This window comes from Nitrincola schmidtii, assembly GCF_008973715.1.
Taxonomy (GTDB): Bacteria; Pseudomonadota; Gammaproteobacteria; order Pseudomonadales; family Balneatricaceae; genus Nitrincola; species Nitrincola schmidtii.
Window position 1 is genome coordinate 1 of the sequence record NZ_WBOL01000002.1, and the last position, 341,169, is coordinate 341,169.

The following is a 341,169-nucleotide window of genomic DNA, read 5'->3' on the forward strand; positions in this document are numbered from 1 at the left end:
CGTTGATAGGCAGGGTGTGTAAGCGTTGTAAGGCGTTGAGCTAACCTGTACTAATGGCTCGTGAGGCTTGACCATATAACGCCCAAGGCGTTTGGTTGAACGTAACGAATTAGCGAAGAGAGCTAAGCAGATCGATAGCTGAAAGGCATCCGGTTGAAGCTTGTATCGACACAAGACAAATAGCTAGCAAGACTAGCCAATACAACATCTATTTCGACAGTCCGAGTTGTTCCAGTTTTGTCTGGCGACCATAGAGACGTGGAACCACCTGATCCCATCCCGAACTCAGTAGTGAAACGCGTCATCGCCGATGGTAGTGTGGGGTCTCCCCATGTGAGAGTAGGTCATCGCCAGGCACTTAATACGAAGAGGGGGTTATCCAGAAGGGTAACCCCTTTATTTTTGCACCTCATTCAGTGTTAAATACACACTTCTTTTTGATCGTTTAAATTTTATGGGTTGTATCCATGTTTAATGAAGAAGATTTTAGACGTATTGCCTGGCAGTGCCGCCGTGGGATGTTGGAATTAGACGTGCTCCTTGAGCCTTTTGCCAAAGAAGCGTTACCCAATTTAGCTTCTGAAGATCAACAGCGTTTTGTTAAGCTTCTCGCTTGTGAAGACCAAGATCTATTCGTTTGGTTTATGGAAAGAGATCAGCCCGAAGATGCAGATTTACAACGGATTGTAAGGATTATTCTTGAGCGGGTTCAGCCAGGTTGATATAGAGTTAGGCTATTCCAAAACTCTTACATTAACCATTTTCATGGTTCATGTTTCCGCGGTCATTGCACTAGCCATGACCGACTTTACTCTTGTAGCTATCCTACCGCTCTTCAGCTTAATAGTGCTGAGTTATCACTTTACACTTAAAGGCTTCTTATCAAATAAGCAGCAAATAAAATCCTTACACTGCTTTCCCGATGATCGTGAATGGTATGCACAGGATTATAATAATCATACTTTTATAATTACTAAGCTTTGTCATTACAGCATCTTAAGCGGGTGGCTGTTAATGAAACTTGAGGATGATCAAGGTAGACGACACTGGGTCGTCGTACCTAAAGATGCTGTCGAAACAGATACATTCAGACGGTTGAATGTGTTGCTACTGTTTCATCTGCCCTTACAGCATCCGGCCAGCAGAAGTTCGGAGGTGTAACAATCGTATCCGCTGATTCAGCTGCCTGAGTGGGATAATCTTGGGTAAAATGCAAACCTCTACTTTCACGGCGCTGCATTGCACAGACGATAATAAGTTCTGCTACGGTTGCTAGATTTCGTAATTCGATTAGATCCCTACTAATTTTGTAGTTTGAGTAGTAATCCGCAATTTCTTGTTTCAATAATAGAATTCGATGCATTGCTCGTTCTAAACGTTTACTGGTTCTTACAATACCTACATAGTCCCACATAAAACGTCTTAGTTCATCCCAGTTATGTGAAATGATGACATCCTCATCAGAGTCAGTAACCTGTGACTCATCCCAATCGGGTAGTAAGTAGTCTTCATCTATATAGCTAGCCAAGTCTTGCTGACGAATATGAGCGGCAGCAGATCGACCATAAACAACACATTCCAGTAACGAGTTAGATGCTAGGCGATTAGCTCCATGAAGACCTGTAAATGCTGTTTCTCCAATAGCATATAGCCCCGGTATGTCGGTACAGCCCTGTTGGTCTGTAATAATGCCACCACAGGTATAATGCGCTGCTGGCACTACAGGTATAGGTTCTTTAGTAATATCGATTCCGAAGTCTAAACAGCGCTCATAAATGGTAGGGAAGTGCTCCTTGATGAACTCAGGTGGTCTATGTGAGATATCTAAGTAAACACAATCGCACCCTAGTCGCTTCATTTCATGGTCAATGGCACGAGCCACTATATCCCTTGACGCTAATTCACCCCGATCATCAAACTTATGCATAAAACGACTACCATCGGGTAAAAGCAGTAATCCTCCTTCACCTCTCACCGCTTCTGTGATCAGAAATGATTTTGCTTTTGGATGGTAAAGACAGGTCGGGTGAAACTGATTAAATTCCATGTTAGCAATGCGACATCCTGCTCGCCATGCCATCGCTATGCCATCGCCCGTTGTGCCATCGTTGTTGCTCGTATATAGATAAGCCTTAGATGCACCACCTGTGGCGAGCACTACCGTTGGCGCTTTGAATGCAATCACATGACCTGTCTGATGGTTCAAAACGTAAGCACCCACACAGCGGTTATTCATCATGCCAAGTTTACGGCGAGTAATGAGATCGATAGCGATATGATGTTCAAATACTTTAATATTTTTATGCGCCAAGGCATTGCGTATCAGTGTTTCATGTACGGCACGTCCAGTAGCATCTGCTGCATGAATAATACGCCGGTGTGAGTGACCGCCTTCACGGGTTAAGTGATACCCTTGTTGATCTTGGGTAAAAGGAACCCCTTGATCAATTAGCCAATGAATGGCTTCTGGACCGTTACGGATGGTGTGATCGATGGCAGCTGGGCGGCTCAATTTAGCACCCGCAATCCAGGTATCGTTAACATGATTCTCAAACTGATCTTGTGGATCGAGAACAGCCGCTATTCCGCCCTGTGCTAGCCATGTAGAGCCTGCCTGAAGAGTGCTTTTGCTCAATAGGGCAACACGATAGTCATCGGCCAGTTGAAGCGCTAGTGTTAGTCCTGCTGCCCCACTTCCGATTACCAGAACGTCGAAATCATTTGCTTCTGTCATAGCTCGTCCTGTTCAGTTATCTTGTTACTTATCATTATGCCCTATACCTTAGTCTTGAGTGTAAGTCTTCTGCGTAAAATTTTAACCTTTGTGGAACTTCATCGCCTTAACTGCATCGAAGATATATGAATAAATTCTTAGGCGCTGGTCTTGAATGACTGTTAGGGAAACCACATACTGGATTACTAATGATTTCACAGGTCATCTCAACCGTCTTTTAAGGATCCCAAGTGTCGAAAGAGAGCCAGGTCAACGCTGATCAGCTTCTGGTCGAGCGTGTACAAGCAGGAGATAAACGCGCCTTTGATCTACTGGTCAAAAAGTACCAGCATAAGATTATAGGGTTGATCTCTCGTTATATATACGATCACCATGAAGCAATGGATGTTGCTCAAGAAGCTTTTATTAAAGCCTATCGAGCTTTGCCTAATTTTCGTGGCGACAGCGCGTTTTACACTTGGTTGTATCGAATTGCCATCAATACGGCTAAGAACCATTTGGTGGCTAGAAACAGGCGTCCGCCTGATACCGATGTAGACGCTGAAGATGCTCAATATTTTGAGTCTGACTCAGATCTACGTGATATTGAAAACCCTGAAAATGCACTCTATAGAGATGAATTGCAAAGGGTAATCAATCAGGTTTTGGAAAAACTGCCAGAAGATTTGCGTGTGGCCCTAACCCTTCGAGAGTTTGAAGGGATGAGTTATGAAGAAATTGCACAGGTGATGGATTGTCCTGTTGGCACGGTGAGATCCCGTATCTTCAGAGCGAGGGAAGCTATAGATAATGAGATCGCACCGATGCTCAGAAATGACTGAGACGCGCGCGAAGTAAACGCTGAGGTGACAGCATGAGTGTAGAAAAAGAAACCTTATCTGCTTTAATGGATGGCGAAGTCAATGACTTGGAACTTCGTCGTGTATTAAAAACGTGTCAGCAGGACGATGAAACCGCTGATCGTTGGCAAAGATATCATCTGGCAAGCGCCGTTATGAAGCGCGAACCTATTAGCTCTTTCGACATAAGTCACAGAGTGATGATGGCTTTGGAAGAAGAACAGACTAAGTCTCCAGATAGCAGTGATCGCACCTCATCTGAAGGGGTGTCATCTCCATTCTCGGGTATGCTGCGTTCTTTTATTAGTATGGGGATTGCCGCTTCCGTGACTGCTGTCGTCATTTTAGGTCCTTCTTGGTTGTCTAATGATGAGCCCAGTGTTCAGCAAGCTCCTCAAGCCGTTGTGACGGCGTCTACTAATGTTCAACGAAACCCATTATTACAACCAGTAACCTTTGGTCAGCAATCACTTTCAGCCAATTATCAGCGTTCATACTCCTTAGATGAGGATATGATACGTTCACCTCAGGGCATGCAACGTTATATCGATCAGCATCTTTCTTTAGTTGAATCAAAACCCTTAGAGTGGGGCTTGGCTTGGTTGCCTGAGGGGTATCAAAACATTCGTCATGAATCCACCCGAGCTGGTGAAGTCATGGTGTTCTCGAATGGTTTCAAAGCTTTCTCAGTCAGTGTTGAACAACTGGGGATGCAGACCATGCCTGAGGGTGTTATTGATACTGGAGACTTTATTGCTTTAGGGCAAGCAACTGATGATCGTTTCGTCACTGTTGTCGGGGATATGCCGATAATGGTTGCAGAACGCATTGCTACTGCTGTAACACCGAACCGTTAAGAAGCGTGGTTGCCAGTGCTTGAGGAAATTGCTGAAGTTGTTGAAGTTCACTCAGACTTCATACTGGTATCGTCTTCAAGGTTAAGCGCTTGTAATGCCTGTCAAGCTAGTGCTAACTGTGGTCAGCGCAGTTTGGCAGGGCTTTTTGGAAATAAAAGCATCCTGTTTAAGCTTGAAAACCCTGAAAGACTCTCTGTAGCAGTAGGGCAGTTTGTTGTATTAGGTTTGCATGAACATGCATTGCTTAAGTCATCAGTTGTTATGTATCTAATTCCTCTGCTTTTTTTAATTATATCTGCTGTTGCTGCAACTTTATTGAATCTCTCAGAAGGTCTGATTATTGTGTCAGGGCTAGCCGCTTTATTGTTGGGTTTTGTGGTGGCTAGGAAACTTTCTGTGAAACTCTTGTCAAACCCTAACTACACACCAAGACTGTTAAGAATCGCACAATAACCGTTGAAAAAAGGTCTCGTTATGAAAAAAGTACACTGGTTAATAGGGTGCTTGTTAATGACGCTGTTGTTATCTAGCCAAGCTTTGGCGCAACAGTTGCCAGATTTCAAGACACTGGTTCGTGAATCCTCTCCCGCTGTTGTGAATATCAGTACTGTGCAGAAGGCTCCTGAAGAAATGGCTGATCCATTTAGTCAGTTTCGTGGTCCCGGTAGTGAAGATATTCCAGAAATATTTAGACACTTCTTCAGAGGTTTTCCTGATATAGCCCCTACTCCACGACGTGGTAACCCTGCACCACGTTCACTAGGGTCTGGTTTTATCCTGTCTGCTGATGGCTATATTTTGACCAATCATCATGTTATTCGTGATGCAGAACAGGTGATTGTTCGTTTAAGTGATCGCCGAGAGCTGGAAGCGGAAGTTATTGGTTCTGATCCTCGCTCAGATGTCGCTTTACTGAAGGTAGACGCACGAAACTTACCCTATGTAAAAACCGGTCGTTCAGCGGATGTTGAAGTGGGTGAGTGGGTACTAGCAATTGGTTCACCCTTTGGTTTCGATCACAGCGTTACAGCAGGTATTGTCAGTGCCACAGAACGTTCTTTAGCCAATGATACTTATGTACCCTTTATTCAAACGGATGTTGCCATAAACCCAGGAAACTCAGGTGGACCGCTATTCAACTTAGATGGTGAGGTTATTGGTATTAACTCTCAAATCTATACCCGCTCAGGTGGATTCATGGGGCTTTCTTTTGCTATTCCCATCGATGTAGCAATGGAGGTTGCTGATCAGTTGCGCGATAGTGGTAGCGTTTCACGTGGATGGCTTGGTGTTGTAATTCAGGAGGTCAGTAGAGATTTGGCTGAGTCGTTTGGACTAGATAAACCATCGGGTGCTCTGGTAGTGAATGTGTTACCTGATAGTCCTGCGCAATCAGCTGGACTTCGTGAGGGCGATGTTATCTTAACCTTCAATGGTAATGAAATTGCTCGCTCATCAGAGTTGCCTCATCAAGTGGGGCGTATTCGTCCAGGTGATAAAGCCGAAGTCAATGTGATGAGAGATGGTCGACAACAAACTATTTCTGTCACCATCGGTTTACTACCAGATGACGATCAACTAGCGGAAAGACGCAGTGGCCCCAGTGAACCTGAGCCTTCAGCTGAAACCGCTTTAGGAATTGTTGTTTCGCCTCTGACACAAGAGCAACGAGAGCGTTTGAACTTAAATTCAGGTGTCGTCGTATCCCAGGTGAACGTTGGACCGGGTGCACAAGCGGGCTTGGTCAATGGCGATGTTATTACGATGTTGAATGGCGAACGCATTGAAACTATAGAACAGTTCTACCAAATCGTGGCAGAACTTCCAGATGACCGAGCGGTTCCCCTGCGAATTGTGCGAAGAGGCAGCGCAATGTTTATTCCGCTTAGAATAAACCCTTAGTTTTTAGTTGTCTTTAACAAATGCAGCCCCTAAAAAGGCTGCATTTTCATTTATATCGCACTAGTCATTAGGTCAATTCATGTGTTAAATCTAAATTAAGACCTAGCGCTACTAGTCATCATCTTGCTAGTTAGGATAAGATCATTGTTTAAAACTCAGACAATGGACTACTTTGGGTTAGATGGATGACTTATATATTTAGATCTGCTCTGCTCATTTTTCTGTATGGCGCACTATGGCAATTCGCTAGCCTATTTGAAATCAATCAAATGGTCAGTGCCTTCTACCCTGCGGCTGGTGTTCTGTTTTACTTCATTTACCGTTTTGGTCCTGCTTATATACCTATTGGTGCTATCGCCATCATGTTGGGAGCTTCCCCAACTGATCCATTCTGGGAATGGGGTGGGCTGCAGATTACGATGGCTATACGTCAACTATTCTTCTACTCCTGCTTAGGTTTGATTCTGAGAAAAGTGCCAGCATTCAGCTTGCCGTTGATGCGAATGTACTCCGTTACCATTTTAATAGGTTCGGTTTTCTTGACCACCATTCTATCAGCCATCACATCGGTGGTATTGATGGAGCATTATTTGGGTTTAGATCCTAGTGACAGATTAAATATTTTTGTCTCCTTTTGGATCGGTGACCTTGGCGGTGTTCTAATGTTTATTGCAGCCGTCAGTTTATTTTTAGACTTCTTTGAAAAAGAAAACAGCTATGAAGATATTTTCGATAGCGGATTATTGCGTCCTGTGATGCTGCTTATTTTGATTTCGTCTGCTACGACTTTATTATTTGTTTTAACAGGACTTCAAGCTGAGATTAGTCGTTTTGGTTATTTGATTCTGTTGCCAGTTGCCTGGGCCGCTAGTTTTTATGGGATACGATTCGCACTTTTTGCAGCGCTGTGTGTTAATACAACAGCCGTTAGTCATTATATTTTACTCGGTTTAGATACTTATCCTGCAATTGAGTTGCAAACACTGTTCAGTGTTAACTTAGGCATGGCGATGCTGCTTGGTGCTTCTTTGGAAGAGCGACGCTTGGCGATGTTTGATGCCGCTCATGATCCATTGACGCAAATGCTTAACCGCCGAGCCTTTTATCTACAAGGACAGGCACTTCTCGAGCGTTGTAAACGTCAAGATAGACAGTTAGCACTCATGATGATTGATTTGGACCATTTCAAACATGTGAACGATGTATGGGGGCATCAAGCGGGTGATAATGTGCTCATGAAAGTAGCGGAGTGCTGCCGAAAAGTATCTAGGCATACCGATATTCAAGGGCGTATCGGTGGTGAGGAGTTCGTCCTGTTGCTAGATGATGCAACGCCAGAACAAGCCTTTGCTGTTGCAGAACGCCTTCGGATGATGGTGGAAAAAGTTTTAATCCCCAAAACCAGTGAGCATATTTCGACAAGTATAGGTTTGAGTCATCTAATTGAAAAAGAAGACAGTCTGGAGGACTTGTTAAAACAAGCGGATTTAGCCCTTTATCAAGCTAAAGAGGCGGGTCGCAACAATTGTCGAAGTACCGTCGTCAATCCCCGTACTCTGGTTGTAGAAAGTGCTCCGGTATAATAATCTGAAATTTTTATAGCTGAAGTTGATAAAATTAGAAAGTTTGCTGTCAGTATCTATGTCTCTTTAGATCGCCAAGCGATTTGCTTCAAGGTACAATACGTCCCAATTTCTATTTTGCATCCGTCCTCATGGATATATCTGTATACGGTTGCGTACATACCCTAGGTTATACTGAATGTCAGAAGTCGTAAAAGATAATAAACTCAATCATATACGTAATTTCTCCATTATTGCTCACATAGATCATGGTAAATCTACTTTGGCGGATCGTTTTATTCAGGTCTGTGGTGGTCTTTCTGAGCGTGAGATGGAAGCTCAAGTCTTAGATTCAATGGATATCGAGCGTGAGCGCGGTATTACCATTAAAGCTCAGAGTGTGACACTGAATTACACTGCCAAAGATGGCAAGGTGTACCAATTAAACTTCATTGATACACCCGGTCACGTAGACTTCTCCTATGAAGTATCTCGTTCGCTGGCGGCCTGCGAAGGTGCGTTGTTAGTCGTTGATGCTGCACAGGGTGTCGAGGCGCAGTCAGTAGCTAACTGCTATACCGCAATAGAACAAGGCCTAGAGGTTGTTCCAGTTCTTAACAAGATGGACTTGCCACAAGCAGAGCCAGAGAAAGTTAAAATTGAAATCGAAGAAGTGATCGGTATTGATGCGACTCATGCCGTAGCTTGTTCGGCAAAAAGCGGTATGGGTGTTGACGAGGTTCTAGAAGAACTGGTTAGATTGGTTCCACCACCTGAAGGTGATATTAATGCTCCGCTTCAAGCCCTAATTATTGACTCTTGGTTTGATAACTATTTAGGCGTTGTCTCGCTGGTTCGTGTTAAACATGGACAACTGCGTAAAAAAGACAAAATTCTAGTTAAATCGACGGGTCAAGTTCATCTAGTGGACAGCGTCGGAGTGTTTACCCCTAAACGTCTGATTACGGATTGTTTGAAGGCGGGTGAAGTTGGTTTTATTGTTGCTGGCATCAAAGATATTCATGGTGCTCCTGTCGGTGATACATTAACCCTATCTAAAACACCTGATGTACCGAGCTTGCCCGGCTTTAAGAAAGTTCAACCTCAGGTTTATGCAGGTCTCTTTCCAACCAGCGCCGATGATTATGAAGATTTCCGTGAAGCCTTGGATAAGTTGACACTGAATGATGCATCGTTATTTTTTGAACCTGAAAGTTCTGATGCGTTAGGTTTCGGTTTCCGTTGCGGCTTCCTGGGAATGCTGCACATGGAAATTATTCAAGAGCGTTTAGAGCGTGAATATGATCTAGATTTAGTCACCACTGCACCCACCGTGGTCTATGAAGTGGAGCTGAACAACGGTGAGGTCATTCACATCGATAGCCCATCAAAAATGCCTGATCCCGCTGCTATGAAAGAGATGCGTGAACCTATCGTTGCCGCCAGTATTTTGGTGCCACAAGACTACCTAGGTCAGGTGATAGGGTTGTGTGTTGAAAAGCGCGGTGTTCAAAAAAACATGCTGTTTGTGGGTAACCAAGTTCAATTGCATTATGAGCTGCCGATGGCTGAGGTGGTGTTGGACTTCTTTGATCGCCTGAAGTCGGTCAGTCGAGGCTACGCTTCGTTGGAGTACAACTTCATTCGTTTTGAAGCAGCTAAACTCTGTCGTTTGGATGTGTTGATCAATGGAGATAAGGTCGATGCGTTGGCCGTTATCTTGCACAAAGATAACGCGCTTTTCAAAGGGCGTATGCTTTGTGAGAAGATGAAAGACTTAATTCCTCGTCAGATGTTTGATGTCGCCATACAGGCGGCTATTGGTGGCAAGGTGATTTCGCGCACTACCGTCAAAGCGTTGCGCAAAAACGTACTGGCTAAGTGTTATGGTGGTGACGTGAGCCGTAAGAAAAAGCTGCTTTCTAAACAGAAAGAAGGTAAAAAGCGCATGAAGCAAGTAGGTCGCGTTGAGATTCCTCAAGATGCTTTCCTTGCTGTATTGAAAGTAGATAGCTGAGGCTTACATGGATTTTGATTTTGCGCTAGTGCTAGTCAGTTTAACTGCCGTAACAGGTTTGCTGTGGTTAGTGGATAGCTTGCTCTTTGCACCTAAGCGACAACAACGCTTAGCCATTGCTGAAACTGAAAATGGCGGACCACTTCCAGATCAGACACGTGACAAGATCCTACAAATGCCTAGCTGGGCTGATCTTGGAAAATCGATGTTTCCAGTGTTGGCAGTGGTGCTGGTACTGCGCTCTTTTCTGTTTGAACCCTTTCAGATTCCATCAGGATCAATGCTGCCCACCTTGCAGATTGGTGACTTTATTCTGGTCAATAAACACCACTATGGGGTTCGATTGCCGGTATTAAATACCAAGGTCATCGAAATTAATGATCCTGAACCAGGTGAAGTGGCTGTTTTTCGCTACCCTAATAACCCCTCCATCAACTATATTAAAAGAATCATTGGTGTACCAGGTGATGTGATTCACTATCACAACAAAACCTTCTATATTAATGGTGTAGAGATAGAGTCTGAATTATTGGCAAGATTGCCACCGGTAAATCCTGAAGTACTTTTACTTCAAGAGACACTCGGTGATAACTCGTTCACTATTTATCAAGACTTAGGTAGACCTTCTATGTCAGCTCAATGGGTGGTACCAGAAGGGCATTATTTCGCGGTTGGAGACAATCGTGATAACAGCAACGACAGTCGCTATTGGGGTTTTGTCCCAGATGAGTTGCTAGTGGGTAAGGCAATAGTCGTTTGGATGCACTGGGATAACTTCTTTAGTTTGCCCGACTTCAGTGTGATGCGTAAAATTAGATAGGATGATGATCATGCCAAAACATTTGCATAACAGACAAGCCGGTGCCTCCTTTTTTGGTGTACTGAGCATTCTTATCCTGTTGGGTTTGGTTTTTAGCGTAGCCTTTAAACTCTTCTCTCCCTATTGGGAATATCGGACCATCTCTGCGGTTGTTCAAGCAACCTCTGAAGATCGAGAAGAGTTAGGTCGACCCATCGCTCAAATTCGCAGTAATATCGATCGCCGTTTCCTGATTAATCAGGTTTCTTTACCAAGTAGAGAAGCACTGATGATCACAGAGGATGCCGGCATGATTTTCTTTAATCTGGACTATGAAGTGCGTGTACCGATGTTTGGCAATGTTGATGCAGTGGTAATGTTCCAGGAAACTTTTGAAGCTAGAAAACCTTGAAGAAACCTGTATCAGAGCTGGCCCAGCGTTTAGGGCATCGTTTTAAAGATGAGTCACTGTTTGAGTTGGCGTTAACTCACCGAAGTTGTGGTAAGCGTAATAATGAACGACTCGAGTTCTTAGGTGACTCTGTACTCAATTTCACCATCGCCGCCGATCTATTTCAGCGCTTTCCGGCGGCACGTGAAGGTCAGTTAAGTCGCTTACGTGCGTTGATGGTTAAAGGGGAAACCCTATCTGAAATTGCACGCGAGTTAGGTTTAGGTGATTATTTGCGTCTAGGTTCTGGCGAACTTAAAAGTGGTGGTTTTCGTCGTGATTCGATTTTGGCTGATTCTGTTGAAGCCATTATTGGCGCTATTTATCTCGATGCGGGCCTTGAAACCGCTGAACGCTTTATCCTCTCCTGGTATGAAAAGCGCTTAGATGAACTCGATTTAGATGGCTCGATTAAAGACTCGAAGACACGCTTACAAGAGTTCTTGCAATCACGTCGTTTAGATCTTCCAGAATACGAACTGGTCAGTGTTGAAGGTGAAGCTCATGCACAAACCTTCAATATTGAGTGTCACACTGTGCTCTTAGATAAGCCGACTCAGGGTCAAGGTAATAGCCGCAGACAAGCAGAACAAAATGCAGCCAAAGTTGCCTTAGTTCAATTACGAGAGGAGAAGGGTCGTGTCTGAAGCAACACGCTGTGGTTTCGTGGCTATCGTTGGACGACCAAACGTTGGCAAATCAACTTTATTAAATCAAATTTTAGGTCAAAAGCTCAGTATTACCTCCAGTAAGCCGCAAACGACCCGACACCAGATTCACGGCATCAAAACTGAAGGACTGGATCAAGTTATCTACGTCGATACCCCTGGGTTACATAAAGATGATCAGGGCAAAGCCCTGAACCGTTTTATGAACAAAACCGCTTCAGATGCCTTACGTTATGTTGATTTAGTCATTTTTATTGTGGATCGAACCCGTTGGTTCGAAGAAGACGATATCGTCCTCGAAAAATTACGTTACGTCACCTGTCCGGTCATTTTAGTGGTCAATAAAATTGATCAGTTGAAACAGAAAGACGAGCTTTTGCCGCATATTGAGATGATCTCTAGTAAGCGTGAGTTTACGGCGATTATGCCGATGTCAGCGACGAAAGGACATAATGTCGAAGCGCTTGAAAAGTTGGTAGCAGAGCACCTTCCCGAAGGACCACATCACTACCCAGAAGATCAGATAACCGATAGAAGCTCACGTTTTATTGTCTCAGAAATCGTGCGTGAAAAACTGATGCGAAATCTAGGGGAAGAAGTGCCTTATGGTATCACTGTCGAGATAGAAGCTTTTGAACATGACGGAGAGTTGTTGACCATTAGCGCACTGATTTTAGTAGAGCGTGATGGACAAAAGCGTATCGTGATCGGCGATAAAGGCAGTGTGCTGAAAACCATTGGTCGCGATGCACGACTGGATATTGAAAAGATGTTCGAGTGTAAGGTAATGCTCAATCTGTGGGTCAAGGTTCGTCGCGGTTGGTCTGATGATGAGCGCGCCTTGCGTAGCTTAGGTTACAGGCACGAGTAATGTCTCAGCGTGCTGAACAGGCTGCAGCCTTCGTTCTGCATTCGCGTCCCTATCGAGAAACCAGTTTATTGGTGGATTTATTCACTCTCGAACATGGGCGAATCAGTGTTGTCGCAAGAGGAGCAAGGCGATCTGGCTCCTCTCGCCGCTTTACCTTACAGCCTTTCCAGCCGCTGCATGTCAGTTGGACAGGACGACATGATTTAAAAAACCTTTCACAGGCAGAAGTCCCTCAAGTGATGGCGCAACCACAAGGAAAAGCCTTACTTTGTGGTCTATATGCCAATGAACTGTTACAACGTTTATTACAACCGGCTGATCCACATCCACGACTTTATCTGTATTACACCTATTTATTGCGTGAACTGACTCAATCTGATGATTTAGAAGGAGCACTGCGCACATTTGAACGACAACTGCTGATTAGTTTAGGTTATGCTTTAGAGCTAAGCAGTTGTGACGCGCATCATTATTACGTTTTTAACCCTCGTCACGGGGGTATGCAACTAACCGATCAACAAGGCGGTTATTTAGGTGCTTGGTTACATTCCATTGCTGAAGATCAGTATGATGATCCCGACGTTAGACGTGCCGCGAAACGCTTAATGCGAGAAGCCTTAGCGGTATTGCTCGGTGATAAGCCCCTTAAAAGCCGCGAACTCTTTATGAACACTAGGAGAACTGCATGAACTTTGGTAAACCGCTTCTGTTGGGTGTCAATATCGACCATATCGCTACATTAAGACAGGCAAGAGGAACGCGTTACCCTGATCCTGTCTATGCAGCACAATTAGCAGAAGCTGCTGGCGCTGATGGGATTACCGTTCATCTGCGTGAAGATCGTCGCCACATTCAGGAGCGCGATATACGCGTCCTTAAAGAAGTCATTCAAACACGAATGAATCTGGAAATGGCATTAACACCAGAAATGCTGGCATTCGCACAAGAAATTGAACCAGCACATATCTGTCTAGTCCCTGAAAAGCGCGAAGAGATCACCACTGAAGGTGGATTAGACGTCATTACCTACGAATCTCAAGTAAAGCATTTCTGCGACACGTTAGGCGCTAAGGGTGCAGAGGTTTCTTTATTTATTGACCCTGAATTCGACCAAATTGATGCGACCTTGCGTTGCGGTGCTCCTGCAATAGAATTGCATACAGGAGCTTATGCAGACGCGACTACACCTGATGGCATGCAAAAAGAACTTGAGCGTATTCGTAAAGCAGCAACCTATGCCGCTGAAAAAGGTCTTATTGTGAATGCAGGACATGGACTTCACTACCATAACGTTGAAGCGATTGCAGAGATTCCAGAATTAAATGAACTGAATATAGGTCATGCGCTGATTGCTCATGCATTGTTTGTGGGCATGACCGATGCGGTCAAAGAGATGAAGTCCTTGATGTTAACTGCTCGCCAGCGCGCCATGTTGGCATCAAGAGACGTTGCTCAATGATATTCGGCCTTGGAGTGGATATTGTCCAAATATCCCGAATAGACAAGGCGCTTAACAGAACACCTGCGCTGGCTCAGAGAATTCTAACAGTGCAGGAGCAGTTGCAATTAACGCAGACGAAAGACACTGGGCGTTTCTTGGCCAAGCGATTTGCTGCTAAAGAAGCAGTGGTCAAAGCCTTGGGTACGGGTATCGCAAAAGGTGTAGGTTGGCAGCAAATACAAATAGATAAAACCCCAGAAGGCAGGCCTCTGGTGGTGTTGTCAGGATATGCTAAAACCTACGCTGATCAGCTAGGTATTCGTGCTTGGCATCTTTCTTATAGCGATGAAAAGGAATATGTTGTCGCAACTGCGATTGCAGAAAGTTGAGTCAAACTGCAAGAGCCGTTACCATCATCTGTTGTCTAACGTTTAAGACAAGAGTTTTGAGTGGTTGATTTAGTATCTATATTTTTTACACAGGGTTGTATCTATGACAGCACCACACTATCCCACTATCGCAGAATGTGTCGGCAATACACCGCTGGTTCGCCTGCAGCGCTTTAAAGTACCTAATAACAATACGCTACTGTGTAAGCTTGAAGGTAACAACCCTGCAGGTTCGGTTAAAGATCGCCCAGCATTAAGCATGATTGAATTAGCAGAGCAGCGTGGCGATATTAAGCCTGGTGATGTGTTAATTGAGGCGACGTCTGGTAATACCGGTATTGCCTTGGCGATGGCTGCAGCGATCAAGGGTTATGCTCTAAAGCTGATCATGCCAGCTAACATGAGTAATGAACGTAAGGCCGCGATGGCTGCCTACGGTGCAGAGCTGATTGAAGTCAGTAAAGCCGAAGGGATGGAAGGTGCTCGTGATCTGGCCATGCAGATGCAGCAGGATGGTGTAGGTAAAGTGCTGGATCAGTTTTCCAATCTCGATAATCCTGAAGCGCACTATCGTACCACTGGTCCGGAATTATGGCGTCAAACCGCAGGGCAAATTACGCACTTTGTTAGCTCTATGGGTACCACCGGTACCATTATGGGTGTATCTCGTTACTTAAAAGAGCAGAATCCCAACATCAGTATCGTTGGTTTACAACCGGCTGAAGGCTCCGCTATTCCGGGTATACGTCGCTGGCCTGAAGCTTATTTGCCGAAAATATTTGAAGCGGCACGAGTGGATATTGTGTTGGATGTCGCTCAAACTGAAGCTGAAGTCATGATGCGACGACTTGCTCAAGAAGAAGGTATTTTTGCCGGTGTTTCATCGGGTGGTTCTGTTGTGGGTGCAATGAAACTTGCTGAGCAGGTTGAGAATGCAACCATCGCCTGCATAATTTGTGATCGTGGTGACCGCTATTTATCTACGGGTGTGTTTGATCCTCGTTAAGTGGTCTAAGGAGTTACCTTCGCAATGGTTAAGGTACGTGATGAACATCCCATCCGTGAGGATGGATCAGTCGATCTTGAGCTTTGGCTTGATCGTCTTCAGATGCAAACGGACTCCAGTGTTGATATTGAGAGCATTCGCAAGGCCTGTGAAGTAGCCCGCGAAGCTCAAGAGAAAGCGGCTAATGCTGATGGCGATGACTGGGCCAGTGCACATAAAAACAGCTATTTGATCGGTTTGGAGATGGCACAGATTCTGGCTGAGTTGCAGCAGGATCAAGAGTCGTTAGTAGCCGCTATACTTTATCGAGCCGTGCGTGAAGGCAAGCTCTCACTCGCCAAAATTAGACGTGAATTTGGTCCTGTTATCGAATCGCTGATTCATGGCGTTTTACAAATGGCTGCCATCGGTAGCCGTAAAAACCCACGACATGACTCAACCGTTTTGGGTGATTCAGAAGGTCAGGTTGATAACCTGCGTAAAATGCTGGTGGCGATGATTGATGATGTGCGCGTTGCACTGATCAAAATTGCTGAACGTACCTGCGCTATTCGCCGTGTAAAAGATGAAAGCCGTAAAAAGCGCTACCTTGTGGCCAGAGAAGTGTTTGATATCTATGCACCTCTTGCGCATCGCTTAGGTATCGGTCACATCAAATGGGAGCTTGAAGATCTCTCCTTCCGTTATCTCAAGCCCAATGATTACAAAAACATTGCCAGACTGCTTGATGAAAAGCGTATGGATCGCCAGTTGTTTATCAATGAAGTGGTAGAACAGCTTCGTGAGCGTTTGCAAGACGCTTCCATCGCGGGTGATGTGCATGGGCGAGCCAAACATATCTACAGTATCTGGCGTAAAATGCAGCGTAAAAACATCGAATTTAATCAAGTATTTGATGTGCGCGCTGTGCGTATTCTTGTGCCTGAAATGCGTGATTGCTACACCGTATTGGGTATCGTTCACGGCTTGTGGCGCAATATTCCGAATGAATTTGATGATTATATTGCCTCACCAAAATCCAATGGTTATCGCTCATTACACACCGCAGTCTTTGGTCCTGAAGGTAAAGTATTAGAGATTCAGATTCGCACCTTCGATATGCATGAAGAAGCGGAGCTAGGCGTCTGTGCCCATCATCTTTATAAAGGTACCGATGTTCGTGCGCGCCGAGATGGTTATGAAGAAAAAATCTCTTGGTTGCGTCAGGTACTGGAATGGCATGATGATCTGGGAGAAAGCGAAGGTTTAAGGGAAATTCTGCGCGGAGATGTGACGCAGGATCGCGTTTATGTCTTTACCCCTGAAGGGCATGTTATTGATATGCCGACAGGATCAACACCCGTTGATTTCGCCTATAGGGTTCATACTGAGGTTGGTCATCGTTGTCGCGGTGCTAAGGTCAATGGACGAATCGTACCGTTGAATCATGCACTGAAAACCGGCGATCAGATCGAAATCATGACCAGCAGTGAGCAGCGCCCCAGACGCGACTGGCTGAATACCAACTTGGGCTTTGTCACTACTTCTCGTGCCAGAGCAAAAGTGGCACATTGGTTTAAGCTTCAAGCGCGTGACCAAAACGCCGAAGCCGGTCGTGAGATGCTAGAGCGGGAGCTTAAGCGTTTAGCGATTGATGTACACCAATTGAACATGAAAGTGATTGTTCAGGCGCTCAGCTTCAAAACGGCAGATGACATGTTTGCTGCCATCGGTGCAGGGGATATACGTTTATCACAGATTCTCAATGAAGCGCAGAAGCAAACAGAGCCCGAACATGAAGAGCAGATGGACTTGCAATTACAGCCCATCCACCATCGCCATGCTCAGCAGGTTCATGGTGTTGGCGAAGGCGTACGTATACAAGGCGTCGGTAACTTACTGACCGTGATTGCCAACTGCTGTAAGCCAGTACCCGGTGACCCTATTGTCGGTTTTATTACGCAAGGTCGAGGCGTTTCTATTCACCATGAAAACTGCAGCAACTTACAAACCCTGCGTGAAACGGAACCACGCCGAATCGTCACCGTCGATTGGGACGAAGAGGGTGAAAATACTTATCCCGTTGATATTATGATTGAAGCGTATGATCGATCAGGTCTGCTTCGCGACATGATGATGATCATGGCGAATGAAAAGCTCAATATTTTGTCTGCCAATACGCGCACCGACAAAAACAGTAACATCGCCCGTATGTCGCTTACCGTAGAAATTTCGCGCTTGGATATTCTCGGACGAATTATGGACAAGTTAAACCAGTTACCCAATGTCATAGATGTACATCGAGAGCGTGATGGCAAACACTGAACACTACACCCTAGATGATCTTATCTACTTGATGTCACGTTTACGTGGCCCTGATGGATGTCCTTGGGATCAACAGCAAAGCTTTGCCAGTATTGTTCCTCATACACTGGAAGAGGTGTATGAAGTGATCGATACCCTAGAGCGACAGGATTGGGATCATCTGCAAGATGAGCTGGGTGACTTGCTGTTTCAAGTGGTGTTTTACGCCCGTTTAGCTGAAGAAGATGATCTATTTAATTTCCATCAAATTATTGATCAACTGGTTAGCAAGCTGATACGTCGTCATCCGCATGTGTTTCCCAATGGGCAGTTGCGTGAGAGCGTAGCAGTGGCCTCTGAGGTTGCTCAGGTGAATCAACAATGGGAGGCGATTAAGCAGCAAGAGCGCGGTGAACGAGAACGTCATTCAGCGATGGATGAAATTCCGATGGCGCTGCCAGCGCTGAATCGAGCGGCAAAGTTGCAAAAGCGTGCCGCTAATCTGGGCTTTGATTGGCCGGAAATATCCGGTGTATTGGATAAGATTGAAGAAGAGATCGCCGAATTGAGAGAAGCCATCGCTTCTGGCGAACGGCATGCTATTCTGGATGAAGCGGGTGATCTATTATTTGCCCAAGTTAATCTTTGTCGCCATCTTAAGGTAGACCCCGAGCAAGCCCTGAGAAGTACCAATCGTAAATTTGAGCGTCGATTTCGACAGGTAGAAGTACAGGTGTTGGCCGGTCGCGGACGCTTCGACGAGTATAGTTTAGAAGAACTGGATCAATTTTGGGAACTGGCCAAAAAAGGAGAGGTGCAATGACGATCAATCTGCATGAAGCCCTACGCGATGATGTTCGTATGCTGGGTGATAGCCTTGGGCGAACCATTGCTACCGATCTCGGTGATGACTTCTTAGCGCGCGTTGAACACATCAGGCAATTGGCTAAAGAGGGTCGAGCAGCGGTAAAGCCCGATCATGACGAATTGTTATCTGCGATAGAATCGCTGGAAAAAGACGATGTGTTACCGCTGGCAAGAGCATTTACGCAATTTCTAAACCTGGCCAATATCGCTGAAGAGCATCATCGTGTTCGCCGCCAATTAGATGCCAATGAACAGGATGAACCCGATGAGTTTTCCGGCCTGCTGGAGCAGCTGCATCTTCATTCCGGTCAAAGTGCCGAGCAAATCAGCCAGGCTCTTTCAGAATTACGCATAGACCTGGTGTTAACCGCACATCCCACCGAGGTTAATCGCCGTACCCTGATCCAAAAATATGATGCCATTACAGACTGTCTAAAAAGGCTGGATCGCCAAGAGCCGGTTAGTGAACGATTAGATCAGTTGATTGCGCAAATATGGCACACCGATGAAATTCGCAAGCAGCGCCCAACACCCGTGGATGAAGCTAAATGGGGTTTTGCGGTTATCGAAAACTCCTTATGGAAAGCGATCCCAGCATTCTATAAGCGTTTGGATCAAACACTTTCAAGCACCTTGGATGTCAATTTACCTTTGCACTGTTCACCCGTTCGCTTCTCCTCTTGGATGGGCGGAGATCGTGATGGTAACCCCAATGTAACCGCCAAAGTCACGGCAGAAGTATTACAGTTGGCTCGTTGGATGGCGGCAGATCTGTTTGCTCGTGATGTCGATGAACTGCGTAAAGAATTATCTATGTTCCGCGCCAATGCAGAGTTACGTTCATTGGTCGGAGATCAAACCTCAGAACCTTATCGTGTCTTCTTGGGTGGGCTTCGCGGCCGGCTAGAGGCGACTCGAAGTGGCATCGCAGCCAAGCTAAAAGGGCAAAAGGTGGATGAAGAAGGCTGGATCTTTGATGATCAGGAACTTCTTGAACCTCTTATGCTGTGTCATCGCTCTTTATGTGAGAGTGGTATGGAGAATATTGCCTCTGGACTCCTAGAGGATGTGATTCGCCGAGCCGCGTGTTTTGGTTTGGCACTGGTTAAGATTGATATTCGACAGAATGCTGATCGGCACATTCAAGTGTTTGACGAGTTGTGTCAGTTTTACCATTTAGGGGACTACTCCAGCTGGTCAGAAGCCAACAAACAAGCCTTCTTGCTGAAAGAATTACAATCGAAACGTCCGTTGATTCCACGTGATTGGCAGCCTTCCGCTGACGTTCAAGAAGTGTTGGATACCTGCCAAGTCGTTGCGAATACCTCACCTGATTCATTAGGGTCTTATGTCATATCGATGGCGAGTAAGCCTTCCGATGTGCTGTCCGTGATTCTACTGCTGAAAGAAAGTGGCATTCGCTGGAATATGCGCGTTGCTCCCTTGTTTGAGACCCTGGCAGATTTAGATGGTGGACCCGATTGTATCGCTGCCCTGCTGAGTATCGACTGGTACAAAGATTACACTCAGGGAAAGCAAGAGGTGATGATCGGTTATTCTGATTCCTCTAAAGATGCGGGTCAGCTTGCAGCCGCTTGGGGACAATATCGTGCTCAACAGGCGCTGACGCATGTTTGCCAGCAACATGGCATTCATTTAACACTCTTTCACGGTCGTGGCGGTACGGTAGGTCGTGGCGGTGGCCCAAGCCATACGGCTATTTTGTCGCAACCTCCGGGCTCTGTGGCTGGCGCACTTCGTGTAACAGAACAGGGTGAAATGATTCGCTTTAAATTTGGTGTACCCGAGATAGCGGTACGCAATCTAGAGCTGTATACCGGTGCCGTGTTGCAAGCGACGCTGTGCCCGGGTGCACCGGCTGATCCGCAGTGGTGTGAATATATGGATCAGTTAGCAGAAACAGGGTTCAAGAGCTATCGCTCCATTGTCCGTGAAGATCCCCAGTTTGTACCTTATTTTCGTTCTACGACCCCAGAACAGGAGTTGGCCAAGTTGCCACTGGGTTCAAGACCTGCAAAGCGTCGAGTGGACGGTGGCGTCGAAAGCTTACGTGCAATTCCTTGGATTTTTGCTTGGACTCAAATACGTTTGTTATTACCTGCGTGGTTGGGTTCGGACAGTGCCTTGGGTGATGCGATCGAAAAAGGTGAGCTATCTAAGTTGCAAGAGTTGTACAAAGACTGGTCTTTCTTTCGAACCAATATCGACATGTTGGAAATGGTGTTAGCCAAAACCGATTTCAGTATTTCGGCTTACTATGAAAAGCGTTTAACCTCAGATGAACTAGGCGTTTTAGGAGCTAGCCTGCGTGATCGCTTGCAGCGGACAGTGGACTGGGTGAAACAGATTAAACAGGTCGATCGTCTATTAGAAGACAATCCGATCATTCGTCAATCCATAGAAGTGCGCAATCCTTACTTAGATCCGTTGCATTTTTTGCAGGTAGAGCTGTTGTATCGTGATAGAAATCAACCGGATCAGCGACTAGAGCAAGCCTTAATGGTCACTATGGCGGGTATTTCCGCAGGTATGCGTAATACCGGTTAGTGCTAATGTCGAATTGTGAGATCCGGTATCTAAGCGTTACTCTCGGGGATTATTTTCGTGTGCTGTAGCCTGGATGAAGGCTGACGTAACAAATTATTAGAAATTAAATAGGAGTAAACCCTCAATGCGAATTATTTTGCTAGGCGCACCTGGTGCCGGTAAAGGGACACAAGCACAGTACATTACTGAAAAGTTTGGTATTCCACAGATCTCCACAGGGGATATGTTACGTGCAGCGGTTAAAGCAGGTACGCCGTTGGGTGTTCAGGCTAAAAAAGTGATGGATGAGGGTGGCCTAGTGTCTGATGAGATCATCATCGGCTTGGTGAAAGAGCGCATCGCAGAAGCGGATTGCACTAATGGTTTCCTGTTTGATGGTTTTCCAAGAACCATTCCTCAGGCAGATGCTTTGAAAGAAGCGGGTGTGAAGATCGATGCAGTGGTTGAGATCGACGTTGATGATGAAGAGATCATTAAGCGTATGAGCGGCCGTCGTGTTCACCCGGGTTCTGGTCGTACTTACCATGTGATCTTCAATCCACCTAAAACCGAAGGCGTGGATGACGTTACGGGTGAAGAATTGGTTCAACGTGCCGATGACCAAGAAGATACGGTTCGTCTACGTTTGAACGTTTATCATGATCAAACCAAACCGCTAATCAACTACTACCAAGGCTGGGCTCAGCAAGATGCTGCTAACGCTCCAACCTATGTTTATGTTGCAGGCGTCGGTAGCGTTGAAGATATTCGCGATAAGGTATTTGCTAGCCTTCAAGGCTAATATCACCTGAGCTAATCTAGGCCCTGCATGTCAGGGCCTTATTTTTGAATATCCGAATGAAGATGTTTATGAGTAATGTAGAAAACCCTAATGCAGAATTGCTAGAGGAACCTATTCCTCCCGCACCCAGTGAGTGTTGTGGTGGCGGCTCTTGTTGTCCTTGTGTATGGGATTTTTACTATGAGCAAAAGCGTTTGTGGCAGGAACAGCAGAAGGCCTTACAAGAATCCATAGCCACTAAGCAGAAAGATCGCTGAACTAAACTTAAACATCATAACTGGCTTTTAAAACCATAACCTTTAAAGCTTAGCAGCCTGTATAGCCGTGGCGGTGGTAAAACCGTTTAAGCTCGCTTTCGGATGCGCTGACGCCAGTAAACACTCTGACATAATCATTGATCCTTGCCATCCGTACCTCAAGAGGTTCCTGGGTTCGCATAGACACATAGCCAATTTGGGTTAAATAGATCGTGCGTGCACGGATATCCGCTTCGTGTTGAGGGAAATTGAAGCGCTCAAACATGTCACCAATTGCCTGTAAGCGTCGAAGATCAGCTTGTTCAATCTCTTCTCTGACACCATCCGATTGTAATGCCCAGTTTCGCATTGCAAACTCAAACGCATCGTCAAATAAAGCTTCATCAAGCCAGCAATCGAAAAGATTGAGTACCGCCTCGGTGATGTTCTCAGCATAAGCTTGGGTTTGTTGAATCAAATTACCGGTATTTTTATCTCGCCAGCGCTGAATTAGTGCTTCTAGTAACGCTTCTCTGTCTTTAAAGAACCAGTAAAAACTGGTGCGTGACAGGTTGAGCTGCTTAGCTAAGGGCTGAATACGGACAGCCTCCACCCCACGCGTAATCAGCGTGTCATAAGCAATATCAATCCAAACATCTGGCGATCCGCGCCATCCGGTTTCAGGCATATTCATGTCGCGAAGAATACGGTTTTTAGTCGCTTAAAGCAATTTAATGTTCATCAATGTACTTATAATTGACACATGTGTACATTTTAACTAATCTGCCAATATCACTAAAAAACACCTCTACAATAATCATCAAATGGGAAGGTGCTCATATGTCTAAAGATCCATTGCTACAACCCTATCAGCTTAAGCATCTGACGCTAAAAAACCGGATTATGACCACTTCCCATGAACCGGCTTATCCTGAAGACGGCATGCCGAAAGCTAAATATCGCGCTTATCATGCTGAACGCGCAAAAGCGGGTATTGCCTTAACCATGACCGCAGGATCGGCAACGGTTTCTAAAGACAGCCCACCTGTTTTTAATAATATTCTTGCCTACAAAGATGAAGTGGTTCCGTACATGCGTGATTTGGCCGATGCATGTCACGAGCATGGCACCGCGGTGATGATTCAGTTAACCCATTTAGGTCGTCGAACGCATTGGGCAAAAGGTGATTGGTTGAGTGTGGTGTCACCGTCTCATCATCGTGAAGCCAGTCATCGCGCCTTCCCAAAGAAGATGGAAGATTGGGATATTGAACGTATCATTAAAGACTATGCTGATGCAGCAGAACGAATGCATGCTGCTGGATTGGATGGTATTGAGCTGCAAGCCTATGGACATTTGATGGATCAGTTTTGGTCACCGCTGACCAATACCTTAGATGGTCCTTATGGGGGTTCGCTGGATAATCGCTTGTTATTCACCTTTGATGTGCTGAAAGAGATACGTAAGCGCGTCGGTGATCACTTTATTGTTGGTGTCCGTTATACCGCAGACGAAGAGTTGCATGGGGGAATTTCGGTCGAGGAAGGTCTGCTGATTTCGCAGAAGTTACAAGCCAGTGGTATGGTCGATTTCCTCAACGTGATACGAGGTCATATCGATACTGATGCGGGGTTAACCGATGTGATTCCCGTGCAGGGCATGCGTAATGCGCCTCATCTGGACTTCGCAGGTGAAGTGCGCAAGTTAACCGGTATGCCTACGTTCCATGCCGCCAAGATTCCTGATATCGCCACGGCGCGTTATGCTATCGATTCGGGCAAGTTAGATATGGTGGGCTTAACACGCGCTCATATGGCTGATCCGCATATTGTACGTAAGTTGATGGCGGGTCAAGAAGACCGTATTCGCCCCTGTGTCGGCGCTAATTTCTGTTTAGATCGAATTTATCAAGGGGGTGAAGCTTACTGCATTCATAACCCTGCCACGGGGCGTGAATTGACCATGCCTCATGATATTCCTAAAGCCACAACACAGAAAAAAGTGTTGGTGATCGGTGCTGGTCCTGCCGGTCTGGAAGCGGCTCGCGTTGCAGCCGAACGAGGCCATACAGTGACCGTCATGGAAGCCGCGGATAAAGCCGGCGGTCAAGTCAGGTTAACGGCACAAAGTGAACGTCGTCGAGAGATGATCAGTATTATCGACTGGCGTTTGGCTGAGTGTGAACGAATGGGTGTGGATTTTCGTTTCAATACCTGGGCAGAAGCTTATGATGTCTTGAGTGAACGTGCTGATGTGGTCATAGTTGCCACCGGTGGTATGCCGCATACCGAGGTGTTACGTGAAGGTAATGATTATGTGGTTTCTACCTGGGATATTATTGCCGGAGACGTAAAACCTGGGCGAAATGTACTCATATATGACGACGCAGGTGACCATGCCGCCTTACAAGCTGCCGAAGTGATTGCAGCCAGTGGAGCCAAGGTCGAAGTGATGACGCCTGATCGCACTTTCGCACCGGAGGTCATGGCGATGAATCTTGTGCCCTATATGCGTAGTTTACAAAAACTAGATGTGACCTTTACCGTGACCTACCGTCTGGCATCCGTTGAAAAGCAACAGGATGGTTTGCTGGCTAAGTTAAGCAGTGATTATGGCGGTGTGCTCAATACTCGTCATGTCGATCAGGTGGTGGTAAATCATGGAACTCTGCCACTGGATGAACTCTATTTTGAGTTGAAGCCTCGCTCTACCAATTTAGGGGCGGTGAACTACGATCAGTTGATTGCAGGGCAGGTGCAAACTGAACTTCGCAACCCTGATGGGCAATTTGTCCTCTATCGTATCGGCGATGCTGTGTCAGCACGAAATACTCATGCGGCAATTTACGACGCGCTACGCTTAGTAAAAGATATTTGACCTGTCTAGACTGGTTGCAAAGTAACTGCCAAAAAAATAAGAAGCCCGGCACTGCCGGGCATGTTCTTCATTTAAAACTGACTGCTTAATTTAGCCTCAATATCAATAGTGATTTGCTAATCCATTAAGCTTTTTTCAGTTTCTGCTTCAGTTTTTTTACTTTCTTTTCTTGCTTAGCTACTTTTGCTTTGGTTGCTTTAATCGCTTTTTTTAGCTTCTTTTTTACGTTAGCCATGGGGACTCCTGTCACATAATTATTTTGTTATTAATAAATACAACATCTTAAGCATAGACCCTAAGTGGTGATAGGTCAAAAACAGAGGTGACTGTTTATTTTGATTAAATCGTTTAAGAGGTTTTGAATAAGATCATGAAGTTTTGCCTACTAAAAATTTGCTTGTAGCATTATATTGTTAAGGTGTTATTTCATTCCTTATTGAGGCATGCGTATGAACTGGATCAATAAAAGCCTTTTCAATAAATTACTGTCGATTATTGTCGGTGGTTGCCTGCTGATTATCATTGCTGGCGTTTTCTATTTTATTCAGGTCAGTCAAGGTATACAGCGATATAACCAACTCATCAGTCAAGAAGTGGTCATGGAACGTGCCATTAATCAGATGCAGAGTGAATTTAAAACGCAGGTGCAAGAGTGGAAGAATGTACTGATACGAGGTGAAAGACCCGATCAACTCGAACGATTTTGGAATAGCTTCCAACAGCAAGAGCAGCGTGTTCAAAGCATAGCGAATGATTTGTTGACGATTATGCCCGATGGTGAAGAACGTCAGACCGTTATGCAATTTGTTGAGGCCCACAAAACAATGGGTGTCGCCTATCGAAGTGGTTTTCAAGCCTTTGTTAACAGCGGTTTTGATCATCGCATTGGTGATCAAGCGGTAGCTGGTATTGATCGAGAACCCTCTCGACTACTGAATTTAGCTGCTGCGGATTTAGCTGAAAAAGCAATGCAAGAAGCCAATAAAATACCGCAAGAAGTGCAATTTGCATCCATATTATCAGCAGTGCTTCTGCTCGCTGCGATCATCCTGTTTGGTGTCGTGGCGATGCTGGTTGTGAACTTAGGGATTGTTAAACCTAGTCGTAAATTGATCAGTGCGATTCAAGACTTGAGTGAAGGTCGCCTGAATACACAGATTGCCATCTCGCGTGCGGATGAACTGGGTGTCTTAGCTGAATCAGCAAGGCAGCTTCAAGAGTTTTTATTGCAAGTTGCCAATGAGATGCGAGTCAACACTCAAGAGTTAACCGCCTCAACTGCAGAAATGTCGAGTATCTCTAGCAACATTATTGAGCATGCGGCGAGTACCAATGACAATGCTGCGTTGGTCGCCACGGCAATGGAAGAAATGGCAGCTGCGGCCAGTGAAGTATCCAATCATGCCCAAGATGCTGCTAATTTAGCCAATGAAGCGAATCAAGTCACTGTAGAAGGCTTAGCTTCAATGCAAAAGGCACATGTAGCACTGGATCGACTTGCCAGCCAAATTAGTTCATCAATGACCATTGTCGGCCAACTTGAATCGGATGCAGGTAATATAGGCGATGTGATTGGTGTGATTAGAAGCATTTCAGAGCAAACTAACTTACTGGCGTTAAATGCTGCTATTGAAGCCGCTCGTGCAGGAGATCAAGGCCGTGGTTTTGCGGTGGTTGCGGATGAAGTGAGAACACTCGCGCAGCGCACTCAAGTGTCGACGGAAGAGATACAAAAAATTATTGAAACAGTTCAGCGAGGCGCTAGTCAAACAGCTAATGTGATGCAAGCATCTCATGCCATATCCAAAGAAAGTGTAGAGATTTTTGAGGTAAGCTCCAGCCAACTTAAAAATGTCAGTGAGTTGATCACACAAATTAACAACTTTAATGCACAGGTTGCGACAGCTGCTGAAGAACAAACCAGTGTCGCCAGTGATATTGCACATAAAATCGGAAAAGTGTCTCAACAAACCCATGAAACTGCTGAGACCGCTCAAAACCTCAGTAGTATCGCTGAAGTCTTGAATCAAATGGGACAAAGAAACCAAATCCTGACATCACGCTTTTCGGGTAGTTAATTATTTAAAGGCTACCTTGTATGAGCAGGGTAGCCTTGATCTTTGATAAGGTCTGTCATTCGTAAACAATATCGCCGAGCTGTAATGTGATGGGTTGCACCCCAGCCCAAACCGGTAATTCCATATCCTCAGGATCATCTACTGGCCCTCCCGTACGAACTTTCGCCGAGATATTCTCCAGCTTGAAGGCTAACACACTGGTGGCTTTAAGCTCGGTATCATTGGCGGGTCGTGCTTCTTTAGAGCGACCCCGATGAAATTTTTCCATCAAAGCGTCCAATGATGCACGTTTTTCCACTTCATCCGTTACTTCATAGGCTTTACCGTAGAGGATCACACTGCGATAGTTGACCGAGTGATGAAAAGCCGATCGCGCAAAGACAATGCCATCGAGTAACGTGACTGCAATACTGGCTTCCGCGCCATTGAGTAATTGCTGAAACAAGCCATTCTTTGAGGAGCCATGAATATAGAGCACTTCGTCCACACGCCAATGAAGTGTTGGCTGTATTAAGGAACCTTGCTCACTTTGACAAGCGACATGGCACACCATCGCTTCGTCTAAGATTGCATGGATGACTTCTGGGTCGTAGCTAGCTCGCTTGGGGCTTCTAATTACTTTGTTACGCTGGGTAATCGGATAGTGTGTCATGATGAATGCTCTTGTTTAATGACTGACTTGCAGTGTAGGCTTTAAAAGTGGATTCTATAAGATCCAATTGTTCTCTTAATCATAGGCCCACTTTGCGTTCTTTAGTCGATCTGATCCGATCACCCCTATTATCAGGACAAACACGAAATCTCCCGCGTTACCGAGAGCTGGTACACAGATTTCAACAGGCGATTTTGTCAGGTCAATTGAATGCCGGTGAACAGCTTCCCTCCACACGCGAGCTGGCAGAGGAGTTAGGTGTTTCTCGTAACACCATCAAAAATGCCTATGAACTGCTTCATGCCGAGGGATACATAGATACCCGCAAGGGGTCGGGTAGCTATGTCGCGAATTTGCCAGAGCATCTTCTACAAAAAACTGATCGATTACCCCTAGCGAAAAACACGCTGAACGTTACGCATCTCTCTAGAAGAGCTGACAAGGTTTCAGCTAACTCAGGATTAAAACTTCAACCCGCGATGGCGGCGCTTGATCAGTTTCCCATGCAAGCATGGAAGCGTTGCGTTAATGTCGCTCAGGCATCGCGCGGTTTGTTGCAGAGCGCGCCTTTAGCTGGGGATGAGTTGTTACGTGAAGCGATTGTTAAACACCTATTGATTCGACGTGGTGTTCAGGCAGATTCTTCACAGGTGGTGATTACCTCGGGTTCGCAAGAAGCACTTTATTTAGTCAGTCGATTGCTACTCAAGGCTGGCGATGAGGTGTTGGTTGAAGCACCTGGCTATCAAGGGACCTATGACGTCGTTGCGCAAACGGGTGCTTGTATCCAATCGATCAGTTGGCAGGCCCTTCAGCAGCAGCCAGAAAACACATCCAATGCCCGATTATTGTGCTTAACGCCCTCGCGTAATTTTCCGTTAGGGCATACCTTGAGTTTGTCATCAAGACTGACGCTCTTGGCTTGGGCAGAGCAGCATCAAAGCTGGATATTAGAAGATGATTTTGACTGCGAATTTGCCACTGGACCAGTGGTAAGTGCTTTGCTGGGGCTAAGTCAAAACCAATATGCTCGTCAGCGGGTTATTTACACGGGCACTTTCAGTCGTACGGTTTTCCCAGCCTTAAGGCTAGGTTATGTGGTGCTTCCTAAGGAACTGGTAGAGCCTTTTTTAATTTTGCGTAATCGTGTTGATGGTGGCTTAAGTCGCCTACCACAACATACCTTGGCACACTTTATGTTCAGTGGTGAATATAGTCGACATTTGAAAAAAATGCGTCAGCTATATCAGCGAAGACGCGCTGCGATGGAAAAGGCTTTAGCGGCGAGTGATTTAGCTGACTGGCGAATTATCGATGCGGGGGGAGGCATGTATTTAGTGCTGGCCATGCCAGAAACCAGTGATGATGTAGGGCTCTGTCAGAGTTTAGCTCAACAGGGTTTTGGCGTGCGGCCTTTGTCGGTATACGACCCATTAACTCGCCAGCCAGGTTTAGTGCTGGGTTTTAGCGCTGAACCTGAAGTAAAACTGGCGAGTTTAGTGATGGAATTAGCCGCGCTGATAGGTGCCTATCAAACGGTTCATACCCAGTAGGTGAGGTTCTGTTTGTTCCAATAGTTCTGCCATGCTCAAGCCTTCAGGCAGATCCAGTTGTTTATCGAAAGCCAGTATCCAGAAGTAATAGTGATGGACTCCATGACCTTCAGGAGGCATAGGGCCACCATAGCCTAAGTTACCAAAGTCATTTATCCCTGGCGTGCCGACATTCGTACCTTCGTCTAGTTGATTTAGGTCTGCGGGTAAGTTGTAAAGAACCCAATGAACAAAACCATAACTGGCATTCTTCACTAAAGGAGCGTCCGGATCATGGCAAATTATCGCGAAAGACTGAGTACCTTCAGGAATATTGCTCCAGGCTAATGCAGGAGATATATCAGCGCCTTCTCCGGTATGTTGAGTGGCAATGGCTCCACCTTTGGTAAAGGCTGTGCTGGTCAATTGTAAGCTAGATAGCGCAAAACCCATCGTAAACTCCTTGATTGAATATGTTGTTTTTAGCACTTCAGTATTACCTTAGGCGTGGTGTATTTCAAGCCGATCCAAGGTTTCGGCTGCAATCTAGGGATAGTTTTCTGCTACACTAGTTTTTTTAATTCGGTAGAGTTTCGTTTCATGTCTTCAGAACGTGTCTTTGGGCTGCACGCAGTCAATTCAGTATTAAAACAGGATCCAACGCGCATTAAAGTGATTTTTGTGCAAGAAGGGCGTACTGATGAACGCTTCAATAGTCTGCTGGAGTTGGCCGCTGCTTCGGGTATTACCGTGCAGAGAAGTGCTCGTAAACGAATGGATATGATGGTTGAAGGGGTTCACCAGGGTGTCATCGCTGAGTGCAAAGCGATTCAAGCGGCTGATGAGTCTGATCTACAAAAAATACTGGCTGATTTGCCTGATAACGCATTGTTTTTAATCTTGGATGGCGTAACAGACCCTCACAATTTAGGCGCTTGTTTACGAACAGCTGAAGCCGCGGGTGTGCTAGCGGTCATCGCACCGAAAGATAAATCGGCTCCGTTGAACTCAACCGTAAGTAAAGTCGCGTGTGGTGCGGCTGAAATCGTCCCTTACATTCAGGTGACCAACTTGGCTAGAACGATGCAACAACTGCAACAAGCGGGCGTCTGGATCACTGGCACCGCGGGAGAAGCTGAGCAGACACTCTATCAAGCCAATTTAAAAGGGCATGCTGCACTTGTGATGGGTGCAGAAGGGAAAGGCATGCGCCGGTTAACTCGAGAGCATTGCGATCAACTGGTCAAGATTCCGATGTTGGGCAGTATCACCAGTTTGAATGTTTCGGTCGCTACTGGCGTATGCTTGTTCGAGATGGTTCGTCAGCGCGGTATTGAGTAGACCGAGAACCTAAATAAACAGCCAGACCCTTGTCAGGTTAAAATCCTGAAAAGGGCCTGGCTGTTTTGTTTAATCCGTCAATCTATAGAGTCAATCGATTGATGTGTAAAGCGACTTAGTGAATTTTTGCGAGCGTGTGCATCGCAATCATCATCTCTTCATCGGTTGGAATGACACGTAACGCGATCGATGAAGTGTCACTATTGATCATCATCGCGTTTTTGCTATTGGCTTCTGCATCGAGTTCGGCACCGAGCCATGCACAGCGCTCAACCACACGTGAACGCACATCAGCATCATTTTCGCCTACACCACCGGTAAAGACGATCTGTTCGATGCCGCCCATCGCAGCCGCTAAGCGACCTGCTTCTTCTGCAATACGCAAACAGAAAAGGTCGATCGCTTCTTCTGCATGAGGATGTTTGGCTTTATGCAGTTCTAGCATCTCTGAACTGATACCGCCTGAAACGCCATACCAGCCACTTTCTTTGTAAAGTATGGCTTCAATCTCATCGATATTCATCGAATATTCGCGCATCAAGTAAAGCAATACACCGGGATCGATATTACCGCAGCGGCTACCCATCGGTAGACCTTCTACGGCGGTGAAGCCCATGCTGGAGGCAACCGATTTCTCATTAGCGATACCGCACATGCTGGCGCCAGCACCTAAATGACAGACCACGGTTTTCAATTGGCTGGCATCGGATTGACGTAATTGATGCACGATAAATTCGTACGACAAACCATGAAAACCGTACTTCATCACGCCTTCATCACTAAGACGGCGGGGGATAGCATAGAGGCGTTCAAGTCTGGATTGACTGGTATGAAACATGGTATCGAAACAGCCTACCGCAGGCAGTTCAGGTAACAGGTTGCGGATCGCTTCAATCAGTTTTAAGTTGTACGGCTGATGCAGTGGAGCCAGTGGGATAAACTGCAGTAATTGGCTGCTAATTTCTTCAGTGATAGTCACTGGCGCACTGAACTCATTGCCCCCATGAACGATGCGATGACCGGTGGCAATCAGTTGATGACCAACAAAGGTGGCGTTCAACCAGGTCAATACTTCATTAAGTGCTGCCTGATGGCGTTGTTCACGACCGACTGCATTCATATCAATCGTTTTAGATTCTAATGAAGTACCAGAAGCATTCGCTGCACTAAAACGTACGCCATCGCCTAACAGATTGCCCAGTTTGATGACGCACAGGTTTTCTAAACCCTCTGCGGTAACCTGATAAAGGCCACATTTCAGACTGGAAGACCCACCATTCACGGTTAGCAAGGTTTTCATATCAGCTTTCCTTTTCTGGGTGATACACCATGTGAGAAGCCATCGCACACGATGCGAGGCGTCCTAGGGTACCTTCTGCACGGCTGGTTAATATGATAGGTACTTTTGCACCCACCGCTAGACCGGCAGATTTAGCCCCTGCTAAGTAAATCAGCTGCTTGGCGATCATATTGGCTGATTCAAGGTCTGGCGCAAGCAGAATGTCAGCTTCACCTGATACCGGAGAGTCGATATGTTTATCGATAGCTGCTTGCAAAGAAATTGCGTTATCAAAAGCCAATGGGCCATCTAAAATAGCCCCCGTGATTTGACGACGATCAGCCATCTTGCAAAGCGCAGCGGCGTCAATCGTGCTTTGCATGGTCGGTTTAACTTTTTCAACCGCCGCAAGAATAGCCACTTTGGGCTTATGGATGCCGAGCGAGTGGCAGAAATTAATCGCATTCTGCACGATGTCGCGTTTAGTCAGTAAATCAGGTGCCACGTTAATAGCCGCATCGGTAATGACTAGCGGTTTGTGGTAATTCGGAATATCAAATACCCAGACGTGACTTAAACGACGCTCAGTTCGGATGCCTTTGGTTTTGTTGATAACCGCAGCTAAAAGTTCTGACGTGCCTAGGCTACCTTTCATTAGAGCAACCGCTTCTGCACTTCGAACAAGTGCACAGGCCCGTTCAGCCGCTTCATGGCTGTGCTCTGTGTTTACGATTTCATAAGGTGATAAGTCGATGCCTTCAATTTCAGCAGCGGCACGAATTTTATGCTCTGGACCGACTAAAAGAGGCTCAATTAAACCTTGTTCGGCTGCTTCGATAGCACCCATTAAGCTGTTGTGATCTACCGGATGAACAACGGCAGTTCGAATGGGAGTGGCTTGACGAGCTTGTTCGATAAAAAATTCCAGCTGATCATGAACGGGCGGGCGTTCTTTTTTCAAGCTAGAGGTTGGGTTAAATTCACTCATGGTCTGACTCCTTAATTGTCACAGTACATCATCATAGCAGAGATTTACTAAAATGGCGCACTGCAACAAAAGAGTCAGTTAAGTTTTATACAGGGACCTTTAAGGTGTCCTGATAGGGTGGCCAGCCAAGTGGTTTTCCACCCAGTAAATGCAAGTGAATATGGTACACGGTTTGACCACCATGACTATTGCAGTTAAACACGGTTCGATAGCCGTCCGCTGCAAAACCGTATTCTTCAGCCAGTTTCGCTGCAACCCAATGAAGGTGTCCAACGGTTTCTCGATCTTCAGAAGAAACATCATTTAACGTCGCTATGTGCTTGCGAGGGATGATCAACGCATGAAAGGGCGCTTGTGGATTAATGTCCATAAACGCCATTGCCAGATCATCTTGATAGATGATGTTCGCTGGAATATCACCGGCCACGATTTTGCAGAATAAACAATCCATCAGTGACTCCTGTTATTTTTTAAAAGCTATTGCTGTTTTTGTTCACGAGCGATGGCGCGATAGCCAATGTCGTGTCGATAAAACATATCTTGCCAGCGAACTTGATGCACGGCTTCATAAGCACGTTGCTGTGCGTCACTGACACTTTGACCCAAGGCTGTCGCACAAAGAACACGTCCACCGGCAGTCACGACTTTGCCATCTTTCAGCGCAGTGCCTGCATGGAAGATCTTGGAGTCATCCGCTTCGCTTTGGGGTAGTTCTATCTCGTCACCTTTACGGTAGTCGCCTGGGTATCCTCCGGCGGCTAACACCACACCGACTGCGGGACGGATATCCCATTCAGCGGTCACTTGATCTAAACGCTTATCCAGCGCAGCCAAGCAAAGATCCGCCAGGCTCGTTTGCAAGCGCATCATAATCGGCTGAGTTTCAGGGTCACCAAAACGGCAGTTGTATTCAATCACTTTGGGTGCGCCATCGGGTGTGATCATTAAGCCAGCATAGAGGAAGCCGGTATAAGGGTTTCCTTCAGCTGCCATGCCTTCAACGGTTGGCATAATCACTTCTTTCATGACACGATCATGGACTTCGGCGGTCACCACCGGCGCGGGAGAATATGCACCCATGCCACCGGTATTAGGACCTGTATCCGCATCGCCAACACGTTTATGGTCTTGACTGGTTGCCATAGGCAAAACGTTTTTACCATCGACCATGACAATGAAAGAGGCTTCTTCACCTTCTAAAAATTCTTCAATGACGACACGGTGACCAGCGTCACCAAATGCATTACCTGCTAGCATGTCGCGTACCGCATCTTCTGCTTCTTCTAGCGTCATGGCAACGATAACGCCTTTACCAGCAGCAAGGCCATCCGCCTTGATGACAATCGGTGCGCCCTGTTCACGCAAGTAGGCTAGTGCTGGCTCTATTTCCGTAAAGTTTTGATAAGCACCCGTTGGGATGTTGTGTCGAGCTAAGAAGTCTTTAGTGAAGACTTTCGACCCTTCGAGTTGTGCAGCAGCAGCTGAAGGACCAAAGATTTTTAAACCTTTCGCTTCAAACGCATCCACGACGCCTGAAACCAGCGGGGCTTCAGGTCCAACAATTGTCAGCGCAATCGCGTTTTCTTCAGCAAACTGAATCAAGCCCTCTTTGTCCATCACATCGATCGCGACATTGCTGACTTTGTTTTCTGTTGCTGTTCCAGCATTGCCGGGAGCAACAAAGACCTGTGCCACTTTTTCATCACGCGCTACGGCCCAAGCCAGAGCATGTTCACGACCGCCAGAACCAATAATCAGTACGTTCATATTAACCCCTTAATTAGTGTCGGAAGTGACGCATGCCAGTGAAGACCATTGCCATGCCATGTTCATTGGCGGCATCGATGACTTCTTGATCACGCATGGAACCGCCGGGTTGAATTACGGCAGTAATTCCGGACTCTGCCGCTGAGTCGATACCATCACGGAAGGGGAAGAAAGCATCTGATGCCATCACAGAACCTTTGACTTCTAACCCTTCATCCGCAGCTTTGATGGCAGCGATACGGGCTGAATAAACACGGCTCATCTGTCCTGCACCGATACCGACAGTTTGACCATCGCGGGCATAGACAATCGCATTGGATTTCACAAACTTGGCGACTTCCCAGCAGAAGAGTAGGTCGCGAATTTCTTGCTCAGTAGGCTGGCGCTCGGTGACGATTTTTAATTGAGAAACATCGATCATGCCAATGTCACGATCTTGAACCAGTAGACCACCGTTCACACGTTTATAGTCAAGACCTGCACTGCGTTGAACATCCCATTGTCCACATTCCAGTAAGCGAACATTGGGTTTGCTAGCAACGATTTCAGACGCTTCTGGGCTGACTTTAGGCGCGATGATCACTTCGACAAATTGACGATCCACAATGGCTTGAGCTGTTTTGCCGTCCAGTTCACGGTTGAAGGCGATGATGCCACCGAATGCTGAAGTAGGATCGGTTTGGAAAGCACGATTGTAGGCTTCCAAGAGGTTTTCACCGATAGCCACACCACAAGGGTTCGCATGTTTGACGATTACACATGCCGGATCTTGGAAGGGTTTAACACACTCAAGTGCGGCATCGGTATCGGCGACGTTGTTGTAAGATAGAGCTTTACCTTGAACCTGACGAGCGGTCGCAACGGATGGTTCAGAAGGATTGGCTTCTACATAAAACGCAGCTTTTTGATGCGGATTTTCGCCATAACGCATCTCTTGCGCTTTAATAAACTGCGTATTAAATGTGCGAGGGAAGTTGGTCGGTTCGATCTCTTCACCTTCGCTGACGGAATCCGTCATCGTACCCAGGTAATTGGCAATCATGCCATCGTAAGCGGCCGTATGCTCAAACGCTTTAACCGCTAGGTCAAAGCGCGTAGCGTAGGTTAATCCTTTTTGTGCATCCAGTTCCGCAATGACATGTGCATAGTCAGTAGCGTTGACCACGATGGCGACATCTTTATGGTTCTTCGCGGCAGAGCGAACCATGGTCGGACCACCAATATCAATGTTTTCGATCGCCATCGCAAGGTCACAGTCTGGACGTGCAATGGTGGCCGCGAAGGGATAAAGGTTCACCACAACGATATCAATCGGAGCAATAGCATGTTCCTGCATGATCGCATCATCTTGGCCACGACGACCTAAGATGCCGCCATGAATTTTTGGATGCAAGGTTTTCACCCGGCCATCCATCATTTCTGGAAAACCAGTGTGATCCGAGACTTCGATCGCATCGATACCTGTTTCTTTCAGTAGTTTGTATGTACCACCGGTGGAGAGAATTTCAACGCCACGCTCGCTAAGGGCTTTGGCGAAATCGGTGATGCCGGTTTTGTCAGAGACACTAATCAAGGCTCTGCGAACTGGAGTAACTGGAAGTTGAGACATAAAATACTCGGATCAAATTGGATTTCAGGAATTACAGAAGACCGTATTGCTTCAATTTTTTGCGCAGCGTACCACGGTTTAGACCAAGCAGTTCAGACGCTTTAGTCTGATTGTCTTTGGTGTAGGCCATTACGCTTTCAAATAAGGGCGCTTCGATTTCAGATAACACCATCTGATACACATCTGTCACGGGCTGCCCATCTAACTGTTTGAAGTAGCTGGTCATTGACTGATGCACATTGTCTCTCAACGTCTGTGGTGGCGTTGTCGGTTGTACCAGGCGTATGTCTTTCACAAGTTTATCATCCATTGCGTTCATAGGCTTAATCCTGATGTCAGGCGGCAGTTAAACGATGTTCAGCAAGATATTCGTTTAGTCTACTGCGTTGAAGTTCTGCTGAGTCAATTTTATTAAAGTGCTTCCGAAAATCTTCACCCTGACTGAAATGTTGCAAGTACCAGCCAATATGTTTGCGTGCGATCCTAACGCCCATGATGTCACCATAAAAATGATGCAGTTCTTGCAAGTGGTGTTGCATGATCTGACTGATTTCATCAACGCTAGCGGAAGGTAAATACTGACCTGTTCTTAAGAAGTGATCGATTTCGCGAAATATCCAAGGGCGGCCTTGTGCCGCTCGACCAATCATCACGGCATCCGCACCAGTTTTATTAAGAACAAGTTGCGCTTTTTCTGGCGAATCGACATCGCCGTTTGCGAATAAAGGTATCTTTATCGCATCACGGATCTGCGCGAGGGTGTCGTATTCTGCTTCGCCCCGATAGGCATCTGCTCGTGTACGACCATGCACAGCCAGCGCTTGAATGCCAATCGATTCAGCCATACGTGCAATTTCAACCCCATTTTTGCTTTCCCGACACCAACCTGTGCGCATTTTTAGAGTCACGGGGATATCAACCGCATTGACCACACTTTCCAAAATTGTCTTAATCAGATCAGGTTCACGCATCAACGCCGATCCTGCTGCTCGATTACAGACTTTTTTAGCGGGGCAACCCATGTTGATATCGATAATTTGTGCACCTCTTTCTGCATTCATCCGTGCGGCATCGGCCATCATGACGGGGTCTGCTCCTGCAATTTGAACAGATCTAGGGGTGACTTCACCCGTATGGTCCAATCGAAAAGCAGACTTACGTGTTTTCCAGAACGCTGTATCTGAAATGACCATCTCAGAGACAGCCAAACCTGCACCCATCTGACGGCATAGCTGACGAAAAGGGCGGTCAGTGATGCCTGCCATCGGTGCCAGAATCACTTTGCTGTCGATGTTGTATGGGCCAATCCGGAACATGCGTTACCTTAGGGTTAAAGCTTAGGGTCAAAAATAGCTTCCAAGCTATCGCGTAGCGTTAGCAGGGTCATTTTTCGGAAGGGGGACAATGATACCCCTTCACGCGGAGTGCTCCAAGTCGAAATTGATGATTTTTTGATCTGTTTCAAGAATCAGAGTAATGGGTGTGCTATCCAATCTATCTCGTAACCAAGATGGCCGGCCCTCGGACGTTTGATTAACAGCCTAATATCCAGCTTTTCGTTAGGTTGTATAACTTCACTTTCTGGTCGATAGGTTGTTGCGGTGATATCCCTTGCCGCAATGACTCGTCCGTTGATATCGGTAAACTGCAATCGAAGCTTGGGTAGATGAACAGGCAAGTTGAGGGTGTTATGAATACCGGTAAGAAGTTCGAGAGTTTCAGGTTGATCAGCGACTTCACGAACCACTAAGTGGGTGGTATTGAGGGCGTCTAATCCGCTAGCAGAGGACAGTGTGCAGTTAATATGTTGGCAGGACATCAGGTATATAGGCGTTAGCAAGGGGTCTATGGATAGTTTGGCTCTTTCAAACCATAGGTGCTGACCAGCAATTAACAGTAGGGCAACTAAGCAGCCGATCATTGCCCAACCTTGTGATGCAGGCTTTTCAACATAATCATCTAATTTCGGTGGTTCAACCTTTAACGCTCGTATTTGCGTCATTAAACTGGGTTGTATAGGTTCAAGTCTTTTAACTTTCTGAGGCCTAATTTCACTATGGGGTTGTGCAATCAATTGATGTTCTGGTTGTGTGGATTTGAGTGGGGCTTTTTTAGGCTGAGTTATTTCAAATTGATCTAGACTTCTGTGAGTTGGCGTTTCTTCAATATGTTCCTGTTGAGTATTGCTGGGCTCAGTTATCTTAACAGGTGCAGGCGTCATTTTGGCTGCTTTAGGGACAGCATCAAATACGGTCAGACATTGCCCACAACGCACTTGCCCGTCAGCAACGCGCAACTGACCCGGGGTGACACTATAGCGTGCATTACAAGCAGGACACTGTGCGATAATCGGTTTGCTCATGATCGATAGCCTGTGAGTCTGTCCTGCTAGAAAAATTAAAGGCGTGTCGCGGTAATCCGTATCCAGTTGTCTTTTGACTTAATTTCTTGAATATCAAAATGGCCTTGATAAGCGTCACGAATTTCTTGCGCTTGGGTATCCAGTAGACCGGATAAAAGTAATTGCCCACCGGATTTTAGGTGCTTGGCGAAGGTTGGTTCCAGTTGAATTAAAGGACCAGCCAAGATATTTGCAATCAATAGATCTGCTTTAACCTCTGGAACTTGCTCAGGTAAGTATGCGGTGAGCAGAGACTTATCAAGATGATTGCGTTCAAGATTATCTCGTGTTGCAGTCAGTGCTTGATGGTCAATATCGACAGCGGTGACATGCGTTGCACCTAGTAATAGCGCAGCAATACCTAAAATACCTGAACCACAGCCATAATCTATAACCTCAAGCCCTGTAAACTCGACACTGTCCAGCCACTCTAAGCACAAGGCTGTGGTTGGGTGGGTGCCTGTTCCAAAGGCTAAGCCAGGATCTAGCATCAAATTAACCGCATTAGGATCTGGTACGTCACGCCAGCTTGGGCAGACCCATAAGCGCTGACCAAATTGCATTGGATGGTACATATCCATCCAGGCTCTTTCCCAATCTTTATCTTCTAGAATTTCTGCAGTAACGTTGGGTGTGACTTGATCCGCTTCAATCAAGTTAGGCAGTTGTGATCGAATAAAATCCAGGGTGGTTTCTAGGTCATGTTCAGCAGAAAAAAGCCCGGTTACCACGGTAGACTGCCATAAGGGTGTCGTACCCAGATCAGGTTCAAAAATAGGATTATCTTCTGCATCTTGAAAGGTCACAGCAGCACAGCCTGCCTCTAGTAGAAGGTCTTCGAAGGTGTCAGCATGTTCGGGTGAAACCGGTATTTTGATCTGCAACCATGACATAGCAAAAGGATCCTAAACAGGGTAAAAGTGAAACAAAAGCCCGCAGAAGCGGGCTTGATTCAGAAGACTCAGTTTACTTATAAACCTAGCTTCTTCTCTAAGTAGTGAATATTAACACCGCCATTCATAAAGTTGGCATCACGAACAATTTCCATGTGTAACGGAATGTTGGTTCGAATACCATCAATCATGGTTTCATCGAGTGCGTTTTGCATTCTTCTTAACGCTGTAGCCCGATCTTCACCATAAGTGATCAATTTCGCGATCAACGAATCATAGTGAGGTGGAACGGTATAGCCATCATAAAGATGCGAATCAACACGCACGCCATTGCCACCCGGTGCATGATAATGGGTTACTTTGCCAGGGCAAGGTAAGAAGCTTTTAGGGTCTTCAGCATTGATTCGACATTCGAACGCATGCCCTAGCAGTTTGATATCTTCCTGCTTATAAGAGAGTGGCATACCCGAAGCGATGCGAAGCTGCTCTTTAACGATATCAACACCGGTGACCATTTCGGTAACAGGATGCTCTACCTGAACACGAGTGTTCATCTCGATGAAATAGAATTTACCTTCTTCATAGAGGAACTCAAAGGTACCCGCACCACGATATCCGATATGAATACAGGCATCGACACAGGCTTTGAATACCGTTTGGCGTGCTTCTTCATCTATCATTGGAGCTGGGGCTTCTTCCACCACTTTTTGATGACGGCGCTGCATTGAGCAGTCACGATCATAAAGGTGAATTGCATTCCCTTTACCATCAGCAAGTACTTGAATTTCAACATGGCGAGGTTTTTCTAAAAACTTCTCCATGTAAAGGGTGTCATCACCAAAGGCAGCACCCGCTTCAGAGCGAGTGACGTGAATAGCATTCAACAAGCTTGCTTCGGAATGAACAACGCGCATGCCTCGTCCACCGCCACCTGCTGCAGCTTTAACGATGACGGGATAACCGATGCGTTCCGCAATGGCATAAAGTTCATCGTTATCATCAGGTAGTGGGCCATCTGAACCGGGTACCGTTGGTACGCCCGCTTTTTTCATTGCCGCGATAGCCGAGACTTTATCTCCCATCAGGCGAATAACGTCTGCAGTAGGGCCGATAAAGGTGAAACCTGAGCGCTCAACTTGTTCAGCGAAAGCGGCACTTTCAGCAAGGAAGCCATAGCCAGGATGAATACCTACACTATCGGTTACCTCTGCTGCGCTTATCAGTGCAGGAATGTTGAGGTAGCTTTTGTTTGAGGGGGCAGGGCCAATGCAGACCGCTTCGTCAGCAAGACGAACGTGCAGTAGGTCTCTATCTGGCTGTGAATGCACAGCGACAGTCCGTATGCCCAGCTCCTTGCATGCCCGCAGAATTCGCAGTGCTATTTCACCGCGGTTTGCAATCAGAACTTTTTCCAGCATCTTTAAAAGATCCTTGCGTCAGTAAATGGATCAAACAATAGTGAACAGAGGTTGATCGTATTCAACCGGTTGTCCATCTTCGACCAGGATCGCTTCAACGATACCGGATTTGTCTGCTTCGATCTGGTTCATCATCTTCATCGCTTCCACGATACAGATAACATCACCCGCTTTAACTGGCTTACCTACTTCGACAAACGAAGGTGAGCTAGGTGATGGAGATGAGTAGAAAGTGCCTACCATGGGCGATCGAACCACATGGCCTTTCATCGCCACTTCTGCTTTACCTGACTCAGACTCTGCTGCAGTTGATGCGCTTGGCGCTGATTGAGTTTGAGGTGCTGAGTGATAAACAGGAGCCTGATGATAGACAGGTGCAGCTGAAACACTTCCGCCACGGCTGATGCGAACAGACTCTTCACCTTCTTTAATTTCAATTTCGTTGATGTTTGACTCTTCAAGTAATTCGATGAGTTTTTTTACCTTACGAATATCCATTCTGCTTTGCTTCTCTAATTGAGTGACAATAATAAAAAAATTAGCTCTTCAAACTGTTGATGGCAGCCTGTAGAGCAAAATGGTAACCATCAGTGCCTAACCCGCAGATGACGCCACGAGCAATATCCGACAGATAAGAATGATGTCTGAAGGATTCACGAGCGTGAACATTGGATAGATGCACTTCAATAAAGGGGATAGCAACACCTGATAACGCATCTCTAAGTGCGATACTGGTGTGCGTATAAGCTGCTGGATTGATCAGAATGAACTGAACCTGCTCGTCGCGCGCCTTGTGAATGCGCTCAATTAAGGCATGCTCCGCGTTACTTTGATAGCAGAGTAACTCATAACCTTGGCGTAGGGCTTCTTCGGTTAGCGCCTTTTCAATATCCTGAAGTGTCTGGCTACCGTAGATATGGGGTTCACGGGTACCCAGTAAATTCAGGTTTGGACCATTGATTAAGAGTATCTTTGCCATGGTGTTCGCGACAGACTCCAGTCACTTCAGCTTTGCAGCACGCTTGCCGCTAGCTAGCAGCAATTATTTACGCTTATGCAAAACTTGGTTATTAAACTTTCTATTTAAGTAACGCTAGTTTGCCTGAAATCCTATGTTGTGTCTATTTTACCGTAGAAAATTTGTCTGTTGGCTGCGAGTTAGACGAAGTTCAGCGCATTTAACCAGTCAAAATTACGAAAGTGGTGTCTTGATACTTTCGAGTCGTTGACCGTCGGCGGTATTCGTAGCATAGTGCTGTAGTTTTTTAATTTACGCTGTGGGGATGGTGTTTTAAGCGCCAAATGACCTTAGAGGAGATGGATACGTTATGATTCGCGTGGTGTTTAACCAAAAAGGCGGCGTGGGTAAATCGAGTATTGCGGTTAACTTAGCGGCAATTAGTGCCTATAACGGCCTTAAAACGCTGGTAATTGACTTAGATCCACAGTGTAACTCGACGCACTATTTACTGGGAGATGACTCCAACCTACCTACCAGCGATATTCGGGATTTTTTTGAACAGACCCTGTCGTTTCAGCTAAAGCCACATCCACCCAGCAACTATGTTCACGAAACACCTTTTGATAATCTGTGGTTGATTCCATCCAACCCTGATTTAACCGATCTTCAATCCAAGTTAGAAACCAAGCATAAAATCTATAAACTACGTGATGCATTGCAAGAGTTGCGTGATGAGTACGATGCAATTTATATCGACACGCCACCGGCATTTAATTTCTTCACCCTGTCAGCGCTTGCCGGTGCAGAAAGGTGCTTAATTCCATTTGATTGTGACGAATTTGCTCGCCAGGCTTTATATAGCTTGCTGAACAATATTGAAGAAACCCGTGCTGATCATAATGCCAGACTAACGGTTGAAGGGATTGTTGTTAATCAATTCCAGCCTCGTGCTACGTTACCGCAACGTTTAGTGGCAGAGCTAGAATCTGAGACCGTACCCGTGATGAAGTCACGTATCTCCTCATCCGTAAAGATGAAAGAGTCGCATATTGAAGCGAAGCCATTAATTTATCTGGCACCCGCACACAAACTCACCCAGGAGTTTGTTGCGCTTTATAATGAGCTTAAGGCTTCTGATTGAACTCAGAAGCCTAGATCTTACATCCCTTTTACTGCATAGATGCCCGGCGCATTGCGCCAATAGCCCTTGTAGTCCATGCCGTAACCAAAGATATAGCGGTCTTCGATTTCTAACCCGGTAAATTCCGCTTTCAACCCTTTAACTGCTTTGCGATCATGACGTTTATCGATCAGTACCGCTGCATAGACTTCACTGGCACCTTCACGACGGCAATGCTCCATGATCTCCACTAGGGTATGACCTTCATCGAGAATGTCATCGACGATCAAGACTGGACGGCCACGAAACGCTGACATGGGTGGGACTTTCCACTCCAGTGCATGACCTGAGGTTGTATTGCGATAACGAGTAGCATGAAGGTAGGAAGCTTCTAACGGAAAATCTAAACGCGTTAAGAGTTGTCCGGTAATAACTAAGCCGCCATTCATGACACAAAACACCACAGGGTTTTGATCTTTTAATGAGGCGCTGATCTTATCAGCCATTTCTGAAATGGCACCATCAACCTGTTCAGCTGTAAAAAGAAGATCGGCCTCTTCGTAGACTTGCTTAATTTCGTTTAATTCAACCTGGGACATGTGATTGCTCTGATAAGACTCTATGAGTGAGTTGACGGTTATTTGGTTGGGTTGCGCAACATTGTGTGCGCTAAATAAACGCAAAACAATACTGTGCTAAAGGTTAAAGGGCAACTTATCTCAGACAATACGGCTAAATGCATTGAAATAAGAGTAACTTTGCCTAAGAATTGAATGCTAAATACATCTATGAAAAAAACAACTGAGCGCACAGAGAGGTTTGGCATGAGTCTGCACGAAATTAAGCATCCTTTGATTCAGCATAAATTAGGATTAATGCGATCGGTTGATAAAAGTACACGTGGTTTTAGACAATTAGCGGCTGAGGTGGGATGTTTGCTAACCTATGAGGCCACTAAGGATCTCGAGTTAGAGCCCTATGAGATTCAAGGATGGAATGGTCCTGTCACCGTTGAACGTATTAAGGGCAAAAAGATTACCGTGGTACCTATTTTGCGCGCAGGTTTAGGAATGCTAGATGGTGTCCTTGATCTAGTGCCCAGCGCAAAAATCTCTGTGGTGGGTGTTTATCGTGATGAAGAGACACTCGAGCCGGTTCCTTATTTTGAAAAACTTGCCAGTGATATTGAGTCGCGTATTTCGTTGATTGTTGATCCGATGCTTGCCACGGGTGGTTCAATGATCGCAACGATCGACATGCTCAAAAAAGCAGGATGTACCAGTATTCGTGCATTGGTATTGGTGGCCGCACCCGAAGGCATTAAAAAAGTCACTGAAGCTCACCCAGATGTCGATATTTTTACTGCCTCCGTTGACTCTCACCTAAATGAACAAGGTTACATTATTCCTGGCTTAGGCGATGCAGGAGATAAAATTTTTGGTACGCGCTAAGGCTTAATTCTTAAGCCATGATGTTTATTCATAACTTAGTCATAACCTATATCAGTCAGAGTGGAGAAGAATATGAGTGGAGAAGTGGCGCAAAGCGCCAGTAACTTTAACTGGCGAACCATACTAGCAGGTTCGCAGATGCTATTTGTCGCCTTCGGCGCTTTAGTGTTAATGCCATTGCTGACAGGACTCGATCCCAGTGTAGCTTTGTTTACAGCAGGCATAGGTACACTGTTATTTCACGTTATTACGGGTGCAACTGTTCCTATCTTTTTAGCATCCTCGTTTGTGTTTATCGCACCGATAATCTTCTCTGTGCAAACCTGGGGTGTTCCTGCAACGATGGGGGCTTTGTTTGCAGCAGGTATTGCTTACATGTGCCTTGCCTTGGCTGTTCGCCTTAAAGGCCCTGGGTTTTTACACCGAATTCTTCCTCCTGTCGTGACTGGGCCTGTCATTATGGTGATAGGGTTAGGTTTGGCGCCGATTGCTGTCAATATGGCGATGGGTAAAGCAGGGGATGGCAGCTTTGAAATTTATCCCTATCAAGATGCCATTATCGTTGCCATGATTGCCTTGATTACCACAGGTGCAGTGGCTGTCTTTGCGAGAGGTATCTTCCGCTTATTGCCGATACTTTGTGGTGTTATTGTGGGTTATATTGCCGCTTGGTTTATGGGGATGGTGGATTTGACTCGTGTTCACGATGCCCCCATCGTCGCGATGCCTGCGTTTGTCATGCCGGAATTTCATTGGCAAGCGATTCTATTTATGGTGCCTGTCGCGATAGCCCCTGCCATAGAGCATGTGGGTGATATGCTGGCGATCAGTAATGTAACGGGAAAAGACTACGTTAAAAAACCGGGTTTGCATCGTACTCTGTTCGGTGACGGTGTGGCGACGTCTGCTGCGGCTATGTTTGGTGGACCGCCTAACACTACTTATTCAGAAGTGACGGGTGCAGTGATGCTGACCAAAGCCTTCAATCCCATTATTATGATCTGGGCGGCTGGCTTTGCTATCCTGTTAGCCTTTATCGCTAAGTTTGGCATGTTGCTACAAACCATTCCAACGCCGGTGATGGGCGGTATTTTGATTCTATTGTTCGGTTCTATCGCAGCTGTTGGCATGAACACGCTGATTAAAGCGAAGGTCGATATGGCTGCTCAACGAAACTTGGTCATTGTTGCTACGGTGCTTGTGTTTGGTATCGGCGGTATGGCGATCGGTGAAGGCGCGATGAGTTTGCAGGGTGTCAGCTTGTGCGGTGTGGTGGCGATTATTCTAAATCTGGTATTGCCTCATCCTGATAGCGATAACGACTTGCATGTTGAGCAAGAAGTTGTCGAGGATTTAGTGCAGCATGCTCGTGATTAATGCTAAAAATAGCAATAAAAAACCCGCTGATACTAGCGGGTTTTTTATTACAGGAAGAGTGACTTATTTGCTTGCTTCGTAAGCTGCAACCGATTCAACAATCGCTTTACGAGCAGCATCAGCATTTGACCAGCCTTCAACCTTCACCCACTTTCCAACTTCGAGCTTTTTATAGTTTTCGAAGAAGTGTGCAATGCGGTCTTTGGTTAGCTGAGGCAGATCATCAATATCGTTGATGTCGCCGTAGGCTTTTGAAAGCTTCTCATGAGGTACCGCAACTAGCTTGGCATCTTCACCCGCTTCGTCAGTCATGTTCAAAATACCCACTGGACGGCAGCGAATTACTGAGCCAACAACCACCGGGTAAGGAGTGATAACTAGAACATCCAGCGCATCACCATCATCAGCTAAGGTGTTGTTAATGTAACCGTAGTTGGCTGGGTAAAACATAGGCGCTGCCATGAAGCGGTCTACAAATACAGCATCAGAGTCTTTATCTATCTCATATTTGACCGGCGAGCTTTCAGCCGGGATCTCAATGATGACGTAAATATCGTTAGGCAGATCTTTGCCTGAAGGTACGTTTACAAAGCTCATAGGTTAATTCCTGTGATTACAAGTTACGGTTAAGTTGAATTCCGGCGTTATCGCTATTTTAAAGCCACAGACAACTGACCGCTATTCGACTTAGGGTCAGGTTTGCAAGGCTATCAGCAATAACGGTATTAGTGTTGAGTAGGATTCTGCTGATGGTAGTCCATCAACACTTGCACTTCATCGCGAGATCCCAGAGCAATAGAAACACGCTCATGAATATGCTTAGGCTGAATCTCCATGATACGACCGTAGCAGGTTGAAGAAATCCCACCGGCTTGCTCAATGAGCATACTCATAGGATTACCTTCATACATTAAACGTAGCTTTCCTGGCTTATCTGGGTTTCTGGAGTCCCATGGATAACTAAACATACCGCCACGAGTTAAGATGCGATGCACTTCGGCAACCATGGAGGCGATCCAACGCATGTTGTAATTTTGCTCACGAGGGCCATCTGAGCCTTGAATCAGGTCACTGATATAGCGCTGCATGGCAGGTTCCCAATAACGCTGGTTTGACATGTTGATGGCAAATTCACGTGTTGTCGTTGGGATGGTGACATCTTCGTGAGTCAGTAAGAAGTCACCCGTGTGTGCCAAGGTGAACATGTTCACGCCATCGCCTGTGGTGAGTGACAGAACTGCATGAGGACCATAGAGTACATAACCCGCGGCCAGTTGCTGGGTGCCGGGTTGCAAGAAAAGATCATCGCTGTCTTCATGGTCTCCTTGCGGTACTTCCAAAATCGAGAAAATGGTACCCACTGAAACATTGATATCGATATTGGATGAACCATCCAGCGGATCAAAGGTTACCAAGAAACGACCTTCTGGATTGCCAAATACGGCGTGGTCTTCCTCTTCTGAAGCAACGCCGCGAACTAGGGGGTTATCTAAAACAACTTTTTTCAGGACTTCATTAGCAATAATATCGAGCTTCTTTTGAGTTTCGCCTTGAACATTGGTGTTATCAGAGATACCCAGCACTCCCGAAAGTTCGCCTTCACGGAGCTGTAATGCGATCTCTTTGCAAGCAAGCATTAGGGTGTCGATGAGTTCGATCAGTTCAGAGTCGATTTTTTTGTGTTTGAGAAAGTTACTCAAGAGTTGCATGACGGGCTCAATCCTCGGCGTTCGTTACTGGCTAATGTTGATGTATTCCTTACAACAGGCGCGATTGTACGCGAAAATCAATATAATTGCACAAGCTATGGGCCTTAAAAATCTAATCCTTACTCCCTTGTCAGGGATAAACAGGCAAGGATAAAACTGATATGATTTAACACGTTTTTTTTGAGGATGGATTAAGGTGCATATTCATATTTTAGGTATCTGTGGAACCTTTATGGGCTCTCTCGCGATTTTGGCAAGAGAAGCGGGTCATCGAGTCACGGGTTCTGATGCAAACGTCTATCCTCCTATGTCGACTCAGTTAGAAGCTGAAGGTATCGAGTTGATTCAAGGGTATGATCCTGTTCAGCTTGATCCAGCGCCCGATTTAGTCATTGTGGGTAATGCAATGTCACGGGGAAATCCTTGTGTCGAATACATGCTAGAGAAAGGGTTACCTTATTCATCAGGTCCGCAATGGCTCCATGATTATATATTGCCGGGTCGTTGGGTGATGGCTGTGGCGGGCACACATGGAAAAACCACCACATCTACCATGTTGGCTTGGATTCTGGAGCAAGCTGGGATGTCGCCAGGTTTTTTGATTGGCGGTGTTCCACAAGGATTTGAGCGTTCCGCTCGCTTAGGAGATACGCCTTTTTTTGTCATTGAAGCAGATGAATACGACACCGCCTTTTTCGATAAACGTTCAAAGTTTGTGCATTACCAGCCGCGTACGTTAATCATGAACAACCTAGAGTTCGATCACGCGGATATTTTCCCTGATTTGGCCTCCATTCAGCGCCAATTTCACCATGTTAACCGCTTAGTGCCTGCATCGGGTCAAGTGATATATCCCTCGGATGTTGAAGCCTTAGAAGAAGTGATTGCGATGGGATGTTGGGGGCAGCAGGTTAAAACGGGATTGAATCATCGAAGTGAATGGACAGCCGAGTTGTTAGTTAAGGATGGTTCTAAATTCGAAGTGCTTCATCATGGGGAATCCTTAGGAGTGGTGAGCTGGTCTTTAACCGGTGAGCATAATGTGATGAATGGCTTGAATGCGTTAGTCGCCGCTAGGCATGTCGGCGTTCTTCCAGAGCAAGCCATAGAAGCCTTAAGTCAATTTTCCGGTGTTAAACGTCGGATGGAGTTGTTGGGTGAAGTGAGGGGCGTCAAGGTATACGATGATTTTGCCCATCACCCGACCGCTATCGAAACGACATTGCAGGGCTTAAGAGCAGCCGTGGGTGATGCTCCGATTGTTGCGGTGATCGAACCTCGCTCCAACACCATGCGTTTAGGCACTCATCAGCAGCGTTTAGTGGATTGCACGCAAACTGCTGATCAGATTTTTTGGTATCAGCCTGCAGGTATGGATTGGTCGCTAAGTGCGATTGCTGAAAAGTCAGAACGTCCCGCGCTAGTTTTTGATAATATTGAACAGATGGTTCACTCCTTAGTCACAACATTACAACCAGGAACGCATATCGTGGTGATGTCAAATGGCGGATTTGCCGGCGTTCATCAAAAACTTCTGACGGCTTTAAGGGCTTAGCAAATGTCTACAGAATATAGCGGGCGCATCACTTTAGCGATCACCGGTGCCTCTGGTGCCCAGTATGGCCTAAGACTATTAGAATGCTTGGTCAAAGCTAACTATCAAGTGATGGTGTTGATCTCGAAAGCCGCTCAAGTCGTGATTGCGACTGAAACCGATGAAAAGATGCCAGGTACGCCTGACGCTCAACAAAGCTATTTACAACAGCGTTATGCGGCGCAGGAAGGCCAGATTCGTGTGTTTGGACGAGAGCAATGGATGTCGCCAGTCGCATCAGGTTCGGGTGCGCCCGCAGCCATGGTGGTATGTCCTTGTAGCACCGGTACCTTATCGGCTATCGCGACCGGTGCAAGTAATAACTTGATAGAACGTGCTGCTGATGTGGCGTTAAAAGAAAGACGACAGTTGATTTTAGTGCCCAGAGAAGCACCCTTGTCCACTATTCATCTTGAGAATATGTTGTCACTTTCACGCCAGGGCGTGGTTATTTTACCAGCCGCTCCAGGTTTCTATCATAAACCGGAGCGAATTGAAGATATGATCGACTTTGTCGTGGCGCGCATTCTTAATCAATTAAAAATAGATCAAACCCTGATGCCACGCTGGGGAGAGGAGTACTTACAATGATGCGTTTGTTGGCGTTAGATACCTCCTCTGATGCATGTTCTGTCGCATTAATGCTAGGAGATGAAGTGATCGAAGACTTTCGCATCGAGCCTCGTCGTCATACGCATCTGTTGTTGCCGATGGTAGAACAAATTTTAGCTGATGCGGGTGTGACGCTATCTTCTCTGGATGCGATTGCTTTTGGTCGTGGGCCGGGTTCTTTTGCTGGAATTCGCATAGCCACAGGTGCAGCACAAGGTCTTGCGATGGCAGCTGATCTTCCACTTCTTCCCGTATCGACACTCAGTGCCTTGGCAAACAGTGAGCTTAAAAAGTCACCTGATGCGCAAGTGCTAGCTATTCTGGATGCACGAATGGATGAAGTGTATTGGTCCGTGTGTGAAGCAAAACAACAGGGTGTCAGCTTACTCCAGCCAGAACAGGTGAGTTCTCCAGATGCGGTTACAATTATCTCTGATGCAAAACCCCTAATCGCGATCGGAACGGGCTTGGTGTATCTGGATCGTTTTTCTGAAGGGATACGCAACAGCATTCAAAGCTCAGATGCAAAATGTTATCCTCGCGCATCAGAAATGCTGACCCTTGCAAAGATAGATTTTCAGCAGGGTAAGGTATTTACGCCAGAAGCGGCCCAGCCGGTATATTTACGTGACCAAGTTGCTTGGAAGAAAAAGGATCAACAATGAATTTTAGTGAATGGATTCAAGTTGCCGTATTGGCGCTGATTCAAGGACTGTCAGAATTTTTACCTATTTCAAGTTCGGCTCATTTGATTTTGCCGGCTCAATTATTAAATTGGGAAGATCAAGGATTAGCGTTTGATGTTGGTGTTCATCTAGGTACCTTAATTGCGGTGCTGATCTATTTTCGCCATGATATAAAGCAGATGTTTATTGCTTGGATAGCCTCTTTACAGGGACGCCACAGCCCTGAAGGAACCCTGAGTTGGTTAGTTATTTTGGGTACCCTGCCTGCGGTGATTGCGGGTGGGTTGTTTGTGGGTTTAGTGGAAACTTGGGGCCGTTCAATCTTAGTTATTGCATCAACAACTCTGCTGTTTGGTGCTGTGATGGGTTGGGCAGATACGAAGCGCACAGAACATCGTGAATTAAAAAACATCGGTGTTAAAGACGCGGTTTGGATAGGATTAGCTCAAGCCATGTCACTGATTCCGGGTACTTCACGATCCGGTGCAACCATTACGATGGCGCTGTTGCTAGGGTTTGATCGTGCGTCTGCAGCCCGTTTTTCTTTTTTGTTGTCCATTCCTGTAACCCTAGGGGCCTGTATCATGATGGCTAGTCGCGTGACCTCAGGTGATAGTATTTTGCCATTACATATGCTGTTTGCTGGTGCAGTGATTGCTGGAATTAGTGCTTGGATGTGTATTCACTTCTTCCTGAAATGGATTGCTAAGATCGGGATGATGCCTTTCGTCATTTATCGAATGATTCTCGGTGCTATTTTGTTGTTCATCTATTTCAATTTGCCTGCCGTCAGTTAAGCCTATGGCAGAATTTTTGCCCTTAGCCTGTGCATGGCAACATGAATTGTATAAGCCTCAAGCGAGTGCTTTAGCTGACACTTTGGGTCTGCCTTGTGTAGAAGTCCATGAGTATGCTGATGTCCCTTACAAATACCTTTTGCTGTTTACCGAGAATGGACTGGCTATTCAGCCCTGTGGGACAAAAGCGTCAGGACCTATCTGGGTGGATTTTGTCGGTGGCGCGGTAGGTCATCGCCGTCAGTTCGGTGGTGGTCAAGGGCAGATGATCGCCAAAGCCTGCGGTGTTGGTAAAGGTCTGCGTCCCCGTATTGCAGATGTGACAGCGGGTTTAGGGCGAGATGCGTTTGTGCTTGCCAGTCTCGGTTGTCATGTCGAGATGGTGGAGCGTTCCATCGTTATTTTTAGTTTGCTTAAAGATGGTATGCAACGAGCGAAGCAACACGCCGACTTGCAGTCGATTATTGAACGAATGCATGTTCAGCATGCACAAGCTCTGGACTGGTTGACAGCTGCAGCGGGTCGTCCTGAAGAGCAGCGCCCAGAGGTAGTCTATCTTGATCCTATGTTTCCTCATCGGGATAAAACTGCCTTGGTGAAGAAGGAGATGTTGGTTTTTCGCGATTTAGTGGGTGCGGATGACGATGCCGACCTACTTTTAGAGGCGGCTTTAGGCGCTGCAGAATGCCGAGTGGTGGTGAAACGTCCAAGAAAAGCTCCCTATCTAATGAATCGCTCACCTTCATACCAATTAGATGGAAAAAGCAGTCGCTTTGATATCTATGCGCTTAAAAAGCTAAGCTAGTCGTGTTCTGTGTTCGCTTAACCAGCTAGCCGCAGCTAGCTAGAAATCCCCTTATCAACCAACCATTGGTTAGCTTTTTCAATAACGGGCGCTGGAAATAGCTTGTCAGCGAGCTTAAGTACGTTGTCTAGAGGTCGCGTCAATTGCAGTTTTTCTGCATTGCCAGTGAGTATATCTTCTTCAAGCATTTGTTCTGTCATGCCTTCAAAAACTCGCCTGTCTGCATACTCTGGTGCTGCATAACCATAGTGAAGATGGATATGAAGTGCTAGCTCCCTGGTCGTTTCCATCAGTTCAATTTCGCTTGCCTGCTGTAAGCGGGTAATGACTAAAATTAGCAAGTATTGACGGAGTAGAACCGGTTCAGCTAAGCGAATAAGATGCTTTGCCAAAGGCTTAAGTTTGGTTGATGGCTCTAATCCATCCATTTTGTTGGCGAGTAACTGATGTTCTTTTAGTCGATCACGTGCTTTATGAATTAACTTAAGATCGAGATCTCCTTTAGGGTCAGGTAAGTTAAGCTCAGCGCGGATATAGGGATAAACAGCACGTAGAAGTCGAGTTTGTGTGCTGGTTCCAGAGGAAGCTAGGCGCCGTGAGAACAGCAATATCAAGCCAGGTAAAATCAACTGATGCATCAACATATTTCGATAAAAGGTCAACTCAGCGGCCTGGTCTGATGTCAGTGCGATAGCGTTTTGTCCCCGGCTAATTTGTTCACGAAAAGCGGCTTGTTCGATCCAGTTTTGTGGGCTATCCAAAGGAGTTGATACACCACTATCTGAAAGCCAAGTCGTTAGCTCAGCTAAGCGCGCGTTCAGCTCTGCCTCGCGCATCTGTTGATGAGGTGCGGAGAGTAAAATACTGGCTATTAACGACATTTGTGAGGCACTAAAGGCTTGATTGATGCGCTCAATAATTTCTCGACCAATGATTGATGCTGATGGCGGTGAATTTGATAAATGCGGCTCTCTGGTTAACTTAAGTGTTTCGCCAAAACTGATGCTTACCTCACCATAGCGCTGGAATAAAATACGTAATGATTTGAGCGTGTCTAACAGGTTTTCTTTAGATTTGGCTCCACCAGAAAGCTCTTTTTGATAGCTTTGGCTTTCGACGAGACGGTCATAACTGATAGAAACCGGTATCAGTGCCAAAGGTTTTTCGGGTGCTTGCCACCAAGCATCTAATGTCATTTTAAGTAAACCAGCTTTAGCTGTCAGTAATCGACCACTTCGGCTACGACCCCCTTCAATAAAGTATTCGATACTATGGCCACGATGCAGCATTAAGGTTAGGTATTGTCTAAAAATGACCGCATACAGAGGGTCGTCTTTAAAGCTTCGGCGCATAAAAATAGCGCCACCGCGTCGTAAAATACCGCCGATAACAGGGATGTTTAAATTATCCCCTGCCGCCACATGTGGCACCATTAAACCGTGACGATAGAGTAGCCAAGACAGCAGGATGTAGTCTAAATGGCTGCGATGGCAGGGCAGATATACTAGGTTATGAGTCAGGGCAAGTTGTTGAATTTGATCTAGCCCCTGAAGGTTGATGCGGCTAAAGAGTCGGTGCAGTAAAAAGTGTATTAAGTGGTTCAAGATGCGCGCGGTCGACGGACTAAAGTCAGCAACAATTGCATCAATCGCTTCTGTCGCTTGTTTTTCAGCTTGGGTGCTCGTCAATCCTTTCTTTAAGGCGGTTTCCGTAATCGCTTTTTTGACTTCAGGCGAAGCTAGCACCTGGTCCATTAAGGTTCTTCGATGGGAAAGGTCGGGTCCTAGTATGGCTTGTCGACAGCGTTGAAAGTGCGTTCTCAGCACCCACACTGCCCGTCGAGCCACTTCAGTATCACTAATATTTGGTTTAATTAAATCGTTCAAAATCAGGGGTTCATCAATCCGAACTAGAGTAGATCGTCCGTTCAGGAGTAATTTCAGGAAGCGAGTGAATTTACCATGAGTGTGCCAGCTTTCTGTCAGAGCAGTCTGTAAGCACGCCTGTTGAGTGTTCGGAAGATGCCCTGCCATGATCATAACAGGCTGAAGTTTTATAGATCGATCGGGATCATTGCGCTGCAAAGAAACCAAGTTTTCGATTTGTTGACGAAGGCTATCGATATCTTGATTGTTGATAGCGGTAATACGATGCGAATCATAGGGTAGCTTAACTTGGCGTAATCTGTTTTCTAAAATCAGCCGATCTGCGGTAAAGGGTTTTTCCAATACATAGATCGTATCCTTGTGATCGCTAAGTTCGCCACTTCCAGAGATGCGTTCACGAATCATTAATCTGAGTATTAGCCGGTAAACTCTATTTTTTATGCTCATCTGAGATATTAATAATGTGGCGGCGGTTGATTATTGTCACTCAGCGGCTGCCCTTCGCTGAACTCTTTTATCCGTTGAGTTAAATGATGAATCATTCGTGTCATTTTATCTAGTTCCAGTTCTTGTCTTGCTATCGTGTCGCTTAATTGATCGATAGCGGCCTCTTGAAAGGCGACACGAGACTCAAGATTTTGTAAGGATTCGTTATCACACATGTTCATTCAGGTCTCTGCATTTGATGGATCGAATAAATTGAATGTTGGCTTCTTGTTTATAACGCATTGAAAAAAGGCGCTAAATAATATATACCTACTTGTTTGGTGGCTTAAGGAAGTGTGCGTAATAGAATGGATCCCAGCCCTAGCCATCATTTGACTATAAATAATCTGTTGTGAAAAGTGAAAGAGATAAGATATATGAGTGGTAATCAATTGATAAAAGTAATTGTTTTTGCAGTCATTGTGGCTGTTTTAGTGGGCGTCGCTCAGGCGGTTTCAGGTGGTAATCTTTGGGTGATTGTTGCGGTTGCCTTTGTAACCTCGATGATTACAGGTTTTGTACTGAGTGTTCCTGCTGCGAATGTCGCATCATCTCAAAGAGATTCTGGTTATGCAGATGATCAAGATGATGATGAAGACGAATTTACTAATGGACCGGATGATCGTGAAACAGGGAGTGTGAAGTGGTTTAATGTGTCTAAAGGGTTTGGTTTTATTACCCGTGAAAACGGTGATGATGTGTTTGTACATTTCCGCAATATACGTGGACGTGGTCATCGCTCCTTAAATGAAGGGCAGCGTGTTAAATTTTATGTTCGTGAAAGTGACAAGGGTCTTCAGGCTGAAGATGTGTCTATTTTACGTGTTTAAGAGTTTCAAGCCCTAAACAAAAACGGCTGCTTTTGCAGCCGTTTTTGTTAACTAAGTCATGTGATTATCTAGGTGGTGTGCAACGGGGAACTCTTCCCTGTCGACGCGCATTTTCGAATTTAACCATCGCTTCTGGCATCGACTCTTGTAAAGTGCGAATTCGCGTACCATGACCTGGGTGAGTGGATAAAAATTCGACCGGGCTTCCTCCAGCTTTCTGGCGCATGTTTTCCCAGAGTTGAATGCTTTCCCGCGGATCAAAGCCTGCTCTAGCCATTAAATCCAAACCAATCAGGTCCGCTTCAATTTCATGCTGGCGCGAGAAAGGCAGTAAGATACCTACCTGAGCCCCTAAGCCGAGTGCTGCAAGCATCCGCTCATCCGTACCACCTTCGGTTGCCAGTGCCGCGCTGGCGATAGCAAGTCCCATCTGTGTGGCAAAGGTTGTCGATGCTCGCTCATTGCCATGGCGCGCTTGTACATGCCCAATTTCGTGTCCGATAACCGCAGCCAATTGATCGGGATTAGTGGCGACATTCAACATTCCCCGATAAACACCAATTTTTTGCCCTGGTAAGGCAAAGGCGTTGGGAGTTTCATCGGCAAAGACAATCACTTCCCACTCACCTGAAGGTGTCCCAGCAACGGCAAATAAAGCATCTGAGATACATTGAACGTAAGTCTGTGTAGGTCGGTGGTTGTAGACTTTTTCCTGTTCTTTGATCTGCGCGAAGCTGGCTTGTCCCATACTGGCCATTTGTGACTCACTGAACATGGTCAGTTGCGAACGTCCGGTAGGTGACGTAGCACAGCCAGTCAGTATTGCGAGTATTAGCAACAAGCCTAATGGTAACGTTAGTACTCGTAGATCATGAATCGAGCGAAGGTGTTGCATGATAAGTTCCTGTTCTGTTTTAAGTCTTCAATGTTTCTGTTGCAGAGCCATCAGTTGAAGTTAATTCAATTATCAGTATCTTAGCTGACTGTAATCTGAATCGGAATGAGAGATGAACGTAATCAGGGGTTTCGAATAGTGAATGTTTACTCTATTCTTGTGCGCTTGAATTTATTAGCCGCTCGAATTGAGGCGGATCTGGTTAATCTATTTTGAACATCATTTGGGTACCGTAGATATGATCCTAGTGATCGATAATTACGACAGCTTCACTTGGAACTTGGTGCATTATCTTCGTGAGCTACAGCAGCAAGTCACTGTATTTCGTAATGATGAACTCTCTTTGCAGGATATTATTCGTTTGGCACCAGAGCGCTTGTTGATCTCTCCAGGGCCTTGTACGCCGAATGAAGCGGGTATTTCATTACAGGCAATCACTGAGTTTGCTGGGAAGTTACCGATACTCGGTGTTTGTTTAGGTCATCAAGCGATAGGTCAGGCACTGGGTGGTATTGTTGTTAGAGCAAGAAAAGTCATGCATGGCAAAACATCCGCTGTATATCATAGTAATATAGGGGTGTTTCAGGGATTGCCGAATCCGTTACAGGTGACTCGATATCACTCTCTGGTTTTAGACCCAGACTCTTTACCTAGTGATATTGAAATAACTGCTTGGACTCAAGATGAACAAGGGCAAATGGATGAGGTGATGGGTATTCGTCATAAACATTATCCATTAGAGGGTGTGCAATTTCATCCTGAAGCTATTTTGACTCAAGAAGGTCATGGTCTGCTGGCGAATTTTTTAACAATGAAATGATGAACCGCGAAGGCTTAATAGGAGAAGAATAATGCAAATACAAGAAGCGCTAAGCTGGGTGGTTGATCACTTGGATTTGAGCAGGGCGCAAATGGTGGATGTCATGAGACAGATCATGACCGGACAGTGTAGCGATGCACAGATGGGTGCTTTTTTAGTGGCCTTGAGAATGAAAAGTGAATCCATTGATGAAATTGCTGGGGCTGCACAAGTGATGCGCGAACTGGCAACCCCCGTAAAAACTCAGGCTACGCGTTTAGTGGATATCGTGGGTACTGGGGGTGATGGTGCCAACCTATTCAATATTTCCTCGGCTTCTTCGTTTGTTGCCGCGGCAGCTGGCGTTCATGTGGCTAAGCACGGTAATCGTGCAGTGTCGTCTAGCAGTGGCAGTGCTGATCTACTCGAAGCGGCGGGTATTAATCTTAATCTAACCGCTGATCAAGTTGCTGCATGCATTGATCAGGTGGGTGTTGGCTTTATGTTTGCGCCTGCTCATCATGGTGCTATGCGACACGCTATCGGTGTGCGTAAGTCACTGGGTATTCGTACTCTGTTTAATATCTTAGGTCCCATGACGAATCCAGCTGGCGTAAAGCATCTGGTCATCGGCGTGTTTAGTAAGCCTCTGTGTCGTCCGATGGCGGAAGTAATGCAGCAGTTAGGGGCTGAACACGTGTTGGTTGTGCATGCTGATGATGGTTTAGATGAAATTAGCTTGGCGACAGCGACCCATGTTGCGGAACTTAAAGACGGTGTTGTTAAAGAATATAACATTACGCCTGAGGTCTTAGGGATAGAAAGCCAAAGCTTGATCGGTTTAGAAGTGAAGGCTCCAGAGGATTCGCTGCAACTGATCCGCAAAGCGTTTTCAAATAGTGAAGAGTCAGTAGCGCGAAAAGCACGCTCAATTATTGCGCTGAATGCTGGAGCTGCTATTTGGTTAGCCGGACAGGCAGACAGCCATCAACAAGGTGTGCAAAAAGCGTTAGAAGTGATGCAAGACGGACGTGCCGCAAACAAAATGGCGGCGCTTGCCGAGTTCAGTCAACAGTTCACTGAGACAGCAGAATGAATGATACTCCGACCATTTTAAAGAAGATAATTCAACGAAAGCGCGAAGAAGTGGCTGAGCGCTCAGCACAAGTCAGTCTTCAGGACTTGCAAACGAAAATTGCAGCACAGCAGGGTAGTGATAAAGACCCACGTGGTTTTGTTAACGCGCTTGAGCGCTCTATTGCGTCAGGACGCTCTGCCATTATCGCGGAGGCGAAAAAAGCCAGTCCCTCAAAAGGCGTGATTCGCGAAAACTTCGATCCGGCAGCGATTGCACAAAGTTATGAAAAAGCGGGTGCAAGCTGTTTGTCAGTATTAACAGATGTCGACTTTTTTATGGGTTCGGATCGTAATCTGCTGTTGGCCAGAGAGGCCTGCAACTTACCGGTGATTCGTAAAGATTTCATCGTCGATCCCTATCAGATTTATGAAGCAAGAATGCTGGGAGCGGATTGTATTTTGTTGATTGTAGCCGCCTTGAGCGATCAGCAGTTGTCTGAGTTAGCAGACTTAACCCAATCCTTAGGTATGGATGTTCTTGTTGAAGTGCATGGTGCTGATGAGCTTCAGCGTGCGTTGCCGTTGAATACACGTTTGATTGGTATTAATAATCGTGACCTTCATAGCTTTGAAGTATCACTGAATAACACCTTTGATCTATTAAGCGCTATTCCTGATGATCGTATTGTGGTGACAGAAAGCGGTATCAATACCCCTGATGACGTCGCACAGATGCGTGCTCAGGGTGTGCAAAGCTTCTTGGTTGGCGAGTCTTTTATGCGTGCCGACGATCCAGGTGAAAAACTTAAAGCACTGTTTGCTTAATAGCAGGAGAAAAGACGATGCAAGCCAAGGTTGAATGGAAAGGTGATCTACGTTTTAACGCCACCAGTGGCAGTGGTTTTGATGTGATGATAGATGCCGATCTACAGCAAGGGCCTCGTCCGATGGAGTTAGTACTCATGGGACTAGGTGGCTGTACCAGCTACGATGTTGTGCAAATTTTAAAAAAATCACGTCAGCAAGTAACCGGCTGTCGTGCTGAAATCACCTCGGAAAGAGCAGAGTCAGTTCCTGCTGTTTTTACCAAAATACATGTCCATTTCGTCGTAACGGGCGAGGCGCTGAAGCCTAACTTGGTTGAACGAGCCGTTAAGCTCTCTGCTGAGCAATACTGCTCTGCATCCCTGATGCTTGAGCGTGGCGGTGTGAAGATTACTCATAGTTTTGAAATAGTCTAGTTACAGATTGTGATTGTTTGAAGAGTCACGTATAATTTCGACTCCGTTTTATTTGTTCAACTCCTTGCTTCCTGTCACATAGGGTGAAGAGGGGGCTGCAAAACCGTAAGGAGCAAAAATGCGTCATTATGAAATCGTATTTCTGGTTCATCCGAATCAGAGCGAACAAGTTCCAGCTATGTTGGAACGCTACAAGAATTTGATCGAAGGTGCTGAAGGCACGATTCACCGTCTAGAAGACTGGGGTCGTCGTCAAATGGCTTATCCGATCAACAATGCTCACAAAGCACACTATGTTCTAATGAACATTGAGTGTAACCAAGAAACCTTGGATGAGCTGGAAAGCCTTTTCCGTTACAACGATGCGGTTCTGCGTAGCATGATCCTGCGTTGTAAAGAAGCCGTTACTGAAGTTTCTCCTATCAAAGCAGCTGAGTCACGTGAAGAGCGTAAGCCCCGCCGTGAAGATCGCTCAGAGCGTCAGTCTCGCGACGAAGAGTCGACTGATGAGTATGAGCAGGAAACTGCTGAAGATTAATCTGAATTATAGGAGAAAGGAAAATGGCACGTTTTTTCCGCCGTCGTAAATTCTGTCGTTTCACTGCAGAAGGCACTACCCAGATCGACTATAAAGATCTGGAAACTTTAAAAGCTTACATTACTGAAACTGGCAAGATCGTACCTAGCCGTATTACTGGCACTAAAGCACGTTACCAGCGTCAACTAGCTACTGCTATCAAGCGTGCTCGTTACATTGCGTTGCTGCCATACACTGACGGTCACGAGTAAGGTAATTAACGCTAAGTAAGGATAGGAGTTAACGCCGTGCGAGCCCTTGCAGAAACGCTATTAAAGGGTCGCAATCAGGCGATTATGGTGGTTGTTATTGCCGCCATGTTACCTCTGCTCTACTGGGTTAGTGCAGCAGGGGTTGCTCTGATTACCCTACGAAAGGGTGTATCAGAAGGTGCAAAACTATTGTTTTGGGCCGTATTGCCAAGTTTTTTCTGGATTTTTTCCGGTGATCCATCGGCAATATTGGTGATTTCAGGAACGTATGTGTTGGCAGTGTTGCTTCGCCAAACCGTTTCCTGGCAAAAAGTTTTGATTGCCATTATACCGCTAGGTGTCGTGTGCAGTCTGATACTCGATGTAGGATTGGCTCCATTATTGGATCAAATCGCGACATCGGTTCAACAACTTGCCAGTGAACGTGGTGCAGCATTCCAAGACTGGTCAGAATCGCGAGTGCGAGGTCTACTGGTAGGGGTTGTCAGCGCATTTCAAGTAGCCAGTATGTTGGGTTGCTTGATGCTAGCAAGAAGTTGGCAAGCTGCTTTGTTTAATCCAGGTGGTTTCCAATCCGAGTTTCATCAGTTAAGACTGCCGGTCATATTGGCTGTCGCTCTTGCACTGGTGTTATTGGCTAGCAAAATGACTGGAATTGATATTTCAAGATGGTTTGCACTGCTACTTCTACCACTGGTTGTGGCAGGATTAGCCTTGATACACGGGCTGGTTTCTAAGCGGGGACTGAATAAAGGCTGGTTGGTAGCGACTTACGCATCGATCATTTTAGTCGGTCCCTATATGGTTACATTGTTGGTGATACTGGCATGCGTAGATGCATTAATGGATCTACGGGCTAAAGTTCCAGCAAAGAATTAAGATACTGCAATCTGCAGAAAAAAGAGGTTTACGAGATGGAAGTTATTCTGCTCGAAAATATTGGTAAATTGGGTAGTTTAGGTGACAAAGTTGCTGTTAAAGGCGGCTACGGACGTAACTACTTAGTACCTCAGGGTAAAGCGGTTGCAGCAACTGCTGCTAACGTTGCAAAGTTTGAAGAGCGTCGTGCAGAGCTAGAAGCAGCCGCTGCTGCTAAACTCGCTGAAGCACACACGCGTTCCGAAGCACTGAATGAATTTGCACTGACCATGCTTGGTAAAGCAGGTGAAGAAGGTAAATTGTTTGGTTCTATCGGTACTCGCGATATCGCAGAAGCGCTGACTTCAGCAGGTCATGCTGTTGATAAGAGTGAAGTGCGTTTACCAGAAGGCACTATCCGCCATGTTGGTGAATTCTCTGTTGATATTCAGTTACACCCTGAAGTGACTGCAAGCATCACTTTGACGGTTGCTGCTGAGTAATTCTGCTTTATTCTAAATGCCTGGTAAGTGTGAGCTAAAGCGCTAACTTATCAGGCATTTTTGTTTTTACCGCAACACAATTTTTTCCAAGCTGTACCCCTCCGCACAATATCGCTAGAATAGTCATTTCCTGATTTTACGCCTCGGTATCACGTCCAATGGATTTCGCTGAACAGACACAGGACACGATCGACTCGATCAAGTCGCCTCCGTTTTCACTTGAAGCAGAGCAATCCGTACTGGGTGGCTTGATGCTTGATAATCAAGCATGGGATGCAGTCTCTGAAATTTTGGTTGATAGCCATTTCTATCGACCCGACCATCGAATGATTTTCCGCACCTTGCAGAAGTTAGTGGATGAAAATCGTCCATTTGATGTCATTACCCTCTCTGAAGAGTTAGATCGATCAGGAGAATTAGAGCGAGCCGGTGGTCTTGAATACCTGGTTGAGCTAGCCAGAAATACACCCAGCACCAGTAACATTCGTGCCTATGCTGAAATCGTTCGTGATAGGGCGCTGCTACGGCAGATGATTCAGGTGGCGAATGAAATCGCCGACAGTGCCTTTCAGCCACAGGGCCGTGCTTCGGAAGAAATTCTAAACGAAGCGGAACAAAAGATTTTCCAGATTGCTGAAAACCGCCCTAATCAAGGCGGGCCAGAACCTATTAATCCGCTGCTAAAACGTGCCGTTGAACGTATTGACCATCTTTTTAATAACGCCGATGCATTGACGGGTGTCACAACCGGCTTTGACGATCTGGATGCCCGCACTGGTGGTTTACAACCCTCTGATTTAATTATTGTGGCAGCACGGCCCTCGATGGGGAAATGCATCGTATCCGGTTCTCTTTTAGTAGATCCAATAACAGGTGCACGCATAACGATTGATGAGATGGTAAAGCATCAGAAAGCAGATGTTCTAAGTCTGAACAATCATTTCAAATTAGAGCGACGAAAGGCAAGTGCATTCGTTGATGATGGCCTCAAGCCCGTTTATCGAGTAAGGACAGCCCTAGGTAGAACTATTGAAACCACACTGACACATCCATTTTTAACCGCTTACGGCTGGCAGCCTTTGGCGAAAGTAAATCTCAATGATGTAATTGCGGTGCCACGCAAACTTCCTGTTTTTGGTAGCAAATCTATCGCGGAATATAAAATTAAAACACTGGCCTACTTTCTAGGAGATGGAGGTACAACGCAAAGTTCACCCATTTTTACGAATACTAATGCACAAATCATGGATGATTTTATCGTCGCAGTTGAAAGCTTTGGATCGATTAAAGTCTGTCGTACCGAGCTTTCAGATCGTGCTCCAAGTTATAGAGTGGCAGGCCGTAGCGATGATCCTGTATCGACAAGACAGTTCTTTGCCGAATTGTTAAATAAGGCGATTAATCTTGCTGGATATACCGGTAAACAGTTAGCTGCACAGTTAGGTACTGCGGTATCGACCATTAGTCATTGGCGTAATGCGATTGCTGTTCCATCCCCTCGTCTTTATGGCGAGCTATGTGGTGTATTAGGTGATGAGTTCCAGGCAACATCACAACCGTTGTTTGAGTCCGCTTCGACATTATTTAATCCAGTGACTCAATACCTAAAGCAAAATCAGCTTTGGGGTAAACTCTCCTATGAGAAAGCTGTTCCTGAGATAGTGTTTCAGTTGCCACGTGATCAGGTAGCGTTATTTTTGAATCGACTCTTTGCCTGTGATGGTGGGGTGTCGGTTAGTAACTCGGGTCAAGTCAGGCTGACTTATGGCAGTGCCAGTGAAGTTCTTGCCGAACAAATTCAACATCTTTTGCTGCGCTTTGGTGTTATTGCTAAACGGCGCGAGAAACACCATCACGAGCGTGTGCAGTATGAAATTGAAGTGCTTGATCAAACCAGTGTTAAGCGCTTTTGTACTGAGATAGGTATCTTCGGCAAAGAGGCTAAGGTTTTAGAAGCCCAGTGCATCCTGAAAGATCGACGTTCACATAGCAATCTAGACGCACTCCCTGAAACTGCAATTGATTACTTGCTAAGCCTCAAGAATGAACGTAGTTGGTCAGAAATATTCGCTGCCAAAGGGCTTACTCTTCCTGACGGATATAATCCTCATTTATCGGGTAGAAGTCGCCGTCAATTGAGTCGTCGGAGAGCCGCTGAGTTTGCAGCACTCCTAGATGATCAGTATCTAGCCAAGTTGAGTACTTCAGATATTTATTGGGATAAAGTTGTTGCTATCGAATATCAAGGTTATAAGCAGGTTTATGACCTGACCGTACCAGAACTACATAACTTTGTCGCTCAAGATTTCTTTGTACATAACACCACCTTCGCGATGAATTTGGTCGAAAACGCGCTGATGGGAACGCAGCGGCCAGTATTGGTGTTTAGTTTGGAGATGCCTGCTGACCAGTTGGTCACGCGTATGTTGTCATCCTTGGGTAAGATTGATCAGACTCGGGTCCGTAACGGGCAGTTGCTGGAAGAGGATTGGCCAAAGCTGACAACGGCGGTCAATATGCTGAAAGGTAAGCCTTTGTTTATTGACGATACGGCAGGGATTAGTCCGAATGAAATGCGAACTCGTGCTCGTCGCATTGTTCGAGAGCAGGGTGATCTGGGCATGATCATGGTCGACTACCTTCAGCTGATGCAATTAAAAACGGGTAAGTCAGAAGGTAGAACCGCAGAGATATCAGAGATCTCTCGCTCGTTAAAAGCCTTAGCCAAAGAGATGCAGTGCCCTGTGGTCGCTTTGTCTCAGTTGAACCGAAGCCTTGAAAATCGTCCTAACAAACGCCCGGTAAACTCAGATCTTCGTGAATCGGGAGCGATCGAACAAGATGCAGACGTTATTATGTTCATCTACCGTGATGAGGTTTATAACGAAGACAGTCCAGAGAAAGGTGTGGCTGAGATAATTATCGGTAAGCAGCGTAACGGACCTATCGGAACGTCACGCCTTGCCTTTATCGGTAAATATACCCGCTTCGAAAATCTCAGCCATATTCATTATGATTATGCAGATGAATAATCGCTTAGGTTTCTTTTAACATACGATCTTTAAACGCAGCCGGAACAGGGACAACCTTTCTGGCTTCGTAATCAAAAAAGACGATGCCGGTCTTCGCATGAGCGATCTCTTTGGCATCTTTCTTGTTGGTGAGCAGGTAGTAAAGATCACAGCCATATTTATTAAAGTCTGCGACGGCAATATCTATCTGTAACAACTCGCGATGAAATCCTTCAGCTTTATACACAATGGCAGAGTCGGTCATGATGATGCCATAGCCCTCAATATCTAGTTCTGAATACTGATATTGATTAAGAAAGCGAATGCGCGCTTCATGAATGATTGATAGCATCGCGTCATTACTTAAATGTCCGCCATAGTTGATGTCGCTGATGCGAATCGGAATTTCGGTGGTGAACACATAGTTGTCCGGCATATCAATTTTGATGCGTGGCATGAGGTTACCTTATGTTAATACACTGACTTGAGATTGCTAATCTAATCGTTGAATCACGGTTAATATGGATTCACACAGCAATTTTAGTTCGGCTGGCTGAATTATGTAAGGTGGCATGATGTAGACCAGTTTACCAAAAGGCCTGACCCAGACGCCGGCATCCACAAACCAAGGCTGTACTTGATGAAGATTGACGGGATGATGCAACTCTATAACCCCTATAGCGCCGAGACATCGTACCTCGGCTACTTGTGGGAGTTGTGATGCAGGTTCTAGGTGGTGCTTGAGCTGTGTTTCTATCGCATGAATCTTGGCTTGCCAATCTTGTTCTAACAGCAGATCGAGACTCTCACAGGCAATCGCACAAGCCAGTGGGTTTGCCATAAACGTAGGCCCATGCATAAAACAGCCAGCACCACTGGAAGAGATCACCTCTGCGATATGAGCCTGTGTCAGTGTCGCGGCTAAGGTTAAATAACCTCCTGTTAGTGCTTTTCCAAGGCAAAGAATATCAGGAGTGATCTGGGCATGTTGGCAAGCAAACAGTGCTCCCGTTCGACCAAATCCTGTTGCAATTTCATCTGCGATGAGTAGCACATCATACTGATCACAGAGTCTTCGGGCGTGACGCAGGTAATCAGCAGAATAAAAACGCATGCCACCTGCGCCTTGGACAATGGGTTCTAAGATGAATGCTGCTACTTCATGATGATGCTTTGCAAAGGTTTCTTCTAAAGCCGTTAAGTCGCTCTGGCAAATAGTGGTTTGCCAAGGTGATTGAGGTGCTGGCAGAAATATTTGCTCGCTTAGATTACCTTTAAACAGTTGATGCATGCCGGTGACCGGATCACAGACTGACATGGCCGCAAAGGTATCACCGTGATAACCACGACGCAGGCTCATTAAGCGATGCTTTTCAGGTCGTCCGAGTGATTGTTGATACTGAATCGCCATTTTGATCGCCACTTCCACACTGACCGATCCTGAATCTGAGAAAAACACTCGATCTAATCCATCGGGCGTTATATCAACTAAGCGCTTAGCCAGTTCTATCGCAGGTTGGTGGGTTAAGCCACCAAACATTACATGTGAAAATCTATCCAGTTGTTGTTTAGCTGCTTGATTCAGTCGTGGATGTTTGTAGCCATGGATAACAGACCACCAAGATGCCATACCGTCGATAACTTTTCGCCCATCGGCTAATTCTAGATAAACACCTTCAGCATCGGTCACCATAAACACAGGACTCGGTTGATTCATCGAGGTATAAGGATGCCATATATGCTGACGATCAAACTGCAACGACTGTTCTTGAAAAGGGCTAATCAATGACATGGATATTCCGAGATCTGAAGAGTTTTGGTTAAGGGTTCGCTACGGTGTGTATTTCTAAAACATGAATCGCATGGCTACTCACACGCCAACGAATATTTACGTGATGTAATCGAACGCCATAAACACGCTCAGGATCTTTTTGATACGCTGGTCGCGGATCACATTGTAAAATTTCGATGATCTGCGTTTTTAAGGGCAATTGTTGATCGAGTAACGTCTGTTGGCAAAGTACCTCGGCTTGCTCAGAAAACACTACCGGTAAACTTAATCGCTCGGGTGCTTCGCCTAATGAAAAGTGTGCAGTGGGTATGCTGTCTGCATAGGGTAAATAAGGTTTGATATCGAGTACCGGCGTACCGTTCAGCAGGTCGCTATCGGCAAGCTCTAAACATAATGCGCCATCTTGCTGCGAAATACCGATTAGGCGTGCGACCGATAATCCAATAGGGTTAGGACGAAAGGTGGATCGAGTCGCAAACACCCCCAATCGCTGATTGCCACCCAGACGAGGCGGGCGAACCGTCGGGTGCCAGCCTTTATCTTGTGTGGCACTGAATACAAAGATAATCCAGATATGGCTGCACGTTTCTAAACCACGAACTGTATCAAGATCGTTATAGGGGGCCTTTAGAGACAATGTTGATCGGATGGACTGCGTAAGTCCCGGTTGTCTAGGAATACCAAACTTCTCTTTGAAAGGACTGTCTATGAAACCGATAGCGTTAAACTGATACACCTAGCACTCCAACTAAGATAAATGCCGACAAGCAGCGCAGATGATACCTTGCTTGTTAGTTGCTGACAAAAACAAGGTTGATTACACTTCAGCCTCATCATTACCGACATGCGGTTATTAAGGTGTAAACATAAGGAGCCTTGTGCATGAACATAGCAGTTTTTTGTGGATCGAGTAGCGGAAACTTGGCGATATACACAGAAGGTGCCGAAAAATTGGGTCGTTACTTGGCAGAAAACGATATCGGTCTGGTCTATGGAGGCGGTAAGGTCGGCTTGATGGGCGTCATTGCCGATGCTGTGTTGGCTGCTGGCGGTGAGGTATACGGTGTCATACCTGTCTCGTTATCGACAAAAGAGTTAGCTCATCCAGGTCTAACTGACTTGCAGGTGGTGGCCGATATGCATGAGCGTAAAGCTGCCATGGCAGAGATGGCGGATGCCTTTATCGCCATGCCGGGTGGTGCTGGAACACTTGAGGAAATATTTGAAGCCTGGACATGGGCGCAGTTGGGTTACCACACAAAACCCTGTGCGTTTTACAATCTAGACGGATTTTTTGATCCTTTATTTGCCATGATTGATAAGATGAGCCAGTCAGGCTTCGTTAAACCGATGCATGCTGAGATGTTAATTCGTCGACAAACACCGGAAGAGTTATTGGCAGCGATTCATGCTTATCAGCCACCTAAGCATAAATGGGCTTAAGTGAAAACTGTCTCAACTATCAAGGGTTGTCCTCCTTAATCAGGAAGATAACCCTTGGCTTGAAGTGTAAAGAGTTCTGCATAACGACCGTTTTGAGCCATTAAAGAAGCGTGGTTCCCTTGTTCTAAAATCTGACCATGACGCAATAACACAATTTTATCGGCCGTTCTGACGGAAGAAAAACGGTGCGAAATAAGAATGACCATTCGCTGCTCGGCATGTGTGCGAAAATGCTCAAACACCTGCGCTTCTGCTTCAGCATCCATCGCGGCGGTGGGTTCGTCCAGTACTAAAATATCTGCACCTGAACGCATAAAAGCGCGTCCTAGTGCAATTTTTTGCCATTGACCACCGGATAACTCCTGTCCACCTTTAAACCATCGACCTAACTGTGTGTGATAGTGATTAGGCAGCTCTTTGATAAAACCATCGGCTAAACCCAGCTCACCTGCTTTGAGCCAGCGCTCTTCATCGTAGAAAGCATTCACATCACCCGCACCTAAATTCTCACCGACTAAGAATTGATAGCGAACAAAGTCTTGAAAGATAACGCCAATGCGTTCACGAAGTCGTTTCGGGCACCACTTATTAATATCTAAACCATCCAATAAAATACGGCCCTCACTCGGTTGATAAAGGCGTGTCATCAGTTTGATTAGTGTGGTTTTTCCAGAGCCGTTATCGCCCACCAATGCGAGGCTTTCACCCGGTGAGAGATGCAGGGAAATGTCAGTTAGGGCAGGCTTTTCCGCACCGGGATACGTAAAACTGACATGGTCAAAACGAATGCCATCTTCGGGGTTAGGTCCTTCTGTTGCGGTCCCCAGCTCTATTTCGACGGGCTGCTCTAAATACTCGTAAAGGTTTGAAAGGTAAAGGTTGTCCTCATACATGCCGCTAATGGCGGTAAGATTGGTACTGATAGCACTTTGACCTTGCTTGAAAACGAGCAAATACATGGTCATCTGGCCGAGGGTAATCATGCCTTGAATCGTATCGATGACGATCCATGCATAGGCGGCATAAAAGGCGAGAGTTCCCAAAAGACCCAGTAAAAACCCCCATAGATCACGGCGAATAATCAAGCGTCTCTCGGCACCAAAAATGGTATTAAAGATTTCTTTGTATTTATCCAGTAAAAGAGGACCTAACCCAAACAGTTTGACCTCTTTGATTGAATCTTCACGGGCAAGAACCGTTTCAAGATACATTTGGCGTCGTAACTCGGGCGAACGCCAACGCGATAAGTGAAAGGCATCACCCGAAAATTTGGCTTCAGAGATAAAGACCGGTAGGGCGGCAATAAACAGCATCAATAAAGCCCAAGGGGAAAACTGGATCAGTAGAATCGCAAAGCTGAATAAAGCGATGGAGTTTTGTAGCAAGCTAAAGGTTTTATTGACCAAGGCGAGCGGTCTTGTAGAGGCTTCCCGACGAGCGCGGGTTAACTTATCGTAAAACTCAGAGTCTTCAAACTGAGCTAAGGATAAGGTCTGAGCTTTTTCAAGGATCATGACGTTAACACGCTGTCCCATCATCGCTCTTAACAGCGATTGCTGCGCGGATAAACCGCGACTGGCAGCAGCAATCAGGGCAATAACGATTCCTTCAAAGAAAAGTAAGCGCAGTGCTGGCATATAGTCGACACTACCTTGTTGTTGGTAGATATCGATACTGGCCAGCACAGTATCGACAATCAACTGACCCAGATAGGCTGCAATTGCTGGAAGAATGCCCGCCAAAATAGTTAAGCTGATCATGCCCCAGGTGAGAGGTCGAGAAGTTTGCCAGACCAGCTCAATCGCACGTCGACTGTACTGAAATACCGCTAAAAAATCTTTAATGCGATTGGAAGATTTAGGCCAATCTGTTCTTGCTGGCAAAGCGTTCCCCTTTATGTGTTCTGTGACTTATCAATTCATTAGTTTACCGGAATGTAGCCATACTAGCCTCTAATCATGATCGCGTTGCGGTGTTCTGGCGATCACCCAAGCATCCACTCGCTCAACTCCATGTTGCTTCAGTAGGCTGGCGATTTCATGTAGTGTGCTCCCTGTCGTCATCACATCATCTACGATCGCAACATGCTTTGGGAGCTTTCCTCTAAGTGAAAAAGCCCCTGAAAGATTAGCACGTCGCTGATCAGCGTTAAGATCATGCTGATGATGGGTACGTTTCACTTTGCAAAGCCTTGTGTGCATAACCTTAATAGCCGTGTTTTTTCCAAGTTCATCGGCTAACACGGCAGCTTGATTATACCCTCGTCGTAACTGATCGACAGTGTGCATCGGTACAGGCAGAAGTGCATCGGGCAGAGTGGTATCTAGGTCTTTAATCCTGGTTGCTAATAGTTTAGCTAACCAACGCAAATGATGCAGTGAATGTCGTTGCTTTATCGAGGGCAATAGCGAAATCAATGGAAAGCGATACTCCAGTGCTGCGATTGTTTGATCGAAAGCGAAATGTTGTTTTTGACAAGCGATACATGGCTGGGATGGATGGCATCGAGATAAGCCGCATATCGAGCATGCGAAAAGTGTCCAGGGTAGATCTGCATGGCAACCCTCACATAAACCATCTATGCAAGCTGGATAACATTTGCATAAAGAACAATTCTGATTAAAAAATAATCTATAGTTAACTTTTGATAAAAGCATTGGTTGACAAATCCTTCTGTCAAATTAGTATCGCTGAAGTGTTGGATGGCTATTTATCATTTAGCCATCAAAAAATAGAGTTTAGCGTAGCGTTAGGAGCGTGGCTATGACAGCTAAAGATGTACTGCGTCATGATTGGCAAGAATCTGAAATTGCCGCACTGTTTGACCTTCCTTTCAATGATTTGATGTTTCGCGCTCAACAAGTACATCGACAGTTTTTTGATCCTAACGCAGTGCAAATCAGTACTTTGTTATCCATTAAAACGGGCGCGTGTCCTGAAGACTGTCAGTACTGCCCGCAAAGTGTTCATCACGGTGCTGAGTTAGAAGTCGAAAAGCTGATGCAAGTGAAAGCCGTGATTGAAGAGGCTAAAGCCGCTCAGCAATCCGGTGCTAGCCGATTTTGTATGGGGGCGGCCTGGAAACATCTGCGTGAAAAAGATATGCCTTATGTGCTGGACATGATTCAAGGCGTCAAGTCCTTGGGCTTGGAAACCTGTATGACGCTTGGCATGTTGAAAGAGCATCAGGCTAAAGCACTTGCCGACGCGGGCTTGGATTATTACAACCATAATATTGATACCTCGGAAGCTTATTACGGTCAAATCATCACCACACGGAAGTTTCAAGATCGAATTAATACGCTAGCGCATGTTAGAGCGGCCGGTATGAAAGTGTGTTGTGGCGGTATTCTAGGATTAGGAGAATCGCGTGAAGATCGCGTCAGTCTGCTGAAAACGCTATGTTGTTTTGCAGAACATCCCGAATCAGTCCCCATCAATCTATTGGTCAGAGTTCCTGGAACGCCACTCGCTAACGCACCTGACTTAGATCCCTTTGAGTTTGTTCGAACCCTTGCTGTCGCTCGTATTCTGATGCCTGCCTCTTATCTGAGATTGTCAGCGGGTCGAACAGAGATGAATGATCAGATGCAAGCGCTATGTTTTCTAGCAGGCGCTAATTCAATTTTTTATGGGGAAAGATTGCTGACAACCGAGAACCCACGCGCTGTTGCTGACAAAAAACTGTTTCAGCGTCTCGGTTTACATGCTTTGCAGTTAGTATCAGATAAGGTTCCGTCGGATGAGCAATTGATTGAATCGATGCAGGCACAACAAGATCAGTCACTTTTTTATGATGCTGTTGCTTCGCAATGAATCTCGATCAATATCTGCAGCAACGGTTGCAGGAAAGAGAAGGTGCAGGTCTGACGCGCGAGCGATGGATCTGTGATTCTCCACAAAGCGCATCACGGTTAATAGGTGAAAGATCCTATCTTAACTTTAGCAGTAATGATTACTTAGGCTTAGCGGATGATCCACGCATCAAGGAAGCAATGGTCTTGGCGGTTAATCAGCATGGTGTGGGGAGTGGTGCATCTCATCTAACCGCAGGTCATCATCGAGCACATCATCAATTGGAGCAGGCACTGGCTGAGTTTACCGGCCGCGAACGCGTGTTGTTATTTAGCTCAGGCTATATGGCAAATGTTGGCGTGATTTGCGCTTTGATGCAAAAGGGCGATGCGATTTTTCATGATCGACTCAATCACGCCTCTTTGTTAGATGCGGGTCAGTTAAGCGGTGCAACTTCAAGACGTTTTGCACATCTTGATTATGAAGTGTTACACAAATGGTTACAGAAAAGCCAATCTAGCAAACGCTTAGTGGTCACTGACGGTGTATTTAGTATGGATGGAGATAGAGCAGATTTAGGTCAACTATCGCATCTTTGCAAAATACATAATGCCTGGTTAATGGTCGACGACGCTCATGGATTGGGTGTCTTAGGTGAAACGGGTGGTGGTTGTGCTGAGATCGACGCTTTGGATCAACAGGATCTGCCAATTTTGGTAGGCACGCTAGGAAAAGCCTTTGGTACTTCTGGTGCATTTGTCGCGGGTTCAGATAGCTTAATAGAAGCATTAATCCAGTTTTCGCGAACCTACATCTATACCACGGCAATGCCGCCGGCTGTGGCTGAAGCCACGCAGGTGAGTTTAACGCTGATTCAAAAAGAACCTTGGCGTCGTGCGCATCTTTCGGCACTCATTGATCAGTTTCGTCAGGGGTGTAAGGCAAAGGGTATCGCGTTAATGAATTCAAATACACCGATACAGCCCGTTCTTGTCGGAGATACAGAAAATGCATGTAAAATCAGTGAGTTATTAAAAGAATCAGGTTGCTGGGTAACGGCTATTCGCCCGCCGACCGTTCCTCAAGGAACAGCTCGATTGAGAGTTACGTTAACAGCAAATCATACCTCCAAACAGGTCGACACATTAGTGAGTGCGCTGGAAAAAGCCTTCGATCTTACCGCATCTTTTCATCCAGAACAGTGCGGAGTCGTGACATGATAACGTTGAGCCACAGTGGATCAGGTAGGGATTTGGTGTTGCTACCGGGTTGGGGAAGTGATGGCACGATTTTTAGTTCACTTCTGCCTGCACTTGAAGGGCACTTTAGAATCCATTTGGGGCGCTGGCATCACCATACTCATCCAGCTTTATCGAGTGATGAGTTGCTGAAAACTATTCGTGAAGATCTGATCCATCAACTTGAGCATCAGGATAGTCAACAGGCGATATGGGTCGGTTGGTCATTAGGCGGTTTAATCGCTACCGATATGGCACAACATCATCCAGAAAAAGTCATAGGCTTGATGACGATCGCATTCAATCCCTGTTTTGTGCAGCAAGCAGATTGGTTATGCGCCATGCCAGAGGATGAGTTCACCAGATTCCAAGAAGATTATGTGAATGAACCTATTGAAACCTTAAATAGATTTATGGCTTTGCAAGGTTTAGGTGCTGTTGATCGACGCAACTTACAAAAACTATTGAAAAAGAGTCAATGCTCGATACCGATTCAACAGCAAGCAGCCTTGCTTAATTTGTTAAGGAAGGATCTGCGTCCAGCAATTGCGCAACTCGCTATAAAACAAATGCATTGTTATGGAGAGCTAGATGCGCTGGTACCCGCTTCAGAATTGACCATGGCGCTAACCTATTTGAATCCTCACGTGCAAACACGTTGTTATGATGGGGCTACACATCTACCTTTTATCTCTGCTAAAGACGCTTGGCTCAAGGATCTATTGGAATGGTGTGCGGTATGAATGCTCTGGTTCCTTATGATCAACTGTTTAAACAGCAGATAGCCAACAGTTTTAGTCGTTCAGCGGCTACTTATAATCAAGTGGCTGAGTTACAGCGCAGGGTGGCAAATCAGTTACTGAGTCGACTGCCGCAACAAAAGGTGAATGATGTACTGGATCTGGGTACTGGCACGGGCTTCGCCCTACCGAGATTAAGACAATATTATCCTGATGCTAGGTTGCTAGGCTTGGATCTGGCTGAAGGAATGCTGAACTACACCGCATCACACAAGGCAAATACAGCAAGTGATTTTCATCTGATTTGTGCTGATGCAGAGTATTTGCCCTTGGCTGATCAAAGTATTGATCTCATCTACAGCAGTTTATCGGTGCAATGGTGTCGAGATTACTCAAGGCTATTTGATGAGTGTTATCGAGTGCTAAAACCGGGTGGTCAATTACATATTGCCACCTTGGGACCTAAGAGTTTATGGCAACTGCGAGAAGCCTGGCAGCAGGTTGATAATGACCCGCATGTGAATGCGTTTTTGCCCTTAGACAGAGTAATCGATTCGAGTCAGTTATTACAGCTCACGTCCACCCAAGTTGAATTGATAGAGCTTTCGTACCCTGACCTTACCTCTTTGCTCAAGGCGTTAAAGACCCTTGGCGCATCGGTGGTTGAAGGTAGGCCGGCTTCAGGGCTGGGTGGGCGAGAGCGATTGCGTTTACTCAATCAAGCTTATCAAACATTTCGTCGACCTGACGGGTTAATGCCTTTAACCTATGAGGTCTATTTTTTTAGCTGGACTAAAACATAAGGAGTGAAGATTGGCTAACGCTTTTTTTGTCACTGCAACCGATACGGATGCAGGAAAAACGCTGGTCACTTCAGCGTTGTTGCATTTGGCCGCACAGGCAAGTTTAAAAACGATTGCGCTGAAACCCTTGGCAGCAGGTTGTCAGGAAACAGAGGAAGGTTTACGCAATGCAGATGCGTTGATGTTGCAAAGTTATGCAACCTTGGAAATGGACTACGATCAGGTTAATCCTGTTGCATTAAAAGAGCCGATAGCCCCTCATATCGCTGCAGGATTTCGTCAAATCAGTGCGGATAGATTAGCGGCTTATTGTCGTGGCGCGATGTTACAACCTGCCGATCTTATTCTGGTCGAAGGTGCTGGAGGTTGGCGTGTTCCTTTAAATCCCAGAGAGTGTATCTCGCATTTGGTTAAGCAGCTGGATATTCCTGTTATTTTGGTTATAGGTATGAAGTTAGGATGCTTAAATCACGCCTTGCTGACGGCTGAAGCGATCGCAAGAGATGGTGTTCCTATTGCTGGTTGGGTGGCCACGCAAGTAGATCCCGACATGCTCAAAGTGGAGCAGAATTTAGCGACCTTAAAACAACGGTTTCGTGCACCTCTGTTAGGATTTATTCCTTGGCTAGACGATCCTTCACCTGAAAAAGTTTCTCAATATCTTGATCTATCCTTGCTGTTGGAAACGTAAATTAATTGAACAAAATCTGTTCAATTTGGTCTGATATGCTAGACTAATAATTGAAGTAGTAAGCTTCAGCGGCTTGTATAATAGACTTGTCTAAAAATGCTTTTAAAAGAAGGCATTTACAAAACAAGCCGCAGTAGTCAACGCTAAAAAGTAAACATTTAACGTACAGGTGCACTATGAATATTAACGGTATCGCTGCACAAACCTCTGGTTTGATGAACGTGAATCGAGGCCTAGACAATACTCAAAGAGCGGCTGGTGATATTCAAGGAAGTGGTCAACCAGATCGTCCCGAGTTGGCCTCTGGGAGAGGAGTTGATCAAGCTGTTAATCAAGCAGCGGTTAGCCAGAACGAAGCGACTGCAGCTACGCAGGTTGTTCGTGAGGTTAATGAAACTCTCGGCTCCCTCATCGACACGCGTGCATAATTGCGTGCATAGGCTAGTTATATATTACAGGCATGTTTTTTTAACATGCTTTTAATACGATGATCTGTAATCAGACTTGCCGGTGTAATTTGAGGGCTATTGTATGCAAGTCAATGGCTTTTCTAACACTTTTGGCAGTATAGGTGTTACCACCGTCCGCGCCAATGACACAGTTCAGCAGCCTGCACAGGTTGTTGAAACAACATCACCCGTTTCAGTTCAAGGTGATGCAGGTCGACGTGTAGCTGCAACCTCATCTACAGAAAACTCCCAAAACTCATCAAACACTTCTCGTGACCGTCAGCAGCAAGAGATTGAGCAGCAAATCATCCGAGATCTAGCTGCTCGGGATCGTGAAGTCCGACAACATGAAATGGCTCATCAAATGGCGGGTGGGCAGTACACAGGTGGTGCTACTTATACATTCGAGCGTGGGCCTGATGGTGTGATGTATGCTGTTGGTGGTCAGGTGAGTATTGATACTTCTCCCATCCCTGGTGACCCTGAAGCAACGCTACAAAAAGCGCAAACCATCGAAAGGGCGGCCTTGGCACCTGCCGATCCATCCCCACAAGACTTGAAAGTTGCTGCCTCTGCTAGAGCCATGGCGAACGAAGCCAGAGTTGAGTTACTTCGTGAGGAGCAAGAAACCCTTGATTCAGACATTGCTGAAGAGGTGATTGCAGACCCTCTACTTGGTGATCGAAGTTCAGTCGATGAATTGCAAGCTAGAGAAGAGCAAGAGCAAACTCTACGAGCAGAATTACAACAAGCGGAGCGAGAAGCGGCTGAACGCAGAGCTGACATTGATGAGGCGGAAAAGGCAAGACAAGAGCGTCGAGAGGCTATTGTTGAAGAGCAGCAGCTCAGGCGCGAGCGATCTGCTGAAGCGATGCGAGAGTTCGCCCGAGAGCTTGCTGAAATTCAAGCGCGTTTCAGAGAGCTCAATAAACGCTTGGTTGAAACGGGTGCTCTTCAAGGTAGAACTACACTGGGTAGTATTCTTGATAGACAGGCATGACCGGACAGAAAGACATGACCGTTCTCTTGTGAAATAAATCCCACCCGTTAAACAATACCGATTAACTAAAAAACTGTTCTACCTGTCGCAAAAACAGCGCAGGCTTTTCTGCGTGCAGCCAATGTCCAGCTTCAGCAATGACTTTTACATCGGCGTTAGGGAAAAGCAGTTTAACTGCTTCAGTATGCTCGGCTCTTACATAATTAGATGAGCCGCCTTTAATAAATCTTGTTGGACCAGAGAAAGCTATTCCAGATGGTGCAGCAGCGATATGATCATATTCCGATTTCAGCGCATTAAGGTTCATCCGCCAAGCAAATTGACTCTCATCATTGCGATACAGGTTTTTTAATAAGAAGGCGCGAATCCCTGGCTCATCAATAAAGGCTTGTAGTTGTTTATCGGCATCAGATCTGGACGTGAGTGAGGCTAGGTTCACATTAAACAATCCAGCAAACACCTGCTCATGGTGAGGTGGGTAAACGACGGGTGCGATATCAGCGACCATCAACTTCTTAACCCGTGCTCCATGATTTAAGGCAATCTGCATTGCCACTTTGCCACCCATCGAATGGCCTAATAGATTGACCTCTTCAAGTTCAAGATCATCAAGTAGTTCAACAACATCGTTGGCCATTATTGGATAGCTGATCTCTGGCGAATGAGGCGATCGACCATGATTTCGAAGATCGGCAGCAATGACGTCATAGTGTTCTGACAGGTTTTTAATGTGTGAACCCCAATTTTCTAGCGTCCCAAATAGGCCATGTAAAATGACTAGAGGTTCGCCTTGGCCTGAGCGTTGATAGTGTAGCTTCATCTAAATTCTCTTTTTCAATGCTGGGGATTAGTTTCTTTGAAGGTATCAGCAATAACCTGGCAGTTAAGCACCCCATCTTTTAATTTCGCTTGAAGGATATCCCCTGTTGTTGCTTGAGTAACGCTTTGTATGACCTGTCCCTGATGATCCATTAACAGTGAAAAGCCGCGATCCAGTGTCGCTAAAGGACTGATGCTGTTCAGTCGTCTTGCTGTTTGTTGAAGCACATAGCGATGGGACGTCATTTGGGATTCCATTCGCTGTTTTAACTGCACTCTAAGCTGGCTAAGACGAAGCGCTTGTTGGGTAAACTTGGGTGTTTGACGATCTAGGCGCTGCTCAGTTTGAGATACAGATTTCCATGCATGTATTAGCTGTTGTTGCTGTAAACGAATCAATGTTGATTCGATTTGTGTTAGCTGCTGAGCCTGCTGTGTTAATCTTTCGCCGGGATGCTTGAGTCTGAGTTGCTGTAAGTCCAGCCCCTGTTGAGCTTGTTGAAGATGACGTGATATTTGTCGAATCAACGATCGCTGATGCTGCATTAAACGGTCGAATAAAGCCTGTTGATCAGGGCTTAGCACTTCTGCGGCAGCTGAAGGTGTGGGTGCTCGATAGTCGGCGACAAGATCACTGATGGTGGTATCCGTCTCGTGACCGACAGCCGAAACAACAGGGATCGCTGATCTGAGTATTGCTTCCGCTACACGCACTTCATTGAAAGGCCAAAGATCTTCAAGAGATCCGCCACCACGACCAATAATTAACACATCACACTCTGCGTGACGATTTGCTAATGCTAAGGCAGCGACTAGCTGATCCGCAGCTTCAGCGCCCTGCACCGCAGAAGGGTAAAGATTCACCGGTAGGTTAGGAAAGCGACGTTGAAGCACGTGAAGAATATCATGTATGGCAGCGCCAGTTGCCGAAGTGATCACGCCGATTCTGCGTGGATGTTTAGGTAACGGGCGCTTGCGAGCAGGATCGAAAAAGCCACGTTGACTGAGTTCCTGCTTCACCTGTTCAAAGGCTTTTTGTAACTGACCTTCGCCACTTGGCATCATCTGTTCGCAGATTAACTGAAAATCGCCGCGCCCTTCAAAAAGGCTCACCTTTGCGGTGACGATGACTTGATCACCTTCTTTAGGGCGAAAACTCAATAGCTGGGAGCGATTGCGGAACATAGCGCAACGTACCTGAGCTTGTGGGTCTTTCAGAGTAAAATACCAGTGACCAGACGCAGGTCGAGCGAAATTGGTTAATTCACCTTCTACGCGAATTAACGAAAAGCTGGCTTCTAACAGTCGCTTAGCCTCTCGGTTAAGTTGACTGACCGATAGTGCGGCCGAGGATGCGGTAAAGGATGATCTATTCATGTTGCTATAGTAGTGACTAACTCACGTAGATAAAAGTCCTCAAATCCAATTCAAACAGGGGGATCAGATTGAGACGGTCACACCTTTGGTGTAAAATTACCTGCTTAATTTTCCAAGATAGACAGGCTGGCCGACCATGTTGAGAATCGTTGAAGAAGCGCTCACTTTTGATGATGTACTACTGATACCCGGATATTCTGAAGTACTACCAAAAGACGTTTCCCTAAAAACTCGCCTAACCAAAGGGATTGAGTTAAACATTCCTCTGGTGTCTGCTGCCATGGATACTGTGACGGAAGCGCGCTTAGCCATTGCCATGGCGCAAGAAGGCGGTATAGGCATTATTCACAAAAATTTAACACCTGAGCAGCAAGCAGAAGAAGTGCGCCGTGTTAAGAAGTATGAATCTGGTGTTGTCTCCGAACCGGTCACGTGCAGCCCTGATACAACGGTTCGTGAAGTCATCGAAATGGCGCGTCGCCATGGATTTTCAGGTTTTCCAGTGCTTCAAGGCGATGAATTGGTCGGCTTAGTGACCAGTCGAGATGTTCGTTTTGAGAAAGACATGGATGCTCGTGTTTCTAGTATCATGACGCCTAAAGAGCGATTGGTTACGGCTACTGAAGGCGATGATCCTGGCAGCATTCGTGAACTGTTACGCAAGCATCGTATTGAAAAGATATTATTAGTCGATGATCAATTCCATCTGACCGGCATGATGACGGTTAAGGATATGAGCAAAGCTAAGGCCTATCCTAACGCAGCCAAAGATGGCAAGGCACGCTTAATTGTTGGTGCTGCTGTTGGAACCGGTCCTGAAACGCCTCAGCGAGTTGAAGCCTTGGTTAATGCCGGTGTAGATCTGATTATCGTCGATACTGCGCATGGTCACTCGAAAGGCGTTATCGACCGTGTGGCATGGATCAAGTCTAACTTTCCACAGGTTCAAGTAATTGGCGGAAATATCGCCACCGCTGAAGCGGCCATTGCCCTGGCAGAAGCCGGTGCTGATGGTGTTAAAGTGGGTATTGGTCCAGGTTCTATCTGTACGACGCGTATCGTGGCAGGTATCGGTGTTCCGCAAATCAGTGCCGTTGCCAATGTTGCTGAAGCTTTGAAAGACTATGGTGTGCCTTTGATTGCTGATGGTGGTATCCGTTTCTCGGGTGATATCTCTAAAGCGATTGCTGCGGGTGCTTCTGCTGTGATGGTGGGATCTATGCTAGCCGGTACCGATGAAGCACCAGGTGAAGTAGAACTTTTCCAAGGTCGTGCGTTTAAGTCCTATCGTGGAATGGGTTCGCTAGGTGCCATGGCGGGTTTAACCGGTTCATCTGATCGTTACTTCCAAGATGCCAAAGCCGGTGTCGAAAAACTGGTTCCAGAAGGTATTGAGGGACGCGTTCCTTGTAAAGGTCCGATGCATAATGTGGTTCATCAATTGATGGGTGGCTTAAGAGCATCCATGGGCTACACAGGATGTGCCACTATTGATGAAATGCGTGTGAAGCCTTCTTTTGTGCGTATCACCAATGCCGGTATCACCGAAAGTCACGTACATGATGTCAGCATTACTAAAGAAGCACCTAACTATCGAGTCAGCTAAGTTGGTGTGAACCTTACAAGTGGGGCGATTGCCGCCCCATTTTTCGTTTTAAAGATGTCTGATCACAGCGGAAATTGAGACAGTGATCGGACCGTTTGCTGGAGAAAGCAACAATGAGTCAAGATATTCACGCTCAACGAATCCTGATTCTGGATTTCGGATCTCAGTATACTCAGTTGATCGCTCGTCGTGTCAGGGAAATCGGCGTGTACAGCGAAATCCATCCTTGGGATATGACCCCAGAAGCCATCCGCGAATTTGCTCCTAAGGGTATTATTCTTGCAGGGGGTCCGGAATCTGTAACTGAGCTGGACTCTCCGCGTGCACCGCAAGAAGTGTTTGAGATGGGAATACCCTTGTTGGGTATTTGCTACGGCATGCAAACCATGGCTGAGCAGCTCGGTGGTAAAGTAGAAACCTCTGAAAAGCGTGAATTTGGCTATGCACGAGTTAAACTGGCCGATAGCCCAAGCCGTTTACTGGAAGGCATAGAAGATCATATTGCCAATAATGGTGCTCTGTCGTTAGATGTGTGGATGAGCCATGGCGACAAGGTGACGGTTATTCCTGAAGGCTTCCATATTATCGCTTCCACTGAGTCAGCACCGATTGCTGCCATGTGCGACCCTAAGCGAAATTTTTATGCCGTTCAGTTCCATCCGGAAGTCACGCATACCAAGCAAGGCATGCGTATTTTAGATCGCTTTATTAAAGAGATTTCAGGTGCTGAAGCACTCTGGACTGCGCAAAATATTATTGATGACCTGATTGCCAAAGTACGTGAGCAAGTTGGCGATAACAAAGTTTTATTAGGTCTTTCTGGCGGTGTTGATTCCTCTGTCGTAGCAGCTCTGCTTCACAAAGCGATGGGGGATCGTCTGACCTGCGTATTTGTCGATAACGGTTTGCTGCGTAAACATGAAGGCCATCAAGTGATGGAAATGTTCGCTAAGAACATGGGTGTGCGTGTTATTCGTGTGGATGCTGAAGATCGTTTCTTGACGCGTTTGGCTGGTGAAGCTGAGCCTGAAGCAAAACGTAAAATTATTGGTAACACCTTTATCGATGTTTTTGATGAAGAAGCGCAAAAGTTAACGGAATGTCGCTTCCTAGCTCAGGGAACCATCTACCCTGACGTTATCGAATCCGCTGCTTCTAAAACAGGTAAAGCTCACGTTATTAAGTCTCACCATAACGTGGGTGGACTGCCAGACGATATGAACTTTGAGCTGGTTGAGCCGCTACGTGAACTCTTTAAAGATGAAGTGCGCAAAATTGGTCTGGAACTAGGTTTGCCTTACGACATGGTCTACCGCCATCCTTTCCCAGGGCCAGGTTTAGGTGTTCGCATTCTGGGTGAAGTGAAGAAAGAATACGCTGATATTCTACGTGAAGCCGATGCAATCTTTATCGAAGAGTTGCACAAAGCGGATTGGTATCACAAAACCAGTCAGGCTTTCGCGGTCTTCCTGCCTGTCAAATCCGTTGGTGTTGTCGGTGATGGTCGCCGTTATGAATATGTGATCGCGCTCCGCGCTGTCGAAACCATCGACTTTATGACCGCTCGCTGGGCGCATCTGCCTTATGAGTTGCTGGAAACCGTTTCAGGACGAATCATTAACGAAGTCGCGAAAGTATCGCGAGTGACCTACGATGTGTCGAGTAAGCCACCAGCTACCATTGAGTGGGAATGATTTTCTGATAACAGCAACTGAAAACGATAGCGTTTGGATGCTTCAGGCGCTTAACTTGGCTGCTCGTGCAGCTGAGTTAGGCGAGGTGCCAGTGGGCGCACTTGTGGTATTGAATGGAGAGGTCATAGGACAGGGGTACAATCAACCCATTGCTTCTCATGACCCCTCCGCGCATGCGGAGATTATGGCGCTAAGGGATGCAGCGCAGCGCGTGGGTAATTATCGTTTACCAGAAGCTGAGCTCTATGTCACCTTGGAGCCCTGTATGATGTGCGCTGGCGCTATCGTTCATGCACGCATTGCTAGAGTCATTTATGGTGCTACTGAACCTAAAGCAGGTGCAGTTGATAGTCAATTAAATAGCTTTTCACTGGTGCATATTAACCATCGCCCTCTAGTGACAAGTGGGGTATTGGCGGAAGCCTGCTCGCAACAGCTTAGTGATTTTTTTAAAGCGAGAAGGGCAGCAAAGCGTTCAAACCCTTAGCAAGCTTCGAAGGTTGGTGGGTTCTTGTGTTAGAGGCTAGGTGCAAAATTCCTAAGTACTTTTTCACTGATATCGCGGAAGGCTTCAGCGCTTTCTGCTTGAAGAATTTGCTCAGCATTCTCCTCCTCTGAACTCAAACCTCCTAGTAGTTGTAGCTCCCACTCGAACACATCAATATATCGACGAATATTATCAACATAGCGAACAGGTTCGTGGCCTCGCGCATAGCCATGGCGGAGTTGAGTGTAATAACGCTCTTGCGCTAGCTTTGGTAGATGAGATCTCACATCTGCCCAGCGATCAGGGTTACCACCCAGTTGCTGGGTGAGTCGTCGAGCATCTTCTAAATGACCTAAGCCGACGTTATAAGCTGCTAACGCAAACCAAGTATGATCAGGTTCAGGTATTCTGTCCGGAATTCTTTGCTTCATGTTCAGAAGGTATTGAGCGCCACCCAGAATACTTTGTGCGGCATCCGTTCTGTCTTCAACGCCAACTTCACTGGCAGCCGCATTGGTCAACATCATCACGCCACGAACTCCTGTGGGTGACACAGCCTTTGGATCCCAGTGAGACTCTTGATACCCCACTGCAGCCAGTAATGAAAGTTCAAAGCCAGTATTCTCTGATGCAAGCACGAAATAGGGAGCTAAGGACATGAATCTATCGTTCAAATGAGACCTAAAGGAAACGGTATCAAAATAGTTAAGTGGATTCTCTTGTGTGAAATATCGCTCTTCTAGATCAGCAATGAACACTTGTGTTGAAGGATCGGTAAAAAAGGCGTTTAGTGCCTGAGTTAATGAGTTATCGCGCTGTGGGTAAAGAATCCAGCTAACCGGAACGGGCTCTCCTAGCTCAAAAGCGAAACGTAAGCCCGGAAAGAAAGTACGTTGTGTTCCAAAAAAGAACTTATCTACCACGGCATAATCCAGTTCACCTTCATGGACCGCGCGGAGTATATCAATAGGATCACGGTTTTCATCGGCCACAATCTCTAAGCCATTAATGTCTTGGCTCAGTTTAAGCAGTGTTTCTTGATGGCTGCTTCCTTGCACAACTCCTACCTTGCTGTTAGCAATATTCTTAATAGACTTCGGAGCGCGTCTGCCCTGCCGTTGACGGTAGATCAGTGCCGAACTGGTTTTTCGGTAAATAGGTCCGGTGTAAAAGTTATCTTGACGCTCGTCTGTCGCTAGAAGATTTGCCGCAGCTAGGTGAACACTGCGGTTATTCAGACTCTTAAATAAACTTTGATGATCTTGGCTGACCGTTAAGTCGAGCTCAACGCCAAGGTAGTCAGCAAAGGCCTGCGCAAGTTCATACTCGAATCCTGCCGGTTCTCCGCGTAAAAGATACCAAGACATAGGGTTGTTCAGCGTGGCAACACGAAGCTTACCCTGTCTCTCAATGAGAGACAGTTGGCTGTTGTAACTTAGACTGATCATCACTAATACGAAGATCAATCCCAGAAACAACACAGATAATAGAAGCTCCCTAAGGAAGTTTACTTTTTGTGTCGTTATCATCGCTTTGCTTTTCTGGTATCGAGCACCCCTATTCGGGTAAACTATACACTTAATTTCCCGCTGTTAATGCTTGAAAAGTCAGGCACCAAAAGAGGCTCGAAATCGACATGCTCGTTCTGCGTGGAGCACCTGCTCTCTCGACGTTTCGTCACGATAAGCTGTTATCAATTATTCAGGCTCAAGTATTACAGGTTAAAGGCCTGTATGCAGAGTTTGTTCACTTTGCCGATATTAAATCACCGCTCGACTCAGATTCTACCCATGTGCTTGATCGTATTTTAAGCTATGGACCTCAAGGTTGTGTTGAAAGTCCAGCCGGGCAGCTTTTTTTGGTCATCCCGCGTCCAGGAACCATATCGCCTTGGTCTAGTAAGGCGACAGATATCGCACACAACTGTGGGTTAGTGCAAATAAATCGAATAGAGCGTGGTTTAGCCTACTATATTCAATCTGACTCTGCACTGAATCAAGCACAGAAAGATACCATTGCAGCATTACTTCACGACCGCATGACGCAGACAGTTGAAGATGACTTATCTGCTGCGCAGGCACTCTTTAGGCTGGAAACTCCTCGCACGCTGAATCATGTCGATGTGTTGCAGTTAGGTCGTAAGGCTTTAGAGGATGCAAACGTCGCACTAGGTTTGGCCTTAGCAGAAGATGAAATAGATTATCTGTTATCTAGCTTCCTCGACTTGAAGCGTAATCCAACCGATGTTGAGTTGATGATGTTTGCTCAAGCAAACTCAGAGCATTGCCGCCATAAAATCTTTAATGCAAGTTGGGATATTGATGGTGAAAAGCAGGACAAATCGCTGTTTGCGATGATTCGTAACACCAACGAATTAGCAGGTGATAATGTTCTTTCAGCCTACAAGGATAATGCTGCAGTTATCGCAGGTTCTGTCGCAGGTCGCTTTTTTCCAGATCCTGACACTGCCGAGTATGGCTACCATCAAGAACCTATCCATATCTTGATGAAAGTAGAAACTCATAACCATCCTACAGCAATAGCACCCCATCCCGGTGCGGCAACAGGTTCGGGTGGTGAAATCCGTGATGAAGGCGCCACCGGTAAAGGCGCAAAACCTAAAGCAGGTTTAACTGGTTTTACTGTTTCTGATCTAAATATTCCTGGTTTTGAACAACCTTGGGAATCCAGCTATGGTAAACCTGAGCGAATTGTTACTGCTTTAGATATCATGTTAGAAGGCCCGATTGGCGGTGCAGCGTTTAATAATGAGTTTGGTCGTCCTAACCTGACCGGATATTTCCGTACCTTTGAGCAAAAGGTTGCAGGTGCCGCTGGTGAAGAGGTCAGAGGCTATCATAAACCCATTATGATAGCGGGTGGCATGGGGAACATCCGTGCTGATCATGTCGAAAAAGGTGAAATCCCTGTCGGTGCTAAACTGATCTGTTTGGGTGGTCCTGCGATGCTGATCGGTTTAGGTGGCGGTGCGGCTTCCTCTATGACTAGCGGTAGCTCTGCTGCAGACCTTGATTTTGCTTCCGTACAGCGAGATAACCCTGAATTAGAGCGTCGTTGCCAAGAAGTGATTGACCGCTGCTGGCAGTTAGGTGATCACAACCCTATTGCGTTTATCCATGATGTGGGTGCCGGCGGTCTGTCTAATGCTTTCCCTGAATTGGTGAAAGATGGTGGTCGAGGTGGTCGTTTTGAGTTACGCAATATCAACAACGATGAGCCAGGCCTGTCACCACTGGAAATCTGGTGTAATGAAGCACAAGAGCGTTATGTTTTAGCCGTCAATCCTGAAGATATGGCGCGCTTTGAGGTCATATGTCAGCGTGAGCGCTGTCCTTATGCAGTGGTAGGTGAAGCGACTGATGAGCAGCACTTGACCTTAAATGATCAGCATTTTGAAACCAAGCCCGTTGATTTGCCGATGAGTGTGTTGTTCGGCAAGCCGCCAAAAATGCATCGGTCTGTTCAGCGGCAATCTTATGAAGTTCCAGAATTTGATGCATCAGATATCGATCTCGAAGAGGCGGTTGAGCGTGTTTTAAAGTTCCCAGCTGTTGCGTCAAAGTCGTTCCTGATCACAATCGGTGATCGAACAATTACCGGTTTGGTTGCTCGGGATCAAATGGTAGGTCCATGGCAAGTGCCTGTTGCCGATTGCGCAGTGACGGCCGCATCCTTTGATACTTATGCGGGTGAGGCGATGGCCATGGGTGAGCGCACGCCGCTGGCCTTGATAGACTCTCCCGCTTCGGGTCGTATGGCTGTCGGTGAAACCCTGACCAATATTGCGGCAGCTCGTATTGCGGATATTCGTGATGTAAAACTATCAGCTAACTGGATGTGTGCAGCTGGGCATCCGGGTGAAGATGAAAAGCTTTACGATACGGTGAAAGCGGTAGGCATGGAGCTATGTCCAGCACTAGGAATCACTATTCCGGTTGGTAAAGATTCTATGTCGATGCGTACCGTCTGGAAAGACGGTGATGAGTCGAAAAGTGTGACCTCTCCAATGTCATTGATAGTTTCTGGTTTTGCTCCAGTAACTGATATACGTAAAACCTTGACGCCGGAATTACAAACAGATCAGGGTGAAACAGATCTTTTGTTGATCGATTTGGGTGAAGGTCAAAACCGTTTAGGTTTATCGGCATTAGCGCAGGTATACAATAAAGTCGGTCAGCAAGTGCCTGATCTAGATGATCCTGCATTGATGAATGCCTTCTTCGCTGCGATTCAGGAGTTGAATGAGCAAGGCCTGTTGCTAGCCTATCATGACCGCTCTGATGGTGGTTTGTTAGCAACATTGACAGAGATGGCTTTCGCAGGTCGCTGTGGTGTGGATATTAACCTAGATATGTTGGCGGCTAGTCCTGATGAAATACCAGCGGCATTATTCGCTGAAGAACTGGGTGCAGTCGTGCAAATTCATCGCGATTCAATTGCAACAGTACTTAACGAACTCAATGCTGCCGGTTTAGGTGAGTGCGTTAGTGTCATCGGTAGTATCAATAAGGACGACACCATTAACTTCTACTTCGATGAAGAAGAGGTGTTTAGTGAAAGCCGTTCCTTGTTGCAAAGCTACTGGGCTGAAACCTCTTATCAGATTCAATCGCTGCGTGATAATCCTGAATGTGCTCAACAAGAGTTTGAGCAGATACAGGATAAAGAAGATCCAGGTCTGCATGTGGCGCTTAGCTACGATGTTAATGAAGACATTGCGGCACCGTTTATTGCTTCAGGCAAGCGTCCATCCATTGCCATTCTGCGTGAGCAGGGGGTGAACGGGCAGATCGAGATGGGTGCGGCTTTTGACAGGGCAGGTTTTGCCGCAGTAGATGTTCACATGAGTGACATTTTATCAGGTCGAGTGGAGCTAGAAAATTTCCAAGGGTTAGTAGCCTGTGGTGGGTTTTCTTATGGTGATGTTTTGGGTGCGGGTGAGGGTTGGGCGAAATCTGTGCTCTTCAATCACCGAGCGAGAGATCAGTTTGCTGCATTCTTTGAACGCCAGTCTACCTTTGCATTGGGTGTTTGTAATGGCTGTCAAATGATGTCGAACCTGCATGAATTGATTCCGGGTGCAGAACATTGGCCACACTTCGTTCGTAATCAGTCAGAGCAGTTTGAAGCACGCGTTGCTATGGTTGAGGTTCAGTCAAGTGCGTCAATTTTCTTGAACGGTATGGCAGGCTCTAGAATGCCAATTGCCATTGCGCATGGCGAAGGTCGGGCTGAGTTTAAAAATGCTCAACATCTTCAAACACTCCAGCAGTCAGGTGATATTGCATTGCGTTATGTTGATACCCGTGGGCGAGTCACTGAACAGTATCCAGCTAACCCGAATGGTTCACCTGCTGGTATTGCGGGTGTAACAACGGCGGATGGTCGCGTTACGATTATGATGCCTCACCCAGAACGTATGTTTAGATCGGTTCAGCATTCTTGGAAGCCTGCCGATTGGAGTGAAGATGGCAGTTGGATGCGTATGTTTAGAAATGCACGTGCATGGCTAAAATAAATGGTGTTTTAGATTTTTTACTTAGTTAGTAAAGAGTCTTAATCAGTTCTGTGCCAAGGAAGGCACGCTTCGACTCATCGTAATCTAATGTCAGCATTGAGTAGTGTTAAAAGATAAAAACCAAAAAAAACCAACCCGAAGGTTGGTTTTTTTATATCTGTCAGTAATTACTGAGCGCGACGAGTTCCAGTGATTTCAACGTCTACACGACGATCTGGACGCAAGCAAGCGATCAGTTCAGCACCACGACCAGAGCAGTTAGCTACTGGTGAACGGCTACCCATAGAGCTGGTAGACATTAGGCTTGGGTTAACGCCAGCATTTGCAAGTGCAGCAGCGACAGCATCAGCACGACGCTGAGACAAGCGATCGTTGTATGCAGCATTACCGATACGGTCAGCGTGACCCACTAGGTTGATGCTTTCAACGCTAGCTAAAGAACCAATGTGGTTAACGATAGTAGAGATATCACCAACACGAGTGCTGTCGAAATCAAAGTAAAGAGCGAATTTACGCTCAATTTCAGCTACTTCAGGAGCTGGAGCTGGAGCAGGTGCTGGAGCTGGTTCAGCTTGAGCAACATAGCCTGCGCATCCTGGAATTGCTTTATCAGCACTCCAAGAGGAAGTCTGCCAGCATTCACCGAAGCTTGTACGCCATACGGTGTCACTAGAGTTTACAGCATAGCCGGGTACCGAGGCCTGAACGGCAGAGAAGCCGAGAGTCATGGCCAGGCCGGCAGCGATAGCAATTTTCTTCATCATCATTTCCTTGTGCCAGGTTGGATGTAGGTCTTTTAGTTAAATTTCTCAGCTTAATTTAAGCATACTAAAGCTTAACCTAAGATAAACGTAGTGCCTAGTGATAACCCAAGTTATAACCAAACATTACCCTTATGGTCAAGTTTTACACAGGTAGTATAGCAGAAATACAGTGGCTTAGGGCAATACCTTGCGGAAGGGTTTAACTGTAATTTTGTCATAAACGCCTGCTTTTACGAATGGATCAGTCTCTGCCCACCGCTTGGCATCCTCTAAGCTGGAAAACTCCGCCACAATTAAGCTTCCGCTAAACCCTGCTTCACCTGGATCTTCAGCGTCTATACTGGGATGGGGCCCCGCTAACAACAGGCGACCTTCATTATTTAATTGCTTAATTCTTTCAAGGTGTTCTGGTCTAACTTCGAGTCTTTTCTCAAGGCTATTGGGTTTATCTTCTGCTATTACAGCGTAAAACATTTTTGCAATCTCCTAAATCAAGCGTAAGTGTGAAAGCTTAATTGATCATTAAGAGTATTTATAGTGAGTTAGGTTTATAATAAACGATATCATCAATATTTACGTAATAAGATTGTTATCATTTTTTGGAGATGTTGCTTGCGTTACGACCTGCATTTACATAGTACGGCATCAGACGGCTCTCTTTCACCTGAGGAGTTGATGGTATTGTGCGCAGAAAAAGATTTGCAGTGTGTGGCGCTCACTGATCACGATACCCTTGCTGGTCTTCCCTTGGCTCGTAAAAAAGCTGAAGAGTTGGGTCTTAATTTAATTTCAGGGGTAGAGTTAAGTTGTGTATGGCGACGTCAAACGTTGCATCTATTAGCCATCGGTCTTGATGAGCATAGTGCTGACATAAACGCTTTTATGGCTGAGTTAGAAACTATTCGTCAGCAGAGAGCGGAAAAAATTGCTGATCGTTTAGTGAAAAAAGGAATAAGTGCTTCTATTTTGGAAAATGCACAAGCGATTGCGGGAAGTGTCAGCTTATGTCGTCCTCATTTTGCCAAAGCACTGGTTAAGATGGGATATGTGCGAAGTGTTCAGCATGCGTTTGATGTTTACTTAGGTCAGGGTAAGGTTGGTGATGTAAAAGCATTATGGCCAGATCTTGAAAAAGTGATTGCACTTGTAAAACAAGCGAGCGGATATACAATTCTTGCTCATCCGACGAAATACAATATGACTTTTACACGTTTGCGCCTATTATTTGAAGAGCTGAAAAGCTTAGGTGTTGATGCAATAGAAGTCAGCTACCCAGGCTTGAATCCAGATAAAGGGCGAGAGTTGTTGCGTTGGGTAAAGCATTATGAGTTTAAGGTGTCAGCGGGCAGTGATTTCCACTCGACGACCTCACCTTGGACCTTGCCAGGTTGCTTTCCCGAAATAGAGTTAAATGAAAACCATATATTAAATTCGTTGCTATCTAATATGAATATAGAAGCTCGAATGAGTTGATCGGTCGTGGAGGTCGAAGTGAGCCAGTTTTTTCAGATACATCCCGAAAATCCTCAAAAAAGATTAATTACGCAAGCAGTTGAAATTTTGAGATCCGGCGGTGTTATTGTTTACCCAACAGATTGTGCTTATGCCTTGGGGTGTACTTTAGAAAATAAAAAAGCTGTAGATCAAATAAAGTTGATACGTCGTCTGGATGATAAACATAATTTTACCCTAGTTTGCGGTGATCTATCGGTTATCTCAACTTATGCCAAGGTCGATAATAGTGTTTATCGTTTACTAAAAGCGCATACACCTGGAGCCTATACTTTTATTTTAAATGCAACCAGTGAAGTGCCAAGGCGTTTGCTTAACCCTAAAAGGAGAACGATAGGTATTCGAGTTCCAGCTAATCCTATTGTCGCTGCATTATTAGCAGAATTAGGAGAGCCAATAATGAGCACCTCACTTATATTGCCCGGTGAAGAGTTGCCTTTAACCGATCCTTATGACATCCGAGATACATTGCAGCATCAAGTTGATTTAGTCATAGATGGTGGGTTTTGTGGTATGGAAGCAACCACCGTTGTTAATTTAACCAATGATGTACCTGAAGTAACACGAGAAGGTGCAGGTGATATTTCAACGTTTAGTTGATGCTGGTTTTGATTATAAATATTGCAAAACTTTTATAACTGAAGATAATAGTCCGGTCATTAATATAAAGTGAGAATTTTAAAATGTCTGAATTTGCAAAAACGCTTCTGCGTAAAAACTCTTTAAGAAAGCAATGTCAGGAACTTTCTGTTGCAGATATTGAAAAAGTCTTGACTGATTTGAGCGATATTCTGGAAGAACGTAGAGAAGAGGAAGCTCGTTTAGCTGCTGAAGAAAGTAAGCGCGTTGAAAAAATCGAGCAGATTCGTCAGGCAATGAAAGAAGCGGGTCTTGATATTTCTGACCTGTCTGATTTGGCTGAAGTCGCACCTAAGAAAACGGTAAAAGCTAAATATTATATTGTTGATGATCAGGGTCAGCGCCATGAGTGGTCTGGTCGTGGAAGAACTCCTGTTGTATTTGCTGAATATATGCAAGCAAAGGGTATCAGTAAAGATCAATTACCAAGCGCAGAGTAATCCTCGCTGGTAAGAGTCTGTTGTTAAATTATGTTTTGGGATTGCGTCAATGTCAGATGAAAAGATTCAAAAAGTATTGGCGCGCTCCGGAGTTGGCTCACGTCGTGAGATGGAGCGTTGGATCGAATCGGGAAGAGTGTCTGTCAATGGCCACAAAGCAAAGCTTGGAGATCGAGTCTCTGAAAGCGATGCGGTCAGTGTAGATGGAAAGCCTGTTAAGTTGATTATCGCATCAGAGTCGCCGAGGCGCGTTCTTATTTATAACAAGCCATTGGATGAGGTCTGTACGCGACATGATCCAGAAGGGCGTCCAACCGTATTTGATAGTCTGCCCCCGTTAAAAGAAGGGCGCTGGATAGTGGTTGGACGGCTGGATATTAATACCACGGGATTACTGATTTTCACCACAGATGGTGAGTTGGCAAACCGGCTGATGCATCCTTCAGCACAAATTGATCGCGAATATGCAGTGCGTGTTTTAGGTGATATAACGGATGAGATGCTTGAGCGTCTCAGGCAGGGAGTCCTGCTTGAGGATGGCATGGCGCGCTTCACTGATGTTCAGTTTTTTAATGGCGAAGGTGCTAATAAGTGGTATCACTGCGTCCTGATGGAAGGTCGTAACCGTGAAGTTCGACGTTTATGGGAATCTCAGGGTATACAGGTTAATCGACTTAAACGTGTTCGCTTTGGTCCGGTTTTTCTGCCGAGTGATGTCAAGGTTGGCACTTGGCGCGAGCTGGGTCGTAAAGAAGCAAATGTCTTAGCGGCAGAAGTTGATTTACCAGCTGATACCACATCTCTCAGAAAAACGCCTGCTCAATTGGAAGTGGAAGAGCGCCGCTTCCGTCGTCAACGCGTGCGCCAACATGCGGCCGATGGAAAAACTGAAGGTCGTAGTGCGAAAAAGCCACGCGGTCGATCCGTTGGGAAGCGAACTGCCAGATAATCTGATTCAGCAACATTAAAAAGGCTGCACTTCAATGAATTGCAGCCTTTTTTGTATTTACTTAAACTGAAGTAATAAAAAGTTTTTAAGCCTGAGCGTCCATCGACTGGCCTTGAATCTCTTTACTATCCGGTCCCATCAAATAAAGATATAGAGGCATGATTTCAGCAGGAGTACGCAGAGTCTCTGGATTTTCACCAGGGTAAGCAAAGGCTCTCATGTTCGTCCGTGTAGCGCCCGGATTGATCGCATTCACACGAATATTGGCGGTATTTTCAAGTTCGTCTGCCAATACTTGCATTAACCCTTCGGTTGCAAATTTAGATACAGCGTAAGCGCCCCAGTAGGCTTTACCTTTGCGTCCAACGCTCGAACTGGTGAATATAATCGATGCATCTTCGGATTCGGCTAATAAAGGCATCAGTGTTTGCGTTAACATAAAGGGTGCATTGACATTGACCTGCATCACCTGATGCCAAATAATCGGATCGAAGTTTTCTATCGGTGTTCTAACCCCAAGAACGCTAGCGTTATGTAGAATTCCATCCAGTCGACCAAATTCCTGATGCAGTGTGTTGCAAAGCTCGATGTAGTCGTGCTCTGTGGCAACATCAAGATTCATCGGCACGATGGCTGCTTGAGGATGACCAGCGGCTTCGATTTCATCATACACTCGGTCAAGCTTTTCTTGAGTGCGTCCTAACAGAATAACGGTGGCACCATGGGCTGCATAGTGCAACGCTGCTGCACGGCCGATGCCATCGCCTGCGCCGGTTACAAGTATGATACGGTCTTTCAGTAAATCTGCTGGCGCTTGATAAGAAAACATAATGGTATCGCTCCTGTTAACCCAAATCACGCGCAGTGTAGGGTTGAGTAAAGGATTTTAAAAGGCTAAGTAGTTCATCTGGCCTGTCAATAATATAGTTACTGCCCCAGTTGCTTGGGTCTTCATCAGGTTGAAGGTAACCAAATTTGACTGCTAGGGTAAACATGCCAGCGGCATTTCCTGCTTCTATGTCGCGCTGATGATCGCCGACATATAAACAATGTTGTGGTGCTTTTGCTAGTTTTTGAGAGGCTAGTAACAGTCCTTCCGGATCAGGTTTACTGTTTTTGACATCGTCAGGGCAAATAATTACCGCACAACGATCAAATAAATTCAGTTGATGCATCAGGGGGTAGGTGAATCGAGCAGGTTTGTTGGTGACAACTCCCCAAGGGATATCGCTATTTTCAAGCCATGGAAGAAGTTGGTCAAACGAGTCAAAAAGGCCACTGTCTTGTGCTGGGTTAGCTTCATAACGGGTTAGCATTTCTGCGAGCAGTCTTTCAAAATCTGGGTGATTCTCTTCAATCTTAAACGCGGTTTTTATCACCGCACGTCCACCGTTAGAAACGCTTAGGCGTAAGGTGGCATAGTCGATAGTTGGATAACCTTCTTCGATCAGTAGTTCATTACAAATACGCAAAAAGTCGGGTGCTGTATCCACCAGCGCTCCATCAAGATCGAATAAAACCGCATCAATCTGCTTCATGAACGCACCGGTTTTTGAGTAGCAATCATGTAGTTCACATCAACATCATGGGGATCTAGGCGATATTGTCGAGTTAATGGATTGTAGGTTAATCCAGTCATCTCTTTTAATGTCAGTCCGCTATCTCTGACCCATCCGGCAAGCTCTGCGGGTTTGACGAATTTATTAAAGTCATGTGTTCCTTGAGGAACCAGCTTTAATAGTCGTTCCGCGCCTACAATAGCGAATAAGTAGCTTTTAGGATTGCGGTTTAGGGTTGATAGAAAAACATAACCACCGGGTTTGACTAATGCAGCGCAGGCTCGTATTACCGAGCTTGGGTCTGGGACATGCTCGATCATTTCCATGCACGTAACGATATCGAAGCTTTCCGGGTGCAGCTCAGCAAGCTCTTCAGCGGTTATGCGTTGATAATTGACCTTTACACCGCTTTCTAGGCCGTGAAGTTTGGCAACTTTAAGAGGCGCTTCACCCATATCGATACCGGTCACTTGAGCACCACGAATTGCCATCGATTCAGATAGGATTCCGCCACCACAGCCTATGTCCACCACTTTTTTTTCTGCAAGATGTGCAATTCGGTCGATGAAACCTACTCGCAAGGGGTTAATATCGTGCAGCGGCTTAAATTCGCTGTTGCGATCCCACCAGCGGCTGGCTAATTCTTCAAATTTTGCAATCTCTGCCGGATCAAGATTTAGCGTGTTCGGCTTGCTCATGGTCAATAAAATCCCAAATAATTCAATTCTAGTGAATTCTAACACTCATAGCAGAGGTGAGTCAGCGTGTGTTTATGGTACAATTGTCGGCTAATTAACTGCCGTGTTGTCGGCGTGTAAGCATACCGAATCAAGGAACGCTGAGCGAATGGGTGATCTAGCTAAAGAAGTCCTGCCAGTCAATATTGAGGATGAGCTTAAACAGTCCTACCTCGATTACGCAATGAGTGTCATTGTAGGGCGCGCATTACCGGATGTACGTGATGGTCTCAAGCCAGTACATCGTCGTGTACTCTTTGCGATGCATGAGTTAAGCAACGACTGGAATAAACCATATAAAAAATCTGCCCGTGTGGTAGGTGACGTTATCGGTAAATATCACCCTCATGGTGATAGTGCTGTTTACGATACGATTGTTAGGATGGCGCAAGACTTTTCAATGCGCGCGCCATTAGTCGATGGTCAAGGTAACTTTGGTTCCGTCGATGGCGATAGTGCAGCGGCGATGCGTTATACCGAAATCCGCATGGCTAAAATAGCGCATGAGCTATTGGCTGATCTAGACAAAGAAACCGTCGATTTCGTTGACAACTATGATGGTACGGAAAGAATTCCTGCTGTGTTACCAACACGAGTGCCAAACCTATTGGTCAATGGTTCTTCAGGTATCGCGGTAGGGATGGCAACCAATATTCCTCCCCACAATTTGGGTGAAGTGGTAAAAGGTTGTCTAGCGCTGATCGAAAACCCAGATTTAACCATCGATGAGCTTATGGAGTTTATTCCTGGTCCTGATTTCCCTACTGGCGCTATCATCAATGGTCGTGCGGGTATTTTGCAGGCTTACCGCACAGGGCGCGGACGTATTTACGTTCGAGCACGTCACCATATAGAAGAGAATCCACGTAATGGTCGCCCTATGCTGGTGATCACTGAGATTCCTTATCAGTTAAATAAAGCGCGCACTATCGAAAAAATCGCTGAACTGGTCAAAGAGAAAAAGATAGAAGGCATCAGCGAGCTTCGTGACGAGTCAGATAAGGATGGTATGCGTATTGCCATCGAGCTGCGTCGTGGTGAAGTCGCGGAAGTGATTATCAATAATCTCTTTAATCAAACTCAACTACAAAGCGTTTTTGGTATCAATATGGTTGCCTTAGTCAATGGCCAGCCGCGTATTATTGATCTTAAAACGATGCTTGAATGCTTTATATTGCACCGTCGTGAAGTAGTCACGCGCCGTACCGTTTATGAATTGCGTAAAGCACGTGAACGTGGGCATGTATTGGAAGGTTTGGCCATTGCGCTTGCTAACATAGATCCCGTTATCCAGTTGATTAAAGAGTCTCCGACTCCAGCTGATGCGAGAGAGAGGCTGATTGCCACTCCGTGGAATCCAGGTCACGTGGTCGATATGTTGGAGCGTGCGGGTGAAGATGCCTGCCGCCCAGAAGATCTTGAACCTCAATACGGTTTGCGTGAAGGTCAGTACTATCTTTCACCGGTTCAAGCGCAAGCTATTTTGGATCTGCGTTTACACCGTTTAACCGGTTTAGAGCACGAAAAGCTGATTGCTGAATACCGTAGTCTGGTTGAAAAAATCGCTGAACTTCTGTTTATTCTTTCTTCACGCGAACGTTTGATGGAAGTGATTCGCGAAGAGCTGGAAGCGATTGTTGCTGAATATGCCAACCCACGTCGTACCGAAATTATCGCTTCGCAGCAAGATTTGACCGTTGCAGACTTAATTACTGAAGAGGATATGGTGTTGACCATATCGCACAGTGGTTATGCGAAAACTCAGCCTCTGGATGCATATCAAGCCCAGCGTCGTGGCGGCAAAGGTAAATCAGCGACCGCCATGAAAGATGAAGATTTCATTGAGCATCTTTTGATTGCGAATACGCATGACACCGTACTTTGCTTCTCAAGTCGCGGTAAGGTCTATTGGCTCAAAGTGTATGAAATTCCGCCTGCCAGCAGAGCTTCGCGTGGGCGTCCGTTAGTGAATATTCTTCCCTTGGAAGAAGGTGAGCGTATCAACACGATATTGCCGGTCAAAGAGTTTGATGAAGATCGTTATGTCTTTATGGCGACGGCTAAAGGCACGGTTAAGAAAACGCCATTGCAAAGCTTTGCTCGTCCACGTAGCACAGGTTTGATCGCCTTGGATATTTTAGAAGGAGATTGTTTAATCGGTGCTGCCATTACCAGTGGTAATGATGATGTCATGCTTGTCACTAGCGCAGGAAAAGCGGTGCGCTTTAACGAACAAGATGTGCGTCCAATGGGCCGAACGGCTCGTGGTGTTCGTGGTGTTCGTATGCCTGAAGAAGCCAGTGTTATCTCGCTAATCATTCCTCAACCTGGAAGCAAAGTGTTAACTGCTTCTGAAAAGGGCTATGGAAAGCAAACGGCTGTCGAAGATTTCCCACTTCGTGGTCGTGGTGGTCAAGGTGTTATTGCGATGCAGTGTACTGAGCGAAATGGTGCATTAGCAGGCGCAGTACAGATCTTTAGCGGTGATGGTGTGATGTTAATCAGTAATCGTGGAACCTTGGTACGTACCCGGACGGATGAGATCTCAGTCCTAGGTCGTAACACTCAAGGTGTCATGCTCATTCGTTTGAGTGACGATGAAAAACTGGTTGGTCTGGCCCGTATAGAAGAGCCTGAAGATGAAGAGGTTGAAGTAAATTCTGAGCTAGACTCGACCCCATCTGACAGCAGTGATTTTGACGCTTAATAATCGGCGCACACATCTTTACCAATGAAGATGTGTGCTTTTTACATTGAGTAAGAAGATGACACGTAAATTCAACTTTAGCGCGGGACCGGCTGCTTTGCCGGATGAAGTATTACTGGAAGCTCAACAAAATTTATCTGATTGGCAGGGCAAAGGACTGTCAATTATGGAGATGAGCCATCGTAGTGATGAGTTTGTTGCAGTAGCTGAGCAAGCAGAACAGGATTTGCGTGACTTAATGTCGATTCCTGAGAACTATCGAGTGCTGTTTCTTCAGGGTGGTGCGACCAGTCAATTTGCGATGTTGCCGATGAATTTACTTCGCGGTAAATCATCTGCTGATTACGTCAACACAGGGATCTGGTCTAAAAAAGCGATTGCCGAAGCAAAGCGATACTGCTCAGTCAATATTGCCGCATCGACCGAGTCGGATCACTTCATGCGAGCCCCTGATCAGAGTGAAATCAAGGTTAACCCTGAATCAGCATATTTGCATTACACCAGTAATGAAACCATTGGTGGTGTGGAATTCGACTATATTCCTGAAGTACAACTTCCTTTAGTGGTAGACATGTCTTCTGACATTTTGTCGCGGCCCTTGGATGTTAGTCGTTTTGGTTTGATCTATGCTGGAGCACAGAAAAACATAGGCCCTGCAGGTTTGACCGTCGTGATTGTTCGTGAGGATTTGCTGGGCCAAACGGTCGCTGGAACACCAACCATGTATGATTATCAGGTACAAGCCGAGGGCGGGTCGATGCATAACACCCCACCAACTTTTGCTTGGTATTTGTCTGGTTTAGTATTTCAGTGGTTGAAGCGCCAAGGTGGTGTTGAAGCAATGGCAGAGCTTAATCAGCGCAAAGCATCTAAGCTTTACTCAGCCATAGATCAAAGTGAATTCTTTGCCAATCCGATTGCAAAAAACAGTCGTTCGATCATGAATATTCCGTTCACCCTCGCTGATGCAAGTTTAGAGAAAACCTTCCTGCTAGAATCGGAAGCCGCAGGATTGTTAAATCTTCAAGGTCATCGCTCGGTAGGAGGGATGCGCGCCAGTATCTATAATGCAGTTCCAGAAGCAGCGGTTGATGCACTGATCGCTTTCATGGCTGATTTTGAGAAACGCTATGGTTAATCCGGTGACGTCTAATACGGATCAAGCTGAAGCCGCTCTGCTAGAGTTGCGTAATCAAATAGACTCTATTGATCAGCAGATACAGCAACTGATCAATCAGCGGGCTACCTGTGCTCAACAAGTGGCAGAGGTTAAGCAACAGTTTAGCAACCAACATCCTGCCGTTTTTTATCGACCTGAGCGAGAGGCTCAGGTTTTACGTCGTGTTATGGAGCGTAATCAAGGTCCACTACCGGACCAGGATATGGCACGGTTATTTCGAGAAATTATGTCAGTGTGTTTAGCCCTAGAGCAGCCAATGATGGTCGCTTATCCTGGGCCTGAAGGCGGTTATACTGAACAAGCGGTGCGTAAGCATTTTGGCTTCTCCGTAAAAGGCATTGCCATGAGTGATCCCGAGCAGTCTTTTAAAGCGGTTGAAGAGGGGCGTTGTCATTATGCAGTCACCCCAATTGAATCCACTCAAGAAGGTTTGGTCAGTCATACTTTGGATCTTTTTCGTCGTTATGATTTACGAATTTGTGGCGAAGTGGAACTGGAATTAGATCCTTCAGATGACAAAACACTGGTTGCTGATACGCGTTATTTAGTTTTAGGTAGGCAGTACGTCGGTCCCAGTGGACAGGATAAAACCTCCATTCTACTAACGCTTCCTGATCAACCTGGTGTATTGCATGATGTGCTAGGTATCTTTAGAAATCGAGGTATCAGCTTGACCCGACTTGAAAGTCGTACTTGGCAGCAATACTCCTTGTTCTATATCGATTTTCAAGGTCATCAAGAAGATGAGTTGATTAAAGAAGCATTGGCTGAGTTACCGCATGAAAATAACTCATTAAAAGTGCTTGGATCTTATCCCAGAGCCGTGCTCTGATCGTTACAGGAATTGATGCATGAGCTGTGATTATGTGCAGTTAGCTAACCCGGGTGTGCAGTCTTTGCAGCCTTATCAAGCGGGTAAGCCCATGGATGAGCTTGAGCGAGAGTTAGGTATTCGTGAGATAGTCAAACTTGCGAGTAATGAAAATCCATTAGGGCCGTCACCTAAGGTTATCAGCGCTATTCAACAATCACTGTCAGAATTGACTCGCTATCCCGACAGTAATGGCTTCCAGCTAAAACATGCGTTATCACAACGTTTTAGTCTTTCTTCAGATCAGATTACCCTAGGTAATGGCTCCAACGATCTATTGGAGATAGTAGCAAGAACCTTTCTACGAGATGGTACTGAAGCTATTTACTCCCAATATGCCTTTATTGTTTATCCTTTGGTGACGAAAGCGGCTGGCGCAAAGGGTATTGCCGTTCCGGCTAAAGCTTACGGGCATGATTTAACCGCCATGGCAGATGCCGTTAACGAAAAAACACGCGTCATTTTTTTAGCCAACCCGAATAATCCCACAGGTACCTGTTTTTCAACGTCTGCGTTTGAAACTTTTATGTCTCGTGTACCGCAATCTGTCATTGTGGTGTTAGATGAAGCCTATACCGAGTTTGCTGAAAATATTGATACGCCAAACGGATTGGATTTTCTTGATCGGTATTCCAATCTTGTCGTGACGCGTACTTTTTCCAAAGCCTATGGTTTGGCTGCCTTGAGGGTTGGGTTTGCCGTAGCCAATCCTGATATTACCAACTTAATGAATCGTGTAAGACAGCCTTTTAATGTGAGTAGTTTGGCACAAACAGCGGCAGTAACAGCATTAGCTGATAGCGATTATTTGCAGCAAACCGTTCAGGTCAATAGCCAAGGATACCAGCAATTAATAGATGGTTTTACAGCGCTGAAGTTAGCGTTTATTCCCTCTGCTGCCAACTTCATTACCTTAGACATGAAAAAAGAGGCTCAACCTGTTTATCAAGCACTACTTCATCAAGGTGTGATTGTTAGGCCTTTAGCAGTTTATGGTTTGCCAAATCATTTGCGAATTAGCATCGGTACTCAGGCCGAGAATCAACAATTTCTAACAGCATTAGAAAAGGTGTCCTTGTGATACAGAAACTAGATCGAGTATTAGTTGTAGGTCTAGGCCTGATAGGTGGCTCTTTCGCCAGTGGGATAAAAAGTCGATCTTTAGCAAATACGGTTGTTGGTTATGATATCAACGAACAGGAGTGTCGGTTAGGCGTAGAGTTAAATGTGATTGATGAGTACAGCACTGATCTATTATCAGCGGCTTCTGAAGCTGATCTAATTATGCTGGCGGTTCCAGTGAAGGCAACCGAAGCCTTATTAGTGCAGATGTTTACAGTGATGAAGCCGACCGCGATTATTAGCGATGTGGGCAGTACAAAAATGAACATCATAGAAGCTGCTGGTCGTGTTTTTGGCACTCTTCCTCACAATTTTATTCCGGGTCATCCTATCGCGGGTGCTGAAAAAAGTGGTGTTACAGCCGCAAATCAGGATCTGTTTGAACGCCATAAAGTTATCCTAACACCGCTTGAAACAACCTCGGTGGATGCAGTCAAAGTCATAGCATCTCTTTGGCAGGCGCTGGGAGCTGAAGTTTTGGAAATGACTCCAGAGCGACATGATGAAGTGCTAGCAGCTACCAGTCATTTGCCCCATATTTTGGCATTCTCATTGGTCGATACCTTAGCGCATGAAGAGCAAAATAAAGATATATTTCGATACGCTGCGGGCGGTTTTCGCGACTTTACGCGGATTGCAGCCAGTGATCCAGTGATGTGGCACGATATCTGTCATGCCAATAGAGATGCTATTTTAGATCAAATAGATCAATTTACGGATGGTCTAAGCCGGTTACGAACAGCCATAGATCAAGGCGATGGTCAAACGCTGTTGGGGATTTTTACCAGAGCACGCGTTGCACGAGAATATTTTAGTACGCTGTTAACGGGCACCGCCTACGAGTTAAAGCCCGTCGTGCAAAAGGAAGCTAACTTATTACAAAAAAAGGAGGCAGGTTAATGCCCACCACAGAGCTAGTACCTATTATCACAGTAGACGGCCCCAGTGGATCTGGAAAAGGAACTATATGTCAACGTCTAGCACAGCAAATGGATTGGCATTTATTGGATAGCGGTGCGCTTTATCGTTTGACAGCTTTAGCGGCTCATCATCATGGTATATCGATGGAAGATGAAGAATCCATCAAAGTAGTCGCTGCGCATTTGGACGTTCAGTTCCTTGCAAGCCATACGACAGAGATAAAAATAGTATTAGAAGGTGAAGAAGTTACCGATGCAATACGTGCCGAAAAAATCGGATCAGATGCTTCGGTAGTGGCGTCAATGCCCACTGTTCGTCAAGCGCTATTGCAGAGACAGCGCGACTTTGCGGCAACACCGGGGCTCATCGCAGATGGTCGAGATATGGGCACTGTGGTGTTCCCAGAAGCTCGATTAAAGATTTATTTAGATGCTAGCGCAGAAGAACGTGCAAGTCGACGTTATAAGCAGTTGATTAGCAAAGGAGTGAGTGCTAGCCTTGAAGATATCCTTTCGGATATAAAAGCGCGAGATGAGCGAGATATGAATCGCACTATCTCGCCATTGAAACCGGCGCCTGATGCGGTGATTCTGGACACCACCCGAATGACAATTGAGGAGGTGCTAGAGGTGGTGCTGGATGAAGCAAAACATAAAGGGCTGCGATAGGCAGCTTTACACTGAGGGTGCGGGTAATGAGTGAGAGTTTCGCTGAGCTATTTGAAGAAAGTTTACAAGAACTTGAAATGGCCCCAGGATCAATTGTTACGGGTACAGTCGTAGCAATAGAAAATGATTTCGTCATCGTTCATGCAGGTCTTAAGTCGGAAGGTGTTATTCCACTCGAGCAGTTTAAGGACGACAAAGGCGTTTTAACCGTTGCCGTTGGTGATGAAGTTAAGGTTGCCCTAGAAGCAATGGAAGACGGTTTCGGTACCACTTTACTTTCACGTGAAAAAGCCAAACGTGCGGAGTCTTGGGGTGTACTGGAGAAGGCATACGAGTCCAGCGAAACTGTGACTGGATATATTACCGGTAAAGTCCGTGGTGGTTTAACCGTCGATGTTAATGGTATCAGTGCCTTCTTACCGGGTTCCTTAGTCGATGTAAGACCTATTCGTGATACAGCCTATTTAGAAGGTCAAGAGTTAGAGTTTAAGTTGGTTAAGCTGGATGCTCGTACCAATAACATAGTTGTTTCCCGACGAGCCGTTCTGGAAGAAGCCTACACCGAAGAGCGCGAGAAGCTGCTTGAAAATATGGCAGAAGGTCTCGTTATTAAGGGTGTAGTAAAAAATCTTACCGATTATGGCGCCTTTATTGAACTAGGCGGCATTGACGGTTTATTGCATATTACCGATATGGCGTGGAAGCGTGTTAAACACCCAAGCGAATTGCTAACGATTGGTCAAGAAATCGATGTTAAAGTCCTTAAGTTTGATAAAGAGAGAAGTCGTGTTTCTCTTGGGCTTAAGCAGTTGCAATCTGATCCGTGGAATCAACTGACCAGTCAAAGTAAAGTCGGTGACAAAGTCCGTGCTCGTGTGACCAATTTAACCGACTACGGCTGCTTTGCTGAAATAGGTGAAGGTGTTGAAGGTTTAGTACACGTCTCTGAAATGGACTGGACCAACCGCAATATTCATCCCTCTAAAGTTGTTCAAGTGGGCGATGAAGTAGATGTGGTTATTCTGGATATCGATCAGCAACGTCGTCGCATCTCCCTTGGCATGAAACAGTGCAGAGAAAATCCCTGGGAAGCCTTTGCTAAAAACAGCAATAAAGGTGATAAAGTTTCCGGTGTCATCAAATCCATTACTGATTTTGGTATTTTCATCGGTCTTGACGGTGGTATCGACGGCTTAGTTCATCTATCTGATTTGTCCTGGGAAGAACCAGGCGAGCAAGCCGTTAAATCTTATTCTAAAGGTCAAGAAGTAGAAGCAGTTGTGTTATCTGTTGATCCAGAACGTGAAAGAATCGCTTTGGGTATCAAGCAAGTAGATACAGATCCTTTTGCAAGTTTTGCTGACAATCATCCAAAAGGTGCTAAAGTTAACGGACAAGTTCTTAGCAGTGATGATAAACAGGTCATCGTAGCACTAGCTGAAGGTGTTGAAGGTATTCTAAAAGTTTCGGAAGTTTCGCGTGATCGGGTTGAGAATCTAACTTCACTTTATCCAGAAGGTACTGAAGTTGAAGCTGTGATTGTTAGCTTGGATCGTCGAAACCGTACGGTGAATCTGTCTGTAAAACAGCTAACAGAACAAGTTGAAAAAGAAGCCATCAAAGCAGTTAAAGAGCAAGCACCTGCAGAGCCAGCTGGCCCTACGACGATAGGTGATTTGATCAAGGCTCAGATGGAAAAAGATGGTCGATAAGGGTATCTTATGATATCCCTTTCGATTGAGCGTTAAGCATTTAACGATTTTAGTGGAGGAAACCATGACGAAATCAGAGCTTATTGAACGCCTGATTGAGCAGCACCCGCAATTATCTGTAAAGGATGTAGAGGTTGCGGTCAAAACCATGCTTGATCATATGACAGAGTCACTGGCTAATGGAGATCGTATCGAAATTCGTGGCTTTGGTAGTTTTTCATTGCACTACCGAGCGCCAAGAATTGGACGTAATCCCAAAACAGGTGAATCTGTTTCTCTTGATGCTAAATATGTACCGCATTTCAAACCCGGCAAAGAGATGCGCGATCAGGTGAACGATAGTTTAAATGCTGGCTAAACGCCGGCAAATTGGAGGTTGAAACGTGCGTTTTCTAAAGCGTTTAATTGTGGTTTTGTTAGCGTTGAGTGTGCTCTTAGTAGGCATCTTGTTTACATTGCATAACATGACCCCCGTGACAATCGATTTGATTTTCATCACTTTACCTGAGGCTAGCCTGTCGTTATGGCTACTGGGTGCTTTTGCATTAGGTGGTTTCGTCGGTGTCATACTCAGTTCGGTAATGCTCATGTCATTAAAAACGCGCCTCTACTATTTAAACAAAAAGGTCACCTCGACTCGTCAGGAGTTAAATAAGCTACGGACAACAGGCCTAAAAGAATCTGTTTAATATGTCAGATTACGCCCTGTTCGTGTTGCCAATAGTTGTAGCAGTCGTTGCTGTTGCTGCGGGTTGGCTTCTAGGGCGATTCCAATTGCGTCGATCATCCTTATCGACGCATCGTCCGCCAAACCGAGATTATTATCGGGGATTGGGTTCTTTAATTGATAATAAAGCGGATGATGCTGTCGAAAGCTTTATTAAAGCGCTTGAAGTTAACTCGGATACCATTCCAGCTTACCTAGCCTTAGCTGACTTATTCAGGCGAAAAGGTGAATACGATCGCGCTATCGAGATGCATCAAACATTATTAGCGCGAACAGACCTTTTGCATGAGGATTTTATCCGCATTCAACTATCCCTAGCGAAAGACTACAAAGCAGTGGGTTTGCTTGAGCGCGCTGAAGGATTGTTGCAGTCGGTTATTGCCGAAAACCCTCGAGATGAACAGCGGCATCTTGCTCGTCGTCAATTAGCCAAGCTTTATGAAGCGCAGCAAGAATGGCAGCTAGCGTTAAAAACTGCTTTGAAATTACCAGATTCAAAACGCGCTGATATTGGTCATGAAATGGCTAATTATGCTTGCGAATTGGCTTTAGTGGCATTGGATAGCAATGATTCTGAAGTCGAAAGCTGGCTCAAACAAGCCTTAAGATTGGATCCAACCTGCGTTAGAGCCAATCTGATGTGGGCGCAGCACCGGATGAAAAAACATGCATGGAGAGGTGCGGTCAAGCACCTCAAAGAGGTATCTGATCAAGATGCCAAAATGATTCCAGAAACCCTAACTATGCTGTCAAAGTGCTTTTCGGAAATGGGTAATTCTGATGCCTATGCAAGCTATTTAGATCGGTGTTTAGCGATGAATCCATCCACAACCGCATGGATTGAGCGAGCACAATTGATTGAAAAAGAGTTAGGTATAGCTGCTGCTTCAGAATATATGGTCAACGCTCTCAGAAAACATCCTTCACTGAAAGGTTTTCACTACTTAATCGATCTTAAGTTACAAGAAAGTAACCCTGAAGAGCGTGATCGTTTAATGATTTTAAAAGAGTTAACTGGTCAGTTAGTTAAAAGCAAACCCAAATATCAGTGCCAACACTGCGGCTATGAAAGCAAGCAGCTCTATTGGCAGTGCCCTTCATGCAAAACTTGGGACAGTACTCGTCTGATTCAAGGTTTAGAAGGTGAATAGTTTAGGAAAATCCATGTCACACTCAAAAAGCCCTATCATTGTCGCACTAGACTACCCAGATCAAACTTCTGCCCTCAGTATGGCGTCGTTATTGGATCCCAAGGATTGTCGAGTAAAAGTTGGTAAAGAACTGTTTACACGAGCAGGTCCAGCTGTTGTTGAGGCGTTACAGCAGCAGGGCTTTGATGTGTTTCTCGATTTGAAATTTCATGACATACCCAATACTACCGCTATGGCGGTTAAAGCCGCTGCGGAACTGGGTGTATGGATGGTTAATGTCCATGCTTCTGGTGGTCGAAGAATGATGGAAGCAGCTGTTAATATACTGTCCCAAGCGAATAGTCAAACTCTACTCATCGCAGTAACGGTACTAACGAGTATGGAGAAGTCGGATCTTGAAGAATTGGGTATCGACATAGATCCAGCCTTACAGGTTGAGCGTTTAGCACACTTAACCGCACAATCAGGTTTACATGGGGTTGTCTGCTCGGCACAGGAGGCTGCTCTATTAAGAACCAGCTTACCTAAAGAGTTTTGCCTCGTGACCCCAGGAATTCGTCCTGCGGATTCAGAATCAGGCGATCAAAAGAGAATCATGACACCGGTCTCTGCATTAGAGCAGGGTAGTAGTTATTTAGTGATTGGTCGTCCTATTACTCAAGCAAAAGATCCTGCCGAAAGCTGTTCAGCAATTTTGTCTGATATACGAACGGCTGGTTTTTGCTAAAATTTGATTTCGATCAATAGAAAGTCAGATAGGCTCAAATCTATCTGGCTTTTTTTGTAAAAGGATTTAAGATTTCCAAACTGACTAGGAAGTCAGTTACTTATCAACAAGGAGGTCTCCTATGAAACGCTCAATTTTGGGTGCATTCGCACTTATCTTTGCATTAGCACTCAGTTCATCTGTACAAGCCACTTCACCTATTGATATCAATAGTGCGACAGCGAGTGAAATAGCCGCTGCATTATCAGGTGTTGGGCCTGCGAAAGCCCAAGCAATCGTTGATTATCGAACTGAAAAAGGTGGTTTTGTTAGCATTGAAGAGCTGACCCAAGTGCAAGGTATCGGTCCGGCGACATTGGAGCGAAACCGTGACGTATTACTGTTAGAAACCACTCCTCAGCAGTAACAATCGCAATACCGCCTTCTGACAATCAACTCTATGGGGTTGGTTGTCAGAGCGTGAAAGCCAGAACCACAGGAATAAACAACAAACTACCCACATTGCCAATCAATACGATTGCGGCGACTAGATGCGGTTCCTGATTGTAACGTTCAGACACCATGTAATTAAGTACCGCTGGTGGAAGAGCAGCAAAAAGAAGTAAGTAGGCAAAGTGTTGTGCTTCTAACTGGAAAAAAGGCTGTAAAGACAGGGCTATCGCTAAGCCCGTTACCGGTGCCAGTATCGCTCCCCATACCCCGATTTTCCAATGCGTAAAGTCAATACTGGTCATGCGAACGCCAAGGGCAAACAACATCAGAGGAATGGCAATCTGGCCAAGCATATCCACAAAGGTCCTTAAGGGTGCTGGAAGGATCCAATCGGTATAACTCCAAGCAACACCGGCAATCGTCGCGATAATCATCGGCATTCTAAGTAGTTGCAACAGTTTGGTTTTGTTATCCAGAATGTATAAGCCTAGGGTAAAGTGAAGCAGGTTCTCCACTAGGAATAGAACGACTGCTGCAGGTAAAGCCGCTTCACCAAAGGCCAAGACAATTAGCGGTATACCCAGATTGCCACTGTTGGAAAACATCATAGGGGGTAAGAAGGTTTTCGGTTTGACGCCAATAAGACGGCATAAAGGCCAAATGAGTATTCCTGACAAAATAATCACCAGAACTGCGGCCATGGCAAGAGGATAATAGTTAGGAAGATCGAAGTTTTCAGCAGACATGACCGAAAAGATCAGTGCCGGTGTGAAGATATCAATATTCACCTTGTTGGCAACAGACATATCTGTCGGGCGTTTGCGAGCATAAATAAAGCCAACTAAGACGATCGCAAGCAACGGGAAGATGGTCTGAAATATGCGCTCAACCACCATCCATGAAGTGACTTCCATAACGACAAAACCTGTTACTTAGATAAACGAGTGACTATACGATTAAGTCACTGCTATGTCAGTGAGTTTGTGGTTAAATTATTGTGATGAGGTCAATAACATAAACTAATACATAAAACACGACCTTTAATACAGATCAATGGCAGGACAGATGGTTTACAAAAACGTTAAGCAGCCAAAAATATCTGATGTGATTATGAGTCAGATAGAAGAGATGATTCTTGAAGGGACTTTCATACCCGGGCAGCGGCTCCCACCTGAAAGAGAGCTAGCAGTTAAATTTGGTGTATCTCGCCCGTCGCTTCGTGAGGCGGTACAAAAGTTAATAGCACGAGGTTTATTAACCAGTCGTCAAGGCGGTGGAACCTTTGTTAACGAAACGCTGGGCTCGGGTCTATCTGATCCCTTGATGAAGCTGTTTGAGACTCATCCAGAGGCACAATACGACCTGCTGGAATTCAGGCATGCGCTGGAGGGGGTATCCGCATACTACGCCGCCTTGCGTGGAACCTCTGCAGATAAACAAAAAATCCGTCATTGCTATGAAGAGTTGCAGCGTTGCCATGATCAGCGCATGTTTGAGCAAGAGGTTAAGGCAGATGTGGAGTTTCATTTGTCCATTGCGGCTGCGGCACATAATACGGTTTTACTGCATATGATGCGTGCCTTGTTTAGTTTGTTAAGCCATCATATTGGTGACAATCTTTCGAAAATTTACCCAAAACCTGACTATCGTCGCACGATACATGATCAGCATGGTGTGTTGCTTGAAGCCATTGAAGCTGGTAATGCCAGTTTGGCAAGAAAGGCTGTGCAAGATCATCTTTCTTATGTCGAGGATGCACTACAAGAACAGGGTAGATAAAATACCCGAGTCGAACGCTCTTTACGGCGAGTTGAACTAAATACAAAAGATAAAACAACAAGTTAAAATTATATTTCTTGTACTTTTATTACAAAAATAAATTGCTGCACTGCAAAATAACCCTTTAAGCATGGTTTTATGGACAGTTTTGACTAAAAAAGGTAGTATTACTACAAAATAATCTGTGCGGTGCAGCATGCAAAATCAGCTGTATACGTCTAGTCTTTCAAAACTACAGTCATCTGCTGTTTGGAGATAATAAAAGTGCACGATATAAAAGAAGATGTGGATCCGATTGAAACTCAAGAGTGGCTAGATGCACTTGAGTCAGTAGCAAAGAACGAGGGCGATGATCGCGCTCGTTTTATTTTACAGAAATTAGGTAGCAAAGCATCAGACATAGGTCTTGGCGCAGCAGGTTCCTTAACTACGCATTACCGTAATACCATTTCACCAAAAGATGAAGCGAGAATGCCGGGCGATCTGTTTATGGAACGCCGTATTCGATCATTTATCCGTTGGAATGCCATGGCGATGGTGATGCGTGCCAATGATAACAGTGATGCATTAGGTGGACACATTTCCAGTTTCTCCTCTTCTGCAACGCTATATGATATTGGTTTTAATTACTTTTTTCATGGTCCTGAAGGGGATCGTGAGTCAGATATGGTGTTTTTCCAAGGCCATATCTCACCGGGTATTTATGCTCGCGCTTATTTAGAAGGTCGTCTGACTGAAGAGCAGATGGATAACTTCCGTCGTGAAGTTGATGGTAACGGTCTGTCTTCATACCCCCACCCTTGGTTGATGCCAGACTTTTGGCAATTCCCAACCGTTTCCATGGGTCTTGGTCCAATTCAAGCGATTTATCAAGCACACGTTATGCGTTATTTGTCTGCGCGTGACTTAGTTAAGCGTGGCAATCGTAAAGTATGGGCTTTCTTGGGCGATGGTGAATGTGATGAGCCTGAATCTTTAGGTGCTATCTCACTGGCAGGACGTGAACAGCTGGAAAACTTGGTGTTCGTGGTCAACTGTAACTTGCAGCGCTTAGATGGTCCGGTTCGTGGTAACGGTAAAATCGTACAAGAGTTGGAATCTATTTTCCGTGGCGCAGGCTGGAACGTTATCAAGTGTCTTTGGGGTCGTCATTGGGACCCATTGTTCGAGAAGGATGACAAAGGCCTACTGCTGAAGCGTATGGATGAAGTGGTCGATGGTGAGTTGCAAAACTACAAGGCCAACGGCGGCGCTTATACGCGTGAACATTTCTTTGGTAAGTATCCTGAATTGTTAGAGATGGTCAAAGACATGACCGATCAGGATATTATGAACCTAAACCGTGGCGGTCATGACCCTTACAAAGTATATGCGGCTTATCATGCGGCGATGAACCATAAAGGTCAGCCTACTGTAATTCTGGCTCAAACGGTTAAGGGTTACGGTACAGGTCAATCGGGCGAAGCTAAAAACGATACGCACTCGATGAAAAAAGTCGCGATTGACGACTTAAAAGCCTTCCGTGATCGCTTTAATATTCCTCTGGATGATGAGCAGTTAGAAACGGTTCCTTACTACCGTCCGTCGCCTGACTCTCCAGAAATGAAGTACATGTTTGAGCGTCGTAAGCAATTAGGTGGTTTCTATCCTGCAAGACGTAACACCTTTGACAAGCTTGATACGCCAGAACTTGAAGCCTTTGCTAGTCAGCTGAAAGGCACCGGTGAGCGTGAAATTTCAACGCAAATGGCGCTGAACCGTGTACTGAGTACATTGGTTAAAGATAAGAACGTTGGTAATCGTATTGTTCCGATTGTTCCTGATGAAGCACGTACGTTCGGTATGGAAGGGATGTTCCGTCAGTTAGGTATCTATACCTCTCAGGGACAGCGCTACACTCCGCATGACCGTGACCAAATCATGTTCTACAAAGAATCTAAAACGGGTCAAATTCTGGAAGAAGGTATTAACGAATCGGGTGCATTCAGTGCTTGGTTAGCCTGTGCGACTTCTTACAGCAACAATAACTGCCCCGTAATTCCGTTTTACATCTTCTACTCGATGTTTGGTTTCCAGCGTGTCATGGACTTAACTTGGGCTGCAGGTGACTCACAAGCCCGTGGTTTCTTGATCGGTGCAACCTCAGGTCGTACTACCTTGAATGGTGAAGGTTTACAGCATCAGGATGGACACAGTCACTTGATGGCGCAGATGATCCCTAACTGTGTCAGCTACGACCCAACCTACGGTTATGAGTTGACGGTTATTGTTCAAGATGGTCTGAAGCGTATGTTCCACGACCAAGAGAACAAGTTCTACTACATCACTACCTTGAATGAAAACTATCAGCATCCTGATATGCCGGCTGGCGCTGAAGAAGGCATCATCAAAGGCATGTACTTGCTCGAAGAAGGCAAAAAAGCTGATCTTCGTGTGCAATTGATGGGCTGTGGTTCAATCCTTCGTGAAGTGCGTGAAGCAGCGACGATTCTGCGTGAAGACTATGGTATCGAATCGGATGTTTGGAGCACCACATCAATTAACGAACTGCGTCGTGATGCACAAGCGGTTTATCGATGGAATATGCTGCATCCAGAAGATCAGCCACGTGAGTCTTACGTAGAGCAGTGTCTGAAAGGTCGCGAAGGTCCCGTGATTGCGTCAACTGACTACATGCGAATGTATGCAGATCAGTTGCGTGAATACATTCCACGTCGCTACAAAGTACTGGGAACCGACGGCTTTGGTCGTTCTGATACCCGTGCCAAACTGCGTGAATTCTTTGAGGTGAATCGTCACTATGTGGTGGTTGCTGCACTGAAAGCACTGCAGGAAGAAGGCAAACTTGAAGCGTCTGTTGTCGCTAAAGCTATGCAGAAGTTCAACATCAACCCTGAAAAACCGGCTCCTTGGACCGTGTAATACAGGTACTTCTGATAGCTATAGCGAGAGGATAAGATTGTGAGCAAAATTACAGTAACAGTTCCGGATATCGGCGGTTATGACGGCGTAGACATTATCGAGGTCTGCGTTAAAGAAGGTGATGTGATCGCAGAAGGCGATTCACTGATCGTATTAGAAACAGACAAAGCATCGATGGAAGTACCATCCACGGCAGCGGGTAAAATCACCAAAATCCTACTGAAGGAAGGTGATACTTGCAGTGAGGGTGATGCCGTTGTGGAGTTGGAAGTAGAAGCTGGTGCAGCCGAAGAAGCGGCTCCAGCTCCAGCACCCGAAGCGGAATCTGCGCCTGCCGCATCTGCACCGGCTGCTGCGCCTGCAGCTGCGCAGTCTAGTTCAGTTGAGAAAGTACTGATTCCAGACTTGAGCGGTGCATCGGATGTTGATGTCATTGAAGTGCTAGTTAAGGTTGGTGACACCATTGCAGAAGGCGATAGTCTCATCACACTGGAAACTGACAAAGCATCAATGGAAGTACCGGCCCCCATGGGCGGTGTCATCAAAGCGATGCACATCAAAGAAGGTGATCAGGTCAATGAAAATGATCTGTTGCTTGAGCTGGAAGTGGTAGGTGCATCTTCGGCTCCAGCCCCTGCAGTCGAAGCACCTAAAACAGAAAGCGCTCCAGCACCTCAACCAGCTGCCGCTGCACCTGCCGCCGCAGGCGGTGTTGAAAAGGTACTGATTCCTGATCTGAGTGGCGCTTCTGATGTCGATGTTATCGAAGTCTTAGTAAAAGCCGGCGATAGCATCAACGAAGGTGATAGTTTAATCACACTGGAAACCGATAAGGCATCAATGGAAGTACCGGCACCTAAGTCGGGTGTGATTAAAGTGATGCACATCAAAGAAGGCGACAAGGTTAATGAAAATGACCTGTTGCTTGAATTAGAAGTAGCAGGTTCTGCTCCAGCGGCAGCGGCTCCAGTCGCGGCTGCACCGGCAGCATCTACTTCAGCACCAGCGGTCTCGGCACCTGCTGCACCTGCTCCAGCTAAATCGGCTCCTGTGGCTGATCTGAATGCGCTTGAAAAGAGTAATCGTCAAGTCCATGCAGGCCCTGCGGTTCGAGCACTGGCACGTGAGTTTGGTGTTGATCTTGCAAACGTCGCCGGCACTGGCCCACGTAATCGTATTCTGAAAGAAGACGTGCAGCTTTATGTGAAGACTAGCTTGAAACAGCTTGCTGAACAGCCAAAAGGTGCCGTGGTTACGGGTGGTTCTGGTATTCCAGCCATTCCTGCAGTCGACTTCACTCAGTTCGGTGAAGTGGAAATGGTCAAGCTAAGCAAGATTGATCGCTTAACCCGCGACAATATGGCGCGCTGCTGGTTGAATATTCCACACGTGACGCAATTTGATGATGCCGATATCACTGAACTGGAAGCTTTCCGTAAAGAGATGAAAGAAGAGGCGCTGAAGTCAGGTGTTAAACTGACTCCACTGCCATTCATGATTAAAGCCTGTGCGATTGCCCTCAGCCGTCATCAGAAATTCAATGCCTCCCTTCATGCGGATGGTGAGCATGTTGTTTACAAAAAATATGTCAACATCGGTCTTGCAGTCGATACGCCTAATGGTCTGATGGTTCCTGTGATCAAGGATGCCGATAAGAAGAGTGTCTATCAGCTATCTCGTGAAGCGGCTGAGTTGGCAGGTAAAGCCAAAGATCGCAAACTCAAACCCAATGAAATGCAGGGTGCATGCTTTACCATTTCAAGCTTGGGTGGCATTGGCGGACAAGGCTTCACCCCCATCGTGAATGCACCGGAAGTCGCCATTCTCGGTGTCTCAAGAGCCGATATCAAACCACGTTGGAACGGTAAAGAGTTTGAACCGCGTTTGATGATGCCTTTATGTCTTTCTTATGATCACCGTGCGATTAACGGTGGTGATGCAGGTCGATTCCTAACGGATTTAACTGGCTTGTTGAGTGATATAAGACGTTTGTTATTGTGATGAGATAACCCTGCTCTTTTAATGATAAAAAAACCGCGGTAACGCGGTTTTTTATTGGCTGTAAAGTAAGTGGCTGCTTAAAGGGATAAGTACTTAAGGCTTCCTTCTTGGGTGTAAAAAAAAGCCAACCCGGAGGTTGGCTTTGATCGATGAAAAATAATCGAGGGATTACTTCTTAGACTGCTGCTCTTTCAGTCTTTCTTCCCAGAACGTTGCATTTTTGATGCCTAATTTAACTGGATCGAAAGTAATCGGACCACCGGTTTTTTGCTGTTCTTCATAATCTCTAAGTGCTTTCATCGTGGGCTTAGAAACAAAGAAGATAACCAAAATACCAAGAATGTTGATCCATGCCATTAGACCGACACCAACATCACCAAGATCCCAGATATAACCAGCAGTATTGACGGTGCCATAAGCAACCATGAACATGATAACCAGTTTGACTAATGTCAGTGGGATGCCAAGGTTAAGTGCACGACGCAAGTACGCAACATTGGTCTCAGCGATATAGTAGTAAGCCAGAATGGTGGTAAAGGCGAAGAAGAATAACGCGATACCGACGAAGATTGGACCCACTCCACCAAACACACTTTGCAGAGCCATCTGAGTGAAGGCCGGTGAACCAATCACGGTTTCTGCAGGTACGTTCTGAATGATGAACTGACCAGCTTCCAGTGTGCCTTGAACGTTGTATTGCTGAGTGATCAGAATCATCAATGCGGTTGCAGTACAGATGAACAGCGTATCAACATAAACAGAGAAGGCTTGAACTAGACCCTGTTGAGCAGGATGCTGAACCTCAGCAGCGGCAGCGGCATGAGGACCTGTACCTTGACCTGCTTCGTTAGAGTAAATACCACGTTTGACACCCCAACCAATTGCTGCACCGAAACCTGCTTGAGCGGTGAAAGCATCTGTTAGGATAAGACCGAAAATTCCAGGAACTTTATCTAAGTTTAGGAAGATAACGATCAATGCCATGATGATGTAACCCAGCGCCATGAAAGGTACGACGATCTGAGTGAAGTGAGCGATGCGTTTAATACCACCAAAGATAATGAACGCCAGTACAATTAAAATGACTGCTAATGCGATCAGTTTAGTGCTACCCACTTCGCCAAAGCTACTGGAGACCATTTGGCCTTCACCAAATACTTGAGCAACCGCGTTACCTACAGCGTTAGCTTGAATACCAGGTAAGAAGATACCGCACGCAACGATAGCTGAAATAGCGAAGACAACACCTAGCCATTTCCAGCCTAGGCAGCGTTCAAAATAGTAGGCTGGACCACCACGGTATTGACCATTGTCGTTAACCTTGTAGATCTGACCTAGCGTTGACTCAGCGTAAGCGGTACTTGCACCAAGAAAGGCTACCACCCACATCCAGAAAATAGCCCCAGGACCACCAAAGCCGATAGCTGCAGCAACACCCGCAATGTTACCTACACCCACACGACCAGATAGCGAAACGGCGAGTGCTTGGAAAGAGGAGATACCTTTATCAGATTCGTTGTTATTGAACAGCAGGCGCCACATCTCTTTGAAATGACGAACCTGTGCAAAGCGAGTCAGAATTGAGTAAAACAGACCTGCACCAAGGCAGAGAAAGATTAGAGCATCGCTCCAAATAAAGCCGTTAATCGTATTAACTAATGCTTCCATTGATGTGTTTCCCATTCGTTATTGTTGTTGGTTTAGTGTGGAAATTGAGGTTATCAACCTTGTGGCAGCGTATAACCACAGAGCCCACAGCTAAGCCGAGCTATTTTGAAGGAATAAAAATTGTATTTCTATTAATAAGGCAGCCTAATTATCTTTTTTATTTTCATAAAATAGTTATTTTAGCTAAATATTTGCATATGGCGTGAATATGAACTATTTATCTCACAAGTAATTGAAAGTAAATGATTTATAGTGATGGGCGATCGAATTGTTTCGAATAGTCTTTTTAGCAGAAGGTGAGCAGTCGTTGTAAATACTGCCTTTATATCAAGGTGTAGCAGGTTTGAGGAAAGGGCGATGCAATCATCGCCCAAAAGGTTTAACCGAGAGTGCTTTTCCAGATTAAGCGGAAAGCGCGGCAGCACCTGCTTTAGCCACTTGGGCGTCTTGATCGGGCTTGACGCCTGATACTCCCACAGCAGCTACCACCTGACCATCGTGCATTACCGGAACGCCACCTTCCATTGTTGCGGTAATGACCGGCACTGACAAAAAGGCGTTACGACCATTGTTGATCATATCTTCATAAATCTTGGTTTCACGACGACCTAATGCGGAACTGCGTGCTTTTTCAATCGCAATATAAGCGCTGACCGCTGCACAATCTTCCATACGCTGCATGGCAAGAAGATGGCCCCCATCATCGACTACGGCGACTGCAACCGACCAGCCATGTTGTTTTGCTTCCGCTAGGGCAGCTTCGACCAGTTGGTTTGCTTCAGTTAAGGTGAGAGCCGATTTAGTAAACATTCATTATCTCCAATTGTTGTTGTATTAAGATGTGATCGCATCTTCTAGGATTTCAATCCAATGCCGAACAGGGGTACGTCCGGCACCATTAAGGTGTGTTTGGCAACCGATATTCGCTGTCGCAATGACGTCAGGTTGACCGCTTTCTAGGGCATCTAGTTTATTATCACGAAGCTGAGTAGAAAGTTCTGGTTGAGTCACCGAATAGGTGCCTGCTGAACCACAGCAGAGGTGAGAGTCAGGAACTGTCGTTAATGAAAATCCAATTTTTTTAAGAATAGATTCTACTGCGCCGTTTAATTTTAATGCATGTTGTAACGTGCATGGGCAGTGAAATGCAAGTTTTTTATCTGCATTAACAGCTAAGCTACTTAAATCTTCCTGTTTCAATATCTCTACCAGATCTTTACTTAGGCTGCTGATTTTCTGGGCTTTTTTCGCATAGGTAGGATCATCTTTTAATAGGTGACCATATTCAATGACAAAGGCACCACAACCACTGGCCGTTTGAATGATTGCTTCTGTACCTGACTCTATCATTGGCCACCAAGCATCAATATTGCGTCTGGCTCTTTGCAGTCCTGCTTCATGAGCGTTTAGATGATAGTCCACGGCACCACAACAACCTGCTTCGGCAGCACTTATTACTTGAATACCCAGTTTGTTCAATACGCGAGCCGTGGCTGCATTGGTATTTGGTGATAATGTGGGTTGAACGCAGCCCTCTAAGATCAGCATTTTCCGAGTGTGTGTTTCAGTCGGTCTTGCTTTGGCTTTGACTGAATTGGCAGGTACTTTTTGTTTTAAGCTTTTGGGTAATAATGGACGAAACAGTTGTCCTGTTTTTAACAAAGGATCAAAAATTTGAGGTCTTGTTAACACGGTGCGAAGTGCGCTGCGCATCATTTTCTCGCCCATCGGACGACCCACTTTTTCTTCAATAGCGGCTCTGCCGATATCTAATAGAGTGTGATATTCAACGCCGGATGGACAGGTGGTTTCACAATTACGACAAGTCAGGCAGCGGTCAAGGTGAGCTTGAGTTTCTCGTGTGACTTCACCGCCTTCAAAAAAACTTTTCATCAAATAGATGCGACCTCTAGGGCCATCTAATTCATCGCCTAGAATTTGATAGGTAGGACAGGTCGCTGTGCAGAAACCGCAATGCACGCAGCTTCGCAAAATCTCTTCCGCTTCTTTGGCGCGCGGGAGTTTTTTAGCGTCTTCAGACAGGTTTGTTTGCATCTTATTATTCTCTCTGCTTAATAGTCGCTATACATGCGTCCTGGGTTGAAGATACCTTTCGGGTCCAGTTGCGCTTTAAGTTGTTGGTGGTAACGCATCAACAGTGGTTGTAAGGGTTGGAAAGGTTGATCCGTTATGCCTGTGGTAAAACAGGTCGCATGTCCGCCCAATTCAGATGCTTGACTGCGAATTTCAGCTTCAGCGTCAGAGGTTTTGAACCAGCGCTGTGCGCCACCCCAGTCAATCAGGCAATCACCTTGCAATGAAGGTTGTTTCGCATCTGCCGGAAGCGATAGGCGCCATAAGGGTTGGGAGTTGTTAAAGAATGCCAGTTTCTGCTCTTTTAACTCATGCCAAAATTGAGGGTCTAGTTCAACACCTTGTAGGCTGTCAGCAAAGTTATTTACTGAGGCTTCACCACCTTCAAGTCTTAAATAAAGTTGATCTTGGTAGAAGCAGGCGCCCGTAATAGGAAGGGGCTGTTGTGCCCACTCAGTCAATTTTTTCAGCGCTGTTTTTTGATCATAGTTAAGGCTTAGATGTCTTTCATGGCGGGGCTTAGGTAACACTTTCATGGATACTTCAGTGATCAAACCTAGGCAGCCAAAACTTCCTGCCATCAACCTTGAAAGATCATAGCCTGCAACGTTTTTCATGACTTCGCCACCAAAGCGCAGCAGCTTACCGTGACCCGTAATCACTTTCGTTCCCAGAACGAAATCACGTACTGATCCGACCCAAGGTCTTCTAGGACCTGCTATGCCTGCGGCTACCATGCCACCGACAGTGGCATGTTCAGTAAAGTGGGGTGGTTCGAAGGGTAAAGATTGACCTTTTTCCGCTAAAATATTTTCCAACTCAGCTAAAGAGGTGCCTGATTTTACCGAAACCACCAGTTCAGTCGGGTCGTAGTTAACCACGCCTGTGTGAATTTTTGTATTCAGAACATTACCTTGCGCAGTTCTGCCTAAAAAGGCTATACTGTTGCCGCCTTGGATATTCAGTGCAGTGCCTTCATTTAACGCTTCGCACACCTGCTCCAGTAAAGCGGTTTCTGATGCGGCACTTAGGCGATCCCCTGGTCTATTAGGCGAAGATTGATTGTGTTGAGTCGCTGACATTAAAAACGCTCCAGTTCAGGGAAGGGGAGTTCGCCACGATGGATATGCATGGCTCCAAATTCTGCACACCGATTGAGGGTCGGAATGTTTTTGCCAGGATTCAGTAAGCGTTTTGGATCGAAAGCGGCTTTAACTGCATGAAACAGTTCCAATTCATCATCATTAAACTGAGCACACATCTGGTTGATTTTCTCACGACCAACACCGTGCTCACCGGTAATCGTTCCACCCACTTTGACGCAAAGTTCTAGGATTTCTCCCCCTAAAGCTTCTGCGGTTTCCAAGCCACCGGGTTGGTCCGCATCAAATAAAATCAGTGGGTGCATATTGCCATCACCCGCGTGGAAAACGTTGGCAACGCGCAGGTCATATTTCTCAGATAGTGCCGCAATGCCTTTAAGAACGCCAGGTAGTTCACGGCGAGGAATGGTGCCATCCATACAGTAATAGTCAGGAGAGATACGGCCTACGGCAGGAAACGCATTTTTACGGCCAGCCCAAAAACGCTGGCGTTCAGCCTCATCTTTAGCAATTTGTACGGCAATCGCTCCCGATTGAGCAAGAACCTCTTGTACGCGCGCGGTTTCCTCATCCACGTCAGATTCAACACCGTCCAGCTCGCAGAGTAAAATGGCTTCTGCTTCTACTGGGTAACCGGCGTGAATAAAATCTTCGGCAGCGCGAATGGCTAGGTTGTCCATCATCTCTAAACCGCCAGGAATAATGCCTGCGGCGATTATGCTTCCCACTGCTAAACCTGCTTTTTCGACATCATCAAAGCTGGCCATCAAGACACGTGCCACTTGTGGTTTCGGTAAGAGTTTGACCTTAACTTCCACCACAATGCCGAGCATTCCTTCAGAGCCAGTAAAAAGAGCCATTAGGTCAAAGCCGGGCGCATCGAGGGCATCACTACCCAACGTCATGCGTTCGCCTTCAATCGTGACGATTTCGACACTGATCAGGTTATGAACGGTTAAACCATATTTGAGACAGTGAACGCCGCCCGCATTTTCGGCAACATTACCACCAATCGAGCAAGCGATTTGTGAAGAGGGATCAGGTGCGTAATAAAGACCATGTGCGACCGATGCTTCTGAAATCGCTAGATTCCTTACTCCTGGCTGGACGCGTGCATATCGACCTTCTGGGTTCACCTCAAGAATACGGTTAAACTTGGCCATCACTAACAATACGCCTTGCTGAAGCGGCAGGGCGCCACCTGATAAGCCAGTCCCTGCGCCACGAGCAACCACAGGAACATTCAGTTCATGACAGGTTTCCATAATGCGCTGAACTTGTTCGATAGTTTCTGGTAGTACAACCAATAATGGCATCACGCGATAAGCGGCTAACCCATCACACTCATAAGGCTTTAGTTCTTCGTCTGTGCGCAGTATGTGTAGATCTGGAACACGAATGCTGAGTTTATGCAGCAAAGCGGTTCGATCAGGCATGGGTATGGCACCGTCGAGGTGTTCGTCATAAAGAATATTCATTATTGCTATCCTGTGTTGAAGGCTGACCGCATTTTTATAATTTTAAGTTAATGAATCTTGGGCGCAGAACCCAGATAGGTCAACCTTTAAACAAACTGGTCATACCAGATATTTTGGCTGTTCACATCAAAAGGCTTTTAAGTCAGCGATTATTGGTTATATTGTCTAAAAGATCATTCGGATCAGGTTGCTTATCTATACTGGTCATACCAGTCAGGAAACAGGCAGTAAGGTGACAAATAAGATGACTGAAGATATCCGCCAAATTGCTGATGTGGTTGCAGAACGAATCGAAACGTTGATTTTAGATGGTGTGCTTAAACCCGATCAGCGTCTGCCGTCAGAACGTCAGTTATCTGAAAAACTGGGCTTTTCTCGTTCGGCCTTGCGTGAGGGACTTAAGTTATTGCGTGCACGCGGCATCATTTTGACTGAGCATGGGCGCGGATCGTTTGTCGCGAAGTTAATGCCTGAACCCGCAACCCCATTGATGCACTTATTCAGCGAACATCCGCGCACGATCTATGACTTATTGGAAGTCAGAGCCTTGCTAGAAGGAGAGTCTGCTCGTTTGGCGGCCATGCGTGGAACCGATGCAGACTTTATTTTAATTCGTCGTCGTTATGAAGCCATGGTTGAGTTGACTCAGTCGGGTAAAGAGATAGAACTTCGAGAACATGCCAAGCTAGATCATGCTTTTCATCTCGCTGTCTGTGAGGCATCGCATAATCCGGTATTGGTTCATACCTTGCAGTCGCTAACCGATCTATTAATTAGCTCTGTGTTCGCCTCTTTAAATAATCTGTATCACCGACCGGTTCAGCGTCGCTTAATCGACCGGCAACATGCGCGTTTATATCATGCGGTGGTTGATCGCTTGCCCGAGCAGGCCAAGCGAGCTGCGGTAGAACATATACACAGCATTCGCGATAACTTGATGGAGATAGAGGCTGAAGAGCAGCGTATTCATCGTGCCTCGTTACGCTTACATGGTTGGTAATGAGTTAACCAATCGATTTTCTTAAGTTAAAAATTTCGTCCTGACGGAGGTCGTTATGGTTCAGGGTATGTTGTTATTGCTGCTATGCCAGTTAGCTGGTGAGTGGTTAATGGTATGGCTAGGAATTCCGATTCCTGGGCCGGTGGCGGGTATGTTGATTCTGCTGGTCGGCCTGATGATCTATGGCAAAGTGCCGGACTTTTTGCGTTTACCCGCTGAGGGATTGATTCGCCATCTTTCTTTATTGTTTATTCCAGCCGGTGTCGGTTTGATGGTCTTTGCTCAGTTGTTGGCTCAGCATTGGTTGTTAGTACTTTTATCTTTGGTTATCAGTACGTTGTTAACCTTGATTTTAACTGCATGGATGATGCAAAAGCTTGAACAGCGGCAACAGAACAGGAGTAAAGCCAATGGAAATCGGTAACTTTTGGGTTTACTTTGCGGCACGTCCACTGTTTTGGATCGTGGTCACCATGATCGCTTTTTTGGTTGCAACCTGGATTAATCGTAAAGCGGGAGGGACGGCTTTACTTCATCCCGTGTTTGTCTCAATGCTAATGATCATTGGTTTGCTAATATTGACCAAAACTGACTACAACACCTATTTTGAGGGTGCTCAATTTATACATTTCTTGTTAGGTCCCGCGACGGTGGCGTTGGCTGTGCCCTTGTATGATCACTTGGCACGGATTCGCCGATTATTGCTGCCTATACTAGTCACTTGTATTACCGGCAGTGTATTTGCTGCTGCCACAGCGTTGGCGGTTGGTATAGCAATGGATGGAGATTCTCGCTTACTACTGTCATTAGCACCTAAATCCGTGACGTCTCCTATCGCTATCGGTATTTCCGAGCAGATAGGAGGCTATCCATCACTTTCAGCTGGTTTAGCACTATTAACGGGTATTATTGGCTGCTTAGCCGCTCCTCTGGTATTTAAGTTGCTCAAATTAAAATCGGAGACTGCGATGGGCTTTTCGTTAGGCTTATCAGCACATGGTTTCGGCACGGCTTATGCGATGCAGACGAGTGCTTTGGCGGGGGCTTTTGCAGGATTAGCGATGGGTTTAACAGGAGTGTTTAGCTCACTGCTATTGCCTTTGTTGGTTAGGTTGTTCGGTATCTAGTTTTTAGATTTATCTAACATAACGTATGCTTATAATGCAGTTTTGAAATACTCATTGGATTTCACCCTTTGTATTTGCGACATTGCGTGACAAGATATTTATTGATCTCAGTCAAGTAATCGCATAACCAAGGGTGGAGTTCAAACCATGACAATAACAACAATCGAACATTATATTGCGGGACAGCGTGTGTCGGGTGAGTCGACACGTTCGCAGCCTGTTTATAATCCTGCGACCGGTACACAGACCGGTGAAGTCAAACTGGCAACACGCAATGACGTCAATACAGCGGTAGCAGCCGCGAAAGCTGCTTTTCCTGCTTGGTCCAACATCCCTCCGATTCGTCGTGCCAGGCTCATGAATCGTTTTCTCCAATTGGTTAACGAAAACAAAGAAGCCTTAGCAAAAGCGATTACAGCAGAACACGGCAAAGTCTTTACCGATGCTTGTGGTGAAGTGGAGCGTGGTATCGATATTATCGAATTTGCCTGTGGTATTCCGCAATTGCTGAAAGGCGACTATACCGAACAAGTCTCAACGGGTATTGATAACTGGACCATGCGTCAGCCTTTGGGTGTCGTTGCTGGTATCACGCCCTTTAACTTCCCCGTGATGGTGCCGATGTGGATGTTCCCCGTGGCGATTGCGGCGGGTAACACCTTTGTCTTAAAGCCTTCTCCTACCGATCCAACGCCCGCATTGATGTATGCCGATTTAATGAAAGAAGCCGGTTTCCCTGATGGCGTGTTCAATGTTGTTCAGGGTGATAAAGAAGCGGTGGATGCATTGATTGAGCATGAAGATGTGCATGCACTGTCCTTTGTCGGGTCAACGCCGATTGCCAATTACATATATGAGCGTGGCGCACATTTTGGTAAGCGTGTTCAGGCACTCGGTGGCGCTAAAAACCATATGCTGATCATGCCCGATGCTGACCTAGATAAGACGGTTGACGCATTGATGGGAGCTGCTTTTGGTTCTGCCGGTGAGCGTTGTATGGCAATTTCTGTGGCACTGTTTGTGGGTGATTCTGCCGATGCCATCATTCCGAAGTTGACTGAAAAAACCAAACAGCTCGTGGTCAAAAATGGTCTCGAACTGGATGCTGAGATGGGACCTATTGTGACCGCACAGGCTCTCGAGCGCATCACGGGTTATATTGAAAAAGGTGTTGAAGAGGGTGCTGATCTGTTAGTGGATGGTCGTGGTTATACAGTACCTGGTCATGAAAATGGCTATTGGCTGGGTGGTACGCTGTTCGATAACGTTACGCCGGATATGACCATTTATAAAGAAGAAATTTTTGGCCCTGTGTTGGTGTGTGTCCGTGTTAATGACTTCGCAGAAGGGGTGGATCTAATTAACCGTCACGAATTTGGTAACGGTGTCTCACTCTTTACCCGTGATGGAAACGTCGCACGTGAATTTGGTCGTTTGGTACAGGTGGGTATGGTTGGCGTCAATGTGCCGATTCCCGTTCCGATGGCGTGGCATGGTTTTGGCGGTTGGAAGAAAAGTCTGTTCGGTGATATGCATGCTTATGGTGAAGAAGGTGTTCGTTTCTACACCAAGCAAAAATCGATTATGCAGCGCTGGCCAGAAAGTATTGCCAAGGGTGCTGAATTCACTATGCCGGTTTCTAAGTAATTTAGGAGGTCGCTATGCCACGTGATCCCTTTGATTATATTGTGATTGGAGCTGGCTCGGCGGGTTGTTTACTCGCCAATCGACTCAGCCAAAATCCAGACAATAAAGTGTTATTAATTGAAGCCGGTAAAAAAGATAACTACCACTGGATTCATATTCCAGTGGGGTATCTCTACTGCATCGGCAACCCTCGTACCGACTGGCTTTTTCAGACAGAACCGGATGCTGGACTGAATGGAAGAACCCTGCGTTACCCGCGAGGTAAAACCTTGGGTGGATGCTCGTCTATCAACGGCATGTTGTATTTGCGAGGTCAGGCGCGGGACTATGATCGCTGGGCCGAACTGACCGGTGATGATGCCTGGAGTTGGAAAAACAGCCTGCCTGATTTTAAAAAGCATGAGCATCATTATCGTTTAGATGAGGGGCAAGACCCACAGCTCGCTAACGTTGAGCGCTTTTCAGACTATCACGGCCATGGTGGTGAATGGCGTATTGAAAAGCAGCGCTTGCGTTGGGATGTGCTGGATAGCTTCGCGGATGCCGCTGTTCAAGCTGGCGTACCCAAAACAGAAGACTTTAACCAAGGCGATAATGAAGGTGTTGGTTATTTTGAAGTCAATCAACGTCAAGGCTGGCGCTGGAATACATCCAAAGCCTTTTTAAGACCCGCAAAGCAACGCAGTAACCTGACCGTGTGGACTGAATCACAGGTTGAACGCTTGATCTTTGATTCGTCCTTAGAAGGGCAGCCTCGTTGTTCTGGTGCGATTATTCGTCGTGGGGGTGATGCGGTCACCGTTAGGGCAAACAAAGAGGTGATTTTGTCTGCGGGTGCGATTGGCTCTCCACAGCTTCTTCAATTGTCAGGTATTGGGCCAGCCCCGCTACTAAAAGAGCATGGCATTGATGTCACAGTCGACCTTCCCGGAGTGGGTGAAAATCTTCAAGACCATCTGCAGATTCGAGCAGTTTACAAGGTTAAAGGCGTTAAAACCTTAAACACCATGGCGAACAGCTTAATCGGCAAGGCAATGATCGGTTTGGAGTATGTTCTGAAGCGTTCTGGGCCGATGAGTATGGCACCCAGTCAGTTGTGCGCATTTACGAAGTCTGATCCGAGTCAGCCCTTCGCTAATCTTGAGTATCACGTGCAGCCACTAAGCTTAGATGCATTTGGAGAGGATCTACATCCTTTTCCAGCCATTACAGCCAGTGTCTGTAACCTGAATCCAACCAGTCGCGGTCATATACGGATACGTTCATCTAAATTTGATGATCCGCCCATGATTGCGCCGAATTATCTCAGCACAGAAGAGGACCGTAAAATCGCGGCACAAAGCTTAAGACAGGTGCGAGAGATTGTTTCTCAACCCGCCATGCAAGCTTATCAGCCAGAAGAATGGCGTCCAGGTGTTCAATACCAAACCGATGAAGAGTTGGCAAAGCTGGCAGGTGATATCGCCACCACCATTTTTCACCCTGTGGGTACAGCAAAAATGGGACGTGATGATGATCCGATGGCAGTCGTCGATTCACATCTGCGCGTCAGAGGCGTGAAAGGTTTGCGAGTGGTGGATGCGAGTGTGATGCCATTGATTACCAGTGGTAACACCAATTCACCGACTTTGATGATTGCTGAAAAAGCGGCACAATGGATCTTAAATGCCGAATGACGCAAAAGGATTCAATGATTGGATTATTCACTTATCAAAGCCTTCGTCGCAATAGCACAAGAAGGTAACCTGACAAGGGCGGCTGATCGATTGTGTATCACTCAGCCAGCCCTGAGTCTGCAATTAAAGAAGCTGCAAGACTCAGTGGGGTTGGTGCTTTTCAAGAGAACCCCCAGAGGGATGCAGTTGACGGATGAAGGGCGGCGATTATTGTCTTCTGCCGAACAGGCTTTGGAAGCTTTTGCGGCATTTCAATCAGCCGCTGAAGGCCTTAAGGGTATTGTTCATGGCGAGTTAAAAGTAGGTACTATTGTTGATCCTGAGTTTTTACGCTTGGGATCATTTTTGAAAATGATGGCGAATCATCATCCTGGATTGACCTATGAGTTGCGTCACGGCATTTCGGGAAGTGTTTTAAGAGAAGTAGAGCAAGGAACGTTGGATGTTGCATTTACTTTGGGTTTTCCTGGTTTAGTTGAGTTTCAACAACGTTTCCACGTTCTTCCTCTTGCGGACTTTAATTATCGTGTCATAGCGCCACCAAGCTGGCGTGCTTTAGTCAAAGGAAAAGATTGGCAGGCCTTGTCTTTGTTACCCTGGATAGCGACACCACCAGAGTCCGTTCATCATCGATTATTGGCTCGAGTGTTTGCCGATCTAGGACTTGAACCGAATGTGGTAGCCAAAGTGGATGTCGAATCATCCATGATGGATTTAGTTCAGTCAGGGGTCGCATTAGCCTTGGCAAGGGATTCACTTGCATTAAGAGCGTCGCATGAGCAAGGTATCGTGATTGCGGATAAAGTCAGTATTGATGCTTCATTGGGATTTATCTGTCGTAAAGATCGATTTTCTGAACCACCCATCCAAGCGGCGATGGAGATCGTAAGGGCGGTCTGGGAATGAATCGGTGGTATGTTACGCCAATGGATCATTGCAAGCAGGATGCGAGCGCAGTAAAGTTTCGCGCTTGTCACGACAGAGACTGAGGTAAAAGCGTTTATGACACCCTTAGAGCGTTACCAGAAAGATCTACAGCGGGAAGACTTTTCCTACGATGCAACACAGGAGATGGCGGTTAAGCACCTTCAGCGCTTGTATGATGAACTGATTGCATCAGTGAATGCGCCCGTACCGAGTATGATCCGTCGGCTGTCTGGAATGATCAAAAAAGATCAAAAAGAGCCGTTAAAAGGACTGTACTTTTGGGGTGGAGTGGGTCGTGGAAAAACCTATTTGATGGATACCTTCTACGATAGTTTGCCTTTCGAGCAGAAGATGCGGACGCACTTTCATCGCTTTATGCAGCGTGTACATCGTGAATTGAAAGAGCTGGAAGGAACTAAAAACCCTTTGGTAGAAATCGGTAAAAAATATGCGTCAGAAACGCGTATTATCTGCTTTGATGAATTCTTTGTATCCGATATCACCGATGCCATGATTCTGGGTGGATTATTGGAACAGCTTTTTGCTAATGGTGTCAGTTTGGTGGCAACGTCCAATATTGTTCCTGATGGGCTTTACAAAGATGGGTTACAACGGGCTCGTTTCTTGCCCGCGATCGCTTTGTTGAATAAACATACCGAAGTGATCAATGTTGATGGCGGTATCGATTACCGTCTCAGAGTGTTGGAGCAAGCAGAACTTTATCATTTTCCATTAGATGAAACCGCCGATACGAGTCTAAATACTAGCTTTGAAAGATTGGCTCCTGATATCAATGAAGCTAAAGATAATCAGCTAATTGAAGTGAATGGTCGTCGTATTCCTTGTCGTCGAGTCTGTGAAGACGTGGTGTGGTTTAACTTCAAGGATCTTTGTGAGGGTCCCCGCTCGCAAAATGATTACATAGAGCTGGCTAAGATTTATCACGAGGTATTGGTTAGTAATGTTCCGCAGATGGGGGTTAAAAACGATGATGCTGCTCGTCGTTTCATCAATCTGGTTGATGAATTTTATGACAGTGGTGTCAAGCTGATTCTATCTGCTGAAGTGGGTATTCATGATATCTACACAGAAGGGCGTTTATCTTTCGAGATCGAACGTACAAAAAGTCGTTTGCTAGAGATGCAATCGCATGAATACCTGGCACGAGAGCACCGTGCGGGTTAATGCAGTCGGCTTGCATACAATAAAAACTGCTGGAGGTCACATGTTCAAAGCAATCGTAATAGACAAGAACGAAGAGAAAGGCTATCACTCAGCGCTCATTGAAGTCGATGAAGCGCAGTTGCCTGAGGGTGATGTCCTTGTTGAAGTGATCTATAGCACCTTAAATTACAAAGATGGTCTTGCTATCACAGGAAAGGGCCCTGTAGTGAGAAAATTCCCCATGGTTCCTGGTGTGGATCTGGTCGGGCGAGTCATTAAAAGTGAGTCTGATCGATTTGCAACGGATGACCTCGTATTACTAAACGGGTGGGGCGTTGGTGAGGTACATTGGGGTGGCTTGGCTGAAAAAGCGCGATTAAACAGTGATTGGCTGATTGCGATGCCGGAAGGTCTAACCCCTGCTCAAGTCATGGCAGCAGGCACGGCAGGCTATACCGCTATGTTGTGTGTGCAAGCGATTGAAGATAAAGGCGTTAAGCCGGGTGATGGCGAAGTGCTAGTCACTGGGGCTAATGGTGGTGTCGGAGGTTATTCGGTTAAACTTCTTAGTCGTTTAGGTTATCACGTTGTTGCATCGACAGGTCGACCTGAAGAAGCAGATTACCTAAAGGCGCTAGGTGCGTCAGACATTATCGATAGACAGCAGTTGAGTGAACCGGGTAAGCCTTTACAAAAAGAGCGCTGGGCTGCAGTCATAGATTCGGTTGGCAGTCACACCCTTGCTAATGCTTGTGCACAAACACGTTATGGTGGTGTTGTAGCCGCCTGTGGTTTGGCGCAGGGTATGGATTTCCCTGCAACGGTTGCTCCATTTATTCTTCGTGGTGTGACGTTAGCGGGTATTGACAGTGTTATGCGTCCCCTTGTTGATCGTGAGCGAGCTTGGAAGCGATTAGCTGAATTGCTAGAGGCTGCTGATTTTGATGTGCTCTCTCATGAAATTAGATTAGATGATGTGGTTCAGACGGCTGCAGAATTAATTGATGGTAAAGTTAGAGGTCGTGTACTGGTTAAGATTCAAGACTGAGTTTGAAGTCATTCTGGATACTGTACACGCCATCACATTAAAGCGAGCTGATTATGGTCGAGAGTTGTATAAAATTTCGACAAAAAAGGCTCGTTTTTTTTGTTTAAGCTAAGTATAATGCTGCGCTCCCTGATATGGGGGAAGAAGGCTTGTTAGAAAAAGCTTTGAAAAAAGCAATCTCTAGCAACGAATAACTATAAGGTAAGTCGGAATCACTATTGCGTGGATCGAGACTTAACGAGTTAAGGTGAAAAAACCCATGAAAACTACTGTTAGCGCCAAGCCAGCCGAAGTTAAACGCGACTGGTACGTTGTAGACGCAGAGGGTAAAACCCTAGGTCGTCTGGCAACTGAAATTGCACGCCGTCTTCGCGGTAAGCATAAGCCTGAATTTACGCCACACGTCGATACGGGTGATTACATTGTTGTTGTGAATGCTGAAAAAGTTCACGTAACAGGTAACAAGCGTAACGACAAAATGTACTACCGTCATTCTGGTTTCCCAGGTGGTTTGAAAGAAGCCAACTTCAACAAGATGGTACAGACCTTCCCTGAGCGTACAATTGAGTTAGCTGTTAAAGGCATGCTGCCAAAAGGCCCACTAGGTCGCTCAATGTACTCTAAGCTGAAAGTCTACGCGGGCAAAGAACATCCGCATCAGGCTCAGCAACCTCAAGAACTGAATATCTAAGGGGAAGGCAATATGTCTACAACTCAATACTACGGCACAGGCCGTCGCAAAACCTCTACTGCACGCGTTTTCTTGCGTCCTGGTACAGGCAAAGTGACCATCAATCAGCGCACCATGGAAAACTACTTTGGTCGTGAAACTGCTCGTATGATCGTTATGCAGCCTCTTCAACTGACAGGTAACTCTGAAAAGTTTGATGTTTACGTTACTGTTGCTGGTGGCGGCGGTTTCGGTCAGGCTGGTGCGATTCGTCACGGTATCACTCGTGCGTTGATGGAATACGATGAGACATTGCGTCCTGCATTACGTGAAGCTGGTTTCGTAACCCGTGACTCACGTATGGTAGAGCGTAAGAAAGTGGGTCTTCGCAAAGCGCGTAAGCGTCCACAGTTCTCCAAGCGTTAATTTGCAACAGCCATTGCGGCTGTGGCAAAAGAAACCCAGATGGCTTCGGTTATCTGGGTTTTTTTATGCGCCTTAGCATAAGGTAGGAAGGTTTTACCTTGTATAAATTGGGTAAATTCTTTAATATTTCCGCCATTTGATGAATTCAATTTTTGGGTTTAATAGCTGGCAACTGAATTGGGCAATTTCTGTCTGGTGAAGTTGAATGAGTGGAGATGAAATTAATGAGTAATGACGGCGTGAACAAAGGTCGGCGTCGGCTCCTCCTCGGTGCAACATCTGCATTAGGTGCAGTGGGTGCTGTAGGGGTTGCTGTCCCGTTCGTTGCGTCTTGGCATCCCAGTGCCAAGGCCAGAGCGGCAGGTGCACCTGCGCGTGCTGACGTAAGTAAACTAGAGCCAGGTCAACAAATGATCGTTGAGTGGCGTGGTCGTCCGGTCTGGATCGTGCGTCGTTCTGAAGAGGCATTGGCAAGTCTAGCAGGTCAAAATGACCGTCTGGCTGATCCAGAATCTAATCGTGCTGAACAGCCTGACTATATTCCAAAAACCCCAGAGCGTGCATTGCGTCCAGAGTATGCCGTACTGATAGGTATCTGTACGCATTTGGGTTGCTCTCCTACGTATCGTCCGGAAATAGCACCTTCAGATTTAGGTGAAAACTGGTTAGGTGGCTTCTTCTGCCCATGTCATGGCTCACGATTCGATCTTTCTGGTCGTGTATATCGTGCTCAACCAGCACCAACGAATCTGGTTATACCACCTCATGCGTATCTGGATGATGACACCCTGATAATTGGTCTAGATCCGGAGGAAGTATAATGGCTGGTAAACGAAATAAAGGTAATCCGGGTTTGATGGGATGGATCGATGATCGCTTCCCTGCAACTGCCATGTGGGATGACCATCTTGCTAAATACTATGCACCAAAAAACTTTAACTTTTGGTATTTTTTCGGTTCTTTAGCACTGCTTGTGCTAGTGAACCAAATTGTCACCGGTATCTGGTTGACCATGAGTTACAACCCTTCAGCTGAAGGTGCTTTTGCGTCGTTGGAATACATCATGCGTGATGTTGAATACGGTTGGTTACTGCGCTACATGCACTCAACGGGTGCTTCTGCATTCTTCGTTGTTGTGTATTTACACATGTTCCGCGGAATGATGTATGGCTCATACAGAAAACCACGTGAGCTTGTGTGGATCTTTGGTATGACCATCTACCTAGTACTGATGGCTGAAGCTTTCATGGGTTACTTGCTGCCTTGGGGTCAAATGTCTTACTGGGGTGCTCAGGTAATTATCTCATTGTTTGGTGCCATACCAGTCATTGGTCCTGACTTGCAACAGTGGATTCGTGGTGACTATCTGATTTCAGGTATTACCTTGAACCGCTTCTTTGCACTTCACGTGGTTGCATTACCTATCGTGTTGTTAGCGCTTGTTGTGTTGCACATTATTGCATTGCACGAAGTAGGTTCAAACAACCCAGATGGTATCGATATTACAGATAATCTAGATGAAAATGGCGTGCCTAAAGATGGTATTCCTTTCCATCCTTACTACTCTGTTAAAGATTTAGTCGGTGTCGGTGTCTTCCTGTTTGTTTTCTCCATCGTTCTGTTCTGGTTCCCTGAAGGGGGTGGTTTCTTCATCGAAGCGCCAAACTTTGAGCCAGCAAACGCACTGAAAACACCAGACCATATTGCACCTGTTTGGTACTTTACCGCCTTTTATGCCATGTTACGTGCTGTTACTTTCAGCTTGTTTGGCTTAGATGCTAAGTTCTGGGGTGTTGTGGTAATGGGCGCTGGTATTGCAATACTATTCGTATTGCCTTGGTTGGATCGCAGCCCTGTTAGATCTATGCGTTACAAAGGTTGGATCAGCAAAATATTCCTAGTGGTCTTTGCAATTAGTTTTATCATCCTCAGTATACTAGGTGCTTTGCCTGCGACTGATGGGCGTACTTTGGTTGCTCAGATCTGTACAGTGCTGTACTTCGCTTACTTCATTCTGATGCCTTTCTACACCAGAATGGAAAGCACTAAACCAGTTCCGCAAAGGGTGACAGGCTGATGAAAAAACTTCTTATTGCAGTATTACTAATATGTTTGCCTGGGCTGGCTTCAGCTGCAGCGTCAAACTACAACATGGAGCCATTTAAGGCAGATCTTCGTGATCAAGAGTCTTTGCAGCGCGGTATGGCGTTATTCGTCAACCGCTGTATGGGTTGTCACTCAATGGAATATCAACGTTTTGCTCGTACTGCGCAGGACCTGGGTATTCCTGAAGATCTAATGGAAGAATACTTAATCCTTGGTGATCATGGGATCAATGATCTGATGACCATCTCTATGGATAAAGGTGATGCTGAGGGTTGGTTTGGTGCTCCACCACCAGATTTAACGCTAGAAACTCGACTACGTGGTAGTACGTGGGTCTATAACTACATGCGCACTTTCTTCCGTGATGATTCAGCTCGTTTTGGTGTCAACAACGCAGTGTTTGCTGATGTAGGTATGCCCAACGTACTTGAAGACCTGCAGGGTGTGGTTATTAACACCTGTTCTCGTGAAGAGTTAGAAGCGCGTGGTGGTCATACAGGTACACTGGATCCGTTAACTGGGATTCGTAGTGGACAATGCCTAAAAGTACAACCAGGTACTGGCAGCATGACAACGGCAGAGTTTGATCAGGCAATCTATGATCTGACAAATTTTATGACCTATGTCGGTGAGCCATCAAGACTTCAGGCAGAGCGTATTGGTACCTTCGTACTGATCTTCTTGGCTATCTTTACCTTCTTTGCTTACCTGTTGAAGCGTGAGTACTGGAGAGATATACATTAATCCTGTGTGATATCAGGAATAGTTTGCTACGCGACCTTATCGGGTCGCGTAGTTTTTTGTTTTTAGATCCCCTGTAATAAAATGAGGTAACTCAATGGGAGTTGTAGCAAAACGTTCTTCCATGACCTTCTTCTCTGATGGTGATGATCACTACAGTCATCGAGTACGCATCGTACTTGCAGAAAAAGGTGTTGCAGTCGATATCGTCGATTGCAAGGTTGATGATCTTCCAGAAGATGTCGCTGGGCTCAATCCATATAATACCTTGCCAACCTTGTTAGATCGTGATCTTGTGCTTTATGAGCCAGGTGTCATGATGGAATACTTAGATGAGCGCTTTCCGCATCCACCTCTGTTGCCGGTATATCCGGTTGCTCGTGCGGATAGTCGTTTGTTTATGTATCGTATTCAGCGTGATTGGTGTGGTTATGCAGACGCTTTATTGGCGGGAACTGCTGATCCAGATCATCTTGATTTCTGCAGAAAAGAGTTGCGCGATAGCTTAGTATCTATTGCACCAATCTTTGCGGAAAAACCATTTTTTATGAGTGATGAGTTCACACTGGTGGATTGCTGTATTGCACCTTTGTTGTGGCGTTTACCTGTCATGGGTATCGAATTACCAGCAACTCAGTGTTCAGCATTGCTGTCATACATGAAGCGTTTGTTCGAGCGTGAATCTTTTCAGTTAAGTTTGTCTGAAGCTGAAAAAGAGATGCGTGATTAATCAAACGTCGTGTGTCTGGAGAAGCTATGAATTTAACACCTAGTCGTTCATATCTGATTAAAGCACTTCATGAGTGGATGACAGATAACGATTTGACACCTCATTTAGCAGTAGATGCTCGGGTGCAAGGTGTTATGGTGCCTGATCAATTTACTCGCGATGAGCAGTTGGTTCTTAATATTAGTTATTCGGCTGTTCAAGGCTTGGTTATTGATAATGACGGCGTCTCATTTAATGCGCGATTTGGCGGTGTGCCAATGAATGTGTTCATTCCTTTGGCTGCGACCCTAGCAATATACGCTAGAGAAAATGGTCAGGGAATGGGATTTGGCATGGAGCCAGGTGCAGATGAGTTAATGAAGCAGGCGCAGGGTACTTCTTCAGAAGATATGGAAGCCAGTAATTCAAGTCCTGATGCCAAGCCAAGTGCTAAAAAAGCAAGTGGACCGGTTTCATTGAATCAGCGCGATGATTCCCAGCCTCAGAAAGGTTCTAAGCCTAAAAAGGGTAAGCCTACGTTGAAGATCATCAAATAAAGCATGCAATTGGGCGGCCTAGGCCGCCCAATTTTTTTAGATTGTTTTAGATGTATTCAAATACTTTCACAATGCGGTTAACGCCGACAATATTACGTACAACTTCTACTGCAACTTCACCTTCCTGACGTGTCACAAGGCCCATCAAATAAACAGCGCCATTTTCAGTGACGACTTTGATGCGCATGCCATTAGTGCGATTGTCTGCTAAGAGTTGTGCTTTAACGCGGCCAGATAAATAGGTGTCGTTAGCACGAATCATGAAAGATGTGGGGCCTGCTATTTCTAATTCATTATGAATTTTGCGCACTTCTCGAAGTTGGCTGACTACTTCGGTTGCTTCCGCTTTAGTTCGTTGATCAGGCACTTGGCCGGTGAGTAACACTTGACCATTAAAGCTGTTCACGCTGATATTAGATTGAGAGAGAGCAGCGGTACCTTTGTTGATATTAACCTTAGCTTTAAACTCGATCGAATTGTCTTCAATGAAGTTACCAATGGTTCTACGTCCTTCATTTTCTTCGATAGGCGTTTCGCGTGTTGAACTGACAACAGTTGAACAGCCACTAATAATAAACACGGTAAGAAGTAATAAAGGTAATAGCTTTTTCATCCGTTAAGCTCCAAAAAGTTGAAAATCAATTAAATCTGCTAAAGTATGTAATACCAATAAATGTGCATGATGTACTAATACTTCATCATTGGATGCGATGCAAATTTCTGTTTCGTCTGGGCGCATTAAAGCTGTCATATTGCCACCATCAGAACCGGTCAATGCAATAACGGTCATTTCACGATCATGTGCTGCTTGGATAGCTTGCACTAGGCTTGCTGAGCGGCCATTAGCAGAAACCGCAAGCAAGATATCTCCTGGCATGCCAAATGCTCGGATTTGCTTTGAGTAGATATCTGCAAAGCCGCTGTCTTCAGCAATGCCGGTAATTGCGATAGCATCAGCGTTGAGTGTCACTACTGGTAGGCCGGGTCTTTCGTGTCGGAAACGATTAATTAACAAGCTACCAAAGTGCTGTGCAAGACTGCCTGACGCACCATTACCAGCACACAGAACTTTTTGTTCAGAAATCAAGCATTGCAAGATCTGCATGCTGGCAGTAGCAATCATTGGGGTAAATTGCTCAATAGTTTGAGCATTAACTTCCATCGATTGATGAAACTGTTGAATAATTCTGTCTTCAAGTTCCATGATGTCTGTCTCTGTGCAGCTCTTAATTTTGAAAGGCGTTACGATACCATAAAGGAGTGTTATTTCCTTCAAATGCAATGATATCGAATCGACAAGGGTGTTTTGACCAACAAGGATTTGCTGCTAGAAAAAATCTAGCGGCACGAAGTAACTTACGTTGTTTGCGCCAGTCTACTGATTCTGCAGCACCGCCAAAGTGTTTATTTTTACGATGTCTAACTTCTATAAAAATTAAACTTTCACCGTCGGTCATGATTAAGTCTATCTCACCCACTCTACAGTTCATATTGCGTTCTATAAGCTGTAGACCTTGTGAAATCAACCAAGTTTCTGCACTACGCTCGGCTTCCTTGCCAAGAGTTTTTCTATCCATGATTTACTCCGTAATGAGTTGGGGAACTCCGTTATTAAAGCGAGCCCAGGCAAGCTCTCTTGAAATACGACGATTGGGGCCTAGTGACAGAACGCCACTTTCTCCAATTAAGACTTGCTGTTGTAATAATAGCGGCAAATTTTGCGAAATGATAAAGGCATCTGCGCCTAGAGCGTAAAGCTTACCTATTTCCGTATATGCATCTTCACGACGTTCAGTAATTGATTGTCGAGTCGTGCTTGGCTCTGCAAGCCTCCAAGGGACATCAACGAAATCTATTCCATTTAAATCATTATCGCGTGAAGCGCTTGGATTACCCTCATAGAGTTGCGAGGTAGCGATCACAGGAATGTTACCAGCAAAGTGGTAGAGCAGCATGGGGCGAATTAAGCGTGCATCTCTTGGTTCAGTTGCCAAAATAATAACATCAGTTTCATGGCTAATGTTTGCTCTCATGCCACTTCTGGAGCTTCGAGGCATGGTGCGAGCAATTTCTGGATCTTGAAGCAGTAGTTGGCGAATTTGTTCTGAATTACTTTCTGTGGATCTAAAGGTAAGTGACGCACTGATGTATCCGCCTTGCTCTTGAAAAGCTTGTCGGATCATTTGCTCAAAACGCTCGCCGGAGCGATTGTCACTGCGAATAATCATCGTGTTGCGATACCCCAGTTGCGAGGCTCGACGAACTAACGTATTCACCTCATGGTCACTCGATAAATCAAGTTGCAATGGAGGGTTAAGACCTTGCTCAGCAGGATTTAGAGCTAACACAGGTAGGGGGTGATCTGGATATTCAGCGAGTTGATTGACAAAGTTACGATCCAGAGGTCCGACGATAAAGTCAGCGCCTTGAGTGCGTGCTGTATGAAAAAGTTGTTCAGGAGAGCGTATTTCGGTGCTATCAATCATGACCACTTCGGTTTCACCCGTCTGCGATGATTGCATTGCGGTAATAAAACCCTCGATAATCGTTCTTGAAAAATCAGCTAAATCTCCTTGTAAAGGAAGAAACAAGGCAACTCGTTGGGCTCTGTCGGTTAAAGGAATAGGGCTTAGGTCAGTCGCTAATGGTGTATCCGCTGATCGGGGTGGTAAGGAAGCCGCAGGGTGCTGATCCCAAAGTAACTGCCAGTCAAAAAGTTTTTCTTGTTGCTCATCGAAGTTTGAAATGCCGGCAAGTATCGCTGCGCGCTCAAACCAACCTTGTTCGAAGAAGTTGTTGTTTCGGTTTTGTACTTCTTGTTGCAGTATGCCGCTATCTGCAGTGCTGAGTACCGACCAAATTTGATCGTGAAGTGATTGCTGCAGTGACTTATCATCAGTCATTTGCGTAGCTGCAATTAATTCACGTGCAGAGCTAATAGGATTACCAAATAGATTGAAAGCTTCTGCTCTAGCAATGTTTAAGCGAATAATTTGATCGCGATTTAAATCCGTTGGCAGTAGGTGAAAGTCTAAACTTCGGAGTGCTCTTTCTGGGTTATTTTGAGTCAGAGCCAATGTGGCTTGCTCTAGAGCGATTGATAAGCCAAGTTCAGCGGGAAGTCTGCGTTTATCGATCGATTCAAGTATACTGCTCGCCTCTAGATCATTGCCCTGTGCTGAAAGACGATCAGCGGCTTGAAGTCTGAGTTGAGCGGCTTCAACCGGAGGTGCTGATTGAGCATCACGAAGCAGTTGTCGCGTTTCATCATCCTGTACAGACGGTGAAGGCGTCGAAATACTGGGCATTCCGGGTTGGCTGCCGCAGGCGGCTATTAGAATAGACATTAATACTAGCGCAATTAGCAGGCGTATTTGCTTTGTCATACACTCATCAATCCTTAAGAAGAGAATAACCTTCATGGCAGAAGCGGTTTTATATGTTATTGCCACACCGATAGGCAATTTAGGCGATCTGTCAGCGCGAGCAATCAAACTGCTTAGTGAAGTTGATTTGATCGCTGCTGAGGATACCCGTCATACAGGGCGGCTTCTATCCCATTTTAGCATTAAATCATCGTTAGTTTCAGTGCATGATCATAATGAAATAGCCCGTGCTGAGCTTATTATCGATTATCTAAGCCAAGGGAAGCGTGTAGCCTTAGTTTCTGATGCTGGCACACCACTGATATCAGATCCTGGCTATGGTTTGGTAAAGCGGGTTAGAGAAGCTGGATTTAATGTTTCTCCTGTGCCTGGGTGTTGCGCCTTTGTTGCAGCTTTGAGTGCAGCAGGCTTGCCCTCTGATCGTTTTATGTTTATCGGGTTTCTTCCAGCAAAAACTCAGGCAAGAGTAAAGCAATTGTCAGAGCTTGTTGATCAAACTTGCACCTTGATCTTCTATGAATCTACGCACCGAATTCTTGTCAGTCTTGATGACATGATCTCCGTCTATGGTGATCATCGTGAAGCAGTGATTGCACGTGAGATTACTAAAACATTTGAAACCTTTAAACATGGCACCTTGGCTGATTTGAAGGCTTGGATGTTAACCGATGCAAATCAGCAAAAAGGGGAGTTTGTGGTGCTGGTCCGAGGTGCAGAACCCGTTGATGATAAGGTGGATCAGATTGATGCACGTAGTGCTCATGTTTTGGGTCTGTTGGCTGCCGAGTTACCACCGAAAAAAGCGGCTGCGATAGCGGCTGAAATTACCGGTATTCACAAGAAACAGCTTTATGAGTATCTATTGCAACGTGATTGAGGGGTAAAGCTTGCACTTCATTGTTTTCCTGTTATCCTGCGTCGCGGGAGTCTGCCGGACAATCGCTGTTCTGCTTGCAGAAGGGAGGAAAGTCCGGGCTCTACAGGGCAGAGTGCCAGATAACGTCTGGGCGGTGTGAGCCGACGGAAAGTGCAACAGAAAGTATACCGCCTAAGGGCTCTTCGGAGTCACGGTAAGGTTGAAATGGTGCGGTAAGAGCGCACCGCGTGGGTGGTAACACTCCACGGCGATGGAAAACCCCACTCAGAGCAAGACCAAATAGGGATCCTTAAGGTGTGGCCCGCACTGGATCCGGGTAGGTTGCTTGAGGTCAGTGGTGACGCTGACCCTAGATGAATGATTGTCCTCGACAAAACCCGGCTTACAGGCAGACTCCCACTATCCTGCCTACACCTCTGTTTTAATTTTTTCCAATAAATTAAATACTGTATATATATACATATTACCTTATTGTTTCTGCTTAATTTATTGATTCTTTGAAGCTTATCTACAGGGCGCTATTTCCTGGCTGTGGCTGTTCCCTAAATAGCCCTAATTTGATCCCTTTTCCTACCTTGCATTGACTAGGGTTACTCACTATAGTGTGCAATAGTGGGTTAAAGTGGTTAAAAGTGGGTAATTCTGGGGAATTCAGTGGGCATTATGTTCCGCGGTGTCAATCCGATCAATCTAGATGCAAAGGGGCGCATGGCGATCCCGGCTCGTTATCGCGAGATGATTGCGTCTCATTGCGGTAATCAGATGGTTGCCACGATTGATACAGACTCCCGTTGCCTACTTCTTTACCCCTTACCTGAGTGGGAAGAGATTCAAGCGAAAATTGAGGCGCTTCCAAGCTTTAATAAGGTTGCTCGACGTATTCAGCGACTATTGATCGGTCATGCGACTGATCTTGAATTAGATGGAAATGGACGTCTGTTGTTGCCGGCAAGTCTTCGTGAGTACGCCGGTTTAGATAAAAAAATTGTGCTACTAGGGCAGGGACGCAAGTTTGAAATCTGGGATGAGGCTCAATGGAGTGCAACCCGAGATGAATACCTTGACGAGGTTGGTGAAGATACCCTGCCGCCAGAAATGCTGGAGCTTTCGCTGTAAAGCGAGAAGCAAATAAAAAGGTTTACAGGATCTGAGATGAGTCAAGAATTCAACCACATCACCGTGATGCTAAACGAAGCTGTTGAAGCATTAGTCACGGATCCAGATGGTTTTTACATCGACGGCACCTTTGGTCGTGGTGGTCATTCGTCTCTAATTCTCTCTAAGTTAAGCGAAAAAGGTCGATTACTTGGTATCGATAAAGATCCGATGGCGATTGCTGAGGCTCAGCGACGTTTTGGTGATGATCCACGATTTAGCATCGAGCACGGTGCATTCAGTGAGATAGAAAGCTTTGTTGCAAAAAGAGAATTGGTTGGACAGGTTACAGGGGTTTTGTTAGATCTCGGCGTCAGTTCACCTCAGCTTGATGATCCATCTCGTGGATTTAGTTTTCAGTACGATGGCCCACTAGACATGCGCATGAACACCACCAGTGGTGAGAGTGCTGCAGAGTGGATTAACCGTGCCAGTGAGAGCGAAATTGCGGATGTACTGTTCCACTATGGTGAAGAGCGCTTTTCGCGTCGAATGGCTAAGGCCGTTGTTGCTGAACGTCAAAAATCACCAATTATGACTACTGCCCGACTGGCTAGCATCATTACGGATGCAAATCCTCGTTGGGAAAAAGGCAAAAATCCAGCAACACGAGCCTTTCAGGGCATTCGCATACATATCAATCGAGAGTTAGATGAGATTGAGACCTGTTTAGACCAAACGTTGGAATTGTTGGCACCGCAAGGTCGCATGGTGGTGATTAGTTTTCATTCGCTAGAAGATCGAATCGTTAAGCGCTTTATCCGCCGTCATGTTAAAGGCGATGAGCATCTACCCAGTGGCGTGCCCTTTACGCAATCTATGTTGAACCAACGCCTAAAGGGCTTAGGTAAAGCGATTAAGGCCAGTGCAGCTGAGGTGGACGCTAATCCTCGTTCTAGAAGTGCCGTGATGCGAGTAGCGGAGAAGTGCTAATGAACTTGAAGAGTTTTTTCTCTAAAAGTGAATTAGATAAGAGTGGTTTACCTCATGGCGCTGCTCAGCAAGATCTGTTCATATCACGAACAGCGCTTTATCGACCTTTAATGATTTTGTTGGTGCTGACGATAGCGATTTTGGTATCGGCGCTCTCGGTGGTCAAGACAGCCTACGATTATCGCAGATTGTTTAACGACCATCAGATTTTGGTTCATCAGTGGGATGAGTTGCAGATCGAATGGGGGCAGTTATTGCTCGAACAGAGTACTTGGGGTGGTCACGGGCGAATTGAGAATGAAGCAGAAACCCGTTTGCAGATGCGAGTCCCGAAAGTTGAAGAAACAGAGATAATTCGAAGATGAGTGATAAACCAGAAGCAGCTCAAATACAGGCAGCAAGCAGTTGGAGAATGTGGATAGTTTTCGCATTGCTCTGCGTTGCTGTGGGCTTTATTCTGACTAAGTTGTTCTCTTTATATTCAACCGATCAAGCTTTCCTCCAGAACCAGGGTGACGCACGTACTATTCGTACGATGTTAATTCCAGCGCATCGGGGTGTCATTACTGATCGCAATGGAGAGCCCTTAGCAGTGAGTGCTCCCGTAGCCAGCATTTGGGTAGATCCAAAGTTCATCGATATGCAACACCCTCACCTGAATCGATTAAGCCAGCTTTTAGAAATGCCACACGGTAGCTTGATTGAGCGTTTATCCAATAATGCTGAAAGACGATTTGTCTATTTACGTCGACAGGTAACCCCCGAAGCGGCTGAAGGAATACGTTTACTGGGAATTCCGGGTGTTAACGTTGATCGTGAATACCGTCGTTTCTATCCTGCAGGGGAAGTTGCCGCTCACTTAGTGGGCTTCACTAATGTTGATGGTGAAGGTCAAGAGGGAATGGAACTTGCCTTTAATGACTGGTTGACTGGCGAACATGGCAGCAAATTAGTCATGCGTGACCGTGTGGGTCGAACCATCCGTCACATTCGCTCTATCCAAGATGCAGAGCAAGGTAATGAGCTTCAACTCAGTATCGATCTGCGTTTACAGTATATGGCTTATCGCGAGCTAAAAGCGGTGGTTGAAGCACATCAAGCAGATGCAGGCTCTATTGTTATCTTAGATACCGAGACCGGCGAAGTCTTGGCGATGGTTAACCAGCCTTCCTACAATCCTAATGATCGTACTCGTTTAGAACCCGCTGCGCTCAGAAATCGTGCCATGACCGATCTATTTGAGCCAGGCTCTACCGTAAAGCCTATGACGGTGGCGGCAGCTTTAATGTCAGGCAAGTTTACACCGGATACCGTTATTAAGACCTCTCCCGGTGTGATGCGTGTTCGTTCTGCAACCATTCGAGACTTCCGCAATTACGGTGACTTATCCTTAACGGGAATCATCACCAAATCAAGCAACGTCGGTACAGTTCGTCTCGTGATGGACATGGAGCATGATCGCTTACCTAATTTATTGCGCAACTTTGGTTTTGGCCAAATGAGCCATACCGGTTTTCCGGGTGAAAGATCAGGTCACCTTCCAGACCTTCGTGAACGTCAAGTCATTGAGCGAGCAACCATGTCTTATGGATATGGTATTTCAGTTACCCCGTTACAATTGGCTCAATCCTATGTTCCCTTTGCCTCAGATGGCATTTTTTACCCTGTTAGTTTGGTTAAAAATGAGCAAGGAAGCCAAGGTGTTCGCGTGATGCCGCCTGGTATCGGTAATGAAGTTTTAAAAATGATGGAAACCGTCATAGGGCCAGAAGGTACGGCGAGAAGAGCCGCTGTTGAGGGATATCGAGTCGCTGGAAAAACAGGTACAGCGCACCGAATCGGTAGCGGTGGCTACAATCGTGAAGAGTACACCGCGTTTTTTGCGGGTGTTGCTCCTGTTTCAGATCCTCGTTTAGCAATAGTGGTGATCGTTGATAACCCGAAAGGAAGAGAGATCTATGGTGGTGAAGTGGCAGCGCCTGTATTTGCACGTGTGGCTGCAGGATCGATGCGTCTATTAAACCTAGACCCTGATCGCTGGCCTGAACCTAAAACACAGGTGGCCGGCCGATGAGTATTCAACGCCAAGATCTGCCCAGTCTTCAAAGCTTATTAGTTAATCAGTCCTCTGTTTCTGATCAAATCCTAGTACGAAATATTGTATTGGATCATCGAGAAGTGACAGCTGGTGATCTGTTTATTGCTCGTTCTGGTGTGCATCACAAGGGTGTTGACTACATTATTCCTGCTATTAAAGCGGGCGCTTCCGCTGTGCTCATGAGTAAAGCGGATTATCATCCAGACCTTGAAGAGTTTGCGGACATTATCTTTGCGGTTGATAACCTGTCTGAAGTCGCTGGCGATGTGATTAGTCGATACTATCATTCACCTTCAGAATCGATGGCTGTTATCGGTGTCACTGGTACTAATGGCAAAACATCATGTTGTCACTTTATCGCTCAAGCCTTGAATTTTCTGGGTGAGAAAACAGCCTATATCGGTACTATTGGGACCGGTTTTCCAGATGAGTTGGAGCCATCTACTCATACAACACCCGAAGTATTAAAAGTGCATCAGCTTTTGGCGAAATATAAAAAAGCAGGTGCTAAAGCGGTAATCATGGAAGTCTCTAGTCATGCGCTAGATCAGAGAAGAACGGCCGGTGTCCTGTTCAGCCAAGTAGGATTCACCAATCTAACTCGGGATCATCTTGATTACCATGAAACCATGTCTGCTTATGCGGCATCAAAGAAGCGCTTGTTTGAAAACACCAGTGCTGTCCAATTGCTGAATATTGATGATGAATTTGGTAAAGATTTACTGATTAAAGCTAAACAGGGACAGAGCTCTGTACTCACTTATTCGCAATTAAACGAATCCGCTGATATTTATGTTAAAACTGCTGAATTTCATCTAAATGGTATAGCTTTTGCGCTGTCCACGCCTTGGGGTGAGGTTAGTGCCACATCAAGTTTGATAGGACGCTTTAATCTCAGTAATTTGCTTTTGGTCACAGCATCCCTAGGAGCGGCTGGATATCCTGCTGTGGAAATCAGTCGTGCTTTAACGCAGATACAGGCTGTTTCTGGGCGCATGGAAAAGGTGTCTTATGCTTCTGAGCCTTTAGTACTGGTTGATTATGCGCATACACCCGATGCGCTTTTACAAACGCTGTCTGCCTTGAATGAGCACCGCCAATCAGGAAGTAAGATCATTTGCGTGTTTGGTTGCGGTGGTGACCGTGATCAAGGTAAACGTCCATTGATGGCACAAATCGCCTCTGGATTAGCTGACCAGTTGGTCATTACCAGCGATAACCCACGCACCGAAGATCCTCAATTTATCATCGATCAAATTCTAGCTGGGGTGAAATCTTCTAGTCACACCCGTGTGGAAGTTGATCGTTCTATAGCGATAGCGACCGCCATCGCAGAAGCCACCTCGACTGATATCGTCCTGATTGCTGGAAAAGGGCACGAAGACTACCAGGAAATTATGGGTCAGCGTTATGCCTTTAGTGACCAGAAAGTGGCAAGAAAATATTTAGATCAATGGAGCCAGAAATGATTGGTAACTGGACACTCAGCCACGTAGTTAAGGCAATCGAAGCCACTTTTGATGAGTCTATTGATCTAACGATCCCTGTCACGGGGATATGTACTGATACTCGTAAAATACAGAAGGGAGATCTGTTTGTTTGTTTGAGTGGTGAAAATTTTGATGCTCATAATTTTCTTAGCCAAGCAAGGGAGAAAGGTGCTGTCGCTGCTGTAACAGAGAAGAATGTTGATGATGAATTACCACAGCTAAAAGTTCAGGATGCAATTGTGGCGCTGGGTCGCCTGGCGACGTTAAATCGCAATCACTATAACGGAAGAGTTGTTGCCATCACTGGTAGCAGTGGTAAAACCACCGTTAAAGAACTGTTAGCTAATATGCTTAAGCAGCAGGGTTCAACCCTGTTTACCCAAGGTAATTTGAATAATCACATAGGCGCACCACTTACCTTACTGCAATTGAAAGAAGAGCATCAATATGCCGTCATTGAGCTAGGTGCGAGTGCAGAAGGTGAAATCGACTATACCGTGCATTTAACTCAGCCTCATGTAGCGCTGCTTAATAATGCCTGTGAAGCCCATATTGAAGGTTTTGGAAGTTTACAGGGGGTAGTGCGAGCTAAATCTGAAATCTATAACACCCTGACAGATGAAGGTGTGGGCATTGTAAATTTTGATGATCCACATGCTGCTTTTTGGCGCGAAAAGCTTGAGAATATGCGCCGCCAATATTTGACCTTCTCTACACAGAGCAACCAAGCAGATATCTGGACAACTGATGCTGTTGTGAATAGTGCCGGAGCTTGGGGCTTTACACTTCATTTTAAAGATGAAAGCGTTTCCGTTCAGTTAGGTTTGATAGGTCAGCACAATATTGCTAATGCTGCTGCTGCCACAGCGGCTTGGGTTGCTTTGGGATTACCTTTGTCGGCTGTGAAAGCTGGGCTTGAGTCTTGTGACGCAGTGAAAGGTCGAATGAAACCTATCCAGCATAAGTCAGGCTGGTTGATTGATGATAGTTACAATGCCAATCCGCAAGCAGTAGAAGCTGCAATAGACTTCTTGGCTGAAAGACCCAAGCAGCGCATTTTGGTGTTAGGCGATATGGCAGAACTAGGACCTGAAGCTGAGGCTTTGCATGCAAACGTTGGGCGTTATGCGGCAAATGCTGGGATTGATTTATTGTTTGCTGTAGGCCCTCTGATGCATAACGCGATCGAGGCTGCTCTGTCGGCAGGGTTAAATGCCAAGCATTTTGAGCTACAAGAAGCGCTTATCACTGAACTTAAAACACATATGAGCGAACCCTATACTCTGCTTGTTAAGGGGTCGCGCAGTGCACAAATGGATAGAGTCGTTGATGCTCTACAACAAGAGGAAGCTCTCTAATGCTGCTGCTGTTAACAGAATTTCTGACACAGTACTTTTCAGCCTTTTCGGTGTTCCGTTACATCACCCTGCGTGGAATTTTGGGTGTATTAACTGCCTTGTCGATTTCGTTAATCCTAGGCCCTTATCTGATCAATCAACTGCGTCATCGTCAGATAGGTCAAGCGGTCAGAAATGACGGACCTCAGTCTCATTTGAGTAAGTCAGGAACCCCCACCATGGGAGGTGGTTTGATTCTATTAGCGATAGCGGTCAGTACCTTGCTCTGGGCAGATCTGTCGAATCGTTATGTGTGGATTACCTTGTTTGTGCTGATTGTTTTTGGTGCAGTGGGCTGGGTTGATGATTGGCGCAAAGTGATCGAAAAGAATCCGCGTGGTTTACCCGCTCGTTGGAAGTACTTTTGGCAGTCAGTTGGTGGTGCAGGCGCTGCAATTATTCTTTATCTGACCGCGCAAAGTCCGGTAGAAACGCAACTCATTGTGCCTTTCTTCAAAGATATCATTATTGATATGGGTCTGTTCTTTATCGTGTTTACCTACTTTGTCATTGTGGGTAGTTCCAACGCGGTGAACCTAACGGATGGTCTTGATGGGCTGGCCATCATGCCAACCGTGATGGTGGCAGGTGCCTTGGCCGTGTTTGCTTATCTAAGCGGTCACTTTCAATTTGCGAATTATCTTCATATACCTCATGTACCGGGTGCAGGTGAACTCATCATTATCTGTGGTGCCATTGTTGGGGCAGGGCTAGGTTTCCTTTGGTTTAACACCTATCCCGCTCAGGTGTTTATGGGTGATGTGGGTGCGCTCTCTCTCGGGGCTGTGCTAGGCGTGATGGCCGTTATCGTCCGACAAGAACTCGTGCTAGTGATCATGGGTGGGATTTTTGTCATGGAGACTGTCTCGGTTATTCTGCAAGTTGCTTCCTATAAATTAACCGGAAGGCGGATTTTTAGGATGGCACCGATACATCATCATTTTGAATTAAAAGGCTGGCCAGAGCCGCGAGTTATTGTCCGTTTTTGGATTATTACTGTGATTCTAGTCTTGATTGGTTTGGCAACCCTTAAGTTGCGCTAATGGGTAACGGTTAATAGGTTAAAGGAGCTACGAGTGACACTTATCGCATCAGATACTCGACGCATTGTGATCGGTCTGGGACAGACTGGTTACGCCTGTGCGCGTTATTTGTCGGCCAAAGGAGCCGATTTTGCGGTAGTAGACACGCGTGAAAAACCGCCTTTAGCGGCGCAGTTTTATCGTGAATTTCCACAAGTAGAGTTACGTTGTGGTGAATTAGACGCAGACTTCCTATCACAAGCCACAGAGCTTGTCTTAAGCCCAGGGGTGGCTAAATCATCACCTGCTATTCAATTTGCGCTACAACATGGTGTCCGTGTCATTGGTGATATTGACCTATTTTGTCGTGAAATAGATGCACCTATTGTGGCGATAACCGGTTCTAACGCGAAAAGTACCGTGACGACCTTGGTTGGTGAAATGGCAAAGGCTGCCGGGGTTAAGGTTGCGGTTGGCGGCAATATTGGTACGCCGGTATTGGATTTACTGGCAAATGATCCAGCTGATCTTTACGTGCTTGAATTGTCGAGTTTCCAGTTAGAGACGACTCATGAACTCAGAGCTCAAGCTGCAACTGTACTTAATATCAGTCCAGATCATATGGACCGTTACCCTGATCTACAGAGCTACTATCTGGCGAAACACCGAATTTATCGTGGTTGCCGGAATGCCATCATTAATCGAGATGATGCATTAACGGCTCCATTGGTTTCTCAAGGAATGAAGACCATTAGTTTTGGCTTATCTGCACCTGATTTGGGTCAGTTTGGCATGGCAGAGCATGAAGGTAGTACATGGCTGTTTAAAGGATTATTTCCTTTGATGCCGGTTGCAGAGCTAAAAGTATCGGGTGCCCATAATGTGGCTAACGTACTCGCTGCCCTAGCCTTAGGAGAGTCTGCCGGTCTGCCAATGCAGGCAATGTTGCAGGCCGTTCGAGCATTTAGTGGTCTAAAACACCGTTGCCAATGGGTGGCTGATAAACAGGGTGTTAGCTTCATCAATGACTCTAAAGGTACCAACGTGGGTGCTACCTTGGCTGCCATACAAGGCTTGGGCTTGATGTTAGAAGCGCAGCAAAAGTTGCTGGTTATTCTAGGCGGTGTAGGCAAAGAGCAACAGTTTACAGAGCTTAAGGCTCCCTTAGCTGAACATGCTCGAGCCGTGATTTTAATCGGTAAAGATGCTGATCAAATCGCATCAGATTTGGAGGGGCTGACAGTAATCAGAGCGTCTTCACTCGACAATGCCATTGAGCTGTCGTTAGAACACGCTGTTGCAGGCGATACTGTGTTGTTATCTCCCGCCTGTGCCAGCTTCGATATGTTTAGTGGGTATGAGGATCGTGGTGATCAATTTATCAAGATAGTGGAGGCACTATCATGATGAATGTCATTACTAAAGGCCCTTGGCCAAGTGTTCTGGATATGCCGAAGGGTAAACTTTCGTTTGATCCGTACTTGTTGCTGACGGTTCTAGCGCTCATGCTGATTGGTTTTGTGATGATCTCTTCAGCCTCAATGGATGTTGCTGCACGTGATTTTGGATCGCCGTATCACTTTATTATGCGTCAAGGTCTATTCATGATTTTGGCACTGATAACACTAGCCGTCGTTTCAGTTATTCCGATTCACTTGTGGGAAAAATTCAGTGTACCGCTTCTCGTTATTGGTGGTTTCACCCTGCTATTGGTATTGATCCCCGGTATAGGTCGCGAAGTCAATGGAGCACGTCGATGGATAAGTCTAGGATTCTTTAATCTACAAGTTTCAGAATTGGCCAAAATCTTCATGGTGGTTTATATCTCTGGTTACTTGGTTCGACGTCTGTCTGAAGTTCGAACCACTTGGTCTGGCGTCATGAAACCAGCACTTCCTATGGCTATCTATGTTGGCTTGTTAATCAGTCAGCCAGACTTTGGTGTGACAGTCGTTCTAATGTGTACTGTCATGGGTATGGTGTTCTTGAGTGGCATGAGATTTTTTCAGTTTATTGTTGTACTAAGTGCTGGTGTTGCTATGGCGGTATTTTTAGCAATGACACAACCCTATCGCGTACAACGATTAAAAACATTTTTGGACCCTTGGGCTGACCCCTTTGGTGCGGGTTATCAGTTATCTCAAGCACAGATCGCTTTTGGTCGTGGTGAATGGTTTGGTACAGGTCTCGGCAACAGTATTCAAAAGCTTTTTTATCTACCTGAAGCACATACTGACTTTATCTATTCGATTCTAGCTGAAGAGCTTGGTCTGGTCGGCGCGTTGATTGTTGTGTTGCTGTATTGCTTTTTGGTGTATCGAATATTTGTCACCGGTCGCCGTGCTGAAACACAGCAACGTTTCTTTATGAGCTATGTCTGTTATGGCTTCGCATTTATTTTCGCAGGGCAAGCGCTAATCAATGTCGGAGTCAATGTAGGAGCCTTGCCTACCAAAGGTTTAACACTGCCACTATTAAGTTACGGAGGCAGTAGTTTGTTAGCTTCTGCAGTGATGATCGCGATCATTTTACGCATCGATTTTGAACTGAAGCAAGCCGCCATTGAAGAAATGGTTAATAGCCAAAAAGGGAAGCTCAGAAGTAAAACGGCTAGGAGGGTCAGTGCATGAATCAAGCAACTTCTAAAACACTCTTAGTCATGGCGGGCGGAACCGGTGGTCATGTATTTCCTGCGCTAGCAACTGCCGATCTATTGCGTGAACAAGGCGTTCATGTGGAATGGCTAGGAACAGAAAAAGGTATTGAAGCGCGAGTCGTTCCTGCTGCAAATATCAAACTCAATACCATTCCTGTCACAGGGCTAAGAGGCAAAGGCCCACTTAAATTACTAACGGCGCCATTTAACTTGTTAAAAGCCTTATTGGCTGCACGTAAAGTGATTAAGCAGTTGCAGCCTGATGCCGTGTTAGGCATGGGTGGTTTTGCATCAGGTCCTGGTGGCTTAGCTGCGTGGTTGATGGGTATCCCCGTCGTCATTCATGAACAAAATGCTATTCCGGGTATGACTAATAAAGTGTTAGCTCGCACAGCAACACGAGTATTACAGGCTTTCCCTGGAGCTTTTAGTGACTGTGAAGCTAAAGACACCATTGGAAATCCAGTACGCGGACCTATCTTAGAATTGGCTGAGCCTGCGGTTCGTATGCAGGGTCGCACTGGACCCATCAGACTCTTAGTGGTGGGCGGAAGTTTAGGTGCTCAGGCCATTAATGAACGTGTTCCAGCAGCTTTAGCAGAGTTACCAGAAGATCAGCGCCCAGAAGTATGGCATCAAACAGGTCCGATGCATTTAAAAGCCACCCAGACTTTATATTCGTCTTTGGGGGTTAACGCTCAAGTTGTGCCATTTATTGAAAAAATGGACGAAGCCTTTGCTTGGGCTGACTTAGTAATTTGTCGTTCGGGTGCCTTAACGGTAAGCGAAATTGCGATCGCGGGTGTGGCGGCTGTTTTGGTTCCTTTCCCCTTTGCAGTGGATGATCACCAAACGGCGAATGGACAGTTTTTAGCGGATGCTGGCGCGGCTGAGTTGGTGCAACAGGACCAGTTAACGACTGAAAAGTTACTTGAATTATTAACACGATTAAATGAGCGCGAACGCCTACTTAGTATGGCAAAACTCGCTCGCAAACAAGGTAAACCAGATGCGGGTCAACAGCTTGCAGATGTGTGTTTAGAGGTTATGGCATGATAAAAAACGGCAATGTAGGCATTTACGAAGTACCCGAGATGCGCCGTATTCGTCAAATACACTTTATTGGTATTGGTGGCGTGGGTATGTGTGGTATTGCCGAAGTGCTGCTTAACCAAGGTTATCGCATCAGCGGATCTGATATGAAAGATTCGGTGGTCACCGATCGTCTTGCCTCCTTGGGTGCAAAAATTAACATTGGTCACCAAGAAGAAAACATTGCAGAAGCCGATGTTGTGGTTATTTCAACCGCTGTTTCTGAAGAAAACCCCGAATTCAAAGCAGCCAGACAGCATCGTATACCGGTAGTGCGTCGTGCTGAAATGCTGGCTGAGTTGATGCGCTATCGACATGGCATAGCCGTGGCAGGAACACATGGTAAAACTACGACCACCAGTCTACTTGCATCGATGATGGCTGAAGGTGGCTTAGATCCTACTTTTGTCATCGGTGGTCGATTAAACAGTGCCGGTACCAATGCTCAATTGGGTGGAAGTCGTTATTTGGTGGCGGAAGCGGACGAAAGTGATGCCTCGTTTTTACACCTTCAACCGATGGTGGCCATTGTGACCAATATCGATGCCGATCATATGGATACCTATGGCGGTGACTTTAATGTGCTCAAGCAAACCTTCGTTAACTTCTTACACAACCTGCCTTTTTATGGATTAGCTGTGTTGTGTACTGACGACCCTGTGGTGTCAGAAATACTGCCAAGTGTCAGTCGTCCCATTTTAACTTATGGTTTCAATGAAGAGGCCGATTTTCGTGCCACGAATTTGCGCATGAATGGGTTGCAAACACACTTTACCGTCGAGCGTCCAGCAGGTCATAACGCATTACAAGTCACCTTAAATATGCCAGGCCGTCACAATGTTCTTAATGCTCTAGCATGTATTGCCGTTGCCACCGATGAAGGAATCAGCGATGACGCAATTTGTCAGGCATTAGAAGGTTTTGAAGGTGTTGGAAGACGCTTCCAGATTTTAGGTGAAGTCCCTGTGAATGAAGGAAGTGTCACTTTAGTGGATGACTATGGTCATCATCCACGAGAAGTTGAAGCGGTTATACAAGCGATTAGAGACGGATGGCCAGATCGTCGTTTAGTGATGATTTATCAACCGCATCGCTATACCCGAACACGCGATCTATATGAGGATTTTGCCCGCGTATTATCGGAAACCGATCTGCTCTTAATGTTAGAAGTCTATGCGGCCGGTGAACAGCCGATTCCAGGAGCGGATACGCGTAGTCTGTGTCGATCCATTCGACAACGAGGTGTTGAACCTATTTTTGTAGAATCGACAGATGATCTACCTGACCTGCTGACAACCTTGTTGCGCCCAGGTGATCTGTTGTTGACTCAAGGTGCTGGAGATATCACTACTTTAGCGCATCGTTTAAGTCAGTTGGACCTCAGTGGGTCTCAAGAGAGTAAGGCATGAGTGACTTTACAATTTCAGCTGAAGAAGCAGCCGCCTTTGGCAAAGTGGCCGTTCTGATGGGAGGCGATTCTGCAGAACGCAGTATCTCTCTTCGAAGTGGAGCCGAAGTACTTAAAGGGCTTAAAGCGGCTGGCGTAAATGCTTTTGAAATTGACCTATGTGCTGAAGGTGCTGATCCCGTAGAGCAATTGCTGACGGCTGAGTTTGATCGAGCTTTCTTAATTCTGCATGGCCGTGGTGGCGAAGATGGCACATTGCAAGGTCTGTTAGAAATGTTGAAAAAGCCCTACACCGGAAGTGGTGTCGCAGCGTCTGCATTGGGGATGGATAAATTACGCTGCAAACAGTTGTGGATAGGAGCGGGTTTTCCGACCCCCGCTTTTGCAGAGCTCAATGATGCTACGGACTTAAATCAAGTTGCTAAAGATTTAGGTTTCCCTTTGATGGTTAAGCCGGTTCATGAAGGTTCCAGTATCGGTATGAGTCGAGTGCTGGATTTGGGCCAGTTGAAAGCGGCATATGAGGAAGCGGCTAAGTATGACCATCAGGTCATTGCGGAGCAGTGGATTCAGGGAGCCGAATACACCATGGCCATCCTGAATGATCAGCCTTTACCTGTGATTCGTTTAGAAACCACGCACGACTTTTATGATTTTAACGCCAAGTATGAAGCTAACGACACGCGTTACCTGTTTGATCATCAGCTGAGCGATCAGCGCTATGAAGTGCTGCAGAGTTTGGCTTTACGCGCCTTTCAAGCGGTTGGTTGTCGTGGCTGGGGGCGTGTTGACTTGATGATGGACAGTCAAGGTGAATTTCAACTACTGGAAGTGAATACCCTTCCTGGAATGACAGACCATAGTTTGGTTCCTATGGCTGCTCGTCAAGCGGGTAAGAGCTTTTCACAACTCGTTGTAGAAATACTTCGCACTGCGCGTTGTGATCGGGAGCGTTAAGATGAACTTGTCACTGCCTTGGTTAAAGCAAGAGGTTGAACCGGTCAAGCCGATCCGGGGTGCTGTAGCCGTGCGCAGACAAGAAGCAGTGATTCCCGAAACTACGAGTAGCGTGAAACGAGTGACGATTCTTCTTTGTTCACTTGCACTATTCGTAATGGTCATGTTGCTGCTGGCGGATAAAGCTCTGGCATGGCTGGATCAACCGGTCAGTGAAGTCAGTATCAAAGGTCAAACACGACATTTGAATGGGCAAGAGTTAGCGACACAGCTGGCTCAAGAGATCAGAGCACCTTTGTTGTCGCTTGATGTGCGCACACTTAGAGATGAAGCACTTGCTAATCCTTGGGTACATATGGCTGAAGTTCGTCGTCAATGGCCAGCTGCCATCCAAGTGAATATTGCCGAGCAAGTCCCTGTGGCACGCTGGGGTGAGCGAGGCCTGCTTAATCATCAAGGGGATATCTTCTGGCCTGATTTAAGTGCTGGATATGAGTTTTTACCTCGTTTGAATGGGCCAGCACACGAAACTCGCGCCATTATTGCTCAGTACCATGACTTAAGTGTGCTCTTCTCCAGTTATGGCATTCGCATCAAAGGTCTTTCGTTAGAGAGTCGTGGTGCTTGGAACCTAGAGCTAGACAATGGCATTCAGCTTGTTGCCGGAAGAGAGCAGTTGATGCCAAGGCTGCGACGCTTTCTCAGTATTTATGATGCTCAGTTAGCAGATGTGGCAGATCAAATAGAACAGATTGATATTCGATATACCAATGGTGTGGCCGTTCGATGGCGCACTGAAGAGAGGCAGGATGATGCAGGATAAACGCGCAGCGTCAGATCATAATATGATCGTTGCACTCGACATAGGGACATCCAAAGTGGTGTGCCTAGTCGGTGAGGTGTGTGCAGATGGCGGGATCGAGATTGTCGGTGTCGGCTCACAGCCATCACATGGAATGAAACGAGGCGTCGTCGTCAATATTGAATCGACCGTAGCTGCTATTCAGCGAGCTGTTGAAGAAGCAGAGCTTATGGCCGGTTGTAAGATTCATTCAGTGAGTGTTGGCATAGCGGGTAATCATATCAGCAGCCTTAACTCGCATGGGATTGTGGCTGTAAGAGATAGAGAAGTATCAGAATACGACTTGGAACGTGTGATTGATGCGGCACGGGCTGTTGCAATACCCGCAGATCAACGCATTCTTCATATCCTTCCTCAAGAGTATCTGATTGATACACAAGAAGGAATTAAAGAACCTCTAGGAATGTCCGGTGTCCGATTGGAGGCTAAAGTCCATTTGGTGACCGGCGCTTCGAATGCGATTCAAAACATCGATAAATGCATTCGCCGCTGTGGGCTGGAAGTGGATGCCATCGTACTGGAACAATTAGCATCCAGTTATGCTGTGTTGGCTGAAGATGAGAAAGATTTAGGTGTGTGTATTGTTGATATTGGTGGTGGCACTACTGATATTGCCGTCTTTACTGATGGTTCAATTCGTCATACCGCAGTGATTCCTATTGCCGGTGATCAGGTGACCAACGACATTGCCATGGCGTTGCGTACCCCCACACAGCATGCCGAAAAGATAAAAATAAAATATGCCTGTGCACTGGCACAGTTAGCACGAGCCGATGAAACCATCAAAGTGCCCAGCGTTGGTGATCGACCTGCACGGGATTTATCACGTCAGTCACTGGCTGAAGTGGTCGAACCGCGTTATGAAGAGTTGTTTACCCTAGTTCAAGCCGAACTTCGGCGTTCAGGTTTTGAAGACCTGATTGCTGCAGGCATCGTGTTAACTGGGGGAACGTCCAAAATGGAAGGTGCTGTGGAGTTGGCGGAAGAAATTTTTCATATGCCAGTCCGACTTGCTTTGCCTCAGGGGGTTAGAGGCATGGAGTCATTACTAAAAAATCCTATTTATGCAACAGGAATCGGGCTTCTGCATTATGCAAAAGCAGAACAGAAGCCAACCGCTAAAGAAAGTGTGCCGGAGATGCGTGAGAAGCGTCTAGAGCGGCCGCAAGTAGGTGACTTGATGAGTCGAGTAAAAGACTGGTTTAAGCGCCATTTTTAACAGAATTATTGATATGTGTAGTGCCGGAAGGTAAACGCAGGCCTGCCAAGGGAGAAAAAGATGTTTGAATTAATCGACAATGTACCTCAAGAAGCCGTTATTAAAGTGATTGGTGTTGGTGGCGGCGGTGGTAATGCCGTTCAACACATGGTTTCGGATGACCTAGATGGTGTTGAATTTATCTGTGCCAATACAGACGCACAAGCACTGGAGCGCTTATCAACTCGAACGGCTCTGCACATCGGTGGCGGCATGACGAAAGGCTTGGGCGCGGGTGCAAATCCAGAGGTGGGTCGTAAAGCTGCTTTGGAAGATCGTGACCGTATCGCAGAAAGCCTAAAGGGTGCTGACATGGTCTTCATCACCGCTGGCATGGGTGGTGGAACCGGAACAGGTGCTGCACCTGTCGTGGCTCAAATTGCCAAAGAGATGGGCATTCTGACAGTAGCGGTTGTTACGCGCCCTTTCAAATTTGAAGGCCGTAAGCGCATGTTGATTGCTGAAGAAGGTATTCGTGAACTGCGTGAACATGTTGACTCCTTAATCATCATTCCAAATGAAAAGTTAATTGCCGTACTAGGTAAAAATTGCAGCTTAATCACTGCATTTAATACCGCTAATGATGTCTTGAAAGGTGCTGTTAAAGGTATATCTGACCTGATTACGTGCACCGGTATGATTAACGTCGATTTTGCTGACGTTAAAACCGTGATGTCTGAGATGGGCATGGCGATGATGGGTACAGGTGTTGCCAAAGGTGATAAGCGTGCTCAGGAAGCAGCACATGCGGCGATTAGAAGTCCCTTGTTAGAAGACATAGATCTGAGTGGAGCGCGCGGTATTCTCGTGAATATTACCGCAGGCCTAGACCTTAGCTTGGGTGAGTACAGCGAGATCGGTGAAATCGTTGAAGCCTGTGCGGCAGCAGACGCTACGGTGGTTGTGGGTACGGTTATTGATCCTGATTTAGATGGTGAGCTTCGTGTCACTGTGGTAGCGACAGGTTTGGATCGTCCAAGAGAGAAAGAGTTTCAGTTGGTTTCTTCTGAAGCGCCAAAGGTAGAAGTGCGTCCAGAAGAGATTGAACTTCCTTCTGTATTGCGTCGCCAAAAGCAAGAAGCCCTGTTAGATAAACCTGAGTATCAAGAAGGTAAACGTAAAGATTACGGTGATCTGGACATTCCTACGTTCTTAAGACGCCAGGCAGATTAATGCTTGATTTCCTTCACGCTTGTACTCATTAACGTTCAAGCAATGAAGGGGATAAAATGATTAAATTGCCTGATTTAGGTAAGATCTGTTATCATTTAGCGATAAATTAATCTCATTTAGTGAGTAGAGATGATCAAACAACGTACTTTAAAAACCAGTATTCGTGCGACCGGCATCGGACTTCACAGTGGTAAGAAAGTTTACCTCACGCTACGTCCTGCTCCTGTCAATACGGGTATTTTGTTTCGTCGCGTTGATTTAGATCCAGTTTCCGAGATTCCCGGTAATGCCTTAAATGTGGTCGACACCGTGCTATCAACCAATCTCTCTGTGGGTGGTGCAAGAGTCGCAACAGTCGAGCATTTAATGTCTGCATTAGCGGGAATGGGAATAGATAATCTCTTTGTCGATCTCACGGCTGAAGAAGTACCCATCATGGATGGTAGTGCAGCTCCTTTCGTGTTTCTGATTCAATCTGCCGGCATTGAAGAACAAAATGCACCTAAGCAGTTTGTTAAGATACTCAAAGAAGTTAAAGTCGAGTTAGACGGTAAATATGCTAGTTTTAAGCCCTATGATGGCTTTAAAGTTGGATTTAGAATCGAATTTGATCACCCGGCTTTTTCAGATAGACATTTAGAATCGAGCTTTGATTTTTCGACCACTTCGTTTGTACGTGAAGTCAGTAGAGCAAGAACCTTCGGTTTTATGCGCGATATCGAATTTCTGCGTTCACAAAACTTAGCCCTCGGTGGTAGTTTTGATAATGCGATTGTTGTCGATGACTTTAAAGTGCTAAACGAAGAAGGTTTACGTTACGAAAATGAATTCGTTAAACATAAAATGCTGGATGCGGTTGGTGACTTGTATTTAGTCGGTAAAAGCTTAATTGGCGAGTACTTTGGTTACAAATCAGGTCATCATCTGAATAACTTGTTGTTAAGAAAACTGCTAGAAACACGAGATGCATACGAAATAGTGACCTTTGAAGAGGTCGAGCAGTCGTCACCGATTGCTTTCTTGCGTCCGGCAGTTGCAGTCTGATTTAGATAGAGTGGCTTAACGCCATCATTTCAGACATAAAACCGAAAAAAGCCGGCAAATTGTCCGGCTTTTTTTCATTCAGGGCTTGAACAATCGCACCTGAAACTCAATTATCTATGGAATCCATAGTAGAATAGTGCCTCGTGACTGCGAAGAGCGCAGCGCGAATAACAACCAATAGACGGTAAAAGTTGAATTATGCTCACATCACTGTTGAAAAAGGTCTTCGGAAGTAAAAACGATCGCGAACTCAAACGTATGAGTCGTATCGTAAAAGAGATAAATGCACTGGAAGCGCAAATGGAACAGCGCAGTGATGATGAGTTAAAAGCACTCACCGCTAGCTATCGAGAGCGCTATGAGGCAGGTGAGGCGCTTGCAAAACTGCTTCCAGAAGCCTTTGCAAACGTCAGAGAAGTGTCTCGTCGTGTCATGGGTCTGCGCCATTTTGATGTGCAGATGATTGGGGGTATTACCCTACATGATGGCAAAGTTGCTGAGATGAAAACCGGTGAAGGTAAAACGCTAGTAGCAACCTTAGCGGCTTATCTAAACGCGATTAGCGGCAAGGGTGTTCATGTGGTAACTGTGAACGACTACCTTGCTAGTCGAGATGCCGAATGGATGAGACCACTCTATGAAGCACTGGGTTTATCGGTGGGCGTGGTTATCTCTGGTCAGGATAACACGACCAAGCGTGAAGCCTATGCCTGTGATATTACCTACGGTACTAACAACGAATTCGGCTTTGATTATTTGCGCGACAATATGGCATTTAGTGCCGAAGATAAAGTACAGCGTGGCTTTAACTTCGCCATTGTCGATGAGGTTGACTCTATCCTGATCGATGAAGCCCGTACTCCGCTGATTATTTCTGGTCCTGCTGAAGATAGTTCAGCTATGTATGCTCGCATCAACACTCTTATTCCGAAATTAAAGCAGTTCTTCGGTGAAATCGACGTTAAAGATGACACTCAAGTTATCGATGAACACTTTGCCGTAGACGAGAAAAACCGTACGGTTGAATTAACAGAAGCGGGCCATCAGTTGGTTGAAGATCTGTTAATTGAAGAAGGGTTACTTAAAGAAGACGACAGTCTATATGCATCCGGAAACTTAAACCTGCTTCACCATGTATTGGCAGGCTTGCGTGCTCATTACCTGTTCCAAAAAGATAAAGACTACATCGTACAAAATCAGCAAGTGGTTATCGTTGATGAGCACACTGGTCGTATTATGCCGGGTCGTCGCTGGTCAGAAGGTTTGCATCAAGCGGTTGAAGCCAAAGAAGGCGTTAAAATCCAGATGGAAAGCCAAACTCTGGCATCAACTACTTTCCAGAACTATTTCCGTTTGTACGAAAAACTGTCTGGTATGACCGGAACGGCAGATACCGAAGCCTTCGAGTTGCGTCAAATCTATGGTTTAGACGTTGTGGTTATTCCAACCAACCGTCAAGTACAGCGTACTGATTATAACGATTTGGTCTATCTGACCATTGAGGAGAAGTTTAACGCTATCGTTAAAGAGATTCGCTACTGCCAAGAGAAGGGTAAGCCTGTTCTAGTCGGTACCGCTTCGGTAGGCTCTTCTGAAGTGCTATCGAAAATGCTGACCAAAGAGAAAATTCAGCACAACGTATTGAACGCCAAGAACCATGGTCGTGAAGCCAGTATCATTGCGGATGCAGGGCGTCCAGGTGCGATCACTATCGCAACTAACATGGCCGGTCGTGGTACTGACATTATGTTAGGCGGTAAGTTAGAAGCGGAATTGGCTGCATTAGAGAATCCAACACCCGAACAAATTGAAGCCGCGAAAGCCGATTGGCAAAAACGTCATGATCAGGTGGTTGCCGCAGGTGGTTTGCATATCATCGGTACGGAGCGCCATGAATCACGTCGTATCGATAACCAGTTAAGAGGTCGTGCGGGTCGTCAAGGTGACCCAGGTTCATCACGCTTCTTCCTATCAATGGAAGATGATTTGATGCGTATCTTCGCATCAGATCGAATTCGCCAATTCATGCAAGCCTTAGGCATGGAAAAAGGTGAAGCCATTGAACACAAGATGGTCAGCAATGCGATCGAGAAAGCACAGCGTAAAGTGGAAGGTCGTAACTTCGATATCCGTAAAAACCTGCTTGAGTATGATGATGTTGCCAACGATCAACGTCGCGTAATTTACGAGCAGCGTAATGAGTTGATGTCGAGCAATGACATTTCTGAAACCATTAATGCGGTTCGTGAAGAAGTTGTCGAGAACACCGTTAGCGAATACATAGCGCCGGAAAGCTTGGCAGAAACCTGGGATATTCCTGGTTTAGAGAAAGCGATGCAGTCGGAGTTCGCGATTGAATTGCCCATTCAGCAATGGTTGGATGAAGACACTCAGCTGCATGAAGAGCCGTTACGTCGCCGAATTCAAGAAGAAGTTAACAGCCGTTACCAAGAAAAAGAAGCTGTGGTGGGTGCCGAAACCATGCGCCTGTTTGAGAAACAGGTAATGTTACAGGTGCTGGATACGCTTTGGAAAGAGCATTTGCAAACCATGGATTTACTGCGCCAAGGTATCCATTTACGTGGTTATGCACAGAAAAACCCTAAGCAGGAATACAAGCGCGAATCTTTCCAGTTGTTCCAAAACTTATTGGAAAATATCAAAAAGGATGTGGTGCGTATTATCAGTCACGTGAAAGTGCGCGAACCTGAAGATGTTGAAGCGATCGAACGTCAGCGTCGTGAAGCCGCCGAGCGTCAAAAAATGAACTTTGAGCACTCCCAAGCCAGCGCGATGCAGCAAAATGACCAGCCGGATGCTTCGGGACAGCAAGATAAGCAAGAACCCTTTGTTCGCGATGTGCCCAAGGTAGGTCGAAATGAACCTTGCCCATGCGGATCAGGTAAAAAATACAAACAATGTCACGGCAAGATCTAATCAAGCCTAAGAGGAAAGATTCATGGCAGTAGGTGCTGAAAAACAACTGGAACTGCATCCGGTTAAAGGGTTTCGTTTAGGAATCGCATCCGCAGGCATTAAAAAGCCCGGTCGTCGTGATATTGTCGTGATGGAAGTACCGGTTGATTCAACCATCGCTGCCGTGTTTACCCGCAATCAGTTTTGCGCTGCGCCGGTTGTCTTGTCTAAAAAACACCTTGGAAGCGGTGCATTAACCCGCTACTTTTTGGTCAACACTGGCAATGCGAATGCCGGTACAGGTAAACAAGGTTTACAAGCTGCACTAGACACTTGTGCAGCCTTAGCAGAGCGCGTCAAAGTTGACGCGGAATCGGTTCTGCCTTTTTCAACCGGTGTTATTGGCGAGCCTTTACCAGTAGAAAAAATTGTTTCTGCTTTGGATGATGCTATCGCTGATCTTGATGAAAATCATTGGTTGGAAGCCGCTCACGGGATTATGACCACTGATACACGTCCAAAAGGACACAGTGTCGTGATCGAGCATCAAGGTAAGAAGGTAACCATTACGGGTATCTCTAAAGGTTCAGGCATGATTATGCCGAACATGGCGACGATGCTTGGGTATGTGGCAACTGACGCCATTGTAGACCAGAACTTGTTACAGCGTTTACTTAGCCAAATTAATGATCAGTCTTTCAATCGTATTACCGTTGATGGCGACACCTCGACCAATGATGCCTGCATGTTGGTGGCTACCGGTCAGAGTGAAGTTGAAATTACCGATTTAGAACCAGCAATGATGGACAAGTTTGTTGCCGGTTTACGAGAAGTCATGCTGGAATTAGCTCATGCCATTGTCAAAGATGGTGAGGGTGCGACAAAGTTTGTTGAAGTGCGTGTAGAACGTGCTGCCAATACTGATGAAGCGTTAAAAGTCGCATATACCATTGCACATTCTCCCTTGGTGAAAACTGCACTCTTTGCCAGCGATCCTAATTGGGGACGTATTCTTGCCTGTGTCGGTCGTGCCGGTGTGCCTGATTTAGACGTTGATGAAGTCAATATTTGGCTTGATGAGGTTGCTATTGTCTCTCAGGGTGGTCGTGCGCAATCCTATACCGAAGAGCAGGGGCAAGCGGTGATGAATAAAGAAGATATTCTGATTCGCGTATCCTTAAATCGTGGTCAGGTAAAAGATAGTGTCTGGACGACGGATCTGTCCCACGACTATGTCAAAATCAATGCCGAATACCGCTCTTAATAGCGCGTTACTGCATGTTGCCGCAGCGGTTATCTATAACCCTGCTGGCAACATCCTGATTGCTCGCCGCCCTGAACATAAGCATAAGGGTGGGTTATGGGAGTTTCCAGGTGGAAAAGTAGAAGCGAATGAAACAGCCTCAGATGCCTTAGCGCGGGAGCTATACGAGGAGCTAGGTATCATTAACATTACATCTAAGCCGCTGATTCAGATTACTCACCATTACCCAGAGCGATCTGTGCTACTGGATGTCTACAGCGTAACTGCCTTTAGTGGTGAAGCCTTAGGCTGTGAAGGGCAACCCATCCAATGGGTCAAGCCAGAAGCCTTGCTAGATTTTCCCTTTCCTGAAGCCAATCTACCTATTATCGAAGCTGTGCTGAAGTTACATAACCTCAGCATTTGCTAAAACTAGGCTTTTGGACTTTCGACCTTTTCAGTAGTTTGAGGAGGTGCTAGCTGCTGAGAAGCAGGGTCCAGCAGCTCTTGTCCACGAGTTCTTGAAATCATCTTTAGCTTCTGATGCAGTGCTGTTTTTGCCATCATATGCGCACTAACAGGTGCAGTAATGAATAAGAAAATAGTGATCAATAACTCATGAACGCTGATATGACCCGGCTCTCGAAGGGTAAAGAGAATCATTGATGCGATCAGTAATCCTCCCATACCTAGCGTCGTTGCCTTAGTGGGTGCGTGAAGGCGCATCATAAAATCAGGCAAGCGCATCAGTCCGATAGAACCAACCAAGATAAACCCTCCGCCAATCAGCAGAAAGATCGATACAATGAGTTCTAGTACAAAATTCATAATGAGTGCCTATTCAATGATGTCGCCACGAAGAAGATACTTGCACAGGGCGGCTGTGCTAACAAAGCCAAGCATGGCAATCAATAAAGCAGCTTCGAAATAAAGGGTTGAACTTAGCCAGATACCTAACAGAATAATCAACGCGATACTGTTGATATACATGGTATCAAGTGCCAACAAACGATCCGCTAAATCAGGGCCGGCAAACAGACGCCATAAGTTTAGTATCAGTGCAATGACCACCATGATGCTGACAAGGATGACGGTAAAACTCAGCATGAGAAAATCTCCATCAAGGGTTTTTCATAGCGTTCTTTGATTGTTGCAATCAACTCCGCCTCATCTGTCATGGTTAGCGCATGAATATACAAAAACTTACGACATTGGGATACTTCAGAACTAACCGTGCCTGGTGTTAACGAAACGGTACTCGCCAGTAAGGTAATGGGTAGATCACCTTCAATATCTAAAGGCATAGCGATCAGCGCTGGATGAAGCTGATCAAGAGGTCCTAATACCTGACGAGCCACTTCTAGGTTAGCTGTCACGATATCTCCAAGCACCATTAACGCATATCGCGCCGTCTTGATAGGTTTGTGCAAAGCGGGTTGGGGTTGGCTTAGGCCAGAAGTTAACATGGGAATGCCGAGTGCCAAAAATGCACCCAATACCAAGTGTCCTGGCGCTACCGTGTTATTCAAAAGTAACCAGGTCACAAACAGCAGCATACTGTGATAGGGCATCGGAAGCCATCGAAAACGGGGCTTAGCAAGCATCTTAGTAGCCTCCTGGGTTATGTGTCAGTGTTGGCAAAAGTGCATCAACTGATAAAGCTGGATCAAACAAAACCGCAGCGGCTGCAGTGGTGATTGCAGTAATAGGTCCTGCAAAAATGACCATCAAAGGTGAACAGCTGAGTAATAAAATAATAGCGATTAATTTAGCGCGAGGTACTGTTTCGCCTTCATCATGAATACTGGAGACGCGCCAAAATAGGGTTGTACCTGCCCGAGAAAGCGCAATGATGGCTGCTAAACCAGCTAATAAAATTGCACTCCAAGACCATCCCATCGCTGCGCCAGTATCTGCTGATTGAAGTAACAGGGCTTTACCGATGAAACCAGAAAGCGGTGGCATACCAACCATAGCAACGGCGGCTACAAAAAACAAACCTGCCAATAAGTCACGCTGTTTCATCTGTCTAGCTTGTACGAAGCGATCTTCGGCTTTACCGCGTTGACGGCTAACCAAGTCAGCAATTAAAAACATGGCAGCAGAAACAAAGGTGGTATGTAGAAGATAATAGAAAGCAGCACCCGCAGCTTGCTCAGTAGCAATCGCTGCTCCGACCAGCAACGTACCCACCGAAATCAATATCATATTGGCCGTTAGTAAGCGTAAATTCGAACTGGCCAAAGCACCCACTGCACCCGCAAAAAGCGTCAGGATAGCAATTGGCCATAACCAATATTGAGCAATATTCGCAAGTTCGCCAGCATTTTCACCGAAAATAACCGTATGAACGCGGAAAATGCTGTAAATGCCCACTTTGGTCATGATAGCAAACATGGCTGCTATCGGAGCGCTTGCAGAGGCATAAGTGCGTGGTAGCCAGAAGTGCAGTGGCAACATGGCTGATTTTAAGCCAAACACGACCAATAGCAGCAATCCGGCGACCTTAACCAATAATTGATCATCTTCACTGAGCAGGTGAAGTTTATTGGCCATATCCGCAATATTCAGTGTGCCTAACATGCCATAAAGAATACCTAAGGCAATCAAGAAAATACTGGAGCCGACTAGGTTCAAAATAACATAGTGCAAACTGGCTTGAGTTTTATGCTTACCGCCACCGTGCACTAAAAGGGCATAGGAGGCGATGAGTAGAATCTCGAAACAGACGAAAAGATTGAATAGATCGCCTGTCAAAAAGGCACCATTGACCCCTGAAATCAGTAACAAAATCAGCGTGTGGTAGTACATGCCTGTTTCGTCATCACCTGAGCAGGCAAACAAAATGGCTGCAAACCCTAATATTGAAGTCAGCAACACCAGTAATGCAGCCAAGGGATCAGCAACCAGTGCGATACCAAAAGGTGGTTGCCAATTGCCGAGCATGTAAAGCTGTGTACCTTGGCTATAACTGGTGTGCAGTAACGTAATCGACACCAAGATCAATAACAGTGACGTAAAAATAGCAAAGATTCGCTGCCGGCTCAGGGAGTTTTGGATGGGCGGCAACAACAGCAATAGACCACCAAAGATTGGCAGTAAAAAGGGTAAAATAACCAAGTGTGACATCAGTTGCGCTCCTTGTCAGACAAGGAAGAGTGATCCGGTATGCGGCCATCGACATGATCATTACCCAAGTCACCGCGACCTCTCATAGCAAGAATCACCACAAAAGCGGTCATGGCAAAACCTATAACAATGGCGGTCAGTACTAAGGCTTGTGGAAGTGGATCGCCGTAAGCATCAGTTGAACCAATGATTGCCGCTGAGTTAATCGACAAGCGTCCACTGGAAAATAGAAACAGGTTAACGGCATAGCCCAGTAGGGTTAAACCCACCACCACAGGAAACGTGCGGCTTCGCAGAATCATAAACACACCGCAGGTGGTCAGTACACCAACACAAAGTGCAAAGAGCATTTCCATTAGCGTTTCTCCTCAACGGTAGGTCGGTGTGTGGTGGTTAACTTACCCAAGTTTGCCAGAATCAACAGTGTTGCAGCGACTACGGTGATATACACGCCTAAGTCGAAAGCAATGGCACTGGCCAGCTCAAATTCACCTATCCACGGTAAATGGAAGTAATCAAACCAGCTGGTTAAGAAAGGCTTATCGAACATCCAGCTTCCAACACCCGTTATCGCAGAAATCAGTACACCGATGGCAATCGCCCATTGATAGTTGATGCGCAAGCGTGGTTTGATCCAATCAACACCATGTGCAATGTATTGCAGGATAATGGCCACGGCAGTGATCAACCCGGCAATAAAGCCACCGCCCGGCATATTGTGACCCCTTAAAAAGATATATGCCGAGACCAATAGTGCCAATGGTAGCAGTGATTGAGATACCGTTCTGAGAATCATTGGGTGTGAATCTTTCGTCCAGTTACGGCCTTTGAGATCACCCGAAGGCATGGAAACTTTCATGCGATTAATCAGCTTAAAGATACCCAAGGCGGCAATGCCTAAAACCAAGATTTCACCGAAGGTATCAAAACCACGGAAATCTACCAGAATCACGTTAACGGCATTCGTGCCGCCACCGCCAGGCTTACTGTTTGCAATGAAGAAATCAGAAATACTGACACCAGAACGCGTCATGATGGCATAGTTAAGCGTTGCGAATATGCCACCAATCAATGCGGCAATACCCAAATCACGTGCAACCCTTGCAGGACTGGATTCTTTGGGTGTTTGTTGTGGTAGGAAAAACAGTGCCAACATTAGCAAGATAACAGTTACCACTTCGACTGAAAGCTGCGTCAACGCTAAGTCAGGTGCAGAAAAATAGGCAAAGGCCACTGATACAACCAATCCCACCACCGACAAGGTTAACAACGAAATATAGCGCTGACGATGCCAAATGACGGTTGCGATAGCCGCAAACATCAGAATCACCGCGAGGACAAGCGCAACACCGTTCAGTGGAAGTTGCTCACGATCACCGGTAGTGGTGACCAATTGAAGCAGTGGTTTGGCAGCAAACAGAGCAACCATCACAAACAGTAGAAATAAATAGCGTTGCAATGAACCGTTCTCAAAAAACTGCTGAATGCGAACGGAGCCTCTAACGATGCATTGAATCACACTCTCAAAAACCAGTTTGGCATCGGTTTCAGGGAACTGACTCTGAAATTTAAACAGTTTACGACGGTTATGATAGATCACCACACCCAAGAACATCGCCACAATACTCATCACCAAGGCAAGGTTAAAGCCGTGCCAGATAGACAAGGAGTAGTAGGGCACTTCACCACCCAACACTGCCAGAGAGGCACTGTGCAGTAAGCCACCCACGATAAAGGCAGGGAAAAGACCCACTAAAAGACACAGACCCACCAAAATTTCGATAGGCACTTTCATGTAACGCGGTGGTTCATGAGGTGTTTTAGGTAGGTCAACGGGTTCTCCGTTAAAGAACACGTCATGAATAAACCTGAGTGAATAAGCAACAGAGAAAACGGCTGCAAGTGTTGCTAGAACAGGAATCATCCATGAGAGTGATCCTAGGGTGTGTTGTAGCAAGGTTTCAGCAAAGAACATCTCTTTGGATAAGAATCCGTTCAATAACGGTACACCCGCCATCGAAGCAGCCGCGACCATCGCTAAGGTCGCGGTATGGGGCATAAATTTCCATAAGCCGTTCAGTCGCCGCATGTCGCGAGTGCCGGTTTCATGATCGATGATACCGGCTGCCATAAATAGAGATGCTTTAAAGGTGGCGTGGTTAATGATATGGAAAATAGCTGCAATAGCCGCTAACTCAGTTCCCATGCCCAGCAGCAGGGTGATCAGGCCCAGATGGCTGATGGTTGAATAAGCTAGCAAGCCTTTAAGGTCATGTTTAAAGAGAGCGGTATAGGCTCCTAACAGCAGGGTCGCAAGCCCTGTTAGTGTGACAATGATTACCCAGAGTTCCGTTCCAGCCAGAGCAGGATAGAAACGCGCCATTAAGAAAATACCGGCCTTAACCATTGTTGCTGAATGCAAGTAAGCACTGACAGGGGTTGGTGCTGCCATGGCATGTGGTAGCCAGAAATGGAACGGAAACTGTGCAGACTTAGTAAACGCACCCAGAAGAACAAGCACCAACGCAACAGGGTAAAGGCTGTGACCGCGAATCAGGTCGCCACTTTGTAAAACGATGCTTAAGTCATAACTACCGACGATTTTGCCGATTAAAATCAAACCGGCCAATAAAGCCAAGCCACCAGCACCCGTAACCGCAAGGGCCATTCGAGCACCTTTTCGACCATCGGTGTTATTGTGCCAGAAGCTGATGAGCAGGAATGAACTGATACTGGTCATCTCCCAGAACATCCACAACTGGATAAGATTGTTCGAAAGAACAATCCCCAGCATGGCTGTCATAAAGAGCATCAAATAGGCATAAAACTTACCCATCGAGTCTTTGGAGGATAAGTAGTAACGAGCATACAAAATAATCAGTAGACCGATGCCTAAGATCAGTAGGGCAAACAAAAACGCCAGGCCATCTAAGCGGAACGACAGCTGCATACCCAGAGCAGGAACCCACTCTACCGTCGCGATTAAGGTTTCGCCTCTAAATACAGCTGGCGCTTTAAAAAGCATCAATAAGAGGGCGAGTGCGGGAGCAAAAGCTGTCGCAAATGCACAGTTGGTGCGTCCAAATTTGGCGGAAAACAATGGAGCAAGCACCCCTAATGCGGGCAACAGTGGAATCCAAAAGAGACTCATGTAGTACTGACTCCTAAAAAGCGGTCTAAGAAACGAAAATCGATCTATTCTAATATAATTACTAAAGGTAATAAAAGATTTGTGGTTTTCCTTGCTGTGAAAAATCTCATGCTTTGTTCGAATTAACTAACATTGATGGTTTTTTACATGAGCTTATCTATGATATAAGACTTTAGTCGCCACGTCTTTGTTTGTTGTCTGTTTTATTGCTTGAGGATAGTACATGAGTCTACAAAAAAAGCTGCTTTTAATTATCATGGCGTTAGCCTTGTTAGCTGCGGTCACAGCCAGTGTTCTGATCAGTACGGCAGCTTTAAAAGCAGGTGAGTCGCTTCTCAGCGAGCAAGCGCACCTCCGTGTCGAGATGATCAGTAATGCTCAAAATCAGCGTTTAAGAAGTTACCTTTCGGTAATAGAGCAGCAAGTCGTTAATCACGCTCAGAGTGTTCAAGCTCGAAGAGCGGTGGCGGGTTTAGGTTCGGCGTTTAGAGGATATCGATTAAATGCAGTGGTGCGCAGTCTAGAAGAAACAGATGAAATAGAAGCGCTACTAAACGAATACCTAAGAGCCGGTTTTGGTGAAGCATATACGCGCCTGAATCCAAGCCAGTCTTTTGATGCTACCCGTTACGTAAGTTCTCTCGATAAGCCCTCTTTGGTGCTGCAATATTACTACCTAGTTGACTCTAGTGGTAATTGGAGTGAGAAAGCTCTGGTAGAAGAAGCGGAAGATAGATCACGCTATAGTATTGCTCACCGAGAGTTTAATCCTGCTATGCGAGAGTTTGCACAAGCTTATGGCTTTGCAGACTTGTATTACCTAGATCCGCAAGGAAATGTGGTGTACTCGCTTCAAAAGTTACCTGATTTCGGCATTTCGGTTGAACACCCCTTGCTAGTCAATTCAGGTATTCATCAAGTATTTCAGCAAGCAATCAAATTATCGATGGATGCCCCTGCCGCTTTTGCTGACTTTGCTACCTATCCAGCAGCGATGAACCTGCCGAGTGCTTTTATGGCTATGCCAATCTTTGAAGCAGGTGAAACAGAGCCTTCTGGAGTGTTCGCAATACGCCTAGATACTGATCAAGTTCAAAACACCTTATCAAATCAACAAGATCGTCAAGCGTTAGGATTAGGTGATACCGGAGATACGTATTTACTGAATCGAGCTGGTGTGCTGTTGTCGAGTAAGCGTGAATTTGACCAAAATAGTAGTGAATTCATCAGTCGATTAGCAAGTTTGACCTCAGATCAAGTCAGTTTGGTACAACAGCGAAATACATTATCGGGCATTGTTAGTCTCAGTAGTTCTGCCATTCAACAGGCTCAGTCAGGCATCAGCGGTGTCGATCTTTACAGAAATACCATAGATCAGTTAGTGATAGGTGCTTTTCAATCCTTTGATGTGGGGGGTGAACGCTGGGTTTTAATGACCGAAATTGCTGCTGATGAAGCCCTAGCCGCAGTGCCAGAGTTGCGCAAAGAAGTGGTCAGTTATGCGATAGGTATTACCCTTGTCGTGCTGGTTCTGGCTTTTATAGCGGCATTACTGATTGCGCGTTCGTTAGGTAAACCGGTTGCTGAATTAAAAGGCAGTATTCAACGAATCCAGCAAAATCGTGATTTAACCCAACAATGCCCTTTACAGGGTAATGATGAATTTGGGCAAATATCCACTGCTCTCAATAGGTTGCTTCAGGATATTGCACTATCAGTGACACAAGTGGGTAAAGCGGCTGTCGTTGTGCATTCATCTTCCTCTGATTTGTTAAAGGGATCGGAAGCTTCTCAGCAACTGTTGAATCAGCAAACACAGCGTAACCAGTCAGCAGAGTCTCTTTTATCTAGCTTGGTAAGCAGTGCCAGTGAAGTGAGTGATCAGGCAAGTACGACGCACCGCCTGACTCAAACCGCAAATCAAGAGATCGATGACAGTAGTCAGATTATTCACCGAGTCATTGGTGAAGTGCAAAGCATGGCGGATGGTGTCAGTGGTGCTGCTTCTACCATCACTCAATTAGCTCAAGAATTTGATCAAATACGGCATGTGCTTGAGGTAATCTCGCAACTGGCTGCGCAAACCAACTTGTTGGCATTAAATGCTGCGATAGAAGCCGCAAGAGCTGGCGAGCATGGTCGTGGATTTGCAGTGGTGGCTGATGAAGTGCGTGGTTTAGCTCAGCGTTCGCATGATGCCACTGAGCAGATTCAGACTATTATTGATTCATTACTAGCCAGAACGCAGATGGTGGAAAGTTCGATGAATACTGAGCAACAGCGATCTGTTGCGTTAGCCAGTACCGCCGCAACCGCTGAAGCAGCGTTGGCAACCATCGGTAAGTCCTTGCAAGCCATCGTTCGAGCGAATCAAGATATTTTAACCATTTCAACCGAACAAAAAGGAATGACGGATCAGCTTGCCAGTGTTCTTCACGAAGGTTTTGAAAGTGCACGGACAACACAGCAACAAGCGAATGAAAATGCTCGCTCCAGCGAAAGATTAGGCCAAGTTGCACAAGAATTAAAAGAAACCGCGACACAATGGAGGGTGGGTAATTGAATATCGCGATATTAGATGATTACCAAGACCAGGTAAGGCACCTGGAATGCTTTAGGTTATTGAAAGAACATGATGTCCGAGTGTTGAATGAAACCTATGTTAATCCGCAAGAGTTAGCCAAGCACCTTGATGGTGTTGAAGTCTTGGTGCTCATTCGGGAAAGAACGCAGATCACTGAAGATCTTTTAAAGTGTCTTCCAAACTTAACCTTGATTAGCCAAACTGGGAAAATCAGTAATCACATCGATCCTGCGTTGTGTCAGCGATATGGGGTTGCCATTGCGGAAGGTGTTGGTTCACCCATTGCCCCTGCAGAATTGTGTTGGGCATTAATGATGAATGCCTACCGCCATATCACTCCCTACGTGATGCAACTGAAAGCCGGTTTTTGGCAGCAATCAGGTACCTTAGGTCTAGGTCGAACCCTAAACGGACAAACCTTAGGTATTTGGGGTTATGGCAAGATAGGACAGCGTATTGCTCAGTTTGGTAAGGCGTTTGGCATGCAAGTGCTAATCTGGGGAAGAGATGCCTCCCGCGAAAAAGCCGTAGCTGATGGTTTTCAAGCAGCTCAGTCAAAGGCAGAATTTTTTGCCTCAGCCGATATCATCAGTCTTCATCTTCGCTTAAATGATGCGACGCGTTACTGCGTGACTGCCAATGATCTGAGCCTAATGAAATCCGATGCTCTTATCGTCAATACCAGCCGTGCTGAATTGATGGAACCCGGAGCCTTATTCAAAGCGCTGACAGATGTTCCCACCCGAACAGCTGCATTAGATGTGTATGAGACAGAGCCTGCGTCATTGGAAACGGAACCATTAATCGGTTTGCCAAACGTGTTGGCATCACCACACTTGGGCTATGTTGAACAACATAGCTATGAGCTTTATTTCCGTGTCGCCTTTGAGAATGTTGTCGCTTTCGCCAAAGGCGAGCCACAGAATCTTATTGACAATATCAGCTAGAAACAGCGGTCATTAACAGCCGTCAGTCACCCTGCTTAATAGCAAGAATTAGGTGTTGAATCCGGATTGATATCGCCAGCGACTTCATCCGGATCAACACCCTGAGCTAACAGGGCTTCACGAACAAAGTTCACCTGCTCACGGATTCTGTCAGCATCATCACCGTATTCATACTTAGTGATATCCACAGGATGAGGCATAAAGGTGAACGCGATTTTCAAAGCCGTCAGAGTATCTTCATCAGCCATTGTGTACTTCCTCGTTAGTCATTCAGCATAGCATTAACACTTATCCTAGCATGACAAATTAATAGCGTCCTGTTTTCAGTAATTGAACATAACTTGCCCGTTCGTAAAGAGTTGGATCATTGCTATGAAGATGAGAAAGCACACCTCTGGCTTGCTCTAATGACTCATAAGGACTTTCCTCTAACCAGTCACTGATTCCTTTCAATATCGAATTAAGAGCGTTTGGGCCTTGCTGAAGCAGTACGCTACAAAGATGGGTTACATCAGCCCCAGCCAGCAGCATTTTGACGGCATCATCTGCGGTATGGATACCCCCTGTTGCCGCCAGCGTCAGGCGTGTTTTACCAAATAAAATACCTAACCAGCGCATACTCAGAAGTGCATCTTCAGATCGAGAGAGATGAATACTGGATTGAACTCGAAGCGTGTCAGGATCTATATCAGGTTGATAGAAGCGGTTAAACAGAGACACCCCGTTCACGCCAGTATCTTCAAGCTGTTTCACAAAATGCCCTAGTGCGCTAAAAAACGGTGATAGCTTAACCATGATAGGGCAGGTGACGGATTCACGTAATGCCGAAATTAACTCAATGTAGCCTTTTTCCATATCGCTGGCACTATGCAATGGATCTGCTGCAACATTGTAAATATTCAATTCCAAGGCATCCGCACCTGCTTCCGTGAGTTGTTTGGCGATGTTGATCCAACCATCTTGTGACGTGCCATTAAGACTGGCAATCACCGGAATCGCCAAACGCTGTTTAAGGTTATGTATTTGCTCTAGATATTGTTCTAACGCATGAGAAGGTTCAGCGTGAAGCGGCAGAAAGTGTGTCGCTTCGCTGTGACCTATTTCTCTCGATTCCAGTAGCTGTATCTGTCTAGCCTGATGGCTATCCAGTTCCTCTTCAAATAGCGAGTACATCACTAGGGCACTGGCACCAGCATCTTCAAGTTGGCAGCAAAGGCTGATGTCACGACTCAAGGGTGATGCCGAGGGAACCAGTGGGTTGGCTAAGGTCATGCCCAGGTAGTGTGTTTGTAGGTCCATGACTTACTCCTTTTCATCACTGTTGGGCTTCAGAGCAGCCAGTTGTTCATAGTGATGGTAGTGTCGCTGAGATTCTTGCTGTGAAGCAGTTAGGTATTTTTCAGCATCCGCTTCATGACTTCGCCAGAGCATACTAAAGCGCGTTTCACTGCTAGTGAATTCTCGATAAGCAACGGAAGGTGGTTTGCTGTCGAGTTGCAGCGGACTCTCTCCCGTGGCTATGCGTCGTGGGTCATAACGCAGTAGTGGCCAATGACCACTGCGAATGGCTAAATCTTGCATGTGATGGTTGTGCTTCAAATCATTTCCCCAAGCAATACAAGGCGAGTAAGCAATGATCAATGAAGGTCCATCAAAAGACTCAGCTTCTAAAAAGGCTTTGAGTGTATGTAAATCTTTAGCGCCATAAGCGACCTGAGCCACATAAACATTTTCATAACTCATGGCGATCATGGCGAGGTCTTTTTTAGCGGTTGCTTTACCACCCGCAGAAAATTTTGCCACAGCACCTCGTGGCGTTGCCTTAGAGGTTTGTCCACCGGTGTTGGAGTAGACCTCGGTGTCTAACACTAAGATATTCACATTTTCTCCGGACGCCAACACATGATCCAAGCCACCAAAGCCAATATCATAGGCCCACCCGTCGCCACCAATAATCCAGACGCTCTTTTTCACCAGTTGATCTGCCAGGGTTTCAAGCTCTCTAGCTAAGCTAGAGCTAGACTGGCTCAGCTGATCCCTCAGTTGCAAAACGCGCTGGCGTTGCTCGTAGATGCCGGTTTCGTCACCTTGATCTGCATGAAGTAGCGTATCTACTAAGGTGTCGTCTAAATCCGGTCTAAGTTGTTCTAGTAGCTGCTGTGCATATCGAGCTTGATGATCCACTGCTAAGCGCATTCCCAAGCCAAATTCGGCATTGTCCTCAAATAATGAGTTGTTCCAGGTAGGTCCTCGCCCTTCGCTGTTTTTACACCAAGGGGTGGTAGGCAGGTTGCCGCCATAAATAGACGAGCAGCCGGTAGCATTGGCGATTAACATGCGATCACCAAAGAGTTGACTGGCCAGTCTCAAGTAAGGTGTTTCACCACAGCCTGCACAAGCTCCTGAAAACTCAAATAATGGCTGAGTCAGCATCGCTTCTTTAATAACACCAGTGCGTAGCTTAGTTCGGTCGTATTCTGGTAAGGATAAGAAGTAGTTCCAGTTTTGTTGTTCTTGCTTCAGTATAGGTTCAACCAAAGGCTCCATGTTCAGTGCGCGACGACCCGGTTGAGTTTTATCCTTGATAGGACAGATGTCTACACACAGCCCACAACCGGTGCAGTCTTCAGGAGCAACCTGGTAACTGATGTGATAACCCTCTGGAAACTCTTTACCTTTCACCGGGGTATGCAGAAAACTTTCTGGGACTGTCTGTTCAACGGTCTCGGGATCAAAAATTTTGCTGCGAATGGCGCTGTGAGGACAAACCAGTGGACATTTACCACAATGAATACATAACTCGGTATCCCAAACCGGAATCTCCAGCGCGATATTACGTTTCTCCCATTGAGCAGTCGCGGTTGGCCAAGTGCCATCATCCGGTAACTGACTCACGGGAATGAGATCGCCTTCACCGGCAATTAATCGAGCGGTAATCTGACGGACAAACTCAGGCGCATGGTCAGGAATTTTTTGCACCCTGTTGGCGATTTGATTAACACGGTTAGGAATGGCAATGTTATGCAGATGTTCGGGAGCCAAATCGATGGCTTGGTAGTTGATCTCGGTGATTCGTCCACCTTTGCTACCATAGGTTTCCTCGACGGCTGCTTTCATCGCTTGCAGCGCGGTATCACGAGGCAAGAGTTCAGTGATAGCAAAAAAACAGCTTTGCATAATGGTATTAATACGCCGTCCCATCTCGAGCTTCTCAGCCAGTGCATAAGCGTCGATGACATAGAAAGTAAGCTGCTTATCGATCAGACTGTGTTGAATGGTTAAGGGTAAACTGTCCCATACACGATCCGGCGGTGTTGAGGTATTCAGCAAAAAGATGCCCTTAGGCGCGGCGGCGTTCAACAAATCCTTACGTTCCAGAAAAACCGTTTGATGACAGGCAACAAACTTGGCCTCGTTATCTTGGATGAGATAGGCAGATCGGATAGGTTCATTACTAAAACGCAGGTGGGAGATGGTCATGGCTCCTGACTTTTTAGAGTCGTAAACAAAATAGCCCTGTACCGTTAAATCTGTCTGCTCACCAATAATTTTAATCGCATTTTTATTGGCACTCACCGTACCGTCTGCGCCTAAACCATAAAACAATGCGCTGGTTGCAGCTTGGCTGGCGCGTGTTCGAAAATCCTTATCCCATGCCAGCGAGGTATGGCTTAGATCATCATCGATACCGATGGTAAAACCTTGCTTCAATACCGGCGTTTTTAGCATCTCGAAGATGGCTTTAACCATGCCCGGCGTAAACTCTTTTGAGGATAAACCGTAACGACCACCACAGATTTTCGGTAGCTGAGAGAAAGGGCTCTTGCCTTGACTGACTGCTTGCGCCAGACAGGTCACGATATCTTTAAAAAGTGGTTCGCCCTCACTGCCGGGCTCTTTACAACGATCTAAAACCGCAATCGATTGGATAGAGGCTGGAATCATTTTGATTAGGCACTCAGTATCCAAGGGACGGAAGAGGCGAACCGCTAACACGGCGGTTTTCTCTCCGATAGCGTTAAGATGATCCACTGTTTCTTGAAGGGTTTGCACCGCTGACCCCATCACGATGATCAATTCTGTTGCATCAGCCGCGCCATAATATTCATAGGGTTGGTAATGTCGTCCAGTCAGATCCGCAAACGCCTGCATCACTTCGGTTAAGTGGGTGCTGAAGGCCTGATAGTAAGGATTGACGGATTCGCGAGCCTGAAAATACACATCGGGGTTTTGTGAAGTGCCACGAATCACCGGATGGTCAGGACTCATTGCACGCGCTCGATGCTGGTGAATGCCGCTTTGATCCAACAGCAAACGCATCTGCTCGTCACTTAGGGTATCTATTTTGGCGATCTCATGTGATGTGCGAAAGCCATCAAAGAAGTGCAATACCGGAAGTCGACTTTTCAGTGAAACAGCCTGAGAGATCAGTGCCATGTCCTGCACTTCTTGAACGGAGTTGGATGCGAGAATCGCAAAACCTGTCGCGCGGGCTGCCATGACATCACTGTGATCACAAAAAATAGATAACGCCTGAGCGGCCAGAGAGCGTGCGGCAATATGAAATACGGTTGGCGTCAGCTCACCCGCAATTTTGTACATATTGGGTAGCATCAACAATAGACCTTGTGATGCAGTAAAAGTGGTGCATAAGGAACCGGCTTGTAAGGCACCATGAATGGTTCCTGCCGCGCCTGCTTCACTCTGCATTTCTACAATTTTAGGAACGCTACCCCAAAGATTGGTGTGTCCTTCTGCGGATAGCGTATCTGCGACCTCACCCATGACGGAGGCGGGTGTAATAGGGTAGATGGCGATGACTTCATTGGTGGCATGAGCAATCCGTGCTGCCGCCTCATTTCCATCCAGCGTCAACTGCTTCGGATTCATCCTAAACTCCTGTGGAAAAAAGCCTTTTGTAGCTTTAAAGCTAGTTGTAAAAAGCTTATTTTTCCAGTGGGTTTAAGAGATAGATATCATCCACAAACAGACAATGAGTCGAACTTGCTGTATGGTCTTAAATCACCTTTATTTAATCGACACCATAAATCTAACGATTTTTGGTCCTTAATCTGCCAACTTAATTGTTGATAGAGAGGGTTCTTGCTGCTTATTCATAAGGTAGCAAGTTGTCTTCCCCTAGGAGAAAATTATCACTATTCGAGTAGCTATTATTGGTGCTGGCCCTAGCGGTTTAGCACAACTTCGTGCCTTTCAAGCAATTCAAGAGCAAGGCGCTGACATTCCAGAGCTAGTTTGTTATGAAAAACAAGCCGATTGGGGCGGGCTATGGAATTACACTTGGCGAACGGGTTTGGATAAAAATGGCGAGCCAGTTCATGGAAGTATGTATCGATATCTATGGTCTAACGGTCCCAAAGAATGCTTAGAGTTTGCTGACTACACCTTTGATGAGCATTTTGATCAACCGATAGCTTCTTATCCACCTCGGGCAGTGCTTTGGGATTATATAAAGGGTCGTGTGGAGAAGGCAGACGTTCGTCAATATATCCGTTTCAATACACCGGTAAGACAGATCAGTTTTTCTGAACAGAGCCGCCAATTCACGGTGACAGCACATGACCATGTCAGCGAGGTTACCAGCAGTGAAGAATATGATCATGTGATTGTGGCATCAGGTCATTTTTCTACCCCTAGTGTTCCATTTTTTGAAGGCTTCGAGGGCTTTAATGGTCGAATTCTTCATGCCCACGATTTTCGCGATGCGCTAGAGTTTAAAGATAAGGATATTCTGCTGATTGGTAGTAGTTATTCTGCTGAAGATATTGGTTCACAATGCTATAAATACGGCGCTAAAAGCATCACCAGTAGTTACCGTAGTCGTCCGATGGGCTTTGATTTTCCTGATAATTGGGACGAGAAACCGCTGCTGATTAAGGTGGATAATGACACTGCCTACTTTGCCGATGGCAGCTCGAAACGAATCGATGCCATTATTCTTTGTACTGGCTATCTTCATCATTTTCCCTTTATGGATGAAGAGCTTCGTTTAAAAACCCATAACCGTCTTTGGCCTTTGGGTCTTTACGAGGGTGTTGTGTTTGTAGAACAGCCAAATTTATTTTATCTAGGTATGCAAGACCAGTGGTACACCTTCAATATGTTTGATGCACAGGCTTGGTATGTTCGAGATGTCATCTTAGGAAGAATCGTCGTTCCAGAGAAAGCGCTCATGGAAAGCTCTATTCAGGAATGGAGTCAGCGCGAAGAATCGCTAAAGAGTGACGAGCAAATGATCCGTTTTCAGGGCGAATATATTCAGTCACTTATACAACAAACCGACTATCCGACGTTTGATATTGAGCGTGTGAATCAGATCTTTCTTAAGTGGGAACAACACAAGCATGACGATATTCTAACCTTCAGAGATCATTCTTATCGTTCTGTTATGACAGGGACACAAGCACCGTCGCACCATACGCCTTGGCTGGAAGCGATGGATGACTCTCTGGAAGCTTACCTAAATCCACCTAATCGTGAGCTTGCTCAGTAAAATCGAGCACTCAAGCTAATGTTATCAACTATCACTAGTCGGCTGGGACAGTGCGCTGCGAAGCCCAATGACGAAGTTCAGCGATTTTTTCTGCCATGACTACGGATAGTGGACGAGTTTGTTGTAGTTCATTCAACAGCATCTCTGTCGTGACCGGTTTGTCCATGGCATAGGATTCATAAAGTGCTGACACGACTGCTTGTTCCAATTCTGCGCCTGAAAAGCCTTCAGATGCTGGAACCAGTAAGGTGAGGTCAAAGTTTGTAGGGTCCAGTTTTCGTCGTGTTAGGTGTACTTCCAATATCGTTAAGCGGGCTGCTGGCTTAGGAAGATCAACGAAAAAGATTTCATCAAATCGTCCTTTGCGAACCAGTTCCGGCGGTAGGGCGGTAATATCATTGGCCGTAGCAACCATAAATACTGGCTCTTTGCGCTCTGCCATCCACGTTAGTAGTGTGCCAAGCACTCGTTTAGAGGTGCCAGACCCTTCACCCGAATCGGCACCTAAGCCTTTTTCTATCTCATCGATCCACAGCACGCAGGGAGCCATGACTGCGGCGGTATTGAGGGCATCGCGCAGATTACGCTCAGTTTCACCATGATATTTATTGTACAGAGTGCCAAAATCTAAGCGCAGCAGAGGGACGCCAAAACTGCCTGCGACTGACTTGGCCGCCAAGCTTTTACCACAGCCTTGAACCCCTAACAGCATGATTCCTTTTGGCGGCTCTAGTCCCGGTGGTGGCGTACTGCCAAACGAGGCTGATCGTCTATCTAACCAAGCCTTAAGATGTTGCATGCCGCCTAAATCTGAAAAACGCGCCGTGTCATATTCAAAACTTAATGCACCATCTCCTTCAAGCAGTCGATACTTGGCTTGCATGACACTTGGGATATCTTCTTGGGTGATCGCACCATCATGATAAATGGCATTTCGAACCAAGCGGCGCGCATCTAGAATTGGCAAGCCTGCTATGTTTTTTACTAGCATATCCACAGCCGTTGCATCCGCTCTAACACGTTTACCCGGATTAGAGGCGCTCCATTCTTTAGCTACTTCATTTATCATGCGTTTTAAAGCCGCTGGGCTGGGTAAAGCAAGCTCGAAGCGAGCACTATACCGCTCTAGCTCCCCCGGCAGTGCAAGCTCATGGCTGAGTAAAATAATCGTTGCGCCCCATTGTTCACATTCCAGCGCGATATCTTTCAACATACGCACATTCATGGGGTCGTTTAAGTAGGGATGAAAATCAAGCAAAACATAGATGCCAGCCGTTTTCGCACTTCTAATGTGCCCTAACACTGCAGCAGGGTCACTATTGTGTTTCTGTGCTGCCATCTCTCGATCTATGCGCCGCAGGCCTTCAGTTACAGACCAACGAAATAACGGTGTCACCATACGACTGGAAATGCGCTGTAATAACTCCAGCACTCTCGATTCTTCATGAGTTTCAACCACCACTATCGGGGTTCGCGAGCGCAGTACTAACTCAAGATCTTTACAGTCGTCCATAAAATATCCTTTTTTGGTAACACCTTATAAGTGAATAGACCCATAATGATACTATAACTTTCTAGCACTATTATCAGCGTGAAAAAAAGCAAAAAAAGTGTACATAGGTAGGCAACCAGCCATCGGAGTAGTGAAATGAACAACAAATGGCTCGTTTTCGGTGCCAGCGGTTATGTGGGCCGAAATATGGTGCCATACCTCCTAGAGCGGGGTCATGCTGTTAGAGCTGCCGCCAGAAATATCTCGGTACTTGAAGCGCAAAGCTGGCATGGTGCTGAATTGATCTGTGCCGATGCGCTCAAACCGGAAACGCTAGATCAGGCATTGTCGGGTATCGATATTGCCTTTTATTTTGTGCATTCGATGGCTGGAGGACAGGGTTTTCCCGAGCGAGATAGAAAAGCCGCACACTATTTCTCACAAGCCGCCGCGAAAGCGGGTATCAAGCGGATTATCTATTTGGGAGGCTTAGCGCCTGATCAGGCGGAAACAGAACATCTCGCTTCTCGAGTGGAAACAGGGCAGATTCTTCGTTCCGGATCAGTACCGGTTGTCGAACTGAGGGCGGGTATCATTATTGGTGCGGGTTCTGCTGCCTTTGAAGTGATGCGCGATCTTGTTGCTCATCTGCCCATCATGGTCACACCGCGCTGGATACATGTTTCTTCGCCTCCCATTGCACTTCCTGATCTTCTGGCAGATTTAACAGAGCTGGCGTTATTGGATGATGCCGAAGGGCTGGTCTTCGAAACGGGAGGTCCAGAGCGCTTAACTTACGAAACCATGATGCGACGTTTAGCTTCAGCGCTTGGGAAAAGAGACCCAATCATTATTCCTGTGCCGCTATTAACGCCTAAACTGTCTAGCTATTGGTTAGATCTGGTGACGGGTGTGCCTGCACCCATCGCCCGTGCGCTGATTGGTGGTTTAAAGCATGATCTTTATGCAAAGGATCAACCGCTTCGTCAGCGACTGCCTCGCCAATGTATCCGTTTCGACGACGCTGTCCAGCTGGCGCTTAGCAGTGAAACCAACAATCTCTCCAATCATGCATGGCGAGAAGGTGCCTTCGATTTAAGGGGTTTTCGGCATGACATCAGTTTTTATGGTAAACGACTCAGTCTAGACCAACCCCTTAAATGCTCGGTGGAAAGGCTCTGGCAGCGCATGCAAGGTTTAATCAGGTTTGGTGAAACTGTGCGTTATTGGACGGTTTATCGCCTTGAGAAAGAAAAGCGCGTCATTCTGCTGTTGAACTGGCCACTACCAGGTAAAGGTGGCTTTGAGATGAGTCTAGAGAGCCAAGCAGATGCCAAGTCAGCCAAACTTCATGTGACACATCATTGGCACCCTGCTGGGGTTTGGGGTTTGTTGTTTTGGTTTAGCCTTTGGCCAGTCAGGTATATTGCACTTAAGCTGATATGCTACGGTTTAACGCGTTCAAGCGATTCAGTCTAAATTGGAGCCATTCATGTCAGTCGTTGCGGCAAGCACTTATTATCGAGACTACCCCTATTCGGCAGGAGGTGATGCGCTAACGCATGCGAGTGAAGAGGCAGTATGGCAGGTTGTTTCTGCAATAGGTGGTGAAAATCGCTACTATGCCATGAATGGTCTTTGGGCAATTCGTGAGTGGATGGATGCTTTGGTCGGTGGTCAGGGTTTGACTCGCAAACGGCCCATAGGACGACCGCTTCAAGCAGGTGATCAAATCGACAGTTGGAAAGTCCTAATAGCAGAAGAACCAAATCTGCTGGCGCTAGCTTTTGGTATGAAAGCACCCGGGAAAGGTGTCCTAGAGTTTAGAGTCACCCCAATCGCCCATCAAACTCGAATCACGGCAACCGCTTATTGGACGCCCCAAGGAGTTGCTGGAAAACTCTATTGGGCCGCCATGATACCCGCGCACTTAGTGCTCTTTAAACGACTGACAGCCGAAATCGCACGCCGAGCGGAGAAAAATGTATGACAAAAATAGCGATTTTCGTCGATGTGCAGAATATCTACTACACCACACGTCAAATCCACCAACGACAGTTTAACTACCGTGCGTTTTGGCAATGGGCTTCTCAGTTAGGTGATATTGTCTGTGCCAAGGCCTACGCCATTGATCGAGGCGACCCTCAACAACAAAAGTTTCAGGAAGCGCTTCGCCACATCGGCTTTGAGGTGAAATTAAAACCCTATATCCAGCGAATCGATGGTTCATCTAAAGGGGATTGGGATGTCGGTATCACCATTGATGCCATGCTGATGGCCGATCAGGTGGATCAAGTGATTCTGCTATCCGGTGATGGCGATTTTGATCTGCTTCTACAAACCCTAAAAGAGCGCTATCAAGTACTCAGCCATTTAGTCAGTGTGCCTGAACTGACGGCACAATCCTTAATTGATAGTGCCGATCGATGGCTGAAGATTGATGGTAAATTGTTGCAGTAATCTGCCTTAGAACATCGCTCGATGCAGATTATCGAAATGTTCAAAGGTGTAATCCGCTAAATGCGCATAGTCCGGTAAGGTGTCAAAGTTCACCAAACAGGTTGGCATCTTAGCATTACGACCGGCTTGCAGGTCATATTTGTAATCACCGACCATCAATACAGAGGCCACTGGCAACTGAAACTGAGCAGCCAAGTTGAGCAGGGCAGTGGGATCTGGTTTCGGCTTAGACGTCTCACGCGTTACGATGTGTTGAATAGGAATGGCGTTACGCGCCACTTTTACCCTGGTTGGATGATGCGAATTTCGTGTCACGATTGCCATGGGGATCAGCTTTTCAGAACACTTCTGTACAAATGACTGCGCACTCGGTATCCACTCACTCGTATGGGCATCCTGCATTTCATGGTGATGAATAACCTCCATGGCTTTTTGCTGCTCATGCATAGGCAGACTATTCACAAAGGCCAAGACATCTGCGTGATCAGGACAGCCGATCTCCTGCTTAATCGCTATAAAGTCCAGCGAAGACGTCACTAAAGTGCCATCGAGATCAAAAATAATGCCTTTGATGTGTTTCATTGATGGGTGTCTGCCGTTATCGATCGACCCTTAATTCCTTTAAATGTCGGTCACTAGAGGTGATTTATCGGATCTTGACGACCATGTAAGATACGAATGATTTCAATGTCTTTTGCTTTTATTCTATAAAAGATCGAGTGGCGGTTAACTGGAACGCTTCTAATATCAACCATCAAATCAAAACGTTCAATACCGATACGGGGGTGTTCAATCAAAGACCACAATTTTTCTTTAATGCCTTCCAAATAAGAGTTGGCTTGATTGGTTCCCCATTGTTGCAGTCCAAACTCATAAATTTGTTTCAAGTCACTTTTTGCCGCAGGAGAGATTACCAGTTCAAAAGCCATTGGAGTTGTTAGGCCTTGATATCATCAAATAAAGTATCTAACTCTTTTCTCGATTCAATAACGAAACCTTGGTTTTTGTCTAACTGAATAATACCCTCCTTTAATTGCTCTCGTAAACGAGATAGCTTGATCTCTTTAATCCAGTCGTCGTGAGTTTCCATGAAGCGAAGTGCTTCTCGAATAACTTCGCTCGCATTGTTGTAAAGACCACTCTCCACCTTAGCTTTGACGCGAGATTCAAGTTCCGGTGTTAATGAGATGTGCATGGTAACCCCCTGACTAAATTGAATTGGACTACTAAAAATACTAGGCAAATCTACAAAGATTGTCAAAGTTTGTAAGCTGTAGCGCCGTTCTATTTTTGTCGCCATATTTACGCGACTATGATGGCATTGTACGAAACTGATGGTAAGTATTAGCTACGTGTAAATTGACTATACAACGATCTGTAACAGGCTGGGATTATTTTGGAGAGGAGAGTTGGTGGGCCCACCAGGACTTGAACCTGGGACCAACGGATTATGAGTCCGCTGCTCTGACCAACTGAGCTATAGGCCCTAAAAACGAGCGCCAATGATACCGATTCGTAAGCATTGGCGCAATATTGTTAAGCGATTGTTTTTACTCGTCAAGGAATCCGCGCAGGTGATCGGAGCGGCTTGGGTGGCGCAGCTTACGCAATGCCTTGGCTTCGATCTGACGAATACGTTCACGGGTGACGTCGAACTGCTTGCCGACTTCCTCTAGGGTATGGTCGGTGTTCATGTCGATGCCAAAACGCATACGCAGTACCTTGGCTTCACGAGCGGTTAGACCCGATAGAACGCTGCGAGTCGCTTCACGGAGGCCTTCACCGGTTGCCGTATCGACAGGCGAGGTCATGACCACGTCTTCGATAAAGTCGCCTAGGCTGGAATCTTCATCGTCACCGATGGGGGTTTCCATAGAGATAGGCTCTTTAGCGATTTTGAGTACCTTGCGAATTTTGTCTTCAGGCATCTCCATCTTCTCGGCCAATTCTTCCGGAGTGGGTTCACGCCCCATCTCTTGCAGCATTTGACGCGAGATACGGTTCAGTTTGTTGATCGTTTCGATCATGTGAACCGGAATACGGATGGTGCGCGCTTGGTCGGCAATCGAGCGAGTAATGGCTTGACGAATCCACCAAGTTGCATAGGTTGAGAATTTGTAACCACGACGGTATTCAAATTTGTCGACCGCTTTCATCAAGCCGATGTTACCTTCTTGGATAAGATCCAAGAACTGCAAGCCACGGTTGGTGTATTTTTTCGCAATCGAGATAACCAGACGTAGGTTGGCTTCAACCATCTCTTTCTTGGCACGGCGAGCACGCGCTTCACCGATAGAAAGACGGCGGTTCACATCTTTAATTTCGATCAGCGTGATGCCAACTTCGTTCTGAATTTGAATTAAGCGACGTTGTGCACGTTTCAGGTCACCGATGTTTTGACCGATTTTTTCTGCCCAGCTTTGTTTACCAGTGGCTAAACTATCGAACCAATCTGGATTGGTTTCATTGCCTGGGAAGCTTTGGATGAAATCTTTGCGTGGCATGCCAGCACGTTGTGTACAAATACGCATAATGGTGCGTTCTTGTGCACGAATTTTTTCGATGAAATCACGAATACGGCCGACCAGCATGTCATAGAATCGTGGTGATAGCTTAATCGGTGAGAAGGCAATGCTAAGCTCTTCAAGGGCTGCTTGCGCTTCTGGACTGGTTTTGCCATGTGCATCAAGTGCCGCGATGTAGGCTTCTAAGCATTGGCGAATAAGACCAAAGCGTTGAGCCGCTTCTTCGGGATCAGGACCGCGATCTTTTTCGTCATCGCTGCTGTCATCGTCATCGCCGTCTTCATCGTCGTCGTCATCACTGTCAGCATCGTCATCATCTTCGTCGAGTTCATCGATGTCGATTTCGTCTTCAGGAATGGGTGCATCTGGGTCGATGTATCCACTGAAAATATCACTCAGACGACCTTCTTCTTGAAGGGTGGCGTCATAAGCGGCCAAGATGGCTTCAACACTGCCAGGGAAGTAGGACAGTGCCATCATGACTTCACGAATGCCTTCTTCAATGCGTTTGGCGATTTCAATTTCGCCTTCACGTGTGAGAAGCTCGACGGTGCCCATTTCACGCATGTACATACGCACTGGGTCTGTTGTACGACCGGCATCGGATTCAACGGCGGCGAGTGCTGCGACTGCTTCGTCGTCGGCGTCTTCTACTGAGTCGCCTTCTGTCATCAACAGTGTTTCAGCATCGGGTGCCACTTCGGACACGCTAATGCCCATGTCGTTGATCATGCGGATGATATCTTCGACCTGATCTGGGTCTGCGATATCCTCGGGCAAGTGGTCGTTCACCTCTGCATAAGTGAGGTAACCTTGTTCCTTGCCGCGCGCGATGAGTTCTTTCAGACGAGACTGCTGTTGGGAAGTATCTGACATAGAGCCCCTGCGATGAATGCTGATATAAGTGATGGGTAGAAAAAGAAGCGCAACATTATAGCTGTTTCAGGCCTTGCTGAATAGTTACAACGAGTAAATTCATTAAACATGGTATAAAAGTAGAGCATAAACGTCAGTTTGCCAAATCCTTAGCAGCTTTTTTATCGTCCTGACATGAGTAGTTTTTGCAATTGCTTCTTTTCATCTTCAGTTAATGGGGATTGACGCTGTTTTTTCAAGAGCCTATCGAGTTGATTTTCTGTTTGTCGGTGCGATAGGCGCTGTACAGCATCACGCAACTCTGTTGAAGGATTGGCGTTGGCGGGTATCGGTTCAAGGTATGAAATTTCATTTAAAATCATTAAGTAACCAGATAGTTTTGGATTGTGTTTCCAGTCAACAAAGAGTGTGCCAATCGAGTTATCTGGGTGTGCACGAAAATAGCTAAGTAATTCGATTAATAAATCAATATTGGACTCTTGCAGGTGTCCTAGCGACTCTGGATCATCAAGTTCGCGTGCCAGTGCAGGACGATGAAGCAGAATCGAGATAATTCGGTTCACTAAACTAACGGTTTTGTTTTTCTGTCCTCTGGAGGAGTGGCTTCTCGCAGATGGACTGATCTCTGCATCATAATGATGTGGTGGTTGCTCACTGTGACTCAATTCAGGGTAGTCATCATAATCGGATGATGAACTGTACTCTTGTGGATCTCTTTTATCCGAATCTTTTATAGCAGTTACTGTTGTCGGGTGGCTTATTTGGTGAAGGTTAACCAAGCTGTTGAGTTGATCAATACTTAGCCCGGTCATTTCACTGACTCTTTCCAGCATCATGTGTTGCAGTAGGCAGGTTTTCATGCTGCGAATGGCAGGTAGCGCTGCAGAAGCAAGGCGGGCTCTTTCGTCCATGCTGTCTAAGGATGCATTGCCTGCTAGGCTATCAAAAAAGTACGATGATAGCGGTGTAGCGTTGATGATGCGCTGTTCAAAGGCTGCTTGGCCCTCTTTTTGAATTAAGCTATCAGGGTCTTCGCCTTCGGGTAAAAATAGAAATCGAATCGATTTGCCATCTTCCATCAAGGGCAGGCTGATATTTAAGGCGCGCTCTGCTGCTTTTCTTCCAGCTTGGTCGCCATCGAAACAAAAGATGACTTCAGGAACCAGCTTGAATAAGCGAACGATATGCTGTTCAGAAGTGGCGGTGCCCAGTGTTGCGACGGCCCAGTTAATGCCATGCTGTGCTAGGCCTACCACGTCCATGTAGCCTTCAACGATTAATAGTCGATCCAGTTGGCGATTGCTTTGGCGGGCTTCATATAGGCCGTAGAGTTCACGACCTTTGTGGAAGGTCTCTGTTTCGGGTGAATTAAGATACTTGGGTTTTTCGTCTCCCAAAACGCGACCGCCAAAGCCAATAACACGACCTCGCATATCCCTGATGGGAAACATGATGCGATCACGAAAGCGGTCGTAGTGCCTGTCTTTTTCTTCGTTATAGACCACTACGCCAGCTTTTTCCAACTGCTCGGTCGCCTTGGGAAGCTGGCTAAAATGTTGGATCAAATTGTCCCAGCCGGGTGGTGCATAACCGATCAAGAAGCGAGTGATAATCTCAGCCGATAAACCTCGCTGTTGCAGATAACGCTTGGCTTTTTCTTTGGTAGATACTTGATTTAATTGGTGTTGAAAGTATTGGCTAGCTTGGTCTAGCAAAGTGATTTGCTGTTTGACTTGATGTTCTCGTTCGAGTTGTTTTGAGCTTTGCTCTTCACGGGGAATATCTACACCTGCAAGTCGTGCAAGTTCTTCGATCGCTTCAGGGAAGGAGACATTTTCATATTCCATTAAAAACCCCAGTGCGTTTCCACCCGCACCACAACCAAAGCAATAGTAAAACTGCTTGTCAGGGCTTACGGTGAAAGAGGGAGAGTTTTCTTTATGGAAAGGGCAGAGGCCAGAGTAGTTTTTACCGCTTCTGCGAAGTTTGACGCGGCTTTCGACAACATCAGTGATGTTGATGCGAGCTAAAAGGTCGTCAATGAAATATTGCGGAATGCGCCCTGCCATTGCATCTCCAGCGAATAAATGAATTGCTAATCTAGTTTCCTTTCTAACTAAATCCCTTAGCGTGTCACGTAAAGCTCAGTGTAAAAAAATTAAAGTCTGGCTTTGACGCGGGCAGATACATGTCCCATTTCGGCGCGTCCTTGAACGCGAGGCTTTACCAATGCCATGACTTGCCCCATCTGTTGCATACCGGTTGCTCCGGTTGCTTGAATGGCTTCGTCTATGATTTGATCAATATCAGTATCACTGAGAGGCTGCGGCAAGTAAGTTTTAATCACCTCCAATTCTTGCTGCTCCTTATCGGCCAGTTCTGGGCGCTCAGCCGCCAGATACTGGGTAATCGAATCGCGTCGTTGTTTAGCCATTTTATCTAATGCGGCCAATACGCGGTCATCATCCAGTTCGATACGTTCATCTACTTCGATGCGATTCAGATCAGATAGAATCAGTCTGATAGTTCCTAGTCGCACTTTGTCTTTAGCGCGCATAGACTCTTTCATATGTTCTGTGATCTGTTGCTTCAGGTTAGACATCTGTTGCTCGGTTATATGAACTCTGGAGAATCCGATTACGGGTTATTGCTGTGTTAGCAATAGTCTATCTATTTCTAAACGTGTTATTAGTACATGCGTACGCGGCGTGAAGTTTCGCGAGATACTTTTTTAGCATGACGCTTAACAGCTGCAGCGGCTTTACGCTTACGAACAGTAGTTGGCTTTTCGTAATGTTCACGACGACGAACTTCAGCTAAAACGCCTGCTTTTTCGCAAGAACGCTTGAAACGACGAAGTGCAACGTCAAATGGCTCGTTATCTTTTACTTTTACTGCTGGCATGAAAGCTCCTCAGTGTTTTAGGTTAATTTACAAAAATGCTTGATCGACTTGATTCGGGAATCATGGTTTTTGATCAAGGTGCGAAATTTTACTGATTGACAAGAGCGAAGTAAAGCGATCAATGGGTGAAATTAGGTATGGATTTGGCGATAATAGCGAATAAGTCTTGGCTTTAAAAATTTAGGTGGGGTGTTAGATGCGTGTGCTGGGTATTGAAACATCGTGTGACGAGACAGGCGTAGCCGTATATGACAGTGAGAAAGGCTTGTTAGCAGATGCCCTTTACAGTCAGGTTGCCATGCATACTGAATACGGTGGTGTCGTTCCGGAATTGGCATCTCGTGATCATGTCAGAAAACTGATTCCTTTGATCCGTGAAGTGTTAGCGGATGCTGATATCGATCTTTCTGAATTAGATGCGGTTGCCTACACGGCTGGCCCTGGCTTAATTGGTGCGTTAATGGTCGGTGCATCAACGGGGCGTGCGCTGGCATTGGGGTTGGGTATACCTGCGATGGCTGTGCATCATATGGAAGGTCACTTGTTGGCACCCATGTTAGAAGAAAATCCCCCTGCCTTTCCGTTCGTGGCTTTATTAGTGTCGGGTGGTCATACGCAGTTGGTTCGCGTTGATGCTATTGGGCAGTATGAGTTGCTGGGTGAGTCGTTGGACGATGCGGCAGGGGAGGCGTTTGATAAAGCCGCTAAAATGTTGGGGCTGGAATACCCAGGTGGTCCCTTGATCGCTAAACTGGCTGAGCAAGGGGATAGAACACGTTTTCGTTTTCCTCGTCCCATGACGGATCGTCCAGGGTTGGATTTTAGTTTCTCTGGCTTAAAAACCTTTACCTTAAACACCGCAAACAATTGCCGTGATGAGAAGGGTGTGATCGATCCGCAAACCATGGCTGATATTGCCGCAGCCTTTGAGGATGCGGTCGTGGATACCTTGGCAATTAAATGCCGTCGCGCGTTAAAAGAAACAGGCTTAAAGCAGTTAATTATTGCTGGTGGTGTCAGTGCTAACCGTTGCTTACGAGAGCGATTGGAAACCATGGTCAGCGCTGAAAAAGCTCAGTTATACTATGCTCGTCCTCGCTTTTGCACCGATAACGGTGCCATGATCGCTTATGCTGGGTGTCAACGCTTATTAGCTGGGCAGCAAAGTGACTTAACTATTTTGGCTAAGCCGCGTTGGCCCATGGCAAGCTTGCCACCCCTTTAATGGTCGATGTCACGGTTTGCTATCTGGAAGATTAGAAGCGACTTTCTTCACCACGATACAGGCGAACAAAATTAAGTCGATGACGGGCAAGCAGTAGTAAAGAGATCAAGCAGAGAGGACTCAGTAGATCGGGTGTCATGAGCCATGCCATTAAGGGTGTGATTAACGCCATGGCAATGGAGGCTAGCGAAGAGATGCGAGTCGTCAGGGCGATGCTAAGCCAGAGGGTTAGTTGAATGAGCATTAACGGCCAGCTCAACACTGCCATACAGCCAAAAAAGGTGGCAATACCCTTGCCGCCTCGATAGGCTCCAAACATCGGGAAGAGGTGCCCAAGCACTGCTGCAAGAGCACAAAGACCGGCGATACCTGCGCTTTGGTCAGCAAATATGGCAATGCTGACTGCGATAGCGCCCTTTCCGGAATCGCCGATAAGGGTTAATAGAGCTGCCGTTCGGTTGCCGATTCTAAGTACGTTAGTGGCGCCTGGGTTACCGGAACCTTGTTGACGTGGATCAGCGATCCCCATAAAGTTGCACACCAAAAGTGCACTTGGCACTGAGCCTAGCAGATAGGCAAGGCTAATTAGCGCAGGTTCCAGTAAACTGTCGGTTAGCATAACTGGCTCACAGTGTTAGAGGTAATGAGTGGATATAGTGTACATTCGCGGACTGCAGGTTGAAACGGTTATTGGGATCTATGATTGGGAACGTACCATTCGCCAAGCACTCTGTATAGATTTGGAGATGGGTACCGATATTCGTCCAGCTGCCAGTCGTGATGATATTGACCAAACGCTCAACTATAAGGCGATTACCGATCGTTTGATCGAGTTTATTTCGCAAAGTGAGTTTTTGTTGATAGAGACTTTAGCAGAGGAAATAGCAGCCTTAGTTATGGATGAGTTTTCCGTTCCTTGGTTGCGCTTGAAGCTTGCCAAGCCCACTGCCATCCCTCAAGCGACAGAGGTGGGTGTTCTTATCGAAAGAGGAGAGGCCTTTTAATGGCTGAAGTGCTTCTCAGTTTGGGTAGTAATCAAGATCGCGAACGCTATATTTTGGCTGCATTGGATGCTTTAGCGGATCATTTTGGTGAATTACAACTCTCATCGGTCTATGAAAGCGAATCGGTTGGCTTTAATGGCAGTCCATTTTTCAACATGGTCGTGGGCGTTCACACCGATAAAACGGTTGCAGAGCTAACCCGGTTGCTGAAGCAGATTGAAGACGATAATGGGCGTCGTCGCAATTGCCCCAAGTTTAGTTCGCGAACACTGGATATCGATATTCTGACTTACGATGACCAAGTCGGTGAGGTTGATGGTGTTGTACTGCCAAGAGATGAAGTGGATAAAAACGCCTTTGTCCTCTGGCCGCTAGCTGAGTTAAAGCCTGATGCAATTCATCCTGTTCGAGGAAAAAGTTTTGCTGATCTTTGGCAGGAATATGATCAAGATCAGAAGCTATGGCCTGTCGATTTTTTTTGGCGAGATCAACAAATATCGGTACACAGTAAAGCTGGCTGATAGATTGGTTTCTGACCTCACACTTGCGTATTTAAAACTCTTCAGCCAGTGATAAATAAGCCTGTTCCATTGCATCCCCAAGTGCCTTGCCCTGTATTCCTTGTTTTGCCCAATGCGCAGCAGAGACTTGTCCCATGCGCTGTAATAATGCCGATAATTTTTTATCTAGATCTTCTGGTGCTTCTGGATGGAGTGCAAGGGTGGGTGATAATAGGCAATCAAGTCGTTCTGGTTGGCGAAGAAGCTTTAACGATTTAATCAACTTCCAGCGCGTGGATGGGGACTGCATGTCAAAGCTGGCTAATACGTTGTGCCATTGAACGAGGTCGGTGGCAGCCTGTTGAAAGCGTTTAGGGGCTTTAAGGCGTTTACAAAAAGCTTCAAGTTCAGGCTGATGGTTGGGTTGTTGAAAGGCGAGTTGACAGATCAGAGCAAAGCGCTGTTCTGAACTCGGCGATAATGCATTTAATCGTTTGATAATAGTGTTGGCATCATCCCAGTCGATCGCTTGCAATTCTGCTAGTAGTTTTTCTAAGGCATGTGATTTATCCAGGCACTGTAAAAACACCACTGGAAATTCACCTTGCAAGCTACGTTCAAATTCAGACCAGACACGTTCTGCACTTAAGTGTTCCAGCTCACCGCTGGCGCTGATCTGTTGCATCAGTGACAGCGTTTCTGGAGCAATGCTAAATCCTAAGGGGTAAAAGCGCGCCGCAAATCTGGCGACTCTTAACACTCGTAAAGGGTCTTCAGCAAAGGCTGCTGAAATATGACGCAAAACTCCTGCCTTTAAGTCTTTTTGACCTTGGTAAGGATCCACTAGCGTGCCATCGGAGCGAATCGCCATAGCATTGATGGTTAAGTCTCGCCGATACAGGTCTTCTTCAAGCGTCACAGATGGATCGGTATGAAAGGTGAAGCCTTGATAGCCGTGACCTGATTTACGCTCTGTTCGCGCTAGCGCATATTCTTCACCAGTATCTGGATTGATAAAAACAGGAAAGTCTTTGCCAACTGGGCGGTAACCTTGTTGACGCATCTGTTCTGGTGTAGCGCCCACCACGACCCAGTCGTGATCTTTTACGTCTAACCCAAGCAGTTGATCCCTAACTGCACCGCCGACAAGGCATATCTCCATTAGGATTCACAGTGCTCGGGGAATTGAATACGCCATTGCTCAAAACCACCATCTAAGCTGTAGACATCGGTAAAGCCTTGGCCAATCAAAAATCCTGCAGCCGACTGGCTGCTGATGCCGTGATAACAGCAGACGATTAATGGGTTTTGGCGGTCGGCTTGCTGCAAAAACACCGGTAAGTTGTCGTTGTTCAGGTTGTGTGCGGTTTTGATGTGACTGTGCGCAAAGCTATTGGCATCACGTATATCGACCACCGTTGCACCTTCATCAATCAAGGTGACTGCATCATTGACAGATAAATGTTTGAATTCATTCATGAATGATTTTCTCAATTAGGTTCGGGTAAGTAGGCAGGACATGGACATTGTGTGATCGCTTGGTCTTCTAAGCGCATGGCGCGCAGGTTGTAGCCCCAAACGCAACCCGTATCCAGTGCAATAAATTCCGCTTTTCCGGTTTCGCCCATCAGGGCTGCCCAATGTCCAAAAATTTGTCGACGTGGCAGAGGATAAGATCGTTTGACTTCATACCAAGGCATAAATCCTTTGGGAGCTTTGTCCGCTTCACCATTGCCGTGAAATTCTAACTGTCCGTTCGCAGTGATAAAGCGCATGCGTGTAAAATAGTTCGTAATGACGCGTAAGCGTGGCCAGCCTTCTAGATGGTTGTGCCAAATATCAGGTTTATTTCCATACATGTGGTTAAAAAATTCGCGAGCGTCATCGCTTCGTATGACTGATTCAACTTCGGCCGCACGTTTGCGAGCTTTTCCAAGAGACCAAATGTGTGGAATTCCGGCATGTGTCATCACATAGCCCAGCGAATCATCGTCCACGAGTAATGGCCGATACCTAAGCCAGTTCATCAACTCGTCTCTATCAGGCGCATTAAGAACCTGTTGCAATGTGGAATTGCGCTTGTCCTTTGTTGTGCCATAGTGGAGGGCTAATAAATGAAGATCATGGTTACCTAATACGCATTGAGCGCGATCGCCAAGGCTATTTACGAAGCGTAAGACGTCGATAGATTGACGGCCACGATTAACTAGATCGCCGGCGAACCACAACTGATCAGAATCGCTGAATTGGATCAGATCAAGCAGATGCATCAGCTCATCATAACAGCCCTGTATGTCACCAATCGCGTAAGTCGCCATAAGCCCCCTGTTTTTTGGTATAAATCATACCGTATAAATGTGTTTGAGTTCTAATCTAAATCTTTAGTTTATGTGTAGAATGTTATTTAACCTCTGTATAAATAATTAAGGTGATTAATATGGCAATCGCAACCTTTGCGGCAGGCTGTTTTTGGGGTGTTGAATTGACCTTTTCTGAGTTGGCTGGCGTGACGTCAACTGCTGTGGGTTATATGGGTGGGCATACTGATTCTCCTGATTATAAAGCTGTGTGTTCTGGGTCTACCGGTCATGCTGAAGCGGTGTGGGTAGAGTTTGATCCTGACGTAATCAGTTATGAACAACTGCTGGCTGTATTTTGGAAATGTCATAATCCCACTACGTTAAATCGTCAAGGGCCTGATGTGGGGACGCAGTATCGTTCAGCAATCTTTTGCCAAGATGACGTTCAGGCAACACTTGCACAGCAAAGTAAAGCCGAATTAGAAGCCTGTGGTGCTTTCTCATCGCCGATTGTTACCGTGATCGAGCCTGCTTTAACCTTTTGGCCTGCTGAGGAGTATCATCAGCAATATTTGAAAAAACGTGGCCAAGGGCACTGTAGTATTTAATGAATCTTATTCTTGTTGAAACACATGAGCTAAAAGGTCATGGCCCTCAGGACTCTTATAGCTCGGTAAGGCTCACGGATCGTCGAGCTGATCATATTCGTGATGTTCATAAAGCTCAGGTAGATGATCTATTAAAAGTAGGTTTACTCAATGGCTTCATTGGCCAAGGGCGCGTTATTTCGGTTGACTCAGATGCAGTAGAGTTGTTGTTGGATTTTTCCAATGCCTTTTCGGCGCCAGAGCCTCTTCCTGTGGTGCTGGTCTTGGCTTTGCCGAGACCAAAAATGCTTCGTCGAATCTTACAAGCATCGGCGAGTATGGGGGTGAAAGAGATCTGGATTATTCACTCCTATCGTGTGGATAAAAGCTACTGGTCTTCACCACTTCTAGATGAAGATCAGATGCTATTTCAGTTAAAGCTTGGATTGGAACAGGCAGGTGATACACATATGCCGACTATACACCTACGTAAGCGCTTTAAGCCTTTTGTTGAGGATGAATTGCCAGGTCTTGCTCAAGGGCGTCAGGCTTGGGTCGCTCATCCCTACGGAGCTGATACAGCGCCATCAGCGACGGATCAGCCGACCTTGGTTGCGGTAGGGCCTGAAGGTGGCTTTATTCCCTATGAAGTGGAGAAGTTAAAAGAAGCAGGACTTCAGCCGCTCACATTGGGAAGGCGTATTTTGCGTGTTGAAACGGCGATACCTGTGTTGTTGGCTCGACTTTTTCCGGTTAGTTAATTTGAAGTGTCTCTAGCTTTTGATAAAGAGAAGCGCGAGAAATCCCTAGTTTTTTAGCTGCTAATGTTCGATTACCCTGAGTGTCACTGAGTGCTTGCTGAATCGCTTGGCGTTCAGCATGCTGCATTTGCTTTTTAAGCGTGAGGTGGCTTTTAGAGGGGTGTTCTGAGTTTTGTGATGCAGAAGATGTGGATGAACTCATGGAAGAAAAATTTGCGCGGGAGTTGAGTTCCTCATTGCGAATTAAGTTGCTGGTAAAAACATCGCGAAACCCTTTGCTGCTAATTTGAGTCGCTTTCTCGTTCATAATGCAGGCTCGTTCGATAACGTTGTAAAGCTCTCGAACGTTCCCCGGCCAGTTATGTGACTGCAATAGTTGAAGTGCATCTTCTGTCAATTCTTTAGTGGCGACACCTAAGCGTTCACAGCACTCATCAATGATACGTTCACTGAGTAGTTCAATATCTTCCATTCGATCACGTAAAGAAGGGAGGTGGATCGGCATGGCGCTGAGTCGATAATACAAGTCGGCACGAAACTCGCCGATAGAAACCATGGTCAGAAGATCACGACTGGTGGCGGCGACGATTCGTACATTGGTTTTTTGCACGACGTTAGAGCCTACCTTTTCAAACTCTTTTTCTTGAAGTACCCGCAGTAATTTCGATTGCACGGTCAGCGGCATATCACCGATTTCATCCAAAAATAGCGTGCCGTCTTGCGCGATTTCAATTTTACCCGGGCGTCCCTCTTTTTTGGCTCCAGTAAATGCACCGGGTGCAACACCAAAAAACTCTGCTTCAATTAAGGTATCGGGAATTGCAGCGACGTTGATAGAAACGAAAGGTTTGTCGGCGCGATCAGACAAGTTATGCAGAGCATGAGCAAAGAGCTCTTTTCCGGTTCCCGTTTCGCCGGTTAGTAGTACCGAAATATCGAATCGAGCAGCTTGGCGTATTTGATGTTTAACGTTTCTAAGCGCTTCGCTTTGACCGGCAATTTGTGACAATTGATAGCGAGAGCTACGCTCATTTTGGTAATGTTTAGAATTGCGAATTTCGCTTTGTAATCGATTGTATTTCGCTAGAAGAGGTTTTGCTGTGCTTGGGCTGTCCGTAGCAACAAAGGCGAAAGCGCCTTCTATCTCTTTGTTTTCATTTAATAAGGGTACGGCACTGACGAGTACCCATTGATTGCGAATGTAGAGTACATCCAGTAACACGGGTTTGCCGCTAGCGATGACCTGTGGCAGGTAGCTGTTTGGAATAATCTCAGTGATATGTTTGCCAACAGGGCTTTCGCTCAATCCTAAAAACTGACAATAGCTGTCGCTCATCCATGTCAAAATGCCGTGCTTATCAGCAGCAATCGTGTGTTCATAAAAGTCATCGAATGAATGCTGTAAGAATTTCAGAATTCGAGTTTTCAGAATGCGTGTGTCAACGGCTCTGGTTTTGCTGTCTGTCATCATTACTTATCTTTATAGTTGTCTAGATTTACATACAGATGTTGTCTTGAATACTAGACATTCTGTCTATTCTTGTAAACAGATTGAGACGACTAAAAACAAGGTTTCGTGCCTTTAACCCTAAGCAATGGGCGATTTCCAAAGTTGGCACGCATTCTGCTTTACAGGTATCAATAAAGTTACAGACGTCATTACGTTTTAACACACGATAATAATAAGGAACATCTATGCAAACCCCTCTGTGGACACCATCGACAGATCGTATTCATTCCTCGCATGTTTGGTCTTTCATGCAATCGGTAAACCAACACTATGGCACAGATTTACAAAATTATGCTGATCTCTGGCAGTGGAGTGTTGATCACTTAGAAGACTTTTGGAGTCACTTTTGGGATTTTGCTGAGATTAAATCATCCAATAAGGGTGATAGGGTCTTAGCAAACGGCGATCGCATGCCTGGCGCAACTTGGTTTCCTGATGCTCAATTAAACTTTGCTGAAAATCTGCTTAAATTTCGTGACGATAAAGTCGCGCTAGTTTTTCGTGGTGAAACTGAGTTTCGACAAAGCTTAACCTATGCTGAGCTTTACCGGAAAGTGGCTAGCTTAGCCAGTGCTTTGCGTAACCAGGGTGTAGTCAAAGGCGATATTGTAGCCGGTTTTGTTCCTAACTTACCTGAAACCATTATTGCCATGCTAGCGACCACGTCGATAGGCGCGGTATGGACCTCTTGTTCGCCGGACTTTGGTATTAATGGGGTATTGGATCGTTTTGGTCAGGTGAAACCCAAAGTATTGTTCACTGCTGATGGATACATTTATAACGGTAAGAAGAATAACTCCATTGAGCGTGTTGCCGGTATTGCTTCTCAGTTAGACAGTGTTGAGCGTATCGTTGTGATTCCCTACCTAGAGCAAAATCCTGATATCAGTTCATTACCTCAAGCGGTTTTATTGACTGATTATGTAGATCATTCAGCACAAGAAATAGAGTTTGAGCAGGTTTCTTTTGATCATCCTCTATATGTCATGTATTCATCCGGTACAACAGGTGTTCCTAAGTGTATTTTGCACAGTGTTGGCGGTACCTTGATCCAACAGCTCAAAGAGTTAGTGTTGCATACCGATATTGGTCGTGATGACAGTTTCTTTTACTACACTACTTGCGGTTGGATGATGTGGAACTGGATGGTGACCGGTCTAGCAACTGGCTGTAAAGTGGTGTTGTTTGATGGCTCTCCTTTTGCTCCTCGACCCTCGGTGCTTTGGAAAGTAGCAGAAGAAGAGCAAATCAGTGTCTTCGGGACCAGTGCAAAATATTTGGCTGCCCTAGAAAAAGCAGGGGTCAAACCCGGTCGTGATTTTGACCTGCGTCCCTTAAAAGCGATCTTGTCGACAGGTTCGCCTCTGTCTCATGAAAGTTTCCTTTATGTCTATCGTGAGATAAAGCATGACCTACAGCTTTCTTCTATCTCCGGTGGTACCGATATTGTTTCCTGCTTCGCGTTAGGATCGCCTATTTTGCCCGTTTGGGAAGGTGAGCTTCAGTGTCGTGGATTGGGTATGGCTGTTGATATTTTCAATGACGATGGCCAATCGCTGCTCCAACAAAAAGGTGAGTTAGTGTGTACCAAGCCTTTTCCGAGTATGCCTATCGGTTTTTGGAATGATCCCGACAATAGCCGTTTCCATGATGCTTATTTTGCCCAATTTGACAATCTTTGGGCGCATGGCGATTACGGCGAAATTACTGAACACGACGGCATTATTATTCATGGTCGTTCTGATGCGGTTCTTAATCCCGGTGGTATTCGTATTGGTACCGCTGAAATCTATCGTCAGGTAGAAAAGGTTGACACTGTTTTAGAAAGTTTGTGTATCGGTCAACCGTGGAAAGACGATGTTCGTGTGGTGTTGTTTGTACGCTTAAAACCTGACGTGACCCTTGATGACGCTTTGCAGGATGAAATACGTCAAACCATTCGTGCGAATACTACACCACGACATGTTCCAGCAGTGATCATCCAAGTTGAGGATATCCCTCGTACCATTAGCGGTAAAATTGTAGAACTCGCTGTTAGAAAAGTGGTGTTAGGTGAGGAGGTCAAAAACAAAGATGCTTTGGCGAACCCAGAAGCGTTGGAGTTGTTTAGGGACCTACCGCAGCTTAGATAAGCAGATCAGATAAGCACATTATTAAAAGCGTTAATAACATACTAATTTGCTAGAACAACAAAAATAACAGGACAGCAGCGATGAATCGGATAAAACGCGCACTGATTACAGGCTCTACCAGTGGTATTGGCTTAGCGATCGCGCATCAGCTAGCCGTATCAGGCATAGACCTTGTTTTACATGGACTGGAATCTACAACTGAGGGCGATTCACTCGCTGAAGCCTTTCGTAAACAGCATGGTGTTGAAGCCATCTATGTTCAGGCAGATGTCAGTCAGGCTGAAAATATTGAAAAAATGATGTCCCAGATTACAGAGCAAGTGGGTCCCATTACCATTTTAGTGAATAACGCTGGTATTCAGCACACTGCGTCTGTTGATACCTTTCCACCTGAAAAGTGGGATAAAATCATCGCAATCAATCTGTCTGCAGCTTTCCATACCTCTCGCTTGACGATACCGGCGATGGTAGAGCAAGGATGGGGGCGCATTATCAATATATCTTCTGTTCATGGTTTAGTCGGCTCTGTCAATAAATCCGCCTACGTTGCTGCTAAGCATGGTTTGGTGGGCATGACTAAAGTAACCGCATTGGAATTAGCGGCCAAAGGTGTGACAGCAAATTGTATCTGTCCTGGCTGGACAGACACGCCATTACTTGTTGAACAATTTAAAGCCTATGCTCAACAAAATAATACTGGCTATGAGGAAGCAAAGCAGGGCTTAATCAAAGCCAAAGCGCCTTATCCAGATTTCGTTTCGCCTGCTGATATAGGTCAGTTGGCTGTCTTTTTATGTTCCGATGCGGCTAAAGCCATTACCGGAACCTCAATGCCGATAGACGGAGGTTGGACCGCACACTAAAACCCCAATAACTAAACCCTAATAACTACAAACGCTGAAAAACCTACTATATAAAACTAACAAAAAGGTAAAAAAAGCATGAAAAAGTCTATTCTTGCAACCGCTGTTACTCTCTCTCTAGTAACTTCTACTGCCGTTATGGCAGATTTTGATCGAGTACGTTGGCAGGTGCCGATGGGATTCCCATCTACCTTGACAGCCTTAGGCGATACCATGCCTGAAGTGGCGCGTATGATCAGTGAAATGAGTGGTGGACGGGTTACGCTGCAAACGTTTGAACCAGGTGCGTTAATTCCTGCATTAGGTGCATTTGAAAACGTCAGTGCGGGTAACGTACCAGCAGCTTATTCATGGATGGGTTATGAGTGGGGACAGTTGCCAGTATCCGCTCTATTTGGTGCGACACCTTTTGGTTTGGAATCTCAAGAGTTTCTGGCTTGGATGTACCATCACGGTGGTGATGAGTTACTAAAAGAAGCCTTTGCTCCGCACAATGTTTATCCCATCCTTTGCGGTACGATCAGCCCTGAAGCGGCAGGCTGGTTCCGTCAAGAAATGACGTCACTGGATCAATTCCAAGGTCTTAAATTCCGTGCGGCTGGTGTCGGTGGTGAGATTATGGCGGAATTTGGTATGTCCGTAACCTTATTACCAGGTGGTGAGCTTTATCAGGCGCTGGAAACGGGTGTGTTGGACGGAACAGAATTCTCATTACCAACCGTTGATGAGCAATTAGGCTTCTTCCAAGTCGCTAAACACTACTATCTACCAGGTTGGCATCAGCCATCAACGAACCAATTCCTTTACGTCAATATGGATGAGTGGAATCGCTTAAACGATCAAACGAAAGCACTGATTGAAAACGCCTGTATGGCTGGTAATGCGATGGCATTAGCTAAAGCTGAAGCATTGCAGGGTGCTGTGCTAAAACGCTTCGAAGAAAATGGAGTTCAACTTCATCAATACCCTGAAGATATTTTGAAAGCGTTTGAAGAAGCTACGGATCGTGTCATGGCGCGTCGTTCTGAAACTGATCCTATGTTTGGCAAAGTGTATGCGTCAATGAAAGCCTTCCAAGAAGAGCATCGTCCATGGAAAAACTTAGGTTACTTACCACGTAACTGGGGCGTAGAAGACTGATAAACAAGATCCTCTGACTTAAAAGGCGATATTCACATGGCTGAATATAAAATTGATCTTGATAAAGTCGAGGAGGCGGTCGCTCACAAAGCGGCCGTCGTTTATCCTCGCACTCTTGTATCCGATATATTGGAAGGTATCGTTGAATTCTTTGGGCGTTATTCCTCGCTTATCTGGATTTTTCTGATGCTGTTGATCGTCGGGAACGTTCTATTACGCTACATTATTGGCACTAATTACATTGCTCTTGAAGAACTCCAGTGGCATTTATTTGCGGTGGGTTTCATGTTGGCTCTGTCTTACTGCGTTTTACATGATGGCCATGTTCGGGTGGATGTCTGGGCCGAACATTTTCATCCTAAAACGCGTGCTGTGATTGAAATCATCGGCATCTTAGTCCTGTTCTTGCCGTTTTGTTATTTGATCCTAACTTATGCTTACCCTTTCGTTGAAAGGTCTTACAGAATCAATGAAATCTCTGCTGCACCGGGTGGTTTGCCAATGCGTTGGCTCATTAAATCCGTCATATTATTAGCCTTTGGTCTTTTATTTATGGCGGGTTTAGCGAGATTAATTCGTGCATTTGCGTTTTTAACAGGGTTTCCAGCGGCTAGAAAATTAGATTCAACTGATAACAATAATAGATCTGCCTGATCGATAACTTATTATCGGTTGGCTTGCGCAAGAGGGTGTCTCTGTGTTCGAAACCAATGAATTAATCGTTATAGCAATGCTTAGCAGTTTTATACTGTTAATCTTTTCCGGTTATCCGGTTGCTTGGATTTTAGCGGGTATATCCGTGCTATTTAGTGTGGGCTCCATTTTGGCCTATCAATGGTTTGATGTGGATACCTACTTTTTAACAGATTGGCGTATTTTTGGCGTCATGGTGCAGCGAATCTATGCCCAGATGACGAACTGGGTACTGGTGGCCTTGCCCATGTTCATATTTATGGGGCTAATGCTGGAACGCTCCGGCGTCGCCGAGAAGTTGATGCAAAACTTCGTTGACCTCTTTGGACGTTTCAGAGGTGGCTTAGGTGTTGCTGTTATCACGATTGGTATTCTGCTTGCCGCTTCTACCGGTATTGTTGGTGCATCAGTAGTCTTATTAGCCATGCTGTCGATCCCAACCATGCTAGAGCAAAAGTATTCACCTGCGTTTGCCAGTGGTATTGTCGCATCAGCCGGTACGTTGGGGATCATCATACCGCCAAGTATTATGCTAATCATCATGGCAGATCAGCTTTCTTTAGCGGTGGGTGATCTGTTCATGGGTGCGTTAATACCGGGTGTGATGTTGGGCTTGCTCTACATTGCATACGTAGTAATCGCATCAATTATGTTTCCGTCGCTATCCCAGCCACGTAAAGATCTTCCACCGATTACGTTTAAAATGATTCTGTCTACATTAGCTGCGGTCGTTCCTTCGTTGGGCCTAATACTGGCAGTGTTGGGGTCGATATTCTTAGGTATTGCAACGCCAACAGAAGCTGCAGGTGTGGGAGCCTTGGGTGCAACGGTTCTAGCGGCAATGAATGGTCGATTGAATATGGCTGTTCTTAAAGATGTGAGTATCAAAACCAGTTTAACCACTGCGTTTGTATTCGGTATTTTCCTAGGTGCAACGGCTTTTGCAGTAGTGATGCGTTCATTAGGTGGTGATGAGTTCATTGGTGGTTTGTTGAAGGCAATTCCACTCTCTCCAGAGGGTATTGTTATTGTCATACTATTAATTACCTTTGTGGCTGGTTTCTTCCTGGATTGGTTAGAAATTAGTTTGATTTTGTTACCGCTAGTAGGTCCTGTCGTTGCTGCGCTGGGGTTTGATTTGACGTGGTTCGTAGTGTTGTTTGCTTTAGCACTACAAACGTCATTCTTAACACCGCCCGTTGGCTTCTCTCTCTTTTATTTAAAAGGGGTCGTGCCACCATCCATTAAAACAACAGATATCTATAAAGGTGTTATTCCTTTTATCATGATTCAATTGCTGGCTGTCGCGATGGTCTTCTACTGGAAAGACCTAGTGCTTTGGTTGCCAGGAGTACGTTACGGATAATTGTTGAACTATTCAGGCATCAATTAGGTAGAAATTGTTTTATAATTTCCGAAATATAAAACAACTAATTTACCTGATTGGTGCCTCTCCATGTTGATGAATCTCAATGCAGTTAAGAATCAGATGCGTTTTCTGGTTCTCATTTTTATGGTAGTTGTTGCTGGATTAATCACTTTTACTTTATACGGATTTAATTACAAAGCTTTCCAATTCGCAGACAACTACGAACGCCGTATGGTTCCTTTATATGAGGTTGAACGTATTGGCGGTTTAATGGAGCAGATTCGAACAGAATTACTCTTATCTATTCAGCATAATCCATCCGGTCAGTTTTCTGACATGCATGATCATCCGACTTCCCTTCATCTTGAACGTATTCAAGTCAATATTAATGAAATTGAAAGCTTATGGACTCATTTCATGTCGGTTCGTCATGGTGAAGAAGCAGATAGATTGTCAAGGCAGTTTGAAACCGCTTATCAGCGTTACCTGAATGACGCGGTACGTCCCACACTTAATTTCTTTAACCAAGGACAATATGTTCAAGCCAATCTTCACATTTTACGTTTTGTAAATCCTATGTATGTGCAAGCTGATTTGGCTCGAGAGGCGCTCAGTGATCGTAAACTCAGAGGTGCACAAGAAGCTCGGGCTGCGATGGATGAATTATCATCTAGACTGGTAATACAGTTAACATTATTAAGTGTGGTGGGTATCGGGTTAGTACTGATTATTGCTTGGCGTGTCATTAATCGATTTAAGAGCGGCACTGCGGGGTTGGATTCTATTGCAGATCAGTTAGCGCAAGGTGATTTTCGTGAAACAGCTGTTGCACATCAAACAGCCAAAGATGAGTTTGGTGATATTATTCGCCGTTTTATTGCGACTCGCTCGCAATTAAACAAAATGACTCGTCAAATAGGTGAATCCGGTAACTCGCTGGCGCAATTGGCAGAGCAAGGGTCGGTGGTAGCAGAGCAAGCGAGTCGTGGTATTCAAAAACAGCGTGCAGAAACCGATATGGTTGCGACCGCTATGTATGAGATGAATGCTACGGTTCATGATGTTGCTAAAAATACTGCTAGTGCAGCGAGTAGCGCTAACTTGGCTGATCAAAAAGCGCGTGAAGGCAAAAGGGTCGTTTCCAGTAGTTCTCAGGGTATGGAGCAACTGTCAACAGAGGTTGAATCAGCCGCTCAAGTGATACAAGATCTTGCAGAAGATGCCCGTAAAATTGGTTCAGTAGTGGATGTTATTCGGGGCATTGCAGAGCAAACCAACTTGCTAGCTTTGAATGCTGCTATTGAAGCGGCGCGTGCGGGTGAACAAGGGCGTGGCTTCGCGGTGGTGGCAGATGAAGTCCGTTCATTAGCTAGTCGTACACAAGCCTCTACCAGCGAAATTCAAGCCATGGTATCTCATCTGCAAGAGTCCGCAGTTAATGCGACAGAGGTCATGAATCGTGGCCAAGATAAAGCCAAAGAAGGTGTTCAGCATGCGGTGAAAGCCAGTGAGGCGCTTGAAGAAATCATGGCAGCGATTACCGCAATTAATGATATGAACACGCAAATCGCCAGTGCGGCTGAAGAACAAAGCTCAGTCGCCGACGAGATGAACGAGAACCTCAATCGCATTAATATGGCGGCTGATGAAACCTCACAAGCTTCTGAATTGACAGCTGAATCGAGCCGACGTATTGCAGAGCATGCGGATCAGTTGAAATTGATTGTGGGACGATTGAAGTTTTAGAAATAAAGACAGAGTGCAGCTGTTTTAGCTGCACTCTATTGAGTTGTCCTTCTAAGCATCAGTGTTCGGATCTTTATTAGGCACCTTAGTCGATGTTTCAATCATCGCTTCCATTCGATTTAGCTGCTCTGACATCATCACCATTTGCTCACGCATCCAATGAATCTCGGCCACTTCACCTTCACCTGATTCTAGCTGTTCTGCGGCGCTCTCTTTCTGCATGACATCTAACACAATACCGATCATCATGTTCAAAAAGATAAAAGCATTTAAGAAGATAAAGGTCAGGAAGAATATCCAACTGTAAGGGTATTGCTCCATGGTTGGATAGAGTACTGCTGTCGCCCAGCTTTCAAATGTGGCCACTTGGAAAAGTGTCAGCATCGCTAAAGAGATATTGCCCCAGAGCTTTTCATCGACGCTTTCAAACAAGAAACTACCAACGGCTGCATAGATATAGAAGATGATAAACATCAGCAGAGCAACGTAGCCCATTCGTGGTATGGATTTTATTAAGGCGGCTAGCAGCATACGAAGTTCTGGAATCATCGAGACTAAACGCAGTACGCGGAAAATACGCAGAAGACGTGCAATCAAAACCATTTCAGAATCGTCTATCGGGATAAGGCTTGCCGTTACGATCAGAAAGTCGAATATATTCCAACCTTTCTTGAAAAAGTCGAGCGTACGCTTTTCAGCAGCGAGGCGTATACAGATTTCAAACAGGAAGAACAGCGTAATGCCCAGATCTAACCAGCGCATGACGATATCAAAGCGAGACGTTTCTTCGTAGGTCTTGGCACCGATCAGCAAGGCAGAAGCGATGATGACAAAGATGACAAATGTTTCAAAAATCTTGTTGGCACGCAATCGCTCAAGTCGATCTTGTAGGCGACCCCAATAGATTTTCATGATTTACTTCACTCCGCATTAACAACATCAAATTTTAGGACGGTTATTATCACTGATTCCTATCATCAGCAAAAGCGGAGTGAAGTCAGTTTTTTGTTTCATGGATTAGGCTTTTATTTACATGTGTAAGTATTAAATCAAAGCTAATCCATCATAATTAAACTAAGCTATGAACAACCTCAGTTTCTAGGCGAGTGTTGTCATGCAGAGGGCAGCGATGGCAGACTTCATCAAGAAAAGCTTTCTTTTCCTCATCCGTCATGTCTGCATCAATTTCTGCCAGAATACGAATTTGTTGGAAGCCCGTACGATCTTCGCTTGGTTTGCCCAGTAAACCAGCCGGATTGTAATCACCTTCAACTGAAATTTTCATTCCGCGTAGGTCAATTTTTTTCTGCATCGCGGCGATACGACCGATAGTGCCGATGCATCCAGCGACTGAAAACAGAAAGTATTCGAGGGGCGTTGGACCTAGACCCGTCCCGCGTGCAGCAACAGGCTGGTCGATGATGACTTTGTGTTCACCCAGTTGTGCGCTTACAGCAAAGCCTTCGTTCAATTCGGCTTGAACACTCATCGTTTTGGTTTGGCTCATTTAAATCTCCTAGTAGATGCTGACAGATCAATTCAATCATGATTAAAAATAGCTAAGATTGACAGGATATGTCATTGAAGGCTCATTAAAACACTTCATAATTAAGGGATAATACTTATGCAGTATATTACAGGATTTTCTAATGAAAGTGACAGGGCTATTCATACGAGCAAGATTTTTTCTATTTTTATCAGTGATCATGTTAATTGGATGTCAGCCCAAGGATGAGGTAACGGAAGCGGCCCTTCCTCCCATGGTTCGCATACTTGAAGTTGACGCTCAGCCGATTGTTGCTGAACGCTATTTCCCAGCAAGATTGGAAGCATCTCAGGCTGCTAACCTGTCTTTTCAAGTTGCGGGTAAGTTGGTGCACTTTCCTGTCATTAAAGGTGATCAAATCGCTAAGGGTGAGCTTATTGCCCGTTTAGATCAAACAGACTATCAATTAAATGTGGCAGCGGCTCGAGTTGCTTTTGATCAAACAGTACGTGATTTGAATCGTTTGCAACAGCTCCGTAATCAAAATCACGTCTCACAGGCACAGTTAGATGAAGCAAAAACAGCCCGTGATAGAGCGGAAGTTGAATTGGACCGTGCCAGACAGCACCTCATTTATACAGAAATATTCGCACCCTTTGATGCGGTGATTGCGGATCGAACAGTCGAAAACTTTTCTCAAGTGGCTGCCGGAACCCCTATTGTTCGCATTCATGATCTTAGCCGAATTGAAGTCGAAATCGCTGTGCCTGAAATATTACTTCCGCAGGTACAAGATCCTTACGCGTTTACGGTGACAGCTACCTTGCCATCTGTTCCTGAACGAGTTTTTGAGTTGATCTTTAAAGAATTTGCAACCGAGCCTGATCCCAGATCACGCACCTATCGCGTTACGTTTGATATGGAGAATCCAGAAGATCTTCGCTTGTTACCAGGAATGAGCGCCACGGTCAGAATTGCTTTATTGGATGACGAGTTTGCATTACCTGTATTACCCCTTCATGCAGTTGTGGGAGAGGGAGTTGAAGCGCAAGTATTTGTCTATCACCCAGAAACACAGATAGTTGAGAGGCGTCTTGTGACGACTGGCAGATTAACAGGGCAGGGTGTCGAAATTTTATCAGGACTAGAAGCCGGTGAGCAGATAGTGGCGGCGGGTGTTGGTTTTTTAAGTGATGGCATGCAGGTGCGTCCAGATTTGAGTCTGCGGGAGTCTCGTTAATGGATATTGCTCGTGCATCCATTGATAAGCCAGTCAATACCTGGCTGCTGGTTCTGGTGTGTCTACTGGGAGGTGCTTGGGCTTTATTGACCTTGCCGCAGCTGGAAGACCCCGAATTCACCATCAAAGAAGCGGTTATTATCACTCCCTACCTAGGCGCCTCAGCAAAAGAGGTTGAGTTAGAGGTGACTGAACAGTTAGAAATTGCTTTGCAAGAAATGTCGCAGTTGAAGCGAGTTACCTCCCGATCGATGCCCGGATTATCGGAAATTACTGTGGAAATTAAGGACAAGTACCGTTCTGATACCTTACCGCAAGTATGGGATGAGTTACGACGGAAAGTTCAAGATACCCAGCCTTTATTACCTCCAGGTGCTGGACCATCCAGAGTCAATGATAGTTTCGGTGATGTTTTTGGCTTGTTTTATGCGGTTGTGGCGCCAGGATTCGAGGTTGCTGAATTGCGAGACTTCGCCAGAGAGTTACGCCGAGTGGCGCTTAGAGTGCCTGGTGTTGCAAAAGTGGTGATCCATGGTGAGCGAGATGAACGGATTCTGATCGAAATCCCGCAAGCCGTGCTGATCCAATTAGGTATTAGCCCAGAGCAGTTGGCGGGAAGGTTACAGCTACAAAATGCTGTGATCGATGCGGGCCGAAAATCCTTAGAAGATCTTTCCATTCGTGTTTCGCCCACTGGGCATTTAAATAGCCTTGATCATATTCGCAACCTTTATATAACAACCCCTTCAGGTGATACCTTGCGCTTGGGTGATGTAGCTGTTATTTCCCGTGAATATCATGAGCAACCTCGGCAACTGATTCGCTACGCGGGTATAGAAGCTGTCACTCTGGGCATTGCAGCGACAGGTGACAGCAATATTGTTGATGTCGGCCATGCAGTGGAACAAGCGTTACAGGCGCACATGTCAGAGCTACCGCTGGGCGTGCAGTTAAAGCCTATCTACCAACAACATGAAATTGTTGAACGAGCATTAAATGCCTTCTTAGTGAATTTAGTGATCTCTGTTTCCATTGTTATCATAGTTTTGTGTCTGTTTATGGGATGGCGTGCTGGTGTTGTGGTCGGTGCGGCGCTGTTACTGACGGTGACAGGCTCACTGTTTTTAATGAAGGTAACGGGACTGCAAATGCAGCGAGTATCCTTAGGGGCGCTGATTATCGCGATGGGCATGCTGGTCGATAATGCGATAGTAATTGCCGAGGGCATGTTAGTCCGAATGCAGAAAGGCAAAACAGCTAGAGAAGCCGCGACAGGTATCGCCTCGCAAACACAGGTGCCTTTGTTAGCCGCGACAGTGATCGGTATTTTGGCTTTTTCAGGGATTGGCTTGTCACAAGATGTCACCGGCGAGTATACCTTTTCACTTTTTGTGGTGATTGGTTTGTCGTTGTTATTGAGTTGGATTTTGGCGATTACGGTCGTGCCACTGTTGGCCAGCCTATTGTTTATCTCTATTAATACAACGTCAGACAGTCACAGTGTTAATCAGGAACAGCAGGAGTCGATGCTGTCGCGTCATTACCGAAGTGCTTTGCAGTCAGTATTGAGGCATCGTCGCATTACCTTGGTTAGTTTATTGCTGTTCACTGGGATCAGTTTGGTGGCCTTTAAACAGGTTCCTCAGATGTTTTTCCCTAATGCACAAACGGAAGTGTTTTACGTTAATTATTGGCGTGAGCAAGGAACAGATATTCGCGCTACTGATCGTGACTTAAAAGCCTTGAGTGAGTTTATAGCGCAATTAGACGGTGTCCAGCAGGTGACCAGTGTTGCCGGCATGGGCGCTGCGCGAATGATGCTGGTCTATCAGCCAGAACGTACAAATTCTGCTTTTGGGCAGTTAATCGTGACTGCTCAGTCAGCAGATCTTATTGATGAGTTAGCTGCTCAAATTACGTCTGAATTAGAAGATTATCCTCAAGCTCAGGCGTGGGTAGAAAGAGTTCGCTTGGGTCCAGGAAAGGGGGCTCCTATTCAAGCACGTTTCCAAGGGGATGATCCAGAAATCCTTCGTCAGTTGGCAGAGACAACCAAGCAGCTGTTTCGAGATAGTGATCGTTTAACCCATCTGCGTATCGATTGGCGTCAACCGGAGCGTGTCATTATTCCTCAACTAGCGGAAGATCGAGCGAGTGTATTAGGCGTGAGCCGACAAGATTTGGCGAAATCCTTATCGATGGTCACTACAGGTCAAACGATCGGGTTATATCGAGAAGAGGATCGACTCATTCCATTGCTATTAAGAGCGCCTATTAATGAAAGAGGTCGCGCGACACAATTAAAAGATCGCATGATTTGGAGCCAAGCAACCGGCGAATTCGTGCCGGCCAGTGAAGTGGTGGACCAGTTTGAGCTAAGTCATGAAGAAGCGCTCATTTTAAGACGTAATATGTTGCGCACCTTAACCGTCAGTGCTGATCCTTTGGCTGGGGTGAACATAGCTACTGCCTTTGCTGATATTCGACCCATCGTTGACGCCATCCCTTTGCCACCGGGGTATCGTTTAGAGTGGGGTGGAGAATATGAAAGTGCGGGTGATGCCCAACGCGCCTTAGCGACTCAATTACCCTTGAGTCTGCTTGCGATGGTGATTATTTCTGTATTGTTGTTTGCGCGCATTAAGCAGCCGCTGATTATTTGGTTGTGCGTCCCTATGGCGATTTGTGGAGTCACATGGGGGTTATTGGCAACACAAATGTCATTTGGCTTTATGGCTTTGTTGGGTATGCTAAGTTTATCGGGCATGCTGATTAAGAACGCAATAGTTCTAGTGGATGAGATCGATCAACGCATTCTTCAAGGTGAAACCCCTTTGAATGCTTTAGTAGAGGGCAGCGTTTCTAGGTTACGCCCTGTGGTATTAGCCGCAGCTACGACCATTTTAGGGATGCTGCCGTTAGCCTTTGATGTGTTCTTTGCGGATATGGCGGTTACAATCATGAGCGGGCTGGCATTTGCCACCTTGCTAACCTTGTTGGCGGTTCCAGCCTTGTATAGTGTATTTTTTCGGATCAAGGTAAGAACTGAGCAGCAAGGTTAACGCTTCAGCACTTTTGTACCGAGCAGTAGCATACAGGGTGTTAATAACAGCGTTAAAAAAGTAGCGAACGCAAGTCCTCCGGCGATAGCACTGGATAATTGAGTCCACCATTGAGTAGAGGGCGCGCCAATACCTAAACTGGGCTCCATTAAGTTGATATTGATGCCTAAAACCATCGGTAATAGACCCAGTATTGTGGTAATAGCGGTTAGTAAAACAGGTCTAAGGCGAAGTACACCGGTTTCAAGCGCTGCTTCATAAGGCGAAAGTCCCTCAAGGCGCATCTGATTATAGGTGTCAATCAGGATGATGTTGTTGTTCACCACAATACCCGCTAGCGCAATGATGCCCATACCCACCATGACAATACCAAACGATTGACCGTTAATGAGCAAGCCTAGCAGCACACCAGCGGTTGAAAAAACGACCGCTGACAAAACCAATGCAGTTTGGAAGAAGCTGTTGAATTGTATCAATAGCACAAACAGCATTAAGAAAATGGCAATAATAAAAGCGGTGGTTAAAAAAGCAGCGGCCTCGCGTTGCTCCGCATCTTCCCCGCCTGTCCGTATCACAACCCCCTCGGGGAGTTGGTCAAAAGAGAGGCTGAGTTCACTGAGTCGTTCATCAAGTCGATATCCCTCAGCAATATCCGCTTGAAGAGTAATGGTGCGCTCACCATCAACGCGATAAAGGTTGCCCACACGATCAGTCGGTTGGAGGGTGACAAAGTGACTGAGTGGCACTTGCCCCCGAGAGGTGTTAATGGTCATGCGGCTTAATTGATCAATCGAGCGCCAGTTGTGTGGAACACGCACGCGAATATCGACTTCATCTGTGGCATCTTCAGGGCGGTAGGTGGCTAGCATCAAGCCATTGGTAATCAGTTGAACCGCATTTCCCACACTCAAAACATCGGCGCCAAAACGTGCAGCCGCTTCTCTATCGACCTCTAATCGCCACTCTATACCAGGTAAGGTGCGATCATCTTCAATATCGGTAAATCCACCGATACTTTGCATCTGTTGACGGAGCAGTTCTACCGCTTGATCAGCTAATTCAGGGCGATCTGCACTGACAAGAAGTTCAACTGGCTTGCCTTGTCCGGGTCCCATGTCTTGTGCTCTAAACTCAAGTTCAATGCCGTGAATATCCGCTGTTAATTCGCGCATCGTTTGAATAATTGCATGACTATCACGACGTTCATGCCAATCAACCAATCTGAATTGTAAAATACCGATCACATCGCTTCCCATTTGCATGGAAGGCATGGCAAAGCTTCTGGCATAGATCGACTCTGTTTCGGGGTAGTGATTCAGTCGAGCTTCAATGCGCTGCAGTAACTTATCTTTTTCATATACAGAAAGATCTCCTCTCGCTCTTACCTGTAACTGCAACGTTTCTGGTTCAATATCTGGAAAAAATTCTACGCCATGATTAAAACGACCATAGGCTGTGTATATCAACATGATCAGTAGCATCATCCCCAGCAGAGTTAGCCAAGGAGCGTTTAAGAGTTTGGCAAGTAGAGAGCGATATACCTGGGTAAAGAACCCAGCAGAAAACTCTTTTTGAGTATGTTGACTGGATAACACACTTCCCATGGTGGGTAAAAAGACTAAGGCCATGGCTAAAGAAGCCAATAAGCACAAAATTACGGTGGCGGGTAAGTATTTCATAAACTCACCGACAACGCCTGGCCAGAATAGCAGAGGAATAAAAACGGATAGCGTGGTTGCCGTGGAGGCAATAATCGGCCAGCTCATGCGACTGGCTGCCTTTAGCCAAGCGTCAGAGGGTGATAGACCTTCTCGTAAATAGCGATCTGCTAACTCGCTCACGACGATCGCACCATCCACCAGCATGCCAGCGACAAGAATTAAGGAAAAAAGTACAATAATATTTAGGGTGTATCCTACGGCCCAGACTAGCAAGATGCCCGTTAGAAAAGCGCCGGGAATCGTTAGACCTACCATCAATGCTGATTTCAGCCCCATGGTCGCAATGATTAAAATCAGTACCAGCACGACAGCGGTCAACACATTGTTTAGCAGCTCATCCAGCATCATGTTGACATCATCAGATTGATCCATGATGTAATCGATTTGAAGGGTTTCAGGCATTAAGCTGCGGGCGCTGTCGATCACTTGTCTGACTTGAGCATTGGTGTCGATAATATTGGCGCCGGCTCGTTTGCTAATTTCTAAGACGATACCAGGCTGTCCATTAATACGAGCGAATCCGGTAGGTTCTTTAAAGGTACGTTGCAGAATCGCAATATCCCCAAATGTAATCACCGTGTCGCCATAGACTTTCACGGGAATACTTAGGACATCTTCGAGTGTTTCAATCACTCCAGGGACTTTCATCGGCATTCGACCCGCGCCAGTATCAAGACTACCCGCAGCTACTAAGCGGTTATTGTTGGAGACAAGACTAAATAGCTGAGCATAGTCAATTTGATAACTGTCAAGGACTTGTGGATCAACGATGATTTCTAACAGGTCTTCTCTATCTCCACCGATATCGACTTCAAGAACTTCAGGAATGCCCTCAATGTTCTCTTTCAAGCGTCGTGCTAGATAGACTAATTCTGACTCTGATATAGGTCCTGAAATGGCGACGGATAGAACAGGAAAGAGGGCGACATTGATCTCGTTGACTCTAGGTTCATCGGCTTCTGCTGGCAGTTTAGAACGAGCTGAATCTACTTTTTCACGAACATTCTGTAAGGCGCTTTGCGGATCGAAGCCTGCGTCAAACTCTAACATGACTGAAGCATGACCCTCGCTGCTGATAGAGGTCATTTTCTTTACCCCTTCAAGAGCTCTCAGTTCTTGTTCCATGGGTCGAACTAATAGCCTTTCTCCGTCTTCAGGGCTGATGCCTTCTAAACTCATGGAGATATACATCATCGGAATGACAACATCAGGGTTGGCTTCTTTGGGAATGGCTTGGTAGGCGGCAAGGCCACCCACCAACAGAAATACAAAGAGCGTTAACGTCGCTCGACTGCGAAGCATAGCTGCTCGGATTAAAGTTTCCATACTAATTCGACTGCTCTTGATGAGCCTTTGTTTGATTGTCTTCTACGCGAATCGCTTCAACTTTTTGACCTAATTCAACAAAGCCAGCTCCTTGGGTAACCAATTCAACCCTATCCGCTAAACCTGAAACCCAAACTCCGTGAGTGTCCAAACTTAAAATATCGACTTCATGGAATAGGATTTTACTCTCGGAGTCGATGATGTTAATACCGGTTCGGCCCTCATTGTTTAAACTTAAATGAGCTGGAGAAAAACGATGCGCTAATTGATCGGGTAACTGAATGTTCAGCGTGGCACTGGCGCCTGCAAGCCGCAGTTTTTCTGCATTATCGACAAGTGCTTCAACTCGAAAACTACGTGTTTGGGGTTCTGCCAACGCAGCAACAAAGCTGACAAAACCATCGAGGGAACGACCATCTAACAGGGTTGCCTTAACAGGTAAGCCTTCAAAGAGGTGTTTAACCTGTTGTTGCGGAACTTGGCCAGTCATTTTAAGTTGTTGTGTGCTGACCAGATGAACGAGTGGATCGCCCACCTGCACATTACTGCCAACTTCAAACGGTAGCTCTTCTACAAAGCCTGCAAAAGGAGCTCGAACCTCTGTGTACTGCAATTCTAATTTCAGTCGATCGCGTTCTGCTATAGCGGCAGCCGTTGCAGCTTGTTGCCTTAAAAGATCGGTTTCAGAACCAAGCTTTTGCTGAATTAGCCTTTCGACTGCACGTTGATTAGCTTGAGCAACACGAAGCTCTGCCTCGGCTCGAGTGAGTTGCGATAAGCGATTTTCTGCATCCAGTGTTATTAATAAGGTTCCTTGCTCAACAAACTCACCCAGTTGAACATGTTTTATTTCCAGATAACTGTGAATTCGGCTGGTAATATGGGTTTGCTGAATCGGTTCTAACTGCCCTTGAAGCCGGATACTGGGTTGATAGGGTTGGGCATCAATGTATTGAGTTTCAACTCGAGCAAGAGAGGTTTGCTCAGGATCAGCAACAAAATCAGGTTCGTCTGTGGCTGCGGTATAGATAGATCCACTGAGAATCCAAGCAATCATTACGCCGGATAAAATTAAGGCCAAGATAACGGATAAATTGATCTTCTTTGAGATTGAGAAGAGCGTCATAGCGGTTTTCCATCGTCCATTTAATAGTCCTCTTAAGAGGATGTCTTAAGCTTAGCAGTTACTCGAAGGTTTCAACATGACTTTGAACAGGGTTTGTATAGATAAAGGGTTTCTATTCAAAGCGTTTGAGGGTATGTTTTAACTATCAAAAAAAGATTAACTTGGAGGTTCCATTCCTATGTCCGCGCAAACCTTCCGACTTGTCACGCGCAGCGACTTTGATGGCTTAGTCTGTGCCGTGTTGCTGAAACATCTGAACTTGATTGATGACATCAAATTTGTGCATCCAAAGGATATGCAAGATGGTACGGTCGATATTACCGGAAATGATATTTCAACCAACTTACCCTTTGTTGAAGGTGTTCATTTAGCGTTTGATCACCACTTGTCAGAAACGATTCGGAATGAAAAGCGCGATAATCACATCATTGATCCAGATGCGCCTTCTGCTGCACGTGTTGTTTGGAAATACTACGGCGGCCATGATGCTTTTCCGGCTGAGTGGGATGAGATGATGGATGCTGTGGACAAGGGTGATTCTGCACAGTTTTCACCTGAGGAGGTTCTGAATCCTGCTGGTTGGCCATTGCTGAACTTCTTGATGGATGCTCGTACTGGTTTAGGTCGTTTCCGTGAATTTAGGATTTCTAACTACAATCTCATGATGGAGCTAATTGATTACTGTAAAAATCATACCATCGACAAAATTTTAGAACTGCCAGACGTTAAAGAACGTGTAGACCTGTATTTCGAGCATGAAGAACTCTTTAAAGATCAGATTAAGCGTTGTGCTACCGTGCATAACAACCTAGTGGTGTTGGATCTTCGCAACGAAGAAACGATTTATGCGGGTAACCGCTTTATGATCTATGCCATGTATCCAGAATGTAATATTTCGATTCACGTGTTATGGGGACTTAAGCAGCAAAATACGGTGTTTGCTACCGGTAAATCCATTTTTGATCGTAGTTCGAAAACGAATGTGGGCGAGCTGATGCTGAAGTATGGCGGTGGTGGTCACCATGCTGCTGGTACCTGTCAGGTCACTAATGATCGTGCCGAAGCTGTTTTAGCCGAATTAGTTGCACAGATTAATCAAGATGGATAAAGGATTAGTTGGTTAATTAATGATCATTTTTTGCAGATAGGTTATCCCTCCGCGCTGAACTTCGTTATAATGCCTATGACTTAACCCATAGGCATTTCCCTCTCCATGATTCATTCCAGTCACGCGCAATTCGTTACTCCCATAACCACTCAATCCAATCATCTGGCAGCTCCTTTTTTACCGATGAGTCGCAAAGAGATGCGGCAGTTAGGTTGGGATCAATGCGATATCATTATTGTGACAGGCGATGCCTATGTCGATCACCCTTCTTTTGGTATGGCGATCATTGGACGATTGTTGGAATCACAAGGCTTTAAAGTAGGCATTATTGCCCAACCCGATTGGCAAAGTGCTGAGCCCTTTACCGTTCTAGGAAAGCCTCGGTTATTTTTTGGTATTGCTGCTGGCAACATGGATTCCATGATTAACCGCTATACCGCAGATCGTAAAATTCGCTCAGATGATGCCTATACGCCGGGTAACAAAGCGGGTAAGCGTCCTGATCGTGCCAGTATTGTCTACAGCCAGCGCTGTCGAGAAGCCTACAAAGATGTCCCTCTTGTGTTAGGAGGTATTGAAGCTTCATTGAGACGTATTGCGCATTATGATTATTGGCAAGATAAAGTCAGACGATCGATTCTGTTAGATGCCCGAGCTGATCTCTTACTTTATGGCAATGCTGAACGGGCCATTGTCGAGTTGGCAAAACGGCTTGATGCAGGTGAAACGATTGATGCTATTCGTGATATTCGTGGTAGCGCTTTTGTTAGAAAAGATACACCAGAAGGTTGGATGGAGATAGATTCCACTCGAATTGATCGACCCGGTAAAGTGGATAAGATCATCAATCCTTATGTAAACACCCGTGATCTTCCCCAGTGTGAGATTGAGCAGTCAAACGCGTTGTCAGGCGAGACTGTAGAAATGGATGCAGAGGATGAAGTTCAAATTTTGCATATCGAACCACGAGTTCGTTTAGATCGCAGCAAAACCGTCATCAGAATTCCTTCTTTTGAAAAAGTCAGTAAAGACCCGGTTCTTTATGCCCATGCCAGTCGAGTGTTGCATTTAGAGACAAATCCAGGGAACGCACGTGCGTTAGTTCAGCTGCATGGTGATCAGGAGGTTTGGCTGAATCCTCCTCCCATTCCGTTAACCACCGAAGAGATGGATGCCGTTTTTGATTTGCCCTATGCGCGAATACCGCATCCAGCTTACGGTAAAGAAGAGATTCCTGCGTATAAGATGATCCGCTTTTCGGTGAATATTATGCGCGGCTGTTTTGGTGGTTGTACCTTCTGCTCCATTACAGAACATGAAGGTCGCATTATTCAAAACCGCTCGCAGGGTTCTATTCTGCGTGAAATCGAAACGATTCGAGATAAGGTGCCAGGTTTTACCGGTGTGATATCAGATTTGGGTGGTCCAACTGCAAATATGTACCGCATCGCATGCAAAACCGCCGAGATAGAAGCTGCTTGTCGAAAGCCTTCTTGTGTGTATCCAGGAATTTGCCCCAATTTGAATACTGATCATTCAGCGCTGACGCAGTTGTATCGTGAGGCGCGTCAGTTAAAAGGTGTGAAGAAAATTCTGATCGCTTCGGGTTTGCGTTACGACCTTGCCGTTAAAGATCCAGAGTATGTTAGAGAACTAGTCACTCATCATGTCGGCGGCTATTTGAAAATCGCTCCGGAACATACCGAGCGTGGACCGCTCGATAAAATGATGAAGCCGGGTATTGGAAGTTATGATGCGTTTAAGAAAATGTTTGAACGCTTTTCTAAAGAAGCTGGTAAGGATCAGTTTTTAATACCCTATTTTATCGCCGCTCATCCCGGAACAACGGATGAGGACATGTTGAATTTGGCGCTTTGGCTAAAACGTAACGGCTTTAAGGCAGATCAAGTTCAAGCCTTCTATCCATCGCCGATGGCGACTGCGACCGCGATGTATCATACCGGCCGCAACCCTTTGCGCCGCTTAACTTATAAAAAGAGTGCGGAAAAAGTTGAAACAGCTAAAGGGGAGCGACAACGCCGTTTGCACAAGGCTTTTTTGAGATGGCATGATCCTGACAACTGGCCTTTGTTGCGCGAAGCGCTAAAAGAGATGGGGCAGGAAGCCTTAATTGGATCGGGTGAGATGCAGCTCATACCCGCTGAAGAAGCGGATGAACGCTCGTTCAAACGTCATTCCAATAAAGCGGGTATTCAGAAAGGCCGCTTATTAACACAGCACACAGGCTTGCCACCACGATCAAAAGGAGCGGTTAAACGTCCACATGCCAATAAACCTAAGCTAAATGCAGTAAAAAAAGGGCAGCGAGGCTGATTTATTTAGGTAGATTGTTAAATATTCACCTGTTTTGCATTGTAATTCAGTAAAACAGGTGTATAGTGAATGTATCAAGTGGTTTCCCAGCAGGCCCTTGTGTTTAGATTGATTGTTAAACTGATAAAGTTTTACTTTCTATGTTTTGACTGGGTTTCCAGCATTATCGCTGGTGTTAGAGTAAAAGATATTTTGATGCAATTATACACAAGCAAACTGCGGTTTGCACAAGATAGCAGCAACACCCCGCTATCTACATTAGATACAGGCACTAAGCCAATCAGGCTTCTTCGTACAATCTCTCGTTTGAATACACCTCTTACGATTAATCAGACCTTTTGTTCAAAATCAATGAATTTGACAGTAGCTTCTGTGAGCGCGACTTTGCCTAATATTCAGCATCAAAAAGTATTTCAAGAAATGAATTTTGAAGAGGCGGCTGTATAGCCTTCACTTCACCACAGAGTTCAGTGTTATCAGATTGATCTGGTAACAGGAACAGAAACGAGATTGGATAATCCAATCTTTTGAAAAAAATGCCAACTAATGGCAATTATGTAAAAGAAAGAGGCAAGACATGTCACAGCAAGTTACCGGTACCGTAAAATGGTTCAACGATGAGAAAGGATTCGGTTTTATCCAACAGGAAAACGGTCCGGATGTATTCGTACACTTCCGTGCAATCAATGGCACAGGTCGTCGTACCCTTCATGAAAACCAGCAGGTCATGTTCGAAGTGACTCAGGGCCAGAAAGGTCCTCAGGCTGAGAACGTAACCCTAGTCTAATTAATACATTAGATCTGGTTGCAGACGGCGGACCTTGTGTCCGCCGTTTTATTTTACCGCTTCACCCCCCCCTTGTTTTAAAAAGCCCATAGTAATCAACCGTGTTCCCTCAAGGCTGAATCGTTTATTATATAAATGATTGTATTAGCAAATTTTGGAGGAATTATGGTGAGCGTGTTACTGGTGGTCGGTTCTGTATATGGTAATAGCTCTTCAGTTGCAGAAGAATGTGCTGAATTGTTGCGCAGTGCAGGGCATGAAGCTGATATTCTTTCTAATGCTTCCTTAAATGATTTAAAAGTCCGTCCTGATTCTGTGTTGCTCGTATGTACCTCCACAACTGGTCAGGGTGAAATTCCTGATAACATCTATCCCTTAGTTAATGAACTACGTGAGAGCTTCCCATTAATGCCTGATCGTCGTTACGGTGTGATCGCGTTGGGCGATAGTTCTTATGAAACCTTTGCGGATGCTGGGCGCCAAGTAGATGAGTTACTACAAGAACTCCAAGCTAAACGCATCGGTGAAGTGCTGTATATCGATGCCTGTGAAACCGCAGACCCTGAAGGTACGGCAATTGAGTGGATGCGTGAATGGATGAAGGCGCTCTAGTAAGATCAAACTATTCGCTCACTTTCCTGCTTCTCGATCGGAAATGTTGAACAGGCTAGGCTCAGGTATGACCAGAGCCTAGCAGTGCTTGAAGTTAGTAGTGCTTGAAATGCTGACGGTTATAGCTTTAGCGCTTTAAAAAGCCTTGGCTTTGCAAGTATTCAAGCATGTGTGGTCGAGCCTCTTTGACCAGCATCCCAGCTATCTGATCACTCCAACCCATCACCTTGTTGCCGCCAGTTCGAGTTTGGTAGTAGTTTGAAACTTCTTTATCGTATTCTTTAATAGCCTCTAAGTCGCCAGTATCATCATAACGATCTTGTTTCAGAATCACTGATAAGGGAAGGCGCGGTTTCACCTCGGGATCTTGATCTGGATACCCTAAGCACATGCCAAATACCGGATAAACAAGATGTGGAAGCTCTAAGATTTCGGTAACACGAGCGATTTGATTTCGTAGGCCACCAATATAGCAAATTCCCAAACCTATGGATTCCGCAGCAATCGTAGCGTTTTGTGCAAATAGTGCACAGTCAACGGTGGCAGTGATAAATTGTTCTGTAAATCCGCTCAGCATCTCACTTTCATGTAAATCACACATCTGTTGATGACGTTGCATATCTGCGCAAAACACCAAAAAAACGGGAGCGGTTTCAACATAGGCTTGATTTCCCGCGCATTCAGCTAGTTGTGCACGTTTAGCTGGATCAGTCACCTGTATCACAGTACAGGCTTGAATAAAGCTAGAGGTTGCTGCGGCTTGACCTGCTTCGATTAAGCTTTCAATACATGCAGGCGATACTGGACGATCGGTAAATTTGCGAATAGAGCGATGCTGTTTCAAGAGAGCAAGAACGTCTTGTGTCATGTCGAATATTTTCCTATCTGTGTCAGGTTTAAGCTTGGCTACTTAGCCCTTTAGCTGAAGTTGACGCACGGCATTTGCCAGCGCAGATCCTGTCTCAATTTTATTACTGATATGAGGAATGCAATCGGTGGTGACCACATTAGCCTTTTCACTCAGTTGTGTATAGGCGCTACCTGCGAAAATACCATGTACGCCGATGGCGGTTGTTCGGCTTAACCCGGAATGATCAAGATGAGCAATTGTTTCTAACATGGTTCGACCACTGGAAATAATGTCATCAACTAAAACGGGTTGATGATCTTTATAGGGTTCAAGTTCCGGGATGGATACCGACACTTGATAGTCGCCAAATCGCTGCTTTTCTAAAATTTGAAAAGGAGCATTCGCTAAGCGTGCCACTTCTGAAACCCATTGCTCGCTTTCGCTATCGGGTCCGATTAATACAGGGTTTTGTATATTTTTGGCAATCCAGTCGGCAATTAATGGCGCTGCTTGAACGACAAGCGTAGGAATCGAGTATATTTCTGATAGTGAATGATAGCGATGCAGGTGAGGATCAATGGTAATTAAACCGTCAACTGCCTGAGAGAGTAGCCGTGCAAAAGGTTTGGAGCTAACGCATTCGCCCTCATGGAAACGCTTGTCTTGCCGCATATAAGCCAAGTAGGGTGTAACCAATAACACCTGACTGGCTCCTAACTCGCGAAGTGTATCGGCTAAGAAAATTAACCTGAGGGTTTTCTTATCGGGTTGAAACAGGTTGCAAAAAATAACGCATTGACGATTTTTGCAAGCATCATGAATACGTAAGTAACTTTCGCCATCAGGAAAATGTCGAACTTCTAAAGTACCTGCTTCAGCCTCAAGTGTTCGGCAAATATGAGCTGCGAGGGCTGTATCAGAATCCAGATTGTAAAAAAGTGTGCTCATCATGCTTCCTTATCGTTATCGTTATCGGTGTCGTCGATCGATTCAGCAGGGGAAAGTGAAATAACATCGGTGTGTTCACTCAAGTAGTCCACGGCATAGTTCAACTCACCTACGCTTTCTGCATGAATCGTCATTAGAGGAGTACCTTGGGTAACCCTTTGTTGCAGATGGACATGCATCTCAACACCTGCCGCTGGATCAGCTGGCGCACCCGCCAGTTTAGCAACCTTGGATAACTTGCGATTATCGATATTAGTGACAATGCCATCCTGTTTACAGATCAATGCGAAGCGATAGGGTGCTATGGGCGGTGTTTTCAACCCACCTTGAGCGGCACAGATGGCCATAAATTTATTCCACGCGGCACCTGATTCCAGAACTTTTAGTGCTGTTCTTTTTCCTTCCCCGGGTTTCATCTGTTGAACCATTTCCAGCATTTCGCCTGCAATTAATGCCGCACGATCACGCAAGTCGTTGGGTGCGTCCGGTTGGTTTTGCAGTACCGCTAGAATATCTCTGGCTTCTAATGCCGGGCCGATTCCACGACCCACCGGTTGAGATCCATCGGTAAACAGAATACGAATATTTAAGTTGAGTTGTTCGGCGACTGCTCTAAAACTGGCGGCTAATTTTTCTGCGGCATCTTGACTGCGAACCTTTGCGGTTGGGCCTACCGGAATATCAATCAACACATGCGTTGCCCCTGCTGCTATTTTTTTTGATAACACTGAGGCAATTAACTGTCCTTCGCTATCAATATCCAGTGCCCGTTCTACTTGTATTAATAGATCATCAGCAGGGCTCAGTTTTACTGAACCACCCCAAGCCAAGCAGCCACCTACTTGACCCACCACTTTTCTCATCTCATCCAAAGACAAGCTCACCTCTGTGAGAGTTTCCATGGTATCAGCCGTACCCGCAGGAGAGGTAATGGCTCGAGATGAGGTTTTGGGTATGGTAATGCCGCAGGCGGTTAAAATAGAGATAACAATCGGCGTTGTGCGATTACCTGGCAACCCACCCACACAGTGTTTATCCAGTACCACGGGGAGTTGCCAGTCGATACGACTACCAGACTCGACCATGGCGCGCGTTAAAGACGTGATTTCATCATCGTTTAATTTTTCATCACCACAGGCGGTAATAAAAGCGGCAAGATGAACTTCAGCATACTGTCCTGCAATAATGTCATTAATGATTTCGCTAAATTGATCTTGATTTAGAGAGTGTCCGTAAACTTTAGCACGCACATGCGAAAGTGACTGAACCGGACGAGGATGTGAAAGCCAAACGGGTGCGTCTGGTTCAATATTTAAACGACGCCATGCCGCTTCAGAGAAGCCGACTTCATCGTCAGCGATTAAGTCACTGGTGATGATATTCAGTGATGCAACAATAGACTTATCGCCGTGGCTTGTCGCCAGTATACGAGAGAGGCTTTCAAAGCCCTCAGATCGGCACACAGGACTTTCGGCACGTAGATAAAGGGTGGGTTCATGATGGGTGTCGATGCCCATTCGCCTTGCTCGCAATGGCGCCATGCGTTCAGGAATAAAATTCATACAGAGGCACTTACCTTTAAATGAGTGGGTTATCACCTAGTCAGACAACCTAACACTATTCAGCTAATGTTTTAAAATGTAGTTTATGCTGAAGATATTATGGCTCTAATTAAAGCTGACCCTAAGCAGGTTGGCAATGAGGGGATCAACATGGATAAGCCTAAAGTGAATCAAGAATGTAACTTTTGCCGAGCTGATGCCACTAAGTTAAGTGCTGATCAGATTCGCCAGGAACTTAGTGTTGTGCCGGATTGGCAAGCAGAAGAGGTCAATAATACCACTCGTTTAACGCGTACTTTTTCTTTTCCTAATTTTGAGAAAGCTCTGGCTTTTACCAACCGTGTCGGGGAATTTGCTGAGTCGATAGGCCATCATCCTGACTTGTTAACCCGATGGGGAAGTGTGACGGTGACGTGGTATACCCATAAAATCGGTGGTGTACAACAGGGGGACTTTCTCTGTGCTATCGAAACAGAATTACTCTATGCCAAAATGAACAGTAATTAGTCTCGACAGCGGTTCGCTGATGTCAGCCTTCCTGTTAAGATAGCGACTGTTGAAAATAATGTCTCTAGATAATAGGAAAGATACTGAATTATGGAACGCCGCTTTCGACTCGTGCTGTCGTGCCCTGATCGGGTAGGAATCGTCTCAATGGTGAGTAATTTCATCTCCAGTCATGGAGGTTCAATTGCCGATGCCAATCAACATTCAGATCCGACCTGTGGCTATTTTTTTATGCGAGTGGAAATTGAAGCCAAGACCCTTCCTTTTTCATTAGAAGCATTAAGAGAGGCATTTGCTCCTATTGCTAACTCTTTTTCCATGGATTGGGAAATTCATGATTCAAACCGACCTAAACGAGTCGTGTTGATGGCCAGTAAAGAATCACACTGTCTTGCTGACTTACTCTATCGCTACCACAGTGAAGAGCTGTTCTGTGAAATTCCTTGTGTTATTTCTAACCATGAAAAGTTGCGCAGTATGGTTGAATGGCATGGCATTCCTTACTTTCATGTTCCGGTTGATGCTGATAACAAGCAAGCTCACTTTGACAAGGTGGAGGAGTTGATCTTGGAGCATAAAGCGGATGCGGTAGTCTTAGCACGATATATGCAGATCTTACCGGCGGGAATGTGTGATCATTTTCCACATCGAATTATCAATATACACCATAGCTTCTTACCTTCGTTTGCGGGCGCTAGACCCTACCACCAAGCGCATGAGCGAGGAGTAAAACTGATCGGTGCAACCTGCCATTACGTGACAGAAGATCTGGACGCTGGCCCTATTATCGACCAAGATGTCACTCGTATCAGTCATCGAGATCATCCAGAAGATATGGTGCGCTTAGGACGTGATGTCGAAAAACAAGTCTTAGCGCGAGGGTTGCGTTGGCATTTAGAAGATCGTGTATTAGTACATGGTAATAAAACCATTGTATTTGCTTGATTAATCTCCAATAAGCAGAGCAAACAGAAAAAGTGGGCTACACTGAAAGTGTAAAATAACATTGAAGATTAGATGCTAACGTTAGTGGTTTATGTAAGTGTCTAATGTTAATGACAAGCAGAGGATATAAAGATGCTGAGATCAGTAAAAGCACAAGATTACATGGCTAGTAAGTTGGTTACTTTTGCTCCGGATAAGGATCTGTTCCGTGCACTGATGATGTTGCGCGAATACAAATTATCAGCTGCGCCTGTTGTTAATGAAGAGGGCGATCTCGTTGGTTTACTGTCAGAAGTCGATGGATTAAGAGCGATACTGAGCCAAACCTATCATGAAGAAGAGATGGGTAGTGGTGGTAAAGTTGAAGATTACATGGCAAGAAAAGTTGATACCGTCAATCATGACGCTGATATTATTGCTGTGTCTAAAATCTTTATTGATCACGGTCGTCGCTGTTTGCCTGTGGTTAAAGCAGGAAAATTGGTGGGTATGATTTCACGTGCCGATGTGCTGCGTGCGGTTGAAGACTTTGCTAATGATAGTTAATTCCAAGTGTTCACATCCCCGCTATTTGTTAAGTAAACCTTGGAAAGATAATGAGTGAGTTGTTTCCAGAAAGACCGTTACTGTTTTACCCTTCACTAGCGCTGCGTTATGGTGCTGATGAGGCACTGTTATTGAGTATACTTGATGACCTGTTTCGTCAGCATGCTGCTGTGGATGATAAGGGCGAGATGCTATTACTCGCGCCGGGTCAGTTGTCTAGGCTGACACCTTTTTGGACCACAGAGGTGGTTTCAGAAACGCTTCAAAGTCTTGAGCGACAAAGTTTGTTACAGGCAACTAAAGGGCAAAATGGAACCTTAAAGTTGTATCGGTTTAAGTCACATAAAGCAACACAACCTCGCCAGGTTTCAACGGCTTCTATTGGTGAGCATCTATCAGAACCGATAGCACAACCGATAGCACAGCATAGAACTGACGTTAGATCCGAGTCATCATCTAATTCTCTGCCAGTATATGACACACCACCGCCTGCTAAAGAGATGCGTCCAAGGCGATCTGCAGCACCAACCTTTGGCGGTAATGCGGGTTGGAGACGAGGTAAAGATGAATTACAGCAAATATTTGATCGCCATGAAGAGCGTAATCAGCGTCTAGTCCCTATGGAATTAGGCTGGAAGCCCAGTGCTGCATTCTTTGATATGTTGTCACGTCAATCCATCACTCCAGCATTTGCCGAGCAGTCTTTGGATGAGTTTATTTTGTACTATTTAGATAAAGACCGTAAAGAAACTAACTGGGATCAAAAATTTTTAGCTTGGGTCAAGCGTGAATGGGTTCATAAACAGTCACGAGAAGCCTCAAGTCGCGCAAATGAACAACAACCTCTAGGTCATAGTAATGAAAACACCCGAAGAGATACTCGCGAAAACCGAAAACGGGTTACCGCGTCCATCATGGACATCGAGGATACCAACTGGTGAGGAAGCGCATGTCCATCGGGAAATCTCGGTGGCGACCAAAGCTCATGTGAATATGATCTTTGCTCGATTTATGGCAATCTATGGTCATAAGTTTAAGAGTTGTTTTGAGACCGAGAATGAAATTCGCTTGGCAAAGCGAGAGTGGGCGCTGAGTCTCGAAGGTTACAGCGAGTCTGCCTTAGTCGCCGCGGTTAATCGTTGTAAAGAAACCCTTGCTTGGATGCCAACGGTGTCGGAATTTCTCGCCATTTTGCGCGATATCCAAGGTGACTTTGGATTACCGAGTGACACGGCTGCTTATCAAGAAGCGTGTTACAAAGCAGCCGATCCAGCCTCTCATCAATGGAGCCATCCTGCCGTATATCTAGCGGGACGTGAAGTAGGGTGGTTTAGGTTGCGCAGTGAAGAAGCCTCTCAGGTTCAGCCGGTTTTTTGCTATGCCTACGAACAGTTCTGTCAGCGTGTTAGACGGGGTGAATCATTACATACACCGATCGTTAAGGGTATTGACGATCAGCAAGACAACACCACCGCTCAATTTATTTTAGACTTTGCAAAGCAGCAGGGTATCACTGAAGATCTGCTCTATTATCTGACAAAGCCTAAAGGAACACAGGTTCGCGAAAGGCTAAGAGCTCAGGCGCAATCACAGCTTGATGCCCAAGGCGTCAAGCTGCAATTACCTGAAAATGTTTCAGTGCGGTTGACTTGAACCGGAAAGCTGGAAGCCGAGCATCTCACCGATCGCTTGGCTTAAGTGCTCACTTCGAGCTGGGTTTCTAAAAGCGGCTAGGATTTGTAAGCGCATATCAGGTAAAAACATCAAATCACTCAGAATACGTGTAAACCCTTGCTGTCCAGCTTTTCCTTTTGCTAAACACTCTAACAATTGCAGTAAACGAGACGGTGTCATCAAACTGTGATGGCAACGTGTGGCTATGGCCGCAATCACTTCGGCTTCTAAGGCATAGGGTGTTTCTAATAGCTCATCGAGAAGGGCATCACGACCTGCCATATCAATACTATTGGAAAGCCCGCGAATGCAGGCTGCCAATTTTTCAGGCTGGCTATCTTCAGCGCTTAGCATAGTTTTAACTAGCTTACTCAGCGCTGACTGTAAGCGATGATCAGGTTGAACATGCTCTAGCATGCGACATAAGGTCATCAATAAAGGATCGGGTAAGCGGTTTAGTATTTCACACAGCTGCTGATTATTTTGTCCTTGGTCTAAGCGCATTGCATAATCGGCAATACCTTGTAATCCTAAATGACTCCAATATTCTAGCGGATGCTGACCTGCCATATACTGCTGCACTTCTTCGTAATAACGAGATGCAGGTGTCTGTAGAATGCGACTGGCCTTGGCATGAAAGCAGGCCATCTTCTCAGGATCTGGCGTAAAGGAAAACGGATTATCCTTTAACGCATCTTCCGTAGACTCAGGGTCTATGACGTTTTGTAGCAAACGATTGATAATATCGTCTCGCGCAGCCTGCACTAAATAGCCTTGCTCATCTAAGGGTAGCTTCAAAAACCAGATCAAATTTTGTTCTTTTGCAGCCGGACTCCAAATTAACAAGCCGACCCAAGCATGATGCAGGAATGGGTTTGGATAAGGAATCTCGGCCTTTTCAATACGCGTAAACTGGTCAATCGACAGCTTTTCAATACGTCGTCCCATATCAAAGATACGTAGACGATTATCTTGATGCTGAAGAAGATCAACGAGAAGCTTTTCCATATTAACTCCGAGCGGCTTTCAACGTATCTGCAATCAGGAAGGCGAGTTCCAGTGATTGATCAGCATTTAAGCGGGGATCACAATGCGTATGATAGCGATCTCCTAGGTCCTGCTCAGAGATTTGGAATGCACCACCAATACACTCAGTCACATCATCACCGGTCATTTCAAAGTGCACACCACCAGCATGTGTACCTTCAGCACGATGAACTTCAAAGAAACCTTTCATCTCTTTAAGAATGGCTTCGACACTTCGAGTCTTGTAACCACTCGATGCTTTCATGATATTGCCGTGCATCGGATCAGAGCTCCAGACCACAGGGTGACCAGAGGCTTTCACTCCACGAACAATGGGTGGAAGAAGTTCAGTGATTTGGTCGGCACCCATCCGAGCGATCAAAGTGATACGTCCTGGAGTTCTGGCAGGGTTGAGTAAATCTAATAAGCGCAGCAGATCCGGTAATTTGGTACTAGGACCAATCTTGATACCAACGGGATTGTGAACACCGCGTAAAAACTCAACATGTGCATGATCTGGCTGACGAGTACGATCACCGATCCAAAGCATATGAGCCGAACAGTCATACCAGTCGCCAGTGAGGCTGTCTTGGCGGGTTAAGGCTTGTTCATAATTCAGTAGCAATGCTTCATGTGAAGTGTAAAGTGAGGTTTCATGCAGCTGAGGCGTGTTTTGAGAATTGATACCACAGGCATCCATAAACGCCAAAGTTTGCGTGATTTGATCCGCTAAGTGCTGGTATTTTTCACCTTGAGGACTTTTATCGATAAAGCCACGATTCCAGCGATGTACTTTATGTAGATCCGCAAATCCACCACTGGCAAAAGCACGCAATAAGTTGAGTGTTGCGACTGACTGATGGTAGGCAGCAATCAGACGTTGAGGATCGGGTGTGCGTGCTTCTGCGGTAAAAGCAATATCATTGATGTTGTCACCACGATAGCTTGGTAATTCAACGCCATCAATGATCTCTGTACCTGCTGAGCGAGGTTTTGCAAATTGACCAGCAATTCGGCCGATTTTTACCACAGGACAGCTACCCGCAAAGGTCATAACGACAGCCATTTGCAGCAGTACTTGGAAAGTATTGCGAATTTTATTGGCGCTGAACTCGGCAAAGCTTTCGGCACAGTCGCCGCCTTGTAACAGAAAGGCCTCACCGGCGGATACTTTTGCTAGTGAGCGAGTCAGGGAACGGATTTCACCAGCAAAAACTAAGGGAGGGAAAGAGCTGAGTTGTTTTTCAACCGCTGCAAGGGCATCAGTATCAGGGTAAACAGGTTGCTGAACAATCGGTTTACTTCTCCAGCTATCGGGGCTCCAGTTTTCCATAAATTCTCTTCTGTTCTTTAAACGCGCTTATGCACGTGATTCTGTTTAATAAACAGAAGAGTTTAAGGTTTTAGCGCTGAGAAACAAGCATTACGCATTTTTAATTCCGCTAAGGTTACGGAAAGTAATTTCTTGTGCAGTGCTAAGGAAGTCGACAATGAATTCTGCCTCTGCTTGCTCTGTTCGAACAGCAGCATAAAGTGTGCACCATAGGCCTTTTTCACCCAGTGGACGCGCTGCGATAAAGCCTCGTTCTAACTGTTCGTGAATAGCCCAGTTCGGCAGTGCTGATACCCCTCTACCGCTGGCGACTAATTGCAAGATCATGACGGTCAGTTCGCTGGTGCGGGTACTGGCAGGTTCTACACCGGCGGGGTCAAGAAAACGACTAAAGACATCTAGACGGCCATGATCGACTGGATAGGTTATCAGTGTTTCCTGAGCTAAATCTTGCGGCTGAATCTGCTTATTTTTAGTTAAGGGATGTTGTTTTGACATCGCTAAGACAGATTCGTAACTAAATAAGGGTAGGTAAGTAATACCTTGGCGTGGTTCTGGATCAGAGGTGACGACTAAATCAAGATCGCCGCGTATCAGCGCAGGAATGGGTAGAAAGCTAAATCCGGTACTCAGGTCCATTTCTACTTCAGGCCAGTTTTGGCGAAAGTGGTCAATGGTTGGCATAAGCCAGTCAAAGCAGCTATGACATTCAATACAGATATTTAGACGCCCAGTTTCACCTCCAGCCAAGCGAAGGATGTCTCGCTCTGCATTGCGGATCATCGGCATCAGCTCGTCTGCTAGTGTTAAAAGACGCTTTCCCGCTGCGGTAAAAGAGATGGGTTTAGTTTTGCGAATAAATAGTGAGCAATTTAAACGTTCTTCTAAGTCTTTGAGCTGATGTGATAGAGCTGATTGAGTAAGGTGAATGCGATCTGCGGCTTCGACAAGGCTACCTGCATCGCGCAGTGCGGTGAGTGTTTTAAGATGACGAATTTCAACCATACCCAGCTCCAATCTAGGAAATGCCATTGGTCTAACAAACGATAAACCAATTGGCTTCAAAGCAGAGTATAGCGGCAGAAGGTAAATAGCTCTAGCCGCTTGTACTGATGATGGTCAATTCAATCTTAATTAACGATTAAATGATGAAGTAAAAACTCAATTAGCGCCTTTTGAGCGTGTAAGCGGTTTTCCGCTTCTGGGAAAGCAACGCAACGCGGATCATCCATCATAGATTCACTGACCTCTTCACCTCGGTGAGCAGGCAAACAGTGCATAAACAGCGCATCTCTGCTAGCAAGATCCATCAACTCAGGATTAACCTGGTAGCCACGAAACTCCCGCATACGCTGGCGCTGTTCATTTTCTTGTCCCATGGATGCCCACACATCAGTGACCACCAGATCAACACCTTTAACAGCATCTTCAGGTGCTTCCATCACAGAAACGCGATCAGCATTACGTGCCACTAGATCCGAATTAGGCTCAAATCCTTCTGGGCAGGCAATATTCAGTTTGAAATCAAACTGGCGCGCTGCATTGATGTAGGAATGGCACATGTTGTTTCCATCGCCGATCCAAGCGACCGTACTTCCACGAATATCACCGCGCAACTCTTGGAAGGTTTGCATGTCTGCCAGTAGTTGACAGGGATGAAAATCATCCGTCAATGCGTTAATCACAGGCACGCTAGAGTAGGCTGCAAATTGCTCGACCAAGGCATGGCTAAAGGTACGGATCATCACGATGTCTACCATCGATGAGATCACACGTGCGCTATCTTCAACAGGTTCTCCACGACCTAATTGGGTATCTCGTGGAGATAGAAACATAGCATGACCACCAAATTGCGCCATGCCCGCTTCAAAAGAAACACGCGTACGGGTAGATGCTTTTTCAAAGATCATCGCCATGACGCGGTTTTTAAAAGGCTCGTAAATCACCCCTTGATTACGCATCTGTTTGAGCTCAATCGCACGTTGGATAAGCTGTTTTAGCTCATCGGGTGAAAGATCAAGCAGTGTCAGAAAATGTCGTGTACTCATCATGTGATTTAAGGCAGCTTCACTGCCAATTCCTGAGTCGGTTTTATTATATGGATAAATGTTTAACTAGCCGTGTCTTCACCGGCATAAACACGAATCAAGCTGGAGACCGTATTCACCAGAAGATCCGCTTCACTTTGGTTCATGATTAACGGAGGCAGCATGCGTACTACGCGACCACCACCAGTAATATTCAGTAATACCCCTTTTACCTTGGCTAAGACAGCGAGTTCTGTCCCTGCATCGGTCAATTCGATTCCAATCATTAAGCCTTTACCGCGAATCTCTTTGATATAAGGCTTGTCGGCTAGCTGAATGTGAAAGCTATCCAATATGTATTGACCCAATGATTCAGCATGTTGGCAGAGCTTGTCTTTTTCGATCGTATTGATAACTGCTAATGCAGCTGCACAGGCCAAAGGATTGCCACCATAGGTGGTTCCGTGAGTGCCTGGACCAAATATTGTGGCGGCTTTTCCGCGTGCTAGACATGCACCGATTGGAAAGCCATTGCCTAAGCCTTTTGCGGTCGTGACGACATCCGGCATGATCGATGTGTGTTGATACGCAAAATAACGACCAGTACGACCATTGCCTGATTGAACTTCATCAAGCATCAACAGCAATTCATGCTCGTCACAGATGTCGCGCAATCCTTCAAGGTAGAGGTTGCTAGGCACGTTAATGCCGCCTTCACCTTGAATGGGTTCTACAAAAATAGCGACAACATTGTTGTTGTGGCGCAAAATATTTTTGACCGCATCAAGATCATTAAATGGAGCACGAATAAAACCACTCACAAGGGGCTCAAAACCTGCTTGAGACGAGCGATTACCAGTAGCGCTCAGCGTTGCAAGTGTGCGGCCGTGGAAAGCGCTTTCCATGACGATAATGGCTGGCTTATCAATATCTCGACTATGACCATAACGACGGGCAATTTTGATAGCCGCTTCGTTGGCTTCTGCACCGGAGTTACCAAAAAATACGTTGTCCATACCCGATACTTGCGTCAATTTTTCAGCAAGTTGTTGTTGCAAAGGGATGGTATAGAGGTTTGAGCAATGAATAAGTTTTCCGGCTTGGTGACAGATTGCTTCAGTCACCGCTGGGTGTGCATGGCCCAGTCCAGTCACAGCGATACCGCTCAGAGCATCTAAGTATTTGTGACCATCTGTGTCATAAATCCACGCCCCTTGACCATAATCAAAGGCAACAGACAGACGGTTATACGTATTCATCAGAGGTTGTATGGCCATTCAGCTTATCTCCCTACAACGCAAAAAGGCAGCCAGAGCTGCCAAAAAAGGAGCTATTCTAGGCGTAAGTGATCGGTTTGGCAATTATAATCGTTTTACCTGACTATTTTAGTAGGGTATGATAGTGATCAATTTATTACAAAGTCGTAGACTTTATCCTATGTCTTTGAAATTATATTTATCCCTAGGGTTCAACTATTAACAATGTAAAGGTGCTTCAATGAGTGTAGAAGATGTGATTAAAGAGCAGATCGAATCTAATGCTATCCTGCTTTACATGAAAGGTACGCCGCGTTTCCCTCAATGTGGTTTCTCTGCGCGTGCTACTGAAGCATTGATGGGCTGTGGTGAGCGTTTTGCGTTTGTTAATATTCTGGAAAACCCAGAAATTCGTAGCGAGCTGCCTAAATATGCAAACTGGCCAACGTTTCCACAATTGTGGGTCAATGGTGAGCTAGTCGGTGGTTGTGACATCATTTGTGAAATGGCAGCCACGGGTGAATTGGAAACCATAGTCAAAGAAGCGGCTGCTAAAGCTGCGCCTGCGGCACCTGCAGAAGGTACAGACGCTAACTAACGCGTCTGTAACACTAAATCCCATCCACCCATGTCTTTCCAACGGTTGACGATCATACAAAAGAGCTCAGCCGTTTTTTCTGTATCGTAAAGGGCTGAATGCGCTTTGCGATTTTCGAATTTAATACCAGCGACTTCACAGGCTTTGGCAAGGACAGTATGTCCACAGGCAAGGCCTGCGAGGGTCGCTGTATCGAAGGTAGAGAAAGGGTGGAAGGGGTTACGTTTTATGCCATTTCGTTCTGCAGCGGCACTGACGAATTTATGATCAAAGGTCGCGTTGTGTCCAACCAAGATAGCTCGTTTACATCCCTGAGATTTCATCGCCTTTCGGATCGGCTTGAAAATAAGCTCAAGTGCATCGGCCTCGGATATAGAGTTGCGGGTAGGTGACCAAGGGTCAATGCCAGTAAATGCCAATGCAGACGCCTCTAGGTTAGCGCCTTCAAATGGGGTCACATTAGCACTGAATTTTCGTTCAGGCATCAAGTATCCGTTTTCATCCATTGCCAAAATGACAGCAGCGATTTCTAATAGTGCGTCGGTTTGAGCATTGAAACCCGCTGTTTCTACATCGATAACAACGGGAAGGTATCCGCGGAAGCGGTCTGCCATCAAACTCTTTTCGTTAGGATGGTTCAAAGAATATCCTTAGGTGCTTTCCTGTTAATGTTAGACTATTCTATCAGTCGTATGTTGCTGAGTGAATTCTTGATCAAGCTTTGTGTTGAGTGGCCGACATCTTAATGAGTCTATTTCTTTGTAATCCCAAGGTTATGCGCCCTATGTTTGGCCGTACTCTGTTTATACTATCATTACTTTTGCCAATGCAACTGGTTCATTCCGTTACCTTTCGCGCACCTATTGATGGTGTTGAATGGAGCGTAGAAGGTTCTCCCTTCGTGTGTCAGCTCATTCATCCTATTCCGTCCTTTGGTGAAGCGCTGTTTGAGCAAGAAGCGGGTGAGAATGTCGAGTTTATGCTTCTTCCTGCGCAAACGCAGCAACTGAATGGTCGTGTGCGTCTAATTGCAGAAGCGGCACCTTGGGCACCGGGTATGGCGCCTAGGCGAATTGCTGAGGTTCAGGCGCAGCAGGGTAGTGTGCGTGTTCAAGGAGAGCAGGCCGCCAGCGTATTAGCAGCGCTTCACCAAGGGCTGATGCCGACATTTAGTGGCGATAATTGGTACGGCAGTAATCAAGCTGTCACGGTGAATGTGTTGGCCGTGAATTTTCAGGCCGCCTATGCGGATTTTTTAGACTGCCTGGTAGAGTTGCTACCGGTTAATTACCGACAAATTGCTCGAACCGCTGTGTTGTTTCCGACTGCTGAACATCAATTGTCTGATGCGACACGAGCGCGACTAGATTTAATTGCTCAATATGTGCTGACCGATGAAACGGTTCAACAGATTTTTGTTGATGGTCATACGGACAATGATGGTCGTCGACTATTATTACGAGATCTTTCACAGCGCCGCGCTGAAGAGGTTACACGTTATCTTGTCTCCAAAGGGGTTGACGAGTCTGTCATTATTACCCGCTTTCATGGCGATCGTTATCCCGTGGTTGAAAATGACACACCACAAAATAGACAAAGAAATCGTCGTGTAACCATACGCTTAGAGCGTGACTAAAGGTTAAAATCCTATTGGATTGTTTGGCTGGCTAGGCAGAAAAATTGTCAATCTGCTATCATGTGCCTTTGTTTTGAATCTTCGTTTTTAATCTTAGATGTTCTTCGGTTTAGATAACCGCAGTTCGTTTACTCGGGAGCGTCAATATGTCCGACATCAACAAGGTTGTTCTTGCTTACTCAGGTGGCTTGGATACCTCTGTGATTGTGCGTTGGTTGCAGGATACTTATCAGTGTGAAGTGGTAACCTTTACCGCTGATCTTGGCCAAGGTGAAGAAGTAGAGCCAGCGCGTGTGAAAGCACAAGCGTTGGGTGTTAAAGAGATCTACATTGAAGATCTTCGTGAAGAGTTTGTGCGTGACTATGTCTTCCCGATGTTCCGTGCTAATGCGATTTACGAAGGTGAATACCTGCTAGGTACATCCATTGCGCGTCCTCTGATCGCTAAGCGCTTGATCGAAATCGCCAATGAAACCGGTGCTGATGCAATTTCTCACGGTGCCACCGGTAAAGGTAATGACCAAGTGCGTTTTGAGCTAGGTGCTTATGCATTAAAACCTGGTGTTAAAGTGATCGCTCCTTGGCGTGAATGGGATTTAACCTCTCGTGAAACGCTAATGAAGTATTGCGAAGAGCGCAATATTCCTGTTGATTTCAGCAGCAAGAAAAAGAAATCACCTTATTCCATGGATGCTAATCTTCTACATATTTCTTATGAAGGTGATATGTTAGAAAACCCTTGGACCGAGGCTGAAGAAGAGATGTGGCGTTGGAGTGTCAGCCCGGAAGCTGCACCAGATCAACCGACATATCTTGAACTCACCTACGAGCAGGGTGATATCGTTGCTATTAATGGCGAGCGTATGAGTCCAGCAACGGTTCTGGAAACGCTGAACAAGATCGGTGGTGCGAATGGTATCGGTCGCTTAGATGTGGTTGAAAACCGTTTTGTTGGTATGAAGTCCCGTGGTTGTTATGAAACACCGGGCGGCACTATCATGCTTAAAGCACATCGTGGTATCGAATCACTGACGCTGGATCGTGAAGCCGCTCATTTAAAAGATGAGTTGATGCCACGTTATGCTAAGTTAATTTACAACGGCTTCTGGTGGTCTGAAGAGCGTAAAATGCTGCAACAGATGATCGACTATTCTCAGCGTCACGTAAATGGTGATGTTCGCGTGAAGCTTTACAAGGGTGCGGTCAGTGTTGTGGGTCGTCGTTCAGTGGATAGTTTGTTCGATGAGAGCATTGCTACCTTTGAAGATGATGCAGGCTCTTATAATCAGAAAGATGCAGAAGGCTTTATTAAGTTAAATGCACTACGTATGCGTATTGCTGCCAGTAAAGGCCGTAAGTTCTGATTTTTCATGCAGATACATTTACATTACTTGGGCGGTTAACTACCGCCCGGTTTTTAATTTCCCAAAGCTTCTACCCATTTTGCTCGTCCACTAATAAGGCTATCAAAGGCTTGATGACCTGTTCATCTGATTGAAAGGGCTTGAGAGTAGTAATATGGCTCAAATTCATGCTATTTTTCAGATGGTTAATAAGAATTATGGGCCATGACAGCACTTTTCTCTGATCAGACAGTTCTTATCGTAGAAAAAAATCTGGAAGAGCTAGAGCAGCTCAGGCAGATTCTGATCTCTATTGGCTTTCAGAAAGTTGAAGTGGCCTCGTCAGTTAATATGGCCGCTAGCCTGTTGTCCGAAGTAAAAATCGACTTATGTTTCTTGGTATATGACATGGGTCGCTATGAACAAAATGGTCTGCAAGTTCTGCAACAACTCAAGGCAGCCGGTAAGCCGATTTTTTCGACCTGTTTTTTATTGGTAGTCGATCCAGAAAAGTTAAACTTGCTAATGGGATCACCTGAGTTATCCGCAGATGGTTACCTTGCTAAGCCTTATGATCAACTTAAAATACGTGCGCAGTTAGAAAAGCAGTTGCGCATTAAACGATGCATCGCTCAAATTGAACGATTTCGTGATGAAAAGGCATGGGATGAAGCACTGTCTGAATGTGAACGAATTCAAAAACAATTCCCCGCATTGGGTGTTTTGATTTTTAGAATCAAAGGACTTATTTATCTAGAACAGCAACAATATCAAAAAGCCTTAGCCGTGTTTGAGCGCATCCGGCAAGCTCATGATAAGCCTTGGGTGCATGTTGCCTTAGGTATGACAGCCTTTGTGATGACCGATTACCAGCGTGCTCGGCAAGAGATGTCTCAAGTCATAGAAGAGCAGCAAGTCTGCCAAGAAGCCTATTTGATTATGGCCAGAATTCATTGGTTGAGTGGTGAGCGAAGTCAGTGTGTTACCCTGTTAAGAAAATCGGTAATGCTGCAGCCAACAATGCCTGTACTGCAAGGAGAGCTAGGTAATCGTGCTGCATTCTCTGAAGAATTAGGTGTGGCTGTCGATGGTTTTCGTCAAGCTGTACTGCATTCTCGCCATACCTCGTTGCAAAATCCTGAATATTATTTTGGTTTGGTTCGAGTCATTCAACAGATGATTGCCGATAAACCGGATCGCAATGCCGATTTTATTGCGGAAGCGATTCGGGTTTTAGAGTCTGTCGTGCATGACTGCATGGATGACCCGCAAATACGTTTCCGTGCTCGCTTAATTGCCGCCGAAATTTATCGCCAAAATGGCGAGCATCAAAATGCTGATTTTGCCGCGGGTGATGCGTTAGCTCAATTCCGTAAGATTCCGCTTCATGCTCAACTGAGTGTGGTTGATCTGCTCGCGGATGGCTTAGAGTCAACACGCTTTGCAGCAGAAGCTGCTGAGCTAAAGCAGCAGGTATCCCGATTGATGGCTTCAGTGGAATGGGGTAAATGCAATCTAAAAGGGATGCTGTCTTTCCGACAGAAAGCGTTAGAGGATGCCTTTTTAGAGTTTGAGCGAGCGTGGCAAGCCGACCCAGGAAACCCAGGTGTTGGATTGAATCTATTGCAAACGGGCATCGAATCACTCAGGCGAGCTGTAGGCCAACCGCAAGTGGTCAATCGTTGTGCGGAAATTGTCAGTGAATTACATTTTGGTGCGTTAAGCGGCAAGCAGCAGCAGCGTTATCAGTTATTAAGTGAACGTTTTGGTGAGTTGATCAAAGAGGCAGAGATTGCATAAGCTGCCTCAGATAGCTAAAATTCCGCGTTTCTTTGGTTCGGGTATCTATGAAATCTCATAAAATTTTACAAGCTCCGATTCCCATGCGTTGGGTAGGACCGCTTAAAATCACCGGCCAGACTCTGAATGAAAAAGTCAGTGTGCCCTTGGCTACCTATGAAACCCCACTATGGCATTCGGTAGGGCGAGGAGCGCGTGTCTCTGTGTTAACCGATGGCATTTTGACCAGTGTCATTGATGAGCGTATGACGCGATCGATTCTGCTTGAAGCAGACAATGCCATGGAAGCGCATCTGGCATTACAGTCATTAAAGCAGCGTAACGTTGAACTCAATCAAGTAGTGGCTACCTCAAGTCGTTTTGCGCGCTTGATTGATATGCACAGCCAAATTGTTGGAAACTTGATTTATTTGCGCCTGGAATTCACCACCGGTGATGCATCGGGTCACAACATGGTCACCAACGCAGCTGATAAGATTATCCCTTGGATACTGCAGCAATATCCGCAACTGCGTTACAGCTCTATTTCCGCTAATTATTGTTCTGATAAAAAAGCGACCGCCGTCAATGGTATTTTGGGTCGTGGTAAATATGTTGTTAGTGAAATACTGATCTCACGAGACCTATGTGAACGTAAACTCAACACCACTCCTGAAAAAGTAGTTGAGTTGAATGTGCGAAAAAATTTGATTGGAACACTGATTGCTGGCGGTATTCGTAGCGCGAATGCACACTATGCCAATATGTTGTTAGGTTTTTATTTGGCAACGGGGCAGGATGCGGCAAATATTATTGAAGGCTCACAAGGTGTTGTCCACGCTGAAGTGCGGGGCGATGATCTTTATTTTTCCTGCACATTACCTAACCTTATTGTGGGTAGCGTCGGTAATGGCAAAGGCATCGATTTTGTTGAAGAAAATCTGCGCCGTTTAGGTTGCCGTGAAGAGCGAGAACCCGGTGCTAATGCCCGTCGATTAGCGGCTATATGTGCAGCGACTGTGTTATGTGGTGAGCTCTCCTTGTTAAGTGCACAAACCAATCCAGGTGAACTCATGGAAGCCCACATTCGATTGGAACGCTCATGAGCGATCAAACCAACAATCGTAAGATTGAACATATCCAAGCCATTGAAAACGACGCTCTGACTGATCGTCAAGGAAACTGGTTTGATGAAATTCGGTTAACTCATCGAGCTTTGCCTGAGGTTGCGTTAGATGAGATAGACCCAAGTTGTGAGTTCCTTAATAAAAGACTTAGGTTTCCGTTGCTGATCTCGTCTATGACAGGTGGTGATCATCAACTGGTGAGAACCATCAACCATAATTTAGCGGTGGCCGCTGAGCATTGCCAAGTTGCTATGGGTGTTGGTTCTCAGCGTGTCATGTTTAGTTCGCCTGAAGCAAAAGAGAGTTTTGCGCTTAGAAAGTTGGCACCATCGACCGTTCTGATTGCTAATATTGGTGCGGTTCAACTGAATTACGGTATGTCGCTGGAACAAATAAATCAAGCGATTGATGTTCTTGAAGCTGATGCGCTATTTTTGCATCTAAACCCATTACAAGAAGCCGTTCAGCCCGAAGGGGATACCAATTTTAGTGGCTTGACCCATGCGATAGGACAATTGCAATCTGAACTGTCAGTGCCCATTATTCTGAAAGAAGTAGGTTCTGGTTTATCGCCAGCTGATATTCAAGCAGGATTGAATCAGCAGATTCGTTATTTTGATTTAGCGGGCAGTGGTGGTACTTCTTGGAGTCGAATTGAACATCATCGTCGTACCGATCCGGTGCATGATCTGGGCTTGAAGTTTCAAGACTGGGGTATTCCAACCCCACTGGCTTTGAAACTGGCCGAACCCTATCTTGATCAGGCAACCCTGATTGCAAGTGGTGGCATCAGAGATGGGATTGATATGGCGAAATCTGTTATACTCGGCGCCTCGCTTTGTGGAGTGGCAGCGCCCCTGTTAAGGCCTGCAATGGAATCGGCGGATGCTGTTATCAGTGCCATTGAAAAATTACGCCGTGAATTTGTTACCGCGATGTTTCTGCTCGGTACCCCGGATACTGCTGCACTGTTCAGGAACAAAGCGCTTATTGTCGAAGAGCGTTAAGGAATCCAACCGACTATGTCATTAAGTACGTCAGTAGGTACGTCAGTAGGTATAGCGTCAGTAGGTATAGACGAGATCAGTTTTTATACATCCAGTTACTATCTGGATTTGCGCACCTTAGCGGAGCAGCAGCAGACTGAGCTAGAAAAATACTATGTCGGTATTGGCCAAGAAAAAATGGGCATGGCTGCACCCGACGAAGATATCGTGACCATGGCTGCCAATGCTGCCTTGCCGATTATTGAGCGTGTCGGTCGCGACGCGATAGACACCTTATTGTTTGCAACTGAAACCGGTATAGATCAATCCAAGTCAGCAGGTGTGTATGTGCATCGACTGCTTGATATGCACTCAAATTGCCGCGTTGTTGAGCTGAAACAAGCCTGCTACAGCGCGACTGCCGCGTTGCAAATGGCTTGTGCTTTGGTTGCCAGAAAACCGAACAGCAAAGTATTGGTCATCGCTTCCGATATTGCTCGCTACGACTTAGGAACACCTGGTGAAGCCACGCAGGGTTGTGGTGCTGTGGCTATGCTAATCAGCCAGAATCCCAGCATACTAACCGTTTCTCCTGATGTCGGTAATTATACCGACGATGTGATGGATTTTTGGCGTCCAAATTATCGCAGCACAGCCCTGGTGGATGGTAAGTATTCCACCAAGATTTATCTGCGCTCGTTGAAAAAAGCTTGGGAACATTTTACTGAAGTGAGTTCACTCACGTTTAATGATTTCAGCTATTTTTGTTATCACTTACCTTTCAGTCGTATGGCTCAAAAAGCACATCAGCATTTAGCAAAGCTGAATCGCTGTGCCTTGACCCCCGAGCAGATTGAATTGCAAATTGCCGAAACTCTAAAATATAACCAGTTGATTGGTAACAGCTATACCGCCTCTATCTACATTGGCTTATGCTCTTTGTTAGATCATCTTAAAGAAGATCTTGCTGGTAAACAGATAGGCTTTTTTAGTTATGGTTCTGGTTGTGTGGCAGAGTTCTTTTCTGGCCAGATTCAACCTGGCTACCAAGATCGCTTACATACTGATCGCCACCAGTCTCTGTTGGCTCAGCGCCAAGAGATTAATTACGAAGAGTATTTGTCACTATATCGTTATCCTGATCCGCAACAGGGTGAAAGTGTCGAAATACCTAAAACCACGCAAGGTCGTTTTAGGTTGGCAGCGATCACTCATCATAAACGCGAATATATTCCCTGCTAATGTACGCAGCGGCTGCACCCGGTAAAGTCATTCTCACCGGAGAACATGCCGTTGTGCATGGCGGGGCTGCGTTAGCGATGGCAGTGGACCGTCATATACATGCGCTTTATATTGCCGATCACTCCAGTTCATTACGCTGGAAAGACCCAATTTCTGGACAGCAACAATGTGTCAAAGAAGATGATCTCAAACGCTGTGTGGATCGTTTAGATGAGCGCTATGAACGCTGGTTGAAAGGCGAACTATCCATTCAAGACGTGGTTCAGAAAAACTCAGAGCTTTTCATCTATACATTAGCCCAGGCAATTCAACACACGGATTTCCCCAGTGGTGATGTCAAGTGGCGCTCTAATCTTCCGATTGGTGCAGGGATGGGTTCTTCTGCTGCGTTTATTGCGTTAATTCTGAAGCTTTTTACCCCTCAATTTACAGATACGGCCGAACTGCTGCATAAAGTACATTTTTGCGAAAGATTGCAGCATGGCAAGGGTAGTTTAATTGATGCCTCTAGTGTCATCTTAGGAGGTACTGTCAGAGTTAAACAAGGGCATGTGGACAGTGTTCAGGTTAGTGATGATTTCAGCAATTGCTATTGGATTTTCACAGGGACACCCGAGTCCTCCACGGGTGAATGTGTTGAGAAGGTAAGGAAGCAATTTACTGAGTCACCTATTTGGGATGCTTTCGCTAATATTGAAGCACAGTGGTTAAGCGCATCAGCAACTCAGCGTGGACAGTTGATACAGCAAAATCATCGTCTATTGTGTGAGATCGGTGTTGTCCCCAAAAAGGTTCAACAGCTAATTACTCAGATAGAATCACTCGGTGGAGCGGCTAAAATTTCAGGTGCGGGAAGTATCCGTGGTGATGCGGGTGGTCTAATCATCGCTTGGTTACCTGCTAACTCACCTGAACAACTCAATCTTCCAAAAGATGCTAATTGGGGTGTTCTTCGTCAGGAGCTAAAAGGTGCACAAGCGTTCAGCATTTAAGGTTTCAGCGCCCGGAAGTACCATGTTGATGGGAGAGCATGCGGTTCTCTTTGGTCAGCCCGCTTTGGTGTGTGCCTTAGATGTCCGTATCGAGATCCAGGTGACGCTGCGTGATGATCGAGTCGTCAGCATACAAAGTGCTTTGGGTGATTATCAGGCTTCATTAGATGACTTAATAGATGATCCCGCTTTAAGCTTTGTGATCGCAGCGATTAAAGCCTATCAAGATCGTTTAGATACAGGTTTCGAACTGATCATCGATTCAGCGTTTTCATCCACCATTGGCTTAGGCTCATCTGCGGCCATTACCGCTGCGATGGTCACCTTGCTTAACCGCTTATCGAATACTGATGCAGATCTTAATCGTGATTTCCGTCAAGGCCTTGAAATCATTCACGAGGTACAAAAGGGAAGAGGTTCGGGTGCCGATTTGGCCGCAAGTTTAGCGGGTGGCGTGGTGTGTTTTACCCAGCAGCCTTTACAAATAAAACCGGTAGCTTTTCCTGAAAACATAGTGCTGGCCCTTTATTACGCTGGTTACAAGATGAAAACACCGGATGTATTAGCCTTGGTCGAGCAGCAGTGGCGATCTAGATCAGTTTTGCAACAATCGCTGTACCAGTTGATGGGAGACACTTCTCGTGCTGCCATTGTTGCCCTTGAGCAGCAGGATCTGAAAGAATTTGGTCATTTAATGAATGTCTATCAAGGATTGCTGGATGCGTTGGGCGTTTGCGATGCTACGCTTGCTGAAATGATTTATACCCTGCGCCAAGAGCAACAGGTATTGGGAGCAAAAATATCAGGTTCGGGTTTAGGTGATTGTGTATTAACCCTTGGAACTGAACCAGCAACTATGTTGCCTAAGCATAGTTGTTTGAGTATACGCCCCGCTCAATATGGCGTGCTGATGAACGACAAGGTTTCGTAAGCATCCAAGTTAAAGATGACAAATAATAAAGAGGATCGCATGGATAAATCGGCTGTGTTAGCAGACTGGATTTCACCGAGCAACACCCCCGTGACGTCAACAGAACAGTTTGCACCCAGTAATATCGCGTTATGCAAGTACTGGGGTAAGCGTGATAAACAACTGAATTTACCAATGAATGCATCGTTGTCTGTATCATTGGGTCATCTCGGAACGCACACGCGTCTTGTTCCTATTGATTATCCTACCGATGAAATTTGGTTAAACAGCGATCGTTTATTACCCAGTTCTCCATTTTGCCAGCGTGTCAGTGCTTTTTTAGATCTGTTTCGTCAACCCGGAAGGTGCAGTTTTCGTGTCACAACACGTAATTCCATTCCAACGGCTGCAGGTTTAGCGTCCTCGGCATCAGGGTTTGCTGCCTTAGCCAAAGCAGCGAATGAAAGTTTTGCATTGGATCTAAACACTGAGCAGCTATCGGTATTGGCACGCCTTGGCAGTGGCAGTGCTTGTCGCTCTGTCTTTAAAGGCTTTGTAGAATGGCAAATGGGACAGCGAGATGATGGATTGGACAGTCATGGAGTTCAGTTGCCTGTCACCTGGCCGGGACTCTGCGTGGGGCTCATCAAAGTGGATGCTTCTGAGAAAAGTACCGATTCACGCAGTGGCATGCAGCGTACCGTCGATACCGCACATCTGTATCAAAGTTGGCCAGTTCAAGCGGCGCATGACTTGGAAAAGCTTAAACAGGCGCTTGCTAGTAAAGATTTTGAGCGCTTAGGTCAAACCGCAGAGCATAATGCACTGGCCATGCACGCGACGATGATTGCTTCTTGGCCACCTCTGGTCTACTGGCAGCCAGAGTCTTTGGCAATGATGCAGCGCATCTGGAAGCTGCGAAAAGAGGGTTTATCTTGCTACTTCACCATGGATGCAGGACCTAACTTGAAGTTGCTGTTCTTACAAACAGAGCTAGATGCACTGATGCGTTATTTCCCCGAAATGGAAGTGATTCAGCCTTTTGGTCATGGCTAACAGCGTTATCGGTTTTCCGCTGACTCGACATCAGCGGGATACCGCACAAGGAATAGAGCTGAGTTATTGGTTAGTCACGGATCAGGGTGCTAAGTGCATTACCATTTCTGATCAAGAAGCGGTGTTCTTTGTTCGCCAACAAGACCTTGAACAGATCCAAACAGCGTTACACAAGATTTCAGCATGGCGTTATCAATCCTTAGCGTTAAAAAATCTTCGCAACGAGCCTGTTGCGGCGATCTATACGACTAGCTTATCTGCATTGAGCAGTGTCATTGATCGATTGCGCGAGCAGGGAATCGCGATGATGGAGGAAGATATTCGTCCAGTGGATCGCTATCTAATGGAGCGCTTTATCTATGCCGGAGCACAGTGGGTAACGCTAGATCAGAAATCTCGACTCATTCCTGCAGATTATCACCCTAAACTACAAGTCCTCTCTTTTGATATTGAAACCACCCTGCGTGCCGATCGAATTCTTTCGATCGCCTATCAGTGTGGAAGGTCGACTCAGGTGTTAATGGTTGGAGAGGAAAGAGAAGATCCTGTTATTCGCTATTGTGCTGATGAAGCACGTTTATTGAAGCAGTTTATGGCCGATGTTCAATACCTAGATCCTGACGTATTGATTGGCTGGAACGTGATAGGTTTTGATCTAAAAGTGCTACAACAACGCTCAGAGGCCTTGGGTGTCCGATTGATGTTAGGGCGTGACCAGCAACCACTCAAAGTGGGTAGCTATGGCACCAATCGGCACTATGCTCGTTTAACTGGGCGAGTGGTATTGGATGGTATCGATAGCTTGAAAGGAGCGACGTGGCATTTTGAGCGCTACTCATTAGAGTTTGTGGCACAGGCCTTACTAAACCGAGGTAAAGCGATAGATTCCGTGGCCGATCGAGGAGCATCGATACAATGCATGTATGCCAATGATCAGCAAGCCTTGGCACATTACAATCTTGAAGACTGTCGTTTAGTCACGGAGATTTTTGAAAAAACCGGTTTGATCGATTACTACATCGAACGTACGCGCTTAACCGGTTTGGCGTTGGATAAAGTGGGTGGCTCTGCTCAGGCGTTTGATAATATGTATCTGCCTGCATTACATCGAGCTGGTTACGTTGCACCTGAATACGCATCGGGTGAGACTGGTGCTCATGTCCCGGGTGGTCATGTGATGAATTCACAACCGGGTCTTTATCGTAATGTGTTGGTGTTAGATTTTAAAAGTCTGTATCCCAGTATTATTCGTACTTTTCAAATCGATCCGCTTGGATTAACCCTAGGCCTAGCAGCGAAACAGCAGGGTGAGTCGACCGTTCCTGGATATTTGGGTGCTGAGTTTAATCGTCAGCAAGCGATCTTGCCGGACATCATAGAACGTCTTTGGGTTGCGCGAGATCAAGCCAAACGTGCAGGGCATCAAGCGGTTTCTCAAGCCATAAAAATTCAAATGAACGCCTGTTATGGTGTGCTGGGCTCTAATGTGTGTCGGTTTTACGATCAACGGTTATCTGCATCCATTACCTTTCGTGGCCAACAAATTTTGACCGAAACTGCCGCTCAAATTGAAGCCGAGTTTGGTTATCAAGTGATTTATGGGGATACCGATTCCGTCTTTGTATGGCTAGGTGATGATTTAACAGCAAAAGAAGCCGATGCCGTAGGACCAACGTTAGCGACTCGTTTAAACGAGTGGTGGCAACAAAAGCTATTAGAGGATTATGCGCTATCCTCAGCCTTGGAGTTGCAATATGAGACCTGCTATCGTCGCTTTTTAATGCCGAGAATGAGAGATTCAGAGCTTGGCAGCAAAAAACGTTATGCAGGGTTGCGTTGGCTTGGCAATGCACAAGAACAGCTTATCTTTAAAGGTTTGGAAAATGTGCGCAGTGATTGGACGCGTTTGGCTAAAGATTTTCAGCAAGACCTTTATGCACAGATTTTTAATGATCAGCCCTGTGAAGGCTTAATTAAGCAGCGAGTAGATGCTTTGTTAGCGGGTAAGCTAGACGATCAACTGGTATATCATCGACGCTTGCGCAGGCCGCTACACAGTTATCAACGCAATGTGCCGCCTCATGTTCGGGCCGCTCGCCAATTATCCGACCATTATCAGCAACAAAAACTGTTATCTCCCTTGCATCAAGGTGATACGGTTGCTTATGTGATGACCACTCAAGGTCCTGAAGCGGTTGAATTAAGGCATTCCCCGATTGATTATCAACATTATATTGAAAAGCAATTACTTCCTGTCGCAGACAGTATTTTGCCTTTTGTTGGGTTAACGTTTGAAGGACTCACACGCCCACAACTTTCCCTCTTTTAAGCACTGTTCATTGAGGGTGAAGACAGGCTACAATAGTCTAACCTGTTCAGGGTTTTCAGCTTTATCTATCCTGTAATTGACCATCGGCCTTCGCTGATTAACACTACACTAAATAATACCTCAACACCGTCTCAACAATGGTTGTTTTCCCATTGGTTGTCGACGGCGGAGTCATTGAATGAAAATAGCGATTCTTTCACGTAACCCTAAACTTTACTCTACCCGTCGATTAGTTGAAGCAGCTAAAGAACGTGGCCATGAAGTTAGAGTGGTGGATGCTTTACGCTGCTATATGAACATTGCAGCGCATAATCCACAGATACACTATCGGGGAGAAGTGTTGGAAGACTTTGATGCGGTTATTCCTCGTATCGGTGCTTCAATCACCTTCTATGGCACCGCTGTATTGCGTCAGTTTGAGATGATGAATGTGTATCCACTGAATGAGTCTGTGGCCATTTCTCGTTCGCGCGATAAATTACGTAGTTTGCAGTTACTATCTCGACGAGGCATAGGTTTACCGGTTACCAGCTTTGCTCACTCCCCTGATGATATTGAAGATCTATTAAGCATCGTGGGCGGCGCGCCCGCAGTGATTAAGCTGCTGGAAGGTACGCAAGGTGTTGGGGTGGTATTGGCTGAAACTCATCAAGCCGCTGAAAGTGTTATCCAAGCATTTATGGGATTGAAACAGCATATTTTGGTTCAAGAGTTTATTAAAGAATCAAAAGGCAGTGATATTCGTGCGTTTGTTGTCGGTGGAAAAGTTGTTGCTGCCATGAAACGCCAAGCTAAAGATGGGGAGTTTCGTTCCAATCTTCATCGTGGTGGTACCGCCACCTTGTGCCGCATTACACCTGAAGAGCGCACTGCAGCCTTGCGTGCTGCCAAAGTGATGGGTTTGAATGTCTGTGGTGTGGATTTATTGCGATCTAACCATGGACCGGTTGTCATGGAAGTGAATTCATCTCCGGGCTTAGAGGGGATCGAAGCGGCATCAGGTAAAGATGTCGCTAGTTTGATTATTGAATTTATTGAAAAAAATGCTAAACCTAATCGTACGCAAACGAAAGGGCAGGGTTAAGTATGGGGCGGCGCAATCAGCCAATTACGGTTGGAGCAACGACAGTCCAACCAGGAGAGCGATGCACAGTCGATTTGGAAGTGGGAAAGCTTTATACCCATACCCCAGCTGTCATGCCGGTTCAGGTGATCTGTGGTCGACAAGCCGGTCCGGTATTGTTCGTGTGTGCCGCCTTACACGGTGATGAAATCAACGGTGTAGAAATTATTCGTCGTTTGATGCGTTTACCGGCACTGAATCGAATGAAAGGCACGCTGATGGCTGTGCCTGTCGTCAATCTATTTGGTTTTATCAATCAAAGTCGATATTTACCAGACAGACGCGATCTAAATCGTAGTTTTCCTGGATCACCCAAAGGTTCATTAGCGGCCAGAACCGCACGTCTTTTTTTAAAAGAAGTTGTCAGTAAAGCCACCCATGGTATCGATCTACACACTGGGGCTCTCAATCGCTATAACTTGCCACATATTCGTGGCAACCTGGACGATCCTGAGACCCTGGCCTTAGCAAAAGCCTTTTCAACGCCGGTTATCTTAAATGCCCCTTTGCGTGAAGGTTCATTACGTCAAACCGCGTTTGAGAAGAAAACGCCGATACTGGTTTATGAAGCTGGTGAAGCCTTACGTTTTGATGAAGTTTCCATTCGTGGAGGTGTGAATGGCATTCTTAGCGTCATGCGTGCTTTAGAAATGTTACCTAAATCTCGTAAAGAGGGTTTTAAAGATCCGATCGTTGCCCGCTCTAGCAATTGGGTCCGTTCCCCACAAAGTGGCATCTTCCGTGCGCATGTCAAAGAAGGTGATCGCGTCACACGAGATCAAACCCTACTGGGTGTGGTTGCAGATCCTTTCGGAGAGTCGGAAGAAGAGATTTGGTCACCCATGAGTGGCATCGTTATTGGTCAGCTGAAACTACCTTTGGTGAACGAAGGTGATGCGCTGATTCATATTGCCCAGTTTCATCGTACCGATCTCGTCGCAGATCGTGTGGAAACCTTTCATGAGTCTTTAGAAGCCGACAATCATCCCTTTGCGGATCTGTTGTGATCTTCTTTATCAGTTAATGAAATGATGAAACCACGTTGATCAATTCATCATTTCATTAATCTTCCCTACCTCAGTGATCTACTTCAACATCGCCTCTAAAAACCTCCCTATCATCTTCTTTGTAAAAAAATCATTAAATTTCAATATATTAAATATTTAAAAATTACATTGAGTTGCTAGTTTCAGAAACTGGCACAGCCCTTGCTCTATTACTTCTGACAATGACGACATAACAACATAAAAAGTCAGAGGTTACGCAATGCCAGATTTGCATGTTTACCACAATCCCTCGCCCCGTCCTCGAACAGGTGTCGATGGCCTGAAAAAATACATTCGGGTTCGTAGTGAGCCGGGTGCCCGTTTTGTCGAATTCGATTTTGCGATCGAAGATCCCTCTCTTTTTGTTGAGCTGATTATGCCACCCGTCGCATTTGAAGCCTTCTGCAAAAACAATCACGTCATTCACATGACCGATGAGCAGATGGCCGAAGTTGATGCGGAATTAGAAAAGTGGCGTTACGGCGAAGACACGCTAATGAGCAAGAATCACAACCGTTCTGTTGAATAACAATAACATCAACTTTGAGTGACGCTTATGACCATTGAAATTAAAACGTCAACACTGGAGCCAGTGCGCAATACTTTCGCCAATATCGAACGTCGATTTGGTGATAAACCTGCTTCACGTTATCAGGAAGCTACTTATGACCTGCAAGCAGAAACTAACTTTCATTATCGTCCATTATGGCAACCTGAATTTGAATTGAATGATAAAAACCGTACCAAAATCGTGATGGAAGATTGGTATGCGTTAAAAGATCCCCGTCAATTCTATTATGGTGCTTATGTTCAACAACGCGCCAAAATGCAGGAAGCGGCAGAAAGCAGTTATGGCTTTTTTGAAAAACGTAACTTGGCAGACTATTTAAGTGATGATGTCAAAAACTTGCTCATTACTTATTTAATCCCTTTAAGACATATTGAGAATACCGCCAACTTAAACAATATGTATGGCTGTGCATTTGGTTATGGTACGGCGATAACTCAAGCTCTGTTATATAACGCCATGGATCGCTTAGGTATTGCTCAATACTTATCACGTATCGGCCTAATGATCGACGGTAATACCGGACAATCGTTAATCGAATCTAAGCAGCACTGGATGGAAAATCCTGCATGGCAAGGTATGCGTGCGCTGTGCGAGGAGATGACGACCGTTGAAGATTGGTTTGAAGTGGTGCTGGCGCAAAACCTGGTGATGGATACGCTGATTTTCAACCTTTTCTACGAACAACTGGATGGCAAACTCTCGGCGATGGGTGGTCGTGATATCGCTATGTTGACCGAGTTTATGCAGGCATGGAACAAGGATGTTAGCAAATGGTTCGACTCAGTGCTGAAAACGGTCGTCTCAGAATCGGATGAAAATAAAGCCCTACTTCATGCTTGGACTGAGAAATGGCAAGCGAAAACACTAGAAGCTTTAAGACCTGCTATTAAAGAACTGCTTGAACCAGAAGCGCTCGATCTGGCGGTCGCAGAGCTTGAAAAGCGCATCAAAAAAGCCGGAATTAAAGCCTAAGGGGTTCAGCATGTCCAAAGTTTATATTGCGTTACAAGATAATGATGAATCTCGCTACATCATTGAAGCCATCGAAGAAGATAACCCAGATGCGACGGTGATACATCATCCAGCGATGATCCGAATCGAAAATGAAAATAGCCTCATCGTAAAACGGGAAACCGTTGAAGAAAAAATGGGACGTGATTGGAATGTCCAAGAGTTGCATCTCAATCTCATCACGCTAGGTGGCAATGTCGATGAAGATGATGATCAGCTCAGTTTAAGCTGGAATGTTTGATTGTTATTAAAATAAAAAGGGTCAGAAAATGTCAGCTAAAAAACTTAATTTAAAAGATAAGTACAGATTATTAACACGAGATCTTGATTGGGAATACTCTTACGCAGATCGTAAAAAAGCATTTCCTTATGAAGAGTTTGAAGGCATTAAAATTACGGATTGGTCTAAATGGGAAGATCCCTTTAGATTAACCATGGATGCCTACTGGAAATATCAGGCTGAAAAAGAGAAAAAACTTTACGCCATATTTGATGCTTTTGCCCAAAATAATGGCCATTTAAATGTGACCGACGCGCGTTATGTTAATGCCATTAAAATCTTTTTAACCGGTGTCTCTCCCTTAGAGTATCAAGCCTACCAAGGTTATGCCCATGTCGGTCGTCAGTTTGGCGGTGCCGGTGCTCGTGTGGCTTGCCAGATGCAATCAATCGATGAATTGCGTCATGTGCAAACGCAGATTCACGCCATGAGCCACTACAACAAGTACTTTGATGGCTTCCAGGATTGGACGCACATGCATGATCGCGTGTGGTACTTGTCAGTGCCGAAATCGTTCTTTGACGATGCGCGCAGTGCGGGGCCATTTGAGTTCCTGATTGCGATCAGTTTTAGTTTTGAATACGTCTTAACGAACTTATTGTTTGTTCCGTTCATGTCCGGTGCTGCCCATAACGGTGATATGGCAACCTGTACTTTTGGCTTCTCTGCTCAGTCTGATGAAGCTCGTCACATGACGCTAGGCTTAGAAATCATCAAGTTCCTGCTGGAACAACACGAAGACAACGTGCCAATCGTGCAGAAGTGGATCGACAAGTGGTTCTGGCGTGGAACTCGCTTGCTTTCCATTGTTGCGATGATGATGGATTACATGCTGCCAAACAAAGTGATGTCCTGGAAAGAAGCTTGGGAAGTTTATTTTGAAGAGGCCGGCGGGGCATTATTCAAAGATTTAGCTCGCTACGGTATCCGTATGCCGAAGTTTGTTGAAACCACAGAGAAAGAGAAAGAGCACATTTCGCATCAAGCATGGTGGATCTTCTACAACTACGGCCATGCAGCCGGTTTCCATACCTGGATTCCAAGTGACGAAGAGATGGATTGGTTAAGCGAGAAATATCCCGATACGTTTGACAAATATTATCGTCCCCGTTGGGAACTAGCCAAGAAAATGGAAGCGGAAGGTAAACGCTTCTATAGCCAAGCGCTGCCGCAACTCTGTACCACCTGTCAGATTCCGATGGGCTTTACCGAGATGGACGATCCTACCCAAATTGCCTATCGCTCAAGCGATTACGAAGGAGAGAAATACCACTTCTGTTCTGATGGCTGCAAACACATCTTTGATCAAGAGCCTGAAAAGTATGTTCAGTCCTGGTTGCCTGTGCATCAGATTTATCAAGGTAACTGTGGTGGTGCCAGCGTGGAAGAAGTACTGCGCGACTACTACAAGCTTAACCTCGGTGCTGACAACTTGGACATCAAGGGCTCACCCGATGAGCAGCGCTGGAAAGAGTGGAAAGGTGTCGCTTAATTCTCCTCAGAGTTATTCAAGATGCGAGCCACTTCGGTGGCTCCAGAGATAGGAAACGATTATGTCAGTAAGAGCTATTACGCCTGACTATAAAGTGCAGGCACGAGACAGAGTTGAAAATTTTCACGGTAATCAAATTGTGTATGTCGCTTGGGATCGTCATTTGATGTTCTGTGCGCCTTTTGCTTATGCGCTTCCACCGACCATGACCTTTGCCGAGTTGCGTAATCAGGTGATGCCCGAAGCTTTCGGCTTGCATGAAGAGTTCACCCAGATCAATTGGGAAACAGCCACTTGGTTGCTGGATAACCAGCCTTTCACTCCCGATCTGAATCAATCACTACAAGCACAAGGTGTCGGTCATAAATCGGTATTGAGATTCCAAACACCTGAGCTGACAGGGTTTCAGGGCAAAGCGGTTTAAGGAGCAGGTCATGACTTACGAAGTGACAGTTGAACCTACAGGTGATGTGATCGAAGTGGAAGAGGGGCAAACCATCTTGGATGCTGCGCTCCGTCAAGGCGTTTGGTTGCCGTTTGCCTGTGGTCATGGCACTTGTGGCACCTGCAAAGTTCAAGTCGTGGAAGGGGATGCAGATCTAGGTAATGCGTCACCCTTTGCCCTGATGGATGTAGAGCGTGATGAGGGTAAGGTGCTGGCCTGTTGTGCCATTCCGGAATCCGACTTGGTGATAGAAGCGGATATCGATGTTGATCCTGACTTCGAAGGCTACTCGGTTGAAGATTTCACAGCCAGGGTCATCAGCACTGTCGATCTGTCACCGACGATTAAAGGCATCACACTGAAATTGGATAATCCAATCACCTTTCAGGCTGGGCAGTATATCAATCTTGAGATACCGGGCGTGCAAGGCAGTCGAGCCTTTTCTATTGCGAACTCACCCTCGGATCCTTCGATTGTGGAACTCCATGTGCGTCTGGTTCCTGGCGGTGCGGCGACGACTTGGTTGCATGAAACCTTAAAAGAGGGTGATGAACTGTCACTTTCAGGTCCTTACGGACAGTTCTTTGTGCGTAAGTCCGATGTTAAAGATGTGATCTTTATTGCCGGCGGATCAGGTTTATCTAGCCCACAGTCAATGATTTTGGATCTGCTAGAGCAAGGTGATACACGCCAAATCTATCTGTTCCAAGGTGCACGAAATGTGGCGGAACTTTACAACCGTGTCTTGTTAACCGAGCTTGCTGAGAAACACAGTAACTTTCATTACATCCCAGCGTTAAACGCCCCAACGGCTGAGGATCAGTGGCAAGGTTTTACAGGTTATGTTCATGAAGCCGCCATTGATCACTTTGACGGTAAATTTACAGGCCATAAAGCCTATCTATGTGGGCCTCCACCCATGATCGACTCTGCTATCAGTGCCTTGATGCAAGGTCGTGTCTTTGAAGCGGATATCCATATGGAAAAATTCCTAACGGCTGCTGATGGTGCTGACTCCGAAACGCGATCAGCGCTGTTTAAGCGAATTTAGGCATGAGGGTCTGATGAGATGAATGCCCAACGTCATTTTCAGATTCAGGTAACCAACCGACAGCAAGCATTTTCAGTTCCCGAAGGTGAATTGCTGCTTCACGCGATGGAGAAGGCGTGTCAACAGGCCATTCAGGTAGGTTGCAGAGGTGGTGGTTGTGGACTGTGCAAAATTAAGGTGTTGGAAGGCGCCTTTCACACTAAGCGAATGAGTAAAGCCCATATCAAGGAACATGAAGCAGAGGCGGGTTTTGCCCTAGCCTGTCGAGTCTTTCCAGAGAGTGATCTGGTGATTGAATCAGACCACTTCAACGATTTATCAACACAACAAACTGCGTGACATAAAAAATATAAGAGGAAACGATCATGAAAAAAGGTGTAATGCGTCCAGGACATGTTCAAATTCGAGTATTGGATCTTGAAGAAGCCCGTAAACACTATGTGGACCTACTGGGTTTAATCGAGATGGATTCTGATGATCAAGGTCGCGTCTATCTTAAAGCTTGGACGGAAGTGGATAAATACTCCGTTATCCTTAAAGAAGCAGATGAACCTGGCATGGATTTCATGGCCTTCAAATGTCTGAACGAGGCTGTATTGGATAGCTTGGCTGAAGAGATTCGTGCATTAGGGATGACTGTCACTGAGCTGCCTGCCGGCGATTTGAAAGACTGTGGTCGTCGTATGCAGTTTGTTGTACCCACAGGGCATACTTTTGAACTCTTCGCCACTAAAGAACAAACTGGTAAATGGGGTATCAATAACGTTAACCCAGAAGCTTGGCCACGTGGTTTAAAAGGCATGCAAGCAACTCGCTTTGATCACTGTTTGATGTATGGCGACGACCTAGAAGGCAATCTCACCCTGTTCCGTGATGTGCTGGGTTTTGATCTGTCAGAACAAGTCATCGATCCTGAAGGTAATCGCATCGCACTCTTTTTAACCGCCTCAATGAAAGCACATGATGTGGCGTTTATTAAGCACCCTGAAAAGAACAAGTTCCATCACGCCTCTTTCTATCTGGATACTTGGCAGGATGTCTTGAAAGCTGCTGATTTAATTTCTATGACCGATACCTCTATCGATATTGGACCCACTCGTCACGGTTTAACCCATGGGCAAACTATCTATTTCTTTGATCCATCAGGTAACCGTAACGAAGTTTTTGCCGGTGGTGACTATCACTACCCAGACCATGAAACCGTGACGTGGAAAGCTGAACAGTTAGGTAAAGCGATTTTCTACCATGATCGTCAACTGAATGAGCGTTTCTTGACAGCGTTGACCTGATCTTAAACGGTGCTTTTGGCTCGTCATTAGCACCTTTCTTTAGTCTGTGTATGAGAAAACACGATGAACGAATTCAAACATTTCATTAACGGAGCCTATGTTGCTTCCGCGAGTGGAAAAACCTTCGAAAACCGCTGTCCCGTGGATAACAGCCTGATCGGTCAGGTGCATGAAGCGGGCCGTGAAGAAGTCGACCAAGCGGTAAACGCGGCTAAAGCGGCGTTAAAAGGCCCATGGGGTAAGATGACCCAAGCCGATAGAACCGCGATGTTGAACCGCGTGGCCGAGCGAATCAATGAGCGTTTCGATGAGTTTTTAGAGGCAGAGTGCCGCGATACCGGTAAACCTTACAGCATCGCTAGCCACATCGACATTCCACGCGGTGCTGCTAACTTTAAAGCCTTTTCTGAAACGCTGGCCAACCATCCCACAGAAGCCTTTAAGTTGGATACACCCGATGGGTTAGGCGCATTGAATGTCGGTCAACGTACCCCGAAAGGAGTCATCGCTGTCATCAGTCCGTGGAACCTGCCGTTGCTGTTGATGACCTTCAAAGTCGGCCCTGCCTTAGCTTGCGGTAATACCGTAGTGGTTAAGCCCTCTGAAGAGACTCCAGCCACCACCACCCTGCTGGGTGAGGTGATGAATGAATGTGGTGTACCGCCGGGTGTCTTTAATGTAATCCATGGCTTTGGTCCCAACTCCGCAGGTGAGTTTTTAACCACGCATCCCCTAGTCAATGCGATTACCTTTACCGGTGAAACGCGTACTGGTGAAGCGATTATGAAAGCCGCTTCTGTAGGCCTGCGAAATATTTCCATGGAGTTGGGCGGTAAAAACCCAGCCATCGTGTTTGCCGATTGCGATCTGGAAAAAGCGGTGGAAGGCACCATGCGTTCAGCGTTTGTGAACTGCGGTCAAGTCTGCTTGGGCACCGAGCGTGTCTACGTCGAACGTCCAGTGTATGACGCCTTCCTTAAGCGCATGAAAGAGCAGGTGGCCAAGCTGAAACTGGGTCGACCTGAAGATCCTGCCGCCAACTTTGGTCCGCTCGTCAGCTTAGAGCATCGCAACAAGGTGAAGTACTACTATGACCTGGCTGTGGAAGAAGGTGCCACCGTTGAAATCGGTGGGGGTATTCCGGATATGGGCGAAGAGATGAATGCTGGTGCTTGGATTGAACCCACTATTTGGACAGGTCTATCCGATGATGCCCGCGTCATTCGTGAAGAGATCTTTGGCCCTTGCTGTCATATCCGTCCTTTCGATACCGAAGACGAAGCGATTCAGCTGGCGAACGACACGGAATACGGACTCGCTGCCGCCATCTGGACTGAAAACTCCTCTCGCGCCATTCGTGTAGCAGAACAGATCGAAGCCGGTCTGGTGTGGGTGAACTCTTGGTTCCTACGTGACTTGCGCACCGCTTTCGGTGGTGCAAAACAGTCTGGCATCGGTCGTGAAGGTGGCGTGCATGGCTTGGAGTTTTACACCGAGCTCAAAAACATCTGTATCAAGCTATAAGGATCACGACGATGGACAAGCAACAGATTCAAGCCTGCGGTGATGAACTCTTTGAAGCGATGGTGCAGCGCAAAGCCCTGCGCCCTTTAACTGAACGCTTCAGTGACATCACTCTCGACGATGCCTATAACATCTCATTACGTATGTTAGAGCGTCGTTTAGATGCCGGTGAGCGCATCATTGGTAAAAAAATCGGCGTGACCTCAAAAGCGGTACAGAACATGCTGAATGTGCATCAACCGGACTTTGGTTATCTGACCGATGCCATGGCGTTTAGCCAAGGCGAAGAGATGCCGATCTCCACGCGTTTAATGCAACCGCGTGCCGAAGGTGAAATCGCCTTTATCCTCAAAAAAGACCTGTTAGGCCCCGGTATCACCAATGCCGATGTCTTAGCGGCCACCGAATGTGTGATGCCTTGCTTTGAAGTGGTCGATTCCCGCATTGAGAACTGGCAGATCAAGATCCAAGACACCGTGGCAGATAACGCTTCTTGTGGCTTATTTGTACTGGGTGATCGTGCCGTCGATCCGCGCAAAGTCGATTTAGCCACCTGCGGTATGGTGGTGGAGAAGAATGGTTCCGTGATCAGCACCGGTGCCGGTGCCGCTGCTCTGGGAAGCCCTGTGAACTGTGTCACTTGGTTGGCGAATACCTTGGGTCATTTCGGTATTCCACTAAAAGCCGGTGAAGTGATTCTGTCGGGATCATTGGTGCCCCTGGAACCTGTTCAGGCAGGTGACTTTATGAGCCTGAGTATCGGTGGCATCGGTAAGGCCTCAGTGCGCTTTGTTTGATCCGACACACTTGATTGACTCAGCGAACAGTATAACGACAGGAATATAAATCATGAGTAAAAAACTCAAAGCGATCATCATCGGTCCCGGCAATATCGGTACCGACTTGCTGATGAAAATGCAGCGTTCAGAATGGATTGAACCGGTGTGGATGGTTGGTATCGACCCCGAATCCGAAGGCTTAAAGCGTGCTGCCACAATGGGCATTAAAACCTGTGCGACCGGTGTAGACGGTGTCTTGCCTTACGTGATCGAAGACGATATCCGCGTTGCCTTTGATGCCACCTCCGCCTATGTGCATGCCGAAAACAGCCGCAAGCTAAATGAGCTGGGCGTCATCATGATCGACCTGACACCCGCCGCGATTGGTCCCTACTGCGTGCCACCGGTGAACCTGACCGATCATGCCAAGAACCTGGAGATGAACGTCAATATGGTCACTTGTGGTGGACAAGCGACGATTCCGATGGTGGCGGCCGTATCACGGGTACAGCCCGTGTCCTATGGCGAAATCATCGCCACCGTTTCCTCACGTTCAGTTGGTCCTGGGACTCGTCAGAATATCGATGAGTTCACCCGTACCACCGCCAGTGCCGTGGAAAAAGTCGGCGGTGCCAAGCAGGGGAAAGCGATCATCATCATTAACCCCGCTGAACCGCCACTGATGATGCGTGACACCATTCACTGCCTCACCGAGAGCGAACCGGATCAAGCGGCCATCACCGAATCGGTGCATGCCATGGTGAAGGAGGTACAGAAATACGTACCCGGCTATCGCTTGGTCAATGGTCCGGTCTTTGATGGCAATCGCGTGTCTTGCTTTATGGAAGTGGAAGGCCTTGGTGATTTCCTACCTAAATACGCAGGCAACCTCGACATCATGACCGCGGCAGGCCTTCGCACGGCTGAGATGTTCGCTGAAGAAGCCGCCAATGGCGTGATCACATTACCGGCACGTGGCTAAGGGGAGAAATAACAATGAACTTACAAGGTAAACAGGTCACCCTGCACGACATGAGCTTGCGTGACGGGATGCATGCCAAACGTCATCAAATCAGCGTTGATCAGATGGTGGCGATCGCTAAAGGGATGGATGAAGCGGGGATGCCCTTAATCGAAGTCACTCATGGGGATGGCCTCGGTGGTGCGTCGGTCAACTACGGCTTTCCTGCCCACAGTGATGAGGAGTACCTCAATGCCGTGATCCCGCAGATGAAAAATGCCAAAATCTCTGCATTACTATTACCCGGTATCGGCACGGTCGATCATCTGAAAATGGCGAGAGACTGCGGTGTCAGCACCATTCGTGTCGCCACCCACTGTACCGAAGCCGATGTATCTGAACAACATATCGGCATGGCGGCCAAGATGGGGATGGACACCGTGGGCTTCTTAATGATGGCGCACATGGTTGAACCGGAAAAAATCCTCGAACAAGCCAGATTGATGGTCGATTATGGCGCGAACTGTATATATGCGACTGACTCTGCGGGTTACATGCTGCCGGATGATGTGAGCGCCAGAATAGGTCTCCTCAAAGCTGAACTGCCGTCTAACATCGAGATCGGCTTCCACGGTCACCATAACCTAGGCATGGGTATCGCCAACTCACTGGCTGCGATTGAAGCCGGCGCGACACGTATCGATGGCTCGGTTGCAGGTCTTGGCGCTGGGGCAGGGAATACCCCCTTAGAAGTCTTCTGTGCCGTACTGGACCGCATGCAGGTCACCACCGGAATTGATCTCTACAAAATCATGGATGTGGCCGAAGATCTGGTTGTTCCGATGATGGATCAACCCATTCGCGTTGACCGTGATGCACTGACACTGGGCTATGCCGGTGTGTATTCCTCCTTCCTGCTGTTTGCGCAACGCGCTGAGAAGAAATACGGCATTCAAGCTCGTGACATTTTGGTAGAACTCGGTCGTCGCGGTACCGTGGGTGGACAGGAAGATATGATCGAAGACCTTGCCCTCACCATGGCGAAACAGAAACAAGCCCAAGGAGCCAAGTAATGGGAAATCTAACACGTGCACAAATTGAAGAGCTGGCGACCTACTGTGAAGAGGCTGAACTGAAAGCCTACGAAATCACCAAGGTCACCGATAAATATCCTGAGATGACCTACGAAGATGCCTTTGATGTGCAGTGGGAAGTCAGACGTCGCAAAGAAGCCCGTGGCCATAAAATTGTGGGCATGAAAATGGGCCTCACCTCTTGGGCGAAAATGGCACAGATGGGTGTGGAACACCCGTGCTATGGGTACCTAGCCGATTACTTCAGTGTGCCGGAAGGCGGCGAGATCAAGATGGATGAACTGATCCATCCCAAGATCGAAGCGGAAATCGCTTTTGTCACCAAATCGCCGTTAAAAGGTCCTGGAGTTCACATCGGTGATGTGATGCGCGCCACTGACTTTATCATTCCTGCCGTGGAAGTCATCGACTCACGTTACAAAGACTTTAAGTTCGACCTGAAGAGTGTGATTGCGGATAACTCCAGTTCGACTCGCTTTATCACCGGCGGTCGCATGGCCCGTCTGGAAGATGTGGATGTGACCACCTTAGGCGTGGTGATGGAGATCAACGGCGAAGTGGTGGCCACTGGTGCGGGTGCTGCCGTACTCGGACACCCTGCAGCCTCAGTCGCCATGCTGGCGAATATGCTGGGAGAGCGTGGTGAAGAGATTCCCGCAGGAACCTTCATTATGACGGGCGGTATCACGGCTGCTGTGACAGTGAACCGAGGTGATTCGATCAATATCCGTTATCAGGATCTGGGAACGATTAGCGCCAAGTTTGTTTAACCTGAACTTTATATTCCAACAATAACATTAATAAAGGAAACGTCATGAATAGGACTAAAGCTGTTGCGTTAGCATCTCTACTACTTACTCCCTTGGTTACTCAAGCTGGCCAGTATGTGCCCGGCATTGAAGGTGTGAAGTCAGCGGTTGTTCCACCACCCGGCGTATATTACCGCGGTTATGCTGTACATTATGATGCAGATAAACTCAAAGGTGTTGCATTACCTCCTAATACAGAGACACGTGTTAAAGTCGATGCTCTAGCAAACCGTTTTATCTGGGTCACCGAAACTGAAGTGCTGGGCGGTCAACTAGGTTTTGAGGCAATTTTGCCTATGGTTAGAACTGATTTAACGATTGGAGGTCGAGACAAACAAACCGGACTCGGTGACCTGTTTGTGGGTTCCTTAATCGGTTGGCATGGTGATCGCTGGGATGCAGTCGCTGCCGCTGGTATTTGGAGTCCTACTGGCAAAAGCAGTCGTCCAGCAGATCCCGGATTTGGTTATACCGAATTGATGCTGACACTGGGTGGCACCTATTTCTTCAACGATGAAAAAGATCTCTCTTTATCTGCTTTATCGCGTTATGAAATCGCAGATAAAAGCAGTGTGAATGATGAGTTAGTCGTTGAATGGGGCTTAGGTAAGCATCAAGGATTATTGGATCTAGGCTTGGTAGGCTACAGTCGTTGGGAGTTAGAGAGCGGGAAGTCAGAAACTCATGCGGTGGGTGTTTCAGCAGGCTATTTCTGGCCACAACTGATGATGGGAATCGATGCCGGTGTCTATAAAGAACATAGCGTCAAACAAGGTTTTGAAGGCACGAAGTTTAGAGTCGCGCTAACGAAAGTGTTCTGATTATTCTTTTCAATGCGGATTCATCATTATCTTAGTCATTATCACTTAGTAAATGATGAATCCGCTTTTGGAGGTAAATATGCCAATTGCTCAGCTTTACATTATGGAAGGTCGCAGTGATGCACAAAAAGAACGTCTGATAGAGTCGGTCACTGAGTCTATCGCTACATCCCTAGACGCACCTATTGAGGCGGTTCGTGTCATTATCACCGAGATGCCAAAGCAGCATTTTGGTATCGCTGGAAAATCGGCTAAGGCGTTAGGACGATAACGTCATTCCACCTAGTCTTAAGATTCACCTACTCACTTCGTTTTAACCGATAGGCTAATGCTGCTCGCGTTAGCCCCAACAATCTAGCTGCTGCAGAGATATTTCCATCCGACTTACTCATCGCTCTGTCAATTAACGCTTTTTCAACCGCTTCAATGCTGATCTCATGTGACAAAGCTTGTTCAGCTAGTGAGTCTAATACCAAGTTGTTGATCGATGCGTTCTCAAGTTGTCCAGAAGCCGTGTTAATTTTGCGCACCCTATTGGACTCAGGCTTGTCTTGAGCCAAGCGTAGGTTAAATAAACTTTGCTCAGTGATCGAGCTATGCTCATCGGTCAGAATAATTCCTCGTTCGATGGTATTCTCTAACTCACGAATATTGCCTGGCCAGTCATGTTCATGTAACGCTGAAAGCGCTCTATCACTAAAACCTAGTGTGACTTTACGGTACTGCTTTTCGTAGCGTTTCCGAAAGTGTTCGGCCAATAATGCAATGTCATTTTGGCGTTCACGAAGGGGAGGGATGACAACCATATAGGCGTTGATACGATAGAAAAGATCGGCTCTAAAACGTCCTGCTTTAACCGCTTCGGCTAAATCTTCGTTGGTGGCTGCAACAATGCGCACATCGACTTGCCTAGTTTGATCATCACCGACACGCTCAAGTTCGCCTTCTTGTATGACACGAAGCAGTGCTGCTTGTGCCCTTGGAGAAAGCTCAATCACTTCATCCAAAAATATGGTGCCGCCATTAGCTCGTTCAAACCGGCCTTTACGTGATTGGGTAGCACCGGTAAATGCACCTTTCTCGACACCAAAGAGTTCGGACTCAATCAGTTCAGGAGGGATAGCTGCGCAGTTGACTGCAACAAAAGGCCCTTCTTTTCGCGCACTCATACTATGAACACGTCTGGCTAAGACTTCTTTACCTGTCCCGGTTTCACCAATCAGTAACATCGTCACTTCTGCATTAGCTCCACGATCAATCATTTCTAATGCACTAGTAAAGGGCGGTGCTTCACCGATGGCTCTGGGTAGGTCTTCGGGAAAACCTAAGCTTTGCTCTAAATCCGCAATGCGTGATTGAAGCTCATACAGCTCATCGATTAAGGGTGCTTCTCTAAAAAAATGGCTAAACTCTTCATGATCTGGCCACTCGGTTGCCACTTTGCCAACAATATAGCAATGTTGATCCCCTTGTCCTCGACATTCCACTTCACGAAACTGAATATCGAGTCCGGTAAAATGGCTAGAGTAAGCGCAGGCATAACCCAGCAGCATCCAGCAGGCAGGTTCATTTAATTGACCTAAACTCATACGACAAATTTCGACTTCGAATGAATCGATCCATTCAAACTCGGCATAGAAATGTTTATTACTTGGTTCGTACTCTAGAACCTTGGGAATCACTTTAACCATGCCGCGCAAGCAGTGCAGTTGAGGGCCAGTCAAAAAGGCTTCATCCTGTGTGGCGTTAGGATTCAATTTTTTGGCTAATTCAGCATCACGCATACCAGAGTAATAGCCCAGACGCATAAAGAAGCCCTTGCCACGCTCCATACCCAGCGTGGTAATGATCTCCTTACGGAAGCTCGACAAGGCTCCTAATCCCATCAGCACCGTTCGCTGTTCTGCGAGCCAAATTTTGCCTTCCTCAGGGTTGAAGTGAAGCTGTTCAACTAAATGCTTAAGGTCTGGAAATGCCAAACTGCTATTAGACATAATTTACCCAAATTTTGTATTTATTATAGGTGTTTATCCTACCTGATCGCGGAACATAAGTGTACTTTGTTACGACTAAGGACTGTTTGTTTTGTTCGCCTATTATCATCCGAACTCTGCATTGAGCTTGTGTGCAAGAGGATTAGGCTTGGCAGTCATTGCGCGATCATTTTAAGCTATACCCACGCTTTCAATACTGGTACCTTTATTAGTTAAAAAACACTTATGTTTTATTGACTATGATCACTAACAAGAAACCAATTGGATTGATCGCATGAGCGACGAAAACTGGCGCGATAAATATCGTGATGTAGCCCGTGAGTTAGAGGTGTGCGAAAAAAGCCGTAACCTGTTGCTAGAGCAGGTACATGACTTCGCTGTTCAGCTCAGTTTAGCGACGCATGGTCAAAATCCTCAGCTAGATCGATTAATGTCGGATTTGACCAACGATATCAGTAACGGTGAGCTTAAACGGGTTTCTAAGTATCTCAAGCAAATCGAAAAACAAATCCGCGGTCTGGATGCGTTGCGGGTTAAAACCGCCCAGCAAATCATGCAACAGCTTCGTGCATGGTCAAAAGAATTGCAGGCTCAGGATAGTCAGCGTCAGTTTTTGGATGCTTTTGACAAGATCAATGAACAGATGATTGAACATGCCGAAAGCACTCATGCGCTTCCGGAAATGATGGCACAGTTGCTTGATGTTCAGCGTCGACTCAAAAATCAAACTGGCTCAGCTGAAACGGATGATCTGTCGGATCATGACGATTTGGCCAATACTCGTTTAGCCTCTGGCTTACTTGAGTTGATCCAACGTTTGAGTATCCCTACAGAACATATTCCTCGCGCATCGACGTTGATTCATCGTTTAGAAAGAAGTCACTCGACCGATGATTTGGATGAGTGTATTAAAGAAGCCACCGAACTAGCTCGTCTAAGTGGCAGTGGTACCGATGCCGATATACAAGCTTACCTTTCAGGCTTGAATGAGCAGTTAGCTTTTTTGCGTGAGTTTTTTGATACCCAAGAAGAAGTTGAGTTGCAGCAGCGCAAACGCAATAACTTATTGGATCAAACAGTGCGTGCCGATGTGCAGGTGATTCATCACAAGGTGCAGCAAAGCCAAGATATTGATGAACTAAAAAAAGCGGTGAATGTTCAGCTGGTCAGTATTATTAAGGCAATGAATCATCATAAAGCGTCAGAGCAAAAACGCATTGACTCTTTGCAAGCAGAAAAAAAAGCGCTAATGGAAAGGCTGGATTCTATGGAGCAGCAAAGTGATCAGTTACGTAAAAGTGCTGAGGATGCTCATGTGAAATCACGAACCGACCCATTAACGGGTTTACCAAATCGACTGGCGTATGATCAGCGGTTTAATGAAGAGTTAGCCCGTTTTGAACGCTACGGGATGGTCTTTTCACTCTGTGTTGCGGATATTGATTATTTTAAACGTATTAATGATGACTACGGACATTTAGCGGGAGATAAGGTTCTAAGACTTATGTCTCGTATTCTAAAAAATCAATTAAGAAATGTTGATTTTATTGCGAGATTTGGTGGTGAAGAATTTGTTATACTAATGCCTTCAACGGATGCCGATGCTGCAAGAATAGCGGCAGAAAAAGTTCGTCAAACGATTGAAACAAGTCCTTTCAATTTCCAAAGTAATCCAGTCAAGATTACGATGTCATTTGGAATTACTCAGGTAAAAGAAGAGGATTCTGTTAGTAGTATGTTTGCACGCGCTGATAAGGCTATGTATACCGCCAAACAGGAAGGTCGAAATCGTGTCAACATTGAATAGCTCCTCTGGACATATTTACTGCTTAGCATTACAACCCATTTGTGATCTTCATCTACGCCATGTCGCAGATGAGTTACTGTATCGCTCCAGTATCAACTCAGCTTCAGCAGTCATTCATGATCCTATTGAAGCCACCGCTCGTGTCTGTAATGTTGCTTTTTATGAAGCGGGTATTCAGGCGTTATGTGGAAATCGCAAACTCTTCTTTAATGCTCCTAGAGACTGGTTGTTAAACCCTGATCTGCTGCCACCTGATACGGATCAAGTTGTGATCGAGGTGTTAGAAGAAGTTGAAGGCGATCAGGAGGTGATGGATGCGTTACATCAAATTAAAGCCTTGGGATATAAACTGGCTCTGGATGACTTTGTCTTGAATGAAAAGACGCGGCCTTTATTAGATCTTGCAGACATCATCAAGCTGGATATTCTGCATGGCTTACCCGAACCGGAAGATTTGCAAATCTATAAACAAAAAGGTCTAACACTGCTCGCCGAAAGAGTGGAAGATCACGATGTTTTTGAACGGTGTAAAGCACTGGGTTTTACGTTATTCCAAGGCTATTTTTATGCCAAGCCAGTGATTGATAATACGACCGCGATTAAACGTGGCGGCAATCATGGTGCACAGTTGCAACTTCTGGGTGAGTTACAAAAAACCGATATTGATTTCGATGTGTTAGAGAATTTTCTGGCTCAGGATCCTCAGCTCTGTATTCGTTTACTGAAAATGATTAATTCACCCCGTTATCGTCGTGTGAATACCATCACCAGTATTCGTCAGGCGTTGATGTTGTTGGGAGTTAAGCGCTTGAAAACCTTAGTCATGACTTTGGTGTTGGCTAATGACGATCCGATGAATATGCTGCTTCTGCCTGAAACCCTTACCAGAGCTGCTATGTGTGAGCATTTAGCGAGAGACTACAAAGAAGATCCCGATTCTGCTTTTATGGCAGGGTTATTATCAATGGCCAGTATTATGCTGAATGAACCACTGGAAAGCCTGTGTCAGCAACTCCCATTAAGTCTTTCGGTTAAGTCTGCGTTGCTTGAACAAGAAGGGCAGTTAGGCAAAATTTTAAAGTTGGTAATGGCGTTTGAACAGGCTAGACTTAATCGTGTCAATCATCAGGGCGTTGCAAAACTGAACCGATGTTATTTAGAAAGTCGTGTTTGGGCAAGCGAGTTGTTGACCGGGATAAGTGACGATATATAACCCGTATATGTACTAAATTTATTCAGGTAGGAAGCATCAAAGTGGCTGAATTTCATGCTCGATTAGTGGTGTGTCTGCAAGGTGTGTTGTTGCTTCTTTGCCTTTTAATATTAACTGGGTGTGATACAGCGCCACCACCATCTAATCAAATTTCTGAAGAAATTGTTCGTCCTGCACGTATTGAAATAGTTCAAGCAGTTTTGGGCACAGATCTTGTTTTTAATGGCACCATTCGATCAGCACAGCGAGCAGAAATGGCCTTTAAAGTTGCTGGCCGAATCGAAGAAATTCTGGTCAATGAAGGGCAGTTAGTTAAACAGGGTGATGAACTGGCTCGTTTAGATGACCGTGAAATTAGAGCCACATTTAACTCTGCGCAAGCGGAGTTTAACTCAGCGGATGCAGATTATCGTCGTGGAAAAGCTATTTTTGATAGCACTCAAGCCATCTCTCGTAGAGACCTTGAAAGGTTAGAAACACAACGCAGCGTTGCAGCCAATCGTCTCAGTACAGCCAGAATATCCCTAGAAGAAACAATACTACAAGCGCCTTTTGACGGAATTGTCAGTCGTAAATTGGTGGAAAATTTTTCCCGCGTATCCGCGAACCAACCCGTGTTGCTGATTCAAGATCCGCAGGAGCTCGAAGTCGTTATTCAAGTACCTGATCAAGTGGTATTGCAGTCTGCGCGTCGCACCGGCGCCTATGCTGAAATTCCTGGCTTAGAGCAAACCTTTCCAGTGACCTTAAAGTTTTTCTCGACCGAAGCCGATCCCATCACACAAACTTATCAAGTGGTATTAGCGCTGAATGAAAAAGGCGATGCCAATATCCTGCCGGGTATGTCTGCACGTGTATTTGCATCCCAACAGGGTGATGATAAGCATATCAGCATTCCATTAAGTGCCGTCGTTCCGAACAATCAAGGACAGCAGTTCGTGTGGACGGTTGATCAGCAAAGCCGCACTGTATTACAACCGATTGATATAGGCGAATTGGTGGGTGATCGAGTGTTTATTCGATCCGGCTTAAGTGCGGGTGAACAGATTATTACCGCAGGTGTGAATAGCGTCAGAGAAGGTATGAAGGTGCGACCAATGGAGTCGGTTGGAGCCACTGAATAATGGATATTGCAGCCTACTCTGTTGCTAAGCGCACCAGCTTATGGGTCATTATTGTGCTTATCTTGATGGGGGGTTATTTTAGTTATAACCAGTTGCCACGCTATGAAGATCCAGAGTTTATTATCCGTAAAGCCGTGATCGTGATTCCTTATCCGGGTGCAAGTGCACAAGAGGTCGCTAATGAGGTCACTGATCGTGTTGAAGCGGCTGTGCAGATGATGCAGGAAGTGAAACGAGTCGAGTCGGTCTCTAAACAAGGGTATTCCGAAGTTACAGTAGAAATTAAGATAGAGTTTGCGCGAACTCATGGTGAGTTACAGCAAGTCTGGGACATTCTTAGACGAAAAATGGCAGATGCGGAGCGAAGCTTACCTTCAGGATCTGGTCCTATTTTAGTGAATGATGACTTTGCTGATGTGTATGCTCAATTTTATGCCATCACGGCAGAAGATTTTACCGATCATCAGCTTTATCGTTATGTTGACCAACTGTCAAAAGAACTGGCGCTAGTCCCTGGTGTCGCCAGAACAGCGTTATTAGCGGCGCCGCAAGAGCAGATTTTTATTGAACTGTCGAAAGAGCGCTTGGCACATTTTGGGCTAGGTGTGCAGCAAGTCTATCAAGTGTTACAGCAGCAAAATATTATCAGTGTTGCCGGAGATATACTGGCAGACGGTATCCGTGTTCCCGTGATTCCTCAGCGGAGTGTGACTGAATTTGCCGATCTAAAAAATCTGCAAATTGGTTTAGGTGCGGATAATACCGTGTTGCGTTTATCTGATATCGCCCAGGTTGTCCGAGGCTATGCCGACCCTCCTAGCATGATGATGACCTTTAATGGTCAGCGTGCGATTGGCTTGGGTATTTCCAATGTTCGCGACGGTAATGTCGTTAAAATGGGACAGGCCATTAATCAGCGATTGCTAGAACTGGAAAATCTTCGTCCTATTGGTATGGAACTGCATCCTATCTCGCTGCAGTCTGAATCTGTCGATCAAGCCGTGTCTGCGTTCGCCGCCAATTTATTAGCGGCGGTCGCGATAGTATTTATCGTGCTGTTGCTGTTTATGGGGCTTCGCGTGGGCATGATCATCGGTTTTGTTCTGTTGCTCACGGTTGCTGGAACTTTAATTGTTATGTTGATAGACAACATAGCCATGCAGCGTATCTCTTTGGGAGCACTGATCATTGCGTTGGGGATGTTGGTTGATAACGCCATTGTCGTCAGTGATGGCGTGGTTGTGCGTTTACAAAAAGGTGAGGATCGTAAACAAGCGGTTTCTGCCGTCGTGCAAAGCACTATTTGGCCATTGTTAGGTGGGACTCTGGTGGGTATTTTGGCCTTCAGTGCAATCGGTTTATCACCGGGCGATATGGGTGAATACGCAGGCTCGCTATTTTGGGTCATCCTCTATTCCATGATACTCAGCTGGTTGTTTGCTATTACAGTAACACCCTTGCTGTGCTATCAGTTCCTGAAAGTACCTGCCAAGGTTGAATCTGCCAAACCACATCGTATCACCCAAGGTTACTCTCGTTTATTAAACTGGGTGTTAACTCATCGAGGTGTTTCTGTCGCGATACTGCTGTGTATTCTGTTCAGCGCTGTTTGGGGTACACGATTTGTGCTACCAGGCTTTATGCCTGAATCTGAACGTCCTCAATTCGTTGTTGATCTGTATCTGCCTCAAGGCACTGATATCCGTCGGACTGCTGACATTTTAGCCAGTGCTGATGCGACAGTTTCAGCTCAAGAAGGTGTGTTAAATACCTCTGGTTTTATTGGTGGTGGCGGTTTGCGTTTCATGTTGACCTATTCACCAGAACCTAGAAATCCAGCTTTTGCGCAACTGCTAGTGACTGTAGATGATCAGTCACGTATCAGCGGTTTAGTCGAACAACTGCAAGATGAACTCTCTGAAATGTTACCGGACACCTCTGTCAAGGTGTGGAAGTTTATGTTGGGCCGTGGGGGTGGTAAGAAAATTGAAGCGGCGTTTACCGGCCCTGATCCTGCGGAGTTAAGGCGTTTGGCAGAAGAAGCTAAGCATTCAATGTTGGCGACGCCCAGCTTGATTGCGATTCAAGATGATTGGCGACAGCAAGTCCCTGTTGCTGAACCAACCTGGCGGCAAGAGCAACTTCAACGATTAGCGTTAACCGCCTTGGATGTGAATGCTGCGTTGGCTCAGACCTTAACGGGTCGACAGATTGGTATTTATCGTGAAGGAGAAGATCTAATTCCATTGATTGTGCGAGCACCACTGGCGGAAAGAGAGCAAGTCAATGCTATCCAAAACACTGAAGTATTTAGTTCAGTGGCCGGTACGACAATACCCCTGAGTCAGTTATTGGAATCTGTGGATGTCGTTTGGCAAGATGCCATGATTCGACGTATTAATCGAGAAGCTACCATTAAGGTACAAGCCGATCCTGCACCCGGTCTAGCAACCAGTGAGGTATTTAATCAGATTCGACCGCAAATAGAGGCGATGGATTTACCTCCCGGTTATAAGTTGAAATGGTATGGTGAATATGATGCATCCAAAGAAGCGAATGAAGGTCTTGCGCTATCTGCTCCCTTTGGCTTTGCCGCGATGATACTGGCGGTGGTATTTATGTTTAATGCCTTCCGAGAGCCATTGGTGATCTGGATGACCGCACCACTGGCAGTCATTGGTGTCGTGGTCGGTCTAATTGTGTTTCGAACTCCGTTTGAGTTTATGGCGATCTTGGGCTTTTTAAGTTTGATCGGGATGATGGTTAAAAATGCCATCGTCTTGGTAGATGAGGCTGGTAATCGAATTAAAGAAGGTCAGGCGCAGTATCAGGCGGTGGTAGATGCCTGTTTAAGTCGGGCGCGTCCAGTGGTTCTGGGTGCTCTGACAACCATCTTAGGTGTCGCGCCCCTTCTAGTCGATCCATTCTTTAAAAGTATGGCAGTGACGGTGATGTTTGGTTTGACCTTTGCGACGGCATTAACACTAGTTGTGTTACCACTTTTTTATGTGATGGTGTTCAGGATACGTGCAGCTTAAAGTGCGTAAACTAACTCGCTGAATGTATCACGAGATCAGCTTAGGAAACTTTTGTGAAATTGTCTTACCCCAAACACCTGCTAGGTGAAGGCCCGCATAATCCTTTTCCGGGGCTAAAATCCTTGGAACGACGCTTAGGTCATCAAATTCCTTATCGTTTAGGCTCTAATGAGGGCCTGGACATGCCTCATTATATTCTTAGACAAACCTTTGGTGATGCTTTTGTTACTGAAATACGCAGTTATGGTGATGCAGAAGCGTTCGAGTTAAGAAAACGACTGAGTCAGCAGTTAACCATCCCAATGGAAAATATATTAGTCGATGCGGGTGCAGATAGCCTGCTGGCATTGGCGTTAAGAGGATTGGTTTCGGTAGGGGAAACGGTGGTATGTACCGCTGGCACCTATCCAACCTTTGCTTACTTTGCTGAAGGACAGGGTTGTCAGGTCGTTGAGGTTCCTTATCATACTGCTGAAGGAGTCTTAGCTCCCGATCTGGATGCCTTAGTCGACTATGCTCATCGTCATCAGGCCACCTTGGTTTATGTCGCCAATCCTGATAATCCCACGGGTCATCAACATAGTGATGACGATCTTCAGGCCTTGCGGGCGGCGTTACCCGATAACTGCTGGCTCATTCTGGATGAGGCGTATCATGATTTCCGTGAAGACCAGGCATCCTCGGCTGTTTTGCAAGGTGTTTTGCGCGTGCGGAGTTTTTCAAAAGCGCATGGCGTCGCGGGATTACGAGTGGGTTATGCCATTGGTGACTCAGCGCTTCTGGCTGTCTTAATGAAGGTGCGTATTCATTATGCACTTTCGTCGATCAGTTTAGCGGCGGTAACACTATTATTAGATCATCCTGATGAGGTTGCTGATCATATCAGCCAGGTTATAGCGCGGCGTACCGCATTAACGCAGCTGTTGGGTTCTCATGGGCTTAAGGTGCTGCCGAGTCATACGAATTTTGTCGCCGTGGTGATGGAAAGCAGTGATAAAGCTGCTGCTTTACAAGCGAATTTATTGCAACAAGGTATTCTCGTGACGCGTCCGGCACATCCTGCGGTCAATCATCTGCTGCGTATCACGGCATTAGACGATGCGCTGAGGTCTTTATCTGCATCTCATGGTTTAGGTGAATAACGTTGCAAGGTACTGAAATTTATCGCGGTTATGACGCTTATGGTGTAGTCCAAGTCCTCGATGATGGCAATAGACGTTTCTTGTCTTTTGGTTCTGACGATGAGCAAAGTTGTATTTTGAAAGATCAGCCCGCCATTCCGCAAATGGACTATTTGCGTGCGATGTTATTGGTGTTGTTATTTACTACGCCGAAACGGGTGTTAGTGCTGGGACTAGGTGGAGGCGCCTTGAATAGTTGCTTACATCATGCATTTCCTGAACTTCGCCAAGAGATAGTTGAGTTACGTCCAGAGGTGATCAGAGTCGCACAGCGCTTTTTTCAGTTGCCACGTGGTAAGCGACTGATATTACATACAATGGATGCACAAGACTATTTGGATTCTGAGCCACCCTCTGAACATGACATCATTTTTAGTGATATTTATGATGATCAAGGCGTGAGTGCTCAACAACATGATCCCGCCTATTTGCATGAGTGTTATGAACGTCTTCGACCCAAAGGTTGGCTGGTGTTGAATTCTTGGAAAGAGCACCGTGCCGATGCGCTTCTGGAACAACTGAAATCTCAGTTTGCACAAGTCCACACCTGCACGACTCAAGATGGCAACTGGGTGTTGTTTGCGGGTAAATCAGCAGTTTTCCCTAACCAGTCACAATTGAAACAGGCTGCGAAACAACTCAGCCAACAGTTAGGTTATTCGGTAAGCGGTTATCTTAATCGTATTACGTAACAATAAATGTCGAGGGAGTATCATGAAAAATAAAATTCAAATAGGTACCGCTATCTGCTTAGTGCTCAGCTTATCGAGTCCTGTCCATGCACAATGGGAACGCTTGTTAGATCGTGGGCAGGAGATTCTTGAACAACAAACAGGAGGCTCAAATAATACCCAAACGACTCAAGAGCCAGCAACGGCCAATCAGGTTCCAGCGGGAGTTAACAACCGTCAGCTGTCTATGGGGTTGAAGGAAGCACTCAGTGTCGGCGCTGAACGTGCTATCGATACCTTGTCACAAACCAATGGCTATCTGGGTGATCATCGGGTTCGTATCCAGCCACCGGGGATGTTGGCGGGGGCAGTGGGAACGCTGAAGCGCTTTGGCTTTGAATCTCAAGTCGACGCATTTGAATTAAGTATGAACCGAGCCGCAGAGCAAGCGATTTCCAAGGCAACGCCTGTTGTGGTGAATGCCATTGAATCGATGACACTGGAGGATGCACAACGCATTTATCAAGGTGGAGATACAGCTGCAACAGAGTACTTTAAATCACGTACCTTTGAAGATTTAACGGTTTTACTTCGTCCGCAGATTGAAGAGTCGATGGCACAAACGGGTACAACAGCAGCATGGCAAGCATTAACCTCAGCGGCTACATCATCTGTACCGATGTTAGCGGGTTATACACCTGATCTTGCCGATCATGTGACAGACTCAGCTTTAAATGGTTTATTTTTAATGCTTGCTGAGGAAGAACAGAAAATTCGCCGTGACCCTATGGCTCGTAGCACGGATCTTTTGAAGCAGGTATTTGGGCTTTAATCTTCGCCTTGGGTAGCGATCTGATTTCTACCTAAGGCTTTCGCTTTATAAAGATAGGTATCCGCTCGATTAAGCAGATTGATACCATCTTTGTCCGACTCATTAAGTTCGGCAAGGCCGATACTGACCGTACAGCTTATTTCTATGTCATTCACAATATTGCTTGAGTCTGCTACCTCATTAACAATTCGTTGAGCAATCAAAAGCGCTTCATGTAAGCGCGTATTGGGTAAAATAAAGGCAAACTCTTCCCCACCGTAACGACAGGCAATATCCTCGGTTCGAATAAGATTACTTACCAAAGTGGAGATATTTTTTAGCACAATATCTCCTGCCAAATGGCCATAAGTGTCATTAATTTGCTTGAAATAATCTGCATCGAGCATCATCACACACAATGGCAACTGATGCTGGCGAGCTTCTTTAACACTTTTTTGTAAAATTTTATGGAAGCTGAGTCGGTTCATTAAGCCTGTGAGTGGATCTAATGTGGCTAATTGAATCAACTCTTTCTCCGTGAGTTCTTTTTTACGTATTTCCAGGACCAGTTTTCGATTGCTTCTATGTAACCAGCCTATTAGAGCGAAGGTAATTAACAGCATCAATAAGGTGATAGCGAGCCAATGCCAGAATTTTTGCCACGCGCTATCAGGTGAGATAGGTTGATAAAGGAAGCCCTCAAGAGAAACAGGCTGGATCATCTCAAGCTCTTCCATTAAATTTGCAATGGCTTGCCAACGATCAGGGTTTATATAACCTACTTCAATGAGTTCAGGCTGCATAAACAGTCGAAGTTGCTGTGCTTCGTAACGAAAGAAGTCTGCATCATATAACGGACCGGGCGTTTGTAAGTTCTCAACAATATACTCAATAACAGTGTCTGGATTATCTAGGGCATAGCGCCAACCACGAAGACTCGCTGTACGAAATGCATCTACCATACTGGGGTTTTCAAGCAACAATTGTTGATGCGTAAAAAGCAAGTCACCGTAAAGGTCGATACCATAATCCAGAGGTGAAATGGTCACTGGATGATGTCCCATGCGTTCCAGCATGAAAGGTTCGTCGGTTGCCCAGCCCGGCATTAACTGGGTTTTACCGTCAATTAAATCCTGTAGTTTCCACGAAGGAGAGTGGTTATTAAGTGTGTTGATGTTAAGTCCAGCAGCTTTTAAAGCACCGAGCGTTTCTGCTGATAGCAGGTTGCCATAAGTGGAGTCTGGAAGAGTTAAAGAGATAGGTCGATCGCCAATCTCTTCAAGACGCTCGAAACCATATTCTTCTAGCGTGATAAATACCGTAGGCGAGCGTTGCACAATATTAGCCAAAACCACCACAGGTAATCCTCGAGCATGATGGATCAGTAACTCTGAACGTGCGACACCAAAATGAGCGCGTTGGAATACCACTTCTTCTGCACTGTTGGCCAGTTGGTTATTTTTGAAAAAACCTGATCGGATCTCTACCTCTAATCCAGCTTCTTGATAGAAACCTTGTTGTTGAGCGGCATAGTAGCCTGCAAATTGAAATTGATGATGCCAGGGTAGTTGAAGAATCACTTTTTCAGAGATAGGTGTATTAGCTAGGATAGCAGGACTGCAGACAATAAAGATCAGCGCAGATACTATGGCAACGCGCTGAACACATTTACGAAAAGTTGAACCCGAGCAACCAGAAGAAATCATCATTTAACTATAGCATAAAGCCCTTGTTTAATAGTCGGGAATTGTTTGTATCAAGATTAAGAATGGGGACTTTTATGGGTTTTGATCTCTCTTGGATCAATTGATCCTCGGTTAGCTTTGATATTCATTCGAATCAGGTCAAGAAGGGCGCTACTGGTCAGTGTTAGCAGAATTAATCCGCCTCCAATGAACGCCATGGTGGTGGGTAATTCACCCACCCACCACCAAACTAGCAGAGTGCCTAGCAGCGTTTCTAAAATCAGCATTAAGCTAACTTCCGCGCCGGTGATGTAGCGCGGTCCACTTTGGATAAGGTAATAAGCGGCAGGTAGGAAAACCAGCCCCAGTAGCAGAATACGCTTCATATCTTGCCAATCGGGTAGGGCAGCTCCGCCCATCAAAATCGCGGGTATGATCATAGCGATACCAGCAAAAGGCAGCAGCACGGTGGTGTCAATTCCCTTCTGTGCACTCGCTACGGTGGTGTTGATCGCCATAGCGATAGGCAAAATAGCTGCGATCATCAGTCCAAGAGGATTGCCTGCTTGCATCTCCCCAGATAGCATCAGGATTGCGCCAAAAATACACAACAAGATGACCACCCAAGTTTGTAAACGCAGCTTTTGTTGAAAGAAAAGAAGGCCAATGATGCCTGCAATCAACGGGGCCATATTTTGAATAACCAGCACATTACCTGCTGCCGTTAAACGATTAGCAGCGACAAATACCCAAGAACTGGTGGCAATAGCTAGGGGACAGATCCATAAAGCGCTACCACAGCGCTTGATTGCCGTCGGTAGTTCACGCTTATAGCGCCAGCCGACAATCAGGCTGATGACTAAACACATCAACAGCGCACGCCAAAAGACAAATACAGGAACATCGACCTGGGTATCTTTAACGATCAGTGCGTCGGGTGACAGCATGATCACTCCAGCACCAGTGATTAAATAACCTTTAAGCCGCATGGGCATACGTGCAAAAATTGACACTCAATACTCCGTTAGAGTAGTTGTTTCGAAAGCCGTGCTTCTAGCTCAATGTTAAAGGCTTCCGCTGATTGCATATGTTCAAACATCAGCTGGCGCACTTTTGCTTTGTCTCGCACTTTAAAGGCTTCGACCAATTGAAGATGGTATTGCAGATTAGCTTTTGAAAACTCTATCTGCTCGGGTAGCTGTACTTTCTTGTATATCACAAGATCTTTGAGCAGATCGTTCAGAAAGCGACCCATAAAACCGAGAATAGGATTACCACAGCGATCCGCTAACAGAATATGGAAATCAAGTTCTGACATGCGGCTATGCAGGCGTTGTTCGATATCAACCGGTGCTTCATCGCAGCAGGCAGTGAGATGAGCCAACTGATCGATATCTTCTGTCGTGAGTTGATCACAAGCCAGTACCGCAATTTCTGGTTCAATCAGCTTTCGCAGACCATAAACATCGGGGCCAGTGGTATGTTGGAAGTGCAGAAAATTGCGCAGCATTTGCGAAGCGTTGCCATAGGGAACTTCCGCTAGCATGGCACCGCCATTGGGACCTGTCTTGATGGTAACGAGGCCCTGAACCTCTAAGGATTTCAGGGCTTCGCGAACAGTGCCTTTGGAACATTCAAACTGCTCCATTAGCGCCTTTTCATTGGGAAGACGGTCACCCGGCTGGATATCTTGCACGACAATCCAGCGTTTGACCGCTTCAACGATTTGATCTGCGCGCTTCATGCGCTTAGGCATATCAGTGGCTATCAGTGCCTTGCTCATCTAACACTCATGTTCAGTGATTGGATTACCCCGATAATGGTTGATGAGTGACTTTTTCGCGACGGCCTTGCATAAAGTTAAGCGTCAACAATAGGATAGCAATTACCGCGCTCACGGCTTGAATCATCATACTCGGGAAGAAGAGTGCAATGGTACAACTTAACAAGATCGCGCGCATCCATTGCTGCATCCAAGTGAACAGATAGCCTTCAATCGCTGCGGCAAAGGCTAATAGCAATAGAGTAACCATGACGCCTTTCCAGATGATAATCGACGTGTCGACTCCCCCCATAATAATTTCCGGATGGAAAACCATATAGAGGGGAATCAAATAGAGACCTTTGGCAAACTTCCATGATTGCACACTGGTTTCCATGGTTTTACTCCCAGCGATTGCAGCGGCGGCAAAAGCCGCCAAGGCAACCGGCGGTGTGACGTTAGAGTCCTGTGAGTACCAGAACACCAAAAGGTGAGCGACTAACAGTGGAATACCAAATTCATTCGTTAGGGCAGGGCCGACCAGCACGATCAGAACGATATAACTGGCGGTTACGGGCAAACCTAAACCTAGAATTAAACTAGCAAGAATTACCAGTAGTAACGCCAGCAGAATATTGCCACCAGAGAAAGAGATCATCATTGAAGAGAACTTCAGCCCTAATCCTGTTAGACCGACGACAGCAACGACAATACCGGCAACCGCACAGGCGATACTGACTGCTAAGGCGTTTCTGGCACCGAGCTCTAAACCTAACAAGGATTTATGTACGCCCGATTTTAGGGTTTTAACTAACTCTTCAGATAGGTTGCGATTAGCTGATCCACGCTTAAAGGCTTGGTAAAGACCGTTGAGTCCGGCAATAACAATGATACCCATCACTGCATAAAAACCTACTCGCATGGGTGATAGTCCGATCACCAGTAGATAAACCAGCATAATCAACGGAATAAGGAAGAACCAGCCGCGATTCATGACTTCACGCAGGTTAGGCAGTTCGCTTTTTGCCATTCCTTGCATTCCTTGCTTGATGGCAATGATATGCACAAACAGATAGACCGTTGCAAAATAGAGAAGCGCAGGGAAGACACTGACTTTAATAATTTCTACATAAGGTACTCGTGTGTATTCGGCAATTAAGAAAGCACCGGCCCCCATGAGTGGAGGCATGATTTGTCCTCCGGTACTGGCTGCGGCTTCAATGCCACCGGCTTGTGCGGGTTTATAACCGAGCCGTTTCATCAGCGGAATGGTAAATGCGCCCGTCGTCACGACGTTGGCGATAGAACTGCCAGAGATAGATCCCATACTGGCAGAAGCAATGACAGAGGCTTTCGCAGGGCCGCCTCGCTGACGTCCTGTACCGGCGAAAGCAAGATCAATAAAGAACTTACCGGCACCTGTCACTTCTAAAAAGGCACCAAACAAAACAAAGACAAACACAAAGGTAGCCGCCACACCTAATGGCATGCCATAGATACCCTCTTGACCCAAATATAGCTGTCCTGCGATCCGCTCTAAGGTATAACCGCGATGCGATAATATGCCAGGAAGCCATTCGCCTAGCCATGGTAAGGCGCCTCTAGGGCCTGAAAGTGCATATAAAATGGCAACAATACCGATCAGTGTTAAGCCAATACCCACCGCTCGGCGGCTAGCTTCTAACACCACAACAGTGGTCATGCAGGCAACGATAATATCGGTTTGCGACCAAAAGCCGGCACGATTAATGATCTCATCAAGATAAAAAACTAGATAAAAACCAGAGTAGGCAGCGGCTGCAAATAGAGCGACATCAATGAGCCACAAAAAAGGACCACGACGGCATTTATTAACAGGTGGGAAAATCAAAAAGGCGAGCATTAACACCAGGGCTAAGTGAATGCCGCGTTGATAAAATAATCCTAACGGCTGGATACCCGCACTGTAGAGTTGAAAGAGGGACAAACCGATAGCAAGAAAGGAAATCAGCCATAGGACGGGGCGTGGTCCAGAATCGGTTGGCAAAATGATGGTGTCCGGCGATGGAACCGGGCTCTTGCTGTCAGACATAGTGTTAACTCCGGCTATTGAAGCCTGTTTTTATCTTATTAGGGTGTTGTGTTGAGCAGCAGAAGTAGACGCTGACCGGCTGCTATCTCACTTAAATTTAATTCTCTATTACCACTCACCAGTGTGTGTGAAACGGAGCGACTTCCAACACGGAGCCATAAGGCATTGTTAGTGACTGGTTCATTAATTTCGCTGATCAGATAACCCCCTTCCGGGTGTTCTGATAAGATTCCGCGGCCTTCAACATGACCCAAGCCAGCAGCAAAATCAGGTTGCCAAGAGTGACTGAGTAATAGCTGTTTTTTTTCAATGCGATAACAATCTTGAACTGCAATGCCTGTCACAGAGTGGTTCCAATAGAGACACCATTCGTTGTCGTTGACCGGAAATGCTTGGATCAAATTGTTTGATGTATCTCGGATTTCCAATTGAAAATCCGAGACACTTTCCGAGCCTGCTGCCGGTAAAATCATTACCGAGAGTCCTAAACAAAGAGTCAGTAAGATACGCGACATAACCCACTCACTCTGTTGCCTAAGTATTTAACCTAAATAGCCTCGTTTATACGCTTTCTTTACTCGCGAAGGCGATCAGGAATCTCTGCATTGATCTCTTCAAAGAAACGAAGCGCTCCGGGATGCAGCGGGATAGGTGTTGAGTCCATGGTGAACTCTACCGTGGTATCATTTGCTGCAGGGTGAATCGCACGAAGCTCATCGACTTTTTCAAACAATACTTTGGTGATTTGATAAGCCAATTCATCTGGCATAGCAGCATTCACAGCAAGTACGTTGGGGATGCCGACGGTGAAAGTGTCTTCAGGAACACCTTCATACATATTGGCAGCCAGCGTGAACGGAGCAAACACAGGCTCTGCACCGATGGCGTTTTGAATCTCTTCTTCAGTGAAGGAGATCAATTGAATATCACGGGTGGTTGCTAGGCTAAGAATAGAGCTAGTTGGTGGTCCAACACTCCAGAAACCAGCATCGATATCACCGTCGCGAATAGCATCAGCGGTTTCATTGAAGTTTAAACGTTGTACAGTAAAGTCACTGTAATCAATGCCGTTAGATTCTAACAATGCACGCGCATTAAGCTCGGTACCGCTGCCAGGCGCTCCGACAGAAACGCGCTTACCTTTAAGGTCGGCTAAGGAGTTAATGCCTGAACCCTTTAAAGCGACTAGCTGAACAGCGTTAGGATAAATTGAGGCGATAGCTCGAACATCGGCAACTTGACGACCTTCGAATGCTCCCGTGCCTGTGTAAGCTTGATAAACAGTATCAGCCAAGGCAATGGCAAGATCCGAATCTTCACGATGGATCAGACCCATATTCTCAACGGATGCGCCTGTCACTTCAGCAACCGCAGTATAACCATCAATATGGCGGCCGATCATTTCAGCTAAACCACCACCGATAGGGTAGTAAACACCACCGGTTCCGCCGGTTGCAATGGATAAGTTTTGTTGTGCCTGAACGGCAGTGACAGCCATGGTGGCTGATAGGGCAAGTGCTAGGCCAAAGCGGCGCATAGTGAATCTCCTACATTATTTTTATGATGAACAATAAGCGCCTAAACAGCGGTTAAGGTGCTTAATGTTAGATTGAGTGTAGAGTGTCTTGCTTGGTTTTACCTAATCTTGATTATAGTTGTTTAGGTTTAACGCTTTTAATAAAGCAGATATTGTGCCATCAATGGCTAATCTGTTGATATTAAATTCATATCTTGTTCTTGGTTGGTACGAGAGAGTACGCGGACAGTATTTTTGAGCAAGAAATGGCTGATGCTGGCGTATTCATCGGCTATTTTTTGCTTATCAGTCAGTTTCCTCTTGTAGCAGGCTTTCACGTTGCAAGCCCAAGCGAAGCATCTTTTGATTGAGCGTTCTTCGAGGGAGTTGCAACTCGTCCAGTACTTTCTGGATATTACCGTGATGGCGAAGCAGTGATTGGCGAATCAGTGTGCGCTCAAAGTCTTCCATTTGTGTCGCTAAACTATGGCTAGATAAGTCATGCGTCGTTGTGTTTTCAAAACATTCATCCTGTTGGCTTTCCAATCCCAACGCAAAGCGTGTCGCTTGATTGCGCAGTTCTCTGACATTGCCTCGCCAGGGGTTTTTGAGTAGTTTTTCCCTATAGCTATTAGATGGGGTTTCAACGTCTAAGTCGTGGACCTGTGCTGCCTGCTCAACGAAGTGATTGAATAGCAGCAGAATATCTTCTTGTCGTTCACGCAGCGGTGGGATAAAGAGTTCAGCCACCGCAAGACGATAATAGAGATCCTCACGAAACTGCCCCTGTTCAGAAAGCTTGAGTAGATCGATTTTGGTGGCGGATATAATGATCAGATCCAGTTCGATCAATTCATTACTGCCGATGCGTTCAATTTGTTGCTCTTGGATGGCTCGAAGCAATTTGATTTGTACCGTTAAAGGCATTGACTCCACTTCATCCAAAAACAAGGTACCGCCACTGGCGAGCTCGAGTTTGCCTTGACGTGATTCGAGTGCACCGGTAAAGGCACCTTTACGATGACCAAAGAGTTCTGACTCGACCAGTTCATGTGTCAGTGCGCCACAGTTAATGGCCACGAAGGGTTTTTCAGCACGTGCACTGCATTCGTGGAGCGACCGTGCAACAGCTTCTTTACCAGCTCCCGTTTCGCCATGAATTAAAATATTGGCTTGTACTTTACTTAGTTTTTGAACTTGATGGCGCAGTGTCTGCATCGCTTTACTGTGACCCAGTAAACGGCTGATGACTGGATCTAGCATGGCCGAGCGTAAACGTTGGTTTTCCAATTGCAGTGATCGAGTTATCAGTGCTTTGCGGATCACTTCTTCTAAACGCTCAGGATCAAACGGCTTCTCTAAGAAGTCCCAAGCACCCTGACGTATTGCTTGCACTGCCATGGGAATATCACCATGACCTGTAATCAGGATAATGGGTAAGTTGGGTACTTTTGCATGGATCTGCTGCATCAGTTCGGTGCCATCTAACCCCGGCATGCGAATATCGGATACTAAAATACCGGCAAAATCTTTATCGATAACCTCTGCCACCTCTAGAGGATTACTGAGGGTGATGACGTCAATATCGGATAGTTCTAGCCATTGTCGAGTGGCTTCGAGAACGGCAGGGTCGTCGTCAACCAATAATACTTGATTACACTCATTGATCGTCATGCTGCATAAGCCTTTTCATCAGTTCTTTCCTCAGTGCTAGGTAACCATACTTCAAATAGGGCACCACCTGACGGTCTGGATTCAGCTCGGATAGAGCCGCCTAAATCCTGTATCAATCCGTAACAAATAAACAATCCTAAGCCCATCCCTTGACCTACTTTTTTGGTGGAATAGAAGGGTTCAAAAAGATGCTTGATCTCATCGTTACTGAAACCGCTACCGTTATCCTTAATCTGTAAACACCAGCCTTGATTATGATGATGTAAATTGATTGCCAGTTCAGGTATCGGACAGTCCACAACGGCATCCAGTGCATTACTGATCAGATTGACCAGTACTTGCTCAATACGAGCATCGTCCGCTCTAACCATGGCTTTAATGGGAACGTCCATTTTTATGTCAACACCTTGCTGTTGAATCCGATGTTCTAACATATCCAGTACGAAGGTGATACGTGCTGACCAGTCAGCTTTTAGATGTTGGGCAGGGGCTTGTCGAACAAACACTTTTAATTGAGAAGTGATGTCACTCATTCTGCTGGTCAAGGTCATGATTTTATCCAGTATGGTTTCCGCTTGTTCCAGTGCTCCTTTAGCAATCAGCTTTTTGCCAGATGCCGCATAAGTTTTAACGGCGGTTAAGGGTTGATTCAACTCATGTGAAAGACCGGCGGCCATGATTCCAAGTGCCGCCAATTTTTCAGATTGGACTAATTCGCGTTGAATCCTCTCTAACTCCGTGGTGCGTTTTTGCAGTTCAGCGGTTCGTTCGATCACTTGATCTTCTAACGTATCATTCAACGCACGTAAGCGTTGTTCAGCTTTAACCGCAGCCATAGCGCGTCTGCTTCTTTCTCGCATCCACAGAATGGCGGTTAACGCGAGGATGTAAAGAATAAAGACCACTGCTGCACTTAACAGGGCAAATTGATATAAGGGTTCAACCGACACTAAATAGTGTAAACGCCAACCGGGTCGAGAGAGTTCAACACTTCGATTGAGATAGCTGGCTGTTTCTCCTTCTGTGCTGGGCATATTAAGAACATCAGCACGACTGCTGGCACCCAAGGGAGTCAGTTCCACTCCGTCAAATTGACGATTGCGCCGTAAATCATCCAGTTGCTGATCAGATAAAGGATTTAGATAGCGGTATTTCCATTCAGGATGGCTGGATAACAAAATAATCCGGTTGGTGTCAGATACAAATACCTTTTCACCCGCTAATTGCCAGTCTGCTTGTAAAGGTTCTAGGTTAACTTTAACGACAGCGACACCTAAGTCTGTTCCCTGCTGGCTGATCACTTGTTCAGACATAAAATAGCCAGGCAGTCCGGTTGTTGTCCCGATGGCAAAAAATTCACCTCTTCCAGTTCGCATCGCATCACTAAAATAGGGACGAAATTGATAGTTATTACCGACAAAGGTTTCGGGTGTTTGAAAGTTGCTAGACACTAAGGTCAGTCCAGATGAGTCCATTAAATAGACCTCATCAGCCATGGAGGTGTTGCGTGTGTTCAATAAAAATTGGTTAACACGGTTCACTAAAGAATCAGATGCTTCATCCAATAGCCTACGAACATCCGGCGTTTGCGCAACCAGCCAGGGTAAGTATTCATAGCGATTGATTGCCCCTTCAAAGCTGCTGGCATAAAGATTAAGACGTTCATCTGCTTGTTGTAAGGCTTTTTCTTTGGCGTGATTAAACCCCAGCCAGCCTCCCAGCAGCAAAGAAAACGGCAGTAACATAAAGCCTATCAACCAGATACGTCGTAATTCCCAGACTGATCTTTTGGTTTTAATCATGTCATTTTCCAGTAACTGCAAATATAAACCATAATACAGTGCAGTGATGGGTTGATAAACGAATCTGATCCACATAACGAATTACCTTGATTTAACCTATTTATTATAATAAATATAAGAAATGGCTTAGCCAACAAAAAACTTTTGCGGAGGCGCATACAATGATTACGTTCCAATGGGATGACCCTTTCTTCTTCCAACAGCAACTGACCGATGACGAAAGACAGATTCAGGAAGCAGCGCGTGCTTACTGTCAGGAAAAATTACAGCCACGTGTCTTGAGTGCTGCGCGTGAAGAGCGTTTTGACAAAGAGATCATGACTGAAATGGGCGAGATGGGTTTGTTAGGCCCAACTGTCGCTGAAGTCTATGGTGGCGCCGGTGTCAGCAATGTGTCCTACGGTTTGATCGCGCGTGAAGTAGAGCGTGTTGATTCTGGTTACCGTTCTGCGATGAGTGTGCAGTCTTCTTTGGTTATGCATCCGATCGAAGCTTATGGCTCAGAAGAGCAGAAGCAAAAATACCTGCCAAAACTGGCCACCGCTGAACTGATCGGTTGCTTTGGTTTAACTGAGCCAGATCATGGTTCTGATCCTGGTTCTATGATCACTCGCGCTCGTAAAGTGGATGGTGGTTATTTATTAACTGGCCAAAAAATGTGGATCACCAACAGTCCTATTGCCGATCTTGCAGTGGTATGGGCGAAGTCTGATGCGCATGATGGCAAGATTAAAGGCTTTATCGTAGAGCGAGGAACGGAAGGTTTCTCAACGCCTAAAATTAGCGGTAAGTTGTCTCTGCGTGCCTCTATTACCGGTGAGATCGTACTGGATAACGCATTTGTTCCAGAAGAAAATTTATTACCGGGTGCGACTGGCTTATCAGGTCCATTTGGCTGCTTGAACAAAGCCCGTTTTGGTATCGCATGGGGTGTGTTAGGCGCGGCTGAATTCTGCTGGCATGCAGCGCGTCAGTACACCTTAGACCGTAAGCAATTTGGTCGTCCTTTAGCAGCCACTCAGCTGATTCAAATGAAGCTGACCAATATGCAAACCGAGATCACGCTTGGGCTTCAAGCCGTGCTTCAAGTGGGTCGTTTGATCGACTCCGGCAACTGGGCACCTGAAATGATCTCCATGGTTAAGCGTAATAACTGTGGTAAAGCACTGGATATCGCTCGTGTTGCGCGTGATATGCACGGTGGTAACGGTGTTTCTGATGAATACGGTGTGATGCGTCACATGGTTAACCTAGAGTCTGTGAATACCTATGAAGGGACTCATGACGTTCATGGCTTGATTCTGGGCCGTGCACAAACCGGTATTCAAGCCTTCTTCTAAATGAGGTGATCTATGCCGGCAAAACCTCTCAAAGGTATTAGGGTACTGGATCTATCCCGTATCCTAGCCGGCCCCTGGTGTAGCCAACAATTGGCTGACCTTGGGGCAGAAGTGATCAAGATCGAACGCCCTGGAGAAGGTGATGATACCCGTCGCTGGGGTCCACCTTGGTTAGAGCAGTCGCATGAAGCAGCCTACTATCTGGGTGCTAACCGCGGTAAGCAATCCGTTACCGTCGATATGGCGAACCCCGAGGGGCAGGCGCTACTGCACAAGCTGGTTCAGCAATGCGATGTGGTGTTAGAGAACTTTAAGGTCGGTGGGCTGAAAAAGTATCACTTGGACTATGAATCGTTGAAGGCGATTAAACCTGATCTGATTTACTGCTCTATTACTGGATTTGGTCAAGATGGCCCTTACGCTCAACGTGCAGGCTATGACTTTATGATTCAGGGAATGGGTGGCTTGATGAGCTTAACCGGTCAGCCAGATTCTGAAGTCGGTGGCGGTCCTGTCAAAGTTGGTGTGGCGTTTGCCGATATCTTTACCGGCATGTATGCTGCAAATGCCATTATGGCTGCGCTTTTCCAACGACATCAAACGGGTGAAGGGACTTTCATAGACTTGGCTTTATTAGATGTCCAGGTCGGTGTGTTGGCCAACCAAGCGCTTAACTATTTAACATCGGGTCATGTACCGCAGCGTTTAGGTAATGCGCATCCGAATATTGTGCCTTACCAAGCTTTTGCTACGGCGGATGGTCATTTGATTTTAGCAGTGGGTAATGACGGACAGTTCAGGCGTTTCTGTGAAGTGGCCGGATGCTCTGAGTTAGCAGATGATCCTCGTTTTCAGACTAATGCGCTACGTGTTCAGCACCGTGCCGAGTTGATTCCGCTATTGCTGGGACCTTTGCAGCAGAAAACCACCGATCAGTGGTTGGATGTGCTTGAACAGGTAGGTGTTCCTTGTGGTCCGATCAATACCCTTGATAGAGTCTTTGAAGATCCGCAAGTGAAACATCGAGGTTTAAAGATTAGCTTGCCTCATCCACAAGATGGGTCGGTCAATCTGGTCAGTAACCCCATTCGCTTTAACGGCGAAGCATTGAATGCAACGACAGCACCGCCTCTCTTGGGTCAGCACACTGATGAAGTCTTAGCTCGATGCTTAAGCTTGTCAGAAAGTGAGTTGGCAGAATTGAAGCAGAAGGGTGTTATCTAAGGTTAACCTTCTAATCAGATGTTTGCTCATCAGCCATACCGTTATTTGGCATGGCTTGATGGGCGTTATGCATGACCATGGCTATCGTATTAAAGCTCTTCAATCTGACGACGAATATCGGCAATCTTGCGTTCCATCACTTTTTCTAGGTGATCCACTTCTTCAAGAAGGATCTCTTTGCGACCTTTTACGCTGTGCATTTTATCAGAAAGCTTCTCTAGCTCAGTGAGTGCACGGAGAAAGTAGGGAGATGATTCAGAGGTTTCGCGATAAGACACTTTGCCTTCATTCACGCGAACGGTTTTCACTTGTCGCTTGAACTTGAATTTTTTGCTTTTGGCAAACCACTCGCCTGGATCTCGATAAAAATAGATTTTAAGGATATCCATATCGCCTTCTTGGCGTGTGGAAAATTTCTCTATTTCAGAGACCTCTTCGATACCCATTTCAGCCAGTGTTTTGTATTCTTCGCTCATGAAGCCGCTTCCTATGACAGTGAGTTAGACTAAGGCATTAGTATAGCCCAGCTTGTTTAAAAAATCGCCCGCAGAAGCGGGCGATTTTATGAAACAGTGCAAAGATTAAGCGAGTTCAGCAAAACACTCGTTAATGATCTCTAGACCCTGCTGTAATTGCGAATCTGGCACAGTTAAAGGCACGAGGATGCGGACAACGTTGCCGTACATACCACAAGAGATCAGAATCAGACCTTTGTCACGTGCTTTGGCAACCACTTTTGCGGTGAGTTCCGGTTGAGGTTTACCGTGTTCGTCAATCAGTTCCATCGCCACCATAGCACCTAAGCCGCGTACATCGGCAATAACGCTGTGCTGCTTAGCCAATTCATTTAAGTGACTGGTCAGTTTAGCACCGACTTCCTTAGCGCGAGCCAGCAAGTTTTCCTGCTCAAACACTTGTAATACGCCAAGGGCTGCCGCACAGGCGGTTGGGCTGCCACCATAAGTGCCGCCTAGACCACCGGGTGCGATGCTGTCGATAATATCGGCTTTACCGACAATACCTGACAATGGGAAACCACCGGCAATTGATTTAGCAAACGTGGTGATATCCGGTTCAACACCGGTTTGCTCCATGGCGAAGAAGGTTCCGGTTCGACCTGCTCCGGTTTGTACTTCATCAGCTATCAATAGAATGCCATGCTTGTCGCAAAGTTCACGCAATGCTTGCATAAACTCTTTTGGAGCCACATAGAAACCGCCTTCACCTTGAACAGGCTCAAGAATAATGGCGGCAATGTTGCAAGCTTCTGCATCAAATTTGAAGATACGCTCAATAGAAGCCAGTGCGTCAGCGGTAGATACGCCATGAATGTCACAAGGGTATTGAGCACGGTAGACATCACCAGGCATTAGGCCCATGCCACTTGAGTAGGGTGCGATCTTACCCGTCAGTGCGAGGGTTGCCATGGTGCGGCCATGATAGCCAGCACCGAAAGCAATCACACCGGTACGGCCTGTGTGTGCGCGCGCAACTTTAATGGCGTTTTCCACGGCTTCAGCACCGGTGGTGAACAGCGCACTTTTCTTCGCTGAAGGGCCTGTTGCCAAGGCATTAATTTTTTCACACACCTCAACGTAGGGTTCATAACCCATGACCATAAAACAGGTATGTGACAGTTTTTCTAACTGATCAGCAACGGCTTGTTTGACTGTGGGATGCAGGTGACCTGTATTCAATACAGCGATACCGCCAGCAAAGTCGATAAACTCGCGTCCCTCTACATCCGTTAGGGTTGCGTTGCGGGCAGAGTCGATAAAAAGAGGATGTGCCAGGCCGACACCACGGGCAACTGCCTGTGTTTTACGTTCGATCATGCCTGCATTAGTTTTACTCATGAGTCTTGTCTCCAGATGCTTATATATTGATGCAGAGGTATTTCATTTCGAGATATTCTTCGATGCCATGACGCGACCCTTCACGTCCTAGGCCCGAAGACTTCACACCACCGAAGGGGGCAACTTCGGTTGAGATGACACCAGTATTGATACCGACCATGCCGTATTCCAGTGCTTCAGCGACGCGCCACACACGACCCAAATCACGTGCATAAAAGTATGCAGCCAAGCCGTATTCGGTATCATTCGCCATACGAATTACATCGGTCTCATCTTCAAAGGCGAACAAAGGAGCCAGTGGACCAAAGGTTTCTTCTTTGGCAATCAGCATGTCTGGCGTGGCACCGGTGACAATGGTGGGCTCAAAGAAGGTGCCACCTAGCGCATGTGCATTACCACCGACAGTCAGTTTTGCTCCTTTGCTGAGCGCGTCTTGAAGGTGCGCTTGTACCTTCTTCACCGCATTGGCATCAATCAAAGGCCCTGTAGTGACGCCTTCATCTAATCCATTGCCCACGTTGAGCTTTTTCACTGCAACGGCAAATTTTTCAGCGAAGGCGTCATAAACACCTTTTTGAACATAGATGCGGTTAGCGCAAACACAGGTTTGTCCAGCGTTACGGTATTTGGAGATGATGGCACCTTCAACCGCAGCATCCAGATCGGCGTCATCAAACACCACAAACGGAGCATTACCACCGAGCTCTAGTGAGAGCTTTTTCAGGGTCGGCGCACATTGTTGCATCAGTTTGATACCGACACCGGTCGAGCCTGTGAAGGAGAGCTTGCGCACCACATCGCTATTGCAGAAAGTGTTACCCACATCGATGGAATCTTCTGCGGTCGCTGTGACGACACTCAATACACCTGCAGGAATTCCGGCTTCTTCAGCTAACTGCACCAAGGCTAACGCTGAGAAAGGTGTTTGTGGAGCAGGTTTTAACACCATTGTGCAGCCCGCTGCTAAGGCCGGTGCGGCTTTACGGGTAATCATGGCCGATGGGAAGTTCCACGGCGTAATTGCGGCGGTTACTCCGATCGGTTGACGGATCACGACAATGCGCTTATCTGCTTGATGACCCGGAATGGTTTCACCATAGACGCGCTTGGCTTCTTCAGCAAACCATTCTACGAATGAGGCAGCGTAGGCGATTTCACCCTTGGCTTCAGCCAGAGGTTTGCCTTGCTCAAGCGTCATCAAACGACCTAAATCATCTTGATGCTTCATCATTAAATCAAACCAACGACGAAGTATTACCGCTCTTTCTTTGGCGGTTTTAGCTCGCCATGCAGGCAGTGCTGCTTCTGCAGCATCGATGGCACGCTGAGTTTCCGCTGCTCCCATACTGGGGACGTCACCTAGTTTTTCGCCGGTTGCTGGGTTGTGGATGCTGTAGCATTTACCGCTGTCTGCATCGACCCATTGGCCATTTATATACGCTTGCTGTCGAAACAGCTGCATCGCTTGTAGCATGTTTATCTCCAATGTCATGCACGAATAGGGGGCACTAAAGCCACTCGTGTTTTTCTGGTTTATCTATGTGTGCTGAGTTTTTCGCTACGGCGACGTAGGAACTCCATCACTAGCAACAGCACAACAGACATCAAAATCAGTAAGGTAGCCATGGCCGCAATGGCGGGGCTGATGTTTTCTCGAATACCTGAAAACATTTGAATCGGTAAGGTTCTTTCTGTTGGGCTGGCAATAAAGAGTGCCACGACCACTTCATCAAAAGAGGTTGCAAAGGCAAAGAGTCCACCAGAAGCAACACCCGGAATGATTTGTGGTAGAACCACAGTAAAGAAAACCCTTAGCGGACTTGCACCTAAACTGGCACCCGCTCGAATCTGGTTGTAGTCAAAGTTTTGTAGTGTTGCATTAACCGTTATCACCACAAAAGGTACGCCTAATACCGCGTGTGCGATCACCAAGCCAGTGTAGCTGTTCAATAGGCCCAAGTTGGCGAAGAAGAAATACATCCCCACTGCAACTATGACCAAAGGAACGACCATCGGCGAAATCAGTAACGCCAAGATCAAGCCTTTCCCCGGAAAGTCAGCGCGATTTAATCCCACTGCTGCCAAGGTTCCAAAGATCATGGCAAGAATGGTTGCCAAGGGTGCCACAATTAAGCTGTTTTTAAGTGAATCCATCCAAGGACCTGAGCTAAAGATCTGCTCATACCAGCGTAATGAAAATCCCTGTATAGGGTAGGTTAAGAAGCTACTTTCACTAAAAGAAAGTGGAATGATCACCAGTACCGGAACCATCAAAAACAGCAGAATGAGGCCGCAGAAAATTCTAAATACCCAGAACCAAATACGTTCAATAGGGGAGGCGTAAGGTTGTAGACTCATTAGATTAGCTCCGCACCAGTTGTTTTTGATTAACCAGTTTGTGATAGACCATGTAAAGCAGCAGCGTCACGATCAACAGTAATGCCCCTAATGCAGCCGCCATACCCCAGTTGTTGGTGGTATTGGTGTAGTAGGCCACATAGTAACTGACCATTTGATCAGAAGGTCCGCCGACCAATGCAGGGGTGATGTAGTAACCCAGCGCCATAATGAAGACGAGAATCGTCCCTGCCGCAATGCCTGATAGTGTTTGCGGTACATAAACTTGCCAAAAGGCGGCAAAAGGATGTGCACCCAGCGAAACCGCTGCTCTCTGATAGGTTGATGGGACGCTTTTCATGACACTGTAAAGCGGTAAAATCATAAAGGGCAGTAATACATGTACCATTGCGAAAAATACACCGATACGGTTAAAAACCAGTTGAATCGGAGCGTCAATGATCCCTGTCCACATCAAGCCCGAATTCACCAGACCTCCGGATTGAAGTAACACAATCCATGCAGCGGTTCTCACTAGTAATGATGTCCAGAAGGGCAGTAACACGCATATCAATAGTAAGTTACTTTTTGACGTAGGTAGGGTTGCCAGTAAGTAAGCCAATGGAAAACCCAAGAATAAACAGATGAGTGTTACGCCACCCGCAATGACTAGGGTACGTTTAAATACTTCAACATAAAGCCTCTGATTGGGAGCAACTTTGGCAATTTGCCCTTGCTCAGCTCTTTCTAAATCCAGTGCTGCCAATAAATAGCGATCAGTTACAGTAGGTGCAGTACGTTGAACGGCTAACCAAGTGGATGTTTCGTTCCAACGAGCATTAATGCCGATCAGCTCTTCCGTCCAAGTCACTTCAGTTGTGGCAGGTAAGCCGCGAAGTGTTTGAGTGAGTAAGGATCTAAAAGTAGGATCTTCGTAATTTAGACGACGACCAATACGACCAAGTCCTCCACCTGCTCTTGATTCTCTTAACTCGTTAGCAAAAGCCTCAAATACGGCTTCATCAGGTATGCCTTGGCCATCCCAATGGAGGATAGCGTCAGCCGTTTTTGGCATGACCGATCCCACTTCAGTGTTATCGATACTGCGCCATAGCATACTGCTAATCGGCATTACAAAAGCGATCATCAAAAAAAGGGCTAAAGGCGCCACTAGCAGCATAGCCTTAATTTTTTTCATGCGTTCAGCGCGGCGAAGTTGCGCCTTTAGGCCGGCAATCGGTTGATTATCCTGTGCCGTGTGGTTGGCCGTTATGCTGGTCATTATCTCCTCCGGTCTTTGGCAGACCCGTTGTGAATCGGAAAAAGGTCATCCTTGACCTTGTTTACTTAATTAACGAGAAGCCCAAGAGTTGAAGCGCTGTTCTAGCTCTTCACCAAAATCAACCCAGAAATCGGTGTTAACGGCTAACGCACCTTCTAGGTTAGCGTCTGCGGTTGGCATACGAGCCGCTTGTTTTTCGCTTAATAGTTCGATTGCAGCAGGGTTTACAGGACCATAAGGAATACGGCTTGAGTATTCAGCTTGAGTATCGGCTTGGCTAGCGAAGCGGATAAAGTCATAGGCTGTTTCTGCTTGATTGCTGCCCTGAACAATCGCCCAGTAATCTAAATCGTATAGGCTGCCGTTCCAGACGATCTCAAGGTTACGACCTTCTTCTTGTGCTGCTGCGATACGACCATTATAGGCAGATGACATGACCACATCACCAGCCACTAGCCACTGTGGAGGCTGAGCACCGGCTTCCCACCATTGGATGTGAGGTTTGATCTCGTCAAGCTTTGCGAATGCACGATTAACACCTTCAGGTGTAGCCAACACATCGTAAAGGTCTTCAACCGCAACACCATCCGCGAGTAATGCAAACTCCAGTGTATATTTAGCACCACGGCGAAGGCCGCGTGTACCTGGAAACTCTTCAACGTTCCAGAAGTCAGCCCAGCTTTCAGGTGCGCGTGGTAGACGATCTGCGTCATAGGCTAAAACGGTGGACCATACAAACGTACCCACACCACATTCGGTTACCGCAGCAGGGATTAAATCATCAGCAATGCCCAATACTTCCCAATCAATCGGTTCAAAGAGTCCTTCGAAACAACCGCGCGCCAGTTCAGGAGATTCAACTTCGACGACATCCCAGCTCACATTGCCGGTTTCAACCATGGCGCGAATACGGGCAAATTCACCGTTGTAATCACCTGGAGTCACTGCATTGCCAGTTTGCTGAGAAAAAGGTGCATAATAGGCTTCTTGCATGGCGTCACCCGATGCACCACCAAAAGAGATAACCGTTAAGGCTTGAGCGTTACCCGCTAGAGCCAAGCCAGCCGTTAATAGGCCACCAGTTAAGAGTTGTTTAGTCATTTTATTTTTGAGTTTCATAATCGTCTCCGATATTGACGAGTGGTTTTCAGTGAGTGTTTTGCAGCAAATTAGGAAGCGTCCAGTGCTCGAACATCTTCATCACGCCAGCCGATATCAATGTGATCGCCAATGGATAAAGAAGGACAGAGTTCACTGACCGGAACCTTAACGTAAAACTGGTCATTTCCAGCCAGTTCACAGCGAAGACGCAAGTGATCACCTAAATAGATGAACTCATGTAGTTTCGCTTTAAAGCGGTTAGGCAGTCCTTCGCTGGAACCATTCAGACGAATGCGTTCTGGACGAATGGAAAGGCGAGTTGGACTTCCGGCAGACAAGTCTTGAATTCTAGAAGCTCGTGTACCCAGACCTTCACCAAAGCTGACGCTGCAGAAGTCTCCATCAAGCGAGTTCACTTTCCCCATCAGGGTGTTGTTCTCTCCAATGAATTGCGCAACGAAAGAGTTGGCTGGGTATTCATATAAGGCTTGTGGCGTATCGATTTGTTGAATCTTGCCATCATTAAACACCGCAACACGATCTGACATGGTCAAGGCTTCACTTTGATCATGGGTAACAAATACCACCGTTAAGCCCAGATTTTCGTGCAGGTGTTTAATCTCAAGCTGCATATGTTCACGCAGTTGCTTATCCAAAGCACCTAAGGGTTCATCCATTAAAACCAGTTGAGGCTCAAAGACTAGAGCTCTAGCCAGAGCGACACGTTGTTGCTGACCGCCAGACAATTGCGAAGGACGACGATTTGCAAAGGATTCAAGCTGAATCGTTTGCAGAATTTTATCGACTTTAGCTCGAGCTTCCGCCTTGGGAACCTTGCGTGTTTTTAATGGATAAAAGAGATTTTCTTCAACCGTCATATGCGGAAACAGGGCGTAGTTTTGAAAAACCATGCCGATGTTACGTTTATGCGGTGGAAGGGTATTCAAGCGTTGTTCGCCGAGGAAAATGTCGCCACTTGTTGGTACTTCAAACCCTGCTAACATCATTAAGCAGGTTGTTTTTCCGGAACCAGACGGACCTAGCAGGGTGACAAATTCGCCTTTTTGGATGTTAAGGTTAAGATCCTTAACGACTAGGGTTTCACCATCATAGGTTTTTTGTACGCCGGTGAAACGCACTAAAGGCTCGTTGGTCGTGCCTGTCTGCATATCTTTCTCCTCCTGCGTCAGTAGCAACTGACCTGTTAATAAAAATTGACAGTAAGGGCGAAAAATAACACTCCACTTCTAACGGGTGGGTATTATAGTTATTATTCCCCAAGGAATGGCCACTTATGGCAACCTATCAAACTATTTGTAGAATGTTTTGCAGGTTTTGTGCCAATTAGGGTATTCCTTGACGGACATCTGATGGCCCGTGTGTTAAGTTTATTTATCGCATACTTGAATGATGGAATGCAAGTGTATTTTTGTGCTCCATTTTAGTGCCTTTTGCGGTATGAATGTTTAAACATAGTGCATTAACGGAGTTGTATCTAGTGAATGAGCTAAACAACACAAACGATGATTTTGAACTGGGTTCTCGCTTAAGGTTTGTTCGCCAAAACGCAGGCTTATCACAGCGCGAACTGGCAAAGCGAGCAGGTGTCACTAATGCCGCTATTTCATTAATTGAAAATAATCAAAGTAGTCCCTCAGTCTCTTCGTTAAAGAAAATTCTTGAAGTGATTCCGATGTCGTTAACCGATTTTTTTGCTTTAGAAACACCGGAGGAGAGTCGAGTTTTCTTCAAGGCCTCCGACCTGTTGCCTTTAGCATCAGGCCCGGTTGAATTTTTGCAGGTCGGTGATATGCGCCATCATAATTTGCAAATTCTGTATGAGCGTTATGCGCCAGGTGCCGATACTGGCAAAGCCATGCTTCAGCACGAATCTGAAGAGGGTGGTATTGTCATTGAAGGTGCTATTGAGCTGACGGTAGGGGATCGTAAACAAATTTTGAAGGCGGGCGATGCTTATCTTTTTGATAGCCGTCAACCGCATCGATTCAGAAATTTAGGGACAGGTGAATGTGTCATAGTTAGCGCATGTACACCACCTTATCTATAATGAGTGAGTGTTGATTATTAAGGCGCTAAAAAAATCAGTGTTGCATCTTTTCTTTTGGCTGCTGGCAATCATGTTGCTAGCGCTCTTCGTGTTATGGTTAAAGTGGTTTAGTCCATTAGGTTATCAACCTCCTGAGGGAATGCCAGCTATAGAACAAACCACTCATCAAGTGTTTGTCTTTGGTACACTTAAGTCACCCTGGGTGCGTTGGCTAGTGATGGGAAGAAAGGGAGATGCTGAGCCTGCTCAATTAAAGGGCGTCCGTCGAGAAAGACTGACCATTATCCCTGATCCAGAGCAAACAACGGAGGGATACCTTGTCCGAGTCACGGCAGAAGAGCTGGCGCGTTTAGATCATTATGAACGTCTGGGTGTGCGGTATGAGCGGGTTAAAATGCAGTTGGTGAATGGCCAAGAGGCATGGGTGTATCGCAGATTGTAAATAGTGAACAGGAGTATGAAAGATTCATGGCAGAAATCCCTTTTTTAGCAGATCCACCTTGGCAAAAAAATGCTGAAGGCCAGCCAAGGCGTTGTGGCGTTGAGATAGAAATGAACGGCGTCACGCTAGAGCATGTCACCCAGTTGTTATCTAAAACCTTTTCATTATCTGTAAATTCTCCGGGACGCTATGAGCGATTATTGTCAGGTGATCCAGCAGGCGACTGGGTTGTTGAATTAGACTTCGATTTATTGAAAAAAATGGGTCGCCAAGAACATGAACGAGAAACATTTTCTGGTGAGTTAAATGACTCAGCCGAGACCTTGCTTAAAAAGGTATCTTTACCCTTGGTGCCACTGGAAATCGTCAGTCCACCCCTTCCTTTTGACAGACTGATAGAAGTAGAGGAGTTGATCGTTGCGCTAAGGCATATTGGTGCTAGAGGGACTTCTGATCAACTGACAAATGCATTTGGAATGCAATTTAATCCTGAAATTCACTCTAAAGATGCGCATCAATTGAGCGCATTTATAAAAGCGTTTTTATGTTGCTATGAATGGCTTTATGAGCGCTCAAAAGTAAACTTAATGCGCCGTATGACCAGATTTGCAGAGCCCTTTCCACGAAGTTATGTGCTGAAAGTCATTGATTTGGACTATTGGCCAGATCAAGCAGTCTTGATTGACGATTATTTAGCAGACAATCCAACCCGAAACCGAGCATTAGACTGTCTGCCGTTATTTGCCTATCTGGACGAATCTCGAGTCATGTCGGTGATTGATGATCAATTGGTTAAGCCCCGTCCTACTTGGCACTATCGACTTCCTAATTGTGAAATTGACCGAGCTGATTGGGGCCTCTACGTGGCTTGGAATGATTGGGTTCTAATAGAAAAACTGGCTGCAAATGAAGAGGCGTTGAAAAACTGCTGTTTAGCCTACCATGTATTTTTATCTAATCCGGTTGATCGCTTGATGGGAAACTGGGTGGATGAATTTGATCAGCGCTGGCTAACCCAACTTTAATTTGAAGGAATCGCACATGAATTCAACGCATCAGTTTATTCGCTGTCATGATTTAGAAGTGCATGTTACCTGCTGGGGAGATTCATCGTCACCTGCGATAGTCATGTGGCATGGCTTAACCCGAACGGGACGCGATTTCGACGAGCTGGCTCGCGGATTAGCAAGAGATTATTACGTGATCTGTCCAGACACCATTGGAAGGGGGTTGTCGCAATGGAGTCAGCAACCTGAGCAACAATATGTGATTCCATTTTATGTACAACTGGCCAAGCAGCTATTACACGCTTTAGCGATTCAGTCCTGTGTGTGGATAGGTACTTCCATGGGTGGTTTAATTGGTATCCTTTTGGCGTCTGAGGAAAATACCCCAATAAAAGCCCTGCTCGTTAATGATGTAGGGCCTGAGCTGCCAAGAGAGGCCATTCAGCGTATCAGTGATTATATTGGCATTCAGCCAGTGTTCGATACCGTGACACAACTAGAGCAGTGGTTGAAATCGGTTTATGTCACTTTTGGCAAGAATAGTGAAGAGTTTTGGTGTCGTATGGCCATGACCTCGTCACGTCGACTCGCTGATGGGCGTATCACACTCCATTACGATCCAGCCATCACTAAGGGATTTAGTGTTCCTGATGAACAGGATGAGCAGCCGACGCTTTGGGCGCAGTGGCAGGCGATTAGCTGTCCTATCTTGATTGTTCGTGGCGAAAAGTCAGATCTTTTATCGCAGAAACAACTTGAGCAAATGTGCTTAAGTCAACCCAATGCACAAAAGGTCAGTCTTGCTGGTATCGGTCATGCACCCACCCTTGTTGATGATCAGCAACAGCAGTTTATCCATGATTGGTTAAAGAGTTTGCCAGCTTAGCTGATCAATGAGTAACTAATAAGGGCGGTATGGACCGCCCTTATGACTGTGATGAACAGATTAGTTCAGCATTTCAGCGACACGATCACGAAGTGCTGGATCGCTTTGCAGTGCTAAGGCAATTTCATTGTAAGTTTCAACTTCCATACCGGCTGCTTCAACCGCTTGAATCATCATTATGCTGGCTTCTTGTTGAAGCTGCGCTGCTTGCTCTTGATCAGAAGCGGCCTCTAAACGCGCAGAGTATTCAGCACGAACGGTGTCGAGATCACCTTGAACAGCGGCAAAGGTTTGCAAGTCTGTTTCAGTAAATTCAACTTGAGTTTGTTGAGCAGGCATGGGTGACTGTGCCTCATAGGCCATCACGTGTGAAGTGGCACCTAGGGTTAATAAACCGGTAATAGCAGCGGCAAGTAGTGTTTTCTTCATCTTTATAACTCCTTAGTTTGCATTTCAATAAGGTTAAAGCGAATGCCGTGCCAATTTTTCAATATTATTTATAAGTTACTAATAATTATGAATAAAGTTTTCATTTCGTGTCTTGGTGAGGGGTTTTATTGGTTGGCAAGATAGTGTGAATGTGTCAGTCTTGTGTGTCATATTGACTCATGTGCCAAAATATTAAGCTGAGTCGATGCTTGAATAAGACCGTCTGCAAAAGGTGAAATGTGCCATATCAATTATTGTCGGGAAACCTTCGCAGAGTGTTACTGGTTAGAGTGGCGCTACCGGTGTTAGTGATCTTGGCAATCATCCTATCTGCGGGGCAAATGCTTGTCAGTCACTTTATTGAAGAGCGCATGCAGCGTGATCTTCAGTTAGTCGCGCGTGCAGTTTATTTGCCAATCAGTCAGGCTATGGCTCGAAATGATTTAGAACAGATGCAAAACAATATGGCTTCTCTGTTCGGTATCACTGAAGTTTATGGTGCCTATCTATTTGATGCCGATGGAAACCCTGTGATCAGCTTTGGTGTGGTAAATCCTACGCAAGCACAAGCTGAAGATGCGCTATTAAAAACCTTATCTGGCGAATTCGATCAATATGAGCGTATTCGTGGACGAGATGTCTACTCCTTTTTTATGCCAATGTTTGATGAGTTTGGGCAACCTAACGGCTTGCTTCAAGTCACACGTCGCCATAGCGATATTGATCAGCAACTAAGACGACTGGCTTATGGATCTTGGGGAGGCTTTTTACTCACTAGCTTGCTAATTTTAGGTATCTTGGTACTGACCCATCAACGTGCAATTGGAAGGCCCTTAGATCGCATTCTTCGCAGTATTCAGCGTGTGGAGGCAGGAGAGCATCATCACCGGGCTTTTGAAGATGGGCCTAGTGAAATGCGTAAACTAGCATCAGGACTAAATGGTATGTTGGATGCTATCCAGCAGGCAGAAGCGCGAGAAGAACAGCAGCGCCTTGAGCGAGAAATGATCGCTGAACGTCTGCGCCAAACAGAAACGCTGGCGGCATTAGGACAGCTTTCGGCCGGTGTGGCACATGAGTTAGGTGCCCCATTGAGTGTCGTGGATGGTCGTGCCAGTCGTCTACAACGGCGTTTGACCGAGACTAAAGACCTTGATGAGTTACAGGATATTCGTCACCAAACGGCACGCATGACCTCAATAATTCAGCAACTCTTATCCTATGGGCGATCATCTCGCGCTAAGATCCGACAGTTAGATCTTTATGCCCTTGTCGCCAGAGCTCAGTCTTTAATTGAGGGCGAAGGTTTTCACGTGGAGCTGATTCCAGGCAACAAGGCGATGCTGCAAGGTGATTCGTTAAGCTTAGAACAGGCAATCATTAATTTGTTAAGAAATGCCTGCCAAGCCTGTCCAGAAGGGCCTGTCAAAATACACTGGTCAGTCGATGACAAGATTCATCTTATTATTGAAGATGGTGGCGCTGGCATCGATGCGAGCATTAAAGAACAGTTATTTGAACCCTTTGTGACGACTAAAATACCAGGGCAGGGGAGCGGGTTAGGCCTAGCTATCGTTAAAAGAATTGTTGAAGAGCATCAAGGGCGGATAGAAGTTCAGCAAAGTGAATTAGGCGGTGCGCGCTTTGAATTGATCTTCCCACTAGAAAAGGGTGAGTTATGAACCAGCGTGATAAAAAGTCAGCCCCAATTTTACTGGTGGAAGATGATCAGTCGCTATCTGCTTTGATTGTTGATGAACTCGAAGCAGAGGGATTTACTCTGCATGCGACCGATAATCTGATGCAAGCAAGGCAACAGTTAGAGCAATTGCAGCCTAGCATGGTGATTACTGACTTGCGTTTACCTGACGGTCACGGGATGCAGTTAGTTGAGCAAATCATCAAGCTGGATGAATCAATACGCCCTTCGATAATTGTGATCACCGCGTTTGGAAGTGTGCGACAGGCTGTTGAGGCTTTACAGGCTGGGGCCGATGACTTTTTAACCAAGCCCTTAGATTTGGATCATTTTCTGCTGAGTGTTGCCAAAGTATTGGAGCATCGGCGCGTACGTCATGAATTAAGTGCTTTTCGTCAGCTCTCCAAAAAGGATCATGCCTTTCATGGCATTATTGGCTCTAGTCGCGTTATGCGACATTTATATGATCAGATACGAGTAGTCGCTCGTGCACAAGGTCCAGTACTGATCAATGGTGAAAGTGGGACAGGTAAAGAGTTAGTGGCCCGAGCGCTGCACGCAGAAAGTGAGCGTCAAGAAGGCCCTTTTTTGGCAGTCAACTGTGCAGGCATCCCCTCAGAGCTGCTTGAAAGTGAGTTTTTCGGTCATGCCGCTGGCGCATTTACCGGAGCACAAAAGGCACGAAAAGGTTTGTTGCAAGAAGCACAAGGCGGTAGTTTACTGTTAGACGAAATAGGTGAAATGCCACTCGCACTTCAGGCGAAGCTGCTTCGAGCGTTACAAGATGGCTCGGTTCGTCCTGTGGGCCAAGATACAGAAGTGCAGGTTGATGTCAGGATTATTGCTGCGACTCATCGTGATTTAAAGCAAAAAGTGGCTGAAGGTAGTTTCCGCGAAGATTTTTACTATCGCCTAGAAACCTTTGCGATTCAGATACCACCGCTGCGTGATAGAGAGGGTGATTTGGAATTGCTGGCGCAGCAGTTTGTGCGTCAGCATGCCATCGCACAGAGTCGAGAAATTCATGGATTTAATGCAGTAGCCTTGGCCTTCATTCGCGCTTATAGTTTTCCAGGTAATGTACGTGAATTGCAAAATGTGGTGGAAAGAGCGGTAGCCTTTTGTGAATCTGAATGGATAGAACCTAGGCATCTTCCAACGCGTTTGCTGGATTCAGCACCCCTTCAAACGTCCAGCGTTGAGTCTTCTAGTATTGATGTCAGTTCAGTTGAATCATCTCAATCTAACGGAATGGAGCAGCGTTTGTTAGCTGGCAATAAACTACCGACTCTTGATGAGTTACAAAAGCGCTATGTGCAGATGGTTCTGGATGAGGTACAAGGTAATAAACGAAGAGCGGCGGCATTGTTAGGGATAGGCCGTAGAACCCTTTATCGTTGGCTGGATCAACCATGATCTGGGCAAAACAAATACAGACATTATTAGTGTTAATCTTACTACATGGCTTTGCGTTGCAGCTTGCAGCTGAAGAGATACATATCGGTATCTTGGATTGGCGAACGTTGGAGGATTTTGAGCAACACTGGCTACCTTCATTGCAAAGTCTTGAAACAGAAATGCCGGCACATCGTCTAGTGTTGCACGCGATGACGTTAGAAGAATTGAATAAGGCTTTAGCTGAACATCAGCTAGATTTTCTGATTACAAATCCCGGTCATTATGTGGCTCTATCAGCGCAATATGAGATTGCGCCCTTAGCACAGTTACAACACCTCAAAGAAGGGCTACCGCTGAATTATGTTGGTTCGGTGTTACTCACGCATCAAGGGCGTCAGGATCTTAATGAGTTTAGTGATCTAAAAGGTTTAAGGGTTGGTGCAGTCAGTTTAGAATCCTTTGGGGGTTATCAGCTGATGCTGGATACCTTGAATCAACATCATAATGACGTAAACCGTTGGGCTATCAACTGGAGTTTTACCGGTTTTCCAATGGATCAATTGGTTGAACGATTATTGCATGATGAGTTTGATGCCATTGTGTTACGCAGTTGTCTTGCCGAGGTCATGGCACTGGAAGGTAGTCTAGATTTAACCGCTTTGCGCCCCATCGGTGCTCAATCGATAGATGGCTATCCCTGTATGATCTCAACTCCTGTCTATCCTGGCTGGCCATTATTAAGAACAGCAAGAGCCAATGACACACTAGCGCGACAAGTATTAGCAGCCTTGATGAAATCTGACTCGGTGTTGATCGAGCAAGATGTGGTGCACTGGCAACCCCCTGTTTCTTATCAATCTGTTTACGATGTATTTGAACGTTTACGAATTGGCCCTTTTGCAGCTTTTCCTCATAACCCAATTCTACATTGGCTTTTAATTCATCGTTATTGGTTTTATGGAGCATTTACCCTTTTAATTCTGTTGGTGTTGCATAATATCCGTGCAGAGTATTTAGTGCGAAGAAGGACACATGAGTTAGAGTTGTCGCAGCAGCGTCATCGAGAAGCTGAGCAAACAGCGCAGCATCATCAAGATGAACTGCGTCATGCATCTCGTTTTACCCTAATGGGAGAGCTGGCAGCAGGGTTAGCACACGAGTTGAATCAACCGCTGACGGCGATTGCGAATTATGCGCGCGGATCAGTTAGGCATTTACAACGGGATAACCAAGATCTGTTGGATCGTCGCGTACAGTTAGTTGAAGCGTCTGAGCAGATCGCTAATCAGGCAGATCAAGCCGCAGCCGTGATACGTAATATCCGCACTTTTTTGAAAAAGGATGCAGGAGAGTATAGCTGGTTAGCCATCGTTCCTGTTGTTGAAGATGCCTTGCTCTTTTGTCAAACGCGCTTAAATCAAGCTCAAGTAAAACCCGATTTACAATTCTCCAGTCACTTGCCGGATATCTTTAGTCATCGTATTTATCTACTACAAATACTCGCCAACCTTATTACCAACGCTTTAGATGCCATGGTGGATGAGGAAGTGAGTCAGCGTGAGTTGCGTCTTTCTATCAGTCAAGATGTTGCTAATAATCGTCTGATTATTCAGCTGTTCGACCGTGGAAAGGGGATTGATGCTGGCATTGAAAAACATCTTTTTGAGCCCTTTATGACCACTCGGAAAGAGGGAATGGGATTAGGTTTATCGCTTAGCAGATCCTTAGCAGAAGCTTTGGGTGGTGAGCTAACCTTGATAAATCGTCAGGATGGTGGAGCTGTTGCAACATTAACCATACCTATTCAACAGCCGTTACAGGAGTCCATTGAATGCCGGGGATAATCCATATAGTTGATGATGAAGAAGCAGTTAGACGTTCATTAAGGTGGCTGTTGGAGTCTGTTGATCTTCAGGTTGAGGAATATGCAGATGCTGCCAGCCTTCTAACAAAAGCAGATCTACAGCAGTTAGGATGTGTGTTATTAGATATTCGTATGCCCGGTATGAGTGGCTTAGCCCTGCAAACGGAATTAATGGCAAGGGCACCCGCATTACCAGTAATTTTCATGACTGGTCATGGTGATGTGCCGATGGCGGTTCGTGCCATGAAGGCAGGAGCCTTTGATTTTTTTGAAAAGCCCTATAATGATCAGTTGCTGTTAGATACCGTTAGCCGAGCGTTAGAAAAGCATCAGCAGTACTTAACGGAACAAGCGCAACATTTACCTGTCGAACAGCGTAGAGCCAGTTTAACCCCACGAGAAGAGCAGGTGCTTTGCCTGCTTTTAGAAGGTGAGCCGAGTAAGCGAATAGCCTCTACACTGAACATTAGTGCTCGCACTGTCGATGTTCATCGACACCATATTATGACAAAAATGCAGGTTGATTCGTTAGCTGAGCTGTTACGCCTCTGTTTAGAGCGCTAAATCCAACTAAAGATTCCTTTAGACAAACAAGGATTTTACCAATAGTTTAAAAGCCGCTTAAAGCGTAAGGTTGTTTCAATTAACACACCAAGATGTGTTAGCTGAGGTGAGGAGCAACCTAACAATGAAAATCTTATCGCATATCCCCTTAATATCTGCCTGTATCACGCTGGGTTTTGCTGTTCAAGCAAACGCCATTGATGGTGATGCGACCCGTGGGCAAGCGGCTGCGGCAGTTTGTACTGCCTGCCATCAGGCAGATGGCAGTGGCATGTACATGCCCGGTGGTGAGTCATGGCCACGTCTTGCTGGTCTTGATGCCGCATATATCTATAAGCAACTCAAAGACTTTACTGAAGGTCAGCGTAAAAACGCATCAATGGCGCCTTTCGCGGCGATGCTGAATGATCAGCAAATGCGAGATGTGTCTGTTTACTACAGTGAAATGCCAGCAACGGCTGGAAAAGGTGGCGAGTCTGCCGATGAAGAGATGCTCAAATGGGGTCAAACGCTAGCCACAAATGGCGATTGGTCTCGCTATATTCCCTCTTGTCAGTCCTGTCATGGCCCTGACAATTTGGGTGCCGGTGAGCATTTCCCCGCTATCGCTGGTCAGCATTCCGGTTATATCGAAGCACAACTACTTGCATGGCAAAAAGAGACGCGTCAGAACGATCCGCAGCATTTGATGTTAGCGATCGCTGAGCGTTTAAGTCCTTATGATATTCAAGCCGTGTCTGCTTGGTTATCGATGCAGCCATCACAATAAGGAGCCTGTCATGTTAAATACCAAAATTATTTTTAGTGCCAGTGTTTTAGTTCTAGCCTTTAGTCAGGCTGCTCATACTGCAGAACCTCGCTTTCCAGTGAATTTTCCTGAACCTAAAGAAGGTGATTACGTTCACGTACCACCAACGCTGCAAGATCTAGAAGAAGCCTCTATTCACCCAGAGCTGAAGCGTGTGATTCGTCGTGGGCACGATCTATTCACGAATACTCAGCAGCTGAAAGGTGAAAATGTTTTCAATGATATGAACTGTTCCAGCTGCCATTTAGGTGATGGGGCTCAGCCTTTTTCAGCACCCGTATGGCCTGCTGCAGTAGTACTTCCTAATTTTAGGCCTAAAAATCAGCAAGTAAACAGTTTGGAAGAGCGCATAGCTGGTTGTTTCAGCTATTCGATGAACGGTGTGCCACCTGAGTATGGTAGTGATAACATGGTTGCTTTAGCCGCTTATCATCAATGGCTTGCTAAAGGCGTCCCTATTTATCAGGCGGGTAATAGCTTGTACGGGCGAGGCTATCCGATTGATGAACCTGAGCAAGAGCCATCTTATGCTCGAGGTAAAGAGCTGTATGAAGCTAACTGCAGTATTTGTCATGCTGACGATGGTGCCGGTTTAGCGGTAAGAGGTGAGGCTCAGTTCCCAGCGCTTTGGGGCGATGGTTCCTATAACTGGGGTGCAGGTATTATCCGTATCTTCACTATGGCAGGGTTTATCCATCAGAATATGCCTTTAGGACAACCGCACAGTATGGATGTTCAGGAGTCTTGGGACTTGGCTGCCTACATTAACAGTCAAGAGCGACCACAAGATCCACGTTACACGGGTGATGTACACGAAACTCGAGAGTTGTATTTAGAAACTTTCCATAAGCACAGTTATTACGGATTGGAAAAAGAAGGCCGTTTGTTGGGTGATCATATGGAATTAGGAAGAAAAGACTTCCTTAAGCCTGATGTACTTAGAGCGCGCACTTTTGAATAATCTTATTAGAAAAGGTTCTAAATTCCATTAGGCTTCTTTAGTTCGAAAGAAGTAGTAACATCCTCAGATCTCACCTAAGATTATTAAAGATAATAATTTTCGAGAACTGAGGATGTTTTCATTATGAAATCACAATGTTCCTCCCATATATTTTACTTGGCTCTATTCTTTCTTCTTTTCATCTCTTCCAATATCCATGCCAGTGAACTAAGAGTTTCAGGTGCAAGTACTATCTACCCCATTCTAGATTCGCTATCTTCATCACTCAGCACAAATGCCGGTACGGTGATGCAACTTTCTGGTGGTGGAAGTGGACGTGGTATCAGTGATGTTCGTGAGGGAGTATCAGATATTGGCATGGTCTCGCGGGGTTTAAGAGCAGATGAAATTCAAGATCTTCAATACACCACCATTGCATTGGATACCTTAGTATTTGTCGTTAATGATGCTAATCCACTCAAAGAGATAAATCATCAACAGTTAGTAAGCATTTATACTCGTCAGGTTTCTTGGGAGGAAATTAATAATTTTAGTTGGCCAGTAATATTAGTATCGAAAGAAATTGGCAGAAGCACTTTAGATTTATTTGAAGAGTTTACAGGCTTAACGAGTCCAGAAAGGCCGAATCCATCAGGAAGAACTATCGATAGTAATGCAGTGGTTATAGGATCAAATCTTGAAGCCTTAACTTTGGTTGGAGGGCTGCAAGGAGGTGTTGGTTACGTCTCACTTGGTGCTGCCGCATCGATGAGAGATGCAGGACTCCCTATTCGTATTTTATCTTTAAATGCTATAGAGCCCTCAGCTCAAACTATTAATTCGGGGCAGTATCCGATTCGACGAGAGTTGAATTTAGTATATCTCGAACGAACACCAGAAATAGATAGCCTGCTAAGATTGATTAGTTCACCTCAGGGACTTGAAGCAATCAGTAATGCAGGTTTTATTCCAACTGGAGGTCGCTAATGAAACTCTCTTTGATACAAAAAATAGCGATTCCATTTGTTTGCTTGGCAGTTGTGATTTCAATAGCTTTTGGAAGTGTTTACTGGATTACAGAACGTCAATTGTTAGCACTTGTTGATACTCGTGAGCAACTTAAACAAACAGAATCTGATATCAATCAGTTAGCAGCCGATATTCAAAGCGGCATACTCTCTTCAGATGAGAGTTACTTTATTTCGGTAGCAAAAAACTCAATCAATGTCGAAGGCCGAATAGCAAGACTAGAACGAATTGAGCCTGAAATTATGCAGGGGCTATTAAACCAGTATCATGAGTTTTTCTCGGGTATGGTCGCAGTGAGTTCTGTGTTTCTTGAGCAGCGATATGATGAGGGACAGGCAAGATTGATTGAACTCGTGCAGTTACGTGAATCAATTGGCGACACTGTTGAAAGGGCCACGGAAGCATTGAATGAGCGTTATCGAGCAATTTTACAATTTCTTAATCAAGTAATGCTAATGGCAATTATTTTGATGTTGTTCGTTCTAGCCGGTGTATTGTGGTTTATTAAATTGATTATGAAACCGATTTATCAAATGCGAAGCATGATGCAGCATATTGCAAGCGGAGCAGGTGATTTAACCCAGAGGCTAGAAATAAACTCTCGAGATGAGATTGGTGATATTGCCAATGCATTTAATAAAATGATGTCTTCACTGCGTGAATTGATTCGTGATGTGCAACAAGCCTGTACACAGATTGCTGCTGCAGCTGAACAACAAACTCAGGTATCAAAACAGACGGTTGAATACGCGTCATTACAACGTTCTCAAGCTGAACAAGCGGCTGTTGCTGTGCATGAAATGGCTGCAACTAGTCAAGACGTTTCAGGTAATACTCAGTTAGCCGCTGATGCGGCAAGAAACGGTCAGGAAACTGTCGATGCTGGTCGTCAACTAGTGCTTAAAGAAATGGATTCCATTCGAAATCTTGCAGATCAAATTGAACATGCGGCTTCCGTAATACGTGAGCTAGATGGACAAAGTCAGCAAATCGGTGGAGTGTTGCAAGTAATCCGCGATATTGCCGATCAGACGAACCTGCTGGCGTTAAATGCTGCTATCGAAGCGGCTAGAGCCGGTGATCTTGGTCGAGGTTTTGCTGTCGTTGCCGATGAAGTTAGAAATTTGGCAAACCGTACCCAGCTAGCGACTGTGGATATTGAAAAAACCGTTGATATTCTTCAAAAAGGAGCTTCTGATGCCGTTGCTGTGATGGCTCTTCAGCAGGATGAAGCTCATAAAGATGCCAAAATGGCAGAAAAAGTAATTGCTGCGTTAGATGGAATTCAGCAGGCGATACAACAGATTACTGATATGAATATACAGGTTTCTTCAGCGGCAGAAGAGCAAACTGCAGTGGCTGAAGAGATAGATCATAATGTCAGTAAAATTAATGAGGGAATTCACGAAATAGCGACAGGTAGTACACAGGTTGCAGAAGCTAGCGAGTCTCTTGCAATATTAGCTGAGAACTTAGATGTTAAAGTACGCCAGTTCAAAACTGAGTAGCTCATCCTATGGTTGAAGAGCGAACTTAGAAATGGACTGGCGCTCTATCTCTTAAGCTTCGCGCTTGTCCACCATAAAAGTCGCTTCGCCTGTCGCCACCACTTTATCACCAACAGTGACATCGGTACGTGCTTTGATGCGGCGACGAGTTGTATCAATATCTGTCACGGTAATGGTTGCTTTCGCCGTGTCACCGATAAAGACAGGTGCTTTGAACTTAATCTGCTGATCGATATAGATACAGCCAGGTCCAGGTAAGCGAGTGCCTGCCACGGTAGAGATTAATGCCGCACTGAACATACCGTGTACAATACGTTTTTTGAACATCGTGGTTTGCGCATATTCTTCATTGATATGCACAGGGTTGTTATCACCAGAAACACCTGCAAACAGGTAGACATCTGATTCTGAAATGGTTTTGGCATAGGACTCACTCATGCCGACTTCAAGATCTTCCAAGTAATATCCGTGGATTTCCTGCATTTTTATCTCCAACCTGTTATGTGTTGTAAAAATCGTTCAGTATAAGTGTAAGCGTAACCGATTTTGTGCTTATCAGATACGTTTAACGTGCTAGAATAAGTATAAACCCTAATGGCTAACAAGGTGATACTTCGTTGGACGATGTATCCTAGGTCAGCCAAACTAAGATTTGAAACCGAAAACGAGAAGGTAGAGTATGTCTGACTATAATGCTCCGGTAAAAGACATGAAGCTCGCGCTCAACCAAGTTGCGCGCATGACTGAACTGTCGTCTATGCCAGTTTACGAAGATGCATCAGCTGATATGGTTGAAGCGATTTTAGATGAAGCTGCCCGTGTTGCGCGTGATGTTATCGCACCCACTAACTGGGATGGCGATCAAAAAGGCGTCCAGTTAAAAGAAGGTGGCGTTGTTTGTCCCGAAAGTTTCCATGATGCCTATCACCAATATGCCGAAGGTGGTTGGGGATCGCTTCAGTTTGATCCAGAATTTGGTGGCCAAGGAATGCCTTACCTACTGTCTATTCCAGTCATGGAAATGTGGCAGTCAGCCAATATGGCGTGGGGTCTTTGCCCGTTGTTATCTCAAGGTGCGGTAGAGTGTTTGGCACTGAATGCAAGTGAAGAAGTTAAAACCACCTACTTACCTAAATTAATTAGCGGTGAGTGGGCGGGTACCATGAACTTGACGGAAGGTAATGCGGGCTCTGACCTTTCACAAGTTCGTTGTAAAGCTGAAAAAGATGGCGATGTTTTCCGTATTACTGGTGAAAAAATTTACATCACCTGGGGTGATCACAGCCTGACAGAAAACATCATTCACTTGGTATTGGCGCGTCTACCCGATGCTCCTGCCGGTGTTCGTGGTATTTCTTTGTTTGTTGTTCCTAAGTATTTGGTCAATGCAGATGGTTCCTTAGGCGAATACAATAACACCAAGCCATTGTCTTTAGAGCATAAGCTAGGTATCCACGCGAGCCCCACTGCAGTGATGGGTTTTGAAAACTCAGTAGGTTATCTGGTAGGTCAAGAGAATCGTGGTTTAGCCTGTATGTTCACCATGATGAACAATGCTCGTTTAGGTGTGGGTCTGCAGGGTGTTGCTATTGCAGAGCGTGCTTATCAACATGCACTGAACTTTGCTCATGATCGTATTCAAAGTCCTGCCGTAGGTTACAAAGAGCCAGGTCCTATCATTCGCCATGGCGATGTACGTCGTATGCTTTTGACCATGAAAGCCTTTACAGAAGCGGGTCGTGCATTAACTTATGATGCATGTGGCAGTATTGATTTCTCTCATCATGCTGCTGATGAGGGGGTTCGTGCACGTGAAAAAGCGCGTGCTGCTTTGTTAACCCCAGTGGTTAAAGGCTGGTGCACAGAGTTTGCTCAAGAAGTGACCTCAATTGGTGTACAGATTCATGGTGGTATGGGCTTTGTTGAAGAGGCGGGTGCAGCACAATTCTTCCGCGATGCACGTATTTTGCCAATCTATGAAGGCACCAATGGTATTCAAGCCATTGACCTAGTTGTGCGTAAAATCATTCTGGATAAGGGTGAAGCACTGACGCTATTGTTGGCTGAAATGCGCGAAACTGTTGCCGCAGGTGGTGAGTTTGCAGAGCTTGCAGCTGATTTAGGTGAAGCGATTCTGGTGGTTGAACAAGCACGTGACGATCTATTGGCGGGTGCGGGTGAAGATCCTCAGTTACCCGGTGCAGTAGCGCATAATTTTATGATGCTATTAGGCACTGTTGCAGGTGGTTGGGAAATGTTGCGTCAAGCTGAAGCTGCTAAAAAGCTTCAAGCTGAGGGCGAAGATGATGCATTCCTAGAAGCCAAACAGGTCACTGCACGTTTCTACTTCGAGCAGATTCTTCCTCGCTATCTCGGCTATGCACGCATGGTCAAAGCGGGTAGTGCCACCATCACTGAGATGTCTGACGACCAGTTCGCCACCGCTTGGTAATATCTGCGCACTAAGATGTCGATCTAAACTTGGCCAAGTGACCACCCTAGGTAGTCACTTGGCTTTTCTGTCTTCTGCCTTCATCATCTAGTTTTTGTAAATTAATAAACCGTCTGACCTTGTCGAGATGGACAAGCTTAATGAACCTTTAATCCATTCTGTGATAAGCTAATCCCATTCTTAAACCCTAGCTGAAAGATAGCGATTCCTATGATTATTAAGCCTAAAATTCGTGGTTTTATCTGTACCACAACGCATCCGGTTGGCTGTGAGGCCAATGTTCAAGAGCAAATCAATTTTACCCGTTCACAGCCTAAAGTGGATGGTCCCAAGCGTGTGTTGGTGATTGGTTCTTCCAGCGGCTATGGCATGTCTTCTCGTATAGCGGCAGCCTTTGGCAGTGATGCTGCGACGATTGGTGTGTTTTTTGAAAAGCCTGGCTCTGAAAAGAAAACCGGTACAGCAGGATGGTACAACGCCGCTGCTTTTGATCGTTTGGCACATGAAGCTGGGCTTTACGCCAAGAGTATCAATGGCGACGCCTTCTCTCATGAAGCGAAACAAAAAGTCATTGAGTTAATCCAAACTGATTTAGGCCAGATAGATCTCGTGGTTTATTCACTCGCCTCTCCTGTGCGGAAGTTGCCTGATACGGGTGAAGTGATTCGTTCGGTATTGAAACCGATTGGTGAGCCATATCGCTCCACCGCCATCGATACCAATAAAGACTGCATCACCGAAGCGGAAATCGAACCTGCCACTCAAGAAGAAGTGGATGCGACCATAAAGGTGATGGGTGGTGAAGATTGGCAACTTTGGATTGATGCCTTAGCGGATGCGGGTGTATTGGCTGAAGGTTGCAAAACCGTTGCTTACAGCTATATCGGCACCGATATTACCTGGCCGATCTACTGGCACGGTGCATTAGGTAAAGCGAAACAGCATCTCGATGAAACTGCTCTTACATTGAACAGCAAATTGTCATCTATGGGTGGTCAGGCAAACGTAGCAGTACTTAAATCGGTTGTTACGCAAGCCAGTTCTGCGATTCCAGTGATGCCTTTGTACCTGTCTATGGTTTTCAAAGTCATGAAAGAGCAGGGTTTGCATGAGGGCTGTATGGATCAGGTCTGGCGCTTGTTCAGTACCGGTCTTTATGGCACAGGTGCACAGATGGATGATGCCAACCGCTATCGTTTGGATGATTGGGAACTTCGTGATGATGTTCAGTCAGCTTGCCGTGATCTATGGCCGCAAGTAACGACAGAAAATCTGTTTGAGTTGACCGATTATGCGGCTTACAAAGCGGAGTTTTTAAAGTTGTTTGGTTTTGGTATCGCAAATATCGACTATGATCAGGATGTTAGCCCTGAAGTCGCGTTTGATGTTGTAGAGCTCAGTTAAACTGGCTTCTTTCATTTGATGAATTAAAGGAAATCAAGGTAATGCGTTTTCATGGCATGAAAGATTTCAGTCACTCCCAAGGTGATCGAATAGGCGTCTTAATCACAAACCTCGGTACTCCTGACGAAGCAACTACACCCGCACTGCGTCGTTACTTGAAGGAGTTTCTATCCGACCCTCGTGTTGTTGAAGTGCCTCGTCCGATTTGGTGGTTTATTCTGAACGGAATCATCTTGAATATTCGCCCCGCGAAATCAGCCGCTGCTTACCGTGAAGTCTGGACGGATGAAGGCTCACCTTTGATGACGCATACAGCCAATCAGTGTAAAGCCCTAAAATCCTATTTTAGTGAGCGTTACGGTGATCGTGTGCAAGTTGAGTTTGCGATGCGCTATGGCAATCCATCGATCACCTCGGTATTGGAAAAGATGCAGCAGGATGGTGTGCGTAAACTGGTGGTGCTGCCGCTGTACCCGCAATATTCAGGTGCGACGAGTGCTTCTACCTTTGACGCGATTGCGGCTGACTTTATGAAGCGCCGTTGGTTACCTGATATGAACTTTATTAGTCATTATCATGATTTTGAACCCTATATCGATGCCTTAGCCGCAAAAGTACGTGAGTTTCAGGCGAGTGCCGGAGTGCCTGATAAACTGATTTTTTCTTACCATGGGGTGCCGAAGCGTTATTTAACTCAAGGCGATCCGTATCATTGTGAATGTCATAAAACCTCGCGCCTGCTTGCAGAAAAGCTGGGGTTAACCTCAGATCAGTATATGACCACCTTCCAATCACGTTTTGGTCGAGAAGAGTGGTTAAAGCCTTACACGGATGAGACATTAAAAGCCTTGCCTTCGCAAGGTGTTAAATCCATTCAGGTTTTCTGTCCTGGTTTTTCATCGGACTGTCTGGAAACCATTGAAGAGATAGGGCAAGAAAACCGCGAGTACTTTATGGAACACGGTGGCGAGTCTTACGAATATATCCCTGCACTGAACTCGGACCCTTCCCATATCGACATGATGGTTCAGCTACTTGAACCACATTTGCAAAACTGGCTTTTAAGCCCGGAAAGACAGGGTGAAGATACACTGAAATACGCCAAGTTACAGGGCGCTGACCGTTAATCTTAGTTTAAGGACCTTTGCATGGCAGTCGTGATTTTTCGTGAACACGCAACACTGGATGGACACATCATTGGTGAAATCTGTTTAAACGCTGAGCGCACCTTGAATGCATTGTCTCAAGAGATGATCCAATTGATTAACCCACAGCTAGATCAGTGGCTTGAAAACCCTAAAGTAGTTGCATTGATGTTAAAAGGTGCCGGTGAAAAATCTTTTTGTGCCGGTGGCGATGTTGTCGGTGCTTACCACCTGATTCAAGCACAAAACTTTGATGCGATTGACGAATACTTTGCCAACGAGTATCGCTTGGATTACCGCTTACAAACCTTTCCTAAGCCAATTTTATGCTGGGGCAGTGGTTATGTGATGGGCGGTGGTTTAGGGCTGATGAATGGCTGTAGCCACCGAGTGGTTACTGAAACGTCACGTCTGGCGATGCCAGAGATAGCCATTGGTTTATTTCCGGATGTGGGTGCCAGCTACTTCTTAAATAAACTCCCAAGGGAAATCGGCTACTTTTTAGCCTTAACCGGTAGTCAGGTATCGGCGGTGGATGCGTGTTGGCTCGGCCTTGCTGATTATGCGCTTAACGCAGATCAGCAAGATTCTGTCCTTGAGGGGTTAAAAGCCGGTATCTGGAATCAGGGCGATAATCATGGTGTATTGTCGCAGGTTCTGACGGGATTAGCCGAGCAAGCTGAAAGCACGTTTGTGAGTGCTGAAAAACCGGTACAAAACAACCAAGCCATCCTTCAGCAGTTGCTAATAGACGATAATATTCCAAATTTTGTCTCTCGTTTACAGGCGTTGAATAGCGAAGATCCTTGGTTGCTTAAAGCACGTAAAAATGTAGTGGATGGTAGCCCTCTATCACTCTACGTGATACAAGAGCAGCTCAAGCGCAGTCATCATGTGACATTAAAAGAGGCTTTCCTGCTGGAAATGCAGTTGGCCGCTCAGTGTTGCCGCTTAGGTGAGTTTGCTGAAGGTGTCCGTGCATTGCTGGTCGATAAAGATAAGTCGCCGAAGTGGCGCTATGATAGTGTCGAAAAAGTCGATATGAGTGTGGTAGCATCTTATTTCCAGTCACCCTGGGAGCAAAATCCACTAGCAGATCTGTGAATCTGCTGTTGACCCAAGGAGGTCCGCCATGAGTCAGTCATCACCTCATCCAAAATTTATGGAAGCGATGCGCAAACTAAAACAGATGAGTGAAGAAGAGCGTCTTTCTGAAGAGAATGCGGAACTCTTTGAACAAGCGATGCAATATGCACCTTTGGATATTCAGCCTGCGTTGATTGCGATTCGTAAAAAGTACGAACAAACCTATCATTAATTCTATCTAAATAGGTAAATGCTCAGTTAACGCTAACGGAATCAGCTTCTTTAGCGTTAACTGAGCTTATTTCGACTCACCGAGTGAACAATTACTGCGGTGAACCTGCTTCGATTTCTGCTTCAGTAGCAGCACGAACTTCAACCACTTCAACATCAAAGTTCAGTGTTTGACCCGCTAAAGGATGGTTGCCATCTAAGGTGATGTTGTCACCTTCAATACCAACAACCATGACTGGCTGCTCACCCCAAGGTGTTTGTGCCATAAACTGCATACCCACTTCGATCTCATCAACACCGCTGAAGTTTGCACGATCGACGGACTGGATCATCTCTTCACGCACTTCACCATAGCCATGCTCTGGTTCAACAGTTACTTGCAGGGTTTCACCCACTGCTTTGCCAGTCAGTGCGTTTTCCAGACCTGGAATAATATTGCTAGCACCATGCAGGTAAGCCAGTGGTTGTTGTCCAACTGAGCTATCCATAACATTTCCTTCCATGTTAGTCAGTGTGTAATGGATGGAAACGACGGTGTTTTGATCTATCTGCATGAGCGCTCTCCTATGAAATTTAGCCGACCATGCTAACTATCCGATGCGAAGCTTGCAACCTTATGGAACTTTTGTGTTGCTTAAATAACCAATCAGAATGTTTAAATTTAAATCAGTATTTTGTATAACTTATTGATGTAAATGAGTTAGGTTCTGTATTTGTCGTTTTGCTTTGGGTATGATCAGATTTTTCTATCTATTCGATCCTATTCATCGGATTTATTCATCTTAGCGTAATAATAGATGTGTCTTATGGAAGAAATTCCTCTATAACGGAGACTTTACATGTCTAAAGCAATAAACACAGGCGAGTCTGTCGCCATCATCGGTGCAGGTTTGTCCGGCTTACGTTGTGCCTCTCTGCTCGTGGAAGCGGGCTACAGTGTGTCAGTATTTGAAAAAAGTCGCGGAACAGGAGGGCGCCTATCTTCCTCGCGCCTGGGTAGCTTAACCACCGATTTAGGTGTGCCTTTTATTGAAACACAGGATAAAGACTTTAATGCTTGGTTATCTGACCATCCTGAAACGGTTCAACGTTGGCTGCCCTATCAAACAGATTTTTCGTTGTCAGATCCTAAACCAAACGAAGCGCGACACTTATGGGTAGGGGTACCACGCTCGAGTATGTTGACGCGTTTATTAGCCAAGGGCGTAACATTACACACCGAAACACGAGTCAGTGTCATTTGGCCTGATCGCAATGGGATCTTGTTGCGAGATGAACAGTCTGAAGTGCTCGGGCATTTTGATAAAGTCGTCGTGGCTACCCCTGCACCGCAAGCAGTTCCTTTATTAGATGCATTACAATCCTATCAAGCTAAAGCTGCGGCAATCAGTATGCTGCCAGCCTGGGTGCTGTCGATCGAGTTAGAAAAGCGTCCCCAATCTTTGATGAGTATCGACTTAATAGAGGGCACTCATCCAGAGTTCAGCAGAATATTGAGAGATAGCAGTAAACCCGGTCGTACAGGTGAAATTTGGACACTTCAAGCCAGTACTGAATGGTCACAAGCCTATTTGAATTTAAGCAGCGAAACCGTAATGCATGAGATGATAGCATCCCTTGTCGCGTTGACAGGTGATCCTATGAAAGCAACAAACTATCGTGCTCATCGCTGGTTGTATTGTGACGCACAATCCCCGGATGCTATTGATGCACTGTGGGATAAGGATAAAGCGATCGGTGTCTGTGGCGAATGGCTTGCCGGTGGTGGCGTCGATGGTGCTTGGAAAAGTGGTAGTGCATTAGCGCAGATGATACTGTCATCCTAATACATATTTGCCTATGTAACGGTAGAACGGTAGATTGACACTAGCGAGATAAAGGAGTTTAGATGGCAGATTCATTGGTAAAACAGGTTCAATTGGCCTGTGATAAATTGGATCAAGTCATTTTGGGTAAATCCCAACAGATACGGTTAGCAGTAACCTGCTTATTATCGTCAGGACACTTACTGATCGAAGACTTGCCCGGTATGGGTAAAACCACACTGGCGCACGGCTTGGCTTCTATTTTTGGTTTAGATGACTCAAGAATACAGTTTACCAGTGATATGTTGCCGGCGGATATTTTAGGCGTATCGGTGTTTGATGCCGCGAATGGAGGTTTTGTTTTTCATCCAGGCCCAATATTTTCACAACTGTTGCTTGCTGATGAAATCAATCGTACCACGCCTAAAACGCAAAGTGCGCTGTTGGAGGCGATGGAAGAAGGGCAGGTGACTCAGGATGGTGAAACGCGTTACCTGCCTCAACCCTTCTTTGTTATAGCCACTCAAAACCCCTTAACTCAATTTGGAACCTTTCCTCTACCAGAATCGCAACTCGATCGTTTTTTAATGCGGATCAATTTGGGTTATCCCAGCGCTGAAGCAGAACGAGCGTTGTTAATGCGAGGAGATCATTCATCGAGGAGAGATCGAATTGCAGCTGTGATGAATCCAGAAACACTGGCAGAAGCTCAAAAAGCCTGTCGATCCGTTCATGCATCGGCTGATTTGGTTCATTATATTCAACGCCTGGTTCAGTACACACGTGATGCTGATAGCTTTAGTTATGGTGTTTCGCCGCGAGGAGCCTTAGCGCTGTTGCGTTGCGCTAAAAGTTGGGCTTGGTTGAATGATCGCCAGCACGTGGTGCCCGAAGATGTGCAGCATGTCCTTGAGGCTGTTGTTGGTCATCGTGTTCGTGCCGCAGAAGATATGGCCGGTCATACCGCCACTCGGTTAGTCCATGAATTACTTTCCAGTGTTGATGTTATGGCAAACGGATGAAGCTGAGTTTGTTTGATCGATTGACTCAACAACGCCAAGGGAAAATCTATATTTTCCCGACTAAGGCAGGTTGGGGATTTATGTTGCTACTCTTCCTGTTGTTGATTTTGTCGATCAATTTTGAAAACAACTTAGCCTTCGCTCTGACCTTTTTGCTGGCAGGTGTTTTGGTTGTGGCCATTTTGCATACCTACAGTAATTTATTGGGTGTCACCATTGAACGTGCCAGTGCTCAACCCTGTTTTGTTGGTGAACAAGCCGGTTTTACGCTGATGATCAGTGCAGCAAAACAGCGAGAACATCAACAAATCCAAGTCGGTTGGGTTGAACGATTTGGCATGAGTGCGATTGATCAAACAATGGCGATTGACCTTATCGAAACCACTCAAACGACCGTTGAGCTTTCTTTACCCACTCGCCGTCGAGGATGGTGTATTCCTGCTAAGGTGAAACTACAAACGGTCTTTCCATTAGGGCTGTTTAGAAGTTGGAGCTATCATGCTATTTCAGCTAAGGCCTTGGTCTATCCTTCACCGGTATCCAGTCAGTCCTTACCTGCGACCTCTGGGGCAGGGGGGCAAGGTGGTTTAACTGAGCAAGTGGGTAGCGATGACTTTAGCGAACTTAAACGATTTCAAGCGGGAATGTCGCCGCAACATATTGCATGGAAAGTATATGCCAGGGGGCAAGGTTTGCATGCAAAACGTTTTGCCTCTCGCCAAGATCTAGACATCTGGTTGGATTACGATGCTTGGCCTGAAGCTGACCAAGAATTGCGTTTATCTCGCATCTGTTACTGGGTACTCAAACTTCATCGTGAAGATCGTTGCTATGGTGTGCGTTTGCCCAATAAAGAATGGCCACCTTCTCGGGGTGATCATCATCGACAGCAAGTTCTTCAAGCTCTCGCTTTATTTGGTTTGGGAGACAGTCAATGAAGCGCACCCCGAAGGCTGTTGATAAAATTAGCCGTTCAGCCGTTATTTGGCAGTTAATTGCCTGTGTCGCTGTAGTGCTTCCACTGTTTTCTTGGCTGCCCACATGGGTGATTTTGTTGGGCGTGGCCTGTGTGGGCGCTCGCTTGATGATCCATTCGGGACGCTGGTCGTTTCCACACTGGAGCATTCGCTTAGTATTGGTGATTGCCGTTGGTGTTGGTTTGTTAATGACGTTTAACCGTGATGCGAGCCTCAATGCCATGGTTGCTTTGTTAACCGTGGGGCTGTCGTTAAAACTACTGGAAATCTATCGCCGAAGAGATGCCTTGGTGCTGCTCTATGTAGCGTTATTTGTTGCGGCGAGTGTGTTTTTATTTGAGCAGGGTATTTTAGTCGCACTTTACATGCTGTGTGCCGTGTTATTGGTGATTGCTGCATTGGTTAGCGTTTGGCAAGATCCACTTCGAGAGGAGATGTTCAGGCCGTTAAAGTACGCGTGGCGATTAGTCTTGCCGGCGTTACCGCTGATGTTGGTGCTGTTTTTTATCTTTCCCCGAATCGGTCCGCTCTGGTCGGTTGAGCTAGATCGCTCATCAGCAAGAACAGGCCTATCAGAAAGCATGTCGCCGGGAGATATCAGCCAATTAACACGATCAGATGAATTGGCCTTTCGGGCTGTGTTCGAAGGTGAGCCACCTGCACCTGCTGAGCGTTATTGGCGCGCCTTAGTGCTATCGGCTTTTGATGGACGAGAATGGACTCCGGGTTTCTCTGCCTCATCTTCAGCCTCTACGGAGGAGTTACACAGTATTGGTGAAACCATTCAGTATGAAATCGTTCAAGAGCGCAGTAATCAGCGTTGGTTATTCGCATTAGATGTTCCGGTTGTTGCACCTCAGCAAGCTCGCCTTACAATCCCGAGAACGCTATTAGGGAATACAGAGGTATCGCAGCGCATACAATATTCAGCTGAATCGGCTAGACAGTATTTTCTGGGTGCTGAGTTATCGTCTGATCAATTGGATTTTTTTCGTCGAATTCCTGCTAATAGTAACCCGAGAACTCAAGCGCTAGCTCGTCAGTGGTTTGATGAGGCGGATCAAGATACCTTGCGTTTGATTGATCGGATATTTAGGCATTTTAATGAAACCTTTGTATATACCTTAGAACCTCAGCCTTTAGGTAGACACAGTGTCGATGATTTTTTATTTCAAACACAGCAAGGTTTTTGTGAGCATTTTGCCAGTGCAACGGCAGTGCTACTGCGTTCAGTAGGTGTGCCTTCTCGAATTGTGACTGGCTATCAGGGAGGTGAATGGAATGCATCACAGGGTTATTTAACACTTCGCCAGTATGATGCTCATGCGTGGGTTGAGGTGTGGTTAGAGGGCCGAGGCTGGGTTCGAATAGATCCAACTACAGCAGTCGCTCCTGAGCGCATTGAGATGAGTGCTGATCAATTGTTTAGTGGACAGGCCGGCTTTTTGGCTGATTCGCCATTTATTTCTCGAGTGGGGCGCCAAGGTTGGTTGTTGCAAGCCAGAATGCAATACGATTCGCTTAACTTTGCTTGGCAGCGTTGGGTGCTGAACTATCATCATCAGCAGCAAAACCTACTTCAAGACTGGTTGGGTGATTTATCCGCTTGGAAGATGATCTTGGTATTGCTGATACCTGCCAGTACGGTATTAGGTTTTATCTCTTGGCGTTTGTTTGGTAGGCGCTCTATCCAAGATCCAATTGATCGCCAATTGCAGAAACTCTTTCGTAAGCTTGAACAACAGGGATATTACCGTGAACCAGGTGAAACTCTAAAGCGTTTTAGTCACCGATTAGCGCAAACGGACCCTGAATTAGCGCAGGTTTTACTGCCAGTTGCGCAAGCTTATGAAACACTTCACTATCTTCCCGTAGATCAATTGAAGGAGCGTAAGTTGTTGTTGGATGAAATCAATAATGCTTCTCGTAAGCTAAAATAAAAGTATGTTTTAAATAATAATATAGTGCTAAGGTCTTATCATGTCATGTGGTTGCTGACCTGTTTCTGATTTATAGTATTAATTGACTCATAATAAACATAAGAGATAGTAATGAGCTTGTACAAATCCATTGAGAAAGCCTTTTGGCATTCACTCACCAGAAAAATCATCGGCAATGTTGTATTTCTATTGCTGCCCCACATCATCTTAATCATTCTGGGTGGTTACTTTGCCTCGGATTTGAAGCAGTTAATTCTATCTGCACAGCTTGATAACTCGACAGAGTTGGAACTCATGTCAGGTCTCAATTCGCTGCTGTTTGCTGCTGGCGCAACCATAATGTTTGCATTTGTTGCCGGTATTTTTACCATTTTTTTTATGCGTCATCTCTTCTTGAAACCGATTCGTGAAATGACACAAGTACTCAAGGCGATTCGTGAAAAAGAGGGTGATATCTCTGCCACCCTACCAACCTATACCTATGATGAAATATCGGATATGGCTCGTAGCTACAATGATTTTACTGATCAGCTTCGGGCTATGATTGATGAAACGCGACGACACTCAGTGAGTGTTTCCTTAAGTTCGACGCGTTTACAGAAAACGGTAATTGAGGCCGGTAAAGCGTCGCAGTTACAGGAACAGCAAGCACAAATGGTGTTTCAGTCTAGCTCACAAGCCTCTCAAGCCATTGATGAAATCGCCAGTAATACCCAGATGATCAGTCATCAAACCGGCGATAATATGCAAGAAATTCGTAATTCAAGCGAAGAATTGGCCAAGGTGCTGACGCAAGTTCGCTCCGTTAGAGAGTTAGCCACTCAGTTCCAAGATACCGTGAAAAAGCTCAGCGAAAACTCGGGTAATGTCATGAATATTCTAGGGATGGTTAAAGAGTTTTCGGATCAAACCAACCTGCTGGCATTAAACGCCTCAATTGAAGCGGCGAGAGCGGGTGATGCGGGGCGCGGTTTTGCGGTCGTTGCAGATGAAGTGCGAAACCTGTCTCAAAAAGTGGGTGTCGCCACTACGCAAATCGATACTAATATCAGTGAGATGGCAACGCTAGTAAGAGATACCCATACTAGCGCAGTGACTATTTTGGAATATATCGAAAATACAGAATCCTTCATTGATTCAACGAGTAATCAGTTTGTGAAATTGGTATCTGATTTTGAAGATATCAGTCATCAATTGACGAGTATCTCTGCAGCCATTGAGGAACTTTCTCATACAAATCGTGAATCCCATGATCATGTTCATAAGATCACTGAGCTTTCGGTGGAAATGAAAGAGGATATGGATCGTTCTAAGGCCTATTCTGAAGATTTAGAGAAGGCAACCGAAACCACCCAAGAGCAGCTTTCGCACTTCCAGATTGGTCGTGGTGGCTTTGAGAATATGACTCGAACGGGAGTTGAGTGGTCGAAAGAGATCATGCAGGCGATGCAACAGTTAGATGCTCAAGGCATTAATCTGTTTGATCAAAACTACAAACGTATTAATCCGGGTCAGGAGCCAGAGAAATTCGATGTTGGCTATGCCAGTGCTTTTGAGCGAACCCTGCAACCTATCTTTGATCGTTTTATTAGCGAGCGACCCGAGTTTATTTATGCGATAGCGGTGGACAAGAAGGGTTATGCACCGGCACATCACTCCAAAGTCAGTCAACCTATTTCCGGAGATGTGAGCATTGATCTTGTGAAAAGTCGTCATAGACGTTTCTTCAAAGGTAATCGTCAAGAGCGGCGTCGCTGTTCACATGAAAATAGTTTCTTACTGCAAACCTACATTCGAGATACTGGCGAGATTCTCAATGATTTATCCATTCCTTTATATGTGAATGGAAAGCATTGGGGTGCGCTAATCATGGGCTTTGAGCCACGCTGTCTATTGGAAAGTGATTGAAGAGGGTGTGAACCCAGTGTTAACTGGGTTCGCTGATCAGATGATGAAGTAGCTGCTTCAATGAATGGTAAGACAAAGGTTTGTGACAGATAGCGGTTACACCTTGTTTCTTGAAAGATGATAATGGCTCATCATCTTGCTCAGACGTCACCACGATCACTGGAACTGTAGGCTGATCGGTGTATTGACGAATATGCTGAACCAGTTCCAAACCATCAATATTTGGCATATTGAAATCGGTAATAACAAGATCAAAACGCTGAGTTTTCAGTACCTGTAACGCCTCAGCACCATCTTTGGCTTCTCTGTAGTTAATGACGCCTAAAGAGTTTAAAACCCGAGCAAGATATCGTCGGGACATCTTGCTGTCATCTACAATCAGAACCCATAAATCTTCGAAAGACTCATCGGCCTCATCTTCTTCTTTGTTGTGATCTTGAACGTATTCAACAGCACTGTTAAGGGCCTTACGCAGCTCTTCAGGATCAAAAGGCTTGGGGAGTATGGTGGCAGCGCCCGCTTGTCTTATGGGCTCTAAATAGCGGTATAGCGTCTCTGAGGAGATAAGAAAGAATACAACGTCATCCAGCCCCGGAGATTTTCGCATCTCTCCCACTAACTCTGATCCCGTCATGTCGGGTAAATGCATCGCAGACATCACAATATCGGGAGTGATCGTTTGCATCCGCTCCAGAGCTTCATTTGCTTCGCTGAATTCTTCAATCTCTTCAACACCGAGTAAGCGTAGATTATTGACAATGATGTTGCGTTGCATCCGCGAAGGTTCGATTATCAGAACCAGAAGTTCTCGCAATTCCATTATGTTAGACTCAAAACAATTGGTTTGATGTCAGTTATACCCGACCCTGAGAAGATTGCAAGAATATTGGATTAGTTTTATAACAGTAAAAAACACTCTGTTCAGTTTTGTTCAGCTTAGGTTAAGTCGAAAAGCTGTCTACTGATAACCCGAACAGGATTATTTCGGGTCTCTTCATCATTTCAACATTGTGTCAAATTTAAGGCTGTCTTTTTAGACAGCCTTCTTTATATCTGGGGAAGGTGTTTTTTGCTTATGAACCCGTCTGTTGACTCAGTGCTTTATCAACAATGGGCTTAAACAGCGCCCTAATTTCATCCTCGTGCGAGCATTTCTCTGCTTCTTCAAGCAGTGGCAACAGTTCAGTCCGTTCAACAGAGCGAATCAGTAGCTTTATTCGGGGAATATTGTAAGCGCTTAAACTGATGCTTTGATATCCCATGGCCATCAATACCAATACAGCTACAGGGTCAGAAGCCATCTCCCCGCATACGGACACTGGCAGATTTAATGCTTGGCATTGTGTTTGAATATAAATCAGCGCACTGACAATAGCCGGATGTAAGTGATCAAATAGCGCAGATACACGTGGGTTATTGCGATCTACTGCCAAGAGATATTGAGTTAGGTCGTTTGAGCCGATAGAAACATAATCAACCCAAGGCGCTAATTTCGGCATTAATAGCATTGCAGAGGGTACTTCGATCATCATGCCGATTTGAGGCATATGAACCGCATGACCCTCTTTGATCAAATCATTCACTGCTTTTTCAACATGTCCGCGGAAAGTCGACATTTCATCCACTCGACTCACCATCGGAACCAGCAGTTGAAGATTGTTGTTGCCGATGTTGGCTCTTAGCATGGCGCGAATCTGAGTGACTAACAGCTGGGTATTATCTAGCGTAAAACGAATACCTCGCCAACCTAGATAGGGGTTCTCTTCATTCATCTCAAAATAGGGTAATTGCTTATCACCTCCAATATCCAGTGTTCGCATGGATACAGGTAACGGAGCATAAGCATTAAGTACTTTTTGATAGATACGAAGCTGCTCCTCTTCAGTAGGAAAGCTTTGATGAATCATAAAGGGAATTTCTGAACGATAAAGTCCTACGCCTTCTGCGCCTCGTTCCAACCCGGGAGATGCATCAGCAAGTAAGCCCGTGTTAGTGAGCAGCTTAACGCGAAAGCCATCAAGACTTTCTGCCGGTTCATTACGCAAGCGCTCTAAACCCTTAATAAAACGCTTTTCATCCGCAATCATGCGTCGGTATTCGCGACACAAGACTTCCGGTGGATTGATAATGCACTCGCCGCGATTGCCATCAACAATAATCCGTTGACCACGGTAGCGATCAGGATCTAAGGCTTCAACACCCATCACAGCGGGAATACCCAACGCATTAGCAAGAATCGATGTATGCGATAGGGCAGAACCTGAAGTGCAGACAATGCCGTGAATTCGTTGCAAAGGAAATTCGGCCAAATGTGTAATATTGACCAGCTCTCCTGTTAATACGAGAGGTTCATCCGGTGTTTCAATCACTTGTCTTTCGTGTTGTAACAACTCGTTCAGCAGTCGCTGACCGATGTTGGTGATATCTTCACTACGCGCCTTTAGATAGGGATCATCTGATTCAGCAAAAACACCTGCCATCTGCTCGATCACTTGCCTTAGCGCCCAGGCAGCACTGTCTCCCTGATCAATACGTGCTTCAACGCCGTTAACCAATTCAGGGCTTTTCAACATCATCTGATAAACACCAAACAAGGCGTTCAAATCCCCTGGCAGATGATGGCCCATTTTTCCAGAGCGTTTTTCTAAATCTTGAGCAAGCCATTCGATGGCTTCGTGGAACTCTGCTTTTTCTTCTACTGGATCGCTATTAATACCGGGGGTAACTTGATCTAAGGTCATATGAGGGTCTATCACCCATAGACGACCTATGCCTATCCCCCCAGCGCTTTTGATCCCTTTAAAACGCTTGTATGGAAGTGTTTCCGGTTGCTGCATCCAACTACCGCTGCTTTGCAGTAAATGCAGAGTGCCAGCAAGCTGAGAAGCAACCGTGATCAGGAATGCTTCTTCTTCATCACTGTAGCGATTTTGATCACGATCCTGAACAACTAAAACGCCGATGAGTTTGCGTAAGTAGATCAGCGGAACACCCATAAAACTTCGATAAGATTGTTCATGAGTTTCAGGAATGTAAACAAAGCGATCATCAGAGGGGGCGTCTGCAATGTTAAGCGTGCTTAGGCTCGCTGCGATATGTCCAACGAGCCCTTCATTTAAATTTAAACGTACTTGTCCAACGGCATTGCTTGATAAACCTTGAGTCGCTGCTAGTATCAAAGTATCTTGTTGTGGGTTGCAAAGATAGAGGCTACAGACATCTGCATCCATCAACTCACTTAGGCGCTCAACAATGGTTTGCATCATCGCTTCGGGATCTTGGGTGCGAGCAATTGAGTCGACTAGGGCAGTTAAGTCAGTGAGCGATGATGGCATAGTGCGTTTCCATGAAATCCATTACTGTTGTGTTTGAATATTAACTGCTAAAATAAAAGCCTACTACAAGAATTGCTTCGGTATCACTATAAGGTTATCTCCATTGGTTTCCATGCAAAATGAGTTAAAGCGGCTAGATGCTCGTAAAGTCATGGATATTTGTCGCCAGGATGTTATCACTTGCCAACAGCAAGACAATGTTGTCGATGCGATACGTCTGATGTCTGACTATAACATAGGTTGTGTGATCGTATGTAATGGTCAAAAGCCATTAGGTATTTTAACGCGTCGTGATGCCATGCGAGTCATGACAGAGGCATCTGAAGGGCTAATTACCGCCTCATCAATGATGTCGAAACCACTGATAACCATTACCAAAGATGCCAGTGTTGATGAACTCGGAATCGAGTTGATGTCATGCCGTATTCGTCATGCCGTTGTCGTCGACGAGCAAGGCAGTCTAGTCGGTGTCGTCAGCGAAAGTGACATTGTTAACAGTCATGGTCTTGAACATGACCTATTTATGCGTTCAATTTATGATGTTTGTAATCATAATCCTTTACGCTTCCCAGAAAGTTGCACGTTACGATATGCCATAGAGCGAATTCGAACGGCTGGTCATACTGCAGCCATGATAGAGAGTGATGATGGCGATGTTAAGATCATTACCGAAACTGACATTATTCATCTGTTAGCGAATGCGCATGATGGCATCGATAAACCATTGTATGACTATTCATTCAAAAAAATGATTAGCGTACCTGGAAGTATCAGTATATTTAATGCTCGTCGTCTTTTTAGAAAGCATGGGTTTCGTCATCTCGGTGTGTTGAGTGACAATCAAAAAGTGATCGGGTTGGCTTCCTATTCTGACATTCTTCGCAATGTTGAGTTGGACTATATATACAGGCTTCGAGAATTGTTGAATGATCGTAGTCATCATCTGAACGAAACTCGAAATCACTTGCGTATCATCGAAAAAGTAATCGACTCCTCCATGGAAGGGATTGTTATTTGTAATTCCTCCGGCAATATTCAGAGTGTTAATCCAGCCTTTACCCAAATCACTGGCTATCAAGATTGGGAAGTCATTGGATCTAATCCTAATATTCTAAGCTCTGGTCGTCATGATAAGGATTTTTATGATCGTATGTGGGAGCAGTTACGTCTTAAAGGACGCTGGCAGGGCGAAATTTGGAATCGTCACAAAAATGGTCGAGTCTATCCCGAGTGGCTAAGTATTACTGCGATTGAAGATGAGCAGGGACAGGTTATCCAGTATGCTGCAATTTTCCATGATTTAACTGAAATTAAACGATCTGAAGCACGTATCAACAAAATGTCTTACTTTGATGAAGTAACTCATTTAGCTAACCGTCGTTTATTTATTGATCGATTGCATAATGCACTCAAATACGCCTCTGACCAGAAAGGAATAGTTGCACTTATCAATCTCGACTTAGATTGGTTTAAAACGATTAATGATCGTTTTGGGCAATCGGAGGGCGACTTGGTATTAAAGGAGATCGCTCGTCGTATAGAAGATTCTTTGGGTGATGCTGGCAGTGCGGCGCGTCCTGGTGGAGATGAATTCAGCATCATTATGACGGGTTTGGATTCTCCTAACTCAGTACCTCTTTATCTGGATCGATTGACTAAAGTGATTTCGGCACCTGTTCTGATCCAGGATACTGAAATACGTCTTACCGCCAGTATTGGTATCGCTTTTTATCCGCGAGATGCAAAAGAGCCAGAAGATTTACTGCGCTGTGCTGATGCTGCGATGCTTGAAGCCAAGCACTTAGGAAGAAACAGTTACAGTTTCTTCTCGACTGAATTAGATCAGCAATCTCGATCACGTTTTCAAATGACCACGCTGTTACAAAATGCGTTAGATAAAAAGGAGTTTCGTCTTTTTTACCAACCTAAAGTTTGTTTAAAAACTGGACATGTCGTCGGTGTAGAGGCGTTAATTCGCTGGTTTAGTGATGAGCTGGGACAAGTTTCCCCCAATGACTTTATTCCACTCGCTGAAGATATGGGCTTGATTGATCAGATCGGCGATTGGGTCATGGAAACGGCCATTAAACAAGCGGTTGAATGGCAGCGGCAAGACATGCCCATTAATGTTGCCGTGAACGTTTCAGCAAGACAGTTTCAACGTGGAAATGTTGCTGGTCGTGTGATTAGTCTGTTACATCGTCATGACTTGTCGCCACAACTATTTGGTATAGAGTTAACAGAAACCAGTTTTATGCATTCGGCAGATAAAACCCGCTCTGCAATTAGTGAGTTATTACGCTTAGGCGTTTCTGTTGCTATTGATGATTTTGGTACGGGCTACTCTAGTTTAAATTACGTGCGCACCTTGTCGCTCAATCAATTAAAAATAGATCTTAGCTTTATTCGTAATATAGAAAGTTCCGATAAAGATCGTCGCTTGGTAGAAGCGATGATTACCATGGCACACGCGATGGACTACAAGGTCATTGCAGAAGGGGTGGAAACCTCAGAGCAACTCAAGCTTTTGCGGCGTATGGGTTGTGATCAAGGCCAAGGATACCTATTCAGTCGCCCTCAGCCCGAAGATAAGATCACCGGCTGGCTTAAGTTTGCTCTATAACACCAATTGTCATCTAGCGAGTGCTGCTAAATTAAGCCACTCGCTAAAACCAATCGTCTCTGCGCTTGCGGCGTTTGGGTAGATAGGGCACAAACAGTCCCAATAAAACCCCTCCTAAAGCGACCAGTCCACCATGAGTTAGCCAGCGAATGAGATTGCTTTGATCCATGTTAGCAATTTCTGATTCAAGCTGAATAATTTGACGCTCTAGATGATTTATTTGTTCAGTATATTGGCTGTTGTTACCCGAGATACTGGAGATCTGTTGATTCAGGCGAGCGATCTCTTCATCTTGCTCTTGAATACGAGTTTGACTGGTGGTCAGTGATTCTTCAAGCGAAGGTAGTTGAGCTAATTTACTTTCACCAGCGACAACAAACTCAGCTGGTACCCAGCTAGTGCGGTCTGACTCAGTGCGGATCTGAACATACTGATTTTGACGACCCAAAATGGTCACGGGTTCACCACTGTTCACACGACCGTTGATACGATACTGATTGCCTGGGCCGCCGTGAGTGAATACATAAACATCATCTGCAATATGCGCTGCTTCTTGGGCGTGAAGCGTTACTGAAAGCGCTAGGAGCAGTGATAGACTGAGTATTTTTTTCATAATTAAACTCGTGTTTATTTCTCTGTAAGCCAACACATTGTAAGGATTTGAGCTGTAATGACCACCCTTTGAGGCTAGTTTACGATAAACTATACCCCCAAACAGGAGAAAAGAATGCATTGGTTACATAAACAGTTAGGTCGTGTACTGATTTTACTGGTCAAGTTTTACCAATACTTCATCAGTCCGATACTGCCGCCCAGTTGTCGTTTCGAGCCGACCTGTTCTTCTTACATGATCGAGGCAATTCAAGTTCATGGCCCATTGAAAGGTTTTTATTTGGGTATTAGGCGTATCCTACGTTGTCATCCATTACGTGAAGGGGGGTATGATCCGGTACCGCCAAAATGTGGCTGCTCACATTCTGATCAAGAGACAAAAAAAGCTGAAAAAATAGACAGCTAAGCCTTAAATTTTGTTCAGTTTAAACACTAATAAGGTTGTAGAAGCATTACAAATCGGCTAGTTTGAAAGAAACACCTTCGCATAGGAAACATGTCGATGAATGCCTCAAAAGCCTCACGCCTTTATATCCTTGATACCAACGTTCTGCTTCATGATCCCAAATGTCTTTATGAGTTCAAAGAGCAAGATATCACCATTCCAATGACGGTATTGGAAGAGCTGGATGATATCAAAGATCGCAAAAAGCATGTGTCTCAAGAAGCGCGCCATGCGATACGTTCAATCGATGATATTATCAGTACCGCCACCTCTCCAGATCAAATTACCAAGGGTGTTCGAATTCTTTTACCGGGTAAAGATCGCGATGTAAAGCTTGGCAAATTAAGTATTTTTCCCGACCATGAATTGACCATGCGTTCTGGGTTTTTACCGGATGAGCGCAATAAAGATAATAAAATTATCAACTGTGCGCTGCATTTGCAGGCGACTTTTCCTCATCGGCAAGTGGTGTTGGTAACTAAAGACATCAATATGCGCCTGAAGGCAATGGGTGCTGGGTTAAAACAAGTTGAAGATTATCGTACCGATCAATTGGTCTCTGATATCGAGCTGCTGCCATCGGGTTATACCTTTTTGGAATCTCCTTTTTGGGAGCAGGTGGATAAGGTTGACAGCTTTCAGCGTGACGGTAAAACCTACCATAAGCTGGATAGATCCCTATTGCCGAATACCTGGTTGAATGAATACCTATATGATGAAACACAAGACTTTGCCGCGAGAACTGTAGCGATTGATGAAACAACAGTGACCTTGCTGGATTTAGGTTACCAGCATTTAATGGATCAAAGTTGTTGGGGTATTTCTCCCATCAATATTCAGCAAGCCTTTGCGATGCAATCGATGATGGATCCAGATTTGGATTTAAGCATCTTTTTGGGATCAGCAGGGTCAGGTAAAACACTGATCGCGTTAGCTTGTGCATTAGAATTGGTCATTGAACAAGGGCAGTACAATAAAATCATTGTCACGCGCTCTACAACGCCGGTTGCAGAGGATATTGGTTTCTTACCTGGCACCGAAGAAGAAAAAATGACGCCTTGGATGAGCGCCATTAGTGACAATTTAGAAGCGATGCACGAACAAGATGAGCGACCACAAAGCAGCGTGAAATATGCGTTAGAAAAAGCCAATCTTCAATTCAAATCACTGAATTTTATTCGTGGGCGCAGTATCCAGAAAGCGATAGTGTTAATTGATGAATCACAAAACCTGACACCACAACAACTTAAAACTATAATCACGCGTTGCGGTAAGGGGACAAAAATTATCTGTATGGGTAACTTGGCACAAATTGACTCCAACTACCTAACCCCGCTCACATCAGGTTTAACCTATATTGTTGAGCGTTTCCGCGACTTTGAGGGTTCTGCTAGCGTACATTTCGAAGGGGTATTCCGTTCACGCCTTGCCGAGTACGCTGAAGAGCACCTATAACTAATCATAGACATAGAGGGCAATGATGCCCTCTGTGATGCCGAGGAAAGCGGGATGTTTGCGGCCCACAGCGTTATCCTGATTATATTACTTTACGTTTTGTTACTGTTTGGACTGGCTCTTTGGGTTGAGCGTCGCACACGTTATCGCAGTAGCAGTGTCATGCCTGGTTGGGTCTATGCACTTTCATTGGCGGTTTTCTTTACCTCTTGGACCTTTTACGGCAGTGTGGGATTTGCCGTTAACTCTGGGATGCTGTTTCTAGCCATCTACATAGGCGCATTGATCAGCGTCATTTTTTGGTGGGTAACCTTACGGCGAATGGTGGCGGTAAAAGAAGTATTTCGTATCACCAGTATTGCTGACTTTATTTCTACCCGATATCGACGATCTCAACGCATTGCTGCATTGGTAACCCTGTTGGCGCTGAGTGGGATTGCTCCCTATATCTCACTGCAACTGACGGCTGTTGTCAGCAGTTTCAGTATTATTACCGGTAGTCATGAAAGCGAAGCCTGGGATCTGACGGGGTTGCTGGTGATGTTGATGATGCTGGTCTTCACCATTATGTTTGGTATTCGCCGACTTGATCCCACTGAACGACATAGTGGGATGATCGCTGTGTTGGTCGCGGAGTGTTTGGTTAAGCTGTTTGCCTTGCTGATCGTTGGATTTTTTATCGTTAGAACTGTTTTTGGTGATCTCAACGGTTTAATAGAAACACTCAATCATGAAGAGATGCTTTACTTGACTGAGTTTAGTCAACCATCTCATTCAGGTTTGATGTGGACTACCTTGATTGTCCTCGGGTTTGCAGCGGTTCAATATTTGCCAAGACAGTTCCATGTCAGTGTGGTTGAAAGCAGTGATCAGCGTCATATCAAAACCGCGATGTGGATGTTTCCGCTGTATTTGGTGTTGATCAATTTATTTGTGATACCTATTGCTGCGGCTGGATTAAAACTAGGACTGCCGTTAGCCTCTGCTGATTATTTTGTCCTCAAAGTGCCGCAAGCATTAGGACATGACATGATGTCCCTGATTGCCTTTATTGGTGGTTTTGCCGCCGCCACAGGCATGATCATTATTTCGACAATGACGCTGGCGACCATGACATCAAACCATTTGGTTTTGCCTGTCTGCGAAAAAATTAATTTCCTACAACCCTTGCAAGGCTACTTATTGCAAGTTCGCTGGGTCATAGCTGCTCTGATTTTGACTTCTAGCTATGTGTTGGCAATGGTGTTGAGCAACTCCTATATTTTGTCAGCGATGGGATTGATCTCTTTCGTGGCTATTTTGCAGTTAGCGCCACCGGTGTTGATTGGCATGTTCTGGCGTCATGGTAATAGCATGGGCGCCATGACAGGCCTTTTTGCAGGTTATATACTCTGGGGCTGGACGCTGATTATTCCATCCATGATTGCCGAGGGTTGGTTGCCAGCCTCTATTATGACCGAAGGGCCTTTTGGTATATCTTGGCTACGCCCAGAAGCTTTCTTAGGCATCGACTTTTTACCTTCGTTGGTTCATAGCGTATTTTGGTCGATGCTGTTTAATATCATGTTTTATTTATTAGGTTCATGGTTCTATCACCCTCAAAAGCATGAGCGTGCCTTAACCCGTGAATTTATGGCAGCGATGCTGTCACGAGGGAAAATCTCTGGCAAGGCTCGTCCTACGGGCTTAGACGCATACATAGCCCTCGAACCTAAATTAGTTGAAGCTAATGACCTATTGGTTCGCTATTTGGGTGCTGATAAAGCGGATGAGGCAATTTTGCGCATTACTGACGATCTTCAAGTCAGTCGTAAGCCGTACCTCACTATAATTGAATTGATGGAATTCCACCGCATGTTAGAGCATGTGTTGGCAGGTTCGATCGGTTCAGCCAGTGCACACGCTGCTATTGAGGAGCGCATTAACTATACTGAGCGTGAAGAAGCAGATCTTAAGGCTCTTTACAGTCATATTGTCAATGAGCTTCAAGGGCAGGTTCGTCATGAGCAAGCCACCAATGCTAATATCGGTGGTTATCAATTTTTGGACGAGATGCAGACTCAGATAGATGATCTTGAGTCTACCATTACGACACAAAAGAAGCAGATTGCGGAATTAGAAACGCGTCTAGAAGCACGTTACGAAGAGATATTTACACACCGAATGGAAGCACAAAAATTGCGGGTTGAAAATGAAAGCCTGCGCCGTCGTTTAGTAGATGAACCCGAATAAGGTTAAGAGGAAAGTTGATGACTGAGTGGAGCGCCCAAGAGAGTTTAGCGTTATACAATGTAGCTCGATGGGGGGCTGGCTATTTTGGCATCTCTGAACAGGGCGATGCTACTGTTCGTGATACCGTTACCGGCGCAGAGGTTAGCTTTTCAGAGATCCTGCAAATGGTTCAGGCGCGTGGTTTAGAACTCCCTGTATTGGTTCGCTTTCCTCATATTCTTCGTCATCGAGTGGCAAGCCTTGTCGATAGTTTTGATCGAGCAATCGAGCACGAGCAGTATCAAGGTCACTTCACCAGCGTTTATCCCATCAAGGTAAATCAGCAGCGTGAAGTCGTTGAAGCCATTGTCGCTGGACAGCGGCAAGTACTCCACGGTCGAACAGGGTTAGAAGCTGGCAGCAAACCTGAACTCTTAGCCGTCTTGGCAATGTCTGAGCCGGGTCGATCAACCATTATCTGCAATGGTTATAAAGATGAAGATTACATTCGCTTAGCCTTAACCGGCGAGCGCTTAGGACATAAGGTTTATATTGTCCTTGAAAAGTCTAGCGAACTGAATGATGTGCTTCGCGTGGCTAATGAGTTGAACGTTCAGCCTCGCATAGGTGTCCGCGCGCGTTTATCAACGGTTGGCAAAGGTAATTGGCAAGACAGTGGTGGCCTTAAATCTAAATTTGGACTGTCGGCCAGTGAAATTTTAAAAACCATCGAAATACTGCGTAGTCATGATCAGGTACAAGCCTTTCAACTACTGCATTTTCATCTCGGTAGTCAGATCGCTAATATTCAAGATATTCAGGTCGGGCTTAGAGAAGCAGCGTGTTTTTATGCACAGTTGCGTTTAATGGGCATGCCAGTGGAGGTCGCTGATGTCGGTGGTGGTTTAGGTGTTGATTATGAGGGTACCGCCTCTCGTGGTGTTTGCTCGATGAACTACACCTTAGATGAATATGCTAAACGCGTGGTGCAAGCCTTCAAAGAAGTCTCAATGGAGCATGATTTACCACAGCCACAGTTAATTAGTGAATCGGGTCGAGCGGTCACTGCCCACCATGCTGTATTGGTGACCAATATTATCGGTATCGAGCAGCAAGTTGTTCATAGCTTAACTGCACCGGATGAAACCGCCCATCAGTTGCTACATCGTATCTGGCAAAACTATCAGGATGCGTTAGGTCGTGAGCGCAGCTTGAGCGAGGTCTATCATGATCTGATCACGCATAACCAAGACCTGAATCATGCCTTTACCCATGGTGATTTAACGCTGTTAGATCGTGCCGCTGGCGAGCAAATGATGCGGGCCACCGCCTTGTATCTGATGCAGCGGTTAAATCCAACGAAACGCCATCACAGCGCTATTCTGGATGAATTGAATGAGCAGATGGCCGATAAGCTTTTTGCCAACTTTTCATTATTTCAATCTTTACCAGACGTTTGGGGTATCAATCAAATATTCCCGATTTTGCCACTGCGTGACTTAGATAAATATCCCTCACGACGGGGTGTGATTCGTGATATTACCTGTGATTCAGATGGGCGAATCGATCAATACGTTGATGGAGAAGGTCTTGAAACCACCTTGCCTTATCCGCCGATGGAAGCAACACAGGGCTTATTAGGCTTCTTCTTAGTCGGTGCCTATCAAGAGATTCTGGGTGATCTGCACAACCTTTTTGGCGATACGGATGCCGCTAATGTGGAGTTTAATGCCGAAGGAAAAGTTGAGATCAGTCATCTTCAACGCGGTGATACCGTCGCGCGTGTCCTTCAGTACGTCAACTTCAACCCAGATAAACTGCTTGAATCTTTAAATCGTCAAGTAGCAGCATCTAACTGGACTGCAGCAGAGAAAAAACAAGTCATCCGAGAGCTGCGAATGGGTATGGACGACACCACGTATCTTGAACAGCCTAGTTTGTAATCTAGGCTGTTCCGCTTTCCAGGGTTAATACTCAGCTTCAATCTAATCGGTTGAAACTGAGTTGATACAACCCCGTCTCCTGACCTGAGAAACCTTTCGCAGTCACCGTGTAGGTACCGGGAGTCATGTCAACTTCTAAGCGTGCGTTAGTGCCCTCACCACCATCGTCATCTTCGGCATGAAGTCCTTGTCCTGATAGTTCAAGGTATGCGTCGAAAGTGTCAGACGTCAGTGATATTTCGTAAAGGCCATCTTCTGGCACTTCAATCGAATAGGTGTTTTGACTTTCAACTAACATTCCATGTATTTCAGAGCCAAGTATTAAGATTCCACTGTTTTGAAGTTCGATCCCTGCAGGTAGCGACTCTTCAGTCACGGTTACAGTGTAAAGTCCGGTTCCTTCGCTATAGCTTTGTAATGTTAGAGTGTACTCTCCAGTATCTAGGAAGGTAATCAGCTGCGAATTGGTACCATCAGGACCATCATCATTTTCTAATGCAACGCCGGTACCTGTTAGTTTTAACAGGGTATCAAACTCTTCCGAGGCTAAATCAATACGATATAGTCCTGCTTGCTCTACCTTGAAACGCAACTCTTGGTGTTCATCACCTAACCAGCTACTTTCGTTAAGCGGTATTGGATAGAGCGTTGTTGAGTCGAGAGCTAACGGAACATTCAACATGCTAGAAGTAAGAATGAAGGGACCAAAACTATTGGCGTCTTGGCCGTGAACGATTAGCTGTAGAGATTGCCCTTCATCTACAAGGCTTCTGAGCTTAGGATTACGTTCGTAGCCGGATGATGAGGCAATCAACTCAGGACCATCAAATAAGGATAAAGTGCCATTTAGTGCACCGCGAAGAGTTACTTCAAAAAGATTGCCTTCTGCGATGTTAGCCGAGGATATTTCTATGTTGAATACTTGATAGCGAGAGCCATCTTTAAAGTTGACTGGGTTTTGAGAGGTGATCTCGCCAGTGACTCGCTCGCCGATGGTAAATATGGGTTGTTGCGCTTGTTGGGTAGTTTCAGCTGAAGCCTCCTCAACATTCGCTGTAGATGAGTTTTCGTTACAACCCATGAGCAATGCAGTAACAGCAACAGAAGCAAGGGCAAAACGATGCTTTTTCATGATAATCCATTCATCCTAAAAGCTTTATGATACTCCTGGGCTGCGGATTTATAAAATCTATTTATTGAAATTCATCTTATGCCACCGCAATGCCACCGTTTTTGCTTGTCCAAAGTGACGGCAATAGGTTAACGCACCTTGCTGCTTTTGTACTTGTGCTCGGCGTAGTTTGACAATCATGCGGGGTTGTAAGCCCACAATAATCATACCCACCCCATTGTGCTTCATTTCAGATATGACCGATTGCAGCATGACGATTGCCGTGCCATCCATGCTAGGCACATCATGCATATCCAAAATGATCGTTTTGATATTAGGGTCAACGAGGTGTAACGAGGTGAGTGCTTTTTCAGCGGCACCAAAAAACAACGGGCCATTTATATCAAAAATGGCCACATCATCGGGTAATTCACCTTTAATGACGGGGTGAGTTGTCGCATCTATTTTATCGGTCTGAGTTAACAAAGACATGCGTCGAATAAATAATGCAGCCGCAAGGCCAACGCCCACGGCCACCGCCAACACCATATCGAAGAGAACAGTCAGTACAAAGCAGATGATCAAAATAGCCACATCGCCAGCGGGGGCGGTTCGCAAGGTATTCTGAAAATGTCGAGCTTCACTCATGTTCCAGGCAATAATGAACAGCAATGCTGCCAATGCCGCCATCGGCACTAAAGCGAGCAATCCGGCTAAGGCAACCACGGCCAATAACACCACAGCGGAATGAATCACGGCTGCAATAGGGGATCGTGCACCACTACGGATATTGGTCGCGGTTCGAGCTATCGCAGCAGTAGCGGTAATACCGCCAAACAATGGTGCCGCCAGATTGCCCAATCCCTGACCGATCAACTCAGCATTGGGATCATGTTTGGTCTTGGTCAGTCCATCAGAAATGACAGCGCATAACAGAGATTCAATCGCCCCCAGCATAGCAATGGCAAAGGCAGGGCCGAGCAATGCGCGGATTAATTCAAAGTTCACATTCAACGGTTGCCCATCCGCGCCCGGTAACAACCAAGGAGCAGTGAACGTAGGTGGGACGGGCGGGATGCCTTGGCCGATTTTACCATCAACTTCCCAAGTAAAACGTGAAGCAATGGTTTCGATAGCATTTCCAGAATCAGGGCTGCTTAGCCATAAATTTAAACCATAAGCAGCCACGGCTCCGACAAATAATCCAATCAATGGTGCCGGAATAGGCGTTTTGAGTCGTGGCCATATCAACATGACCGCAAGCGCAAACAACCCGACACTCAGCTCTAATGGATTGATGGTCGGTAATGATCGAAGAATGATGAAAAGGTTGTCTACAAAATGTTCGCCAAGCTTATCTGTTTGTAAGCCCAAAAAGTCCGGTATTTGTAATGTCGCAATGACCACAGCAATACCGGCGGTAAAACCAAGAACGACCGGGTAGGGCACAAATTGGATCAGCCGTCCCATTTTTGAGACGCCCAAAGCAATTAAGATCAAACCCGCCATCATGGTGGCGATTAGTAAACCACCCAAACCATACTGCTGCACGATAGGGAAAAGAATAACCACAAACGCAGCTGTAGGACCGGATACATTAAATCGAGAGCCACCCGTTAAGGCAATAATCGCACCAGCAACAATCGCGGTATATAAGCCGTGCTGGGGAGGAACGCCTGTGGCGATAGCCAGCGCCATCGACAAAGGAACGGCTACCGTACCGATCGTCAGGCCTGCCATGATATCTTTGCGTAAATCTTTTACCCCGTATCCTTCTTTAAAGGCGCTGCGAAGCCCTGTAGAGATAGAAGGTAAGTTGGCTCGAGAAAAGTTAGCCATCAATAAATCTCAATTTTATTCGCTTTTCTGACACCATAGCACACTTTGCTGCAATGCAGCATTATCAATTCGTTTGTCTATTCTGTAACGAGCATACTGGTCCGGTTATAAATGTAATAGACCTGTTCTTAGATTGCTCTAATTTGGATTGTTTTTGTATTAAAACACTGAATTTTGGCAGCTAATAAGAGTAATCAAATTTCATCACGCACTAAACTTGTGCAACTCGATTGCTTGTGAATCTTTATGTATCTTTTTAAAGCATCTTTTTTGGAAGTGCGGTCATCTGTGTAATGGATTATCTATACAAATTAGTATCTTAAGGCTAATGTGGATTTTGGCTTTAAAATTGCATGTAGCGATTTAGTGAAATTAAACAGAGAGAAAAATTATGAAATATAATTGGCTTAAACCCGTCGTTGTTGCTGCAAGTATAGCTATACCTTTAACATCAATGGCTGATGTTTCTGGTTACCTATCATCAACCCTGACTGAACCAACAGGATCCAGTGAGGATACAGGGCTGATATTTGAATTAGGTCTTTTATACGAAGCAGAGTCAGGATTTTATACTGGACTTAGTTTAACAAGTAACGATGTGCTGGATTCAGATACCAAAGCAAAAAATAGTACTGCTGAAATTGGTGTTGGCTTTTTTAACGAATTAAGTGATGTATCTTTTTATGACTTAGGTCTTACTTACGAGCGTCAACTTAACAACAGCGAGAAAGAAGAGATTCCAGAAGTATATTTCGGACTTGGTTATAGCGTAACTGAAGCTCTTGAGCTGTCTGGATATGTTTATAAAAATATTCGCTCAAGTTTTGACGAGAGCCGAGTTGAGTTAAACTTGGAATTTGATGCTGGTATGGTTGACTTGATGAGTTTTTACACTCATGGATTTGAGGACGATAAAACCCGTTTATTGGAAGTGGGTGTTGGTAAAGAGTTTATACCCAATAACTACATAAGTGCAATTTATGGAGCTGACTTGCGCACTTCAAGAGATAGCTACTTAGAGATAGAATATACTTATAGTTTTTAATAAGTTTACGTAAATAAAAAACACTGATCCTATAATTATATCAGTGTTTTTTGTATCAGACTTCTTCAGTTCACATTACTATCATTGTCAATGTTCCAATCACCATATTTATTTTTCAAGTATCTGCAATAAATCTAGCGTGATATCGCTAAGAAACCAGTTGTTACGTTAGAATTCCTCTATCTTCGAAAACACAACTGGAGTTCACCTGTTTTGATCCCGCTGATTACCTACCCTGATTTACCCGTTTCCGCTCGTCGAGAGGAGATTCAAGCGGCCATTCGAGACCATCAAGTCGTTGTCATCGCAGGGGAAACGGGGTCTGGTAAAACCACGCAGATACCCAAAATGTGTCTGGAGTTAGGGCTAGGGTGCTCTAAAGAAAGCAAAGGCTTAATCGGTCACACCCAACCACGACGTTTAGCGGCGCGGGCAGTGGCATCGCGTATTGCAGAAGAACTCAATACCACTCTGGGGGAGCGAGTGGGCTTTCAAGTTCGCTTTCACGACCAAATCAGTGAACAGACGCAAATCAAAGTCATGACCGACGGTATTCTTCTAGCAGAAACGCAACGCGATCGTTTGCTGAAGAAATATGAAGTGATCATTATTGATGAGGCGCATGAGCGCAGCCTTAATATTGACTTCTTATTGGGCTATTTAAAGAATTTACTGCCTAAGCGTCCTGATCTTAAGCTCATCATCACCTCGGCTACCATTGATGTTGAACGTTTTTCAAAGCATTTTAACGATGCGCCTATCATTGAAGTGTCAGGACGAACCTTTCCAGTTGAAGTGCTCTATCGTCCATTGCATGAGCTCGAAGTCGAAGATGATAAAGCGCAAGATTTGCAGCAGGGTATCTTGCAAGCGGTGGATGAACTCAATGCCATCGATCGATCAAACCGCGATGGAGGGCCCGGCGATATTCTTATTTTCTTGCCAGGTGAACGTGAAATTAGAGAAACCGCCGATACCCTTCGCAAAGCAGAACTTCGCGATTGTGAAGTCATTCCTCTTTATGCACGTTTATCCTTAGCGGAGCAGAACCGAGTTTTTAACGAGCAGCGAAGAGCAGGTAGACGAATTATTTTATCTACCAATGTTGCCGAAACTTCTCTGACTGTTCCTGGAATCCGCTATGTCATTGACCCTGGTTTAGCGCGTATCTCACGCTATAGCTATCGCTCGAAAGTACAACGTTTACCGGTAGAGGCTATTTCGCAAGCCAGTGCTAACCAGCGTGCCGGTCGCTGTGGCCGCGTGGCTTCGGGTGTGTGTATTCGACTTTACAGTGAAGAAGACTTCGTCAGCCGTCCTGCCTTTACCGATGCCGAGATACGTCGTACTAATCTAGCCGCCGTCATTCTTAGCATGTTGCAACTTAAGCTTGGGGATATCGCTGCTTTTCCCTTTGTCGATCCACCCGATTCTCGCTTTATCAGTGATGGCTTTAAGCTATTAGAGGAATTGGGTGCTGTTTCCCGTTCTAGACAACTCACACAGATAGGTCGCGATCTAGCTCGTTTGCCGGTTGATCCTCGTATTGGACGGATGTTGGTGGAAGCAAATCGTTTAGGCGCACTGACCGAAGTGTTGATCATTGCCAGCGCGTTAAGCACCCAAGATCCGCGTGAACGTCCGATGGAGAAACGCCAGGCAGCCGATGAAAAGCATAAACTCTATGCGGATGACGATTCCGACTTTATCACGCTGCTAAATTTGTGGAACCTCTATGAAGAACAGCGACTCGCTTTAAGCCAAAGTCAATTGCGTAAATGGTGCCAAAAACACTTTATCTCGTGGGTGCGGATGCGAGAGTGGCGTGATCTTCATCGTCAGCTTCACCTGAGTGCCCGTGATCTAAAAATGACTGAGAATAAACAACCTGCTGATTATGCCTCAATTCATCGGGCTCTTTTGGCAGGTTTGCTCAGTCATCTGGGTCTAAAACAAGAGAAGGGCGAGTATCTCGGCGCGCGTAATCGTCGTTTCTTTATATTTCCGGGCTCAGGGCAGTTCAAAAAGAACCCTAAATGGGTCATGGCTGCTGAAATGCTGGAAACCAGTAAACTGTTTGCACATCAGGTCGCCAAAATCGAACCGGAATGGATCGAAGCGCCGGCTGCGCACCTGATTAAAAAAACCTGGATGGAACCTCATTGGGAGAAAAAACGCGCTCAAGTAGTCGCAACCGAGCAGGTCACTCTTTATGGCTTAATCATTGTGCCCAAGCGCATGGTGCATTATGGCAAAATCGATCCACAACTAAGCCATCAAATTTTTATCCGTAGCGCGTTAGTTGAAGGTGAGTACGCCACTCAAGCTCCTTTTTTTAAACACAACCGAGATCTACTCGCCAGTGTCGAAACCCTGGAAGCTAAAACTCGTCGGCGTGATTTGTTAGTGGATGAAGAAACCCTTGCAGATTTCTACCTGCGTCGCTTTGAAGAGTTGGGCGGCGAGCATATTGTTAATGGCCAAGGATTTGAACATTGGCGCAAGCAGATAGAGCAACAACAGCCTAAAGCCCTGTTTATGCAGGAAGAGGATATTCTGCAACGCTCTGCTGAACACGTCACACAGCAGAATTACCCCGATCATCTGCTACATGAAGGGGTAAAGCTGGCGCTGAGCTATCATTTCGATCCAGGAGCCGAGGATGATGGCGTAACTTTAGAGTTACCCTTGCCTTTATTAAACTCACTTCCCTTGAAGCGTCTTGAATGGCTCGTACCGGGAATGCTGGCGGATAAAATTACCGCTATTTTGCGTGGTTTGCCGAAATCACAACGCAAACATTATGTTCCCGTCCCTAATTATGTCGAAGCTTTTTGTGAGGCGGTTAATTTTGCCGAAGGCGATCTTTACGCAGCACTGGCGCATCATTTATTAAGAATGACGGGACTACGTGTCGATGCCGAGGTATTCAGAAGCGTTCAATTAGATGATTATCATCGTATGAACCTTCGTTTAATCGGCCCTAAAAAACAGATATTAGCGATGGAGCGTGATTGGGGGGTGCTCAATAAGCGCTTTGCTAAACAAGCGGAACACCTGCTGCAAACCGCTTCACCCAAGCAAAGTTGGGGACGAAAAGGCTTAACTACTTGGGACTTCGATCAACTGCCTGTATCCGTCAAGTTACGTCAAGCCGGAGGGTTAGAGGTCGATGCTTATCCTGTGTTGCTGGATCAGGGTGATCACGTTGATCTTCAAGTCGTCAGCCGTCGTTGTGAAGCGCAAGCGCAAAACCCAAGAGGCATCGCTCGATTATACTTACTGGCCATGCCTGAACCGGTCAGGTTTGCACGCAAGCAACTCAAGAAACTGCCTAAGTCGGTATTGTTGGCTGGAAAACGCTTTGATGTGAAGCGACTAGAAGATGAGCTATTACTATCTGCGGTACTTCATCTATTAGTCGATAAGCGACCCATAGATCGTAAAGGCTTTGAGCAATCATTACCGCTGGTCAAAGCAGGTCTACATGATCAAGCGGTTGCATTAGATGCTTGGCTTTTTGAACAGCATTCAACCCTGCATCGAATTCAAAAACAGTTGCATGGCAAGATCAATTTGCAGGCTGTTCCCGTGTTAAATGATATTAAACAACAGTTAGACCTTCTCTTTACGCCGCACTATTTAACTGAAACGCCCGTGGAATGGCTAGCCTGCTATCCACGCTATTTGCAGGCAATTGAGATACGCTTAGAAAAGTATGCCCGCGATCTAAGGCAGCAGTGTTTGTGGTCAGATCAGATTCAAATCTTTTGGCAAGCATGGCAAAAGAAGCTAGCTGATGCTCAGCAGCGTGGTGAAGTGTCTGAAGAGTTGCTCGCGTTTAGATGGTTGTTAGAAGAGTATCGTGTTTCATTATTTGCACAGCAGTTGGGGACAAAGCAGACGGTATCAGAGAAGCGGTTGAAGCAGATTTTTGCTGCACTTGCGTAATGAAACCTGTATGGTGGTTTGGAAATTGGCAAAAAGACTTGTCATGTGGTGGTGCTGTGGTATCCTACCCACAATTTATTTACGGGCAGAAAGTTAGCGGTTTTTTTAGTAAAAAACTTGCAAATTGTTTAAATCCTGTGCTGTAATTAGACAAGTTAAGGTTTTAGATTCAGATTGTGGTGGTAAGTTGTTGATTTGGTTAGATCCAAGTTTGGCAAGTTACGAAAAGCCCGCTGAATTTTAATCTGGCAGATGCTAACCGTAGCAAAAAAGTAATTTTTTCGGCTTCACAGGTTTGCAATAATCTGCTTTTATAGTATTTTTGGGGTTGCATCACAGACGATGCTCTTCGAAAAAATAAAGCAACTACTAGTATGTTGAACGTTGAAGGGGAAAACCTAAATGAAAAAATCTATTATCGCTATGGCTGTAGCTGGCGCACTTGCTGTACCTGCTATCGCATCTGCTGATGCAACGCTTTATGGTCACATTATGATGGCCGTAGATAAAGAAAAAAATGAAAAATTGACTGTAGGTACTGTTGGTAACTCTGAGTCTCGTATTGGTCTTCGTGGTACTGCTGATACTGGTGTTGATGGACTAACTGGTATCTATAATGTTGAATTTGGTGTGACTACTACCCAAACTTCTTATGAGCCATTGGTTCGTGAGATGGGTGCTTACACAGGTGCTCAAAACCGTAATACACTCCGTACTCGTCTAGCTAATGTTGGTTTAACTGGTGATTGGGGTACTGCGCTAGTTGGTACTCAGTGGGCTCCGCATTACAGCTGGGTTACTGGTACTACTGATGTTATGCTTTCAAGTGCTGCAAATGTACTTCGTGCAACTGACGTTGTATACCGCGTAGACAACACTCTTGCTTACGTTTCTCCAGATTTTAATGGTCTGCAACTTGCTGCCGCTGTTTCTGGAAATAAAGCAAACAGCGATAAAAATGCTGACTTTGTTCATGTTGCTGCTAAATACGGTATCGCTGGCTTTGGTGCTGGTTTGTCTTACATTGACTTCAATTCAGAAGATGCTTTCGAGCCATTGAAAGACGTGACAGCTGTCGCTCTTTCTTATGAGACAGGTCCATTCTTCATTGGTGCAACCTATTCTCACCTAAGAATCGATGGTGCTGATAACTACAAACCTTGGGACATCGCAGCAACTTATGCAGTTTCTGATGCAACTAAGCTTAAGTTAGCATACGCTGATTTCCGCGAAGGTGCTAAAGGTTACGGCGTTGAAGTTCAGCATGACCTAAGCAACTCAGTTAATATGTTCGTTGGTTACGGTAATGCAAATTCTGATTTGCGTGATACTGTAAGTAGCACTGTTTCTGGTGCAACTTACAACAGCGTATTCAGCACTGGTATGCGTGTTCGTTTCTAATATGAACTGAACTAATAAGAGTTAAGGGTCAAAGTAATAATTTAGTTTGACTCGAAATTCTACTTACAAAAGGTCAGCAACGTGCTGGCCTTTTTCGTGTTTGCCCAGCGAAGCTGGTAAACCCGTCAGGTTGAAAGAAACCTGAGTCACCCTGACTAAGGGGAAGACAATCCGAATGGCAAGGGCGTTGCTGGCTAACGGCAGGGTCTGAAGGAAGCCAT

The 341,169-nt window shown here is 45.9% G+C and carries 309 protein-coding genes, 1 tRNA gene, 1 rRNA gene and 1 other RNA gene; 207 read left to right on the forward strand and 105 right to left on the reverse strand.

Translation table 11 applies throughout. The features are described 5' to 3' along the window. The first annotated feature begins 240 nt into the window (after positions 1–240). The 3 genes from rrf to F7R24_RS14970 all read left to right on the forward strand — a co-directional run bounded on the left by rrf (position 241) and on the right by F7R24_RS14970 (position 1,161). A 5S ribosomal RNA gene (gene rrf, locus F7R24_RS01780) occupies positions 241–356 on the forward strand. 111 nt (positions 357–467) lie between these two features. Beyond that, the gene (locus F7R24_RS01785) at positions 468–722 is read left to right on the forward strand and encodes an FAD assembly factor SdhE (protein WP_151669530.1); all 255 of its coding nucleotides are present in this window, start codon (positions 468–470) and stop codon (positions 720–722) included. Positions 723–765: 43 nt separating this feature from the next. Continuing rightward, positions 766–1,161, forward strand: a complete 396-nt coding sequence (locus F7R24_RS14970) for a protein YgfX (protein WP_420812977.1) — start codon at positions 766–768, stop codon at positions 1,159–1,161. On the opposite strand, the gene nadB is transcribed toward F7R24_RS14970, so the two are convergent. Beyond that, positions 1,088–2,734, reverse strand: a complete 1,647-nt coding sequence (gene nadB, locus F7R24_RS01790) for an L-aspartate oxidase (RefSeq protein ID WP_151669531.1) — start codon at positions 2,732–2,734, stop codon at positions 1,088–1,090. The two genes, F7R24_RS14970 and nadB, sit on opposite strands and share 74 nt — an antisense overlap. Positions 2,735–2,964: 230 nt before the next feature. On the opposite strand from nadB, the gene rpoE reads away from it, so the two are divergent. From rpoE to F7R24_RS01885, 19 genes are all read left to right on the forward strand, one after another. Beyond that, the gene (gene rpoE / locus F7R24_RS01795) at positions 2,965–3,555 is read left to right on the forward strand and encodes an RNA polymerase sigma factor RpoE (RefSeq protein ID WP_151669532.1); all 591 of its coding nucleotides are present in this window, start codon (positions 2,965–2,967) and stop codon (positions 3,553–3,555) included. Positions 3,556–3,587: 32 nt separating this feature from the next. Then, a complete protein-coding gene (locus tag F7R24_RS01800; protein WP_151669533.1) occupies positions 3,588–4,430 on the forward strand; it encodes a MucB/RseB C-terminal domain-containing protein in 843 nt (280 codons plus the stop codon). Positions 4,431–4,445: 15 nt separating this feature from the next. Further along, positions 4,446–4,883: a SoxR reducing system RseC family protein gene (locus F7R24_RS01805; RefSeq protein ID WP_240775961.1), complete on the forward strand. Its 438-nt coding sequence runs from the start codon at positions 4,446–4,448 to the stop codon at positions 4,881–4,883. Positions 4,884–4,904: 21 nt separating this feature from the next. Continuing rightward, positions 4,905–6,332 carry a DegQ family serine endoprotease gene (locus tag F7R24_RS01810; protein ID WP_151669535.1) on the forward strand — a complete coding sequence of 476 codons (1,428 nt, stop codon included), beginning with the start codon at positions 4,905–4,907 and terminating at the stop codon, positions 6,330–6,332. A 185-nt stretch (positions 6,333–6,517) separates the two neighbouring features. Continuing rightward, complete coding sequence (locus F7R24_RS01815) at positions 6,518–7,915, forward strand: GGDEF domain-containing protein (RefSeq protein ID WP_151669536.1); 1,398 nt, start codon at positions 6,518–6,520, stop codon at positions 7,913–7,915. Positions 7,916–8,093: 178 nt separating this feature from the next. Continuing rightward, on the forward strand, positions 8,094–9,911 hold the full coding sequence (lepA, locus tag F7R24_RS01820; RefSeq protein ID WP_151669537.1) for a translation elongation factor 4: 1,818 nt from the start codon (positions 8,094–8,096) through the stop codon (positions 9,909–9,911). Positions 9,912–9,918: 7 nt separating this feature from the next. Beyond that, positions 9,919–10,731, forward strand: a complete 813-nt coding sequence (lepB, locus tag F7R24_RS01825) for a signal peptidase I (protein ID WP_151669538.1) — start codon at positions 9,919–9,921, stop codon at positions 10,729–10,731. Positions 10,732–10,741: 10 nt separating this feature from the next. Next, positions 10,742–11,122, forward strand: coding sequence for a DUF4845 domain-containing protein (locus tag F7R24_RS01830; RefSeq protein WP_151669539.1), 381 nt, complete (start codon positions 10,742–10,744; stop codon positions 11,120–11,122). Next, positions 11,119–11,808 carry a ribonuclease III gene (gene rnc / locus F7R24_RS01835; RefSeq protein WP_151669540.1) on the forward strand — a complete coding sequence of 230 codons (690 nt, stop codon included), beginning with the start codon at positions 11,119–11,121 and terminating at the stop codon, positions 11,806–11,808. The genes F7R24_RS01830 and rnc overlap by 4 nt, the downstream gene beginning before the upstream one ends. After that, positions 11,801–12,700 carry a GTPase Era gene (gene era / locus F7R24_RS01840; RefSeq protein WP_151669541.1) on the forward strand — a complete coding sequence of 300 codons (900 nt, stop codon included), beginning with the start codon at positions 11,801–11,803 and terminating at the stop codon, positions 12,698–12,700. The genes rnc and era overlap by 8 nt, the downstream gene beginning before the upstream one ends. Then, positions 12,700–13,389, forward strand: coding sequence for a DNA repair protein RecO (gene recO, locus F7R24_RS01845; protein WP_151669542.1), 690 nt, complete (start codon positions 12,700–12,702; stop codon positions 13,387–13,389). The genes era and recO overlap by 1 nt, the downstream gene beginning before the upstream one ends. Continuing rightward, complete coding sequence (gene pdxJ / locus F7R24_RS01850) at positions 13,386–14,159, forward strand: pyridoxine 5'-phosphate synthase (RefSeq protein ID WP_151669543.1); 774 nt, start codon at positions 13,386–13,388, stop codon at positions 14,157–14,159. Before recO ends, pdxJ begins: the two co-directional genes overlap by 4 nt. Further along, positions 14,156–14,530 carry a holo-ACP synthase gene (gene acpS / locus F7R24_RS01855; RefSeq protein WP_151669544.1) on the forward strand — a complete coding sequence of 125 codons (375 nt, stop codon included), beginning with the start codon at positions 14,156–14,158 and terminating at the stop codon, positions 14,528–14,530. The genes pdxJ and acpS overlap by 4 nt, the downstream gene beginning before the upstream one ends. A gap of 103 nt (positions 14,531–14,633) precedes the next feature. Next, complete coding sequence (gene cysM / locus F7R24_RS01860; protein ID WP_151669545.1) at positions 14,634–15,536, forward strand: cysteine synthase CysM; 903 nt, start codon at positions 14,634–14,636, stop codon at positions 15,534–15,536. A 24-nt stretch (positions 15,537–15,560) separates the two neighbouring features. Beyond that, entirely contained in the window at positions 15,561–17,840 is a 2,280-nt protein-coding gene (gene relA, locus F7R24_RS01865) for a GTP diphosphokinase (protein WP_151669546.1), read from the forward strand. Beyond that, the gene (mazG, locus tag F7R24_RS01870) at positions 17,827–18,642 is read left to right on the forward strand and encodes a nucleoside triphosphate pyrophosphohydrolase (RefSeq protein WP_151669547.1); all 816 of its coding nucleotides are present in this window, start codon (positions 17,827–17,829) and stop codon (positions 18,640–18,642) included. Before relA ends, mazG begins: the two co-directional genes overlap by 14 nt. Next, on the forward strand, positions 18,639–21,254 hold the full coding sequence (ppc, locus tag F7R24_RS01875; protein WP_151669548.1) for a phosphoenolpyruvate carboxylase: 2,616 nt from the start codon (positions 18,639–18,641) through the stop codon (positions 21,252–21,254). The genes mazG and ppc overlap by 4 nt, the downstream gene beginning before the upstream one ends. A 124-nt stretch (positions 21,255–21,378) precedes the next feature. Further along, a complete protein-coding gene (gene adk, locus F7R24_RS01880) occupies positions 21,379–22,035 on the forward strand; it encodes an adenylate kinase (protein WP_151669549.1) in 657 nt (218 codons plus the stop codon). A gap of 68 nt (positions 22,036–22,103) precedes the next feature. Next, entirely contained in the window at positions 22,104–22,292 is a 189-nt protein-coding gene (locus F7R24_RS01885; protein WP_206057456.1) for an oxidoreductase-like domain-containing protein, read from the forward strand. Between the two features lie 49 nt (positions 22,293–22,341). On the opposite strand, the gene F7R24_RS01890 is transcribed toward F7R24_RS01885, so the two are convergent. Continuing rightward, complete coding sequence (locus F7R24_RS01890) at positions 22,342–22,959, reverse strand: TetR/AcrR family transcriptional regulator (protein ID WP_151669550.1); 618 nt, start codon at positions 22,957–22,959, stop codon at positions 22,342–22,344. A 152-nt stretch (positions 22,960–23,111) separates the two neighbouring features. On the opposite strand from F7R24_RS01890, the gene F7R24_RS01895 reads away from it, so the two are divergent. Both F7R24_RS01895 and F7R24_RS01900 read left to right on the forward strand, forming a co-directional pair. Further along, the gene (locus F7R24_RS01895) at positions 23,112–25,148 is read left to right on the forward strand and encodes an NADH:flavin oxidoreductase (protein WP_151669551.1); all 2,037 of its coding nucleotides are present in this window, start codon (positions 23,112–23,114) and stop codon (positions 25,146–25,148) included. 449 nt (positions 25,149–25,597) lie between these two features. After that, on the forward strand, positions 25,598–27,226 hold the full coding sequence (locus F7R24_RS01900) for a methyl-accepting chemotaxis protein (protein WP_168926755.1): 1,629 nt from the start codon (positions 25,598–25,600) through the stop codon (positions 27,224–27,226). Between the two features lie 55 nt (positions 27,227–27,281). Here the strand turns inward: F7R24_RS01900 and F7R24_RS01905 are convergent, their stop codons facing one another. Continuing rightward, the gene (locus tag F7R24_RS01905) at positions 27,282–27,878 is read right to left on the reverse strand and encodes a pyridoxamine 5'-phosphate oxidase family protein (protein WP_168926756.1); all 597 of its coding nucleotides are present in this window, start codon (positions 27,876–27,878) and stop codon (positions 27,282–27,284) included. Positions 27,879–27,970: 92 nt separating this feature from the next. Between F7R24_RS01905 and pdxR the strand changes: the two genes are divergently transcribed. Next, a complete protein-coding gene (gene pdxR / locus F7R24_RS01910) occupies positions 27,971–29,431 on the forward strand; it encodes a MocR-like pyridoxine biosynthesis transcription factor PdxR (RefSeq protein WP_168926757.1) in 1,461 nt (486 codons plus the stop codon). On the opposite strand, the gene F7R24_RS01915 is transcribed toward pdxR, so the two are convergent. Beyond that, on the reverse strand, positions 29,387–29,863 hold the full coding sequence (locus tag F7R24_RS01915; RefSeq protein ID WP_151669555.1) for a YbhB/YbcL family Raf kinase inhibitor-like protein: 477 nt from the start codon (positions 29,861–29,863) through the stop codon (positions 29,387–29,389). The genes pdxR and F7R24_RS01915 overlap by 45 nt on opposite strands. A gap of 147 nt (positions 29,864–30,010) precedes the next feature. Here F7R24_RS01915 and rlmB point away from each other — a divergent pair, with 147 nt between their 5' ends. Beyond that, entirely contained in the window at positions 30,011–30,751 is a 741-nt protein-coding gene (gene rlmB, locus F7R24_RS01920; RefSeq protein ID WP_151669556.1) for a 23S rRNA (guanosine(2251)-2'-O)-methyltransferase RlmB, read from the forward strand. Positions 30,752–30,866: 115 nt separating this feature from the next. On the opposite strand, the gene F7R24_RS01925 is transcribed toward rlmB, so the two are convergent. The 12 genes from F7R24_RS01925 to aroQ form a co-directional block, all read right to left on the reverse strand. Further along, positions 30,867–32,051 carry an acetate/propionate family kinase gene (locus tag F7R24_RS01925; protein WP_151669557.1) on the reverse strand — a complete coding sequence of 395 codons (1,185 nt, stop codon included), beginning with the start codon at positions 32,049–32,051 and terminating at the stop codon, positions 30,867–30,869. 1 nt (position 32,052) lies between these two features. Further along, the gene (locus tag F7R24_RS01930) at positions 32,053–33,018 is read right to left on the reverse strand and encodes a bifunctional enoyl-CoA hydratase/phosphate acetyltransferase (RefSeq protein WP_151669558.1); all 966 of its coding nucleotides are present in this window, start codon (positions 33,016–33,018) and stop codon (positions 32,053–32,055) included. 85 nt (positions 33,019–33,103) lie between these two features. Beyond that, positions 33,104–33,469 (reverse strand): histidine triad nucleotide-binding protein, encoded by a 366-nt coding sequence (locus F7R24_RS01935; protein ID WP_206057458.1) that lies wholly within the window; start codon positions 33,467–33,469, stop codon positions 33,104–33,106. A gap of 26 nt (positions 33,470–33,495) precedes the next feature. Next, positions 33,496–34,785, reverse strand: a complete 1,290-nt coding sequence (purD, locus tag F7R24_RS01940; protein WP_151669560.1) for a phosphoribosylamine--glycine ligase — start codon at positions 34,783–34,785, stop codon at positions 33,496–33,498. 13 nt (positions 34,786–34,798) lie between these two features. After that, positions 34,799–36,394, reverse strand: a complete 1,596-nt coding sequence (purH, locus tag F7R24_RS01945) for a bifunctional phosphoribosylaminoimidazolecarboxamide formyltransferase/IMP cyclohydrolase (protein WP_151669561.1) — start codon at positions 36,392–36,394, stop codon at positions 34,799–34,801. A 31-nt stretch (positions 36,395–36,425) separates the two neighbouring features. After that, positions 36,426–36,704, reverse strand: a complete 279-nt coding sequence (fis, locus tag F7R24_RS01950; RefSeq protein WP_151669819.1) for a DNA-binding transcriptional regulator Fis — start codon at positions 36,702–36,704, stop codon at positions 36,426–36,428. A 25-nt stretch (positions 36,705–36,729) separates the two neighbouring features. Then, positions 36,730–37,710: a tRNA dihydrouridine synthase DusB gene (dusB, locus tag F7R24_RS01955; protein ID WP_151669562.1), complete on the reverse strand. Its 981-nt coding sequence runs from the start codon at positions 37,708–37,710 to the stop codon at positions 36,730–36,732. A gap of 152 nt (positions 37,711–37,862) precedes the next feature. Beyond that, positions 37,863–38,756, reverse strand: coding sequence for a zinc-ribbon and DUF3426 domain-containing protein (locus tag F7R24_RS01960; protein WP_151669563.1), 894 nt, complete (start codon positions 38,754–38,756; stop codon positions 37,863–37,865). Positions 38,757–38,791: 35 nt separating this feature from the next. After that, on the reverse strand, positions 38,792–39,688 hold the full coding sequence (gene prmA, locus F7R24_RS01965; protein ID WP_151669564.1) for a 50S ribosomal protein L11 methyltransferase: 897 nt from the start codon (positions 39,686–39,688) through the stop codon (positions 38,792–38,794). Positions 39,689–39,765: 77 nt separating this feature from the next. Then, positions 39,766–41,106 (reverse strand): acetyl-CoA carboxylase biotin carboxylase subunit, encoded by a 1,341-nt coding sequence (gene accC, locus F7R24_RS01970; protein ID WP_151669565.1) that lies wholly within the window; start codon positions 41,104–41,106, stop codon positions 39,766–39,768. 30 nt (positions 41,107–41,136) lie between these two features. After that, on the reverse strand, positions 41,137–41,604 hold the full coding sequence (accB, locus tag F7R24_RS01975) for an acetyl-CoA carboxylase biotin carboxyl carrier protein (RefSeq protein WP_151669566.1): 468 nt from the start codon (positions 41,602–41,604) through the stop codon (positions 41,137–41,139). A 40-nt stretch (positions 41,605–41,644) separates the two neighbouring features. After that, positions 41,645–42,085, reverse strand: coding sequence for a type II 3-dehydroquinate dehydratase (gene aroQ / locus F7R24_RS01980; protein ID WP_151669567.1), 441 nt, complete (start codon positions 42,083–42,085; stop codon positions 41,645–41,647). A gap of 349 nt (positions 42,086–42,434) precedes the next feature. Here aroQ and F7R24_RS01985 point away from each other — a divergent pair, with 349 nt between their 5' ends. Continuing rightward, positions 42,435–43,208 carry a ParA family protein gene (locus tag F7R24_RS01985; protein WP_151669568.1) on the forward strand — a complete coding sequence of 258 codons (774 nt, stop codon included), beginning with the start codon at positions 42,435–42,437 and terminating at the stop codon, positions 43,206–43,208. 17 nt (positions 43,209–43,225) lie between these two features. On the opposite strand, the gene F7R24_RS01990 is transcribed toward F7R24_RS01985, so the two are convergent. Further along, entirely contained in the window at positions 43,226–43,786 is a 561-nt protein-coding gene (locus F7R24_RS01990) for a hypoxanthine-guanine phosphoribosyltransferase (protein WP_151669569.1), read from the reverse strand. Positions 43,787–44,011: 225 nt separating this feature from the next. Here F7R24_RS01990 and upp point away from each other — a divergent pair, with 225 nt between their 5' ends. Next, positions 44,012–44,638, forward strand: a complete 627-nt coding sequence (gene upp / locus F7R24_RS01995; protein ID WP_151669570.1) for a uracil phosphoribosyltransferase — start codon at positions 44,012–44,014, stop codon at positions 44,636–44,638. A 72-nt stretch (positions 44,639–44,710) separates the two neighbouring features. Beyond that, positions 44,711–46,015 carry a uracil-xanthine permease family protein gene (locus F7R24_RS02000; protein ID WP_151669571.1) on the forward strand — a complete coding sequence of 435 codons (1,305 nt, stop codon included), beginning with the start codon at positions 44,711–44,713 and terminating at the stop codon, positions 46,013–46,015. Positions 46,016–46,078: 63 nt separating this feature from the next. On the opposite strand, the gene ppa is transcribed toward F7R24_RS02000, so the two are convergent. Both ppa and F7R24_RS02010 read right to left on the reverse strand, forming a co-directional pair. Continuing rightward, a complete protein-coding gene (gene ppa / locus F7R24_RS02005) occupies positions 46,079–46,612 on the reverse strand; it encodes an inorganic diphosphatase (RefSeq protein WP_151669572.1) in 534 nt (177 codons plus the stop codon). Positions 46,613–46,740: 128 nt separating this feature from the next. After that, complete coding sequence (locus F7R24_RS02010) at positions 46,741–47,724, reverse strand: class 1 fructose-bisphosphatase (protein ID WP_151669573.1); 984 nt, start codon at positions 47,722–47,724, stop codon at positions 46,741–46,743. Between the two features lie 196 nt (positions 47,725–47,920). On the opposite strand from F7R24_RS02010, the gene mpl reads away from it, so the two are divergent. From mpl to F7R24_RS02035, 5 genes are read left to right on the forward strand one after another with little or no spacing between them, the layout of a single operon-like run. Further along, positions 47,921–49,279, forward strand: coding sequence for a UDP-N-acetylmuramate:L-alanyl-gamma-D-glutamyl-meso-diaminopimelate ligase (gene mpl, locus F7R24_RS02015; RefSeq protein ID WP_151669574.1), 1,359 nt, complete (start codon positions 47,921–47,923; stop codon positions 49,277–49,279). Positions 49,280–49,282: 3 nt separating this feature from the next. Next, complete coding sequence (locus tag F7R24_RS02020) at positions 49,283–49,909, forward strand: flavin prenyltransferase UbiX (RefSeq protein WP_151669575.1); 627 nt, start codon at positions 49,283–49,285, stop codon at positions 49,907–49,909. Then, complete coding sequence (gene tsaB / locus F7R24_RS02025; RefSeq protein WP_151669576.1) at positions 49,906–50,595, forward strand: tRNA (adenosine(37)-N6)-threonylcarbamoyltransferase complex dimerization subunit type 1 TsaB; 690 nt, start codon at positions 49,906–49,908, stop codon at positions 50,593–50,595. Before F7R24_RS02020 ends, tsaB begins: the two co-directional genes overlap by 4 nt. Then, the gene (locus tag F7R24_RS02030) at positions 50,592–51,413 is read left to right on the forward strand and encodes an undecaprenyl-diphosphate phosphatase (RefSeq protein WP_151669577.1); all 822 of its coding nucleotides are present in this window, start codon (positions 50,592–50,594) and stop codon (positions 51,411–51,413) included. Before tsaB ends, F7R24_RS02030 begins: the two co-directional genes overlap by 4 nt. Before the next feature lie 4 nt (positions 51,414–51,417). After that, on the forward strand, positions 51,418–52,218 hold the full coding sequence (locus F7R24_RS02035; protein WP_151669578.1) for a class I SAM-dependent methyltransferase: 801 nt from the start codon (positions 51,418–51,420) through the stop codon (positions 52,216–52,218). Positions 52,219–52,253: 35 nt separating this feature from the next. Here F7R24_RS02035 and F7R24_RS02040 read toward each other — a convergent pair whose 3' ends face one another. Both F7R24_RS02040 and F7R24_RS02045 read right to left on the reverse strand, forming a co-directional pair. Continuing rightward, positions 52,254–54,509, reverse strand: coding sequence for a 1-acyl-sn-glycerol-3-phosphate acyltransferase (locus F7R24_RS02040; RefSeq protein WP_168926758.1), 2,256 nt, complete (start codon positions 54,507–54,509; stop codon positions 52,254–52,256). 50 nt (positions 54,510–54,559) lie between these two features. Next, complete coding sequence (locus F7R24_RS02045; protein ID WP_151669580.1) at positions 54,560–54,772, reverse strand: SlyX family protein; 213 nt, start codon at positions 54,770–54,772, stop codon at positions 54,560–54,562. Positions 54,773–54,967: 195 nt separating this feature from the next. On the opposite strand from F7R24_RS02045, the gene F7R24_RS14880 reads away from it, so the two are divergent. Continuing rightward, the gene (locus tag F7R24_RS14880; RefSeq protein WP_151669581.1) at positions 54,968–55,420 is read left to right on the forward strand and encodes a cold-shock protein; all 453 of its coding nucleotides are present in this window, start codon (positions 54,968–54,970) and stop codon (positions 55,418–55,420) included. A gap of 64 nt (positions 55,421–55,484) precedes the next feature. Here the strand turns inward: F7R24_RS14880 and F7R24_RS02055 are convergent, their stop codons facing one another. Continuing rightward, positions 55,485–56,315, reverse strand: a complete 831-nt coding sequence (locus tag F7R24_RS02055; RefSeq protein ID WP_151669582.1) for a M48 family metallopeptidase — start codon at positions 56,313–56,315, stop codon at positions 55,485–55,487. Positions 56,316–56,553: 238 nt separating this feature from the next. On the opposite strand from F7R24_RS02055, the gene F7R24_RS02060 reads away from it, so the two are divergent. The 9 genes from F7R24_RS02060 to dnaB all read left to right on the forward strand — a co-directional run bounded on the left by F7R24_RS02060 (position 56,554) and on the right by dnaB (position 64,614). Beyond that, positions 56,554–57,135, forward strand: a complete 582-nt coding sequence (locus F7R24_RS02060) for an anthranilate synthase component II (protein ID WP_151669583.1) — start codon at positions 56,554–56,556, stop codon at positions 57,133–57,135. Positions 57,136–57,166: 31 nt separating this feature from the next. Further along, complete coding sequence (trpD, locus tag F7R24_RS02065; RefSeq protein ID WP_151669584.1) at positions 57,167–58,210, forward strand: anthranilate phosphoribosyltransferase; 1,044 nt, start codon at positions 57,167–57,169, stop codon at positions 58,208–58,210. After that, positions 58,207–59,016 (forward strand): indole-3-glycerol phosphate synthase TrpC, encoded by an 810-nt coding sequence (gene trpC, locus F7R24_RS02070; RefSeq protein WP_151669585.1) that lies wholly within the window; start codon positions 58,207–58,209, stop codon positions 59,014–59,016. Before trpD ends, trpC begins: the two co-directional genes overlap by 4 nt. A gap of 17 nt (positions 59,017–59,033) precedes the next feature. Further along, on the forward strand, positions 59,034–59,432 hold the full coding sequence (locus F7R24_RS02075) for an OsmC family protein (protein WP_151669586.1): 399 nt from the start codon (positions 59,034–59,036) through the stop codon (positions 59,430–59,432). A 118-nt stretch (positions 59,433–59,550) separates the two neighbouring features. Beyond that, positions 59,551–59,970 (forward strand): 30S ribosomal protein S6, encoded by a 420-nt coding sequence (gene rpsF / locus F7R24_RS02080; protein WP_151669587.1) that lies wholly within the window; start codon positions 59,551–59,553, stop codon positions 59,968–59,970. Positions 59,971–59,993: 23 nt separating this feature from the next. Further along, positions 59,994–60,221, forward strand: a complete 228-nt coding sequence (rpsR, locus tag F7R24_RS02085; protein ID WP_151669588.1) for a 30S ribosomal protein S18 — start codon at positions 59,994–59,996, stop codon at positions 60,219–60,221. A 36-nt stretch (positions 60,222–60,257) separates the two neighbouring features. Continuing rightward, on the forward strand, positions 60,258–61,100 hold the full coding sequence (locus tag F7R24_RS02090; RefSeq protein ID WP_151669589.1) for a hypothetical protein: 843 nt from the start codon (positions 60,258–60,260) through the stop codon (positions 61,098–61,100). Positions 61,101–61,135: 35 nt separating this feature from the next. Further along, positions 61,136–61,582: a 50S ribosomal protein L9 gene (rplI, locus tag F7R24_RS02095; protein ID WP_151669590.1), complete on the forward strand. Its 447-nt coding sequence runs from the start codon at positions 61,136–61,138 to the stop codon at positions 61,580–61,582. Positions 61,583–61,740: 158 nt separating this feature from the next. Further along, positions 61,741–64,614, forward strand: coding sequence for a replicative DNA helicase (gene dnaB, locus F7R24_RS02100; RefSeq protein WP_151669591.1), 2,874 nt, complete (start codon positions 61,741–61,743; stop codon positions 64,612–64,614). A gap of 4 nt (positions 64,615–64,618) precedes the next feature. On the opposite strand, the gene F7R24_RS02105 is transcribed toward dnaB, so the two are convergent. From F7R24_RS02105 to tsaA, 3 genes are read right to left on the reverse strand one after another with little or no spacing between them, the layout of a single operon-like run. After that, complete coding sequence (locus tag F7R24_RS02105; RefSeq protein ID WP_151669592.1) at positions 64,619–65,050, reverse strand: acyl-CoA thioesterase; 432 nt, start codon at positions 65,048–65,050, stop codon at positions 64,619–64,621. Positions 65,051–65,086: 36 nt separating this feature from the next. Beyond that, the gene (bioA, locus tag F7R24_RS02110; RefSeq protein ID WP_151669593.1) at positions 65,087–66,385 is read right to left on the reverse strand and encodes an adenosylmethionine--8-amino-7-oxononanoate transaminase; all 1,299 of its coding nucleotides are present in this window, start codon (positions 66,383–66,385) and stop codon (positions 65,087–65,089) included. Between the two features lie 28 nt (positions 66,386–66,413). Beyond that, positions 66,414–67,121 carry a tRNA (N6-threonylcarbamoyladenosine(37)-N6)-methyltransferase TrmO gene (gene tsaA / locus F7R24_RS02115; protein ID WP_151669594.1) on the reverse strand — a complete coding sequence of 236 codons (708 nt, stop codon included), beginning with the start codon at positions 67,119–67,121 and terminating at the stop codon, positions 66,414–66,416. Positions 67,122–67,267: 146 nt separating this feature from the next. Between tsaA and F7R24_RS02120 the strand changes: the two genes are divergently transcribed. After that, the gene (locus F7R24_RS02120; protein WP_151669595.1) at positions 67,268–67,828 is read left to right on the forward strand and encodes an LOG family protein; all 561 of its coding nucleotides are present in this window, start codon (positions 67,268–67,270) and stop codon (positions 67,826–67,828) included. Between the two features lie 35 nt (positions 67,829–67,863). Here F7R24_RS02120 and F7R24_RS02125 read toward each other — a convergent pair whose 3' ends face one another. Together F7R24_RS02125 and F7R24_RS02130 are read right to left on the reverse strand one after the other, a co-directional pair. After that, the gene (locus F7R24_RS02125) at positions 67,864–69,711 is read right to left on the reverse strand and encodes an ABC transporter ATP-binding protein (protein WP_240775943.1); all 1,848 of its coding nucleotides are present in this window, start codon (positions 69,709–69,711) and stop codon (positions 67,864–67,866) included. Positions 69,712–69,780: 69 nt separating this feature from the next. Further along, on the reverse strand, positions 69,781–70,245 hold the full coding sequence (locus F7R24_RS02130; RefSeq protein WP_168926759.1) for a ComF family protein: 465 nt from the start codon (positions 70,243–70,245) through the stop codon (positions 69,781–69,783). 346 nt (positions 70,246–70,591) lie between these two features. Between F7R24_RS02130 and bioB the strand changes: the two genes are divergently transcribed. The 7 genes from bioB to F7R24_RS02165 all read left to right on the forward strand — a co-directional run bounded on the left by bioB (position 70,592) and on the right by F7R24_RS02165 (position 76,544). Beyond that, on the forward strand, positions 70,592–71,644 hold the full coding sequence (gene bioB / locus F7R24_RS02135) for a biotin synthase BioB (RefSeq protein ID WP_151669597.1): 1,053 nt from the start codon (positions 70,592–70,594) through the stop codon (positions 71,642–71,644). Further along, positions 71,641–72,843, forward strand: a complete 1,203-nt coding sequence (bioF, locus tag F7R24_RS02140) for an 8-amino-7-oxononanoate synthase (protein ID WP_151669598.1) — start codon at positions 71,641–71,643, stop codon at positions 72,841–72,843. Before bioB ends, bioF begins: the two co-directional genes overlap by 4 nt. Beyond that, a complete protein-coding gene (locus F7R24_RS02145) occupies positions 72,840–73,604 on the forward strand; it encodes an alpha/beta fold hydrolase (protein ID WP_151669599.1) in 765 nt (254 codons plus the stop codon). Before bioF ends, F7R24_RS02145 begins: the two co-directional genes overlap by 4 nt. Further along, positions 73,601–74,404 (forward strand): malonyl-ACP O-methyltransferase BioC, encoded by an 804-nt coding sequence (gene bioC, locus F7R24_RS02150; protein WP_168926760.1) that lies wholly within the window; start codon positions 73,601–73,603, stop codon positions 74,402–74,404. The genes F7R24_RS02145 and bioC overlap by 4 nt, the downstream gene beginning before the upstream one ends. Before the next feature lie 10 nt (positions 74,405–74,414). Further along, positions 74,415–75,095, forward strand: coding sequence for a dethiobiotin synthase (bioD, locus tag F7R24_RS02155; protein WP_151669601.1), 681 nt, complete (start codon positions 74,415–74,417; stop codon positions 75,093–75,095). 176 nt (positions 75,096–75,271) lie between these two features. Further along, a complete protein-coding gene (locus F7R24_RS02160) occupies positions 75,272–75,523 on the forward strand; it encodes a hypothetical protein (RefSeq protein ID WP_151669602.1) in 252 nt (83 codons plus the stop codon). 103 nt (positions 75,524–75,626) lie between these two features. Continuing rightward, complete coding sequence (locus tag F7R24_RS02165; RefSeq protein ID WP_151669603.1) at positions 75,627–76,544, forward strand: putative metalloprotease CJM1_0395 family protein; 918 nt, start codon at positions 75,627–75,629, stop codon at positions 76,542–76,544. A gap of 61 nt (positions 76,545–76,605) precedes the next feature. On the opposite strand, the gene F7R24_RS02170 is transcribed toward F7R24_RS02165, so the two are convergent. Together F7R24_RS02170 and xseA are read right to left on the reverse strand one after the other, a co-directional pair. Further along, positions 76,606–77,364: an alpha/beta fold hydrolase gene (locus tag F7R24_RS02170; RefSeq protein WP_151669604.1), complete on the reverse strand. Its 759-nt coding sequence runs from the start codon at positions 77,362–77,364 to the stop codon at positions 76,606–76,608. 14 nt (positions 77,365–77,378) lie between these two features. Next, a complete protein-coding gene (gene xseA / locus F7R24_RS02175; RefSeq protein WP_151669605.1) occupies positions 77,379–78,740 on the reverse strand; it encodes an exodeoxyribonuclease VII large subunit in 1,362 nt (453 codons plus the stop codon). 136 nt (positions 78,741–78,876) lie between these two features. Here xseA and guaB point away from each other — a divergent pair, with 136 nt between their 5' ends. From guaB to tadA, 3 genes are all read left to right on the forward strand, one after another. Further along, complete coding sequence (guaB, locus tag F7R24_RS02180; protein ID WP_151669606.1) at positions 78,877–80,346, forward strand: IMP dehydrogenase; 1,470 nt, start codon at positions 78,877–78,879, stop codon at positions 80,344–80,346. Positions 80,347–80,459: 113 nt separating this feature from the next. Continuing rightward, complete coding sequence (gene guaA, locus F7R24_RS02185) at positions 80,460–82,040, forward strand: glutamine-hydrolyzing GMP synthase (protein ID WP_151669607.1); 1,581 nt, start codon at positions 80,460–80,462, stop codon at positions 82,038–82,040. After that, positions 82,000–82,527: a tRNA adenosine(34) deaminase TadA gene (tadA, locus tag F7R24_RS02190; protein WP_151669608.1), complete on the forward strand. Its 528-nt coding sequence runs from the start codon at positions 82,000–82,002 to the stop codon at positions 82,525–82,527. The genes guaA and tadA overlap by 41 nt, the downstream gene beginning before the upstream one ends. A 29-nt stretch (positions 82,528–82,556) precedes the next feature. Here tadA and mltF read toward each other — a convergent pair whose 3' ends face one another. Then, positions 82,557–84,056: a membrane-bound lytic murein transglycosylase MltF gene (gene mltF, locus F7R24_RS02195; protein WP_151669609.1), complete on the reverse strand. Its 1,500-nt coding sequence runs from the start codon at positions 84,054–84,056 to the stop codon at positions 82,557–82,559. A 107-nt stretch (positions 84,057–84,163) separates the two neighbouring features. Between mltF and purL the strand changes: the two genes are divergently transcribed. After that, positions 84,164–88,066 carry a phosphoribosylformylglycinamidine synthase gene (gene purL / locus F7R24_RS02200; protein WP_151669610.1) on the forward strand — a complete coding sequence of 1,301 codons (3,903 nt, stop codon included), beginning with the start codon at positions 84,164–84,166 and terminating at the stop codon, positions 88,064–88,066. Positions 88,067–88,233: 167 nt separating this feature from the next. Here purL and F7R24_RS02205 read toward each other — a convergent pair whose 3' ends face one another. Together F7R24_RS02205 and F7R24_RS02210 are read right to left on the reverse strand one after the other, a co-directional pair. Further along, the gene (locus F7R24_RS02205) at positions 88,234–88,827 is read right to left on the reverse strand and encodes an OmpA family protein (RefSeq protein WP_151669611.1); all 594 of its coding nucleotides are present in this window, start codon (positions 88,825–88,827) and stop codon (positions 88,234–88,236) included. A gap of 177 nt (positions 88,828–89,004) precedes the next feature. Then, on the reverse strand, positions 89,005–89,304 hold the full coding sequence (locus F7R24_RS02210) for a YciI family protein (RefSeq protein ID WP_151669612.1): 300 nt from the start codon (positions 89,302–89,304) through the stop codon (positions 89,005–89,007). A 138-nt stretch (positions 89,305–89,442) separates the two neighbouring features. On the opposite strand from F7R24_RS02210, the gene F7R24_RS02215 reads away from it, so the two are divergent. The 4 genes from F7R24_RS02215 (at position 89,443) to rluB (ending at position 92,370) form a co-directional block, all read left to right on the forward strand. Then, positions 89,443–90,303, forward strand: coding sequence for a PHP domain-containing protein (locus F7R24_RS02215; RefSeq protein WP_168926761.1), 861 nt, complete (start codon positions 89,443–89,445; stop codon positions 90,301–90,303). 18 nt (positions 90,304–90,321) lie between these two features. Continuing rightward, the gene (locus F7R24_RS02220) at positions 90,322–90,942 is read left to right on the forward strand and encodes an L-threonylcarbamoyladenylate synthase (protein WP_151669614.1); all 621 of its coding nucleotides are present in this window, start codon (positions 90,322–90,324) and stop codon (positions 90,940–90,942) included. An 83-nt stretch (positions 90,943–91,025) separates the two neighbouring features. Continuing rightward, positions 91,026–91,421, forward strand: coding sequence for an H-NS histone family protein (locus tag F7R24_RS02225; protein WP_151669615.1), 396 nt, complete (start codon positions 91,026–91,028; stop codon positions 91,419–91,421). 49 nt (positions 91,422–91,470) lie between these two features. Further along, positions 91,471–92,370, forward strand: a complete 900-nt coding sequence (rluB, locus tag F7R24_RS02230; protein ID WP_151669616.1) for a 23S rRNA pseudouridine(2605) synthase RluB — start codon at positions 91,471–91,473, stop codon at positions 92,368–92,370. Between the two features lie 85 nt (positions 92,371–92,455). On the opposite strand, the gene F7R24_RS02235 is transcribed toward rluB, so the two are convergent. The 3 genes from F7R24_RS02235 to ubiG are packed head-to-tail and all read right to left on the reverse strand — an operon-like array spanning position 92,456 to position 94,627. Then, positions 92,456–93,199 carry a YciK family oxidoreductase gene (locus tag F7R24_RS02235; RefSeq protein WP_151669617.1) on the reverse strand — a complete coding sequence of 248 codons (744 nt, stop codon included), beginning with the start codon at positions 93,197–93,199 and terminating at the stop codon, positions 92,456–92,458. A gap of 16 nt (positions 93,200–93,215) precedes the next feature. Continuing rightward, positions 93,216–93,908 (reverse strand): HAD-IA family hydrolase, encoded by a 693-nt coding sequence (locus tag F7R24_RS02240; RefSeq protein WP_151669618.1) that lies wholly within the window; start codon positions 93,906–93,908, stop codon positions 93,216–93,218. After that, the gene (gene ubiG / locus F7R24_RS02245; RefSeq protein WP_151669619.1) at positions 93,905–94,627 is read right to left on the reverse strand and encodes a bifunctional 2-polyprenyl-6-hydroxyphenol methylase/3-demethylubiquinol 3-O-methyltransferase UbiG; all 723 of its coding nucleotides are present in this window, start codon (positions 94,625–94,627) and stop codon (positions 93,905–93,907) included. Before ubiG ends, F7R24_RS02240 begins: the two co-directional genes overlap by 4 nt. A 148-nt stretch (positions 94,628–94,775) precedes the next feature. Here ubiG and gyrA point away from each other — a divergent pair, with 148 nt between their 5' ends. The 12 genes from gyrA to F7R24_RS02305 all read left to right on the forward strand — a co-directional run bounded on the left by gyrA (position 94,776) and on the right by F7R24_RS02305 (position 106,858). Next, positions 94,776–97,373 carry a DNA gyrase subunit A gene (gene gyrA, locus F7R24_RS02250; protein WP_151669620.1) on the forward strand — a complete coding sequence of 866 codons (2,598 nt, stop codon included), beginning with the start codon at positions 94,776–94,778 and terminating at the stop codon, positions 97,371–97,373. A 58-nt stretch (positions 97,374–97,431) separates the two neighbouring features. Further along, a complete protein-coding gene (gene serC / locus F7R24_RS02255) occupies positions 97,432–98,511 on the forward strand; it encodes a 3-phosphoserine/phosphohydroxythreonine transaminase (RefSeq protein ID WP_151669621.1) in 1,080 nt (359 codons plus the stop codon). After that, the gene (gene pheA / locus F7R24_RS02260) at positions 98,504–99,385 is read left to right on the forward strand and encodes a chorismate mutase (protein WP_151669622.1); all 882 of its coding nucleotides are present in this window, start codon (positions 98,504–98,506) and stop codon (positions 99,383–99,385) included. The genes serC and pheA overlap by 8 nt, the downstream gene beginning before the upstream one ends. Before the next feature lie 19 nt (positions 99,386–99,404). Next, on the forward strand, positions 99,405–100,505 hold the full coding sequence (gene hisC / locus F7R24_RS02265) for a histidinol-phosphate transaminase (RefSeq protein ID WP_151669623.1): 1,101 nt from the start codon (positions 99,405–99,407) through the stop codon (positions 100,503–100,505). Then, positions 100,502–101,446, forward strand: a complete 945-nt coding sequence (locus F7R24_RS02270) for a prephenate dehydrogenase/arogenate dehydrogenase family protein (RefSeq protein WP_151669624.1) — start codon at positions 100,502–100,504, stop codon at positions 101,444–101,446. Before hisC ends, F7R24_RS02270 begins: the two co-directional genes overlap by 4 nt. Next, complete coding sequence (gene cmk / locus F7R24_RS02275) at positions 101,446–102,135, forward strand: (d)CMP kinase (RefSeq protein WP_151669625.1); 690 nt, start codon at positions 101,446–101,448, stop codon at positions 102,133–102,135. Before F7R24_RS02270 ends, cmk begins: the two co-directional genes overlap by 1 nt. A 26-nt stretch (positions 102,136–102,161) precedes the next feature. Next, on the forward strand, positions 102,162–103,847 hold the full coding sequence (gene rpsA, locus F7R24_RS02280) for a 30S ribosomal protein S1 (protein ID WP_151669626.1): 1,686 nt from the start codon (positions 102,162–102,164) through the stop codon (positions 103,845–103,847). A 46-nt stretch (positions 103,848–103,893) separates the two neighbouring features. Next, positions 103,894–104,205 (forward strand): integration host factor subunit beta, encoded by a 312-nt coding sequence (gene ihfB, locus F7R24_RS02285; protein ID WP_276613231.1) that lies wholly within the window; start codon positions 103,894–103,896, stop codon positions 104,203–104,205. A 25-nt stretch (positions 104,206–104,230) separates the two neighbouring features. After that, positions 104,231–104,536, forward strand: a complete 306-nt coding sequence (locus F7R24_RS02290) for a LapA family protein (RefSeq protein ID WP_151669628.1) — start codon at positions 104,231–104,233, stop codon at positions 104,534–104,536. 1 nt (position 104,537) lies between these two features. Further along, on the forward strand, positions 104,538–105,725 hold the full coding sequence (gene lapB, locus F7R24_RS02295; protein ID WP_151669629.1) for a lipopolysaccharide assembly protein LapB: 1,188 nt from the start codon (positions 104,538–104,540) through the stop codon (positions 105,723–105,725). Between the two features lie 13 nt (positions 105,726–105,738). After that, a complete protein-coding gene (gene pyrF, locus F7R24_RS02300; RefSeq protein WP_151669630.1) occupies positions 105,739–106,452 on the forward strand; it encodes an orotidine-5'-phosphate decarboxylase in 714 nt (237 codons plus the stop codon). Positions 106,453–106,573: 121 nt separating this feature from the next. Beyond that, on the forward strand, positions 106,574–106,858 hold the full coding sequence (locus tag F7R24_RS02305) for a ComEA family DNA-binding protein (RefSeq protein ID WP_151669631.1): 285 nt from the start codon (positions 106,574–106,576) through the stop codon (positions 106,856–106,858). Between the two features lie 46 nt (positions 106,859–106,904). On the opposite strand, the gene F7R24_RS02310 is transcribed toward F7R24_RS02305, so the two are convergent. Then, positions 106,905–107,798 carry an AEC family transporter gene (locus tag F7R24_RS02310; RefSeq protein ID WP_151669632.1) on the reverse strand — a complete coding sequence of 298 codons (894 nt, stop codon included), beginning with the start codon at positions 107,796–107,798 and terminating at the stop codon, positions 106,905–106,907. A gap of 151 nt (positions 107,799–107,949) precedes the next feature. Between F7R24_RS02310 and F7R24_RS02315 the strand changes: the two genes are divergently transcribed. From F7R24_RS02315 to aceF, 3 genes are all read left to right on the forward strand, one after another. Continuing rightward, entirely contained in the window at positions 107,950–108,663 is a 714-nt protein-coding gene (locus F7R24_RS02315; RefSeq protein WP_151669633.1) for an FCD domain-containing protein, read from the forward strand. 264 nt (positions 108,664–108,927) lie between these two features. After that, on the forward strand, positions 108,928–111,585 hold the full coding sequence (gene aceE, locus F7R24_RS02320; protein WP_240775948.1) for a pyruvate dehydrogenase (acetyl-transferring), homodimeric type: 2,658 nt from the start codon (positions 108,928–108,930) through the stop codon (positions 111,583–111,585). A gap of 39 nt (positions 111,586–111,624) precedes the next feature. After that, positions 111,625–113,586: a dihydrolipoyllysine-residue acetyltransferase gene (aceF, locus tag F7R24_RS02325; RefSeq protein ID WP_151669634.1), complete on the forward strand. Its 1,962-nt coding sequence runs from the start codon at positions 111,625–111,627 to the stop codon at positions 113,584–113,586. A 168-nt stretch (positions 113,587–113,754) separates the two neighbouring features. Here the strand turns inward: aceF and F7R24_RS02330 are convergent, their stop codons facing one another. From F7R24_RS02330 to glcD, 5 genes are all read right to left on the reverse strand, one after another. Beyond that, entirely contained in the window at positions 113,755–115,254 is a 1,500-nt protein-coding gene (locus F7R24_RS02330; RefSeq protein WP_151669635.1) for an alanine/glycine:cation symporter family protein, read from the reverse strand. A 402-nt stretch (positions 115,255–115,656) separates the two neighbouring features. Then, positions 115,657–116,064 carry a heme-binding protein gene (locus F7R24_RS02335; protein ID WP_151669636.1) on the reverse strand — a complete coding sequence of 136 codons (408 nt, stop codon included), beginning with the start codon at positions 116,062–116,064 and terminating at the stop codon, positions 115,657–115,659. Between the two features lie 24 nt (positions 116,065–116,088). Beyond that, complete coding sequence (glcF, locus tag F7R24_RS02340) at positions 116,089–117,309, reverse strand: glycolate oxidase subunit GlcF (RefSeq protein WP_151669637.1); 1,221 nt, start codon at positions 117,307–117,309, stop codon at positions 116,089–116,091. Positions 117,310–117,326: 17 nt separating this feature from the next. Continuing rightward, positions 117,327–118,430 (reverse strand): glycolate oxidase subunit GlcE, encoded by a 1,104-nt coding sequence (gene glcE / locus F7R24_RS02345; protein ID WP_151669638.1) that lies wholly within the window; start codon positions 118,428–118,430, stop codon positions 117,327–117,329. Then, positions 118,430–119,929 carry a glycolate oxidase subunit GlcD gene (glcD, locus tag F7R24_RS02350; RefSeq protein WP_151669639.1) on the reverse strand — a complete coding sequence of 500 codons (1,500 nt, stop codon included), beginning with the start codon at positions 119,927–119,929 and terminating at the stop codon, positions 118,430–118,432. Before glcD ends, glcE begins: the two co-directional genes overlap by 1 nt. Before the next feature lie 244 nt (positions 119,930–120,173). Between glcD and glcC the strand changes: the two genes are divergently transcribed. From glcC to F7R24_RS02425, 15 genes are all read left to right on the forward strand, one after another. Further along, positions 120,174–120,929 (forward strand): transcriptional regulator GlcC, encoded by a 756-nt coding sequence (glcC, locus tag F7R24_RS02355; RefSeq protein WP_206057459.1) that lies wholly within the window; start codon positions 120,174–120,176, stop codon positions 120,927–120,929. A gap of 55 nt (positions 120,930–120,984) precedes the next feature. Next, positions 120,985–121,353 carry a CidA/LrgA family protein gene (locus F7R24_RS02360; protein WP_151669641.1) on the forward strand — a complete coding sequence of 123 codons (369 nt, stop codon included), beginning with the start codon at positions 120,985–120,987 and terminating at the stop codon, positions 121,351–121,353. After that, the gene (locus tag F7R24_RS02365; protein ID WP_151669642.1) at positions 121,340–122,056 is read left to right on the forward strand and encodes an LrgB family protein; all 717 of its coding nucleotides are present in this window, start codon (positions 121,340–121,342) and stop codon (positions 122,054–122,056) included. The genes F7R24_RS02360 and F7R24_RS02365 overlap by 14 nt, the downstream gene beginning before the upstream one ends. Before the next feature lie 147 nt (positions 122,057–122,203). Beyond that, the gene (locus F7R24_RS02370) at positions 122,204–123,703 is read left to right on the forward strand and encodes a CoA-acylating methylmalonate-semialdehyde dehydrogenase (RefSeq protein ID WP_151669643.1); all 1,500 of its coding nucleotides are present in this window, start codon (positions 122,204–122,206) and stop codon (positions 123,701–123,703) included. A 14-nt stretch (positions 123,704–123,717) separates the two neighbouring features. Further along, positions 123,718–125,379: a GMC family oxidoreductase gene (locus F7R24_RS02375; protein WP_151669644.1), complete on the forward strand. Its 1,662-nt coding sequence runs from the start codon at positions 123,718–123,720 to the stop codon at positions 125,377–125,379. A gap of 18 nt (positions 125,380–125,397) precedes the next feature. Further along, positions 125,398–126,285: a LysR family transcriptional regulator gene (locus F7R24_RS02380; protein ID WP_151669645.1), complete on the forward strand. Its 888-nt coding sequence runs from the start codon at positions 125,398–125,400 to the stop codon at positions 126,283–126,285. Positions 126,286–126,381: 96 nt separating this feature from the next. After that, positions 126,382–127,491 (forward strand): cell division protein ZapE, encoded by a 1,110-nt coding sequence (gene zapE / locus F7R24_RS02385; RefSeq protein ID WP_151669646.1) that lies wholly within the window; start codon positions 126,382–126,384, stop codon positions 127,489–127,491. A 40-nt stretch (positions 127,492–127,531) separates the two neighbouring features. After that, complete coding sequence (gene acuI, locus F7R24_RS02390; protein ID WP_151669647.1) at positions 127,532–128,518, forward strand: acrylyl-CoA reductase (NADPH); 987 nt, start codon at positions 127,532–127,534, stop codon at positions 128,516–128,518. 259 nt (positions 128,519–128,777) lie between these two features. After that, positions 128,778–129,209: a 50S ribosomal protein L13 gene (gene rplM / locus F7R24_RS02395; protein WP_151669648.1), complete on the forward strand. Its 432-nt coding sequence runs from the start codon at positions 128,778–128,780 to the stop codon at positions 129,207–129,209. Between the two features lie 12 nt (positions 129,210–129,221). Continuing rightward, positions 129,222–129,614: a 30S ribosomal protein S9 gene (gene rpsI / locus F7R24_RS02400; RefSeq protein WP_151669649.1), complete on the forward strand. Its 393-nt coding sequence runs from the start codon at positions 129,222–129,224 to the stop codon at positions 129,612–129,614. Positions 129,615–129,838: 224 nt separating this feature from the next. Then, entirely contained in the window at positions 129,839–130,435 is a 597-nt protein-coding gene (gene petA, locus F7R24_RS02405) for a ubiquinol-cytochrome c reductase iron-sulfur subunit (protein ID WP_151669650.1), read from the forward strand. Continuing rightward, positions 130,435–131,691 (forward strand): cytochrome b, encoded by a 1,257-nt coding sequence (locus tag F7R24_RS02410; protein WP_151669651.1) that lies wholly within the window; start codon positions 130,435–130,437, stop codon positions 131,689–131,691. The genes petA and F7R24_RS02410 overlap by 1 nt, the downstream gene beginning before the upstream one ends. After that, positions 131,691–132,464, forward strand: coding sequence for a cytochrome c1 (locus tag F7R24_RS02415; RefSeq protein WP_151669652.1), 774 nt, complete (start codon positions 131,691–131,693; stop codon positions 132,462–132,464). The genes F7R24_RS02410 and F7R24_RS02415 overlap by 1 nt, the downstream gene beginning before the upstream one ends. A 94-nt stretch (positions 132,465–132,558) precedes the next feature. Beyond that, a complete protein-coding gene (locus F7R24_RS02420) occupies positions 132,559–133,191 on the forward strand; it encodes a glutathione S-transferase N-terminal domain-containing protein (protein WP_151669653.1) in 633 nt (210 codons plus the stop codon). Positions 133,192–133,217: 26 nt separating this feature from the next. Continuing rightward, positions 133,218–133,727 carry a ClpXP protease specificity-enhancing factor gene (locus F7R24_RS02425; protein ID WP_151669654.1) on the forward strand — a complete coding sequence of 170 codons (510 nt, stop codon included), beginning with the start codon at positions 133,218–133,220 and terminating at the stop codon, positions 133,725–133,727. Positions 133,728–133,773: 46 nt separating this feature from the next. Here F7R24_RS02425 and F7R24_RS02430 read toward each other — a convergent pair whose 3' ends face one another. From F7R24_RS02430 to F7R24_RS02445, 4 genes are read right to left on the reverse strand one after another with little or no spacing between them, the layout of a single operon-like run. After that, positions 133,774–134,340 (reverse strand): BON domain-containing protein, encoded by a 567-nt coding sequence (locus F7R24_RS02430; RefSeq protein WP_151669655.1) that lies wholly within the window; start codon positions 134,338–134,340, stop codon positions 133,774–133,776. A 3-nt stretch (positions 134,341–134,343) separates the two neighbouring features. Beyond that, positions 134,344–134,931, reverse strand: a complete 588-nt coding sequence (locus F7R24_RS02435) for an SIS domain-containing protein (RefSeq protein ID WP_151669656.1) — start codon at positions 134,929–134,931, stop codon at positions 134,344–134,346. 22 nt (positions 134,932–134,953) lie between these two features. Continuing rightward, positions 134,954–135,304 carry a YraN family protein gene (locus tag F7R24_RS02440; protein WP_151669657.1) on the reverse strand — a complete coding sequence of 117 codons (351 nt, stop codon included), beginning with the start codon at positions 135,302–135,304 and terminating at the stop codon, positions 134,954–134,956. A gap of 3 nt (positions 135,305–135,307) precedes the next feature. Then, entirely contained in the window at positions 135,308–137,113 is a 1,806-nt protein-coding gene (locus F7R24_RS02445; protein WP_168926762.1) for a penicillin-binding protein activator, read from the reverse strand. Between the two features lie 34 nt (positions 137,114–137,147). Between F7R24_RS02445 and rsmI the strand changes: the two genes are divergently transcribed. The 21 genes from rsmI to mutT all read left to right on the forward strand — a co-directional run bounded on the left by rsmI (position 137,148) and on the right by mutT (position 161,124). After that, entirely contained in the window at positions 137,148–137,990 is an 843-nt protein-coding gene (rsmI, locus tag F7R24_RS02450; protein WP_151669659.1) for a 16S rRNA (cytidine(1402)-2'-O)-methyltransferase, read from the forward strand. 46 nt (positions 137,991–138,036) lie between these two features. Then, positions 138,037–138,391, forward strand: an RNA gene (gene rnpB / locus F7R24_RS02455) — RNase P RNA component class A. Positions 138,392–138,653: 262 nt separating this feature from the next. Beyond that, on the forward strand, positions 138,654–139,106 hold the full coding sequence (gene mraZ, locus F7R24_RS02460) for a division/cell wall cluster transcriptional repressor MraZ (RefSeq protein ID WP_151669822.1): 453 nt from the start codon (positions 138,654–138,656) through the stop codon (positions 139,104–139,106). Positions 139,107–139,142: 36 nt separating this feature from the next. Next, positions 139,143–140,078: a 16S rRNA (cytosine(1402)-N(4))-methyltransferase RsmH gene (gene rsmH, locus F7R24_RS02465; protein WP_151669660.1), complete on the forward strand. Its 936-nt coding sequence runs from the start codon at positions 139,143–139,145 to the stop codon at positions 140,076–140,078. Further along, positions 140,078–140,443: a cell division protein FtsL gene (gene ftsL, locus F7R24_RS02470; RefSeq protein WP_151669661.1), complete on the forward strand. Its 366-nt coding sequence runs from the start codon at positions 140,078–140,080 to the stop codon at positions 140,441–140,443. Before rsmH ends, ftsL begins: the two co-directional genes overlap by 1 nt. After that, positions 140,440–142,152, forward strand: coding sequence for a peptidoglycan D,D-transpeptidase FtsI family protein (locus F7R24_RS02475; RefSeq protein ID WP_151669662.1), 1,713 nt, complete (start codon positions 140,440–140,442; stop codon positions 142,150–142,152). The genes ftsL and F7R24_RS02475 overlap by 4 nt, the downstream gene beginning before the upstream one ends. Continuing rightward, positions 142,149–143,645, forward strand: coding sequence for a UDP-N-acetylmuramoyl-L-alanyl-D-glutamate--2,6-diaminopimelate ligase (locus F7R24_RS02480; RefSeq protein WP_151669663.1), 1,497 nt, complete (start codon positions 142,149–142,151; stop codon positions 143,643–143,645). Before F7R24_RS02475 ends, F7R24_RS02480 begins: the two co-directional genes overlap by 4 nt. Next, positions 143,642–145,024 carry a UDP-N-acetylmuramoyl-tripeptide--D-alanyl-D-alanine ligase gene (locus tag F7R24_RS02485; RefSeq protein ID WP_151669664.1) on the forward strand — a complete coding sequence of 461 codons (1,383 nt, stop codon included), beginning with the start codon at positions 143,642–143,644 and terminating at the stop codon, positions 145,022–145,024. Before F7R24_RS02480 ends, F7R24_RS02485 begins: the two co-directional genes overlap by 4 nt. Further along, the gene (gene mraY, locus F7R24_RS02490; RefSeq protein ID WP_151669665.1) at positions 145,024–146,106 is read left to right on the forward strand and encodes a phospho-N-acetylmuramoyl-pentapeptide-transferase; all 1,083 of its coding nucleotides are present in this window, start codon (positions 145,024–145,026) and stop codon (positions 146,104–146,106) included. Before F7R24_RS02485 ends, mraY begins: the two co-directional genes overlap by 1 nt. A 33-nt stretch (positions 146,107–146,139) precedes the next feature. After that, complete coding sequence (murD, locus tag F7R24_RS02495; protein WP_151669666.1) at positions 146,140–147,492, forward strand: UDP-N-acetylmuramoyl-L-alanine--D-glutamate ligase; 1,353 nt, start codon at positions 146,140–146,142, stop codon at positions 147,490–147,492. After that, positions 147,489–148,715: a putative lipid II flippase FtsW gene (gene ftsW / locus F7R24_RS02500; RefSeq protein ID WP_338087079.1), complete on the forward strand. Its 1,227-nt coding sequence runs from the start codon at positions 147,489–147,491 to the stop codon at positions 148,713–148,715. Before murD ends, ftsW begins: the two co-directional genes overlap by 4 nt. Further along, positions 148,712–149,797 carry an undecaprenyldiphospho-muramoylpentapeptide beta-N-acetylglucosaminyltransferase gene (gene murG, locus F7R24_RS02505; RefSeq protein WP_151669667.1) on the forward strand — a complete coding sequence of 362 codons (1,086 nt, stop codon included), beginning with the start codon at positions 148,712–148,714 and terminating at the stop codon, positions 149,795–149,797. The genes ftsW and murG overlap by 4 nt, the downstream gene beginning before the upstream one ends. Further along, positions 149,794–151,242, forward strand: a complete 1,449-nt coding sequence (gene murC, locus F7R24_RS02510) for a UDP-N-acetylmuramate--L-alanine ligase (protein ID WP_151669668.1) — start codon at positions 149,794–149,796, stop codon at positions 151,240–151,242. Before murG ends, murC begins: the two co-directional genes overlap by 4 nt. Further along, the gene (locus F7R24_RS02515) at positions 151,239–152,198 is read left to right on the forward strand and encodes a D-alanine--D-alanine ligase (protein ID WP_151669669.1); all 960 of its coding nucleotides are present in this window, start codon (positions 151,239–151,241) and stop codon (positions 152,196–152,198) included. The genes murC and F7R24_RS02515 overlap by 4 nt, the downstream gene beginning before the upstream one ends. Before the next feature lies 1 nt (position 152,199). Continuing rightward, complete coding sequence (locus tag F7R24_RS02520; RefSeq protein WP_151669670.1) at positions 152,200–153,021, forward strand: cell division protein FtsQ/DivIB; 822 nt, start codon at positions 152,200–152,202, stop codon at positions 153,019–153,021. Further along, on the forward strand, positions 153,008–154,279 hold the full coding sequence (gene ftsA, locus F7R24_RS02525; RefSeq protein WP_240775949.1) for a cell division protein FtsA: 1,272 nt from the start codon (positions 153,008–153,010) through the stop codon (positions 154,277–154,279). Before F7R24_RS02520 ends, ftsA begins: the two co-directional genes overlap by 14 nt. Positions 154,280–154,339: 60 nt before the next feature. After that, entirely contained in the window at positions 154,340–155,491 is a 1,152-nt protein-coding gene (gene ftsZ, locus F7R24_RS02530; protein WP_151669672.1) for a cell division protein FtsZ, read from the forward strand. Between the two features lie 129 nt (positions 155,492–155,620). Then, complete coding sequence (gene lpxC / locus F7R24_RS02535; RefSeq protein WP_151669673.1) at positions 155,621–156,535, forward strand: UDP-3-O-acyl-N-acetylglucosamine deacetylase; 915 nt, start codon at positions 155,621–155,623, stop codon at positions 156,533–156,535. A gap of 198 nt (positions 156,536–156,733) precedes the next feature. Next, a complete protein-coding gene (gene secA / locus F7R24_RS02540; protein ID WP_151669674.1) occupies positions 156,734–159,472 on the forward strand; it encodes a preprotein translocase subunit SecA in 2,739 nt (912 codons plus the stop codon). A gap of 22 nt (positions 159,473–159,494) precedes the next feature. Next, positions 159,495–160,715 carry a bifunctional glutamate N-acetyltransferase/amino-acid acetyltransferase ArgJ gene (argJ, locus tag F7R24_RS02545; RefSeq protein ID WP_151669675.1) on the forward strand — a complete coding sequence of 407 codons (1,221 nt, stop codon included), beginning with the start codon at positions 159,495–159,497 and terminating at the stop codon, positions 160,713–160,715. Then, positions 160,684–161,124 carry an 8-oxo-dGTP diphosphatase MutT gene (gene mutT / locus F7R24_RS02550; RefSeq protein WP_276613230.1) on the forward strand — a complete coding sequence of 147 codons (441 nt, stop codon included), beginning with the start codon at positions 160,684–160,686 and terminating at the stop codon, positions 161,122–161,124. Before argJ ends, mutT begins: the two co-directional genes overlap by 32 nt. 2 nt (positions 161,125–161,126) lie before the next feature. Here mutT and F7R24_RS02555 read toward each other — a convergent pair whose 3' ends face one another. Genes F7R24_RS02555 through F7R24_RS02580 form a run of 6 tightly spaced genes read right to left on the reverse strand, consistent with a single transcriptional unit; the run spans position 161,127 to position 166,974 of the window. After that, positions 161,127–161,522, reverse strand: coding sequence for a Na+/H+ antiporter subunit G (locus F7R24_RS02555; RefSeq protein WP_151669676.1), 396 nt, complete (start codon positions 161,520–161,522; stop codon positions 161,127–161,129). A 9-nt stretch (positions 161,523–161,531) separates the two neighbouring features. Beyond that, positions 161,532–161,801 (reverse strand): K+/H+ antiporter subunit F, encoded by a 270-nt coding sequence (locus F7R24_RS02560; protein WP_151669677.1) that lies wholly within the window; start codon positions 161,799–161,801, stop codon positions 161,532–161,534. Then, complete coding sequence (locus F7R24_RS02565) at positions 161,795–162,298, reverse strand: Na+/H+ antiporter subunit E (protein ID WP_151669678.1); 504 nt, start codon at positions 162,296–162,298, stop codon at positions 161,795–161,797. Before F7R24_RS02565 ends, F7R24_RS02560 begins: the two co-directional genes overlap by 7 nt. A 1-nt stretch (position 162,299) precedes the next feature. Further along, positions 162,300–163,823, reverse strand: coding sequence for a monovalent cation/H+ antiporter subunit D (locus F7R24_RS02570; protein WP_151669679.1), 1,524 nt, complete (start codon positions 163,821–163,823; stop codon positions 162,300–162,302). Next, positions 163,823–164,179: a Na+/H+ antiporter subunit C gene (locus tag F7R24_RS02575; protein ID WP_151669680.1), complete on the reverse strand. Its 357-nt coding sequence runs from the start codon at positions 164,177–164,179 to the stop codon at positions 163,823–163,825. Before F7R24_RS02575 ends, F7R24_RS02570 begins: the two co-directional genes overlap by 1 nt. Next, complete coding sequence (locus F7R24_RS02580) at positions 164,179–166,974, reverse strand: monovalent cation/H+ antiporter subunit A (protein WP_151669681.1); 2,796 nt, start codon at positions 166,972–166,974, stop codon at positions 164,179–164,181. The genes F7R24_RS02575 and F7R24_RS02580 overlap by 1 nt, the downstream gene beginning before the upstream one ends. A 223-nt stretch (positions 166,975–167,197) precedes the next feature. On the opposite strand from F7R24_RS02580, the gene F7R24_RS02585 reads away from it, so the two are divergent. Continuing rightward, positions 167,198–169,537 (forward strand): methyl-accepting chemotaxis protein, encoded by a 2,340-nt coding sequence (locus F7R24_RS02585; protein WP_151669682.1) that lies wholly within the window; start codon positions 167,198–167,200, stop codon positions 169,535–169,537. Continuing rightward, positions 169,534–170,505, forward strand: a complete 972-nt coding sequence (locus tag F7R24_RS02590) for a D-2-hydroxyacid dehydrogenase family protein (protein WP_151669683.1) — start codon at positions 169,534–169,536, stop codon at positions 170,503–170,505. Before F7R24_RS02585 ends, F7R24_RS02590 begins: the two co-directional genes overlap by 4 nt. 35 nt (positions 170,506–170,540) lie before the next feature. On the opposite strand, the gene F7R24_RS02595 is transcribed toward F7R24_RS02590, so the two are convergent. From F7R24_RS02595 to nifJ, 3 genes are read right to left on the reverse strand one after another with little or no spacing between them, the layout of a single operon-like run. After that, the gene (locus F7R24_RS02595) at positions 170,541–170,753 is read right to left on the reverse strand and encodes a penicillin-binding protein (RefSeq protein WP_151669684.1); all 213 of its coding nucleotides are present in this window, start codon (positions 170,751–170,753) and stop codon (positions 170,541–170,543) included. Positions 170,754–170,811: 58 nt separating this feature from the next. Beyond that, a complete protein-coding gene (locus tag F7R24_RS02600) occupies positions 170,812–171,804 on the reverse strand; it encodes a dihydroorotate dehydrogenase-like protein (RefSeq protein WP_151669685.1) in 993 nt (330 codons plus the stop codon). A gap of 3 nt (positions 171,805–171,807) precedes the next feature. After that, on the reverse strand, positions 171,808–175,395 hold the full coding sequence (gene nifJ / locus F7R24_RS02605) for a pyruvate:ferredoxin (flavodoxin) oxidoreductase (protein ID WP_151669686.1): 3,588 nt from the start codon (positions 175,393–175,395) through the stop codon (positions 171,808–171,810). A gap of 283 nt (positions 175,396–175,678) precedes the next feature. Between nifJ and F7R24_RS02610 the strand changes: the two genes are divergently transcribed. Further along, a complete protein-coding gene (locus F7R24_RS02610; RefSeq protein WP_240775965.1) occupies positions 175,679–177,019 on the forward strand; it encodes an NAD(P)-binding domain-containing protein in 1,341 nt (446 codons plus the stop codon). Between the two features lie 34 nt (positions 177,020–177,053). Here the strand turns inward: F7R24_RS02610 and F7R24_RS02615 are convergent, their stop codons facing one another. Then, positions 177,054–178,532 (reverse strand): AAA family ATPase, encoded by a 1,479-nt coding sequence (locus F7R24_RS02615; RefSeq protein ID WP_151669688.1) that lies wholly within the window; start codon positions 178,530–178,532, stop codon positions 177,054–177,056. A gap of 135 nt (positions 178,533–178,667) precedes the next feature. On the opposite strand from F7R24_RS02615, the gene F7R24_RS02620 reads away from it, so the two are divergent. The 3 genes from F7R24_RS02620 to F7R24_RS02630 are packed head-to-tail and all read left to right on the forward strand — an operon-like array spanning position 178,668 to position 180,971. Then, positions 178,668–179,990, forward strand: coding sequence for an NAD(P)H-binding protein (locus F7R24_RS02620; protein WP_151669689.1), 1,323 nt, complete (start codon positions 178,668–178,670; stop codon positions 179,988–179,990). Positions 179,991–180,003: 13 nt separating this feature from the next. Then, entirely contained in the window at positions 180,004–180,501 is a 498-nt protein-coding gene (locus tag F7R24_RS02625) for a DUF2867 domain-containing protein (RefSeq protein ID WP_151669690.1), read from the forward strand. Further along, positions 180,498–180,971, forward strand: coding sequence for a LabA-like NYN domain-containing protein (locus tag F7R24_RS02630; RefSeq protein ID WP_151669691.1), 474 nt, complete (start codon positions 180,498–180,500; stop codon positions 180,969–180,971). The genes F7R24_RS02625 and F7R24_RS02630 overlap by 4 nt, the downstream gene beginning before the upstream one ends. Positions 180,972–180,977: 6 nt before the next feature. Here the strand turns inward: F7R24_RS02630 and F7R24_RS02635 are convergent, their stop codons facing one another. From F7R24_RS02635 to rpsU, 8 genes are all read right to left on the reverse strand, one after another. Further along, positions 180,978–181,553 (reverse strand): HAD family hydrolase, encoded by a 576-nt coding sequence (locus F7R24_RS02635; protein WP_151669692.1) that lies wholly within the window; start codon positions 181,551–181,553, stop codon positions 180,978–180,980. Between the two features lie 53 nt (positions 181,554–181,606). Beyond that, positions 181,607–181,900, reverse strand: a complete 294-nt coding sequence (locus F7R24_RS02640) for a type II toxin-antitoxin system RelE/ParE family toxin (protein WP_151669693.1) — start codon at positions 181,898–181,900, stop codon at positions 181,607–181,609. Between the two features lie 8 nt (positions 181,901–181,908). Continuing rightward, a complete protein-coding gene (locus tag F7R24_RS02645) occupies positions 181,909–182,166 on the reverse strand; it encodes a type II toxin-antitoxin system ParD family antitoxin (RefSeq protein WP_151669694.1) in 258 nt (85 codons plus the stop codon). A gap of 215 nt (positions 182,167–182,381) precedes the next feature. Then, positions 182,382–182,458, reverse strand: a tRNA-Ile gene (locus tag F7R24_RS02650). 63 nt (positions 182,459–182,521) lie between these two features. Beyond that, entirely contained in the window at positions 182,522–184,372 is a 1,851-nt protein-coding gene (gene rpoD, locus F7R24_RS02655; protein ID WP_151669695.1) for an RNA polymerase sigma factor RpoD, read from the reverse strand. Between the two features lie 161 nt (positions 184,373–184,533). Then, complete coding sequence (dnaG, locus tag F7R24_RS02660; RefSeq protein ID WP_151669696.1) at positions 184,534–186,441, reverse strand: DNA primase; 1,908 nt, start codon at positions 186,439–186,441, stop codon at positions 184,534–184,536. Between the two features lie 89 nt (positions 186,442–186,530). Next, positions 186,531–186,974 (reverse strand): GatB/YqeY domain-containing protein, encoded by a 444-nt coding sequence (locus F7R24_RS02665; RefSeq protein ID WP_151669697.1) that lies wholly within the window; start codon positions 186,972–186,974, stop codon positions 186,531–186,533. An 86-nt stretch (positions 186,975–187,060) separates the two neighbouring features. Further along, entirely contained in the window at positions 187,061–187,276 is a 216-nt protein-coding gene (gene rpsU, locus F7R24_RS02670) for a 30S ribosomal protein S21 (RefSeq protein ID WP_151669698.1), read from the reverse strand. A 196-nt stretch (positions 187,277–187,472) separates the two neighbouring features. On the opposite strand from rpsU, the gene tsaD reads away from it, so the two are divergent. After that, complete coding sequence (gene tsaD, locus F7R24_RS02675) at positions 187,473–188,501, forward strand: tRNA (adenosine(37)-N6)-threonylcarbamoyltransferase complex transferase subunit TsaD (RefSeq protein WP_151669699.1); 1,029 nt, start codon at positions 187,473–187,475, stop codon at positions 188,499–188,501. A 31-nt stretch (positions 188,502–188,532) separates the two neighbouring features. Here the strand turns inward: tsaD and plsY are convergent, their stop codons facing one another. Then, positions 188,533–189,120: a glycerol-3-phosphate 1-O-acyltransferase PlsY gene (gene plsY, locus F7R24_RS02680; RefSeq protein WP_151669700.1), complete on the reverse strand. Its 588-nt coding sequence runs from the start codon at positions 189,118–189,120 to the stop codon at positions 188,533–188,535. A gap of 28 nt (positions 189,121–189,148) precedes the next feature. On the opposite strand from plsY, the gene folB reads away from it, so the two are divergent. After that, positions 189,149–189,505: a dihydroneopterin aldolase gene (gene folB / locus F7R24_RS02685; protein WP_151669701.1), complete on the forward strand. Its 357-nt coding sequence runs from the start codon at positions 189,149–189,151 to the stop codon at positions 189,503–189,505. Beyond that, complete coding sequence (gene folK, locus F7R24_RS02690; RefSeq protein WP_151669702.1) at positions 189,505–190,026, forward strand: 2-amino-4-hydroxy-6-hydroxymethyldihydropteridine diphosphokinase; 522 nt, start codon at positions 189,505–189,507, stop codon at positions 190,024–190,026. Before folB ends, folK begins: the two co-directional genes overlap by 1 nt. A 31-nt stretch (positions 190,027–190,057) precedes the next feature. Here folK and F7R24_RS02695 read toward each other — a convergent pair whose 3' ends face one another. The 3 genes from F7R24_RS02695 to F7R24_RS02705 are packed head-to-tail and all read right to left on the reverse strand — an operon-like array spanning position 190,058 to position 192,323. Then, complete coding sequence (locus F7R24_RS02695) at positions 190,058–191,167, reverse strand: tRNA nucleotidyltransferase/poly(A) polymerase-related protein (protein ID WP_151669703.1); 1,110 nt, start codon at positions 191,165–191,167, stop codon at positions 190,058–190,060. Then, positions 191,167–191,484 carry a thiosulfate sulfurtransferase GlpE gene (gene glpE, locus F7R24_RS02700; RefSeq protein ID WP_151669704.1) on the reverse strand — a complete coding sequence of 106 codons (318 nt, stop codon included), beginning with the start codon at positions 191,482–191,484 and terminating at the stop codon, positions 191,167–191,169. The genes F7R24_RS02695 and glpE overlap by 1 nt, the downstream gene beginning before the upstream one ends. Positions 191,485–191,495: 11 nt before the next feature. Continuing rightward, positions 191,496–192,323, reverse strand: coding sequence for a symmetrical bis(5'-nucleosyl)-tetraphosphatase (locus F7R24_RS02705; RefSeq protein ID WP_151669705.1), 828 nt, complete (start codon positions 192,321–192,323; stop codon positions 191,496–191,498). A gap of 119 nt (positions 192,324–192,442) precedes the next feature. Here F7R24_RS02705 and msrA point away from each other — a divergent pair, with 119 nt between their 5' ends. Further along, on the forward strand, positions 192,443–192,913 hold the full coding sequence (gene msrA / locus F7R24_RS02710) for a peptide-methionine (S)-S-oxide reductase MsrA (RefSeq protein ID WP_151669706.1): 471 nt from the start codon (positions 192,443–192,445) through the stop codon (positions 192,911–192,913). Beyond that, positions 192,913–193,653, forward strand: a complete 741-nt coding sequence (locus F7R24_RS02715; protein ID WP_151669707.1) for a 16S rRNA (uracil(1498)-N(3))-methyltransferase — start codon at positions 192,913–192,915, stop codon at positions 193,651–193,653. The genes msrA and F7R24_RS02715 overlap by 1 nt, the downstream gene beginning before the upstream one ends. Here F7R24_RS02715 and F7R24_RS02720 read toward each other — a convergent pair. Beyond that, positions 193,646–195,121 carry a sigma-54 interaction domain-containing protein gene (locus F7R24_RS02720; RefSeq protein ID WP_151669708.1) on the reverse strand — a complete coding sequence of 492 codons (1,476 nt, stop codon included), beginning with the start codon at positions 195,119–195,121 and terminating at the stop codon, positions 193,646–193,648. The two genes, F7R24_RS02715 and F7R24_RS02720, sit on opposite strands and share 8 nt — an antisense overlap. A 227-nt stretch (positions 195,122–195,348) precedes the next feature. On the opposite strand from F7R24_RS02720, the gene F7R24_RS02725 reads away from it, so the two are divergent. From F7R24_RS02725 to F7R24_RS02750, 6 genes are all read left to right on the forward strand, one after another. Further along, entirely contained in the window at positions 195,349–197,295 is a 1,947-nt protein-coding gene (locus tag F7R24_RS02725) for an acetoacetate--CoA ligase (protein ID WP_151669709.1), read from the forward strand. 80 nt (positions 197,296–197,375) lie between these two features. Continuing rightward, positions 197,376–198,158 (forward strand): 3-hydroxybutyrate dehydrogenase, encoded by a 783-nt coding sequence (locus F7R24_RS02730; RefSeq protein ID WP_151669710.1) that lies wholly within the window; start codon positions 197,376–197,378, stop codon positions 198,156–198,158. Positions 198,159–198,236: 78 nt separating this feature from the next. Next, on the forward strand, positions 198,237–199,298 hold the full coding sequence (locus tag F7R24_RS02735; protein ID WP_151669711.1) for a TRAP transporter substrate-binding protein: 1,062 nt from the start codon (positions 198,237–198,239) through the stop codon (positions 199,296–199,298). Positions 199,299–199,334: 36 nt separating this feature from the next. Further along, on the forward strand, positions 199,335–199,952 hold the full coding sequence (locus F7R24_RS02740; protein WP_151669712.1) for a TRAP transporter small permease subunit: 618 nt from the start codon (positions 199,335–199,337) through the stop codon (positions 199,950–199,952). Between the two features lie 43 nt (positions 199,953–199,995). Next, positions 199,996–201,357 carry a TRAP transporter large permease gene (locus F7R24_RS02745; RefSeq protein ID WP_240775950.1) on the forward strand — a complete coding sequence of 454 codons (1,362 nt, stop codon included), beginning with the start codon at positions 199,996–199,998 and terminating at the stop codon, positions 201,355–201,357. Positions 201,358–201,447: 90 nt separating this feature from the next. Beyond that, the gene (locus F7R24_RS02750) at positions 201,448–203,106 is read left to right on the forward strand and encodes a HAMP domain-containing methyl-accepting chemotaxis protein (protein ID WP_151669713.1); all 1,659 of its coding nucleotides are present in this window, start codon (positions 201,448–201,450) and stop codon (positions 203,104–203,106) included. Between the two features lie 51 nt (positions 203,107–203,157). Here F7R24_RS02750 and F7R24_RS02755 read toward each other — a convergent pair whose 3' ends face one another. Beyond that, complete coding sequence (locus F7R24_RS02755; RefSeq protein ID WP_151669714.1) at positions 203,158–204,018, reverse strand: ion transporter; 861 nt, start codon at positions 204,016–204,018, stop codon at positions 203,158–203,160. Between the two features lie 157 nt (positions 204,019–204,175). Further along, positions 204,176–204,613, reverse strand: a complete 438-nt coding sequence (locus F7R24_RS02760; RefSeq protein ID WP_151669715.1) for an OsmC family protein — start codon at positions 204,611–204,613, stop codon at positions 204,176–204,178. A 199-nt stretch (positions 204,614–204,812) separates the two neighbouring features. On the opposite strand from F7R24_RS02760, the gene F7R24_RS02765 reads away from it, so the two are divergent. Both F7R24_RS02765 and F7R24_RS02770 read left to right on the forward strand, forming a co-directional pair. After that, on the forward strand, positions 204,813–205,832 hold the full coding sequence (locus F7R24_RS02765) for an efflux RND transporter periplasmic adaptor subunit (protein ID WP_168926763.1): 1,020 nt from the start codon (positions 204,813–204,815) through the stop codon (positions 205,830–205,832). Continuing rightward, positions 205,832–208,894, forward strand: a complete 3,063-nt coding sequence (locus F7R24_RS02770; RefSeq protein ID WP_151669717.1) for an efflux RND transporter permease subunit — start codon at positions 205,832–205,834, stop codon at positions 208,892–208,894. Before F7R24_RS02765 ends, F7R24_RS02770 begins: the two co-directional genes overlap by 1 nt. Here F7R24_RS02770 and F7R24_RS02775 read toward each other — a convergent pair. Together F7R24_RS02775 and F7R24_RS02780 are read right to left on the reverse strand one after the other, a co-directional pair. Further along, the gene (locus F7R24_RS02775; protein WP_151669718.1) at positions 208,891–211,941 is read right to left on the reverse strand and encodes an efflux RND transporter permease subunit; all 3,051 of its coding nucleotides are present in this window, start codon (positions 211,939–211,941) and stop codon (positions 208,891–208,893) included. The two genes, F7R24_RS02770 and F7R24_RS02775, sit on opposite strands and share 4 nt — an antisense overlap. A gap of 1 nt (position 211,942) precedes the next feature. Continuing rightward, positions 211,943–213,067 carry an efflux RND transporter periplasmic adaptor subunit gene (locus F7R24_RS02780; RefSeq protein WP_151669719.1) on the reverse strand — a complete coding sequence of 375 codons (1,125 nt, stop codon included), beginning with the start codon at positions 213,065–213,067 and terminating at the stop codon, positions 211,943–211,945. 178 nt (positions 213,068–213,245) lie between these two features. Between F7R24_RS02780 and F7R24_RS02785 the strand changes: the two genes are divergently transcribed. From F7R24_RS02785 to F7R24_RS02805, 5 genes are all read left to right on the forward strand, one after another. Beyond that, a complete protein-coding gene (locus F7R24_RS02785) occupies positions 213,246–214,175 on the forward strand; it encodes an exopolyphosphatase (protein WP_151669720.1) in 930 nt (309 codons plus the stop codon). 105 nt (positions 214,176–214,280) lie between these two features. Then, the gene (locus F7R24_RS02790) at positions 214,281–216,509 is read left to right on the forward strand and encodes a YgiQ family radical SAM protein (protein WP_151669721.1); all 2,229 of its coding nucleotides are present in this window, start codon (positions 214,281–214,283) and stop codon (positions 216,507–216,509) included. 69 nt (positions 216,510–216,578) lie between these two features. Next, the gene (locus F7R24_RS02795) at positions 216,579–216,956 is read left to right on the forward strand and encodes a hypothetical protein (RefSeq protein WP_151669722.1); all 378 of its coding nucleotides are present in this window, start codon (positions 216,579–216,581) and stop codon (positions 216,954–216,956) included. 130 nt (positions 216,957–217,086) lie between these two features. Beyond that, a complete protein-coding gene (locus tag F7R24_RS02800; protein WP_151669723.1) occupies positions 217,087–217,296 on the forward strand; it encodes a cold-shock protein in 210 nt (69 codons plus the stop codon). 165 nt (positions 217,297–217,461) lie between these two features. After that, positions 217,462–217,908 (forward strand): flavodoxin, encoded by a 447-nt coding sequence (locus F7R24_RS02805; RefSeq protein WP_151669724.1) that lies wholly within the window; start codon positions 217,462–217,464, stop codon positions 217,906–217,908. Between the two features lie 127 nt (positions 217,909–218,035). Here the strand turns inward: F7R24_RS02805 and nfsA are convergent, their stop codons facing one another. From nfsA to F7R24_RS02820, 3 genes are read right to left on the reverse strand one after another with little or no spacing between them, the layout of a single operon-like run. Continuing rightward, positions 218,036–218,776, reverse strand: coding sequence for an oxygen-insensitive NADPH nitroreductase (gene nfsA / locus F7R24_RS02810; protein WP_151669725.1), 741 nt, complete (start codon positions 218,774–218,776; stop codon positions 218,036–218,038). 42 nt (positions 218,777–218,818) lie between these two features. Beyond that, positions 218,819–219,706, reverse strand: a complete 888-nt coding sequence (locus F7R24_RS02815) for a ribose-phosphate pyrophosphokinase (protein WP_151669726.1) — start codon at positions 219,704–219,706, stop codon at positions 218,819–218,821. Beyond that, entirely contained in the window at positions 219,706–221,268 is a 1,563-nt protein-coding gene (locus F7R24_RS02820; RefSeq protein WP_151669727.1) for a thymidine phosphorylase family protein, read from the reverse strand. Before F7R24_RS02820 ends, F7R24_RS02815 begins: the two co-directional genes overlap by 1 nt. A 99-nt stretch (positions 221,269–221,367) precedes the next feature. On the opposite strand from F7R24_RS02820, the gene F7R24_RS02825 reads away from it, so the two are divergent. The 5 genes from F7R24_RS02825 (at position 221,368) to F7R24_RS02845 (ending at position 224,919) form a co-directional block, all read left to right on the forward strand. After that, positions 221,368–221,775 (forward strand): 4a-hydroxytetrahydrobiopterin dehydratase, encoded by a 408-nt coding sequence (locus F7R24_RS02825; protein WP_240775951.1) that lies wholly within the window; start codon positions 221,368–221,370, stop codon positions 221,773–221,775. Between the two features lie 90 nt (positions 221,776–221,865). Then, positions 221,866–222,720 carry a formyltetrahydrofolate deformylase gene (gene purU, locus F7R24_RS02830; protein ID WP_151669728.1) on the forward strand — a complete coding sequence of 285 codons (855 nt, stop codon included), beginning with the start codon at positions 221,866–221,868 and terminating at the stop codon, positions 222,718–222,720. A gap of 132 nt (positions 222,721–222,852) precedes the next feature. Continuing rightward, the gene (locus F7R24_RS02835) at positions 222,853–223,266 is read left to right on the forward strand and encodes a CBS domain-containing protein (protein ID WP_151669729.1); all 414 of its coding nucleotides are present in this window, start codon (positions 222,853–222,855) and stop codon (positions 223,264–223,266) included. 50 nt (positions 223,267–223,316) lie between these two features. Continuing rightward, entirely contained in the window at positions 223,317–224,207 is an 891-nt protein-coding gene (locus tag F7R24_RS02840; protein WP_151669730.1) for a DnaT-like ssDNA-binding domain-containing protein, read from the forward strand. A gap of 28 nt (positions 224,208–224,235) precedes the next feature. Then, positions 224,236–224,919 (forward strand): replication protein P, encoded by a 684-nt coding sequence (locus F7R24_RS02845; RefSeq protein WP_240775952.1) that lies wholly within the window; start codon positions 224,236–224,238, stop codon positions 224,917–224,919. Here the strand turns inward: F7R24_RS02845 and F7R24_RS02850 are convergent. The 5 genes from F7R24_RS02850 to F7R24_RS02870 form a co-directional block, all read right to left on the reverse strand. After that, the gene (locus F7R24_RS02850) at positions 224,902–225,948 is read right to left on the reverse strand and encodes a DUF3549 family protein (RefSeq protein ID WP_151669731.1); all 1,047 of its coding nucleotides are present in this window, start codon (positions 225,946–225,948) and stop codon (positions 224,902–224,904) included. The genes F7R24_RS02845 and F7R24_RS02850 overlap by 18 nt on opposite strands. Before the next feature lies 1 nt (position 225,949). Next, positions 225,950–227,299, reverse strand: a complete 1,350-nt coding sequence (locus tag F7R24_RS02855; RefSeq protein WP_151669732.1) for a class II 3-deoxy-7-phosphoheptulonate synthase — start codon at positions 227,297–227,299, stop codon at positions 225,950–225,952. A gap of 90 nt (positions 227,300–227,389) precedes the next feature. Beyond that, positions 227,390–228,304, reverse strand: coding sequence for a LysR family transcriptional regulator (locus tag F7R24_RS02860; RefSeq protein ID WP_151669733.1), 915 nt, complete (start codon positions 228,302–228,304; stop codon positions 227,390–227,392). Between the two features lie 125 nt (positions 228,305–228,429). Further along, a complete protein-coding gene (gene argF, locus F7R24_RS02865) occupies positions 228,430–229,347 on the reverse strand; it encodes an ornithine carbamoyltransferase (protein ID WP_151669828.1) in 918 nt (305 codons plus the stop codon). 62 nt (positions 229,348–229,409) lie between these two features. Further along, entirely contained in the window at positions 229,410–230,603 is a 1,194-nt protein-coding gene (locus F7R24_RS02870; protein WP_151669734.1) for an aspartate aminotransferase family protein, read from the reverse strand. Positions 230,604–230,823: 220 nt separating this feature from the next. On the opposite strand from F7R24_RS02870, the gene grxD reads away from it, so the two are divergent. Beyond that, positions 230,824–231,180: a Grx4 family monothiol glutaredoxin gene (grxD, locus tag F7R24_RS02875; RefSeq protein WP_151669735.1), complete on the forward strand. Its 357-nt coding sequence runs from the start codon at positions 230,824–230,826 to the stop codon at positions 231,178–231,180. Here the strand turns inward: grxD and rnt are convergent. Further along, a complete protein-coding gene (gene rnt, locus F7R24_RS02880) occupies positions 231,177–231,794 on the reverse strand; it encodes a ribonuclease T (protein WP_151669829.1) in 618 nt (205 codons plus the stop codon). The genes grxD and rnt overlap by 4 nt on opposite strands. A 131-nt stretch (positions 231,795–231,925) precedes the next feature. Here rnt and F7R24_RS02885 point away from each other — a divergent pair, with 131 nt between their 5' ends. From F7R24_RS02885 to F7R24_RS03015, 27 genes are all read left to right on the forward strand, one after another. Continuing rightward, the gene (locus tag F7R24_RS02885; RefSeq protein ID WP_240775953.1) at positions 231,926–232,816 is read left to right on the forward strand and encodes a flagellar protein MotY; all 891 of its coding nucleotides are present in this window, start codon (positions 231,926–231,928) and stop codon (positions 232,814–232,816) included. Between the two features lie 146 nt (positions 232,817–232,962). Further along, a complete protein-coding gene (locus tag F7R24_RS02890) occupies positions 232,963–234,180 on the forward strand; it encodes an argininosuccinate synthase (RefSeq protein ID WP_151669736.1) in 1,218 nt (405 codons plus the stop codon). Between the two features lie 204 nt (positions 234,181–234,384). After that, positions 234,385–235,959, forward strand: a complete 1,575-nt coding sequence (locus F7R24_RS02895) for a response regulator (protein WP_151669737.1) — start codon at positions 234,385–234,387, stop codon at positions 235,957–235,959. 47 nt (positions 235,960–236,006) lie between these two features. Next, the gene (locus tag F7R24_RS02900) at positions 236,007–237,044 is read left to right on the forward strand and encodes a hydroxymethylglutaryl-CoA reductase (RefSeq protein WP_151669738.1); all 1,038 of its coding nucleotides are present in this window, start codon (positions 236,007–236,009) and stop codon (positions 237,042–237,044) included. Next, entirely contained in the window at positions 237,041–238,072 is a 1,032-nt protein-coding gene (gene fni / locus F7R24_RS02905) for a type 2 isopentenyl-diphosphate Delta-isomerase (RefSeq protein ID WP_151669739.1), read from the forward strand. Before F7R24_RS02900 ends, fni begins: the two co-directional genes overlap by 4 nt. Positions 238,073–238,087: 15 nt before the next feature. Further along, positions 238,088–239,293 (forward strand): hydroxymethylglutaryl-CoA synthase, encoded by a 1,206-nt coding sequence (locus tag F7R24_RS02910; protein ID WP_151669740.1) that lies wholly within the window; start codon positions 238,088–238,090, stop codon positions 239,291–239,293. Next, positions 239,293–240,285: a mevalonate kinase family protein gene (locus F7R24_RS02915; protein WP_151669741.1), complete on the forward strand. Its 993-nt coding sequence runs from the start codon at positions 239,293–239,295 to the stop codon at positions 240,283–240,285. The genes F7R24_RS02910 and F7R24_RS02915 overlap by 1 nt, the downstream gene beginning before the upstream one ends. Beyond that, the gene (locus tag F7R24_RS02920) at positions 240,263–241,216 is read left to right on the forward strand and encodes a mevalonate kinase family protein (RefSeq protein ID WP_240775954.1); all 954 of its coding nucleotides are present in this window, start codon (positions 240,263–240,265) and stop codon (positions 241,214–241,216) included. Before F7R24_RS02915 ends, F7R24_RS02920 begins: the two co-directional genes overlap by 23 nt. Positions 241,217–241,255: 39 nt before the next feature. Next, the gene (gene mvaD, locus F7R24_RS02925; RefSeq protein WP_206057460.1) at positions 241,256–242,251 is read left to right on the forward strand and encodes a diphosphomevalonate decarboxylase; all 996 of its coding nucleotides are present in this window, start codon (positions 241,256–241,258) and stop codon (positions 242,249–242,251) included. After that, positions 242,244–244,580, forward strand: coding sequence for a DNA polymerase II (locus tag F7R24_RS02930; RefSeq protein WP_151669743.1), 2,337 nt, complete (start codon positions 242,244–242,246; stop codon positions 244,578–244,580). Before mvaD ends, F7R24_RS02930 begins: the two co-directional genes overlap by 8 nt. A 178-nt stretch (positions 244,581–244,758) precedes the next feature. After that, positions 244,759–245,664, forward strand: a complete 906-nt coding sequence (gene rimK, locus F7R24_RS02935) for a 30S ribosomal protein S6--L-glutamate ligase (protein ID WP_151669744.1) — start codon at positions 244,759–244,761, stop codon at positions 245,662–245,664. A 2-nt stretch (positions 245,665–245,666) separates the two neighbouring features. Next, a complete protein-coding gene (locus F7R24_RS02940; protein WP_151669745.1) occupies positions 245,667–246,710 on the forward strand; it encodes a succinylglutamate desuccinylase/aspartoacylase family protein in 1,044 nt (347 codons plus the stop codon). 259 nt (positions 246,711–246,969) lie between these two features. Then, positions 246,970–247,278 (forward strand): phenol hydroxylase subunit, encoded by a 309-nt coding sequence (locus tag F7R24_RS02945; protein WP_151669746.1) that lies wholly within the window; start codon positions 246,970–246,972, stop codon positions 247,276–247,278. 27 nt (positions 247,279–247,305) lie between these two features. Continuing rightward, the gene (locus F7R24_RS02950) at positions 247,306–248,292 is read left to right on the forward strand and encodes an aromatic/alkene monooxygenase hydroxylase subunit beta (RefSeq protein WP_151669747.1); all 987 of its coding nucleotides are present in this window, start codon (positions 247,306–247,308) and stop codon (positions 248,290–248,292) included. 10 nt (positions 248,293–248,302) lie between these two features. Further along, complete coding sequence (locus tag F7R24_RS02955) at positions 248,303–248,572, forward strand: MmoB/DmpM family protein (RefSeq protein ID WP_112158466.1); 270 nt, start codon at positions 248,303–248,305, stop codon at positions 248,570–248,572. Positions 248,573–248,600: 28 nt separating this feature from the next. After that, on the forward strand, positions 248,601–250,103 hold the full coding sequence (locus F7R24_RS02960; protein WP_151669748.1) for an aromatic/alkene/methane monooxygenase hydroxylase/oxygenase subunit alpha: 1,503 nt from the start codon (positions 248,601–248,603) through the stop codon (positions 250,101–250,103). A 61-nt stretch (positions 250,104–250,164) separates the two neighbouring features. Then, positions 250,165–250,527 (forward strand): phenol hydroxylase subunit P4, encoded by a 363-nt coding sequence (locus F7R24_RS02965; RefSeq protein WP_151669749.1) that lies wholly within the window; start codon positions 250,165–250,167, stop codon positions 250,525–250,527. Positions 250,528–250,537: 10 nt separating this feature from the next. After that, positions 250,538–251,599 carry an NADH:ubiquinone reductase (Na(+)-transporting) subunit F gene (locus F7R24_RS02970; protein ID WP_151669750.1) on the forward strand — a complete coding sequence of 354 codons (1,062 nt, stop codon included), beginning with the start codon at positions 250,538–250,540 and terminating at the stop codon, positions 251,597–251,599. Positions 251,600–251,617: 18 nt separating this feature from the next. Beyond that, entirely contained in the window at positions 251,618–251,938 is a 321-nt protein-coding gene (locus F7R24_RS02975; protein WP_151669751.1) for a 2Fe-2S iron-sulfur cluster-binding protein, read from the forward strand. Positions 251,939–251,964: 26 nt separating this feature from the next. Continuing rightward, a complete protein-coding gene (locus F7R24_RS02980; RefSeq protein WP_151669752.1) occupies positions 251,965–252,888 on the forward strand; it encodes a catechol 2,3-dioxygenase in 924 nt (307 codons plus the stop codon). A gap of 63 nt (positions 252,889–252,951) precedes the next feature. Then, positions 252,952–254,412 (forward strand): 2-hydroxymuconic semialdehyde dehydrogenase, encoded by a 1,461-nt coding sequence (locus F7R24_RS02985; protein WP_151669753.1) that lies wholly within the window; start codon positions 252,952–252,954, stop codon positions 254,410–254,412. An 11-nt stretch (positions 254,413–254,423) separates the two neighbouring features. Further along, entirely contained in the window at positions 254,424–255,209 is a 786-nt protein-coding gene (gene dmpE / locus F7R24_RS02990; RefSeq protein ID WP_151669754.1) for a 2-oxopent-4-enoate hydratase, read from the forward strand. 52 nt (positions 255,210–255,261) lie between these two features. Continuing rightward, complete coding sequence (locus F7R24_RS02995; RefSeq protein ID WP_151669755.1) at positions 255,262–256,173, forward strand: acetaldehyde dehydrogenase (acetylating); 912 nt, start codon at positions 255,262–255,264, stop codon at positions 256,171–256,173. A gap of 14 nt (positions 256,174–256,187) precedes the next feature. Then, positions 256,188–257,225, forward strand: a complete 1,038-nt coding sequence (gene dmpG, locus F7R24_RS03000) for a 4-hydroxy-2-oxovalerate aldolase (RefSeq protein WP_151669756.1) — start codon at positions 256,188–256,190, stop codon at positions 257,223–257,225. Beyond that, complete coding sequence (gene dmpH, locus F7R24_RS03005; RefSeq protein ID WP_151669757.1) at positions 257,225–258,016, forward strand: 2-oxo-3-hexenedioate decarboxylase; 792 nt, start codon at positions 257,225–257,227, stop codon at positions 258,014–258,016. The genes dmpG and dmpH overlap by 1 nt, the downstream gene beginning before the upstream one ends. Before the next feature lie 44 nt (positions 258,017–258,060). Then, positions 258,061–258,876, forward strand: a complete 816-nt coding sequence (locus F7R24_RS03010) for a SphA family protein (RefSeq protein ID WP_151669758.1) — start codon at positions 258,061–258,063, stop codon at positions 258,874–258,876. Positions 258,877–258,955: 79 nt separating this feature from the next. Then, positions 258,956–259,147, forward strand: a complete 192-nt coding sequence (locus F7R24_RS03015; RefSeq protein ID WP_151669759.1) for a 2-hydroxymuconate tautomerase — start codon at positions 258,956–258,958, stop codon at positions 259,145–259,147. A gap of 28 nt (positions 259,148–259,175) precedes the next feature. Here F7R24_RS03015 and F7R24_RS03020 read toward each other — a convergent pair whose 3' ends face one another. Further along, a complete protein-coding gene (locus F7R24_RS03020) occupies positions 259,176–260,870 on the reverse strand; it encodes a sigma-54-dependent Fis family transcriptional regulator (RefSeq protein WP_151669760.1) in 1,695 nt (564 codons plus the stop codon). A gap of 274 nt (positions 260,871–261,144) precedes the next feature. Between F7R24_RS03020 and F7R24_RS03025 the strand changes: the two genes are divergently transcribed. Genes F7R24_RS03025 through F7R24_RS03055 form a run of 7 tightly spaced genes read left to right on the forward strand, consistent with a single transcriptional unit; the run spans position 261,145 to position 270,736 of the window. After that, the gene (locus F7R24_RS03025) at positions 261,145–262,677 is read left to right on the forward strand and encodes a GGDEF domain-containing protein (RefSeq protein ID WP_151669761.1); all 1,533 of its coding nucleotides are present in this window, start codon (positions 261,145–261,147) and stop codon (positions 262,675–262,677) included. Beyond that, positions 262,661–263,890, forward strand: a complete 1,230-nt coding sequence (locus F7R24_RS03030) for an EAL and HDOD domain-containing protein (RefSeq protein ID WP_151669762.1) — start codon at positions 262,661–262,663, stop codon at positions 263,888–263,890. Before F7R24_RS03025 ends, F7R24_RS03030 begins: the two co-directional genes overlap by 17 nt. A 41-nt stretch (positions 263,891–263,931) precedes the next feature. Next, positions 263,932–265,014, forward strand: coding sequence for an efflux RND transporter periplasmic adaptor subunit (locus F7R24_RS03035; protein WP_168926764.1), 1,083 nt, complete (start codon positions 263,932–263,934; stop codon positions 265,012–265,014). Then, positions 265,014–268,052, forward strand: coding sequence for an efflux RND transporter permease subunit (locus F7R24_RS03040; protein ID WP_151669764.1), 3,039 nt, complete (start codon positions 265,014–265,016; stop codon positions 268,050–268,052). Before F7R24_RS03035 ends, F7R24_RS03040 begins: the two co-directional genes overlap by 1 nt. A gap of 53 nt (positions 268,053–268,105) precedes the next feature. Then, positions 268,106–269,194 (forward strand): pyridoxal phosphate-dependent aminotransferase, encoded by a 1,089-nt coding sequence (locus tag F7R24_RS03045; RefSeq protein ID WP_240775955.1) that lies wholly within the window; start codon positions 268,106–268,108, stop codon positions 269,192–269,194. A gap of 2 nt (positions 269,195–269,196) precedes the next feature. Next, a complete protein-coding gene (locus F7R24_RS03050) occupies positions 269,197–269,925 on the forward strand; it encodes a spermidine synthase (RefSeq protein ID WP_151669765.1) in 729 nt (242 codons plus the stop codon). 22 nt (positions 269,926–269,947) lie between these two features. Next, on the forward strand, positions 269,948–270,736 hold the full coding sequence (locus tag F7R24_RS03055; RefSeq protein WP_151669766.1) for a DUF4197 domain-containing protein: 789 nt from the start codon (positions 269,948–269,950) through the stop codon (positions 270,734–270,736). On the opposite strand, the gene F7R24_RS03060 is transcribed toward F7R24_RS03055, so the two are convergent. From F7R24_RS03060 to F7R24_RS03095, 8 genes are all read right to left on the reverse strand, one after another. Further along, positions 270,733–272,424 carry a GGDEF domain-containing protein gene (locus F7R24_RS03060; RefSeq protein ID WP_151669767.1) on the reverse strand — a complete coding sequence of 564 codons (1,692 nt, stop codon included), beginning with the start codon at positions 272,422–272,424 and terminating at the stop codon, positions 270,733–270,735. The genes F7R24_RS03055 and F7R24_RS03060 overlap by 4 nt on opposite strands. 53 nt (positions 272,425–272,477) lie before the next feature. After that, positions 272,478–273,413 (reverse strand): DMT family transporter, encoded by a 936-nt coding sequence (locus F7R24_RS03065; RefSeq protein WP_240775956.1) that lies wholly within the window; start codon positions 273,411–273,413, stop codon positions 272,478–272,480. Between the two features lie 11 nt (positions 273,414–273,424). Further along, positions 273,425–274,183, reverse strand: a complete 759-nt coding sequence (locus tag F7R24_RS03070) for a FadR/GntR family transcriptional regulator (protein ID WP_151669768.1) — start codon at positions 274,181–274,183, stop codon at positions 273,425–273,427. A 25-nt stretch (positions 274,184–274,208) separates the two neighbouring features. Beyond that, positions 274,209–276,233: a TRAP transporter permease gene (locus F7R24_RS03075; protein WP_151669769.1), complete on the reverse strand. Its 2,025-nt coding sequence runs from the start codon at positions 276,231–276,233 to the stop codon at positions 274,209–274,211. Between the two features lie 38 nt (positions 276,234–276,271). Further along, on the reverse strand, positions 276,272–276,748 hold the full coding sequence (locus F7R24_RS03080) for a DUF1850 domain-containing protein (RefSeq protein ID WP_151669770.1): 477 nt from the start codon (positions 276,746–276,748) through the stop codon (positions 276,272–276,274). A 59-nt stretch (positions 276,749–276,807) separates the two neighbouring features. Then, positions 276,808–277,770 (reverse strand): TAXI family TRAP transporter solute-binding subunit, encoded by a 963-nt coding sequence (locus tag F7R24_RS03085; protein WP_151669771.1) that lies wholly within the window; start codon positions 277,768–277,770, stop codon positions 276,808–276,810. Positions 277,771–278,055: 285 nt separating this feature from the next. Beyond that, positions 278,056–279,423 (reverse strand): sigma 54-interacting transcriptional regulator, encoded by a 1,368-nt coding sequence (locus F7R24_RS03090; protein ID WP_151669772.1) that lies wholly within the window; start codon positions 279,421–279,423, stop codon positions 278,056–278,058. Beyond that, positions 279,420–281,300, reverse strand: coding sequence for a sensor histidine kinase (locus F7R24_RS03095; protein ID WP_151669773.1), 1,881 nt, complete (start codon positions 281,298–281,300; stop codon positions 279,420–279,422). Before F7R24_RS03095 ends, F7R24_RS03090 begins: the two co-directional genes overlap by 4 nt. An 86-nt stretch (positions 281,301–281,386) precedes the next feature. On the opposite strand from F7R24_RS03095, the gene F7R24_RS03100 reads away from it, so the two are divergent. Together F7R24_RS03100 and F7R24_RS03105 are read left to right on the forward strand one after the other, a co-directional pair. Further along, entirely contained in the window at positions 281,387–282,565 is a 1,179-nt protein-coding gene (locus tag F7R24_RS03100; protein ID WP_151669774.1) for an acyl-CoA dehydrogenase, read from the forward strand. Positions 282,566–282,577: 12 nt separating this feature from the next. Continuing rightward, positions 282,578–283,789 carry a CaiB/BaiF CoA transferase family protein gene (locus tag F7R24_RS03105; RefSeq protein ID WP_151669775.1) on the forward strand — a complete coding sequence of 404 codons (1,212 nt, stop codon included), beginning with the start codon at positions 282,578–282,580 and terminating at the stop codon, positions 283,787–283,789. Between the two features lie 89 nt (positions 283,790–283,878). Here the strand turns inward: F7R24_RS03105 and F7R24_RS03110 are convergent, their stop codons facing one another. The 7 genes from F7R24_RS03110 to F7R24_RS03140 all read right to left on the reverse strand — a co-directional run bounded on the left by F7R24_RS03110 (position 283,879) and on the right by F7R24_RS03140 (position 291,534). Beyond that, positions 283,879–284,265: a DUF3461 family protein gene (locus F7R24_RS03110; RefSeq protein ID WP_151669776.1), complete on the reverse strand. Its 387-nt coding sequence runs from the start codon at positions 284,263–284,265 to the stop codon at positions 283,879–283,881. 105 nt (positions 284,266–284,370) lie between these two features. Further along, a complete protein-coding gene (gabT, locus tag F7R24_RS03115; protein WP_151669777.1) occupies positions 284,371–285,645 on the reverse strand; it encodes a 4-aminobutyrate--2-oxoglutarate transaminase in 1,275 nt (424 codons plus the stop codon). A gap of 19 nt (positions 285,646–285,664) precedes the next feature. Further along, the gene (gene gabD, locus F7R24_RS03120) at positions 285,665–287,119 is read right to left on the reverse strand and encodes an NADP-dependent succinate-semialdehyde dehydrogenase (RefSeq protein WP_206057461.1); all 1,455 of its coding nucleotides are present in this window, start codon (positions 287,117–287,119) and stop codon (positions 285,665–285,667) included. Between the two features lie 59 nt (positions 287,120–287,178). Then, on the reverse strand, positions 287,179–288,003 hold the full coding sequence (locus F7R24_RS03125) for an ABC transporter permease (protein ID WP_151669779.1): 825 nt from the start codon (positions 288,001–288,003) through the stop codon (positions 287,179–287,181). 4 nt (positions 288,004–288,007) lie between these two features. Continuing rightward, positions 288,008–289,264: an ABC transporter permease gene (locus F7R24_RS03130; RefSeq protein ID WP_151669780.1), complete on the reverse strand. Its 1,257-nt coding sequence runs from the start codon at positions 289,262–289,264 to the stop codon at positions 288,008–288,010. Positions 289,265–289,333: 69 nt separating this feature from the next. Continuing rightward, the gene (locus tag F7R24_RS03135) at positions 289,334–290,383 is read right to left on the reverse strand and encodes an ABC transporter substrate-binding protein (protein WP_151669781.1); all 1,050 of its coding nucleotides are present in this window, start codon (positions 290,381–290,383) and stop codon (positions 289,334–289,336) included. Between the two features lie 50 nt (positions 290,384–290,433). Then, complete coding sequence (locus tag F7R24_RS03140; RefSeq protein ID WP_151669782.1) at positions 290,434–291,534, reverse strand: ABC transporter ATP-binding protein; 1,101 nt, start codon at positions 291,532–291,534, stop codon at positions 290,434–290,436. Positions 291,535–291,827: 293 nt separating this feature from the next. Here F7R24_RS03140 and F7R24_RS03145 point away from each other — a divergent pair, with 293 nt between their 5' ends. Genes F7R24_RS03145 through F7R24_RS03160 form a run of 4 tightly spaced genes read left to right on the forward strand, consistent with a single transcriptional unit; the run spans position 291,828 to position 294,768 of the window. Then, the gene (locus F7R24_RS03145) at positions 291,828–292,433 is read left to right on the forward strand and encodes a cupin domain-containing protein (protein ID WP_151669783.1); all 606 of its coding nucleotides are present in this window, start codon (positions 291,828–291,830) and stop codon (positions 292,431–292,433) included. Between the two features lie 10 nt (positions 292,434–292,443). Beyond that, positions 292,444–292,875, forward strand: a complete 432-nt coding sequence (locus tag F7R24_RS03150) for a gamma-glutamylcyclotransferase family protein (protein WP_240775959.1) — start codon at positions 292,444–292,446, stop codon at positions 292,873–292,875. A 26-nt stretch (positions 292,876–292,901) separates the two neighbouring features. After that, the gene (locus F7R24_RS03155; RefSeq protein ID WP_151669784.1) at positions 292,902–293,900 is read left to right on the forward strand and encodes an amidoligase family protein; all 999 of its coding nucleotides are present in this window, start codon (positions 292,902–292,904) and stop codon (positions 293,898–293,900) included. A gap of 16 nt (positions 293,901–293,916) precedes the next feature. Then, positions 293,917–294,768: an alpha/beta fold hydrolase gene (locus F7R24_RS03160; protein ID WP_151669785.1), complete on the forward strand. Its 852-nt coding sequence runs from the start codon at positions 293,917–293,919 to the stop codon at positions 294,766–294,768. Between the two features lie 60 nt (positions 294,769–294,828). On the opposite strand, the gene F7R24_RS03165 is transcribed toward F7R24_RS03160, so the two are convergent. After that, complete coding sequence (locus F7R24_RS03165) at positions 294,829–295,197, reverse strand: DUF4168 domain-containing protein (RefSeq protein WP_151669786.1); 369 nt, start codon at positions 295,195–295,197, stop codon at positions 294,829–294,831. A 239-nt stretch (positions 295,198–295,436) separates the two neighbouring features. Between F7R24_RS03165 and F7R24_RS03170 the strand changes: the two genes are divergently transcribed. From F7R24_RS03170 to F7R24_RS03205, 8 genes are all read left to right on the forward strand, one after another. Next, complete coding sequence (locus tag F7R24_RS03170) at positions 295,437–296,879, forward strand: sensor histidine kinase (RefSeq protein WP_206057462.1); 1,443 nt, start codon at positions 295,437–295,439, stop codon at positions 296,877–296,879. Then, on the forward strand, positions 296,876–298,312 hold the full coding sequence (locus tag F7R24_RS03175; RefSeq protein ID WP_151669787.1) for a sigma-54-dependent transcriptional regulator: 1,437 nt from the start codon (positions 296,876–296,878) through the stop codon (positions 298,310–298,312). The genes F7R24_RS03170 and F7R24_RS03175 overlap by 4 nt, the downstream gene beginning before the upstream one ends. Continuing rightward, a complete protein-coding gene (locus F7R24_RS03180) occupies positions 298,309–300,138 on the forward strand; it encodes a sensor histidine kinase (protein ID WP_151669788.1) in 1,830 nt (609 codons plus the stop codon). Before F7R24_RS03175 ends, F7R24_RS03180 begins: the two co-directional genes overlap by 4 nt. Then, positions 300,126–300,722 carry a response regulator transcription factor gene (locus F7R24_RS03185; protein WP_151669789.1) on the forward strand — a complete coding sequence of 199 codons (597 nt, stop codon included), beginning with the start codon at positions 300,126–300,128 and terminating at the stop codon, positions 300,720–300,722. Before F7R24_RS03180 ends, F7R24_RS03185 begins: the two co-directional genes overlap by 13 nt. Positions 300,723–300,846: 124 nt before the next feature. Beyond that, positions 300,847–301,491, forward strand: coding sequence for a c-type cytochrome (locus F7R24_RS03190; RefSeq protein ID WP_151669790.1), 645 nt, complete (start codon positions 300,847–300,849; stop codon positions 301,489–301,491). 10 nt (positions 301,492–301,501) lie between these two features. Continuing rightward, a complete protein-coding gene (locus tag F7R24_RS03195; protein WP_151669791.1) occupies positions 301,502–302,491 on the forward strand; it encodes a c-type cytochrome in 990 nt (329 codons plus the stop codon). Between the two features lie 123 nt (positions 302,492–302,614). Continuing rightward, entirely contained in the window at positions 302,615–303,457 is an 843-nt protein-coding gene (locus F7R24_RS03200; RefSeq protein ID WP_151669792.1) for a substrate-binding domain-containing protein, read from the forward strand. Beyond that, positions 303,457–305,007 (forward strand): methyl-accepting chemotaxis protein, encoded by a 1,551-nt coding sequence (locus tag F7R24_RS03205; RefSeq protein ID WP_151669793.1) that lies wholly within the window; start codon positions 303,457–303,459, stop codon positions 305,005–305,007. Before F7R24_RS03200 ends, F7R24_RS03205 begins: the two co-directional genes overlap by 1 nt. A 51-nt stretch (positions 305,008–305,058) precedes the next feature. On the opposite strand, the gene F7R24_RS03210 is transcribed toward F7R24_RS03205, so the two are convergent. After that, positions 305,059–305,490: a MaoC family dehydratase gene (locus tag F7R24_RS03210; protein WP_151669794.1), complete on the reverse strand. Its 432-nt coding sequence runs from the start codon at positions 305,488–305,490 to the stop codon at positions 305,059–305,061. 196 nt (positions 305,491–305,686) lie between these two features. Between F7R24_RS03210 and F7R24_RS03215 the strand changes: the two genes are divergently transcribed. The 5 genes from F7R24_RS03215 (at position 305,687) to F7R24_RS03235 (ending at position 311,326) form a co-directional block, all read left to right on the forward strand. After that, the gene (locus F7R24_RS03215) at positions 305,687–307,459 is read left to right on the forward strand and encodes an acyl-CoA dehydrogenase C-terminal domain-containing protein (protein ID WP_151669795.1); all 1,773 of its coding nucleotides are present in this window, start codon (positions 305,687–305,689) and stop codon (positions 307,457–307,459) included. A gap of 210 nt (positions 307,460–307,669) precedes the next feature. Next, positions 307,670–308,863 carry an enoyl-ACP reductase FabV gene (fabV, locus tag F7R24_RS03220; RefSeq protein ID WP_151669796.1) on the forward strand — a complete coding sequence of 398 codons (1,194 nt, stop codon included), beginning with the start codon at positions 307,670–307,672 and terminating at the stop codon, positions 308,861–308,863. 41 nt (positions 308,864–308,904) lie between these two features. Then, positions 308,905–309,990: a ferrochelatase gene (hemH, locus tag F7R24_RS03225; protein ID WP_151669797.1), complete on the forward strand. Its 1,086-nt coding sequence runs from the start codon at positions 308,905–308,907 to the stop codon at positions 309,988–309,990. 21 nt (positions 309,991–310,011) lie between these two features. After that, on the forward strand, positions 310,012–311,112 hold the full coding sequence (locus F7R24_RS03230; protein WP_151669798.1) for an enoyl-CoA hydratase/isomerase family protein: 1,101 nt from the start codon (positions 310,012–310,014) through the stop codon (positions 311,110–311,112). A 28-nt stretch (positions 311,113–311,140) separates the two neighbouring features. Next, positions 311,141–311,326 (forward strand): hypothetical protein, encoded by a 186-nt coding sequence (locus tag F7R24_RS03235; protein ID WP_151669799.1) that lies wholly within the window; start codon positions 311,141–311,143, stop codon positions 311,324–311,326. 91 nt (positions 311,327–311,417) lie between these two features. Here the strand turns inward: F7R24_RS03235 and F7R24_RS03240 are convergent, their stop codons facing one another. Further along, positions 311,418–311,879, reverse strand: a complete 462-nt coding sequence (locus F7R24_RS03240; RefSeq protein ID WP_151669800.1) for an FKBP-type peptidyl-prolyl cis-trans isomerase — start codon at positions 311,877–311,879, stop codon at positions 311,418–311,420. A 285-nt stretch (positions 311,880–312,164) separates the two neighbouring features. Between F7R24_RS03240 and F7R24_RS03245 the strand changes: the two genes are divergently transcribed. The 5 genes from F7R24_RS03245 to F7R24_RS03265 all read left to right on the forward strand — a co-directional run bounded on the left by F7R24_RS03245 (position 312,165) and on the right by F7R24_RS03265 (position 318,977). Next, complete coding sequence (locus F7R24_RS03245) at positions 312,165–313,151, forward strand: NAD(P)/FAD-dependent oxidoreductase (RefSeq protein ID WP_151669801.1); 987 nt, start codon at positions 312,165–312,167, stop codon at positions 313,149–313,151. A gap of 62 nt (positions 313,152–313,213) precedes the next feature. After that, on the forward strand, positions 313,214–314,152 hold the full coding sequence (locus F7R24_RS03250) for an AAA family ATPase (protein WP_151669802.1): 939 nt from the start codon (positions 313,214–313,216) through the stop codon (positions 314,150–314,152). Next, entirely contained in the window at positions 314,149–315,090 is a 942-nt protein-coding gene (locus F7R24_RS03255) for a DUF58 domain-containing protein (RefSeq protein ID WP_151669803.1), read from the forward strand. Before F7R24_RS03250 ends, F7R24_RS03255 begins: the two co-directional genes overlap by 4 nt. Further along, positions 315,087–317,069, forward strand: a complete 1,983-nt coding sequence (locus tag F7R24_RS03260; protein WP_151669804.1) for a transglutaminase TgpA family protein — start codon at positions 315,087–315,089, stop codon at positions 317,067–317,069. The genes F7R24_RS03255 and F7R24_RS03260 overlap by 4 nt, the downstream gene beginning before the upstream one ends. Before the next feature lie 111 nt (positions 317,070–317,180). Beyond that, the gene (locus tag F7R24_RS03265) at positions 317,181–318,977 is read left to right on the forward strand and encodes a methyl-accepting chemotaxis protein (RefSeq protein WP_151669805.1); all 1,797 of its coding nucleotides are present in this window, start codon (positions 317,181–317,183) and stop codon (positions 318,975–318,977) included. 19 nt (positions 318,978–318,996) lie between these two features. Here the strand turns inward: F7R24_RS03265 and F7R24_RS03270 are convergent, their stop codons facing one another. Together F7R24_RS03270 and ptsP are read right to left on the reverse strand one after the other, a co-directional pair. Continuing rightward, positions 318,997–319,797, reverse strand: a complete 801-nt coding sequence (locus F7R24_RS03270; protein WP_151669806.1) for a response regulator — start codon at positions 319,795–319,797, stop codon at positions 318,997–318,999. Between the two features lie 253 nt (positions 319,798–320,050). Continuing rightward, positions 320,051–322,312, reverse strand: a complete 2,262-nt coding sequence (gene ptsP / locus F7R24_RS03275) for a phosphoenolpyruvate--protein phosphotransferase (protein ID WP_151669807.1) — start codon at positions 322,310–322,312, stop codon at positions 320,051–320,053. Positions 322,313–322,424: 112 nt separating this feature from the next. Between ptsP and F7R24_RS03280 the strand changes: the two genes are divergently transcribed. Continuing rightward, complete coding sequence (locus F7R24_RS03280; protein WP_151669836.1) at positions 322,425–324,935, forward strand: EAL domain-containing protein; 2,511 nt, start codon at positions 322,425–322,427, stop codon at positions 324,933–324,935. 43 nt (positions 324,936–324,978) lie between these two features. Here the strand turns inward: F7R24_RS03280 and F7R24_RS03285 are convergent, their stop codons facing one another. After that, a complete protein-coding gene (locus F7R24_RS03285) occupies positions 324,979–325,548 on the reverse strand; it encodes a TIGR04211 family SH3 domain-containing protein (RefSeq protein WP_151669808.1) in 570 nt (189 codons plus the stop codon). Positions 325,549–325,662: 114 nt separating this feature from the next. On the opposite strand from F7R24_RS03285, the gene yidD reads away from it, so the two are divergent. The 4 genes from yidD (at position 325,663) to speA (ending at position 331,601) form a co-directional block, all read left to right on the forward strand. Then, positions 325,663–325,953 carry a membrane protein insertion efficiency factor YidD gene (gene yidD, locus F7R24_RS03290; RefSeq protein ID WP_151669809.1) on the forward strand — a complete coding sequence of 97 codons (291 nt, stop codon included), beginning with the start codon at positions 325,663–325,665 and terminating at the stop codon, positions 325,951–325,953. Positions 325,954–326,049: 96 nt separating this feature from the next. Then, positions 326,050–327,447 (forward strand): PhoH family protein, encoded by a 1,398-nt coding sequence (locus tag F7R24_RS03295; protein WP_151669810.1) that lies wholly within the window; start codon positions 326,050–326,052, stop codon positions 327,445–327,447. Between the two features lie 54 nt (positions 327,448–327,501). Then, complete coding sequence (locus tag F7R24_RS03300; RefSeq protein WP_151669811.1) at positions 327,502–329,679, forward strand: sodium:solute symporter family transporter; 2,178 nt, start codon at positions 327,502–327,504, stop codon at positions 329,677–329,679. A 17-nt stretch (positions 329,680–329,696) separates the two neighbouring features. Then, entirely contained in the window at positions 329,697–331,601 is a 1,905-nt protein-coding gene (gene speA, locus F7R24_RS03305; RefSeq protein ID WP_151669812.1) for a biosynthetic arginine decarboxylase, read from the forward strand. Between the two features lie 37 nt (positions 331,602–331,638). Here the strand turns inward: speA and F7R24_RS03310 are convergent, their stop codons facing one another. Both F7R24_RS03310 and dauA read right to left on the reverse strand, forming a co-directional pair. Beyond that, complete coding sequence (locus F7R24_RS03310) at positions 331,639–332,733, reverse strand: hypothetical protein (protein ID WP_151669813.1); 1,095 nt, start codon at positions 332,731–332,733, stop codon at positions 331,639–331,641. Positions 332,734–332,790: 57 nt separating this feature from the next. Further along, entirely contained in the window at positions 332,791–334,551 is a 1,761-nt protein-coding gene (dauA, locus tag F7R24_RS03315) for a C4-dicarboxylic acid transporter DauA (RefSeq protein ID WP_151669814.1), read from the reverse strand. 391 nt (positions 334,552–334,942) lie between these two features. Here dauA and F7R24_RS03320 point away from each other — a divergent pair, with 391 nt between their 5' ends. The 3 genes from F7R24_RS03320 (at position 334,943) to F7R24_RS03330 (ending at position 340,948) form a co-directional block, all read left to right on the forward strand. Continuing rightward, a complete protein-coding gene (locus F7R24_RS03320) occupies positions 334,943–335,596 on the forward strand; it encodes a hypothetical protein (protein WP_151669815.1) in 654 nt (217 codons plus the stop codon). 213 nt (positions 335,597–335,809) lie between these two features. Next, positions 335,810–339,547, forward strand: coding sequence for an ATP-dependent RNA helicase HrpA (hrpA, locus tag F7R24_RS03325; protein WP_240775960.1), 3,738 nt, complete (start codon positions 335,810–335,812; stop codon positions 339,545–339,547). 402 nt (positions 339,548–339,949) lie between these two features. Continuing rightward, entirely contained in the window at positions 339,950–340,948 is a 999-nt protein-coding gene (locus tag F7R24_RS03330; protein WP_151669817.1) for a porin, read from the forward strand. Positions 340,949–341,169 lie beyond the last annotated feature (221 nt).

Excerpts from the sequence above, each read along its gene's own strand:
- F7R24_RS02560 (WP_151669677.1), bottom strand. The coding sequence starts at position 161,801 with ATGCTGAGTTTTACCGTCATCCTTGTCAGCATCATGGTGGTCATTGCA.
- F7R24_RS02995 (WP_151669755.1), top strand. The coding sequence starts at position 255,262 with ATGAGTAAAAAACTCAAAGCGATCATCATCGGTCCCGGCAATATCGGT.
- murC (WP_151669668.1), top strand. The coding sequence starts at position 149,794 with ATGATAAAAAACGGCAATGTAGGCATTTACGAAGTACCCGAGATGCGC.
- F7R24_RS03060 (WP_151669767.1), bottom strand. The coding sequence starts at position 272,424 with ATGATGATTTCTTCTGGTTGCTCGGGTTCAACTTTTCGTAAATGTGTT.
- F7R24_RS01985 (WP_151669568.1), top strand. The coding sequence starts at position 42,435 with ATGATTCGCGTGGTGTTTAACCAAAAAGGCGGCGTGGGTAAATCGAGT.
- F7R24_RS02645 (WP_151669694.1), bottom strand. The coding sequence starts at position 182,166 with ATGCACATCTCATTAACACCGGAACTTGAATCTCGCGTCAAAGCTAAG.
- F7R24_RS02040 (WP_168926758.1), bottom strand. The coding sequence starts at position 54,509 with ATGATTCGTGAACGCATCTCTGGAAGTGGCGAACTTAGCGATCACAAG.
- F7R24_RS02170 (WP_151669604.1), bottom strand. The coding sequence starts at position 77,364 with ATGAAGCTACACTATCAACGCTCAGGCCAAGGCGAACCTCTAGTCATT.
- mvaD (WP_206057460.1), top strand. The coding sequence starts at position 241,256 with ATGGATAAATCGGCTGTGTTAGCAGACTGGATTTCACCGAGCAACACC.
- rpsI (WP_151669649.1), top strand. The coding sequence starts at position 129,222 with ATGTCTACAACTCAATACTACGGCACAGGCCGTCGCAAAACCTCTACT.
- F7R24_RS02735 (WP_151669711.1), top strand. The coding sequence starts at position 198,237 with ATGAAAAAGTCTATTCTTGCAACCGCTGTTACTCTCTCTCTAGTAACT.
- recO (WP_151669542.1), top strand. The coding sequence starts at position 12,700 with ATGTCTCAGCGTGCTGAACAGGCTGCAGCCTTCGTTCTGCATTCGCGT.
- F7R24_RS02555 (WP_151669676.1), bottom strand. The coding sequence starts at position 161,522 with ATGAATTTTGTACTAGAACTCATTGTATCGATCTTTCTGCTGATTGGC.
- bioA (WP_151669593.1), bottom strand. The coding sequence starts at position 66,385 with ATGTCATTGATTAGCCCTTTTCAAGAACAGTCGTTGCAGTTTGATCGT.
- glcF (WP_151669637.1), bottom strand. The coding sequence starts at position 117,309 with ATGCAAACAAACCTGTCTGAAGACGCTAAAAAACTCCCGCGCGCCAAA.
- F7R24_RS02900 (WP_151669738.1), top strand. The coding sequence starts at position 236,007 with ATGAAATCTCATAAAATTTTACAAGCTCCGATTCCCATGCGTTGGGTA.
- F7R24_RS03185 (WP_151669789.1), top strand. The coding sequence starts at position 300,126 with ATGCCGGGGATAATCCATATAGTTGATGATGAAGAAGCAGTTAGACGT.
- adk (WP_151669549.1), top strand. The coding sequence starts at position 21,379 with ATGCGAATTATTTTGCTAGGCGCACCTGGTGCCGGTAAAGGGACACAA.
- tsaB (WP_151669576.1), top strand. The coding sequence starts at position 49,906 with ATGATGCGTTTGTTGGCGTTAGATACCTCCTCTGATGCATGTTCTGTC.
- F7R24_RS02105 (WP_151669592.1), bottom strand. The coding sequence starts at position 65,050 with ATGCCACGCATCAAAATTGATATGCCGGACAACTATGTGTTCACCACC.
- F7R24_RS03330 (WP_151669817.1), top strand. The coding sequence starts at position 339,950 with ATGAAAAAATCTATTATCGCTATGGCTGTAGCTGGCGCACTTGCTGTA.
- F7R24_RS03165 (WP_151669786.1), bottom strand. The coding sequence starts at position 295,197 with ATGAAGAAAACACTACTTGCCGCTGCTATTACCGGTTTATTAACCCTA.
- pdxJ (WP_151669543.1), top strand. The coding sequence starts at position 13,386 with ATGAACTTTGGTAAACCGCTTCTGTTGGGTGTCAATATCGACCATATC.
- bioF (WP_151669598.1), top strand. The coding sequence starts at position 71,641 with ATGAATCTCGATCAATATCTGCAGCAACGGTTGCAGGAAAGAGAAGGT.
- F7R24_RS02820 (WP_151669727.1), bottom strand. The coding sequence starts at position 221,268 with ATGAATTTTATTCCTGAACGCATGGCGCCATTGCGAGCAAGGCGAATG.
- F7R24_RS02585 (WP_151669682.1), top strand. The coding sequence starts at position 167,198 with ATGAGTCTACAAAAAAAGCTGCTTTTAATTATCATGGCGTTAGCCTTG.
- F7R24_RS02075 (WP_151669586.1), top strand. The coding sequence starts at position 59,034 with ATGCAAGCCAAGGTTGAATGGAAAGGTGATCTACGTTTTAACGCCACC.
- pyrF (WP_151669630.1), top strand. The coding sequence starts at position 105,739 with ATGTCACACTCAAAAAGCCCTATCATTGTCGCACTAGACTACCCAGAT.
- F7R24_RS03310 (WP_151669813.1), bottom strand. The coding sequence starts at position 332,733 with ATGAAAAAGCATCGTTTTGCCCTTGCTTCTGTTGCTGTTACTGCATTG.
- F7R24_RS03155 (WP_151669784.1), top strand. The coding sequence starts at position 292,902 with ATGGCAGAAATCCCTTTTTTAGCAGATCCACCTTGGCAAAAAAATGCT.
- F7R24_RS03075 (WP_151669769.1), bottom strand. The coding sequence starts at position 276,233 with ATGTCTGACAGCAAGAGCCCGGTTCCATCGCCGGACACCATCATTTTG.
- F7R24_RS03245 (WP_151669801.1), top strand. The coding sequence starts at position 312,165 with ATGTCTAAAGCAATAAACACAGGCGAGTCTGTCGCCATCATCGGTGCA.
- F7R24_RS03295 (WP_151669810.1), top strand. The coding sequence starts at position 326,050 with ATGAATGCCTCAAAAGCCTCACGCCTTTATATCCTTGATACCAACGTT.
- rimK (WP_151669744.1), top strand. The coding sequence starts at position 244,759 with ATGAAAATAGCGATTCTTTCACGTAACCCTAAACTTTACTCTACCCGT.
- msrA (WP_151669706.1), top strand. The coding sequence starts at position 192,443 with ATGGCAATCGCAACCTTTGCGGCAGGCTGTTTTTGGGGTGTTGAATTG.
- guaA (WP_151669607.1), top strand. The coding sequence starts at position 80,460 with ATGAGTCAAGATATTCACGCTCAACGAATCCTGATTCTGGATTTCGGA.
- F7R24_RS02035 (WP_151669578.1), top strand. The coding sequence starts at position 51,418 with ATGGCAGAATTTTTGCCCTTAGCCTGTGCATGGCAACATGAATTGTAT.
- relA (WP_151669546.1), top strand. The coding sequence starts at position 15,561 with ATGGTTAAGGTACGTGATGAACATCCCATCCGTGAGGATGGATCAGTC.
- F7R24_RS02840 (WP_151669730.1), top strand. The coding sequence starts at position 223,317 with ATGAGTGAGTTGTTTCCAGAAAGACCGTTACTGTTTTACCCTTCACTA.
- F7R24_RS03280 (WP_151669836.1), top strand. The coding sequence starts at position 322,425 with ATGCAAAATGAGTTAAAGCGGCTAGATGCTCGTAAAGTCATGGATATT.
- F7R24_RS02205 (WP_151669611.1), bottom strand. The coding sequence starts at position 88,827 with ATGAAGAAAATTGCTATCGCTGCCGGCCTGGCCATGACTCTCGGCTTC.
- F7R24_RS02480 (WP_151669663.1), top strand. The coding sequence starts at position 142,149 with ATGAGTATTCAACGCCAAGATCTGCCCAGTCTTCAAAGCTTATTAGTT.
- dauA (WP_151669814.1), bottom strand. The coding sequence starts at position 334,551 with ATGGCTAACTTTTCTCGAGCCAACTTACCTTCTATCTCTACAGGGCTT.
- F7R24_RS02910 (WP_151669740.1), top strand. The coding sequence starts at position 238,088 with ATGTCATTAAGTACGTCAGTAGGTACGTCAGTAGGTATAGCGTCAGTA.
- glcC (WP_206057459.1), top strand. The coding sequence starts at position 120,174 with ATGACTGAAGATATCCGCCAAATTGCTGATGTGGTTGCAGAACGAATC.
- acpS (WP_151669544.1), top strand. The coding sequence starts at position 14,156 with ATGATATTCGGCCTTGGAGTGGATATTGTCCAAATATCCCGAATAGAC.
- F7R24_RS01815 (WP_151669536.1), top strand. The coding sequence starts at position 6,518 with ATGACTTATATATTTAGATCTGCTCTGCTCATTTTTCTGTATGGCGCA.
- rpsR (WP_151669588.1), top strand. The coding sequence starts at position 59,994 with ATGGCACGTTTTTTCCGCCGTCGTAAATTCTGTCGTTTCACTGCAGAA.
- F7R24_RS03255 (WP_151669803.1), top strand. The coding sequence starts at position 314,149 with ATGAAGCTGAGTTTGTTTGATCGATTGACTCAACAACGCCAAGGGAAA.
- F7R24_RS02145 (WP_151669599.1), top strand. The coding sequence starts at position 72,840 with ATGATAACGTTGAGCCACAGTGGATCAGGTAGGGATTTGGTGTTGCTA.
- nadB (WP_151669531.1), bottom strand. The coding sequence starts at position 2,734 with ATGACAGAAGCAAATGATTTCGACGTTCTGGTAATCGGAAGTGGGGCA.
- F7R24_RS02520 (WP_151669670.1), top strand. The coding sequence starts at position 152,200 with ATGAACTTGTCACTGCCTTGGTTAAAGCAAGAGGTTGAACCGGTCAAG.
- F7R24_RS02750 (WP_151669713.1), top strand. The coding sequence starts at position 201,448 with ATGTTGATGAATCTCAATGCAGTTAAGAATCAGATGCGTTTTCTGGTT.
- F7R24_RS03080 (WP_151669770.1), bottom strand. The coding sequence starts at position 276,748 with ATGTCGCGTATCTTACTGACTCTTTGTTTAGGACTCTCGGTAATGATT.
- F7R24_RS03055 (WP_151669766.1), top strand. The coding sequence starts at position 269,948 with ATGAAAAATAAAATTCAAATAGGTACCGCTATCTGCTTAGTGCTCAGC.
- F7R24_RS01885 (WP_206057456.1), top strand. The coding sequence starts at position 22,104 with ATGAGTAATGTAGAAAACCCTAATGCAGAATTGCTAGAGGAACCTATT.
- F7R24_RS02695 (WP_151669703.1), bottom strand. The coding sequence starts at position 191,167 with ATGGAGATATGCCTTGTCGGCGGTGCAGTTAGGGATCAACTGCTTGGG.
- ftsW (WP_338087079.1), top strand. The coding sequence starts at position 147,489 with ATGATGAATGTCATTACTAAAGGCCCTTGGCCAAGTGTTCTGGATATG.
- dusB (WP_151669562.1), bottom strand. The coding sequence starts at position 37,710 with ATGTTCCGGATTGGCCCATACAACATCGACAGCAAAGTGATTCTGGCA.
- tadA (WP_151669608.1), top strand. The coding sequence starts at position 82,000 with ATGTGTCGAGTAAGCCACCAGCTACCATTGAGTGGGAATGATTTTCTG.
- F7R24_RS02430 (WP_151669655.1), bottom strand. The coding sequence starts at position 134,340 with ATGAAAAAGCTATTACCTTTATTACTTCTTACCGTGTTTATTATTAGT.
- F7R24_RS02970 (WP_151669750.1), top strand. The coding sequence starts at position 250,538 with ATGACTTACGAAGTGACAGTTGAACCTACAGGTGATGTGATCGAAGTG.
- F7R24_RS01960 (WP_151669563.1), bottom strand. The coding sequence starts at position 38,756 with ATGAGCAAACCGATTATCGCACAGTGTCCTGCTTGTAATGCACGCTAT.
- dnaB (WP_151669591.1), top strand. The coding sequence starts at position 61,741 with ATGGATTTCGCTGAACAGACACAGGACACGATCGACTCGATCAAGTCG.
- upp (WP_151669570.1), top strand. The coding sequence starts at position 44,012 with ATGAGTCTGCACGAAATTAAGCATCCTTTGATTCAGCATAAATTAGGA.
- F7R24_RS02870 (WP_151669734.1), bottom strand. The coding sequence starts at position 230,603 with ATGGCCATACAACCTCTGATGAATACGTATAACCGTCTGTCTGTTGCC.
- F7R24_RS02770 (WP_151669717.1), top strand. The coding sequence starts at position 205,832 with ATGGATATTGCTCGTGCATCCATTGATAAGCCAGTCAATACCTGGCTG.
- F7R24_RS01895 (WP_151669551.1), top strand. The coding sequence starts at position 23,112 with ATGTCTAAAGATCCATTGCTACAACCCTATCAGCTTAAGCATCTGACG.
- F7R24_RS02885 (WP_240775953.1), top strand. The coding sequence starts at position 231,926 with ATGAGTCTATTTCTTTGTAATCCCAAGGTTATGCGCCCTATGTTTGGC.
- F7R24_RS02580 (WP_151669681.1), bottom strand. The coding sequence starts at position 166,974 with ATGAGTCTCTTTTGGATTCCACTGTTGCCCGCATTAGGGGTGCTTGCT.
- F7R24_RS03140 (WP_151669782.1), bottom strand. The coding sequence starts at position 291,534 with ATGCAGACAGGCACGACCAACGAGCCTTTAGTGCGTTTCACCGGCGTA.
- F7R24_RS01830 (WP_151669539.1), top strand. The coding sequence starts at position 10,742 with ATGCCAAAACATTTGCATAACAGACAAGCCGGTGCCTCCTTTTTTGGT.
- dmpH (WP_151669757.1), top strand. The coding sequence starts at position 257,225 with ATGGGAAATCTAACACGTGCACAAATTGAAGAGCTGGCGACCTACTGT.
- mltF (WP_151669609.1), bottom strand. The coding sequence starts at position 84,056 with ATGATAACGACACAAAAAGTAAACTTCCTTAGGGAGCTTCTATTATCT.
- F7R24_RS03020 (WP_151669760.1), bottom strand. The coding sequence starts at position 260,870 with ATGTCTAATAGCAGTTTGGCATTTCCAGACCTTAAGCATTTAGTTGAA.
- F7R24_RS02960 (WP_151669748.1), top strand. The coding sequence starts at position 248,601 with ATGTCAGCTAAAAAACTTAATTTAAAAGATAAGTACAGATTATTAACA.
- F7R24_RS02240 (WP_151669618.1), bottom strand. The coding sequence starts at position 93,908 with ATGAAGCAGATTGATGCGGTTTTATTCGATCTTGATGGAGCGCTGGTG.
- F7R24_RS02045 (WP_151669580.1), bottom strand. The coding sequence starts at position 54,772 with ATGAACATGTGTGATAACGAATCCTTACAAAATCTTGAGTCTCGTGTC.
- F7R24_RS03110 (WP_151669776.1), bottom strand. The coding sequence starts at position 284,265 with ATGAGCGAAGAATACAAAACACTGGCTGAAATGGGTATCGAAGAGGTC.
- F7R24_RS14880 (WP_151669581.1), top strand. The coding sequence starts at position 54,968 with ATGAGTGGTAATCAATTGATAAAAGTAATTGTTTTTGCAGTCATTGTG.
- F7R24_RS02800 (WP_151669723.1), top strand. The coding sequence starts at position 217,087 with ATGTCACAGCAAGTTACCGGTACCGTAAAATGGTTCAACGATGAGAAA.
- grxD (WP_151669735.1), top strand. The coding sequence starts at position 230,824 with ATGAGTGTAGAAGATGTGATTAAAGAGCAGATCGAATCTAATGCTATC.
- F7R24_RS03015 (WP_151669759.1), top strand. The coding sequence starts at position 258,956 with ATGCCAATTGCTCAGCTTTACATTATGGAAGGTCGCAGTGATGCACAA.
- glcE (WP_151669638.1), bottom strand. The coding sequence starts at position 118,430 with ATGTCAGCGACTCAACACAATCAATCTTCGCCTAATAGACCAGGGGAT.
- rpsF (WP_151669587.1), top strand. The coding sequence starts at position 59,551 with ATGCGTCATTATGAAATCGTATTTCTGGTTCATCCGAATCAGAGCGAA.
- F7R24_RS02055 (WP_151669582.1), bottom strand. The coding sequence starts at position 56,315 with ATGCAACACCTTCGCTCGATTCATGATCTACGAGTACTAACGTTACCA.
- F7R24_RS02235 (WP_151669617.1), bottom strand. The coding sequence starts at position 93,199 with ATGTTTTCTTATCAAGCGCCAGCAGATTTACTGAAAGACCGTATCATA.
- F7R24_RS03240 (WP_151669800.1), bottom strand. The coding sequence starts at position 311,879 with ATGCAGATAGATCAAAACACCGTCGTTTCCATCCATTACACACTGACT.
- F7R24_RS01915 (WP_151669555.1), bottom strand. The coding sequence starts at position 29,863 with ATGGGTTTTGCGCTATCTAGCTTACAATTGACCAGCACAGCCTTTACC.
- F7R24_RS03270 (WP_151669806.1), bottom strand. The coding sequence starts at position 319,797 with ATGGAATTGCGAGAACTTCTGGTTCTGATAATCGAACCTTCGCGGATG.
- F7R24_RS01890 (WP_151669550.1), bottom strand. The coding sequence starts at position 22,959 with ATGCCTGAAACCGGATGGCGCGGATCGCCAGATGTTTGGATTGATATT.
- F7R24_RS02795 (WP_151669722.1), top strand. The coding sequence starts at position 216,579 with ATGTATCAAGTGGTTTCCCAGCAGGCCCTTGTGTTTAGATTGATTGTT.
- lapB (WP_151669629.1), top strand. The coding sequence starts at position 104,538 with ATGTCAGATTACGCCCTGTTCGTGTTGCCAATAGTTGTAGCAGTCGTT.
- F7R24_RS02375 (WP_151669644.1), top strand. The coding sequence starts at position 123,718 with ATGCCACGTGATCCCTTTGATTATATTGTGATTGGAGCTGGCTCGGCG.
- F7R24_RS03230 (WP_151669798.1), top strand. The coding sequence starts at position 310,012 with ATGGCAGTCGTGATTTTTCGTGAACACGCAACACTGGATGGACACATC.
- purH (WP_151669561.1), bottom strand. The coding sequence starts at position 36,394 with ATGTCTCAACTTCCAGTTACTCCAGTTCGCAGAGCCTTGATTAGTGTC.
- F7R24_RS03180 (WP_151669788.1), top strand. The coding sequence starts at position 298,309 with ATGATCTGGGCAAAACAAATACAGACATTATTAGTGTTAATCTTACTA.
- argJ (WP_151669675.1), top strand. The coding sequence starts at position 159,495 with ATGGCAGTAGGTGCTGAAAAACAACTGGAACTGCATCCGGTTAAAGGG.
- F7R24_RS03130 (WP_151669780.1), bottom strand. The coding sequence starts at position 289,264 with ATGACCAGCATAACGGCCAACCACACGGCACAGGATAATCAACCGATT.
- F7R24_RS02955 (WP_112158466.1), top strand. The coding sequence starts at position 248,303 with ATGTCCAAAGTTTATATTGCGTTACAAGATAATGATGAATCTCGCTAC.
- F7R24_RS02635 (WP_151669692.1), bottom strand. The coding sequence starts at position 181,553 with ATGAAACACATCAAAGGCATTATTTTTGATCTCGATGGCACTTTAGTG.
- F7R24_RS02825 (WP_240775951.1), top strand. The coding sequence starts at position 221,368 with ATGGCTCTAATTAAAGCTGACCCTAAGCAGGTTGGCAATGAGGGGATC.
- ftsA (WP_240775949.1), top strand. The coding sequence starts at position 153,008 with ATGATGCAGGATAAACGCGCAGCGTCAGATCATAATATGATCGTTGCA.
- F7R24_RS02330 (WP_151669635.1), bottom strand. The coding sequence starts at position 115,254 with ATGGAAGCATTAGTTAATACGATTAACGGCTTTATTTGGAGCGATGCT.
- pheA (WP_151669622.1), top strand. The coding sequence starts at position 98,504 with ATGGTTAATCCGGTGACGTCTAATACGGATCAAGCTGAAGCCGCTCTG.
- folK (WP_151669702.1), top strand. The coding sequence starts at position 189,505 with ATGGCTGAAGTGCTTCTCAGTTTGGGTAGTAATCAAGATCGCGAACGC.
- F7R24_RS02440 (WP_151669657.1), bottom strand. The coding sequence starts at position 135,304 with ATGGATAGAAAAACTCTTGGCAAGGAAGCCGAGCGTAGTGCAGAAACT.
- F7R24_RS02950 (WP_151669747.1), top strand. The coding sequence starts at position 247,306 with ATGACCATTGAAATTAAAACGTCAACACTGGAGCCAGTGCGCAATACT.
- F7R24_RS03215 (WP_151669795.1), top strand. The coding sequence starts at position 305,687 with ATGTCTGACTATAATGCTCCGGTAAAAGACATGAAGCTCGCGCTCAAC.
- F7R24_RS03190 (WP_151669790.1), top strand. The coding sequence starts at position 300,847 with ATGAAAATCTTATCGCATATCCCCTTAATATCTGCCTGTATCACGCTG.
- nifJ (WP_151669686.1), bottom strand. The coding sequence starts at position 175,395 with ATGAATCCGAAGCAGTTGACGCTGGATGGAAATGAGGCGGCAGCACGG.
- F7R24_RS03145 (WP_151669783.1), top strand. The coding sequence starts at position 291,828 with ATGTTTAAACATAGTGCATTAACGGAGTTGTATCTAGTGAATGAGCTA.
- hisC (WP_151669623.1), top strand. The coding sequence starts at position 99,405 with ATGAGCTGTGATTATGTGCAGTTAGCTAACCCGGGTGTGCAGTCTTTG.
- F7R24_RS03320 (WP_151669815.1), top strand. The coding sequence starts at position 334,943 with ATGAAATATAATTGGCTTAAACCCGTCGTTGTTGCTGCAAGTATAGCT.
- F7R24_RS03105 (WP_151669775.1), top strand. The coding sequence starts at position 282,578 with ATGCCGGCAAAACCTCTCAAAGGTATTAGGGTACTGGATCTATCCCGT.
- F7R24_RS02060 (WP_151669583.1), top strand. The coding sequence starts at position 56,554 with ATGATCCTAGTGATCGATAATTACGACAGCTTCACTTGGAACTTGGTG.
- yidD (WP_151669809.1), top strand. The coding sequence starts at position 325,663 with ATGCATTGGTTACATAAACAGTTAGGTCGTGTACTGATTTTACTGGTC.
- F7R24_RS02620 (WP_151669689.1), top strand. The coding sequence starts at position 178,668 with ATGAACAACAAATGGCTCGTTTTCGGTGCCAGCGGTTATGTGGGCCGA.
- F7R24_RS02415 (WP_151669652.1), top strand. The coding sequence starts at position 131,691 with ATGAAAAAACTTCTTATTGCAGTATTACTAATATGTTTGCCTGGGCTG.
- cysM (WP_151669545.1), top strand. The coding sequence starts at position 14,634 with ATGACAGCACCACACTATCCCACTATCGCAGAATGTGTCGGCAATACA.
- F7R24_RS03205 (WP_151669793.1), top strand. The coding sequence starts at position 303,457 with ATGAAACTCTCTTTGATACAAAAAATAGCGATTCCATTTGTTTGCTTG.
- F7R24_RS01990 (WP_151669569.1), bottom strand. The coding sequence starts at position 43,786 with ATGTCCCAGGTTGAATTAAACGAAATTAAGCAAGTCTACGAAGAGGCC.
- F7R24_RS02335 (WP_151669636.1), bottom strand. The coding sequence starts at position 116,064 with ATGTTTACTAAATCGGCTCTCACCTTAACTGAAGCAAACCAACTGGTC.
- F7R24_RS03095 (WP_151669773.1), bottom strand. The coding sequence starts at position 281,300 with ATGTGGATCAGATTCGTTTATCAACCCATCACTGCACTGTATTATGGT.
- rpsU (WP_151669698.1), bottom strand. The coding sequence starts at position 187,276 with ATGCCAGCAGTAAAAGTAAAAGATAACGAGCCATTTGACGTTGCACTT.
- F7R24_RS02365 (WP_151669642.1), top strand. The coding sequence starts at position 121,340 with ATGGAAATCGGTAACTTTTGGGTTTACTTTGCGGCACGTCCACTGTTT.
- F7R24_RS02760 (WP_151669715.1), bottom strand. The coding sequence starts at position 204,613 with ATGAGCCAAACCAAAACGATGAGTGTTCAAGCCGAATTGAACGAAGGC.
- F7R24_RS03010 (WP_151669758.1), top strand. The coding sequence starts at position 258,061 with ATGAATAGGACTAAAGCTGTTGCGTTAGCATCTCTACTACTTACTCCC.
- F7R24_RS02445 (WP_168926762.1), bottom strand. The coding sequence starts at position 137,113 with ATGACAAAGCAAATACGCCTGCTAATTGCGCTAGTATTAATGTCTATT.
- F7R24_RS01905 (WP_168926756.1), bottom strand. The coding sequence starts at position 27,878 with ATGACACACTATCCGATTACCCAGCGTAACAAAGTAATTAGAAGCCCC.
- F7R24_RS01935 (WP_206057458.1), bottom strand. The coding sequence starts at position 33,469 with ATGGATTGTTTATTCTGCAAAATCGTGGCCGGTGATATTCCAGCGAAC.
- F7R24_RS02665 (WP_151669697.1), bottom strand. The coding sequence starts at position 186,974 with ATGTCTAACCTGAAGCAACAGATCACAGAACATATGAAAGAGTCTATG.
- ftsL (WP_151669661.1), top strand. The coding sequence starts at position 140,078 with ATGAACTTGAAGAGTTTTTTCTCTAAAAGTGAATTAGATAAGAGTGGT.
- petA (WP_151669650.1), top strand. The coding sequence starts at position 129,839 with ATGAGTAATGACGGCGTGAACAAAGGTCGGCGTCGGCTCCTCCTCGGT.
- mutT (WP_276613230.1), top strand. The coding sequence starts at position 160,684 with ATGTCAAAATCAATGCCGAATACCGCTCTTAATAGCGCGTTACTGCAT.
- purD (WP_151669560.1), bottom strand. The coding sequence starts at position 34,785 with ATGAACGTACTGATTATTGGTTCTGGCGGTCGTGAACATGCTCTGGCT.
- F7R24_RS02930 (WP_151669743.1), top strand. The coding sequence starts at position 242,244 with ATGGCTAACAGCGTTATCGGTTTTCCGCTGACTCGACATCAGCGGGAT.
- mraZ (WP_151669822.1), top strand. The coding sequence starts at position 138,654 with ATGTTCCGCGGTGTCAATCCGATCAATCTAGATGCAAAGGGGCGCATG.
- F7R24_RS02890 (WP_151669736.1), top strand. The coding sequence starts at position 232,963 with ATGTCCGACATCAACAAGGTTGTTCTTGCTTACTCAGGTGGCTTGGAT.
- F7R24_RS02725 (WP_151669709.1), top strand. The coding sequence starts at position 195,349 with ATGCAAACCCCTCTGTGGACACCATCGACAGATCGTATTCATTCCTCG.
- F7R24_RS02315 (WP_151669633.1), top strand. The coding sequence starts at position 107,950 with ATGGTTTACAAAAACGTTAAGCAGCCAAAAATATCTGATGTGATTATG.
- dnaG (WP_151669696.1), bottom strand. The coding sequence starts at position 186,441 with ATGGCAGGGCGCATTCCGCAATATTTCATTGACGACCTTTTAGCTCGC.
- rsmI (WP_151669659.1), top strand. The coding sequence starts at position 137,148 with ATGGCAGAAGCGGTTTTATATGTTATTGCCACACCGATAGGCAATTTA.
- F7R24_RS02020 (WP_151669575.1), top strand. The coding sequence starts at position 49,283 with ATGTCTACAGAATATAGCGGGCGCATCACTTTAGCGATCACCGGTGCC.
- F7R24_RS03265 (WP_151669805.1), top strand. The coding sequence starts at position 317,181 with ATGAGCTTGTACAAATCCATTGAGAAAGCCTTTTGGCATTCACTCACC.
- speA (WP_151669812.1), top strand. The coding sequence starts at position 329,697 with ATGACTGAGTGGAGCGCCCAAGAGAGTTTAGCGTTATACAATGTAGCT.
- F7R24_RS01925 (WP_151669557.1), bottom strand. The coding sequence starts at position 32,051 with ATGAAAACCTTGCTAACCGTGAATGGTGGGTCTTCCAGTCTGAAATGT.
- F7R24_RS02730 (WP_151669710.1), top strand. The coding sequence starts at position 197,376 with ATGAATCGGATAAAACGCGCACTGATTACAGGCTCTACCAGTGGTATT.
- F7R24_RS02640 (WP_151669693.1), bottom strand. The coding sequence starts at position 181,900 with ATGGCTTTTGAACTGGTAATCTCTCCTGCGGCAAAAAGTGACTTGAAA.
- F7R24_RS03135 (WP_151669781.1), bottom strand. The coding sequence starts at position 290,383 with ATGAAACTCAAAAATAAAATGACTAAACAACTCTTAACTGGTGGCCTA.
- ptsP (WP_151669807.1), bottom strand. The coding sequence starts at position 322,312 with ATGCCATCATCGCTCACTGACTTAACTGCCCTAGTCGACTCAATTGCT.
- F7R24_RS02780 (WP_151669719.1), bottom strand. The coding sequence starts at position 213,067 with ATGACGCTCTTCTCAATCTCAAAGAAGATCAATTTATCCGTTATCTTG.
- F7R24_RS02815 (WP_151669726.1), bottom strand. The coding sequence starts at position 219,706 with ATGAGCACACTTTTTTACAATCTGGATTCTGATACAGCCCTCGCAGCT.
- accB (WP_151669566.1), bottom strand. The coding sequence starts at position 41,604 with ATGGATATTCGTAAGGTAAAAAAACTCATCGAATTACTTGAAGAGTCA.
- F7R24_RS02475 (WP_151669662.1), top strand. The coding sequence starts at position 140,440 with ATGAGTGATAAACCAGAAGCAGCTCAAATACAGGCAGCAAGCAGTTGG.
- F7R24_RS03210 (WP_151669794.1), bottom strand. The coding sequence starts at position 305,490 with ATGCAGGAAATCCACGGATATTACTTGGAAGATCTTGAAGTCGGCATG.
- F7R24_RS02310 (WP_151669632.1), bottom strand. The coding sequence starts at position 107,798 with ATGGAAGTCACTTCATGGATGGTGGTTGAGCGCATATTTCAGACCATC.
- F7R24_RS02940 (WP_151669745.1), top strand. The coding sequence starts at position 245,667 with ATGGGGCGGCGCAATCAGCCAATTACGGTTGGAGCAACGACAGTCCAA.
- rnt (WP_151669829.1), bottom strand. The coding sequence starts at position 231,794 with ATGGCAGACCGCTTCCGCGGATACCTTCCCGTTGTTATCGATGTAGAA.
- rplI (WP_151669590.1), top strand. The coding sequence starts at position 61,136 with ATGGAAGTTATTCTGCTCGAAAATATTGGTAAATTGGGTAGTTTAGGT.
- F7R24_RS02755 (WP_151669714.1), bottom strand. The coding sequence starts at position 204,018 with ATGAAAATCTATTGGGGTCGCCTACAAGATCGACTTGAGCGATTGCGT.
- F7R24_RS02715 (WP_151669707.1), top strand. The coding sequence starts at position 192,913 with ATGAATCTTATTCTTGTTGAAACACATGAGCTAAAAGGTCATGGCCCT.
- rsmH (WP_151669660.1), top strand. The coding sequence starts at position 139,143 with ATGAGTCAAGAATTCAACCACATCACCGTGATGCTAAACGAAGCTGTT.
- F7R24_RS03195 (WP_151669791.1), top strand. The coding sequence starts at position 301,502 with ATGTTAAATACCAAAATTATTTTTAGTGCCAGTGTTTTAGTTCTAGCC.
- ubiG (WP_151669619.1), bottom strand. The coding sequence starts at position 94,627 with ATGAGCAAGCCGAACACGCTAAATCTTGATCCGGCAGAGATTGCAAAA.
- F7R24_RS02120 (WP_151669595.1), top strand. The coding sequence starts at position 67,268 with ATGAACATAGCAGTTTTTTGTGGATCGAGTAGCGGAAACTTGGCGATA.
- F7R24_RS02370 (WP_151669643.1), top strand. The coding sequence starts at position 122,204 with ATGACAATAACAACAATCGAACATTATATTGCGGGACAGCGTGTGTCG.
- F7R24_RS02425 (WP_151669654.1), top strand. The coding sequence starts at position 133,218 with ATGAATTTAACACCTAGTCGTTCATATCTGATTAAAGCACTTCATGAG.
- F7R24_RS02010 (WP_151669573.1), bottom strand. The coding sequence starts at position 47,724 with ATGCAACTCTTGAGTAACTTTCTCAAACACAAAAAAATCGACTCTGAA.
- F7R24_RS03250 (WP_151669802.1), top strand. The coding sequence starts at position 313,214 with ATGGCAGATTCATTGGTAAAACAGGTTCAATTGGCCTGTGATAAATTG.
- F7R24_RS03260 (WP_151669804.1), top strand. The coding sequence starts at position 315,087 with ATGAAGCGCACCCCGAAGGCTGTTGATAAAATTAGCCGTTCAGCCGTT.
- F7R24_RS02420 (WP_151669653.1), top strand. The coding sequence starts at position 132,559 with ATGGGAGTTGTAGCAAAACGTTCTTCCATGACCTTCTTCTCTGATGGT.
- F7R24_RS02835 (WP_151669729.1), top strand. The coding sequence starts at position 222,853 with ATGCTGAGATCAGTAAAAGCACAAGATTACATGGCTAGTAAGTTGGTT.
- F7R24_RS02740 (WP_151669712.1), top strand. The coding sequence starts at position 199,335 with ATGGCTGAATATAAAATTGATCTTGATAAAGTCGAGGAGGCGGTCGCT.
- F7R24_RS02705 (WP_151669705.1), bottom strand. The coding sequence starts at position 192,323 with ATGGCGACTTACGCGATTGGTGACATACAGGGCTGTTATGATGAGCTG.
- F7R24_RS02305 (WP_151669631.1), top strand. The coding sequence starts at position 106,574 with ATGAAACGCTCAATTTTGGGTGCATTCGCACTTATCTTTGCATTAGCA.
- guaB (WP_151669606.1), top strand. The coding sequence starts at position 78,877 with ATGTTGAGAATCGTTGAAGAAGCGCTCACTTTTGATGATGTACTACTG.
- gabD (WP_206057461.1), bottom strand. The coding sequence starts at position 287,119 with ATGCTACAAGCGATGCAGCTGTTTCGACAGCAAGCGTATATAAATGGC.
- bioC (WP_168926760.1), top strand. The coding sequence starts at position 73,601 with ATGAATGCTCTGGTTCCTTATGATCAACTGTTTAAACAGCAGATAGCC.
- F7R24_RS02965 (WP_151669749.1), top strand. The coding sequence starts at position 250,165 with ATGTCAGTAAGAGCTATTACGCCTGACTATAAAGTGCAGGCACGAGAC.
- F7R24_RS02360 (WP_151669641.1), top strand. The coding sequence starts at position 120,985 with ATGGTTCAGGGTATGTTGTTATTGCTGCTATGCCAGTTAGCTGGTGAG.
- trpD (WP_151669584.1), top strand. The coding sequence starts at position 57,167 with ATGCAAATACAAGAAGCGCTAAGCTGGGTGGTTGATCACTTGGATTTG.
- F7R24_RS03085 (WP_151669771.1), bottom strand. The coding sequence starts at position 277,770 with ATGCGCCGCTTTGGCCTAGCACTTGCCCTATCAGCCACCATGGCTGTC.
- dmpG (WP_151669756.1), top strand. The coding sequence starts at position 256,188 with ATGAACTTACAAGGTAAACAGGTCACCCTGCACGACATGAGCTTGCGT.
- acuI (WP_151669647.1), top strand. The coding sequence starts at position 127,532 with ATGTTCAAAGCAATCGTAATAGACAAGAACGAAGAGAAAGGCTATCAC.
- F7R24_RS02975 (WP_151669751.1), top strand. The coding sequence starts at position 251,618 with ATGAATGCCCAACGTCATTTTCAGATTCAGGTAACCAACCGACAGCAA.
- F7R24_RS02720 (WP_151669708.1), bottom strand. The coding sequence starts at position 195,121 with ATGACAGACAGCAAAACCAGAGCCGTTGACACACGCATTCTGAAAACT.
- glcD (WP_151669639.1), bottom strand. The coding sequence starts at position 119,929 with ATGAATATTCTTTATGACGAACACCTCGACGGTGCCATACCCATGCCT.
- secA (WP_151669674.1), top strand. The coding sequence starts at position 156,734 with ATGCTCACATCACTGTTGAAAAAGGTCTTCGGAAGTAAAAACGATCGC.
- dmpE (WP_151669754.1), top strand. The coding sequence starts at position 254,424 with ATGGACAAGCAACAGATTCAAGCCTGCGGTGATGAACTCTTTGAAGCG.
- gyrA (WP_151669620.1), top strand. The coding sequence starts at position 94,776 with ATGGGTGATCTAGCTAAAGAAGTCCTGCCAGTCAATATTGAGGATGAG.
- F7R24_RS02160 (WP_151669602.1), top strand. The coding sequence starts at position 75,272 with ATGAATATTAACGGTATCGCTGCACAAACCTCTGGTTTGATGAACGTG.
- F7R24_RS02765 (WP_168926763.1), top strand. The coding sequence starts at position 204,813 with ATGTTAATTGGATGTCAGCCCAAGGATGAGGTAACGGAAGCGGCCCTT.
- trpC (WP_151669585.1), top strand. The coding sequence starts at position 58,207 with ATGAATGATACTCCGACCATTTTAAAGAAGATAATTCAACGAAAGCGC.
- F7R24_RS02165 (WP_151669603.1), top strand. The coding sequence starts at position 75,627 with ATGCAAGTCAATGGCTTTTCTAACACTTTTGGCAGTATAGGTGTTACC.
- F7R24_RS02575 (WP_151669680.1), bottom strand. The coding sequence starts at position 164,179 with ATGGAAATGCTCTTTGCACTTTGTGTTGGTGTACTGACCACCTGCGGT.
- murG (WP_151669667.1), top strand. The coding sequence starts at position 148,712 with ATGAATCAAGCAACTTCTAAAACACTCTTAGTCATGGCGGGCGGAACC.
- nfsA (WP_151669725.1), bottom strand. The coding sequence starts at position 218,776 with ATGACACAAGACGTTCTTGCTCTCTTGAAACAGCATCGCTCTATTCGC.
- ppa (WP_151669572.1), bottom strand. The coding sequence starts at position 46,612 with ATGAGCTTTGTAAACGTACCTTCAGGCAAAGATCTGCCTAACGATATT.
- F7R24_RS03070 (WP_151669768.1), bottom strand. The coding sequence starts at position 274,183 with ATGAGCAAGGCACTGATAGCCACTGATATGCCTAAGCGCATGAAGCGC.
- F7R24_RS02855 (WP_151669732.1), bottom strand. The coding sequence starts at position 227,299 with ATGGAAAACTGGAGCCCCGATAGCTGGAGAAGTAAACCGATTGTTCAG.
- fni (WP_151669739.1), top strand. The coding sequence starts at position 237,041 with ATGAGCGATCAAACCAACAATCGTAAGATTGAACATATCCAAGCCATT.
- glpE (WP_151669704.1), bottom strand. The coding sequence starts at position 191,484 with ATGAATGAATTCAAACATTTATCTGTCAATGATGCAGTCACCTTGATT.
- F7R24_RS02850 (WP_151669731.1), bottom strand. The coding sequence starts at position 225,948 with ATGGAAAAGCTTCTCGTTGATCTTCTTCAGCATCAAGATAATCGTCTA.
- purL (WP_151669610.1), top strand. The coding sequence starts at position 84,164 with ATGCTCGTTCTGCGTGGAGCACCTGCTCTCTCGACGTTTCGTCACGAT.
- lepB (WP_151669538.1), top strand. The coding sequence starts at position 9,919 with ATGGATTTTGATTTTGCGCTAGTGCTAGTCAGTTTAACTGCCGTAACA.
- ftsZ (WP_151669672.1), top strand. The coding sequence starts at position 154,340 with ATGTTTGAATTAATCGACAATGTACCTCAAGAAGCCGTTATTAAAGTG.
- F7R24_RS02980 (WP_151669752.1), top strand. The coding sequence starts at position 251,965 with ATGAAAAAAGGTGTAATGCGTCCAGGACATGTTCAAATTCGAGTATTG.
- F7R24_RS02030 (WP_151669577.1), top strand. The coding sequence starts at position 50,592 with ATGAATTTTAGTGAATGGATTCAAGTTGCCGTATTGGCGCTGATTCAA.
- F7R24_RS03235 (WP_151669799.1), top strand. The coding sequence starts at position 311,141 with ATGAGTCAGTCATCACCTCATCCAAAATTTATGGAAGCGATGCGCAAA.
- F7R24_RS01800 (WP_151669533.1), top strand. The coding sequence starts at position 3,588 with ATGAGTGTAGAAAAAGAAACCTTATCTGCTTTAATGGATGGCGAAGTC.
- F7R24_RS02860 (WP_151669733.1), bottom strand. The coding sequence starts at position 228,304 with ATGGTTGAAATTCGTCATCTTAAAACACTCACCGCACTGCGCGATGCA.
- F7R24_RS03040 (WP_151669764.1), top strand. The coding sequence starts at position 265,014 with ATGGATATTGCAGCCTACTCTGTTGCTAAGCGCACCAGCTTATGGGTC.
- F7R24_RS02625 (WP_151669690.1), top strand. The coding sequence starts at position 180,004 with ATGTCAGTCGTTGCGGCAAGCACTTATTATCGAGACTACCCCTATTCG.
- F7R24_RS02565 (WP_151669678.1), bottom strand. The coding sequence starts at position 162,298 with ATGCTTGCTAAGCCCCGTTTTCGATGGCTTCCGATGCCCTATCACAGT.
- F7R24_RS02615 (WP_151669688.1), bottom strand. The coding sequence starts at position 178,532 with ATGGACGACTGTAAAGATCTTGAGTTAGTACTGCGCTCGCGAACCCCG.
- zapE (WP_151669646.1), top strand. The coding sequence starts at position 126,382 with ATGACACCCTTAGAGCGTTACCAGAAAGATCTACAGCGGGAAGACTTT.
- F7R24_RS02945 (WP_151669746.1), top strand. The coding sequence starts at position 246,970 with ATGCCAGATTTGCATGTTTACCACAATCCCTCGCCCCGTCCTCGAACA.
- mraY (WP_151669665.1), top strand. The coding sequence starts at position 145,024 with ATGCTGCTGCTGTTAACAGAATTTCTGACACAGTACTTTTCAGCCTTT.
- F7R24_RS02790 (WP_151669721.1), top strand. The coding sequence starts at position 214,281 with ATGATTCATTCCAGTCACGCGCAATTCGTTACTCCCATAACCACTCAA.
- fis (WP_151669819.1), bottom strand. The coding sequence starts at position 36,704 with ATGGATGATAAACTTGTGAAAGACATACGCCTGGTACAACCGACAACG.
- mazG (WP_151669547.1), top strand. The coding sequence starts at position 17,827 with ATGGCAAACACTGAACACTACACCCTAGATGATCTTATCTACTTGATG.
- F7R24_RS03125 (WP_151669779.1), bottom strand. The coding sequence starts at position 288,003 with ATGAGTCTACAACCTTACGCCTCCCCTATTGAACGTATTTGGTTCTGG.
- plsY (WP_151669700.1), bottom strand. The coding sequence starts at position 189,120 with ATGCTAACCGACAGTTTACTGGAACCTGCGCTAATTAGCCTTGCCTAT.
- rpsA (WP_151669626.1), top strand. The coding sequence starts at position 102,162 with ATGAGTGAGAGTTTCGCTGAGCTATTTGAAGAAAGTTTACAAGAACTT.
- serC (WP_151669621.1), top strand. The coding sequence starts at position 97,432 with ATGACACGTAAATTCAACTTTAGCGCGGGACCGGCTGCTTTGCCGGAT.
- F7R24_RS01930 (WP_151669558.1), bottom strand. The coding sequence starts at position 33,018 with ATGAGTGAATTTAACCCAACCTCTAGCTTGAAAAAAGAACGCCCGCCC.
- F7R24_RS01810 (WP_151669535.1), top strand. The coding sequence starts at position 4,905 with ATGAAAAAAGTACACTGGTTAATAGGGTGCTTGTTAATGACGCTGTTG.
- F7R24_RS03025 (WP_151669761.1), top strand. The coding sequence starts at position 261,145 with ATGAGCGACGAAAACTGGCGCGATAAATATCGTGATGTAGCCCGTGAG.
- F7R24_RS02785 (WP_151669720.1), top strand. The coding sequence starts at position 213,246 with ATGTCCGCGCAAACCTTCCGACTTGTCACGCGCAGCGACTTTGATGGC.
- F7R24_RS14970 (WP_420812977.1), top strand. The coding sequence starts at position 766 with ATGGTTCATGTTTCCGCGGTCATTGCACTAGCCATGACCGACTTTACT.
- fabV (WP_151669796.1), top strand. The coding sequence starts at position 307,670 with ATGATTATTAAGCCTAAAATTCGTGGTTTTATCTGTACCACAACGCAT.
- F7R24_RS02895 (WP_151669737.1), top strand. The coding sequence starts at position 234,385 with ATGACAGCACTTTTCTCTGATCAGACAGTTCTTATCGTAGAAAAAAAT.
- argF (WP_151669828.1), bottom strand. The coding sequence starts at position 229,347 with ATGAGTACACGACATTTTCTGACACTGCTTGATCTTTCACCCGATGAG.
- rpoD (WP_151669695.1), bottom strand. The coding sequence starts at position 184,372 with ATGTCAGATACTTCCCAACAGCAGTCTCGTCTGAAAGAACTCATCGCG.
- F7R24_RS02805 (WP_151669724.1), top strand. The coding sequence starts at position 217,462 with ATGGTGAGCGTGTTACTGGTGGTCGGTTCTGTATATGGTAATAGCTCT.
- F7R24_RS02410 (WP_151669651.1), top strand. The coding sequence starts at position 130,435 with ATGGCTGGTAAACGAAATAAAGGTAATCCGGGTTTGATGGGATGGATC.
- bioB (WP_151669597.1), top strand. The coding sequence starts at position 70,592 with ATGACAGCTAAAGATGTACTGCGTCATGATTGGCAAGAATCTGAAATT.
- F7R24_RS02225 (WP_151669615.1), top strand. The coding sequence starts at position 91,026 with ATGTCTGAATTTGCAAAAACGCTTCTGCGTAAAAACTCTTTAAGAAAG.
- F7R24_RS02600 (WP_151669685.1), bottom strand. The coding sequence starts at position 171,804 with ATGGACCTACAAACACACTACCTGGGCATGACCTTAGCCAACCCACTG.
- aroQ (WP_151669567.1), bottom strand. The coding sequence starts at position 42,085 with ATGGCAAAGATACTCTTAATCAATGGTCCAAACCTGAATTTACTGGGT.
- F7R24_RS02485 (WP_151669664.1), top strand. The coding sequence starts at position 143,642 with ATGATTGGTAACTGGACACTCAGCCACGTAGTTAAGGCAATCGAAGCC.
- F7R24_RS02630 (WP_151669691.1), top strand. The coding sequence starts at position 180,498 with ATGACAAAAATAGCGATTTTCGTCGATGTGCAGAATATCTACTACACC.
- F7R24_RS03175 (WP_151669787.1), top strand. The coding sequence starts at position 296,876 with ATGAACCAGCGTGATAAAAAGTCAGCCCCAATTTTACTGGTGGAAGAT.
- F7R24_RS02915 (WP_151669741.1), top strand. The coding sequence starts at position 239,293 with ATGTACGCAGCGGCTGCACCCGGTAAAGTCATTCTCACCGGAGAACAT.
- accC (WP_151669565.1), bottom strand. The coding sequence starts at position 41,106 with ATGCTGGAAAAAGTTCTGATTGCAAACCGCGGTGAAATAGCACTGCGA.
- F7R24_RS02985 (WP_151669753.1), top strand. The coding sequence starts at position 252,952 with ATGAACGAATTCAAACATTTCATTAACGGAGCCTATGTTGCTTCCGCG.
- rluB (WP_151669616.1), top strand. The coding sequence starts at position 91,471 with ATGTCAGATGAAAAGATTCAAAAAGTATTGGCGCGCTCCGGAGTTGGC.
- cmk (WP_151669625.1), top strand. The coding sequence starts at position 101,446 with ATGCCCACCACAGAGCTAGTACCTATTATCACAGTAGACGGCCCCAGT.
- F7R24_RS03100 (WP_151669774.1), top strand. The coding sequence starts at position 281,387 with ATGATTACGTTCCAATGGGATGACCCTTTCTTCTTCCAACAGCAACTG.
- F7R24_RS02000 (WP_151669571.1), top strand. The coding sequence starts at position 44,711 with ATGAGTGGAGAAGTGGCGCAAAGCGCCAGTAACTTTAACTGGCGAACC.
- F7R24_RS03200 (WP_151669792.1), top strand. The coding sequence starts at position 302,615 with ATGAAATCACAATGTTCCTCCCATATATTTTACTTGGCTCTATTCTTT.
- gabT (WP_151669777.1), bottom strand. The coding sequence starts at position 285,645 with ATGAGTAAAACTAATGCAGGCATGATCGAACGTAAAACACAGGCAGTT.
- tsaD (WP_151669699.1), top strand. The coding sequence starts at position 187,473 with ATGCGTGTGCTGGGTATTGAAACATCGTGTGACGAGACAGGCGTAGCC.
- F7R24_RS02515 (WP_151669669.1), top strand. The coding sequence starts at position 151,239 with ATGAGTGACTTTACAATTTCAGCTGAAGAAGCAGCCGCCTTTGGCAAA.
- F7R24_RS02775 (WP_151669718.1), bottom strand. The coding sequence starts at position 211,941 with ATGGAAACTTTAATCCGAGCAGCTATGCTTCGCAGTCGAGCGACGTTA.
- F7R24_RS03285 (WP_151669808.1), bottom strand. The coding sequence starts at position 325,548 with ATGAAAAAAATACTCAGTCTATCACTGCTCCTAGCGCTTTCAGTAACG.
- F7R24_RS03160 (WP_151669785.1), top strand. The coding sequence starts at position 293,917 with ATGAATTCAACGCATCAGTTTATTCGCTGTCATGATTTAGAAGTGCAT.
- rlmB (WP_151669556.1), top strand. The coding sequence starts at position 30,011 with ATGTCTTCAGAACGTGTCTTTGGGCTGCACGCAGTCAATTCAGTATTA.
- F7R24_RS02435 (WP_151669656.1), bottom strand. The coding sequence starts at position 134,931 with ATGGAACTTGAAGACAGAATTATTCAACAGTTTCATCAATCGATGGAA.
- F7R24_RS03090 (WP_151669772.1), bottom strand. The coding sequence starts at position 279,423 with ATGACGATCAATGAGTGTAATCAAGTATTATTGGTTGACGACGACCCT.
- lpxC (WP_151669673.1), top strand. The coding sequence starts at position 155,621 with ATGATCAAACAACGTACTTTAAAAACCAGTATTCGTGCGACCGGCATC.
- F7R24_RS01785 (WP_151669530.1), top strand. The coding sequence starts at position 468 with ATGTTTAATGAAGAAGATTTTAGACGTATTGCCTGGCAGTGCCGCCGT.
- F7R24_RS02210 (WP_151669612.1), bottom strand. The coding sequence starts at position 89,304 with ATGTTTTACGCTGTAATAGCAGAAGATAAACCCAATAGCCTTGAGAAA.
- F7R24_RS02570 (WP_151669679.1), bottom strand. The coding sequence starts at position 163,823 with ATGTCACACTTGGTTATTTTACCCTTTTTACTGCCAATCTTTGGTGGT.
- ppc (WP_151669548.1), top strand. The coding sequence starts at position 18,639 with ATGACGATCAATCTGCATGAAGCCCTACGCGATGATGTTCGTATGCTG.
- purU (WP_151669728.1), top strand. The coding sequence starts at position 221,866 with ATGGAACGCCGCTTTCGACTCGTGCTGTCGTGCCCTGATCGGGTAGGA.
- prmA (WP_151669564.1), bottom strand. The coding sequence starts at position 39,688 with ATGTCATGGTTGCAGATCAAAATACCGGTTTCACCCGAACATGCTGAC.
- F7R24_RS02595 (WP_151669684.1), bottom strand. The coding sequence starts at position 170,753 with ATGGCTGATGAAGATACTCTGACGGCTTTGAAAATCGCGTTCACCTTT.
- rplM (WP_151669648.1), top strand. The coding sequence starts at position 128,778 with ATGAAAACTACTGTTAGCGCCAAGCCAGCCGAAGTTAAACGCGACTGG.
- hemH (WP_151669797.1), top strand. The coding sequence starts at position 308,905 with ATGCGTTTTCATGGCATGAAAGATTTCAGTCACTCCCAAGGTGATCGA.
- lepA (WP_151669537.1), top strand. The coding sequence starts at position 8,094 with ATGTCAGAAGTCGTAAAAGATAATAAACTCAATCATATACGTAATTTC.
- F7R24_RS01900 (WP_168926755.1), top strand. The coding sequence starts at position 25,598 with ATGAACTGGATCAATAAAAGCCTTTTCAATAAATTACTGTCGATTATT.
- xseA (WP_151669605.1), bottom strand. The coding sequence starts at position 78,740 with ATGAATAGATCATCCTTTACCGCATCCTCGGCCGCACTATCGGTCAGT.
- F7R24_RS03300 (WP_151669811.1), top strand. The coding sequence starts at position 327,502 with ATGTTTGCGGCCCACAGCGTTATCCTGATTATATTACTTTACGTTTTG.